373 protein-coding genes, 2 tRNA genes and 20 pseudogenes (2 of these 395 cut by a window edge) are annotated in these 461,373 nt (G+C 71.2%); 154 read left to right on the top strand and 241 right to left on the bottom strand.

Going from position 1 to position 461,373, the window contains the following annotated elements; translation table 11 throughout:
• The 8 genes from EV385_RS34430 to EV385_RS26100 form a co-directional block, all read right to left on the bottom strand.
• A protein-coding gene (locus tag EV385_RS34430) for a GSCFA domain-containing protein (protein ID WP_207229943.1) crosses the window boundary here: on the bottom strand, nt 1-290 show its 5' portion. 1,477 nt of this gene lie to the left of the window's left edge; only the first 290 of its 1,767 coding nucleotides appear in the window; its start codon is at nt 288-290; the stop codon falls past the left edge of the window.
• On the bottom strand, nt 287-8,959 hold the full coding sequence (locus EV385_RS26130) for an SDR family NAD(P)-dependent oxidoreductase (RefSeq protein ID WP_130511834.1): 8,673 nt from the start codon (nt 8,957-8,959) through the stop codon (nt 287-289). The genes EV385_RS34430 and EV385_RS26130 overlap by 4 nt, the downstream gene beginning before the upstream one ends.
• The gene (locus EV385_RS26125; protein ID WP_130511833.1) at nt 8,956-12,969 is read right to left on the bottom strand and encodes a non-ribosomal peptide synthetase; all 4,014 of its coding nucleotides are present in this window, start codon (nt 12,967-12,969) and stop codon (nt 8,956-8,958) included. Before EV385_RS26125 ends, EV385_RS26130 begins: the two co-directional genes overlap by 4 nt.
• Nucleotides 12,966-23,396, bottom strand: a complete 10,431-nt coding sequence (locus EV385_RS26120; protein ID WP_130511832.1) for a non-ribosomal peptide synthetase — start codon at nt 23,394-23,396, stop codon at nt 12,966-12,968. The genes EV385_RS26125 and EV385_RS26120 overlap by 4 nt, the downstream gene beginning before the upstream one ends.
• Nucleotides 23,393-26,485, bottom strand: a complete 3,093-nt coding sequence (locus tag EV385_RS26115) for a non-ribosomal peptide synthetase (RefSeq protein ID WP_130511831.1) — start codon at nt 26,483-26,485, stop codon at nt 23,393-23,395. Before EV385_RS26115 ends, EV385_RS26120 begins: the two co-directional genes overlap by 4 nt.
• A 1-nt stretch (nt 26,486) precedes the next feature.
• Nucleotides 26,487-31,856, bottom strand: coding sequence for a non-ribosomal peptide synthetase (locus EV385_RS26110; protein WP_130511830.1), 5,370 nt, complete (start codon nt 31,854-31,856; stop codon nt 26,487-26,489).
• 15 nt (nt 31,857-31,871) lie between these two features.
• On the bottom strand, nt 31,872-32,090 hold the full coding sequence (locus EV385_RS26105; protein ID WP_130511829.1) for an MbtH family protein: 219 nt from the start codon (nt 32,088-32,090) through the stop codon (nt 31,872-31,874).
• A 109-nt stretch (nt 32,091-32,199) separates the two neighbouring features.
• A complete protein-coding gene (locus EV385_RS26100; protein WP_130511828.1) occupies nt 32,200-33,474 on the bottom strand; it encodes an MFS transporter in 1,275 nt (424 codons plus the stop codon).
• 538 nt (nt 33,475-34,012) lie between these two features.
• Between EV385_RS26100 and EV385_RS35985 the strand changes: the two are divergent.
• Together EV385_RS35985 and EV385_RS26090 are read left to right on the top strand one after the other, a co-directional pair.
• Nucleotides 34,013-34,700, top strand: a pseudogene (locus EV385_RS35985) (transposase); the annotation flags it as partial.
• Nucleotides 34,701-34,925: 225 nt separating this feature from the next.
• On the top strand, nt 34,926-35,612 hold the full coding sequence (locus EV385_RS26090; protein ID WP_130513570.1) for a chemotaxis protein CheB: 687 nt from the start codon (nt 34,926-34,928) through the stop codon (nt 35,610-35,612).
• Nucleotides 35,613-35,858: 246 nt separating this feature from the next.
• Here EV385_RS26090 and EV385_RS26085 read toward each other — a convergent pair whose 3' ends face one another.
• Nucleotides 35,859-36,887: an FG-GAP repeat domain-containing protein gene (locus EV385_RS26085; RefSeq protein WP_130511827.1), complete on the bottom strand. Its 1,029-nt coding sequence runs from the start codon at nt 36,885-36,887 to the stop codon at nt 35,859-35,861.
• Nucleotides 36,888-37,508: 621 nt separating this feature from the next.
• Here EV385_RS26085 and EV385_RS26080 point away from each other — a divergent pair.
• Nucleotides 37,509-41,855, top strand: coding sequence for a S8 family serine peptidase (locus EV385_RS26080; protein WP_165449597.1), 4,347 nt, complete (start codon nt 37,509-37,511; stop codon nt 41,853-41,855).
• Nucleotides 41,856-42,025: 170 nt separating this feature from the next.
• Here the strand turns inward: EV385_RS26080 and EV385_RS26075 are convergent, their stop codons facing one another.
• Nucleotides 42,026-42,253, bottom strand: coding sequence for a hypothetical protein (locus EV385_RS26075; protein ID WP_130511825.1), 228 nt, complete (start codon nt 42,251-42,253; stop codon nt 42,026-42,028).
• Between the two features lie 424 nt (nt 42,254-42,677).
• Between EV385_RS26075 and EV385_RS26070 the strand changes: the two genes are divergently transcribed.
• On the top strand, nt 42,678-42,905 hold the full coding sequence (locus EV385_RS26070; RefSeq protein ID WP_130511824.1) for a serine aminopeptidase domain-containing protein: 228 nt from the start codon (nt 42,678-42,680) through the stop codon (nt 42,903-42,905).
• Nucleotides 42,906-42,920: 15 nt separating this feature from the next.
• Complete coding sequence (locus EV385_RS26065) at nt 42,921-43,421, top strand: acyl-CoA thioester hydrolase/BAAT C-terminal domain-containing protein (RefSeq protein ID WP_130511823.1); 501 nt, start codon at nt 42,921-42,923, stop codon at nt 43,419-43,421.
• A 44-nt stretch (nt 43,422-43,465) separates the two neighbouring features.
• Here EV385_RS26065 and EV385_RS26060 read toward each other — a convergent pair whose 3' ends face one another.
• Nucleotides 43,466-44,170: an SRPBCC family protein gene (locus EV385_RS26060; RefSeq protein ID WP_130511822.1), complete on the bottom strand. Its 705-nt coding sequence runs from the start codon at nt 44,168-44,170 to the stop codon at nt 43,466-43,468.
• A gap of 252 nt (nt 44,171-44,422) precedes the next feature.
• Between EV385_RS26060 and EV385_RS26055 the strand changes: the two genes are divergently transcribed.
• Complete coding sequence (locus tag EV385_RS26055) at nt 44,423-44,920, top strand: hypothetical protein (protein ID WP_130511821.1); 498 nt, start codon at nt 44,423-44,425, stop codon at nt 44,918-44,920.
• 223 nt (nt 44,921-45,143) lie between these two features.
• On the opposite strand, the gene EV385_RS26050 is transcribed toward EV385_RS26055, so the two are convergent.
• The gene (locus EV385_RS26050; protein ID WP_130511820.1) at nt 45,144-45,449 is read right to left on the bottom strand and encodes an ArsR/SmtB family transcription factor; all 306 of its coding nucleotides are present in this window, start codon (nt 45,447-45,449) and stop codon (nt 45,144-45,146) included.
• A gap of 73 nt (nt 45,450-45,522) precedes the next feature.
• Between EV385_RS26050 and EV385_RS26045 the strand changes: the two genes are divergently transcribed.
• On the top strand, nt 45,523-46,611 hold the full coding sequence (locus EV385_RS26045) for a flavin-containing monooxygenase (RefSeq protein ID WP_130511819.1): 1,089 nt from the start codon (nt 45,523-45,525) through the stop codon (nt 46,609-46,611).
• Nucleotides 46,608-47,474, top strand: coding sequence for a hypothetical protein (locus tag EV385_RS26040; RefSeq protein ID WP_130511818.1), 867 nt, complete (start codon nt 46,608-46,610; stop codon nt 47,472-47,474). The genes EV385_RS26045 and EV385_RS26040 overlap by 4 nt, the downstream gene beginning before the upstream one ends.
• Nucleotides 47,475-47,593: 119 nt before the next feature.
• On the opposite strand, the pseudogene trxB reads toward EV385_RS26040, so the two are convergent.
• The 5 genes and pseudogenes from trxB to EV385_RS26015 all read right to left on the bottom strand — a co-directional run.
• Nucleotides 47,594-48,536, bottom strand: a pseudogene (trxB, locus tag EV385_RS26035) (thioredoxin-disulfide reductase); the annotation flags it as partial.
• Entirely contained in the window at nt 48,533-48,946 is a 414-nt protein-coding gene (locus tag EV385_RS26030) for an arsenate reductase ArsC (RefSeq protein ID WP_130511817.1), read from the bottom strand. The pseudogene trxB and the gene EV385_RS26030, both read right to left, overlap by 4 nt.
• Nucleotides 48,947-49,040: 94 nt before the next feature.
• The gene (locus EV385_RS26025) at nt 49,041-49,799 is read right to left on the bottom strand and encodes an aquaporin (RefSeq protein ID WP_130511816.1); all 759 of its coding nucleotides are present in this window, start codon (nt 49,797-49,799) and stop codon (nt 49,041-49,043) included.
• A gap of 67 nt (nt 49,800-49,866) precedes the next feature.
• On the bottom strand, nt 49,867-50,529 hold the full coding sequence (locus EV385_RS26020; RefSeq protein WP_130511815.1) for an arsenate reductase ArsC: 663 nt from the start codon (nt 50,527-50,529) through the stop codon (nt 49,867-49,869).
• The gene (locus tag EV385_RS26015) at nt 50,526-51,212 is read right to left on the bottom strand and encodes an arsenate reductase/protein-tyrosine-phosphatase family protein (RefSeq protein WP_130511814.1); all 687 of its coding nucleotides are present in this window, start codon (nt 51,210-51,212) and stop codon (nt 50,526-50,528) included. The genes EV385_RS26020 and EV385_RS26015 overlap by 4 nt, the downstream gene beginning before the upstream one ends.
• A gap of 286 nt (nt 51,213-51,498) precedes the next feature.
• On the opposite strand from EV385_RS26015, the gene EV385_RS26010 reads away from it, so the two are divergent.
• Nucleotides 51,499-51,747 (top strand): hypothetical protein, encoded by a 249-nt coding sequence (locus EV385_RS26010; protein WP_130511813.1) that lies wholly within the window; start codon nt 51,499-51,501, stop codon nt 51,745-51,747.
• A 204-nt stretch (nt 51,748-51,951) separates the two neighbouring features.
• Here the strand turns inward: EV385_RS26010 and arsM are convergent, their stop codons facing one another.
• The 3 genes and pseudogenes from arsM to EV385_RS35330 form a co-directional block, all read right to left on the bottom strand.
• Nucleotides 51,952-52,773: an arsenite methyltransferase gene (gene arsM, locus EV385_RS26005; RefSeq protein WP_130511812.1), complete on the bottom strand. Its 822-nt coding sequence runs from the start codon at nt 52,771-52,773 to the stop codon at nt 51,952-51,954.
• Between the two features lie 47 nt (nt 52,774-52,820).
• Complete coding sequence (locus EV385_RS35335; protein ID WP_423203134.1) at nt 52,821-53,237, bottom strand: ArsR/SmtB family transcription factor; 417 nt, start codon at nt 53,235-53,237, stop codon at nt 52,821-52,823.
• Nucleotides 53,211-53,552, bottom strand: a pseudogene (locus EV385_RS35330) (ArsR/SmtB family transcription factor); the annotation flags it as partial. The pseudogene EV385_RS35330 and the gene EV385_RS35335, both read right to left, overlap by 27 nt.
• Nucleotides 53,553-53,751: 199 nt before the next feature.
• Between EV385_RS35330 and EV385_RS25995 the strand changes: the two are divergent.
• The 3 genes from EV385_RS25995 to EV385_RS25985 are packed head-to-tail and all read left to right on the top strand — an operon-like array spanning nt 53,752 to nt 56,219.
• Entirely contained in the window at nt 53,752-53,964 is a 213-nt protein-coding gene (locus EV385_RS25995; protein ID WP_130511810.1) for a hypothetical protein, read from the top strand.
• Between the two features lie 32 nt (nt 53,965-53,996).
• A complete protein-coding gene (locus EV385_RS25990; protein WP_130511809.1) occupies nt 53,997-54,746 on the top strand; it encodes a PIG-L deacetylase family protein in 750 nt (249 codons plus the stop codon).
• A gap of 21 nt (nt 54,747-54,767) precedes the next feature.
• Nucleotides 54,768-56,219, top strand: coding sequence for an FAD-dependent oxidoreductase (locus EV385_RS25985; RefSeq protein ID WP_130511808.1), 1,452 nt, complete (start codon nt 54,768-54,770; stop codon nt 56,217-56,219).
• A 475-nt stretch (nt 56,220-56,694) separates the two neighbouring features.
• On the opposite strand, the gene EV385_RS34050 is transcribed toward EV385_RS25985, so the two are convergent.
• Nucleotides 56,695-57,012: a hypothetical protein gene (locus tag EV385_RS34050; protein WP_165449596.1), complete on the bottom strand. Its 318-nt coding sequence runs from the start codon at nt 57,010-57,012 to the stop codon at nt 56,695-56,697.
• A 216-nt stretch (nt 57,013-57,228) separates the two neighbouring features.
• Here EV385_RS34050 and EV385_RS34045 point away from each other — a divergent pair, with 216 nt between their 5' ends.
• The gene (locus EV385_RS34045; protein ID WP_165449595.1) at nt 57,229-57,636 is read left to right on the top strand and encodes a recombinase family protein; all 408 of its coding nucleotides are present in this window, start codon (nt 57,229-57,231) and stop codon (nt 57,634-57,636) included.
• A gap of 93 nt (nt 57,637-57,729) precedes the next feature.
• Here the strand turns inward: EV385_RS34045 and EV385_RS25975 are convergent, their stop codons facing one another.
• From EV385_RS25975 to EV385_RS25945, 7 genes and pseudogenes are all read right to left on the bottom strand, one after another.
• A complete protein-coding gene (locus EV385_RS25975; protein WP_130511806.1) occupies nt 57,730-59,301 on the bottom strand; it encodes an FAD-dependent monooxygenase in 1,572 nt (523 codons plus the stop codon).
• A 9-nt stretch (nt 59,302-59,310) separates the two neighbouring features.
• A complete protein-coding gene (locus EV385_RS25970; RefSeq protein ID WP_130511805.1) occupies nt 59,311-60,345 on the bottom strand; it encodes a methyltransferase in 1,035 nt (344 codons plus the stop codon).
• Nucleotides 60,346-60,385: 40 nt separating this feature from the next.
• Nucleotides 60,386-61,609, bottom strand: a complete 1,224-nt coding sequence (locus EV385_RS25965; RefSeq protein WP_130511804.1) for a cytochrome P450 — start codon at nt 61,607-61,609, stop codon at nt 60,386-60,388.
• Complete coding sequence (locus tag EV385_RS25960) at nt 61,606-64,821, bottom strand: ferritin-like domain-containing protein (RefSeq protein ID WP_130511803.1); 3,216 nt, start codon at nt 64,819-64,821, stop codon at nt 61,606-61,608. Before EV385_RS25960 ends, EV385_RS25965 begins: the two co-directional genes overlap by 4 nt.
• The gene (locus EV385_RS25955; protein ID WP_165449594.1) at nt 64,818-66,305 is read right to left on the bottom strand and encodes a flavin monoamine oxidase family protein; all 1,488 of its coding nucleotides are present in this window, start codon (nt 66,303-66,305) and stop codon (nt 64,818-64,820) included. The genes EV385_RS25960 and EV385_RS25955 overlap by 4 nt, the downstream gene beginning before the upstream one ends.
• A gap of 820 nt (nt 66,306-67,125) precedes the next feature.
• Nucleotides 67,126-68,232, bottom strand: coding sequence for a nucleotide disphospho-sugar-binding domain-containing protein (locus tag EV385_RS25950; protein ID WP_341273974.1), 1,107 nt, complete (start codon nt 68,230-68,232; stop codon nt 67,126-67,128).
• A gap of 55 nt (nt 68,233-68,287) precedes the next feature.
• Nucleotides 68,288-69,199: pseudogene (locus EV385_RS25945) on the bottom strand (nucleotide disphospho-sugar-binding domain-containing protein); the annotation flags it as partial.
• A gap of 107 nt (nt 69,200-69,306) precedes the next feature.
• Between EV385_RS25945 and EV385_RS25940 the strand changes: the two are divergent.
• Nucleotides 69,307-69,855: a GNAT family N-acetyltransferase gene (locus EV385_RS25940; protein ID WP_130511800.1), complete on the top strand. Its 549-nt coding sequence runs from the start codon at nt 69,307-69,309 to the stop codon at nt 69,853-69,855.
• Nucleotides 69,856-69,877: 22 nt separating this feature from the next.
• Here the strand turns inward: EV385_RS25940 and EV385_RS25935 are convergent, their stop codons facing one another.
• The 8 genes and pseudogenes from EV385_RS25935 to EV385_RS35795 form a co-directional block, all read right to left on the bottom strand.
• A complete protein-coding gene (locus EV385_RS25935) occupies nt 69,878-71,101 on the bottom strand; it encodes an MFS transporter (RefSeq protein ID WP_130511799.1) in 1,224 nt (407 codons plus the stop codon).
• Nucleotides 71,098-71,673: a winged helix-turn-helix domain-containing protein gene (locus EV385_RS25930; protein ID WP_130511798.1), complete on the bottom strand. Its 576-nt coding sequence runs from the start codon at nt 71,671-71,673 to the stop codon at nt 71,098-71,100. The genes EV385_RS25935 and EV385_RS25930 overlap by 4 nt, the downstream gene beginning before the upstream one ends.
• Before the next feature lie 509 nt (nt 71,674-72,182).
• Nucleotides 72,183-72,353 (bottom strand): annotated as a pseudogene (locus EV385_RS35325) (DDE-type integrase/transposase/recombinase); the annotation flags it as partial.
• Nucleotides 72,340-72,585 (bottom strand): transposase, encoded by a 246-nt coding sequence (locus tag EV385_RS35800; protein WP_207230138.1) that lies wholly within the window; start codon nt 72,583-72,585, stop codon nt 72,340-72,342. The pseudogene EV385_RS35325 and the gene EV385_RS35800, both read right to left, overlap by 14 nt.
• 742 nt (nt 72,586-73,327) lie before the next feature.
• Complete coding sequence (locus EV385_RS25910) at nt 73,328-73,957, bottom strand: SMI1/KNR4 family protein (RefSeq protein ID WP_165449591.1); 630 nt, start codon at nt 73,955-73,957, stop codon at nt 73,328-73,330.
• Nucleotides 73,958-73,961: 4 nt separating this feature from the next.
• The gene (locus EV385_RS25905; protein ID WP_479723878.1) at nt 73,962-75,935 is read right to left on the bottom strand and encodes a polymorphic toxin-type HINT domain-containing protein; all 1,974 of its coding nucleotides are present in this window, start codon (nt 75,933-75,935) and stop codon (nt 73,962-73,964) included.
• Nucleotides 75,844-79,836 carry an RHS repeat domain-containing protein gene (locus EV385_RS25900; protein WP_130511794.1) on the bottom strand — a complete coding sequence of 1,331 codons (3,993 nt, stop codon included), beginning with the start codon at nt 79,834-79,836 and terminating at the stop codon, nt 75,844-75,846. The genes EV385_RS25905 and EV385_RS25900 overlap by 92 nt, the downstream gene beginning before the upstream one ends.
• Nucleotides 79,721-81,325: an RING finger family 4 domain-containing protein gene (locus EV385_RS35795; RefSeq protein WP_130511793.1), complete on the bottom strand. Its 1,605-nt coding sequence runs from the start codon at nt 81,323-81,325 to the stop codon at nt 79,721-79,723. Before EV385_RS35795 ends, EV385_RS25900 begins: the two co-directional genes overlap by 116 nt.
• A gap of 415 nt (nt 81,326-81,740) precedes the next feature.
• On the opposite strand from EV385_RS35795, the gene EV385_RS25890 reads away from it, so the two are divergent.
• Nucleotides 81,741-82,037: a DUF6412 domain-containing protein gene (locus EV385_RS25890; protein WP_242625079.1), complete on the top strand. Its 297-nt coding sequence runs from the start codon at nt 81,741-81,743 to the stop codon at nt 82,035-82,037.
• Between the two features lie 238 nt (nt 82,038-82,275).
• On the top strand, nt 82,276-83,184 hold the full coding sequence (gene yidC / locus EV385_RS25885; protein WP_423203084.1) for a membrane protein insertase YidC: 909 nt from the start codon (nt 82,276-82,278) through the stop codon (nt 83,182-83,184).
• Between the two features lie 226 nt (nt 83,185-83,410).
• On the opposite strand, the gene EV385_RS25880 is transcribed toward yidC, so the two are convergent.
• The 3 genes from EV385_RS25880 to EV385_RS25865 form a co-directional block, all read right to left on the bottom strand.
• Complete coding sequence (locus EV385_RS25880) at nt 83,411-85,237, bottom strand: hypothetical protein (protein ID WP_130511792.1); 1,827 nt, start codon at nt 85,235-85,237, stop codon at nt 83,411-83,413.
• 240 nt (nt 85,238-85,477) lie between these two features.
• Nucleotides 85,478-86,212, bottom strand: a complete 735-nt coding sequence (locus EV385_RS25875; protein ID WP_207229938.1) for a transposase — start codon at nt 86,210-86,212, stop codon at nt 85,478-85,480.
• A gap of 813 nt (nt 86,213-87,025) precedes the next feature.
• Nucleotides 87,026-87,955: a tyrosine-type recombinase/integrase gene (locus EV385_RS25865; protein ID WP_130511791.1), complete on the bottom strand. Its 930-nt coding sequence runs from the start codon at nt 87,953-87,955 to the stop codon at nt 87,026-87,028.
• 422 nt (nt 87,956-88,377) lie between these two features.
• Between EV385_RS25865 and EV385_RS25860 the strand changes: the two genes are divergently transcribed.
• From EV385_RS25860 to EV385_RS25845, 4 genes are all read left to right on the top strand, one after another.
• Nucleotides 88,378-90,690 (top strand): RNA polymerase sigma factor, encoded by a 2,313-nt coding sequence (locus EV385_RS25860; protein WP_165449590.1) that lies wholly within the window; start codon nt 88,378-88,380, stop codon nt 90,688-90,690.
• Nucleotides 90,691-90,874: 184 nt separating this feature from the next.
• Nucleotides 90,875-92,218, top strand: a complete 1,344-nt coding sequence (locus EV385_RS25855) for an RICIN domain-containing protein (RefSeq protein ID WP_130511789.1) — start codon at nt 90,875-90,877, stop codon at nt 92,216-92,218.
• Between the two features lie 604 nt (nt 92,219-92,822).
• Nucleotides 92,823-92,978, top strand: coding sequence for a hypothetical protein (locus EV385_RS34040; RefSeq protein WP_165449589.1), 156 nt, complete (start codon nt 92,823-92,825; stop codon nt 92,976-92,978).
• 42 nt (nt 92,979-93,020) lie between these two features.
• Complete coding sequence (locus EV385_RS25845) at nt 93,021-94,100, top strand: hypothetical protein (protein ID WP_130511787.1); 1,080 nt, start codon at nt 93,021-93,023, stop codon at nt 94,098-94,100.
• 139 nt (nt 94,101-94,239) lie between these two features.
• Here EV385_RS25845 and EV385_RS25840 read toward each other — a convergent pair whose 3' ends face one another.
• Nucleotides 94,240-94,440 (bottom strand): hypothetical protein, encoded by a 201-nt coding sequence (locus EV385_RS25840; protein WP_130511786.1) that lies wholly within the window; start codon nt 94,438-94,440, stop codon nt 94,240-94,242.
• 384 nt (nt 94,441-94,824) lie between these two features.
• On the opposite strand from EV385_RS25840, the gene EV385_RS25835 reads away from it, so the two are divergent.
• Nucleotides 94,825-95,496, top strand: coding sequence for a hypothetical protein (locus tag EV385_RS25835; protein ID WP_130511785.1), 672 nt, complete (start codon nt 94,825-94,827; stop codon nt 95,494-95,496).
• A gap of 47 nt (nt 95,497-95,543) precedes the next feature.
• Here the strand turns inward: EV385_RS25835 and EV385_RS36180 are convergent, their stop codons facing one another.
• Nucleotides 95,544-95,936 (bottom strand): tyrosine-type recombinase/integrase, encoded by a 393-nt coding sequence (locus EV385_RS36180; RefSeq protein ID WP_423203083.1) that lies wholly within the window; start codon nt 95,934-95,936, stop codon nt 95,544-95,546.
• On the opposite strand from EV385_RS36180, the gene EV385_RS34035 reads away from it, so the two are divergent.
• The 4 genes from EV385_RS34035 (at nt 95,835) to ltrA (ending at nt 100,473) form a co-directional block, all read left to right on the top strand.
• Nucleotides 95,835-96,347: a hypothetical protein gene (locus EV385_RS34035; RefSeq protein WP_165449335.1), complete on the top strand. Its 513-nt coding sequence runs from the start codon at nt 95,835-95,837 to the stop codon at nt 96,345-96,347. The two genes, EV385_RS36180 and EV385_RS34035, sit on opposite strands and share 102 nt — an antisense overlap.
• Nucleotides 96,344-96,736 (top strand): recombinase family protein, encoded by a 393-nt coding sequence (locus EV385_RS36225; RefSeq protein ID WP_242625078.1) that lies wholly within the window; start codon nt 96,344-96,346, stop codon nt 96,734-96,736. The genes EV385_RS34035 and EV385_RS36225 overlap by 4 nt, the downstream gene beginning before the upstream one ends.
• Nucleotides 96,715-98,241 carry a recombinase family protein gene (locus tag EV385_RS25825; protein ID WP_341273999.1) on the top strand — a complete coding sequence of 509 codons (1,527 nt, stop codon included), beginning with the start codon at nt 96,715-96,717 and terminating at the stop codon, nt 98,239-98,241. The genes EV385_RS36225 and EV385_RS25825 overlap by 22 nt, the downstream gene beginning before the upstream one ends.
• 762 nt (nt 98,242-99,003) lie before the next feature.
• On the top strand, nt 99,004-100,473 hold the full coding sequence (ltrA, locus tag EV385_RS25820) for a group II intron reverse transcriptase/maturase (protein WP_130511784.1): 1,470 nt from the start codon (nt 99,004-99,006) through the stop codon (nt 100,471-100,473).
• 266 nt (nt 100,474-100,739) lie between these two features.
• On the opposite strand, the gene EV385_RS25815 is transcribed toward ltrA, so the two are convergent.
• Genes EV385_RS25815 through EV385_RS25805 form a run of 3 tightly spaced genes read right to left on the bottom strand, consistent with a single transcriptional unit; the run spans nt 100,740 to nt 105,640 of the window.
• Nucleotides 100,740-101,390: a hypothetical protein gene (locus EV385_RS25815; protein WP_130511783.1), complete on the bottom strand. Its 651-nt coding sequence runs from the start codon at nt 101,388-101,390 to the stop codon at nt 100,740-100,742.
• The gene (locus EV385_RS25810) at nt 101,387-101,698 is read right to left on the bottom strand and encodes a hypothetical protein (protein ID WP_130511782.1); all 312 of its coding nucleotides are present in this window, start codon (nt 101,696-101,698) and stop codon (nt 101,387-101,389) included. The genes EV385_RS25815 and EV385_RS25810 overlap by 4 nt, the downstream gene beginning before the upstream one ends.
• A gap of 27 nt (nt 101,699-101,725) precedes the next feature.
• The gene (locus tag EV385_RS25805) at nt 101,726-105,640 is read right to left on the bottom strand and encodes a CHAT domain-containing protein (RefSeq protein ID WP_130511781.1); all 3,915 of its coding nucleotides are present in this window, start codon (nt 105,638-105,640) and stop codon (nt 101,726-101,728) included.
• 326 nt (nt 105,641-105,966) lie between these two features.
• On the opposite strand from EV385_RS25805, the gene EV385_RS25800 reads away from it, so the two are divergent.
• Nucleotides 105,967-106,407 carry a hypothetical protein gene (locus tag EV385_RS25800; RefSeq protein WP_130511780.1) on the top strand — a complete coding sequence of 147 codons (441 nt, stop codon included), beginning with the start codon at nt 105,967-105,969 and terminating at the stop codon, nt 106,405-106,407.
• A 203-nt stretch (nt 106,408-106,610) separates the two neighbouring features.
• Here EV385_RS25800 and EV385_RS25795 read toward each other — a convergent pair whose 3' ends face one another.
• Complete coding sequence (locus EV385_RS25795) at nt 106,611-107,252, bottom strand: TetR/AcrR family transcriptional regulator (RefSeq protein WP_242625077.1); 642 nt, start codon at nt 107,250-107,252, stop codon at nt 106,611-106,613.
• 107 nt (nt 107,253-107,359) lie between these two features.
• On the opposite strand from EV385_RS25795, the gene EV385_RS25790 reads away from it, so the two are divergent.
• The 9 genes and pseudogenes from EV385_RS25790 to EV385_RS35305 all read left to right on the top strand — a co-directional run.
• The gene (locus EV385_RS25790) at nt 107,360-108,706 is read left to right on the top strand and encodes a cytochrome P450 (RefSeq protein ID WP_130511779.1); all 1,347 of its coding nucleotides are present in this window, start codon (nt 107,360-107,362) and stop codon (nt 108,704-108,706) included.
• A gap of 35 nt (nt 108,707-108,741) precedes the next feature.
• A complete protein-coding gene (locus tag EV385_RS25785; protein ID WP_130511778.1) occupies nt 108,742-109,593 on the top strand; it encodes an SDR family NAD(P)-dependent oxidoreductase in 852 nt (283 codons plus the stop codon).
• A complete protein-coding gene (locus EV385_RS25780; RefSeq protein WP_130511777.1) occupies nt 109,590-111,080 on the top strand; it encodes a flavin-containing monooxygenase in 1,491 nt (496 codons plus the stop codon). The genes EV385_RS25785 and EV385_RS25780 overlap by 4 nt, the downstream gene beginning before the upstream one ends.
• A gap of 28 nt (nt 111,081-111,108) precedes the next feature.
• Entirely contained in the window at nt 111,109-112,446 is a 1,338-nt protein-coding gene (locus tag EV385_RS25775) for an MFS transporter (RefSeq protein ID WP_130511776.1), read from the top strand.
• A 296-nt stretch (nt 112,447-112,742) separates the two neighbouring features.
• Entirely contained in the window at nt 112,743-113,210 is a 468-nt protein-coding gene (locus EV385_RS25770; RefSeq protein WP_207229936.1) for a pyridoxamine 5'-phosphate oxidase family protein, read from the top strand.
• Nucleotides 113,211-113,549: 339 nt separating this feature from the next.
• Nucleotides 113,550-114,985, top strand: a protein-coding gene (locus EV385_RS25765) for an IS3 family transposase (RefSeq protein ID WP_423203133.1) whose coding sequence is annotated in 2 segments (ribosomal slippage) — nt 113,550-113,907 and nt 113,907-114,985 — 1,437 coding nt in all. Because the reading frame shifts where the segments join, the coding sequence is not laid out codon by codon here.
• Nucleotides 114,986-115,153: 168 nt separating this feature from the next.
• Nucleotides 115,154-115,801, top strand: a complete 648-nt coding sequence (locus EV385_RS25760) for an RICIN domain-containing protein (protein WP_130511775.1) — start codon at nt 115,154-115,156, stop codon at nt 115,799-115,801.
• A gap of 64 nt (nt 115,802-115,865) precedes the next feature.
• Nucleotides 115,866-116,686, top strand: a protein-coding gene (locus tag EV385_RS25755) for an IS5 family transposase (RefSeq protein ID WP_207230136.1) whose coding sequence is annotated in 2 segments (ribosomal slippage) — nt 115,866-116,223 and nt 116,223-116,686 — 822 coding nt in all. Because the reading frame shifts where the segments join, the coding sequence is not laid out codon by codon here.
• 130 nt (nt 116,687-116,816) lie between these two features.
• Nucleotides 116,817-117,164 (top strand): annotated as a pseudogene (locus EV385_RS35305) (alpha/beta fold hydrolase); the annotation flags it as partial.
• A 39-nt stretch (nt 117,165-117,203) separates the two neighbouring features.
• Here the strand turns inward: EV385_RS35305 and EV385_RS35980 are convergent.
• The 10 genes and pseudogenes from EV385_RS35980 to EV385_RS25705 form a co-directional block, all read right to left on the bottom strand.
• A pseudogene (locus EV385_RS35980) lies at nt 117,204-117,394 on the bottom strand (transposase); the annotation flags it as partial.
• A gap of 53 nt (nt 117,395-117,447) precedes the next feature.
• Nucleotides 117,448-118,176: pseudogene (locus EV385_RS25745) on the bottom strand (transposase family protein); the annotation flags it as partial.
• A gap of 177 nt (nt 118,177-118,353) precedes the next feature.
• Nucleotides 118,354-119,655, bottom strand: a complete 1,302-nt coding sequence (locus EV385_RS25740; protein WP_130511774.1) for an ATP-grasp domain-containing protein — start codon at nt 119,653-119,655, stop codon at nt 118,354-118,356.
• A gap of 36 nt (nt 119,656-119,691) precedes the next feature.
• Entirely contained in the window at nt 119,692-121,236 is a 1,545-nt protein-coding gene (locus EV385_RS25735; protein ID WP_130511773.1) for an amino acid adenylation domain-containing protein, read from the bottom strand.
• Entirely contained in the window at nt 121,233-122,525 is a 1,293-nt protein-coding gene (locus tag EV385_RS25730) for an MFS transporter (RefSeq protein WP_165449588.1), read from the bottom strand. Before EV385_RS25730 ends, EV385_RS25735 begins: the two co-directional genes overlap by 4 nt.
• 61 nt (nt 122,526-122,586) lie before the next feature.
• The gene (locus EV385_RS25725; RefSeq protein WP_207229935.1) at nt 122,587-123,783 is read right to left on the bottom strand and encodes a cytochrome P450; all 1,197 of its coding nucleotides are present in this window, start codon (nt 123,781-123,783) and stop codon (nt 122,587-122,589) included.
• Nucleotides 123,780-124,886 (bottom strand): branched-chain amino acid aminotransferase, encoded by a 1,107-nt coding sequence (locus tag EV385_RS25720; protein ID WP_165449587.1) that lies wholly within the window; start codon nt 124,884-124,886, stop codon nt 123,780-123,782. Before EV385_RS25720 ends, EV385_RS25725 begins: the two co-directional genes overlap by 4 nt.
• Nucleotides 124,887-124,954: 68 nt before the next feature.
• Entirely contained in the window at nt 124,955-125,299 is a 345-nt protein-coding gene (locus EV385_RS25715; RefSeq protein WP_130511769.1) for a nuclear transport factor 2 family protein, read from the bottom strand.
• A gap of 46 nt (nt 125,300-125,345) precedes the next feature.
• Nucleotides 125,346-125,561 carry an MbtH family protein gene (locus EV385_RS25710; RefSeq protein ID WP_130511768.1) on the bottom strand — a complete coding sequence of 72 codons (216 nt, stop codon included), beginning with the start codon at nt 125,559-125,561 and terminating at the stop codon, nt 125,346-125,348.
• Complete coding sequence (locus EV385_RS25705; RefSeq protein ID WP_130511767.1) at nt 125,554-134,406, bottom strand: non-ribosomal peptide synthetase; 8,853 nt, start codon at nt 134,404-134,406, stop codon at nt 125,554-125,556. The genes EV385_RS25710 and EV385_RS25705 overlap by 8 nt, the downstream gene beginning before the upstream one ends.
• Nucleotides 134,407-135,210: 804 nt before the next feature.
• Here EV385_RS25705 and EV385_RS25700 point away from each other — a divergent pair.
• On the top strand, nt 135,211-135,633 hold the full coding sequence (locus tag EV385_RS25700) for a GNAT family N-acetyltransferase (RefSeq protein WP_165449586.1): 423 nt from the start codon (nt 135,211-135,213) through the stop codon (nt 135,631-135,633).
• A 116-nt stretch (nt 135,634-135,749) separates the two neighbouring features.
• Here the strand turns inward: EV385_RS25700 and EV385_RS25695 are convergent, their stop codons facing one another.
• The 7 genes from EV385_RS25695 to EV385_RS25665 all read right to left on the bottom strand — a co-directional run bounded on the left by EV385_RS25695 (nt 135,750) and on the right by EV385_RS25665 (nt 140,203).
• Complete coding sequence (locus EV385_RS25695) at nt 135,750-136,373, bottom strand: IS66 family transposase (protein WP_165449585.1); 624 nt, start codon at nt 136,371-136,373, stop codon at nt 135,750-135,752.
• A gap of 4 nt (nt 136,374-136,377) precedes the next feature.
• Nucleotides 136,378-136,707 carry a hypothetical protein gene (locus EV385_RS25690; RefSeq protein WP_242625076.1) on the bottom strand — a complete coding sequence of 110 codons (330 nt, stop codon included), beginning with the start codon at nt 136,705-136,707 and terminating at the stop codon, nt 136,378-136,380.
• A gap of 169 nt (nt 136,708-136,876) precedes the next feature.
• The gene (locus EV385_RS25685) at nt 136,877-137,884 is read right to left on the bottom strand and encodes an IS3 family transposase (protein ID WP_242625219.1); all 1,008 of its coding nucleotides are present in this window, start codon (nt 137,882-137,884) and stop codon (nt 136,877-136,879) included.
• Nucleotides 137,885-137,898: 14 nt separating this feature from the next.
• Complete coding sequence (locus tag EV385_RS25680; RefSeq protein ID WP_130507934.1) at nt 137,899-138,330, bottom strand: transposase; 432 nt, start codon at nt 138,328-138,330, stop codon at nt 137,899-137,901.
• 101 nt (nt 138,331-138,431) lie between these two features.
• Complete coding sequence (locus EV385_RS25675) at nt 138,432-138,635, bottom strand: hypothetical protein (protein WP_130511764.1); 204 nt, start codon at nt 138,633-138,635, stop codon at nt 138,432-138,434.
• Complete coding sequence (locus EV385_RS25670; RefSeq protein WP_130511763.1) at nt 138,632-139,708, bottom strand: hypothetical protein; 1,077 nt, start codon at nt 139,706-139,708, stop codon at nt 138,632-138,634. The genes EV385_RS25675 and EV385_RS25670 overlap by 4 nt, the downstream gene beginning before the upstream one ends.
• Before the next feature lie 156 nt (nt 139,709-139,864).
• A complete protein-coding gene (locus EV385_RS25665) occupies nt 139,865-140,203 on the bottom strand; it encodes a hypothetical protein (protein WP_130511762.1) in 339 nt (112 codons plus the stop codon).
• A gap of 480 nt (nt 140,204-140,683) precedes the next feature.
• Here EV385_RS25665 and EV385_RS25660 point away from each other — a divergent pair.
• Nucleotides 140,684-140,881 (top strand): annotated as a pseudogene (locus EV385_RS25660) (tyrosine-type recombinase/integrase); the annotation flags it as partial.
• A 106-nt stretch (nt 140,882-140,987) separates the two neighbouring features.
• Here EV385_RS25660 and EV385_RS25655 read toward each other — a convergent pair.
• The 6 genes and pseudogenes from EV385_RS25655 to EV385_RS25625 form a co-directional block, all read right to left on the bottom strand.
• Complete coding sequence (locus EV385_RS25655; protein WP_130511761.1) at nt 140,988-141,656, bottom strand: HAD family hydrolase; 669 nt, start codon at nt 141,654-141,656, stop codon at nt 140,988-140,990.
• A gap of 62 nt (nt 141,657-141,718) precedes the next feature.
• Nucleotides 141,719-143,068 (bottom strand): hypothetical protein, encoded by a 1,350-nt coding sequence (locus EV385_RS34420; protein ID WP_207229934.1) that lies wholly within the window; start codon nt 143,066-143,068, stop codon nt 141,719-141,721.
• Between the two features lie 128 nt (nt 143,069-143,196).
• Entirely contained in the window at nt 143,197-143,532 is a 336-nt protein-coding gene (locus EV385_RS25640) for a helix-turn-helix domain-containing protein (protein WP_130511759.1), read from the bottom strand.
• Nucleotides 143,529-144,556: pseudogene (locus tag EV385_RS25635) on the bottom strand (tyrosine-type recombinase/integrase). The gene EV385_RS25640 and the pseudogene EV385_RS25635 overlap by 4 nt, the downstream one beginning before the upstream one ends.
• A gap of 459 nt (nt 144,557-145,015) precedes the next feature.
• Nucleotides 145,016-145,564 carry an SAM-dependent methyltransferase gene (locus tag EV385_RS25630; protein ID WP_130511758.1) on the bottom strand — a complete coding sequence of 183 codons (549 nt, stop codon included), beginning with the start codon at nt 145,562-145,564 and terminating at the stop codon, nt 145,016-145,018.
• Nucleotides 145,565-146,057: 493 nt separating this feature from the next.
• On the bottom strand, nt 146,058-147,302 hold the full coding sequence (locus EV385_RS25625) for an IS256 family transposase (protein ID WP_130511757.1): 1,245 nt from the start codon (nt 147,300-147,302) through the stop codon (nt 146,058-146,060).
• Nucleotides 147,303-147,409: 107 nt separating this feature from the next.
• On the opposite strand from EV385_RS25625, the gene EV385_RS25620 reads away from it, so the two are divergent.
• Both EV385_RS25620 and EV385_RS25615 read left to right on the top strand, forming a co-directional pair.
• Nucleotides 147,410-149,968 (top strand): PKD domain-containing protein, encoded by a 2,559-nt coding sequence (locus EV385_RS25620; RefSeq protein WP_130511756.1) that lies wholly within the window; start codon nt 147,410-147,412, stop codon nt 149,966-149,968.
• Nucleotides 149,969-150,038: 70 nt separating this feature from the next.
• Nucleotides 150,039-150,458 (top strand): hypothetical protein, encoded by a 420-nt coding sequence (locus EV385_RS25615; RefSeq protein ID WP_130511755.1) that lies wholly within the window; start codon nt 150,039-150,041, stop codon nt 150,456-150,458.
• Between the two features lie 460 nt (nt 150,459-150,918).
• Here EV385_RS25615 and EV385_RS35295 read toward each other — a convergent pair whose 3' ends face one another.
• The gene (locus EV385_RS35295) at nt 150,919-151,245 is read right to left on the bottom strand and encodes a helix-turn-helix domain-containing protein (protein ID WP_242625354.1); all 327 of its coding nucleotides are present in this window, start codon (nt 151,243-151,245) and stop codon (nt 150,919-150,921) included.
• An 86-nt stretch (nt 151,246-151,331) separates the two neighbouring features.
• Nucleotides 151,332-151,538 (bottom strand): annotated as a pseudogene (locus EV385_RS35290) (recombinase family protein); the annotation flags it as partial.
• A gap of 610 nt (nt 151,539-152,148) precedes the next feature.
• On the opposite strand from EV385_RS35290, the gene EV385_RS25605 reads away from it, so the two are divergent.
• On the top strand, nt 152,149-154,344 hold the full coding sequence (locus tag EV385_RS25605; RefSeq protein WP_130511754.1) for a S8 family serine peptidase: 2,196 nt from the start codon (nt 152,149-152,151) through the stop codon (nt 154,342-154,344).
• 1,023 nt (nt 154,345-155,367) lie between these two features.
• Here EV385_RS25605 and istB read toward each other — a convergent pair.
• Both istB and istA read right to left on the bottom strand, forming a co-directional pair.
• Nucleotides 155,368-156,219, bottom strand: coding sequence for an IS21-like element helper ATPase IstB (istB, locus tag EV385_RS25600; RefSeq protein WP_278044984.1), 852 nt, complete (start codon nt 156,217-156,219; stop codon nt 155,368-155,370).
• Entirely contained in the window at nt 156,216-157,688 is a 1,473-nt protein-coding gene (gene istA, locus EV385_RS25595) for an IS21 family transposase (protein ID WP_130513341.1), read from the bottom strand. The genes istB and istA overlap by 4 nt, the downstream gene beginning before the upstream one ends.
• Before the next feature lie 199 nt (nt 157,689-157,887).
• Here istA and EV385_RS25590 point away from each other — a divergent pair, with 199 nt between their 5' ends.
• Nucleotides 157,888-159,219: a recombinase family protein gene (locus EV385_RS25590; protein WP_278045010.1), complete on the top strand. Its 1,332-nt coding sequence runs from the start codon at nt 157,888-157,890 to the stop codon at nt 159,217-159,219.
• Here the strand turns inward: EV385_RS25590 and EV385_RS25585 are convergent.
• Nucleotides 159,160-159,980 (bottom strand): IS5 family transposase gene (locus EV385_RS25585; protein ID WP_207230136.1). Its coding sequence is split into 2 segments (ribosomal slippage): nt 159,160-159,623 and nt 159,623-159,980, totalling 822 coding nucleotides; the frame shifts between segments, so codons are not numbered across the junction. The two genes, EV385_RS25590 and EV385_RS25585, sit on opposite strands and share 60 nt — an antisense overlap.
• A 617-nt stretch (nt 159,981-160,597) precedes the next feature.
• Between EV385_RS25585 and EV385_RS34030 the strand changes: the two genes are divergently transcribed.
• Nucleotides 160,598-160,762: a hypothetical protein gene (locus tag EV385_RS34030; protein ID WP_165449584.1), complete on the top strand. Its 165-nt coding sequence runs from the start codon at nt 160,598-160,600 to the stop codon at nt 160,760-160,762.
• 246 nt (nt 160,763-161,008) lie between these two features.
• A complete protein-coding gene (locus EV385_RS25580; protein WP_242625074.1) occupies nt 161,009-161,428 on the top strand; it encodes a sulfite exporter TauE/SafE family protein in 420 nt (139 codons plus the stop codon).
• A 352-nt stretch (nt 161,429-161,780) separates the two neighbouring features.
• Here EV385_RS25580 and EV385_RS25575 read toward each other — a convergent pair whose 3' ends face one another.
• Both EV385_RS25575 and EV385_RS25570 read right to left on the bottom strand, forming a co-directional pair.
• Entirely contained in the window at nt 161,781-162,590 is an 810-nt protein-coding gene (locus EV385_RS25575; protein ID WP_130511752.1) for a Midasin, read from the bottom strand.
• A gap of 216 nt (nt 162,591-162,806) precedes the next feature.
• Nucleotides 162,807-163,232, bottom strand: coding sequence for a hypothetical protein (locus EV385_RS25570; RefSeq protein WP_130511751.1), 426 nt, complete (start codon nt 163,230-163,232; stop codon nt 162,807-162,809).
• Nucleotides 163,233-163,630: 398 nt separating this feature from the next.
• Between EV385_RS25570 and EV385_RS25565 the strand changes: the two genes are divergently transcribed.
• The 5 genes from EV385_RS25565 (at nt 163,631) to EV385_RS25545 (ending at nt 169,266) form a co-directional block, all read left to right on the top strand.
• Nucleotides 163,631-164,044: a nitroreductase family deazaflavin-dependent oxidoreductase gene (locus tag EV385_RS25565; RefSeq protein WP_130511750.1), complete on the top strand. Its 414-nt coding sequence runs from the start codon at nt 163,631-163,633 to the stop codon at nt 164,042-164,044.
• 23 nt (nt 164,045-164,067) lie between these two features.
• Nucleotides 164,068-164,538 (top strand): GyrI-like domain-containing protein, encoded by a 471-nt coding sequence (locus tag EV385_RS25560; protein WP_130511749.1) that lies wholly within the window; start codon nt 164,068-164,070, stop codon nt 164,536-164,538.
• 333 nt (nt 164,539-164,871) lie between these two features.
• A complete protein-coding gene (locus EV385_RS25555) occupies nt 164,872-165,591 on the top strand; it encodes a calcium-binding protein (protein WP_130511748.1) in 720 nt (239 codons plus the stop codon).
• Nucleotides 165,592-165,968: 377 nt separating this feature from the next.
• Entirely contained in the window at nt 165,969-166,382 is a 414-nt protein-coding gene (locus EV385_RS25550) for a hypothetical protein (protein ID WP_130511747.1), read from the top strand.
• A 355-nt stretch (nt 166,383-166,737) separates the two neighbouring features.
• Nucleotides 166,738-169,266, top strand: coding sequence for a glycosyl hydrolase (locus EV385_RS25545; RefSeq protein ID WP_165449583.1), 2,529 nt, complete (start codon nt 166,738-166,740; stop codon nt 169,264-169,266).
• Here EV385_RS25545 and EV385_RS25540 read toward each other — a convergent pair.
• The 3 genes from EV385_RS25540 to EV385_RS25530 all read right to left on the bottom strand — a co-directional run bounded on the left by EV385_RS25540 (nt 169,155) and on the right by EV385_RS25530 (nt 172,064).
• A complete protein-coding gene (locus EV385_RS25540) occupies nt 169,155-171,230 on the bottom strand; it encodes a pyruvate kinase (RefSeq protein ID WP_242625073.1) in 2,076 nt (691 codons plus the stop codon). The two genes, EV385_RS25545 and EV385_RS25540, sit on opposite strands and share 112 nt — an antisense overlap.
• Entirely contained in the window at nt 171,154-171,417 is a 264-nt protein-coding gene (locus tag EV385_RS36170; RefSeq protein ID WP_165449582.1) for a WS/DGAT domain-containing protein, read from the bottom strand. Before EV385_RS36170 ends, EV385_RS25540 begins: the two co-directional genes overlap by 77 nt.
• Nucleotides 171,418-171,572: 155 nt before the next feature.
• Nucleotides 171,573-172,064: a wax ester/triacylglycerol synthase domain-containing protein gene (locus EV385_RS25530; protein WP_207229933.1), complete on the bottom strand. Its 492-nt coding sequence runs from the start codon at nt 172,062-172,064 to the stop codon at nt 171,573-171,575.
• 184 nt (nt 172,065-172,248) lie between these two features.
• Between EV385_RS25530 and EV385_RS25525 the strand changes: the two genes are divergently transcribed.
• Entirely contained in the window at nt 172,249-172,635 is a 387-nt protein-coding gene (locus EV385_RS25525; RefSeq protein ID WP_130511745.1) for a helix-turn-helix domain-containing protein, read from the top strand.
• Between the two features lie 20 nt (nt 172,636-172,655).
• Here the strand turns inward: EV385_RS25525 and EV385_RS25520 are convergent, their stop codons facing one another.
• The 3 genes from EV385_RS25520 to EV385_RS25510 all read right to left on the bottom strand — a co-directional run bounded on the left by EV385_RS25520 (nt 172,656) and on the right by EV385_RS25510 (nt 175,732).
• Nucleotides 172,656-172,913 (bottom strand): hypothetical protein, encoded by a 258-nt coding sequence (locus EV385_RS25520; protein ID WP_130511744.1) that lies wholly within the window; start codon nt 172,911-172,913, stop codon nt 172,656-172,658.
• A gap of 164 nt (nt 172,914-173,077) precedes the next feature.
• The gene (locus tag EV385_RS25515; RefSeq protein ID WP_207229932.1) at nt 173,078-174,784 is read right to left on the bottom strand and encodes a SulP family inorganic anion transporter; all 1,707 of its coding nucleotides are present in this window, start codon (nt 174,782-174,784) and stop codon (nt 173,078-173,080) included.
• 315 nt (nt 174,785-175,099) lie between these two features.
• Nucleotides 175,100-175,732 carry a GNAT family N-acetyltransferase gene (locus EV385_RS25510; RefSeq protein ID WP_130511742.1) on the bottom strand — a complete coding sequence of 211 codons (633 nt, stop codon included), beginning with the start codon at nt 175,730-175,732 and terminating at the stop codon, nt 175,100-175,102.
• Nucleotides 175,733-175,914: 182 nt separating this feature from the next.
• On the opposite strand from EV385_RS25510, the gene EV385_RS25505 reads away from it, so the two are divergent.
• Genes EV385_RS25505 through EV385_RS25500 form a run of 3 tightly spaced genes read left to right on the top strand, consistent with a single transcriptional unit; the run spans nt 175,915 to nt 176,955 of the window.
• A complete protein-coding gene (locus EV385_RS25505; RefSeq protein ID WP_130511741.1) occupies nt 175,915-176,604 on the top strand; it encodes a CBS domain-containing protein in 690 nt (229 codons plus the stop codon).
• A 4-nt stretch (nt 176,605-176,608) separates the two neighbouring features.
• Entirely contained in the window at nt 176,609-176,758 is a 150-nt protein-coding gene (locus tag EV385_RS34020; protein ID WP_165449581.1) for a hypothetical protein, read from the top strand.
• Nucleotides 176,755-176,955 (top strand): hypothetical protein, encoded by a 201-nt coding sequence (locus EV385_RS25500; RefSeq protein ID WP_130511740.1) that lies wholly within the window; start codon nt 176,755-176,757, stop codon nt 176,953-176,955. The genes EV385_RS34020 and EV385_RS25500 overlap by 4 nt, the downstream gene beginning before the upstream one ends.
• Nucleotides 176,956-177,150: 195 nt before the next feature.
• Here the strand turns inward: EV385_RS25500 and EV385_RS35790 are convergent, their stop codons facing one another.
• Together EV385_RS35790 and EV385_RS35785 are read right to left on the bottom strand one after the other, a co-directional pair.
• Nucleotides 177,151-177,423 carry a nitroreductase/quinone reductase family protein gene (locus EV385_RS35790; protein ID WP_278045009.1) on the bottom strand — a complete coding sequence of 91 codons (273 nt, stop codon included), beginning with the start codon at nt 177,421-177,423 and terminating at the stop codon, nt 177,151-177,153.
• Nucleotides 177,393-177,650, bottom strand: coding sequence for a nitroreductase/quinone reductase family protein (locus EV385_RS35785; protein ID WP_278045008.1), 258 nt, complete (start codon nt 177,648-177,650; stop codon nt 177,393-177,395). The genes EV385_RS35790 and EV385_RS35785 overlap by 31 nt, the downstream gene beginning before the upstream one ends.
• Nucleotides 177,651-177,926: 276 nt before the next feature.
• Between EV385_RS35785 and EV385_RS25490 the strand changes: the two genes are divergently transcribed.
• Complete coding sequence (locus EV385_RS25490; protein WP_207229931.1) at nt 177,927-178,256, top strand: dienelactone hydrolase family protein; 330 nt, start codon at nt 177,927-177,929, stop codon at nt 178,254-178,256.
• A 30-nt stretch (nt 178,257-178,286) separates the two neighbouring features.
• On the opposite strand, the gene EV385_RS25485 is transcribed toward EV385_RS25490, so the two are convergent.
• Together EV385_RS25485 and EV385_RS25480 are read right to left on the bottom strand one after the other, a co-directional pair.
• Nucleotides 178,287-179,438 (bottom strand): magnesium and cobalt transport protein CorA, encoded by a 1,152-nt coding sequence (locus tag EV385_RS25485; RefSeq protein ID WP_130511739.1) that lies wholly within the window; start codon nt 179,436-179,438, stop codon nt 178,287-178,289.
• A 420-nt stretch (nt 179,439-179,858) separates the two neighbouring features.
• Complete coding sequence (locus EV385_RS25480) at nt 179,859-182,306, bottom strand: glycoside hydrolase family protein (protein WP_242625072.1); 2,448 nt, start codon at nt 182,304-182,306, stop codon at nt 179,859-179,861.
• Nucleotides 182,307-182,604: 298 nt separating this feature from the next.
• On the opposite strand from EV385_RS25480, the gene EV385_RS25475 reads away from it, so the two are divergent.
• From EV385_RS25475 to EV385_RS25460, 4 genes are all read left to right on the top strand, one after another.
• On the top strand, nt 182,605-184,239 hold the full coding sequence (locus EV385_RS25475; RefSeq protein ID WP_130511738.1) for an NAD(P)-binding protein: 1,635 nt from the start codon (nt 182,605-182,607) through the stop codon (nt 184,237-184,239).
• Nucleotides 184,239-187,814 carry a pyruvate:ferredoxin (flavodoxin) oxidoreductase gene (nifJ, locus tag EV385_RS25470; RefSeq protein WP_207229930.1) on the top strand — a complete coding sequence of 1,192 codons (3,576 nt, stop codon included), beginning with the start codon at nt 184,239-184,241 and terminating at the stop codon, nt 187,812-187,814. The genes EV385_RS25475 and nifJ overlap by 1 nt, the downstream gene beginning before the upstream one ends.
• Nucleotides 187,814-188,818 (top strand): dihydroorotate dehydrogenase-like protein, encoded by a 1,005-nt coding sequence (locus EV385_RS25465; protein WP_130511736.1) that lies wholly within the window; start codon nt 187,814-187,816, stop codon nt 188,816-188,818. The genes nifJ and EV385_RS25465 overlap by 1 nt, the downstream gene beginning before the upstream one ends.
• 296 nt (nt 188,819-189,114) lie before the next feature.
• On the top strand, nt 189,115-189,384 hold the full coding sequence (locus tag EV385_RS25460; RefSeq protein ID WP_165449580.1) for a universal stress protein: 270 nt from the start codon (nt 189,115-189,117) through the stop codon (nt 189,382-189,384).
• A 385-nt stretch (nt 189,385-189,769) separates the two neighbouring features.
• Here the strand turns inward: EV385_RS25460 and EV385_RS35780 are convergent, their stop codons facing one another.
• Both EV385_RS35780 and EV385_RS25450 read right to left on the bottom strand, forming a co-directional pair.
• On the bottom strand, nt 189,770-189,898 hold the full coding sequence (locus EV385_RS35780) for a hypothetical protein (RefSeq protein WP_278045007.1): 129 nt from the start codon (nt 189,896-189,898) through the stop codon (nt 189,770-189,772).
• Nucleotides 189,899-190,590: 692 nt separating this feature from the next.
• Nucleotides 190,591-190,709, bottom strand: a pseudogene (locus EV385_RS25450) (IS110 family transposase); the annotation flags it as partial.
• A gap of 929 nt (nt 190,710-191,638) precedes the next feature.
• On the opposite strand from EV385_RS25450, the gene EV385_RS25445 reads away from it, so the two are divergent.
• Nucleotides 191,639-192,460: a slipin family protein gene (locus tag EV385_RS25445; RefSeq protein ID WP_130511734.1), complete on the top strand. Its 822-nt coding sequence runs from the start codon at nt 191,639-191,641 to the stop codon at nt 192,458-192,460.
• Nucleotides 192,461-192,484: 24 nt separating this feature from the next.
• Entirely contained in the window at nt 192,485-193,684 is a 1,200-nt protein-coding gene (locus EV385_RS25440) for a carboxylate-amine ligase (protein WP_130511733.1), read from the top strand.
• A gap of 149 nt (nt 193,685-193,833) precedes the next feature.
• Here the strand turns inward: EV385_RS25440 and EV385_RS35285 are convergent, their stop codons facing one another.
• Nucleotides 193,834-194,271, bottom strand: coding sequence for a hypothetical protein (locus tag EV385_RS35285; protein ID WP_242625390.1), 438 nt, complete (start codon nt 194,269-194,271; stop codon nt 193,834-193,836).
• Between the two features lie 140 nt (nt 194,272-194,411).
• Nucleotides 194,412-194,675 (bottom strand): annotated as a pseudogene (locus tag EV385_RS36165) (alcohol dehydrogenase catalytic domain-containing protein); the annotation flags it as partial.
• 725 nt (nt 194,676-195,400) lie between these two features.
• On the opposite strand from EV385_RS36165, the gene EV385_RS25430 reads away from it, so the two are divergent.
• A complete protein-coding gene (locus tag EV385_RS25430) occupies nt 195,401-196,276 on the top strand; it encodes a universal stress protein (protein WP_130511732.1) in 876 nt (291 codons plus the stop codon).
• 299 nt (nt 196,277-196,575) lie between these two features.
• Here the strand turns inward: EV385_RS25430 and EV385_RS25425 are convergent, their stop codons facing one another.
• Nucleotides 196,576-197,109 (bottom strand): DUF2202 domain-containing protein, encoded by a 534-nt coding sequence (locus EV385_RS25425; protein WP_130511731.1) that lies wholly within the window; start codon nt 197,107-197,109, stop codon nt 196,576-196,578.
• A gap of 22 nt (nt 197,110-197,131) precedes the next feature.
• Nucleotides 197,132-197,407 (bottom strand): DUF1876 domain-containing protein, encoded by a 276-nt coding sequence (locus EV385_RS25420; protein ID WP_130511730.1) that lies wholly within the window; start codon nt 197,405-197,407, stop codon nt 197,132-197,134.
• Between the two features lie 601 nt (nt 197,408-198,008).
• Here EV385_RS25420 and EV385_RS25415 point away from each other — a divergent pair.
• A complete protein-coding gene (locus EV385_RS25415) occupies nt 198,009-198,335 on the top strand; it encodes a hypothetical protein (protein WP_130511729.1) in 327 nt (108 codons plus the stop codon).
• On the opposite strand, the gene EV385_RS25410 is transcribed toward EV385_RS25415, so the two are convergent.
• The 3 genes and pseudogenes from EV385_RS25410 to EV385_RS25400 all read right to left on the bottom strand — a co-directional run.
• Nucleotides 198,322-199,215, bottom strand: a complete 894-nt coding sequence (locus EV385_RS25410; RefSeq protein ID WP_207229927.1) for a mechanosensitive ion channel family protein — start codon at nt 199,213-199,215, stop codon at nt 198,322-198,324. The genes EV385_RS25415 and EV385_RS25410 overlap by 14 nt on opposite strands.
• Before the next feature lie 181 nt (nt 199,216-199,396).
• On the bottom strand, nt 199,397-199,762 hold the full coding sequence (locus EV385_RS25405; protein ID WP_130511728.1) for a PASTA domain-containing protein: 366 nt from the start codon (nt 199,760-199,762) through the stop codon (nt 199,397-199,399).
• A 101-nt stretch (nt 199,763-199,863) separates the two neighbouring features.
• Nucleotides 199,864-200,433 (bottom strand): annotated as a pseudogene (locus EV385_RS25400) (transposase); the annotation flags it as partial.
• A gap of 397 nt (nt 200,434-200,830) precedes the next feature.
• On the opposite strand from EV385_RS25400, the gene EV385_RS25390 reads away from it, so the two are divergent.
• Nucleotides 200,831-202,360, top strand: coding sequence for a recombinase family protein (locus EV385_RS25390; RefSeq protein WP_242625071.1), 1,530 nt, complete (start codon nt 200,831-200,833; stop codon nt 202,358-202,360).
• A gap of 360 nt (nt 202,361-202,720) precedes the next feature.
• Here EV385_RS25390 and EV385_RS25385 read toward each other — a convergent pair whose 3' ends face one another.
• The 12 genes from EV385_RS25385 to EV385_RS25330 form a co-directional block, all read right to left on the bottom strand.
• A complete protein-coding gene (locus tag EV385_RS25385; RefSeq protein ID WP_130511727.1) occupies nt 202,721-203,260 on the bottom strand; it encodes a CAP domain-containing protein in 540 nt (179 codons plus the stop codon).
• A 116-nt stretch (nt 203,261-203,376) separates the two neighbouring features.
• Nucleotides 203,377-203,757, bottom strand: a complete 381-nt coding sequence (locus EV385_RS25380; protein ID WP_165449579.1) for a class I SAM-dependent methyltransferase — start codon at nt 203,755-203,757, stop codon at nt 203,377-203,379.
• Nucleotides 203,758-203,786: 29 nt separating this feature from the next.
• Complete coding sequence (locus tag EV385_RS25375) at nt 203,787-204,014, bottom strand: class I SAM-dependent methyltransferase (protein ID WP_130511725.1); 228 nt, start codon at nt 204,012-204,014, stop codon at nt 203,787-203,789.
• Between the two features lie 17 nt (nt 204,015-204,031).
• Nucleotides 204,032-204,349, bottom strand: coding sequence for a metal-sensitive transcriptional regulator (locus EV385_RS25370; RefSeq protein ID WP_207229926.1), 318 nt, complete (start codon nt 204,347-204,349; stop codon nt 204,032-204,034).
• Between the two features lie 255 nt (nt 204,350-204,604).
• Nucleotides 204,605-204,994 (bottom strand): MotA/TolQ/ExbB proton channel family protein, encoded by a 390-nt coding sequence (locus EV385_RS25365; RefSeq protein ID WP_207229925.1) that lies wholly within the window; start codon nt 204,992-204,994, stop codon nt 204,605-204,607.
• A gap of 10 nt (nt 204,995-205,004) precedes the next feature.
• A complete protein-coding gene (locus EV385_RS25360) occupies nt 205,005-205,298 on the bottom strand; it encodes a metal-sensing transcriptional repressor (RefSeq protein WP_130511724.1) in 294 nt (97 codons plus the stop codon).
• Nucleotides 205,298-206,194: an ATP-binding cassette domain-containing protein gene (locus EV385_RS25355; RefSeq protein ID WP_130511723.1), complete on the bottom strand. Its 897-nt coding sequence runs from the start codon at nt 206,192-206,194 to the stop codon at nt 205,298-205,300. Before EV385_RS25355 ends, EV385_RS25360 begins: the two co-directional genes overlap by 1 nt.
• Nucleotides 206,191-207,309, bottom strand: a complete 1,119-nt coding sequence (locus EV385_RS25350) for an ABC transporter permease (protein WP_130511722.1) — start codon at nt 207,307-207,309, stop codon at nt 206,191-206,193. The genes EV385_RS25355 and EV385_RS25350 overlap by 4 nt, the downstream gene beginning before the upstream one ends.
• Complete coding sequence (locus EV385_RS25345) at nt 207,309-208,478, bottom strand: ABC transporter permease (protein ID WP_130511721.1); 1,170 nt, start codon at nt 208,476-208,478, stop codon at nt 207,309-207,311. The genes EV385_RS25350 and EV385_RS25345 overlap by 1 nt, the downstream gene beginning before the upstream one ends.
• Nucleotides 208,475-209,173 carry a methyltransferase family protein gene (locus EV385_RS25340; RefSeq protein ID WP_130511720.1) on the bottom strand — a complete coding sequence of 233 codons (699 nt, stop codon included), beginning with the start codon at nt 209,171-209,173 and terminating at the stop codon, nt 208,475-208,477. The genes EV385_RS25345 and EV385_RS25340 overlap by 4 nt, the downstream gene beginning before the upstream one ends.
• A 1-nt stretch (nt 209,174) precedes the next feature.
• Nucleotides 209,175-209,444 carry an SHOCT domain-containing protein gene (locus EV385_RS25335; RefSeq protein WP_130511719.1) on the bottom strand — a complete coding sequence of 90 codons (270 nt, stop codon included), beginning with the start codon at nt 209,442-209,444 and terminating at the stop codon, nt 209,175-209,177.
• Nucleotides 209,445-209,477: 33 nt separating this feature from the next.
• Nucleotides 209,478-209,693 carry a DUF2933 domain-containing protein gene (locus EV385_RS25330; protein WP_130511718.1) on the bottom strand — a complete coding sequence of 72 codons (216 nt, stop codon included), beginning with the start codon at nt 209,691-209,693 and terminating at the stop codon, nt 209,478-209,480.
• 151 nt (nt 209,694-209,844) lie between these two features.
• On the opposite strand from EV385_RS25330, the gene EV385_RS25325 reads away from it, so the two are divergent.
• The 4 genes and pseudogenes from EV385_RS25325 to EV385_RS25305 all read left to right on the top strand — a co-directional run bounded on the left by EV385_RS25325 (nt 209,845) and on the right by EV385_RS25305 (nt 214,870).
• The gene (locus EV385_RS25325; protein WP_130511717.1) at nt 209,845-212,574 is read left to right on the top strand and encodes a heavy metal translocating P-type ATPase; all 2,730 of its coding nucleotides are present in this window, start codon (nt 209,845-209,847) and stop codon (nt 212,572-212,574) included.
• Nucleotides 212,575-212,814: 240 nt separating this feature from the next.
• Nucleotides 212,815-213,181: pseudogene (locus EV385_RS35270) on the top strand (flavoprotein); the annotation flags it as partial.
• 16 nt (nt 213,182-213,197) lie between these two features.
• Nucleotides 213,198-213,413: a hypothetical protein gene (locus EV385_RS25310; RefSeq protein ID WP_130511715.1), complete on the top strand. Its 216-nt coding sequence runs from the start codon at nt 213,198-213,200 to the stop codon at nt 213,411-213,413.
• Between the two features lie 410 nt (nt 213,414-213,823).
• Nucleotides 213,824-214,870, top strand: coding sequence for a hypothetical protein (locus EV385_RS25305; RefSeq protein WP_130511714.1), 1,047 nt, complete (start codon nt 213,824-213,826; stop codon nt 214,868-214,870).
• Between the two features lie 143 nt (nt 214,871-215,013).
• Here EV385_RS25305 and EV385_RS25300 read toward each other — a convergent pair whose 3' ends face one another.
• On the bottom strand, nt 215,014-215,583 hold the full coding sequence (locus EV385_RS25300; protein ID WP_130511713.1) for a TetR/AcrR family transcriptional regulator: 570 nt from the start codon (nt 215,581-215,583) through the stop codon (nt 215,014-215,016).
• 95 nt (nt 215,584-215,678) lie between these two features.
• Here EV385_RS25300 and EV385_RS25295 point away from each other — a divergent pair, with 95 nt between their 5' ends.
• The 4 genes from EV385_RS25295 to EV385_RS25280 all read left to right on the top strand — a co-directional run bounded on the left by EV385_RS25295 (nt 215,679) and on the right by EV385_RS25280 (nt 218,528).
• A complete protein-coding gene (locus EV385_RS25295; protein ID WP_130511712.1) occupies nt 215,679-215,858 on the top strand; it encodes a hypothetical protein in 180 nt (59 codons plus the stop codon).
• Nucleotides 215,858-216,388 (top strand): DUF2269 domain-containing protein, encoded by a 531-nt coding sequence (locus tag EV385_RS25290; protein WP_130511711.1) that lies wholly within the window; start codon nt 215,858-215,860, stop codon nt 216,386-216,388. Before EV385_RS25295 ends, EV385_RS25290 begins: the two co-directional genes overlap by 1 nt.
• 261 nt (nt 216,389-216,649) lie before the next feature.
• Nucleotides 216,650-217,393: a hypothetical protein gene (locus EV385_RS25285; RefSeq protein WP_130511710.1), complete on the top strand. Its 744-nt coding sequence runs from the start codon at nt 216,650-216,652 to the stop codon at nt 217,391-217,393.
• Between the two features lie 211 nt (nt 217,394-217,604).
• Nucleotides 217,605-218,528 (top strand): F510_1955 family glycosylhydrolase, encoded by a 924-nt coding sequence (locus EV385_RS25280; RefSeq protein WP_207229924.1) that lies wholly within the window; start codon nt 217,605-217,607, stop codon nt 218,526-218,528.
• Nucleotides 218,529-218,544: 16 nt separating this feature from the next.
• Here EV385_RS25280 and EV385_RS34015 read toward each other — a convergent pair whose 3' ends face one another.
• Together EV385_RS34015 and EV385_RS35975 are read right to left on the bottom strand one after the other, a co-directional pair.
• Nucleotides 218,545-218,688: a hypothetical protein gene (locus EV385_RS34015; RefSeq protein WP_165449334.1), complete on the bottom strand. Its 144-nt coding sequence runs from the start codon at nt 218,686-218,688 to the stop codon at nt 218,545-218,547.
• A 100-nt stretch (nt 218,689-218,788) separates the two neighbouring features.
• Nucleotides 218,789-218,908, bottom strand: a pseudogene (locus EV385_RS35975) (Tn3 family transposase); the annotation flags it as partial.
• Between the two features lie 140 nt (nt 218,909-219,048).
• Here EV385_RS35975 and EV385_RS35770 point away from each other — a divergent pair.
• Both EV385_RS35770 and EV385_RS35765 read left to right on the top strand, forming a co-directional pair.
• Nucleotides 219,049-219,525, top strand: a complete 477-nt coding sequence (locus EV385_RS35770; protein ID WP_130511709.1) for a DsbA family protein — start codon at nt 219,049-219,051, stop codon at nt 219,523-219,525.
• The gene (locus EV385_RS35765; protein ID WP_165449578.1) at nt 219,506-219,694 is read left to right on the top strand and encodes a DsbA family protein; all 189 of its coding nucleotides are present in this window, start codon (nt 219,506-219,508) and stop codon (nt 219,692-219,694) included. The genes EV385_RS35770 and EV385_RS35765 overlap by 20 nt, the downstream gene beginning before the upstream one ends.
• A gap of 342 nt (nt 219,695-220,036) precedes the next feature.
• Here EV385_RS35765 and EV385_RS25260 read toward each other — a convergent pair whose 3' ends face one another.
• The 4 genes from EV385_RS25260 to EV385_RS25245 all read right to left on the bottom strand — a co-directional run bounded on the left by EV385_RS25260 (nt 220,037) and on the right by EV385_RS25245 (nt 222,447).
• Nucleotides 220,037-220,654 (bottom strand): DUF305 domain-containing protein, encoded by a 618-nt coding sequence (locus tag EV385_RS25260; protein ID WP_130513553.1) that lies wholly within the window; start codon nt 220,652-220,654, stop codon nt 220,037-220,039.
• A 121-nt stretch (nt 220,655-220,775) separates the two neighbouring features.
• Complete coding sequence (locus tag EV385_RS35255) at nt 220,776-221,168, bottom strand: DUF6153 family protein (RefSeq protein ID WP_278045033.1); 393 nt, start codon at nt 221,166-221,168, stop codon at nt 220,776-220,778.
• Nucleotides 221,169-221,291: 123 nt separating this feature from the next.
• Nucleotides 221,292-221,699 carry a Rieske (2Fe-2S) protein gene (locus EV385_RS25250; RefSeq protein ID WP_242625353.1) on the bottom strand — a complete coding sequence of 136 codons (408 nt, stop codon included), beginning with the start codon at nt 221,697-221,699 and terminating at the stop codon, nt 221,292-221,294.
• Between the two features lie 355 nt (nt 221,700-222,054).
• Nucleotides 222,055-222,447, bottom strand: coding sequence for a four-helix bundle copper-binding protein (locus EV385_RS25245; RefSeq protein WP_242625069.1), 393 nt, complete (start codon nt 222,445-222,447; stop codon nt 222,055-222,057).
• Nucleotides 222,448-223,109: 662 nt separating this feature from the next.
• Between EV385_RS25245 and EV385_RS25240 the strand changes: the two genes are divergently transcribed.
• The 5 genes from EV385_RS25240 (at nt 223,110) to EV385_RS25220 (ending at nt 229,478) form a co-directional block, all read left to right on the top strand.
• Nucleotides 223,110-223,406 carry a metal-sensitive transcriptional regulator gene (locus EV385_RS25240; protein ID WP_130511704.1) on the top strand — a complete coding sequence of 99 codons (297 nt, stop codon included), beginning with the start codon at nt 223,110-223,112 and terminating at the stop codon, nt 223,404-223,406.
• A 302-nt stretch (nt 223,407-223,708) separates the two neighbouring features.
• On the top strand, nt 223,709-225,838 hold the full coding sequence (locus tag EV385_RS25235) for a heavy metal translocating P-type ATPase (protein WP_130513552.1): 2,130 nt from the start codon (nt 223,709-223,711) through the stop codon (nt 225,836-225,838).
• 183 nt (nt 225,839-226,021) lie between these two features.
• A complete protein-coding gene (locus EV385_RS25230; RefSeq protein WP_130511703.1) occupies nt 226,022-226,228 on the top strand; it encodes a heavy-metal-associated domain-containing protein in 207 nt (68 codons plus the stop codon).
• A gap of 2 nt (nt 226,229-226,230) precedes the next feature.
• Nucleotides 226,231-227,202 carry a hypothetical protein gene (locus tag EV385_RS25225; protein ID WP_130511702.1) on the top strand — a complete coding sequence of 324 codons (972 nt, stop codon included), beginning with the start codon at nt 226,231-226,233 and terminating at the stop codon, nt 227,200-227,202.
• A gap of 11 nt (nt 227,203-227,213) precedes the next feature.
• On the top strand, nt 227,214-229,478 hold the full coding sequence (locus EV385_RS25220; protein ID WP_130511701.1) for a heavy metal translocating P-type ATPase: 2,265 nt from the start codon (nt 227,214-227,216) through the stop codon (nt 229,476-229,478).
• Between the two features lie 76 nt (nt 229,479-229,554).
• Here EV385_RS25220 and EV385_RS25215 read toward each other — a convergent pair.
• Nucleotides 229,555-229,853, bottom strand: a pseudogene (locus EV385_RS25215) (metal-sensitive transcriptional regulator).
• 246 nt (nt 229,854-230,099) lie between these two features.
• Here EV385_RS25215 and EV385_RS25210 point away from each other — a divergent pair.
• The 3 genes from EV385_RS25210 (at nt 230,100) to EV385_RS25200 (ending at nt 232,596) form a co-directional block, all read left to right on the top strand.
• A protein-coding gene (locus tag EV385_RS25210) for an IS5 family transposase (RefSeq protein ID WP_207229922.1) occupies nt 230,100-230,932 on the top strand; the annotation gives its coding sequence in 2 pieces (ribosomal slippage) (nt 230,100-230,441 and nt 230,444-230,932; 831 coding nt in all).
• Nucleotides 230,933-230,996: 64 nt separating this feature from the next.
• A complete protein-coding gene (locus EV385_RS25205; RefSeq protein ID WP_130511699.1) occupies nt 230,997-231,413 on the top strand; it encodes a hypothetical protein in 417 nt (138 codons plus the stop codon).
• Nucleotides 231,414-231,939: 526 nt separating this feature from the next.
• Nucleotides 231,940-232,596 carry a C40 family peptidase gene (locus tag EV385_RS25200; RefSeq protein WP_242625067.1) on the top strand — a complete coding sequence of 219 codons (657 nt, stop codon included), beginning with the start codon at nt 231,940-231,942 and terminating at the stop codon, nt 232,594-232,596.
• A 349-nt stretch (nt 232,597-232,945) separates the two neighbouring features.
• Here EV385_RS25200 and EV385_RS25195 read toward each other — a convergent pair whose 3' ends face one another.
• Both EV385_RS25195 and EV385_RS25190 read right to left on the bottom strand, forming a co-directional pair.
• Nucleotides 232,946-233,953, bottom strand: coding sequence for an IS3 family transposase (locus EV385_RS25195; RefSeq protein WP_242625219.1), 1,008 nt, complete (start codon nt 233,951-233,953; stop codon nt 232,946-232,948).
• Between the two features lie 14 nt (nt 233,954-233,967).
• Nucleotides 233,968-234,399: a transposase gene (locus tag EV385_RS25190; protein WP_130507934.1), complete on the bottom strand. Its 432-nt coding sequence runs from the start codon at nt 234,397-234,399 to the stop codon at nt 233,968-233,970.
• Between the two features lie 364 nt (nt 234,400-234,763).
• Here EV385_RS25190 and EV385_RS25185 point away from each other — a divergent pair, with 364 nt between their 5' ends.
• Nucleotides 234,764-235,570: a hypothetical protein gene (locus tag EV385_RS25185; protein WP_130511698.1), complete on the top strand. Its 807-nt coding sequence runs from the start codon at nt 234,764-234,766 to the stop codon at nt 235,568-235,570.
• 197 nt (nt 235,571-235,767) lie between these two features.
• On the opposite strand, the gene EV385_RS34010 is transcribed toward EV385_RS25185, so the two are convergent.
• A complete protein-coding gene (locus EV385_RS34010; RefSeq protein ID WP_165449577.1) occupies nt 235,768-235,920 on the bottom strand; it encodes a hypothetical protein in 153 nt (50 codons plus the stop codon).
• A gap of 620 nt (nt 235,921-236,540) precedes the next feature.
• Between EV385_RS34010 and EV385_RS35250 the strand changes: the two genes are divergently transcribed.
• Complete coding sequence (locus EV385_RS35250) at nt 236,541-237,008, top strand: hypothetical protein (RefSeq protein ID WP_242625066.1); 468 nt, start codon at nt 236,541-236,543, stop codon at nt 237,006-237,008.
• Nucleotides 237,009-237,547: 539 nt separating this feature from the next.
• On the opposite strand, the gene EV385_RS25170 is transcribed toward EV385_RS35250, so the two are convergent.
• Together EV385_RS25170 and EV385_RS25165 are read right to left on the bottom strand one after the other, a co-directional pair.
• Complete coding sequence (locus EV385_RS25170) at nt 237,548-238,576, bottom strand: IS110 family RNA-guided transposase (protein ID WP_130511696.1); 1,029 nt, start codon at nt 238,574-238,576, stop codon at nt 237,548-237,550.
• A 130-nt stretch (nt 238,577-238,706) separates the two neighbouring features.
• The gene (locus tag EV385_RS25165; protein ID WP_207229921.1) at nt 238,707-240,023 is read right to left on the bottom strand and encodes an IS256 family transposase; all 1,317 of its coding nucleotides are present in this window, start codon (nt 240,021-240,023) and stop codon (nt 238,707-238,709) included.
• A 131-nt stretch (nt 240,024-240,154) separates the two neighbouring features.
• Here EV385_RS25165 and EV385_RS25160 point away from each other — a divergent pair, with 131 nt between their 5' ends.
• Nucleotides 240,155-240,574: a hypothetical protein gene (locus tag EV385_RS25160; RefSeq protein WP_242625065.1), complete on the top strand. Its 420-nt coding sequence runs from the start codon at nt 240,155-240,157 to the stop codon at nt 240,572-240,574.
• A 243-nt stretch (nt 240,575-240,817) separates the two neighbouring features.
• Nucleotides 240,818-242,446 (top strand): recombinase family protein, encoded by a 1,629-nt coding sequence (locus tag EV385_RS25155; RefSeq protein ID WP_242625064.1) that lies wholly within the window; start codon nt 240,818-240,820, stop codon nt 242,444-242,446.
• A gap of 19 nt (nt 242,447-242,465) precedes the next feature.
• Here the strand turns inward: EV385_RS25155 and EV385_RS25150 are convergent.
• Nucleotides 242,466-242,549, bottom strand: a tRNA-Leu gene (locus tag EV385_RS25150).
• Nucleotides 242,550-242,762: 213 nt separating this feature from the next.
• On the opposite strand from EV385_RS25150, the gene EV385_RS25145 reads away from it, so the two are divergent.
• The 10 genes from EV385_RS25145 to EV385_RS25100 all read left to right on the top strand — a co-directional run bounded on the left by EV385_RS25145 (nt 242,763) and on the right by EV385_RS25100 (nt 257,154).
• Nucleotides 242,763-243,974 carry a fibronectin type III domain-containing protein gene (locus EV385_RS25145; protein WP_165449576.1) on the top strand — a complete coding sequence of 404 codons (1,212 nt, stop codon included), beginning with the start codon at nt 242,763-242,765 and terminating at the stop codon, nt 243,972-243,974.
• Nucleotides 243,975-244,105: 131 nt separating this feature from the next.
• Complete coding sequence (locus tag EV385_RS25140) at nt 244,106-246,760, top strand: fibronectin type III domain-containing protein (RefSeq protein ID WP_242625063.1); 2,655 nt, start codon at nt 244,106-244,108, stop codon at nt 246,758-246,760.
• 24 nt (nt 246,761-246,784) lie between these two features.
• Nucleotides 246,785-247,771, top strand: coding sequence for an AAA family ATPase (locus EV385_RS25135; protein ID WP_130511694.1), 987 nt, complete (start codon nt 246,785-246,787; stop codon nt 247,769-247,771).
• Between the two features lie 329 nt (nt 247,772-248,100).
• Nucleotides 248,101-249,237 carry a DUF58 domain-containing protein gene (locus tag EV385_RS25130; protein ID WP_130511693.1) on the top strand — a complete coding sequence of 379 codons (1,137 nt, stop codon included), beginning with the start codon at nt 248,101-248,103 and terminating at the stop codon, nt 249,235-249,237.
• Nucleotides 249,231-251,915, top strand: coding sequence for a transglutaminase TgpA family protein (locus tag EV385_RS25125; protein WP_130511692.1), 2,685 nt, complete (start codon nt 249,231-249,233; stop codon nt 251,913-251,915). Before EV385_RS25130 ends, EV385_RS25125 begins: the two co-directional genes overlap by 7 nt.
• A gap of 31 nt (nt 251,916-251,946) precedes the next feature.
• The gene (locus EV385_RS25120) at nt 251,947-252,591 is read left to right on the top strand and encodes a DUF3159 domain-containing protein (protein ID WP_130511691.1); all 645 of its coding nucleotides are present in this window, start codon (nt 251,947-251,949) and stop codon (nt 252,589-252,591) included.
• Nucleotides 252,592-252,680: 89 nt separating this feature from the next.
• The gene (locus tag EV385_RS25115) at nt 252,681-253,889 is read left to right on the top strand and encodes a pyridoxal phosphate-dependent aminotransferase (RefSeq protein ID WP_130511690.1); all 1,209 of its coding nucleotides are present in this window, start codon (nt 252,681-252,683) and stop codon (nt 253,887-253,889) included.
• A gap of 105 nt (nt 253,890-253,994) precedes the next feature.
• Nucleotides 253,995-254,231: a hypothetical protein gene (locus EV385_RS25110; protein ID WP_130511689.1), complete on the top strand. Its 237-nt coding sequence runs from the start codon at nt 253,995-253,997 to the stop codon at nt 254,229-254,231.
• A 191-nt stretch (nt 254,232-254,422) separates the two neighbouring features.
• A complete protein-coding gene (locus tag EV385_RS25105; protein ID WP_130511688.1) occupies nt 254,423-255,052 on the top strand; it encodes a hypothetical protein in 630 nt (209 codons plus the stop codon).
• Between the two features lie 161 nt (nt 255,053-255,213).
• Nucleotides 255,214-257,154 carry an anthranilate synthase family protein gene (locus tag EV385_RS25100; protein ID WP_130513548.1) on the top strand — a complete coding sequence of 647 codons (1,941 nt, stop codon included), beginning with the start codon at nt 255,214-255,216 and terminating at the stop codon, nt 257,152-257,154.
• A 209-nt stretch (nt 257,155-257,363) separates the two neighbouring features.
• Here the strand turns inward: EV385_RS25100 and EV385_RS25095 are convergent, their stop codons facing one another.
• The 5 genes from EV385_RS25095 to EV385_RS25075 form a co-directional block, all read right to left on the bottom strand.
• Nucleotides 257,364-260,900 (bottom strand): SCO7613 C-terminal domain-containing membrane protein, encoded by a 3,537-nt coding sequence (locus EV385_RS25095; protein ID WP_130511687.1) that lies wholly within the window; start codon nt 260,898-260,900, stop codon nt 257,364-257,366.
• Nucleotides 260,901-260,993: 93 nt separating this feature from the next.
• The gene (locus EV385_RS25090) at nt 260,994-261,386 is read right to left on the bottom strand and encodes a TIGR03668 family PPOX class F420-dependent oxidoreductase (RefSeq protein WP_242625062.1); all 393 of its coding nucleotides are present in this window, start codon (nt 261,384-261,386) and stop codon (nt 260,994-260,996) included.
• Nucleotides 261,383-262,213 carry an LLM class F420-dependent oxidoreductase gene (locus EV385_RS25085; RefSeq protein ID WP_130511686.1) on the bottom strand — a complete coding sequence of 277 codons (831 nt, stop codon included), beginning with the start codon at nt 262,211-262,213 and terminating at the stop codon, nt 261,383-261,385. The genes EV385_RS25090 and EV385_RS25085 overlap by 4 nt, the downstream gene beginning before the upstream one ends.
• A gap of 108 nt (nt 262,214-262,321) precedes the next feature.
• Complete coding sequence (locus EV385_RS25080; RefSeq protein WP_242625352.1) at nt 262,322-263,032, bottom strand: polysaccharide deacetylase family protein; 711 nt, start codon at nt 263,030-263,032, stop codon at nt 262,322-262,324.
• Nucleotides 263,033-263,104: 72 nt separating this feature from the next.
• Complete coding sequence (locus EV385_RS25075; RefSeq protein ID WP_130511684.1) at nt 263,105-264,025, bottom strand: LysR family transcriptional regulator ArgP; 921 nt, start codon at nt 264,023-264,025, stop codon at nt 263,105-263,107.
• Nucleotides 264,026-264,098: 73 nt separating this feature from the next.
• On the opposite strand from EV385_RS25075, the gene EV385_RS25070 reads away from it, so the two are divergent.
• Nucleotides 264,099-264,692 (top strand): LysE/ArgO family amino acid transporter, encoded by a 594-nt coding sequence (locus tag EV385_RS25070; protein ID WP_130511683.1) that lies wholly within the window; start codon nt 264,099-264,101, stop codon nt 264,690-264,692.
• Between the two features lie 96 nt (nt 264,693-264,788).
• Nucleotides 264,789-265,520 (top strand): annotated as a pseudogene (locus EV385_RS25065) (class I SAM-dependent methyltransferase); the annotation flags it as partial.
• A gap of 100 nt (nt 265,521-265,620) precedes the next feature.
• Here EV385_RS25065 and EV385_RS25060 read toward each other — a convergent pair.
• Nucleotides 265,621-266,271: a 2'-5' RNA ligase family protein gene (locus EV385_RS25060; RefSeq protein WP_130511681.1), complete on the bottom strand. Its 651-nt coding sequence runs from the start codon at nt 266,269-266,271 to the stop codon at nt 265,621-265,623.
• Between the two features lie 179 nt (nt 266,272-266,450).
• Between EV385_RS25060 and EV385_RS25055 the strand changes: the two genes are divergently transcribed.
• Nucleotides 266,451-268,046: a tetratricopeptide repeat-containing diguanylate cyclase gene (locus EV385_RS25055; RefSeq protein WP_130511680.1), complete on the top strand. Its 1,596-nt coding sequence runs from the start codon at nt 266,451-266,453 to the stop codon at nt 268,044-268,046.
• Nucleotides 268,047-268,166: 120 nt separating this feature from the next.
• Nucleotides 268,167-269,765, top strand: coding sequence for a GGDEF domain-containing protein (locus EV385_RS25050; RefSeq protein ID WP_130511679.1), 1,599 nt, complete (start codon nt 268,167-268,169; stop codon nt 269,763-269,765).
• A gap of 14 nt (nt 269,766-269,779) precedes the next feature.
• Here EV385_RS25050 and EV385_RS25045 read toward each other — a convergent pair whose 3' ends face one another.
• Complete coding sequence (locus EV385_RS25045) at nt 269,780-272,404, bottom strand: MGH1-like glycoside hydrolase domain-containing protein (RefSeq protein ID WP_207229920.1); 2,625 nt, start codon at nt 272,402-272,404, stop codon at nt 269,780-269,782.
• Nucleotides 272,405-272,502: 98 nt separating this feature from the next.
• Between EV385_RS25045 and EV385_RS25040 the strand changes: the two genes are divergently transcribed.
• Nucleotides 272,503-274,413, top strand: a complete 1,911-nt coding sequence (locus EV385_RS25040) for an amylo-alpha-1,6-glucosidase (RefSeq protein ID WP_130511677.1) — start codon at nt 272,503-272,505, stop codon at nt 274,411-274,413.
• Between the two features lie 122 nt (nt 274,414-274,535).
• On the opposite strand, the gene EV385_RS25035 is transcribed toward EV385_RS25040, so the two are convergent.
• The 3 genes from EV385_RS25035 to EV385_RS25025 all read right to left on the bottom strand — a co-directional run bounded on the left by EV385_RS25035 (nt 274,536) and on the right by EV385_RS25025 (nt 281,001).
• Complete coding sequence (locus tag EV385_RS25035) at nt 274,536-275,039, bottom strand: CAP domain-containing protein (protein WP_242624986.1); 504 nt, start codon at nt 275,037-275,039, stop codon at nt 274,536-274,538.
• A 278-nt stretch (nt 275,040-275,317) separates the two neighbouring features.
• Entirely contained in the window at nt 275,318-276,403 is a 1,086-nt protein-coding gene (locus EV385_RS25030) for a glycoside hydrolase family 26 protein (protein WP_242625061.1), read from the bottom strand.
• A 236-nt stretch (nt 276,404-276,639) separates the two neighbouring features.
• Complete coding sequence (locus EV385_RS25025; protein WP_130511676.1) at nt 276,640-281,001, bottom strand: prealbumin-like fold domain-containing protein; 4,362 nt, start codon at nt 280,999-281,001, stop codon at nt 276,640-276,642.
• Between the two features lie 199 nt (nt 281,002-281,200).
• On the opposite strand from EV385_RS25025, the gene EV385_RS25020 reads away from it, so the two are divergent.
• Nucleotides 281,201-282,073, top strand: coding sequence for an AraC family transcriptional regulator (locus EV385_RS25020; protein ID WP_130511675.1), 873 nt, complete (start codon nt 281,201-281,203; stop codon nt 282,071-282,073).
• A gap of 11 nt (nt 282,074-282,084) precedes the next feature.
• Here EV385_RS25020 and EV385_RS25015 read toward each other — a convergent pair whose 3' ends face one another.
• The 5 genes from EV385_RS25015 to EV385_RS24995 form a co-directional block, all read right to left on the bottom strand.
• The gene (locus tag EV385_RS25015; protein WP_130511674.1) at nt 282,085-282,312 is read right to left on the bottom strand and encodes a hypothetical protein; all 228 of its coding nucleotides are present in this window, start codon (nt 282,310-282,312) and stop codon (nt 282,085-282,087) included.
• A gap of 40 nt (nt 282,313-282,352) precedes the next feature.
• Nucleotides 282,353-282,607: a hypothetical protein gene (locus EV385_RS25010; RefSeq protein ID WP_130511673.1), complete on the bottom strand. Its 255-nt coding sequence runs from the start codon at nt 282,605-282,607 to the stop codon at nt 282,353-282,355.
• Between the two features lie 63 nt (nt 282,608-282,670).
• Nucleotides 282,671-283,423 carry a DUF4253 domain-containing protein gene (locus tag EV385_RS25005; RefSeq protein ID WP_130511672.1) on the bottom strand — a complete coding sequence of 251 codons (753 nt, stop codon included), beginning with the start codon at nt 283,421-283,423 and terminating at the stop codon, nt 282,671-282,673.
• 41 nt (nt 283,424-283,464) lie between these two features.
• A complete protein-coding gene (locus tag EV385_RS25000; RefSeq protein WP_130511671.1) occupies nt 283,465-284,142 on the bottom strand; it encodes a response regulator in 678 nt (225 codons plus the stop codon).
• Nucleotides 284,139-285,353: a sensor histidine kinase gene (locus EV385_RS24995; protein WP_130511670.1), complete on the bottom strand. Its 1,215-nt coding sequence runs from the start codon at nt 285,351-285,353 to the stop codon at nt 284,139-284,141. The genes EV385_RS25000 and EV385_RS24995 overlap by 4 nt, the downstream gene beginning before the upstream one ends.
• 197 nt (nt 285,354-285,550) lie before the next feature.
• Between EV385_RS24995 and EV385_RS24990 the strand changes: the two genes are divergently transcribed.
• The 3 genes from EV385_RS24990 to EV385_RS24980 all read left to right on the top strand — a co-directional run bounded on the left by EV385_RS24990 (nt 285,551) and on the right by EV385_RS24980 (nt 288,166).
• The gene (locus tag EV385_RS24990) at nt 285,551-286,036 is read left to right on the top strand and encodes a DUF1707 SHOCT-like domain-containing protein (protein ID WP_242625060.1); all 486 of its coding nucleotides are present in this window, start codon (nt 285,551-285,553) and stop codon (nt 286,034-286,036) included.
• Between the two features lie 117 nt (nt 286,037-286,153).
• Nucleotides 286,154-286,990 (top strand): metal-dependent hydrolase, encoded by an 837-nt coding sequence (locus tag EV385_RS24985; protein ID WP_130511669.1) that lies wholly within the window; start codon nt 286,154-286,156, stop codon nt 286,988-286,990.
• A 99-nt stretch (nt 286,991-287,089) separates the two neighbouring features.
• Entirely contained in the window at nt 287,090-288,166 is a 1,077-nt protein-coding gene (locus EV385_RS24980) for a methyl-accepting chemotaxis protein (protein ID WP_130511668.1), read from the top strand.
• A 52-nt stretch (nt 288,167-288,218) separates the two neighbouring features.
• On the opposite strand, the gene EV385_RS24975 is transcribed toward EV385_RS24980, so the two are convergent.
• Nucleotides 288,219-289,961 carry a bifunctional 3'-5' exonuclease/DNA polymerase gene (locus EV385_RS24975; protein ID WP_165449719.1) on the bottom strand — a complete coding sequence of 581 codons (1,743 nt, stop codon included), beginning with the start codon at nt 289,959-289,961 and terminating at the stop codon, nt 288,219-288,221.
• Nucleotides 289,962-290,022: 61 nt separating this feature from the next.
• Between EV385_RS24975 and EV385_RS24970 the strand changes: the two genes are divergently transcribed.
• Nucleotides 290,023-290,451 carry a YbjQ family protein gene (locus EV385_RS24970; protein ID WP_130511667.1) on the top strand — a complete coding sequence of 143 codons (429 nt, stop codon included), beginning with the start codon at nt 290,023-290,025 and terminating at the stop codon, nt 290,449-290,451.
• A 13-nt stretch (nt 290,452-290,464) separates the two neighbouring features.
• On the opposite strand, the gene EV385_RS24965 is transcribed toward EV385_RS24970, so the two are convergent.
• From EV385_RS24965 to murD, 9 genes are all read right to left on the bottom strand, one after another.
• A complete protein-coding gene (locus EV385_RS24965) occupies nt 290,465-291,778 on the bottom strand; it encodes a methyl-accepting chemotaxis protein (RefSeq protein ID WP_165449575.1) in 1,314 nt (437 codons plus the stop codon).
• Between the two features lie 119 nt (nt 291,779-291,897).
• Nucleotides 291,898-292,821, bottom strand: coding sequence for a carbohydrate ABC transporter permease (locus tag EV385_RS24960; protein WP_130511665.1), 924 nt, complete (start codon nt 292,819-292,821; stop codon nt 291,898-291,900).
• A gap of 19 nt (nt 292,822-292,840) precedes the next feature.
• Nucleotides 292,841-293,740: a carbohydrate ABC transporter permease gene (locus EV385_RS24955; protein WP_130511664.1), complete on the bottom strand. Its 900-nt coding sequence runs from the start codon at nt 293,738-293,740 to the stop codon at nt 292,841-292,843.
• A 23-nt stretch (nt 293,741-293,763) separates the two neighbouring features.
• Complete coding sequence (gene ngcE, locus EV385_RS24950; protein ID WP_130511663.1) at nt 293,764-295,194, bottom strand: N-acetylglucosamine/diacetylchitobiose ABC transporter substrate-binding protein; 1,431 nt, start codon at nt 295,192-295,194, stop codon at nt 293,764-293,766.
• A 39-nt stretch (nt 295,195-295,233) separates the two neighbouring features.
• A complete protein-coding gene (locus EV385_RS24945; protein ID WP_130511662.1) occupies nt 295,234-296,136 on the bottom strand; it encodes a carbohydrate ABC transporter permease in 903 nt (300 codons plus the stop codon).
• A complete protein-coding gene (locus EV385_RS24940; RefSeq protein ID WP_130511661.1) occupies nt 296,136-297,116 on the bottom strand; it encodes a carbohydrate ABC transporter permease in 981 nt (326 codons plus the stop codon). Before EV385_RS24940 ends, EV385_RS24945 begins: the two co-directional genes overlap by 1 nt.
• A gap of 72 nt (nt 297,117-297,188) precedes the next feature.
• Entirely contained in the window at nt 297,189-298,499 is a 1,311-nt protein-coding gene (locus EV385_RS24935; RefSeq protein ID WP_130511660.1) for an extracellular solute-binding protein, read from the bottom strand.
• A 71-nt stretch (nt 298,500-298,570) separates the two neighbouring features.
• Complete coding sequence (locus tag EV385_RS24930; RefSeq protein WP_242625059.1) at nt 298,571-299,566, bottom strand: MurR/RpiR family transcriptional regulator; 996 nt, start codon at nt 299,564-299,566, stop codon at nt 298,571-298,573.
• 961 nt (nt 299,567-300,527) lie between these two features.
• Nucleotides 300,528-301,880 carry a UDP-N-acetylmuramoyl-L-alanine--D-glutamate ligase gene (gene murD, locus EV385_RS24925; protein WP_130511658.1) on the bottom strand — a complete coding sequence of 451 codons (1,353 nt, stop codon included), beginning with the start codon at nt 301,878-301,880 and terminating at the stop codon, nt 300,528-300,530.
• A 63-nt stretch (nt 301,881-301,943) separates the two neighbouring features.
• Here murD and EV385_RS24920 point away from each other — a divergent pair, with 63 nt between their 5' ends.
• Nucleotides 301,944-303,287 (top strand): MurL-like N-terminal domain-containing, encoded by a 1,344-nt coding sequence (locus EV385_RS24920; RefSeq protein WP_479723874.1) that lies wholly within the window; start codon nt 301,944-301,946, stop codon nt 303,285-303,287.
• On the opposite strand, the gene EV385_RS24915 is transcribed toward EV385_RS24920, so the two are convergent.
• The 8 genes from EV385_RS24915 to EV385_RS24880 form a co-directional block, all read right to left on the bottom strand.
• Nucleotides 303,269-304,870: a globin gene (locus EV385_RS24915; RefSeq protein WP_242625058.1), complete on the bottom strand. Its 1,602-nt coding sequence runs from the start codon at nt 304,868-304,870 to the stop codon at nt 303,269-303,271. The two genes, EV385_RS24920 and EV385_RS24915, sit on opposite strands and share 19 nt — an antisense overlap.
• A 424-nt stretch (nt 304,871-305,294) precedes the next feature.
• Nucleotides 305,295-306,449, bottom strand: coding sequence for a MalY/PatB family protein (locus tag EV385_RS24910; protein ID WP_130511657.1), 1,155 nt, complete (start codon nt 306,447-306,449; stop codon nt 305,295-305,297).
• Between the two features lie 47 nt (nt 306,450-306,496).
• Nucleotides 306,497-307,045, bottom strand: a complete 549-nt coding sequence (locus EV385_RS24905) for a GNAT family N-acetyltransferase (RefSeq protein ID WP_130511656.1) — start codon at nt 307,043-307,045, stop codon at nt 306,497-306,499.
• A 52-nt stretch (nt 307,046-307,097) separates the two neighbouring features.
• Nucleotides 307,098-307,925 (bottom strand): TrmH family RNA methyltransferase, encoded by an 828-nt coding sequence (locus EV385_RS24900; RefSeq protein ID WP_130511655.1) that lies wholly within the window; start codon nt 307,923-307,925, stop codon nt 307,098-307,100.
• A 7-nt stretch (nt 307,926-307,932) separates the two neighbouring features.
• Nucleotides 307,933-308,523 (bottom strand): dihydrofolate reductase family protein, encoded by a 591-nt coding sequence (locus EV385_RS24895; RefSeq protein ID WP_130511654.1) that lies wholly within the window; start codon nt 308,521-308,523, stop codon nt 307,933-307,935.
• A gap of 195 nt (nt 308,524-308,718) precedes the next feature.
• Entirely contained in the window at nt 308,719-309,384 is a 666-nt protein-coding gene (locus EV385_RS24890; protein WP_130511653.1) for a hypothetical protein, read from the bottom strand.
• 203 nt (nt 309,385-309,587) lie between these two features.
• Nucleotides 309,588-310,697 (bottom strand): SPFH domain-containing protein, encoded by a 1,110-nt coding sequence (locus tag EV385_RS24885; RefSeq protein WP_130511652.1) that lies wholly within the window; start codon nt 310,695-310,697, stop codon nt 309,588-309,590.
• A 32-nt stretch (nt 310,698-310,729) separates the two neighbouring features.
• Nucleotides 310,730-311,179, bottom strand: a complete 450-nt coding sequence (locus EV385_RS24880; RefSeq protein ID WP_130511651.1) for an NfeD family protein — start codon at nt 311,177-311,179, stop codon at nt 310,730-310,732.
• Nucleotides 311,180-311,312: 133 nt separating this feature from the next.
• On the opposite strand from EV385_RS24880, the gene EV385_RS24875 reads away from it, so the two are divergent.
• On the top strand, nt 311,313-312,623 hold the full coding sequence (locus EV385_RS24875) for a serine hydrolase domain-containing protein (protein ID WP_130511650.1): 1,311 nt from the start codon (nt 311,313-311,315) through the stop codon (nt 312,621-312,623).
• A gap of 55 nt (nt 312,624-312,678) precedes the next feature.
• Here EV385_RS24875 and EV385_RS24870 read toward each other — a convergent pair whose 3' ends face one another.
• Complete coding sequence (locus EV385_RS24870) at nt 312,679-313,494, bottom strand: DUF3097 domain-containing protein (protein WP_130511649.1); 816 nt, start codon at nt 313,492-313,494, stop codon at nt 312,679-312,681.
• A gap of 88 nt (nt 313,495-313,582) precedes the next feature.
• Here EV385_RS24870 and EV385_RS24865 point away from each other — a divergent pair, with 88 nt between their 5' ends.
• Together EV385_RS24865 and EV385_RS24860 are read left to right on the top strand one after the other, a co-directional pair.
• Nucleotides 313,583-314,374, top strand: a complete 792-nt coding sequence (locus EV385_RS24865) for a hypothetical protein (RefSeq protein ID WP_130511648.1) — start codon at nt 313,583-313,585, stop codon at nt 314,372-314,374.
• Between the two features lie 7 nt (nt 314,375-314,381).
• Nucleotides 314,382-314,885 (top strand): NUDIX domain-containing protein, encoded by a 504-nt coding sequence (locus EV385_RS24860; protein ID WP_130511647.1) that lies wholly within the window; start codon nt 314,382-314,384, stop codon nt 314,883-314,885.
• 348 nt (nt 314,886-315,233) lie between these two features.
• Here the strand turns inward: EV385_RS24860 and EV385_RS24855 are convergent, their stop codons facing one another.
• Nucleotides 315,234-315,662, bottom strand: coding sequence for a MarR family winged helix-turn-helix transcriptional regulator (locus tag EV385_RS24855; RefSeq protein WP_130511646.1), 429 nt, complete (start codon nt 315,660-315,662; stop codon nt 315,234-315,236).
• 84 nt (nt 315,663-315,746) lie between these two features.
• Here EV385_RS24855 and EV385_RS24850 point away from each other — a divergent pair, with 84 nt between their 5' ends.
• Together EV385_RS24850 and EV385_RS24845 are read left to right on the top strand one after the other, a co-directional pair.
• Nucleotides 315,747-316,235 carry a hypothetical protein gene (locus EV385_RS24850; RefSeq protein ID WP_130511645.1) on the top strand — a complete coding sequence of 163 codons (489 nt, stop codon included), beginning with the start codon at nt 315,747-315,749 and terminating at the stop codon, nt 316,233-316,235.
• A 294-nt stretch (nt 316,236-316,529) separates the two neighbouring features.
• Nucleotides 316,530-317,435 (top strand): hypothetical protein, encoded by a 906-nt coding sequence (locus EV385_RS24845; protein ID WP_130511644.1) that lies wholly within the window; start codon nt 316,530-316,532, stop codon nt 317,433-317,435.
• Between the two features lie 3 nt (nt 317,436-317,438).
• Here the strand turns inward: EV385_RS24845 and EV385_RS24840 are convergent, their stop codons facing one another.
• From EV385_RS24840 to EV385_RS24810, 7 genes are all read right to left on the bottom strand, one after another.
• Nucleotides 317,439-318,218: an HAD-IIA family hydrolase gene (locus tag EV385_RS24840; protein WP_130511643.1), complete on the bottom strand. Its 780-nt coding sequence runs from the start codon at nt 318,216-318,218 to the stop codon at nt 317,439-317,441.
• Nucleotides 318,215-319,243 (bottom strand): ferrochelatase, encoded by a 1,029-nt coding sequence (locus EV385_RS24835; RefSeq protein ID WP_130511642.1) that lies wholly within the window; start codon nt 319,241-319,243, stop codon nt 318,215-318,217. Before EV385_RS24835 ends, EV385_RS24840 begins: the two co-directional genes overlap by 4 nt.
• A 50-nt stretch (nt 319,244-319,293) precedes the next feature.
• Complete coding sequence (gene fabI / locus EV385_RS24830) at nt 319,294-320,061, bottom strand: enoyl-ACP reductase FabI (RefSeq protein ID WP_130511641.1); 768 nt, start codon at nt 320,059-320,061, stop codon at nt 319,294-319,296.
• Between the two features lie 30 nt (nt 320,062-320,091).
• A complete protein-coding gene (locus EV385_RS24825) occupies nt 320,092-320,796 on the bottom strand; it encodes a beta-ketoacyl-ACP reductase (protein ID WP_130511640.1) in 705 nt (234 codons plus the stop codon).
• A gap of 457 nt (nt 320,797-321,253) precedes the next feature.
• A complete protein-coding gene (locus EV385_RS24820) occupies nt 321,254-322,204 on the bottom strand; it encodes a VWA domain-containing protein (protein ID WP_130511639.1) in 951 nt (316 codons plus the stop codon).
• Nucleotides 322,201-323,214 (bottom strand): DUF58 domain-containing protein, encoded by a 1,014-nt coding sequence (locus EV385_RS24815; protein ID WP_242625057.1) that lies wholly within the window; start codon nt 323,212-323,214, stop codon nt 322,201-322,203. The genes EV385_RS24820 and EV385_RS24815 overlap by 4 nt, the downstream gene beginning before the upstream one ends.
• The gene (locus tag EV385_RS24810) at nt 323,211-324,341 is read right to left on the bottom strand and encodes an AAA family ATPase (RefSeq protein ID WP_242625056.1); all 1,131 of its coding nucleotides are present in this window, start codon (nt 324,339-324,341) and stop codon (nt 323,211-323,213) included. The genes EV385_RS24815 and EV385_RS24810 overlap by 4 nt, the downstream gene beginning before the upstream one ends.
• Nucleotides 324,342-324,778: 437 nt before the next feature.
• On the opposite strand from EV385_RS24810, the gene EV385_RS24805 reads away from it, so the two are divergent.
• From EV385_RS24805 to EV385_RS24785, 4 genes are all read left to right on the top strand, one after another.
• Nucleotides 324,779-325,015 (top strand): hypothetical protein, encoded by a 237-nt coding sequence (locus EV385_RS24805; protein WP_242625055.1) that lies wholly within the window; start codon nt 324,779-324,781, stop codon nt 325,013-325,015.
• A 129-nt stretch (nt 325,016-325,144) separates the two neighbouring features.
• On the top strand, nt 325,145-325,624 hold the full coding sequence (locus tag EV385_RS24795; RefSeq protein WP_242625351.1) for a PH domain-containing protein: 480 nt from the start codon (nt 325,145-325,147) through the stop codon (nt 325,622-325,624).
• Nucleotides 325,621-327,078: a PH domain-containing protein gene (locus EV385_RS24790; RefSeq protein WP_130511634.1), complete on the top strand. Its 1,458-nt coding sequence runs from the start codon at nt 325,621-325,623 to the stop codon at nt 327,076-327,078. The genes EV385_RS24795 and EV385_RS24790 overlap by 4 nt, the downstream gene beginning before the upstream one ends.
• Nucleotides 327,079-327,087: 9 nt before the next feature.
• Nucleotides 327,088-327,480 carry a thioesterase family protein gene (locus tag EV385_RS24785; RefSeq protein ID WP_130511633.1) on the top strand — a complete coding sequence of 131 codons (393 nt, stop codon included), beginning with the start codon at nt 327,088-327,090 and terminating at the stop codon, nt 327,478-327,480.
• Between the two features lie 159 nt (nt 327,481-327,639).
• On the opposite strand, the gene EV385_RS24780 is transcribed toward EV385_RS24785, so the two are convergent.
• Nucleotides 327,640-328,578, bottom strand: a complete 939-nt coding sequence (locus EV385_RS24780; RefSeq protein WP_130511632.1) for a PfkB family carbohydrate kinase — start codon at nt 328,576-328,578, stop codon at nt 327,640-327,642.
• A 178-nt stretch (nt 328,579-328,756) separates the two neighbouring features.
• Between EV385_RS24780 and EV385_RS24775 the strand changes: the two genes are divergently transcribed.
• Nucleotides 328,757-330,226 (top strand): aminopeptidase P family protein, encoded by a 1,470-nt coding sequence (locus EV385_RS24775; RefSeq protein WP_130511631.1) that lies wholly within the window; start codon nt 328,757-328,759, stop codon nt 330,224-330,226.
• A gap of 12 nt (nt 330,227-330,238) precedes the next feature.
• On the opposite strand, the gene EV385_RS24770 is transcribed toward EV385_RS24775, so the two are convergent.
• The gene (locus EV385_RS24770) at nt 330,239-330,703 is read right to left on the bottom strand and encodes a DUF6174 domain-containing protein (protein WP_130511630.1); all 465 of its coding nucleotides are present in this window, start codon (nt 330,701-330,703) and stop codon (nt 330,239-330,241) included.
• 159 nt (nt 330,704-330,862) lie between these two features.
• On the opposite strand from EV385_RS24770, the gene EV385_RS24765 reads away from it, so the two are divergent.
• The 3 genes from EV385_RS24765 (at nt 330,863) to EV385_RS24755 (ending at nt 336,056) form a co-directional block, all read left to right on the top strand.
• A complete protein-coding gene (locus tag EV385_RS24765; protein ID WP_130511629.1) occupies nt 330,863-332,800 on the top strand; it encodes a glycosyltransferase family 4 protein in 1,938 nt (645 codons plus the stop codon).
• 145 nt (nt 332,801-332,945) lie between these two features.
• On the top strand, nt 332,946-335,729 hold the full coding sequence (locus EV385_RS24760; RefSeq protein ID WP_130511628.1) for an aconitate hydratase: 2,784 nt from the start codon (nt 332,946-332,948) through the stop codon (nt 335,727-335,729).
• A gap of 81 nt (nt 335,730-335,810) precedes the next feature.
• Complete coding sequence (locus EV385_RS24755) at nt 335,811-336,056, top strand: DUF2630 family protein (protein ID WP_130511627.1); 246 nt, start codon at nt 335,811-335,813, stop codon at nt 336,054-336,056.
• Nucleotides 336,057-336,060: 4 nt separating this feature from the next.
• Here EV385_RS24755 and EV385_RS24750 read toward each other — a convergent pair whose 3' ends face one another.
• The gene (locus EV385_RS24750; RefSeq protein ID WP_207229919.1) at nt 336,061-336,609 is read right to left on the bottom strand and encodes an RNA polymerase sigma factor; all 549 of its coding nucleotides are present in this window, start codon (nt 336,607-336,609) and stop codon (nt 336,061-336,063) included.
• A gap of 46 nt (nt 336,610-336,655) precedes the next feature.
• Here EV385_RS24750 and EV385_RS24745 point away from each other — a divergent pair, with 46 nt between their 5' ends.
• Nucleotides 336,656-337,999, top strand: coding sequence for a serine/threonine-protein kinase (locus EV385_RS24745; RefSeq protein ID WP_130511625.1), 1,344 nt, complete (start codon nt 336,656-336,658; stop codon nt 337,997-337,999).
• On the opposite strand, the gene EV385_RS24740 is transcribed toward EV385_RS24745, so the two are convergent.
• The 3 genes from EV385_RS24740 to EV385_RS24730 all read right to left on the bottom strand — a co-directional run bounded on the left by EV385_RS24740 (nt 337,990) and on the right by EV385_RS24730 (nt 340,579).
• A complete protein-coding gene (locus EV385_RS24740; protein ID WP_130511624.1) occupies nt 337,990-338,652 on the bottom strand; it encodes a hypothetical protein in 663 nt (220 codons plus the stop codon). The two genes, EV385_RS24745 and EV385_RS24740, sit on opposite strands and share 10 nt — an antisense overlap.
• Before the next feature lie 160 nt (nt 338,653-338,812).
• The gene (locus EV385_RS24735; RefSeq protein ID WP_423203081.1) at nt 338,813-339,739 is read right to left on the bottom strand and encodes a serine protein kinase RIO; all 927 of its coding nucleotides are present in this window, start codon (nt 339,737-339,739) and stop codon (nt 338,813-338,815) included.
• A gap of 189 nt (nt 339,740-339,928) precedes the next feature.
• Nucleotides 339,929-340,579 (bottom strand): HAD family hydrolase, encoded by a 651-nt coding sequence (locus EV385_RS24730; RefSeq protein WP_130511623.1) that lies wholly within the window; start codon nt 340,577-340,579, stop codon nt 339,929-339,931.
• A gap of 175 nt (nt 340,580-340,754) precedes the next feature.
• Here EV385_RS24730 and EV385_RS24725 point away from each other — a divergent pair, with 175 nt between their 5' ends.
• The 6 genes from EV385_RS24725 (at nt 340,755) to mug (ending at nt 345,176) form a co-directional block, all read left to right on the top strand.
• The gene (locus EV385_RS24725) at nt 340,755-341,339 is read left to right on the top strand and encodes a TetR/AcrR family transcriptional regulator (protein ID WP_130511622.1); all 585 of its coding nucleotides are present in this window, start codon (nt 340,755-340,757) and stop codon (nt 341,337-341,339) included.
• A 64-nt stretch (nt 341,340-341,403) separates the two neighbouring features.
• Nucleotides 341,404-342,336 (top strand): TIGR04222 domain-containing membrane protein, encoded by a 933-nt coding sequence (locus EV385_RS24720; RefSeq protein ID WP_130511621.1) that lies wholly within the window; start codon nt 341,404-341,406, stop codon nt 342,334-342,336.
• Nucleotides 342,333-343,148: an MbnB/TglH/ChrH family RiPP precursor modification enzyme gene (locus EV385_RS24715; protein WP_130511620.1), complete on the top strand. Its 816-nt coding sequence runs from the start codon at nt 342,333-342,335 to the stop codon at nt 343,146-343,148. Before EV385_RS24720 ends, EV385_RS24715 begins: the two co-directional genes overlap by 4 nt.
• Nucleotides 343,145-343,669 (top strand): SCO6045 C-terminal-like domain-containing protein, encoded by a 525-nt coding sequence (locus EV385_RS24710; RefSeq protein WP_242625054.1) that lies wholly within the window; start codon nt 343,145-343,147, stop codon nt 343,667-343,669. Before EV385_RS24715 ends, EV385_RS24710 begins: the two co-directional genes overlap by 4 nt.
• Before the next feature lie 92 nt (nt 343,670-343,761).
• On the top strand, nt 343,762-344,523 hold the full coding sequence (locus EV385_RS24705) for an SDR family oxidoreductase (protein ID WP_130511619.1): 762 nt from the start codon (nt 343,762-343,764) through the stop codon (nt 344,521-344,523).
• Between the two features lie 11 nt (nt 344,524-344,534).
• Entirely contained in the window at nt 344,535-345,176 is a 642-nt protein-coding gene (gene mug / locus EV385_RS24700; protein ID WP_130511618.1) for a G/U mismatch-specific DNA glycosylase, read from the top strand.
• An 11-nt stretch (nt 345,177-345,187) separates the two neighbouring features.
• On the opposite strand, the gene EV385_RS24695 is transcribed toward mug, so the two are convergent.
• The 4 genes from EV385_RS24695 to EV385_RS24680 form a co-directional block, all read right to left on the bottom strand.
• Nucleotides 345,188-347,143 (bottom strand): ABC transporter ATP-binding protein, encoded by a 1,956-nt coding sequence (locus tag EV385_RS24695; RefSeq protein ID WP_242625053.1) that lies wholly within the window; start codon nt 347,141-347,143, stop codon nt 345,188-345,190.
• A gap of 112 nt (nt 347,144-347,255) precedes the next feature.
• Nucleotides 347,256-348,041 carry an enoyl-CoA hydratase/isomerase family protein gene (locus EV385_RS24690; RefSeq protein WP_130511617.1) on the bottom strand — a complete coding sequence of 262 codons (786 nt, stop codon included), beginning with the start codon at nt 348,039-348,041 and terminating at the stop codon, nt 347,256-347,258.
• Nucleotides 348,038-348,265 (bottom strand): helix-turn-helix domain-containing protein, encoded by a 228-nt coding sequence (locus EV385_RS24685; protein ID WP_015620263.1) that lies wholly within the window; start codon nt 348,263-348,265, stop codon nt 348,038-348,040. Before EV385_RS24685 ends, EV385_RS24690 begins: the two co-directional genes overlap by 4 nt.
• A 437-nt stretch (nt 348,266-348,702) precedes the next feature.
• Nucleotides 348,703-350,307 (bottom strand): ABC-F family ATP-binding cassette domain-containing protein, encoded by a 1,605-nt coding sequence (locus EV385_RS24680; protein ID WP_130511616.1) that lies wholly within the window; start codon nt 350,305-350,307, stop codon nt 348,703-348,705.
• Between the two features lie 244 nt (nt 350,308-350,551).
• On the opposite strand from EV385_RS24680, the gene ypfJ reads away from it, so the two are divergent.
• Entirely contained in the window at nt 350,552-351,472 is a 921-nt protein-coding gene (ypfJ, locus tag EV385_RS24675; protein WP_130511615.1) for a KPN_02809 family neutral zinc metallopeptidase, read from the top strand.
• Here the strand turns inward: ypfJ and EV385_RS24670 are convergent.
• Nucleotides 351,469-352,107, bottom strand: coding sequence for an acVLRF1 family peptidyl-tRNA hydrolase (locus EV385_RS24670; RefSeq protein ID WP_130511614.1), 639 nt, complete (start codon nt 352,105-352,107; stop codon nt 351,469-351,471). The genes ypfJ and EV385_RS24670 overlap by 4 nt on opposite strands.
• Before the next feature lie 32 nt (nt 352,108-352,139).
• On the opposite strand from EV385_RS24670, the gene EV385_RS24665 reads away from it, so the two are divergent.
• On the top strand, nt 352,140-352,823 hold the full coding sequence (locus EV385_RS24665) for a DNA alkylation repair protein (RefSeq protein WP_130511613.1): 684 nt from the start codon (nt 352,140-352,142) through the stop codon (nt 352,821-352,823).
• 35 nt (nt 352,824-352,858) lie between these two features.
• Here EV385_RS24665 and EV385_RS24660 read toward each other — a convergent pair whose 3' ends face one another.
• The 10 genes from EV385_RS24660 to EV385_RS24615 all read right to left on the bottom strand — a co-directional run bounded on the left by EV385_RS24660 (nt 352,859) and on the right by EV385_RS24615 (nt 361,272).
• Nucleotides 352,859-353,455 carry a LysE family transporter gene (locus tag EV385_RS24660; protein WP_130511612.1) on the bottom strand — a complete coding sequence of 199 codons (597 nt, stop codon included), beginning with the start codon at nt 353,453-353,455 and terminating at the stop codon, nt 352,859-352,861.
• Nucleotides 353,456-353,671: 216 nt separating this feature from the next.
• On the bottom strand, nt 353,672-354,427 hold the full coding sequence (locus EV385_RS24655) for a maleylpyruvate isomerase family mycothiol-dependent enzyme (RefSeq protein WP_130511611.1): 756 nt from the start codon (nt 354,425-354,427) through the stop codon (nt 353,672-353,674).
• Between the two features lie 95 nt (nt 354,428-354,522).
• Entirely contained in the window at nt 354,523-354,972 is a 450-nt protein-coding gene (locus tag EV385_RS24650; protein WP_130511610.1) for a metal-sulfur cluster assembly factor, read from the bottom strand.
• A gap of 127 nt (nt 354,973-355,099) precedes the next feature.
• On the bottom strand, nt 355,100-355,558 hold the full coding sequence (sufU, locus tag EV385_RS24645) for a Fe-S cluster assembly sulfur transfer protein SufU (protein ID WP_130513538.1): 459 nt from the start codon (nt 355,556-355,558) through the stop codon (nt 355,100-355,102).
• Nucleotides 355,555-356,811: a cysteine desulfurase gene (locus EV385_RS24640; protein WP_130511609.1), complete on the bottom strand. Its 1,257-nt coding sequence runs from the start codon at nt 356,809-356,811 to the stop codon at nt 355,555-355,557. The genes sufU and EV385_RS24640 overlap by 4 nt, the downstream gene beginning before the upstream one ends.
• Before the next feature lie 19 nt (nt 356,812-356,830).
• The gene (gene sufC / locus EV385_RS24635; RefSeq protein WP_130511608.1) at nt 356,831-357,589 is read right to left on the bottom strand and encodes a Fe-S cluster assembly ATPase SufC; all 759 of its coding nucleotides are present in this window, start codon (nt 357,587-357,589) and stop codon (nt 356,831-356,833) included.
• On the bottom strand, nt 357,586-357,906 hold the full coding sequence (locus tag EV385_RS24630) for a non-heme iron oxygenase ferredoxin subunit (RefSeq protein WP_130513537.1): 321 nt from the start codon (nt 357,904-357,906) through the stop codon (nt 357,586-357,588). The genes sufC and EV385_RS24630 overlap by 4 nt, the downstream gene beginning before the upstream one ends.
• An 8-nt stretch (nt 357,907-357,914) precedes the next feature.
• Nucleotides 357,915-359,048, bottom strand: a complete 1,134-nt coding sequence (gene sufD, locus EV385_RS24625; protein WP_130511607.1) for a Fe-S cluster assembly protein SufD — start codon at nt 359,046-359,048, stop codon at nt 357,915-357,917.
• A gap of 64 nt (nt 359,049-359,112) precedes the next feature.
• Nucleotides 359,113-360,534 carry a Fe-S cluster assembly protein SufB gene (gene sufB, locus EV385_RS24620; RefSeq protein WP_130511606.1) on the bottom strand — a complete coding sequence of 474 codons (1,422 nt, stop codon included), beginning with the start codon at nt 360,532-360,534 and terminating at the stop codon, nt 359,113-359,115.
• Nucleotides 360,535-361,272 (bottom strand): helix-turn-helix transcriptional regulator, encoded by a 738-nt coding sequence (locus EV385_RS24615; RefSeq protein WP_423203131.1) that lies wholly within the window; start codon nt 361,270-361,272, stop codon nt 360,535-360,537.
• A gap of 98 nt (nt 361,273-361,370) precedes the next feature.
• Here EV385_RS24615 and EV385_RS24610 point away from each other — a divergent pair, with 98 nt between their 5' ends.
• The gene (locus tag EV385_RS24610) at nt 361,371-362,318 is read left to right on the top strand and encodes a COX15/CtaA family protein (RefSeq protein ID WP_242625052.1); all 948 of its coding nucleotides are present in this window, start codon (nt 361,371-361,373) and stop codon (nt 362,316-362,318) included.
• A 110-nt stretch (nt 362,319-362,428) separates the two neighbouring features.
• Here EV385_RS24610 and EV385_RS24605 read toward each other — a convergent pair whose 3' ends face one another.
• Together EV385_RS24605 and EV385_RS24600 are read right to left on the bottom strand one after the other, a co-directional pair.
• The gene (locus EV385_RS24605; protein ID WP_130511604.1) at nt 362,429-362,722 is read right to left on the bottom strand and encodes a hypothetical protein; all 294 of its coding nucleotides are present in this window, start codon (nt 362,720-362,722) and stop codon (nt 362,429-362,431) included.
• A gap of 227 nt (nt 362,723-362,949) precedes the next feature.
• Nucleotides 362,950-363,897, bottom strand: coding sequence for a heme o synthase (locus EV385_RS24600; RefSeq protein ID WP_130513535.1), 948 nt, complete (start codon nt 363,895-363,897; stop codon nt 362,950-362,952).
• Nucleotides 363,898-364,247: 350 nt separating this feature from the next.
• Between EV385_RS24600 and tkt the strand changes: the two genes are divergently transcribed.
• The 5 genes from tkt (at nt 364,248) to pgl (ending at nt 371,038) form a co-directional block, all read left to right on the top strand.
• The gene (tkt, locus tag EV385_RS24595) at nt 364,248-366,302 is read left to right on the top strand and encodes a transketolase (RefSeq protein ID WP_242625348.1); all 2,055 of its coding nucleotides are present in this window, start codon (nt 364,248-364,250) and stop codon (nt 366,300-366,302) included.
• 92 nt (nt 366,303-366,394) lie between these two features.
• Nucleotides 366,395-367,540 (top strand): transaldolase, encoded by a 1,146-nt coding sequence (tal, locus tag EV385_RS24590; protein ID WP_130511602.1) that lies wholly within the window; start codon nt 366,395-366,397, stop codon nt 367,538-367,540.
• 93 nt (nt 367,541-367,633) lie between these two features.
• Nucleotides 367,634-369,151: a glucose-6-phosphate dehydrogenase gene (gene zwf, locus EV385_RS24585; RefSeq protein WP_207229918.1), complete on the top strand. Its 1,518-nt coding sequence runs from the start codon at nt 367,634-367,636 to the stop codon at nt 369,149-369,151.
• The gene (locus tag EV385_RS24580; protein WP_130511600.1) at nt 369,148-370,164 is read left to right on the top strand and encodes a glucose-6-phosphate dehydrogenase assembly protein OpcA; all 1,017 of its coding nucleotides are present in this window, start codon (nt 369,148-369,150) and stop codon (nt 370,162-370,164) included. Before zwf ends, EV385_RS24580 begins: the two co-directional genes overlap by 4 nt.
• 103 nt (nt 370,165-370,267) lie before the next feature.
• Complete coding sequence (pgl, locus tag EV385_RS24575) at nt 370,268-371,038, top strand: 6-phosphogluconolactonase (protein WP_130511599.1); 771 nt, start codon at nt 370,268-370,270, stop codon at nt 371,036-371,038.
• A gap of 249 nt (nt 371,039-371,287) precedes the next feature.
• Here pgl and EV385_RS24570 read toward each other — a convergent pair whose 3' ends face one another.
• The 14 genes and pseudogenes from EV385_RS24570 to rsgA all read right to left on the bottom strand — a co-directional run.
• Complete coding sequence (locus EV385_RS24570; protein ID WP_130511598.1) at nt 371,288-371,560, bottom strand: flagellar biosynthetic protein FliQ; 273 nt, start codon at nt 371,558-371,560, stop codon at nt 371,288-371,290.
• 124 nt (nt 371,561-371,684) lie between these two features.
• Nucleotides 371,685-372,026, bottom strand: a complete 342-nt coding sequence (locus EV385_RS24565; protein WP_130511597.1) for an RNA polymerase-binding protein RbpA — start codon at nt 372,024-372,026, stop codon at nt 371,685-371,687.
• A 177-nt stretch (nt 372,027-372,203) separates the two neighbouring features.
• On the bottom strand, nt 372,204-372,461 hold the full coding sequence (secG, locus tag EV385_RS24560) for a preprotein translocase subunit SecG (RefSeq protein WP_130511596.1): 258 nt from the start codon (nt 372,459-372,461) through the stop codon (nt 372,204-372,206).
• Between the two features lie 96 nt (nt 372,462-372,557).
• Nucleotides 372,558-373,346, bottom strand: coding sequence for a triose-phosphate isomerase (gene tpiA, locus EV385_RS24555; RefSeq protein ID WP_130511595.1), 789 nt, complete (start codon nt 373,344-373,346; stop codon nt 372,558-372,560).
• A gap of 2 nt (nt 373,347-373,348) precedes the next feature.
• Complete coding sequence (locus tag EV385_RS24550; RefSeq protein WP_130511594.1) at nt 373,349-374,545, bottom strand: phosphoglycerate kinase; 1,197 nt, start codon at nt 374,543-374,545, stop codon at nt 373,349-373,351.
• An 11-nt stretch (nt 374,546-374,556) separates the two neighbouring features.
• Nucleotides 374,557-375,555 (bottom strand): type I glyceraldehyde-3-phosphate dehydrogenase, encoded by a 999-nt coding sequence (gene gap, locus EV385_RS24545; protein ID WP_130511593.1) that lies wholly within the window; start codon nt 375,553-375,555, stop codon nt 374,557-374,559.
• A gap of 459 nt (nt 375,556-376,014) precedes the next feature.
• On the bottom strand, nt 376,015-376,995 hold the full coding sequence (gene whiA / locus EV385_RS24540; RefSeq protein WP_130511592.1) for a DNA-binding protein WhiA: 981 nt from the start codon (nt 376,993-376,995) through the stop codon (nt 376,015-376,017).
• 59 nt (nt 376,996-377,054) lie between these two features.
• Nucleotides 377,055-378,068, bottom strand: coding sequence for a gluconeogenesis factor YvcK family protein (locus tag EV385_RS24535; RefSeq protein ID WP_130511591.1), 1,014 nt, complete (start codon nt 378,066-378,068; stop codon nt 377,055-377,057).
• Nucleotides 378,065-378,964 carry an RNase adapter RapZ gene (gene rapZ / locus EV385_RS24530; RefSeq protein ID WP_130513534.1) on the bottom strand — a complete coding sequence of 300 codons (900 nt, stop codon included), beginning with the start codon at nt 378,962-378,964 and terminating at the stop codon, nt 378,065-378,067. The genes EV385_RS24535 and rapZ overlap by 4 nt, the downstream gene beginning before the upstream one ends.
• A 62-nt stretch (nt 378,965-379,026) precedes the next feature.
• Entirely contained in the window at nt 379,027-381,180 is a 2,154-nt protein-coding gene (gene uvrC, locus EV385_RS24525; protein ID WP_130511590.1) for an excinuclease ABC subunit UvrC, read from the bottom strand.
• Nucleotides 381,181-381,285: 105 nt separating this feature from the next.
• Complete coding sequence (locus EV385_RS24520) at nt 381,286-381,846, bottom strand: Rieske (2Fe-2S) protein (RefSeq protein ID WP_130511589.1); 561 nt, start codon at nt 381,844-381,846, stop codon at nt 381,286-381,288.
• Between the two features lie 375 nt (nt 381,847-382,221).
• Nucleotides 382,222-385,164, bottom strand: a pseudogene (gene uvrA, locus EV385_RS24515) (excinuclease ABC subunit UvrA); the annotation flags it as partial.
• Nucleotides 385,165-385,317: 153 nt separating this feature from the next.
• Entirely contained in the window at nt 385,318-387,072 is a 1,755-nt protein-coding gene (locus EV385_RS24510) for a hypothetical protein (RefSeq protein ID WP_423203130.1), read from the bottom strand.
• Nucleotides 387,011-387,998, bottom strand: a pseudogene (rsgA, locus tag EV385_RS24505) (GTPase RsgA); the annotation flags it as partial. The pseudogene rsgA and the gene EV385_RS24510, both read right to left, overlap by 62 nt.
• Before the next feature lie 253 nt (nt 387,999-388,251).
• On the opposite strand from rsgA, the gene EV385_RS24500 reads away from it, so the two are divergent.
• Nucleotides 388,252-388,956, top strand: coding sequence for a maleylpyruvate isomerase family mycothiol-dependent enzyme (locus EV385_RS24500; RefSeq protein WP_130511585.1), 705 nt, complete (start codon nt 388,252-388,254; stop codon nt 388,954-388,956).
• Between the two features lie 44 nt (nt 388,957-389,000).
• Here the strand turns inward: EV385_RS24500 and EV385_RS24495 are convergent, their stop codons facing one another.
• Complete coding sequence (locus EV385_RS24495; protein WP_130511584.1) at nt 389,001-389,636, bottom strand: cysteine hydrolase family protein; 636 nt, start codon at nt 389,634-389,636, stop codon at nt 389,001-389,003.
• A 181-nt stretch (nt 389,637-389,817) separates the two neighbouring features.
• Between EV385_RS24495 and EV385_RS24490 the strand changes: the two genes are divergently transcribed.
• Nucleotides 389,818-390,456 (top strand): ATP-dependent Clp protease proteolytic subunit, encoded by a 639-nt coding sequence (locus EV385_RS24490; protein WP_130511583.1) that lies wholly within the window; start codon nt 389,818-389,820, stop codon nt 390,454-390,456.
• 68 nt (nt 390,457-390,524) lie between these two features.
• Here EV385_RS24490 and EV385_RS24485 read toward each other — a convergent pair whose 3' ends face one another.
• Together EV385_RS24485 and EV385_RS24480 are read right to left on the bottom strand one after the other, a co-directional pair.
• Entirely contained in the window at nt 390,525-390,950 is a 426-nt protein-coding gene (locus EV385_RS24485) for an uL11 family ribosomal protein (protein ID WP_130511582.1), read from the bottom strand.
• A 398-nt stretch (nt 390,951-391,348) separates the two neighbouring features.
• The gene (locus tag EV385_RS24480; protein ID WP_130511581.1) at nt 391,349-392,170 is read right to left on the bottom strand and encodes a lytic transglycosylase domain-containing protein; all 822 of its coding nucleotides are present in this window, start codon (nt 392,168-392,170) and stop codon (nt 391,349-391,351) included.
• Nucleotides 392,171-392,327: 157 nt separating this feature from the next.
• Between EV385_RS24480 and typA the strand changes: the two genes are divergently transcribed.
• Complete coding sequence (gene typA, locus EV385_RS24475; RefSeq protein ID WP_130511580.1) at nt 392,328-394,193, top strand: translational GTPase TypA; 1,866 nt, start codon at nt 392,328-392,330, stop codon at nt 394,191-394,193.
• Between the two features lie 42 nt (nt 394,194-394,235).
• Here the strand turns inward: typA and EV385_RS24470 are convergent, their stop codons facing one another.
• Nucleotides 394,236-395,231, bottom strand: coding sequence for a TerC family protein (locus tag EV385_RS24470; RefSeq protein ID WP_130511579.1), 996 nt, complete (start codon nt 395,229-395,231; stop codon nt 394,236-394,238).
• A 363-nt stretch (nt 395,232-395,594) separates the two neighbouring features.
• Here EV385_RS24470 and EV385_RS24465 point away from each other — a divergent pair, with 363 nt between their 5' ends.
• Nucleotides 395,595-395,897 (top strand): antibiotic biosynthesis monooxygenase family protein, encoded by a 303-nt coding sequence (locus tag EV385_RS24465; protein WP_130511578.1) that lies wholly within the window; start codon nt 395,595-395,597, stop codon nt 395,895-395,897.
• A 45-nt stretch (nt 395,898-395,942) separates the two neighbouring features.
• Here EV385_RS24465 and uvrB read toward each other — a convergent pair whose 3' ends face one another.
• From uvrB to rpsA, 3 genes are all read right to left on the bottom strand, one after another.
• The gene (uvrB, locus tag EV385_RS24460) at nt 395,943-398,075 is read right to left on the bottom strand and encodes an excinuclease ABC subunit UvrB (RefSeq protein WP_130511577.1); all 2,133 of its coding nucleotides are present in this window, start codon (nt 398,073-398,075) and stop codon (nt 395,943-395,945) included.
• A 332-nt stretch (nt 398,076-398,407) separates the two neighbouring features.
• Nucleotides 398,408-399,601, bottom strand: coding sequence for a dephospho-CoA kinase (gene coaE / locus EV385_RS24455; RefSeq protein ID WP_130511576.1), 1,194 nt, complete (start codon nt 399,599-399,601; stop codon nt 398,408-398,410).
• 122 nt (nt 399,602-399,723) lie between these two features.
• Entirely contained in the window at nt 399,724-401,229 is a 1,506-nt protein-coding gene (gene rpsA / locus EV385_RS24450) for a 30S ribosomal protein S1 (RefSeq protein ID WP_130511575.1), read from the bottom strand.
• Nucleotides 401,230-401,589: 360 nt separating this feature from the next.
• Here rpsA and EV385_RS24445 point away from each other — a divergent pair, with 360 nt between their 5' ends.
• A complete protein-coding gene (locus EV385_RS24445) occupies nt 401,590-402,411 on the top strand; it encodes a class I SAM-dependent methyltransferase (protein ID WP_130511574.1) in 822 nt (273 codons plus the stop codon).
• Between the two features lie 13 nt (nt 402,412-402,424).
• Here EV385_RS24445 and EV385_RS24440 read toward each other — a convergent pair whose 3' ends face one another.
• The 11 genes from EV385_RS24440 to EV385_RS24390 form a co-directional block, all read right to left on the bottom strand.
• A complete protein-coding gene (locus tag EV385_RS24440) occupies nt 402,425-402,793 on the bottom strand; it encodes an ArsR/SmtB family transcription factor (protein WP_130511573.1) in 369 nt (122 codons plus the stop codon).
• Nucleotides 402,794-402,884: 91 nt separating this feature from the next.
• The gene (polA, locus tag EV385_RS24435; RefSeq protein ID WP_130511572.1) at nt 402,885-405,575 is read right to left on the bottom strand and encodes a DNA polymerase I; all 2,691 of its coding nucleotides are present in this window, start codon (nt 405,573-405,575) and stop codon (nt 402,885-402,887) included.
• A 54-nt stretch (nt 405,576-405,629) separates the two neighbouring features.
• The gene (locus tag EV385_RS24430; RefSeq protein ID WP_130511571.1) at nt 405,630-406,406 is read right to left on the bottom strand and encodes an amino acid ABC transporter ATP-binding protein; all 777 of its coding nucleotides are present in this window, start codon (nt 406,404-406,406) and stop codon (nt 405,630-405,632) included.
• On the bottom strand, nt 406,403-407,410 hold the full coding sequence (locus tag EV385_RS24425; protein ID WP_130511570.1) for an amino acid ABC transporter permease: 1,008 nt from the start codon (nt 407,408-407,410) through the stop codon (nt 406,403-406,405). Before EV385_RS24425 ends, EV385_RS24430 begins: the two co-directional genes overlap by 4 nt.
• 7 nt (nt 407,411-407,417) lie before the next feature.
• A complete protein-coding gene (locus EV385_RS24420; RefSeq protein ID WP_130511569.1) occupies nt 407,418-408,320 on the bottom strand; it encodes an ABC transporter substrate-binding protein in 903 nt (300 codons plus the stop codon).
• A 32-nt stretch (nt 408,321-408,352) separates the two neighbouring features.
• Nucleotides 408,353-409,063, bottom strand: a complete 711-nt coding sequence (locus tag EV385_RS24415) for an ABC transporter ATP-binding protein (protein WP_130511568.1) — start codon at nt 409,061-409,063, stop codon at nt 408,353-408,355.
• Entirely contained in the window at nt 409,053-409,907 is an 855-nt protein-coding gene (locus EV385_RS24410) for an ABC transporter ATP-binding protein (protein WP_423203129.1), read from the bottom strand. The genes EV385_RS24415 and EV385_RS24410 overlap by 11 nt, the downstream gene beginning before the upstream one ends.
• A gap of 29 nt (nt 409,908-409,936) precedes the next feature.
• Nucleotides 409,937-411,052 carry a branched-chain amino acid ABC transporter permease gene (locus EV385_RS24405; protein ID WP_130511567.1) on the bottom strand — a complete coding sequence of 372 codons (1,116 nt, stop codon included), beginning with the start codon at nt 411,050-411,052 and terminating at the stop codon, nt 409,937-409,939.
• Nucleotides 411,049-411,999 (bottom strand): branched-chain amino acid ABC transporter permease, encoded by a 951-nt coding sequence (locus EV385_RS24400; protein ID WP_242625049.1) that lies wholly within the window; start codon nt 411,997-411,999, stop codon nt 411,049-411,051. The genes EV385_RS24405 and EV385_RS24400 overlap by 4 nt, the downstream gene beginning before the upstream one ends.
• A 77-nt stretch (nt 412,000-412,076) precedes the next feature.
• The gene (locus EV385_RS24395; RefSeq protein WP_130511565.1) at nt 412,077-413,240 is read right to left on the bottom strand and encodes a branched-chain amino acid ABC transporter substrate-binding protein; all 1,164 of its coding nucleotides are present in this window, start codon (nt 413,238-413,240) and stop codon (nt 412,077-412,079) included.
• A gap of 214 nt (nt 413,241-413,454) precedes the next feature.
• Nucleotides 413,455-414,072: an ANTAR domain-containing response regulator gene (locus EV385_RS24390; protein ID WP_130511564.1), complete on the bottom strand. Its 618-nt coding sequence runs from the start codon at nt 414,070-414,072 to the stop codon at nt 413,455-413,457.
• 131 nt (nt 414,073-414,203) lie between these two features.
• Here EV385_RS24390 and EV385_RS24385 point away from each other — a divergent pair.
• Together EV385_RS24385 and EV385_RS24380 are read left to right on the top strand one after the other, a co-directional pair.
• Nucleotides 414,204-414,280, top strand: a tRNA-Leu gene (locus EV385_RS24385).
• Between the two features lie 68 nt (nt 414,281-414,348).
• Nucleotides 414,349-415,056 carry an LAGLIDADG family homing endonuclease gene (locus EV385_RS24380; protein ID WP_165449715.1) on the top strand — a complete coding sequence of 236 codons (708 nt, stop codon included), beginning with the start codon at nt 414,349-414,351 and terminating at the stop codon, nt 415,054-415,056.
• 106 nt (nt 415,057-415,162) lie between these two features.
• On the opposite strand, the gene EV385_RS24375 is transcribed toward EV385_RS24380, so the two are convergent.
• The 4 genes from EV385_RS24375 to EV385_RS24360 are packed head-to-tail and all read right to left on the bottom strand — an operon-like array spanning nt 415,163 to nt 419,417.
• Nucleotides 415,163-417,418: a bifunctional polysaccharide deacetylase/glycosyltransferase family 2 protein gene (locus tag EV385_RS24375; protein ID WP_242625048.1), complete on the bottom strand. Its 2,256-nt coding sequence runs from the start codon at nt 417,416-417,418 to the stop codon at nt 415,163-415,165.
• Between the two features lie 17 nt (nt 417,419-417,435).
• Complete coding sequence (locus EV385_RS24370; protein WP_130511563.1) at nt 417,436-417,924, bottom strand: hypothetical protein; 489 nt, start codon at nt 417,922-417,924, stop codon at nt 417,436-417,438.
• 13 nt (nt 417,925-417,937) lie between these two features.
• A complete protein-coding gene (locus EV385_RS24365) occupies nt 417,938-418,783 on the bottom strand; it encodes a hypothetical protein (RefSeq protein ID WP_207229916.1) in 846 nt (281 codons plus the stop codon).
• A gap of 34 nt (nt 418,784-418,817) precedes the next feature.
• Nucleotides 418,818-419,417 carry an RNA polymerase sigma factor gene (locus EV385_RS24360; RefSeq protein ID WP_130511561.1) on the bottom strand — a complete coding sequence of 200 codons (600 nt, stop codon included), beginning with the start codon at nt 419,415-419,417 and terminating at the stop codon, nt 418,818-418,820.
• 253 nt (nt 419,418-419,670) lie between these two features.
• Between EV385_RS24360 and EV385_RS35760 the strand changes: the two genes are divergently transcribed.
• Nucleotides 419,671-421,350, top strand: a complete 1,680-nt coding sequence (locus EV385_RS35760; protein WP_278045005.1) for a hypothetical protein — start codon at nt 419,671-419,673, stop codon at nt 421,348-421,350.
• Between the two features lie 105 nt (nt 421,351-421,455).
• Here EV385_RS35760 and EV385_RS24350 read toward each other — a convergent pair whose 3' ends face one another.
• The 4 genes from EV385_RS24350 to gltB form a co-directional block, all read right to left on the bottom strand.
• Nucleotides 421,456-422,331, bottom strand: coding sequence for an acyl-CoA thioesterase (locus EV385_RS24350; RefSeq protein ID WP_130511560.1), 876 nt, complete (start codon nt 422,329-422,331; stop codon nt 421,456-421,458).
• The gene (gene pyk, locus EV385_RS24345; RefSeq protein WP_130511559.1) at nt 422,331-423,776 is read right to left on the bottom strand and encodes a pyruvate kinase; all 1,446 of its coding nucleotides are present in this window, start codon (nt 423,774-423,776) and stop codon (nt 422,331-422,333) included. The genes EV385_RS24350 and pyk overlap by 1 nt, the downstream gene beginning before the upstream one ends.
• 210 nt (nt 423,777-423,986) lie before the next feature.
• Nucleotides 423,987-425,465: a glutamate synthase subunit beta gene (locus EV385_RS24340; protein WP_130511558.1), complete on the bottom strand. Its 1,479-nt coding sequence runs from the start codon at nt 425,463-425,465 to the stop codon at nt 423,987-423,989.
• Nucleotides 425,458-430,041, bottom strand: a complete 4,584-nt coding sequence (gltB, locus tag EV385_RS24335; protein ID WP_130511557.1) for a glutamate synthase large subunit — start codon at nt 430,039-430,041, stop codon at nt 425,458-425,460. The genes EV385_RS24340 and gltB overlap by 8 nt, the downstream gene beginning before the upstream one ends.
• Nucleotides 430,042-430,220: 179 nt before the next feature.
• Here gltB and EV385_RS24330 point away from each other — a divergent pair, with 179 nt between their 5' ends.
• Nucleotides 430,221-431,093 carry a GNAT family N-acetyltransferase gene (locus tag EV385_RS24330; RefSeq protein WP_242625047.1) on the top strand — a complete coding sequence of 291 codons (873 nt, stop codon included), beginning with the start codon at nt 430,221-430,223 and terminating at the stop codon, nt 431,091-431,093.
• Between the two features lie 54 nt (nt 431,094-431,147).
• Here the strand turns inward: EV385_RS24330 and EV385_RS24325 are convergent, their stop codons facing one another.
• The 5 genes from EV385_RS24325 to trpC form a co-directional block, all read right to left on the bottom strand.
• Complete coding sequence (locus EV385_RS24325) at nt 431,148-432,338, bottom strand: FAD-dependent oxidoreductase (RefSeq protein ID WP_130511556.1); 1,191 nt, start codon at nt 432,336-432,338, stop codon at nt 431,148-431,150.
• A 28-nt stretch (nt 432,339-432,366) separates the two neighbouring features.
• Entirely contained in the window at nt 432,367-433,587 is a 1,221-nt protein-coding gene (gene lgt, locus EV385_RS24320) for a prolipoprotein diacylglyceryl transferase (RefSeq protein ID WP_130511555.1), read from the bottom strand.
• A gap of 61 nt (nt 433,588-433,648) precedes the next feature.
• Nucleotides 433,649-434,455, bottom strand: coding sequence for a tryptophan synthase subunit alpha (gene trpA, locus EV385_RS24315; RefSeq protein ID WP_130511554.1), 807 nt, complete (start codon nt 434,453-434,455; stop codon nt 433,649-433,651).
• On the bottom strand, nt 434,452-435,687 hold the full coding sequence (gene trpB / locus EV385_RS24310; RefSeq protein WP_130511553.1) for a tryptophan synthase subunit beta: 1,236 nt from the start codon (nt 435,685-435,687) through the stop codon (nt 434,452-434,454). The genes trpA and trpB overlap by 4 nt, the downstream gene beginning before the upstream one ends.
• Entirely contained in the window at nt 435,684-436,475 is a 792-nt protein-coding gene (gene trpC / locus EV385_RS24305) for an indole-3-glycerol phosphate synthase TrpC (protein ID WP_242625347.1), read from the bottom strand. Before trpC ends, trpB begins: the two co-directional genes overlap by 4 nt.
• Before the next feature lie 391 nt (nt 436,476-436,866).
• On the opposite strand from trpC, the gene EV385_RS34405 reads away from it, so the two are divergent.
• Nucleotides 436,867-437,223 (top strand): hypothetical protein, encoded by a 357-nt coding sequence (locus tag EV385_RS34405; RefSeq protein WP_207229915.1) that lies wholly within the window; start codon nt 436,867-436,869, stop codon nt 437,221-437,223.
• Here EV385_RS34405 and EV385_RS24295 read toward each other — a convergent pair.
• The 3 genes from EV385_RS24295 to hisI are packed head-to-tail and all read right to left on the bottom strand — an operon-like array spanning nt 437,145 to nt 439,817.
• Nucleotides 437,145-437,843, bottom strand: coding sequence for a Trp biosynthesis-associated membrane protein (locus EV385_RS24295; protein WP_130511551.1), 699 nt, complete (start codon nt 437,841-437,843; stop codon nt 437,145-437,147). The two genes, EV385_RS34405 and EV385_RS24295, sit on opposite strands and share 79 nt — an antisense overlap.
• Nucleotides 437,843-439,375, bottom strand: a complete 1,533-nt coding sequence (locus EV385_RS24290) for an anthranilate synthase component I (protein WP_130511550.1) — start codon at nt 439,373-439,375, stop codon at nt 437,843-437,845. Before EV385_RS24290 ends, EV385_RS24295 begins: the two co-directional genes overlap by 1 nt.
• A gap of 55 nt (nt 439,376-439,430) precedes the next feature.
• Complete coding sequence (gene hisI, locus EV385_RS24285) at nt 439,431-439,817, bottom strand: phosphoribosyl-AMP cyclohydrolase (protein WP_130511549.1); 387 nt, start codon at nt 439,815-439,817, stop codon at nt 439,431-439,433.
• Nucleotides 439,818-440,093: 276 nt separating this feature from the next.
• On the opposite strand from hisI, the gene EV385_RS24280 reads away from it, so the two are divergent.
• From EV385_RS24280 to EV385_RS24265, 4 genes are all read left to right on the top strand, one after another.
• Nucleotides 440,094-441,416, top strand: coding sequence for a hypothetical protein (locus EV385_RS24280; RefSeq protein WP_130511548.1), 1,323 nt, complete (start codon nt 440,094-440,096; stop codon nt 441,414-441,416).
• Between the two features lie 168 nt (nt 441,417-441,584).
• Nucleotides 441,585-442,313 (top strand): ABC transporter ATP-binding protein, encoded by a 729-nt coding sequence (locus EV385_RS24275; protein ID WP_130513529.1) that lies wholly within the window; start codon nt 441,585-441,587, stop codon nt 442,311-442,313.
• Nucleotides 442,310-443,047, top strand: coding sequence for an ABC transporter permease (locus EV385_RS24270; RefSeq protein ID WP_130511547.1), 738 nt, complete (start codon nt 442,310-442,312; stop codon nt 443,045-443,047). Before EV385_RS24275 ends, EV385_RS24270 begins: the two co-directional genes overlap by 4 nt.
• A gap of 149 nt (nt 443,048-443,196) precedes the next feature.
• Complete coding sequence (locus EV385_RS24265; RefSeq protein ID WP_242625346.1) at nt 443,197-443,736, top strand: TetR/AcrR family transcriptional regulator; 540 nt, start codon at nt 443,197-443,199, stop codon at nt 443,734-443,736.
• Nucleotides 443,737-443,746: 10 nt separating this feature from the next.
• Here the strand turns inward: EV385_RS24265 and EV385_RS24260 are convergent, their stop codons facing one another.
• The gene (locus EV385_RS24260) at nt 443,747-444,472 is read right to left on the bottom strand and encodes a DUF2470 domain-containing protein (protein WP_130511545.1); all 726 of its coding nucleotides are present in this window, start codon (nt 444,470-444,472) and stop codon (nt 443,747-443,749) included.
• A gap of 104 nt (nt 444,473-444,576) precedes the next feature.
• Between EV385_RS24260 and rpsD the strand changes: the two genes are divergently transcribed.
• Nucleotides 444,577-445,185, top strand: a complete 609-nt coding sequence (gene rpsD, locus EV385_RS24255; RefSeq protein ID WP_130511544.1) for a 30S ribosomal protein S4 — start codon at nt 444,577-444,579, stop codon at nt 445,183-445,185.
• A 4-nt stretch (nt 445,186-445,189) separates the two neighbouring features.
• On the opposite strand, the gene EV385_RS24250 is transcribed toward rpsD, so the two are convergent.
• Together EV385_RS24250 and EV385_RS24245 are read right to left on the bottom strand one after the other, a co-directional pair.
• On the bottom strand, nt 445,190-446,968 hold the full coding sequence (locus EV385_RS24250; RefSeq protein WP_130511543.1) for an ABC transporter ATP-binding protein: 1,779 nt from the start codon (nt 446,966-446,968) through the stop codon (nt 445,190-445,192).
• Between the two features lie 55 nt (nt 446,969-447,023).
• On the bottom strand, nt 447,024-448,826 hold the full coding sequence (locus EV385_RS24245) for an ABC transporter ATP-binding protein (protein WP_207229914.1): 1,803 nt from the start codon (nt 448,824-448,826) through the stop codon (nt 447,024-447,026).
• Between the two features lie 146 nt (nt 448,827-448,972).
• Here EV385_RS24245 and EV385_RS24240 point away from each other — a divergent pair, with 146 nt between their 5' ends.
• Nucleotides 448,973-449,611, top strand: a complete 639-nt coding sequence (locus EV385_RS24240) for a TIGR03085 family metal-binding protein (RefSeq protein ID WP_130511542.1) — start codon at nt 448,973-448,975, stop codon at nt 449,609-449,611.
• Nucleotides 449,612-449,624: 13 nt separating this feature from the next.
• Here the strand turns inward: EV385_RS24240 and EV385_RS24235 are convergent, their stop codons facing one another.
• A complete protein-coding gene (locus EV385_RS24235; protein WP_242625046.1) occupies nt 449,625-450,209 on the bottom strand; it encodes a hypothetical protein in 585 nt (194 codons plus the stop codon).
• Between the two features lie 101 nt (nt 450,210-450,310).
• Between EV385_RS24235 and EV385_RS24230 the strand changes: the two genes are divergently transcribed.
• The gene (locus tag EV385_RS24230) at nt 450,311-450,994 is read left to right on the top strand and encodes a response regulator transcription factor (protein ID WP_130511541.1); all 684 of its coding nucleotides are present in this window, start codon (nt 450,311-450,313) and stop codon (nt 450,992-450,994) included.
• Nucleotides 450,991-452,253 (top strand): sensor histidine kinase, encoded by a 1,263-nt coding sequence (locus tag EV385_RS24225; RefSeq protein ID WP_130511540.1) that lies wholly within the window; start codon nt 450,991-450,993, stop codon nt 452,251-452,253. Before EV385_RS24230 ends, EV385_RS24225 begins: the two co-directional genes overlap by 4 nt.
• A gap of 5 nt (nt 452,254-452,258) precedes the next feature.
• Here EV385_RS24225 and EV385_RS24220 read toward each other — a convergent pair whose 3' ends face one another.
• The gene (locus EV385_RS24220) at nt 452,259-452,939 is read right to left on the bottom strand and encodes a DUF4190 domain-containing protein (RefSeq protein WP_130511539.1); all 681 of its coding nucleotides are present in this window, start codon (nt 452,937-452,939) and stop codon (nt 452,259-452,261) included.
• A 46-nt stretch (nt 452,940-452,985) separates the two neighbouring features.
• Nucleotides 452,986-455,235, bottom strand: a complete 2,250-nt coding sequence (locus tag EV385_RS24215; RefSeq protein ID WP_242625045.1) for a putative bifunctional diguanylate cyclase/phosphodiesterase — start codon at nt 455,233-455,235, stop codon at nt 452,986-452,988.
• A gap of 264 nt (nt 455,236-455,499) precedes the next feature.
• Between EV385_RS24215 and EV385_RS24210 the strand changes: the two genes are divergently transcribed.
• The gene (locus tag EV385_RS24210) at nt 455,500-456,105 is read left to right on the top strand and encodes a PepSY domain-containing protein (protein WP_130511538.1); all 606 of its coding nucleotides are present in this window, start codon (nt 455,500-455,502) and stop codon (nt 456,103-456,105) included.
• 84 nt (nt 456,106-456,189) lie between these two features.
• Here EV385_RS24210 and EV385_RS24205 read toward each other — a convergent pair whose 3' ends face one another.
• A complete protein-coding gene (locus EV385_RS24205; RefSeq protein ID WP_130511537.1) occupies nt 456,190-457,380 on the bottom strand; it encodes a S8 family peptidase in 1,191 nt (396 codons plus the stop codon).
• 307 nt (nt 457,381-457,687) lie between these two features.
• Between EV385_RS24205 and EV385_RS24200 the strand changes: the two genes are divergently transcribed.
• Complete coding sequence (locus tag EV385_RS24200) at nt 457,688-459,511, top strand: AMP-dependent synthetase/ligase (protein ID WP_130511536.1); 1,824 nt, start codon at nt 457,688-457,690, stop codon at nt 459,509-459,511.
• A 56-nt stretch (nt 459,512-459,567) separates the two neighbouring features.
• Here the strand turns inward: EV385_RS24200 and yczR are convergent, their stop codons facing one another.
• Entirely contained in the window at nt 459,568-461,022 is a 1,455-nt protein-coding gene (gene yczR, locus EV385_RS24195; RefSeq protein WP_130511535.1) for a MocR-like transcription factor YczR, read from the bottom strand.
• 59 nt (nt 461,023-461,081) lie between these two features.
• Here yczR and yczE point away from each other — a divergent pair, with 59 nt between their 5' ends.
• Nucleotides 461,082-461,373, top strand: partial view of a membrane protein YczE gene (gene yczE, locus EV385_RS24190; RefSeq protein WP_130511534.1) — the beginning only. The gene runs 365 nt beyond the window's last position; the window shows 292 of its 657 coding nt (coding positions 1-292); its start codon is at nt 461,082-461,084; the stop codon falls past the right edge of the window.

The following is a 461,373-nucleotide window of genomic DNA, read 5'->3' as shown; positions in this document are numbered from 1 at the left end:
AGCGCGCCGAAACTGTGCCCGAACAGCGCGAACGGCCGGTCGGCAAGCCTGCTCACCGCGCCGGTGAGCTGCTCCACGAGCGGGCCGAGCTCGCCGATCGGCGGCTCGAACAGCCGAGTGCCGCGCCCGGGCAGGTTCGGCAGAAGCAGTTCCACGTCGGGGGCGAGCGGGCCGGCCCAGGCCAGGAAATCCGCCGGGTTGCCGCCCGCGTGCGGGAAGCAGAACAGCCGGGCCGGTCCGGCCGGTCCGCTCACCCGGCTGAACCACGGGTCGACGGTTTCGAGTGTCACGGTGTTTCCTCGATGCGCTGGGCAATGGCGGTCACGTGCGGGGACTGCACGATGCCGTAGTGGGTGGTGCTGACCGGCTCCCAGGTGGCGTCGCCGGGCAGCCGATCGCGCCAGACGGTCCACTGCGCGGCCGGGTCGACCGGTGCGGGCAGCCCGGCGGTCGCGCCGGTGGCCAGCCATAGCCGGGCCGGAGTCGCGGCCAGCCGGGGCAGCCTCGCTTCGGCCATGGCGGCCAGGTTGGCCCGGCAGCACCGGGCCAGCCGCTGCGCGTGCTCGGCGGCCGTGTGGCTGCCCGGCGCACTCAGCTCCGCTGCGAACACCGTCGCCAACTGCTGCTCGTCGTAGCTGCCCAGTGCCGGCCCCGCGTCGGGCGGCGGTGGGTCGAGCAGGTTCAGCGCGGCGACCGGCCGCCCGGCGGCCTCGGCCTCGGCGGCCATCGCCAGAGCCACCCACGCGCCGAACGACCACCCCCCGAGCCGCATGCGCCACCCGGGCTGCGGGAAGCGGGCGTCGAGGGCGGCCAGATAGCGCTTCGCCCGCTCGGCCACGCTCCAGCCGGGCGGCCTGCCGTCGCGCAGCCCGGGGTCGGCGATGAGGCACACGCTGAGCGCCGGGCCGAGCGCCGCCACCAGCGGCCGGTAGGCGCCGATGTCACCGCCGACCGGGTGGATCAGGCACAGCACGTCGCGGCCGGTGCCGTGCTGCCACACGCTCACGTCGACCGCGTCACCACTCGGCCGGCCCGCCACCGCGACCAGGTCGAGGATCTCGCCGAGGCTGACCCGGTGGCTGAGGTCCGACAGGTCCAGCCCGACGCCGTAGCGCTCCTTCACCTCCGCGATGAGGTCGAGGAGGGTGAGTGAATCGGCGCCCAGGTCGTAGAGGCAGTCGGCCGGTCCGAAGTCGGTTCGCCCGAGCTGCCGGCCGAGGAACCCGGCCAGGTCGTCGTCCGGTTCCGCCACGACTGGCCGGCTCGCCTCGTAGAAGCCGCGGGCCGTGTCGAGGTCGGTGGTGTTGATCAGCAGCTGCGGCAGGCCCAGCCGCAGCGCGTGGCCGAACTGCGTCTGCCCTTCGGCGCGGGTCAGGCCGACGGCGAGATGGGCCTGGTGCCGCTCGTCGCCGGCCAGGGCGTCGCGGGCCATGCCGGTGTCGCGCCACACGTCCCAGTTCAGCGTGCTGCGCACGGTCGTCTCGGCCGGCCCGGTGCGGTGCCGGGCGAAGCCGTCGAGCAGCCCGTTCGCGGCGGCGTAATCGAGCTGCCCGACGCCGCCGAGCAGGCTGGCCATCGACGAGCAGTACACCGCGAACACCGGATCGAAACGGGCGATGAGCCGTTCGACGAGCAGCGCCCCGGCCAGCTTTCCCGCGATGCTCGCGCCCATCGCGGCCGCGTCGCGCCCGGCGATGGCCGCTCCCGCCGCCTCCCCGGCCGCGTGAACGATGCCATCAAGCCTTCCGGTGTGCGCCGCAATCACGTCCTCGAGCGGGGAGGAGCTCAGGTCGGCAGCGATCACTGTGATTCGATCAGCCCACGGCCGCAGCGCGTCGGGCAGGCCGGGCCGGCGGGCCAGCAGCAGCACCCGCCCGGCGGACGCAGCGAGCAGCTGCTCGGCGACGGCCGAGCCGATCCCGCCGGTGCCGCCCAGCACGAGATACACGCCGTCCGGCGCGACCGGCAGGTCGCCGCTGGACGGCCGGACCGGTAGCAGCTGCGGCTCCCACCAGTACCCGGACCGCAGCGCCAACCGCCGCGGCAGAGCGCTGGCGTCGCCCAGCAGTGCCAGGACGGCCGCGGCCCAGGTGCGCGGATCCGGATCGGGCAGGTCGAGCCAGTGGGTGTCGACTCCGGATTCCTGCGGTGCCACCTCACAGGCACCGGCGAGCAACCCGAGCTCAGGACGCGAAACCGAACCCTCGACCGGCTGCGCCGCGTGCGAGAGCCACCAGATGCGGATCGACCCGGGCAGCGCCTTGAGCAGCGCGGCCGGGGTGTCCAGGCAGGCCCAGCGGGCCCGGTCCAGGCGGTGCGTGTCGACCGGGCCGGTCACGGCGAGCGGCAGTGCGTGCAGCCAGTCCACACCGGACGGTCCGGGATCGCCGATCGCGTCGACGAGCAGCCGCAACGAGGCCGGCTCGGCGGGGTCGACGGTGAACCGGTCGGCATCGAGCCGCGCGAACCGCTCCCCCACCGCGACCCGCACGATCCGCGTACCGGGCAGGTCGGGCAGGTCGGCGCCGACGACCACGACGGTCCCGGCTGGTCCTGTGGTGGTCTTGGCCCGGTGCCGGCGCACCCAGTGCGGCTGGCGCAGCCACTCGTGCGCCGGGAGCCGGGTGGCGCCGCTCTCCAGGAAGTCGTAGTCGGCGAGGTCGAACGTGGGCGGCGGAAAGTCCCACGGTGGCTGCGCCGGGCCGGCAACCGGCGCCGCCGCGAAGGTGACCCGCTGCGGCTCGGCAGTCCGCAGGAACGCCACCGCCGAGGCCACGTCCGGGCAGTCGGCCGCAATCCGGAACACGTGCCGCGGCCGGCCGGACCGCAGGTGCCGCAGCACCGCCCGGAACTGCCCGGGGTTGGTCTCCAGATAGGCGGCGACGCGGTCGGCGTCGGCGCGCAGCGCGGTAGCGGTCGGACTGGACAGCACCAGCTCCGTGGAGTCCTCCACGACCGGCGCTGGGCCGGGATCCGGTGCCGCGAGGATGAGGTGCGCGTTGGTGCCGCCGATCCCGAAGCTGCTCACCCCGGCGACCCGGGGCTTCCCGGCCGGCCACGGCTGCGCGGTGGTCGGCACGTAGAACGGGGCGAGGGGTCCGATGCGCGGGTTCGGCCGGTCGAAGTCGACGCTCGGCGGCACGACCCCGTGGTGCACGGCGAGCACCGCCCGGATCAGCCCGACGACCCCGGCGGCTGCGCCGAGGTGACCGAGCTGGCTCTTCACCGTCGCCAGGGCGACCTCGCCCTCCGGAAGGTCCAGGGCCTGGCGGAGGGCGCCGACCTCGACCGGGTCGCCGAGCTCGGTGCCGGTGCCGTGCGCCTCGACGTAGCCGAGGTCGCGGGCGGTGTAGCCGCTGCGGCGCAGGGCGGTGCGGATCACGTCGCGCTGGCCGGGCAGCGACGGCGCGCTGTAGCTCATCTTCGCGGCGCCGTCGTTGTTCAGCGCCGAGCCGGTGATGACCGCGTAGACGGTGTCGCCGTCGCGGCGGGCCAGCCGCAGCGGTTTGAGTACCACGACGCCGACGCCGCTGGCGCCGACAGTGCCGGTGGCGTCGGCGCTGAACGCCCGGCAGTGCCCGTCGACGGAGAAGATGTGCTGCGGCCGGTAGCGGTATCCGTCGCGCAGCGACGGGTCGACGAGGACCCCACCGGCGAGCATCACCTCGGCGTCGCCCGAGCGCAGCAGCCCGGCGGCGACGTGCACCGCGACGAGTGAGCTGGCGCAGGCGGCCTGCACGGTGAACGCCGGGCCGGTCAGGTCGAGATGGTAGGCCACCTTGGTGGCGAGGAAGTCCTTGTCGTGGTGCAGGGCGAGCTGGAACGGGTCGGGCAGCCGGTCGGGGTGGCCGTCGCGGAGCATGGCCTGGAAGTAGGTGTTCTCCCCGCATGCCGCGACCAGCCCCACCGACGCGCCGGACGGGTCGGCGATGCCGGCATGGGCGAGCGCGGCGACGGCGGTCATCAGCAGGTGCCGCTGCTGGGGGTCCATCAGCCGGGCTTCCTGAGGGCTCAGACCGAACCGGCCCGGATCGAACGCGAGCAGCCCGTCGAGCTGGCTGCGGGCGCCGACGAGACCGTCGGCGGCCGGGAAGTACTCGATGCCGCGCCGCCCCTCGGTCACCATCGCCCAGAACGCCGCCAGGTCCGGTGCCCCGGGCAGGTTCACCGCAATGCCGACGACCGCGATCGGCTCGTCGTGCGCCGCCGCGGCCGCGGGTGCGGGGACCGGGCTCGGCGACGCAGCGGGTGAGAGGTGGGCGGCGAGCCGACGGATCGTCACGTGTTCGAACAGCTCGCCGATGCTCACGTCCAGGTCGGGCTCGCCCGAACAGCGCAGCTGGAACCGCATCAGGTCGAGGCTGGTCGCGCCGGCGTCGAAGAAGCGCTGGTCGGGGTGGGGGCGCCGCCCGGTGACCGCCTGGAACAGGCCGGTGAGCCGGGCCTCCAACGGAGACAGCTCAACGGCCGGTGCGGCCGGACCGAGTGAGCGGCCCGCCGCGGTGAGGGCCCGGAGCCGGTCAAGCTTGCCGCTGGCGGTGCGGGGCAGTTCGGCCAGCAGACGGTACCGGTCGATGCGCACGTACGCGGGCAGCAGCCCGGCCAGGTGCGCGTCGAGCGACGCAGCGTCGACGGCCGGGTCGCGGCTCTGCACGCAGGCGACGAGCCGGTCGCCGTCGCGGACCACGACCGCGTTGACGATCGCCGGGTGCCGAAGCAGCGCGGCCTCGACCTGGCCGAGCTCGACCCGGTACCCGCCGAGCTTGACCTGCTGGTCGGCGCGGCCGAGGAAGTGCAGCAGCCCGTCGCGACCGGTGTACACCCGGTCGCCGCTACGGAAGAACCAGCCGAGGCCGTCCCGGTGGGTGTACCGGGCGGTGTTGAGCGCCGGGTCGCCGAGGTAGGCGGGCCGCACGAACGCGCCGCCGATCCACAGCTCTCCGGGGCAGCCGTGCGGTACTGGGGTACCGGCGGCGTCGATCACCCGCAGGTGCGTGTTGGCGACCGGCCGTCCGATGGCCGGCCGGTCGGGCCAGCCAGCCGGGTCGCCGTCGAGCACCAGGGCGCTGACCACGTGGGTCTCGGTCGGCCCGTAGTGGTTGTGCAGCCGCGCTCCGGGTAAGCCGCTGAACCACTGCCGGATCGCCGGGGTGCAGACGAGCTGTTCACCAGCGGTCACCACGTCGCGCAGCGCGGTCGGGAAGCGGCCGAGCCGGGTGCCGGTTTCGGCGAGCAGTTGCAGCGCGACGTAGGGCAGGTGGATCCGCTCGATCCCGGCCCGGTCCAGGTCGTCGAGCAGGGCGGGCAGGTCGTGGCGGCGGCCCGGCGCGATGAGGTGCAGGGTGCCGCCGCCGCACAGGGTGCCGTAGATCTCCTGAAAGGACACGTCGAAGGCGAGCATCGAGAACTGCTGGGTGGTCGCGCCACCGGGCAGGTCGCCGGCGCCGACCTGCCATTGCAGCAGGTTGGCCAGCAGTTCGTCGGAGACGTCCACGCCCTTGGGGGTGCCCGTCGAGCCCGACGTGAACAGCGTGTAGAGCGGCCGTCCGTGGTGTCCGGGCGCGACGTGCGCAGCACCGGTGGTGAGCCGTACCGGCCGCTGCGGCACGGTCCCGAGGTCCACGCCGGACGTGGCGTCGCCGGGAACGAGCACGCACAGCGGCTCGGCCTGGTCGAGCACCTGGCGCAGCAGTGCGGGCGGGTAGGCCGGGTCGAGCGGCACGGCGGTGAGGTTCAGCCGGGCCAGGGCGAGCAGCGCGACCACGTGCTCGACGGAGGCGTCCAGGTGCAGCGCGACCCGGGCCGGTCCGGGCCCGCCCGCAGGCAGCTCGGCCGCCAGTGCGTCGGCGTACGCGTCGAGTTGGGCATAGGTGACCTCGCGCTCCCCGGCGACGACGGCAACCGCGTCGGGCGTGCGCCGCACCTGCCGGGCGAACCCTTCGGCGATGCTCGGCCACGCCAGCTCGGTCACCGTCCCCAGGCCGGGCTCGGGCAGCGTGGCCCGGTACGGCGCGACCAGGTCGGCCAGGGTGCCCGGGCCCGCCGGGTCGTCCGAGGTGAGCCGGTCGAGCCCGGCGAGCAGCAGCCCGGCCATCGCCTCGACCTCGGCGGCGGTGAACGCGTCGTCGGCGAACTCCCACAGGCAGTCGAGGCCGTCGGGGCGCTCGATCACCGACAGGGTGAGCGGGCACTTCGGCTCGGCCGGCGCCCGCCACAACGGCCGGCTCACGCAGCCGGGCAGGTCGAGCGCGGTGAAGTCGGTGTTGTCGAGCACGAACAGGAAGTCGAACAGTCTTCCGTCGCCGCGCGGGCCGGTGTCGGCGAGCACGTGGGCGAGGGCGACGTCCTGCCGGTCGAGGACCGCCCGCACGGCGCCCGCCAGGCCGGTCAGCTGGCTGGCCAGATCACCGCCCGGGTCGAGACCGAGCGGCAGCAGCACGGTGTTGGCGAACATGCCGACGCTGGCGGCGAACGCCGGGTCGGGCCGCCCGGCCACCGGGCTCGCCACCCGCGGATGGGTACGGCCGGTAACCCCGTGGACGCTCCAGCCGAACAGGCCGAGCAGCACCTCGAACCGGGTCAGGCCGAGCCGGGCACCGACGCTGACGACGAGGTCGCGCCGATCCGCGTCGAGTTCGGTGACGAGCAGCCCACAGCCGGCCCGCCCGCCGCCCGGCTCCAGCACCGCGGTCTCCGGCGTCTCGGCGTACTGCTGCGCCAGCGCCTTCCGGCGGCGCTCGTACTCGGGATGCGCGAACCACGCCTGCTGCCAGTGCGCGAAGTCCAGCGGCGTGTGCGGCTCCTGCCCGTCAGCCGACCCCGCGGACAGCTCGGCCAGCAGCACGTTGATCGACTGGCCGTCGACGGCGATGTGGTGCGCGTTGAGCACGAGCGTCCCGCCGTTGTCCCCGGGTAGCCAGGCCACGCGCAGTAGCCGCGGATCGGCCAGGTCGAACGGGGTGCCGACGAGCCGGTCGAAGCAGGCCGTCCAGTCTTCCCCCGGCCGGGCGTCGACCCACGGGTCGTAGGGCTCGGCCACCTCCTGCCGCAATCCTTCGGGTGTGCCGGCGAACGCAGTCCGCAGCGCCGGATGGTGCTCGACCAGCCGCCGCACGCCCGCGCGCAGCGCCGGGACGTCGACCGGCCCGGTCAGCTCGAACGCGAACCCGACGCTGTAGGCGCAGGAGGCCGGGTCCTGTTGCTGGAGCAGCCAGAGCCGCTCCTGCTCGGAGGTGGCCGGGGCGGACCGGGCCCCCGACGGCGAGCCGGCCACCGGGTAGCCCGCATCGTCGCCCGCGGCCCGTTCGATCGCGGCGGCCAGGGCGGCGAAGTCGCCGGTGAGCACCTGGGCCTGGCCCAGCTCACAGCCCCACCGCTCACGGACGGCGAACCGCAGCCGCAGCGCGAGCAGTGAGTCACCGCCGCTGCGGATCCAGGTGTCCGACGGGGTCAGGTCCGCCGCGCCGAGCAGCTCGCCGGCGACGGCGAGGACCTCACGTTCCATGGGGGTGGCCGGGGTGCCGGGCCCGGCGGGACGCCACGGCGGCAGCCCGAGCGCCAGCAGGGCGTCCTGATCGATCTTGCCGTTGGCATTGCGGGGCAGCGTGCCGACGCGGTGCACCCGGTGGGGCCGCATGTAAGCGGGCAGGCTGGCCCGCAGGTGCTCGTCGAAGGCCGGCCACGTGAGCGCCGGGCCGGCGACGACGAACGCCACCAGTTCGGCGGTGCCGAAGCGCGGGTGCCGGGTCGAGCACACGAATGCCTGGCGAACGTCGGGGTGAGCGACGATACGCCGTTCCAGCTCGCCCGGCTCGATGCGGAACCCGCGCACCTTGACCTGCCGGTCGACCCGCCCGGTGTACTCGATGTCGCCGTCGGCGGTGGTACGCACGAGATCACCGGTGCGGTACCACCGGCCGGGGTGACCCGGCAGCTCGACGAAGCGGGCCGCGGTCTCCTGGGGACGGTTGCGGTACCCGGCGGCGACCCCAGGGCCACCGAGGAGCAGTTCGGCGCCGTCGAGCAGGACGGAGGTGCCCGGCAGCGGCCGGCCGATCGGCACGACGTCGCCGCTGAAGTCCCGCGGGATCGGGTGGCACAGCGCGAATGTGGTCACCTCGGTCGGCCCGTAGACGTTGTAGAGCCTGGTGGCGCTCTCCGGGTTGTCGCGGTACCAGCGGCGGATCAGCGGCGCGTTGAGTTGTTCACCACCGACCAGGACCTGACCAACCCCGGCGAAGCAGTGCGGCTCCTGGTCGACGACGGCGTTGAACAGCGCGACGGTGACGAATGCGACATCGACCCGGTCGCGCCGCAGCGCCGCGGCCAGCGCCGCCGGGTCCTCGCCGGTGCCGGCATCGATGATCACGCAGCAGCCGCCGGTGAGCAGCGGCACCCACACCTCGAAGCTCAGCGCGTCGAAGGCCGGGTTGGCCAGGCAGGCGAACCGCAGGCCCGGGGAGAGGTCGAGGTAGCCGGGTTCGGCGAGGCGCAGGATGCCGGCGTCGCGTACCTCGACGCCCTTGGGCTGCCCCGTGGTGCCCGAGGTATAGAACACAAACGAGACTTCAGCGGCGTCCTCCGTGGAGTCCACCGGGGGCACTGTGGTGTCAGTCGGGAGGAGAAGGCCGTCGACGGTGTCCTCGTCGACGAGCAGCACGCTGCCCGAGTCGGCGCGCATGTGACCGCGCCGGTCGGGCGGGCTGGCCGCGTCGAGCGGCACCGCGGTGCAGCCCAGCCGCGAAATGCCCAGCAGGACCGCCACGAGTCGCCACGACCGGGGCAGGCTGATCGCGACCGCGTCGCCGGGGCGTACACCGGCATTACGCAGGCCCTGGGCCACGCACGTGGCGGCGGCGTCGAGCCCGGCGTAGGTCAGTCGGTACGCGCCGTCGAGCACGGCGAGCGCGTCCGGAGTACGCCGCGCCTGGGCCGCGACGTCGGCCGCGAGGCGGTTCATGAGGTGCACGTCCGTGCATCGAGGCGGTCGAGCTCGGTCTGGACGAGGCGGGCGACGCGGTGCACCGCGTCGGACTCGAGGATCTCCCAGTGATCGCGGTGCAGCTCCTCGACGGTGAGGCCGTCGGAGTTGGCGCGGCGGCCCCAGAACGTACGGATCTCGTCGAGGAAGTCCGCACCGCGCCCGGCGGTCGCCTGCAGCAGCACCAGCCGGGCCGGTGACGGCGGGGCGAGGTAGTCGCGCATGGTGGAGCGGTTGTGGTTGTAGATGCGGTGGTACTGGGCGATCTGGCGGTCGTCGATGCCGGGGTACATGCCGTTGAACCGGACCAGCTTGTCGCGGAACTCGGCCAGGTCGACCGGCTCGATGGCGGCGCGCATCTCGGGGTCGTCGGTGCCGAGCGTGTCGAGCAGCAGCACGCTGATGTCGGTGTGCCCGGCCAGGGCCAGCCGGCGGCCCATCTCGTAGGCGACGAGCCCGCCGTAGGACAGCCCGGTGAGCACGAGCGGGCCGTCGCCCTGCGGGGCGATCTGGGCCAGGTACGACTCGGCCATGGCCTCGACGGTGGGCAGGAAGTCCTCGCCGGGGTTGACCCCGGGCGACTGGATGCCCCAGACGCCGCACTCCTCGGGCATGGCCTGGGCCAGGGTGAGGTAGCAGAACGCGGTGCCGCCGGCCGGGTGGACGCACACCACGCGCTGCCGGCCGGTGCCGGCGCGGAACTCGATGAGGTTGCTGGGTGGCCGACCGTCGGTGCCGCGGCGCAGCCGGGCGCCGAGTGCCTCGATGGTCGGGTACAGCATGATGTCGCGTACCGGCAGGGGCACGCCGAACGCGTCGTTGATCGCGTGGGCCAGCTTGATCGCGGAGATCGAGGTGCCGCCGACGTCGAAGAAGCTGTCGCCGATGCCGATGTTCGGGTGCAGCAGCAGCCGGGTCCACAGCTCGTACAGGGTCAGCTCGATCTGGTCGCGCGGGGTGCTCTGGTTGACCGCGGCAGGCGCGTGGGACTCGGCGGCCCGCAGTAGCGCGTCGCGGTCGAGCTTGCCGTTGCCGGTCTGCGGCAACCGGTCCAGCTCGACGACCAGGCTGGGCACCATGTAGCCGGGCAGCCGGGCGGACAGCGCGTCGCGCCACTCGGCGAGCGGGCGAGGCGCGCTCTCGGTGGTGCGGCACACGCCGGCGACGAGCCGGGCCTCGCCGGTCGGGGCGGTGCCGACCACGACAGCGGCCTCGCGTACGCCCGGCAGCGCGAGCAGGGCCGCCTCGACCTCGCCGAGCTCGACCCGGTAGCCACGCACCTTGACCTGCTTGTCGCGGCGGCCGAGGAATTCCAGGGGGCCGTCGGGCAGTATCCGGGCCAGATCGCCGGTGCGGTACATCCGCTCACCGGGCACGAACGGGTCGGGCAGAAACGCCACGGCGCTCGCCGCGGGCCGGCCGAGGTAGCCGCGGGCCAGGCCGGCACCGCCGACGTACACCTCGCCGGTAACCCCAACCGGTACTGGTTCGAGGCGTTCGTCGAGCACGTACACGCGGGTGTTGGCCAGCGGTGTGCCGATCGGGCAGGTACGCCGCAGCGGCCTGGGATCAGGGTAGGCGGTGCTGTAGACGGTGGTTTCGGTCGGCCCGTACCCGTTACGGATGCGCAGTCCGGGCAGGGCCCCGGTGAGGCGGTGCAGATCGGCCTCGGGCAGGGGTTCGACGCCGACGAGCAGCTGGCGCAGAGCGAGGCCGGCGAGGCGGTCGGTGGGTGCCTCGGCGAGCCACCGTACGTAGGCCGGGGGCAGGTAGGCCTGGGCGATGCGGTGCTCGCGCAGCCAGTGCAGCAGTTCGGCCGGGTCGTCGCGGTACTTCTCGGGGACGAGGTGCAGGGTGCCGCCGGTGGTCAACGGCAGCAGGATCTCGTGGACGGACACGTCGAAGCCGATGCTCGACCAGAGCGCGGCGGGCTCACCCGGGAGGCTGCCCATCGCCGTCACCCAGTCGTCGAGCAGGTTGGCGATCGCGCCGTGCGGCACGGCCACGCCTTTGGGCCGCCCGGCGGAGCCGGAGGTGTAGATGACGTAGGCGAGGCTCTCCGGGTGCACGCCGACTGGTTCGCGTTCGGTGGCCGCCTCGAAAGCGGAGATGCCCTCGCCGTCGAGGACGAGCACGGGTGCCGCGTCGGCGACCATGGCGGCGAGCCGTTCCCGGGGCAGGGCAGGGTCGAGCGGCAGGTAGGCAGCGCCGGCCTTGAGAATGCCGAAGATGCCCACAAGGAGGTCGGTGGTGAGGCCACACCGGAGTCCGACGGTGTGGCCGGGCCGCACCCCGTGCTCGACCAGGGCCTGGGCGAGCCGGCCGGAGCGCCGGTCGAGGGTGGCGTAGTCGAGGCGGTCCGTGCCGGCCACGACCGCGGTCTGCTCCGGCCGCCGCCGAGCCTGCGCGCTGAACCGGTGGGCAATCCCGAGCGGGTGGACCGGCGGCCGGGCGGTGGCGTTGCGGCCGTACACGAGGTCGTCGCGCTCGGCCGGGTCGAGCAGTGGCAGCTCGCGCACCGGCAGGTCGGGGTGGCCCGCGATACCGGCGAGCAGGGCGTCGAAATGCCGGGCGAACCGGTCTATTGTCGTGTCGTCGAACAGGTCGGTGTCGTACTCGAAGCGCACCGACAGTTCGCCTCCGGGCAGCTCGGTCACCTCGACGGAGAGGTCGAACTTCGCGGTGGCGGTGCCGGTGTCGACCGGCGCGACGGCGAGACCGGGCAGCTCGAACCCGCCGCGCGGCAGGTTCTGCAGCACCAGCATCACCTGGAACAGTGGGCTGTGGCTGGGGCTACGCTGCGGGTGCAGGGCCTCGACGAGGCGTTCGAAGGGCAGGTCGGGGCTGGCCTGCGCGGCGAGCACGGTGTCGCGCACCTCGTCGCGCAGCTGCGCGAACGGGCGGGCCGGGTCGATGCGGGTGCGCAGCACGACGGTGTTGATGAAGTGGCCGATCAGGCCCTCGACGTCGCGGTGGCTCCGGTTGGCGAAGGGCGTGCCGAGGCAGATGTCGCCCTGGCCGGTGTAGCGCCACAGCAGCACCGACAGCGCCGCCGCGAGGGTACTGAACAGTGTGGTCTGCCCCGCCCGCGACACCGCGTGCAGCCCACCGGCCACGGCCGCGTCGACGGTGGTGACGGTCGACTGCCCGGCGAAACGCTGCACCGCCGGGCGCGGCCGATCGGTGGGCAGGGCGAGCAGGTCGGGGGCGCCGGCCAGCTGCCCGGTCCAGTAGCCGAGCTGACGCTCCAGTTCGCCGTCGTCGAGGCGGCGGCGTTGCCAGAGTACGTAGTCGGCGTACTGCACCGGAGGTTCGGGCAGCGACTGCCCGCCGACGAGGGCGGCGAACTCGCGCAGCAGGATGCCGATCGACCAGCCGTCGGCGACGATGTGGTGCACGGTGAGCAGCAGCCGGTACCGCTCGTCGGCGCAGTGCAGCAGCCGGGCCCGCAGCAGCGGGCCGGTGCTCAGATCGAACGGCTCGTCGGCGGCCGCCGCCGTGGCCCGCTCGATCTCGGCCGCCGGCTGACCGCGCAGGTCCACGATCGGCAGCGCCACCGGCCGGGGCGGGTGCACCCGCTGCATCGGCTCGCCGTCGCGCGCGTCGAACGTCGTACGCAGCGTCTCGTGCCGGCGCACCACCTCGGTAAGCGCCCGAGCCAGCACCTCGGGGTCGACCGGCCCGGTCAGATCGATGGCGACCGGATTGTGGTAGACCGGGTTGCCGGGGGCCAGCTGGTCGAGGAACCACAACTGGCGTTGCGCGAACGACAGCGGCACCGGCGCGCCCGGGTCGGGCCGCCGGTCGAGTGGGACTCGATCGCCGCCGCCGGTCAGGATCGCGATCAGCTCGGCCTTGTGCTGGCGCAGCGCCGCGACCAGGTCGGGGCTGAGCCGGCCGCGCGATGCCCTGAAGCGCAGCCGGTCGCCGTCGACCTCGATGGCTATCGACGAGCGGTTGAGCAGGTCGAGCAACTCGTAGGCGTTCATATCTCGATGTCTTCCATGTCGTCCATGTCCACCGTGGACCCGGGCGCTGCCGGGCGGCCGCCGACCATCGAGTAGATGAGTTGGTGGCTGGCGCCGAGATCGAACAGCGCCGCGATGTCGGCGTCCACCAGGGAGCCGATGCCGCACAGGCCGAGCCCGTACTCGGGGGCGGTCATGGTGAGCAGCTGGGCCATCCCGCCGGCCTCGATCCGGCAGAACCCGGCGGCGGCCTCGCCGTAGAGCGGCTCGATGGCGTCCAGCTCGGCGATGAGGAACAGGGCGAAGGCGGCCTGCTCGTAGACCGGGCGGTTGACGAAGTAGTCGTAGGCGTCGGCGGACAGCTCCCGGCCGGTGCCGAGGGCGACGAGCCGGTGGCCGTCCGGATCGTGGTAGTAGGCCCCGGCGGGCACTCCGTCGACCCGGCCCGGCTTGACGTAGAGGTAGGTCTGCACCGGGTAGGCACCGCCGGCCGAGGCGTAGAGGAATTTCGGCGCGCCGTCGACATCGCGCCGGACCAGGCTGTCGAGAAGGCCGGCCAGCATCGCCGGGGCGATCGGTGCAGGATCGAATTGCCGGGTGGAGCGGAAGCGTGCATAGCGGTCGTCGGTGCCGTCGGCCGTGCCGAGGGTGATGGCCGGCAGGGACTCCTCGACGTGGCGGCGACCGGCGGCGCGAGCCTTCAGCGCGGCCCGCTGCGCCGGGTCGTCGACCACCTTCGCGCCCTGCCGGGCGGTCGCGGCGATGCGGGTGTTGGCGGCGTCCTGCTGATACATGGCGAACAGCTCGGCGACGGTCGGGCCGCGCATGAACCGGGCCAGATTCGGGCGGAACTTGAGGTCCTGGTCGAGCGCGTTGGCGATACGCACCATGTCGATCGACGTGGCACCGAGCAGGAGCAGGTTGTCGTGCACGGGTACCGCGTCGCGGCCGAGGATCCCGGCGACGATCCTGGAGATCCGGGCGACGACGGGGTCCTGCGGGTCGGATACGTCCGGGGCCGGCGCGGCGGGCTCGGGCAGCCGCGACCGGTCGACCTTCGCGTTGGCCGACAGCGGCAGCGCATCGAGAAACGTGATCGTGGCCGGCACCATGTAGCCGGGCAACAGACCGGCCAGGTGCTCGCGCAGCTGCCCGGCCATGACCGAGCCGTCGGTGACCACGTAGCCGGCCAGGCGTTTGGCCTCCTGCGCGGCGCCGTACAGCTTGACGGCGGCGGCCCGGACCGCCGGGTGGGCGCGCAGCGCCACCTCGATCTCACCCAGCTCGATCCGGTAGCCCTGGACCTTGACCTGATCGTCCTCGCGGCCGAGGAATTCGATGGCGCCGTCGGGCAGCAGTCGTCCGAGGTCGCCGGTGCGGTACAGCCGCTCGCCGGTGACCGGGTGGGTGATGAACGCGGCGGCGGTGCGGGCGTCGTCGCCGCGGTAGCCCTGGGCCAGGCCGATCCCGCCGATGTACAGCTGCCCGGCGGCCCAGACCGGCCGGGGTGCCAGGGCATCGTCGAGGACGTGGAACGACTGCCCGGCCATGGCTGTGCCGTACGGGATGCTGCGGGCGGCCGGGTCGACGGCGCCGACCGGGTGGTGGATCGACCAGATCGACGCCTCGGTCGCGCCACCGAGGCTGTGTACGGCGATGCCGGGGCGCAGTGCCCGGACGCGGTCGGGCAGCGGCACCGGGATCCAGTCGCCGGACAGCATGGCCAGGCGCAGCGAGGCGGGGAGCGGGTGTCCGGCCTCGGCGTATTCGACGAGCAGTCCGAGCAGTGCGGGCACCGAGTTCCACACGCTGACCCGGTGGGTGTGCAGCCGGTCGAGCCAGTGCGCCGGGTCGCGGGCCAGGTCCGGTTCGAGCGTGACGACGGCGGCGCCGGCGCCGAGCGTGCCGAAGATGTCCCACACCGACAGGTCGAAGCTCAGCGCGGACAGGGCGAGCACCCGGTCGGTGGGGCCGACGCCGAATCGCTCGTTGACGTCGAGGATGGTGTTGACGGCGCCGCGATGGTCGATCTGCACGCCTTTGGGCCGGCCGGTGGAGCCGGAGGTGTAGATGACATAGGCCAGATCGGTCGCGGTGACGCTCACCGGGACCAGGGCGGGCCCGCCGGGGCTCACGTCGAGGTCGGGTCCGAGCACCAGGCAGGCCCCGGATTCGGCGACGAGCCGGTCCCGGCGCTCCTGCGGCCAGTCCGGGTCGAGCGGCAGGTAGGCGCCGCCGGCGTAGAGCACCGCGAGGGTGGCCACGACCTGTCGCCAGCCCCGCTCGGTGAGCACGGCGACGAGGTCGCCGGGGGCGACGCCCTGCGCCTGGAGCCGACCGGCCAGGTTCCGCGCCTCGGTGCGCAGCGCGGCGTAGCTGAGCCGGCGGTCGGCGGCGAGCACGGCGTCGGCGTCGGGGCTGGCCAGGGCCTGCCGGTCGAACAGCTCGTGCAGCAGCGGCCGGTCCGCCAGGTCGGCGGGCAGCACCGGCCGGGCGAGCGGAGCGGCCACCGGCAGCAGGCGGTCCACCGTGTACTGCCAGGCGGCCGGGTCGGCGAGGGTGCCGAGGAGGCCGCGGTAGGCGTCGAACATGGTGCCGATGAGGCCATCGGGGAACAGTTCGATGACGCTGTCCCAGTTGGTCAGCAGCCGGCCGCCGACCTCGGCGACGGTGTGGTCGAGCCAGACCTGCGGGGTCTGGGTGATGCCGTGCACGACCCGGCCGCCGAGCCCGTCGGCGAGGTCGAGGGCGGTGCCGTCGCCGACGTCGGCGAGCGTGCTGTTGAACACGATCGGCATGGCCGCCTGCGGGGTGCCGCGGGCCTCGGCGATGAGCCGGTTGACCCGTACCCCGCTCACCGCCGAGTGGTCGATGTCGTGCCACATCCGCAGTTGCACGGCGCGGGCCGCCTCGGCGAACGAGGCGGCCGGGTCGAGCGTCACCTCCACCAGCACCAGGGAGGTGAAGTCGCCGATGACCGCGTTGACGTCGGGGTGCAGCGGCAGCCGGTTGAACAGCGGCAGGCTCAGGGTGAACCGCGGGTGCCGGCTCCACCGGGCGAGCACCTGCGCGAACGCGGTGAGCAGCAACGCCGACGGGGTGACCGAGTGCTGCCCGGCAAGGTCCTTGAGCCGGCTCCACTGCGGCGCCGGGAATACCTCGTCGAAGCGGGTGAACCGGGGCGCCTCGATGGTCTCCGGCTGGCGGACCAGCGGCAGATCGGGTGCCAGGGCCAGGTCGGCGGCTCGTTCCCGCCAGTAGGTCAGGGCGCGCCGGTAGCGGGGGCCGTCGCGGTGGGTCCGCTCGGCCAGGACGTAGTCGCGGAAGGTGAGCCCGATCGGCGGCAGCTCGGCGGCGGGGTCTCGGTAGAACACGGTCAGCTCGTGTTCGAGCAGCCGGGTACTGGCCGCGTCGACGACAAGCGCGTCGAGGCTCATGTGCAGCCGGGTCTGTCCATCGAGGATGGTCACGGCGAACTCGAACAGTGGCCACTTCTCGGCGTCGAAGACCTGCGCGGCCATCCGGTCGCGGACCGCCGCGAGCCCGGCCTCGGCGGTCTGGGCATCGAGGCCGCGCAGGTCGGTGCGGGCCGGGCGGTACCGCGGGACGGCCGGTTGGACCTGCTGGGTGCCGTCGGGGTGGAAGACCGCGCGCAGCATGTCGTGCCGGTCGATGAGCCGGTTGACGGCCTCTTCGAACCGGTCCGGGTCGAATTCACCGAAGCGAATCTCGGTGTAGCCGTGCGCGCCGACTCCACCCAGCTCGATGGTGCCGCTGCGACCGACCCAGTATGCCTGCTGGATGTCGGTGAGTGGGAACGGCGCGAACCGCCCGGCCGGGTCGGCCGCGATCGGCGGTGGAGCATCCACACGTCCGGTCGCTTCCGCTGCGGCGGCGGCGAAGTCGGCCAGGACCGGCTGCTGGAACAGCGTGCGCAGGGACAGCCGGGCGCCGAGACGCTGCTCGACGATGTGCAGCAGCCGGGTGGCCAGCAGTGAGTGCCCGCCGAGGGCGAAGAAGTCGTCGTGGACGCCCACCCGGTCGCGGCGCAGCACCTCGGCCCAGATCCCGGCCATCCGTGCCTCGTGCTCGGTGCGCGCCGCGACGTAGCGCTCGTCGTCGCCGCCGGAGTCCGGTGCCGGCAGCGCCCGCCGGTCGACCTTGCCGTTGGCGGTCAGCGGCAGCCGGTCCAGGCGCACCCATCGGGTCGGCACGAGGTGCTCGGGCAGCGCCCGCCGCAGAGAGTCACGGGCCTGCTCGACGGTGGCGGTACCGGCGAGGTAGCCGGTCAGGTAGGCGTCGCCGTGCTCGTCCTCGTGGCGCAGCACGGCCGCCTCGCGCACCCCGGGCGCCTGCAGCAGGGCGTGTTCGACCTCGCCCAGCTCGACCCGGAAGCCGCGCACCTTCACCTGAGTGTCGGCGCGCCCGACATAGTCGATGACGCCGTCGGCGCGGCGCCGGGCCAGGTCGCCGCTGGCATACATGCGGCTGCCGGGCGGGCCGAACGGGTCGGGCCGGAACACGGCGGCGGTGGGGCCGGGCCGGTTGAGGTATCCGCGAGCGAGCCCGGCGCCGGCGATGTAGATCTCGCCGACGACACCGACCGGCACCGGTTCGAGGTGCTGGTCGAGCAGGTAGACGCGGGTGGCCGCGAGGGGTCGGCCGATCGGCGGCAGGGCGGGCCAGTTGGCTGCGTCGGCGACGGCGAGCGTGTGCTGGGTGGCGACGTGGGTCTCGGTCGGGCCGTACTGGTTGTGCAGGTAGGCGCCGCCGAGCCGGGTGAGCAGCCGGCGCAGGTCGTCGTTGACCCGCAGTGCCTCACCGGCGGTGACGATCTCACATCGGCCCGCCGCGGCAGTGGCCGGTTCGGCGGCTGCGAGGTTGGCCAGATGGTGCAGCACGGCGGCGGGCAGGAAGGCTCGCTCGATGCGCTGCTCGGCGATGAGGTCGCGCAGCTCGCCGAGATCCTTGCGGTGGGCGTCGTCGAGCAGCACCAGGGTCCCACCGGCGCACAGCGTGGTCCAGATCTCCTGGAACGAGACGTCGAAGCCGATCGAGGCGAACTGCAGCACCCGGGCAGGCACCGGGTTTTCCGGCGTGGCCTGGCGCAGCTGCCAGTCGATCAGGTTGTCCATCGCCCGCCAGGTCTGCGCCACGCCTTTCGGTGTTCCGGTGGTACCGGAGGTGTAGAGCACATAGGCGAGGTTGTCGTCGACCGGTGCCCGGCCCGCAATCGGAGCGTCGCCGAGCTCGTCGCCGACGGCGAGCACCGCGGGTGGGTCGTCGAGCGCGGCCGTGACCTCGGTCATCACCGCGTCGGTGGCCTTCTCGGCGAGCAGCGCCACGGGCCGGCAGTCACGCACGAGCCCGGCGAGGCGCCCGACCGGATGGTCGGGGTCGAGCGGGACGTAGGCGGCGCCGGCCTTGAGCGCGGCGACGACCGCGACGATCAGCTCGGGTGAGCGGCGCAGGCACAGTCCGACGAGCCGGTCGGGCCCAGCGCCGTGCCGCACGAGCCGCGCGGCCAGCCGGCCGGCCCGGGCGTCGAGCTCTTCGTAGCTCAGGGTTTGCTGCTCGAAGGTCACCGCGGCCGCGCCGGGTGCCCGGCGCACCTGGTCGGCGAACCGGTCACGGATCCCGCGCAGCGGCGGTGGTACCGGCCGGTTCCAGCCGGTGACGAGGCGCTCGCGCTCGGCCGCGTCGAGCAATGCCACCGCACTCAGTGGACGGTCGGGGCCCGCGGCCAGCCCGGCGAGTGCCGCACGCAGGTAGCCGGCCCACCGCTGCGCGGTGCCGGCGGTGAACAGGGCGGTGGCGTACTCGAGGGCGCCGGTGATCCGCCCGTCGTCCTCCTGCAGCGACAGGGCCAGGTCGAATTTTGCCGCGCTCCACGGTGCGGGCCGGTCGAGCACCTCGACGCCGGGCATGGCGACCGGCGCGTCGGCGGTGTGCTGCCAGGCGAACATCGCCTGGAACAGCGGGGTATGCGCGAGACTGCGCGGCGGGTTGACCAGCTCGACGACATGTTCGAACGGCAGATCCTGGTGGTCGAGCGCGGCCAGAGTCGCGTCCCGCACCAGCCGGACCAGGTCGGCGCCGGTGTACGGGCCGGTCAGGTCGATGCGCAGCGCGAGGGTGTTGACGAAGAAGCCGATGAGCCCGTCCAGCTCGGCGCGGCGCCGGTTGGCGGTAGGCGTGCCGACGACCACGTCGGCCTGCCCGGACAGCCGGGACAAGACGAGTGCCCAGCCGGCCAGCAGGACCATGAACAGGGTCGCGCCGGTGTCCGCGGCGAGCGCGCGCAAGGCGGTGGTCAGTTCGGCGTCGAGCTCGACCGGCACGGTGGCGCCGCGGAAGTCCTGTTCGGCCGGGCGCGGATGATCCAGCGGCAGCTCCAGCAGGGCCGGTGCGCCGTGCAGTGCCCGCAGCCAGAACTGCTCCTGCCGCCGGGCCGCTTCGCTGGTGATCCACTCCTGCTGCCAGGCGGCGAAGTCGGCGTAGCGGACCGGCAATGGCGCGAGGGTCTGCCCGGCGTAGAGGGCGCCGAGCTCGCGCAGCAGCACGCCGAACGACCAGCCGTCGGCGACGATGTGGTGCAGCGTCACCAGCAGCACACACTGGTCGGGGGCGAGCACGACCAACCGCCACCGGGCGGGCGGCCCGGCGACGAGGTCGAACGGGTCGGTCACGGCGGCGTCGACAAGTTCGGCGAGCCGCTGCTCGGCGTCGGAGCGTCCGGTGAGGTCGGTGACGGTCAGCTCCGGTGCCGGCCCGAGGTCCTGCAGCGGTTCCCCGGCCCGCACGACGAACCGGGTGCGCAGCGTGTCGTGCCGTTCGGCGAGCGCGTCGAGGGCCCGGCCCAGCGCGGGCCGGTCGAGCCAGCCGCGCATCTCCAACACCAGCGGCATGTGGTACGCCTCGGCCGCCCCGTCGAGCTGGGTGAGCAGCCACAGCCGGCGCTGGGCGAGGGACACCGGCACCGGCCCGGTCCGCCGAATCGGCGTGATCGGCGTCAGCGGTTCGGCGGTGCCCTGCGGGGCGAGCCGGGCGGCGAGCGCGGCGAGGGTCGGCGCGGCGAACAGGACGGCCGGTGGGAACTCGTGACCGAGGGTGGCGCGCACCTTCGCGGCGAGCCGCAGCGCGAGCAGCGAGTGCCCGCCGAGGGCGAAGAAGTCGTCGTGCCGGCCGACCCGTTCCACACCGAGCAGCTCGGCCCACAGCGCAGCCAGGGCGATCTCCAGCGGGCCGTCCGGAGCGGCGTACCCCAGCGGATCGGGCAGGCCCGGCACGGGCAGTGCGCGGCGGTCGACCTTGCCGTTCGGGGTGAGCGGCCAGGTGATGACGCGCACGAGGACGGCCGGGACGAGGTGGGCTGGCAGCGCGTCGGCGAGCCAGCGGCTCAGTTCTGGCACGTCCTGCCCGGCCCGGTAGTAGCCGAACAGGTTGCCGCCGTTGACGGTGACGACGGCGTCGCGGACGTCGGGGTGGGCGGCGATCCGGGTCTCGATCTCACCGAGCTCGATGCGCAGGCCGCGCACCTTCACCTGGTGGTCTCGGCGACCGGCGAACTCCAGCTGCCCGTCGGGCAGCCGGCGGGCCAGATCGCCGGTGCGGTAGAGGCGGTCCCGGGCGACGAACGGGCTGTTCCGGAACCGCTCGGCGGTCAGCTCGGGCCGGTTGAGGTAGCCGCGGGCGACCCCGGCGCCGCCGATGTGCAGTTCGCCGAGGACGCCGGCCGGCACCGGTTCGCCGCGCTCGTCGAGCAGGTAGATGCGGGTGTTGGGCAGCGGCCGGCCAATCGGCAGCCGCCGCACGGAGGACGGGTCGGCCGGCACGAGGTGGTAGGCGCTGTCGACGGCGGCCTCGGTGACGCCGTAGGCGTTGATGACGCGTACATCGGGGCCACACAGCCGCCGCAGCCGGGCCGCGTCGGCGGCGCTCCACACGTCGGAGCCGCACAGGATGGTGGTCAGGCCGGTGAGGTCGCCGCCGGTGTCCTCGAGGTGGTCCAGCAGCGGCAGCAGGACCGCCGGGACGATGTCGAGCAGGCCGACGCCGTGCTCGCGGATGGTGGCGTGCAGGGCGGCCGGGTCGGCCATCGTCTCGCGCGGGCACAGCACGAGGGTGCCGCCGAAGCCGAGGCTGCGGACGACGTCCGCGGTGAACACATCGAAGGCGAACCCGGCCAGTTGCAGGTGCACAAGGCCGGGGCGCAGATCGAGGACACGTTCCCAGGCCGCGGCGACGGCGAGGATGCCGCGGTGCTCGACGAGCACGCCGTTGGGCTTGCCGGTCGTGCCGGAGGTGTAGATGACGTAGGCGAGCGAGCGCTGAGTTCCGGCCGGCGCCAGGTCGGTGTCCGGGCCCTCCGCCCAGGTGAATGCATCGAGGTCGAGGCAGCCGGGAATTCGGCCGCCGGTGCTCAGCACGGCCACCGGAGTGCTGTCGGCGAGCATGTCGGCGAGGCGCTGCGGCGGATGGTCCGGGTCGAGCGGCAGATACGCGGCGCCGGCCTTGAGCACGGCGAGCACCGTGGTCACGGCCAGGGCGGAGCGGTCCAGGCAGACCCCGACGATGCTGTCCACACCGGCCCCGAGGCCGCGCAGGTGGTGGGCGAGGCGGTTGGCCCGCCGGTTCAGCTCACCGTACGTGAGCCGTTCGGTGCCGTCGACGACCGCGACGGCGTGCGGGTCGCGAGCGGCGTGGGCCTCGAAAAGCTGGTGCAGCAGCAGGTCCTTGGGCACTGCGATGCTCTCGCGGTTGCCGTCGTCGAGCAGCTGCCGCCGTTCGGCTCCGGTGAGCAGCCGCAGGTCGCGCACCGGACGGTCCGCGGTGCTCAGCTGGCCGAGTACGTGCTGCAGGTGCCCGGCGTACCGGCGCACGGTGGCCTCATCGAACAGCGCTGCGGCGTACTCGAGCTCACCGAAGACCCGGCCGTCACGTTCGAGCAGGCCGAGCGTGAGGTCGAACTTGGCCATCGCCCACGGCGGCTGCTGCGCAGTGACGGTGAGGCCGGGCAGATCGAGGCTGGTGCCGGTGACGTTCTCCCAGGCGACCATGCTCTGCACGATCGGCGGATACGCCGGGCTGCGCGGCGGGCTGATCAGCTCGACGACCCGTTCGAACGGCACGTGCTGGTGTTCGAGGGCGCCGAGCACGCTGTCACGCACCCGGTGAAGCAGGTCGCGCACGCTGATCTCGCCGTCGACGCCGACCCGCAGAGCGACGGTGTTGGCGTAGAGCCCGACGGCCGTCTCGTCCTCGGTTGTCGGCCGGTTGGCGACCGGGGTGCCGACCACGACGTCGGACTGCCCGGCAAGCCGGGACAGGACGACGAGCCAGCCGGTCAGCACGGTCATGAACAGAGTCGTGCCGGTCTCGGCGGCGAGCGCGCTCAGCGATGCGGTCAGCTCGGCGTCGAGGGTCAGCTCGATCATGCCGCCGGTGTAGTCCTGCTCGGCCGGCCGGGGCCGGTCGGTGGGCAGGTCCAGCAGGGTGGGCGCGCCGTCGAGGACCTTACGCCAGTACGCCTCGTGCTCGACCGCAACGGTCCGGCCGGCCGAGGTGACCGGCAGCCGCGGCAGCGTTTCGCCGCGGTACAGCGCACCCAGCTCGCGCCGCAGCACGGCCAGGGACCAGCCGTCCGCGACGATGTGATGCAGGGTCAAGGCGAGCAGGTGCTCGTCGGGGCCGACCACGATGAGCCGGGCCCGCAGCAGCGGCCCGGTCTCGAGGTCGAACGGGTCTGACGCAGTGCGCTCGAGGATTCCGGGTTCCAGGTCGTGGACGGTGAGCACGCCGGTGGCCGGCGGGTCGATGTGCTGCAACAGCACGCCGTCGCGCTCGGTGAACCGGGTGCGCAGGGCCGCGTGCCGGGCGACGAGGTGGTCGACGGCCCGGCTCAGCGCATCGCGGTCGAGCAGGCCGTTCAGCCGGTACACCAGCGGCATGTGGTAGGCGGCGGAGGCGGTGCCGTCGAGCCGGGCAAGGAACCAGAGGCGTTGCTGGGCAGGTGAGGCCGCGACGGTGCGCAGCCCGAGGGCGGCCGCGTACGCGTTGCGGAGGGCCTGCGGATAGGTGGCGGCGAGAGCGTCCGGGTCACCGGTGGCGTAGGCGTCGGCGAGCAGGCGGGCGTTGGCGGTGGTGTTCGCGGCGGTGAAGGCCGCGAGGTTCGCGTCGGTGCTGAGCGCGGCGTACGTCCTGGCGAACTCGACGGTTTCGGCCTCGGTGAAGTCGTTGTCGCTCGCGTAGCTCACGCCGCTGGCGTGGGCGACCGCCCAGGCGTCGGCGTAGCCGTAGGCCTTGTGGTAGACGGCGCGCAGTACCGGTTCCAGGGCGGCCTGCCACTGCTGTGCGGTCGAGCTCTTGCCGTACAGCGCGGCGAGACGGTCGGCGTCGGCCGGTGGCACGATCCCGGCCTCGACGAGGCGCGGCAGGTCGTCGATCATCGCAGCAGTTCCTCGACGTCGGCATCGGTGAGCACGTCGAGGAAGTCGTCCCCCGTCGGCACCTCGACGGCTTTCGCCAGGGCGGCCATCGTCGGGTTGTCGAACAGTGCCCGCACCGGCAGCTCGACGCCATAGCGGGCACGGAGGCGGGCCATCAGCTGCGCAGCGGTGAAGGAGTGCCCGCCGAGGACGAAGAAGTTGTCGTCGACGCCGACCGGGCCGGACAGGCCCAGCAGCTCACCGACCATCGCGGTCAGCTCCCGCTCGACCGGGGTCTCAGCGGCCCGGCCCGGCCCTTCGGCCCGGCCTGCGGCACCCCACTGCGGCTCGGGCAGCGAGCTCGGGTCGACCTTGCCCCGCTCGGTGCGCGGCAGCTCCGGGACCGTCACGAACGCGGCCGGGATCATGTACCCGGGCAGGAACCGGTGCAGGTGTTCCAGCAGACCGTCCGGCGGGTCACCCGCGCCGTCCCGCACGACCAGGTAGGCGGCGAGGCGCAGGTCGCCGCTCGGGCCACCGCTCGCGGTGACGAGGGCGTCGACGACACCGGGGTGGCGGCGCAGCACCGCCTCGATCTCGGCTGACTCGACCCGGAAGCCGCGCACCTTGAGCTGCCGATCGGCGCGGCCGAGGATCTCCAGCCGTCCGTCCGGGCGCCAGCGGCCCAGGTCGCCGGAGCGGTACAGCCGCTCGCCCGGAGTGAACGGGTCGGGCAGGAACTTCTCCGCCGTGAGGCCGGGCGCCCCGCGGTAACCGCGGGCAAGGCAGGCGCCGCCGAGGTAGATCTCGCCGGTGACCATCGGTGGGACGGGCCGCAGCTGCTCGTCGAGGACGTAGGCGCGGCTGCCGGGGAACGCCACGCCGACGTCGAGCGGCCCGGTGCGGTCGGTGACGACGGCGCCGGTGCAGTAGACGGTCGTCTCGGTCGGCCCGTAAAGGTTGCACAGCGCGACCTCCGGCCCCTCCATCAGGGCGGTGGCCAGGTCACGGGCGATCGCTTCGCCGCCCGTGACCCGCACCCGCACCGTGTCCGGCACGCCGCCGGCGGCGGCCAGCATGCGCCAGGTCGTCGGGGTGGCCTGCACGACCGTGACCTCGTCGGCTTCGAGCATGCGGCGCAGCAGCTGTCCGTCTACCGCGATGTCGTCGGGCACGACGACGCGCGTGGCGCCGGTCAGCATGGGCATCAGCTGCTCGACCACGGAGATGTCGAAGGCGAGCGTGGCCAGGATGGCCATCCGGTCGCCGGGCCGGATCGGCAGCAGGTCACGCAGCGCGAGCAGCAGCGCGCCGACCGCCCCCTGGGTGACGGTGACCGCCTTGGGCCGCCCGGTGGTGCCGGAGGTGAACAGCTCGTAAGCCGCGGCGGTCGGCGGTACCGCCACCGGCTCGGTTCGTCCCGCGAAGTCGGCCAGGTCTGCCAGGTCGAGCACGTGTTCTGCCTCGAGGTCGGACGTGAGCAGATCCCGGTGGGTGATGAGCGTCCGGACGCCGGCGTCGGTAAGCATGCCGCGCAGCCGCTCGACCGGGGCGGCCGGGTCGAGCGGCAGATAGGCCCCGCCGGTCCACCACACGCCGAGCAACGCCGCCAACGCCCAGGCCGAGCGGGGCAGCAGGATCGCCACGGTGTCCTGCACGGCGGAGCCCCGCTCACGCAGCGCGGCGGCGATTCGCTCGACGGTGTCCCGCAGGTCGCCGGTGCACGCCGGCGCCAGCAGCTCGGTGGCGGTGGTGTCGGCGGGCGCGGGCCGGGTGCCGGCTGGCCATGCCACGGTCACGAGGTCACGGGTCGCCGGGGTAAGAAGGTCCACATCGGACACGCGTACGGCGCTGTCCCGGGCCAGCTGCTCCAGGGTGAGCCGGATCGCGTCGGCGATCCGCCGGGCGCCGTCGGGGCCGAACAGGTCGGTGAGGTAGTTCAGCCGCCCGGTCAGCACGCCCGGGCCGTCGGTGACGGTCAGCTCCAGCTCGAACTTGCCGGTGCCGTTCGGAATGAGCTCCGGCTGCCAGCACAGCCCACCGGTGGCCGTGGCCGGCCACGGGTCCTCCACGGCGCAGAGCACCTGCACCAGGGGCAGCCGGGTGTGGCTGCGCTCCGGGCGGCACAGCTCCACCACCCGCGCGAACGGCACCTCCTGGTGAGCCAGGGCCCGCGTGGTGGCGGTGTGCACCCGGTCGACGAGCGTGGCCAGGCCGGGGTCGCCGCGCAGGTCGACCCGGACGGCGACGGTGTTGACGAACAGGCCGGCGACCGTCTCGGTCTCGGCGCGGGTGCGGGCCGAGACCGGTACGCCGATGAGCAACTCCTCGGCGGCGCCGAGGCGGGCCAGGACGGTGGCGTAGGCGGCGGCCACCACGGCGAACAGCGTGCCGGACCGTTCCCGGGCCAGCGACCGGAGCCGGTCGGCGGTCTGCTCGTCAACGGTGAACGCGACCTCGTCGGCGGCGAAGCGCTGCCTGGCCGGGTAGGGCCGTTCGACGGGCAGCGTCAGCTCGGCGGGCGCGCCGGCCAGCTCGGCGGTCCAGAACCGTTCGTCGTCGGCGAACCCGCCGGCATCGGCGTGCTCGAACTGCCACTGGGTGAAGTCGGCGTACTGCAGCGGCGGCTCCGGCGTCACGGCCCCGTCGGCCGCATAGTCGGCGACCAGCTCCTGGAACAGCTGCCGCAACGTCCAGCCGTCGGCGACGATGTGGTGCACGACGACGGCCAGCACGTGCCGCCGGGCGCCCAGGCGCAGCAGCACGGCCCGGGCGAGTGGCCCGGCGGCCAGGTCGAACGGCGTCGCGGCGAGCGCCCGGATCCGGTCGCGGGCGGTCTGCGGGTCGGCATCCTCGACGCGAAGCCGGGCGGCGGCGGTGTCCTCGTCGATGACCTGGACGGGCTCCCCGGCGTCGTCTCGCACGGTCGTGCGCAGCGCCTCGTGCCGCTGCAGGGCAGCGTCCCAGGCACGGGCGAGGGCGGCTTCGTCGAGCGGGCCGTCGAGCCATATCGCCCAGCCGATGACGTAGTTGGCCTGGCCCGGGTCGAGCCGGTCGAGCAGCCACATGCGCCGCTGCGCGTAGGAGGCCGGGAATTCGAACAACGCCATGTCAGTTCCTCCGCCTGTCCACCGCAACGATGCGCAGTTCCGCCGCGTACCGCCGCCCGGCAGCGTCGGTGAGCCACAGCTGGTCCGGCGCCGGGAGCATCTCCACGACGGTCACCGCCGCGGCAGGCCCGCTGTGCCGGGCCGCGCGCCGGACCGCGCGGGCGAGCAGGTCGGCCGAGGCGAGACTCGTGAGGTCGGCGTAGATCGGTTTGCGCTCACCGGCGCAGCGCACGAACACGTGCCGGGGCAGGTCGTGGGCGGTGACCCAGGCCCGCATCCGGCGGTACCGGTCGGCCTCGTCCGCGACGGTGGCGAAGCTGATCGCGGACGCCTCGAACGTCCACGACTCACGGCTGACGACGAGGCCGTCGAGGGTGACGCGGGGCGTGTGCTCGGCCGAAGGGAGCAGCCGGAACTGCTGCACCAGACCGGCGGCGACGGTGTCGCCGAGCACGGCCATCAGGTCCATGTCGAGCCGGCCGTCGCGGCGGCGCACCCGCAGCCCGTCCCCGGTGTCGACCAGGTCGCACGCGCCGACCGGCAGGGTGCGCTCCGGCGGGTGGCCGAACGAGTCGGCGGCGAACACCAGTCGTACGTCGTCGGGGCCGACGAGGGCGTTGCTCTGCCGGGTCGGCACGCCTTCGTCCTGCCCGGTCTCGGCCGGGTAGGCCACCGGCCGGCCGATGTCGGCGGCCTGGGCGGCCCGCAGCGCGGCGGCGTCGTCGTGGAATTCCAGCCAGGTCGCGTAGCGGATCGTGTTGACGCCCGGGTGCAGCTCACCCAGGACCCACTCGTCACCGGCGCGCATGAGATCCGGGCTGTGCTGCACGGCGCTGGGCCAGCCCGGCTGTCCGGGCGGGAATGCCTGCCGGGCCCGGTCGGCGATGTCCGTTGTGGACAGCCGCACCCGCCGGGCGTCCGGCGGCAGCCGCAGCACGCCGGCCCAGCGCTGCTGCAGGGCCCGGCCGAGCGCACCGGTGAGTCGCTCCGGCGGCGTGAACAGCGTTGGGCCGACCCGCAGCCAGAACTCGGCGAACGGAACCACCGGGGTGCCGAGGTCGGCGGCGAGCCGCTGGTAGGTCTGCTCGAACACCCGCCGGTAGATGGCCGCACCGGCCGCGGTGAACCAGCGGGCGCTGTCCAGCACGAGCCCGAGCGGGGCGCGGACCGCGTCGAGGGTGCCGGTCCCGACCTGCACGGTGTCGGCGCGGCGGCACTCCTCGTAGGCGACGGTCCGCCCGGCGTAGAGCTGACCGGCACGCCGGGTCGCCGGCTTGCCGGTGAGCCGGGTGAAGGTGGCCTCCAGCGCGCTGGTCGCGGTGGCCAGCAGATCCGGGTCACCGGCTGCCGCGGCGACCGCATCGCGCGCCGCGCACAGGTCGTCGAGGGCACCGGTCGCCGCCGCCCGCACCGCCTCGTCGGTGACCCGGTCGAGCATCGACCGCGCGGTGCGTTCCGGCCGGGTGTCGTGCGGCGCCATCTCCGGCCGCCACACCAGCCGGTGCTCCATCGTCAGCTTTTCCAGGATGGTGAACACCTCGTCCGGCCCGACCGGCAACTCCGCGGCGACGGCGCGGGCGTCGCGCACCCCGTCGCACGCGTGCAACACGGCCGCGGTCAGCGGGTCGAGCGCGATCGGCGGGGCGCCCGGCACCCGGAGCAGCGACCCGTCGACGTCGAGAAACGCCGGCCGGCGGGGGATCAGCCACGGCCGCAGCGCCGCGGTGAACGGCTCGAGCACGGCCGCGACCGCCCAGCCCTCCAGGTAGACGGTGCGCCGGTCGACGAGCCGGCCGACCTGCGAGGGCTGAGCGTGCTCGACGGTCACGGCGTCGCCGTCGACAAACCCGGCCCAGCCGACCGGGCCGAAGAACCCGATCGTGTCGTTCTTGGCGCAGTACCGCTGGAGGTAGCTGGCGACGAGGGCCTCGTGCTGGCGGTGCTTGCTGGCCCGCCGGGCCGGAGCGGGCCCGGCACGCAGCAGCGGGTCGACGCCGGTGGTCAGGGCGTGCCGGTTCTGCCAGGTGATCGCCTCGCGAAACGCCGGGTCCGCGGCGGCAGCGTGCAAAGCGGTCCCGAGCCGGGCGACCGCTCGCGCGAACTCCTGCGGGTAGTCCGGGCGGTCGACGGCCGCGGCGAGTTCCGGGTCGCCGAGCGGGGTGAGCAGCTCGGCCGGGAACCCGGCGCCGCGCAGACAGAACGTCGACCACAGCGCCCAGTCGCCGATGAGCGGCACCAGGTGCGAGCCGGTGCGCGGCGCCACCCGGTTGGCCGACCGGTCGCGGCGGCGCAGCACCGGCCCGTCGGTGGCCGGTCGAGTGGCGGCCGCAGCGTCGACGGCGGCGGCGACGCCGGCCAGGGTCGGCTGCGCGTACAGCGCGGCCAGGCTGAACGGCACCGCGAACTCCTGCTGTATCCGGAACGTCAGGCGGGCAGCGCTGAGCGAGTTGCCGCCCTCGGCGAAGAACCCGGCGTCGCGGGGCAGCCCGTCGGCAGTGCGCTCGCCGGGCAGCACCGAGGCCCACAGCTCGGCCAGCCGCCGCTCGGTCGGTGTCGCCGGCCCGGCCTCCACCGTGGGCGGCGGCGGGGCCGGCGCGGGCAGTGCGGCCCGGTCGACCTTGCCGTTCCGGCCCAGCGGCAGCCGGTCGAGGATCACGAACGCGGCCGGCACCAGGTAGGCCGGCAACCGCGCGGTGAGGTGGCGGCGCAGCTCGGTGGCGTCGAGCGACGGGTCCGCGGCGGTGACGTAGCCGACCAGGTGCCGCTGCTCGTCGCCGCCCCGGGCGACGACTACGGCCTCGGCGACGCCGGGGTACCCGGCGAGCACGGCCTCGACCTCGCCCGGCTCGATGCGGAACCCGCGGATCTTCACCTGGTTGTCGATCCGGCCGAGGAACTCGACGACCCCGTCGGCGCGCCAGCGGGCCAGATCGCCGGTGCGGTAGAGCCGGGCACCACCACCGGCCGGGTCGGGCAGGAACCGGTGGGCCGTCGCGGCAGGTTGGGCAAGGTAGCCGCGGGACAGTCCGGCGCCGCCGGTGTACAGCTCCCCCACCGCGCCGATCGGCACCGGCCGCAACTGCTCGTCGAGGATGTGCACAGTGGTGTCCGGGATCGGAGCGCCGATCGGCACCCGCTCACCGATCTCGTCCTGCGTGCTCACCGTGTAGGTGGTGGTGAAGGTGGTGTTCTCGCTGGGCCCGTACCCGTTGACGAGGGGGCGGCCGGAGCGGGCCGTGAGGGCGGCGCGCAGCGCTTCGGGTCGTACGACGTCGCCGCCGGTGACGATCTGGTCGACCCCGGCGAGCGCGTCGGGCGCGGTCTCGACGAGGTGGTGGAACAGCCCGGCGGTGAGCCACGCGACATCGGCCCGGCCACTGCGCAGGAAGGTGGCGAGGTCGGCCGGCGCGACCGGGTCGGGTGGCGCGGTGACGACCGCCCCGCCGGTACACAGGGCACCCCAGACCTCGAGCGTGGTGGCGTCGAACGCGGCCGGCGCGGCGTGCAGCACCCGCCGGCCCGGGCCCAGTGTGGCGAACGCCGCGTCGGTGACCAGTCGGGCGACGGCCCGGTGCGGCACGGCGACGCCTTTGGGCACACCGGTGGAGCCGGACGTGAACGTCACGTAGGCGAGGTTGTCGAGGTGTACCGGCGGCAGCACCTCGGCCTCGGCGGGTTCTTCGGCATCGAGCGCCTGCGGGTCGACCACCAGCATCCCGGTTGCCTGTTCGGCGAGGGCGCCGACCACGACACGGACCTTGGCGGATTGCAGCAGGGCGGTCGCCCAGGCCGGCGGGCTGGCCGGGTCGACGCACAGGTAGGCCCCGCCAGCCTTCAGGATGCCGAGCAGTACCCGGATCAGCCCGGCGCTACGCCGCATGACGACGCCGACCGGCTCGTCGGTGCCGATGCCGTGCCGGCGTAGCGCGGCGGCGATCCGATCGCTGTCGTTGTCGAGCTGCGCGTAGCTGAGCGTGGTGTCGCCGTCGAGCACGGCCGGCGCGGCGGGGTCGGCCGCGACCCGGGCGGCGAACATCTCCACCACGGTGTGCAGGCGCTTCGCCCGTGACGCGTGCCAGTGGTCTCGCAGGGCGGCCTCGTCGTCGGCGCCGAGGCGCAGGTCGGCCACGCGGGCATCGGGTCGGCCGGCGAGTTCGAGCAGGGTGGCGCGGACCTGGGCGAGCATCCGGTGGGCGGCGGCATCGTGCACCTGGCGACCGTCCCAGAACAGGGCCAGGCACAGCTCGGGCTCGTCGAAGGCGTAGAGCGTCACCGGATGAGCGGGCGAGCGATGGATGCGCACCTGGGGAGCAGTGCCGTTCTGATCGAGCGGAGCCAGGCCGTGCTGGAGCCGCTGCCGCTCGACGACCAGCAGGCTGTCGAGGTTGTCGGGGGCCAGACCGGTCCAGTCCAGTACCGAGGCGAGCGGGGCCATCTGGTGCTCGCGCACCTGGAGCATCCGGGCCGCGGTGTCGGCCAGCAACTCTCGCACAGTCCACTGGGGGGCTATTCGACTCCGAAACGGGACCGTGTTGATGAGCATGCCGACGATCGCGGCGGCGCCGGGCACGCTGCCGTAACGGCATGACCGGGTCACGCCGAAGACCACGTCACGAGTGCCGCCCCACGCGCCGCGCAGCAGGGCCCACGCGGCAGTGACCATCGTGCTCGCGCCGGCTCCGAGCTGCGTACCCAATGCCCGGATCCGGTCTGACTCGTCCCTGGTCAGCACGAGCTCGGCGGTGGCCGCGGCGACGGGCCCGTCATCCGGCCCGCCGAGCCGCCCGGGCAGCGGCCACGGGCGAGCCGCGCCGGCCAGGTAGTCGCGCCAGAACATCTCGGCCGCGGCCCCGTCGACCCCGGCCCACCAGCGCACGAACGACTCGAACGAGGGTCGCCGCGGGTGTTCGGCAAGCTGGCCGGCAACCCGCGCCCGGTATTCGGTGAAGACCTCGTCGAGCACCAAACGGGTGGAGCGCCCGTCGAGCACGGCGTGGTGGAACGTGAAAACCACCTGGTCGGACCCGCCGAGCAGGGTGATGCGGGCGAGCGGCGCCTGCGCGAGGTCGAACGGCTCGACCCGGTCGGCGGCGAGGAAGGCGTCGAGCGGCAGGTCGCTGTGCCGCACCGGGCAATCGACGCGGCCGGCGACGGTCTGCACCAGACCCAGGTCGCCGTCGGTGCGGAACGCGGTGCGCAGGGCGGCGTGCCGGTCGAAGGCGCTCTGCCAGGTCGCGAAGAACGCAGCTTGCTCCACCGGGGCCGGCCAGTCGACGACGATCTGCTGCACGTCGATGCCGCTGTTCGGGCGTCGCAGGGTACCGAGCACCATGCCGCGCTGCACGCCGAGGGCGGGGTAAACGTCACTCATGAGCGTGCACCGGGATCAGGCCTGCGCCGCGTTCTCGTCCATCCAGACGCGCAGTGACTTGGGCCGCATGTCGGACCAGATCTCGTCGATGTGGGCGAGGCACTGTTCGCGCGTGCCGGTGGTGCCCTCGCGGCGCCAGCCGTCAGGCACCTCGCGGTCGTCGGGCCAGATCGAGTATTGCTCCTCGGCGTTCACCACAACGGCGAGCACAGCGGCGTCGTCATCAGCAAACACGGATCCCCCACACGCACGATCGATCTCACACCCGCAACGGCCGGTGGTGAATGTACATGGGTCGATCAAGCGTCTAGGTCACCTGATCCGGGCCCGGCCTCTGTCTTGATCAATTTGCCTGGACCGCCGGAATTGCCTGCTCATGGTGCTGGACCCCATCAACGCGCGGGGTACGGCCCATCAGCCCCACCACCGGCCCGGCGGCGATCGTGCAGCCCAGGAAGATCGCGGCGATCACCCACCACCCCCATCCGCCCGTCTGGATGGCGAGCAGGGTCAGCCCGACCGGCGCGAGCGTGCCCGACACCGACCCGACGAGCTGCCCGAGCCCGATGTAGGCCCCGCGCATGGCGGGCGGTGGCACGCTCGTCTGCACGTACCACTCGGCGGCGGACAACCAGAGCTCGGTCGCGGTGAGAAGCACGATGACCAGCACAAGTACGGCGACCGTCAGCCACCCGCTGGTCAGCCCGCTGACCAGCGCCACCGGGCAGGCCAGGGCCGCGGTGAGCCCACCGAGCCGCAGCAGCCGCTGCGTACCCGCCATCGACTCGGACCCCCGCGAGGCGGGCACCTGCAGCAGGATCACCAGCGCCGTGTTGAGTGCGAACAGCAGCCCGAGCACCGGCTTGGGGGCATCCGTCCGGGTGATGATCCACAGTGGCAGGACCTCGGTCATGAGGTAGGCATGGACCAGCAGCACCCCAGCCAGCACCGCGTAGCCGAGATATCCCCGGTCCGTGAGTACGGCGAGCCGGCTCATCTTCGGCCCGCCCGCCGCCGTCCCCGGCCGGACGGCGACCGGCAGCCGGCTCACCACAACGGCATTGACCAGCTGCAGGGCGGCCGCGAAGTAGACCAGCGCGATCAGCGCCGCGGTCCCGTTGGCCGCGAGTACGAGCGCCCCAAGCCCGGTCCCGACCGAGAGCCCGATGTTGAGGTACGTCCGGACGAACGCCATCGCCCGCACCCGCCCCTCGGCCGGAATCGCGTCCGACGTGTAGATCGTGCGCCCAGCCCCGGCCAGCGTGTCCGCGGCCGCCGACCCGACCAGCACGGCGACAAAACCGGCGAACGCGTGCACGAACGGCAGTACCGCGAGCGACGCCGCACCGGTCACCGCCCCGATCGCCCACGCGGCCCGCCCCCCGAGCCGGTCGGCGACCATCCCCAGTGGCAAAGCTCCGACCAGCCCGGTCAGCCCGGCGACGGAGAACCCGATGCCGACCTGCACTGGGGTCATCCCGAGCCCGTGGACGAAGAACACCACTCCGGCGGTGAGGAACGCCCCACTCCCGACGGCGTTCATCCCGGATTGGAACGCGATAGTGCGCGGCAGCCCAGGCGGCGGCAGCAGCTTCCCGGCGAACCGCCCAGCACCCATGCCGGGGATCAAACCAGCCCGCCACGGCCTCCCGCAACATCAACTCCGGCCACAGCGGTAGCCGGACTTGAGGGCGAGGAGCCGGATCCGGGCGCCGGCCAGAGTCACTCTCCGTATAGGCAGATCACGACCACATGGCGGACGCGGGTGGCGCCTGCTGCTGATCGTCAGGCCGACGAGGTGTGCAAACATGCGCGATGTCTCCGGTGGTGACGGCTGAGACCACCACGGCCGCGGTGATCAAGGTGAGCAGCGTGAGCCCCGCCACGGACAACACCCGCGTGACTGAGCGGTACGGCTTCGGCCAGCCGGCATAGGTCCTACGCCGCAACAAGGTCGATGTGGTCGATAGGGACGTGCCATGCCGCCGATGCCGCAGGTCGCGCTGTGGTTGCACAGGCAGCACGCGGGCCGGGAGATCGGTGAGACGAAGGCGACGCCCGCCGAACACCTGGCCGCCTTTGATGAGGTTGTGCGGCCCCGACGCTGTCCTTGCGGCGTTGGATGCAGCTCGTCGCAACGCCGCCGATGGGGTGGCATACAGCTCGGTGACCCGGACATCCTGGTCGTCTGCGACGCGGGCTACGACGTGACCCGCCTGGCCTGGGTGCTGCGCGATCTGCCGGTCGAGGTGGCCGGGCGGATCCGCGCCGACCGGGTCCCACAGCTACCCGCCCCGCCGTACGAGTACAACCCGTGCGGCGGTCGTCCGCCAAGCATGGCGGCGAGTTCGACCTGAAGGACCCCGACTCCTGGCCCGCGTCGGCAGTTACCACGATCAACGAGACGACCAGCTACGGAAAGCCGAAATCAGAGCCTGGGACCGGCTGCACCGTCGGCTGACCCACCGCGCCGCCTGGCTCGATCATGAGGGCCCGTTGCCGGTCATCGAGGACACCCCTATCCGGCTCCAGGTCGAGTACCTGCCCGGTGACCGCGACGCGCCACCCATGTGGCTGTGGTGCTCCAGCGCCGGCGCGGATCCTCGGGATGTGGACCGGATCTGGCAGGCAGACCTACGACGCTTCGATCTGGAGCACACATTCGCCCTGCTCAAGCAGACGCTGGGCTGGACCAGGCCGAAGCTACGCGACCCGCGGGCAGCCGACCGATGGACCTGGATCATGATTGCCGCCCACACCCAACTGTGGCTGGCCCGGTCCCTCGCCATCGATCTACGCCGCCCATGGGAACGTCCATCATCGCCCGACCGACCGTCACCCTCCATCTCAGCGCGACATCAGTCGCTTGTGGACAGTCGAGGCGGCAGTCCTCTGCCGATCAGATGAACACTCCGGTCACGTCCGCCAATGTCCTGCTCGAATTTGAGTGGAGGTCCCCACCCGGGCGGTCGAACGTCCTGGTAATGGCAGGCCATCGGGTCGGACCATCGGCCCTTCCCGTGGCCGGCTTCCGCTGCACACGATGGTGAGAGGAGGTGCATCGCCGTGATGGACCTGACTCGCCGCAGCGATGACTCGATCCTGCGCGCCCAGTTCACCACTGGGCTTCGGCGGTCGTCTGCCGGCCGTCGATGGTTCGGGGTTCCTGTCGTGGCGCTGGTCTGCTCGGCCGGAGGACTTGAGCCGCTGTGTGAGATCCTCGCTGACCTGCCTCGCAGGTTCCCCGCTGCGGTCATCGTGCTGCGGCACCAAAGCCCCACCGCGGCCGACCGGATGGCACCGATCCTGCGGGCCCGGACCGCGCTGAGGGTCAAGACTGCGGCCGACGGCGACGCTCTGGTGCCTGGCCGGGTCCTGGTGGCTCCAGCCGGCAACCACACGCTGGTTTCGCCCGACGGGATGATCACGTTGATCGACTCTGGTGAGCGCCCACCGTACCGCCCGTCGGCCGACCTGTTACTGACCACGTTGGCGATGGCTGCCGGGCCGCGCGCCATCGCGGTCGTCCTGTCCGGGTACGGCAACGACGGGGCGACCGGGGCGTCGGTCATTCACCGCTTGGGCGGTGTGGTCATCGCCAGCGATGCGGCCACCTCGCCGGTGTTCGCGATGCCGCAGGCCGCGATCGAGCGGGACGCGGTCGTCGATCACGTCGTTCCAGTCGGCGCGATCGCCGCGCTGCTGCAATCGCTGGCCGAGCGGGTGATCGACGCGTCAGGCCCGGCGGCCGGGTGAGCAGGGTCAACGGCGCACCCGAGGCCGGGAAGGTCTCGACGGATCTCCGTGAGCTGCGCGGTGACGTCGTGAAGGTTGCCGTGCGGTGCCTCGCCCCCACGACTCGGCCCGGGCGAGGGCTCACGGTCCGACGGACACGGCGGACGCCCGGGCGTCGAGCGCGACCCCGACGCCCGGGCGGGAGACCCGGCACTGATGAAATGAACGAGCGAATGCTCTTGCGGTGACCTGGCAATTGCCGTCCTGCTAGCCCACCGTGGCGCCGACCCACAGGCTGCCGTTGCTCGGGTGATACCCGACCACGTCGCTCCTGGCGTCGCCGGCGAAGTCGCCCGCGACGAAGGACCAGTTCGCGGCCGGGCTGACCGTCGCATACTGGGCGAACGTGAACGCCGACCCGGTGTTCGTACCCACCCACAGACTGCCGTTGCTCGGGTGATACCCGACCACATCCGCCCAGAAGTCGCCGGCGAACTGACCCGCCACGAACGACCAGTTCGCGGCCGGGCTGACCGTCGCATACCGGGCGAACGTGAACGCCGACCCGGTGTTCGTACCCACCCACAGACTGCCGTTGCTCGGGTGATACCCGACCACATCCGCGCGGAAGTCGCCGGCGAACTGACCCGCCACGAACGACCAGTTCGCGGCCGGGCTGACCGTCGCATACTGGGCGAACGTGAACGCCGACCCGGTGTTCGTACCCACCCACAGACTGCCGTTGCTCGGGTGATACCCAACCACATCCGCGCGGCCGTCCCCGGCGAAGTCACCGGCGACGAAGGACCAACCGCTGGCCGGGCTGACCGTCGCGTACTGGCTGAACGTGAACGACGAACCGGCGTTGCGCCCGACCCACACGCTGCCGTTGGCGGCGTTGTATCCGACGAGATCGGTCCGGAAGTCGCCCGCGAACTGACCCGCCACGAAGGACCAGCCGCTGGCCGGGCTGACCGTCGCGTACTGGCTGAACGCAAACGACGAACCGGTGTTGCGCCCGACCCAGAGGCTGCCGTTGCTCGGGTGATACCCAACCACATCGGCGCGGCCGTCCCCGGCGAAGTCACCCGCGACGAACGCCCAGCCGCTGGCCGGGCTGACCGTCGCGTACTGGCTGAACGCAAATGACGCGGCGAGTTGGGAGTGCGTGCGGGGCTGAGTGGCGGCCGGGGCGGCGGCGTCGCCATCAGCCGCCTGGGCGCTGCTCCCCCACGCGCCGCCGGCGACCGCCCCAAGTAGACAGGCGGTCAACAGCCGCATCAGATATCTGTTCATGGAATCCTCCTTTACGCCGGGACTCCGCCGCACCGAACTCTGCCTGCCCAGGCCGAAAGAAACGTCGCACGCTCCACGGATCTGCCCCATCCGAGAAACGCTGCCGATCCAATCGTTGCGGGCGGCGGCGATGACGTCGCGAACAAATATGGGCGAAGCCAGAAGTCAAAGTTCGGTAGCGCCTCTAGACTCTCCCCGAAATTCCCAGGTAAGCAAGTTCCGGAAAGTGCGCCAGATGCGGAATACGACTCGACGCAACTCGGAGCTGGCATCCGTATGCCCAACTGGCAGGCGCTTTGCGCGAGCGCCTGCCAGAGAGTGTGGCCCGGCAGAAAGGCTACGCGGCAATTCATACATGGGCATAAGTGCCCGCATATGCGGGACGAAGGCCTCTTGCGGGAAGCAACCTCCGACGCCTTTCTCGCTGAAACATTACGAACTCCCCAATTCGATTGTTAAGCAGGTCATTGCCCTTCTGACGAATAAGGGTAGATCGGCGGCACGTACGGTCTTCAGTCCCTACGGATCTCGCGACGGGATTGCTCAGGCTGGTCGCTGGGCCACTGACAGTGGTCGATGGCGCATGCCGGCCGTGTGCGTCCGTCAGCGGAAGGGGACATCATGAGACTCACCGCAAAGCCGCCGCCGCGGTTGGCCTGGATCGCGTTTCTGGCCGCGATCCTGGCCATGCCGCTGAGCCTGGGAGCGCCCGCCGCGGCAGCCACCCGCGAATCCGGAACGCCGGGCCCCACCTCGACATTCTTCGTGTTGCTCAAGAGTCGGCCGGATCTGCGCAGCGCACCGACGCGCGCGCGGCACGCCGACCGCACCCGTTACGTGTACGAGACGGCGAAAGCCAATGCCGACAACAGTCAGGCCGGGCTGCGGCGCCTACTCACCGACCGCAACGTCGCGTTCACCGCGTACTGGATCACCAATGCGATCAAGGTAACCGGGACGAAGGATCTGATGACGGAGCTGCGGCAGCGGCCGGAGGTCCGCGACGTGGTGCCGGACCGCAGCTACCACGTGGTGCAGCCGGTCGCCAAGAAGGCGGCGGGCACGCGAGGCACGGAGTGGAACATCGACCGGGTACGCGCACCCGAGGTCTGGCAGACCTACGGGGTCCGGGGTGACGGCATCGTGGTCGGCACGATCGACACCGGAGCGCAGTACGACCACCCCGCCATCGCCCGGCAGTACCGCGGCGCCCCGGCGCCGGGCACACCCGGCACCCTGGACCATCAGTACAGCTGGTTCGATCCTTCGTACGTCTGCGGCAATCCGTCCGAGACACCCTGCGACAACGTGGGCCACGGGACGCACGTGCTCGGCACCGTCCTCGGCAACGACGGTGCCGGCAACGAGACCGGCGTCGCGCCCGGGGCCAGATGGATCGCGGCAAAAGGGTGCGAGACCAATGACTGCTCGCTGTCCGCGCTGTTGGCCTCAGGCCAGTGGATGGTCGCGCCCACCGATCTGTCCGGCGCGAATCCCAGGCCCGACCTGGCCCCGGACATCATCAACAACTCGTGGGGATCGAACGGGCAGGGTGACCCGTTCTATGCCGACATGGTTGCCACCTGGCGCGCCGCCGGCATCTTCGCCACCTTCGCCGTCGGCAACGACGACGGGAACTGCAACACGGCTTTCTCTCCCGGCGACTACGACAACACCTACGCGGTGGGCTCCTTCAACGCCGGGAACAACGCGAGCTGGTTCAGCGGTCGTGGTCCCACCCTGGACGGTCGCGTCAAGCCCGACATCGCCGCGCCCGGCGAGGACATTCGCTCGAGCGTGCCCGGTGGCCGCTACGAGGCCTGGTCGGGCACGTCCATGGCGACACCACATGTCACCGGGACGGTGGCGCTGATGTGGTCGGCAGCGCGGGCACTGCCGGGGGACGTCACCACCACCACGGCCCTGCTGGATCAGTCGGCGGTCGACACCGACAACGAGCAGTGCGGCGGCATACCCCAGGACAACAACGTCTTCGGCGAGGGACGCCTCGACGCCTACGAGGCCGTGACGCGCTCACCGCGCGGACCCGTGGGCGGTCTGGCAGGGACCGTACGGTCCGGCGGTCAGGCGCTGCCCGACACGACGATCACCGCGACCGGCCCGCAGACCCGCACCGCGCGGTCCGACGCCCAGGGCAGCTACGCGCTGCCTAGCCTGCCCGTCGGACGCTACACCGTCACCGCCTGGGCGTTCGGCTACCGGCCCCAGGAGGCCGGCGTGGACATCACCGAGGAGGTCACCTCCTCGCAGGACTTCGACCTCGAGGTCGCCGCGCGGCACGTGGTGAGCGGGAACGTGGACGACGACACCGGAGCACCGGTGTCGGGCGCGACCGTGCATCTGGTCGACACGCCGCTGCCCGCGGTGAGCACAGATGCGCAGGGCGCATTCCGGATTCCCGACGTCCCCGACGGCGAGTACGACCTCAGCGTCGCGCGCGGCCATTGCCTCCTGCCCCAACGGGTCCACGTGCACGTGTTCGACGACGAGATCGCCGACGTGACGATGCCGCACCGTTCGGACGATGCGGGGCACGTCTGCGAGACGGTCGCCCCGGACTGGGTCGACACGGACACGGTGCTGCCGCTGCAGGGCGACGACGCCAGCGCCCCGCTGACGTTGCCCTTCCCAGTGACCCTGTACGACCAGCAGCACGTCGACGGGTACGTCACGACCAACGGTTTCGTCAGCTTCACCTCGTCCGCGCCCATCCTGGGCAACCAGCCGATCCCGAACACCGACGAACCCAACGGCGCCGTGTACGCCTTCTGGGACGACCTGGTCGTCAGTGACGGAGCCACCGTGCGTACCGGGCTGACCGGCACTGCGCCGGACCGCCGTTTCGCGGTCGAGTGGCGCGATGTCTGGATCCTGGGAACCGGCCCGAACGCCCGGGTCACCGCCGAGATCGTCTTCCACGAGAACGGGCAGATCGTGCTGCAGTACCGCGGGATCGGCGACGATCCGGCGGAGCGCGGCGCATCTGCCACCGTCGGGATCGAGAACGAACAGGGCACCTCCGCCCTGCAGTACTCCTCCGACCAGCAGGTCCTCGCCGACGACACCGCGATCCTCATTCACGTGCCCGGCACCGGCATGGTGCGCGGCACGGTCACCGATGCCAACGACGGCGGCCCGGTGGCGGGCGCCCAGGTCACGGTCGTCCAGTCGGGGCAACCGCAGCGCAGCAGCCGCACGGACGACGCCGGCCGGTACCAGCTGCGGATGCATGTGGGTACCGCCACGCTGCGCGCCGAGCGCGACCATTACCAGAGCGGGCAGGCCCAGGTGAGCCTGGAGCGGGAAGGCGAAATCGTCGTGCGCGACTTCAGTCTCCGGACCGCCCGGGTCACCGTGACGGCAGTACCGTTGCAGATCGTCGCGCCGGCCGGGCAACAGCGGCAACGGACGCTCACCCTCGGCAACACCGGCGTCGTCGCCTCCGACTGGCAGATCAAGGAATCGGGCGGTGCCGCGGCGCTCAGCCCTGCGCGGGTGAACCGCCCTGCCGCGTTCGACGCCGACGCCCGGACCAGTCGCGGATTGCCGGCCACGGTCCGGTCGACCGCCGCACCGGCAGCCGTCGGGGAGGTTCTGGCGTCCTGGCCCGCCACCGGCCTGCAGATTGGCTGGGGCATCGGCCAGGAGCGCTCCAACATCTGGATCTCCGACGGGCCGGGCGTCCGCAACGGCAGCTTCACCCTCGACGGCACCCCGCGCAGCGAGGGCTGGCCGACGCCCTGGTCCGGGCAGTGGGCGGCCGACATGGCCTACCTTCCCGCACGGCAGATGGTCTGCCAGGTCGCCGTCGGCGCGGACAACGGGATCTACTGCTGGAACCCGCGCACCGGAACTGTGGAGCAGCACATCACCGGGCCGGACTGGACCCGCATCTCACAGCGGGGCCTGGCCTACCGAGCCGACGACGACAGCTTCTACATCGGCGGCTGGAACGAGGGCGTCATCTACCACATCAAGGGGCCCGGCCACCCCGACGCGGGTGCCCTCATCGGGCAGTGCTCACCGGCTGACCGCACCATCTCCGGTCTGAGCTGGAACGACGCGTTCGGGCGCCTGTGGATGGCGACGAACAGCGAGACCGACCGGATCTACTCCCTCAACCCGGACACCTGCGAGACACTCAGCACGCTGGCCCCGCCGGACACCAACGCCTACACGGGTGGCGGGTTGGAGACCGACCCCGGCGGCAACCTCTGGTACGTCTCCCAGGGCTCCCCGTCGACGGTGTCGCTCATTGACAGCGGGATGCCCAACTTCACCGACGTGCCGTGGCTGACGGTCACCCCCGCCACCGGCACCCTGGCGCCCGGTGAGCAACGGCAGCTGACCGTGAACGTCGACACGACCGGCCTGGCACCCGGCCGGTACGGCGCCACGATCTTCGTGCAGAGCGACAGCGGACGGGACCCGACACTCACCGTACCGATCACGCTCGTCGTCCCGAAATACCAGGCCGCCCTCAACGCCGGCGGCGGGTCCTACACAGACACGGGGCAGGACCGGTGGGAACCGGACCGGGCCTACACACCGGGCGGATTCGGCTACCTGACCACCGTCGACCGCGTGGACTCCACGCTACGAACCATCAACGGCACCGCCGACCAGCCGCTCTACCGACACCAGCGGGAACGGGCATACGAATACCGGTTCGACGGCGTACCCAACGGCGTATACCGAATCGACCTCAAGTTCGCCGAACTCCAGCCCCGACTGCCGAACACCCGGCTCTTCGACGTCATCGTCGAGGATCGGCTGGAAATACCGGCCCTCGACGTGGCGGGCGCCGTCGGCAGCCTCACCGCCCTCGACCGCACCCTGACGGTCACCGTGACCGACGGACAACTCAACGTCCGGCTCGTCAACCGCCGAGGCGGCACAATCATCAACGCGATCCGAGTGACCGAGCGTCCCGACCTTGTCCGCTGAACAATAGCCGGGATTTCTGCAGGTAGCCCATCCCATTGGGGGATCTTTCCAGCGCGAGACCTCGTCGCGGGGACCCGATCAGCCGTCTGAGCAGACCGGCGCCGCGACGAGGTCTCGTCGGTGTTGCGGCGTACCCATGCCAGCAATGGGACGCCGCTACATTCCGCAGATCAGTGGGCCGACTTGCTGGCAGTCGCCAGAACAGCCGACTTGTTCAGGTTGACGACCGAGATGAACAGCTTCTCATCCTCGACGTTATGCATCAGTTCCTTGCCGATCTCAACATTGCCGATGACGTCGAAGGGCTGCCCATTGCCCACCGTGTCGGATGCGAAGAAGGTGTTCTGATCGGCGATGTAAACCAGCTTGATGCTGCCGTCGAACTCGTTGCTTGGCATGACCCTCTCCTTCGGACATGCGATCACGGTGTGGCAATCTGCCGGTAGTCCGTAATCGCTCCAACTGAGCCCATCAAACCGATGGGAGAGGTGCGGCCCTCTACTCAATGGAGACATCGCTACGTCATTTGATGCCAGGCGTTCATTCGTCGACGGCCATCGGGGTCAGGCAGGGCAATCTTCCGCCGCGGTGGCCGTTGTTGTCAGCACCTCCTCCCCTGCGCCTGTTCGCATACCGCACGGGCGATCCGCCCGGACCGGCGGGCGATCAGCTGGCCAGGAAGACCGGGCAGTCGGCGTGCTGCACCATTGCCCGGCTCACCGAGCCGAGCATCGTCACCGGGTTGACGCCGATCCCCCGCCCGGCCGACGATGACCGCTGCCGCGCGCGGCGCTGGGAGCTGCGAGCCCGGCGGATTTCGGCATGCGCTGCATCGACGTCATCATGTCCACGAGCGACGGCGCGCGACTGTCCGGCTGGTACGTCCCCGTTGTCAACGGCGCGGCCCTGGTCTTGCGGCATGGCGCCGGCAGCACCCGCACCGACACCCTGCCGCAGGCCGCCGTGCTCGCACGCCATGGCTATGGGCTGTTGCTGGTCGATGCGCGCGGGCACGGTCACAGCGGCGGACGCGGCATGGACCTCGGCTGATACGGCAATCGCGACATCACCGCCGCGATCAGCTTCCTGACCCGCCAGCCCGGTGTCGACCCGAGCCGGATCGGCGTGCTCGGGCTGTCCATGGGTGGTGAGGAGGCGATCGGCGCGGCCGCCGCCGACGCACGGATCCGCGCCGTCGTCGCCGAAGGCGTCACCGGGCGCACCGCGGCGGACAAGTCGCGCTGGCTGCCGCACGGGCTGGACGGCCAGCTGCAACGCGGTATCGACCGGCTGACCTACACGCTCACCGACCTGCTCACCCCGGCCGCGCTGCCGACGACTCTGCACGACGCCGCCGCCGCCCGCAGCCCGTTCCTGCTCATCACCGCCGGTACCAGGCCCGACGAGGCCAACGCCGCCGCCGACTTGCACGCCGCTGCGCCCAGCCGGGTACGCACCTGGAACGTGCCCGCGGCCGGACACACCCATACCCTGGCGGCCGACCCGGCCGGATGGGAGGCCCAGGTCGCCGGATTCCTCGACAACGCGCTCGGCACCCCCGACTGAGCCAGGGCGTACCGGCATGTCTTGTTCTGTTCCGAGGGAATGGCCTACCCGTGCGCGGACGTACCCGCCGCCAGCGGGCTGCGTCCCGAGCGGCGCGCGGGACGGCCGGCCTCCACCCGCCGTCGGATGCCGCGCAACATGCCCATCGCCATGACGAAGTCGGCGGGCACGATCGCAGTGTGGTAGGCGGCAGTCAGCCACCACGGCGTGGTGCGGCCGCGGACCCGCAGGTGGAGCCGGGTACGTCCGCCGGCCCGCGGCGACAACCGGAAGACCCAGGTCCAGTCGATCGCGGCGCTGCCGCGATCCCGCCAGGCCGGCGGAATGTGAGTGGTGGAGTGCAGCACCAGCGTGTGCGGCGGGTTGGCCTGGGCCACGACATACCAAGCGGTGCCGGGTGCACCATCCGGGATCACGTCGCCCACGCGGAGGTCACGCACCAGCAACGGGTCGAGGTGGTCCAGGCTCGGCCAGTTCTGCGGAAACAGCAGCCGGTCGACCCAGTGCGGGGTGTAGTAGCCGCCAAGATGCCACCCGAGCTGGGTCAGCCATGGCCATACCGCGTCTGGCGGGGCGCCGATGGTGATGGCGTGGTCGGTGTGTACCGACGGCTCGGCAACGATCTCGTCGCCGGGCAGCACCGCCCGGCATTCCGCGGCGGTCGCTCCGGCGCGTCGGCCGAGCAGTTGCAGGGCGCTGTATCCGGTGAGCGCGGCGATCACCAGGTACCGGCCGACGTGTCGACTCATCACAGCCTCCCTGCGGGCGCGATGCCAGATCCTGTGGTTGCCACCACGCCGTGATAGTCGACGCCCGATACGCATGCTGGCAGGGCCGCCAGCCCTCCGACCCGAGGCCAATGGTCCTGTCCGGTCGGACGGTCCAAAGCGGCCGAGGTGTGCTGGGAAAAGTGGAGCGCAACAACACGCCGGTTCTGGGACCTTCCGCCCTGGGCCGCCACCGCGGGGCGCGGTTCTACTGGTGATGGAGGGGAGATCATCATGTCGGTTCCCATGACTCCGCTCGTGCGGGCCCATCAGCATCGACCGGCGGCCGTGTGGACGTTCGCCGCCGTCCTCGTCTTCCTCGGCGTCAGCGCGCTCGGCGGTGCTATCGCCATGCTGTCCGGGTTCACGCCTCCGGACAACTGGCTCGATGAGATCCCAGTGGTCGCCACGTGGACAATTCCGGGTCTGGTCCTCGGCCTGATCTTCGGCGCGGGTTCCTTGATCACCGCGTACGGCGTCGTCCGCCGTCCGGCCTGGGCCTGGTTGTCCGTGGTTGAGAGGCCGACGGGTCAGCACTGGTCCTGGGCGGCCGGCCTGCTGCTCGGACTCGGTCAAGTGGTGTGGATCGCACTGGAGCTTGCCTATCTCCCCGAGACGTCGGCCCTTCAAGTGGTCTACGGCACCACCGGGGTGCTCCTGATTCTCCTGCCGACGCTCCCGGCTGTGCGTAGCCACCTTGTCGCGTCGGGCACCCAAGCAGGCCGGCGATGATCGGCGACGAGGCTCGCCGCCGCCCTGCTCCTGCTGGCCGGGGTGATCGCGGCCATGGCTGCGTTGGGGCCACTGGTGCTCGGTGTCCTGCGGTACCACACCGCGCCGACCACCCTCATCAAACCACGAGTCAACTGCGCAATCAGCGCTGAAGGAAGGACGCGGCAACGCCACCCGGGCAAGTGAGCGCCTATTGCGCGGGCGGAGCCCGAACCCACGTCGGTCAGGTGGGTGGGCAGCAGCTCCGCAGGATCGCCTGGAGTTCGTCCATGGCGGCGATGATCCCGTCGCGGTCGGCGCAGTAGTAGACGGTCTTGCCTTCGCGGCGGGCCTGGACGATGCCGCCGCGGCGCAGTGCGGCGAGTTGTTCGGAGGCGGTGGACTGGCCGATGCCCAGTTCTCCGGCGATCTGTCCGACGCTGCGGGGTTGTCCGTCGGTGAACAGCAGGAGGACCTGTTGGCGGTTCTCGCTGGCGAGGGCGCGCAGGAACTCGCGGGTGCGTTCGGTCAGTATCGGGGTGTCGGGCATCAAGACCTCCGTGGCCGATCCTATCTCACATCGTCATATCGCAAATCCATGGAATGACGATATGATGGTGGGCATGAGTCTCCTCGACGCTGTTGTCATCGGCGCCGGTCAGGCCGGTCTCGCCGCCGCGTGGGCGCTGCGCCGCCATGGCCTGGAGCCGCTGTTGTTGGAGGCTGGCGGGTCGCCGACCGGGTCGTGGTCGCGCTACTACGACAGCCTCACCCTGTTCTCTCCGGCGCGCTTCAGCGAGCTGCCCGGCCTGGCGTTCGGCGGGGATCCGGACCGGTATCCGACCCGGGATGAGGTGGTCGCCTACCTGGGTGCCTACGCGCAGCGGCTGGGCGTGCCGATCGAGGTGAACACGCCGGCTGTCGCGGTCACTCGCACGGCCGACGGTTTCGTGACCCGGGCCAGCGATGGCCGCGAGTTCGTTTCCCGGCTGGTGATTTCGGCCGCGGGTGGCTTCGGCGCACCGTACCGGCCAGCGTTGCCGGGGCTGGACGCGTTCGCCGGCACGGTGTGGCACTCGGCCGAGTACCGGGGGCCGGTGCCGTTGGCCGGGCGGCGCGTCGTGGTGGTGGGGGCGGGCAACTCGGCGGTGCAGATCGCGGTGGAGCTGGCTGAGGTTGCCGCGGTGACTCTTGCCTCCCGCGCGCCGGTGCGGTTCATGCCGCAGCGTCCGCTCGGTCGGGACCTGCATGAGTGGCTGCACCGCACTGGTGTGGAACGGCTGCCGTTGGGGCGGCTGCTGCGGGGCAAGACCGTGCGGGTGCTGGACGACGGCCGGTACCGGGCCGCGATCGCTGCCGGGCGGCCGGACTGGCGGCCGATGTTCACCCAGCTCACCCCGGAGGGGGTGGTGTGGGCCGACGGGACGTCGGAACCGGTCGACGTGCTGCTGCTGGCCACCGGCTACCGGCCCCAGGCGACGCATCTGGCGGACTGCGCCGGACTCGACGGGGGCGGCGCCTTGGATGCCACCGGGCGGCCGCTTCACGACCGGGGCGTGTCGACCACGGTGGCTGGCCTGGGCTACGTCGGTTTGGAGGGGCAGCGGGGCATCGCTTCGGCCACGCTGCGCGGGGTGGGCCGCGACGCGGAGCACGTCGTGCGACGACTGGCGGCCGGGGTGCGCACTGCGGTACCGGTCGAGGCGCGGTGAGCCTCACCAGCGTGGTCCTCGCTGCGTTGTTGATCGCGGCGATGCTGGCGGTCGGCACCACCGTGGACCTCGCCGGGCTGGCGCGGGTGTTGCGGCGTCCCGCGCCCGTCGCCGTGGCGGTGGCCGCGAACGCGCTGGTGATGCCGGGGCTGGCCGTGTTGCTGCTCGCCGTGTTCGACGTGTCGGGGCCGGGTGTGGTCGGTGTGGTGTTGGCGGCGGCGGCTCCCGGTGGTGGGTCCGGGGCGCTGCTGGCTCACCACGCCCGCGCCGATGCGGCCCTGGCGGTGAGCCTGCAGGCCGTGCTTGCCGTGGCCGGTCTGGTGATCCTGCCCGCCTGGCTGACGGTCGCCGAAGTGCGGTGGGAGATCGGGCTCGCGGCCCTGCCGACCGTAGATGCGGTACTGCTCGTCGCGGGCAGCCTGGTCGGGCAGCTCGTACCCCTCGGGGTGGGGATGTGGCTGCGCGCCCGCCGCCCGCAGCTCGCCGTACGGGTGCATGCGGTGGCTCGGCGCATTGCCGATGTGCTGCTGGCTGGGATCGTGCTGTGGTCTCTCCTCGCCAACGCGCACCGCCTGGGTGAGGTGCCGCTGGTTGTGTATGCCGTGATCGCCGCTGTGGTGGCGGTCGGCCTGGCGACGTACGCCAGTCCTGGCCTGGGGGCGGCGTCTGGCCGGGGTGCGGTGGCGATGACGACGACGGTGCGCAATCTGTCCTTGGCGCTGTTCGTCGCCGCGTTCGCTCCCGACCCCGGCCGGGTGATTCTGACGGTGCTGGCCTACGGCCTGGTGATGTACGCGGCGGCTGTCGCCGCCATTGGCCCGATGCGCCGCGCCGCTGCCCGACCGGCGGCGCGGCCGGTCTAGCGGCGGCGTGCCGGTGCCGGGACAGGTCGCCGCTGCGACGCATGGGCCGGGATGGGTCAGGCCGGTTGCGGTGTGGGCACCGGCTTGGCGGCGGTTGGGGCCTGCACGGCGGTGACCGTTGGCGGGAGTGCCGCGAGGTAGCGTTCGGCGTCGAGGGCGGCGGCGCAGCCGGTGCCGGCGGCGGTGATGGCTTGTCGGTAGGTGTGGTCGACCAGGTCTCCGGCGGCGAACACCCCGGGGATGCTGGTACGGGTGCCAGGGTGGGCGACCTGCACGTATCCGGCGTCGTCCAACTCCACTTGACCGCGGAACAGTTCGCTGCGCGGGTCGTGGCCGATGGCGACGAAGACGCCGGTGACGTCGAGGATCTTCGTCTGGCCGGTGTGCAGGTGGTGCAGCCGGGCACCGACGACCGTGCCGCCATCGCCGAGGACTTCCTCGACGACGCTGTTCCATTCGACGGTGATCTTCTCGTTGGTCAGGGCGCGGCTGGCCATGACCTTGCTGGCCCGGAAGGCGTCGCGGCGGTGCACGATCGTGACGGACGCGGCGAAGCGGGTCAGGAACGTGGCTTCCTCCATGGCGGAGTCGCCGCCGCCGACCACGATGATGTGCTGGTTGCGGAAGAAGAACCCGTCGCACGTGGCGCAGGAGGAGACGCCATGGCCGAGCAGTTCCTGCTCGCCGGGCACGCCGAGCGGGCGCCACGCGGAGCCGGTGGCCAGGATGACCGCGCGGGCGGTGTACGCGGTGGCACCGACGTACACCGTCTTGACGGCTTCGGACCCGACTCCACTACCGGTGAGGTCGACGCGCGTGACGTCGGTGAGGAACTCGGCGCCGAAATGTTCGGCCTGTTTACGCATGGCGTCCATGAGAGCGGGGCCATGATGCCGTCGGGGTGGCCGGGAAGTTCTCCACTTCGGTCGTGGTCATCAACGCGCCACCGGCCTGGACGCCCTCGATGACCAGGGGGTTGAGGTTGGCGCGGGCGGCCTACAGGGCGGCGGTGTACCCGGCCGGCCCGGAGCCGATGATGATCAGGCCGCGGGTGCCGGTCACGGCCGGCTCACCGGCAGCAGATCGGCGAGCAGCTTCTCGATCCGGTTCTTGATCTCGTCCCGGATCGGACGGACGGCGTCGATGCCCTGCCCGGCGGGGTCCTCGAGCTTCCAGTCCTCGTACCGCTTGCCGGGGAAGATCGGGCAGGCGTCGCCGCAGCCCATGGTGATCACGACGTCGGAGGCTTCCACGGCGTCGACCTCCAGGAGCTTGGGCCGCTGGTCGGTGATGTCGATGCCGACTTCGGCCATGGCCTGCACGGCGGCGGGGTTGACGGTGTCGGCGGGGGCGGAGCCGGCAGAGCGGACCTCGACCCGGTCACCGGCGAGGTGGCGCAGCCACCCGGCGGCCATCTGGGAGCGGCCGGCGTTGTGGACGCAGACGAACAGGACGGACGGCTTGTGACTCATGGCTTGCTGACTCCTGTCAGATGATGATCTCGATACGCGGGCAAGGACGTCGCCGCGAACCCGGGGGCCGCGACGGTGTGGTCGACAGAGGTACTCACGCTGAGCTGCGAGCAGGCTCGGCAGCCGGATCGCTGTTGGCGTGCGGGACGACGACGGCGTCCGCGGCGATACCCGCGTGCGGGTACAGCGCGGCGATCAGCCCGAGGCCGACAAGCAGGCCGACAACCTGGGCGCCGACGTAGGCGGGCACGGAAGCGGGGGCGATACCAGCGAAGGTGTCGCTGAACATGCGGCCGATGGTGACTGCCGGGTTGGCGAAGCTGGTGGAGGAGGTGAACCAGTACGCCGCGCCGATGTACGCGCCCACCGCGGCCGGTGCCACGGAGGCGCGGCCGGAGCGTACGAGGGAGAAGATCAGCAGGAGCAGGCCGGTGGTGGCGACGACCTCGCCCAGCCACAGGTGCGCCCCGGACCGCGTGGTGGTGGAGATGCTGACCGGGGCGAGGTCGAACATCGCGTTGGCCAGGATCGACCCGCTGATGGCGCCGAGGATCTGTGCGACGGTGTAGCCGGCGAGGTCGCCCGCGGTCAGGCCGGTGCCGTGGCGGCGGCCGAGCCACCAGTCCGCGGCGGACACGACCGGGTTGAAGTGTGCCCCGGACACGGGCCCGAAGGTGAGGATCAGCGCGCCGAGGGCGAACGCGGTCGCGGTCGAGTTCTCCAGCAGTTGCAGGCCGACGTTGCCGGGTGACAACTGCGTGGCCATGATGCCGGAGCCGACGACGGCGGTGACCAGCAGTGCGGTGCCGGCGAACTCGGCGAGCAGGCGCCGCCAGGTCGCAACAGGATTCATGAGGACGGGTTCTCCAAGGGTGCGGGGGTGGGGGCACGGCCTTTGCCACGCCCCCGAACGGTGCGGGTCAGCGGGCGGGTACGTGCAGGTCTTCGAGCAGTGCCCGGACGCGGCGTTCGAGGTCGTCGCGGATCGGGCGTACGGCGGCGACGTCGAGGCCGGCAGGGTCGTCGACGTCCCAGTTCTGGTAGCGGGTGCCGGGGAAGGTCGGGCAGGCGTCGCCGCAGCCCATGGTGATGACGACATCGGCGGCGCGGACGACTTCGTCGGTCCAGGGCTTGGGGTACTCGCCGGAGATGTCGATGCCGCGTTCGGCCATCGCGGCAACGGCCGCAGTGTTGATCTCGGTGCCGGGTTCGGAGCCACCGGACCAGGCGATCGCGGCGTCGCCGGCGAGGTGGGTGAAGAACCCGAGCGCGATCTGGGAGCGGCCGGCGTTGTGGGTGCACAGGAACAGCACGACAGGTTTACCGTCGCGGTGGTGGCCTTCGACGCGGGCCAGGGCTTGCAGGCGTTGCCGGGCGAAGCGTTCCGCGAGTAGCGGCAGGAAGTGCGGGATGCTGGCGGGCGCGAACTGGTCGTAGCTGGAGTGCAGGAACCGTTCGATGGTCTCGGTGCCGTAGATGCCGTCGAACTCGGCGGCGAGGCGGGTCGCGGCGGTGGTGAGGGCGAGTTGCTGGTCGATGGACAGGTCGCGTCGCCAGGACGGGGCGGCGCTGAGGTCGGTCATGACGGGTCTCCCGGGAGGGCGGAGGTGAGCCGGTCGATACGTCCGGCGAGGTCGGTGTAGGCGGCCTCGAAGGCCGCGTCGGTGCCGACCCGGACGGGGTCGGGCACCGACCAGTGCAGTCGGGGACGGGCGGTGCCGCTGGTGAGGTCTTCGTGGGCGCTGTCGCACACCGCGATGACCAGATCGCCGGTGTCGATAATGTCGGCGACGTGCGTGGTGCCGGCCGGGTCGAGGCGCAGCCCGTGTCGGCGGGCCACGGCCACGGCTTTCGGGTGAACTCGCGGGGCCGGGTGGGTGCCGGCCGAGGCCACCGGGCCGCCGGTGCGCTCGCGCCACAGCGCGGCGGCCAGTTGGGAGCGGGCCGAGTTGTGGGTGCAGACGAACACCACCCGGTCCGCCTCCGGCAGCCGGGGCGGGCGCAGCAGGGCGAGGGTTGCCGGGACCAGCCGCAGGTAGGTGCGGCGCCGGTCGGCCTCCGACCGGGCGCGTTCCACCAGCCCCGCTTCGGCGAGGACGTTGACGTGATGCGCGACCAGGTTCGTCGGCAGACCGAGGTCGCGGGCGATCTCCCCGGGTGAGGCGTCGCCCAGGCACAAGGCATCCACGATCGCCAGGCGGACCGGGTCGCCGAGCGCGGCGTGGATCCGTGCCCGCCCAGTCAACGAGGTCTGCTCAGCGCTCATTGACTCAATCTATCCTGAGCCGATGGGCGGGTGGCAAGCACGGGCACATTGTTCACTCGCTGGTCACCCGCACCGCATCAGGATTCGCTGATACCGCGGTGTCGGGGCGCTCGTCGGCGCAGAGGCAATTCTGGATGATCTTGCGAGGTTAGGTCGCTACCCTCGCCGCATGTGCCGGTACGCCGAGACCCCGTACAGGGTCCATTACGTGTGTGTGCCGTGCCGCCGCAGCAGCAAACTCCCGTGGGACGGCGCGGTTCATCCATGTCCGCACTGCCGTGCACCCATGCTGCTCGCGGGCCACGACTTCGCCGCCCCCCGGCGCCGGAACGCCTCTGGCTGGGTCGCTGTGGCGGCGGTGCTTGCCGTGGGGCTGCGTTACGAAGGTTTCGAGACGTGCGGCTGTTCGCGCCAGCCGAAGTTCCGGCCGCGTACCCGCGCGCAGGTGCGCCAGCGCCGCCGGCTGGCCCGCCGTCGCGGTGTCGCGATCGCGGACATGCTGGCAGCCCGCGATCCGTATGACGCTGCCCTCTGAAATCGCACTTCAGTGGCGGCCCGGCAAGTTTGGGGCAGCACGCGGCCGGGCCTTCGCCGCCCGCCCGCTGATCGAGGCATGCGTTCCGGGCAGCCTGGTCTATGCCCTTGACTGACCCGCCTCATCTGGCCGGCATTCCGGCCCACCGCAGGCATCTGATCGCGCTGCCTGGCGCAGGTGACTCTGCTGGCCCGGCAGCTCTCGTCAGGTGGTCGGTTTGGTGGCTTTGATGATGGCGGAGTGCATGCCGTCGGCGACGTCGTGGATCGCAGTGATGGTGATGTCGGTAAACCCGGCGGCTTGGAGGCCGTCGCGGTATTCGCTGATCGACAGGGCACCGGCCACGCAGCCGACCCAGCCGCCGCGTTCGGCGCGTTGCTGCGGGGTGAGGTGGTCCTGGGCGACGACGTCGGAGACGCCGATGCGGCCGCCGGGCTTGAGCACGCGGAAGGTTTCGGCGAACACGGCGGGCTTGTCGGTGGACAGGTTGATCACGCAGTTGGAGATGACCACGTCCACGGTGGCGTCGGGCAGCGGGATGGCCTCGATCTGGCCCTTGAGGAACTCGACATTGGTGACGCCGGCCTGTGCGGCGTTGCGACGGGCCAACTCCAGCATCTCGTCGGTCATGTCCAGCCCATACGCCGCGCCGGTAGGGCCGACGCGACGGGCGGACAGCAGCACGTCGATGCCGCCACCCGAGCCGAGGTCCAGCACGGTCTCACCGAGGTTCAGGTCCGCCACGGCGGTGGGGTTGCCGCAGCCCAGCGACGCGGCCACGGCATCGCCGGGCAGGTCACCCCGGTCGGCGTCGGAATAGAGGCCAGCACCGAACGGGTCGCCGGTCGTGCTGGCGCTGGTGCAGCACGTGTCTGCTCCGCGCTGGTCAGCGGCCAAGGCGTCAAGGGCGGTGGGCGGGGTGCCACAGCACCCGCCGCCGTTGTCGGCGACAGCCAGGGCAGCCGCCGCGTATCTGGAACGGACCTGCTCCCGGACGTCCGCGGCGGTGTCGTGCTGCTCTGCCATGAGCTTCTCCTCTTTCCCTCTGTTCTGGGTCGGACCGGCCAGGGGGCTCAGCCCGTACGGAAGGTGTCGGTGGTGGCTGCAGCCTGCGCAGCGAGGTCGGCCAGGTGCTGCGCAGCGCCTTGCAGGGCCTCGGGCACGAGGCGGTAGTAGGTGAAGCGACCGCGCGCCTCGGCAGTCACCACGCCGGCCTCGCGCAGCTGCTTGAGGTGCCCGGAGACGTTGGGCTGCTTAGCGCCGGTGTCGGCGACCAGATGCGAGGTGGTGGCCGGACCCGTGGCGAGGATGCCGACGATCTGCGCCCGCAACGGGTCGGCCAGCAACCGCACCACATCAGGACTCGCTGATACGACGGTGGGCGCGGGCTCCGTCCGGGGCGCTACCGGCGCGGCCGGAGCCGGCGCGGGGGTGGAGTTGGGGGTGTTGCGGGGTGCCGCCATGTCGGTGCTGAGCAGGCCGCCGAGCAGGTCGAGCGCCGGCCCGCGCAGCCGGTAGTAGACCCAGGTGGCCTCGCGCCGGGTGTCGACCAGACCCGCCTCTCGCAACACCCGCAGGTGATGCGAGATGGTCGCACCGGTCACGTCGAACGCGCCGGTCAGGTCGCAGACACAGACCTCGGCCGACGAGGCGATCAACGACAGCAACCGCAGCCGCACCGGGTCGCTCAGCGCCTTGAACATCGGCGCCAGCTCCCCCGCCACCTGCGGCGCGAGCGCCTGCTCCGACAGCGGCGGGCAGCAGCCCGACGCCCCGTTGACCTCCAGCACGGAAAGAACAGACATGCATCTAGCTTGACAGTCATCTAATCGCGATGCAAGGTAGAGCTTGTTCGACAGACGTCAAGTTATGCATCAGCCCGAAATGATGAGAGCGGAAGGCGGCTGCAGGTCCCGAAACCGCGTCCCGACGCCCACACAGCATCCGACAAGCTTCCGCCTCATCCGCCTACCGATCACCCACCACCAACAGAGGAGCCCAGCAATGAACACCGAGACCACCAGCACCTCCACCACCGGCACCGCTGCCTCCGCGTCGAGCTGCGGCTGCGGCTCGACTCCTGCCACCACCGCCCCGGCAGCGGTTACGGCCAGCCCGTGCTGCGGCACCGCGCAGGCCGCCGCCGAAGCGGGCGCGTGCTGCGACCCGAAGGCCAAGACCGAGGCCCTGTCGACCGGCGCATCCTGCTGCGGCTGACCAATACACCACACCGGAAAGAAGGTCCTGTGATGACGACAGCACCGGCGTCCACCCTGAGCCCGGGTGAGCTGATCCCCTTCCCGGACGACTGGGACCGCGCCCTCGCCATCGTGGCGCACCCCGACGACCTGGAATACGGCGCCGCCGCCGCCATCGCCGCGTGGACCGCCGCCGGCAAGCAGGTCTCCTACCTGCTCGCCACCCGGGGCGAGGCCGGCATCGACGGCCTCGCCCCGGACAAGGCCGCGCAGATCCGCGAGGCCGAACAACACGCCAGCGCCGCCCTCGTCGGGGTCACCTCCGTGGAGTTCCTCGGACATCGCGACGGACTGATCGAGTACGGGCTGCCGCTACGCGGCGACCTGACCGCCGCGATCCGCCGACACCGCCCGCACCTCGTGGTGACGTTCAACCACCACGACACCTGGCCAGGTCCCCGGTGGAACACCCCGGACCACCGCCACACCGGCCGGGCCGCCCTCGACGCGATCGGCGACGCCGGCAACCGACACCTGTTCGCTGACTCGGGCCTGGAGCCGTGGAGTGGGGTCCGCTACGCCGCCGTAGCGGGCTCGCCGTACGCCAGCCACGCCGTCGACGTCACCGCGACGCTCGATACCGCGGTCGCTTCGCTGGAAGCGCACCGCGCGTACCTCGACGGGCTCGGCCCGGACAACTGGATGGCCGACGCCCGCACCCTGATCACCTCCATGGCCGAACAGGCCGGGCAGCGCTTCGGCGGTCGCCCGGCGGTCGCCTTCGAACTCCTGCTCTACTAACCGCCCACAAGGGAGACTGTGGTGAACCACGCATCAAACGACGCCCTGCCGGTGGTCGTGATCGGCGCTGGCCCCGTCGGGCTGGCCGCCGCCGCCCACCTGCACGAACGCGACATCCCGTTCCTCGTCCTGGAAGCCGGCGACGCCGCCGGTGCAGCGATCGCGGAATGGGGACATGTGCGGCTGTTCAGCCCCTGGCGCTACAACATCGACGCCGCCGCCCGCCGGCTGCTCGACGCCGCCGGCTGGGCGGCCCCCGACCTCGATGTACTGCCCACCGGCGACGAGCTGGTGCACGAGTACCTGGCGCCGTTGGCCAAGCTGCCCGCGTTCTCACCGTACGTGCGCTATGACGCCCGCGTGGTCGGCATCGCCCGTGTGGGTGTTGACCGGGTCCGCACCGCCGGCCGCGACACCGCGCCGTTCCTGGTTCGCCTCGCCGACGGCACCGAGGTCACCGCCCGCGCGGTCATCGACGCCTCCGGCACCTGGCGCACACCTAACGTGCTCGGCGCCACCGGCCTGCCTGCGCACGGCGAGTCCGACACTGTTGTGAACCGCGCCATGCCGGATGTCCTCGGCGCCGACCAGGACCGCTTCGCCCGAGTGCACACCCTCGTCGTCGGCGCCGGCCACTCAGCAACCAACACACTGCTCGCCCTCGCGGCCCTCGCCGAGACCGAACCCGGCACGACGATCACGTGGGCGATCCGAGCCACCAACGCCAACCGCGCGTACGGCGGCGGCGCGGCCGACGCCCTGCCCGCCCGGGGCGCGCTGGGTACCCGGCTGCGTGAGCACGTCGACGCCGGCCGCATCACCCTGCTCACCGAGTTCCTCGCCCACCGCATCGAACCCGCCAACGACGGCGCGGGTGGGGTGACGGTGATCAGCCGGGACGCCGCCGGAGTCGAACAGCGGGTGCGCGCCGACCGGGTGGTGGCCGCCACCGGCTACCGGCCCGACCACAGCATCGCCGCCGAGCTGCGCCTGGACCTCGACCCGATCCTGGAGTCCACCCGAGCGTTGGCACCGCTGATCGACCCGAACGTGCACTCCTGCGGCACCGTCCCGCCGCACGGCGTCGACGAGCTGACCCACCCCGAGCCGGGCTACTACATGGTTGGAATGAAGAGCTACGGCCGGGCGCCGACGTTCCTCATGGCCACCGGGTACGAGCAGGCCCGCTCAATCGCGGCGGCGCTGGCCGGAGACTGGATAGCCGCCCGGGACGTGCAGCTCGAACTGCCCGAGACCGGGGTGTGCTCCACCAACCTCGTCACCGACGAACAACTGCCCGGCGCGCAAGCCGACGCCTGCTGCGGCAGCACACCGGCCGCCGCTACCCCGACCGGGCGGGGACTGGCCACCGGGATCAGCGGCGGGCTGCTCACCGCCCCCGTGCCCCTGACCGCCGTAGCCCCAGACAGCGGTACCAGCGGTGACCAGGGAGTCGGTGGCTGCTGCGGCTGACCGATGACCATCACCGATGCCGCCGCCCCCGACACCACCGTCGGGGGCGTCGCCTGGCGGCCGAACGCCTCACCATAGTCTGCCTTGATGATTGAGAGTGCCTGGGCGACCACCGTCCAGCAGCATGGTGCGGGCGCCGTCGCTCTCTCGCCAGGGTGTGGGAGCGTCGGGTTGGGTCACTCTCGACGGTGACAACCTCGATGATCAGGTGACGACGCCTGCGGGTTTGGGTATCCGGGCGCAACATCTGCGTCTCGAATTTCAGTGATGTCGATGTTCACACCACAGTTCCTCTGCCGCGAGGTGATCGGCGATGCCTGCTCACTCCTACCCTCCATCCGGTTCTTCCTCGAGTTCCTTCGACACCTGGGTGTCTGGGGTGCCGTCAGCGCCGCGGATTCGTGGTCATGGGCAGCCGCTTCCGAGGGGGTGGAATTCGATTCGCGTTCTATGGACGGATCTCGACGAGCGAGTATCAGGATCCGGTGTCGTCGCGGGCGTGGCAGCTGGAAGCGGCGCAACGGCTGATCGCTGGCAGGGGCCGGATTGCGATGGAGTTCTTCGACCCGGGCGCGTCCCGCAGCTGCCTTGGGTGAAACGTCCGCAAGCGGCCACCCTGCTGGCCGCGGCCGCGTAGCCGGATCGTGGGTTCGATGCAGTGGTGGTCGGCGAGTTCGAGCGGGCGTTCGCCGGTGGCGAGGCCGGCCGGGTGATCGAGATCTTGCGCGGGTTCGGGGTACAGCTCTGGCTTCCAGGAGCGGAAGGACCGGTTGACCTCGACGAGCCGGAGCATCGGGCGCTGCTCATGTTGCTGGGCCATCAGTCGCAGCGGGAGGTGCTGCGAGCCCGGTTCCGGGTGCGCTCGGGCGATGGCGGCGCAGGGCCGCGAGCAGGGCCGGCATCAGGGCTGCCGACCTCCCTACGGCTACCGGCTCGTGGACGCGGGCCCGTACCCGAACCGGATCCAGGCGAACTGGGGCCGACGCGGCATCGGCTCGAGGTGGAGCCGGTGACGGCCCCGCATGTGCGGTTGATCTTCGCCCGCCGGCTTGCCGGGTTGAGTACCGCCGGGATCGCCCGGGAACTTAACGAACGCCGGATCCCGTCGCCCGGTGTCTACCACCGGGTCCGTAACCCGCACCGCGCGCAGGCGGTATGGACGCTGCGCGTGGTCGCGGCGATCCTGGCGAACCCGCGTTACACCGATGTCGGTGGCGCCGCCGGCATCGCCGCACAGATACGGCGCGGGAACGCGGTCATCGTCTGCGGCCGCGATCTCGCTCGAATCCGTAGGCGCCATGGAGAACCAGGGAAGCTGCACCGGAGCCGGGCAGCAAGAAACCCCATCCGATCTCGCGGCGGGCGCAAAGATCGATATGGGTTTAACGTGTCCGAGCGGATCGTCCGCTCGCGGTGAGACCCGCATGGTCGCGGCGCCGAGCGTGGTGATCCAGGCAGGCTGCACACGGCTCGCGGCACGCTGAGTGGAACGCCGGCAGGCACGAGATGATCATTCCGCGCACAGGAAGCGTCGAAGGTAGCCACTGAGATCCTGTGGCCGGTCCAGCCGTGCCACGAGGCCAAGATGCCCGTCCGGGCGGACCAGGGTGAATTCGTGTTGGCGGCCCAGTTGCCGTTGTTCGCGTACGCTCGCCGGCGCGACCGGCACGATCCGCACCGGCGCCGGGCAGGTCGCCCACGCCTGTTCCAGGGCGCGCAGCGTTGCGGCGTCGGCCTCGGCGGCGGCGAGGAGCACGGTCCACCGGTCGAACGACAGGAGTCGGTGCGACCGCGTCGCCCGCCCGCCCGCCGGCTGCACCGGAACGTCGGGTAACCGGTCGCCCGCTCGCGGTCCACCGCGGAACCTACCTGTCCGGTGCCACGAGAGCGGACTGGCCCGGTGGTGTCGGCCGAAGTCGCTCATCATCCACTCGGTACGCCGCTGCACACCGGGCAGCGGCATCGTCGCGGCAAGCAGCACGCTGCGCAGCGTATGTGCCAACGGCGGCAGCACCATCTCCATCGGGCTGCGCCGCATGTCCCGGATCACCTGGTGCGCCAGCCGGCGCTGTTCGAGATCGTACGAGTCGAGCACGACGTCCGCGGCCTGACCGCGGTGCACCGCCGCGAGCTTCCACGCCAGGTTGTAGGCGCCGAGGATGCCGACGTTCATCCCGTGCCCGCCGAGCGGCGCCCAGGCGTGTGCCGCGTCGCCCGCGAGGAGCACCCGGCCGTGGCGCAGCCGTGCCGCGACGCGGTCGGCGAACCGTGCCCGGCTCAGCCACACCGGATCGCTGAGGGCGAGCCGCAGCTCCGGCAGGTGCGCGGCCCCGGCGACCAGGTCACGCAGTTCGTCGAGGGTCGGCGGGGCGGTCCTGCCCGGGTCGGGGTCGTCGCGGACGCAAAAGATCCGGTACCCGCCGGCGGGTGTGGGGAAGGCGATGACCGACCGGTACGGCGCGAGGAAGAAGTAGCCGTGCCCCGGGTTGTTTCCCAGTGGCCAGGACGGTACGACGTTGCCCTGAACCACCTGCATGTTGGCGCGCGGCTCCCCCTCGTACGGTATTCCTAGCAGCTCCCGCACCGTGCTGCGGACCCCGTCGCACGCGACGACCCAGGCGGCACCGGCCTGTTCGGTGCTCCCGTCCGCCCGGCGCAGGGTGACCTCGACGCCGCCCGGCCGAGGGTTGAGCCCGGTCACCGCCGTGCGCCATTGCACCGTGGTGTCGTGCCGCGCCAGTTCCTCGGTGAGCAGCCGTTCGATGTCGTTCTGCTCGATCGTCATGGCCCGGGGATAGTCGGACGCCAGGCGGCCGACCCGAAACGAGCAGAGACGGCGTCCCGATCCGAAGACGACGGCGCCGCGCATCTCATAGGAGTTCTTCCGGATCGCCTCGCCGGCACCGAGCGCGCCGAGGGCTTCGCCGGCGCGCGGGAACAGCACGTCGGCGCGGGGTTCCCGGTTCGTTCCGGGCGCACGGTCGACCAGCCGCACCCGCAGACCCAGACGGCGCAGGCCGAGGGCCGCGGTCAGGCCGACCGGTCCCGCGCCGACCACCATGACGTCCGTTGCTTCCCGCATGGCGGCCCGTCACCGTTGCCCAGAACCATCGGCGGGCACTGCTTCAATGACGCTCAGCGGCGCCGCGGCCTCCACGACACGGGTGAATCGCAATCCCGCCTCGGTCAGCAGCCGGCGGTGTTCGGTGAGCGTCCGTTCCCGTCCGCCGTAGACGATCAGCATGGCGAGGTCGAGCAGCTTGCTGGGGTGGAAGGCGTCGCCCTCGGGGACCACCGCTTCGATCATCAGGAGCCGGCTGTCCGGTCCCATGGCGCTGCGGCAGTTGCGCAGCAGGGTACGGGCGTCGGCGTCGGCCCAGTTGTGCAGGATCCCCTTCATCAGGTAGAGGTCGCCGCCGCTCGGTACCCCGGCGAGGAAGTCACCGCCGACGGCGGTGCACCGCGTCGAGAGTCCCTCGGCGGCGAGCCGTTTGCGGGCGATGTCGGCCACCTCGGGCAGGTCGTACACGAGCCCGTCGGCGTCCGGGAACGCCTCGAGGAGCACCGCGAGCAGGCTGCCGTCGCCGCCGCCGACGTCGACGATCAGGCGGGCGTCGCCGAGGTCGTATCCGGTGGCCAGTGCGCCGCCCATCAGCCGGCTGTGTTCGGCCATCGCGGCGTGGAAGAGGCGGCCGCGTTCGTCGTGGCGGGCCAGGTCCTCGAAGATCGGTGCACCGTGCACCCGCTGGTAGGTCGGTTCGGCGGTGCGGATGCTGTACGCCGCCGCGGCGTACACGTCGGTGAGCATCGCCTGGAAGCCGACCCACGATCGCAGTGATTGCGGGTGGTTCGTGCGCAACCGCTGGCCCACCTCCGTCAGATTGAAGCGGCCCGGCTCGGTCTCGGTGCACAGGCCGAACCCGGCGAGCGTCCGCAGCAGCCGGCGCAGCGCGTCGGCCTGGGTTTCGGTGTCCCGGGCCAGGGCGTCGACGGTGCGCGGTCCGTCGCCGAGCCGATCGGCGAGGCCCACCTCGACGGCCAGTTGGATCGCCTGGGCCGCGCCCAGCGCCTCCGCCATCCGCAGCAACTGCAGGCCGGCATCCCGGTCGTTTCGCTGGTCGTCCATCGGGCACTCCTCGGCCTCTCACCCGGCCCTGTCGGGCCGGTCATCGGGTACGGATCGGCACCCGGCTCGGCCCGTGGAAGACCAGGTCGTCGGCGTATGCCGGCGGACCGGCCAGGCTGAGCCCGGGAAGGTCGCGGAATAGGGCGGTGAGCCCGATCTGCGCCTCGGCGCGGGCCAGTGCGGCGCCCAGGCAGTAGTGGATGCCCAGCCCGAAGCCGAGGTGCCGCCCGGCGGTGCGGTGCAGGTCGAGGCGATCCGGGTCAGGGACGTACGCCGGGTCCCGGTTCGCGGAGCCGAGCACCAGGACCGCTCTGCTCCCCGCAGGGATCTCGTGACCGTCCACCAGCAGGGGCTCGCGCATCCACCGGGTGACCATCTGCACCGGGGCGTCGTAGCGGATCAGCTCGTCGACCGCGTCCAGGGTCAGGCCGCCGGAGCGCACCTGCTCGCACAGGCCGGTACGGGGCAGCAGCGCCAGGACCGCCTTGCCGATCAGGTTGGTGCTGGTCTCGTGGCCCGCGGTCAGCAGGTGAATGCTGGTCGCCGCGATCTCGTCGTCGGTCATCGGCGGGGCGCCGGACGGATCGGCCGTAACCAGATGCGTGATCAGGTCGCGCCGCGGTGCGCGCCGACGGCGGCCGATCTCGTCGGAGAAGTAGCCGAGCAGTTGCCGCGCCGCGCTCTGGGCGGCGCTGAACCGGCGGTCCGGATCGCCGCCACGCGAGCTGTTCGCCCGTTGCAGGGCCAGCGCCTGCGCGCGGATCCACCTCCGGTCGGCGGCGGGGATGCCGAGCAGTTCGGAGATCACCAGGATCGGCAGGGGTGCGGCGAAGCCCTCGACGAGGTCGGCGTGATCGTGGCGGCGCAGCTCGGACGTCAGTGAGTGGGCGAGCCGTTCAATGCGGGGCCGCAGGTCTTCGATCATGCCGGCGGTGAATCGCTGGGCGACCACCGCGCGCAGCAGGGTGTGCCGCGGCGGGTCGAGGAAGACGAGCCAGTCGGCGACGACCTGACGCAGCGTGCCGTACCGTGCGGGAATGAGCGGGGTCGCGCCGGGCGGCGGCTCCCGTCCGGCCTGCTTGGCGCGCAGCAGCCGGGACACGTCGTCGTACCGGAACAGGTACGAGGTGTCAGGTCCACCGTCGGTGGACGGCACCCGGTGCACCGGGTCCGTCTCGCGGCAGTGCCGGTATTGCGGGTACGGATCGGTGATCTGCGCGGGATCGGTGAGCGGGAACGGCGCCAGCCGGGTCGGGGTGGTCATCGTGGTGACCGCCCGAAAGCCTCGGCGTAGAAGGCGAACATGTCGGCCACCCTCTCCGGCACGCTAGCGCATTTGCGCGACGCCGTGGCCAGGTGGTCGAAGCGCAGCGCGATCGAGCGCCTCGCGACGTCCGGCCGGGACAGGAAGACGGGCGCGGTCTCCAGCTCGAACGACGGGCCGGCGGTCCGGCCGCGCCGGCCCGAGGGCATGGTCACGAGGACCTCGGCCAGCGGGCTCATCATGCCGGTCATCACGTCGATCGCAGCGTTCATCAGGGTGGACCGGCGCAGGCTCGCATCAGGTTGCTGGCCGAAGTGCTGGACCATGAGCTGAAACATCATGTAGAAGGACCGGTTGAACAGCTGGAGCACCGTACGCGCCTCGGGCGCCGTGACGGTCTCGGTGTTGGGGTTGCCGGTCCGCAGGGTGGGGTTGCGTGGCACCGGATAGGCCGGAGTCCAGACCTCCGCGCGGGGCGAGCCGGCGGACCGCTGCGCCATCAGGGCGTCCGCGATGCCGAGGAACGTCTCGTAGTGTGAGTCCCCGGCCGGCTTGACCGAGTTGAGTTTGTTGCCCTCGCCCTGCTCGGTGACGAAGTCGATGGCGAACAGGGCGCTGGCGAGGTCGTCCACCTCCAGCTGGTAGTCGGGGTGCACCGCGTTGATGGATTCCCGCAGGAACAGGTGGTGCTCGCCGCCACCGCGGCCGCGATCGACCAGGAACAGGTCGGGCACGCGCCGCAGTCCGTCGCGGACCGCGTCGTACAGTTCGCTCAGCGAGCCGTACCGGTGGGTGGATTCGGGGTCGGGTGGTTCGGCGTCGTTCAGCCGGCCGGTCTGCGAGTGGGGCCGCTCGATGGCGATGAACCGCTGGGTCGTGCCGAGGTTGAAGGGCTCAAGGGCGAAGTCCATCGGTACGGGCAGGGCGGTGTTGATCGTGCCGAAGTCAAGCATCGGTACGTGGAACGCCTCGCCGAGCGCCATGATGATGTTGTTGATGACGAGGAAGTGGATCATCTCTTCGCGTGCGACGGTGAGCAGGCTGCCGCGGACACCGCCGGCCAGGCTCTTGCCGCCGTCGCCGCATGCCAGGAGTGCCTGCTGCGGCGTCCACAGGCCACGGCGCAGGTATTGCTGCGCGGCTCCGTACGTGGGGATGGAGTAGACGGCGTACAGGTACTGCAGCATGACCGCCAGCTCGATCGCGGCGGCCTGGCGCAATGCGTCGAGCAACTGCCCGCGGGTCGCGATCCGGGGCTCGGGACGCTCGCCGGCCGGTACGATGATCGGAACGCGCGACTGTTGTTGTTGCCGGCGCAGGAACGCGAGGAGCAGGTGGGCCTTCGGCTCGGAGAGATCCCGGGTCGGCGGCATGTAATAGGTGCGTGCCTTGTTGCGCGGGTCGCACATCTGCCAGATCAGCCGGGCGTACGTTTCGACCTTCGGCCGGTCGGCCAGGCTGAACACCTCGTCCCGCATGAACGAGTAGAGCAGCTCGTAGTAGGCGAACACCTCCCGGTAGAGCAGGTCGAACGTCACGGCCTCGGCGGGAGTGTCGGCGAGGTGCCAGTCGTCGGGCAGCGTGCGCACCGCCAGCGTTCCGGCCGCTGCCCAGCGGCCGAGGGTGTCGTCGTTGTCGTACGCCTCGGTGGGGTCGCCGGGCACCGGGTCGGCGCGCGCGTCCAGCACGAGCCGGGCCGCGCCGGCGTGAGCGCCACGCATGCTGAACCAGCCGCGGCCGTCGGCGTCCGTGCGCGTCACGCACGACGCCCCGAACTCGCCGTGGGCGTCGAGCCGCCCCGCCCGCACATGTACGACCTCGGCGTCGTCCCGCTCGTACGGTCGTGATCGGGGGTTGGGGTATTGCCGCACGTGCACGGCCTCCACGGCGGCCGGCCGGCCCCGGACGAACGACCGGATCTCCACCTCCACCGTGTGCTCGTGCTCGCGTGCCGGCCGGGGATGTTCGACGAACCAGCAGGCGTCGTCCGCCTGGATGGTCACCTGTTCCTCGCTCAGTAGCGTGATCCGTTCGCCGGCGGCCGTGGCCATCAGGCACAGCGGCTCGGAGTCCACACCGCGACCGTGGTGAACAGTCGGCACCCGCACCACGCCGCTGGTCAGGTCGTAGGTCTCCCCGAGATACGCGTCGCGCGGGATCAGCGCGACCACCCGGTCCGTCTGCCGGGTACGCAGTTCCAGCTCGCCGAGGTCGGCCCGGGGACCGAGCCGGTGCAGCGGTCCCGGGCCGGGCGAGCCGGCGCGCCCGGTCACCGGCACAGCGTTGATCATGTTGAGAGTCGTCCACTGGGGAGTGACCGCGACCGAAAGGGTGCTCAACGGCGCGTGCCGGCCCGCACCGGGCGCCAACAGCCGACCCGCTGGGTACGTCCGTGGCTCGTCGTACCGCCAGGGGGCTATCGTTCCCCACACCGCGCAGTGGTTGGGGGCGTCCGGCGCGACCGGTGATGCCATGTTGCCCAGCGCGAACTGCACGACCAGGCCGTCGAATCCGGCCGACTCCACCGCGGCGCACAGCAGGCGGGCCGCCGGGGATGCCGCCGACTCGGGCAGCCAGTGCAGCGCCTGACCCGCGACGACGAACTGGTACACCGCCGATCGCCGCAGGTACGGTGCGAGGTAGTGCTCCCCCACGTCGCGGATGTGCGCGAAGTGGTGCCATCGGGGTGGCTGGATCCCGGTGACGTCGCCGACCGCGAGGTAGCCGTTCTCGTGCGAGCGTCCCACTCGCCCGAAGCAGAACTGGCCGATCATCACCGCCGTCGTCCAGTGGGAGGTCGGGTCCACATCGAAGATCCGGGCCCGGTTGAACGTGGTGCCCAGGTACTCGTTGTAGTGCCCCCAGAAGTCGACCGGGCGGCCCACCACCGGATCGCGGACATCGACCCCGTTGCCGATCTCCGCACCGGCCACCGTGGCGTCGATCCAGAAGTGGCCGTTGCCGCCGAAGTTCCAGCCTTTACCGGCGCTGAAGGGGCCATCGGGCGTCAACCGGCCTGCGGTGTCGTACCGGGGGCCATGCTGGTCGAGATAGCGGTGATAGTCCTCGACCGGCCGATCCACCGGGAAGGGTCCCGTCTCGGTCAGCGCGCGGTTGGTGGCCAGGTCGACCAGCCCGCTGCGCGGCCCGGTCGGCAGCTTCACCGTGGCCACCCCGCGGAAATGCAGGCGGGGAACGTCGAAGACGCTCATCGGACCGCCATCCCCACGGCGGTCAGCGCGGCCCCGGCCGGCACGGGCAGCGCCGCGTCGAAGATGCGCCGCGCTATCTGGCCGACCGCGCTCATGGCCGACTCGATCGCCCCGTCGATCCAGGCCGGGGTGGCCGAACAGTGCTCGCCGGCGAAGAACAGCGTGTGTTCCGGCCGGCTGGCCTGGGCCCGTTCCGCCTCGCTGGCCTGGGCATCGGCCCCCCACCGCACGGCACAGCCGCCGCGGCTCCAGTTGTACTGCCCCCAGGCCAGGCTGGTGGCATTGTGCACCATGCCCGGTTGAAGCAGCTCGGGATGCATGGTGCCGAGATCGGCCAGCACGGCGGCGTACCGGGCGGCGGCCGACAACCGGCCCAGCACATCGGCGTCCGCGTCAATGTTGTAGCTGGCGAGCAAGACCGCGCCGAGCGCTGGATCACCCTCGACCGGCGGATAGTACGTCTGCCGCACCCGGCCGCCGCTGGACGACGCACCGGCGTGGATGCCGATCTTCTGCCAGAACGGTTCCCGGCAGTGCAACGCCACCTTGGTGGCCGGTACGTAGCGGATCTGGTTGATGACATCGAGCTTCTCCGGGCTGAAGCCGACCAGGCGCATGGCCCGCACGATCGAGAACGGAACCGTGCACAGCGCGTACCTCGAGTGCCGGGTGACGATGTGCCGCCCCTCGCGGACCAGCATGCTCACCCGCTCCGGTGCCACCTCGAAGCCGATCACCTCTCGGCCGCAGACTATGGGCCCGGTGATTCGGCGGGCCATCCGGTGCACCAGCCGGTCCATTCCGCCGCGGATCCGCAGCAGGTCGGTGCTCGTCTCGGCCAGGATGTCGTCCAGGAAGCTGCGCAGCGGTTCGTGGCATCCGGTGCGCAGTTGGGGATGCGCCGCGAAGAGTGTGTGCAGGTCCATCCGGTCCTGTTCGCCGCGGTACGGGCGCAGGTCGATGCCGACGGCCAGGTCGAGGAGCCGGTGTCTGAGGTCGTTGCGCAGGGCCGAGCGCTGGCCGGGTGGCGCGATGGCGTCCACGATGATGGCGAGCCAGGCGCCGAAGAGCAGCACGTCGTCGGGGTAGCTGACCGGCTCACAGGCCCGACGGAGTTCCTCGACCATCGCCCGCGCTGCGTCGGACAGGCGTTGGTAGCCGCCGGCGGTGTGGACGAACGCGTTCGGTTCGGCCAACAGGCTGTCGAAGGGCCGGAGGTCGGGACTGAGCCCGAGGCGGTCGATGTAGTGCATCGTGTGCCGATGGCTGGCTGGAATGCGCATCGCGCCGAGTTCGACGAAGGGAGATTCGATGTCGCTGCCAAACCGGTAGGTGAATATGCGGCCGCCGATCCGCCGGCTGGCCTCCAGTACTTCGACCGTGCAGCCCAGCCGCTCCAGCTCGTACGCGGCCACCAGGCCGGCGATTCCCGCTCCTACGACAGTGACGCGCTTGTCATATTCACCGTCTCCTACCGAGGCCATCGGACCATCTCCAGCGGTGGGGGGGGTGCGACCATTTCCGACGGGGTCAATTCTCGTCATTCCGGTCCCACTTTGCGCCCTGCCTGGATGCCACATATCACCGACCGGACGCGTCAGCGTCGGGCAGTTCCCGGCGTGGCCCAGCGCGCCTTCTTCGCTCGCCTCGGGCGCATTGCGGTACTCATGAATGGTTCTGCATCGTTGGTTCGGCCGTGATGGAACGCCGGCGCCGTTGCAGCGTCTCCACTACGGTGCTGGCCGGTACTGTCAACGGTGGCAGGCAGCTACTGTCAACGGTGGCAGGCAGCCCTGTCCGACGAGCCCTGCCCGACCCCATACGCCACGTCCAGGAAGAAGCTACTGGTGAAGCACGGGCGACATCCCTCAAACCCGCATCTAAGGCTTCACCAGTCCCGGTTCAATCGTCCGCAGGCGAAACCAATTTTCCTTGGACTTCATTCGTTCACACATACTATTCCTCCGCATCAACGAAGTTAGCCTCGCCCCGGCCGCGCGTCAACCGCCGCCGCACGCCACCGTGTACCCGAATTTCATATTCTGCCGACTGGGATTTTTCAAATATCGATCTTCAATACCGCTTGCTCTACCGTATGATGCATCTGGGCTGGTGACCTCACGATACATTTTTAAGACCGCGAAACATGCGGGGCCAGAGACGTCGAAGACGGTGAATCAATGGGTAAATCAGGCGTTCTTGGACTGTCATTCCCAAACGCGCCAACAATAGATTCATGTTTTCGACACACGAATGACCCACCCGCGAAACATCCGGGCTAAGCAAGTCTCCAGACCTCTGGATTCACCGCCAGCGAATCAGCCGCGACGCGATCTCCGCCGGCGCAGGCAGACCGCTCAACTCGGTCCGGACCTCGGCCGCGGCGACCCGAAGCTCGTGATCGGTCAACAGTCGTTGCAGCAGTGCCGTGTCCAACTCGTCCGGCTCGGCCACCAGCCCGATGCCACGACGTCGCGTCGCGTCGGCGGTGATGTGGCGATCAGCACCGTTGGGCACGACGAGTTGCGCTACACCCGCCGCGATCGAGGTGAGCGCGGTGCCGGCACCGCCGTGGTGGATGATCGCGGCACACGTCGTCAGGAGCACGTTCAGCGGCACCCATTCGCAAGCCCGCACGTTCGGTGGCAGCTCGCCAAGGATCGCGACGGGCCGCCCACCCAGCGCCAGCACGAACTCGGCGTCGATGCCCGCCGCGACGCCGACGATCCGTTGCATGAGGCCCGGACCCTCAACGTCCGGCGTCACGGTGCCGAGACTGACCGCGACCCGGCGCCGTCGCGGTGGCTCCGACAGCCAGTCCGGCAGCACAGCGCCGGTGGAATAGGGCACATATCGCACCGACCAGCCGTCGGGTTCCGGCACCGTGCTCGGCGGCGCCGGATCCAGCGTCACCGCCGGCTCGGCGGGCGCCCTCAGACCGTACTCCTCGTACAGATCAAGCAGCGCCTGCCGGAAACCTTGCCAGAGCGGACGGGTACGGACGAAGCCGCAGTCATGCAGCACACCCGGCACGCCGGCGGCAGCGGCGGCCAGGGCCCCGACCGCACCCAACTCGTCGTACACCACCAGATCCGGACGCCACCTGCGCGCCAGCCGTATCGCATCGCCCGCCATACGCCGACTCACCGGCGCGAACAGTGTGACAGCAAAGTGGACACTGTGCCGGCGCGCGGCCGCACGCTCCTGGGCGGGCAACTCCGGACGTTGCGCGAAGAGCTGCCCCAGGTAGTCGCGAACCCGGAAGCCGGGGGCGACGTCGACGACCGGCAGGCCCGCGCCGGACGCATGCCCGAGACCTTCGCCGCACGTGCCGAACAGCACCTCGTGTCCGCTTGACCGGAACGCCCAGGCGAGTGGCACCAGCGGAAAAACGTGCCCAGCACCGGGCATCGCCAGGAAGAGAATCCGCATGTCGCAAGCCCTTCTTCCGCAGTTCGGCATGAACGTCGCCGGTCGCGGCACCCAACGCGCGGTCGGAGAGCATCCGCCGCAGCAGTCCGGCGTCCAGATCCACCGGCTCGACGACCAAGCCGATCTCCCGGTCGCGAACCGCGTCGCCGACGATATAATGGTGCTTTCCGTACGGCAGCAACAGTTGCGGCATGCTCGCCGCGAGCGCGGTCAGCGCGATGTCACTGTTGCCATGGTGGATGACTGCGGCGCAGGTGGCCAGCAGCGTGTGAAGCGGCACCGGGCCGAGCACCCGTACGTTCGGCCACAGATCGCCGATCCCGGTCGCCGGCGAGCCTCGCAGCGCCAGCACGACCTCCGCCTCAAGGCATGCCGCGACCTCGACAATCCGTCGCACCGGGTCGGGCCGCCAGGGCACCGGAACGTCGCGGTCGAGCACCACGGCGACGCGGCGCCGACCCGGAAGGGTTTCAAGCCACTCCGGCAGAACCGCGCCCGGGGAGTACGGCACGTACCGCACCGACCAGCCGTCGAGTTCGGAAACCATGCTCGGCGGTGCCGGATCCAATGTCACCGCCGGCTCGGCGGGTGGCGCCGCAGCGTACCCGTCATACAGATCGAGCAGCGCCTCCCGCAAGCCCCACCAGAGCCGGCGGGTACGAACCAGCCCGTAGTTGTGGTAGACCCCCGGCACGTCGATCGCGGCAGCCGCCAGCGCACCCACCGCACCCAACTCGTCGTACACCACCAGCTCGGGACGCCAGTCGCGCGCCAGCCGCACCGCCGCGCCGGCCATGCGCCGGCTCACGGGCGCGAACAGGGTCACCGCGAAGTCCACCTCGCGCTGCAGGGATGCTTCGCGGTCGCGCGCCCGGAACGCCCACGCCAAAGGGACCAGGCAGGACACGTGCCCGGCTCCCGGTGACGACAAGAAGACCACGCGCATGACCAGAGCCTTCGGTCGCGCCGCTTGATCGGCCCCTTGGAAGGTCGGTCTGTATCGATGTCACGGCCATGATACGGGTGTTATGTAAGTAGTGTCAGAATCGGCGTGTGCCGGTTCGGTCGTTGTCGTACCCGGATCCCGTCCTGAGCGACGGGCGAATCGGCCTACGAATGTGGCGTGAAGCCGATGTCGACTGCATCCGCCTCGCCAGTACGGACCCGCGAATTCCCTGTGGCACGACCGTCCCAGCAGACTTCACACCAGCTGAAGGACTCGCCTTCATCCACCGGCAATGGAGACGCGCAGAGACCGGCGAGGGCATCTCGCAGGCCATCGTCGAGGTGGACAGCGACCGCGCCATCGGCCTGATGTGGGTGGCCATGCGGCCGCAACCGCATGTCGGCGGACTGGGCTACTGGGTTGTCCCGCCGGCCCGCGGACAGGAAACAGCGACAGCCGCGGTCCGCCTGGCTATTCCATGGGCGATGAATGCGTTGGAGCTGCGGCGATTGGAGGCGTGGGTGGAGCCCCGAAACCTCGCCTCGCAGCGTGTCCTCTCCCGCGCCGGGTTCCAGCAGGAGGGACGCCTCCGTAAGTTCCTCACGAACGACCACAGGTCCTCAGATGCGTTGGTCTTCTCGCTCATTCCGGCATAGGGCTGACAGATGCCGGTTGATGTCATTTGAGCGCCGCCTCCGCTGGCTCGGGTTCGACGGCCGGTTGGAGACCGCCGCCGAACGTCGCTGTCAGCGCGGACACCACGACCGCGGCCGCGAAGACCAGCACAGCGATCGATGGCGACCAGGACGACAGAATGATGCCGCCGACGGTCGGCGCTAGGGCGGCCATCGATGTGGCCACCACCATGACGATGCTGATCACCCGGCCCTGCAAACGGTCCGGCGTCACGGCGGCCTGGTAACCGAACAGAGCCGCGGTGCATGCAGGGCCCAGGAAGACAGCGAGTCCCAACGGCACGGCCGCCCCGACGTTCGAGATCAACAAGGCTGAGCCGGCGAGCAGCACGGCCGCCGCCCAGCAGATGCCCCGGACCAGGCAGGGCAAACTGAACCGATTCTGCAAGGCAGGCGCGACGACGGCACCCAACAGCCCGCCCACCGCGACGATCGTCTCGGCCAAGCCGATGACGGCGGGTGGCGTCCCGTTCTGCTGCAACGCCACGACGACGGTGAACAACACGCCCGTGATAGCGAAGTTGAGTGGCACGGCGATCAGCAGAAGTGCCCGCAGAAACGGATTACCGAACACGAACCTGACCCCCTCGGCGAGCGCCGCGCCATACGCCTGTGGGTGTTCTTCCCTCTCCCCTTGTAGCGGCTTGTGGATGCGCAGCACCGCCACGGCGGACACCAGGTACGAGATGGCGTTGCTGAGAAACGGGACGGCGTGGCCCAGCCCGAAGAGGAACCCGCCCAGCGGTGGTCCGGCCAGCGAGGTGCCGTACGAGCGTGCCTCGTTGCGCGCCACCGCGGCCGGCAACTGCTCCACGGGCACGATGCTGCGCAGCGCGGCGTCCTCCGCCGCGCCGAAGACCGCGCCGGCCGATGAGTCGATCAGGGTGACCAGGAGAATCATCGGCAGGCTGACCTGGCCGGAGAAGACCGCCAGGGTCAGCGTCGTGAACGCGGCCAGGCGCAGACTGTCGCAGATCACCATCACGCGGCGGCGGTCGTAGCGGTCGACGAGCACGCCGCCGGGCAACCGGATCACGAGCCGCGCCACCATCGAGAGGGTGCCGACCAGACCGGCGCCGACCGCGGAGCCGGTCTCCACCAGGACGAGCAGCGACAGCGCCAAGGAGGCGACGCCGGTCCCGAGGTCGGACAGCGACTGCGAGGTCCACAGCAGGTTGAACTCGCGGTTGCGCCACAGGGTGCTCACCGCGACTCCCGATGCGGGTAGGTGTGCAGGACCACCAGCACCTTTTCCGCGTCCGCCTCGGCCGTGTCGCCGATATCGGACTCACGGATCAGCCGCTCGATGTCTTGGCACAGGCGCTCCAGCCGCTCGGGAGTCGTCCGGACGACGTAGTCGGAGCTTGCGGCGGCCTGCTGCCAGGCCGCGTTCCATTTCTGCGTGGCGACCTGCTCGTGGTACGTGTCGATCGCCTGGTCCCAGATCGCCCGGGCGGTCTTCTGCACGGCCATCATCGCCTCGGCGCCACCCACACCGGCACTGGCCCAGAAGGTCGAGTCGTGCACCGCCTTCCACCACCGCTCCCGGCCGCGGGCGCCCTTGCCGAGTTCGACGGCTTCTTCCACCAGGCCGTGCCGGGCCAGCAACCGCAGGTGGTGACTCGTCTGCCCGCTGTCGGTCCCGAGCCGACGCGCCAGGATCGCCGAGGTCGCCGCCCCATCCATCCGCAGGGACCCCACGATCCGCATCCGCAGCGGATGCGCGATCAGACGCATCAATTCCGGGCTTGCCACGAGCGCGTTCGATGACGGTTCCATGCGCCCACCCTAGCGGTGCAGACAACCTATGCAAATTCTTATGCATAGAATCTCTGCACTACCTCTGCGAGGCCGCATGACGGCTCGATCCGGGCCGCCAGCTCGGACCGTGTCGGCGGCGTCGACTCAGCGGCCGCCTGGGTGCGGTGGTGATCGGTAGGGGTGGCGTACCACGACAGACAGCCCCGAGAACAACCTCGCCCAGCGCCAACAGCGTGCACCCACTCCCCCACCGGAAAGGCACCCGCGGCCTCCTCACTCGACAGCCCTTCAGCGATTCGCCGCCAGAACTGCCGCCGCACCTCCCGATGCTCCTTCACACCCGGACGCCCCGGCGAACGCAAAGCCGGCCGGCTCGTCATCGCCGTCGTCCAGCCCAGACGTCTTCCCATGGCACACCCCTTGGTCGAGGTGTTGCGACGACCACTGGAATCCGCCTTGAGCTCCGTGGTCGGTGTGTCAAGCCCCGGGTTTGATGGAGAGTTTGATGTTCCCCGGGTTCCGTGGAGGCTGCCGCGGGTCCGCTCGGCGGCGGCGAGGGCGTCGATGACCAGATCGGTGCGCATGTGATGGGCGATCGCCCAGCCCGCCAGGCGACGCGAGTGCAGGTCGACAACCGTTGCCAGGTAGAGGAATCCGCGTTCACCGACCGGCAGGTAGGTGATGTCACCGACGTCGCGAACCCGGCGCCGCAACTCGGCGTTCTCCTGCTCCAACCGCGCCGACCGCCTCACCCGCCGCTACGACCGGCCGGCCCGGACGCGGACCGCCGCCACGACGCTCGTCATCGAGACGGACCCAGTTACGCAGTGTCTCCCGGTTAACGCCCAGGTCATCAGCGATCGAGGCGATGGTCGCACCCGGCCTGGACCGATACAGCGCGACCGCCTCGGCCCTTAAACTCGGGCGGATAGTGCTTGTTCACCATGATCTTGCAGGACCTCCTGACTCCCAGGACCATGACGATCCCAGGTTCAAGTGTCCAAGATCAGGGGGCAAAGCCCCAGGCCACGACCACGAGGTCGATGGCAAGCCGTGCAACGGCGCGGCAGCCGATCGCCCCCAACCTCGACGGCGACAGCCCTGTTCGCGCTCGTCCCACCGTTACGCGCGTGGCGGATGGCTCACGAAGTTCCAGCACGACCGGTCGGCGGCTCGAACCGCCTGGTGGTCGAATCTCTAAGCAACAGGTCAAGGAGGTGCTGGCACGCCTCGTCCTCGGTTGGGAAGTACCGAAGGCCGCCCTTGCTGCCACGCTCGGAGCAATAGACCTCCCAGCCTGCTTCTCCGTGCTCCAGGACGTAGCATTCACCGCCACCGAGCCCGCCCTGGAGGCGGTAGGAGGCCGGATCGAACCGCTCAGCCGCAAGAATCCGTCCCAGTTCGGCCCTGTCCAGCTCCCCCCGGCTGTTCCACGGGATCATCCTGGCAGCTGCGGGCAGGTCGCGTCGCGCCGATGCCGGGCTTGCGGCTCCAGCGCGCCCATTCTGTTGCGGCCACTTCGGAACTCCAGCGGCTATCCAACTTGACGCCGAAGCGGGCAGCCGCGGTTGTCGGTGACCTGATCGAGGCCGGAACACAGGTTGAGGTCTTCTCAACCAGGACATACTCACCGAGCATTGGCGCTCCCCATTTCTAGCCGTGGTCTGGCAATTTAGTCCACGATCTTGAACTTAATTGAGGCACCATCAGGCAGGTCACGGAGTTGGACCGCAAGATCACCCCGGAAGCGCATCCCTTTAGCAGCCTCCAACGCGACGAGGTTTTCCGGGGTGTAGTCCCCCCCGAGGACGAATGGCCGTTTCGGAACTAGTCGTTCACCGATCGGCAACACCCCGTACTGGGCCTGCCACTGATGTGCGAGCGGATAACCGGTGACGAACTCGTAATCACCCAGGACAGCACGGACCCACTCGTCTACTGATGATGCAAGATGAGCCGCCTCCCCGGTCTCCGGATCAAACGAATAGATGGCGTCATCTTTAATCCCGAATTGCCCCCCGAATATGTCCTCTGCAAAGAAGAGGATCCCTTCCGCCATGCCTTGGTAGTTGCCCCGCCAAAGGTCGGATGAGTTCCACGAGTCAATGCCATGATTGCCATCATGTGCCGCGACCGGCAACACGTGCAAGGCTGACTCAAAAGCATAGAAGCCGTTAGCGCGACTCAAGACCGACGCAACTAATTCGTTCGCAAGGGAACTTCCAAGATCCAGCCCGTCCTCGACAGGTGGGCCAATCGGTTCACCTGAAACCGACAACAGCTTGCCAATCGACTGACTCATTCAATCACACACCGTTAGTCTCACAACTGTCTTGTCTGGAAGTCCTCGACATTGCCGACCGATCGAGGACCCTGCCCCGATTATCGCTGGGGTCAATGGGTCGCACACTCGAACCGGACCCACCCTCCTCAAACATCGCCGGAGGGTACTCGTCTCGATCCTTTCCGGAAACCCGCGGATTCCCTCTCATCGACGCCCGCCGGCGCGCCGCCGCACCGGCGCGATCAATCGTGAGTTCGGTGGGCTGCCCGGCCGCCTGCGCATCCTCAATATGCTCAGCAGACTCAGGATACTTGGTTCTGCTCACAGATATTTCACACGCAGGACCGACATTGTGCACCAGCACCGGCGTGTTGCCAGCCATCACATAGTACGTGTGGATGTGGCGGACGGTGAGGTTGTACATCGTCTGGCGGCCCGGGAAGGAGCGGACCAAGGCGACGGTGGGCTGTGGATCCGGTGCGGACGCACGCGATTCTGCAGCCAACAGCGCCTCGCCGGGCTGCAGATCGCCGGCGTCGATCCACTGGTGACGCTGTGAACTCCAGAAGGGGTGGTGCTGGGTGGTATGCAGTGTGGCAGTGTTGCCGTCGGTGGTCTTGACGGTGAGGTCGACCAGTTCGGTGTCGGTGTTGATGTGCAGTTCGGTGACTTCTTGTGAGCTCGCCTGGGCCGTGGGGTCGGTCGGGTCGATGGCAAGAACTTTGTCGCCGACGCGCACGTCGGAGATCGGTTTGGTGCTGCCGTTGTCCATTTTGACGAGCGTTTCGGGCGTGAAGCTGTTGCCGTCGACGCAGCCGACGCTCGCTCCTTGGCCCATTGCCGAAATGCCGTTGTAGGAGACGCTGGTCGCCGCCCGGCCTGCCTTCTGCTGGAACCATCCGCCGAAGTAGCCGATCCCGCCGGTGACGACAGCCTCAACGACCCCGACCGAGGCAAGGTACTTTCGCAGGCATTCGTCATGGCAGCCGCTGTTGTACACGCCCCTGATCGCGTTCTGCCTCGCAAGTTCGGCTGCGAACGGACTCCTGCAGGCGTTCTTGATGCGCTGGCATGCACGGTTCATGATCTGCAGGAGCTTGGTGTCGTCGTCGAGGGCCTTCCACTTGTCGCCGCCTTGGGCGAGCAGCTCGAAGTAGGCTTCCTGGACCTGATGCTCGAACTTGTCGCGGTCCTCGACCTGGTCGTCGGTGAGGGGAACATTGCCGACGGCGTAATTGCCATAGCCGTCTCGGTCTACCCGGACCGGGTTATGGTTGGCGCGCGTGGACCGGGTGGGAGCGATGTATCCGCCGCAGGTGCCGCCGTTGCCGGCGGCGCAGCCGGACTGGTCGCCGTCGATGCGTCCGAGGCCGGAGGGGTCGGCGCCGGTGATGGGGTTGTCGCCGGCGTAGGTGTAGCCGCCGAGCTGGCTGGGGTCGGTGGTCTGCAATAGGGGGTCGGCGCTGATGAACCGGCCGAGGGCGGGGTCGTATTTGCGGGCGCCGACGTCGGTGTAGCCGGTGTGAGTGTCCTTGGGTGCGCCGAGGTAGCCGTGGGTGAGGTCGGGCCAAGCGGTGGGGTTGGCGTTGGTGCGGGCTTCGCCGTATGGCTTGTATTGCTGGCGCGACAGTTGCTGGGTGGTGGTGTCCATGGCCAGGTTGGCGGTGCCATGCGGGTCGTTGAACAGGTAGTGGGTACCGCCGCCGGGGAGCGTGGAACGGACGGCGATAGCGGCGCCGGTACCGCCGTGGCTGTAGGTGCGGACCGCTCCGAGCACGACCGCCGGGCTGACGGCGGTGTTGACCACGATCTCGGTGTCACCGGCGAACAGCGTGACGCGGCCGGGGTCGCGGCGGATCAGCTGAACGCCGTTCGCGTCGTACAGGTACTTGGTGACGGTGGGATCAGTGCCGGTGGTGCCGACCTCGGCTAGGTTGCCTTCGTCGTCCCATTTCAGCGTTTGTCCGTTGCCGCTGGTGGGTGTGCGGGTGAGCAGGTGCCCGGCGACGTCGTAGACGAACTTGGTCGGGTCGGTGCCACCGGTGGTTTGGGTGAGGGTGTGTGGCTGGGTGCCTGTGCGGTTGCAGCCGGTGGTGCAGCCATTGGTGTATGTGGTGGTGACGTCGGCGCCGCCGTTGGTGGAGTGTTCGATCGACTGGGTACGGTTGCCGATCGCGTTGTAGGCGAAGGTCTGCCAGTAGGCGCCGGCCTGGTTGGCCAGCTCGCCGGTGGGGGGCTGGGCGGTGGGTGGATGCGGACCAGGCCTGGACCAGCCGGGCGAGCGTGTCGTAGCGGTAGCACTGCGTGTCGGTGACGGTGTTGCCGGTCTCGGACTGCTTGTTGGTGACCGACAGCGGGTTGCCCGCCTGGTCGTAGGTGTAGCTGGTCTGGTCAACGACGGGGCCGATGCCGCGCGCGCGGGAGACGGTGCGGTCGGTGCGGCGCAGGGTGTACTCGTCGTAGGAGTAGATGCTCTCGGCCTGGTTGGTGCTGTCCCCCATGGTGATGCGGGAGGGCTGACCGAAGTCGGTGTAGATGCTGCCCGAGACGTAGTGGTCAACGCCGGAGGTCATGGTGGGAGAGCCGAGCAGGTTGTGGTCGTAGGTGATTGTCTCGCCCGGCAGTCCACCGACGGCGGGGTCGTCCTGCTGCACCAGCTGCTCGGTGTTCGTGCTGTACCGGAAGGTCGTGGTGTATTCGATCGGCAGGGGTCGTTCGATGGTGGGCAAGGAGATGCGCTGGCCGAGTGGCTTGCCGAGGGTTGAGTAGCCGGTGACGGCGACGGTGTAGCCACCGGTTACGCCGGAGACGTACCGGGTGGAGGAGGTGGGCTGGCCGATGCGCAGGGTGTCGTAGGTCCAGGACCCGAACTTGAAGTTGCTCCTGGTGTTGTCGACGGCGGTCAGCTGCCGGCCGAGCAGGTCGTAGGTGTAGCTGAGCAGGATGCCCCGCGCGTCCTTGGTGGCGGTGGTGTTGCCGGCGTCGTCGTAGCTGGTGTAGCTGGTGCCGGTGTCGGGGTCGATCTGGGAGGTTTGGCGGCCTCGCAGGTCGTAGCCGAAGGTCCAGACGGACTTGTCGGGCCCGGTGACGGTGGCCTGTTGACCTGCCGGGGTGTAGGTGTAGGTGATGTCCTGGCTGGTCCCGCCGGTGCTGGTGAATCCGTCGGTGATGGTGCCGGTCAGCGTCGGTGCGCTGGTGTATTGCTGCAGTCGGGTGAGCTGGCCGCGGGCGTCGGCCGTGCTGGTCGTGGCGATGCCGCCGGTGGGTGGGATGACGGTGGTCGTGTCGCCGGTGTAGGCGGTGCGGGTGTGCCAGGTGTGCTCGCCGTTGTGTTCCTGGGTGACCTGGGTGGTCCGGCCCATCGCGTCGTGGTCGGTGACCGTGGTCGCGGGGATCGATACCTGCGAGATGTGGTCGGACACGAGGTCGTCGGACGGCGTGCCGGAGACGGCGTAGGAGTTGTTGGTCAGTACCGCCCACCCGTGCGAGTCGTACTGGATGTCCGAGACGACCGTGCTGCCGTTCTGCCCCGTGGTCTGGGTTTCCAGCTGGCGCAGCATGGCGTCGTAGAGCACCTTGCCGGTGCCGTATGTGGCGGGGGCACCGGGTACGTCGGAGTCCAGCAGCGTCCTGGTGGTCACCACGCTGGGAGCGTTGTTCCGAAGCGCGTAGGAGTATAGGACGTTGGCAGGCGCTTGGGCGCTTTTACTCTTGTTAGGCAGCCACACGGCGTGGAGGCGTCCGAGGGCGTCGTAGTCGAGTGAGGTGAGCGCTCCGGCGACGTCGGTCTTGGTCACGGGGAGCTGTCGGGCCGGGTCGAGGGTGACCGTGCTGAGCTGGCAGTCCTTGCTCGACTTGGTGACCGAGGCGCAGTTGACTGCGGGATTCACCTGGCTCACCGTGGTAACGGTGGTCGGTAGTGCGTTCTCGCTGGGGCTGTAGCGGGTGTAGACGGTTTGCGCCAGGCTGGTGGACCCGTCGGCCATTTTCGACTTAGGGGTACGGGTGGTCGAAATCTCGCGCCCGTGGCTGTCATAGGTCGTCGTCCCAATGTCCACGAACGTCGCGGCGGTCGCACCGGTCGCGGTGGCGGCCTGCTGGACGAGGGTAGGGTCACCCTTGGTGGGCCGTGCTGGGTTGCTCTGACCGTCGCCGTTGTACGCGAACGGGTTGCCGTCGTATGCCGTACGCGAGTGGGAGATCAGAGTTCCGGACGGGCTGGCGCCGGGGCTGGTGCAGTCCTGGTCGGTCGTGATTACTTCGGCGGTGACGACGATGGTGTCGGTCTTGCCGTCGAGGTAGCGGGTGAAGGCGCAGTGGGGAACGTTGCCGGCGGCGCCGACCTCGCCGCGGTCGACGCTTTGGACTTCCAGGCCGGTGGTGCTTTCGCCGAGCTTGGTGTTGTAGAAGGTGTGGGTTTCCGTCTTGCGCCAGCCGTAGGAGACTTTCTGCCGGGTCACCGTCCGGGCGGTGCGGACCATGGTGGCCTGCAAGGTGGGCAGGCCGGAGCGGCTGCGGGAAGCGGTCGGGCCGATGATCGTGGGTACGGTGACGCTCGCCTGCATGGCCGTGGCGTCTTGGCTGGCGCCGGTGTAGGTGACGGTTTCGAACGTCTGCCCAGCGAATTCGGCCTTGTCGGCGACGGAGATGCTGCCGTCGCTGCTCGTCAGGTCGGGGACGTCGCGGGTCTTGTCGTTGGGCAGGGTGTCGCCGTCCATGCCCAGGAAGTAGTACGTCTTGGTGAGGGTTTTCTGGTCGTAGACCCGCGTTCCGTCGGTGTAGTGGAAGACGGACGGGTCTCCGGTGGTCACGTCGACTTCGGGGTAGCCGCGGAACTGGCCCCAGGTCCGGTACTTCGCCTTGACGGTTTCGTTGTCGTCGTAGTGCCAACCCGGCTTGCCCTTGTAGGCGTACTCGGTGATCAGCTTGGGTTGTGAGCCGTCCTGGTAGTGGTTGTTCGGGTCGAGCGTGGTGATCGACTTGACCGGGTAGGTGTAGAACCAGTCGATCAGGGGTGTGGGCTGGGCTTCGGGGGTCCAGAAGACGGGGAAGCAGCCGGTGGTGTTGGTGGCGGCGAACTCCTGTGCCGTCTTCGCGCTGTCCGGATTCTGTGGGTCGACAGTTGGCAGGCCGGAGCAGTCGTGGCGCTGGTATTCGACGTTGGTTTCGGCGCCTGTCTCGGTGGTGACCTTACGGATCCGGTTGTGATAGAGCAGCGGACCGGAGCGGGTGCCGACCCGGTTCGGCAGTTGGATCGGGTCGAAGGTCACGGTGCCGGTGGAGACGTCGCTGTCGGCGCCACCGAGGCGGTCCAGGCCGGTGCGCTTGATGGAGTCGAGCCACAGCGTCGGGTCGTGGTCCCCGCCGTTGGGGAAGGACTGTCCGAGGTCGTAGCGGTCGACCTGCTTGGTGGCGCCGCCGACCTGCACCTGCGTGGTGATCGACCGGAGGCGCTTGCGCGACCAGAAGGTCGGGGCGTGGTTGGTGCAGTCGCCGTCCTTGCCGCAGTTGAGGTCGACCGGCACGTCGGGCCAGTACTCGGGGTGCGCGACGGTGAACTGGTCGTCGTCGCAGTTGTTGCCCGCTGGGGTGCCGCGCTCGCAGCGTTCCCCGGTGGTGAAGACGATCTGCGACGGTGCCGTCGCCGAGTAGATGGTCGAGGAGCGCAAGCCGTAGTCGATGCGGGCGAGGGTGCCGCCACGGATGTAGGCCACGGGGGTGTTCTTCATGATGGCGCCGTAGTAGCCGGTCTCCGGCGTGTAGTAATACGCCCGCGCGTTGTCATGGGTGTCCACGACGTAGTCGAGGTAGAACCGGTAGCCCAGAGTGCATGCGGTGCCCGCGAAGGATCCATCCGGGCAGTCGTTCACGCCGGTGTGCGCCTGGTAGATCGGCACGGTCCAGGCCGACTTCGTTTCCTGCGCCCCGGGGGTCCAGCCTGGCAACCGGTTCAGGCCGAAGTAGTACTGGGTGCCGTTCTCCCGGGCGCTGGCCGAGCAGCTGCGCGGCGCCGGTGACGTCTCCGTCGCTCAGGGCCTGCTCCACCAGGCAGGCGTGGGTCCGGACGCGGACGGCGACGGTGTCGTCGGGGTACTCGGTCAGGATCAGGTGCCGCGGGTGGCGGGTGCACGCCGCCACGATGGCCCGGCCCAGCGCGCCGGTCCGGGCGGTGCGGCTGCCCCGCAGCGCGGCGAACGCGACCGCGGCGCCCGGGTGCGCGGCGACCCGCTCGTACGGGTGCAGTCGCTCGCCCAACCGCTTCCAGACCGTCGGATGCCGCCGCATGTCCTCGGCCGCCGCCACCGCGCCGCACGAGTCCAGGTACCCCAGAACCGCCCGCCGCAGCGGCCGGGGCAGCGCCCGGACGCGGGTGACCGGCACGGTGACGGCCGGTTCGCCGGCCGGCCGCCACGCCGTCCCCGGTGCCCGGGACTCGTCCACGGCCCGCGGCAGGATCAACCCCGGATCCCCGCCCGAGTACGCCCAGAGCGTCCGGGCGACATCCGTCGCGGTCTGCCACCGCAGCCGGGCGGCGGAGACCAGTTCCGGATAACCGGCGCTGAGCGCGGTGGCGTGCAGCGCCCAGGCAATGATCAGCGCCAGCGTCTCGCGTGCGGGCACGACCTCCGGAAGCCAGTCGAGGCCGGCCGGCGCCGTGGCGGCGACCAGCACCTTGAGGTCGGCCCGGTCGGACTCGCCGAGCGCGCCGGGCCGGGCGACGAGTTCGTCCCGCAGCGCCGCGGCGGCGCCCATCGCGTCGGTCTCAAGGCCGGCCACCCGCATCGGCAGCGGTGGCGCCTCGCCGGCGATCGACGTGCCCTGGTCCGCCGCCGGTGCCGCGCTGCCGTCACCGCCGGCTCGCCGCGGGGGTCGCCGGACCGGCCCGGGGTCGACGACGGGGAGATAGGTGCAGTCCACGCTCAGCCGGCGACCGCAGATCGGGCAGGCACTGAACCGCTCCGGCGGGAAACAGCCTGGGCAGACCAGATGGCCGCACGGGTCCAGGGGCGCGCCGCCCTGCTCGCGGCCGCACAGGACACACGGCGCGTCCGGCACCGCGAAAAGGTAGGTGAGCAGCCGCCGGACGTAGACGGCGTCGACATCGTGCGGGGTGTCGGGAAAGGCCCGGTACAGCGGCAGCATCGAGCGATCGGCGCCGACCAGCTCGTCGACGGTCGCCAGCAGCCAGTCGGCCCACCGGACCCGTACCGAGGAATGCAGCCGGGTGGCCGCGGCCCGAAGGTCGGCACTCAGCAGCCAGCCGCGCTCGGCCAGATCGGCCTCGAGCGCGGCCACCCAGGCGGCACCGTCGGCCGGTCCGGCTCCGTGCGCCGCCACCGCGACCTTGCCGGTACGGCGCAGCAACAGCACCGCCAGCGCATCCATGCGGCGACCTCCCCCGTGGCATGCGTAAGCGGTGGGCGGAGAGTCGTGACGCTAAATTCGTCAGAGGAAGGTGAGAAGGAAGCATCGCGGGGAGCCGCCCACCGCTGCGGTTGATCATACGTCGCGGCCGCCGCTACCTCATCCGATTTCCGCCGGGAGCGGCGCAGGCGTCCGCGGCCTTACTCCAGCGTGCCGATCGAGGCCACCACATCTGCGTTGCCGGAGTAGTCCAGAAGACGGGCCGTCGTCGTGAGACAGCCTCGCTTTGGCCCAGTGCACCGTGCCCGCGACGACGAACCAGTCATGCTCCTGCGACACCAGGAACACGACCGGGCCCGCCGATCCGACAACTGGGGCGAATATCGCGTCCTCCTGATCTTCGGGGAGGGGTTGCGCCCTGGGGTACGGTAGCGGCGTGATCTGGTTCGAGGCGTTCTGGCAAGTGGTCAGCGTGCTGACCGATGCCGGCCCGACCGGTCTACTCGCAGGCACGGGTGCCGTGGCCAGCGTGTTGTTGATCGTCGCGCTCGCCGCCGGCGTGCTGCTGAGCCGTCGCGCCGCCTCGGCCAACCCGGGAATCACACACCGGGCCTTGCGGGAGCGAGCAGGCCGTACCGGTGTGCCACGCCATCGCGATCCCGACGCCGCAGGACGTACCCGGCCGAGAGGGCCCACCGGGGCTCCTCGCGGCCGCCTGAGCGTCTTCGCCTGAACCGCTCCATTCTTCTACCGCTCGTCGCGGCCGCTGGTGACTCCATGTCCTGATCCAGCCACTGGTCGTCGTTCGAGGGGTTCGTCATGCCCATGCCCGTTGTCCTGTCCCGGCCCGCTGCCGCCGGGTGTCCACCCGTCAGTCACACGCCTGACCCATCACGGCGAGCCTCGTCGCCGGATACCCGCAGCCCGCGGGTTCCCCCTGTCGCTGGCATCGACGCCTGGCGGGTGGCGCGATGAGTGCGCTGTTCAGCCCGCTGATGGCGGTGGTCTACTCGGCGATCTCCGCGGTCCTGCTGTTCTGGCACGCCGCCTGGGACATGGTCCTGGGCGACGCGAACGGCTGGGACACGAACTGGTCCTGGGTGCTCGGCATCGTCTTCCTGGTACTGACCGTCCGGACGGCACTGATCCCGATCGTGATCAGGCAAGTCCGGTCACAACGCGCGATGCAGCTGCTGCAACCCAAGGTCAAGGCGCTGCAGGACAAGCACAAGGGCGACCGGGAGACCCTGCACAAAGAGCTCCAGGAGCTCTACCGGGCAGAGCAGATCAATCCCCTGATGAGCGTCCTGCCGATGCTACTGCAGGCCCCGGTCCTGATCGGGTTGCTGCACGTGTTGCGCCACCTGCGGCCGACGGTCACCAGCGAGACCGCCCGCACCCTGTATGGCTGGACGCTGACACAGTTCGACAGCGCGGCGAACGCACAGCTGTTCGGAGCGCCGATCGCCGCGAGCTTCAGCGCCCCCGGCGCCACCATCAAAATCGTGGCGGCGGTCCTGATCGCGGTGATGACGACCACGACCTTCCTCACCAGCCGGCAAATGATCCTCAAGACCGGATGGGCCCAAGACCCGCAGGCGAGAACGGTACAGCGGCTGATGCTGTTCGGCATCCCGTTGTCGCTGCTCGTCTCCGGCGCGTTGTTCCCCATCGGCGTCGTTCTCTACTGGGTGACGCAGAACCTGTTCGCCTACGGGCAGCAGGCGTGGATCCTGCGCAAGTACCCACCACCGGCGACCGCCAACGCCGTGGGACAGCAACTCGTGCCTGCCGGGAATTCCATAGGCAAGCAAGACACGACGTCCCCAGCTCCCAAAGTCGGCGCCAAGCCAGTGACGGGGAAAAGGGCCCGCAGATAGGAGGAACTTGCTCAAGCGGCCAGGATCGCGGGTAAGCCGGCAGGCTGGGAGTGTCAAGTTAACGGCTGATCTTGGTTGTTGAAGGTCAGTCGTTGGCCGGGGGTGTGCGACATCGCTGGAGTTCGTTCGCGGCGTGGATGGCACGGGGCACGAAGATCTCGAAGCCACGCGACCCCGGCCGGTGGCGCGGCGACACGGGATCACCCAGGTCACCGCGCCGTGAGCTTCAGGACGCGGTGGTGAAGATCGCGACTCCGTTCGGCGCGACACTCAGTTCCTTGCCGCTGTCGAAGGTCGCGGTGAGGTGCTCGGCGGCCTTCGGGAAGCCGGTGGCCGTGTCAACGACGGGCGCGCTGCCCTCAGTGAAGACGTACTTGTCCAGCTCGATCCGTCCGGTCGGCGCGGTGATCGACACCCGGGCCGTGGTGCTGTTGCGGTTTACCAGGACGAACGTCCATCCCTTGTCGCCCGGCAGCTTGGCCTTGAGCACCCGCACGCCGGTCGGCTGCGGGGGCGCGTACATCTGGGTGCCGGCCGGCAGGTAACGGCAGAGCAGGCTCCAGGTGTAGAACCAGGGCCGCAGCGTCGAGGGGTCGAGGGGCTCGTAGTGGTCCCACATCCCGCACGAGGTCTTCTCGGCGTACCCGTCGAGGCACCACGCCATGGCGCCGTCCACACCGGCCCGCGCCTCCTGCACGGCGAGGTCGGCCATCCGCACGGCCTGGGCGGGTTCCTCGGCGAACGTGTAGTCCTTGTTAGGGTCGTCGCCGGGCGCCTTCATGCCGGTCTCACCGAGGATCACGGATCCGCCGTCGCTGGCCTCCTTGAGCTGCTTCACCGCCTCGGTCAGCGTCGCCTCGGGGTATTCGGGCGGCGTGCCGGGGATGTCCACCTCGTGCACGTAGAAGTGGGCCTCGTACTGGGCGACCTCGCGGTCCAGGGCGGACTGCAACCACCAGTCGCTGACCGAGGTGCCGCCGCCCGGGAAGGTCCAGCCGGAGCTGTGCGAGGCGGTCTGCTCGAAGTCGTTCATCGGATCCGTGGTCGAGCCGGACGCGGTGAACAGGGTGACCTTGGAGACGGCGCGCTCGATGCCCTGGACCGGCGGCATCGTCAGCCGCAGGAACTTGGCGCCGTCCGGGAAGGCGCGCGGGGAGACGTCGACGCGGTACCACGGCTTGGTGGCGTAGGTCCGGACGGGCGGGGTCTCCTGCACGTCGACGTCGGTCCAGTCCGTGCCGTTCTTCGAGGCCTGGAACGTCCAGTGGGTGCCGCGCGCGTCGGGCGTGCGGTAGAAGCGGGCCGAGAAGCCGGTCAGTCCCGCCTTCTTCCAGACGATGTTCTGCGGGGTCCCGGCGTTCTCCACCGGCACCGACATCAGGCCCAGGTCGCCCTCCTGGGCGGCCATCGACGCCTGCGCGGTGTCCGGCCCGCCGATCAGGTCGAGCCCCAGGCCGGCGCGGTCGAACTCCGTCCGCAGGTTCGCGGTGGCGGTGACCCAGTCCGCGTACTTGAGACCCTTGTCGTTGTTGGGCTCGTTGATGCCGTTGTAGCGGACGACGTTGGTTAAGCCCTTGTCCTTACGCAGCTTGCGCATCAGGTCGGCCTGGAGCGTGGCGGCCTCGGGCGAGATGTAGAAGTCCCTGTTGTTCAGGCCCCACATGCCGGTCACCACCTTGATGCCCTGCTTCTTGTAGTGCTCCAGGATCCGGAAGACGTTCTTCATCTGGGGGGTGTCCCAGTTGTACGACCCGATGGTGCCGGTCGGGTTGAACCACGGGCGGTTGAACATGATCCGCACCAGGCCGGGGTTCATGTAGTCCGTGCGCTTCGTCAGCACGTCGAACTCGGTCTTGGGCCACTCGTGGTCGTTGCCATCGCCGCCGCGGTACAGCGGGTCCTGGTTGTAGCCGAACCCGAGCCAGTTGCTGTCGACGGCGTCGTCGACCGGGGCGGCCTGGATCGGCGCGGTCGGCGCCAGCATCAGGCCGGCGAGGGCCGCGGCGGCCACCGGCGCGGCGAGCGCGCGCCGGAGGGTAGTTCTGGTGTGCATGGAGTCTCCTGCGGGGTGGCAACAAGACGAACCGGGGGTTCACCCTAGGGCAGACAACCTGGTTCAGGGTCAGGACTTTACGCGGATACTGTTCGCGTTCGGTGAGGGCTCCACACTGGAATGGATCAAGCCGCTAACGAGCGAAAGCGACCACGGCGCGACCTGCGAGAGCTCCATCGGCCAGCCGTGTCGGGGTACGAACTGATCTGGCTCTGGCAAGATTTTCGTGCCGGGAGATCGTTAGTGAGCTGCGGCGGCGTGTCGGCGTAGGTGTGCGATGAGTACGACTCGTTGGCGTAGGAGTGGGACTTTCGCGCGGCCGGCCATGAGTCGCTTTTGGAGTTTGACGTCGGTGATGCGGCCTTCGTTGACGCCGGAGCTGTAGGGCGAGGTGACGGCCTGGACGACTGCGGGAAGGTCTTCGCGGATGACTTTGGCGAGGCTGGGCAGTCCGGGTAGGCGGCTCTCTTCGAGTTCGTTGAGCCAGTCTGGTAGTGGTCCGGGGTCGTTGGTGTCGAACATGGCGGCGAAGGCTCGGACCAGGGTGTGGGTGCGGTCGAGCTCGGGGCAGTGTGCGAGCAGGCGTTGGAGCCGTTCGGCGGTGTCGAGGGTTCGTCGTGGTGGGCTGCTGGTGATCCAACGGGCGACTTCGCGTGGTGACGGTGGGCGCTGGTGGGGTTGCTCGACGGGCAGGCCTCGGCGTAGCGGCGCGACCGCCATTTTCACGCGCTGGTAGTGGCCGAGGTAACCCTTGGCTTTCAGTTCTTCGTGCAGCAGTTTGGCGTTGTGTTCGCCTTCGTCGAAGCGTTGCTGCAGGTACTCGAGGTAGCGGTCGAGCGGGGACGGGGGCCGTGGGCGGCGTACGCATTCCTGCCAGATGGCGGCGGTCGCGTACTTGCGCACGGTGCGCCAATCCAGGCCCAACTGGCGGGCGACGGCGTTGTAGGCGCGGCCGGTGTCGGTGAGCGCGTGCACGGTCTCGAACAGGTGCCTGGCGTGGTTGACGCAGGGCTGTCCGTGGTGGGCGTCGCCTCGGTCGCGGCGGACGTTGCCGAACCAGGATCGGGTTCGGGAGCGGCGGTGGGCAGGCAGCCGCGGTGCACGGTGGCGATCTGCTGGACTCTTCGGGCCAGGCCCTGCCACAAGTGAAACCGGTCGCTGACCTGGATGGCGTCCGGAGCGCCGCTGGTGATGCCCTTACGGTAGATCGGCGAGCCGTCCCGGCAGACAATCTTGCCAGAGCCACTGATCTCCCGAACTGGGTACGGATTTCGTCCTGAGTTGGTACGGACTCGTTTCCATAGGCGTTCAAGATCGCTGGGTGACCGAGAGTGTTCGAGACGGCACCCTGCGGGGTGGTGGTGTTCGAGAGGTGATCTCGCGGTGACCCTTCGCCCGGATCGGCCCTTGCTGGACGCCTTCGGGGTGTAGAAGTCGCAGCGGGCGCAGGCCATGCGATGCTGGCACTGCTCGAAGAACGTGTAGGTGCACCAGCCGTGGCCGAGGTCGTAGTACTGCCAGGGGTCGCCATTCGCGGCGACGCCGGAGGCAATCGCGTCGCGGTCGACGAGGACTTCGACGGTGCGGGCGCGCCGTCACGCGGCTCAGGTGTGGGCAGTCAGCCGCATGGTGAGGTTCCCGCCCTGGCGGGGAACCTCGCCATGCCCGTGCAAGCTGAAGGGCCGGAGCAGTGGTGGTCGCAACGCCGCTAGATGGAGCTCGGTTCGGCCCATGACTGACGATCTTGTGAAACTAGCGGTAAGGCTGGTCAGAGGGGCCTGTGAGGGGTTATCGGCGTCGGGTGGTGGGGTCGCGTTGTTGTTGCCAGCGGCCGAGGGCTTCAGGTGAGACGCGGGCGTACCGGGCGAGGGACGCCACTGAGGTGTGGCCGCTGTAGGAAAGCAGGGTGGAGGTGTTGGCGCCGTCCTCGGCGGCGTGGGTGAGCGCGGAGTGCCGGAGTTGGTGCAGGGTCGCGCCGCCGGCGGCGGCGGTGAACAGCTCGGCGGCGCGGCGGTAGGACAGCCGGGCCTGGCCGGTGGCCGGGTCGAGGTCGGTGGGGGCCAGGGGTAGGCGGGCGCGGCGGTCGGTCAGGAACACGGGTCCGCGGCGGCGGCCCCGGAGCAGACGGGGCAGGAGCCGGGCGGTGCCGGTCTGCCAGATGATCACGTCGACGGCGCTGCCTTTGCGGCGCACTTTCGCGCAGCGGTTGCGTAGGTCGAGGTCGGCGACGTCGAGGGCGAGGACCTCGCTCGCGCGGGCGGCGGTCTCGTAGAGCATCCGCCACAGCGTCTTCTCCCGCAAGGAAAGGTTATCGCGGGTGAGTAGATCCTCGATGGCGGTCTTGGGCAAGGCTCGGGTGCGGTCGGGGGCGCGGCCGCGGCGGCGCAGGGGCCGGGTGGGGTCGCTGTGTAGCCAGTCCTGGTCGCGCCAGTAGCCGATCGCGGAGCGCAGGGCGTCGAGGTTGCGGTTGAACGTGGCCGGCGCTTGTTCGGCCCACCGTCGGGTGAACCAGTCGACGAGCCGCGCGGCGTCCTCGTCCTGTTCGAGTGCGGACAGCGGGTGGTCGGCGCCGAGGTGGTCGCGGAGCTGTCGCAGGGTGGAGGTGTAGACGCGGCGGGTGCCGGCGGTCTCGGGGTGGTCGAGGGTGGACAGGTACGCGCCGATCGCCGCGCCGACGGTCGGCGCGGTCACCGGACGGAGTTGGCGCACGGCACCCATGTCGATCGCCCCTTCGGCTCTATCGCAGAAAAGCACCCCGAGTCGCCGCGGTTGCGACGGGGTCCCAGTGCTGGTCGCGGACCACGCTATCGCAGAAAATCGTTTCCTTTCTGCGAAAAGGTCGTTGACACCTCCACAAAGGTTCAATCGATGGCTGTCGGAGTTCTGACCCAGAAGACGCTCGTTCGGGTCTTCCGATCATGCGCCGAGATCTCGAAGCTTGTCCCCGCAACGCTCCGTAACCGGCGAACGGGAGAGTCAAGCCGTGGCAGGCCCCAGCCGGGCACTCTCCGTAGATGAGAGTGCCGCTCCTGGATCTACCACGTGGCGTTCGAACAACGCTGACGCTGCCGACAAACGGTCACGGTGTACAGCTCGCGCCCGATTCCCGGGTCTTGAGTTTTTCTGCGAGGGGATCCACCATGACTCAGCCCGTTGCCGAGCTCGTCAGCCTCGCCCGGCAGGGTGACCCCGAGGCGTTCGCCGAGATCTACCGGCGCTACCGCGATTCGGTGTACAACTTCTGCCTGCGCCGGCTGCGCGGGCACCAGCAGACCGCGGATGACGCGGTCGCGGAGACCTTCTTGTCCGTCTTCGACTCGCGCCTGCAGAACTTCACCGATGGGTACGAGCTACTCCCCTGGCTACTCGGCGTCGCCCGCTACAAGACACTCGACCAGGTACGACGCGCCGCCGAGAATGGGCACGTTCTGCTCGTCGACGACCTGTCCACCGTGGCTCCCGGCGCGCCAGCCCAAGACCTCGGAGGCAATCCGGGTGCCGATCGCGCCCAGGAACTGCTGGACGCTGCGTCGGCGGCCCTGGACCCCGACGACAGCGACCTGCTAGCCAGCTACCTGCAGGTGTACTCCGGCAGGCTCACCCGCGAGCAGCTCGCCACAACCATGGACATCACCCCAGCCCACCTCAACGTGCGCCTGTCCCGGCTGCGCCAGCGGCTGACCGACGCCGTACTCACCATCAGCCTGCTCGGCCAGCGCCGCATGCTGTGCCCCCAACTGACCGCGCTCGCACCGGCCGGCGCCGAGGTGTCACCCCTGCTGCGCAAACGGGTCACCGGGCATGCTCGTGAGTGCGACATCTGCCGTACGAACGGCATCCGCCTCCTCGACCCGGACAAGCTGCTGATCGCGGTGCCGTTCCTGGCCGCGCCGCTGCTGCTGGCCCGCCGGATTCTCGGTCGGGCCGGCGCCGCCGCGCCCGCGGCGCAGTTGGCTGCGGTCACGGCCGCGTTCTCGTCCGGCGCAGAGCCCGCGACGGACCTCGCGCGGCCACCGACGCAGGCGACCCCGCCTGGTGGCGCGTCCGTGCCACCCGTGGCGCCGCCTTCGCCGGTCGGCGCTGGCGGGACGTCAGAGAGTGCCGGAGCCGGCCGGCCGGGGGTCTCTGGGGCGGTCAAGATCGGTACGGCTGTGGTGACGGCGGTCGCGGTGCTCATCGGTGTGTTGGCGACCAACCAGATCTGGCCGTTTAACCCCAACCCGGATAATCCGCGTGCGGCGGCGCCCGCGCCCCCGGCAACATTGCCGGGCTCGGCCCCGTCCGGGACCGCCCCGGCCAGCCCCGGCTCTCCCTCATCGTCCGCGATCACCCCGGCCGTCCCCGGCGCGTCGGCCCTGCCCGGCGTCAGCGCGCCCACCCCGGTCGCCGGTACCGGCACCGGGCCGGTGCCGGCCGGGCCGGTGCCGGCCGGGCCGGTGCCGGCCGGGCCGGTGATGTGGGGCTACGCCTCCACCCGCGAGTACCAGTACCAGGCGGCTGTCGGCGAAACGATCGACCTGCACCACGATTGGCAGTGGGGCACCTGGCGGCGCTCGACCGACTCGGCCCTCGCCGCCCGATCCGCCACGACCACTCGTACTGGCGAGGGCCGGTATCAGGTGCGGATCCCCGGTGTCGGCTCGCCGTTCGCGGTGGTGCACGTTTCCAGCGGCGCGGGCTGGGGCTATCCGCAGGCGATCTCGTGCCAGGCGGTCGACGCCCGCAACGACGGTGTCGACGAGGTGGTCGACGTCGCGTGCCACGACCCGGCGGGTGCCGCAAAGAACCTTCCGTACCAGGTCATCGTCGCCGATCCCAGCCGCGGCGCGGCACCGATGGTCACGGCCCGGTACACCCCGAACGGCGGGACCTGGACATTCTCGGCCACGGGCGGCCCGGCCCGGGTACGCCGTACCGCCGCTGGCCGCTACGAAGTGACGGTGGCCGGCGGGTTCGCGGGAAGCGGGTACGCGGTGATCACGCCCCAGGCGGCGGCCTCGCGCTGCCGGCCCACACAGACCGCCCGGACGTCCGGAGGGCTGCTGGTACGCATCGCGTGCTCCACCGACACCGCCTGGATGTTCAGCTACGCCGAGGGCTCCGGCCTCTCGCACGACCCGGGTGTTCCAGCGGCGTACGTGACCGTCACGGGCGGCGCCTCGCCAGGCGTCGCTAGGGGACGTTCGTGGAGCAGCAACGGCGAACTGCCGACGGTAACCCGCACCGGGGTGGGGACATACCAGGTGAAGTACCAGTCAATCGGTAAGCCGCAGGTCTACCCAGCGGACGCTGTCAGCCTCACCGCCACCGGCTCACCCGACCGGTACTGCCGCACGCCGGTGTGGAACTCGTACTCGACCAAGCAGATCGTGACCATTCTCGTCGCGTGCTTCGACCCGGCCGGCAAGCCCACCGACGCCGACTTCGCCCTCGGTTACCTGCGCGCCCCGTAGACGCACCACGACCCACCCTCGCCCGAATCTTGCACCTACGAAGTTCGGCCCCCGTACTACAGCTGCGGATCACGCAACGACGTCGATCACGGAAAAAACCTCGAGGAAGTGTTATGCGGACCTTCGTCGAGTGCGAATCCATGGTGAGCGCGGCCAATAGGGCCGCGTCGCGAAGGGAGCATCGATGCCCAATCCCCGCAACCGATGGCTGGCGGCTCCGCTGGCAGCGCTCGTCGCGCTAGTCGCGCTAGTCGCAGTTGGACTGACCGTACCGGCAGCGTCCGCCTCGACGCCGCGTGCCCAGTTTTACACCGGGTACTCGATGACCGGCGACAAGCTTGACAAGGACGCAAGAGGCGAGGAGAGGTACCTGTTCGACACCGGCCGGCAATGCATCCCGGGCTACTGCTGGACCTTCTGGGACGACGTGATCTCGTCGCTGGACACCACCGGCGGCGGCCAGGAGGGCGCCTGGCTACGGATCTACGACCTCGCCGAGTTCGCCGGCGCGTGTGCCCTGATCCCGCCAGGGGTGAAGCTGTTCGACCTGCGGTCGTTCACGCTGGGGCGGGACGGCACCAACTGGGACAAGCAGATCTCGTCCATCGAGGTGTTCGTGAACCGGCCGCCCGACAAGGCGGGCTGCGCGGCTGCGGACAACCTCGCGCCCACGACCACCCGGGGTGTCATCAGTAACCCCGCCAGCAGCGCCGTCCTCGACGTCTCCGGCAAGTCTCCGACCCGGGGCGCGGCGGTGCAGACGTGGTCGTACCTCGGCGGCGGAAACCAGGTGTGGGCCATGGCGCCGGCACTTGAGGACCGAAGCCAGTTCAACATCCGGCCGCAGCACCACGGTGGTGCGTGCCTCGGCGTGGTTCTCGGCAGCGGCCTGGCGGTCCAGACCGACGAATGTTGGGCGGCGACCTCGCAATGGCGGTTCTGGCTGGCTTACCAGGATTCGTTCGGGGTCGATGTGTTCCGGCTGCGCAGCGACGCGGCGAACGGCTGCCTGGAGATGACGCCGGGTACGAACCCGGTCGGCGCCCGCGTCCGTATCACCACCTGTGCGCACAACCTCAACCAGCTGTGGCGTACCGGTTCGGTGGCGGGGCATCTCGCGACGAACACGGTGCTCGACGTTCCCGGCTTCGACGCGCGAGACGGTGCCGCCCTGCAGACTTGGCCGTTCATCGGTGAGCGCAATCAGGATTGGAAAGCCGAACCACGCATCAACGGCGCGCCGCCTCGCGAGTGGCGGCTCACCGTGCGGCACACCGGAATGTGCCTCGACGTGGTCACCCTGGAGCGCGGCGCCGCGGCCGTCCAGCGTCGCTGTGACCCCACACGCCGGAGTCAGAGCTGGTCGGGCGAGCAGGTGTCCGTCCACGAGGGCCTGCCGGTGTACCGGCTGCACAACATGGCCGACCCCCGGTTCTGCCTCGACCAGGCGGGCGGACAGAACCCGCGCGGGGCGCGCGTGCAGATCTGGGACTGCAACGACCTGACCAACCAACGCTGGCTCGTCTGAGTTTTGAATGGGCTCGCCCGGCGCGACGCCATTGAGCAGGAGGAGAACCTTGAGGCGAACAGGGAGACTGGTTGGCACGGCGGCGACCGTGTTGCTGCTGACAGCTGCGTGTACGCCGAATGCGGCATCGGGGCCTTCACCGGATGTGGGCGGGATGCCGACAGCGGGAGCGCCGGCCGATACTCAGGCAGCACATGATGGTGAAGCCGGCGGGTACAAGCTTCCAGAGAACGCACCACCACGGCTTCGGCGGGCATTCGACAAGGCAGTTCAAGCAGAGGCCAAACGGGACCGGGCGAAAGCGGACGCGTTGGCCGTCCTCCAGAAGTACCCGTTGCTATCGAGTGCCCCTGAGACACCCGGTGAACAGCCGCCCGTGCCGTCAGACGTGGCGACCGAGTCGACGGCGGACTCCTCCGTTCCACGGGTGCCGTCCTCGCCGCCCGACGAGCAGCCACAGCCCGTTGAATCGTTCGTCGTGCCGCCACCGCCACCGCCACCGCCGCCACCGCCGCCGCCACCGCCTGCTGTTCCGGCCGAGGTACGGACCAACATCGAGAGATGGGTAAAGGCCCAGAAGGAGGTCATTCGTAGGTGTCGGGCGGTGCAGGCGGAGGATGCGGCCGCGGCCTCGGACCAGACCGCGCAACGGGTCGATCCGGTGTGCGGGGCGGAGCGAACGCCGCGTGAATTCCTCCCGTGGCTGCACCTGATGGGCTATACCCAGGCCACCCTGCGTGCCCTGGTCTACACGAGGTGAGGGATGCCTGAATCTGCTCAGCCGGCCGCTGGGGCGACGAGCATGCAGCAGCTCGCCGAGGCCGTCGGGGTGGTCACCGCCCCGGCGGCCGGCCTTGCAGCGCTGGGCTTGTACTTCGGGTGGAAGCGCACGCAGACCTATGCAACGTACTTCGGGGTAGACAACAGCGTGCTCGGGTTCAGCCTGCAGGAGTACGTGCTGCGCAGCGCGAGCTCCGTGTTCGTCATCGTCTTCTCCACCGTAGCCGCGGGTCTGGCCGCCCTGACGCTGCATCAGGTGCTCACCCGCCACGCCGGTCCGGCGATGTATCGTCTCGGTGGCACGGCCTTCGCCGTCATCGGCGTTGTGCTGGTGCTTGTCTGGGCGGACGCGCCGGTGAACCGGATGCTTGGCGGTCTGTCGCCGACCATCCAGCTTTGTGCAGGCGCCGTGGGTGGGCTGGTGGTCGTCGCCGGCGGCGCGGCGATCTCCTGGGGTGGCACGCCCACGATAGGCAGGCCTGCCCGGTCGGGCCGAACGGCGAGGGTGCTCTGCACCGCTGCCGCGGGGATCGTCGTACTGGACGGACTCGCCGGGCAGGCAGGCCCGTTCCTGCTGGGCAAGCCGTACATCGCCAAGGAAACCGTCCTGGCGGCGGCGGTAACGGTTCTGCTATACGCCGCGTACCTGCGCCACGACCTGCGACGCGCGGACGTCACGACGCCGCCCTGGGCCCGCGCCCTGTTCATCGTCCTGACAGCACTGCTGGTCGCGGCGGGTCTGTTCGCCGCCACCGACAGGTACGCCGCGACGGTGGGGATCCGGGAGGCGGAACTCACCGTAGCCCGCCTCGACGGCCGTCGGGGCGTCGTGGTCTACACCAAGGAGAACCCGCAGTTTCCCGCGAGCGTGACCTGCACCCCGCTGCCGGCCAAGGATGCCGCCTTCAAGTACCGCTGCGAGGGGCTGCGGTTGTTCCTGCGCACCAAGGACGAGGTGCTTGCCTTTACCGCGAACTGGTCCCGCGACGACGGCATCGACTCCGACGACCGGCTCATCGTCATCCGGGCGGACGACTCCGTCCGTCTCGAGTTCACTCCCGGCGAGGAAGACCTGCCAGTGCGACCCCTGGTCAGCCGCTGACTCCCAACCCGTACTACCAAGATCCACTACATTGCGGCTCGCCGCACCTTCGGGAGTCCCGGGCCTCCAACGTCGGCGATCCGCACCTCGACCGCGAGTATCCCCCCGTCGGGCCAACGGGGCGATGCCCCGGCTGGCGTCAACGGTCGCCGGTCACGCCGGCGAAGTGGGCCAGGGCCAGCAGCATGCCGACCGCGCCGGCCGTGAGGATTGCGGTGAAGATGTCCGCGCCGCCGGCGTGGGCGATCAAGCCGGCGGTTTCGGCGATCAGGGTGGCGGCGAGCACGACCAGGGCGGTCCACAGCGGCCGGGTCGAGGTGGGCGGCGTGGTGGACGTCATGCGGGGTCGCCCTCGCTGGGGGCGCTGCGGTGCGCCAGCTCGGTCAGGGTGGCTACCAGTGGTCGTGGCGGGTCTCGGCGCGTTCGGCGCGGTCGGTGGCGGCCGTCGCGGCGGCGGTGGCCTCGGCGAGCCGGCGGTTCAGGTCGGTCTGCTCGGCGGCGGCCTGCTTGTGCTCGCGCTGGGCGGTGTCCCGCTCGCGGGTGAGCAGTTGGACGAGGCTGTCGAGCTCGGTGATGGCCCCGCGCTTGGGCCGGTGTCACCAGCCCCAAAGTTGCTGCGGGAGGACAACGCACCGGTCGGGAGTTTCAAGCTTCATTTGCGCAATGCCGCCATCATGTCCATCGGGGCCGCTCCGGCACCCCGCCATCTGAGTGGGAGGGCAACGTGCAGGACCTGGCCGGATACGCGGCGGCGGCGACGGCGTACATCACGACCCAGTTCATCGACAGGCCGGACACTGGGCCGGGGTTGGGTGACGGCATCCAGAGCCTGTACGAGGTGGTGCGGCGCCGGCTCGACGACGATGACCATCTCGGTGCCGAGTACGTGGCGAGTAGCCCGCACAGCATCAAGGCCCGCCGGACTCTCGCCGAGGACATCGAGTACGGCGCCGGGGAACATCCCGGCTTCGCCGCCGAGCTAATCTCCAGGGTGGACGGCCTGCGGGACGCCGGCGGCCTCGACTATCTGGCGGCATGTGGCGGCCTGGTCGTCATCCGCCAGGTCGTCGACGGCGACCGGCGCGGCGACGTCTTCCGCACCGGCCTCGTGCGCGCACTCGGACCCGCGGTGCTGTCGGCGCTGCTCGCCGCGTCCGTCACGGCCGGGGGTGCCGGGGTTGCGGCAAGCAACAGCCCGACGGTGTGGCAGATCGTCTACTACATTCTCGGCAGCCTGGCCATCGCCGGCATGGCCACCTGCTTCTATGCCGGCATGGTCGGTACCTCGAAATCGATCCTGCTGATCGGAATCGCGATGGCGTTGGTGTTCGGCACGCTCGTCGGCATCCTGCACCGGATGCCCCGGCTGCGCGGGGTCTCCCGGGACTCGGTCTGACGGCCGCCGCGCGTCGCGGTTGACCGGGACTGCCAGGCTGATACCCGTCACGCCGTTCGATGTCGATCGATCGGCTTGATGGGGCGGGGAGGACTTGTCATGCGAGTAGGACCGAGGTTGGGGGGTGAGCGAGATACGCCGGAAACCCGCCTTAGATCTTCGGATTCCCTGGTCAGCGGTCGGTCAGTAGGGTGTTGATGACTTTGCGGCGGTCTTCGGCGGTGGGCAGGGCGTACGACCGGGTGGTTTCGATGCGGGCGTGGCCCATGAGTTCGGCGACGAGGACCAAGTCGGTGCCCTTTGCGGACGAGGTCGGTGCCGAAGGTGTGGTGTAGGACGTGGCTGGTGAAGTCGTCGGGCAGGTTCGCGGCCTGGGCGATGTCTTTGAGGATGTCGTGGGCACCGCGGGCGGACAGGCGGCCGCCGCGGCGGTTGAGCAACGATCCCGGATCTCATCGAGGCGACGGGCATGCGCCGCACCTGGATCTACGACCGGCTCCAAGCGCTCGCCGCCACTGGGCGCGCTCGCCAGGTCGCCCGCGGGCGCTGGCGCGCCTGACCCGATCGTCCGCGCGGACGTCCGTCCGCTCGCGCGCGTCTGCGCAGATCAGTGCGCGGACGGACGACGGACGGACGACCGCGCGGACACCATCCACCGATCAGAAAGGAGGCCCACGATCGTCATGGATCACCCGACCGACGAGGGGAGAAATCGCAGCATACGAACATGCACGACGCTGGAAACCGAAGATGGGCAGCTCAAGACGTCCCTAGAAGTCCCGCTCTCCCAGGCCGCCGCCGATGTGCTGTGGCGCATCATCGATCGCGCCCGGAAGACTCGACAACCATGAGGTTCGCCTTCTACGGACGTGTGTCGACCGAGGACCAGCAGGACCCGCAGGCGTCGAAAGCCTGGCAGCTCTCCCGCGCCCGCAGCTTGATCGAGCCGGCCGGCGGGGAGATCGTCGCCGAGTTCTTCGACATCGGACTCTCCCGCTCGCTGCCATGGAAACGGCGACCCGAGGCGCTCCGCCTGCTCGACACGATCAAAAGCCCCAGTCGCGACTTCGACGCGGTAGTCATCGGCGAGCCTCAACGTGCCTTCTACGGCAGCCAGTTCGGCATGACCTTCCCCGTGTTCGTGACTACGGCATCGGCCTCTGGGTGCCCGAGGTTGGCGGCGCCGTCGACCCCGGCTCCGACGCCCACGACCTCGTCATGGCCCTCTACGGCGGCATGAGCAAAGGCGAACGCAACCGCATCAAGATCCGCGTCCGGTCCGCGATGAAGTCCCAAACCGAACTGGAAGGCCGCTACCTCGGCGGCCGACCGCCCTACGGCTACCGCCTCGCCGACGCCGGCCCACACCCGAACCCGAGCAAGGCCGCCGACGGCAAGCGCCTGCACCGGCTCGAACCCGACCCGGTCACCGCCCCGATCGTCGAACGGATCTTCACCGAGTACGTCGCTGGACGGGGCATGACCTCGATCGCGCGCGGCCTTACCCAAGACGGCATTCCGTGCCCGTCGGCCTACGACCGGGCGCGCAACCCGCACCGCCGCACGCAGGTGTGGGAGACCACCGCCATCCGCGCGATCCTGCAGAACCCGCGCTACACCGGCCGCCAAGTCTGGAACCGAGCACGCACCGACGAGGTACTGATCAACGTCGATGACGTCGCGCTCGGCCACGAGAACCGGCACCGCTGGAACGACCCCAGCCAATGGGTCTGGTCCCGCACCGAGTCACACACCCCGCTGATCAGCACCGACCTCTACGAACAGGCGCAGCAAACGATTAAGGCGCGCGGGACGAACGGTGACGCCGGCCGGGCGCCCCGGCACACCGGTCATCCGTACCTGTTCCGTGGACTCATCACCTGCGGAGTGTGCGACCGCAAGATGGTCGGCAACCCGAACCACGGCCGGCTCTACTACCGCTGCACCGCGAGCCGCGACTTCGTCCGCCAGCACCGGATCAGCCACCCGCCCGCGCTCTACGTGCGCGAGGACGCCATCACCGAACCGATCGACCGGTTCCTCCGCGACGAACTCACCGGATCGACGCTAGCCGGCAACCTGCGCCGTGTCGCCGACGCCCAGTACCAGGCCGCGCTCGCCGCCCACGACACCTCCGGCGAAATCGAAGAGCTGCGCCAGACCATCGCTGACGCCGACGCCAAGATCAATCGCTACCGGGCGACGCTCGACGCCGGTGGCGACCCGGCGCTCATCGCCGGTTGGATCAGCGAGGCCACCGCCCTCAAGAGAGGCGCCCAAGCCCGGCTGGGCCTCACCGAGGCACCACCGCAGCGAATGACCGGCGACCAGCTCGACACCATCGCCGACGCGTTCAACGACCTGTTCCGGCTGCTCCGCGACGCCGACCCACGCGACAAGGCGGAGCTGTACAGCCGGATCGGCCTGCGGCTGACCTACCAACCAGGCCCGGAAACAATGATCGCCGAGGTGGTTACCCCGGCGAACTCTCGTGTCTTTGATTGGTGTCCGAGGATCGACACACACCCGATGCCTACGGCATCCCGCTGGTCGGCACGATCGAACCCATCGCACACGGCTGACGGGTGGCGCAATCAGTCGGATTCAACGCCGCGATCCGGCCTTGCCCATCCGTGGCCCGGAACCGGCCTCAACGCATGCCGCCTGGTCGGGCTGCGGCCGGGGCGCCTGCACCTCGGCGCAGCTGCACCGCACGGGTCCTGGGGCCGGGCAGCGCGACCCTGACCGGCGCTTCGGCCCGGGCACCGAGCCCGAGGACGAGTCGTTGGTCAGTGCGATTGAGTCGGTCCTACCGGCCTTCATGGCGGTTTCGAGGTCGGCGTAAATGCTCAACGACACTATCCGCATTCACATGCGATATCGGTCGGTCCGAAGTGTCATCCATGAAGGAGCGGGGCTTTGCGCCGTGAGGCGCTGTTGATTCGAGTGGAGGTGGGAGACCTTCGCCTCGGGCCTGTCGCAGCAGGTTCCGTGGAGCTGGGGGCAGCCTGATCCGGGTGGTGCCGGGGAGGGTGGGAGCAGCCCTGATAGCAGCCGGGGTGTGCCAGTACTGCCAGATGGTGCGGGCCCGGCGAGCGTGACGGAGAGGAGTACGCGAGGAACCGGCGTTGTTACGTCCCTCAATCCTTCACCGGCTCGAACCTGGTAGATCTGGGCCGGATGCGGTGCGCACCCGTCGATACGGGCGGGGAACTTCGCGGGTGGTCTGACCCTGCTGCTCGTGGAGGCCATGGGGAATTCTGCGGCGTACTCATGGCGATGCCGCAGGGACACAGTCGGGCTCCTCCTTCGTCGAGCGAATCACAGTGAACACGGGAACCGTCTGGATCTTGCCCGCGGCCGCGCTGCCGGCGCGGTCGGGTGGGCTGGGCGCACCGACCGCCGATCGGTTCGAGACGGGGCGGAGCCGCCGTAGTAGTCCGAGGCCGGGAGAGCCGGTCACATGGCGAAGGGCGGCAGCGGTTGTCGAGGAGATGAGGAGCTGTAATGCCGAAAGACGCGCCGCCGAACGGCGGCGCTCGCGATCCGGCCCCGAAGGGGCCGTGGTCGCGGGTATCGGAGATGCAGGCCAAGCTTCACCGTTGGGCGGCGGCCGATCCGGGCCGCAGGTTCGACGACCTGTTCAACTTCGTATACGACCCGGCGACGCTGATCGTGGCGTTCGACCGGGTCGCGGGCAACACCGGAGCACGGACTCCCGGCGTCGACGGCCTTCGCGTTGCCGACATCGAGGAGGAGATCGGTGTTCCCGGGTTCCTGGACACTCTGCGGACTTCCCTCAAGGAAGGCTCGTTTCGGCCGTTGCCGGTGAGGGAGCGCATGATCCCCAAGCCGGGCGGGTCGGGGAAGCTGAGGAAGCTCGGTATCCCCACCGTGGCTGACAGGGTCGTCCAGGCTGCGCTGAAGCTGGTGCTGGAGCCCATTTTCGAGGCCGATTTCTTACCGGTCTCATACGGGTTCCGGCCTATGCGGCGAGCACATGACGCGATTGCGGAGATCCACATGCTCGGCACCAACGGCTATCAGTGGGTGCTGGACGCGGACATCGAAGCGGCCTTCGACTCGGTCTCACACTCCGCGCTGCTCGACCGGGTGCGGTTGCGGGTCAAGGACAAGCGGGTGCTGGCGCTGGTGAAGGCGTTCCTGAAAGCCGGGGTCCTCAGCGAACTGGGCGAGAACAGCGACACGCACACCGGCACGCCGCAAGGCGGGATCCTCTCCCCGTTGATCTTCAATGTTGCGATGCAGGTTCTCGACGAGCACCTGCATGGCCCGTGGGAGAACGGCGGGGCGATGGCCACGACCAGTCAACGCGTCAGGCGACGACGTAAGGGTCAACCGACCTGGCGAACCGTGCGTTATGCCGACGATTTCGTCGTCCTGGTGCACGGCAGCCGCAACGACGTCGAAGACCTGCGCGAAGAGATCGCTCAGGTGCTCGCAGGTCTGGGGTTGAGGCTGTCACCGGCCAAGACCCAGGTGGTGCACATGAGCGAGTCGTTCGACTTTCTGGGGTTCCGCATCCAGTGGCGCCGCAAGCGAGGAACGACGCAGTGGTACGTCTACACGTTCATCGCCGCGCGGGCGATCCGTTCGGTGAAGACGAAGATCCGTGCTCTGACAGGCAGGACGTCGCAGCAGGACCTCGGGACCGTGCTGATCAGGCTGAACCAGATCATGCGCGGGTGGGCCAACTACTTCAAGCACGCGGTGGCCAAGCACACCTTCAAGGTGCTGGAAAACTTCGTCTGGCGGCGAGTGATCCGGATGCTGATGGAACGCCACCACTGGAGATGGAAAGACGTCCGCCGACGGCTCACCACGCCCGCTGGGCAGTGGCGGCGACCGTCAGCGGACGGGATCGAGTTGTTCAACATCGCGGCAGTTCCCATCACGCGATACCGCTACCGCGGCAACACGATCCCCACACCCTGGACCCTGCCCAACCACGCATAGCGACAGACACCGTGGAGAGCCCGTTGCGGAGAGATCCGCACGGCGGGTTCGGCGAGCGGCCTGGGGAAACGGGCCGGGAGTGATCCCGGCACCGCGCCTCAGGCCGACTCAGCGGTCAAGGCGCGGGGTTTGGCCGCGTTGCTGGGGCGTGTGGGCTGCCGACGCCGGGTTGGAACTCGAGGGACCGGGAGTGGACGGCGCGCCGGGTGGGATCGGTGGTGCGGGTGGCGGCCCGGCCCACCGGGTGATGGACCTAGTCCGGGCCGTCAGCCGGGCGATGGGGTGCAGGTGGGCGCCGCGGCCAAGCCGTCGATCTGGGCGAGGTCGATGGTCTGGGGGCCGAGCGGGGTCTTGAGCACGAGTCGGCCCGCCGACACCGCGACGACCTCGCCGCACGAGCGGGCGCCGCCCGGGAGGCGGACCTCGATGCGCGGTTTGTCCTTCGCCGGGCCGTACCAGGTCACCCCCACCGCGGCGGCGAGCAGCGCCATGCAGGCGAAGGACAGCACAACACCGTGGCGCAGCGCACGCTCAGACGCGCTCGCCTCGGCCCAGCGGGTGAGCTCCGCCGGGTTGGCGGCGGCCGTCCGCTCCGATGTGGGCAGGGCGGCCGCGTAGGGGCGGCCGTGCGCGGCCCGCATCACCAGCAGAGCCGCCGCGCCGCCGGTGACCAGGGCAGCCAGCAGCAGGGCACCCACCCCGGCGGCAAACGGCGCGCTCAGCTGGGTCACGTCGGAGCGGCCCCGCACCAGACCGAAGCCGATCAGCCCGGCCAGCAGCGCGCCGAGACCGTTGCGCCAGGCAAGCGCGCCGGTCCGGATCCGGGGCAGTTCGTCGGCGAGCAGGTCGCGGGCGGCCTTGGCGGCCTCCCGGTCGCCGGGCGCGGCCGGCGGGCCCGCGGAGACCCGGACGGTCACGACGCCAGCCCGGTCAGCTCGACCGTCCAGTAGGCGCCGCAGCCCTCGTCGTCGTCCGGCCGGCCCGGGTGCTCGGCGCGGCAGGTGCACATCACCGGCGTCGGCCGCGGCCCGGAGCCGCCCGGAAAGACCAGGAAGACGCCGGTAGGCACCAGGTAGTCCATGCGGTCGCCGCAGCGCGGGCAGGTCCCGGTGAGCAGCACGCCCCGGCGGGTCTCGGTGGGCTCGCAGGTTGCCGAGAACGCCGCGGCGTAGGTGTCCGCGGGGACTTTCGCGAAGGGCAGCGGCGCGGGGGGTGTCTGGGTCATCTCGCTCACGAGCCTTCTGGGTCGGGGTCAGGGTCCGATGTGGGTGAATGGTGTCCACCGGTGTGGCCAGTCGGGCCGGCGGTCCCGGATCCGGCGCACCACCTCATGCAGGACGGCGGGCGCTCGGTCGGGTTCCATCCGCCCGTGCGCCGCGATCCTCTCGTACAGCGTGCCGAAGACCTCCGCGGAGGTCTCCTTGTCGATCGACCAGAGGGCGGCGATGACGTGCCGGAAGCCGGTGTGGTGCAGCGCCGCCGCCAGGGTGACGACCTCGTCGAGGAGATGGACGCCGCCGACCGCGGTCTTGCAGGCGGACAGGCCAGCGAAGTCGCCGCGGAACCGGCCGGTGCTCAGGTCGGCGACGGTCAGCACGCCGTCGCGTAGCCGCAGGCCGCCGCGCGACGGGGCGCGGAGGTCCTGGTCGCCGTGGCAGCTGAAGTGCGCCCAGCGGTGGTGCGGCAGCGCGGCCCGCACCGCCGCGACGTCGTCGAGCACCGTGCGGGCCTCCGCTGGAAAGCCCCGCAGCAGCGCGGTCCGCTCCGCCGAGTTGTCGATGGGCGGCAGCCCTTCCGGATCCGCCACGTCGACCAGCAGTAACCGGTCGGCCTCCGGATCCACGGGGGCCGCGGGCCGGCGGGCCTCCAGCAGCGCCCGCAGGGTGGGCGTGTACGACGACACCACCCGGTCCAGCACCGTCCGGTCGCCCTCGCCGTGCCGGCCCGCGGTGTGCAGCGGCAGCACGGTGAGCGGCCCGGTCGGGCACCACCACACCCGCGGCCACGTCGCCGCGTCCCCCTCGGGCGTGCCGGCGTGGCCGAGCGCGTCGAGCACCGGCTCGGCGATCGTGTCCCACAGCCACGCCTGCAGATCGGCGAGCAGACGGTCGACGCGCTCGTGCGCCTCCTCCACCGCCCGGGCGGCGTCGAGCCGCCGCCGGGCCACCGTGCGCGGGGACTCGCCCGACACGGGCCGCTGCGCCTCGATGCGCCGCAGATCGGCGGCCTCCGCCTCAGACAGGAGGGTGAGGTAGCCCTCGGCCCGGGCGATGACCTCCCCGAGCGTCAGGGCGGGCAACGGGCACGCCCGCAGCCCGTCGCGGCGCACCAGCAGCGCGTCGCACCGCCACCGGCTCACGTTGACGATCACCACGGGTCCGCCCTCGGCGGCCGCCAGCAGGCTGCCGGTGGGAGGCGGCCGCAGGAAGCCGGCGAACCCGTCCAGCTCGCGGACCCGCGCGACCAGTTCCTCCCACTCGTGGGCCGCCGCGATCCGCCGGTCGGTGTCCGGGCCGGACGGGGGCGCCAGCGGCACCACGGCCGCCGGCTCGTTGGTGAGTTCGGCGCCCACCGCCGCCAACCGGTCGGCGAGAGCCGGTCGCACGCGGCGCAGCGCGCCGAGGTCGGTGCCCATGTCCAGCAGCTGGGCCCAGGACACCGCGCGGCCCTGTTCGAGCAGGGCGACGGCGTGCTCGACCCGGCCCGCCGCGGTCGCGGAGGCCGCCGCGTCCGCCGCCGTGCCGCCCCACCAGGCGAGCCGTTCCTGCCGACCGTCCCGGTCGAGGCCGCGCCAGGCCATCAGGGGCAGCACCGCGACCGCCTGGGCGTAGCCGTCCGCCGCCTCGCTCCACCTGCCGAGACGGGCCGCCAGGTCACCGCGCCGGCGGCCGCAGGCCACCCGTTCCGTCGGGGGCGCCGTCTCTATCGCGGCGGCTCGGCGCAGGTCGTCGAGCGCGGCGTCGGCGGCCGTCTCGTTGCCCGACTGGTCGAACCGCGCCTGCGACACCCGGGCCAAGTTGGACAGGAACTGCGCCTGGTCGGGGCGACCCGCGCTCGCCTCGACAGCGTCCCGGCAGAGGACGGCGGCGGCCTCCAGATCGGCCGGATCCCCGCCGCTGTCGTAGCGCACGTGCCGCGCGTACCCGAGATTGCCGAGGTAGTTCGCCCGGTGCCGGTGTCCCACGGGGGCGTGGTCGATCGCCCACTGGAGGTGGGTGATCGCCGCGTCGAGGTCGGCGGGGTCCCCGCCGTGCCGGAAGCGGACCATGAGCGAGCCGCCGAGGTTGGACCGGGCCGCGTCCGGTGCGTCGGTGCCGACGTCGAGGGTCTCCAGGTTGGCGGCGATCGCCCGGTCGAGGTCGCGCGGGTCGCCGGCGCGCTCGAACCGGGCCTGCAGGGCGTTGTTCAGCGCGGACAGCCAGGGCCCCCGGCCGGCGTGGCCGGCGGGAGTGGCATCGACGGCGGCCTGCGCCTGGTCGACCGCGTCGTCGAGATCGGCCGGGTCGCCGAGCCGCCGGTACCGGAGCCGCAACGCGATGCTGAAGTGGGCCAGCATCTGCGGCCGGTGCGGGTGCTCCCCGTCGACGGCGCCGGCCGCCGTCCGCGCGTGGGCAACCGCGGCGATCAGGTCGTCGAGCCGGCCGGTGCGGGTAAACCGATCGATCAGCGCGTCACTGAGGTTGCCGTGCAGGCCCGCGTCCGATGTCCCGGCGTCGGCCACCGCCCGCCACGAGACGATCGCGGCGTCGAGGTCGGCCGTCTCACCCAGGCGCTGGTGCCGGAGGCGATGCACCACGCCCAGGTGCGCCAACCGTCCCGCCCGCTCGGGTGCGTCGGGGCCGGTCGCTTCGAGCACCCACCGCGCGTCGGCGACGACGGTCGTGAGGTCGGCGTCGTCGCCGAGCGTGGCCACCCGCTCGATCAGGACGGTGGTCAGGTTGGCCAGGCGCCCCTCGCCGGGCAACGCCTCGGCGGCACTGCGGCAGCAGGCGATGGCCTCGTCGAGGTCACTGGTCTCCCGGCCGGCGAGGTAACGCCGCCACAGCGCGCCACCAAGCCGCTCCAGCAGCGCACCCCGGTCGGAATGATCGGCCGGCAGCGCCGCGAGCGCCTCGCGAGCGGCTCCGATCATCTCCGAGTCGGCGGCCTCGTCAACCTGGAGGGCGAGCGCGGCCACCAGATTGGCGAGGCAGGCCGGCCGTTCGGCGCCGGCGCCCGCCTCGACCGCCGCCCGGGCGGCGGTCACCGAGGCCTCCGCGTCCCGCGCATCCCCGTCTCGCTGGTGGCGGGCGCGCAATGCCACGCTCAGGTTCGTCATGATCCGCGCCAGATCGGCGGCGTCGTGCTCCATGTCGGCGGCGTCGCCCCAGGCCGCGATGGCCGCGTCCAGATCGACCGGATCCCGGCCGCGCACGAAGCGCTCGTGCAGCGCCTCGCCGAGCGCGGCCAGGCACATCGCCCGCGCCCGGACCGCATCGTTCTGCAGTGCGCACTCGTCGATCGCGGCAAGGAGCCGGGTGATCGCCGCGCCGAGGTCGTCGCCCCGGTCGCGCAGGCGCAGCGTCCGGCCGAGATTGAGCAGATACGCCGACCGGTACGGATGCCCGGCCGGCACGGCGGCCAGCGCCTCCTCCAGGCGGCGGACGGCCTCGTCGAGGTCCCCGTCCAGTTTCGTGTCGGCGAACCGGGCCTGCAGGGCCTGACCGAGGTTGGCCAGCCACATGTGCCGTTCGGGATCGTCGGTCCCACCGACCTCCACAGCCCGCCGCAGCAGGCCAACTGCATTCGCGAGGTCGCCGCGCATGAGCAGCTGGGCGCCCCTCTCGCCCAGCTCCCCGGCCTCGTCCTGGCCGGCAGCCAGCCGCTCGCGCAACTCCTCGGGCACCAGCGCGGGATCCAGCCGGAAGACCGTGGCGAACAACCCCTGCGCGACCTCGTAGTCGGCGCGGCCCGCCCCGGCCGGCAACGCGAGATAGCGGCACCAGTGCAGCCAGGCCACCGCCCGCATCACCTGGGGTGAGATCGGGTGGTGCCGGCTGGCGGCCCGGGCGGTCGCCAGCAGCCGGCCGGCCTCGGTGAGCGCCCTGTTCGACAGCACCGGACCGGGGTCGCCCCGCTTGAGGTACGCCGCCGACCGGCGCCGCACCGACGTAAGTAACTTCTGCACGGCCCTCCCGCCGGTGTTGGATGCGGCGCAGAAGTTACCGCCCCGGCCAGCGGTCGTGCCATGTCGGATTTTGAACAGGGTGACATCTCGGTGGCCGCGGAACGCTTCCCCCAGCCACCACGACGGCCAGGTCGGTGTCGGGGAAGGTCACCGTGGACAGCGGGTCGCCGCCCGCATCCATCCGGTCCTGCCCCCGGTCGTGCACGGCGGCGCTGTTGGCCTTACCACTCCGTGCGACCCGCCAAGGTCGGGTGCGCTCGTGCCGAGATCCACCCATTGGATCAAGTGGCTGGCGTGACTGGTGACGTCCGTACCTTCGGGCTCCAGTGGACGCGACCGAGCGCCCCAGGATGATCATGACGGTAATCTCCACCGGTGGGTTACTGGGGGACGGTCGTGGTCGCACGACCGCAGGATTGCTGACCGATCAGGACGGTGTCGCCGGATTCGGCCATGAGCATCGTTGGTTGCCGTACCTCCGTGGCGGTTGGCAGCTGCTGGAGACGACCGGGTTCAGCGATCCGCCGGACCTGCTCCAGCCGTGCGAGGCGGGCGCGGCGACGACTGGTCACCCAGTGCTGGCCGCCTACATCAGTGACATCCATTGCGCGGTGATGTGCGCGGCGGATCCCGGTCGGGTCGGTGCGCTTACCCACCTGTGGGATGTCGCCGGGCCGTGCGGGGTATTCCGGCATCAGCCGGCGGACGTGCCGGCGCCCCTGGGGCGCAGCATCGACGACGTCGTCACCGAACTGGTTGCTTGGTGAAGGCGCTGGTGGTGGCCGGGATCGGGCGGACGTTGCCGTGGTCGTTGCCGGCGTACGACTGGCCCTTCTCAGCGTTCCATGACGGCGTCCGTGACGACTGGCCCAAGGTGTGGCTGACCGCCACTGCAACCCTCCGGTAGGGCCTTCATGCCACGCGGCCGAGCCAGCCGGCACCCGTGCGGCTGTGCGACGACCGCCGACGGTCAGCGACCCGGGACTCGGGGTGTGGGGCCGAGCAGGGCGGTGCAAGCATGGACGGCGAGTTCGGTGTTGTCGCTGATGCGTCCGCCGTCCTCGACGGTGGAGGCGGTCAGCTCGCGGAGTCCGCCGAGCAGCATGATCGCGAGTTGTCGCGGCACCGGGCTGACCCGGACCGTGCGCCACTCGGCGGTGTCGCAGAGGGCCTGGATCATGGTGATGAAGGCTTCCATCGTGTCCCGTTGAAGTCGGCGGGCCGCAGTACCGAGGGACGGCACGTCGCGGATCCAGCTGAGGGTGATCGCGGGCCGGGATTCCGCGGAGGCGATCCATGCCTCGACGGCCTGGCGTACCTGGCTGGTCCACGGTGCCTTCTCGTCGACGGCGGCCGAGATCTGGCGGATCATCTCGGCGTTGGCATCGGTGAGGAGCGCGACGAAGCAGGCTTCCTTGTCGGAGAAGTGCTGGTAGAAGGTCCGCCGAGAGGTACGCGCGCGGCGCACGATGTCAGCGACCGTGGTATTCCGGTAGCCGTCCTCCGTGATCGATGTGACCAGGCCGTCGAGCAGCCGCCGGCGGAACTGGCCGGTGTCGCCGTTCACGGGTGCGGTCGGCTCGGCAGCGCGTTGGTGTCGCACGGTCGTCACCGTGGCCACGCTATACCTCCTGTCCGGCTTGCTCCCTTGTACCGAACGGTACGTGAGCGTACCGTTCCAATGGTACGTTCGCGTACCGCTCTGGAGGTGGTGCTCCGATGACGACCGTCACGCTTCCGCCGGGTCCCTCGAAACCTCGTGCCGTGCAGGGCGTGTACGCGCTGGCCGTTGCGCACCGCGGGATGCGCCGGATGCGAGACCGCTACGGGGACTCTTTCACCGTCAACGTGCCGACGTACGGCCGGGCCGTGATCATCAGCGATCCCGCCGAGGTCAGGCAGGTGTTCATGACCAGCCCGAACTTCGCGGACAAGCCCGACCGGAATCTCGGTCGGGTGCTCGGTCCCGGCTCGTTGTTCGCGCTCGTCGGCGAGGAGCACCGCAGGCAGCGCAGGCTGCTCGTCCCGCCGTTCCACGGCCGCCGGCTGGCGGTCTACGAGAAGATCGTGGAAGAGGAGACGGTGCGGGAGCTGGCGTCGTGGCCGCAGGGCCCGGCCTTCGCGACACTGCCTTCGATGACGCGGATCACCCTCAACATCATCCTGCGCGCGGTGTTCGGCTCCGCGGGTGCCGAGTTCGCCGACCTGCGCGAGCTGCTGCCGCGGATGATCAAGCTCGGGTCACGGTTGGCCGTACTGCCCGTTCCCAAGGTCGACCTCGGACGGTGGAGCCCGTGGGGGCGGTTCTGGGCGATGCGCCGCGAGTACGACGCGATCGTGGGACGGTTGGTCGCCAAGGGGCGGCGGGACGTGAACCTCGACGCCCGCGACGACATCCTCGCGCTGATGCTGCAGAGTCGCTACGACGACGGCTCGGAGATGAGCGGCAGCGAGATCGCCGATCAGCTGCTCACGCTGCTCGCGGCCGGGCACGAGACGACCGCGACGACGCTCGCCTGGGCGGTCGAGCGGCTGCGCCGTCACCCGGCGGTCCTGAGCGAGCTCCTCGACGAGGTGGACGCGGGTGGCGACGCGCTGCGCGAGGCGGCGATCTTCGAGGTGCAGCGCACCCGTCCGGTGATCGACTTTGTCGGACGGCAGGTGCAGGCCGACCACTTCCAGGTGGGCCGGTGGACCGTGCCGAAGGGGTACGCGGTGCTGGTCAGCATCACGCTGATGCACGACAACGAGTCGATGTTCCCGAACGCCCAGAGGTTCGATCCACACCGCTTCCTCGGCACCCGACCTGACCTGTACCAGTGGATTCCGTACGGCGGCGGCAGCCGGCGGTGCCTCGGTGCCGCGTTTGCGAACTTGGAGATGAACGTCGTCCTGCGTACGATGCTGCGCGACCTCGCCCTGGTGCCCACCGACGAACCCGGCGAGCGTTGGCACTCGCGCGGCGTGGCCAACGCCCCGGCCCAGGGCGGCCGCGCGGTCGTTCGCCGCCGCAGCATCGCACCGCTGCCGTCCACCACGGCCGGCGACACCGGAGCGCGGTCGTGACCGAGCGCGGCGGGTCCGGGCCAGCGGGAGTGCCGATGCCCCGACGATCTCGTCGGATCGCCGGCCGCCCCGTGATGATCACCGGCGCGGCCTCCGGCATCGGTCGCAGCCTGGCCCGGCGGCTGTCGGGGCTGGGCTCCCCCGTGGCCATCGCCGATGTGGACGAGGCCGGGTTGAACGCGACCGCTGCGATGCTGTCTGGTCCGGTGTTCAGCCGGGTCTTGGACGTCCGGGACGCGGCCGATCAGCTGCGGTTCGCCGACGAGATGCGCGAGTGGCTCCCGGCGCCGCTGGCGGCGGTGTTCAACAACGCAGGCGTCGCCGTCACATCGACCGTCGCGGGCGCCGTTCCGGAGGACGACGATTGGCTGTTCCAGACCAATTTCTGGGGCGTCGTCCACGGGACCCGGGCGTTCCTGCCGGTCCTCATCGAGCAGGACGACGGCGTCATCGTGAACACCTCGAGCGTGTTCGGGCTCCTCGGCATGCCTTATCAGAGCGCCTACTGCGCCGCCAAGTTCGCCATCCGCGGGTTCACCGACGCCCTGCGCCAGGAACTGCGCGGCACCGGCGTACGGGCCGTGACGGTGCACCCGGGCGGCATCACCACGAACATCGCCCGCAACGCGCGCTTCCGCACCGACCCCGAGGGCCTCGGGCGGACGAAGGAACAGATGGCAGCGCAGTTCGAGGCCGTCACCATGACGTCGCCGGACAAGGCCGCAGCGATCATCCACCGCGGTGTAGAGCACGGCAAGGCCCGGATTCTGGTCGGGCCGGACGCCTACCTGTTCGACGCACTCGCCCGGATCGCGCCGACCCACTACTACGCCGTGATCTCGCGCCTGCAGGCCGGGCTGCGTGCCCGCCAGAGGGAGTCCGTGTGACAACGACGACCGAGCATCTCGATGTGCTGATCATCGGCGCCGGACTGTCCGGCATCGGTGCGGCACACCACCTCCAATCGGCCTTCCCCAGCCGGAACTACGCGATCCTCGAGGCCCGCGACGCGATCGGCGGGACGTGGGACCTGTTCCGATACCCCGGCGTGCGGTCCGACTCCGACATGCACACCCTCGGCTACCGGTTCCGGCCGTGGACACAGGCCAAGGCCATCGCCGACGGGCCGGCCATCCTGCGCTACATCCGCGACACCGCCGCCGAGGCGGGCCTCGACCGGCGGGTCCGTTTCGGGCATCGGGTGATGCGCGCGGAATGGTCCACCCCGGACGCGCGCTGGACGGTCGAGGCGGTCCATGACGGCAAGACTGTCCGCCTGACCACCAACTTCCTGTACGTCTGCAGCGGCTACTACCGCTACGACGCCGGCTATACGCCGGATCTGCCCGGTATCGAGCGGTTCGGCGGCACCGTCGTCCACCCGCAGCGCTGGCCGGAGAACCTCGACTACACCGACAAGAAGGCCGTCGTGATCGGCAGCGGGGCGACGGCCGTGACGCTCGTGCCGGCCATGGCCGACCGGGCCGAACACGTGACGATGCTGCAGCGCTCGCCCACCTACATCCTGTCGCTGCCCGCCGAGGACCCGATCGCGAACCGGCTGCGGCGCGTGCTCGGGGCACGCCGTGCGTATCCGATCGTACGGTGGAAGAACATCGCGATGGGCACGCTGATCTACCAGGTCAGCCGGCGCCGTCCACACCTCATGAGGTCGTTGCTGCGCAAGGCGGCGATCCGTCAACTGCCGCCCGGCTACCACGTCGACACCCATTTCAATCCCAGCTACCAACCGTGGGACCAGCGGCTGTGCTTCGCCCCCGACGGCGATCTGTTCGCCGCGATCAGCCAGGGACGGGCGTCCGTGGTGACCGACCGCATCGCAGAGTTCACCGAGGCGGGACTGCGCCTGGAGTCCGGCGCCGAACTCGACGCGGACGTCGTCGTCACCGCCACCGGGCTGGAGCTGCTGGCACTCGGCGGCCTCCGACTCGCCGTCGACGGCCACGCGGTCGAACTTCCGGAGACCATGGCCTATCGGGGCATGATGCTCAGCGGCGTACCGAACTTCGCCTTCACGGTCGGTTACACGAACGCGTCCTGGACCCTGAAGGCCGACCTCGTCAGCGAGTACGTCATCCGGCTGCTGCGGTACCTCGACGCGCACGGCTACGACCAGTGCGTGCCGGCCAACGACGACCCGACCGTCACCCAGCGGCCACTGCTCGACTTCCAGGCCGGCTACGTGCTGCGCTCCATCGACGAGTTCCCCAAGGCCGGCTCGCGGGCCCCCTGGCATCTTGGCATGAGCTACGCGCACGACCTGCTGAGGCTTCGGCACGGCCGGATCGAGGACGGCGCCATGCGATTCTCCCGCCGACCCGTGAGCCACGAGGCCGCCAGCCAGACGGCGTAACCGACCAACGCTGCGGGAAGGTGTCCTCGTGCGACCGTTCTACGCACGCGAGCTGACGCAGTACCCCACCGGTGCCCGGCGGATGCGCTATCTGTTGATGGCCGTCATGGCCAGCCTCATCGTCAACTTCGAGGGCCAGATCTCGCCCGTCGTGCCGCTGCTGCTCGACGACCTGGGCATGTCGCTGAAGACCTACGGCGTGATCGTCGCGGTGGCCGTGGTCGTCGGCGGCATCTCGGCCGCGATTGGTGGCGGGCTCGCCGACCGGCACGGCCGCGTCCTGCTCCTGATGCCCGCGCTGGTGCTCGCGGCCTTGTGCACCTACGCCACCGTACTGGTGCAGACGCCGACGCAGTTTCTGGTGGTCCGTTGCCTGTTGCTGTTCGTCGAAGGCGCGGCGGTCACGACGACCGCCGGCCTGGTCCGGGACTTCTCGCCGCGGCTGGGACGCGCCACCGCGTTCGGATTCTGGACCTGGGGACCGATCGGCGCGAACTTCCTGGCCGCCGGCATCGCCGGAGTGACACTGCCCATCTTCGGGACCTGGCAGTCGCAGGTCGTCATCATGGGCACTGTCGCACTGGTGTTCTGCATCGTGATCACCTTCTTCATCGCGGACCTGTCGCCGCACCTGCGGGCGCGTGTCATCACCTCGGAGTCGGACATGGTGGCGGCGGACGGCGACGGTGCGGTCGACCTGCGCGCCGCCCGGGGGCTCATGGCGCACCGGGTCTTCTGGGCACACCTCGCGGGCATCACCCTGTGGTTGGTCTGGTACTGGACAATGCAGATCTTCGGGCCGACGCTGCTCGTGCAGACGTTCGGACTCACGGCCAGCCGCGCCGCGTCCGTCATGGCCGTCACCTGGGCAATCACCCTCCTGACACTGATCGTCGCCGGGCGGCTCTCCGATCGCCTGCAAGCGCGTAAGCCCATCATCCTGGTTGGCGCCATCGGCGGGATCGTCGGCATGGTCCTCTTCGTCACGCTGGCCGACAGCGGCCGGGCAAGCGTCGCTCAGTTGATCGGGGTCAACGCACTGCTCGGCGTCGCGATCGCGGCTACGTATGCACCCTGGATGGCGCTCTTCTCCGAGGACGTCGAGGATCTGCGGCCGGACCTGCAGGCCACGGCCTGGGGCGCGTTCGGCCTCTCGGTCCGGCTCATGATCGTGGTGGTGCTGGTCGGATCGCCGGTCGTCGCGGCCGGTGGCGCGGGATGGAGCGGGTGGCTGCTCATCGCGACGCTCTGCAACGTACTCTTCCTCCCCGCTCTGTACCTGTTCGGCGGTGGCTGGCGGCGGGTTTCACCGACCGCCCCGGAGCCGGCAGGGCGGGCCGCTCGCGGCGGTGGCACCGGCCGGTAGCCGCGCGGGGCTGTGACACCATGGCTCGTCCGGCGGGCCGGGCACGACGACGTCCTCGCCAAATCCAGCCGCGCGATCGTCGTCTCCAGCACGGCGAGGTCGGTCTGGCCCCGCACAGGGTTCGACTGAACTCCGGGGCCGCCATCGTCGGCTGATCTTCAGGTGTCGGCCAGCCGGGCCCGACAATGAATCGGAAACCTCACCATGGATGTCGAGAACGTCCGACCGGCTCCGTCCCAGGGGTACGAGGAGCCGAACGGCCGGCTCGACGACACCGCCTACAGGAGCGAAAGAGCATGGAACAGCACGAGATCACCGAGATCCTGAACCGCCCGCTCAGCCAGGAGCTGCTGGCTCGCGACCTGACCCGCTTGGCCTACGTCGCGAAGGACGGGACACCGCGCAACATCCCGATCGCGTTCACCTGGAACGGCTCGGAGATCGTCCTATGCACCACCAAGAACGCCCCGAAACTCCCCTCTCTGCGCCACAAACCCGAGGTCGCGCTGACAATCGACACCGAGGTACATCCGCCCAAGATCCTGCTCATCCGCGGGCGTGCCGAGCTGGATGTCGTCGACGGCATCCCCGAGGAGTACCTGGAGATGAACGGCAGCTACCCGATGACGCCCGAGCAACGGGTCGAGTGGGAGGCAGAGGTTCGCTCGCTCTACGACGGCATGGTCCGCATCCTCATCACCCCGACCTGGGCGAAGTTGATCGACTTCGAAAAACCACCCTCCCCACCGCGGTCGAGGAGCTGATCCGGCAACGGGCCGAACGGCAGCGCGCCTGAGAGGACGTCTGATTCACGTGGTTTGATCGGCGTCGCGTTCCCACCGGATCAGACCCGGCCCGGCCGTAACCGCCGACCAGGCCGTCGTCGCCGCGGGCGTGGGTTCTGGTCGTGTTCCATGCCAGTCGCGGTCGGTTCGTTGGCGGACCCGTCGCGCAGGCGTGGGAGTGCCACGCGTAAACCACCTCGTGAGCGTCCGCCGCGGCCACGACCCTGTCTGCCAGGGTGAGTTGAGGCCAGCGGTTCATAGCAAGTCCGCCGGACAGGGCGAGTGCAGGATCGAGAAGCGTTGACTACTGCTGTTGACATGGTCGTGGCCCAGGATGGGGTCATGAGTCGCAAGAAGGGGCCGCGTTCGGGCGGTTCGCGGGCCCGCCGGTCGTTCACGCCGGGGCAGAAGCTGGACCTGTTGACCCGCTATGAGCAGGCCGTGGAGGCCGGTGAGGGCGGGGCGTTCCTGCGGCGCGAGGGCTTGTACTCGTCGTTGATCTCGGAGTGGCGCCGGGCCCGTGACGCCGGGCTGTTGCAGGGTAAACCTGCCGGTGAGACGGTCGGGCGGCCGTCGGCGGAGCAGGCCGAGATCGCCCGGCTGCGCCGTGAGCTGGCGCAGGCGCAGGCGAAGCTGGCACGCACGGAGACGGCGTTGACGATCATGGGAAAAGCGCGCGAGCTCTTGGAGGACATCTCCAGGAGCGAGCCGGACGGTCCGGACGTGTTCGGGCTCGGCAAGCGCTGATGGACACCTATCACGAGCTGACCAGCGTGAAGATCCCGACGCGGGAGGCGAAGCGGCTGACCGGGATCGCCCGGTCCAGCGCGGACCGGGACCGGCGTCGCCCGACACCGTCACGGCCGTCCCGGCGGGCACCGGCGAACGCGCTCACCCCGGCCGAGCGTGAGCAGGTCCTGCGGTTGTTGACCAGTGCCGAGTTCGTCGACGCCGCCCCGGCGCAGATCTCCGCGGCGCTGCTGGACCAGGGCGTGTACCTGGGCTCGATCGCGACGATGTACCGGATTCTGCGTGAGCATGAACAGGTCCGTGAGCGTCGCCGGCAGGCCCGGCATCCGGCCCGGACGCGTCCCGAGCTGGTCGCCGACGCACCGGGGCAGGTCTACAGCTGGGACATCACGAAACTCGCTGGCCCGGTCAAAGGCGTCTACTTCGACGCCTACGTGATGATCGACATCTACTCCCGGTACATCGTCGGCGCACGGGTGCACGCCCGCGAATCGGGTCCGCTCGCCGAGAACATGATGCGGGAGGTGTTCGACGTCCACGGCGTCCCGCACGTGGTCCACGCCGACCGGGGCACCTCGATGACCTCGAAGTCGGTGGCTGACCTGCTCGAAGACCTTCAGGTGACCCGTTCGCACTCGCGGCCGAAGACCTCCAACGACAATCCGTATTCCGAGGCCTGGTTCAAGACGCTCAAGTACGCGCCGGTCTTCCCGGACCGGTTCGCGACGCTGGCCGATGCCCGGGCGTTCATGGCCGAGTTCGTGGCCTGGTACAACCACGCTCACCGGCACTCCGGAATCGGCCTGCACACCCCCGCCGACGTCCACCACGGCCGCCACCACCAGGTCCGCGCCGGCCGCGAGGACACCCTCGCCGCGGCCCGTACCGCCCACCCAGAACGGTTCGGCACCAGCCCACCACTGCCCAAGATCCTCGACCTGCCCGACCAAGTCTGGATCAACCAGCCCGACCAGGAAACCCAGCCCGAACTCCAAACCGCTTAACTCCCGTTGGCCTCATTCCCTTGACACGTTCCGACGATGCCGAACACGGCTGGACTCACCCATGCTGGCTGCGCCGCAGCATGAGCAGCCACCGCTGCATACCGCGACCGACACGGCGACCCACGACCTTCTATCATCGGCACACTCAGTTTCTTCGATAGGAGCCCGATGATCAGGAAGTTCCCACGCGCCGTCGTGTCGGTGGTTGTCGCCGCGATCGTTTCAGCGGGAATCCTCACAGCCAGCGAGCCAGCGGGCGCACACCACGGCCGCGACATTGACAGCCTGTGGCTCCAGACGATGGGCCGCCCTCGCCACTGCCTCGACGCACCGCCTGGCACCATGGGTCGTGACGGCGGCGCGGTCAAGCTCCACTACTGTCACGATGCAGGTGCCGTCGATCAGGCCAACCAGCGCTGGTACATGGAGTGGGACGCCGCCGCCACCGGCTACCGAATCAAGCTTGAACCAACCGGCAAATGCCTCGAGGCGACCAAGGCCGACGGCCGTCTCCAACTCTGGGCGTGCAACGGCGCGGACCATCAACTCTGGAAACTGATACCGCTGACCGACGAACCCTCGCGCATTGGTGGCTCGCACGTCCCCGCGGAGTTCAGGCACCCGTACTGGGTGTGGAACAAATACCACACAGACAAGGCGAACGAAACCAGGTTCCTCGCCGCCACATCAAAGAGCACTGTGGGGCTCCAGGGCTTCCGATCGGGCGACAAGGACCATCACTGGGACAGCTACGAGCTGCAGTGCATGTACGCATACAAGAAGCATTACGACGGCCTTCGCAACGCCTGCCGCTAAGAGCTCCTAACTCAATCGGGTGTATCGGTATGACCTGATCTTCGGTGTGGTCGTTGTCGGTGACATGAGGAAGCGCGACCCGCAACCGTGGCTGGTCGACGACGACCTCTGGACTCGGGTCGAGCCGCTGATTCCGAAGCAGCGGCCGCGGTCGGGTCCTGGTCGTCGACCGGTCGATGACCGCAAGGTGTTGTGCGGCATCCTGTTCGTCCTCTACACCGGCATCCGTTGGGAATGGCTACCCCGCGAGCTCGGCTTCGGCTGCGGCATGACCTGCTGGCGACGGCTGCGTGACTGGAACAACGCCGGCGTCTGGCAACGGCTGCACGAGGTCCTGCTGGCCGAGCTGCGTGCCGCGGGCAAGCTCGACCTGTCGAGGGCCGTGGTCGACGCCAGCCATATCCGAGCGCTCAAGGGCGGCCCAAAACCGGCCGGAGTCCGGTAGACCGCGGCCGGCCGGGCTCCAAACACCACCTCATCACCGACGCCGGCGGTGTTCCCCTCGCGGTGCTGCTCACCGGCGGCAACCGCAACGACGTCACCCAGCTCATCGCACTACTTGAAGCCGTTCCGCCGATCCGCGGCAAACGCGGACGGCCCCGCCAGCGGGCCCCGAAGGTCTACGCCGACCGGGGCTACGACCATGACAAGTACCGTGCCCAGGTCCGCGAGCTCGGCGTCACTCCGGTCATCGCCCGCCGTGGCACCGCGCATGGTTCCGGGCTGGGAAAGTTCCGGTGGGTCGTCGAGCAGACCTTCGCGCTGCTGCACTGGTTCCGTCGTCTACGCATCCGCTGGGAGATCCGCGACGACATCCACGAAGCCCTACTCAAACTCGGCTGCGCCCTCATCTGCTGGCGCCGCCTCCGAACCACAAAGAGTTAGGAGTTCTTAGCGGATTCCGGTCCGATGCTCCTCACCAGTCGGCTACTGTCGGCCGGTGCTTCTTGCTCATGACGTGGCCGGGACGGGTCCGGCGGTGGTCCTGCTGCACTCCTCGGTCTGCGATCGGCGGATGTGGGACCCGCAGTGGCAGATCCTGCTGGACACCGGATACCGCGTGGTGCGCTGCGACTTCCGGGGGCATGGCGAGTCGCCGGCCCCGACCGAAGCGTTCAACGCGGCCGACGACGTCCGGGATCTGCTCGATGCGCTGCAGGTGTCCGACGCCATCCTGATCGGCTCCTCCTACGGTGGCCGGGTCGCCCAGGAAATCGCCGCAAGGTGGCCCAGGCGGGTCACGGCACTGGTGCTGCTCTGCGCGGCGACGCGGCTGCACCCGCCCACCGAGGCGATCCTGAAGTTCGGTGCCCGCGAGCAGGAACTGCTGGACGCCGGTGACGTCGAGGCCGCGGTGGCGCTGAACGTCGCCACGTTCCTCGGACCGGCCGCGTCGGCGGACGTGTTCGTCCTTGCCGCGGCCGTAGGTGTGGCAAAAGGAACGCTGCGGCTGCAGTTGCCGTCCGGGCGCAGCCACGGCGAGACATCCACCGCGAGGACCAGGCGGCCGTCCGCCGCCCGCGGCAACGGCACCCCGGCCAGGCGTCGGCGCAGCGATTCGACGTCGATACGCCCCGCGTTGAGCGCGTCAGGTGCAGTGCGGCGGCGACGACGTCGCCGATCCGGCGTGGGCTGATCGTGGTGTGGCGTAGTGTTTTCCAGCGTCCGATCAGGATGGCGAAGCCGCGTTCGCCTTGCCAGCGCAGGCCGCGTAGCAGCCGGTTGTGGGCGCGGTTGTCGGGTGCGAGTGGTTTCCCGTCGGCGGGTTGCTTGATCGGCGTTTTGATGCCGTGACCTGCGCTTTCGTAGCCGGAGTCGGCCAGTGTGGGCAGGTCGAGTTCGGCGGCGGACCAGTTCAGCGCTGCGGTCACACCGAGTTCGCGGGCGCAGCTGGTGTCGTGCAGATGCCCTGGCATTGCCTGTGAGGTCCAGATCGGTAGCCCGTCCGGACGCATGATCGCTTGGATGTTCGCGCCGAAGTCGCGGTGCTTTCCGGAATACCAGGCGTCGATCGTTGCGCCTTTGACCGACAGGGTGGTCTCGGTGAGCCGGTCGCAGTCGAACAGCTTGCCGTCGAGGATCACGTATGACCAGCCGTCGGCGGCAGCCCGGCGCAGGGCGGTGTGCAGATCGATCGCCTGCGCGGCGAGGACCGCGACGCCTTCGTCGCGGTAGCGGTATGCGGTCGCCCGCGAGACCCCGAAGCCGGCGCCCAGCAGGGTCAGGTCCTCCTGCTTACGGAACCAGACGAGCACGAACAATGCCTGGTAGAAGCAGGTCAGCGCGCGAGTCTTCTTCCGGGTGCCAAGCGCGCGGCGCTCGGCGTGCAGCAACCGGGCCACGTGCTGCACCAGTTCCCTCGGAACGTCGACCATGGCACGATAAGCCAGCACGTGGAGCCCTCTCGAAGACGTGGATCTGTCGCAAGACCTGTCTATCGATGGCTCCACGTCTATTTCCAGGAACGTCCGATACTACCTATTCACCCGTGTCATCCAGAATTAGTAGCTCTTCCTTGCTGAGATCAGTTCACTCACTGATGAAGAAAGAGGTCAGATGGGCGGGCCGACCAGGGCGCTACCGGTTCGTTGCAGCGTCCACATCGCCGGCGCGGTCAGAGGCCCCTCAACCGTGTCATAGGTGAATGACAGTTTCGCGTTCGCGCGGTCGAGGATGTCCAGCATCTCGAGGTGGTTGGTGGCCCGTCCCCGGATGACGTCGATCCACGTCGTCATCACTCCGCGGTTCAGTTCCGCCGGTGGGTGCAGGTAAACCTCGTATGACTGGACGCCGTCGACCTGCTTGGCGTCCTGCACGCCGCTGACCTCGGTCAGCCGGCACGCCGCTAGCGGCGGCAGGTTGTGGTATTGAAAGAACGTTCCCTGTGGATTTAATGCCAACCCATGGACGGGATGGCCCATTGCGATCGCGGCGGCCGCCGCGATCAGATCCACCCCGCACGCGCGCAGTGCCAGCTCGTTGATCTGACCGCCGATGCGGCCGTTCACCTCGATCAGTCGTGGGCCTTCAGAGGTCAGTTTCACCTCGGTATGGGTGATGCCGGTGCGGATATCGAGGGCGAGCAATGCACGCCGGGTCAGGGCGATGATCTCGTCGTGTTCGGCGGACGAGACCGGTGCGGGCCAGAAGTGGCCCTGTTCCCGGAACGGGGGCAAAATGGGGAATTTCCCGGTGATGGCGAGATGAGTGATCTCGCCCTCGACGACGTAACTCTCCACTGAGACGTAGTCGCCGAACGGTAACCGGGATTGACCTTCGATAAACTCCTCGGCGACAAGCTCGCCGCCGTACTCCGCGGCCAGGCGGCTGAGCAGCATCGCGCCGGAGGCCTCGTCGCGTACCAGGTGCGTGTACTGGCTTCCCTCACCGAGCCGTGGCTTGACCACTACGGGAAGTCCGACATCGCGCACAACATTCGACCATTGCGTGGTATCGCGTAGGTGGGCGCTCTTGGTCTCCTGAACGCCGGCGGCCGCCAGCCGCCGCCGCTGGGCGTACTTGTCGCGCAGCAGCATCGCCGTCTCCGGCGAATGGAACAGCAGATTCAGCGCGTCCGCGATCTCGGCGGTGGGAACGAGCATTCTTTCTGCGTACGTGATGATGCCGTCGGGCTCCCACTGCCGCAGTAGCGCGATCAGCTGATCGCGCGGCTGTTGCAGCGGCGTCGTTTCGGCGATGCCTTCGAGGAAGGGCGCGGCCGTCAGGGTGTACGGTGAGTCGCCGAGCACGATGATGAGGTCAGCCCATTCCGTGAGGCTCAGCAGGATTTCGGACGGGGTGACCGCTCCTTCCTCGAACATGACGATGAGACGGGGACGACGACCATCCTGCATGCGATGACCCTTCTCTCAGAAGAATTCCGGATCGCGTCAGACCCGCCACACCGACTGCACCGTCTTTGTGATCGATCGCCGGTCGACCTTGCCGTTGCTGGTGCGTGGAAGGCTTTCCAGCCGCACGAAGCCGACCGGCACCATGTAGGCGGGCAGGTGTTGGTGGGTGTACTGCATGAGCTCGTTCACTGCGACGGGATCGCCGGTGTACGCTGCCAGCAGCTCGGGCTCCGACCCATCGTGCGGTGTGACAACGATCGCCTCATTTATGGAGGGGTGCCGATTAAGGACCGCCTCGATGTCGCCCGGCTCGATCCGGAATCCCCTGTTTTTGATCTGGTGGTCCACACGACCCACATGGACGATCCCGGCCGGTTCGACCCTCACCACATCGCCGGTTCGGTAGTAGTGGTCGTCGGTCAACGGCCCACTATGACCGCGGGTGTCCGCCAACGCCGGTTCGAAGAACCGGTGCTGGTTCTCGACCGGATCCAGATAGCCGGCGAACCGCTGCGGACCGCGTACGCATAGCTCACCGACGTCTCCCTCGTCGCCGCGCTCATCGACGATCAGCGCCTCCAGCCACGGCAGGACCGGCCCGATCGGGACCGTGTCGTTGTGCGTGCGCGGCCACTCATCGCGATTGGCCGGAAGCCGGTAGGCGGTGCACGAGATGGTCAGTTCGGTTGGACCGTACAAATTGTCGATCGACGATCCGGGGGCGGCCGCCGCCCAGGCTCCTGCTTGCCGGTAGGTGAGCCGTTCACCGCAGAAGATGCTCCAGCGCAGCGACGGCAGGGACGCCGGACGGAGGCTGCCGTCTTCGCCGGCCAGCGAGACGACTGACGGTACGGAGAACCAGTGTGTCAGTCGCTTCTCGCGGATGTAGTCGGCAGGCGACAACAGGTCGATGCGGTCTGCAACGACGACGGTCGCACCCGCGCCCCAGCCGACGAACATGTCGAACACCGACAGGTCGAAGGTCAGGTCGAACACCTGGGACAGTCGACAACCGGGACCGACTTGGAACCGGCGGATGTGGAAATCGAGATAGCGGTTCAGATTCCGGTGCTCGATCGGGACCCCTTTCGGAGTGCCGGTCGAGCCGGAGGTGAACAGGATGTAGGCGACGTCGTCCTCGCTACTGTGATAAGCGGGGAGGACGCCGCGATCCGCTGATCCGCGCTCGAGCTCATCCATCGATACGGCAACAGCGGTGATGCCGTGCGGGATCTGTGAGAATGCGATCCCGTCGGTGTCCACCACCAGGAGATCCACTTCAGCTGCGGCGAAGATCGCTGCGTTGCGCTGCGACGGGAAATCGGGATTGACCGGTACGACCGTTGCGCCCAATCGCTGCACGGCCAGATACGCCACGTAGCCGATGGCGCCCCGGTCGCTGGGAACGGCGATCCGCCGGTACGGTCCGCCGGGTCGGCTCGCGATGAGCGCGGCCAGTTCCTCGACGACATCGTGCAGGTGCCGGTATGACAGTGCACGGCCCCTGACCTCGATGGCGGTCGCTTCCGGGTAGGCCTCGACGCTGGCTGCGAACCATGCGTAGAGCGATTGCGGGGTCATGGGTGTGAGGTCCTTTCTACGATACCGGGGGCAAACTTCGCCGCCGACAACATGCGCACACCCTTGCTGAAAGTCACGATGATCGATGCAATCACGAAGATGAACGTGAACGCGGCGAACGCCACGGCGTGATTCCAAGTCTCCAGCAGAAGTCCCGCCAACAAGGGCGCGAAGGGGTTGAGCCCGGAGATCAGCAGGCCCATGGCGGCGACGACGCGGCCGTGCAGATGGTCTGGCGTCACCGCCGTTTGGTGCCCGAACAGGATGGAGGTGGTCGGCGGCGCGAAAAGTACGAGGATCGGCAGCGGTACCACCATCCAGTAACCGGCGGGCAGCACGATGCAGAGCGCCACCATAGATGCGCTCGTCCAGGAGAGAATCACCACGAGCCGCCGGGGCGGGAGCTTGCGCTGCAGCATCGGCGCGAGGACCGCTCCGAGGATGCCGCCGGACGCTACGACGGCCAGGCATACACCTACGCCGTAGGACGGCACACCGGCCTCGTTCAGCACCACCACGACGACGAACATGGTGCCGGTGAAAGCCATGTTGAGCAGGGGCCCGATGGCGGCCAGGGCACGTAGGAACGGCTGGTGGAACAGGAACTGGGCACCGATGAGGAAGGAGGCCCATACCCCCTCGCCGTCCTGCTCGCGAGGGCTCTGCAGTGGCTTGCGGATGGCCAGGACGGACAGGAATGAGAGGGAGTAAGCGAACGCATTGAAAATGAACGGCGCCACCCGGGCGATGTTCAGAAGCACGCCGCCCAGTGCGGGGCCGAGAAGTTCGGCGGTAAAGGTGCGGGCCTCGTTGCGGGCGGCCGCAGTCTGGATCTGCTCCATCGGCACGATGTGGCGCAGTGCCGTCCGTTCCGCGGAGACGAAGAGCGCGGCGCCGCCCGCATCCACCGCCGCGACCAACATGATCAGCCAAAGCGTGGCGCTGCCGGTGGCGATCGTTACGATGGCGACGACCATCGCGAGGATGCGGGCGGTCTCGCACCAGAGCATCACCGACCGGCGTTGGAGACGGTCGAGCAACACCCCTGCTGGTAGCCGGGCGACGACCTCAGAGAGGGCGCAGACGGCGGCTACGGCACTGGCCGCGGCGACGGATTCGAAGAGCGCGAGGATGAGCAGTGGATAGACGAGGAAGCTGACGCGCGACCCGGTTGCGGACAATGCTTGGCTCAACCACAGCCGCTTGAAGTCGCGGTTACGGCCGAGCGGGACTTGCTCCGCCTCCTCGGCGGCGGGATCTGACAATGTCGAGCGGCCCTTCCTCTTCAAGGCATGACAGCGAGCTGCATGCCGATACGAGCGCAGTTTCGTGAATGGAGATTTCAGCCTGTCATCGCCACTGGAAGGTGAGGGGCAGGCTGCTGTACCCCTGGACCTGAAGGACGCTCATCCATTGCGGAACTCCCGCGATCTCGAGCCCTTCCAGCTTCGCAGTCAGCGCAGTCAGCAGTACGCCGAGTTCGACACGGGCCAGCGCCGCCCCGAGGCAGTGGTGCGGACCGTGCCCGAAGGTCAGATGGCGGTTGGGGTGCCGGTCCGCGCGAACGACATCCGGTGCGGTGAACATCCGGGGGTCCCGGTTCGCGGCGGGCAGCCAGGCGACGACGGGCGTCCCCTCGGCGATCTTCTGCCCTGCGACGGTGACGTCGCGCGTGGCCACGCGCAGGACGTGCATCGCCGGCGACGTCCACCGCAGGATCTCCTCGACGGCCTGTTCGATCCGGAACTGCCCGGCACGCAGGCGCGGCAGCAGGTCGCCCGCGGTGGCGAGGGCGTGGAAGGCGCCGGTCACGGCGTGTCGGGTGGTCTCGTTGCCGCCGATCAGGACGTTGTCGCAGTTCATCAGGATCGCCCGATCATCCATCGTCCCTTCGTCGATCATGGCAGCAACGAGGTCGCTACGCTGGTGGCGCCGATGGTCCGCGATGATGTCGACGAAATAGCTGAGGATCTCGGCGTGCGCTTCGGACGGTGACATGTCCGCCATCGACGGTTCTTCGCCGCCGAACGCGTGGTTGGTGAGTGTGATGACAAGTTCCCGATCCGAGTCCGGCACGCCGAGGATCTCGCACACGACAGCGGCCGGCAGTCTTGATCCCGCCTGGACGGCCGCATTCGAATCGGCGCCGGTCCGCAGCAGCACGAGCAGCTCGGCGACCTCCCGCTCGACGAAACCCTGCAGGGAGGACGCCGAGGCTCGGGAAAGGAACGGGCCGATCAACCGCCGTAGGCTCGAGTGCCGGTCGCCCTCCGCGACCACGAGCATGTGCTGCCCGGCCTTGTCGGGATGGTCCCGGTCGAAGCCGATCATCATTCCGTACTCGGACGTGAACGGCGCATTCGGCGCGAGTACCTGAGAGCATGCCGCGTGCGAGAACACCGAGTAGAAGCCAGTAGGTGATTTTCCGGGTGGACTCCATACCACCTGGTCGGCGGACACGAAGTCGCGCCACATGTCGTAGCGCCGGGCGCTGCGGTACAGCTGAGGGTCTGCCAGGTCGACGGGGAAGGGGTTTGCCACGGTCACGACACCTCCGTGACCCTGTGCATCCATGCCGGCGTCCTGCGCTGTCCACGCTGTATGCGCCGCAGTTCCCGGTGCAGTGTGGTGGTGATCGGTCCGGGACGGCCGTTGCCGACGGTCCAGTCACGGGTCCGCGAGCGTACGTCGCCGACCGGTGACACCCCTGCGGCGGTGCCGGTCGCGAACACCTCGGTGATCTCTCCGGTACCGCAGCCCACCCTCCACTCGTCCACCGAGATCCGGCGCTGCTCGGTGCGGTATCCGAGATGGTCGGCCAGGGTCAGCACCGAGTCGCGGGTGATTCCGGGAAGGATGTTCCCATCCAGCGGTGGCGTGACCAGTCGCGCGTCGGAGCCGCTGCCGTACACGAAAAAGACGTTCATGGCGCCAAGTTCCTCGATCCAGCGGCGTTCCAGGGCATCGAGCCAGACGACCTGGTCGCAGTCCTGAGCGTTCGCTTCCTCCTGAGCCGCGTAGGAGGTCGCGTAGTTGCCCGCGTATTTCACGGCGCCGGTCCCGCCGGGCACGGCACGAGCGGACCGTTCGTTGACCCAGACCCGGATGGGCCGCACGTCCGGTCCGAAGAATCCTTCGGTGACGAATGCCATCACCAGAAATCGGCAACGACGGCCCGGCCGTAGGGCCAGCGATTCGTCCGCGGCGTACAGCAGCGGTCTGAGGTACAGGCTCAGCCCCGGACCGTCGGGAAGCAGGTGCGCATCGGCCGTCACCAGGCGGGTCACGGCGGCGGTGAAGAGGTCGACCGGAAGGACGGGCAGGCAGAGGCGTCGCGCGGAGGCCTGCAGGCGGCGGCCATGGGCTTCGGGTCTGAAGAGTCCCATGCCGTCGTCGGGCAGGCGATATGCCTTCAGTCCCTCGAACACCGCCTGACCGTAGTGCAGGCCCACGGTTGCGGGGTGCCAGTCGAGCGCGTGGAGCTCGCGCAGTCCGGGGTCGTGCCACCCGCGTGCGGACGTCCACTCCAACGAGACCAGGTGCTCAGTGAACGCCTGACCGAACGCTGGCCCGGCGGGCTCCTCGAGCCGTCGATTGTCATCGATGCGCGGGTTGACGGGCATCGGCGCCAGACCTCGGAGATCCGCCACAGACACCTCCTGCGGTCGAGGGGGTGCGTCCATCATCTCCATCTCGCCCTTCGCTGTCGTCGACAAGCTCACACGGCCGGGGTGAAAAAGTAGGTGTCCCGGCGGACGAACAGACCCTCGGCGTCGATGCGGAAGAAGTCGGCGAACGCCACCTGTACGTCGCGTCCGTCTTTCAGGCTGCCGGCGAAGTGCCCGCGTACGGCCACTCGGTCGTTCTCCTCCACCACCTCGGTGAGCTCGTGGCGGCCGCTTTCGATGACACGATGCTGCCGGTAGAACTCCTCAAGCGCCGGCCGCCCGACGATGGGGGCGTACCCGGGACGGTGGTAGATCACCTCTTCCGCGAAGAGGTTGATCAACGACGACAGGTCGCCTCGGTCGACATAGTCGTAGTACTGGCGTACGGGATGCATCTCCTCAATCCTTCTGGCGGGGTGTGCGAAACCACCGTGGTTGTTTTCAGGAAGAGGCGTTCATCTGTTCCACGAGGCTGCGAGGACGCATGTCGGTCCAGTTCTCCTCGATGAACTGCAGGGCTTCCCCCCGGGTGGTCGCGTCCCGCCGCACACTCCAGCCGGACGGGACCTCAGCAAACGCCGGCCACAGCGAGTACTGGTCCTCGTCGTTGCTGAGCACGAGGTATGCGGCGTCCGGGACGTCGAACGGATTAGTCATCGATTTCGCCTTTCACGGTCCTGATCTCGGGTGCCAGCAGTCGGTCAAACGCCGGCCGAAGGGCATCGGCGATGTGTGCCAGGGCGGCGGGCCGGGGCATGCCATCGTGGGTGACATCGACGACCCGGGTCTCGACATCGCCGGCTAGAAACGGTCGCCACGCCGCCGCCGCGTCTTCGGGGTCGACTCCGTCGGCGCCGGCAACGAACAGGATCGTGTCACCGTCGAACCGCCCCTGGCGCAACCCGGCCCCGAGCCTGGCGCTGTTGCGGACAACCGACAGCACGCGCCGGATCCGATCGGCTGGCAACGCCGAGAGCGGGGCGTCCGGCTCAGCCAGGATCCTGGCCGCATGGGCCAGCGGGTCGGTGAGCTCGCAGTCCCCGTCGCACCGATGCCCGTTCAGGCGCAGCAGTGCCCGGACCGTCCATGCCTCGTCAATTTCTTCCGAGGACTTCGTCGGCTGCGGTGGGTATGCATCGAGCAGCACGAGCATGGCCACATCCTCGCCCTCCGCTTGCAGCCTGGTCGCGACGAGGTGCGCGATGTTGCCACCGAACGACCAGCCGAGCAGCGCGTAGGGGCCGTTCGGCCGGATCCGGCGCAGCGTGACGAGATAGTCGTCGATCATCTCATCCAGCGTCTGATGCGGAGCACCGCCATCCGGTTGGAGTCCGCGGGCCTGCAGCCCGTAAACCGAGACGCCGTCCGGGATGTGGGCGAGCAGTCCGGCGTACGCCCACGACAAGCCGCTTGCCGGTGGAAAGCAGAACAGCGCTAGTCCGGTGGCCCGGTCCCGGAGGGGCAGGGCCACGTCGAACCCGTCGCCTCCCTGGCCGTCCTGGAAACGCGTTGCCAGGTCGGCGGCCGTGGGGTGTGCGATCAGATCCCGCACGGTCAGGTCACCGCCCAGCCTGGCCCGAATGCGGGCCATCAGGCGTACACCTAACAGTGAGTGGCCGCCGATGCCGAAGAAGTTGTCCGACACACCGACCTCGGCACGGCCCAGAGCCTCGGCGAACAGCCCGCACAGCGTGCGCTCGAGTTCGGTGCTGGGGGACTGCCTCGCGGGCACCGGGACGTCGGCGCTGGGCTCGTCCAGTGTCGCCTGCGCAGCACCGAGCTCCAGCTCGCGGTCGGGATCCTCCAGGGCGGCTTGCAGGATGCCGTCCAGATCACCAACGAGACGCTCGATCGTCTGTCGCTCGAACAGATCCGCGCGGAACCCGAGGACGGCGTTGATGTCGTCAGGTTCCCCGTCCGGGCGAATCTGCGGCCGTAGCTCGAACGCGAGGTCGAAATCAGCCGCGGCCGGGTCCAACGGAATCTCCTGCGCCGTGTCGGCAATGAGATCCGCGTCGTAGGCGTGGTCATCGAACATGCTGAGCATCACCTGGTATAGCGGGTGCCAGGCGAGCGTCCGTACCGGATTGATCGCCTCCACCACGCGGTCGAACGGCACGTCCTGGTGAGCGAAGGCGGCAAGGTCGTCCTCGCGGACGCGGGCCAACAGAGTCCGGAACGACGGGCGGCCGGTGGTGTCCGTTCGCAGCGTCACCGTGTTGACGAAGTATCCGACGAGATCATCCAGGATCCAGTCCGGCCGCCCGGCGACGGGAGCACCGACCGTGATGTCGGTACCGGCGCCCATTCTGCTCAGCGCTGCGGCCACCGCGGTGTGCAGAACCATGAACAGGGTCGCCTGGTTCTGCCGGGCCAGCGCCAGCAACGCCGCGTGGGTGGTTGCCGGCAGGGTCCAACGGACCACCCCGGCCGCGCCGTCCACGGCCGGACGACGCGGGTGGTCGGTCGGGATCGGCGGGTGGTCGGGAATGCCGGCGAGGGACTGCCTCCAAAAGGCGAGTTGGCGACTGATCTCGCTGGTCGGGTCCTGCTCATCACCGAGCACCTGGCGCTGCCACTCGCTGAAATCGACGTAGCGGACGGGGAGTTCCGGCAGCTCGGGGCTTTCACCCGCACGCCGGGCCCGATACGCCGCACCGAGATCCCGGATCAGTGGGGCCAGTGACGCGCCGTCGGCGGCGATGTGGTGGACGACGAGCAGCAGGACGGGCGTGCCTGCCTCGACGTGGAACAACCTCGCTCGCACCGGTGGGCGCGCGGCCAAGTCGAACGGTTCCCGGGCGCAGGACTCCAGGCGACTGATCAGATCTCGTTCACTGACCCGGCACTCGATGAGCCGGAACGGGCAGTCGGCCGGTGGAAGAATGGTCTGCCAGGGCTCTCCATCGGTGTCCCGGTAGACGGTGCGCAGGGCGTCGTGGCGCGCAACCACATCCGCGAGCGCCTGATCCAGGGCCACCACATCGATGTCATCGGTGAGGCGCAAAGCCAACGGCACGTTGTAGGCCGGGCTGGCGCCCTGCAGCCGGTCGATGAACCACAGGCCGCGCTGGGCGGACGACAAGGGGATCCGGTCCGGCAGGGGGTATCTGACCAAGTTCACATGCGCGGAGGCCGACTGCCCGGCCTGGCGTTCCTGCAAGGCGGCGACGGTGGGCGCCTCGAAAAGATCGCGGATGTTGAGGTCGGTCTGCAGGGCACTTCGGATCCGGCCGATGAGCCGTATCGCGATCAGGGAATTGCCGCCCAGATCGAAGAAGTTGTCATCGATGCTCACCCGTTGCCGGTCGAGCGCTGCCGCGAACGCCTCGCACAACACGCGTTCACGCCATGTACGTGGCCGTCGGCCGGCCGGCACCGACGCCTCAGCCGCCGGTAGGGAAGCGCGATCGACCTTGCCGTTCGGGGTCAACGGGAACGCGTCCACCACCATGACCACGGCGGGTACCAGAGCGTCGGGTACCACCGCGGACAAGCGGCGGCGCAGGTCACTCCCGTCGAGGGTACGGCCCGCGTCGGGTAGCACGTAGCCGACCAGCCGACGGCGGCCGCCGGAGTCGGTGTCTGCCACGACTATCGCCTGGGCCACCCCGTCCAAGGCCCGCAGCGCCGACTCCACCTCGCCCGGCTCCACCCGGTACCCGCGAATCTTGACCTGCGCATCGGAACGTCCGACGAACTCGAGCTGACCATCCTCACGCCACCGCACCAGATCACCCGTGCGGTACATCCGCCGGCCGTCCCCGGCGAACGGATCCGCCACGAACCGTTCCGCGGTCACACCCGGCCGACCCACATAACCCCGCGCCAGCCCGGCACCCGACACATACAGCTCCCCGACAACACCCACCGGTACCAGCCGCAGAGCGGTGTCGAGGACATAGACGTTCTTGCCACTGATTGGTCTGCCAATGGGAACGGCGCGCTGCAGTTCAGCGGCGGACGTGATCGGGTGACACGTGGTGAAGACCGTCGCCTCGCACGGGCCGTAGCCGTTGAAGAGGCGCGTGTCGGGGCAGGCTGTCAGGAATCGGTGGACCGATTCGGGGGACACCACATCGCCACCGGTCCACACCTGGTCGAGCCGGGCGAGCGCGGCCGGGTCGTCCTCGGCGAGCAGATCGAACAAGCCCGCGGTGATCCACATCCGGCTGATGTCGTAGCGGGCGACGAGCGCCCGAATGACGGCGGGGTCGGTGTCACCAGGCGGCGCGACGACGACCTCGCCGCCCTGCAGGAGGGTAGCCCACAGTTCGAAGGAGAGTGCGTCCCAATTGTGCGGCGAATACAGCAGAACCCGCTGTGGTCTCTCGCCCCAGCTCGGCTCCGATGCCAACCAGAGTAGGTCCGCATGTGTGGTACCGACCGGCTTGGCCGTCCCGGTCGAGCCGGACGTGTACGCCAGGCCGACGACCTGGTCCGGGTGGCAGGGCTGCGGTGCCAGCGGCTCCCACGTAGCCAGTGCCGGGTCGTCGACGACGATCATCGGCACGGTTAGAGGTTCCGCGAAGAGCTCGTGTGCCGACAGGGCCCGATCAGTGAGGATCACTCGCGGCGCGGCGTCGGTGATCGACTCGCGCAGCCACGCGGTTGGGGAACTGCCCAGCAGAGGCACATACGATGCACCCGACCGGGCGACGGCCAGCAGCGAGACCACCAGGCCGGCCGAGCGCTGCTGGAAGACGATCACCCGGCTCTCGGGGCACACACCCGCGGCGACGAGCCGGGCCGCCAGGCTAGCCGCGGCTTTGTCCAACTCCCCGTACGACAGGGCGATATCGCCGCATCGCACCGCGATGCTGTCCGGTTGCTCGTGCGCGATGCGGCAGATCGCTTCACCCACGCCGCCGGCGATCGTCGGTGATGCCGCGCCGGTTCCGGCAGCCAGCAGTTGAGCGGCATCCCCGGGGTCGGCGATGGTGAGCTGTCCGACCGGTATGCGGGCATCGGTCGTCATCGCGAGGAGGAGATGCCGCAGCCGGTGCAGGATGCTTGCGGCCAGCGATTTCGTGACGGCATCCGAACGGTAGTCCAGACGCAGGTCGATGTGCTCCCCCGGCATGACGACCAGTGCCAGCGCATAGTCGGTCACGTCATAGCCGTCGAGGCCGCTCAGCCGGATCGTGCTGGAGTCGTCGTCCTGCTCGGTTCCGCCGCCGGGGTAGTTTTCGAACACCACGATCGTGTCGAACAGCGTGGCCAGGCCGCTGAGAGCCTGTAACTGGCCCAGGCCGACGTAGGAGAATTCCATGAGTTCGGCCTGGCGATCCTGCAGGTCGGTCAGGAATGTGTTGCCCGGCCGTGACCGATCGATCCGGGCGCGGACCGGCAGCGTGTTGATGAAGAGGCCGACCATCTCGTCGGCGCGGGGCACCTCGGGTGGACGACCGGCGACGGTGGCGCCGAACACCACGTCATCGATGCCCGTGAGATGGCTGAGCAGCAGCGCCCAGGCTCCCTGGAAGACGGTGTTGAGCGTAAGCCCGCACGACCGCGCGAAGCGGATGAGCCGGGCGCTCTCCTCGGTTGTCAGGGCGAGGTCGATTCGGTCCGCCGGCGTAGCCGCGGACGCGGCGCGTGGTCCCGCCACGAGGGTGGGACCGGTGAGGCCCGCCAACGCGGTACGCCAGGCCGCGGTGGCCGCATCGTGGTCCTGTTCGTGAAGCCAGGCAAGGAAGTCGGAGTACGGGGCGGCCGGCGGCAGCGCCGATGCCGTGCCGTTCGCCGCATAGAGGGCAAGCAGATCGCGGACCATGATCCGAGAGGACCAGCCGTCGAAGATGAGGTGATGGCTCGTGACGAGCAACCGGTGCTCCTCGTCCGCGGTCCGGACGAGGACACAGCGGACCATCACCTCGCGGCTGGTGTCGAATCGAGTGGCCCGCTCCGCCGCGCAGATCGTCGAGAAGTGCTCCTCGCGCTGCCCGGGGTCCAACGAGCGAACATCCTGGTAGTCCCAGGGAAGGCCGTCGGCCGCGGGGGCGATGACCTGCACCGGCCGCGCCAATCCAGTGTGTACGAACCGCGCGCGGAGGGCGCCGTGCCGGCGGATGAGGGCGTTCATGGCGGCGCGCAGCCGCTCCGGCTCCAGATCGCCCGTCAGCGTGCACGTGAGTTGGACGGTGTAGACGTCCCGACCGTTCTCGTCGTACAGGGCGTGGAAGAGCAGCCCTTCCTGCAGCGGCGAGAGCGGCAGCACGGCTTCCAGGCCCGGAAAGGCGTCCTCGAGTCGCTCGATGTCGTTGATGGTGACGTCCACTAGCGGGAAGTCTGATGGTGTGCAGCCTCCGACGCCGGTCTGGGAGACGTGCTTCGCGAGACCGGTGAGGGCGTCGGACCACGCGTCGGTGAACTCTCTCACCTCGTCGGCCGTCAGTACCTCGGGCAGGAAGGAGCACTCGGTCAGGATCCGGGGGCCATCCTCTCCGTCGAGCGTCACTGCCGTGACGGCGAGCGGGTGCACCACCGGAGTCGCCGGGTCGAAACTTCCACTGAGGACTTCTCCACCGCGGCTGGCGGGACTCCAGTCCGCGTTGCCGGGCGTCCCGAAGCGGCCGAGGTAGTTGAAGCCGATGGCAGCCTGCGGCCCCCGAGGCATCCGTGACCGGGCCGGACCGTCCAGATAGCGGAGGATGCCGTACCCGATGCCGTTGTCGGGAAGGCCGCGCAGCTTCTCCCTCACTGTCCTCACCGCGCGTCCTACGACCGGCTCACCGGCGCGGACCGCGGTCCAGTCGGCCGCCGCCAGGTCGAGCACCACCGGGAACACGGTGGTGAACCACCCGACCGTCCGGGAGAGGTCCACTCCGGGGAGGATGTCCTCCCGGCCGTGGCCCTCGACGTCGACCACGATCGGACCGGTTTCATCGCGGCTGCCCAGCCATTTCGCCGTCGCGAGCCCCAGCGCGGCCAGCAGGACGTCGTTGATGCGGGCGCGGAAGGTTGCCGGGGCGGTGGTCAGAATGACCCGGGAGACGTCGACCGGCAGCTCCACGGTCACCGATGCGAGGTCACGGGTACGGTCCCGCTGCGGGTCGATCGGCCGCCGGCCGATCACCGGCTGACGGTCGGGCAGCAGGGAACTCCAGTAGTCGGCCTCCTGGACCCGGCGGGGAGCACTGGCCTCCTCGACGAGCCGTTCTGACCATTGGCGCAGGGAGGTACCCACCGGCGGGAGTACCGGATCTTCGCCCCGAGCGAGGGCCTCGTAGGCGGACCGCAGGTCCGGCATAAGGATGCGCCAGGAGACCCCGTCGACGGCCATGTGATTGACGACGAGCAACAGCCGGCCCGCCTCCGGCCCGTCGGTGAACCAGACGGCCTGCAACATCACGCCGGACTCGGGTGCGAGTCGGTCGACGGCCGCCCGGGCGGCCGTCTCCTCACCGACCTGCCGCGCCCGTTCCGTCCATCCGCTGATGTCGACCCGCGCCAAGCAGCCGTCCGCGCGGACGTCGCCGGGTTCCCGGACCGTCAGGTCGAAGCCCTGCCCGTCCGATGCCGGGACCACCTGCATCCGCAGGGCATCGTGGTGGTCGAGAAGCACCTGCAGAGCACCGGTGAGAAGCGACTCCGTCGCGCCGGCGGGCACCTGCACCACCATCGACTGATGGAACCCGCGGATCTCGGTGGTTCGCTCGGCGAGCCAATGCATGATCGGGGACGGCGGCACTGACCCGAGGTTGTCGGCCAACGCTGCCGCCGGTTCGGGTTCCCGGACCGTTGCGGCAGCCGCCAGTGGCGCGACCTTGCGATGTTTGAAGATGTCCCGCGGCTTGATGACCAGCCCGGAGCGGCGGACCACGGAGATGAGGTTGATCGACACGATGCTGTCGCCGCCGAGATCGAAGAAGTCGTCGTCGATGCCGACCTCCTCGACGCCTAGGACTTCGGCGAACGCGGCGCACAGTATCTGTTCCCGCCGGGTTCGTGGCTTGCCGCCATTCGAGGCGACCACCTCCGGCGCGGGCAACGACCCGTGGTCCACCTTGCCGCTCGGCGTCAGCGGAATCCGGTCCAGCTGAACAAGATGGGCTGGTACCAGATAGTCGGGGAGCACGTTCGTCAACTGCTTGCGCAGCCATGCGACATCGAGGGGGCCGTTGGCGCGTGCGGTGACGTAGCCGACCAGCCGACGGCGGCCGCCGGAGTCGGTGTCTGCCACGACTATCGCCTGGGCCACCCCGTCCAAGGCCCGCAGCGCCGACTCCACCTCGCCCGGCTCCACCCGGTACCCGCGAATCTTGACCTGCGCATCGGAACGTCCGACGAACTCGAGCTGACCATCCTCACGCCACCGCACCAGATCACCCGTGCGGTACATCCGCCGGCCGTCCCCGGCGAACGGATCCGCCACGAACCGTTCCGCGGTCACACCCGGCCGACCCACATAACCCCGCGCCAGCCCGGCACCCGACACATACAGCTCCCCGACAACACCCACCGGTACCAGCCGCAGAGCGGTGTCCAACACGTGGGCGCTGGTGCCCGCCAGAGGGCGGCCGATCGGGGTCTCACCCGAGGTGAGGGGGTTACTCATGGTGGCGCAGACGGTGGTCTCCGTCGGCCCGTATGCGTTGATCAGCCTGCGCCCGACACTCCATTTCCGCGCGACCTCCGGCGCACAGGCCTCCCCCGCGACGACGACGGTCACCGCCGGCAGATCTTCCGGCGCCATTATGTCCAGCGCGGTGGGCGGCAAGGTCAGATGGCTGACGTTCTGCTCCTGGACGAATTCGGCGAGCATGCTGCCCGGCAGCAGCCGTCCCTTCTCCGGACAAACGAGGGTGGCGCCCGACAAGAGGGTGGTCCAGATTTCCGAGACGGATGCGTCAAAACAGAGCGACGCGAATTGCAGGACGCGGGATCCCGGCCCGATCTCGAACCGGCGGGACTGCTCACGCACCAGACCGGAAAGGCCGGCGTGGGAGACCGCCACACCCTTCGGCGTACCGGTCGAACCCGAGGTGTAGATGACGTAGGCGAGGTTCGCCACCTCCGCCTGCAGACTCACCTCGCCGCCGCTAATCTCGTCGGCGTCGGCGTCGGCGTCGGCGGTGATCGGGATGCGGGGCCCGGTGAACGCGGGCACGGCGCGCACCGATTCTCGGCCGGTCAGCAGGAGCACCGGGGCGGCGTCGGCAATGATGAACTTCAGTCGCTCAGCGGGGTATTCGGCGTCCAGGGGCAGATAGGCGCCACCACATTTCAGAATGGCCAGCATCGCCACGATCGCCTGCACCGGTTCGCTCGATACCACCCCGGCGAGCCGTTCTGGTCCTACCCCGTACCGGGCCAGTTTCCGCGCGAGCCGGTCGGCTTTCGCGTCGAGTTCCGCAAAGGTCAAGCTGGCCCCGCGAGTAGCAAGTGCAATCGCAGTGGGATCTGCCGAAACGCGCTGCGCGAACAACGCCGGTATCGTCTCGGAGGCACCGGTGGGCAGGGCAGAAACGGTAGGCGAATCGATGGTCGATCCGGGCATCAGTCCGTGTCTCCATTTGCAAATATGTAATACAAGGCAAGGGTAATTCGATGGGACTTAGCCGAACGACCCGGTCAGCACGCCATCAACTGGCCGTCGCCGACGCTTCATCACCGCATGGCGGCCGGTCTGGTCGTCCGCCTCATGAGAGAGACTGGCGGCATCTCGGTTCACGGATGCCGAACTCGTATTCAGCGACGGTCGGCTGCAGGATTCATGCGCCGTTAGCAGGCGCCGAAACGGGCAGCCCACTGCGATAGGTGGCACAGCCGACGTGATCGATCAGGCAGTAATCGCGCATCTGAATGCTCTCCCCGTGAGTAATCAGATCCCCTGAACCGTTCGATTCATTGGCATCGACCGAACGTCAGGTGGATGGCAAAATCCGACGAAACTCAATAAACGATGCGATCCGACAAATCCACCAAAGCACGTCTTTCCCAGCTCGTCAAGATCGCGAGTTGGAGCGGCCCGAACCCTCCGTTACTCTCTGCAGTGACTACAAACCGGCCTACTCCCCCAGCATCTCCGCCTTTCGGCGAGAAGTGCCTGCTGAGGTGCGATCCGTCCGGGGTGTCGCCCCGCCAAATACTCGGCACACTGGGTAACAGCAGATAAAGCGGATGATCTAACGTGTGGCACCGCTCACAACCGCCTCACGTGCCCTCCGCGACATCGCCAATACAGTGAGTAATATTGACGTCAAGTGGTCGCCATCGGGCGACGTAGCCGAGGCAAATATTTCTGGGGGACTCAATGACGGTTGCACTTATTCCGATGTCTCGGTCCGCCTTCGAAGAGCGAGTGGGCACCCTGCTGTCCCGATATTCCGGAGACCTGCAGCGTGAGCGGGGCATGACCGAATCTGACGCAGCTGCCGAGGCGCTGCGTCAGATGAAGGTGGTTCTCCCCGAAGGTTTCGACAGCGACAAGATGATCCTGCGCTCCGCATGCGTGGACAGCAACGTGGTCGGATGGGTCTGGGCCTCATTGCCCGGAGCCCCCGGTCGGCCGGAAATGGCGTGGCTGCACAACATCGAAGTAGACCCGGACTACCGGTCCAACGGTTACGGGCGGGCGATCCTCCTTGCGATCGAGGAGGAACTGAGTCAGTTGAGAGTGACGAGACTTGGACTCAACGTCTTCGGCCAGAATAAGCGAGCCATCCGATTGTACGAGAGCCTCGGATACCGGGTCATGTCGCAACAGATGGCCAAAAGGATTTAGCTGCCGGAGCGTGGACGTCATCGGCTGCCTTCCGGGTTGGGCGCCCCGGCCGACACGAAGGATCGAGCGGTCTGAGGCCGTGTCCATTCACGGGTTGGTGGCGTGAAGGGATCTGGTTACGCTGCTGCGGGTAGCCAGGGTCGGCCGGTGAGGGCGCGGGTGATGGCGTCGAGGACGGTGAGGCCGTGGTTGCGGGTGGTGGTGAGGTAGGAATTGATCAGGCACCAGCGGGTGAGGGTGTCGTGGGTTTGCCAGTAGCCGGAGACGGCTTGGTGTCGTTTGGCGGGTTTGACGCCGCGTTCGGCGGCGTTGGAGGTCCAGTCGACGTTGAGATGTCGGGTGAAGTGCCAGACCTGGTCGGCGTGGGTTTTCAGCCAGGTGGCGAGGGTGTAGCCGGGGTGGTTGCCGTCGTGCCAGTCGCGGTGCCGGTTGTGGATGATGCCGCTGTCGACGGCTGTGTCGTAGCGGTTGCGTAGGTCGGCGAGCAGGTCGGGGTCGAGGACGGTCTTGTGGTTGGCTTTCGCCTCTTGGACGGCGGTGTGGGCGTCGGTCAGCGCGGTGGTGACCTGCCCGGTCCAGTGTGATTGCAGGGTGCCGGGGCCGAGCTTGGCGACGCCGCGGCAGCGGCGGGTCACGTGTTGCACGCATTGCTGGATGCCGGCCAGGACCGCGTCGATGCCGGTCAGTAGCCGCTGGTAGGGAGCTTGGTAGGCGCCGTAGCCCGAGCCGGCCCATCCCACCTCGTCAGCTACCCGGCGGCGTGAAGCCCGGCTGGAAACGGGCCGAGGGTTCCCCGCGTTCGGCCCACCACCGTCCTCGTCGTACCTGCACGCCCGGTACACCATCCAGCATCCGTTCTGGATCGACCACGCTGGCCAGCGCCTGCACCAGGTCCGTGCGTAGCTCAGCCACGGCGTCCTCGACCGTGTCCTGCTCACGCGACCAGTCGATTTCCGCATCCCCGAGCCGCTGCACAGCCAGCTCGGCGACCGCAGCCTGGTCATCGACCACGACCTCAACACGGCAGTACACCTGCATCACGACCGGCTCGCCCATTGTCACGGCGGGCAGCATCGCACGAAGGCGCGATCTGCGGCCCACCAAATCTCAGCAGGTTCAACCTCTGTATACACACCTCCGGGCGCCGGCGCCCGGGCCCAGCTGCCCCGCGCCCAGGCGGTCTCAGCAGCCCGGAGAAGGGACGGAACCTGTCAAGTCAACTGAGACAGTTTCTTGATCTTCTTTAGCTTTGTGCTGTTGGAAGGGTGGTCACAGCCGCGACGGCGACTTGTCCGAGGTCGCTGTTGTCGGGTTTGTTGATCCATGCCCGGTGAGCGAGGCGGGGTGGCTGCGGACGGCGGCGCCCGAACCGTTCGGGGTGCGCGGCCCAGGCGGCGTCGAGGGTCCGTTGCCGCTGTTCACGGATCTGTCCGGCGGTGCCGTGATGGACCGAGGCCGGAGTATGCAGGCCGATCCCGGAGTGCCGGTGCTCGTGGTTGTAGTACGTGTAGAACGCCTCGCAGTGCTGCCGGGCGTGCTGGATCGACCCGAACCGGTCCGGGAAGCTCGGGTCGTACTTCAACGTCTTGAAGCTCGCCTCGATGTAGGGATTGTCGTTCGAGGTTTTCGGCCGGCTGTGACTACGGCCGATCTTCAGATCGGTCAGCAGCTGGGTGACGGTCTTGCTGGTCATCGCCGCGCCGCGGTCGGCATGCACGGTCAACTGATCGGGATCGACGCGTTCACGGGCGGCGGCGTCGGCGATCAGCGCTTCGGCGAGCTGCCCGTCCTCGTGCGCGGCGACCAGGTGCCCGACGACGTACCTCGACCAGATGTCGATCACCGTGTAGAGGTGGAACCAGACGCCCTTGACCGGCCCGCGCAGCTTCGTGATGTCCCAGGACCAGACCTGGTTCGCCGCGTCGGCCACGAGTTCGGGCTTGGTCCGGGCCGGATGCGTGGCCTGGCTGCGGCGTTCACCGTTTTGACCGGCGGCCCGCAGAATCCGGTACATCGTGGACTCCGAGCACCACCAGCGGCCCTCGTCGAGCTCGCGGGCCCATACCTGCGCCGGCGCCAGGTCGGCGTACTCGGGCCGGTTCAGCAACTGCAGGACCTGCTCACGTTCGGCCTGCGACAGCGCCGAGGGCGGCGGCTCACGCGGAGTCCGCGGCTTCGGCGGCGCGGGCGGGTTGCGGTGCCGGTAGAGCGTCGCGCGGGATACGCCGGTCAGTCGGCACGCCCCGGCGATGCCCCACGCCGGGGTCAGCGCCTGGAGCGCCTCGGTGAGGACGGGTTCGACATCGGCGCGGCATCCGCGCTCTCGGAGAGCAGTTCCAAGAGCGCGTGCGCTTTTCCCATGATCGCCAGCGCGGTCTCGGTCTTGGCCAGCTTGGCCTGCAAGCGGGCGTTCTCCCGCTGCAGGCGGGCAAGTTCAGCGTTTTCGGCCTTCTTCGCTGCCCGCGCGGCCGCTTGACGGCGGTCGGTCAGGCCGGCCGCGGCTCCGGCGTCTCGGGCCTTGCGCCAGTCGAGAATGTGTGACCCATACAGTCGTTCCCGGCGCAGGATCGCCCCGCGAGCCGCCGCATCCGGCGCCGACTCGTACTCGTCCAGGATCCGCGCCTTGAACTCCGCGGTGAATGTCCGCCGCTGGGGCCGGGCGTCCAGATCCGGGCTCTCATGGGGCTTCGAAGTCATGCTGGTGTGTTCTCCTCAGGGCCGTCCAGGAAGAGTATTCCCTGGTAGACGGGCTGTCTCACATCAGCGTGACAGGGAGGGGGACGGCCGCTCGGGCTCGCTCAGTGGCCTCCCGTCACGCCGGCGAAGTGTGCCAGCGCCAACAGCATGGCGACGGCCCCGGCGAAGGCGCCGCCGCCGGTGAGGATGGCGGTGGAGATGCCGGCGCCGCCGGCGTAGGCGATGAGCCCGGCGGTTTCGGCGATCAGCGCGGCGGTGAGCACCACCAGGGCGGTCCACAGCGGCCGGTTCGGGCTGGGCGTCACGCGGGTTCACCTTCGGTGGGGGCGCCACGGTGCGCCAGGTCGGACAGGGTGGCCACGAGCTGGTCGTGGCGGGTTTCGGCGCGTTCGGCGCGTTCGGTGGCGGCCCGGGCGGCTGCGGTGGCCTCGGCGAGCTGGCGGCGCAGCTCCTCCCGGTCGGCTTGGACCTTGGCGAGGGCGTGGGTGGCGTGCTCGGCGCGGTCCTCGGCCTGGGCGTGTTCGCTGGTCAGCCGGTCCCGTACCTGGTCGAGTTCGGCGGCCCGGGCGGTGGCGAGCGCTTCGGCCTGCTCGGCGCGCAGGACGGTCTGCTGGAGGTGGCTCTCGGCCCGCTGGGCGTGCTGCTGGGCGGTGTCCATGCGGGCGTGCAGTGCGTCGCGCGAGGCGCGCAGGTCCTCGATCGTGTCGCGGGCCTGCTGCAGCTGGGCATCGAGGTCGGCGGCGCGTCGCTCGGCGGCCTCGCGCCGGTGGGTCTCCTCCTGGCGGGTGGCCTCGGCGGCCTGCGCGCGAGCCAGGGCCTGGCCGTGTTCGCGCTCGACGATGGTCAGCCGGTCCAGCGCGTCCGCCACCCGGGTCTTGGCGTCCTGGCGGACCGCCACGAGTTGTCGGCGGGCCTCTTCGGCTTCCGCGCGGGCCACGGCCGCGACATCCTCAGCGGTGGCCTGAGCCTGTCGGGCTCGGGCGGCGCGGTCGTCGGCGCGCTCGGCGCGTGCGAAGGCTTCGGCCATCTCCCGCTCGGCGTCGCCGACGCGGACCAGGGCACCGTCGCGGACCTTGCCGACACCGTCGAGCAGCAGCCGCAGCTGTTCGGCCAGCGGCGCCGCGACCGCGGTGAGCCGCTCGGCGTGCGCGGCGAACTCGTCCAGGGGCGCGTCCAGGCCGGCCGCGCGTACGCCGTCGCGTTCGGCGGCCGCCATCTGTTTGCAGGTCTTGTTGCCCGGCTGCCAGCGCCGCTCGGGGCAGTATTCCGGCGGCCGCCCCCGGCCGTCGTAGGACAGCTGGCGGCCGCACCGGCTGTATCCGCAATACCGGGCCGGTGGTGCCCCCGGCGCCTCGTCGGCGGAGTGCGAGCCCCACAACAGCGGCGGTGAGTGTCGCTTCTCGTTCGTCCTGGCGATCCGTCATCGCACTGAAGCCTCGGTCGCCATCCCCTGCGCACCGAACTCCACGGGAGGTGGCGCCCCATCGGCACACCCCGAGACCAAAGGAAGCCAGACGCCGGCACGATTCTGCCGTCAGGCCGCCGTCCGGCTGCTGCCCTTGATCAGGACGCGGCGTACGGCGTCCAGGTGCTGCAAAGCCTCGACGGTCTGCGGATCGTGCGCCTCCCCGGCGGCCACACGATCGAGCCCCTCCCGCACCAGCGCCCTGATGAGCTGGCCGGGATTCTTCAGCCCTCGCCGCGCCGTCTCCGCCGCGATCTCGTCGGTCCAGGTGCCGGGCATCCGGGCCGAGAACACCACCGTTGCCGGCTGCGGCTCCTGCTCCACCGTGAAGTCGCCGGACGCCAGCAACTCCGCGACGGGGACGTCCAGTGCCTCATTCAGTTGCTGGCGTTCCTGATTCATGCTCATCGCTAAGCCCCTCCTCCGAGCGCCCGCCGGATGTCCACCGTCTCCTGGTCAGTGAGCAACCGGGCCTTCGTCAGCAGCCACACATCGTCCGAGACCTCCAGAAACGCCATGGCCAACCATCGGCCACCCGGTGTCGACGCGTAGAGGTGCAGCCCCCAGTGCCGATGTGTCGGCGAATCCGCGGCCGACTGCCGTGCAGCGCCGCTATCACCGCGACCACGTCCGTGCCGGCCCCCGCGATCGCGTCATAGCTCTCGTCGTCGAACCGGTATTCACTCACGAACCCAGCCTATCTCGGTGTTTACGAATTGTAAACATGCCCGCTCTGTCGATGTCCCCGCCTGCTCACGCAACATCGAGCAGCGCGGCCGCTCACTCAGCAGACAACCTAGGGCCGGGCTGTTAGCCCGCCACGCGCAGCGCTCCGGCGAGCGCGTCGACGCACCCGTCGATCCGATCCAGCTGTCCCCGTCCGCGGCCGCAGGCCTCGGCTCCGCCCGCCGGCTCTCCCCGCACTCGCTGCGGCACGCCTTCGCCACCGCCGCCCGCGAAGCCGGCCCCCTCGAGGACGTGCAGGACGCCATGGCCCCCCGCACCACCCGCCGCTACGACCGGGACCGGCACAACCTCGACCGCGACCCTGCCCACGTCCTTGGCGCCCGCCGGGCATCGCGCCGCGCGGGGCCCGGCCGACTGGCAGGATGCGGTAATTGGGCTGTCCCGTATTCGGCCGAGTTCAGTCTTGGTCGTCACGCGCAGTGATCATCGAGGTGTGCCTGCAGCGTCAGGCGGGAGGTGCATTATGCGTGAGGAGGATCTGGACGGCGTCGGTCACGGTGGCTGTGGTGAAGTCGGGCCGGGGGCCCACGAACTCCTGAGGTGTCTGGGTCGATTGCAACCAGATCGTGTGTAGGCCGGCGCCGTGGCCGCCGGCGATGTCGAGTGTCAGGTCGTCGCCGACCATCCATCCACCGTGCTGCGTGGGGGCTCCGCAGCGTTGAGCGATGATCTGGAAGATCGTCGGGTCAGGCTTGCGGATTCCTACCTCGTCGGAGATGCACCAGGCGTCAACGAGCACGTCCAACCCCGTGCGGCGGATCTTTCCCTGCTGGTTGTCGGTCATGCCGTTGGTCACGATCCCGATGCGCCAGCCTGCCGAGCGCAGTTGTCGGAGCGCGTCGAGGTCCTCGGCTCTGCAGGAGACCAGTTCGGGCATGCGCTGGCGGTACTGCTGCCAGAGATTCTCAGCGGTTTGCGTGAGAGTGAATTCGTTGCGGACTGCGGTGAAGAAGGGGCCTCTGGGGCCTGGCATGTGTGCGTCGGTGGCGATCAGCCAGGTCAGGGCTTTATCGTCAAGCCCGCGTTCGGTCACGAACTCTTCAGCCCATGCGCGGAACGCTGCCTGGCGATCGATGAGTGTGTTATCCAGGTCGAACAACGCCAGTCGCTGCATGGTGGCACGGTAATTGATCGCTGTCCGTCTGCTTCGACCACGCTCATCAGCCGCTGGCTTGATCAGCTGTCGTTGGTGCGTATCGGTTCCAGGTTCCGCCGGCGGCGGCGTGGTGGCGTTGGGTGGTGGTGTGGTGGAAGCCGAGGGCCTGGGCGATGACCGGTGCCGGGGCTTGGAGGACAAGTTGGTGCAGTGCGGCCAGGAATGGTGGGGACGCCGAGGTCACGGATGAGCGGGGCGATCGTGCGGGTGGTCAACGGTTGGCCGGCGCGGCGGCCGGGAAACAGCCAGCGGGCGTTGCGGTTCGTGGCGGTGCGCATGTTGGTGCGCTGGTCACGTAGCGCCAGCAGCAGCTCGGCGACGGGTGCGGGAACCGGCGTCGGCGGGTCGCCGAGCCGGAGCAGGACGTCGGAGCCGGTGGTGTCGATGTCGTCGATGGTCAGGCGCAGGATGCGGCCGAGCGGTTGGGCGTAGAGAAGCAGCAGGATTGCGGCGACGCGGGCGCGGAGCTCGCCGGTGTCGTCGGTGATCAGCTTGCGGAGTAGTCCGATGCGCCGGTGCTGCGTGATCGGTGATCGCTGGCCGGGCCGGTGCGCGGCGACGTGCAGCCGTGGCATGTGCCCGGCGTGGGCGGCCCAGGTCAGGAACGGTTTGAGGAGCTGCCGTTGACGCGGCGGATGGGTGACGATCCAGCGGTCCAGGTCGTCCTGCCGGAGCCGGGCGAGGGTGAGTCCCTGCTCCTGGATCCCGGTGAGGAAGTCGCCGGCCCGCAGGACTTGCTGTCCGAGTTCGCCGCGGGTGCTGCGGCTCACGGGCCCGCGTTCGGCGCGGCGGCGCAGCCAGGGCAGCAGGTACCAGGTGGCGTACTGGCGCAGCAGCTGGCGCTGTTCGGTGTCGGTGATGGTGTCCATGTGCTCGAGCAACCATCTCTCGAACAGCAGGATCTGCTTGTCGAACGGGGGCAGGACACCGCACTGCATGAGCAGTTCCCGCAGGTGGGCGGCAGCTCGCCATGGTTGCAGGCGGTGGAACGCGTCGTGGCTCAGTTCGATGTCAGCTCGGCCCAGACCTCGCAGCAGATCCGCCGCCGGGGCGGGGCGACCGTGCCGGGAGGAGACCCAGGCAAGGCCCGTGAGCGGGTTGTCCATGCTGGTCAGCAGCTCGGCCAGGGGCGCCAGTTCAGGGCGGATGCGGCCGGTGCCGTCGTCGAGGAGCTCGGCGACGCGCCGGGTGAACGTGCAGCGGGTGCACCGGCGGCCGGCGTGCAGCTTGCCCTCCTGCCCGCACTCGGCGCAGGTATACGAGATGGAGAATCCGGCGCAGCTGGTGCAGATCGGAGCCCGGTCCTCGGCCCGCCGTCCGGCCAGGAGCCGGTCGTGACTGCAGCCGGGGCAGCGGCCCTGGGTCCGCAACGCCCGATCTTGGCAGGTGCGGCAGACCTGGCCGTCAGGCCACCGAACGGTGGAACTGCGTCGGCCGCAGCGGACGCAGTCGCGGACGAACCAGCGTTCGTACTGCTCAGCGGTGTAGGTCCGGCCCATCAGTCCGGTCGCACGCGGGCGCGCTTGGGGCGGACCGTGGCCAGGTCCACCGGTGCCGGGGCGTCGCCGGCTACGGCCTTGCGCGGCGCGACGTTGGCCGCCGTCGTGACGACCAGGTCGGCGGGGGTGACCTCCAGGATGTCGCATAGCGCCGCGAGGACGGGCAGCGACAGCCGCTCGGGTGTGCCGGTGACGAGGCGGTGGACCTGGGAGGCGGATAGGTCGATGCCGCGTTCGTGCAGTAGCGGGACTAGTTCGGTGGCGGTGAACACGCCGCGGGCGGCCATCATCTCCCGCAGCCGCCACCGGTAGCTGACCTGGCGTTTCATGCTCATCGGGCCCTTCGTGCCGGTCGTAGTGCCGCGTTCATGGTCGCGTCGAGAGCCTGCCGCAGCGTGCGGGTGCGGAAGTCCGACGACACGCAGGTGTAGATCGCCGTGGTGGAAGCGTGTTCGTGGCCGACCTGCTGCTGCACGAACAACGGATCCCAGCCGGCCTCGATCAGGTGGGTGACATACGAGCGGCGCAGGGAGTGGAAGTCCAGCCCGGCGTCCAGGCCGAGGGCGTCGCGGTAGGCCGACAGCCGCGCGTTGAGCTGGGCCAGCCCGACCCGCGGTGCCCGTTCCGAGGGCCACAGCGCAGGGTTGCCATCGATGGCCAGCAGCGGCCGGATCTCCTCAATCCACTCGGCGAGGATTTCTGGCACCCATGCCCAGACGGTCAGCACGCTGCGCCGTTTCGGCGGTGAGCCCTTCATCGCCTTGCCGTGGCGCACGTAGAGCACGCCGTACTCGCCGAACTCGCTGGCGTGCGGGTTGCGGCCGAAGTCGGCTACGTCGAGCATCCGGGTCTCGTTGCGCCGCAGTCCGTACCCGTAGGCGACCTTGAACAGGGTGGCGTCGCGGAACGCCGGGAGCCAGCCCTTGCGCCCGGCCGCGCGGATCCGGGTGACCTGCTCGTCGGCGTAGTCCAGCAGGGCCTGCATCTCGTCGAGTGTGAACGCGCGCTTGGCCGGGTCGCCCTCGGCCGCGGCGACGTGGACGGCGGCGTTCCACTCGTGGACCACCTGCACCGGGTGCGTGCCGAAGCGCTTCTCGCACTCGCCGACCCAGCCGTAGGACGGGTCGGTCAGGTACGCGCAGAACAGCCGGATCGCCTCCTGGTAGCCGCGCAGCGTCGAGCGGCGTACCCGGCGCACGGCCGTAGATCGGTGCACCACTCGTCGACCAGCTGCGGCGTCCACCGCCACGGCAGTGCCTGCGCGTGCTCGGCGAACGCTCGCACCGACCGCTGTCGGCTTTCCACGGTGCCGAAGGACAGGTTCCGCGCGAGTTGCTGGTTACGCCAACCGTCGAGCATCGCGGTGAAGACTTGCTCGTCCGGACGCAGCAGCCGGACACCGTCGGCCAGTTGCAGGGCCACCGAGCCCGGAGCGGCGCGTTCCACGTCCACCGACAGTGACCTCCCGCCACTCGCATCAGATGCGAGATCTTCGCATCTGATGCGACCGGCTTGTCAAACATGCAGGTCAGGATGGCGGGATTCGCATCCCTCGCTGCAAGGAGCCACCTCCAGGAGGTCTACAGTCGTCGAAACCGCTACTCGCACGACCAGCAGGGCCAACCCCGGCCGCAGGTTGCACGCAGACTGTCTTGTATTCGCATCAGATCGAATACGCGGCGGTTGTAGTTTCCAGCGAAAAAACAACGCGCCCCACCCTGCGCGGCGGCCCCGGTCCGCGCCCCGCCCAGCGCCGCCAGCGCGACAGTGATGGGTGTCAACGTCGGCGGGCGCGGGGACCCCCCGGGGAAGCGCCGGTCAGCTGGCCGGCTTGCGGCCGACGGCGCCGTACCAGGCGACTTCGGCCGGTGCCGGCCGTGGCTGTGGCTCGTCGTCCGCGCGCCAGTCGGCCACCGACACAATCCCCGGCTCCAGCAGGTGGAGACCGGAGAACCGGGCGACCTCGTCGAAGCGGCGTGGGCAGAACGGCGGGCCGCTGTCGGTGTTCACCGCGTTGAGCCGGGCCACGGTGTCCTCGTCGAGCGGGTCGAAGGTGGCGTGCGACAGCACCACGTAGCTGCCGGGGCCAGCGCGTCGACCAGCCGACGCACGATGGCGGACGAGCATCAGCGCGACCGGCCGGGTGAAGTCGAGGGTGTCACGCACGACCTGGTCGGACAGGATCCTGCCGGGCTCGATCGGGTCCTCAGCGAAGCCCGGCGCCTGGACGTCCAGCGCGAACAGCTCCCCCTCCAGCCAGTAGGTCGGCAGCCACCGCCGCCCCCGGCGCGTCCAACCCCGCAGCGGCCGGCGCTCGTCATCGCCGTGCGGATGCCGCAGCACCACCATGTAGCCCGCGGCGTGCATGTCCGCGGCTGGCGTCGGTGCGTTGCGGTATTGCCCGTTCGAGTGGTGTCTGAGCGGGCGTGTACCTCGTCACGGCATCGGGCGCCGATGGCGGCTGGCCAGGGCAGACCGGAGCCGCCCGTCCGCAGGGTCCCGGGGCGACCTGCCGGCACCGTCGGGGACGAGGTAACAGCGCCGGCGGCGGAGGCGGGTCGGCGCGCATCTCGATGGCCGCCAGTGAGAGGTACCAGTGCTTGCGCCTGTGGCCGCTCGGCCCACTACGCATCGCTGAACCGCGCGCGTGGGGCCCGGCTGCGTCAGCGTCTTCTTGAGCCGGTGAAACATCCTCACTTGAGCCTGCGTTGCGCCGCTGCACCGAACGAGTACGCCGTCAGAGCTGAATTGCGAAGAACGGCGGTATGCATGCACGGCAAGAACGTTCGTCCTGCTCCGCGCCGGGTCACGTCCACGGGCGTGGTGTAGAAGACGATCACCGTGGAGATCCAGGTCGATCCTATGCGGCGATGGCTGTGGTGTGGGTTTCGGGCGTTGCCGACGCTTCGGTTTCCAGCGGCGTGAGGCGTGCCTTGGCCAAGAGTTCCAGTCCCATGTAGCGGCGTGATTCGGTCCATTCATCGGTTTGCTCGGCCAAGACGGCGCCGACGAGGCGGATGATCGCGGCCCGGTTCGGGAAGATCCCGACGACGTCGGTGCGGCGGCGGATTTCCTTGTTCAGCCGCTCTTGCGGGTTGTTGCTCCAGATCTGGCGCCAGATCTCGCGCGGGAAGCTGGTGAACGCCAGCAGGTCCGCGCGTGCGTCGTCGAGGTGCTCGGCCGCGGCGGGGAACTTCACCTCGATCGCCTCGACCACCCGGGTGAACTGCTGACGGACGGCGTCGGCGTCGGGCTGGTCGAAGACCGTGCGAACGAGGGTGGCGACCCACGGCTGAGCGCTCTTGGGGACCTTCGACAGCAGGTTGCGCAGGTAGTGCGTGCGGCACCGCTGCCAGGCCGCGCCGGGCAGCGCGGCACCGACCGCGGACACCAGGCCGCGGTGGGCGTCGGAGATGACCAGCCGCACCCCGGACAGGCCCCGCGCCGTCAGGGATCTGAGGAAGGCCAGCCAGCCGGCGCCGTCCTCGTCGGAGCACACGTCCAGGCCCAGCACTTCCCGGCCGCCGTCGGCGTTCACGCCGACCGCGACCAGGGCGTGCACGTTCACCGTCCGCCCGGCTTCGCGGACCTTGATGACCAGGGCGTCCACCCAGACGAAGGTGTAGTGCCCGCTGTCGAGAGGCCGGTTACGGAACGCCTCGACCTGCGCGTCCAGATGCGTGGCCATCTCGCTGACCTGCGACTTCGACAGCTGCCGCACACCCAGCTGTTCGACCAGCTTCTCCACCCGTCGGGTCGAGACGCCGAGCAGGTAGCTGGTGGCGACCACCGAGACCAGCGCCTGCTCTGCCCGGCGGCGATGCGTCAGCAACCAGTCGGGAAAGTACGAGCCCGAGCGCAGCTTCGGGATCGCCAACTCCACGGTGCCGGCCCGGGTGTCCCACTCCCGCGGCCGGTACCCATTGCGGGAGTTCACCCGCGCTTGGCTGCGCTGTCCGTAGTCGGCGCCGCAGGCCGCGTCCGCCTCGGCGGACATGAGCGCGTCCGCGAACGTTTTGATCATGGCCCGGAGCAGATCCGGGCTCGTCGCCTCCAGCTGCTCGCGCAACAGCCCGGCAGGGTTCACACTCTCAGGTGCGGTCATCGCGTTGGTCTCCTTTGATCTTGACTTAGCCGTCTCAAAGGATCTCCGCGGTGACCGTCTCCTATCTCACGACACGCCCGCTACCAGGCCCGTCGTACACCACCTCCATGGACGCAACCCCGCGCCGGTCGCGGGCGTCGCTCGCGGCGGCGCTAGTGACCCTGGTCGGCGTGGCGTCGGCTGGCGTGTTCGTCCCTGCGACGCAGGCACAGGCGGAGGCGGCCGGCTCAACGAGCCGGCCGCTCAACGTCTTGCTCTTGGGCGACTCGTACTCTGCGGGCAACGGCTCGCGGGACTCCGGCGACAACCGGACGTATTTCGGTGCCGAAGGCTGCTACCGCAGCTATACGAACTGGTCCAGCCAGTACGTCAATCGGCTCAACGCTGCGGGGACCCCCGCCACGCTGCTCAACCGGGCCTGCTCCGGCGGCGTAACCCGACAGTTCTTCGATGACCGGCGGATGGAGGGAACCGGCTACTCGGTAGACGTCAGCGGGAGCTACAGCAGCAAGGACGACCCGGGGGTCGCCGCCGCTGTGAATGCGAAGACCGGATGTTCCGAACGCCGGACGCTCAGCGACGACGAGTTCTGGCGGGTGCGGGTGGATAGCATCGGCGTCGGTTCGTCCCCCGGCACTACCAGCGCCTCCGGCGAGTGCGCGCGATACGTCGCGCGTCAGGTCAACTCCGTGACCCCGCAGACCGACTTGGTGCTGTTCACCTTCGGTGGTAACGACATCGGTTTCAGCGACATTGTGATGAAGTGCTTCACCGTGGCGCTGCGTAGCGTTTCCGGCTGCCGGGAGAAGATCGACTTCGCCAGGAACAACCTCGACACGGCGATGGCCTCGGTCGACAGGGTCCTGACCACCATGACGACGAACTCCGACCCCGCGCACCGGCTGCGCGCCGACGCGAAGATCGCCTACGTCTCTTATCCGCTGCTGGAGCTCAACGACAACTTCGAGCTGTCGAAGATCTTCGGCAGTGACAAGATCGACGTGGGCCACCAGGTCCGCGAGCTCGGCCTGCTCGCCCGCGACAGGCAGAAGGCCGTTGTCGACGCGGTCAACGCCAAGCTCGGCCGCAACGCGATCACCATGGTGTCGGGCACGCCGGAACTGTTCTCCGGGCATGAGCCGGACGGCCGCTTCAACGACACGAACCCGAACCGCTGGATCTTCGAGACTCCCCGCGGCGACTACCTGCGAATCAAAGACGAGTTCTACCACATGAACCCCGCCGGCCACGCCGCGCTCGCCGCACACCTGGCCACCTACGGCACGTTCGGCGCCGGCGCCCCGACCGGCCTGCGCAACGACATCGACCTGGTGTTCGTCATCGACACCACAGGCTCCATGTCATCGACGATCAACTCCGTCAAGGCGTACGCGTCACAGATCGCCAACCAGCTCGCGACCCGGTCGAACAGCTACCGCTTCGCGCTGGTCGACTACCGTGACCAGCCCGCGTACACCGGCTCATCTGGTGACTACCCGTCCCGGCTGGTCGTGCCCTTCACCTCGGACCTCGCCCAATTGCAGACTGGTCTGAACACCCTCTACGCGAGCGGCGGGGGCGACTGGCCGGAGAGCGCACTGTCCGGCCTGGAGGAAGGTCTCAAACTCCCCTGGCGTACCAACGTGCAGAAGGTCGCCATCCTCATGACCGACGCACCGGCCCACGACCCGGAGCCGGTGTCAGGGCTCACCAGCGCCGATGTCATCAACCATGCTCTGGCCATCGACCCGGTGCAGATTTACAGCGTCGACGTCTCCGGCTACAACGCGGCCGCGAACCTGGCCCCGCTGTCCGCCGGCACGGGCGGCGCCCAGTACCGCACCGCCGACGGCATCAGCGTCCCCGATGCCATCAGCAGCGTCCTGTCCACCGCTCTCACCCGGCCGACCGCGGTGCTCGAACACCAGGTGGTGGGCAAGATCGGCCAGTCGCTGTCCCTGAGCGCCCAGGGCTCCTACGCCACCGACGGCTCCGCGCTCAGCTACGCCTGGGACTTCGACGGCGACGGCACCTACGACGCCACGACGACGACCCCGCAAACGACCCACACGTACTCCGCCGCGGTGGAGGGCCTCGTCACCCTGAAGGTCACCGACGGCGCCGGTCACAGCAGCCTGGCCACGACCAAGCTGTACATCACCCGCGACGGCGACACCATCGCCGACGGGAACGACAACTGCCCCGACGTCTTCAACCCCGACCAGGGCGACCAGGACGGCGACGGTACCGGCGACGCCTGCGACACCACCTCCGGCTATGAGGTGCCCGGCGACCCCGAGACCGTCGACAACAGCCAGCTCACCCAGGACGAGGACGGCAACAGCACCCCCGCCGCCGTAAAGGAGTTCGCCGACCTCAACTTCCACAACCGCGACACCCTGCACTCGGCCGCCGACGTCGACTACTTCGGCATCAAAGTGACCAAGACCGGCGCCGTCCAGACCGTGCTCGGCGGCCTCAGCGCCGACTACGACCTGGCCATCACCGACACCAGCGGCGACATCCTCGGTTCCAGCGAGGAAATCGGCCTACGCAGCGAGAAGATCCGGGTGACACTGAAGCCCGGCAACTACCTGCTCAAGGTCTCCGCCAAGCAGGGCCAGCGCAGCGGACCGTACGTTCTCACCTCTGTCCGCCTCGGTTGAACCGGCCCCGGAGCGCCACCCGCATAGTGGTGGCGCTCCGGGCCAGCGCCCCGCGCCCGAAAGGATCCCCTTGACCCGCCTCCGCATCCTGGCCGCCTGCGCCGCCGCCCTCCTCAGCCTGACCGGCTGCACCGACCCCACCGACGACACGTACCTACCGGCTCTGAAGCAAGACCCCATGGCAGCCTGGGCACCCGCCGGCGCGGGAACCCCCACCCGCACCTTCGAGGTCGGCTACCGCGCCGGCGGCACCTTCGAAGGAAAACGCCGCCAGGCCCAGATCCTTAGGATCTACACACTTCCGGACGACGCGGCAGTCACGGCCGCGGTGGCAGCCGGCATCACGGCCGCCCAAGCCGCCGGCTGGACCACCACCGTGACGGAAGGAATCCTCACCAAGCCCATGGCCGGCACCAACGCCCAGCTAACGATCCTCCACAGCACCACGACCCCGCGGGCAATCAGCATCAGCCTCACACTAATTCCCTGATCCGGACGCCTCGACCTCGTGGGGTTCGCCGGCGGCCAGGGAACGGCCGGCGGCCCGCCGCGGCGCGGAGCTTGCCGGTGAGGTCACGGGCACCGGCCGGGGTGTGCCGGGAGGCCTGGCGGCTCGCGGCGGCCGTCGCCGTCGCGCCCCGCGCCGTCGCCCGCGGCGGTCCCCTCCCAACTCCGCGGGTGTGGAAGTCGCCACGTCATTGTCAGCGCTCGTTCGCCATCTCGCTGTCAGCGGGGTTTGCCACGGCTGACAGCCGGGGCCTTGTCGAGGGCGGAGCGGAATCGTCGGGGTCGCAGAGCGAGCCGAGTGCGGTGGTGAGCGGGGGTGTGACGCCGATGCGGAGAAGGCAGCCGAGGGCGAAGCCGGCTATCGCATCGGTGGTCCAGTGGTAGCCGAGGTAGATCATGGAGGCGGCGCGAACCCGGCGTGCGTGGGCCAGGGAAACATCGGGTCACGGTGACGTGGGAAGACGTCGGCGACGGCGGTATCCAGCCCGGTCAGGACATGCAGTTCGAGCCCGACGGTGATGGCGACAAGCACGATCGCTGCGCCGGCTGCTCGCGCCATCCTGGTGGCGACGATGGCCGTCACGCGGTCGTGGCGTTTGGGAACGTTCGAGGACCCGGTAGACGGTGGGCCGGGAAACCTCAAACAGCTCGGCGAGTTCGGCGATGGTGTGCTCGCCAGCGGAATGCAGCTTGCGTAGGTGCGCCTGCCGGGGCGCGGACGGTTTCGGTGCCCGGCCCTTGAGTTTGCCCTTGGCCTTGGCGATCGCCATGCCTTCGCGGGTGCGCATGCGCAGCAGTCGACCTCGAACTCGGCGAACGTGGCGAGGATGTTGAAGAACATCTTTCCCATCGGGTCGGCGGGGTCGTAGACCATCGTGGCGAGCCGCAGCCGGATGTTGCGGGTGGCGAGGGTGTCGCCGATCTGCCGGGCGTCGGGCACGGATCTGGCGAGCCGGTCGAGTTTCGGTACGACGAGGGTGTCGCCGGGGCGGACGGCGGCGAGGGCCTGGTCGAGGCCGGGCCGCTCGCGGGTGGTGCCGGAGTATGCCCGGTCGAGGTAGATGCGGTCGTCGGGTACGCCGAGGTCGAGCAGGATCTTCCTAAAGGCCAGGTCAAGACAAGACTGTCGTTGTTCTTTCGCTGGAAACTACGGCGAGCCCCGCGGGGCGCGCCGGGCCCGTCGACGGGCGATGATGCGGACGCGAGCCGGTCGGTGCCCCCGAACCGCCCGGTCAGGAACCCGTCAGGGGCTGACCGCCGATGCCGTCTGGGCGGTCGCTCGACGGCTGAGGCGCCCCACTGGTCGCGCTCCTGTGTCCGCAACCCCCGGGGATGTTCGAGCTGAGGCCGCTCGCGTCGAATCAACGCTGGTGTGGTCCCAGGCCGGAACTCCAGACGGGGCGACGCCAATCGTCACCGTCCGTATTCGCATTCCAGGTGCCGAACGTGACCGGGCTGCCGCTCTACGACCTCCGCTACAGCCGAGATGGGGTTCTCTTGACTCCACCCGATCGAGCCTGAACAGGAACTATGTGCGGAATGGTGGACGTCTGCGGGCGGCGTACGACCGGATGGCGGTGCGGGGAGATCGGGACGTCTTCGTTACCTACTGTGGTGGTGCCGTGTCGTAACATGCGACGGCTTCGCAAGATTTCTGGCATAGGGGACGACTCTTGCGCGCTGTCACTGCCTGTCTCACCGCGGCCGTACTCGTGGCCGGCACCGTCTCACCCGCCGCGGCGGCCGACACCGGCCCGGTGCGCCTGGACGTCGGTCTCGCCGCGGGCGCCGACCCGGCCGCGGTGGTCGCGACCCTCGGCGACGCCGTGGTACGCACCGGCCCGGTGCCGGGCCTGGACGCCATCACCGTTGACGTGGCCGCCGACCAGGCCGAGGCCGCCCTCTCCCAGCTCGGTGCCACGCCGGGGGTGCGATACGCGGAGCGGGGAGCGGTCGTACGAGCGGACAGCGACAAAATCAGTCTCAATTTCGGACTCATGGACATCCCGCCGGCCTGGACCTGGACGATGGGCGACCCCGGCGTCACGGTCGCGGTCGTCGACACCGGCGTCAACCCGACCGACGATCTCGTCGCGGACCGGCTGGCCGCCGGTTACGACGTCGTCGACGGCGACACCGACACCGCGGACGGCAACGGGCACGGCACGATGGCCGCCAACCTCATCGCCGGCGACGGCACCAACGGCGTCGGTTATGGCGGGCTGTGCAACCGATGCCGGATCATGCCGGTGCGCGCGCTGAGCGGCCCCACGGGCACGACCGCGGACCTCGCCGCCGGCATCGCCTGGGCGGCGGATCACGGCGCCCAGGTGGTCAACGTGTCGCTCAGCACCCCGGCGCAGAGCCGCCTGCTGCGCGATGCCGTCGAGCACGCGGCGGCCAAGGGTTCTCTGGTCGTCGCCTCAGCCGGCAACGAGGCGTCGACCGCGCGACGGTATCCGGCCGCGTACGAGCACGTCCTCTCGGTCAGCCAGGCCGGGCCGACGAAGAACACCGCCGCCGACCGGTGGGTCGACGTGGAGGCCTACGGCACCTGGGATGTGCTCGGCCGCAACAACACACCGGTACCCCTCACGGGCGCTTCCGGCGCGACTGCGCTCGTGTCCGGGGTCGCGGCGCTGGCGTTCGCGATGAAGCCGGACGCGACCGCGGACGAGGTGCGCTCGGCGATCCAACGCAACGCTGAGCTGAGCCCGCTCCACCCGCCGTACGGCACTCCCATGGTCAACGCCGGCCGGGTGATCTACGACCTCGGGGGCGTCGACACCGTGGCGCCCACGGTCACGTCGACCGGCCTGACCGAGAACGCGTTCATCCCGGCCGAGGGCGTGATGACCCTGCCGCAGATGACCGACGACCATGGCATCGAACGCTACGAGGTGCTCGTCGACGGCCGCTCCCGGTTCGTCGTCCTTCGCCCCGGCGGGAAGATCCTCGTGCAACCGCCGGCGAACCACAGCGGCCCCTTCCCGGTGACCGTCCGCGCATACGACTACGCCGGACACGTCGGCGAGGCGACCACGATGGTTCACACGGACACCCTCGCGCCCACCGGCAGACTGCTGTCACCGGAACCGTTCAAGGTCGTGCACTCCACGATGGTCGACGTCACCGTCAAAAGCTCGGACACCGACCTGCAGTCCATCACCTCGCAGTACGGCGACGGCTCGCTCACCAGAATCGGCGACTCGGATCGGTGGCAGGGGAGGGTCCCGGTAACCCCGTCGGGCGAGATCCAGCTGTCGCTCACGGACAAGGTCGGCAACCGCCGGGGACTGTTCGGCAACGTGCAGATCGACAACAACCCGCCCTCCGGTGGCACCATCGCCCCGGCGTCGGGAGCCAGGGTGCGCGGCACGTTCACCAGCACGCTGACCGGCGTCACCGACCTGAGCGGCTACGTCAAGGCCGAACTGCGGGCCAACGGCGCGCTCGTGGGTACCGACACGACCGCGCCGTACGCGCTGGCGGTCAAGACCGGCTCGTTCAGCGGCAACCTCACGCTGAGCTGGAAAGTTACCGACCGCTGGGGCCTGTCCCAGACGCTGCCGGCACGCAGCGTTGTCGTGGACAACGCCGGACCGTCCGTGACCATCACCAAGGCGCCCCGGAACAAGGCGAAGGTCCACGGCACGGTGACCGTCTACGCCAAGTCGACGGACGCCAGCGGCGTCGCCCGGGTTCAGCTGCTGATCAACGGCAAGGTCGTCGCCACCGATCGCGGCGCCGCGTACGTCCTCAAGGTCGCCACCGGCACGCAGCCGCGCACCATGAAGGTGCAAGTCCGAGCGTACGACAAGCTCGGCAACGTGCGATACACGAGCCCACGCACCTGGCATCGGACGTAGCAGCGCCCGGCCGCCGCACACGACCCACCCGCCACCCGCCCGGCCGCCACCAGCGTCGGGCAAGCTGAGATCACCATTCATCCCGCCGCGGGGGGCGTTCCAACGCCGGATCGCCCGGCACCTGCGTACGGTAGCGACGAACCGGTGAGTGCCGGCGGATTCCGGTTCCACCACCCGGGCGCGTAGCGCCCAAGCAGCCTCCCGCCCGTTCCACCTCGCCAGGACTTCCCGGCGGCCGGGCGGACCTCGGCGCACCGGCGCTGGGCGTGGGCACCACGGTGCCTTCGCGCTGGCTTCCAAGGACCTGGGCGCCACCCGGCCGAGGATCATTGCCGACCACGTACGCCGAGGTGTTGCTCCGCCGGCGGCGGTGACCCCGCCTGGTCCGCCGGGTGCACTCGCCGCCGCGTTGACCGACGAAACCCCGCCCGAGCCTCGTGCTCGCCGCAGTTGCGCTGACCGGCGTGCCCCGTCGTCCGCTGCTGGTCGCCGCTCAGTGCACACCCACCACGCCTCCCCCACTCCCCGACATACACCGGGTACGGCCGTTCAACATCATCGGGACTGTGGATCTGACGGATTGTCCGCCCTGACCCGCCGGGCGTAGGCCGACGAGGAAGGTGCCGTGATGACAACGACACTGGATGATGTGACCCCTCGGAAGAGGAATCCCGAACCGTCGGCGGAGCTCGTGCGCCTGCCGAGGACTGAGCAGGCAGATTAGGGGCTGTCTCGCTGGAGTGGTCACCGGTATTCGGTGAGCGTGGTGAGGGTGACCTGTCTCGATTGGGCGACGACAGCGGGTCGGTCTGCCACGTATTGATGGGTTAGTGGCTGGTTCGTCGCTGCGTGAGGTGATCTGTGATGCCGACACCCCTGCCTTCATCCGTGACTGCGCCGTCGGGTGCCTTTGATGCGTGGTTTGTCAACGGTCAGGACGAAGTCCTGTCCTGCGGTCTTGTGACCTCCGTGTGGGCGGACAGCGGAATTCCGTGCTGGTGGCCAGGTGATCTCCTGCTGGGTTTAGGTGGTCAAGGGCTGCACCCCCTTGCCGGCGAGGGCCTGGGCCAGGCGGTGGCTGTCGCCCTTGGTGGTGATCAGGTGGGCATGGTGCAGCAGCCGGTCCACGGTCGCCGTGGCCAGGGTCTTCGGCATGATGGTGTCGAAGCCGGACGGGTGGATGTTGCTGGTGACCGCCACCGACCGGCGTTCGTAGGCGGCGTCGACGACGCGGTAGAACGCCTCGGCGGCGTCCTGCCCGGCGGGCAGCATGCCGATGTCGTCGACCACGATCAGGTCGGCCCGGCAGATCCGGGCGACGGTGCGGGCCACGGACCCGTCGGCCTTGGCTCGGCCGACCGCGGTGGTCAGTGTTTCGAGGGTGAACCAGGCCACCCGCAGGTCGTTGTCGATCGCGGTGTGGGCGAGGGCTTCGACGAAGTGGCTCTTGCCGGTGCCGGACGGGCCGGCGATGGCGAGGTTTTCCGCTCGGCCGATCCATTCCAGGGTGGACAGCGCCTGTTGAGTGGCCGCCGGGATCGACGATTCGTCCGGTCGCCAGGTGGCGAAGGTCTTGCCGGCGGGGAAGTTCGCGCTCTTGCGGCGCATCCGCCGGGTCGCGGCGTCACGGCCGATGACCTCCTCGGTGAGCAGCACGCGGAGGACTTCGGCGGGGTCCCAGCGTTGGGCCTTGGCGGTGGCGATGACCTCGGGGGCGGCGGCGCGCAGGTAGGGCAGTCGCATCCGGCGCAGCAGCGCCTCCAGCTCGGCCGGCAACGCCGGCGCCGCCGGAGCCGTGGTGGTGCGCCGGCCGCGGGGCCGCGGCGCCGGGGTGGTCACGTCCATCGTGAGGTCCGTGGTGGTGTCGGTGGTCATGCGCCGAATCCTGTCCAGGGGCCGGTGCCGGGCTGGGCCGAGTGGGCTTCGTCGGCGACCACTACGTCGGCCGGGTCGCCGGCGCAGGACAGGTGGTCCAGGATCGCGGCCAGGTCGTGCTCGGCGAACCGGCCGGCCGCGGCGGCCAGGCCCAACGCGTGGTCGACCCGGTCGGCGCCGACGATCGCGGCCAACTCCACGGCCCGGGCCATCTTGGCCCGCACCCTGGTCGCGCCGCTGGCAGCGGCCTCCACGAGCCAGTCGTGGGCACCCGCGCCGAGGGCCAGGAACGCCGCCTCCTGCCGGGTTCGGGCCCGTGGCCGCGGCGGGCGTGGCCCGTTGCCGCCGGGATGTCCCGGGTAGTGTTCGTCGGCGATCCGCGGGTGGCCCGGAGTCGACAGCCGGTGCCGGGCGATCTCGGCCACGCCGGTGCCGGTCATCGCGGCGATGGCCAACTCGTCGCCCACGACACGGCACCACACCCGCGACCCGACGTGCCCCGGCGGGGTGGAGTACCGCACCGACCCGAACCGCACCGTCTGGTCGTCGTTGACCAGCCGCTCTTCGCCCAACGCGGCGGCGTGCGGGTCGGCCGGCAGCACATGCAGCAGCTCCCGCTCGACGGCCAGCCGCTCGACCGGCGCCACCCCGGTCTCCCGATGCGGCCGGGCGTTGACGTGATCACACCACTCGTCCGCGGCAACTACCAGCTCCGTGAAGCTGGTGTACTGGCCGCGCAGATTCGCCGACGTGGGCACCAGATCCTGCTTGGCGATCTTCACGGTGGCCTCCACGCCGCCCTTGGTCTCCGGGTCGAACGGCTCACACGACTCCACCTTGCAGCCGTAGTGCCGGCCCGCCGCCACGATCACCGGGTGCCGCACCGGCACCCCGGCCACGTGCTCCACCGTCACGGTCTTCGCGTTGTCGCCGAGCAGATACGTTGGCGCGCCGCCGATGCGCCGCAGCGCGGCGTCCACACACGACACCAGGGTGCCCAACGTCTGATCCCAGGTCGGGATGACCACCCGGAACCGGGACCAGGCCAGCCACGCGCAGAACAGACTCGTGCGCCGCCCGTCGATGCGCGGCCCGTCGCCCCAGTCGAACTGCAGCCACAGCCCCGGCTCGGGCACCCACGGCCGATACGTGCGCCGCCGCCCGGCCCGCCACGCGTCCTTGGCCGCCCGCACCGCCCGCCGCGTGGTCCGCTCGGTGCCGGTGAACCCCATCGCCACCAGCCGCTCATGCACCCGATCCGCCCGAATCTTTCCCTGCGACCGGTCCACCAACTCCTCGACCTTCGGCAGGAACGCATCGATCAACTTCGGCCGCCCTACCCGCACGAACGGGTCCCCGCCGGCGTCGCGCACCGCCACATACCGCTGCACCGTCTTCGGATCACAGCCGGCCAACTGCCCCGCTGAGTACGCGCAGCGGGTCAGGTCGTACGCCTCCAAGATTTCCATGATCTCCCTGTCAGACTTGGTCACGGTCTCTCCGGTCGGTCGGGTTGCAAGGTCAGCAACCGGCACCCAACCCGACCGGAGAGATCCACTTCACGTGGCCATGACGGAGATCACCTGACCGCCCACCAGGAATTCCGGTGTCCGCGAGCCGGGACTCAACTGTCCGTCAGCAAGGATTTTCGCCTGTCCGCTCGCATGGTTGCGCAGTGGCCAGCCTGTACTGCGGGCGCGTGGTCGAGGTCGACCGCTCACCCGTGGTGGGTGGCGGTTCGCGTTCTATGGGCGGATTTCGACGGCTGAGTATCAGGATCCGGTGTCGTCGCGAGCGTGGCAGGTGGAGGCGGCGCAGCGGGTGGTGGCTGGTCGGGGCCGGCTCGTGGTGGAGTTCTTCGACCCTGGGGCGTCGCGGAGTCTGCCCTGGCATAAACGGCCGGGGGCCGCTGCTCTGCTGGCTGCGGCGGCGGAGCCGGATCGCGGATTCGATGCGGTGGTGGTGGCGGAGTTCGAGCGGGCGTTCGCCGGCGGTGGCGAGGCCGGCCGAGTGATCGAGCAGCTGCAGGCCTTCGGCGTCCAGGTGTGGCTGCCGGAGGCCGAAGGGCCGGTCGACCTCAGCAATTCTGATCATCGGGCGTTGTTGATGATGTTGGGTCATCAGTCGCAGCGGGAGGTGCTGCGGACGCGGTTCCGGGTACGAGCAGCGATGACGGCGCAGGTGCGGGAGCAGGGCCGTCATCTTGGTGGCCGACCGCCGTACGGCTACCGGCTGGTGGACGGCGGTCCGCATTCGAACGCGGTGCAGGCGAGTTGGGGCCGGCGCCAGCATCGTCTGGCCGTGGATTCGGTGGCGGCGGAGCATGTGCGGTGGATCTTCGCCCGGCGCCTCGACGGCTGGAGCACGGCCGGGATCGCCCGGGCGTTGAACGAGCGGCGGGTGCCGTCGCCGGGCACCCACGACCGGGCGCGGAACCCGCACCGTGAGGGCACGGTGTGGACGCTGCGGACGGTGGCGGCGATCCTGGCGAACCCGCGGTACACGGGTCGGCAGGTGTGGAATCGGCAGTTCACCGATCATCGGGAAGCGGTACCAGGAGATCGGCGGACCAGTCTCGGCCCGGTCCGGGTCTGGAATCCCCGTACGGACTGGGTGATCTGCCCCGAACGCACCCACCCGGCATTGGTCAGTGACGAGGACTTCACTGAGGCCCAGGAGATCACCGCCCGCGCGATACCTGAGGGCGGGCAGCAGCGCCGGTACGCACTGACCGGCCTGCTGGTCTGCGCGGTCTGCGGCCGACGGATGTCGGGGCATTGGGTGAACGGGCGGGCCGGATACCGCTGCCGTCACGGGCACACCAGCGCCCAACCGGCCTCGGAGGATGCGCCGCGCTGGGTGTACCGGTCGGAAGTCCGGCTCGTTGAGGACTTGATCGCGGCGAACGCGGAACTGGCTGGCCTGGCGGACTTAGAACTCCTAACTCTTTGTGGTTCGGAGGCGGCGCCAGCAGATGAGGGCGCAGCCGAGTTTGAGTAGGGCTTCGTGGATGTCGTCGCGGATCTCCCAGCGGATGCGTAGACGACGGAACCAGTGCAGCAGCGCGAAGGTCTGCTCGACGACCCACCGGAACTTTCCCAGCCCGGAACCATGCGCGGTGCCACGGCGGGCGATGACCGGAGTGACGCCGAGCTCGCGGACCTGGGCACGGTACTTGTCATGGTCGTAGCCCCGGTCGGCGTAGACCTTCGGGGCCCGCTGGCGGGGCCGTCCGCGTTTGCCGCGGATCGGCGGAACGGCTTCAAGTAGTGCGATGAGCTGGGTGACGTCGTTGCGGTTGCCGCCGGTGAGCAGCACCGCGAGGGGAACACCGCCGGCGTCGGTGATGAGGTGGTGTTTGGAGCCCGGCCGGCCGCGGTCTACCGGACTCCGGCCGGTTTTGGGCCGCCCTTGAGCGCTCGGATATGGCTGGCGTCGACCACGGCCCTCGACAGGTCGAGCTTGCCCGCGGCACGCAGCTCGGCCAGCAGGACCTCGTGCAGCCGTTGCCAGACGCCGGCGTTGTTCCAGTCACGCAGCCGTCGCCAGCAGGTCATGCCGCAGCCGAAGCCGAGCTCGCGGGGTAGCCATTCCCAACGGATGCCGGTGTAGAGGACGAACAGGATGCCGCACAACACCTTGCGGTCATCGACCGGTCGACGACCAGGACCCGACCGCGGCCGCTGCTTCGGAATCAGCGGCTCGACCCGAGTCCAGAGGTCGTCGTCGACCAGCCACGGTTGCGGGTCGCGCTTCCTCATGTCACCGACAACGACCACACCGAAGATCAGGTCATACCGATACACCCGATTGAGTTAGGAGCTCTTAGGGGATGTCGCGGCGTATCTGAGGGCGCGGGACATGGTGGTCGTCTGCGGCCCCGGCACTCTGGTGATCGAGTACGCCGCCGGCGAGCCCGAAGACCGTCCCCTCGGCGAGGCCGAGCAGCTGGCCGACACTGGAAGCGGAGACTCGGCGCTGACCAAGTCACCAGCGGACGGGTGGAAACCTCCGGCGCCGCGTCGACGGTGTCAGTTGAACGGAGGCCGGTGAAGCGATTGCCGTCTCGGAATAGCCGGGACTTCGAGAAAGGCCAGATAACACGAAACCCCATCCGATCTCACGGCGAGCGCAATGATCGATATGGGGTTTAACGTGTCCGAACCCGATGCCTACGCCATCCCGTTGGTCGGCACGATCGAACCCGTCATACATGGTTGATAGCAGGCGCGGTCAATTTGGATCTAAACCTTCACCTGCCACGGCACCCAATCACAGCCCCCGTTTCCTTGGAATTCGGGGCTGATCTCCGCACGACGGAAAGCCTCCGGACGCAGGGTCCCGTGGACTCACGGATGCTTCCGAGCAACGTCAGGACTTGGAGGTACCGCGCTGGCAACGGGCGTGGCAGGTGATGCGCCGGCTGAGCTATACCGCTCTGCTGCTGATCCACCGCGCGATCGAGCGTGACGAGCAGGCCATCGCGCACTGGCGGCGGTACCGTGGCCGGCGGGAGAGAATCGCCGCCCGCAGGTCCGTCTAAGTCTGCTTCGCCGACCAGTTCGGCCAGACGCTGAAGGGCATATGGCACGACGTGGGCATCTGGAGGCGTCACACCGATCGTGAAGGTAACCGCGAAGGGCACGGTGCCGATGGACGGGTTGTGCTGCTACCGATGCCGCCACACAGCCAAGTTCAGGCGACCGAGGCCCACCCCTGCCTGCTGTGATGCGCCCCGTCGGGACGCAGGCCCGCCAACCCGGAGCCCCCTCGACGGCAGCCCCCAGCGTTGCTCCTCTCCCAACGCTGGGGGCACAGCTTCCCCCTCGGCGTCGACGCCGTGTTGCTCGGCGCTGAGGGACTCGACGCCGTCGGTACCGGGATCGCGGTCGGGTTCCTCACCGGCCTGTTCGGCGTCGGCGGCGGCTTCCTCATCCCCGCCCTCGTCCTGCTCCTCGGCCTGGACATGCCCGCCGCCGTCGCCACCTCACTGGTCATCATCGTCATCAACTCGTTCGCGGGGTTCGCCGCGCACGCCAGCGACGCGGCGATCGACTACCGGATCGCCGCCGCCTTCACCGTGACCGCCATCGCCGGATCACTCGCCGCCGGTCGGATCGCCACCCGGATACCCACCCGGCGCCTGCAGCGCCTGTTCGCCTACCTCGTCTTCGCCGTCGCCGCGTTTGTCGTCATCGGCACGATCTGACACAGAGCCGGATGGCCCTTTTCGGCACCTACCCACCAGAACACACACGGGACCGAAACGGGAGGCCCGAGAGCGAGGAGCGCGGTGACAACCACCGCCCCCTGCCGGCGCGCGCCCAGACCGGGAGTGTCACGCCAGCGAAAGGAACAGCTTCTCCAACTGGGCGACGTCGATCGTCGCGTCTCGCCGCTCTCCTGGGCGGTGGCGGGGCGGCCCACCGACCATGGTGGTGGTCGGCGGGCCGCGAATCGTCCGTCCTCCGGCGGGCGCCCGATGCAGCCGTACGCCCCGAAGCCGCACAGGGGCTTCGCCGGTTAGATGATCTTGATCTTGACGGTGCCCGCCGAGCGGTTCAGCTCCAGCTCCGCGATTCCGGCGCCTGCGGTAGCACCGACACATCGGCGCCCTCTTCCTCGGCGTCGTGCCCGTCCTCGAACTCAATCTCGGTGTCGTCGGTCACCTTGGCGCTGAGCCGCGACCCAGTCGTGGTGACGACGACCAGCGCGCCGGTCCCCATCTCGAAACTCTCGACCGTGCCGAGGCGGTCGGCCTCGTCCTCATCCCGCTTGCCGTCGTGATCCCGGTCTCCGTCGCAGGCATCGTGGCCGGAGTCGTCCTCATCCTCGTTGGCCCGGCCGTCGCGGTCGCGGTCCTCGCTGCCGTCGGGCACCCCGTCGGCATCGGTGTCGCGATCGCCCACGCGGAGCCCGAGGTCGTTCTCGTCCTCGTCGGCGACGAAGTCGCGGTCGACGTCGTCGTCGTCCTTGGCGCACCGCTCGGTCGCGTCGTCCTCGTCCTCGTTGGCCACGCCGTCGTGGTCGCAGTCCTCGTCACCGTCGAGAATGTGGTCACCGTCGGTGTCCGCCTTGTCGACGCGGGTTCGGGTGTTGCGCTCGTCGCCGTCGTCCTGGCCGTCGTTGTCGGTGTCCTCGTCGCGCGGATTCCCGCCGAGCCGGTACTCGAGAACGTTCGGCAGCCGGTCACCGTCGAGATCCTTGCGGGCGTCCGCCTTACTGCGGGGGTTGAGCTTGTGCTTGATCTCCCACGAGTTGGGCATGCCGTCGTGGTCGGAGTCCTTCGGCGCGGCTTGAGCCGGCATGGCGAACGCTGACGAGGCGGCGACCGCCAGCAGCGAGGTGGCGGTGATTCGCAGAATACGCATGGACCGTCTCAGGTGTCGAGACGGCCGCGGCGCGGGGACTCCCGGGCACGGCCGAACACGCCGAACGGTCGGATCCCGTGGTTGCGGCGGCGGTCCTCCGACGGTTGCGAGCCGGTTGCGGGCGTCGCCGGGTCGGCGGCTGGTCTCCAGATCTCCAGATCGGTGCTCCCCGGGCAGGTGGCCCTCTGCCGGCCGGGTGGATGGGGATCGGCCGGTTCAGTGATGAACTCGGAACTGGATCCGTTGCTCCAGGTAGTCGACGTCGTACAACACGATGTACCGGGTGCCGTTGGGGACGTCGCGAGCCAGTACCGTGCGGCGCGGCCCGCATGCCGTTACCGGGTCGGTGTAGGTCAGGCTGCCGTTAACCAGCGGATAGAACCCGACGAGGAAGGTCTGGCAACGGTCCGACGGACTGGCTGGGTCCTTGACGTGCGACACGCTGATCGTCCGGCAAGGGGAGTCGGGCACGGTGAGGATCTCGGTGGCGACTCGTCCGGCCTGGTAGAAGCCGACATCCGGCCGCACCGACACGCAGCCGCGATGCCCCTGGCCGTGACCGGTCGCCGAGGCGGCCGTGGGTGCAGGCGCGGTGGAGAGGGCCGCCGCGAGGATGGGGAGAGCATAGGTCAGACGTCTCATGTGGGAACTCCAATCTCACGCACAGACCCGACCCCAGATCGCATTCTATCGATGAGACGTTCGGAGGAGGCGTCGAGTTCGCTTGTTGGCACGAGCAACCCATTGTCGGCCCGCAGGGCGACCCAGCGGCACCGCGGTGAGGGCCCGCCCACGAAGCGCGTCCACGTGGACGCGCTTCGCGCTGCTCCGGTCCGCGCAAGAATGGCGCGCCGCGGAGCGTGCCGACGGACCGGTGAGCTGGCGTGCCGGACACCTCGACAAGGGCCGAGCCCTTCGACCCCCGGTCGCTCGGGACCATGTTCCCTTCCCGCCGGCCAGTCTCTGCGATGTGCTGAAGGTGGAGCTTCGGGCATCCATCACCGCGGGCCGCCGCGGTCCGCCCGGGCCGGGGAGTCACGATGGCCGGAACGAAGACCAACCCCCACCGTCTGGGAGCGGTACGGACATTCAACAAGTGGATCCTCAACCCGATCATGCGGCTGGCGGCCGGACGCCGCTACTGGTACGCCGCCGCCCTGCACCACGTGGGACGCCGCTCCGGACGTTCGTACACGACCCCGGTCGTGGCGGAGCCGGTGGGTGACGAGTTCGTGATCCCCCTGCCGTACGGCGCAAACGTGGACTGGCTGCGCAACATCCGCGCGTCCGGCCGGGCGACGATCGACGTGTACGGCCGCCGGTACGCGATCGACGACCCGCGGGTGGTCGATGCCGCTGACGCGTTGCCCATGGTCCGCCAGAGCCGGCGCGAGGTGTGGCACCGCCTGGGCATCGACCGGTATTTGCGCGTCCACGCCGCCCCGATGTCATAGCGACGTCGCGAAGGGCGCAAGACATGACGAGATACGAGATCACGGCCCGGACGCGGCAGCGGCAGACCACCGCCGTCGCGCGCGCCACGCTGACGGTTGCCGAAATCGGGCCTTGGCTGAGCCGCACGTACGGCCAGGCGGCGGCCTGCGCACAGGCGCAGGGCGCGGCGATCACCGGGCCGCCGTTTGCCCGCTACCACAGGCTCGGCCCGGACCGCTTCTCCATCGAAGCCGGATTTCCAGTGTTGCCACCGGTGGTGGCCGAGGGAGGGATCCAGCCGTCCGCGCTGCCGGGCGGGAGCATCGCCACCACGGTGCACCTCGGGCCGTATGAGCAGATGACGCCGGCCTACGAAGCGCTGACCCGCTGGATCAAGGAACACGGCGGGCGACCCGCCGGAGACCCTTGGGAGGTCTACCACTCCGATCCGGCGACCCAGCCGGACCCCGCCACCTGGCGCACCGAAATCGTCCAGCCGTACATGGCGGGATAGCCGGCATCGTCGCATCGACCGGTCCCGGTTACCGCGGCACCATCACTCTCGACCCGCACCCGGCACCGGCATCCGCCTGAACGCCGACCCCAGCACACCCTGGACTGCCGGCTGGCACACCACCAACCGCAGCAGGACCGTGCAACGTCACGCACGCCCCGGCGTCCCCGTCTGAACAGAGCAAACTCAGCGCGTTCACCCCTGGTCAGCCATATCGGTCGGCCTTTCCGACGCCGCGGTAGTTAACCGTTCCGGCCACGACATCGAAAACTTCGAATCGATATTCTTCGATGGCAACCGGGCACTCGTTCTCTGTGTTCTGAAGGAGGATTCATGGCAGGAATGGTGAACGGCCTCGTCCCGCGTCGCATGGTGTTCGCGGCCGGCGCCGTGCTCACGCTCGTCCTGGCACAGGCGACCACCGCATCGGCGGCACCGGCCACACAGACCGCCACCTGCAACGGCCTGACCGCCACCATCGTCGCCACCACCGGCGACGACACCATCTACGGCACCGACCAGGCGGACGTGATCGTCGCCGACAGCGGCGACGACACCGTACTCAGCCTCGGCGGCAACGACACCGTCTGCCTCGGCGACGGAATGGACCGCTTCTACGGCGGCCCCGGCAACGACTGGGCCGACGGCGGCGAGGACCGCGACGCCATGCTGGGCGAAGACGGCAACAACACCCTCTACGGCGGCAACGGCGCCGACCTCATCCGCACCCTCGGCGGCACAGACCTCATCTACGGCGGCGAGGAACGCGACGAGATCAACGCCGGCGACGGACCCGACCAGGTGTACGGCGGCGCCGGCGACGACCTCGTCATCGGCGGTAGCGGCGACGACCGCCTCTACGGCGAGGGCGGCAACGACGAGGTCTCCGGCCACGCCGGCAACGATTACCTCAACGGTGGTGGCGGTGACGACACACTGCTGCCCTCGGACTCCGCCACACCCAACAACGACGTCGGCGACGGCAGTTCGGGCAGCCGCGACTTCTGTGAAGGCACCATCCGGGTCTTGGTCAACTGCGAGCTCGTCTTCTGAAGGGTCCGGGGGACGCAGCCTTTTGATCTCTCGATTGTGTCGCTCAGGCGGGGGTAGTGAGGCTACCGCTTGTCAGACCGGCCGGGTGAGGGTGGTACCACCCCGCCCGGCCGCGACCGGATGTGTGCCGACGACACAGCACCACGACATGTTCCGTCGCATGGGCCGAAAGCTCCAAAAGGGAGGGACGTTTGCCCCATACCGGCGTCCCGGCTGGTCGTGCGAACCGAGACCGACTAGCGTGAGAGTGAGAGTAGCCATTCGAGGCCGCCGCGGCGAGCCTGACGTGACCGGTTGGACATACGCAGGCCCTGCGGCCTCTGCCCCGACAACTGACGCCAGCACAGATACACAATCCCTTTCGAGGGAGGTGCGCCATGAGTCCGATCAGGGCCAGGTTCGTCGGTGCGCCATGGTTGGCAACATCGGTCACGGTGCTGCTCGCGGCCCCTTCCCCGGGCGCCGCGGTGACCGGTGCCGACCGGGTGCCAGAGGTTGCCGGCCGCGCGGTGTGTGACACGGCACTGGGGGAATGGTTCATCACATGGTCGGTCACCAACCCCCATTCGATGGCCGGCACGTTGGGGAACATCCGGGTTGCTCCGGTCGGCCACCCCCTTGTCGGAATGCCGAACCGGGTCCTGCCCGGACAGACGGCGACCGGGGGGCAGCAGGCGCCACCGGACGGCTACACGGCCAGCATCACCTTCGATGTCAACTGGGATGACGGCGCGGTCACCTATGACGTGTACTGGCCGATCTACATCAGGATCGGCTGCCCTGCCAGCTGATCGTCATCCGACCGCGCGGTCCGCTCCTGTCGCGATCAGGCCGGACGCCGGTTCATACCGGCAGACCACTATCGACGTCTCCGCTGACAGTCGACAGTGGACCCTCGCCCCTGCCTTCGCGGAGCCGTCGACGTCAGACTGGAAGTGACGGCACCGGCCAGCTCGCGGTCGGCCAGCGGTCGTTCAGGAGGCGATCGATCGTACGCCTGCCGGTTCGTGCACGCACCGGCCCCATGGTCTCCACTGCCTTTCCCGGACCGGCATCGCGCGGGAACCTGCATGCGTCAGGGAGGGCGTGGAGACCATGCCGAGGAGTCTGCTGTCGTCTGTTTCCCCGTCTCGGCCGTGGCGGCGGGTGCCAGCCGCAGTGCTGTCCACCCTGCTCGCGGTGGCCGCAGGCACGTTCGTCGCGGTGGCGGTCGCCGGCCCGGCGTACGCAGAGCCGGTGGCGGTGGGCGCGGGAAGCTACCGTAGCGGCCCGCCGCCGGGCGCCGCCGGGCCCTCGGATGCCACCGGCGCGCCCACGCTTCCGAAAGTGACCGCCGCGGCCGCCGCGCGGCCGGTACCGACGGGCGACTGGTGGTCGTCGCTGATCTGGCAGCGGTCCCCGGCCAACCCGCACTCGGAGAACATGTACGCCGACCCGCTGAGCTTCCACGCCCGCCCGGGAGGTCTCGGCGTGGGCTACCCGAACGGACTGACGATCACCGGTGACGGGCGCACCTACGAGTACCTCCACCACGACGATCTCGTCGTCGGCGTCGACGGGCTCAACGCGCCGCGAACGCTGGTGGACGCCTGGTCGGACTGGACGGTCAGCCCGTGGTGGCCCGACGGCACCCGCTGGCTGCGGGTCACGATCGGGCACGGCCTACCCTACGTGTACGCCCAGATCGGCGGAGGTGCGGCCCGGGTCGGGCTGGCCGCCGCCCCCGACGTGTGGCACCACGCGGGCAACGTCCTCGGGATCACTGTCCGCGACCACGACTACGCCCTGTTTGCCCCCACCGGCCGGTCCTGGACGGTGAGCCCGACGGCCGCCACCGCCGACTCGGCCGCATACGTCACGGTGGCGCTGCTACCCGCCCGCGACGCGCTCGGGCTGTTCACCACGTACGCGTTCGCGGCCGTCGCCGATACCCGGGTCGGCTGGCGCTACGATCCGGTCACCGCCGAGCTGACGACCACCTACACCGCCATCACCACTGCGCTCGAGGGCGATACCACCGGCACGCTCCTGGCCCTGTACCCGCACCAGTGGTGCCACAGCACCGATCCCCTCACCGGATACCGCTACAGCTCATCCCGGGGCGAGCTGCGGCTGCACGAGGGCGCGCAGTTCACCACCCGGCTGGCGTTCACCGGCGTCGTTTCCGCCCTGCCGGCGGCCGCCGACGCCGACACCGCCCGGCTCGCCAACGGTATCGACGCGGTCCTCGCCCAGGCCGACCCATTCCAGGGCGCTACCGACACGTACTGGACCGGCAAGGCGCTGTGGCGGCTGGCCGCGCTCGTCCCGATCGCCGACCAGATCGGCCGCACCGAGACCCGCGACCGGCTGCTGAGCCTGGTCCGTGACCGGCTGACCGACTGGCTGACCGCCGCCGACACCGAGACCACGCGGCTGTTCGCCTACCACTCCGGCTGGACCACGCTGATCGGATACCCAGCCGCCTACGGCTCGGACACCGAACTCAACGACCACCACTTCGACTACGGCTACTTCGTCCTGGCCACCGCGACTCTGGCCCGTTACGACCCGGCCTGGGCCACCGACGCCCGGTACGGCGCCATGGTCAAGCTGCTGATCAAAGACGTCGCCAACACCGACCGCACCGACGCGCGCTTCCCGTTCCTGCGTACCCTCGACCCGTACCAGGGGCACTCCTGGGCCTCCGGCCACGCCGGGTTCGCCGCCGGTGACAACCAGGAGTCGTCCTCCGAGGCCATGACGCTCGCCACCGGGATGATCCTGTTCGCAGCCGCCACCGGGGACACCGCGCTACGAGACACCGACATCTACCTGTACGCCACCGAGCAGACCGCCATCGGCGAATACTGGTTCGACACCGCCCACCAGGTGCACCCACCCGGATACCCGCACCACACCCTCGGCATCGTCTGGGGCGACGGCGGCGCCTACGCCACCTGGTGGAGCAGCGACCCCGAGTACATCCACGGCATCAACATGCTGCCCATCACCACCGGATCGCTCTACCACGGCGCCTGGAAGCCGGCCGTCCTCGCCAGCGTCGAGGAACTGCGCACCAGCAAGGGCGGCAGCGAAACCCAGTGGCAGGACGTCATCTGGTCCTTCCTGGCCATCGCCGACCCCGCCCAGGCCCTGACCCGCCTCAACACCCTTCCCTACACACCGGAATGGGGCGAGACCCGCGCCCACACCTACCACTGGATCTCCGCCCTGGCCTACTGGGGCACCCCCGACCCCACCGTCACCGCCGACCTGGCCACCTACGCCGTGCTGACCACCGGCCAGGGGCGCACGTACATCGCCGACAACCCGTCCTGCGTTCCCGTCACCGCGCACTTCACCGACGGCACCGTCCTGCAAGTACCCGCCGGCGCCATGGTGTGGCGCGGTTTAGCGGGCACCGGGACCCGAGCCGGCGCCTGCACGTCGGTTCCCTCTACCGTGACGATCGGCCCGGCGGCTGCCCACACTCCAGCGCCTGAAGTCGGTCCCTGGCCCGGTGCCGGCGGGGCTCTTCGGCGGGGAACGTGCACAGCTGCACTGCCTTCTGAAAAATGCCGTTACTGGTCTGCCCAGGAATGGATCGGTCGCAGTAGTGTCCGGCTCTTTCGCTGTACCCGTCCCATCCTGGCGAGGATGTCGTCCAGCGCGCGGATCGCCTCGACGATGTAGGGACCCTTGTTGAGCATGACGCAGTCGGCGCGCTGTGCGGTGGCGGCGTCAGTGATCTCGGCCCGTGAGGGCTGCCCCGTCTTGGCCAGCGTCTCGAGCACCTGGGTCGCCCAGATGGCCGGCACGTGAGCCGCCTCGCAAAGCGCGAGGATCTGCCGGGGCACCTCGGAGAGCCGCTCGAACCCGACCTCGACGGCGAGGTCCCCACGGGCGATCATGACGCCGACGCGGGCACGGCGCATCGCGGCCAGCAGCATTGACGGCAGTTCTCGGAAGCCGGGTCCGGTCTCGATTTTGAGGATGAGTCCCAGACCGGGCGCCGGGATCTGATCCAATGCCTCGAGAACATGGTCGATGTCGGCCACCGACCGCAGGAACGACACGGCAACGGCGTCGGCGTGGGCGGCGATGAATGGCAGAAGCGACTGATCCTCTGCGGTCAGTGCCGGCAGTGGAAGGTGGGTTTCCGGAAGGTTGATGCCCTTCTCCGCACCCAGCCGCTGCCCGCCTGGCTTGGTGCGGGTGATCAGCAGAGTTGCCTCGCCTGAGGCGACGGACTCCACGGTGGCCTCGATGGCGCCGTCGTCCAGCAGCACGGGTTGGCCGGTCCGCAGCGCGGCGACGGCCTCCGCAAGTGTGCAGCCGATGCGCGCGGTCTCCCCGGGCGCGGGCGGTTCCACCGGAGTCAGGTCGTCGGTCAGCACCAGCCTGTCGCCGGGGCGCAGCAGCAGCCGGCGCGGCACCGGTGGAATGCCACCTGCCCGGGTAGTGCGGCCGTCGGAGTCGAGCAGCGTGCCATCGGCGATGTAGGCGTTGCGGGACCCGTACGCGAGCGCGCCGCCGGTTTCGAGAGCGGCGACGATGAACCTTCGCCGTCGCCCGCGGTTGTCGCGCAGCCGGATCGCGTCCTCCGGCCGACGCTGACCAAGCCACGCGGGGTCGACCTGGACGGTGAGGGTTGGTCGCGCGTCGGAGGTAGCGGGGGCTGGCGCCGGCGGCGTCTCAAGGTCGGCGGGAACCAGCCACAACGACGACTTCGCGAGCAGGTGTCCGGCTTCGTCCCGCCTCACCCGCGCACGGCCGACCGCCGGGCCGTCGGTGATCGGGCCTGTGCGCAGCTTCGGGCCTGGTACATCCATCGAGACCAGGACCTCGCGCCCGGCGGCCGCGGACGCGTCTCGGACATGGGCGATCATCTGCCGCCAGGCGTCCGGGTTGTCGTGCGCACAGTTGATCCGGGCCACGTCCATGCCGGCGGTGATGAGGTCGGCGACCAACGCGGGGTCGTCGGCCGCCTGACTGGGCAGCGTCACCATGATCCGCGTGTGGCGCCCGGCCCGTGGCGGCCCGAACAGGTTCCGGGCGTTCCGGTCCAGGATCTCATCGCCGGCGTCCAGATCGTCGTCGATCGTGGTCAGATCCCAGGGACCGGGGTCGCCGCGCAATGCCGCGAGCACGTTGCGGGCCGCTTGCACCTTCGCGCGCACATTCGCCTCGGGGCTGGCCAGTGAGGAAGCGCCGAGATCCATCAGGTCGTTCTGCAGTTCACGCACATCCTGCCCGCGCAGCGCGGTGTAGCGGACCAGATTTCGTGCGCCCCGGCGGTGCTCCGGGGCGACGGCATCGATGTCGTGGTCTCGGCCCGTAACGGCGGCCTCTAGGTCGGCCAGGATCTCGTCGAGCTTGGCTATCAGCATGTTCAGCGAGTCGGGCATCACATTCCCTCCGGTACGCCCCGGATTCTGCCCATCATCACCCAGGCCAGGAAACCGCCGGCACCAGACATGCGTCTGCTGTTTACCGGTACGTCGGCTCGGCGGCACCTGTGCCACCATCTGGACCGCCGCCGCAAACGACTCCGGATCAAGGCGTCGCCGAACGCGATCGTCAATGCGACGATCCGCGCCTGGGTCGTATCTCGTTGAGTCGATGACGAAGCCGGCGAACTCGTCGGCCTCCGGCACCGACGCGAAGTCGGTCGTGACGCCGAACGCCGCCTGACCGCAGTATGAAGACGGCGACGCCGATGCGCAGCCGCTCGGCGATCGGCACGTACGGCAGAATCTCGCGGATCGGGCGCCCGAGAAGGTACAACTGCCGATCGAGCCCCGGCACGTTGGTGGCGACGGTCGTGATCGCGGACTGCGGCACGCGTAGGGCGGTACCTGCCGATCGGCCCGGACAGCCCCAAGCGCATCGAGGGTCGGGTCCAGCGTGGCAGCGCCACCGCGAGGCTCCCAGTGGTCCGCCGCGGCAGGCCGGGGCACGGGACCGGTGTCGCAGATCAGCTGGTAGAGCTGGTTCCCCTACACCCCGTCGATCAGACAGTGATGCACCTTGGACAGCAGGGCCCAGCGTCCCTCAGGCAGCCCCTCGATGAGCCAGTCCTCCCACAGCGGGCGGTCGCGGTCGAGACGCTGGCTCATCACCCGGCCAACAAGCCGTTCGAGCGCGGCGTCCCCGCCGGGCTCGGCCAGCGCCGTGCGGCGCAGGTGGAAGTCCAGGTCGAAATCGGGATCGTTCACCCACCCCGGTCGGCCGAGATTGAACGGTACTCGGCGGACCCGCTGCCGGTACCTTGGTACCAGCGGCAGGCGGCCGCGGATGAGATCGGTGAAGTCTGCCTGGCTCGGCGCCGGACCGTCGAGGACGGCGATCGAAGCGATGGCGAGGCAGGCGTGCGGGTCCTCGTCCTCGGCGTCGAGGAAGGACGCATCCAGCGGACTGAGGCAGTCCACGACATCCTCCTCCGTCAATGGCCGTCCATCCGTCACCATCCACCGGCCGCGCCGCGCCACGCCAGAGTCGTACGGCCCGTGCGCCGGAGTGGCGACCGCCCGGGCGATCCACGGGGCACGAATGATCGTGCATTCCGGCATGGGCCACGATCTGCCCGCCCTGCAACCGACGCTCGCCGGCGAGATCGCCGCCCTGGCACATCGATGGCACGACCGGGACGTGGGCCCGGGTTAGGCTGCTGCCGTGTCGGAGAACGCGCGTCCGCCGCTGAAGCTCGGTGACATCATCCGTCGGCAACGTCAGCTGGCCCAGCTGCCGATCCGGCGGCTCGCGGCGATGGTCGGCATCTCGGGACCGTACCTGTCCCAGATCGAGCGGGGCCTGCGCGCGCCGTCCGACCGCGTGCTGCACGCGATCGCCGCGTCGTTGCGGACGACCGCGGACGCGCTGGTCGAACAGGCGACACCGCAACGGCCCCCCGCGGTCCTCGCCGCGATCGCCGAGGACCCCAATCTGACGGCGCGGCAGCGCCAGGTGCTTGCCGAGGTCTACACGGCGCTGGCCGACACGACAATCGCCCGCCGGCGCCGTGACGGCAACCGGCGGGCGGACGACCGGTCCGGGCACTGACGCCCGGCCCGGTCGATGTCTCACCGGAGAGCGTGCCGTGCTGTCTTGACGCAGGCGGCATTGACGCCTTCGATGAGTTCGGCGCTCAGCGTGAGGGCATTCTTCGCCCACGGGGAGCGCGCGATCTTCGCGGCGTCCTTCTCGAAGGCGACGAGGTTCGCGACGCCCCGCTCGTACGCGTCGACAGCAAGCGTGCCGACGTCGTGGCCGATGCGCCGCGTCTGCTCCGGCTTGGCCGCCGCAGGCTCTCGTGCCGGCTTGGCAATGGTGGTGGTCATGGCAACCTCCCCTCTGACCTTGTCCCAATTAGCACGTTAGCCCTCCACTGCTAACACCGTTAGGGCCGGACGACCTCTCCAGCGGATGCATCGCGGCTCGACCGCCAGAGTCGTAGCTCCCGCGGCTGATCGCCTGTCTCCGCGCATGCGCTGGCCCGGGCGCGTCAGGCCGGATCCGCGCCGTGACGGAGTTCGTCCCACTCCCGGAAGGCGGCGACGGCCGTGGGCAGTGTCGGGAAGATCCGGTCGAGGCCGATCCCGGCGGTCAGACCGAAGGCGTCCAGCGCGACCAGAAGGTCCTGCTTGACCCGCGCCAGCGCGAACACGACGTCGCGACGCGCCAGTTCGGCGCGTAGCTCAGCCACCGCTGCCAGCCCGGTGCTGTCGACCTCGACGTTGGCCTCCATGTTGAGCACGAACCAGCGCACCGGTTCACGCTGCCCGGCTACCGCGGCGAGCGCCCGACGCCGGAAGTCGTCGGCGTTGGCGAAGAACAGCGGCGAGTCGTACCGGTAGACCAGCAGCCCCGGCACGGTGGTCGCCCGGGGATAGTCGTCGATGTCGTGCATGCCGGCCAGGCCCGGGACGAAGCCCTGCACGGCGTCGTGGGGGCGGGCGACGCGGCGCAGCATGTCGGCCACGGACAGGCCCACGGCCAGCAGCACCCCGTAGAGGATGTCGAGGGCCAGCACACCCGCGAAGGCGACCACGGCGAGGAGGAACTCGCTACGGCGGAACGCCAGCAGTCGCCGGAACCCGGACACGTCGATCAGGCGGGTCGCGGCGTACACGATGAGCGCACCGAGCGCCGCGGTCGGGAAGCGCGCCAGCAGCGGCCCGGCGAACAGCAACACCGCCACGACCGCGACCAGGGCGACAAGGGAGTAGACCTGGCTGCGGCTACCGGTGGCTACCGCGAGCGCGGTACGGCTGCCGCTGCTGCTGACCGGGAAGCCACGCAGCACCCCCGCGCCGACGTTGGCCGCCCCGAGGGCGAGCAACTCCTGGTTCGCGTCGATGGAGCAAACGTCGCGGCTCGCGAACGCCCGAGCGGTCAGCACCGTGTCGGTGTAGCCCACCACGAGCACCCCGATCGCTGGCAGCAGGAGATCACCCAGGTCACCCGCATCGGGCAGAACCGGCGTAGGCAGCCCCACGGGCACGGCCCCGACCACGGCGAGCCCACACCGCTGCAGGCCGAAGACCGCGACGGTGATCGTGCTCAGCAGCATCACGATCAGCGGCGTCGGCAGCCGCGGGAACCGCCCCTGTCCGGCGAAGAGCAGGCCGAGCACCGCGGCGGAGAACACCGCGGTACCCGCGTCGAACCGCGGAAGGTGCACGGCGAAGGACACCAGCTCGGCCGGCGCGGTGGCACCGGCGACCGGTACGCCGGTCAACCTGCCGAGCTGCCCCACGATCATCGTCACCGCCACCCCAGCGAGGTACCCGATCAGGATCGGCCTGGACAACAGGTCCGCGACGAACCCCAGCCGCACCACGAAGGCCACCAGACACAGCAGACCCACCATCACGGCCAGAGCCCCCGCCAGCGCGGCATAGCGCACCGGATCGCCACCGGCCAGCGGCGCCACCACCGCCGCCGTCATCAGCGCCGTCGTGGACTCCGGCCCGACCGACAGGCGCCGCGACGAGCCGAGCAGCGCGTACGTCGCCAACGGCGCCAGAACCGCCCACAGCCCGGTCACCGGCGGCAACCCCGCCAGGGCGGCGTAAGCCATCACCTGGGGTACGAGGTAGGCCGCCACGGTGAGACCCGCGAGCACGTCACCGCTCCACCACGAGCGTTCGTACCCGCGCAGGGTGGCCAGGCCCGGCAGCAGCCGCACCGCCGAACGCCGCGGATTCATGCCCGATCCTCGCATCCACCGCACGTTTCCGATATCCCGCCACCGGGGCGCCACGGGCGCAACGGCCGGAGTCCCCGGCCCGTGGGGGACGTTCAGCTCGACAAGATCGTTTTCGGGTGTGTCCCCAACGCATGCGGATACCGACCGCACGATCACCCTCGGCGCGCCGTTCGGCCCGTCCAGCTCAATTCGTCTCCCCTTTGGCCGGGGCGCCCGCACCTGGTGGCGACAAAGGAATAGCCGTCGACGATTCGCGGCAGCCCGCAGCCGCGCCGGATGCAGGCGGGCCGCGGGTCGGTGAGTGACGGCAGGCGGTCACCCATCGGTGTCCGGCACCTGGGCGGCCCCGTCGAGGGCGACCACCGCATCGGCGATTCCCTGACTGATCTGCGCACGGCCCGCGGCGTCGGCGTGCTCGAGCAACGCCGCGACAGGCTGGTTCTGCGCAAGGAAGGTCGCGGTGAAGGTGTGGATGCGGTTCTCCAGTGCGGCCCGGGCGAGCGTGGTGATCAGTTCGGTGGCCAGGCCCACTCGCCGCCATGTCGGGTCGACGGCGACGGCCACGTCGGCGCTTCCCTCCCCCGCGGGCTCGTACCGGGCGATCCCGACGCCGCGACCGGCGGTGTCGACGGCGACGACCGCGAACCGGCGGGCATAGTCGACGGTGACCAGGTGGGCAAGCAGGCGCGAGGAGAGGCGCGGCGGTGCGCCGAGAAAGCGCCGGTGAAGGGTGTCGAGGTCGGCCGACGAGATCGCCTCGGCCAGCGCCGCGGCGTCGCCGGGCACGATCGGGCGGATGAATACGGTACGGCCGTCGTGCAGGTGTACGAGCCGCTCGTACTGTGCGGGATAGCCGGGCGGCGCGTCAGCCGGAGCCAGTGGCGCACTGCGCGCGGCGCGGTCCGCGGCCGGCCCCGCCCCTCGGGGTCGCGGCGGTGGCGTGGTCATCGGGGTCGCCCATGTGTCATGCCTGATTGTCTACCCCGACCGGCGTGTGCTGCGGCCGGCCGGCTCGCCGTCGCAGCGCCATCGGGATCCGAAGGACCCGGCTGAGCGGTGCTGTCGGCCCTGTCCGCCGCCGCTTCCCGGGGCATAGCGTCGGCACTGAGGATGACCTGGGAGGTCCCGCGATGAAGGACTGGACTGTCAGCGACGTCATGACCAAGCCCGTTGTCTCCGCGGCCGAGTCCGACTCGTACCGGCACGTGGTGCACCTGCTGATGGAGCACCGCGTCAGTGCCGTGCCCGTCGTCGACGTGTTTCGGCGAGTGACCGGTGTCGTCTCCGAGGCCGACCTGCTCCGCAAGGTCGAGTACCTGGGAGATGGGAAGCCTCGGCTGCTCTCCGGGCGCCGTGAACGCCGCGAGCGGGCAAAGGCGTCGGCGCACACGGCCCGCGACCTGATGAGCGCTCCGCCGGTCGTCGTCTCGTACCGCACCTCGATCCCGGCCGCGGCCCGCATCATGGACCAGAGCGGCGTGAAACGGCTGCCGGTCGTCGACGACCTCGGCCGGTTGGCCGGTGTCGTGTCCCGCAGCGATCTCCTGAAGGTGCACCTGCGACCGGACCAGGAGATCCTCTACGACATCGAGACCAGCGTCATGCGGCCGTTCCTGGCCGACGACGCCACCACGATCTCCGTGGCCGTGGTCGACGGTGTCGTCACCCTGGCGGGACACGTCGATCGTTGGTCGGCCGTCGACCTCGTTGCCCGACTGATCCGGCAGCTGCCCGGCGTGGTCGACGTGCACTCCACGGTGGAAGCCGCCTTCGACGACCGGGAACTGATCACCCCTGGGGCACTCTTCACCATCTCCTGAACAGGTGACGATCGCGGCGTCAGCCGGTCCCGCCGGGTTCGGCACCGGCGGGCGGGTGAATGAAGGAATCGTCGAGGCCTACCGGCATGTCGAGACCGGCACGAAGGTCGGCAACGTGGTGATCACCGCTGACAACGCGGACGGGAAGTCATGAACGACACACGCAAGCGGTCCCGGTCGGGTGGCACGCAGGGCGGCGGAAACGCGGTCTACGGCCTGGGACTCATCGGTGCGCTCGTCTACTACATCCAGGCGGCGGACGGATTCTGGGCAGGGGTCCTCGGCGTTCTCAAGGCCGTCGTGTGGCCGGCGTTCGTCGTCTATGACCTGCTGAAGCACCTGGCCGGTTAGTTGATGGTGATCGGGTGGAGATGCCCGGCGACGCTCGTTGTTGCGGCGTTCAGCCAGGCCGCGCAGCGTCGGATCGGCCAGTGTGGGGCCGCAGGGCGGCGAGATCCAAGAAGACGTCGAGTCGGCTGACCGCACCGGTCCGATCGAACACAGCCGCGCTACGGTATGGCAGGGGCACGGCCGAGGTGGCGCCGGTCAGTCCTTGCCGAGGGTCCCGTCTACGCCGCGGCCGCCATCGGGCGGCGCGCCGGATCCGGGCGCCAGCACCACCACGGCGGTTTCCGCCGGACGCAGCGCCGCGTAGGCATCCAGCTTCGGGTCGATCTCGCGCCAGCGGGCCCACAGCCGGGACCGCCGGTCGCTCGTCGCGGCGTACGCCCGTACGCGCCGTCGCCCGCCAACCAGTTCGACGGTCGCGTCCGGGTGGTCCCGCAGGTTCAGCCACCAGGCCGGCTCGGGCTCACCCACCCGTTCATCGCCAGCGACACCAGATCCTGACCGTCTTCGACGTAGGCGAGCATGACGCTGCGCTCACGACCCGTACGCCGCCCGACCGTGGTCAACCGCAGCATGCCCCAGTGGCCGGGACACGGGCGCCGCAGTCCCACCCGGCCACCGGTCACCCGGTACAGGCTCCGGTGCGCCGACCAGGCGAACCGGATGAACCAGCGGGGCGGGAGCCACAGCCTGGTCATGGTCGACCTCCCTCCGGCCGCGCGGCCGGGCTCACCGAACGCCGCAACCGGCATCGGGATCAGCGTGGGCGCTGAGCGTACGCCGGACCCAGTGCCGAAGGTCATGGGTTCGCAGCCGCTCGGTCCCGTCGGCCGCTGTTCGCCGTTTGTCACGATCCGATCGAAAAGACTCCGCTGGACACCATCGTGACCATCGGTCGCCAACCGAGCGGACGGTGCGGGGATCAGGGTTCGAGGCAGAAGGGGATCGAGTCGCTGTGCCCGTCGGGTTGCTCGGTGTTGCCGTTCGGATTCGGGCTGCTCGCCGACCGGCTGGTCGGCATCATCGACTGGCTACGTGACCAGCCGGCCACGGCCATACTGCCGCTCGGGCTGTTCGGTGCGAGCACGGGCGCGGCGGCCGCGCTGCTGATCGTCGGGGAACGCGACACGCAGGTCTGTGAACTCAACGAACAGGCCCGCAACACGATGCTGGTATCCGCGGAACTGCGGGTCATTCCGACTGCCACGCACCTGTTCGAGGAGCCCGGCACCCTGCAGCAGGTCGCCGAGCAGGCCGGGCGGTGGTTCGCCGATTATCTGACCGCTCCGGACGTCCGCCTGTGACGGGAGCCGATCTGATCGTGGTGCGCCGGTCTAAAGCCAGCCTCGGCGGCGGAACAGCGCGTACAGGGCAGCGCACACCAGACCCATCAGCGCCAGCGCAAGCGGATATCCGGCGGCCCAGCGCAGCTCCGGGATGTGGGTGAAGTTCATGCCGTATACAGTGCCTATCAAGGTCGGTGCGAACAGGATGGCGGCCCAGGCGGAGATCTTCTTCACCTGCTCGTTCTGCGCGTAGCTGGCCTCGGTCAGCCGCCGCTTCTCCTCGTTCTGCGCCTGCGAGACCAGGGTGGCGTTCACGGTGAGGATGTCGGCCAGCATCTGCCGCAGCCCGTCCACCCGCTCGGCCACCGTGGTCGCGTGGTCGGCCACATCGCGCAGGTAACGCTGCAACTCCTCGTCGATGGCGTACTTGTCGAATCCGCCCATCAGCGCCCCGAGGACCTCGCGCAACGGATGGGTGGCCCGCTGGAACTCGATCACCTCGCGGGACAGCTCGTAGATGCGCCGCGACACGTTCGGGTCGCCGCGGAACACCTCGGTTTCGATCTCGTCGATATCGTGCTGCAGGCCGGCCACCACCGGCGCATACCCGTCCACCACGCTGTCCACCACCGCGTAGAGCACCGCCTCCGGCCCGTGCCCGAGCAGATGCGGCTCGCGCTCCATCCGCAGGCGCACCGCCGCCAGGTCCGGTGCCTGGCTGTGCCGTACGGTCAGGACGAAGGCCGGCCCGACAAACAGGTGGATCTCACCGAACTTGACCTCCTCGGTCTCGTCGACGTACCAGGCGGCGCGCAGCACCACGAACAGCGTGTCGCCGTATCGTTCCAGCTTGGGCCGTTGGTGAGCCTCGATGGCATCCTCCACGGCCAGCTCGTGCAGGCCGAACTCCGCGGCTGCCGCGAGCAGTTGGGCCTCCGCCGGCCGGTACAGGCCCACCCACGCGACCGCGCCCGGCTGCTCGCGCAGCCTCCGGCACGTCTCGGAAATGCCCCCGGGACTGTCCACCCGGCGGCCATGCCGGTAGATCGCCGCCTCGACCCTGCCCTCCCGCGCCGAGGCGGCAGGCGGCCCGGGCCGTGGACCCGTGGACGGTTCCGGTGCGGCCTCGGCAGGGTGGCCCCCACCCGACGCCCGGGGCGCGCCGCCTCCGCTGCCCAGCTTCCACAGGTCGCCGGTCATGGCACCCCTTCCGCTGCGATTCCGGGACTGGCGGGCCGGACGGCGCCGGACCGGGCAGTCCGGCTCGCAAGCGCACCGTTCGGTCCTCCGCAGACCAACGGTTGCACAGACCAACGCCCTCACGGACGCCCGTCAGGCCGGAGCCGGTGCCGCCCAGGCAGGGACGTACCGTTCGACCGCATTGGCGAGGCCAGGCGTGAGCCCCGCATCCTGCCAGGACAATCTGATGCTGCGGGGCCCGACGGGTGGTAACAGCAGTACGAACGGCGGGTGAACGCCTGCGTCCGGCCAGGCAATCAGCGGAAGATCCCGGCCAAACTCGTGGGACAGACCACCTTCGTCGTGCTACGCCGCAGATGGTCCGTCGGGCGAACGCCTTGCAGCCGACCTGTGACGGGCCGCTCGACCAGCGCTCCGGTCCTAGGTGAAGGCGTACGAGTAGAGGTCTCCGCCGGTGAGACTGAACCGTAACCGGATCGGGCGGCCGGTGTCCGGCAGGTGGTCTCCGGCCCGCCACCGCACCGCCGTGCGCAGCGTGTCGGCCGTGACCGGCTCAGCGTCGTCGAGCGTGTACCCCGGCACCGGATCGCCGTCCGCGGTCAGCACCTCGGCACGCAGCTCGCCCTCGCCCGGTGCGACGTTGACGACGAGCCTGCTGCCGGTGGGAGCCAGCGGACGGGTGGTGAGTGTGCCGCCACCCCTACCCGCGCGGAACGAGACGAACCGGTCCCGCGGCCAGGTGATCAGGCCGATCCGCGCCTTGCCCTGCGGCACCGTGCAGATGCCCTGCGCCACCTTGGCAGCCGTGCAGGAATGCTCGCCCGCGAAGGCGCTGTAGTAGAGCCACACCTGGTCACCGACGGTCAACATGGTCGTGCCGGTGAGCTGGAAGCCCCAGTCCCAGGAGCCCGCCGGTCCCGGCGTGATGATGTCGTCCCGGGCTGGCCGGCTCCAGCTCAGCAGGTCCTGAGAGGCCGCCAGCTGGATGTGGGAACGGCCGATGTCGGGGCCCGGGTCGCCGCGCGGTGTCGGGCTGTGCGTGATGTCGAACATCCAGGGCAGGCCGAGATACTGTTCGCCGTACCGGACGGCTGGCATCCCGTAGATCTCGGACAGCACCGTGGGGTCAGCCGGGTTCTTTGCCACAACCATGTCCTGATCGCGAACGTCGGCGCTCATCGCCAGCCGCGGAGGGCTCCACGTGACGAAGTCGGGGCTGGTGGAGACCCACACCGTACGCGGGCCGTACGGCGCCGTCTCGGTCCACTGCTTGGTCATGGCGACGAATACGCCGCGCGCCGGGTCGTAGCCGACGTTGCCCACGTCCCAACCGGGCAGGATCGGCTGCCCGCCGTTCAGCGGCGCCCAGGCCGCACCATCCGGTGACGACGCGGCGAAGTACGAGCGGCCACCGGCGTACAGCATGAAGTACCGCGCGCTCACCGGATCGGCCGGCGTGTAGCGGGGGTTCCCCACCACCCCGCCCGGACTGGCCGGGAAGACCGAGCCGGGATGCAGCGAGCGGTCCCAGTGGATGCCGTCCGCGCTCTCGGCGTACCCGGTGCAGTAGGAGCAGGGTGGCTCGCGCGTCGGGTCGGCGGCGGTATACCACATCCGGTACCGCCCGTCGGGGCCGGAGAGGACGGTGCCGCCGATGCGCGGATTCGCGTCCCACGACCCGGCCGGGAGCACGACGCCGGGCAGGTCACCGGGGATGGCCGGGTCACCGGTCTTGGTGCCGGGGTGCACCACCCGGGTCACGCCGTCGGTGGACTCCACTCTCTGGTCGCCCACGAACAGCACGCTGCCGCTGCCGAGCGCGGGAACGTACCCGACGTCCGCGCTGGAGCGCAGCCGCACCTCGTCCCAGACGGTCGTGCCGGTGGCGGCGGTGCTGCTGCCGATCCGTACGGTGAGGAACGCGGCCTGTTCGGGGACGGGCATCGCCACGGCGACGGTCTGCCAGCCGGACACCGGCACGACGTCGGAGGACTCCTGCCAGGAGTCCTCGGTGGAACCGTCGGCTCGCGAGAACTCCAGGTGCAGCGCGCCGGCACCGCCACCGAGCACCTGAGCCTGCACGGTCGCCTGCACCTTCTCGGCGGGCACCACCGGTACGGCGCGGCTGCGCACGCTGACCTCGAGTGAAGTGGAGTCGTCCACCGTGCGCAGGGCGTGACGCCCGCCGGACACGGGTTCCGTGACCAGCGAGGCGGCACCGCTCACCGCCCACTCGGTCGGCGCGGGCGCCTCCCGGAGTTCCTCGAATCCGGCGTTGGGCACCTGCCGCGACGGGGCAGGCTCGGACCGGACGCTCACGTCGTCCCACACCGTGGTGCCCTCGGCCGCCGCGCCGGTATGCAGGACAACGGTCGCGGTGACGGCGTCGTCCGGGACGGTGACGGCGACGGCGACCAGCTGCCATCCGTACACATCGGCGAGATCCCTGCCCTTGTTCGCCACCTCGGCCGGCCTGCCGTCGATCCGCCAGAACCTCAGTTCCAGCGTGCCCGCCAGGCCCACGCCGCGCTGCGCCCACACGCTGGCGGTCAGCCGCTCGCCTGGGCCGGCCGACAGGGCCTGACTGCGTACGCTCACGCCGGTTGCGCCCGACTCGTCCACGGTGCGCAGCGCCCGGTCGCCACCGTGCACCGGCGCGCCGACCACCGATGCGGTCCCGGTGACCACCCATCTCGCCGGTGCGGTGGCGGACTCCTCAAACCCCGCGTTGGGGACCAGCCGTGGCTCGGTCAGCTCCGGGACGTACCCCGTGCCCGCCGACGCCCCTGCCGCGACGGCGGTCGCCGCCACGCCGAGGACCAGCGTCGGAACCGCGGCGAAGCCAATGATCGCTCGGGTGCGCACCATCCCTCACCTTCCGCTCTCACCGGCGGGACGCCCATCGACTCCAATCTATGTGATCGGCGGGCTCGCGAGTCGGCCAGCCGCGTCGGCGCGGGGTCGTGAAGGCACACTGTCGGCCATCGTGCCCGAACGCCTTCTGAACCGTCGCCTCCCGGTGGTTGAATCGAGGTGCCGCCGTCAGCGGCCGGCGCACAGCCGGGAGTCGCTCGATCGGACGCGTGCGTGAGGCACGGTCCCGCGGGCGCTCCCCCGTCTTCGATGGTGGGGAGGCCGGAGTGGAACCCTTAGGCAGGCGGCCGAGATGACCGGCCCCCGTCCCGATCTGACACCACTGCCCGACCTGCTGCACGGCGGTCCGCGCTCCGGGCCGGTGCGCGCACGCCGGCCGGTCTACGTGGATCTGCTCCCGCCGTGCAACAACGCCTGCCCCGCCGGCGAGAACATCCAAGGATGGCTCGGGTATGCGCAGGCGGGCGACTACGAGCCCGCGTGGCGGCTGCTGGTGCAGGACAACCCGTTCCCCGCCATCCATGGCCGCGTCTGCTACCACCCGTGTGAGAACGCATGCAACCGGGCCCACCTCGACAGCGCGGTGTCCATCCACGGCGTGGAGCGGTTCCTGGGCGACCGGGCGCTCGAGCGCGGATGGTCGGTCGATCACCCGGCCCCGCGCAGCGGCAGGCGGGTCCTGGTCGTGGGCGCGGGGCCGAGCGGGTTGTCCGCCGCCTACCACCTCGCCCGCGCCGGCCACGACGTCGAGATCCGCGACGCAGGCCCGGAACCGGGTGGGATGATGCGCTACGGCATCCCCGCCTACCGGCTGCCCCGAGACGTGTTGGCGGGCGAGATCGCGCGTATCCAGGCGCTCGGTGTGCGGATCGTGCCCAACCACCGGGTACAGGACCTGGTCGCCGAACGCGCCGACGGCGCGTTCGACGCGGTCTTCGTCGCGGTGGGCGCGCACCTGGCCAAGCGGGTGGACATTCCGGCTCGGGAGACCGGCCGGATCGTCGACGCGATCTCGTTCCTGCGCGGTGTCGCCTCCGGCGAACGGCCGGTCATCGGCCGGCGAGTGGCCGTGTACGGCGGCGGGAACACCGCGATGGACGCGGCCAGGGTGGCCCGCCGGATGGGCGCCGACGAGGCGATGATCGTGTACCGGCGGACCCGCGGGCAGATGCCGGCGCACGCCGAGGAGGCCGAGGACGCCGAGCGCGAGGGCATCCGGATCAACTGGCTGCGCACGATCACCGCGTTCGACGGGCCGGAACTCACCGTGGAAGTCATGGAACTCGACCCGGCGGGACGGCCGGTACCGACCGGGCGCCTGGAGACGCTCGCCGCCGACACGGTGATCCTGGCCCTGGGCCAGCAGACCGACACCGGGTTCCTGCGCGGCCTGCCCGGGATGGAGTTCACCGCGGACGGCACGGTGACCGTCTCGGCGTCGCTGATGACCGGCTGCCCGGGCGTGTTCGCCGGCGGCGACATGGTGCCCGCCGAGCGGACGGTCACCGTGGGCGTCGGGCACGGGAAGAAGGCCGCCCGGCACATCGACGCCTACCTGCGGCGCACGGTGGCCGACGAGCACACCAAGCACGACCTCATCGGGTTCGACGGGTTGCACCCGTGGTACTTCGGCGACACCGCGCGCCGCACCCAGCCGGAACGGGACGCGGCCACGCGGATCGCGGACTTCTCCGAGGTCGTGGGCGGGCTGGACGCGACGCAGGCCAGGTACGAGGCGGGCCGCTGCCTGTCGTGCGGCAACTGCTTCGAGTGCGACGGGTGCCTCGGCGCGTGCCCCGAGGACGCCATCGTCAAGCTCGGTGCGGGGCACCGGTACCGCTACGACTACGACAAGTGCACCGGCTGCGGCACCTGCTACGAGCAGTGCCCGGTGCACGCGATCGAGATGATCCCCGAGGAGCGGTGATGAGGGCGACGCTCGACGGAAACGAGGCGGCGGTGTCCGTCGCCTACCGGCTCAACGAGGTGTGCTGCATCTACCCCATCACGCCGTCCTCGCCGATGGCGGAACAGGCCGACTCATGGGCCAGCCAGGGCCGGGCCAACGTCTGGGGTGTGGTACCCACCGTGATGGAGATGCAGAGCGAGGCGGGCGCGGCCGGCGCGTTGCACGGCGCCTTGCAGAGCGGTGCGCTGACCACCACGTTCACCGCCTCGCAGGGCCTGCTGCTGATGATCCCGAACATGTACAAGATCGCCGGCGAGCTGACCGCGACGGTGCTGCACGTGGCCGCCCGGTCCGTGGCCACCCAGGCGTTGTCGATCTTCGGCGACCACTCCGACGTGATGGCGGTCCGATCCACCGGCTTCGCGCTGCTCGCCTCGGCCTCCGTGCAGGAGACCCATGATCTGGCGCTGGTGGCGCAGGCCGTCGCGCTGCGCACCCGGGTGCCGTTCCTGCACTTCTTCGACGGGTTCCGCACCTCCCACGAGCTGAACACGATCGAGGTGCTGTCCGACGAGGACCTGCGGGCGCTCGTACCGGCCGACCTGGCGCGGGCGCACCGCGACCGGGCCCTGTCACCCGAGCGGCCGTTCATCCGCGGCACCGCGCAGAACCCGGACGTCTACTTCCAGAGCCGCGAGACGGTCAACCCGTTCTACGCCGCCGTCCCGGGCGCCGTGGCCGAGGCGATGGCCGCGCTGGGCGAGCGGACCGGTCGCCGGTACACCATCGTCGAGTACGCCGGTCATCCCGAGGCCGAACGGGTCATCGTGCTGATGGGATCCGGCGCGCAGACGGCCCGGGAGGCCGTGGCCCACCTGGCGGCGGACGGTGTCCGGGTCGGCGTCGTGCAGGTACGGCTGTTCCGGCCGTTCCCGGCGCGGGAGCTGCTGACCGCGCTGCCGACGACCGTACGGCGCATCGCCGTGCTGGACCGCACGAAGGAGCCGGGCGCGTTCGGAGAACCGCTGTTCCAGGACGTGCTCAGCACGCTCGCCGAGGCGCGGGGCACCGGCGAACGGGCGGACCTGCCCACGGTGATCGGCGGCCGCTACGGCCTGGGTTCCAAGGAGTTCACTCCCGGCATGGTCGCGGGTGTCCTGGCCGAGCTGGCCCGCGAGCGGCCCCGGCCACGCTTCACCGTCGGCATCACCGACGACGTCGCCGACACCAGCCTGCCCTACGCCCCGGGATGGGACATCGAGCCGCCGGGGACGGTGCGCGCGGTCTTCTTCGGCCTCGGCTCCGACGGAACGGTGGGCGCCAACAAGAACACCATCAAGATCCTCGGCACCGACGAGACGATGCACGCCCAGGGGTACTTCGTCTACGACTCCAAGAAGTCCGGCTCCACGACGGTGTCCCACCTGCGGTTCGGGCCGGCGCCGATCCGGGCACCGTACCTGGTGCGCGAGGCGGACTTCGTCGGCTGCCACCACTTCGGCCTGCTGGAACGGCTCGACGTGGTGGCCCGGGCGGCCCCCGGCGCGACGCTGCTGCTCAACTGCCCGCAGCCCGCCGAACGGGTATGGGACGCACTGCCCCGCAGCGTGCAGCAGCAGATCGTCGACAAGCGCCTCGACGTGTACACCATCGACGCCGACCGGGTCGCGGCCGAGGCGGGCCTACCCGGACGCACCAACACCGTCCTGCAGACGTGCTTCTTCGCCATCTCCGGGGTGCTGCCGCGGGAGGCGGCGATCGCACGGATCAAGGACGCCATCGCCAAGACGTACGCCCGGCGGGGCGCCGACGTGGTGGCGCGCAACCACGCCGCGGTGGACAAGGCGGTGTCCGCGCTGCACCCGGTGAAGATCCCCACGGCGGTGACGGCAACCAGGGACGTCCCCGAGCCGGTACCGGCGCACGCGCCGCCGTTCGTCCGCACCGTCACCGCGCCGATGCTGGCCGGCCGCGGCGACGACCTGCCGGTCAGCGTGCTGCCGGCCGACGGCACCTACCCCAGCGGCACCACCGCGTACGAGAAGCGCCGGATCTCCGACCTCGTCGCCACCTGGGACCCGGACCTGTGCATCCAGTGCGGCAACTGCGGCTTCGTCTGCCCGCACAGCGTCATCCGGGCCAAGTTCTACGATCACGACCAACTGGCCGGTGCGCCGGCCGGTTTCCCGTCCACGCCGCTGTCCGCCCGGGGGCTGCCCGACACCCGGTACACCCTGCAGGTGTACGCGGAGGACTGCACCGGCTGCGGGCTGTGCGTGGAAGCCTGCCCGGCGCAGGCACCCACCGATCCGGAACGCAAGGCGATCAACCTCGCCCCGCTGGACGCGCAACTGCCCGCCGCCCGGGAGGACATCGCCTTCTTCGAGACGCTGCCGGTCAACGACCGGTCCCGGGTCGACTTCGCCACGGTCCGCGGCACCCAGTTCCTGCTGCCGCTGTTCGAGTTCTCCGGCGCCTGCGCGGGCTGCGGCGAGACGCCGTACCTGAAGCTGCTCTCGCAGCTGTTCGGCGACCGGGCGATGATCGCCAACGCCACCGGATGCTCGTCGATCTACGGCGGGAACCTGCCCACCACCCCGTGGACCAGCGACGCCAACGGGCGCGGCCCGGCGTGGTCCAACTCGCTGTTCGAGGACAACGCCGAGTTCGGGCTCGGCTTCCGACTGGCGGCCGACCTACACCTGAACCTGGCCCGCAGCCGGCTCGGCGCCCTCCGCGCCGAGCTCGGCCCGGAACTGGTCGCGGCGACGCTGAACGCCACACAGAGGCGGGAGTCCGAATTCGCCGCGCAGCGGGAGCGGGTCGCGGAACTCCGGCACCGGCTCGACGCCCTCGACGCCGCCGACCCGGCCGTCGCGGACCTGCGCAGCGTCCTGGACCATCTGGTCCGCCGCAGCATCTGGATCGTCGGCGGCGACGGCTGGGCCTACGACATCGGCAGCGGCGGGCTGGACCACGTGCTCGCCAGCGGGCGCAACGTCAACGTGCTGGTGCTCGACACCGAGGTGTACTCCAACACCGGCGGCCAGGCGTCCAAGGCCACCCCGCTCGGGGCGGTGGCGAAATTCGCCGCCGCCGGCAAGACCGTACCCAAGAAGGACCTGGCCTTGCAGGCCATCGCGTACGGCAACGTCTACGTCGCCCGGATCGCCATGGGCGCCGACCCGGAGCAGACGCTGCGGGCCCTGCGCGAGGCCGAGGCCTACGACGGGCCGTCGCTGGTCATCGCGTACGCCCACTGCATCGCGCACGGCATCGAGATGCGCACCGCCATGGACCAGCAGTACCGCGCGGTGGCCAGCGGCTACTGGCCGTTGATGCGCTACGACCCGATGCTGCGCGCGACCGGCGGCAACCCGTTCCTGCTCGACTCCCCCCGCCCGCGCATCCCGCTGACCGCGTACACGGGCCGCGAACTGCGCTACCGGATGTTGGCCGACACCGACCCGGCCGAGGCCGAACGCCTGCAGGCCCTGGCCCAGCAGGCCGTCGATCAACGCTGGCAGGTGTACGAGGAAATGGCCACCCGCGGCGCCGAACGGTTCCCGGCCGACGCCCGCCGGAGCCGGTGATGGACCTGACCACGACGTACCTCGGGCTCGCGCTGCGCAACCCGCTGGTGGCCTCCGCCTCACCCCTGTCGCAGTCGGTCGCCGGGGTCGAGCGGCTCGCCGCCGCCGGGGTAGGCGCCATCGTGCTGCCGTCGCTGTTCGAGGAGCAGGTGCGCGAGGAAGCGGAGCGCACCGAGCGGCTACTCGACCACGCCGGCGAGCTGTCCGCCGAATCGCTGACGATGTTCCCTCCCCCGCCGGACGGCTCCGGCCACGCCACCCGCTACCTCAGCCTGGTGCGCCGCGCCGCCGAGGCGGTCGACGTGCCGGTCATCGCGAGCCTGAACGGCGTCACCGCCGGCGGCTGGATCCACTACGCCGCCGAGTTGCAGGCGGCCGGCGCCGCCGCCGTCGAGCTGAACATCTACCACCTGCCCGGCGACCCGCGAACCACCGGCCGCGAGGTCGAGGCCCGGCACCTCGAGATCCTCACCGCGGTGAAGGCGGCGGTCACCGTGCCGGTCGCGGTCAAGCTCACCCCGTACTTCAGCTCGATCGGCGACATGGCGCTGCGGCTGGACGAGGCCGGCGCCGACGGTCTCGTCCTGTTCAACCGGTTCATGCAGCCCGACGTGGACACCGAGACGCTGAAGGTGACCGCGGTGGTCGAGCTGTCCCAACCGGTCGAGGCCCGGCTGCCCCGAGCGTGGATCGCGCTGCTCAGCGGCCGCGTGCGCGCCTCGCTCGCCGCGACGACGGGCGTCGAGGACGCGACCGACGTGGTGAAGTTCCTGCTTGCCGGCGCCGACGTGGTGATGACGGCCTCGGCGCTGCTGCGTCACGACCCCGGGTACGCGCGGGTCATGCTGGACGGCCTGCGCGACTGGATGGACCGCAAGGGCTTCCAGTCCGTGGCCGACCTGCGTGGCAGGCTGCGGGTACCGGTGGAGCCCGACCAGGCCGGGTTTGAACGCTCCCGTTATGTCGCGGCGATGCATGACGCGCGGCAACGCTACGGTCCCTAATTGGCCGTGAGGGGAAACCCAGCCAACGTGGGGACCATGACCCCTTCGTTCGCACACCGTTCAGGAGCAGGCCCGGTATTGGCCGCTGTGGACGGCCACGCCCATGATGAGCAGGTCGTAGCCGCCGCAACGGACCAGGCCGCCCGGCACGGCACAAGCCTGCAGGTGGAACACGTCCTTGACATCAGCACCGAACCGCGGAGCGCCGTATCCTCTGCGTTCACACCCCCACGGCGCAGCGAGTCCCGGCACGGCACCCCAACCTGTCCGAGACCCGTGACCAGATGCGACGACGGGTGAGCGACTTCATCGGGATGCCCGTGCCGTCGCCCTACATCAGACTGCACATTGCCGTCGGCGACCCAGCAACCATGCTGCTCATCCTCGCGCGCGACGCCACACTGCTGATTGTCGGCACCCGCAGCAAACCCTCGCAAAGTCCTTGCCTGCTCGGCAGGGTGAGCCAGCAGGTTGCGGTGCACGCCTGCTGCCCGGTACTACTCGTGCCGAGGGTCGACGCGCATGAGGTCATCGCGGCGAATTCCGGTCGAGCGCCTGTTCCTTGAGCGAGCTGACGGTACGCGCCCGGCCGACCGGTCATGGCGGATGCGGCGGCTCCCGGCTGTGCATCCGGGCTTCTGCGAAGGGCTCGGGCTCCCCCCGGCCCGGAACCCACACGAGGAACCTCGCGCGACCACCGGTCGGCCGCAATGACTATCCTGACCCAGGCTCGGCCGCCGACGGACCGGCGGCCGGTGGCCAGATGGCGATGAAGTGCTCAGCGGCGAACCGCGTCACGCCGCGTACGCGCGCCGCGCCGTGCCGCAGCGGTCTCCACTTCGTGGGTCGCCGACGCTCGGTCCAGTACGCGGTGACCACCCGGTCCGCGTGGACCGGAAGTCGTCGTAGTACTCCCCCACCGCCGGACCGCCATAGGGCGCTGCAGGCAGATCACTTCGTCGGCTGCTTCGCACAGACCCGGAGAACCTTCGCGCGGGCCTGGTCCACCAGGTCCACGGGGACGCCGCCGTGAGCAACCACCTCCACGTCGGCCGTCGCAACCCGTCGTGGTCCGCTCATCCGTTCCATCCCCGAGCAAGCCCACACCCACCGGCGGGCTAGCCGGCTGCCCGATGGCGGGTAATCCAACCTCGGGGCGGTGACTCGCCGGTCGGCGTGCCGCTCGCCCCTGCCCGCTACCGAGGTGTCTCACCTCTGCGCCGGTGGGCGTTACTGTCATGTTCCGCCCAGGTATGGACCGCTGCCAGGGACGCAGGTCCCGATCGATGGTATGTCCGGCCGGCGGGTCCACCGTGACCCGGCCGACGCCTACAGACGGGCCATGGCGGCTGCCGCCCGGGGGCCGCTCACCCCTGCCGCCGGGGCCCGAACCTTGGCAGGATTGATGGAGCCATTCCCCCACGCCCGCCGTGTCGGCCCAGCTCACCGCTGGCGGGAGGCCGTCATGACCGAACTGGTCCCGGACAGGTCGAATCGATGGCTGATTCCCCGCATAGGGGCCGATGCGAGTGCCTGGCGTCGTTCTCGCCTCCGCCGGTGCATGCAGCGCCTGGTGACCAGGCGCTGCAGCAGGTGGCGAATGTGGCGACGCTGCCCAGGGGTGGTGCAGGCGGTAGTGGTGCAGGCGGTATACGCCATGCCGGACGTGCACTGGGGACACGGCTTTCCCCTCGGCGGGGGTCGCGGCCACTGACCTGTCCAGTTCGATCATGCCGGTGATGGCAGGGCGAGAACCGGCCGCGGCTGGTAGGGGCGTTGTCTCGGAGCATGGCGAATACGACGTCGCAGCGGCGGCGGCCGAGGCAGATGAGGGCGGCGTTGTGCCGTTTGCCTTGGGCCCGTTTGCGGCGTAGTAGGCGCGGCTGACGGGGGTCGGCCAGCGCAGCTAGTGGTGCCAGCGCGGGCCGCACGCGAACGTCGGCATGGCTACCGGCACGGTGCTGGGCGTGTGTGACGTAGGCACCCTGGACGCACCACGGCGGCGGCACCTGGACCGCTCGATGATCCGCCCCGCCGGGCCGCTGGTGCGCACCGGGCACGGCTGGCACGTTTGCAGGGTTTGCCGAGCCAGCCCGCTCGTCACTCACTGCGATCAAACACGAGGTCATCGAACTGACCCGAGCTGGTGTGCACCTCGTGCGGGCGGCAGGTCCGGTCTGGGCAGTCCCCGCCGAGGCAGAGCACGCGTCGGCCGCGCCCTGCTGTGGCACCTGGGCGTTCTGGCCGGCTGGCAGTTCCGGCCCACCGCCGAGATGCTGCGCGTGCTGGCCGGCGGATATCAGCTGGACAAACTCGATGAGCAGCGCCAACACCTCGCCGGGCCGGCCCATCGAACCGCCGCTCCGGCTCGGCGCGCTCGCCAGCGCCGGTGCCCGGTTGGAGTCCGCAGCGACCCGGGCCGCCCTGCGCGCGACAATCGGCGCATCACCGTGGGCGGCGACCCAGGCGCCGACAGCGAACGGGTCCTGTCGGTGCTTGCCTGCCTCGCGTTGATGAATCGGGCGACCCTGAGCGTTCCGGCGCGACGGCCCGCGCCCCCGAACGGGCCGCATCGCGCCGAGAAACCCGGATGACAGCCACCTCCACCACGTTGCACCTGGGCATGGCCCCGCAGCCCACCCCACCGGCCGCCGGCCCGAACCCGGTGGCGGACGATCGTGACCACCAGGGACCGACATCAGCATGATCTAGGACCATCGGCCCTGGCAGCGGCGGGTCCCGGGACGGATGGTGGGACTGCACGGGCGCCATCTCGGGCACCCAGCCCGCCGATCCGGCGCCCGCGCCGGAGGAGCCCGAATGAACACCTGGGTCATCACTCTGATCGTCGTGGCGGTGATTGCTCTGCTGCTGGTCCTCTCGGTTCGCGTCGTGAAGCAGTACGAGCGTGGTGTCGTGTTCCGGCTGGGCCGGGTCGTCGGCGCCCGGGAACCGGGCCTGCGCCTGCTCATCCCGATCATCGACGTCATGCACCGGGTCTCGCTGCGGATCGTCACCATGCCGATCCAATCGCAGGGCATCATCACCCGCGACAACGTCAGCGTCGACGTCTCCGCCGTCGCGTACTTCCGGGTCGTCGACGCCATCAAATCGGTCGTGGCGATCGAGAATGTGCGCGCGGCCATCAACCAGATCGCCCAGACCACCCTGCGCAAGGTCGTCGGCCAGCACAGCCTCGACGAGACCCTCGCCGAGACCGAGCGGATCAACGCCGACATCCGCCAGATCCTCGACCTCACCACCGTCGACTGGGGCGTCGAGGTCACCCTCGTCGAACTCAAGGACATCCAGCTGCCCGACGCCATGAAACGCGCCATGGCCCGCCAGGCCGAGGCCGAACGGGAAAAGCGCGCAAAGATCATCAACGCCGAGGGCGAAGCGCTCGCCGCGTCCGCGCTGGGCGACGCGTCCGACACCATGATGGCCCACCCGCTCGCGCTGCAGCTGCGCAACCTGCAGTCGCTCGTGGAGATCGCGGTCGACAAGAACTCCACCGTGGTCTTCCCAGCACCGCTGATGAGCACGATAGGTGAGCTGAACCGATTCCTGGAACAGGAAACCTCCGCCGCGCAAGCGACGACGTCCGCACCGATCGTCCACCCGCTCACGGCCGCGCACTGATCCCACCGAGCCCAGGAGGGCGCCATGACCGCCCGCCGACCGCCGACCTTCGGCGTCGAGGAGGAGTTCCTCCTGCTGGACCCGGCCAGCGGGCACCCGGTCCCGGCCGCGCCGCGGCTGCTGCGGCTGCTGCACGGCCGGCCCGGGCCACGCGCCGAGCTGATGCGATACCAGCTCGAGACCGCGACCCGAGTCTGCGACAACGCCGACCAGCTGCACGCCGAACTGCGACGCCTGCGGCAACTGGGGTCCGAGGCCGCCCAGAGGTGCGGCTGCCAACTCGTAGCCAGCGGCACCTCGCCATACCCGACACCAGGGCTGGCCGCGCTCACCGACGATCCCCGCTACCGCGAGCTCGCGCGACGGTATCCCAGCCTCACCGCCGGCTCCGGCATCTGCGCCTGTCACGTCCACGTCGGCGTGCCCTCACGCGAACACGGCGTCCAGGTCCTGGCCCGGTTCCGGCCGTGGCTGCCCACCCTGCTCGCGCTCAGCGCCAACTCCCCGCTGGAGAACGGCCACGACACCGGCTGGGCAAGCCGCCGTTACCCGAGCCTGGCCCGATGGCCCACCGCCGGGCCGCCGTCGATATGGGCCGACGCGGCGGCCTACGATCGCGCCGTCGGCAAGCTGATCGGAGGCGGCGCAGCACTGGACCAGCGCAGCATCTACCTGCTCGCCCGGCTGTCGCCGCGGTATCCGACCGTCGAGGTCCGGGTCGCCGATGTCTGCCCCGATGTGGACACCGCACTGCTTCTTGCGGTGCTGGTCCGCGCCCTCGTCACCACCGCCGTCGCCGACACCCAGGCGGGCAAACCGATGCCCCACCCGCCCCGGGCGACGATCGTCGCAGGCCTGGACGCCGCCGCGAGGCACGGACCGGCGGGCCCCGCGATCGACCCACGGAATGGCGCATTCATCCAGCCGTGGACGCTGGTGCGGCGACTGGTAGACCACGCCGGCCCCGCTCTGGCCGCGTCCGGCGACGCCGCGACGGTCGCCCACCTGTTGAGGGCTCTCAAGATCAGAGGCACCGGCGCAGATCGCCAGCGAGAAGCCTGGACCCGGGCGGAGTCTCCGGCTCAGCTGGTGGCCGAGCTGGCGGCGGCCACGTGGCAGGCCCCGTACGACACGGCGCCCGCCGGAGCGGCCCGGGCCCTCTCCCGGCAGCCGAACCACAGGGGCAGCGCCTTCCTGACCCGGCGCCGGCACACCGCGGCTTGACATGCGATCGTTCCGCCGGTGTCAGACTGGCCCGGCAACGCCCGGCCGGCACGTGCCAAGTCGGCCTGTACAACAGCGGTGAGACCGGCAGCCCGAGTGCTCTTGTCGTGGTAGCCATCCGAGCCTGACCGACCCGTTCCGACCGCTGGTCACGGCAGCAGGACGGCGGCCCCGTTCACCCGGTCATCCGCGAGGTCCGCCAGCGCATCAGGCGCCCTTGTCATCGGGTAGAGAGTGACCGCGACCCGCAGCCGGTGACGGGCGGCGAAGTCCAACAGGTCGCGGCCATCCTGTCGGGTGCTGGCGGTGACGCTGCGGACCGTCCTCTCCTGGAACAGGTCACGCTCGTACTGCAGCGGCGGGATGTCGCTCAGGTAGATCCCGGCGATCGCCAGCGTGCCGCCCCGGTCGAGAGCCTGCAAGGCAACCGGCACCAGGTCGCCGACCGGCGCGAACAGCACCGCGGCGTCCATCGGCTCGGGCAGCTCGTCGTACGCACCACCCGCCGATGCCGCACCGAGCTCCAGGGCGAGCTTCCGCGCCTGCGACGAAACGAGTGAGCACGTGCACCCGCGCTCCCTCGGCAATGGCGATCTGTGCCGCCAGGTGCGCCGACGCGCCGAACCCGTAGATGCCGAGGCGCCCGCCGGCGCAGCGCACGATATCCGATGATGCCCCCGCACAACAGCGGCGCGAGCTCGGCGTCGGAGTAGCCGTCGGGCAACCGGTACGCGAAGTCCGCCTGCACCGTCGTGAAATCGGCATATCCGCCGTCGGCGTCCCAGCCAGTGTACCGGGACGACGGGCACAAGTTCTCCGCATCGTTACGGCAGTAACGGCATGTGCCGTCCACATGACGCAACCAGGCGACGCCCACCCGGTCACCCGGCCGGAACCCGGTGGCGCCCGGACCCATCTCCAGCACACGCCCCACGATTTCATGGCCCGGCACCACCAAGCGCCGATGCGTCGGCAGCTCTCCGGTGGCCACATCGGAACGTGGCCGCGCCTGCGCTGCTGGCCTGTGCGCTGTTCACCCACGCGCCGCCGCCGACCACACCGACGAGACATACGAGCACTATCCGAACCAGGTACCTGTTCATGAAATCCTCTCCCTGCCGGGACTCCATCGCGCCGAACTTGCGAAACCACAACGAGGGACGGCATCCGGGCCGGCTGGTCCACAGGCCGAGAGCCATCAGGGGTGACGGCGAATCGCGTCAAGTGCCGGGACGGCGTAACGGATCGGCATTGTGCCGAACATGACGTCCTCATGAAGTTGGCTGAAGACGTTGCAGCCAAACTGGCCGTGAAGCTGCGGGTGCTATTTCCGCGTCTGGACGAGCGGCACCGCTGGTTGCTGAGGGAGCCGAAGCGCGGGGCCCTGGGACATGGTGGGATCCGGGTGGTGGCCCGGGCGGCCGTGGCCGCGGAGAGCATCGTGTGGGGTGTCCGGACCGGGGACCACTGGACCTGTCGGGCGGGTGCGTCAGCCTGGACGTGCCAAAGCGGCTGGTCGAGCTGGAACCCGCGCTATTGCCGGCGCCGCGCGTGGGTCGAGCCCGACGTGTGCGGAGATCCGGTCTCGACGTCGCGGTAGACGACCAAGGCGGCCGCACGCTCGCTGGCGAGCTGGCCTGGCCCGGTGGACAGGGCTTCCGGCCCGTTCACCCGGCCCGCACCGCAGATACGGTGGAGGTGTGAAGGGGAGGCACCATGCGAACCTCGCGCCCATCGGTCGTGGCCGGCGTCAGTGGCTCGCCCTCCAGCCAGAGGGCGGTCGAGGCCGCCGCGCGCGAGGCGGCACGGCACGGATGTCCATTACACCTGGTGCACGCGTTCAACTGGTTGCCCACGCTCACCGCGCTGGCTTCTGTCAATCCCGGGCCGGCCGGGCAGAAATTGGTACGAGCTGCCGCGGCCGCCGCTGCCCGGGTCGCTCCGGACTTGAGCGTCACGACGCAGCTCGTGGAAGGCTCCGCCGTGACGGGACTGCTCCGGAAGTCCCATGCCGCGGCGATGACCGTCATCGGCGACGGCGATCTGAACTCCCGTATCTGCTTGCCCCGCGATGCCGTGGCAACCCAGATCGTGGCCCGGGCGCCCTGCAGCGTGATGGTGACCCGAGCTGCACCGCTGTCGGACGGCCCAGTCCTGGTCGGGGTCAACGGATCCGCCGCGTCCGAACTGGCCCTCGACTTCGCCTTCGACGCCGCCGCCCAGCGCACGACGAATCTGATCATTGTCCATGTGTGGGACTCCGCGACCTGCACCGAGCAGGACCATGCCCTCCGCGTCTCGGCTCTTGCCCGCCTCGTCGCCGCTCGCGAGGACCGGTACCCGCTTGCGGCGGACGTCCGTGTGCTCGAGGGGGAACCGGCCACCGTGCTGCGCTACGTGGCACAGGACGCGGGGCTCGTCGTCGTGGGGGCACGGGGCCGGCAGGCGTACGGAGGTCTGCTCGGATCCGTGGCGCAGACATTGTTGCATCACTCGCCCGCGCCCGTCGTGATCGTCCGGGGCCTCATGCCGACCATGGCCCCTCGCCCGAAGAGCCGTCCAGCCGCCGTCGTGGTGGCACTGACGTCATAGCTGCATTCGGCCCGGCGCACAGATCGGCTGACCTGCAGGCGACGGCATCGCCGAGATCCCGCCGCGGGGCGTACGGGTCGCAGGCCGCCTGCACCCAACGCGGCCGGTCACCGCCGAGTGGCGGGCCGACGGAGACCGCACTCGGTCACCCTCTGTAGACGGCGGGCCACGCCGCGTCCTCGGGGTACGCGTGCAGCTCCACAAGGCGCGGCAGGAACTCCAAGCCGCAGTCTGCTCGGCGACCACCGCGAGGGAGGATGACATCGCCTACCGCCCAGGGCCGAACGGCCCGGCGGGGCCTAACGGCTGCTCCACGCCTGCACCACGCGCAGCTGCTGGTGCGCCGCGGCGAGCACATGCAGGCAGGTGTGCCGGACGTCGGGAGCGGTGGTCGCGGCGAGGTCGCGGCCGAGCAGCGCGATCACGTCGCAGGCATGCGCTGCCACCGCTGCCAGCGCGGCCGCACGGTCCCTGCGCCCGGCGGCCCGCAGGCCGTCGTAGCGGGCCCGTACCGCCACCTCCGTGAACCCACCCGGCGCGAGGCCGACGGTGGGATCAGACAGGCCGTAGCGGTCGAGTAGCGTTCGCACAGCCAGCAGCTCCCGCACCTGACTCCAAGCGAGGCGGCCGGGGAACGGCTCGTACCGGTCGGCGAACTCGGTGATCAGGTCACGACCCAGCTTGACCTCCTCGGCGAGCCGCCGCAGAGCCCGGCCCTCGCCCGCCGTAAGGACACCGGACGGCTGATCAACGACGTCCAGGCCACAGAAGCCGGCACAGCTGCGCCACGGCTCGTGGGCCAGCCCGCCCGCAGTCCGCATGCTCGATGTCACGGTCTCGTCTCGTCTCCGCCCCTCAGCGCGCCAGACGCATCGGCTTGTCAGTGAACTGCTCGATATCTGCGACGGCGGCCTCCAACAGCCTGTGACCCAGATCGGAGAGCGCGCGGGCGACGGCGAGCTCGTCGCCGATCTCGGGGACCTCCTGATCCGACGGCCGACGCCGCGCCTGCCCCTCGCCGCGCAGCATCGGCCGCGCACCGCTGTGCAGCCGCGCCTCCGCATAGGTGTTTCGCTCGTCCTCGTGCTCGCTGATCGAAATCTCGACGTTCCAGGTACGGATGTGTGTCATGGCGGACTCCTTCGGCTTCCCTATCATCCGATCGCAGCCGGAGCCGGGGGCCCAGAGCCGTTGGTCCCATCAGCCGCGCCCGTTGCTCCCTCACATGCGTCGCAGCCGGGCAGGGTTGCGGCAGCGTCCCGGGTCCGGCTGGTTTCGGCGGCACCGCGGCCACGAGGTCCCCACCGGGCGCCACGACGTCGAGCTTGAGCAGGTCACCGCCACCGGTGAGGGCCGGTCCGCCGCCGAAGTGAAGATGATCCCGGGTGCCCGGCCGGTGCTGATGCGGCTCCCGCTGAGCGCGGCGGCTCCAGTGGGGTTCGACCGGGCCGGGGGTCTTTCGACCGGAGGAGTCCGGCCGGGGCGCCGATGCGCTGCTGTGGTTGTCAGACCGGGCGGTGTGGTCGCCACCGGGCCGATCGTCACGGTGGGCGATACCGGGGGTAGGGCGGCCGGTGGTTGCTGGGTGTCGGTCGGCGAGGTCCGAGCAACGCCCGGGTGACACCGGAACGTGTCGCGGCGGAACCCGCCGACGACATGGCGGAGCGCCCGGGGCGGCTGCGGCGGTCATCGAGCGGGGGATGACTCTTCCGATGGGGAGGGTGGAGATGGCGTGCCCGACGGTGGCTGTGACGGCGCAGTTGGCGTGGTCGATGGCGACGAGCCGGCGGTGGTGTGGCCGCTGGGGCGTGGCGGCGCAGACGTCGGCGCTACCGTCGTCGGCGCCGCGCTGGTCGGCGTCGATGACGGTAGCGATGGTGCAGGCGTGACCGTCGCGCTGGTCGGCCGTGGTGGGGTGGGCGGGTGGTGTTCGACGCCGGGGGTTGGTTCCGGTCGAACGAGCAGGTACGTGATGAGCGCCGCCACGAACACCAGTGCTGCCAGCACCGTCGAGATGCGAACCCGCGCGATGACCGCTCGGATGGTCATGGTGTGGTGATGGGGTCGGCGGTGCCCAGCCCTGCTGGCACGAGAATCCCCTCCGTCTGGAGCGAAGCCGCGACCCGGGAGCGAAGTTCGCGACCGACCAGGAACTGTTTGCCGGGCAGCGTGCGCGCCACCATGCGTACCCGAAGCGTGTCCACCTCCAGGGTCTCCACACCGAGGGCCGAGGGCGGGTCGAGCAGCAGCGGCCGCAGCTGCTCATCAAGGTAGACATCGAGGCCCACCTGTTCCAGAACTGCGCGGACCTTGCGGATATCGGCGGTGCTCGGTACCGGCACATCAACGACGGCTCGGGCCCAGTCCCGTGACGCGTTGGTCACCTGCACGATCTGCCCGTTGGGAACGATGACAACCTCGCCATCGGCGGTGCGCAGCCGGGTAACGCGGAGCGTGACCTCTTCGACGGTGCCGCCGACCCCGGTCTCGGATCCTAACGCCGAGATTCGCACGATGTCACCGAAGCCATACTGACGCTCGACGATAATGAAGAACCCGGCGAGGATGTCCTGCACCAGGCGCTGCGCACCCATACCAAGTGCCATCCCGGCGACCACCGCGGGCGCTATCAGTCCAGTGATCGGCACGTTGAGCCGCTGTAAGACGAGAATCGCGGTCACGCAGTAGATGACGACGACGACCGCCCACCTGATCCCGTTGGCGAGGACGTGGAGATGCTTGTCCCGCTCGGAGCGGATCGGGTCCACACCACCTGACGGTGACCTGTTCGCGATGCGCCGAGTTGCCCGCTGGCTTGTCCACCGGGTGGTGCGTGCCAGCAGCACCGCGCCGCTGATGAACAGCACGATCTCGAGCCCGCTGCTGCCGACCCAGGCGGTGAGGTCGGTCAGCGGAGCGACTGCCAGCAACACGATCACCCGGCCTTCGCCGGGGCCGGCGCCCGTCGGCCGTCACCGGCAGTCCGCGCTTCCGGTGGCCCCGGCAACCGCGTTCCACACCGGTTCCTCCCTGGTCGGTCGCGACGAGACGAGGACCGGACGGGCCCAATGTGGGCCGCCAGGTGAACGGGTGCACTGTCATCGCAATGACCGTTGCGTGTCACGGCCAGTGTGTCCCGCCGATACGAGCGCAACCGAGGACAATCTTCGACTCAGAGGCCAGCCGCGTCCCCGCCTTCGCCGACTGCGTCTGTACCCTCCAATTCTGCGGCAGGATGACCATCCACCGACCGTCCACCGTACCCAGGTCGATGCTCTTGAAGCCGAGTGTTTGCAGCTCGTCGACGGCCACGGCGGCGTTCTCCCCGACCACGTCCGGCATCGTCAGTATCGCCGAGCTCGTCGTCGGGGCCGGTGAGATGGGCGTTCCCGGCCGGTCGGTGCGCCCGCAACTCGTCGTGGTCATTACCAGGAGGAGAAGCAGAACGGTGAACGTGCGAGCCACGCGGACCACCTTCCTCCTCATGCCCGGGAACGGTCCTTCTTCGATTCTCGGACGGCGATGCCGGCCGGGTGCAGGGGCGTACGTCCCAGAAGCACGCGCCGTTGGTCGTACGCAGAGCACAGGTAATGCGTGCGGCACCGCTCCAGCCGGCGCCCGGCAGCGCCGCGCCGACCGGCGATGCGAGGCCGCGGTGGGCATCGGAGATGACCAGCCGCACCCCGGACAGGCCCCGCGCCGTCAGAGATCTGAGGAAGGCCAGCCAGCCGGCGCCGTCCTCGTCCGAACACACATCCAAGCCGAGGACTTCCCGGCCGCCGTCGGCGTTCACCCCGACCGCGACCAGGGCGTGCACGTTCACCGTCCGGCCCGCTTCGCGGACCTTGATGACCAGCGCGTCCAGCCAGGCGAACGTGTAGTGCCCGCTGTCGAGCGGGGTTACGGAACGCCTCGACCTGCGCGTCCAGGTGCCTGTTCCGCGCGGTGGCGGTACTGCCGCAACCAGTCCGGGAAGTACGAGCCCGAGCGCAGCTTCGGAATCGCCAGCTCGACCGTGCCGGCCCGGGTGTCCCCTTCCCGAGCCCGGTAGCCGTTGCGGGAAACGTCTTCACCATCGCCCGCAACAGATCCGGGCTCGCCGACTCCAACTGCTCGCGCAACAGGACGACAGGGTTCAGACTCTCAGAGGCGGTCATCGCGTCCTTCTCCTTGATCAGTACTTGGTCGTCTGAAAGAGGATCAACGCGGTGGCCGTCTTCTATCTCACGACACGCCCGCTACCAGGCCCGTCGTACACCACTTCCGTGGACGCGACCTCTGCTTGGAAGAGGTTCTGAACCGAAGCGGGCGGCGGGAGAAGGGGTCCCGACGGCTGCCGGCGCACGTGATGATCCGCTATGTGATCGCGATGGGGTTGCGCCCGCTGGTTGTCCCTCGAACCGCCGAGCCGGCCGACAGCGGCCCGCCCACGACGCTCCTCAGCTCCACGCAGACCTGGCAGCCCGTTCGGGTGGTATCCACACCTCGCGCGTCACCGGCCGCCGACCTCACTCTCCGTACTGGTGAGGCAACGGCACGGTGGAGGTGGCTGACGTGAACCCGACGCTCGATCTGCCTGACGGCGATGTCCTTGGCCTGTGGGCCGCCACCCGGACGCGGCGGGTCTGCCACCACGGGCGGATGCTCGAATCCGGGTTGCGGTTCGCGTTCTACGGCCGCGTGTCCACCCAGGAATATCAGGATCCGGTGTCCTCGCGGCGATGGCAGCTCGACTTCGCCGCCGAACTGGTAGCAGGGCGCGGCCCGGTCGTGGCCCAGTACTTCGACGTCGGCTACTCCCGCGAAATCGCCTGGACCGACCGGCCCGAAGCCGCCCGGCTCCTGGCCGCGATCATCGACCCCGACCGCGGATTCGACGCGATCGTGGTCGGCGAGTACGCGCGGGCGTTCCACGGCAGCCAAGCCATCCACCTCGCGCCGCTGCTCCACGCGCACGGCGTGCAGCTGTGGCTCCCCGAGGTCGACGGCCCCGTTGACCTGACCCATCCAACACACCAGGCCTTGCTGATGCTGCTCGGCGCGCAAGCCAAACAGGAGGTCCAACGGGCCCGGTTCCGCACCACCGCAGCTATGCAGGCCCAAGCCCGCGAGCAGGGCCGCCACCTCGGCGGACGGCCACCCTACGGATACCGCCTCGTCGACGCCGGCCCCCACCCCAACTCCGCGCACGCGGCCTGGGGCCGGCGCCTACACCGCCTGGCACCAGACCCGGAAACCGCGCCGTGGGTGAGGTGGATCTTCACACGAAGGTTGGAGGGACACAGCATCGCAAGGATCGCCCGAATGCTCAACGAGACGGGCGTGCCGTGCCCGTCCGCGGTCGACCGCGACCGCAACCCGCACCGCCCCGGCGAGGCCTGGCACCTTCGCACCGTGGCCACGATCCTGGCCAACCCCCGCTACACCGGCCGTCAGGTCTGGAACCGCCAGCGAACCCACCCGCGGCGCACCGATGACGTTGTGCCCGGCGTGACCGGATTGCGGAAGCTAACCCCGTCACGGCAGTGGGCGATCTCCGACAAGGCGGCACACGAGGCGCTGGTCAGCGAGTCCGACTTCGTCGCTGTACAGGCCGTCAGCGCTAGGCGCCGGCCGCCCGACGGCGCCCGCCGCAGTTATCTGCTAGTTGGGCTGCTGCGCTGCGGAACCTGTGGGCGCAGCATGGAATCCCAGCTCAGTCACGGAAACCCCGCCTACCGGTGCCGCCACGGCCGTACCAGCGCCCACCCGACCAGCACGCGCCAAGAACCGAACCTCTACCTGCGCGAAGACATCATCCTCGCCCGGATATTCGTCCAACTACACACCGTCACGAGCCGTGACGCCGCCATCCTGGAGAAAATCGCAGGGCTCCAGCAGAACCCGAACGCAGCTGGCCTGGTCAGTTTCCTGCGAGCGCACAACCTCACGATCGAATGCCGCACCACGAACATCTCGCTCGAACCCGACCATGAAAGGTCGATCATCATCCGGCCAGCCAGCCACTCCCCCGAACGGCAAGTAAGAATTCCTCGGCAGCGTGGTCAACAGCAGACACAGAAGCTAGGCATCGTCAACAACTGATGCCTCGCGGGGATTTGCGTGTCCGAAACCATTTCCCCATATCTGCCCATCATGGATCTGGACGTCCTGCTTGCGTAACGCACGCTGCGGTCGTCCGGCAGCGCAGGTCGGCATCTCGTTCCACCTCACGGAACTGCATGAGCACGGTGTCGTCGACCGTCCGCCCGTCGAAGGCAGGCTCGGGCAGACGGGGCGGGGTGTGGACAGTACGGCACGGGTGCCAGCGGCTCTCCCATACGTCGTCACTGTCAGCCGCACGGCGAGCCGGCCCCGGCTTCGCCGGCCTGACGACGCAGCAAGTGAGGTCACCCGTAAGGGCGTGCCGCCGGGCCGGGCGTTTCCGGGAAGCGCGAGCCTGGATCAGGTCCCACCGAACATCTGGGTGTAGTACGGAGTGCCGTTGTTGGCGTAGACCACGCCGACGGCGAATGACTTGGCGCGGCAGTCCACGGTGTTCGCGCGATGCCCGGGGCTCTTCATCCACGCCTTCATCGTCTCGGAGGGGGTGCGGTAGCCGTAGGCGAGGTTCTCGCTCATCGGATAGGTATGGCCGGCGCGCTTGCCGCGGTCTACGAAGCTGGAACCGCCCGCCCCGATGTGGCTCATCTTCCTGGTGTGGGCCTGGTAGGCGCCGTGGCCGCGGAAGGCCAGCAGTAGCCGGGAGTCGACGCGGATGGGCTTGCAGCCGGCTCGGACCCGAGTGTTGTTGGGGTAGGTCACCAGCTGCGACTGCAGCCTGGCGGTGGAGACGGGGCGGCCTGGGCAGGCGCCGTGGACATCGTCGTGGCCGTCACCGAGGCACCAGCCAATAGCACGCCGACCGTTGTCACAACCTTGGCTGCCGACAGTGGCAGCGCCCTGTGACGACTGGTGCCAGGCGGTGAAACTGACCACGGCCATGCGGGTGGTGTAGTGGATCGGTGTGGACGCCCGCCCATCGTTGGGATAACGCTGCCTGTCCCCTGAAACACGGCGCGATGGGTCGCGAACCGGGCCGTTCCACTCCAACCGGCGGGCTACCCGGTTGGGTTGCTGTGCACGCCGCTCGGCACGGCGACGATCTCACGCCAGATGCCGCGACGGCGCACCTCGACCAGTCGCAGCCCGGCGGCCTGTGCGTGAGATTCGGTGCGCCGGTTGAGTTCCGGGCCGAACAGCCGGCGGGTCAGCGGGCTGACCAGGTCGGTGAGCCTGCCGGCGACCCGGTTGTCCGGACGGACATGTTCGTAGAGCAGCAGTTGTCCGCCGGGGCGCACGACCCGTGAGGCCTCGCGCAGTCCGCGGACCGGGTCGGCGACCGAGCAGAACACGCACGCGGCGGTGACGGTGTCGAAGCTGGCGTCGGGAAACGGCAGGGCCTCGATGTCCGCGACCACCAGCCGAGCCGTTGACCCCATTTTCGCGATCCGGCGCTGGGCCCGGGTGATCATCCGGCCGAGATGTCGACGCCGGTCACGGCCACGGCGGGCGGGTACGCGGACAGGTTGAGCCCGGTGCCGACGCCGAGTTCGAGCACCCGGCCGCGCGCGCGGGCGAACAGGCGGCGGCGGGCCTGCCGGCCGCCGAGCGTCTCCATCGGGGTGGTGTACCAGTCGTAGACCGCGGCGACCCGGTCGTAGGCGACCGTGGCCGGCCGGCGAGGAACGTCACGCACGAGTGCTCGCCCCCGGTTCAGAGGCGCATCGCGCGGCGTAGCGTCTCGGACAGTTCGCCGAGCTTGGCCTCGCCCTCCGCAGTGCTGGAGCGGGCCGCGTCGACCACACAGTGGTGCAGGTGGTCGTCGAGCAGGCCGAGGGCGACCTCCTGCAGGGCCCTCGTGGCGGCGCTGACCTGGGTGAGCACGTCGATGCAGTACCTGTCGTCGTCGACCATGCGGGCGATGCCCCGCACTTGTCCCTCGACCTTGTGGAGCCGCCGCAGCAGATCCGGCCGTCGCTCCGAATAGCCGGGCACCGCCGTCGCCTGAACCCCGGTCACGACGTTTGTCATCCCCGGTCACCTCCGCCCAACAACCTGTGCTTCCCCTTCCACCCTCCGCTGGTGTACCCCGGCAGGGTAGGGGCCTACGACCTCCGGGAAAGGCCTACCGTCGTCGCAACCCGAGGGGGGACAGGTACAAGGTGAGATCGTCGGAACGAGACCCGCACTGTCCTGCGGGCCGACCCGGTTCGACCTCTGCACCACCCAGAACGTCTGGGACATCCCTGCGCCGCGAGCATGGCCCTGATGTCGGCGACAACGGGGTCAGCCGTGGTGGCCGCTGTGGTCGACCGAGGGCTGAGGTGCGGGACTGTCGCCGGGCGGTTCGTTGCCGCCGCTGTTGATGGCCGGGCCGATGAGGAACGCCGAGACCGAGAACATCAGGGCGAACACCGCCAGTCCGATGAGCGGGGCCCACCAGGTGCCGAACCGCCGCCGCAGCCGCAGCAGGAACGGCACGGACGCGATCAGGCCGAGGATCCCGAACAGGGCGGTGCCGCCCGCCCCGGCGACCAGTGCCGTGCCCGCGAGCAGCCCGATGTGGTGCAGCACGTGCGGGGCCAGCCCGACCACCGTGCCGATCACGCCGACCAGTCCGCTCCACCAGGCCCGCAGCCGTCCGGCGGCAACCGTGGCCGGTCCGGCGCTATGCACCGCACGTGCTTTACCGGCTGCGCACATGCTGGCTCACCGCCGTGCTCGGCTCGTCCCGCTTCGCCTCGGCGTCGCCGTCTGCGACCGCCTGCCGTATGGGTGTGTGCATGTGGTCTTCGCGAATCAGCCGCGGCACGGCGTCCCGCGCCGCCGCGACCTGGTCGAGCATGTCGCTGCAGTGCCGGCCGTCCTGGTCCATGGCCGGCACGCAGGCCGCCTGGCGGTTGGTCGTGCGCAGCCGACCGGTCGTCTCCCGGTGAGGGCGCGTGCTGGAGCTGCGCCGCGCCGACGTCGTGGCGGTCATCACCGGCTCCCGGATGTGGGGGGTGCCGGTGCGAGGGGGTACCGGTCGGGGTTGGTGAGGTACTGGTCGCGGCAGCCGTCGGCGCAGAACCAGATGTCGTGTCCGTCGTGGGTGAGGTGGGGTCCGCCGGCGGGGACGGGCACGCCGCAGACCGGGTCGACGGGCATCTGGTCGAGGTGGCGGAAGTGGCCGTCTTCGAGCCACAGGACGCGGTCGGCGAACGGGCGGAGTCGTTCGTCGTGGCTGACCACGATGATGGCGCGCTGGTCGGTGGTGGCCAGTTGGCGCAGGAGCCGGGCGACCTGCAGGCCGTGGGAGGAGTCGAGGTTGGCGGTGGGCTCGTCGGCCAGCACGATGGCCGGGTTGTTGGCCAGGGCGCGGGCGAGGGCGACGCGTTGTTTCTCGCCGCCGGAGAGCTGGTGGGGTTTGAACCGGATCCGGTGGCTGAGGTCGAACCGGTCGAGCAGGTCGGCGGCGCGGTGGTGCGCGGCGGTGCCGCGGGTGCCGGCAAGGTTGCAGGCGAGTTCGACGTTTTCGGCGACGGTCAGGGCGGAGAGCAGGTTGAAGTCCTGGAAGACGAAGCCGATGTGCCGGGCCCGCAGTCGCGGTAGCTGCCGGTCGGCGGCGGTGGTGACGTCGACGCCGTTGAGGATGACCGTGCCGGCGGTCGGGCGCAGCAGGGCGCCGAGCATGAGCAGCAGGGTGGTCTTGCCGCTGCCGGAGGGACCCATGACGAGGACGACCTCGCCGGGGGCGGCGTCGAGGTCGACGCCGTCGACCGCGCGGACGGCGGTGTCGCCGGTGCCGAACACCTTGGTCAGGCCGCGCACGCGGACCCCTGCGGCGCCCGGGTCGACCGTGCCGGTGGTCGTGTCGGATGCGGTGCTGGCGGTCATGACTGCCTCCGGAACGCTACGGCGGGATCGAGCCGGGCCAGCCGGTAGATGGGCAGCAACGCGCCGGCGAGGCTGGCGGCCAGCGCGGCGGCGCCGAGGCGGCCCACGCTGGGCGCGGTGACCGCGATGGAGATCTGTGGCGCGACGCGGCTGATGGCGGCGCCGAGGAGCAGGGCCAGTCCGGTCGCGGTGGCCAGGCCGCCGGCGGTGGTCCACACCGCCTGGGCGGTGACGGTGCGGGCCAGCCGCCATCCGGTGGCGCCCAGCGCGGCGACGACGCCGTACTCGCGCAGTTTGAACAGGGTCAGTGCGTACACGCTGAGCACGACGACGGCGAGCGCGACGAGCAGGCCGAGCAGGGCCATGATCTGCATGATGGCGGCGCTCATGTCGGTGACGATCCGAGCTTCGGAGGCGACGAACTCGTCGCGGGTCTGCACCGTGGTGGCGGGCAGCGCCGCGGCCAGCCGGGCGGCCAGCGCGGCTTGCGCGACGCCGGGCTGCGCGCGGACGAGCAGGTAGCTGGGCGGGCGTGGGGCGAGCCGGGTGAAGTCGGCGGCGGTCACGAAGGCCAGGGTGTTGGTGATGGAGGTCTGCCCGGTGGACAGGCCGACGACGGTGTGTGGGGCGCCGAGCACGGTCACGGTGGCGCCGAGGCCGACGCCGATCTGGTCGGCGCCGAGTTCGTCGAGGGCGACCTCGCCGTCGCCGGGGGCGCGGCCGGCGACCAGCCGGGTGGGTCCGCCGCGGCCGGTGGCCGCCTCGTAGCCGATGACGTAGCTGAGTTGGCGGCCGGTGTCGGCGGCGACGACGCCGCTGGCGTACCAGATCGGCGCGACCCAGGCCACCCCGGGCACGGCGGCGGCGCGGTCGGTGGTGCCGGGCGGCAGGGCGGAGGAGGACATGTGCATGGTGCGTACGCCCTGCTGGGAGACGACCAGGCCGGCGGGCAGGGTGCGCAGGTAGGCGGTGACCTGGCCGATGGCGCCGGCGAAGATGCCGTCGAGGATGAGCACCAGCAGCAGGGCCACCGCGACGCCGCCGATGGACAGGGCGGCGCGGCGGGTGTCCTCGGTGAGGTTGCGCCGTCCGAGCGGGACCGTGCGGGCAGCCATCATGCGCTCCGGAACGCGGTGGCGGGGTCGAGGCGGGCCAGTCGGGTCGCGGGCAGCAGCCCGGCGACGATGGCCATGGCCAGGCCCGCGGCGGTGGCGTAGCCGAACGCGGCCGGGGTCAGGATGACCGGGAACTGGGGTCGCCACCAGGCCAGCAGCGCCCGCACGGCGTACACCAGGCCGCTGCCCGCCACGGTGCCGAGCAGGCCCAGGGCCAGGGCGTGGGCGAACGCCAGCCGCACCATCGCCGTCCTGCCGGCGCCCAGCGCCTTGAGCAGGCCGTACTGGCGGCGGCGTTCGACCACGCCGGTGTAGGTCACGAACCCGATGATCAGAGTCCCGGCGGCGATGGCGGAGGCGACCATGAGCCGCAGCGGCTGCCCGTAGATGCGGGTGGCGAGAGTGAGGTCGGCGTGGCGGACCTGGGCCTTGTCGAGTACGTGCTGGCCGGCGGCGGCCAGCCTGGCCCGTACGCCGGCCGGATCGGTGGTGCCGACCAGCACGACGCTGGTGGTGCCCGGGGTGGAGAGCAGGGCGTTGGCGGCGTCGTGGGACACGAACACCATGCCGATCATGAACGAACCGGGGCCGGTGGTCAGTCCGACGACGCGCAGCATGCGGCCCTGGACCGGCAGCGTGTCGCCGATGCGCAGGTGGTGCGCGGCGGCCAGGGAGGCGTCGATGACCGCCTCGTCGTCGGCCCGGGCGGCGCGGCCGCGGGCGATGGCCCACGGCCCGCCCGGCTGGCCGGGCACTGATCCGATGAGGGTCACGGCAACCTTCGTGCCGTGCATGTCCAGGACGCTGAACCCGCTGCGCACCGGCGCCGCCCAGCTGGTGCCCGGGACCGCGCGCACCGTGTCCACGGTGGATGCCGGGAGGGTGCTGCCCTCGGCGAACAGGTTGGTGGCGCCGGGTCCGAGAACGAACAGGTCGGCACCAGTCCGGTCCTCGTACACGGTGACCTGGGCCTGCACGCCGGCCCACAGCCCCTGAAACAGCAGGACCAGCATCAGGGCCAAGCCCACCGCGAGTGCCCCGGCCGCGAGCCGGCGCGGCTCGGCCAGCACCAGCCGCCGGCCCACCGGGACTGCCGGTCGGCGCCCACCCCGGGCCCGGCGGTTCGGCTGCGGGCCCGGCCGGGTCGCGGCTGTCGGCGCGGCGCTCACCGCGGTCTCCGCGGGGCAAGTCCGCCGACGGATTCACCGGGTCCGCCGTCGTGGCCGGCCGGCGGCGTGCGCCGCAGCCGAGGCAGGAAACCGGGGGTACGGGCGGCGTAATCGGCCCAGGCGGCGCCGAACCGGGCGGCCACCTCCCGCTCCTCGGCCCGGGCCAGCCGGGTGTACACCATGGCCAGGACGGGGAAGAGGACCAGGGTCGGGATGGTCGGCCACTGCAGCAGGAATCCGATCATGATGAGCAGGAATCCGTCGTACTGGGGGTGGCGTACCCACTGGTAGGCGCCGGTGGTGGCCAGCCTGTCGTGCTGGGCGGCGTCGTGCAGCACCCGCCACGCGGCGGCGATCAGCCAGAACCCGCCGCCGATGAACGCGTAGCTGGCCAGGTGGAACGGCGACAGGTGCGGGTCGCCGGTCCACCCGATCAGGTCGTTGAACAGGTGCCCGCCGGAGTGCGTGGCCTGCAACGCCGGCACCTTCGACCCCAGCCAGCCCGACAGCAGGTACACCGTGAGGGGGATGCCGTACATCTCCGTGAACAGCGCGACCAGGAACGCGGTGAACGCACCCATCGCCCGCCAGTCCCGGCCCGTCCGCGGATGGAAGAAGCTGGCCGCGAACGCCACGAACAGGGCCGTGTTGATGAACACCAAGGGCCAGAGGCCGTAGTCGGCGTGGGCGTCCATGTCAGCCGCCGCTGCGGGTCTTCACCGCGAATCCGAGGACGGCAAGCCGGCGGGTGTACTCCTCCTCGTCGATCTCACCGCGGGCGAACCTCTCGGCCAGGATGTGCTCCGGCGTGGCCACCTCGGCGCCCGGGCCGCCCTGCGGGGCGCTGCGGCTGGTCGAGCGGACCAACGCGGCGACGCCGGCGATGATCAGACCCCAGAACAGCAGCGTACTGACAGTCATGAGCACCATGCCCCAGCCGCCCATGCCGCCACCCCAGTACATCATCGTGATCTCCTTCGTCGGCCCGGGCCGGCCGCACTACCAGCGGCCGGCACCGGCGTGGTGGTCGTCGGACTTCTGATCGTCTCCACCGTGGCCGCCGTGCATCCCCGACATCATGAAAATCATCATCAGCGGGCAGGTCAGCACCAGCGCGGCGAGCAGCAGCGTCTGGGCCGGCACACCGAACGCGACCAGCCCGACGACGAGGATCGCCAGGGCGATGGCGTACAGACCCCACGATTGACGCTTCATCACGCCCTCCTTCCCCTTGAGTCACCTCTCACGCTGCTCCGGCATACGGATCCGGGGTATGGGCCAACGTCACGTCTGCCGGGCCCAATGTCCCTACCCGCCAGGGGTACATGCCGCCAGGGTGGTGAGAGAGCCGTGAAGGGAGCACGCCATGAGCGCCGTCGACATCGCCGTCCTGCTGGCCTCGGCCGCCGCGGTCGCCGGGCTGGGCTGGTACTTCTTCGCCCCGCGCAAGGCCCGCTCCGCCGAGCTGGCCGGCGGGGTGCAGCGGGTGGAGGTCACCGTGCGCGGCGGCTACGCCCCCAACGTCATCCGGGTCCGGCAGGGCATACCGGTGGAACTGGTCTTCGACCGGCAGGAGAGCGGGGACTGCACCTCCCGGGTGGTGTTCGCCGACTTCGCGGTCAGCGCCGCGCTGCCCGCGTTCGCCCGCACCACCGTCCGGCTGAACCCGACCAGGGCCGGGTCGTTCGGGTTCGCCTGCGGGATGAACATGGTGCACGGCACGCTGATCGTCGACCCGTCCGACGCGGGTACGACTCAGCCGGCCGTCCCGGCCGCACCCGGCGAGGCGGCGCCCACGGCGGCGGAGCCGGCGAGCGCCGAGGTGGAGGCGGCCCAGGCCGAGGAGCGGCGCGCGGAGATCGCCGACCTGACCCGCCGGCTGGTCGTGGGCGCGGTGCTCACCGCCCCCGTGCTGATCGCGGTGATGGCCCACGAGCTGTTCGGCGCCGGCTGGGTGCCCTCGCTGCTGCTCAACCACTGGCTGCAACTGGCGCTGATCACCCCGGTGATGCTCTACACCGGAGCGCCGATCCACCGCACCGGCTGGCTCGCCCTGGCGCACCGCAGCGCCGACATGAACAGCCTCATCACCCTCGGCACCACCGCCGCGTACGGCTACAGCCTGCTGGCCACCCTCGCCCCCGGTCTACTGCCCGCCGACGTGCGCGACGTCTACTATGAGGCGGTCGGTGTCATCCTCACCCTGATCCTGCTCGGCCGCCTCCTCGAAGCGCGGGCCAAGGCCGGTACCGGCGAGGCGATCCGGGCACTGCTCGGGCTGCAGGCCCGTACCGCCCGCGTGATCCGCGACGGCACCGAGCGGGAGATCCCGGTCGAAGACGTGGCCGTCGGCGACGAGGTGCTCGTCCGCCCGGGCGAGAAGGTCCCGGTCGACGCGGCGGTGCTCTCCGGCACCTCCGCGGTGGACGAGTCGATGGTCACCGGCGAGCCGATGCCGGTCACCAAGCGGGCCGGGGACACCGTCATCGGAGCCACCATCAACGGCACCGGATCCCTGCGGGTGCGCGCCGCCAAGGTCGGCGCGGACACCATGCTCGCCCAGATCATCCGCCTGGTCCAGCAGGCCCAGGCGTCCAAGGCGCCGATCCAGCGCGTCGCCGACGCGATTTCCGGCTACTTCGTTCCCGCGGTCATCGCCATCGCGATCACCACCTTCGCCGTCTGGTTCGTCGCCGGGCCGCCACCCGCGCTGACCCTCGCGCTGGTCTCGGCCGTCGCGGTGCTGATCATCGCCTGCCCGTGCGCGCTGGGCCTGGCCACCCCACTGTCGATCATGGTGGGTACCGGAAAGGGCGCCCAGGCCGGCATCCTGATCCGCTCCGCCGAAGCCCTCGAAACCGCGCACAAGCTCGACACCATCGTGCTGGACAAGACCGGCACCATCACCGCCGGCAAACCCGCCCTCACCGACATCCGCCCCGTCGGCGACCTCGTCAAGACCGCGGTGCTCACCCTGGTCGCCGCGGCCGAGGCCGACAGCGAACACCCCCTCGCCGCGGCGATCGTCGCCGGCGCCCGCGAGCGCGGTCTGCAACCACCCGCCGCCACCGGGTTCGAGTCGGTCACCGGCAAAGGCGTCCGGGCGACCGTCACCGGCCACCAGGTCCTCGTCGGCACCGCGCGGCTGCTCGCCGAGGCCGGCGTCGACACCGCCGACCTGGAGCCCGTGGCCGCCGAGTTGTCCGCCCAAGGCCGAACCCCGGTGCTCGCCGCTGTGGACGGCCGGCCAGCCGGCGTACTGGCCGTGGCCGACACCCTCAAGGACGACTCGGTTACCGCCATCGCCGCGCTGCACCGGCTCGGCATCGACGTGGTCATGATTACCGGCGACAACGCCCGTACGGCCGCCGCGATCGCCGGCCAGGTCGGCGTCCGGCGGGTCCTGGCCGAGGTGCTGCCCGAGCACAAGTCCAGTGAGATCCGCCGCCTGCAGGGCGAAGGCCGCCGAGTCGGCATGGTCGGCGACGGCATCAACGACGCCCCCGCCCTCGCCCAAGCGGACATCGGGCTCGCGATCGGCACCGGCACCGACGTGGCCATCGAAGCCGCCGACATCACTCTGATCTCCGGCTCTCTGACCGGCGTGGTCACCGCGATCCGGCTCTCCCGGGCCACCATGCGCAACATTCGCCAGAATCTGTTCTTCGCTCTGGTCTACAACGCCGTCGGCATCCCCGTCGCCGCCGGCGTGCTCTACCCCTTCCTGGGTGTGCGCCTGTCCCCGATGCTCGCCGCCGCCGCGATGGCGCTGTCCTCGCTGTCCGTTGTCGGCAACGCCAACCGGCTGCGCCGCTGGCGGCCATCGCCCCTGCCGGCCGCCACCCCGGCACCGGTCGAACCCCAGGTCGAGACCGGCCCCCACCCCGCGCCATCGGCCATCCACGGCCCGGCTCACGCGAGCCAGCCGGCCGACGAGACGGTCGACCCGGTCTGCGGTATGACCGTCTCGCCGGACACCGCCGCCGCCCACCGCAGCACCACGGCCGGCACCTTCCACTTCTGCTCCACCGGATGCGCCACCACGTTCGACACCGATCCCGACCGCTACACCGCCGCCACCGTCAACCACCGCTGAACCCGACCGGATGCCAGTACCGACGGCCCCGGCCGCCTGCCCGTATCGGCGGCCCGCACGGGGCCCTCCGCTGATCGCCGGCCGGCCCGATGAGTCACCAGCGGGCAGGCCCGGCCGTATCCGCGGGCATCGCCATCGGCAGCCTGTCGGGAGGGACGGCGGAATCCGGCGATCGGTCCGACGGCGTCCATCTTGGCCATGCGGACATAGTCGCCGGTGTGCACGACGGTGTCGTTACCGACGGGCTACTACAAGGTCGGGATGAAGAGCTACGGCCGCGCGACGACGTTCCTCATGGCCAACGCCTACGAACAGGTCCGCTCCATCGCAGCGGCATTTGGCCGGAGACTGGACCGCCGCCCGCGACGTGCAGCTCGAACTGCCCGAGACCGGGGTGTGCGCCACTAACCTCGTCACCGACGAACAACTGCCCGGCGCGCAAGCCGACGGCTGCTGCGGCAGTACACCGGCCGCCGCTGCCCGGCCGGGCCGGGGACTGTCCACCAGGATCAGCGACGGGCTGCTCACCGCCCCCGTGCCCCTGACCGCCGTAGCCCGCGCGGCGGTACCACCCGGTGACCAGGGGGCCGGTGGCTGCTATGGCTGACCGATGACCACCACCGATGCCAGACGCCGCCCCCGACACCACCGTCGAGGGCGGCGCCGGGCGGCCGAGTCGCAGGTGGATCATCGTCACCATCAACCGTCGTGGCGGCTTCGTCAGCTCCATCTTCCTGTCCTTGACCGGATACCTCGTCGCCGCCTGCGGCTGGCGCCACACGCTCGTCGTTCTCGCCGCCGTCCACGGCTGCCTCACCGTCCGCTGCACTGGCTGCTGATCCGCCGCCCCTGCACACAACCGGCCAGCCCGGCGCGGACCGCCGCCCACCGCTCGGTCCGCCGTGTGCTGACCGACCGGCGGTTTCTCACCCTCGCCGTGGCCTTCGTCGCACACGCCGCCGCGTTATCCGCTTTCACCGTCCACCTCGTCGCCTTCCTGGTAGCTCTCGCCACCCAGCTGAGCGGCGACCACCATCGCCGGGCTGAAGGCGTGCAGCGACGCCAGGGGCCATGCTGAGCGGCGTCGGCGAGGCCACTCGCCCACCGTGCCGGCCGCCGCCCATTCGCAGGTGCCCCGGGCACAGGTCCCGGACGCCCGGGACCATGGTCCCGACCCGGCCCGGATCTCTCGACTGAGGCGATGGGCTGCCGTAGGAAGGGGTGCCGGAATCCCGATCATCGAAGGGACGTGAGCACGGTGCAGGCCACCTGGGTACGCAGTGGTGCGGTCGTCGCTACTACCGCGGCACTGCTGTCGGTTCCCTCCCCGGCAGCCGCGCACGAGAAATGGTTCGTGCCCGGCCCCGCCGGCTACCCGACAGAGTGGGCGTTCGTGTGGCGTCCGCTGACCCTGACCCTGATCATCGCGGTGGTGGCGGCGGCGGTCGGCTGGCGATGGGTGGCCCGGAGGTTCCTGCCGACCCCGGAGCTGCGGGTGCTGCGCCCGCTCGGCCGGCTGGTGCCGTACGTGCCGAGGTTGCTCGCTCTGCACCTCGGGGTGTCCCTGCTCGCCGCCGCGGTCACCGGGCACTTCCTCACCCACGATCTGGAGGTCGAGCACCTCATCGGGGGCCCCGCGCTGCTGTTGCTGGAAGGGGCGCTGGGGGTCTGGTTCATCACGGGCGTGCGGCTGCGCCCGGCCGCGATCACGCTGGCACTGGCCGGCCCCCTCGCCCTGCTCCTCACCGGACCGGTGGGGCTGCTGTCAGCGATGGACCTGCTCGGCGTCGCCGTCTTCCTCGCGTTCGTGCCGCCGTCAGACGCCGCGTTCGGCCGGGTCGAGCCGAGCACCGAAGCGCTACGGCGCGCACTGCTGGCGCTGCGCCTCGGAGCGGGTGGCGCGCTGATCACCTTGGCGTTCGCGGAGAAGCTGGCCAACCCGGCGCTGGCCCGCGAGACCCTGCGGCTCTTCCCGCAGCTCGACGTGTTCGCCATGGCCGGCATCCACGTTCCCGCGGACACCTTCGTCGCGGTCGCCGGCGCTACCGAACTGCTCTTCGGCCTGCTGGTCATCTCGGGTGCCCTGCCGCAGGTCGCGGTGCTGGTCGCCGGCATCCCGTTCAACGCGACCCTGCTGTTGTTCGGCGGCACCGAGATGCTCGGCCACCTGCCGGTCTACGGCATCTTCCTCACCTTGCTGGTGTACGGCTCCGACCCGCGCACCGCGGAACTGGTCCGCTGGCTGCCGAGCGTGCCCCGTCGGGCGGCACGCCGAGCAGCCCTGTCGACCAGCTGATCCACCCTGGCACGTACGGCCCGGTCGGGATCGGCCGGGCCTGTTGCCGCCCCTGCGGACCGGGCCGCTCAGTCCAGCCGCATCGCGTCCAGCGTGAGCGAAGCGAGGTCGTTGACACTACGCACCTCACCCCAGTCGGCGGCTCAGCTCGCCGGGCGCAGCCCGGCGAGTGTCACCGTGACGAGCCGGCGTACCGACGCGTCCGACGGGAGGGTTCGGGCGGCGGACAGGGCGCTCAGGCAGTAGGCGGCAAGTTCCGCGGAAGGCACGTCGCGGCGGACGGTGCCCGCGGTCACCGCCTCAGCCAGCAGATCGCGGACGAAGTCCACGAGTCGCTCGTGGGCAGCGGCGGTATGGCTGCTTTGGTGCAGCATCGCCGCCAGCTCTCCGCCGTGGCGCTGCCGGGAGTTCAGGGCATAGACCTCGAGCACCGCCGCTAGCCTGGCCTGAGCATCCCCGCCGTGCTCACGGGCCGCCGCAAGGTGTTGCAGGTGCCCCGCGATCTGCCGCTCGTGCCACGCGAGCAGGATCGCCTCGATGTCGGGGAAGTACTTGTAGAGCGTCGCCCGTCCGATACCGGTCCGCTCGGCGATCTTCGACATCGTGACGGCGGTCAGCCCGTGCTCGGCAACCAACGCCGCCGCTGCGTCCAGAACCGCGTCACGGACCGCTCCGCGGTGTTCCTCGATCGTCTCGTTCCACAGCCTCGGCACCACGACAGGATACAGAGCGCCGAAAGTGTGGCATAGTGTTTTGCACGGAGACACACTGTCTCGATAAGGGATCCGCGTAGCGCTGAGGAGTACCGATGACCGAACCATCCGGCGAGCCCGACGACACCGGCAGCGAGCCTGCACGGCCGGTGTCCGGCCACCGAACCCCACGTTGGGTGATCGTGTCCGCGATCGCCGCCGCCGCCGTGGTCCTGATCGTGGTGATCGTGCACCTTGCCGGCGGTGGCTTCGGTTCCCTGCATGGCGCCGGCTGATGACGATGCGGCCGGGCCTGCGCAAGGCCGCCCTGCTGGCGCACGTCACCTCGTCGGTGGGCTGGGCCGGTGCCGTCACGTGCTTTCTGGTACTGACCCTGGTCACCCTCAACAGCCCGAACGCCGATCTGGTCAGGGCCGGCCTGTCGGCGTGTGGCCTGCTCACCCAGTTCGTGATCGTGCCCTTCGCGCTCGCGTCGGTGTTCACCGGCCTCGTGCAGTCACTCGGAACCTCCTGGGGCCTGTTCCGGCACTACTGGGTCATCGCCAAGCTGCTGCTCACCCTGGCTGCCACTGCTGCGCTGCTGCTACACACCGAGCCGATCAGCTACCTGGCCCGCATCTCGGCCACGAACGCCCCTCACACCTCCCATGTGGACCGCGTGCACCTGCAGATGGTCATCGACTCCGGCGCCGGCCTTGCCGTCCTGCTCCTGATCGCCGGTCTGGCGATCTACAAGCCGCGGGGCCTCACCCGATACGGATGGCGTAAGCAACAGCAGAGAGCTCAGGGCCGAATTCACCCCTGAACCACCTGGGTGGTGGACTCCACGAAGGGGGTAACCCATCCCCAGGCCGGTCGGAGTTCCCCGCCGGTCTCCATCGCATTGCTCGCCCGGGGCGGAGGGACGACCTCTGGTCAGACCCCCGCAGCGGCGCACATCTGAGTGAGCACGTCGATGCAATACCGGCCCCCTTTTCCACCACGGGGCCGATGCCCCGCACCTGGTCCTCGACTCCCTCGTTGACCAAGAGTTCTGCTGATCTGTCTGGGGTTTAGAGGTGCTGACTTGTTTGACGCTGATCAGGTCCATCGATACGGGGCGTTACGGCGTGGAGGAAGCACGGCGGCGCGCCCGGCGGCGGAGGGCGTGCCGAACGCGCGCCATGGTGATGCAGGCGCGGGGGCGACCAAGCCGGTGGTGGGTGATTTCGTTGGTTATGCGTCGACCTACGTCGGGGCGGCGCTGATCAGCGGCGCGGTGGTGCACTACCCGTTGGATCCGCCTCGGTTCATGGTGATCGCGGTGGCGGGTGCGGTGTTGTTCGCTTGCGCCACGGCGTTCACGGAGTTCGTCATCAACCGGCAGCGGGCGACTGCCCGTGCGGTGCTGACGATGGTGCCGGCGTCGTTGGCGTTGTCGTTCGGTATTGGTTCGTTGAGCGGCGGTATCCAGCACTTCAAGGATGTGCCCGTGCGGGCGGCCGTGTTGATCCCGGTCGGGCTCGCGTTGGCGTTCATCGCGTATGTGATGCGGTACCACGCGCAGCGGTGGCGCACCGTGGTGCGCCCTGCCGGGTTGGCGTTGCTGGCCACCGCGGCGTTGGCGTTCGTCGCGTTGCATCAGGTGGCCGCTGGGATGCCGGCCGTACCGTCGGGTGATCATCATGGGCAGGTGCCGCACTCCGATGGCGTGGCCGAAGCGCCGCCGGCGTCATCGGCCCCGCAGCCGTCCGTGCGGCAATCACGTCCGAGTGTCTCGCAATCACCTACCCGTGCCGGCCACCACGACGACGGCCACAGCCACGGATGAGCAGATGTTGAACGTGCCCTGCAGGGGCGGCCCCGGCACCAGCGGGTTGTGGTGGCGCTCTGGGGTGCTCCGCTGACGCCTCTGAAGCCCGAGGTGCGGAGTGCTACGAGTTCACCCCACTGGTAGCCAAGAGCCCCCAGTGGTTGACGGGTTTGATGTCAGACCGCGAAAACTTCCGGCTCGGCCCGGCCCGGCGGCAACAATCATGGGTATGGCCCAGCAACACGTTCCGATCCACCGGCGATGCCTGACCGCTGCCGCCGCCACCCTTGTGCTGACGATCGCCGCCTGCACCGCCGGTGACACCGGCGACGGCAACGGCGGCACGTCGCCCGCCGCCGGCCCGGCGTCCCCGACTACCGTCGCTGGGGCACCCGCTGTCGCGGGCAACGTGCTCCCGGGCGAGCACGTGCATGCGCTGAGCCGGAACCCTGCCGACGGCGACGTGTACCTGGCCACCCACGAAGGCCTGTACCGCATGGCGCCCGGCGCCGCACCCGCCCGGGTCGGCCCGGTCATCGACCTGATGGGGTTCACCGTCGCCGGCCCGAACCACTTCTACGCCTCCGGGCACCCCGGCGAAAACACGGACCTGCCGGATCCGGTCGGGCTGATCGAGTCCACCGACGGTGGCCGCAGCTGGGTTCCGCTCTCACGCCAGGGCCGCTCCGACTTCCACACCCTGGCCACCAGTTCCGCCGGCATCGTCGGCTACGACGGCGAGACGCTGGCCGTCACCAGCGACGGCCGCACCTGGCAGACCCTCACCGCGCCGGTCACCCCGCACGCCGCAGCCGCCTTCCCGGACGGTGCGACGGTGCTGCTCACCAGCCCGAGCGGGCTGGCCCGCTCCAGCGACGGCGGCCGCACCTGGACCCAGATCGCCACGCCGATACTGCCGCAACTCACGGCGTTCGCCGACACCCGCCACGCCGCCGCGGTCAGCCCGGACGGGCGCGTGGCCACCAGCAACGACGCCGGCGCCACCTGGCAGACCCGCGGCAGCATCGAAGGCGAACCACACGCGATCAGCGCCGCAGCCACCCCGAGCGGCGCCGAAATCCTCGCCGTGGGCGAGAACCGGCTGCAGCGCTCCGTCGACGACGGCGCCACGTTCACCCCCTACCAGCCGTAAACCCGACGCCGTGCGGCTACGGGGTGACGGTGGCGGCGTCCAGGCGCAGCGGGCGGTAGCCGCTAGCGTCCAGCTGAGCAAGCTCGCCGTCGATGCCGACTGAGTGGGTGCCGTAGAAGTCCACGTTCTCGCGGTGGGTCGGCCAGATGTGGGCGAGCACCTCGTCGTCGACGACCCGGCCGCCCGCGCGCAGGGCGCCGACGGCCAGCCCCGTGGTACTCCGTCGACCAGCAGACGATGGCGTTGGTGGCCAGCGTCAGCACCACCGCGGTGTTGGCCGCCTCCAGGGTCTCCAGCCGGGAGTACCACTCAGCGGTCCAGGCGAGCACGTCGTATGGCACCCTGCAGGACTCGGCCATCGCGGACAGGCCCATGTTCAGCGATCGTCGCGCCGTTGGGCGGGGCAGGTGTCGATGATGCGTGGCGGCCTGCTGCACGGCGAGCCCGGTTGCAGTGGCCGCGACACGCTTCATGGACGCCGAAGTTCCCGCACTTGCGGGTGACGGCGTGCCGGTGACAAATGGGGCTGGTGGTCGCGATCGTGTTCACCGTCGTGAAGGCCGCCACCACCGGCTCCAGCGCCCGGCCCGCAGCGTCCGGGCCGGTCGTGGCGCCGCAGGGCGCGGACGGCGGGGCGATGGTCACCGGCCGCGCCGACGCGAAGGTCAAGCTGGAGGTGCACGCGGACTACGTGTGCCCGTTCGGCGGCCGGTTCGAGCGGGCCAACGATGCCGAGATCACCCGGGTGATCGGCGACGGCACCGTCCGCCAGTACCTGTACCCGCTCGCTTTCCTCGACGAGCGGTCAAACGGAACCCTTCACTCCAGCCGCGCCGCGAACGCCGCCGCGACCGTCTACGACAAGGCGCCAGACAAGCTGCTCGCATTCAACAGCGCGCTGTACGCCGACCAGCCCGCCGAGGGGAGCGACGGCCTTATCCGACGACAAGACCGCCGACTTGGCCCGGCAGGCCGGCGTGCCACAGCCGGTCATTGACGCGTTCGGTCAGGGCACCCTCGAGCCGTGGATCGCCACCTCGACAGAGGCCGCGTTCGCCGCGGGCCTGCAAGGCACCCCTACCGTAAAGATCAACGGGCAGTCGTTGGAAGGCGACCTGTGCACCGTCGACCCGCTGACCCAGGCCATTACGGCGGCAGCCAAGTAGCGCGATGTCACCAGCCGCAGCGAGAATCGGGGCGATCCGTTGACGTCCGGCCCCAGCGGCGAGCACGCGGTGCACAGCTGACCACCAGATGGAGGGGCTGACGCCACGGTCACGGTGGCCTCTGTCGGCGCGGTTGCGCGCCGCGCAGGCCCTGGGCGTACTCACCAGCGTGCGTCGCCGTCGGGCTGGTCGCTGCCCCGGCCATTTCGACGACCCGACATTGCGGCCTGACCGGCGGAACCGGCCTGTCAGAGCCTCCGGCCCTGGAGAACATCTGGCCACCACGGACGGGCACTCGGCCTCAAGGGGTCCGGTGCCCGGCCGTGGTGGAACGTCAGGGCTCTACAGGCGGGCGAGGATCTGCTTCATCTGGGTGATCTCGGCCTCCTGCGCGGTGATGATCTGCTGGGCCATGGCCTTCGCTTCAGGGTTGACGCCCTTCGCGAGCTCGTCCTTGGCCATCGTGACCGCTCCTTCGTGATGGGCGATCATCATGGTGCAGAACTGCTTGTCGAATTCCTTGCCTGTGGCCTTCTCGAGCTTGCCCATGTCGGCGTCCGACATCATGCCCGGCATGCCGTGCCCCATGCTCGGCATCGTGGACGGCATGGACATACCGCCACTCATGCTCATGCCCGGCATCGGCGCGTCCCACGTGTGTAGCCACCCGGTCATGCTGTCGATCTCGGGTTGCTGCGCCGCCTTGATCTTGCCTGCGAGGGCCTTGACCTCCGGGTCGGCGGCGCGGGTTTCGGCCAGCTCGGCCATCTCGATGGCCTGCTGGTGATGCGGGATCATCATCTGGGCGAACATCACGTCGGCATCGTTAAACGCCGCCGCGCTCGCTGAGGCCCCTGGGGACGCCATCATGCTGGGCCCGTGGTCGGAACCCGACGGCGAATCACCACCGCCGCATGCGGACACCACGAAAGCGGCGGCGGCCGCCACACCGGCCAGCATGGCACGGCGCAGCACAACAGAACGAGTGAACACTTCAATCAAGCCTTTCGAGTTCGATGGACGTACGTACGAACAACGCCAGCGCCGCTACCCCCGGAAAGAGGGTGCGGCCAGCGAAGTCCTATACGCGCAGCACCGAAACCGTGGCCAGCACCAGCCCGACCTGCCCATCCGGCGGCGACCGCGCCGGCACCCCACCACAGCCACCGCCCGCCCCCGGCGGCCGGCGGTGATCCACGACCGCCCGCAGCAACGAAGCGAGCATGAGTAGCACCGCGAACCCGGTCAACACCGCCAGGCAGACACTCCACCCGGACATGCCGCCGTCACCATCACTGTCGTGCGACCTCACGTGCACACAGCCGACGCAGCCATCACCCCAAGCGAGGGCCCGCATCTCCGGACCACCGGCGCCCACATGTACGCCGACGGCGTGCCCAGCCGGCTCGTGCATCCCGGCATGGCCCAAGATGTGCATCGCAGACAAGCCGAGCAGTGTGCAGAGCAACAGCATCCACCGGGCAAACCGCCGCCCCGTGCCTGCCGACCCTGCCCCTGTCATGCGCCTACGCTACCCCGCAGCATCGCCGCGTGTATCGGAGCGGAGCCGCTGATCGCCCGTCAGTGCCTGACCTTGTCACGGCATGAGGATCTTCTTACCGTCAATGCGCAGCGGTATTCTCCGCAGCCCGGTCCGCGCCGGGCCGCTGAGCAGTGTGCCGTCCCCGTCACGAAACCGCGAGTTGTGCCAGCTGCACGTCATCATGCCGTTGATCGGAGGACGTACAGGGCCTCCCTGGTGCGGGCATACCGCACTGAAGGCGTGGAAACGGCCGGCCGTCGGTTGCACCACCAGCACGTCAGCGACGACAACCCCGCCACCGACCGGGACCTCGTCGGTGGTTGTCAACGGCGTCGGCGGCCGTTCGGACGTGGCGACGGGCGCAGGCGGGTCCGTCACGCTCGGCGCGGTTTCGGTCGGATCAGCGTCGAGGTCGCCGTCGCTGCACGCGCCGAGCATCGCTACCAATGCCCCAGCCGTCATCGCGGCCAAGGCGGTACGTCGTGTGGTGCAGAAGGGTGCAGCCTTGGGGGGCAAGTTCCGGCTGCTGTCGGAGTTCGCACTTTCCCGCGGCGCTCGATCGACCATGACAGTGGACGCTAGCGCGTGGTGTCAATCGTCCAGGCACGGCGTGTTTCAACCCGTAGGAGTAGTAGGTGCCATCGTCGCTGTCGCGCCGGGCGGCCGCGGTGCAGGGCGACAGGACGTCCCGCAGACCGGGTCCGCCGCCCCGAGCCGCCGCTGCTGTAGGAGTGGTCTGCGGCGGGCGCGTCCGATGCCCGGCGCAGGATTTACCTCTGGGCGAGCCGCGGTTCGCCCAGAGGTGTTGATGCGAAGGTCAGCTCATGCTCGCCAGCAGGTCACGGCATGCCTGCTCGCAGGCACGGCAGGATTCGGCGCAGATCCGGCAGTGCTCGTGCGCCTCGGCGTGGGACGCGCACTCGTCGCCACAGGACTTGCAGGCCATCGCGCAGGCATCGAGCAGGGTGCGGCTGATGTTGGCGTCGTAACCGGTGTGCCGCGAGAGCACTCGGGCGGTGGTGGCGCAGATATCGGCGCAGTCCATGTTTGTGCGGATGCATTTGGTCAGCTCCGCCACCATGCCCTCGCTGAGACAGGCATCCGCGCAGGCGGTGCACGCCTCGCTACAGGCGATCAACGCGTCGATCGTCGCGGCCAACCGCCGCCTGTCGAGGTTGATCGACTGCGGATAGGTGTCCAGCATCGGCATCGTCGTACTCGTCATAACGCCCTCCCCCGGGCCTTACGGGATACGGTCACCCGTCCGCATACCCGGACGAGCCGCGGGAGTAACGGCATAACGCCTCCGCTGGCGACGGAACGTCGATACCCATCGTGAGGTGAGGCGGGGATATCGCACCAAGTGAACGGTGGAGCGCCCCTCCTCGTGTGCAGCATCGCCACCGGATCCGGGCCGCACGGCGTGGTCATCGACCCCACCGGCGCTCGCGCGTGGGTCACCAACGTCTACGACTCGACGGTCTCCGTCATCGACCTACCCGGCCGCACCCCGGTCGCCACCATTGGGCAAGCAGCGGAACGGCATCAGCTACGCGCCCAAGCCTGTGGCGCCGCCCGCGGCCCGGACGACGATGGTCCTTCCCCACCCCGTCAGCACCCTCCCCTGACCACGGTGGACACGGATAAACGGCGTCCATCGCCCTGGCCGTCTTCGCCGCCATTTTCTCCCATTCGACATTCGTCCTGGGCCCGATCATCAGCGGCGACGGCGCCGACGCGCCCGGCGCCGACCGGGCGGCTCCAGCAGCACGGACCACAGCGGGCACCACGCGAACTGACCATGAACGGCCGTCCGCTGCGGTGGTTGAAGATCCAGTACGGCATACCCCCTGGGGGTTGTACCCTGGAGGTATGACAACCCCTGTTCCGACGCGCGGCTATACCGCCACCAAGGACCAGTTGCAGGCGCGGCTGCGGCGCATCGAAGGCCAGGTACGCGGGGTCGAACGCATGGTGGACGAGGACCGGTACTGCATAGACGTCCTCACTCAGATCTCCGCCATCCAGGCCGCCCTGGACAAGGTCGCCCTCGGCCTGCTCGACGGCCATGCGCGGCACTGCCTGCGGGAAGGCGCCGCCGATGGCCGCAGCGACGAGATGGCCACCGAACTCATGGCCGCCGTCGGACGGCTGATGAAACGCGGCTGAGCGATCCGGCGTGCCAGGCACGCCTGCGATGCCCACGTCGTTCCGCCCTTCTCGCGGCGTTCGACACCTGCCACGGCGGGTAGGAAATCTGGCGCACCCGCCGGGAGGGCCTCGGCCGTGACCTTGGCGGGCGTGGGAGGTATCGCGCTGGTATTGCGAACATACCCCTACCGGGTATAGGTTCGGGCCTGGAGGTGGTACCGATGGAGCACCAGCACACCAGCGACGACAGGCACGCCCCGACCGCCGGGTCCGGAGCCGACGCCAACGACCGTCACCACCGCACCGCGACAGCCGGCACGATGACCACGCACGGGAAGTCCGAACACCCTCGCGACGCCAGACACCCGGGCGGCCCAGGCGCTGCTGCCGACGCCCACGTCGCGGGGCACGGCGCGCCCATAGGACACGCCACCCATCAGGGCCACGACAAGCACGCGGGCCACGATCCGGAGATGTTCCGGCGCAAGTTCTGGCTGAGCCTGGCCCTCACGATCCCGATCGTGGTGACCAGCCACATGGTGATGGACTGGTTCGGCTACACCCTCGATTTCCCCGGCATGGACTGGGTCGGCCCGGTCCTCGGCACGGTGGTGTTCTTCTACGGCGGCTGGCCGTTCCTCGTCGGCGGCGTGCGCGAGGTCCGCGACCGGGCACCCGGCATGATGTTGCTGATCTCGATGGCGATCACGGTCGCCTACGTGGCATCGCTGGCCACCACGTTCGGGGCGTTCGACCTGGACTTCTGGTGGGAGCTGGCCGCGTTGGTCACGATCATGCTGCTCGGGCACTGGCAGGAGATGAAGGCCATCGGCCAGGCCCAAGGGGCGCTGGCTGCGCTGGCCGCCCTGCTGCCCGACGACGCCGAGGTCATCGACGCCGACGGCAGTGTGCGCCGCGTCCCCGTCACCGACCTGCGCGTCGGCGACACCGTGCTGGTCCGCTCCGGCGGCCGGGTGCCCGCCGACGGGCGCATCGCCGAGGGCGCCGCCGAACTGGACGAATCCATGATCACCGGCGAATCCCGGCCGGTGTCGCGCGGCGTCGGTGACCGGGTGGTGGCCGGCACCGTGGCCACCGACTCGGCCCTGCGGATCGAGGTCACCGCGGTCGGAGACGACACCGCGCTGGCCGGCATCAGCCGCCTCGTCGCGCAGGCGCAGGCATCCAGCGGCAGGGCGCAGGTACTCGCCGACCGGTTCGCGGCGTGGCTGTTCTACATCGCCACCGCCGCCGCCCTGATCACCTTCGGCGTGTGGTGGGCGCTCGGCGACGTGGACCAGGCCGTCGTGCGTACCGTGACGGTGCTGGTGATTGCCTGCCCGCACGCTCTCGGGCTGGCCATCCCGCTGGTGATCGCCCTGTCCACCGCCGTGTCCGCCAAGGCCGGCATCCTGGTCAAGGACCGGCTGGCGCTGGAGCGGATGCGCACCGTGGACGCGGTGCTGTTCGATAAGACCGGCACGCTGACCAAGGGCGCGCACGCCGTCACCGCCTTGGCCGCCGCGCCCGGCGCCGCCGAGGACGATGTCGTGCGCATCGCCGCCGCGGTGGAGGCCGACAGCGAACACCCGCTGGCCAAGGCGATCGTCAAGGTCGCCGCCGACCGCGGGCTGCCGGCCACGGCCACCGGGTTCCGGTCGCTGACCGGCCGCGGCGTACAGGCGGCGGTCGACGGCACGACGTACGCCGTCGGTGGTCCGGCATTGCTGCGCGAGCTGACCGTGCCCGTGCCCACCGAACTGGCCCGGCAGACGCAGGCGTGGTCGGAGCGCGGTGCGGCGGTGCTGCACCTGATTCGGCTCACCAAGCCCGGAACGGCGGAGGTGATCGGCGCGTTCGCCCTCGAGGACGAGGTCCGCCCGGAGGCCCGACAGGCGATCGCACAGCTGCGGGCGCAGGGGGTGAAGAAGATTGTCATGATCACTGGGGATGCGCGGCCGGTTGCCGAGGCGGTCGCCGCCGACCTGGGGTTCCGGCCCGGCGTCGACGAAGTTTTTGCCGAGGTGCTACCCGCCGACAAGGACCGGGCGGTGGCCGAGCTGCAGGCCCGCGGTCTCACCGTGGCCATGGTGGGCGACGGCGTCAACGACGCCCCGGCCCTGGCGCGCGCCGACGTCGGCCTGGCCATCGGCGCCGGCACCGACGTCGCGATCGAGTCCGCCGGGGTCGTGCTGGCCTCCTCCGACCCACGCGGGGTCACCGGCGTCATCCGGCTGTCCCGGGCCTCATACCGCAAGATGATCCAGAACCTGGCCTGGGCCGCCGGCTACAACGTGATCGCCATTCCGCTCGCCGCCGGAGTCCTCTCCTGGGCCGGGATCACGCTGAGCCCGGCGATCGGCGCGGTGCTGATGTCCGCCTCGACGATCGTGGTGGCCCTCAACGCCCAACTGCTACGCCGCGTCCACCTCACGCCCGAAGCGCAATGACCGGCCATACGGTGCCCGCTGGCATGCCTGGTCGCCGACACGGCGGAATCAGACAATCCGGCTTGCGGGCCTACCGAGATTTGCGACACCCCGAGGAAGGTTGATACCCCCATGGGGTATAGGTATCGTGGTTGGCTGGGCGACACAGTCGCCCGCTCGTCATCCCGTCGAGGAAGGACCGTCATGGAGACAAAGACGTACACGGTGGCCGGCATGACCTGCTCGCACTGCGTGAACTCGGTCAGCTCCGAGATCAAGCAGATTCCCGGCGTAACCGAGGTCCAGGTCGACCTGGCCAGCGGCGCCGTCACCGTCACCAGCAACGAGCCCGTCAACGACGCCGCGGTCGCCGCCGCAGTGGACGAGGCGGGCTACGAGCTGGCGAGCTAGTCATGCGCACCCCCGTCAAGGTGGGCGGTTTCGTACTCGGACTGGCGGCCGTGTTCGCGGCCGCCCTCGGGCTCGGCCACGCGGCCGGCCCGACCCAGGTCCCCGCCGCCAACCACACCACCGCCACCGGCGCACACGACAGCAGCAACCACACCACCGGCGCCTCCGCGCCCCTGCCCGCGGGCCTGCAGGTCACCCAGGATGGCTACCGGCTCACTCCGTTGACCACCACGCTGGCCACGGGCGCCCCTCAGGTGTTCCGGTTCCAGATCACCGGACCGGACGGTAGGCCGGTGACCCGGTACACCACCAGCCACGAGAAGGATCTGCACCTGATCGTGGTACGCCGGGACCTGTCCGGCTTCCAGCACGTTCACCCCGTCCTCGCCGCTGATGGCACCTGGAGCATCCCGCTCGCCGTGCCAGCTGCCGGCCAGTACCGTGCCTTCGCCGACTTCCAACCCGCCGGCCGGGCCGAATCTCTGACGCTGGGTGTCGACGTCGCCGCACCGGGCGACTACCGGCCCGCCGTGCTGCCCGCCCCGGCGTCGACCGCGACGGTTGACGGTTACACCGTCACGCTCGACGGCACACTGACGCCGGGCACCGCGTCGAAGCTGACCCTGTCGGTCAGCAAGAACGGCCGCCCGGTCACCGACCTGCAGCCCTACCTGGGCGCCTACGGGCACCTGGTTGCGCTACGCGACGGTGACCTGGCGTATCTGCACGTGCACCCCGACGGCGCACCCGGCGACGGCCACACCGCGGCAGGGCCGCAGATCAGCTTCTACGTCGAAGTGCCGTCGGCGGGCGCCTACCGGATGTACCTGGATTTCCAGCACGCCGGGAAGGTGCGCACCGCCGAGTTCACCGCGGTCGCCGGGCCGTCCGCGTCGGCGTCGCAGCCTTCGTCGTCGCCGGGCGTGACCATGGCGCCGCCGTCGCCGAGCCACGGCGACCACACCCACGGGTAAGGAGAGCAGTCATGGCGTCTGTCGCCCAGCCGTTGCCGACGGCCCCGAACCAGATCGAGTTGTCGATCGGCGGGATGACCTGCGCCTCCTGCGCGTCGCGGATCGAGAAGAAGCTGAACCGCATGGACGGCGTGACGGCCACGGTCAACTACGCCACCGAGAAGGCCAGCGTCCGCTACGCCGATGCGGTGACCCCGCAGCAGCTGATCGACACGGTCGAGAAGACCGGCTACACCGCCGCCGTGCCGCCACCGCCACGCCCGGCCGGTGACGGCCCCGGCCAGCAGGAGCACCCGGCCGACGAGCTGCAGGCGCTGCGTACCCGGCTGTGGGTCTCGATCGTGCTCAGCGTTCCGGTGGTCGCGCTGGCCATGGTTCCGGCCTGGCAGTTCACGTATTGGCAGTGGCTGTCGCTGACCCTGGCCGCGCCGGTCGTGGTCTACGGTGGCCTGCCCTTCCACAAGGCGGCCTGGACGAACCTGCGCCACGGTGCCGCCACCATGGACACGCTCGTCTCGATGGGCACCCTCGCCGCGTTCGGCTGGTCGGTGTGGGCGCTGTTCTTCGGCACCGCCGGTACGCCGGGCATGACCCACCCGTTCGAGCTGACCATCGCCGCCACCGACGCCTCCGGCGCCATCTACCTCGAGGCCGCCGCCGGGGTCACCACCTTCATCCTGGCCGGCCGCTACTTCGAGGCGCGTTCCAAGCGTCGCGCCGGCGCAGCCCTGCGGGCCTTGCTGGAGCTGGGCTCCAAGGACGTGACCGTGCTGCGCGACGGCACCGAAAGACGCATCCCCATCGCCGAACTCGCCGTGGGTGATCAGTTCGTCGTACGCCCCGGGGAGAAGGTCGCCACGGACGGCATCGTCGAGGACGGAGTCTCCGCGGTCGACGCCAGCATGTTGACCGGTGAATCCGTGCCGGTCGAGGTACGCCCCGGCGACCCGGTCACCGGGGCCACGGTCAACGCAGGTGGCCGGCTGGTCGTCCGGGCCACCCGTATCGGCGCCGACACCCAGCTGTCGCAAATGGCCAAGCTCGTCGAGCAGGCCCAGACCGGCAAGGCCCCCGTACAGCGCCTGGCCGACCGGATCTCCGCGGTGTTCGTGCCGATCGTCATCGCGCTCGCGGTGGCGACGCTGGGCTGGTGGATCGGCACCGGCAGCGGCTGGACCGCCGCGTTCACCGCCGCCGTCGCCGTACTGATCATCGCGTGCCCGTGCGCGCTCGGCCTCGCGACACCGACCGCGCTACTCGTCGGCACCGGCCGCGGCGCCCAGCTGGGCATCCTCATCAAGGGCCCCGAGGTGCTGGAGTCCACCCGCGCCGTCGACACGGTGGTGCTGGACAAGACCGGTACCGTGACGACCGGCCACATGAGCCTGATCGAGGTAACCGCCAGCGACGGGCAGGACCGTGATCTGCTGTTGCGGCTGGCCGGTGCGGTGGAAGCCGCGTCCGAACACCCGATCGCGCGGGCGATCGCCCGCGCCGCCGCCGAAGCCGTCGGCGACCTGCCGCCGGTGTCGGGTTTCGCCAACACCGAAGGGCTCGGCGTGCGGGGCACCGTCGAGGCCCGCGACGTGTTCGTCGGGCGTCCCGTGCTGCTGCAGCAGGCCGGGCTCGCCGTGCCGACGCAGGTGAAGCAGGCGATCGCCGCGGCGCAGGCGTCCGGACAGACCGCCATCGTCGCCGGCTGGGACGGCACCGCCCGTGGCGTGCTCGCCGTCGCCGACCTCGTCAAGCCGACCAGCCGCGACGCGGTGGCAGCGCTGCGCCGTCTCGGTCTCACCCCGGTGCTGCTGACCGGCGACAACGCCACCGTGGCCCGTGCCGTGGCCGACGAGGTCGGCATCGACGAGGTCATCGCCGACGTGCTGCCCGCCGACAAGGTCGACGTCGTCAGACGGCTGCAGGCCGACGGGAAAGTGGTCGCGATGGTCGGCGACGGCGTCAACGACGCCGCCGCGCTCGCCCAGGCCGATCTGGGCCTGGCCATGGGCACCGGCACGGACGTCGCCATCGAGGCATCCGACCTCACTTTGGTCCGCGGAGACCTGATGGCCGCCGTCGACGCGATCCGCCTGTCGCGGCGCACGCTGCGGATCATCAAGAGCAACCTGTTCTGGGCCTTCGCCTACAACGTCGCGGCGCTGCCGCTGGCCGCGGCCGGAATGCTGAACCCGATGATCGCCGGAGCTGCGATGGCGTTCTCCTCGGTGTTTGTCGTCGCCAACAGCCTGCGGCTTCGCCGGTTCACGGTGGAGCGGTAGCTCCGCGGCCCACTCGGGGCGCAGATCCCCCGGGTAAGGGGCACCCGGGGCTCGGTGGCCGGGGACTTGGCCAGCCTCAGGAGCGCACCAGCCGGGCGATCGCCGCTGCGGCCTCTTTGATCTTTGGGTCCGCGTCGCCATCGACGGCGGCCTAACCACGCATTGCCGCAGATGGTCCTCCAGCAGCCCGACCGCGACGGCCTGCAGCGCCTTCGTCGCTGCGGCAATCTGCGTGAGCACGTCGATACAGTACGTGTCGTCGTCGACCATGCGCTGCAGCGCGCGGATCTGTCCCTCCACCCGCCGCAGCCGCGACAGCAGCGCCTGCTTGTCTGGGGAGTACCTGTGAGGCCCGGCCGGTCCATTCTCCTCCACACCCGCTAAGTTGCCCCTTACCCGTACCTTCCCGTCGTCGTCCGACCGACGCCGCGGCCCGGCACGAGATCCAGGGGCCGCAAGTCGTGGAACACCGCCCCGGTGGGCGCCACGGTGAATGACCGACCCCACTGCTGTGACGATCTGTCAGATCGCCCTCACCATGCGTAGAACTAACCTTTGGTGAAACATAAGACCGCATCTCGTTTGGGGTTGTTGTAGCGCAGGGTCGTTCGTTGTACGGGTGTGGGTGATGTTGAGAAGTACTGCCCGGACTCGTTGTGGCACGTCGCGCAGCCGCTGCTGCCCGAGCATCCGAAAAGGCATCAGGGCGGAGGGCGGCGGCGGATCAGCGACCGGATCGCGCTCGCGGCGATCCTGTACGTCCTCGATTCCGGTTGCGCGTGGAACGAGTTGCCGGAGTCGTTTCCGATCTCGTCGGCCAGCGCGCATCGCCGGTTCAGCGAGTGGGTCGAGCAAGGGGTGATGGCGGCGCTGCATCAGGCGACGCTCGACGTGCTCGGCGCCGCCGGGCAGATCGACTGGTCCCGGGCCAGTATCGATGGCATGCACGTACGCGCGGTCAAAGGGGGGATCTGACCGGGCCGAGTCCGGTAGACCGCGGTAAGCCCGGCTCCAAGATTCACGCGATCGGTGATCGGGGCGGGCTGCCGCTGTATGCCGACATCTCGGCTGCCAATATCAACGATCACAAGGTCCTGGAGGAGGTGGTCGACGGCGTCGCCCCGGTACGGCGGCCGGTCGGCCGTCCGCGGAAACGGCCGGTGAAGTTGCACGGCGACAAGGGCTACGACTACCGCGCGAGTCGTCAGGCCCTGGCCCGGCGCGGGATCAAGGCGCGTATCGCCCGCAAGGGTATCGAGTCCTCGACCCGGCTCGGCCGGTACCGCTACGTGATCGAGCGCTGCCTGGAGTGGGTGAGCCGGTTCCGGCGGCTGGTCCGCCGCTACGACCGCAAGGCTTCCCACTTCCGCGGATTCCTGCGCCTGGCATGCGCTGTCATCTGCTACCGCCGCGCCGTCAAGCTCAACCTGTTGCCGGTCAACAACCCCAAATGAGATGCGGTCTAAGTCTGGCGGTCTCCGCTCGCAGCCTCCAGACGGGGCCGCTACGGATTGCCGCGTGAAGTCGGCCGGGACAGTCAGCGGGCACCTCGCCCGGCTGCTGTTGCTGGCCTGCACCGTGCTGGGCGTCGCCGCGCTGCACACCATCGGCCACGCGGGCCTCGGCGACTTGGACCGTCATCACCCCGCCGCCGCGAGCGTCGTCGTCGAGGGCCTCGGTGGTTGCGACGGCGATGGCTGCCTGCACCACGCCGCCGGATCCGGCGGGGCCGCCGACACGTCCCGCTGGTGGGAGGTGTGCGTGGCGATCCTGGGTGCCCTGGCCGCCTGTGTGCTCGCCGCGCGCCAGTGGTCACGCGCCCGCGGCGCCGCCGTCGAGGTGTCCGTACCGGCCCGGCGGCGACCACCGCCTCACAGAGTCCGGGGCCCCACGGCGGGTCTGATCCTGGCCACCGCGGCGGTTCTGCGCACGTAGGACACCTCCGACGAGACGGATCCCCATGTCGTCTGGGCCCCCGTGCCCGCATCGGAACCGCCCTGTGCGCCGCTTGGCACACACCATCGTCCGATGTTCCGCAGCCGGCCGCCTAACCGCCATAAGCCACCATGCGATCGGTGGTGAAGACGGTCCCGCTGTGGAGCACAGCGAAAGGACCCCGTTTCCGTGTCACACCGCACCCGTACCTCCGCGGCTCGGCTGCGTTCCTGGACCACCGCGGCGCTCGCCGCGCTCCTGAGCATCGGCGCGGCAACCCCGGCACACGCCGAGCCGTCGCCGCAGCAAAATCGAGAAGCAGATCGACACTGCCTGGAACCAGCTCGAACCGGTCATCGAGCAGTACAACAAGATCCACGCGCAGCTACGGGACAACCAGGTCAAGCAGAAGCAACTGGCGACCAAGCTGCAACCGCTGCAGCTGCAGGTCGACCTGGCGCTGTCCGAGGTGGGTGGGCTCGCCAGCCGCGCCTACATGCAAGGTGGCAGGCCAGCGCTGGACAGCATGCTGATCAGCGGCAGTTCCGAGGACCTGACCGACAAGCTCACGTACCTGGACTTCATGGCCCGCTCCCAGCGCGCCCAGGTCAGCGACGTCATCGCCGTGCGCGACAAGTACGCGGCCAGCAAGCGAGAGCTCGACACGCTCACCAAGACACTCGCGGCCCGCGACGCCGACCTGGCCGCGAAGAAGAAGAGCATTCAGAAGAAGGTCGACGATCTGCAAAAACTGCGGATCAGGGCGTACGGAGCTGGCGGTGGCGCCACCGGGTCGATGCGCACCGGGCCGTGCCCTGCGGAGTACACCAACGACCCGGGAGGTAAGGCCGCCGCCAAGGCGTGCAGCCTGATCGGCAAGCCCTACATCTGGGCCGCCGCGGGTCCAAGAGGCTACGACTGCTCCGGGATGACCTTGGCCGCGTGGGCGGCCGCCGGGGTAAGCCTGCGCCACTACACGAAATGGCAGTGGGCCGACAACAAACCGGTCAGCCGAGGCGAGCTGAAACCCGGTGACCTCGTGTTCTGGTACAGCGACCTGCACCACATGGGCATGTACGTCGGCAACGACACCGTCGTGCACGCCACCCACACCGGCGACTACGTCCGGATGGCCAAGATGGACGACGTCGGACCCATCGCCGGCTTCCGCCGTCCTTCCTGACAGCCTGCGGACGGCCGGGGCCGCTATGCAGCCCAGGCCGGCCCGATGGTGACACGTTGGGCCGGCCGTGCGCTCAGCGAGGCAAGCCGGTGCCAGCCGGGTCCGTCAGGTCGACGTGGGTGGGACGCCTTGATGATCCTTTGTCTAGTCGGACGTTGGGGACGCGGTCGGTGTTGGCTGAGGTTCACGACCAGGACTACACCTGCGGCGGTCATCGTGGCTGGCAGCATCGAGGGCGGGTGTGTCCCCCGTTGTGCCGCCGCCGTACGGTCCTGGCTCTGGTTGGGGCGGTAGGCGCCGCCGCGAACCGGAACCTGTCAAGTCAACTGAGACAGTTTCTTGATCTTCTTTAGCTTTGTGCTGTTGGAAGGGTGGTCACAGCCGCGACGGCGACTTGTCCGAGGTCGCTGTTGTCGGGTTTGTTGATCCATGCCCGGTGAGCGAGGCGGGGTGGCTGCGGACGGCGGCGCCCGAACCGTTCGGGGTGCGCGGCCCAGGCGGCGTCGAGGGTCCGTTGCCGCTGTTCACGGATCTGTCCGGCGGTGCCGTGATGGACCGAGGCCGGAGTATGCAGGCCGATCCCGGAGTGCCGGTGCTCGTGGTTGTAGTACGTGTAGAACGCCTCGCAGTGCTGCCGGGCGTGCTGGATCGACCCGAACCGGTCCGGGAAGCTCGGGTCGTACTTCAACGTCTTGAAGCTCGCCTCGATGTAGGGATTGTCGTTCGAGGTTTTCGGCCGGCTGTGACTACGGCCGATCTTCAGATCGGTCAGCAGCTGGGTGACGGTCTTGCTGGTCATCGCCGCGCCGCGGTCGGCATGCACGGTCAACTGATCGGGATCGACGCGTTCACGGGCGGCGGCGTCGGCGATCAGCGCTTCGGCGAGCTGCCCGTCCTCGTGCGCGGCGACCAGGTGCCCGACGACGTACCTCGACCAGATGTCGATCACCGTGTAGAGGTGGAACCAGACGCCCTTGACCGGCCCGCGCAGCTTCGTGATGTCCCAGGACCAGACCTGGTTCGCCGCGTCGGCCACGAGTTCGGGCTTGGTCCGGGCCGGATGCGTGGCCTGGCTGCGGCGTTCACCGTTTTGACCGGCGGCCCGCAGAATCCGGTACATCGTGGACTCCGAGCACCACCAGCGGCCCTCGTCGAGCTCGCGGGCCCATACCTGCGCCGGCGCCAGGTCGGCGTACTCGGGCCGGTTCAGCAACTGCAGGACCTGCTCACGTTCGGCCTGCGACAGCGCCGAGGGCGGCGGCTCACGCGGAGTCCGCGGCTTCGGCGGCGCGGGCGGGTTGCGGTGCCGGTAGAGCGTCGCGCGGGATACGCCGGTCAGTCGGCACGCCCCGGCGATGCCCCACGCCGGGGTCAGCGCCTGGAGCGCCTCGGTGAGGACGGGTTCGACATCGGCGCGGCATCCGCGCTCTCGGAGAGCAGTTCCAAGAGCGCGTGCGCTTTTCCCATGATCGCCAGCGCGGTCTCGGTCTTGGCCAGCTTGGCCTGCAAGCGGGCGTTCTCCCGCTGCAGGCGGGCAAGTTCAGCGTTTTCGGCCTTCTTCGCTGCCCGCGCGGCCGCTTGACGGCGGTCGGTCAGGCCGGCCGCGGCTCCGGCGTCTCGGGCCTTGCGCCAGTCGAGAATGTGTGACCCATACAGTCGTTCCCGGCGCAGGATCGCCCCGCGAGCCGCCGCATCCGGCGCCGACTCGTACTCGTCCAGGATCCGCGCCTTGAACTCCGCGGTGAATGTCCGCCGCTGGGGCCGGGCGTCCAGATCCGGGCTCTCATGGGGCTTCGAAGTCATGCTGGTGTGTTCTCCTCAGGGCCGTCCAGGAAGAGTATTCCCTGGTAGACGGGCTGTCTCACATCAGCGTGACAGGGAGGGAACCGCTACCTGGGTCAGTGGCTCGTCACGTCCCCGGCTGGCACGGTACCTACGCCGCTGCCCCTGCCGCCGATCACAGCCGCATGCATGATCACTATGATGATCACCTGGGCGCTTCCCGGACTCGCCCTGCCACGGCTCCGCTATGTCCACGACCGGGCGCCGGCCGTTCGGGTGAGCTAGGGCATCGTTTCGTGTCCGACCACGGTTCAGCGCGGGATACCTCCGGCCGACGGTAAGAGCAGCCCGGCAGCACCTGCCCTGTTTCGACCGAGGAGAGCTGTTGACCACGTCCCCGCTTCTGCGCGCTGACGCCCCGTCCGGTCAGATGGGACCGCCGCACGAACATTCCGCCGGGCCCGCACCGACCCGGCCCGCGTTGCTGGGCTCGTACACCGGCTATGTCGGGTACTTCGTCGGCGCAGGGCTGATCAGTGGAGCCGTGGTGCACTACCCGCTCGACCCGGCCCGCTACGGCGCCATCGGCGCCGCCGGCGTTGCGGTGTTCCTCACCGCCACGGTCCTCAACGAGTTCATCCTGCCCCGCTCCCGGCCCGGCGCCATCACGCTGCTGCGGGTGGTAGGAGCCTCGCTGCTGCTGTCGCTGGGCATCGGCATGGTCAGCGGTGGCCTACAGCACTTCGCCGACGTGCCGACCCGCAGCGCAGTACTCGTCCCCGCCGGCCTGCTCCTCTCCTTTACCGCCTACGTGCTCCGCCACGCGACACAACGGTGGAAGGCGATCGTCGGACCGATCGGCCTAACCGTGTTGACCGTCTCCGTGCTGACCTTCACCGGCCTCAGCTACCTCGCCAAGCACAGCACCCCCACAGGTCACAGCCATGGCGCCGAACACGGCGGCCCGGCCGGTCCGGAAGAGGCGAGCGACGGGCATCACACCGAGGGCGGTGTAGAACACGCGCAGCCGCCCGCCACCTCGGGTTCGCAGCCCCCCGCGCCAACCGGCGCGCAGGCCAGCGCCGCGCCCGCGCCAACTCGGAGTAGCCGACAGGCGCCCAGCACCCACAAAGCCGGCAGCGACCACCACGCCGACGACGACCACCATCACGCCGACGACGACCACCACTGACATCCCTTCCACGTTCCTGTGCTCGCGGGCAGTGGCCCGCGCGTCCTGACGGAGCGCCGCGCGCTGGTGTGGTTGGCGACGGGGACACGCTCTTACCGAACGCATTTGGGCGACTCGTCGGGAAGCAGGCGGGCGTCCGATGCAGGCCCGTCAGAACGTCGCGGACCATGTCGTAGCCTGACCTCTGTGAGGCAGCGTCAGCAGTCCGGCACCCGCATGCGGGTCCTGCGCTGCCAGCTGGCCTTGGTGGCGCTTGTAGTGCGGGTGTACTGCAGGGTGCTCACTGCCTGACCCTTGCCACGACGGGCCCGGACCGATCCGTCGCAACCGGCCATCAGCTGCACAGCCATGAGCATGTCGCCCCGACGATCAAGGTTCGCCGGACACCGGATTCGACATCTGTCATGGGCAACCGGCTCCTACCACAGCGGCGACCGTCACCACGGCCGGCCTGGATCCGCCGACGGGACTGCGAACCTTGCCGGTCGCCGTGCCTCCAGCAGCACACACGCCGCGAACACCGAGCGCACCGGCATTGACGGAGATCTGCGTCAGTCGTACGTGAGACCCCACCGTGTCGCGGCACCGTATCCGCCGCGACCGAGCCCTTCCGCGGTGTGTCCTGGGCTGCCGTTCAAGGCGGCCTCCTCACGGCCATGGTCCTGCGCCACCGCAGCTCTGCGCGGAGCACTCCCGGTCCGGCAGATCCGGGTCACTTCACCACCCACCGGGCTGCGTGGCCTGCGACCCGCCACCGCCACCATCGGCGGCAACCCGGTGCGGGTCGACGTACACAGCGACGCTCCCGAGGCGGCCGAGACGGATCCTGACGCGGCACGGCAGTGACGTCATGAGATCTATGACGCACCGGGTCGCTTCGCGCATCTGGCCGTGGCATGCCGATTCGTCACCGGCCTGTGCACGCTCCTCTGACCACGGTTACCCACTTCACCGAGTCAAAGGACCGACCATGAACGACGTCATCACGTTCAGCTTCACGGTGACCGGCATGCATTGCGGCAGCTGCGGCCTGCTGTTTGACGAGGCGCTCGAAGAAGTCCGCGGGTGCATCGCGCGCAGACCTCGGTTCGGGCCGGCCGCACTGTCGTCGACGCCGATCCTGCCATCGCCGATCCCGACACCTTGCTCGCGGTCATCAACGCCACCGGCTATACCGCGACCCTTGACCCCAACTGACCGTACCCGCCGTACCGCGACAAGGACCCCGATGAGCCAGGACACCCACCACCACACCGCCGCTCACCGGACAACGCCCCGGGAACGTCGGATCACCCTGCTGCTCCTGATTCCCGCCGTGCTGGCCATCGCGATCGGCATGCTGTTGCTCTGGCCGCACGACATCCCCCAAGCAGCCGAGGTCGTCGACGGACCGATCGAGGTCAGCGGCGAAGGCGCACGGCACTCACCACCATCGTGAGATTTCACCCCAAATGGTGTCCGAGGGGAGATCGATACCGAACCCCACGTGCCGACGCCGACATCATCTTTGTTTGATCATCCGTGCCGGCCGGGGGTCACAACGCCCTATGTGGGACTGTCATTCCTGAAGGAGCGGGGACGTGTCAACCCTTTCTTGGTCGGGCTGCTGCGACTGTTTTGTGTCGATTTCCGGCTCGGTGCTGGCATACGCCGGTAAGGGGTCGGGGTCAAGACTCGACCGGAGCTCGACCGCGTCAGCATTTGGTCTTGACGCCGATCCCGTGCGGCGCAGGATCGGTGCGCCGGGAGACTCGCGCTGGTGAAGTTGTGGGGTGGCCGTGTTCTTCACCGTCCGTGATGTGGACGAACTGGCAGCCCGGGGGTCCGGTGCCGGTCATTCCTTCGCCACGCGGGGAGCCCTCGGTGGCATGAAGTGAAACGGCCGCGGCCAGGCGGGGTCAATCAAGTCACTCGACCACGCCAGCGGGGGTCAGACAGACCACGACCTCGCGCCTGGCCGCGCCGGGACCGCGGTGTTCATGCCGCGCGGTGGTGGGTCAGGCAGCGGATGTGTCCGTCGCGGAGGCCGTAGAAGACCAGGGTGAGTAGTTCGCGGGCGGCAGCGACCTTTGCGATGTTGTTGCCTCGCCGGGCGGCGAGGCGAGTCTTGGTGGCTGCCAGGGGCCCGTGGTGGACGCGTTGGACGGCCTCGACCGCGGCCCACCGGACGAGGCTGTTGCCTTGCTTGGTGATACGTCCGCGGTGGACTTTCGTGTCCGACTCGCGGTGCCGGGGTGTCATGCCGGCCCAGGAGCACAGCTGCTGCGGGCGGTCGAAGCGGGTGACGTCACCGATCTCGGCGACGAACACCGCGCCCAAAACGGGACCCACACCGGGCAACGCTTGGATTGCCCGGAACCCCGCGTGGTCGGTCAACTCAGCGCTGATCCGCCTACCGACCAGGTCGATCTCGAAGGTGTACGCGTCGATCAGCCGCAGCAGGGACAGCACCCGTGCCTGGAACGGTGGATCAAGCCGCAGCTCGTCGAGCTGGCGGTGGCCGGCAGCGCCGAACATGTCCGACGGTGCCAGGGTGACGCCCTGCCGGGCGAGTACGGCGTGGACCTGTGCCTTGAGCCCGGCACGCAGCGCGACGAGCTTGGCCCGGTGCCGGACAGGCTCCCGCAGTGCCCGCACCTGCGGCGGGGCGATCCACGCCTGCGGTAAGCGACCCATCCGCAGCAGGTCGGCGAGATCCGCGGCGTCACGCTCGTCGTTCTTCACCCGCCGATAGGCGAAGCCTTTCACCCCCAGCGGGTGAGCCAGGTGCACCGTGGCGCCGGCGTCGGCGAGGACGTCCGCGGCCCAGTACCAGCCATAGGTGGCCTCCAACACCACCTCAGGGGCCTCCCCCCACGAGTCGACCTGGGCGGCGAACTCGACCGGGTCGCTAGCGATACGCACCACCGACCCGATCCGCTCGCCATCCGGAGTCATCCGCACGATCACGCTGCGCCGCCGGTGCAGATCTATCCCTACAAACTGGCGGCCGTCGTACTCTGCCACTGGGGCCTCCTTCGTCGTGATACGTCGTGACAACCCCCAGGAAACCCCTGACCAGGGTGACTGTCACGAGGAGCGGAGGCCCCGCTCCTTCATCGCATCAAGATCTTGGTGTAACTGGGTGGGTTGGGGCCTACTTGGTTGCGGTGCGAAGGCGTCCTTCGAAGGTGATCTCGAAGGCGTTCAGGGCGGCTTTCCAGCGCATGGCCCATCGTCGGCGTCCGGTGCCGGTGGGGTCCAGGGCCATGACCGCGAAATAGACACATTGAAGCGCGGCGGTCTCGTTCGGGAAGTGCCCGCGGGCGCGTACGGCGCGGCGGATGCGGGCGTTCACGCTTTCGATCGCGTTCGTGCTGCACACGATCTTGCGGATCTCCGGGTCGAAGCCCAGGAACGGGACGAACTCCGCCCACGCCTGTTCCCAGAGCCGGACGATGGCCGGGTACTTGCCGCCCCAGGTCTCGGCGAACTCCAGGAACCGCTCGGTGGCGGCGGCCTCGGTGGGTGCGGTGTAGACCGGCCGCAGTGCCTTGGCGATGGCATCCCAGTGCTGCCGGGCAGCGTAGCGGAAGCTGGCCCGCAGCAGGTGCACGATGCAGGTCTGAGTCACCGCCCGCGGCCAGGCTTGCCCGATCGCCTCGGGCAGGCCCTTGAGCCCGTCACAGACCACCATGCACACGTCCTCGACCCCGCGGTTACGCAGTTCGGTGAGCACCTGCAGCCAGAACTTGGCGCCCTCGCCGCCGTCACCGGCCCACAGGCCCAGGATGTCGCGGCAGCCCTCGACGGTGACGGCCAGGGCCAGGTAGATCGGCCGGTTCGCGACCTTCCCATCGCGGATCTTCACGTGGATGGCATCCAGGAAGATCACCGGGTAGACCGGGTCCAGGGGCCGGTTCTGCCACTCGGCCATCCCTTCCATCACCTTGTCGGTGATGGTGGAGATGGTCTGCCGTGACACCTGCGCGCCGTACACCTCGGCCAAATGGGCGGCGATCTCCCCGGTGGTCAGGCCCTTGGCCGACAGCGACAGCACCAGGTCCTCCACGCCGGAGAGCCGGCGCTGGTGCTTACGCACGATGGTCGGCTCGAACGAGCCAGCCCGATCACGAGGCACGGCGATCTCGACCGGGCCGACATCGGTGAGCACCGTCTTGGCCCGGGCGCCGTCACGGCTATTGCCGCTGCCCGCCCCGGCCCGGTCGTGCTTGTCGTAGCCCAGATGGTCGGTGATCTCACCGTCCAGGGCCGACTCCAGCACCACCTTCGTCAGCTGCTGCAGTAGCCCACCCTCACCGGATAGCTGCAGGCCCTGCTCACGGGCCTGGGCCACCAGCTGACGTACCAGCGCCGGGTCCACACCCGGTGCCGCCGCCTTACGGGTCCGCTTGCTCGTCGTCTCGTCTGCCGGCACCGCGGCAGTATCCGCCGCGTCCGTCGTAACCGTCATCAGGGGTGCCTCCTTGATCAGGAGTTACACCAATCTATTTACAGTCCCTATCCCGGCTGCCCGCCCGGGAGAAGGACGCTATCCTGGCTGACCTGATCACCGGAGCCGAGACTCACCTGCGCAGCCAACTGTTGCGCCGCTACCGCAATGCACATCCCCCGAAGGCGTCCACCACGACGACCCCACGTACTGCCGGGGACCTGCTCGCCGCTGCCACGGAGCTGCGCGCCGAACGGGAGCGTCGCGACGCCGAACAGCGGGCCCGCGAGCGCGCCCGCCAGGAACGGTCCGCGGCAGCCGCCCGACAGCGACACCTCGACACTCTCGCGGTCGATCAACCCGCCGTGTGGCAGCGGGTCGACAAGCTCATCGCCACGAACAAGCCCCGCGATTACGACACGGCCGTCCAACTCCTCGTCGACCTACGCGAGCTCAGCGAACGCGACGGCAACACCACCCCGTTCCGGCAACGGCTAACAGAGCTACGGACGACGCACGCCCGCAAACCCAGCCTTCTCAAACGCCTCGACCTGGCCGACCTCGATGCCTGAACGCGTCCGGCCGTCCAGACAACACGCCCAGACCAACCTGCACGGCGCGCTGCAACCCGACAGGCCAGACCGGTCACATCCTTGATCGGGCACTCATTGCCTGACCGTCCGGAACTTCGACCTCGAGGGCAGCCCGGTCGTCGGCATTCGTGACCTCCACTCCGACGAACGGCGCGGCGGCGGTGAACTGGGGCCGGCCGCGCGCCGACACCGGACGGATCGTCCCGCCCCCCGCCCCCGGCGGTGGCGGCTCGTTCAGGTGGTACCGAATCGCGCGCGTCACCGGGGGCCGATCTCGCGGTCCATGTTAATGAGGCAACCGGAACGGTGGAGGTGGCTGACGTGGACGCGGTGCTCGATCTACCTGACGGCGATGTCCTGGGCTTGTGGGCCGCCACCCGGACGCAGCGTGTCCGCCACCACGGCAGGATGGTCGAATCCAGGTTGCGGTTCGCGTTCTACGGCCGCGTCTCTACCAAGGAGTATCAGGATCCGGTTTCGTCGCGGCGCTGGCAGATCGACTTCGCCGCCGAACTGGTGGCCGGGCACGGCCGGATCGTGGCCGAGTACTTCGACGTCGGCTACTCCCGCGAAGTCGCCTGGACCGATCGACCCGCAGCCGCCCGGCTCCTGGCCGCGATCACCGACTCGGACCGCGGATTTGATGCGATCGTGGTCGGCGAGTACGCGCGGGCGTTCCATGGCAGCCAAGCCATCCACCTCGCGCCGCTGCTCCACCGGCACGGCGTGCAAATGTGGCTGCCGGAGGTCGACGGACCCGTCGACCTGACCAATCCGACGCACCAGGCGCTGCTCATGTTGCTGGGCGCGCACTCCAAGCAGGAGGTCCAGCGGGCCAGGTTCCGCACCACCGCGGCCATGCAGGCCCAAGCTCGCGAGCAGGGCCGTCACCTGGGCGGGCGGCCACCCTACGGATACCGCGTGGTCGACGCCGGGCCACACCCCAACTCCGCACACGCGGCCTGGGGCCGGCGCTTGCACCGATTGACACCGGACCCGCAGACCGCCCCGTGGGTGGCGTGGATCTTCACACAGCGACTGGAGGGACACAGCATCGCGAGGATCGCCCGGATGCTCAACGAGACCGGTGTGCCGTGCCCGTCCGCGGTCGACCGCACCCGCAACCCGCACCGCCCCGGCGAGGCCTGGCAACTGCGTACCGTGGCCGCGATCCTGGCCAACCCGCGCTACACCGGTCGTCAGGTCTGGAACCGGCAGCACACCCCCCTGCGACGCACCGACGACGTGGTGCCCGGCGTGACCGGGTTACGGAAGCTGACCCCGTCACCGCGGTGGGCGATCTCCGACAAGCCGGCCCACGAGGCACTGGTCAGCGAATCCGACTTCGTCGCCGCCCAGGCCGTCAGCGCCAGGCGCCGGCCGACCGACGGCGCCCGCCGCACGTATCTGCTGGTGGGACTGCTGCGCTGCGGAAGCTGTGGGCGCAGCATGGAATCCCAGCTCAGTCACGGACACGCGGCCTACCGCTGCCGCCACGGCCACACCAGCGCCCACCCCGTCGGCATACGCCTGGCACCGAACCTCTACCTGCGCGAAGACGTCATCCTCGCCCGCGCCCTGGCCCGACTGCACACCATCACCAGCCGCGACACCACCATCCTCGAGGAGATCGCCAGGCTCCGGCAGGACCCGAACGCAGTCGGGATGGTCACCTTCCTGCGAGCGCACAACCTCACGATCGAGTGCCGCACCACGAGCGTCTCACTCGAACCCGACCACGAGAATCCGATCATCACCCGCTCGGCCAGCGACTCCCCCGAGCGGCGAGTAAGGATCCCTCGGCAGCGTGTTCAGCAGCAGAAAGAGAAGCGAGGCATCCTCAACGACTGATGCCTCGCGGGGATTTGCGTGTCCGAGGGGGGACTTGAACCCCCACGCCCGTTAAGGGCACTAGCACCTCAAGCTAGCGCGTCTGCCATTCCGCCACCCGGACCTGCTGTTGCGAGCCTAGCCGTTCCCGACCTGCGGTTTAACACCGTAGATCGGCAGCCCGGCGGGCCGCACAGCAAAGCACTCTACACGCCCCCAAGCGCACCATGCACCGAGGCCCACCGACCCGCCCGTCTAGCGGATCTTTCGGTCATTTCGCCCAGATCACAGCCGACTGGCCTGGCGCGGGGACACCACACCGGGCAGCATGACGAGCGTGTCCCAGCCCTCCGCCCTGACCGCCGCGCGGCAGCACGCCCAGGCCCTCGCCGGCTCCGGCGATCTCGCCGGTGCCCGGGCCGTGCTGGAGCGCGCCGCCGAGATGGGGCGGGCGGGTCTCGGCGAGGACGACCCGGACGTCCTCGCCACCGCGCACCAACTGGCTGGCGTACACCAACAGGCGGACGACCCGGCGGCGGCTCGACGGGTGCTGGAGGAGGCGTACGCGGCCGGGCAGTGGCGCCTCGGCGACGCCGATCCACTCATGCTGGCGATCTCCTTCGACCTGGGCGTGGTCGCGGCGGAACTGGGCAACCGGCACGAAGCGCGGCGGGCGTTCTCCCGGGTGGCCGAGCATGGACCGGCGGTGCTCGGCGCGGAGCACTGGACCGTCGCGCAGGCTCGGGCCTTCCTGGGCGAGGAGTCGCCAACCGCGCAGCCGGCCGGGGCCGACGGAATGCCCGCCGCGCCTCGCGACACCGCCGGTGGGGACGCGCTCAGCGAGCCCACGGTGATCGTCCCGACCGTCGGCTCCCGCCCGGCGCCGAGCGCCCCGACCGACACGGGGCTCCCGCCCGCGGGCCAGCACCGTCCCGTCGCGTACCCGGATGCCCCACCTGCGGCGCGACCCGCCTTCGGGCCCGCACCGACGCCCGCCCCAACCCCCGCGCGACCGGGCCCCGGGCCGGCGCCGTCGTCCGCCCCACCCCTCACACCACCGCCCCCCGGCCCGGTGCCGACCGGCGCGGCCGTCCCGGCGACGGGCGGTTCCACGTACGGTCGCCGAGGGCCCGCACTGTTCGCCGCGATCGCGGCCGTGCTGGCCGCGGTCATCGCCGTGGTCGCGCTGGTGGTGGTCTTGGCCCGCGGCAACGACCGCCCACGCCAGCCGGACCAGCCGAGTCTCGAGGGCGCACCGCCCACGGATGTGCGGCTGCGCGATTCAGGCACCTCGATCGAGGTGTCCTGGACCGATCCGGCCAGTGGGATGACCTCGTTCGTGGTATCCGTCGGGCATCCGGGCGAGGTGCTCAAGCCGATGGGACACCCCGGGCCGGGCGAGACGTCGTTCGATCTGAAAGGGCTGAACCCGGAGCTGGACTACTGCGTCGCGGTGGTCGCGGTATACAGCACGACGAAGTTCGCCAGCTCTCCGCCGACCTGCACCAGCCGGTCCGGCGGCGGCGCGCAGCCGTCCGCGACACAGTAGATGATCACACTACGCGATCACACGTATCCACAACGTTGTCTACCTGGGCACCCACGGGGGCCCGTGAACCCCTATGATGGCCAGCGTCCTGCGGGGCAGCTGAGCAGCCAAACGGGAGGGGGCGCGGGTCCGTGACCAGTGCTGACACCATCATCGCCGAGGGCCGGCGCCGCCTGCGTAGCCGCGGCGGACTGGTCACCCTGGGTACGGTGCTCAGCCTCGTCGCTGGTCTCGGCCTGACCGTACTGGGGTTGGGGGCCGCCGATCAGGCCGTCGCCAGCTTCGACGCGGCGTCCTGGGTGTGGAGCCGCACCAAGGGCGAGATGGCCCGGATCAACGGCGTGACCGCCCGGGTGGACACCCGCGTCGACGTGCCCGGCGCGCGCGGCCACCAGATGCAGGTCAGTCAGAACGACCGGTTCGTCATCCTGCGCGACGTGAACACCGGCAAGATCAGCTCGATGGACCTCACCACGCTGCAGGAGTTCGCGAACACTCCGAGCGGCTCGGGCCTCGGCGTCAGCGTCGCCATGGACAAGGACGCCGTCTTCATCATCGACGCGGTGCGCGGCGAGGTCAGCCAGCGCGACCCGCGCACGATGAACCCGATCGGCGAGACCCTGCACTACGCCCCCGGCATCACCGGCGGCACGTTCGACGGCAAGGGCCGACTGTGGATCGCGGTCCCGAGCGAGGGCACGGTCTCGGCCATCACGCCCGCGCCGGTGCCGTCCGACGCGCCCTCCGGCGGGCAGGCCGCGGGCGGGCCAGCCGGGCCACGGCAGATCTCCACGACCGCGGTCGCGCCGCCCAGCCACGACCTGGCGATCTCGACTCTGGATACCGGGGTCGCGGTGCTCAACCGGACGACCAACGCGCTGACCACCGTCCGCGACAGTCAGCGGCGTACCACCCAGCTCAAGCTGTCGGGGCCCGGCTCGCTCGCACCGCACACCGACGGCCTCGTGGTGCCGGTGACCGTGGCGGACGCGCGCCACGTGTTCACCGTCAACGACTCGGGGGCGACCCGCGACTTCGCGGTCCCCGGCCAGGGCGAGCAGTTGCAGCCGGCCGTGGCGTGGGAGGGCTACTTCTACGTCGCCGACGGTGACACCGGCTCGGTGCACGTGTTCGATGCCGCGGGCCAGCCGCAGGAGGGCATCGCGATCAAGCGGCCCGGCGGTCCGCTGGAGCTCGAAGTCCGGGAGAACTACCTGTTCATCAACGCCCCGGGCGCCTCGACCGCCCGGGTCGTGGACAACGCGCACACGGTCCGGACGGTCGACAAGTACGCCGACGACGTGCTCGGCGGCGACCCTCCGCCCGCCCCGCCTACACCTCCGACTCCCCCTCCCCCGCCGCCGAAGCCGCGCAAGCCGCAGGCCGACAAGCCGGGCGCACCGCGCAACGTGCGCGCCGCCGCGGGCAACGCCGAGGCCCGGGTGACCTGGCAGGCCGCCGCCCCGAACGGCGCGGCGATCACCAAGTACGTGGTGACGGGTGCCGGCAGGACCTTCCAGGTCGGCGCCGACCAGCGCTCGCTGAACGTGACCGGGCTGACCAACGGCGAGACGTACACGTTCGCGGTGCATGCGGTGAACCGCAAGGGCGACGGCCCAGCGCGGGAGAGCAACGCGGTGCGCCCGACGGCCGAGGTTCCGGACGCGCCCGAATCCGTGAACGCCGAGGCAAAGCCGGACGGCACCGTCGTGGTGAGCTGGCCCGCCGCCAACGGTCAGGGTCTCGGCATCACCCGCTACACGGTCACCGCGATCGCCGAGGGCACCAACGCGCCGGCCGGCGACGTCACGGACGGCACCTCGCTGACCATCAACGACGGCCAGTTGGAGTACGGCAAGCAGTACGCGTTCACGGTCGTCGCGGTCAACGAGCGCGGCGCCGGATCGAAGGCGTCGCCGATCAGCAACAGCGTGGTCCCGTTCGCGAAGCCGGGCCGCCCGGAGAACGTCGACGCGGCGACGGTCGGTAACCAGGCCGGCACGATCCGGGTCACCTGGTCGGCGCCCGCCGACAACGGCCGCCCGATCAGCAAGTACACGGTCAGCGCGGGCGGCCGGTCGACGGAGGTCACGGACGGCACGGCCGTGACGCTGAACGGTTTCGGCGCGGGCGAGAACGTCGCGGTCGAGGTCCGAGCGGTCAACGAGGCCGGTGACAGCGAGCCGGGCACGGCCACGGCCCGCACTGTGGCCCAGCCCGTCGTCACGATCACGGGCTCGTCGGCGACGTTCGACACGGCCACGGTGTCGTTCAACGTCAACGCGGGCGGCGGCACGGCCACCTGCGCGATGACCTCGGACAATGGCGGCGGTAAGGCCTCCGGCAGCTGTTCGAGCCTCAAGGTGGGCAACCTCAAGCCGAGCACCAGATACACGTTCACGGTCTCGGCGAAGAACGCCGCCGGCACTGTCAGCAAGACCCGCGTCCAGCAGACAGACGCTCTGTTGGGCACCGCCACCTGCAACAACGGCGAGAACGGCGACACCGCCCACTACTGCGACAAGGACGTCGACGGCCGCAACGGCAACGAGATCTTCAGCGTCACCCGGCAGGACAACGCCAAGCAGGTCGGGTGGGCGAAGCCGGGCACCCGGCTGGAGGCGTACTGCAAGAAGTCCGGTGAAGAGGTGTACGCGTACATCTACAACCGCGACAAGCGCAGCACCTGGTGGATCCAGGTGAACTACGAAGGCAAGAACTACATCCCGTGGGCGTGGCTCAACCTGGACGGTGGGGACGACCTGGGCAAGCTTCCCACCTGTTGACGTCGCATCCCCGAGGTTCACGCAGTGCACAACGAAACCCTTCCCCCCGCGCACGTTCAGGGCTTCGCCGCCGTCGCCGGTCAGCTGGCCGACCGGATCGGCGGGGTGGTCCTCGGCAAGCCCGAGGTGGTCCGGCTGGCCCTGACCGCCTTCTTCGCCCAGGGTCACGTGCTGCTCGAGGACGTGCCCGGGGTCGGCAAGACCACCCTGGCCCGGGCGCTGGCCGCGGCCGTGCGGGGGCAGTGGCGGCGCATCCAGTTCACCCCGGACCTGCTGCCCTCCGACGTCTCCGGCGTGACCATCTTCAACCAGGCCAGTCGTGGCTTCGAGTTCCACCCCGGGCCGGTGTTCGCGAACATCGTCATCGCCGACGAGATCAACCGCGCGTCGCCCAAGACCCAGTCCGCGCTGCTGGAGGTCATGGAGGAGCGCCGGGTCACGGTCGACGGCGTGCCGCACCCGGTGCCGCAGCCGTTCCTGGTGGTGGCCACCCAGAACCCGGTCGAGATGGACGGCACGTACCGGCTGCCCGAGGCGCAGCTCGACCGGTTCCTGGTGAAGTTGTCCGTCGGCTATCCCGACGAGGACGTCGAGGTGGAGGTGCTGCGGGGGGCCGCGGCGCGCTCCCCCGAGGCCATCGAGCCGGTCACCGATACGGCGACCGTCGGGGAGATGGCCCGCATGGCCCTGCGGGTGCACATCGCCGACCCGCTGTACAGCTACGCGGTCAAGCTCGCCGCCGCCACCCGCAACCATCCACAGGTACGCGTCGGGGTCAGCCCCCGCGGGGTCATCGCGCTGACCCGGGCCGCGTCCGCGTACGCGTTGATCAACGGCCGGGGTTATGTGCTGCCGGAGGACTTCAAAGCGCTGCTCGGGCCCGTGTTCGCGCACCGGGTTCTGCTGTCGGCCGACGCGCAGCTGCGCGGGGTGACGGCGGCCGAGGTCCTCGAGGACGCGGTGCGCTCCGTGCCGGTGCCGCTGCCCGACAACCAGCGCGTCGGGGCGTGAACCCGCCGCCGGAACCGGTCGCGCCGCAGGGCGCGGCCGCCTTGCGCGGGGCAACCGATCCGCAAGGCACGGCCCCTCAACACGGCCGCACGCGACCGCACAGCGAGCCGACCCCACCCGAAGAACGCAGCTCGACAGCGAGACCGCGCGGGAGGCGCGGCGCGACAGACACACCGCGGGGAGAACGCAGCGCGACAGACACACCGCGCGGAGAACGCAGCGCGACAGACACACCGCGCGGAGAACGCAGCGCGACAGACACACCGCGCGGAGAACGCAGCGCGAGCGAGAGACCGCGCGGGAAGGGCAGCTCGAGAGGGAGCTGGCGGGTGCGGGGTGTCACGGGACGCGGGGCCGGTGTCGCGGTCGCGGCGATCGCGCTGCTCGCGGCCGGGTTCCGCTTCGGCTACCCGGACCTCGCGCTGCTCGGGGCGGCCGCGGCGATCGCGGTGCTGTGCGCCGTCGGGTTCGCCGCGTGGCGGCCAAGGCTGGGCGTCGACCGGGTCGCCGAGCCCGACCGGGTGGCGCGGGGCGAGCCGGCCCGGATGACGCTGACCGTACGCAACACCAGCCGCCTGCGGGCCGCGAACCTGGTCGCCACCGACCGCTGCGGCGGCGCCACCGTCCCGGTACCGCTGCTGCGGCTGCGCCCCGGCCGCGACACAACGGTGGAGTATCCCGTGCCGACCGTACGCCGCGGGGTGGTGCCGGTCGGCCCGCTGCGGGTGACCCGTGGTGACCCGCTCGGGCTGATGCGACTGTCCCGCACGTACGGTGCGGCGACGACGGTGTGGGTGCACCCGCGCATCCACCTGCTGCGCGCGGTCCCCGCCGGGATGGCGCGCAGCCTGGACGGACGCATCGACAAGGTCCCGCACGGCACCATCACGTTCGACTCGCTGCGTGAGTACGTCGTCGGCGACGAGCTGCGCCGGGTGCACTGGCGCAGCAGCGCGAAGGTCGGCGAGCTGATGGTGCGCGAACAGCTCGACACCAGCGAGCCGACGATCGTGGTGGTGCTGGACGACCGGGCCGAAGCCCACCCGGGCGGGCGCGCCGGAACGGCGGAGTCGTTCGAGGTGGCCTGCGAGGCCGCCGCCTCGATCGTCGCCGCCGCCGTACGCGAGGATCTGCCGGTCAGCCTGCATCTGGTGTCGGGTCCCGCGCCGGGGCCGTACCTCGACGTGCTGACCGAGGCGACGCTGCGGCCCGGTGACCTGGTCCAGCGGATCCGGCATCTGCGCAGTCAGCGCCTCGGCGACACCCTGGTCTTCCTCACCGGTCCGGGCGGGCGGTCCGACCTGGGGGCGGTGAGCGGCCTGCGCGGGCCGTACCCGGTGGTGCTGGCCGGGTTGTTCGGTGACCGGGACGCCGCGCCGGTCTCGGCCTCCGACGGCCTGATCGTCATCGAGGCCGAGGACGGCACCCAGTTCGCCGCCGCGTGGGACGGGGTGCGCGGATGGTGAGGTGGCTGCGCGCCGCGGTGGCGCCGCTGGCGCTGGCGGGGCTGGTCGCCCTCGCCGGGCTGGCGCTGGGCCGCATCTACGCCGACGCCCTGCTGGCGCAGCTGGTGGCCGGTGCGGCGGTCGGCTCCGTGGGGGTCAGCGTGGCGGTGCGGCGACTGCCGTCGTGGACGGTGGCGCCGCTGTCGGTGCTGGCACTGGCCGGGTACGCGGTCTGGGCCGTGCGGCTCGCCGCCGCGCACGCCGCGATGACCGACCCGCTGCCCACGGTCCTCGCGGACGCGCTGACCAACGGGATTCCGCGCCTGCTCACCGCGATGATCCCGGTCGAGCCGACCCCGGACACCGTGATCGTGCCGGTGGTGGCGGCCTGGCTGGCCGGGCTGGCCGGCGCCGAACTGGCGCTGCGCGCGGGGCGGGTGTTGCTCGGCTGCCTGCCCCCGGTCCTGCTGTACGCGGGCGCCCTGTACGTCGTCGGCCCCAACGAGGCGGCCGTGGGGCGGCCCACCCTCCTGTTCACGGGCCTGGTCGTGGCGGCGCTGGCCGTCACCGCCCGGCCTGGTGCGACCACGGCGGACCCGACAGGTCCCGACGCCGCCGCTGCCGCGGCGACCAGTGACGCCGCCCGTGCCGCGGCTACCGCCGATGCCGCCACCCGGGACGGGGCCATCCCGGGATCGGCCACGATGGACACCGGTACCCGCGCGGCCGTGCGGGGACGCGCGCTGGCCGGTACGGCGGCTGCCCTCGCCGTGCTCGTGGGGCTGGTCGCGCTGGTCGGACCCTGGGTCAGCGCCCAGGTGTCCGCCACCCCGGCCGACCCGCGACGGTACGTCCAGCCGCCGCAGGTCGACAGCCTCGACCAGAGTCCCCTCAACCGGATCTCCGGATGGGCGCTGGATCCCGACCAGCGGCTGCTCGAGGTGAGCCCGGACCCGGCGGCGACCCCGTCCCCGTCCGCGCCGCTCCCTTCCAGTGCCGCCGCCGAAACTGGCGAAGGCCCGACGGCGGACGAAGCCTCGCCGGACCCGGACGGCGCCTCCGGCCGGGACACGGGCGCGCAGCGCCGGCCGACGCGATTGCGGCTCGCGGTCCTGCCCGACTACGACGGCGTGACGTGGCGGGTCGGTGCCACGTACCGCAACGCGGGCCGGGTGCTGCCCACGCAGGCGCCGCTGCCGGGCGCCGAGACTCGTGCGGTGCACCAGGAGATCCGGGTCGAGGGCCTCACCGGACGTCTGCTGCCCGCGGTCCCGACCCCCGCCACGGTCTCGGGAGCGCGGGTCGCGTTCGACCCGGCGACGGGCACGCTGATCCGCCCGGAAGGGCTCACCCCGGGGCTTCGCTACTCGGTCACCTCGCAGGTGCAGACCCCCGACCTCAACCTGCTGCCCACGGCCGACAGCCCGACCGGCGACGCCGTGGCCCGGTACCTGACCGTGGGCGCCGCGGTGCCGCCGGAGATCCAGCGGCTGGCGGATCAGCTCGCAGACGGCAACGGCGCCGCGTACGACCGCGCGGTGGCGATCGAGGACTTCCTTGCCGAGCACTACCGCCAGGTGTCGGACGCGCCGAGCGGGCACGCGTACCCGAATCTGTCGTTCTTTCTGTTCGGTCCGCGCGACCGCGGCGGGCAGGTGGGCACGTCGGAGCAGTTCGCGGCGTCGTTCGCGGTGCTGGCGCGGCTGACCGGACTGCCCAGCCGGGTGGTGGTGGGCTTCGACGCGCCGGCGCGGGGCGGCGCGGTCACCGGCGGCGACGCGATCGCCTGGCCGGAGATCCTCTTCGACGATCTCGGGTGGGTGCCGTTCAACCCGCTGCCCAAGAGCAAGCAGCCGCCACGGCCGGTCGAGGAGGACTTCACCCCCAAGCCTCCGACGACGCCGCCGAGCACCTCCGAAGCCCCCACGCCCAGCGACAGCCCGACGGCGTCGGCCACGCCGACCGTGGTCGCCGCGCGCCCGGACACGGGGGTGCCGGCGCCGGTGGTCGTTGGTGGCGCCGGTGGCACGCTCCTGTTGGTGCTGGTGGCCGCCGCCGCGACGCTGGCGGGACTGCGGCGCGCCCAACGCAGGCGCCGGTTGACGCAGGGCTGCCCCGCGGAGCGGATCACCGGCGCCTGGTTCGAGGTCACCGACGCGCTGCGGCTGGCGGGCCGGCCGGTTCCGGGGCATCTGGCGGCCGCCGAGGTGGCCCGGTTCGCGGCGGACGCGGACACCGTGGCACCGCCGGCAGGGCGCCTGCGCCGGGCCGCCCCGCAATCCCGAGCCCACTCAGGCCCCGAGCCCCAGGCAGCGCAACAAGGCACGGACCTGCGGTCCCGGGCGACACAGACAGGCAGCGACCCACAGGCCCAGCCGACACAGACAGGCACGGCCGCATCGCCACGGACAACGCCGACCGTTACGGATCCGCTGCCCCCACTGGACGAACTCGTGGCGGGGGTCAACACGCTGCTGTTCGCCCCCGGCGCGGCGGACGGCCAGCAGGCGGTCCGGGCCGGAAACCAGGCCGTCGCGTACGCGGACGCGTTGCGCGCGCACCGGTCGTGGTGGCGCCGCCTGTGGTGGAACCTGCATCCGGGCCCGCTGCGCTGGCACCGGCGCCAGTCCCGCCCGGAGGCGGCGGCCGAACCCCCGACCGACGACCGGGCGCGCGAGACTCTCACACTCACCGGTTAGGCTGGCCTAACTTCGAGGACAGGGGTGGGGCGTGACGCAGCCGGAATCGCTGGCCGGTCTGCTGGGTGGGCGGCGGGCCGCGCTGGACGCGACCGTACCCCCGGCGGTGTTTGTCGTGGGGTGGCTCGCCGCCGGCCAGTCCGTGGGGATCGGCGCGCTGGCGGCGCTGGCCGCCGCACTCGGCGTCGCGGCCTGGCGGCTGCGGCGCGGTCACCGGCCCAGCGCCGTCCTGCTCGGCCTGCTCGGCGTGTGCGTGGCGGCGCTCGTCGCGCTGCGCACCGGCCGGGCCGAGGACTTCTTCCTGCTGCAGCTGGTGAGCAACGCGGCCAGCGCGCTGGTGTGGGCACTGAGCATCCTGGTGCGCTGGCCGCTGCTCGGGCTGGTGGTCGGCACGGTGCTGGGCCAGCGCACCCGATGGCGTCGCGATCCCGCGCTGCTGCGGGCGTACGCGCGCGGCAGCTGGGTGTGGGTGGCCCAGTACCTGGTGCGGGTGGCGGTGTTCCTCCCGCTGTACGCCGCGGGTCAGGTGGTGGCGCTCGGTGTCGCCCGGGTCGCGTTGACCTGGCCACTGGTGGCGGCGTGCCTGGCGGCGAGCTGGTGGGTGATCCGGCGCAGCCTGCCGCCCGGCCACCCCGGCCTGCGCCACCCCCGGCCGGCCGAGGCCCCGGCCCGGTAGCCGAGGCCCCGGCCCGGCAACGGAACAGACCGGGCAACGGAAAACGGCGCGGTGACTACCCGGCGGGGGCGGCGGCCTAGGCTGAGCCCATGGTGGCGCAGGCGGACAGACTCAGGGACGTTCGGTACGACATCCGCGGCCCGGTGCTGCGCCGCGCCCAGGAGCTGGAGGCCGCCGGGCACCGCATCCTCAAGCTCAACCTCGGCAACCCGGCGCCGTGGGGCCTGAACGCGCCCGAGCCGATGGTCGCCGACATGGTGCTCAACCTGCCGGACGCCGAGGGCTACAGCGACGCCCGGGGCATCTACTCCGCCCGCGTCGCGGTCGCCCAGTACTACCAGACCCTGGGCGTGGAGGGGGTCCAGCCGGACGACGTGTTCCTGGGCAACGGCGTCTCCGAGCTGATCGTCATGACGCTGCAGGCGTTGCTCAACGCGGGTGACGAGGTGCTGGTCCCGAGCCCGGACTACCCGTTGTGGACCGGCGCGGTCACGCTGTGCGGCGGCCGGGCGGTGCACTACCGGTGCGACGAGACGCAGGACTGGGCGCCCGATCTGGAGCACGTCGCGGCGCAGATCACGCCCCGCACCCGCGCCCTGGTGATCATCAACCCGAACAATCCGACCGGCGCCGTCTACTCGCGCGAGACCCTGCTCGGCCTGCTGGAGATCGCCCGCCGGCACGGCCTGCTGGTGCTCTCGGACGAAATCTACGACAAGATCCTGTTCGACGGCGCCGTCCACGAATGCGCGGCCGCCCTCGCCCCGGACCTGCTGGTGATCACCATGAGCGGGCTGTCGAAGACCTACCGGGCGGCGGGCTTCCGCTCGGGGTGGATGGCGATCAGCGGGCCCACCACGCACGCCACCGACTACCTGGAGGGCGTGCAACTGCTGGCCAACATGCGGCTGTGCCCCAACGTGCCCGCCCAGCACGCGGTGCAGACCGCGCTGGGCGGATTCCAGAGCATCGCCACGCTGATCCGCCCGGGTGGACGCCTGTACGAACAACGCAACCACGCGTGGCAGCGCCTCACCGAGATCCCCGGCGTGAGCTGCGTGCAGCCGCGCGGGGCGCTGTACCTGTTCGCCCGCCTCGACCCCGCGGTGCACAAGATCCGCGACGATCAGCGGCTCATCATCGACCTGCTGGAGCAGCAGTTGCTGCTGCTGTCCCACGGCACCGGCTTCAACCTGCCCACCCCGGACCACCTGCGGATGGTGTTCCTCGCCCCGGTCGACGTGCTGGACGACGCGACGACCCGGCTGCGCCGGTTCCTGGAAACCTACGAACAGTAGGCGGATCACCGCAACTCGACGGCAACCTGTGAGCAGCGGGGCTGCAGCCCCGCGCGGGTCTCCTTTAGTGACCACTCGCACAGCGAGCCGTTCCAGGGGGATCCGATGACCGCAATCGACTACGACACCCGCACCGAAGCGCTGTTCGTCTCCGACCTGCAGCGTTCCGAGGAGCCAACCCCGGAGCTGATCCGCGCCGCCGTCACGGAGACCGTCGACCGGCTCGGCGAGCGGGGCTGCGCCGCCCTGGTCGCGCAGGAGTTCGGTGAGCACCCCGACTGCGCGATGACCCGCATGCAGTGGGCGCGCCACGCGATCCTCGAGGCCTTCCGCCCCGAGTGATCCGCCGGCCCCTTCGGCACGTTCCGCCCGCCGGCGATCCGGCGACGGCTCATCCGTACGGCCGAACCCGGCGATCAACCTTCCGCTCCAACACGAAGCGAAATGTCTGACCTCGCACGCCGTCCCGCACCTCTACCGTGGGTTGGCCGCCCGCCAGGGTGACCGATCGTCGATCTCGAGGGAGCGTGTGGGTGCCGCCGTACGAGGACTCCGGCCGGCACCGCAACCGTTCCCGACGCCCGGCAGGCGCGGCGGAGAAGCCGGTGCCGAGCGCCGGCAGCTCGTGGTTGCGTCGCGCGGTACTCGTCGCCCTGGCGGTCACCGTGGTCATCGACCTCACCCTGATCGTGCTGCACGAACTCCAGTCGCGCGCCAACGAGATCCGCGCCGTCCCCGTCTTCGTGCCGGCCCCCGCGACCAGCTCCCCCAGCCCGTCGCCCACGCCCACCCGGGCGCAACCGCGCGCCACCACCCGGCGGTCGGCCCACGCGGCCACGGTCAGCCTCACCCCGGTACGCCGCACCCCGTCCCGGACCGCCAGCCCCACTCCGCCCCCGCCCAGCCCGTCCCCCCGCCGGACCCAGCTGCTCGGACCGGACAACCTCGGCCGGGCCCTGGCCGGCTACTGCCGGTCGACCGAGGGGCGGGGCACGGCCGCCGCGCTGACCCGGGACGGGTGGTTCTGCGTACGCCTGTTCGAACGCCCCCGGCCCATCGACATGGACGCCGCCTGCCGCGACCTGTACGGCTCCGCCGCGCGGGCCCGCCAACTCGACGCCTCCGACCAGCGAAGCTGGCGCTGCTACCGCGTGAGCCCGTAAGCTTCGCCGCATGCACGCGCGCTTGAGTATGTGGTGGCCCGCCAATCCGGCGGCCCAACCCTCCCGCGCGTAGCTCCCACCCACCGCGGCCGCCTCCCCGAGGCGGCCGTCGTCGTGTGGCCCGCACCTCGGGCGGCGGCCTCAAACGCCCGAGGATGACCATGCAGCCCTTCGCCTACCTGCACCGCGACGGCGCCGACCACATCGACGTACTCACCGGCGACGTCGTCACCGCCGCCACGCTCGCCGACATCCCCCTGCCGCCGGGGCGGCCCGGCCCGGCCACGCTCGCGCTGGTGCCGTACCGGCAGATCAGCGAACGCGGCTTCGCCTGCGTCGACGACGGCGCGCCCCTGCAGTGCCTGCGGGTGGCCGAGCACCGCCGGGTGCCGGTCGCCGACCTGATCGCCGAGCTGCCCGACCAGCCGGTCGCCGCCACCGGCGGCTTCGACATCGCCGACGACGAGTACGGCCGGATCGTCGCGGACGTGCTGCGCGACGAGATCGGCGCCGGTGAGGGGGCCAACTTCGTCATCCACCGCGTCTTCACGGCCACCCTCGACGGCGACCCGCTGACCGCCGCCCGGGCCGCGTTCCGCCGGCTGCTCACCGCCGAGCAGGGGGCGTACTGGACGTTCCTCGTGCACACCGGCGACCGCATCCTGGTCGGCGCCACCCCCGAGCGGCACGTCAGCGTCGCGGACGGGCTGACCATGATGAACCCGATCAGCGGCACCCACCGCCACGACGAGGGCCGGGAGCTGCTCGACTTCCTCACCGATCCGAAGGAGATCGACGAGCTGTACATGGTGCTCGACGAGGAGCTGAAGATGATGGCCGCGGTCGCCGAACACGGCGGGCAGGTCGTCGGGCCGTACCTGAAGGAGATGGCCCACCTCACCCACACCGAGTATCTGCTGGCCGGGCGCGGCCACCTGGACGTCCGGGAAGTGCTGCGGGCCACGATGTTCGCGCCGACCGTCACCGGCAGCCCGCTGGAGAACGCCTGCCGGGTGATCGCCCGCCACGAGCGCCGCGGCCGCGGCTACTACGCCGGGGTGCTCGCCCTGCTGGGCCACGACGAGCAGGGCCGGCAGACCCTGGACGCGCCGATCCTCATCCGCACCGCGGAGATCCGCCCGGACGGCACGCTGCGGATCCCGGTCGGCGCCACCCTGGTGCGGCATTCCACCCCCGCCGGCGAGGTCGCGGAGACCCACGCGAAGGCCGCGGGCATCATGGCCGCGCTGGGCCTGCGGCCCGCCGCGGCCCGCCCACCCCGGGCGACCGGCCCGGCCACCGACGATCCACGGGTACGCGCGGCGCTGGCCGCCCGCAACGACCGGCTCGCCCGCTTCTGGCTGGACCAGCGCCGCCCCGGTGAGCTGGCGGTGGACGCCCTCACCGGGCGGCACGCGGTCATTGTGGACGGTGAGGACACGTTCACCGCGATGCTGGCGCACCAGCTACGCGCCCTCGGCCTGGTGGTGACCGTCGTACCCTGGCAGGACCTGCGGGGAGACGCCGCCACACCGGCGGTCACCGGTCGCGCCGCGCCGCAGGACCGGGCAGGCGGTCTCGACCGTCCTGACGGGAGCATCGCCGTGCCGGACGCGGACCTGGTCGTGGTGGGCCCCGGGCCCGGCGATCCGGGCAGCGCCACCGACCCGAAGATGGCGGCGTTGCGCGCCCTCGTCGACGCGCTGCTGGCCGCGCGGCGCCCGGTGCTCGGCGTCTGCCTCGGCCATCAGATCCTCGCCACCACGCTGGGGCTGGCGGTGCACCGCCGCGACGAGCCCTACCAGGGTGTGGCGCGGGACGTGCCGCTGTTCGGGGTGACCCGGCGGGTCGGCTTCTACGCCAGCTTCACCGCGGCCGCGACCGCCGACACCCTGGACACCCGGTACGGCCGGGTCGAGCTGGCCCGCGACCACGCCGACGGCACGGTCCACGCCGTGCGCGGGCCGGGCTTCGCCGGGCTGCAGTTCCACCCGGAGTCCGTGCTCAGCGCGGACGGGGTGGCCGTGCTCGCCGATCTGCTGCCGGCCGTTCTCGACGGCGTGCCGACCCGCGCCGATCTCGACCCGGTGCTGCCCGCGTGAGCCCGCCCCACTCGCGCGCAGACCGAGGCGCGGCCAACGACGTCCGTGCGGCCGGGTCGGCGACGACGGCCGGGGGCGCGCCCCGGGCCCGGATGGAGCCCGCCCGGCACGGGTGAGGAACGCCGTGCCCGGGCATCGGCTGCCCGGGCACGGCGGATGGCCTGCACGATCGCGGTGGCGCGGCGTCTGCGTAACTTCGCGCGGCGTTTCTAGGCCATGCTGTTCAGCGCCGCGCGGAGCCGGGCGAGGTCACGCCGCCGCCGTTCCAGCGTCATCGCCAGACCGACGAGCAGCAGCCCGGCCGCGGCCAGCGGGATCCAGCGGGGCAGCAGATCCCAGATCAGCGCCGCCTCGTGCAGGGCCACGACGCCCAGCACCGCCCCGCCGGTGACCACGGGCGCCTGCAGCCGGGCGCGGGCGCCGAGCAGCACGACCGCGAGCGCGCCCAGCCCGAGCAGCAGCCGCCGGACCGGTTCGCCCTCGTTGGCCAGCACGACGGCGAGGGTCGGCAGCAGGGCCGCGCCGAGCGCCACCGCGTACGCGCTCCAACTGGACAGCTCGGCCCGGGTGCGCCGGGCCAGCCAGCCGGCCAGCAGGGCCACCCCGGCGGCGGGCAGGGTGTACGCCTCCACGAGGGACACCCGCTGGGCGTCCAGCAGCAGCCACCACCCGAGCAGTTCCGCGCCTGCGGCCGCGACGATGTGGATCCGGCGGTTCGCCGTACCGGAACGCAACGCGCGTACCCCGAGGGCGACGCCCCACAGGGCGCACACCACGGCGGCGTACCGGGTTCCGGCGCTGAGCAGCAGCGCCACGACCGCGCCCGCGTGCGCGGCGGCCTGCACCGCCCGGCCCTCGACCGGTCGCCGCCCGGCCAGCAGCGTCCCCACCGCCAGCGCCAGCGCGGCCACCCCCAGCACCGGCAGCGCGGTGTGCGCCACCGGCAGCCCGGCGGCCCGCCCGGCCGTGTACGCGAACCCCAGGGCCGCGCCGGCCGCGCCCAGCCAGCCGGCGAGCCGCGCGGGCAGGTCGCGTCCGGCGGCACCGACCACGGCACCGACCACGAGCACCCCGCCGAGGCCCACCAGCGTCGTCCACCGGGTCGGCAGCGCACCGGCCAGCCCCGCCGCAGCCAGCAGTGCGCACGTCACGGCGGTGGCGACTCCACTCGCCGCCGGCCACGACGCACCGGCGCGGCGCGCTGCGGCACCGGTGGCCCCGAACCCACCGGTGCCGGGGCGCCACGGCGGGCGGATCGCGACCGCCAGCAGACCCGCCAGCCCGGCGAGGAGGCTGGCCGCCGGGACGGCGGGCCAGGACACCCCGGCCGCCGCCAGCGCCAGCGGTCCGGTCAGGGCGAGCGGCGCCGCGGCCACCCAGTGCGCGGCACGCCGGCCGGCCGCGAGGGCCGCGGCGGGCGCCAGCAACGCCACGGCGAGGACGGCGGCGGCCGCCACCCGGCCGAGACCGTCGGGGTGCAGCCCGACCCCGGCGGGACGGCCGGACCACACGTCGGCCAGCCAGCCCCACGGCAGCACCAGCACACTCACGAGGCCGGTCGCGACCGCACCGAGCAGCACCACCCCGAGCGGTACGGCCGCCGCGGCGGCCCAGTTCCGGCCGTGTCCGCGCCGTCCGTGCTGCGGTCGGTGACCGGTGGCCAGGGCGACCAGCAGCAGGCCGCTCGCCGCGTACACGCCCGCCGGGTCACCGGAGACGGCGGTCCACAGTGGCGCGGACACCGCGCCGAGCAGGGCGGCGGCCAGCGCGTGACCGCCGTATCCGGGCCACCGCACCGCGACCAGGTGCCGTACGGCGACCAGCAGCGCCACCCCGGCCAGCGCGGCCCGCGACTGCGTGGACGTGGGCAGCCCCGCCGCCGCGGCGCCGGTCCAGCCGATCGCGGGAACGGCCAGCAGGCCGACCGCGAGGCCGATCCCGCCGATGTCGCGGCGGCCCCGGGCGGCCGCGGCCGTCCCGATCCCCAGCGCCAGCACCCCGGTCAGGGTCAGTGCCGCGACACCGGGCCGGCCGAAGCCCACCCCGAGGGCGTGCACCACGGGCACCACGGCGACGAGCGCGACACCGGGCCGCACCAGACCGCGCGCCGCCGTACGCAGCGCCTCGGTGGTCCGCGCGGCGACGTGGGCGCCGCCGCCGGAGCGCCGCGCCCGCAGCGCGAAGGCCAGGACCCCGGCGGCGGCCAGCAGGTCGAACCCGGCCGCCGACCACCACGGCAGGTGCAGCGCGGCCGGGGCGGCGAACGCCACCGGCACCGCACCCACGACCACCGCCAGGCCCCGCGCGCCGCGCGGCAGCAGCACCACGGCCCCGGCGGTCAGCAGCACCAGCACGGCGGCCAGCCACCGGTCGCCCCCGGCGACGGCGGCCGGGGCGTCGAACACCGGCCGGGCCAGCGACCACGTGCCCGCCGCCGCGACGATGGCCCGCTCCCCCGCGTACAGGAACGGCACCAGGACGACCGTGGCCGCACCGGCCCACGGCCCCGGCCGGACCTCGGACGGCAGGTGCCGCAGCACCACCGTCACCCCGACGGCCAGCAGCGCGGCCACCGCCGCGACCGCGACCAAGGCGGCCTGCGGGACGGCGAGCGCCGCCACACGGGCCGCGCCCACGCCGAGCGCCACCACCGCCAAGAAGCCGGTGACCGAACGGGCCGGCGCCGACCCGGAGACCCCGGCCCCGGCGACAGCCACCGCCGCGGCGGTGACCAGCGCCGCCCCGCCCACGGCGGCGGCGGGCACGGCACCGGCGACGGCGAGGGCGACGAGCGCGGCCAGCGCCGACGCGGCGAGCAGGGCGGCGCCGAGGGCGTACGCGGTCATCACCAGGGCCGTACGGGCGCCGCGCAGGTAGACCACGGCCAGGTTGAGCACGGCCGTACCGGCGAGGGTGAACGCCCAACCGGCGGCGCCGGGGTGCAGCGGCGCGACGAGCAGCGGCAGCACCGGCTGGGCGCAGAGCAGGGCCACGAACCGCGGCCCGACCAGACCGGTGACGTGCTCGTACCCGGCGGCTACCGCGGCGGTCACCGCGAACACCGCACCGGCGTACGCCAGCGCCGAGTACCTGGCCACCCCGAACAGGTCGACGTACCAGGCGGCGTAACCGTCGAGCAGCACCAGCAGCAACCCGACCCCGGCGAAGGTCTCCGCGGTGGCGGAAAGCCCCCGGCGCAGCGCGGCCAGCGGCGCGGCGAGCGCCGCCGCGGTGAAGGCGGCCAGCAGCGCCGCCCGGCCGCCCACGCCGAACTGCGCCCAGGCGACCGCGGTGAACACGATCGCCGCGACGCCGAGCAGCAGGCCACCGAGCAGGAACAGCGCATTCTGCACGAGCTTGCCGGAGGCCTCCGGCTTGCCGGGCGCCACCGCGCCGGGTACCGCAGCCTCGGGTACCGCAGCCCCGGATACCGCAGCCCCGGATACCGCAGCCCCGGCGGAGACCGCCCTGCCGGGGACCGCCGGGGCGGGCCGGGCGGGGGCCGCGACCGTGGCGGGCCGGGCCGAGGCCACGGCCGCGCGTACCCGGGCCGCCGCGGCATGGCGCAACCGCCATGTCTCGCGCAGCTCGGCATCCGTGGCGGCGAGCCGCTGGGTGAGGACACGAATCTGCCCGTCGAGGCGAACCACCTCGACAGCGTCCTGATCGGGGCCGCGGCCGCAGCCGGGGCATCCGGCGACCGCATCGGCCGCGACACTGCAGTACGGGCACGGGTAGGAGATCACGGCATGATCCTCGCCGCCGGCGCCCCGGCGCGGCTGAGTCGGCGTACTCAGATCGGTCTGGGTGCCGCACTCAACACCGGAGGGCCCAGCGGGTCAGCCGGCGGCCCAGGAGGACCAGTGGTGCACCTCGATCCGCAGGAACGGCCCGGCCGGTGGCGTCGTCGCGTACTGCGGATACCGGGCGGCGAGCGCGGCCAGCCCGTCCGGCGAGTGCGGCAGCACGGCGGCGTTGCCGTCGGCGCGGACCCACCACAGCCGGGTCCAGTCCTCGTCGTAGTGGTCGGCCAGCACGCTGACCCGTGGCTCGTGCGCGATGTTGGCGAGCCGGCGCAGCCGCCGGTGCCGCTTCGGCTTGTCGTCGACCGCGCTGTGGATGACGTCGCCGTCCACCGCGAAGACGATCGGCACCAGGTGCGGCGCGCCGGTGTCGTCGACCGTGCCGAGCCGGGCGACCCGGGCGGTGGCGAACAGCTCGGCCGGGGTCACCGGCCGGTGAGCTTCGCGATCGCCTGCTCCCAGCGTTGCAAAGCTTCCTCGACGACGCTCCACGGCCCGGACGGCAGCCAGCAGGACGCCCGCCGCACACCGGCATGCTCCAGCTGTTCCAGGGCCTTCGGGTCGGGCGGCACGCTGAGCACCTGCACCTCGATCGGCCGGTCGGCGCGGGCTTGCAGCTGCGCGATGCGTTCGAACAGGTCGTCGTCGTGCCACTGCGGGAACCAGCCGTCCCCCCAGGCCAGTACCCGGTCGAGGACGGTCGGCCCGCCGCCGCCCACCAGCACCGGCGGGTACGGCTGCTGCGCGGGCTTGGGCCACGACCAGATCCGGTCGAAGTTGACGAAGCGGCCGGCGTAGCTGGCCTCGTCCTGGGTCCAGATCGCCTGCATGGCCTGCACCCGCTCACCCAGCAGGGCCATCCGGGTACGCGGGTCGGTGCCGTGGTTGGCCATCTCCTCGCGGTTCCAGCCCGCCCCGACGCCGAACTCCAGCCGCCCGCCGGAGAGGTGGTCGACGCTGGCGACCTCCTTGGCGGTGGTGATGGGGTCGCGTTCGACCACCAGGCAGACCCCGCTGCCGACCCGCAGCCGGGTGGTGGCCTCGGCGGCGGCGGTCAGCGCGACGAACAGGTCGTAGCAGTGCCAGTACTTGCGGGGCAGCTCCGCCCCGCCGCTCCAGGGGCTCTCCCGGCTGGCCGGGATGTGGGTGTGCTCCGCGAAGAACAGCGCGTCCTGCCCGCGTTCCTCCAGCTGGCGGGCGAGCGCGCCGGGGCCGATTCCGTCGTGGGTGGGGAAGTATCCGACGCCGTACTCCATCTCGGGAGTCTATGGGCGCTCGCGCCCGTTCGCTGGCGTCCCGGTACAGGTCAGCCACGAGGATGTCGTACGTTCCGGCGGCCGGGCCGGGCCGTTCGGCCCGGCTCCCTACCCGAGGACGAACGTGTACCCCTTGTGCTTGAGCTGGCGGATGGTGGAGTCGAGCGAGGCGACGGTGCGGCTGCGGTTGCCACCGCCGTCGTGCATCAGCACCACCGCGCCCGGCCGTGCCCCGCGCAGCACGCGGGCCGTGATGGTGCGCGCCGCCGGGCGTTCCCAATCCTTCGTGTCGACCGTCCACCTCAGATTGCGCAGCCCGCAGTCGCGGACGACGGCCCGGACCCGGGCGTTGGACGCGCCGTACGGGAACCGGAAGACCGTCGGGCTGACCCCGGCGGCGGCGCGGATCTGCCGCTGGGCCGTGGTGATCTGCTTGCGGGCGGCGGAGTTCGACAGCCGCGTCATGTTGGCGTGGTTGCGGGTGTGGTTGCACAGCCGGTGACCCTCGGCCCGGATCCGGCGCACGAGCGCCGGGTACCGCGCGGCGTTGTCGCCGACGATGCAGAACGTGGCTTTGACGTGGTACTTGCGCAGCAGGTTGAGCACCTGCGGGGTGTAGCGCGGGTGCGGCCCGTCGTCGAAGGTCAGCGCGATGGTCTTGCGCGCGGCGGCGGTGGCCGGGGCGGTGGTCACCGGGGCGGCCGTCACCGGGGCGGGGATCACCGCTCGCCGGCTCGCGCCGGTGAGCGCGGCCGGTCCGGGAGGGACCGCCGTGGCACCCGGTACGAGCATGGCGAGCGTCATGAGCAGGGCAAGCATCACGGGCGTGATTGTGCCGTCGGAGCCGGTAGCCGACCAGGGACCTACAGTAATCCCGTCAATGCATGGCGATCAGCCCCATTCAGACATTTTGCCGTCCACTGTCGAAGGTGGCTGCCGTAGCGCGGTCGCGGCGGCCGCCCGGACCGCCGTGGTCAGCGCCGACAGCGCCGCCGACTCCATCCGCCAGTACTGCCAGTACAGCGGCACGTCGAGGTGGCGGCCGCGCGCCAGCTCGACGAGGCGGCCGGCGGCGATGTCGCTACGGGCGACGTCCTCGGGCACCAGGCCCCAGCCGAGGCCGAGCCGGATCGCCTCGGTGAAGCTCGCCGACGCGGGCACGAAGTGGGTCGGCGGGTCGATGTCGCGCCGGGTGATCGTGCGGGCGAAGCGGTGCTGCAGCAGGTCCTTGCGGTTGAAGCGGACCATGGGCGCGACCGGGAACGCCGCCGCGAGCTCCGGTCCGGCGAACCACGCCTCGTGGACGGCGGGCGCGGCCACCGGCAGGTAGCGCATCGCGCCGAGTCGTTGCACCCGGCAGCCCTGCACAGCGGCCCGTTCGGTGGTGACGGCCGCCATCACGGTGCCCGCGCGCAGTAGTTCGGCGGTGTGCCCCTCGTCGTCGGTGTGCAGGTCGAAGATCACCTCTGGGAGAGCGGTCAGCGCGGGCAGGAACCAACCCGCGAGGGAGTCGGCGTTGACGACGACGGCCAACCGGGTCCGGGCGTGCGCGCCGAGGGCGCCTCGGGCGGCCTCGAGCGCCTCGTGTTCCAGCAGCGCCACCTGGCCGCCGAGGCGGACCAGGGGCCGCCCGGCGGCCGTGGGCACACAGGGCCGCGCCCGGCGGACGAGCACCTGGCCGACGACCTGCTCCAGCGCCTTGATGCGCTGGCTGACCGCGGACGGGGTGACGTGCAGGGCACGCGCGGCGGCGTCGAAGCTGCCGTGTTCGATCACCGCCTGGAACGTCGCGAGCTGCGCGGGGTCGAGCATCATAAGCGATTCTAACGGTACTGAAGAATCTTTAGCTGGAGTGCAGGTCAGCCGCGCCCTAGCGTGAACGACCATGGGTTCCGTGCTGGCCGGGTTCGGCTTCTCCCTGGCGCTGATCGTCGCCATCGGCGCGCAGAACGCGTTCGTGCTGCGCCAAGGGCTGCGCCGCGAACACGTCCTGCCGATCGTGGCGATCTGCGTGGCCGCCGACGCGACGCTGATGACCGCCGGCATCGCGGGACTCGGCGCCGTCCTGGCGGACACCCCGGCCGTGCTGACCGCGGTGCGGTGGGGCGGCGCAGCGTTTCTGCTCGGGTACGCGGTGCTGGCGGCCCGCCGGGCCCTGCGTCCCGCCGTCCTGACCCCGCTCGACCGCCCGCCCGCCACGCTGCGCGCGACGCTGCTGGCCTGCCTGGCGTTCACGTTCCTCAACCCGCACGTCTACCTCGACACGGTGGTGCTGCTCGGCACGGTCGCCCACCAGGACCCGAACCGGTGGGCGTTCGGCGCCGGGGCCGCGACAGCGAGCCTGCTGTGGTTCGCGACGCTGGGGCTCGGCGCCCGCCGCCTGGCGCCGCTGCTGGCCCGCCCGACGGCCTGGCGGGTCGTGGACGGAACCATCGCCGCGATCATGCTGGCCCTCGGCCTGTCATTGGCCGCGGGCTGACGGGCGCCCGGGTGCGCTCAGGCCGCCTCGGTCGTCGGATGTGAGTCACGGCATCTCTCCTTGTCCCCGTCCGGCCGGGCCGGTTGTCTCATCGACATGGCCCGCATCGCATACGACCACACGGACGCGAGTGCGTTCGCCGCGACCCGCCACCTCGCCGACGCCGACGCCCGGGAATGGCGGACCGCCGTGGCCCGGTGGCTCGACCCACGGCCGGGACTGCGAATACTCGATCTGGGAGCCGGTACGGGCAGCTGGGCGCAGGCTTTCACCGCCTGGTTCCCCGGCGTCGAGGTGACCGCGGTAGAGCCCTCGGCGGCGATGCGGGAGCGCTCGGCGTACCGGCCGGTGGTCGCCGGTGACGCCGCCGCCATCCCGTTGCTCGACGGCAGCGTCGACGCGGCGTGGCTGTCCACCGTCATCCACCACGTGCCCGACCTGGCGGCCATGGCCGGAGAGCTGCGCCGTGTCCTGCGGCCGGGCGCACCGGTCCTGATCCGGTCGGCGTTCGCCGGGCGGCACGAGGCGATCACGCTCTTCCGGTACTTTCCCGAGGCGGTCCGGGTGCTGGACACCTACCCCAGCGTGGCCGACGTCGACGCGGCGTTCTCCCGGGCGGGATTCTCCGTCGAGAGCCTCGCGCCGGTGCCGCAGACCACCGCCGCGTCGTTGCGCGACGCGGCCCGGACCCTGCGCCGGGAAGCCCACACTCCCCTGCAACTGATCACTGACGAGGAGTACGCCGCCGGAGTGGCCCGCCTGCACCGGGCGGCGCTCACCGAGACCGGACCGGTCGTCGACGCCCTCGACCTGCTCGTGCTGCGCCGCGACCAATCAAGCCCCGACCGATCAAGCCCCGACCGATCAAGCAGCGACCAATCAAGCCGCGACCGATCAAGCCGCGACCAATCAGGCCGCGACCGATCGATCAGCCGGCCAAGGCGAACGTGTCCACCACGCGCCACTCGTACATCCGGTTGTCGCGGTGCATCTCGATGAGGTCCACGTGGTCGATGCGCACCCGCACCGGCTCGGGCGCGGCCCCGGTCAGCGCCGCGACGTAGGGCGCCGCGCTGCCGTCGGCGGTGAGGTAGGCGACGCTGACGTGGGGCCGGAACCGGGCCGGGTCACCCGGCACCCGGTCCGCTCCGCGCACGTCGGCGATCGCGCCGCGCGTGGCGTGGTGCACGCGCCGCACGGGCTCGGCCGGTTCGGCGAACATCACGACGGCCTCCTGCGTCACGCTCGGTTCGCCGAACCCGACATCGAACGCGGGGATCTCGGCCAGCAGTTCACCGGCCCGTCGCGCGATGCGGCGGACGTCGGAGGCCGGGATCGCGTCGGTGAAGTCGACGGTCTGCATGGTCAGGTGCAGCCACCGGTCGGGGATCAGGGTGACGGTCCGCAGACCGGCCAGGGCGTGGCGGTGTGCGCCGGCCAGCGCGTACAGCGCGGGCTGGCCCTCGAAGGTGAGGTGGAAGGCGTAGCCGCGGCGTCCGGGGCGCCAGCCGGGCCGCCACCACCAGTGGTCACGGACCTGGTCGGCGTGCCGTCCTGCGCGGGGATCAACGGGCGACATCGTGCTCCTTGTCTGGTCTCCGAGACGGTCATCGGGGACGGTTGCGCTGTCGCGGACGCCCCTCGCGGCGAACCTCATCGTCGTCGATCACCTCAGGAGCGGCGGCACCGGGTCGAAGAGATGTCGCAGGGGCAGCCGCCGCGATCGGGTGCCGCGACGAGGTTTCGGAGGCAGCAGTGGTGCACGGGGCGGATGAGGCACGCCTGCCGGTGCCCGTGTCCGCCTACGGCCCCCTGGACGGCCTCGCCGAGCAGGTCCATCTGATGGCCCAGAGCGGCCGGGCGTCGGAGGCGCTGGACGCCCTGGAGGTCTTCGAGCCGTACGCCCGCGCCTTCGGCGACACGAAGACCGCCGCGTTCCTGCGACAGGGCCGCATGTACGCGTACCTGTATCTGGGCCGCATCCCGGAGGCGATCGCCGTCGGTGAGCAACTGCTGGCCGACAACGAGTCCTCCGGCAACCCGGTCGCCGTCGCCAAGACCCTGGCCGACCTGTCCGACCTCAACCTGCGCGTGAACCGGGTCAGCGAGGCGATGCGCAAGCTGGCCCGGGCCGGACTGCTGCTGGAGCAGACCACCATCCGCAACGACCGGTACGTCGCGGCGCTGTCCTCGGCGATCTGCGCGGCCACCAGCATGGAACTGTTCGAGACCGCGCACGCCACCTATCTGCAGCTGACGCAGTGGTGGGCGTCCGAGGGCCGGACCGAGACGACGGCCAACCATGACCTGATCTACGCCGAGACGCTGCTGCAGTGGGGGCTGCGGCTCGACCAGCTCGGCGACCACGTCGAGGCCCTGCCCCGGCTGCGCACGGCCGCCGACATCTTCCAGCGCTGGTGTACGGCCTGCGAGAGCACGGACGCGGCCGGGCCGTTCATCGCCCTGCACTCGCTGGCGCTGGCGAAGACGGGCGAGCTGTCCCGGGCGCGGCAACTCGCCGCCGGGGTGGTGGTGCGGCTGCGCGGTGACGACGACCCGCACACGGCGTGGCCCGCCCACATGGCCCTGGGTATCGCGCTGCGCGACCAGGGCGACGTGGTCGGCGCCCGGCGCGAGTTCACCGCCGCGGCCGAACTGCTGCGGGTCACCGGCTCCCCCAGCGAACGCCTCATCGTCGGTCACGAACTGGCCCGCCTCACCATCGACGAGATCGGCGAGCACGCGAGCCACGACCTGCGCTACATGATGGAGCTGCAGGCCCGGCAACTGTGGCAGCTGCGCCTGCAACGCGTCGCCATGCTCCGCCAGGCCCGCCACCGCGAGGAACAGGAGCAGGCCCGCCGCGAGGCCGAGGCCGCCCTGCTGCACGATCCGCTCACCGGTCTGGGCAACCGCCGCCGATTCGACCAGCTGCTGGGCGATCTCGACGCCGGTCTCATGCCCGCGCCGACCGTGCTGCTCTTCATCGACGTGGACCGGTTCAAGTCCATCAACGACACCTATTCGCACAGTGTCGGTGACCGCGTCCTGTGCGAGATCGCCGGGGCGCTGCGGGTGAACTGCCGCGCCGACGACATCGCGGTCCGCTACGCGGGCGACGAGTTCGTGGTCTTCCTGCGTACCGATGTCGAGGGCGCGCGGCACGTCGCCGAGCGCATCCGCGCCACCATCGCCCAGACCGTCTACGACGACATCGCCCCGGGGCTGCGGGTCAGCATCAGCGTCGGCGTCGCCGCGCACGAGCCCGGCATGCCCGCCCACGAACTCGTCGACACCGCCGACGCCCATCTCTACCTCGCCAAGCGCAACGGCCGCGACCAGGTGGCCGCCTGACGCCAGTCCGCCGCGATTCCCGCCGCGTGGGACGGCCCGGGGCGCGCCTCAGGACCGGTGGCCCCGGGTCGAAGAGGACATCACGCGGGCGCGCGCGCCCCTGACGGTTCGGAGGCGGGTGTGGGCGACAGCGCGGCCAACTCCTTGCTGCCGGTGCCGGTGACCCCGTACGGGCCGCTCGACGGACTGGCCGAGCGGGTCCATCTGCTGGCCCAGAGCGGCCGGGCCGACCAGGCGCTGGAGGCCGTGCAGGTCTTCGAGCCGTTCGCCCGCGCCTTCGGCGACACGAAGACCGCCGGGTTCCTCCTGCAGGGCCGCATGTACGCGTTGATGTACCTGGGACGGTACGCGGACGCGATCCCCGTCGGTGAGCAACTGCTGCACCATCACGAGTCCACCGGCTCCGTGGTCGCCGTCGCCAAGACGCTGGCCGACCTGGCCGACGTCAACCTGCGCGCGGACCGGGTCAGCGACGCGATGCGCCACCTGGCCCGGGCGGGCCTGCTGCTGGAGCAGACCACCATCCGCAACGACCGGTACGTCGCGGCGCTGGCGTCGGTGATCTGCGCGGCCACCAGCATGCAGCTGTTCGAGACTGCGCACGCCACGTACCAGCAGATGTCGCAATGGTGGGCGTCGGAAGGCCGGACCGAGACGACCGCCAACCATGACCTCGTGTACGCCGAGACGCTACTGCAGTGGGGCCTGCGACTCGACCAGCTCGGCGAGCACGAGGAGGCGCGGCCCCGGCTGCAGCGGGCGGCCACGATCTTCGGCCGGTGGAGCGCGGCCTGCAAGGAACGCCACCAGTCCCAACCGTTCGTCGCGCTGCACTCATTGGCCCTGGCCAAGCTGGGCGAGGTGGACCGGGCGGAGCAGCTCGCCGCCGGCATCGTGGCGGCCCTGCGCGCCGCGGGTGACCCGTACGTGGCGTGGCCGGCTCACGCGGCCCTGGGGATCGCGCTGCGCTCGCGCGGCGACCTGGTCGCCGCCCGCCGCGAACTGGTCGCCGCCGCCGAGAGCCTCCAGATCAGCGGCTCCTCCAGCGAATTCCTCATCGTCGACTACGAACTCGCCTGCCTGGCCGTACTCGAGGTCGGCGACCATCCCAGCCGCGACCTGCGCCACATGATCGAGCTGCAGGCCCGGCAGCTGTGGCAGCTGCGCCTGCAACGCGTCGCCATGCTCCGCCAGGCCCGCCACCGCGAGGAACACGAACAGGCCCGCCGCGCCGCCGAGGCCGCCCTGCTGCACGACCCGCTCACCGGTCTGGGTAACCGCCGCCGCTTCGACCAGCTCATGAACGAACTCGACAACGGCCACCTGCCGGCGCCCACCGTGTTGCTCTTCATCGACGTGGACCGGTTCAAGTCCGTCAACGACACGTACTCGCACGGCGTCGGGGACGCCGTGCTGCGCGAGATCGCCGCCACCCTGCGCGCGAACTGCCGCGCCGACGACATCCCCGTCCGCTATGCCGGCGACGAGTTCGTCGTCTTCCTCCACACCGACCCCGACGGCGCACGCCACGTCGCCGAGCGCATCCGGGCCACCATCGCCGCGACCGCCTACGACGACATCGCCCCCGGCCTGCGGGTCAGCATCAGCGCGGGGATCGCCGCACACGAGTCCGGCATGCCCGCCCACCAACTGCTCAGCACCGCCGACGCCAACCTCTACCACGCCAAACGCAACGGCCGCGACCAGATCGCCGCCTGACGCCCCGCCCGGCGCTACCGGTGCAGGGTCAGGATCAGGTCCACGACCAGCGCCGTCCACCCGGTCTGGTGCCAGGCGCCCAGCCCGGCGCCGTTGTCACCGTGGAAGTACTCCGGGAACACGATCAGGTCCTTCCAGTCCGGATGGTTCTGGAACAGCTCGTTGGCGCCGTACAGGGGGCGGCGGCCCCACGAGTCCGGCACGAACAGCGACACGAGGCGGCGCGACAGGTCGTCGGCGACCTCCGTCAGCGTGACCTGGACCCCGGAACCGGTCGGGTACTCGACCTTCAGGTGGTCGCCGTAGAAGTCGGCGAACTCCCGCAACGCCTCGACGAGCAGGTAGTTCACCGGCATCCACACCGGGCCGCGCCAGTTGGAGTTGCCGCCGAACAGGCCGCTGGTGCTCTCGGCCGGCTCGTACCCGACGGTGAAGTCGGAGCCGCCGAGCGACACCGTGAACGGCTTCTCCAGATGCGCCCGCGACAGGGTGCGCAGCCCGTACGCCGACAGGAACTCCTCCGGGTCGAGCATCCGCGCCAGGATCCGCAGCAACTGGTCCTGGCCCACCATGGACAGCAGCCGCTGCTGGCGCCCGTCGGCGCCGATCCGGCGGGCGCTGATGACGTCGCCGTACTCGGGCTGGTTGGTCTGCATCCAGCGCAGCCGCGCGCCCAGCGCGGGCAGGCGGTTGAGAGTGGAGGCGGTGAGCCGGGTGGTGGCCGCCAGCGGCAGCAGCCCGACGATCGAGCGAACCTTCAGCGGCAGCTTGTGCCCGTCGGGCAGGCGCAGCACGTCGTAGAAGAAGCAGTCCTCGTCGTTCCACAGCCCCTGCCGGTACGCCGCCTCGGCGATGTACGCGAAGTGCTCGAAGAACTTCGTGGCCATGTCGGTGTACGCCTGGTCGTGCAGTGCCAGCCGGATCGCCATGTCGAGCAGGTTCAGCGCGTACATGGCCATCCAGCCGGTGCCGTCGGACTGCTCCAGCACCCCGGCCACGGGCAGCGCCGCCGACCGGTCGAACGGGCCGACGTTGTCCAGGCCCAGGAAGCCGCCCTCGAACACGTTGTTGCCGCCGACGTCCTTGCGGTTGACCCACCAGGTGAAGTTCAGCAGCAGCTTGTGCATGACCTTGGCGAGGAAGTCGAAGTCCTTCCCGCCGTCGATCTCGAACACCCGCAGCGCCGCCCACGCGTGCACGGGCGGGTTCACGTCGGAGAACGCCCACTCGTACGCGGGGATCTGCCCGTTGGGGTGCATGTACCACTCGCGCAGCAACAGCAGGAGCTGGCTTTTCGCGAAGCCCGGATCGACGCGGGCGATGGTGACGCAGTGGAACGCCAGGTCCCACGCCGCGTACCAGGGGTACTCCCACGGGTCCGGCATGGAGATGACGTCGAAGGAGTTCATGTGCCACCAGGCGTGGTTGCGCCCGTACCGGCGGCCCGGCGGTGGTGGGGTGGTGGCCGGGTCGCCGCGCAGCCACTGCTTGACGTCGAGGTGGTAGAACTGCTTGCCCCACATCAGCCCGGCGATCGCCTGCCGGGCGACCGCGGCCTCCTCGGCGGAGGCGGCGGCGGGGATCAGGTCGGCGAAGAACTCGTCCGCCTCGGCCTCGCGGATGCGCAGCACTTCGTCGAAGCCGCGGCCCAGGTCGGCGGGCGGCGGCGGCTCGTCGCTCTGGGTGAGCCGCAGCCGGATCCGCCGGGTCTCCCCCGGACCCAGATTGAGTACGTAGTGCAGCGCGCCCTTCGTGCCCGTGCCCTCGGGGTTGACCGTCGGGGCTCCCGCGACGATGTGGTCGTTGATGCCGTCCTTCGGGTACAGGGTGGTGCCGGGCAGGGCCCACAGGCGCTGCGCGTTGGTCTCGTTGTCGCACATCAGGGCGGGCGGCGCGCCCTCGGCGTCGAGGGTTATCCGGCCCAGGCTCCGGTGGGTGCCGAGCAGCCGCCCGGGACGCCCCTCGATCTGCGGTACGGGCCGGTTCGCCGCCCCCCACGACCAGGTGTTGCGGAACCACAGCGTCGGCAGCACGTGCAGGGTGGCCGCCTCGGGGCCCCGGTTGGCGACGGTGACGACGATGCACATGTCGGTCGGGGTGGCCTTGGCGTAGTCGACGGTGACCGCCCAGAACCGGTCGTCGTCGAAGATGCCGGTGTCGACCAGCTCGTACTCGGACTCGTCGCGGGTGCGCTGCCCGTTGACCCGGACCAGGTCGTCGTACGGGAACGCGGCCTGCGGGTAGTGGTAGCGCCAGCGCATCCACGAGTGGGTGGGGGTGGAGTCCTGGTACCACCAGTACTCCTTGGCGTCCTCGCCGTGGTTGCCGCCGTCGCCGCCGAGGCCGAACATCCGCTCCTTGAGGATGGGGTCCTGCTCGTTCCACAGCGCCAGGGCGAAGCAGAACGTCTGCCGCTCGTCGCAGACCCCGGCCATCCCGTCCTCGTTCCACCGGTATGTCCGGGACCGGGCGTGATCGTGGGGGAAGTAGTCCCACGCCGTGCCGTGCTCGCTGTAGTCCTCCCGGACCGTGCCCCAGGCGCGCTCGGCCAGGTACGGTCCCCATGCCCGCCAGGGCTGCTCCCCCGAGTCCGCCTGCGCCAGCCGTACCCGTTCCGCCACGCCGTTGCTCACCCCCATGGTTCGATCATGAACCTCGGTCGACCACACTGTGATTGTTACCGGCATGTGTTACGGGCGAGGGACACGCCCCGTTCAAGCGCGAGGAGGGTGCCCGGGTGCGGCCCATCGCCTTCGGCCCGCAGGTCTGCGGCCGCATCGAGGAGTCCTCGGTCCGCGAGTGGTTGGTACCCGACGGCTGCGGCGGCTATGCCATGGGCACGGTCGGCGGGCTGCGCACCCGCCGTTACCACGGCCTGCTCATGGTCTCCGGGCGCCCGATCGCCAGTCGCCGGCTGGGCCTGGCCGCGCTGGACGCGGTGATCACCATGCCCTCCGGTGCGCTCGTGCGGCTGGGCACCCACGAATGGGCCGACGGGGCGATCGCGCCGCGCGGCCACGAGCTGATGGCCCGGTTCGACCTGGTCGACGGCGTACCCCGGTGGCGGTGGCGGATCGGCGACGTGGTGCTCGAACGGGAACTGGCCATGTCCCACGGCAGCCCCAGCCTGGCGGTGGTGCACCGCCTGCTCACCGGCGGCCCGGTCAGCCTACGCCTGGAAGCCCTGGTCACGTGGCGTGACGGACACGCCGGTCGGACGGCGGCCGACGGCCCGCCGCCGGTGGTGGCCGAGGCCGAGGGCGGCTGCGTCGTCGCCGACGCGTTCCGGCTGCGCGGCCCGGACTTCCGGGCCGCCGGGCAGTGGTACCGCGACGTGCACTACCGCGAGGAGGCCGCGCGCGGCTTCACCGCCACCGAGGATCTCTGGTACGCGGGTGCGTGCCACGCCGAGCTGCGCCGGCCCGGCGACACCGCCGAGGTGTCCGCGTGGGCCGGCGACCTGGCCGAGGTGCCGCCACCGGCCACGATCGTGGTGGCCGCCGCCCGGGAACGCAGCCGGGCCGTGGTGGCCGCGGCCGCCCCCGCCGACGAGTCGCAGGCGACGCTCGCGCTGGCGGCGGACGCGTTCGTGGTGCGCACGCCGGACGGCCCCGACGTGGTCGCCGGGTACCCGTGGTTCGGCGCCTGGTCGCGCGACACGATGCTGTCGTACGAGGGGCTGTTCCTGTCCACGGGCCGCGCCGACGTGGGCCGTGAGCTGCTGCGCGGCTACGCCGCCACGCTCTCGCAGGGGATGCTGGCCAACACCGCGGACACCGGTACGGTCGAGTACAACACGGTGGACGGCACCCTGTGGTTCCTGCACGCGGTCGGCCGGCACGTGGCCGCGACCGGCGACACCGACCTCGCGGCCGAGCTGCTGCCCGCCCTGCGCGGCGTCGTCGACGCCCACCTGACCGGCACCCGGTACGGCATCCGCGCCGACCCGGCCGACGGGCTGCTCACCCAGGGCGTCCCGGGCGAGGCGCTCACCTGGATGGACGCGCGGGTGGACGGGGTGCCGGTGACCCCACGCATCGGCAAGCCGGTCGAGGTGAACGCGCTGTGGGTCAACGGGCTGGCCACGGTGATCAAGCTGGCCTGGCAGGCGCACACGCACGCCGGGGCGGCCGACCGCGCCCACCCGGCGGCCCTGGCCGGGTTCGCCCGCCGCTTCCCCGCCCCCGGCGGCCTGCTCTACGACGTGGTCGACGGCCCGGACGGCGACGACGACACGCTGCGCCCGAACCAGCTGCTGGCCTGGTCGCTGCCGTACGCCCCGCTGCGCCCCGAACCGGCCGCGCTGCAGGCGATCGGCCGCGCCCTGATGACCCCGCTGGGTCCCCGCAGCATGGCCCCCACGGAACCGGGCTACCGGGGCCGGCACCGCGGCACCGCGGCGGAACGGGACACCGCCTACCACACCGGGACAGTGTGGCCGTGGCTGACCGGCCCGTACGTGGCCGCGTGGCGGCGGCTGGGCGTGTCGGCCGAGCAGACCCTCTCCGACGCCGACGGCCACCTGGGCGAGTACGGCCTCGGCTCGGTCTCGGAGACCGCCGACGGCGACGCCCCGCACGCCGCCACGGGCTGCCCGTTCCAGGCCTGGTCCGTGGCGGAGTCGCTGCGCGTCCGCAGGCTCGCCTGACCGACCGGATCCAGCCTGCGGCATGCCCCCGACCGGCGCCTGATTCCGGTGCGAGAAAGCGGCCCGGCCGGCGCGCTGTCGCGTGCCGGCCGGGCCGTTGGGGTGTGTGGGTGGGGTGGGGATCAGGTCCAGCCGAACATCTGGGTGTAGTACGGGGTGCCGTTGCTGGCGTAGACGACGCCGACGGCCATGGCCTTGGCGCGGCAGTCCACAATGTTGGCTCGGTGGCCGGGGCTGGCCATCCATGCCTTCATGGTGGCGGAGGCGGTGGTGTAGCCGTAGGCGACGTTCTCGCTCATCGGGTAGGCGTAGCCGGCGGTGCGGGCGCGGGTGACGAACGAGGAGCCGTTGGCGCCGATGTGGCTCATCTTGCGGGTGCGGGCCTGGTAGGCGCTGTGGCCGCGGGAGGCCAGCAGGAGGCGGCTGTCGACGCGGATGGGCTTGCAGCCGGCCCGGACGCGGGTGTTGTTGGTGTAGGTCACCAGTTGCGACTGCAGGGTGGACGTGGTGACGGTGGCGGCCTGGGCGGGTGCGGCGGTCACCGTCAGGGTGACCAGCGAGGCACCGGCACCGGCGAGCAGCACGCCGACCATCGTCGCGACCTTGCGCATCGTCTTGCGACCCACAGTGAATCTCCCCCGGTTTGGTCCGGCCCATGTCAGCCGGTCACATGAAGAAGATTCGGGGTCGTGCGGTGCGTGCCCGGGTCCGCGCGGGTTGCCTACCAGTTGCAGCTCATACTTTCGGCCAGTGGCGCTTAACGAGGCGGCCCACCGGGCTGGTCCGACCGGCCACCGGGGCGGTCCGGGACCCAGGACACCGCAGGGGAACGCACCCCGGCGGTCACGGCACGAGCCGCCCGGCTGGTGCCGGGCGGCTCGTGGGGTTGCTGTGTGCTCCTGGGTCAGGCGATCTTCACGTTGAAGATGGGGTTCGCGGCCAGCGTCCGGAACGCGGCCAGGTTCTTCTTGGTGGAGTCGATGCTGATGTCGCGGTTGCCCTCGTCGTCGTGCTTGGTGTCGAAGTACACGATCGCCTTGATCCCGGGCCGCTTGGCCAGCTCCGGCAACACGCTGTTGTAGCCGGCGGTCTTGTCGACCGGCTTGCCGATGCGGTGGTACACACCCCACTCAGCGATCATGATCGGCTTCGACGGGTGGTTCTTGACCGCCCAGTCGTACCAGCCCAGACCACCCTGACCCTTGCCGCCCTTGGCCTTACGGTCAAGCAGGTCGGCGAACTGGCCGTAGTGGTAGTACCCCTTCTCCGCGGACACGTACGAGTCCAGGCCGATCCAGTCCACCACGTCGTCGCCCGGGTACAGGTCGTTCCACCAGGACTGCGCCATCCACTTCTCGTTACCCATGTACGCCATCACGTTGATCGCGTTGTCCACACCCTTCGCTTCCAGGCGCGCGATGGTGTGCCGGTACATGGCGGCGAAGTCCTTGGCCTCCATCCCGGAACCCTTGCGCGGGTTCACGTCGTTCTCCGGCTCGTGGTTGAGCACCAGGAAGAACTTCTTGTCGCCGTAGGTGCTCTTCACCCGCTGGGCGAACTTGTCGATCCGGGCGTCCTGCTCGCCCTTGGCGACCTTGGCCCAGGTGGAGCCGTAGGCGATCTTCCAGTTGACCAGCAGCACCCGCGGCTTGGCCGGATCCGAGGTCATGGCGATCTCGCTCTTGGTCGGGAAGACCTCGTCACCCTTGTGGTAGGTGTGGAAGATCGACGCGGTCCGGCCGGACAGCTTCTCCCACTTCTTCAACTCCGCGTCACGCGGCGCCGAGGTGAACCCACCCGCGGCGGCGCCCCACAGCACCCCACACGAGGGGACGAGCTTGGCGTCGGTGACGCACTGCGGCTGCTCCTTCTTCGGCTTCGCCGAGGAGGCGGGGGTGGCGTGCGCGGCACCGGCCGCGCCGATGACGGCGGTGGTCCCGGCCAGCATCGCACCGAGCAGGGTCACGACCTTGTTCACCTTGCGGCCCACAGTGAATCTCCCCCGTTTGGTCCGGCCCACGTCAGCCGGTCACATGAAGAAGATTCGGGGTCGTGCGGTGCGCACCCGGGTCCGCGAAGGTTGCCTACCGGTTGCGACTCATACTTTCGGTCCGCGCAGCGCTTCGAACGGTCAGCAGCGCTCAGCCGATCAGCCCGTGGCCGACCGTCCTATGAGGAGGGTTGTCGCGTCAGTGCGTACGGAGTGATGGCGAACCCGGCGCCCGGTCAGCGACCAGGACGCCGCCGGGTCGCCCGGCGAAGGAACACACCCAGGACGATCATCGCCACGGCGAGGTACCCGGCCGGTGCCGCCGCCGGGCCGGTGACCGGAACGCCGGTGCCCGGCCTCCCGGGCGCCACGGCGGTCACGGCGCGGCAGCGGGCGCCCTGGGTCACGCAGTGCGCGCCGGGCGCGTCGACGGTCACCGTGTTGTCCAGCCGGCGGTCGCCCGCGGGAACGTCCTGGACCCGCATGGTGTACGTGACAACCGCCTCGGCGCCCACCGGCAGGTCGCCGTTCCAGGTCAGGTAGGGCGTGCGAACGACCGTGGACCCACGGGTGGCGTGTAGAGACACGAGGGTGGCGTCATCGAGCACACCGGACAGATCGTCGCGGAAGGACGCGTCGGGATAGGCCGTGGCGCCGGTGTTGGTGATCGTCACGGTGAAGGTGACCAGTTGTCCGGGCAGCGCCGCGGACCGGTTCGCGGTCTTCGTCACCGCGTACCGGTGGGTCCGGTCGGTGATGAGGCAGTTGACGATGGTGTAGGCCGCGACCCCGGCCCCGGCGATGGTGGCGGTGGAGCCGGTGAAGGTGACCGGCACCGGCGCCTGGGTGAAGGCGTCCCGGCACGTCAGCTGGGTGAATTTCCAGCCGACCGGGCCGGTCTGGGTGAAGCTGACGTCCAGGTCGGGGGTGGGTACGAGCAGCTGGGTTCCCCCGGCCGTGAAGTCGGGGTTGACCGTCGCGGGATTCCGCCCGGCGGTGGTGGTCACGGTGAAGACGGGTACGTCGGCGGCAACGGTCGGATCGGTGTCGACGTTGCCGGTGGTGTAGCGGAAGGTGCTGACGCCACCGTGTGAGCGCACCTGCAGGCAGATCGCGGTGGTGAGGACCCGCACCTCGTCGAGCAGGACGGTGTCGGCGGTGCTGGCGCCGGTGTTAGCGCCCTCGAACCGGAACTCCAGGGCGCCCGACTTGGGCACGCCTGCGGGTGGCAGGTAGACGACCAGGGTGCGGGACTGGTTCATCGGCAGTGCGAGGTCGGAGACGGTGGCGCCGTTGGCTTCGGTGACCGTGGCGTTGCCGCCGACGGCATCGGCCGGGGACGTGGCGACCGTGGCGTAGCGGGTGCCTCCGTAGGAGATCTCCAGCCGGGCCTGGTCGCCTGCGCCGATGTCGCGGGGCACGACGTCGACCGCGATGGCTCCGCGCGGGGCGACGCCGCTGACGGTCTGCGCGAGCCGGTCGGTCGCGAACGTCGCCGCCGGGTCCGGGTTGGTCGCCCGCCCACCGGCCACCACCCACGATCCACTGTGGTCCCAGGCGGTGAGCCCGCTGCCGAACGTGTCGTTGCGGATCAGGTTCGTGATGGGGCACGGCTGTCCGGCGGGTGCGACGGGCCGGTTCGTGAACGTGCAGACCAGATCGTCGCCGGCCTGCAGCGTGTACGGCAGCGCGACCAACGCACCGGTGCGCGCCTCGACGCAGACCCGGGTGCTGACCCGCCATCCGGAGACCGGGTTCGCGGTGATGCCGAGGACCTGACCGATCTGGGTGTTGCCCAGCGTACGGGTGCCGACCTGATGTGATGTCGTGATCGAGGGCGTCGCCGGGGTGGGCCCGCCGGTCACCGTGTACCCGAAGGTGGCGTCGCGCGAGATGGTCGTGGTCACCAGCGTGACCGTGGGCAGCAGGAGCTGCTCGGTCAGGTAGCAGTTGACGATGGTCTGCCCGGCGATCGTCGCGCCGTCGACGGTGACCGTGCCCGCCGCGATGCCGGCCGGGACATCCGCGCCGGTGGCGGCGTTCTGGCAGGTGATCGTGTCCGGTTGCCAGCCCACCGGCCCGCTCTGCGCGAACGTGACGTCGGTGCCGGGGGTGAGCACGGACAACTGCGGGGCGGCGGTGAAGTCGGGGTTGACCGTGGCCGGGTTGCTGCCCGCGGTCGTGGTCACGGTGAACCCGGGCTCGGTGGCCGGGGTCGCCGGGGCGGTGTCGATGTTGGTGGTGGTGAACGCGAAGGTGCCGTGGCCGCCGACCGACTCGACCTGCAGGCAGATCGCCGCCGCGTGGAGCTGGACGTTGTCCACCCCGAAGCTGTCGGCCGCGTTGTTGGTGTCGCCGGCGCCGGTGACGGCCATCTGGAATCGCAGCTCGCCGGTCCTGGGCACCCCGCCGGGAAGGGTGAGCGTGACCGTGCCGCCCCCGGCCATCGGGATGGTCGCCGGGGACACCGTGGCGCCGTTGGCCCCGGCCACGATGGCGTTGCCGCCGAACCCGGCGGCGGCCGCCGTGCTGGTGATCGTGGCGTACACGGTTCCGTCGTACACGATCTGCAGTGCGGCCTGGTTGCCGCCGTTTCCGCCCGCGCCGTCGGCCGGGATGACGTCGACCGCGAGCCCTGCGCCGGGGGTCACGCCGTAGACGGTCTGGCGGAGCTGGCCGGTCGCGAACGTCGCGGCCGGGTCGGTGTTTACGGCCCGGCCCCCGGCCGCCGTCCACCCGCCCCCGGCGCTCCACGAGGTCAGGCCGGTGCCGAAGGTGCCGTTGCGGACCAGGTTGCTGGCCGGGCACGGCTGGTAGACCGCGGCGATCGGCCGGTTGACGAACGTGCAGACGATGTCGTCGCCGGTCTGCAGGGTGTACGGCAGCGCCACGGTCGTGCCGTTGTTCGCGTTCGTGCACACGCTGCTGCTGATCCGCCACCCGGTCACCGGATCGGCGACCACGTCGACCTGCTGGCCGACCTGGGTGCCGTCCAGGACGAGCGAGCCCGTGCGTCCGGCGGTGGTGATCGACGGGTTGGCCGGGGTCGGCCCGCCGCTGACGGTGTACCCGAACGTCCCGTCCAGGATCGCGGTGGTGGCCACGATGGTGAGCCGGGGACGCACGGTGTTGGTCAGCACGCAGTCGATCGCGTCCCCGGCGGCCGGGGTGAGTGTCGGCGGCGCGTTGAGGTCGACCGTCCCGCCCGGCAGCACCGTCGGTGACCCGGCGTTCGAGTTGGTGCAGGAGATCGACGTGTCGTACCGGGACAAGTCGGTGGCGCCCGCGCCCACCTCCGTCAGGCTGTAGCCGCCGCCCGGTGTCACATCGGTCGACCCGGTCGTGCCGGACCCCGGGGTGACCGTGCTGCCCGAGCCGGCCGTGGTGCTGGCCACGGTCGAGTTGACCACCCCGCCGCCGTCCCGGATCTGCACCGTGAACTGGTCCGGCTGCTCGGCCCGCGCCGTACCCAGTTCGGTGGACAGGCGCACGCTGGCCGCGTTCGCCGACACCGTCACGTTCGCCGGCTGCGGCGGCGCGAAGTTCTGGAACCGGCAGGTGGCCGCGCCACCGTTCACGGTGGACAACCCGACGCTGGCGAAGCCACCCGCACCGTAGGTGAACCCGCCGGTCACCCGGTCGCGGTTGGCGATCCGGATGCTGAACCGGTACGCCCGCCCGGCGGTCACCGACCAGCCGCCGGTGTTCCAGGTCGGCGACCAGGATGGCGTCTCGGCGACGTTGTGGTAGGGCCCGCTGGGCCCGGCGCCGACGGCGGGGTCGTAGGCGGAAGACCAGTTCACGTACGCGCCGTCGTCGGCCTTGGTCATGCACAGATTCACGGTCCCGGTCGCCGTCGCGTAGTAGGTCCCCACGAGCTCCCAGGTCCGGATGCAGTTCCTGATCTCCGATGTGAGCTCGCACCAGTGGTTGGCGGTGTCCGAAAGGACGGTTGTGGTGGTGACGGTCGCCGAGCACGGGTGGAAGACGCCGAAGTAGTCGGTGAAGTCCCGGCATCGCGGCGGCGCCCCCGTGTAGGGATCCGACGGCGGCCACAGCGGCGAGATCAGGTTGTCCTCGTCGTTGCCGATCCAGTGCGGGTCGCGCAGGCGCAGCAGCAGGTTCCCGCCCGCGGGCGTGAACTGGTCCGCGGTGACCGCGCTGAACGCGCCGGCCTTGGCGCCGACCGGCGTGCCACCGGGCGCGGCCAGCTCCACCGACACGGGCACCCGCGCGCCGTTGGCGAGACTCGCGACCGTACAGCTCACCGTCGGGGCGTTGAACGTGCAGGAGCCCCCTCCCACACTGGCGCCGGAATAGGTCAGACCGGTGGGCACGGTGTACCGGAACCGGATGCTGGTCGCGTTGCTCGGGCCGTGGTTGACCAGGGTGGCGGTGACCGGGCGGGAGCCGCCGCCCGGCGCGATCGCCGGGGTGACGACGTCGATGAGGAAGAGCTCGGCCCGCGAGCCGTTCCAGGTGCCGGCTGAGGCCGCCTCGGCCGGCGCGGGCCGCAGGGCGATGGCGGGCAGCATCGCGGCCGTCATCGCCACGACGGGCGCGATCGCTCGCCAGCCCCACCGGACCGTGGGCAGCATCCGCACAACCTCCTGGCCTCGTCACCCCGACGCCGGAACAGTAAAAGGCGTAAGTACGGCGTTAGGCGACAATCGGTTTTTCTCATGCGATAGCGGACCCAGGCGCTTCGGCCCTGCCCCGACCGAACCGGGCTCAGGATGTCGGGTCCCGCCCGGGCGTGCCGCCTAGCGTGGTGCACGCAAGCAGGAAGGAGCCGAGGTGCTGGAACGGCTGAACGCGGCCCTGGACCACATCGAGCAGCGCCTCGACGCCACCATCGACCCCGCCGAACTCGCGCGGATCGCGGTGACGTCGGAGTACCACCTGCGCCGGATGTTCTCGGCGCTGGCCGGGATGCCGCTGTCGGAGTACATCCGGCGACGCCGGATGACCGTCGCGGGCGCGGAGGTGCTGTCGGGTCGCGCGACGCTGCTCGACATCGCGGTGCGCTACGGGTACGGCTCCGCCGAAGCCTTCGCCCGTGCGTTCCGCGCGGTGCACGGCGTCGGACCGGGCCAGGTCCGGCGCGAGGGCGCCGCGCTACGCGCACAGCCTCGGATGTCGTTCCGCCTCGTCGTCGAAGGGAGCAACAGCATGCGGTACCGGATCGTGCAGCGCGACGGATTCCGGGTGGTCGGGAAGATGGCCCGCGTACCCCTCGTGCACGAGGGGGTGAACCCGGCGATCGCCGACTTCATCCGCGGCATCGGGCAGCCGGCGCTGCGCCGGATCGAGGAGCTGTCCGACGCCGAGCCCGACGGGATCATCAGCGCGAGCGTCAACCTCGACGAGAGCCGCGCGGAGGGGACCGAGCTGGACTACTACCACGGCGTCGCCACGACCGGCGCCGCACCGGAAGACCTCGACTGCCTCGACGTCGCGGCGGGCACGTGGGCCGTCTTCGACAGCTCCGGCGCCTTTCCGCAGGCCCTACAGGGACTCTGGCGGGACGTGTTCACCGAGTGGTTCCCGTCCAACCCGTACCAGAGCAGGCCGGGGCCCGAACTCCTGCGCGTCCGGCTGTCGGCGGACGCGGCGCAGGCCGAAGCGCAGTTGTGGATCCCCGTGGAAACGGCCGCGACGACCCGATAAGGGGCCCCCGCTCACCGGCCCCGGTTCCGGGGATGGTTCTTCGCGGTGCGTTCGTTGCCGTGCCGGTAGTTTCCGGTCAGGCGGGCCATCAGCTCCTGGGGGTCCTCGTTCTCCACGTCCACCAGGAAGCGGGCCGCCGTGGCACCGCGCAGCACACCGGCCGGGCGGCCATGATGCAGCATTTCGACATCGCCGTTCTTGCGCAGGCGATAGGTGAATCCGTCCGGAGCATTCGTCACCGCCGCATCATTGCCCGCAGCGGTGACACACACGAGCGAATTACCGGCGCCGCAGACGCTTCGCCGCCGTCACGGCAAGGAGCAGGCCGACCAGGGCGGGTGCGCCGATGATGCCGGCGTCCTCGATCCGCGTCGAATAGTCGGTGTACGGGATGTGGCGTTCCTCGAGCACCAGCGTGTGGAGAAGGAACGCGCTGCAGGCGAGAAAGACCGCTGCGCCGGCCCACAGCACAAAGGATGAGACCACGAGCCGCGGCGCACCGCCCTCGTCGACCGGCTTCGATAGGTCCGACATGCGGCGCAGGCTACCAGCTGCCGACAAGCTGCCTTTCTCGGCATTCTCCCGGGGCCGCCGCGCTCAGTCCCACCAGAAGGACCACCGCGTGCTTTCCATCAGATCCCCGGCGTACTCCGCCAGCGACCCGGTGCCCTGGGTGATGTTGTCGGGGGCGAGCGCGAAGTGCTCGGCGGCCACCCGCAGCGCGTGGTCCCGCTCGACCGGCGGCGCGGCGACGCTCAGATACATGGTGTCGAAGCCGAGCCCGATCAGCCGCGTCCCGAAGCGGTCCTCCCAGTCCCGGAGCACGGCGGAGACCCTGCTGATGTCGCTGTCGTGGTTGGTCGGGCCGGCCCAGCCGAGAACCGTGGGCACATCGGCGCCCCGCCCAGCCGGCACCAGCCCGGGCCGCGATCCGTGGATCCAGTCGGCCGCGAGCAGCGAACGGAACTCCGCACCGCCCAGCTCGTCCGGGTCGGCCCGCGGAACACCCGCGTCGGCGCGGCCGGGCCAGCCGTTCAGGAACGGGGCGACGATGTCGAGCAGGCCCTCCTCGTCCTCCTCCGGCTCGGGCTCGCCCGCCGCCCACCACCGGGCCAGCAACGCCTCCGGGTCATGGTCGGAGGGTGTCCCGCCGGACCGGCCCGGGTGCAGCTCGCCGGTGAGCCACGGCCGGTCCGGTTCCCGTTCGGACAGGCCGTGCAGCAGCAGCGGCCACAGCCCCGTGCGCTCGTGCCGGGCCCGCGCGAAGGCCCACCAGCCCCCGTCGAGCGCGATGTCGGGCAGCTGAAGGGGACTCTCGTGCGGGCGGTCACGGCGCTTTCCGAAGAGCATGGCCGCGACGCTATCGGCCCGGTACGACGATCCGCCGCGGTTCAGGCCAGCCAGCCGGGCCGGATCAGTCCGGCCTCGTACGCGTGCACCACGAGCTGGGCGCGGTCGCGGGCGCCCATCTTCACCATCGTCCGGCTCACGTGGGTCTTGGCCGTCGCGGGGCTGATCACGAGCCGGGCCGCGATCTCGTCGTTGGACAGGCCCTCGGCGACCAGCACCAGCACCTCCCGTTCCCGGTCGGTGAGCTGATCCAGGCCCTGCGGCACGGTCGCCGGGCGGCCACGGGCACCGGTGGGGGCCGCGAACTCCCCGATCACCCGGCGGGTCACGCTGGGCGACAGCAGCGCGTCACCGGCCGCGACGGCCCGGACGCCGCGCAGCAGCTCGACCGGCTCGGTGTCCTTGACCAGGAACCCGGCCGCCCCGGTGCGCAGCGCCTCGAACACGTACTCGTCCAGCTCGAAGGTGGTCAGAATGACCACCCTCGTGCCCGCGAGGGTGGGGTCGGCGACGATCCGCCGGGTCGCCTCCAGGCCGTCGACACCGGGCATCCGGATGTCCATGAGCACCACATCGGGGCGGGTCTGCCCGGCCAGCCGCACGGCGGCCAGGCCGTCACCGGCCTCCCCCACCACCTCGATGTCGGGTTCCGCGTCGAGCAGCGCGCGGAAACCCGCCCGGACCAGGGCCTGGTCGTCGGCCAGCAGCACCGAGATCATGCGCCACCCCGCGCGGGCACGGCGGCGGTCGGCAGCGCCGCGTCGACCACGAACCCGCCGCCACCCTCCGGTCCGGCCCGCAGGGTGCCGCCGAGCGCCTCGGCGCGGGCCCGCATCCCGACGATGCCGTTGCCCTCCGGCGCGCGGGCGGCCCCGGACGCGGCCGCCCCACCGGAGACCGCCGCGCCGTCGTTGCGTACCGACAGGCGCAGCTCGTCGGCCGCGTACTCGACGGTGACCCGCGCGGTCGCACCGGGCACGGCGTGGCGGCGCACGTTGGTCAGCGCCTCCTGGACGATCCGGTACGCGGCCCGGTCCACCTCGGCGGGCAGATCCCGCCGCTCGCCGCTGGTCGTGGTGGTGACCGGCAGGCCCGCATCGGCGGTCAGCTCGGCCAGCCGGTCCAGGCCCAGCGCAGGCTGGCGGGGCGCCGCCTCCTCCTCGGGGCGCAGCACCCCCAGCACCGCCCGGACCTCACGCAGGGCTTCCGCGCTCGCCGTCTTGATCGCCGACAGCGCCTCTCGGGCCTGTTCGGGGCGGCTGTCCATGAGGTGCAGGCCGACCCCCGCCTGCACGTTGATCAGGGACAGGTGGTGGCCGAGGACGTCGTGCAGCTCGCGGGCGATGCGCAGCCGCTCCTCCGACGCCTGGCGGCGCTCCTGCTCGTCGTGGGCGCGGGCGCGCTCAGCCCGTACCTTCATGATCTCGGCGAAATGCTCCGCGCGGGCCTTGGCCGCGCCGCCCAGCAGCACGGTCACCACCAGGCCGGCGGCGACCAGCAGCGCGGCCCGCGCGTCGGTGCGTGCGGCCGGGGCCAACCCGAGGGGCGCCGCGAACGGGCCGGTGACCAGCACCCAGGCGAGCCAGCCCACGGCCGCCACGGCCAGCGCGGGCCCGCGCCGGCCCGCCTTGACCGCGCTGAACAGCGCGATCAGCGACGCGACCGCGTAGGTCCAGCGCGGGGCGGTCAGGGCCGCGAAGCCGATCGCGGCGGCGGCGGCCACCACGAGCACGGTGATGGGGGCGCGCCGCCGCCAGGCCAGGGCCAGCGGCCCGGCCAGCAGCAGCACGTACGCGAGGAGGTCGCCCTGGGGTGGCACCGCGCCGGCCAGGTTCCAGGCGCCGAACACGTGGAAGCAGAGCGCGACGATCACCGCCGCGCCGAACCCTGCCCGGCGCTGCCCGCGCCAGGGTCCCGGAGTGTCGCGCACGTCTCGAACCTACGGCACCGGCAGGCGCCCGGGCATCCACGCGGCGGCGGCCCCGGGCCTGCGCCGACCGGGGTACGACGCCGGGCGGCGTACTCCCCGGGGCGTACGGCGGCGCGCTGGGCTGCGCCGGAGCACGCGCGTACGGATGCTCCACCGGGCCGACGCGCCGAGACTGCCGGTCCGGCCACCCTGGAGTCGTGTCCCGCCCCAATCTGGAGGTCATCGTGAACGTGCAGGACGACGCCGCCTGGTCCGGACCGAACCGGCTCCGGACCTCCGACAGCGAACGCGAGCAGGTCGCCACGATCCTGCGCGCCGCCATGGGCGAGGGCCGACTGAGCCTCGCGGAAGGCGAGGAGCGGCTCGCCGCCGCGTACGCGGCCACCTACCGCGACGAACTCACCCGGCTGACCACGGACCTGCCGGGCGGCGGCCGGTCCGCCCTGCTGGACACGCCGCAGGCCCGCTCGGCCGCCCGGCGCGGTGTGCGCCGCCACGCGGGTGGCGTGTTCGTGCTGGCGTTCGCGCTGCTGGGACTGTGGGCGCTGTCCGGCGCGCACGTGTTCTGGCCCGCGATCCCGCTGGCGTTGCTGTTCCTCGGCCTGTTCCGGCACGCCCGCTACCGCCGCTACGCGCACCACCGCTACGGCGTCGCCCCGTGGAACGCCCCCGGCCACCGGTGATCATCGACACTCCGGCGTGGACGTGGCGGTCGTTGAACGCCCCTTTCCGCTCTGCCATGGTGGCAAGGTTTCGCACCGGCCACAGCGGACCGGGCGCACGGGGAGGGGACGGCCACCATGATGGGTCCTTCGCACGCGCTGTCGGGGGCGGCGGCCTGGCTGGCCGGTTGCTGGGCGCTGGACCACCTCGCCGGGTACGGCCAGTCCCCGCTGGCGGTGGCGGTGGGCACCACGGTCTGCGCGGGCGGGGCCCTGCTGCCCGACCTGGACCTGTCCGGCAAGGTCACCCGCAACCAGGGCGGCGCCACGGTGGCCCGGACCTTCGGGGTGTTCTCGCTGTTCGTGGCGGAGGTGGTGGAGAAGGTCTCGCTCGGCGTCTACACGGCCACCAAGCTGCGCAGGGACCCGCGCCGGGACAACGGGCACCGGACGTTCACCCACACGCTGCCGTTCGCGGCCCTGGTGGGGTGGGGCACCACGGAGCTGTGCGTACGGTTCGGCAAGTGGGCCGTGGTGGCGATCGTGTTCTTCACCGCGGGCCTCGCCCTGCGCGGGCTGTTCGACGAGTGGGCGGAGCGGGCGGGATGGCTGCTCGTCACGGCGCTGTCCGGCGCGATGGCGTGGTTCACCTGGCTGAACCTGCCGGGTGACCGGGGCTATCCCCTGCTGGGCATGGCCGTCGGGGTGGGCTGCGTGGTGCACCTGCTCGGCGACATGATCACCAAGAACGGGGTGCCGATCCTGTGGCCGATCCCGGTGGGCCGCCGGATGTGGCGCATGATCGGGGTGCCCAACGCGATGGCGGTGAAGGTGGGCGGCCCAGGTGAGGTGATCGTGCTGCGCACCCTGTTCACCCTGGTGTCCGTGCTGGCGGTGGCGGCCATGTTCGCGCCGCACCTGTGGCACCGCTTCGACCTGGACACGTGGGCCGACAACGCCCTCGGGGAGCGGTAGCGGACGGCTGTTCGGCCCGCCACATCGGGCCCGGCCCCTCAACTTCGACGCCGCGCCGCCGACTGTCACTCAGGAACAGTCGGAGGATTCGGAGTCGGTATGCGCAAGTGGTGGCGGTCGGTGAGCGGCGCGAAGGCGCATCCGCTCGCCCAGTTCGGTGACTCGTTGTACGAGGCGTTCGACAACGCGCCCGCCTCACTGGTCATCACGGATCACTCCGGTCAGATCCTCTACCGGAACAAGGCGGCGGGGCGGGCTGTCGCGCTTCTCCTCGAGCGGTCGGGCCCGCGGGCGGTGGAGGAGCTCCAGACGATCCTCAAGAGAGTCGTGCCGAAGATCGACTCGGTCCCGTACGTCAACCCCGCCGAGCCCGGAGCGCTCGTACAGGGAACCGCGATCTATGACCGGTTCGCGGGCGGCTTCCTGGTGACCTACACCGACACCACCGAGCAGGCCCGCGCCCAGGCGCTCGCGAAGGAACTGGCCCAGGAGCTCTCCACGGCCAGCACGTCGCTGGCCGAAGCCGGGCAGGAACTGGTGGGCAACGCGCGGCGCAGCTCCGAGCAGGCCGAAGGCGTCTCGCAGGGCTCGGCCGAGCTGACCGAGAGCATCAAGGAGATCTCGCGCGGCGTGAACAGCGCCTCGACCAGCACCACGGCCGCCGTACAGGCGGCGCGGGACGCCACCCGCCGGATGGGTCAGCTGCAGGAGTCGAGCCAGCGCATCGGCAGCGTCACCAAGCTGATCACCGAGATCGCCGAGCAGACGAACCTGCTGGCCCTCAACGCCACCATCGAGGCAGCACGCGCCGGCGAGCTGGGCAAGGGCTTCGCGGTCGTCGCCGGTGAGGTCAAGGATCTGGCCGCGCGGACCGCCGAGGCCACCGGGCAGATCTCCGAGATCATCGAGGGCATCCAGGCGGAGAGCACCGAAGCCGCCGAGGGGATCTCCGGGATCGTCGAACTGATCGACGCCGTGGCTGAGCAGCAGGGCATGATCGCCGGGGCGGTCGAGGAACAGAGCGCGACCAGCTCCGAGATGACCGGCGGCATGCAGGCCGTCGCGGACGCGGTCCAGTCCTCGGCCGAGGCCGCCGAGACCGTCCTCGCCGCCGCGGCCAGCCTGAAGGACCAGGCGACCCGGCTCATCACCCTCACCGCCACCCAGGACAACTGATCCCCTGACCGGTCGCGGCCGGGCCCCGTGCCGGCCGCGACCGGTCAGCTCATCAGGCGGCGTCGGCGTAGCAGTCCACAACGGACACGTCGAGCGGGAAACGCACCGCGCTCTCCCCGAACAGCAGCCGCCCGGCCTCGGCCGCGCCCGCCCCCACCGCCGCGACGACCCGGTCGGCCTCCTCGGCGGGGCAGTGCACCACCACCTCGTCGTGCACGAAGAAGACCAGCTCGGCGCGGGTGTCCGCGAGCGCGGCGCGCAGCGTGGCCAGCAGCACGAGGGCCCACTCGGCGGCCGTGGCCTGGATGACGAAGTTGCGGGTGAACCGGCCCCGGGCCCGCCCGGACGCGCCGCCCTGCGGGGACTCGGCCGAGCCCAGTTCCTCGGGTGGCTCCAGACCGGCGTCGCGCCAGGCCGTGGCGGCGGGCGGGCAGGTGCGTCCCAGCCACGAGCGGACCAGTCCCCCGGCCTCGCCGGTGCGGGCGGCGGCCTCCACGTACTCGAAGGCGGTGGGGTAGCGCTGGCGCAGCACCGCGAGGGCGGGCACCGCGGCGCCGCCGGTCTGGCCGTACATGGCGCCGAGCAGGGCCAGTTTGGCGCGGGCCCGGTCGCCGCCGAACGCGTCGGCGGCCAGCGCCGCGTACAGGTCACCGGCGCCGGCGGCCGCGGCGAGCCGGGCGTCGCCGGACACGGCGGCCAGCACCCGCGGCTCCAGCTGACCGGCGTCGGCGACGACGAACCGCCAGCCGGGGTCGGCGACGACGGCCCGGCGCACCACCTTGGGGATCTGCAGGGCGCCTCCGCCACGGGTGGCCCACCGGCCCGAGACGACGCCGCCCGGTACGTACTCCGGGCGGAACCGGCCGTCGCGCACCCACGCGTCGCGCCAGCCCCAGCCGTGCGCTGTCCAGATCCGGTACAGCTCCTTGAATTCCAGCAGCGGCTTGACCGCCGGGTGCTCCACCCGGCGCAGCACCCAGGCGCGGGTGTTCGGGACGTCGATGCCCGCGCGGGCGAACGCGCGCAGCACCTCGGCGGGGGAATCCGGGTGCAGGCCGTGCACGCCGAACGCGTCGTTGATCTCGGCGGCCAGCTCGGCGAGGCGGCGCGGCGGCCCGACCGGCTGGGGCGCGCCCAGCAGCTCACGCAGCAGGTCGTCGTGGAGGTCGGCGCGCCACGGCAGGCCGACCCGGCCCATTTCGGCGCCGACCAGCGCCCCGGCGGACTCGGCGGCCAGCAGCAGCCGGAACCGGCCGGGATGGTCCGTGGTGGCGGCCCGGCGGTGCTGGTCGGCATACACATCGGTGAGGGCCCGGAGCCGCTCGGGCGCGGCGGCGGCCGGCGGGCCGGTGGCGGTCTCGAACAGCGTGCCCTGGGTCTGGCCGGGCGGCTCGGGCGGGCGCGGCGGCGGGTCGGCGGGCACCGGGCCCCCGGTCAGCCGGGCCCAGGCGGCCGCCAGCGCGCGTGGCTCACCCCACCGGCCCGCATAGCCCAGCAGCAGGGCCTCGGAAAGCTCGACGTCGTGGCACCGGGCCACCCGAACCCCGGCGCGCAGCAGGGCGGGGTAGACGTCCGCGGTCGCGGGCCAGACCCAGCGGACCGGACCGGCGGCCTCGCGGGCCCGGATCGCGGCGGGCAGATCCGCCACCGCCTCGGGGGCGGCCGACGGGGCGCCGTCGGGCCCCAGCGGCTGGAGCAGCCCGCCGAACGCCGCAGCGCCGGCGGGCTCCCCGCCGGCGGGACCCGGCACCACCGCGACCAGCACGTCGGCCATTGTGCCGCCGGGGTGTGACAGTTCCCCGGAGGCCATTCCCCGAGGCTGGGCCGCCTCGGCGGCGATCGATACGATCTGCCGCATGCTGGTGGTGAGTTCCAACGAGGTTCCCGGGTACCGGATCGACGCGGTCCTCGGCGAGGTCTTCGGCGTCACGGTGCGGGCCCGCAACCTCGGCGCGGGGTTGACGGCGGGCTTCCGGTCGCTCGGCGGGGGCGAGATTCCGGAGATGACGCAGCTCATGGTGCAGAGCCGCAACGAGGCCATGGGCCGGATGATCTGGCAGGCCCGCCAGCGCCGGGCGAACGCCATCGTCGCGTTCCGGTTCGACACCGGCGAGCTCGCTCAGGGCTGGTCGGAGATCTGCGCATACGGCACGGCCGTCTGGGTGGTCCCGCTCAGCGACCACGCCAAGCGACAGTACGAGGCGATGACCCGGGCGGGCGGCCTGCCGCACCAGGTCCCGTACGCCACGAACGTCAGCGAGCACGCCCCGGTGGCGCCGCACTAGCGCGGCTGGCCGCTTATGCGGAGTTGCGGGACAGCCGTTCGAGGACGTGCACCTCGTCGGTGATCCGGCCCACCTGGCCCGCCGCCTCCTGGACACTCATCGCGATCTGCCGCACCGACGCCGACTGCTGCTCCAGCGCGGCGGCCAGCGCCGTGTTGTGCGAGGACAGGTCGCCCACGCTCGCGGTGATCTCCGAAACGCGCTCCACGGCGGCCGCCACCTGCGTCTGGACCTCGCCGAGGGTACGGGCGATGGCCTCGGCGTTGCCGCCGGACTGGTGGGCGAGATCCTTCACCTCGCCCGCGACGACCGCGAACCCGCGGCCCGCCTCCCCGGCCCGCGCCGCCTCGATCGTGGCGTTGAGGGCCAGCAGGTTGGTCTGTTCCGCGACGCCGTGGATGACGTCCGAGGCCGCCATGATCTGCTCGCTGGACTTCTCCAGGGCACGCATCAGGTCCGAGGCGTTGTCGGCCTTGGCCGCCACCGTGCCGGTGATCTCCTCCGTGAGGTGTGCCGTGCGGGTCAGCTCGTCGATGGCGCGCGACATCTCGTCGCTGGCGGTGGCGACGGCCGCGGTCTCCCGCCGCACCTGCTCGGCCGCCTCGGCGAGCACGGCGCCCTTGTCGGCGATCTGCTGCTGGATCCGCTGCCGCTCGGCCAGTTCCGCGTCGGCCGCGGCGATCCGTTCCCGGTCGGCGAGCTCACGGTCCGCGGCGGCCTCGGCCTGCGCCTGCGCGGCGCGCTGCTCGGACGCGGCGGACGCGGCGCTGGCCGCGTCCAGCCAGCCGCGCAGCACGTGCATGGTCACACCGATGGCGGTCACCGACGCCCACGACACCAGCGTCAGCGCGGCGGCAGGCAGCGGGTTCTCAGAGATGAACAGCGGAATCCCGATGCCCACCGCGGCGAGCGCCGAGGTGGCGACCAGGTCGCGCCGGTCGAGCGAGAACCCGACCCACATCAGCAGCATCGAGAATCCGACGACCACCATGACCCGGTTCTCGCGGCCGCCCAGCCCGGTCAGGAGCAGGTTCCCGACGGCCATCACCACGGTGATACGCACGATGAGCACGGGCAGCCGGTGCAGCTTGATCACGAACATCGCGACGGCCACCACCAGCGCGGTGACGCCGGGCAGCGCCAGCCACAGTCGTGCCGCGGCGTGCTCGGCGCTGAGGATCGACACCAGCGCGGCGAACCCCCAGACCAGCCACAGGGGCGGCAGGAGCTTGCCCGACAGTGCCATGTCCTCGGACGGGCGGGGGCGCGCCGCCTCGGTAGCGGACGGTGCGGCGGGCAGGGCGGGGGCGGTGGTCTCGTCGGTCACGTGGCGTTTTTCGGCGCACCGGCGGGCCATCTTGAGAAGCCGAGCGCTTTATCACCGAAATGTTGTCGGCACAACCCCTGCGCCCAAGTTGTCCGACATTTAGGACAGCCGCGCCCTGCCTACTTCACCGCGCCCGCGGTCAGGCCGGACTGGATCTGGCGCTGGAAGATCGCGTACATGACGATCATCGGCAGGATCGCCAGCGTGAGCGCCGCGAACAGCGTCGACCATTCCGCGTGGTATCCGGCGGAGACGCTGATGTTCGCGATGCCCTGGGTGAGCACCCATTTGGAATCCGCCCCCTGGCCCTGCATGATCGCCACCGGCAGCAGGTACTGGTTCCACTGCCCGACGATGTTGAAGATCGTGATGCTGACCAGCCCGGACCGGGCCATCGGCAGCATGATCTGGAAGAACTGCCGGGTGTGCGACGCGCCGTCCATCGTGGCCGCCTCGGCGATCTCGTTCGGCAGCGTCTTGAAGAACGCGGCCAGGAAGAACACCGTGAACGGCAGCGAGTACGCGATGTACACCAGGATCAGGCCGGTGAACGTGTTGATCAGCCCGAAGCCCTTGAGGATGAAGAACAGCGGCACCAGGGCCATGAACGTCGGGAACGCGAGCCCCGAGACGAACATGTAGTAGATGAACCGGTTGCCGAAGAACCGGTACCGGGCCAGCACGTACGCGGCCATCGACCCGAACAGCATCGTGCCGGCGGTGCTCACCAGCACCACGAAGACGCTGTTCAGGAAGTACCGGCCGACATGCGCCTCGTCCCACGCGTTCACGTACGTCGCGAACGAGAAGTGCTGCGGCAGCGCGAACGGCTGGCCCAGGAAGATCTCGGTGTTGCTCTTGAAGGACGCCAGGACCACCCAGATCAGCGGTCCCGCGGTGGCCAGGGCCCACACGACGAGCGAGACGTGGGCGAGGCCGCTGAGCGCGCGGATCTCCCGCTTGGCGCCCGGCGCCTTGCCGGGGCCCGCGGAGGCGGCCCGGTGCTGGGTCGCCGGGGGTCTGGTGCTGGTGGCGTTGGTCATCGCCGCGCTCCCGTCTCTCTCACATTTCCACGGCGTCGCGGCGGGTGACCCGCAGGGTCAACGCGGCGAAGGTCAGGGTCAGGAAGAACAGCACCACGCCCAGGGCGGAGGCGTATCCGGCCTGCGAGTAGTCGAACGCGTTGCGGTAGATCATCAGGCTGATCACCGAGGTGGCGCCGTCCGGGCCGCCCCGGTCCACGGACATGATGTTCACCAGCGCGAACGCGTCGAAGGCGGCGATGCCCAGGTAGACCCACGCGACCTGGATGGTGCTCCACAGCAGCGGGACGGTGACCCGGAAGAACAGCGTGATCCGGGTGGCGCCGTCCAGCGCGGCGGCCTCGTAGATCTCGTTGGGGATGGAGCCCATGCCCGCCGAGAACAGCACCACGTAGAAGCCGACCGCCTGCCAGACCAGCACCGCGAGGATGCAGGCCAGCGCGAACCGCTGGTCCGCCAGCCAGAGCACCGGCTCACCCGGCAGCAGGCCGTTGAGCAGGCCGCTCTCGTCCGACGAGAACACCCGGCCGAAGATCACCGCGACGATGGCGAGGGCCAGCAGCTGCGGAAAGAAGAAGATGACCCGGTAGAACTTCGAGCCCCACACGCCGCGCTGGACCCCGCCGCGGGCGCCGCCGCCCACGTTGAGCAGGAACGCGAAGACCAGCGCGATGAGGATCGTGATGAGTGGCAGCAGGATCAGCAGCACCAGGTTGTGCCGCAGCGAACTCCAGAACAGGTTGTCGTGCCACAGCTTGGTGAAGTTGTCCAGGCCGATGTACTTGATGGGGCCCAGCCCCGACCAGCTCGTCAGCGACAGCTGGAAGGTCTGGATGTAGGCCGCGACCACGAAAGTGACGTAGAGCGCCACGGGCACGGCGAGGAAGCCGATGATGAAGGGATACCTACCGTGCCGCATGGCGCTCTCCGTCCTTTCGCCGATCAGCGCTGGAACTTCTTGATGGACGAGTCCGCCTTCACGGCGTCGGCGACCTTCTGCATGCGCTGGCAGAACTTGTCCGCCGTACCCCCCTGGAACATGAGCTCGTTGGTCGCGGCGCGGGCCTCGTCGTCGAGCTTCTTGTACCAGGTGTCGAAGCGGTAGCTGAAGATGTCGCTGCCGGCCGCCTTGAGCATGTCGTTGCCGCTGGTCAGGCCGGGCGAGATGGTCAGGCCGTCGGTGGCGCCCTGAACCACGGTCAGCGTCTTGGTCAGCTTGGTGAAGCCGATCGCGGCCTCCTTGCTGAGCATGGTGCGCAGGTACTCCATGCCGCCGCGCGGGTTCTTGCCCTTGGACGAGACGAAGTAGATCTCACCCGCGGAGGCGTAGATCGCGGTCTGCGGCAGCTTGTCGGAGGCGGTGACGCTGGGCACCGGGCTGACGGCGTACTCGAAGCCGGCCGGGGTGTCGGCGGCCTGCTCGTTCTCCAGCCAGGAGCCGGAGGGGTAGAACGCCACCTTGTCCTGGTCCTGCTGCAGCTGCACCTCGGTGTGCTTGAGGCCGAGGAACGACTTGTTGGAGTACTTGGCGCCGATCTCGGCCCACGCCGCGGCGGCCTGCTTGACCGGCTCGGCCGTCCAGGCGCCGTCGACCAGGTTGTCGATGTTCTTCAGGACGTCCGGGCCGCCGATCTTCGCGGCGCTGGTGAGGATCACCAGGTACTGGTAGTACGACGCGTTGGCGCCCGCGTACCCGTACGGCGTGATGCCCGCGGCCTTGATCTTGTCGCAGAGCGCGGTGAACTCGGCCCAGGTCTTCGGCACGGTCCAGCCGTTCTTCTGGAACAGCTTGGCGTTGTGCCACAGCCCGAAGACGGTGTACGCGTAGTTCAGCGCGTACGGCTTGCCGTCGAACGTGCCCTGCTCGATGGTGCCCGGCACGAGAGTGTCCTTGACCGTCTTGCCGGCGATGTCCAGCGACGGCGCGGCGAACAGCTCGGTGAGGTCCTGCGCCTGGCCGGCCGAGACGAGCGCGCCCATGTCCATCAGCTTCGAGCCCGAGTTGTTGATCATGTCGGGCGCGTCGCCCGCGTTGATCCGCGGCTGGACGACCGTCGAGATCTCCTGGGTCGCGGAGTACGTGACCTTCGAGTCCGGCCACTTCTTGTTGTAGAGCGGGGTGTCCACATCGGTGGCGTACTTGGTGCCCAGGCCGCCGTCGAAGATCACGATCTCCACGGGCGCCTTGGGGTCCAGGCCCAGCGGGTTGTCCGCGCTCTTGGTGCCCTCGGCCTGCTTCTGCGTGTCGTCGGAACCACCGACGCAGGCGCTGAGCAGTCCGGCGGCGGGTGCGGCCATGAGTCCGACAGCGGCGGCGCGCTGCAGCAGCGTACGGCGGTCGACCCCGGGGGTGGCGGGAGTTATCTCGGTCATCGGCTTCTCCTCGGAAATTGCTGATGGTGCTCTGGCTGGTCAGCCCTTGACGGCGCCGGCGGTGAGACCGGCGGCGATGTTGCGCTGGATGATGAGGAAAAAGACCACCACCGGAAGGGAGGTGATGATCGCACCGGCCATGAGGGGGCCCCAGGCGGTACCGCGGTTCGTCTGGTTCTGCAGCAACCAGGCCATCAGGTTCTGCTTCTCCGGACTGTTCAGGGTGTTGATGATGATGAACTCGTTCCACGCCTGAATGAAGCCGTAGACCGAGGTCGCCACGAGACCGGGACCGGTCAGCGGCAGGATGATGCGCCAGAAAGTCTGGAACCGGCTGCACCCGTCGATGAGCGCGGCCTCGTCCAGTTCCTTGGGGATGGCGGCGATGAAGCCGCGCAGCGTCCACACCGTGTACGGCAGGATCAGCACAAGGTAGGTGATGCTGACGCCGATGAGGCTGTTGGTCAAGTTCGCCTTCTGCAGCATCAGGAACAGCGGGATCAGCAGCGCCAGGAACGGCACGAGCTGCACCGCCAGCACCACCAGGATGATCGCGCGGCGGCCGTGGAACTTGAACCGGGCGATCGCCAGCGCGGCCAGGAACCCGACGATCAGCGCGCCGAGCACCGCGATGACCGTGACAATGAGCCCGTTCAGCAGGTCCTGCAGGAACAGCGGGGCCTTGAAGGCGCTGACGAAGTTGTCCAGCGTCGGGTTCTCGGGCACAAAGGACGGCGTGAGCTGAAGCACCTCGGGGCCCGGCTTGAACGCCGTGTTGATCACCCAGTACACCGGGAAGATCATCACGATCGAGAAGAGGATGCCGGCGGCGTTCGCCAGCGCGGTGCCGGTCCGGCTGCGGCCGACGGTCAGCACCGCGTCGTCGTCGGCATGCCTTCTCCGTGCCCTGCGCGCACGGGTGGTGGGTGCGGCGGCGACCATCAGTCCACCTCTCCGATCTTGAACATCTGCCGGATGTAGAACGCCATGACGCCGAGCATCAGCAGCACCGTGATCACCGAGATCGCCGAGCCGAGGCTGTAGTTGGACCGGCCGAACGCCTGCGTGAACGCGTACGTGGCAAGGGTCTGGTATTCCGCCTCCACCTTGCTGTCACGTAGCACCCACGGCTGGGTGAACAGGCCGAAGTTCCAGATCACCGACAGGGTGGTGACGATGATGAGCAGCGGCCGCAGGATCGGCAGCGTGATGCCGCGCAGCGCCTGCCACGCGTTCGCACCGTCCACCGTGGCCGCTTCCAGCAGCTCCTTGGGCACCTGGGTCAGGCCCGCGTTGAGGGTGATCGCCAGGAACGGGATGCCGGCCCAGACGACCAGCGTGGTGATGACGATCCAGCCCTGGGTCGGCGACAGGAACCAGCTGTGGCCCTGGAACTCCACCCCGGGCAGCTTGTCGATGAGGTAGTTCAGCACGCCGAAGTCGGCGTCGGTCATCCACTTGAAGATCTGCGCCGCGACCAGCTGCGGCATGGCCCAGACGAACATCATCGCGACGATCATGAACAGCCGGACCCGGCGGTGCACCCGCCGCATCAGCAACGCGACGGCAAGCCCCAGCACGACGGAGATGACCACCGACACCGCCGTGAAGACCACGGTACGGCGGACCACGGTCCAGAAGACCGGGTCGCCGAGCACCTTGGTGTACTGGTCGAAGCCGACCCACGGCGGCGTACGGCCGGTGATCAGTTCGCGCAGCCGCATGTTCTGGAACGACAGCAGGACCATGCGGTACAGCGGGTATCCGAGCAGCCCGAGCAGCACCAGCAGGGTGGGCAGCGCCAGCAGCCATGGCGTACGCCCGTCCGCCGAGCGGCGGCGGGTCCGCGTCGCAGCGGGCTGAGCGATGACGTCGGACGGCGTCATCATCGGGTCGGTCGTCGGTGAGTCGACGGCGTGCATCGTGCTGCTCCTCTCCGCTCGTCTCCAGGTGGTGCCGCCCGCCCGGTCCCCCCGGGCGGGCGGCACCGGGCGTCAGCCCTCGTTGAGGATCGTGTTGATCTGCTGGTCGGCCCAGGCGGCCGCGTCCTGGACGGACTTCTTGCCGGTGGTGATGTCGCGCAGCATCTGCTGTAGCACCGTGGCCTTCTCCACGTCCGCCCACTTCTCGGCGTTCGGGGTGAACCAGCTGTTCTTCGCGGCGGCCGCGGCGGCCTCGCTGCCCGGCTGGGCGGCGGCCTTGTCGAGCAGCGCCGTCGAGTTGGGCAGCACGCCCTTCTCGATCAGGCCCTGCATCGACTGGGCGTCCGTGAAGTACTTGATCCACTGGGCGGCCAGCTGCTTGTTCTGGCTCTTCTCGGTGACACCGAGGTTGGAGCCGCCGAGGAACGACGGGGTCTCCGGCATCGGCGCGGTGGCCAGCTTGCCGAACACCTTCGTGTTGACCATCGGGGAGTTCGGGTCGTTCGGGTCCTTCTTGGTCTGCTCCGCGGCGCCCTTCTCCCAGGTGTTGCCCATGAACATCGCGGCGTGGCCCTGGGCGAACAGCGCGGCCTGGTCGTTCTCGTCCTTGGCCGGGTCGGCCTTCGAGTACTTCTTGACCAGGTCGGCCCAGCGCTGCAGGCCCTGCACGGCGGCGGGCTGGGCGAGCTGGCCCTGCCACTTGTCGCCGTTCTTCACCGCGATCTCGCCGCCGGTCGCCTTGACGAAGCTCATCGCGGCGTACCAGTAGGTCGGCATGTAGAACGCGCCGAACTTGGCGTCGGACTTGTTGGCGGCGGCCAGCTTGTCCGCGTCGGCCAGCAGCTCCGCGTACGTGGCGGGCGGCTGGTTGATGCCGGCCTTCTTGAACAGGTCGGTGCGGTAGATCAGCACCCGGGCGCCCGCGTAGTACGGCACGCAGTACGTCTTGCCGTCCAGCTCGCACGCGCCGGACAGGCCGGACAGCCAGGTGCCGGAGTTCTCGAAGTCGCCCTTGTTCAGGGCGGTGAAACCGCCGTTGAAGACGTACTTGGAGAACTCGGTGTTGCCCAGCTCCACCACGTCGGGCACGTCGGTGCCCGCGAGCGTCGCGTCGAGCTTGGTCAGGTGGTTGGCCCACTGCTGGTACTCGACGTTGACCTGGGCGCCGGTCGCCGCGGTGAACCGCTTGTTGGCGTCCTCGACGACGTTCTTCCAGGCCGACTCGGCGTCGACCATGAGCCAGACCTTGACGGTCTTGCCGGCGCCGTTGACCGCGCCCGTCGCCGTGGTGGTGGCCTCGTCCTTGTCGCTCGAACCGCCGCAGGCGGCGGCTCCGAGCAGCGTCGCGGCAAGCGCTGCGGTGACCGCGATAGTGCGCTTCACGCTGTCCTCCTTGAGGGATGTCCGTGGTCGGTGAGGTGGGGGTGGGCGGTGCTATCTGGGGTGGTGTTCGTTCATGGCGAATGCCCGTCCTTGGCGGCCTTGTGACCGTGGACGGCCTGGGCGGTGCGCTGGAACGCGGCATGCGAACGTTCGTGGGTTCGCTGCGCGACCGCGACGTAGAGCAGATCGAGGACGACCAGTTGGGGATGGCGCGCCGACAGCGCGTCCGGCCGGAACGTGGTCGCCTGGGTGGCGGTGACCAGCACGATGTCGGCCAGTTCCGCCAGCGGGGAGCGCGGGAAGCTGGTCAGCGCGATCGTGGTGGCGCCCCGGCTGCTGGCCTCGGCCAGCAGCTCGATGGTCTCGCCCGTCTCACCCGAGTGCGAGATGCCGAGCGCGACGTCGCCGGGCCGCGACAGCGCGGCGCTGGCCAGGCCGTTGTGCACATCGGTCCAGGCCCAGACGGGTACGCCGATGCGGTGCAGGCTGAACTGCATCTCCTCACCGACCAGGGCGCTGCCGCTGGCGCCGAAGATGTTGACCCGGCCCGCGGCGGCGATGGCGACCGCGGCGCGCTCCACCTCGGCGAGGTCGAGCAGCGTGGCGGTGTCGTGCATGGCCTGGGTGTCCGCGGCCATGATGTGCCGCAGGACGCGCTCCAGCGGGTCGCTGGGCTGGATCTCGCGGCCGATGTCGACCGTCCAGCCGGCGGAGCGGGCCCGGCCGGTCTCGGCGGCGATGCCCAGCCGCAGGTCGGCGTAGCCCTCGAAGCCGAGGGCCCGGCAGAACCGGGTGACCGTGGCCGGGGAGGTGCCGCTGCGCTCGGCGAGTTCGACGATGGTCGCGCGGGAGGCTGCGGCCGGGTCGGCGAGGACCTGCTCGGCGACCCGCTGCAGGGCGCCGGTGAACTCCGGCAGCATCGAGCGGACCCGGACCAGCGCACCGCTGGAGGCGTCGACCGCCTGCTTCCCGTCTCCCGGCTTCGCGTCCGCAGGCTTCGCGTCCGCAGGCTTCGCGTCCGCAGGCTTCGCGTCCGCAGGCTTCGCGTCCGCAGGCCTCGCGTCCACAGGCCTCGCGTCCACAGGCCTCGCGTCCGCAGGCCTCGGGTCGCGCTCGGGCGAAACGACGACCGCGGTCGACGATGTGCCGTCCACCTCTGGCTCCACGACCGGCCGCCCTTCAGCAAGGAGTGTTAACTGTCGCGGTAAAAGTTCTTACTGCGGACCCCCTCCTGTCAAGACCGTGGGTGAAGTTTTCAAACCGTTACGGGAGCGGAGGTCATGAATCCCTATGGCCGTGGCACCGGTTGACGCGCGTCGATCCCGATATGGATGAATCGACGTGCCAGCCGTCACATAGTCGCTTTTGGCCGTGTTTGCACGTCGGCCGAACGGCCCTCCATCGAAGCCCGACGGAGGCATCGGGCTCCGTCATTCGGATGATTTCGGTGACCATGGGAGCGCGGCCGGTCGTCCGCGATGCCGCCGGAAACCCTCGGCGACCCCTCCCCGGATGGCGAAAAAATTGCCCGTCCCGACAATCGCGGGCAAAAAAACGCCCGCCGAGCGGTGGCGGGCGTAGCGCGATCAGATCGGCGACGCCGGCCGCCCGGGGACCGCATTGTCGATCTTGAAGAGTTCGGGTCCGCTCCTGACCCAAACTCCCCAACAACTCACCGGAGCGCAGAGCTGCCGCCGGGCGCTGGGGCAGCCTCGCCAACTCGGAGAGTTCAGGTCCGCCCCCAACCCAAACTCATCAACAACCAACCGAAACGCAGAGCTGCCGCCGATCAGCCGGAGCAACCTCGCCAACTCGGAGAGTTCAGGTCAGGACCTGACCCAAACTCACCAACAACCAACCGAAATGCAGACCTGCCGCCGATCAGCCGGAGCAACCTCGCCAACTCGGAGAGTTCAGGTCAGGGCCTGATCCGAACTCACCAATGTGTGGCGCCGACCGACGGGCGGGGGTCTTCTGTGTTGCATCCGGCGGACGGGGAAATCATCATAGTCTGGGCAATTAGGGTGGTCAGGCGGTGGCGCGGATGGCCTCCGCGAAGACCTCGGAACGGTGCTCGAAATTGCGGAAACGGCCGTAACTCGGCGCCGCCGGGGACAACAGCACCACTCCCCCGGCCGGCGTCACCTCGCGCGCCAGCCGCACCGCCGCCGGCAGATCCTCGGCGTTCTGGGTACGCACCCCGGCCAGCCCCGCCAGTGCCGCGAGAATCCGCGGGCCGCTGTCCGGCAGCCCGATCACGGTGATCTCCCGGCCCCGCAGATGCTCCCGCAGCGGCCCGTAATCCAGGCCCCGGTCCGTCCCACCCACCAGCACGGTCAACGGCCGCCCCTCGTACGCGTCGATCGCATGCATCGCCGAGTACGGGCTGGTCGACAGCGTGTCGTCGACGAAGGTCAGACCCGACGGGTCCTCGATCTCCGCCAGCCGGTGCGGCAGCCCCTCGAACGCGGCCACCGCCTTCTCCAGCACGCTGCGCAGATCCACCACGTCCACACCCATGCCGTCCAGCACGGCCAGCGCGACGCACAGATTGCGCCCGTTGTGAGCACCCCGTAGGCGCAGCGCCGAGCGCGGGAACAGCCGGGTGTCGCTGGCGTACACGAAGTCGTCCGGACCGATCCGGAAGCGCGAGTCCGGCCCCGCCGCCTCGACCGGCGGCCAGCCGTTGAGGTCCGAGATGCCGCGCACCTCGCCCGCCAGGCGCTCGTCGGCGCCGTTGACCACGATCAACTGGGGGCCGTGCCGGAGCAGATTCAGCTTGTCGCGGTAGTACTCGCGCTCCCCGCCGTGCGCGTCCAGGTGCTCGGGGAACAGCGCCGTCACCACGGCCACCCGTGGCGAGTCGGTCAGGTCCGCGCACTGGTAGCTGGACAGTTCCAGGACGTACAGGTCGGCGTCGGGCAGGTCGAGCAGCGGCACCCCGATGTTGCCGCCGAACACGTTGGGCCGGCCCGCGGCGGCCAGCAGGTGACTGATCAGGCTGGCCGTGGTGCTCTTGCCCTTGCTGCCGGTCACCCCGACCGTACGGGCCGCGTTGTCGGCCAGCCACAGCGCGCTGCCGCCGGTGATCGTGATGCCCCGCCCGCGCAGCTCGGCCATCCACGGGTGGGTCGAGGGCACCCCCGGCGAGCGGACCACGACGTCGGCCGCGGCCAGGGCGGCGAACGCGTGCTCGCCCCCGGCCAGCGGGGCCAGGGCGGCCAGCTCACCCTCCCACGGCACGGACAGGTAGTCCGCGCTGTCGTCGACGGCGATCAGCCGGGCCGGCCGGTGCGCCGCGACCGCCCGGACGGCCGCGCGGCCCTCCCGGCCGGTGCCCCAGACAGCGACGGAACGGCCGGTGAGGTCTGCCAGGCGCAACGTCGTCTCCCTTGGTCGAGTCGCACTAGTATGGCTCGCCGGGACGACGACGGGAGCTTCTGGGTGCGCGCGCAATTCGAGGTCATGCGGTTCCCCTCGTACGCCTTCGACCCGGGCACGGGCGTCGCCACCTTCGACTACCTGCTCGACGGGCCGTCCCCGCTGCGTTTCACCGAGACGATCGAGCTGCCCGTACCGGCCGCGCCGCCGTCGGCCACGGCGCTGGCCACCGTGCGCCGGGTGCTCGACCTGCTGCACGTGGTGGCCGGGGTGAGCTACTACAAGGTCGGTGCGCCGCCCCGGGTGGTGGCGCCGGCGCCCGTACCGGCCGAGGCGGCGGCGCTGTTCACGGCCGTCTACACCCACGGCCTTGCCGAGTACGCGTACCGCAACGACCTGCCGCACGTCCTCGACCTGACCGTCGAGGTGCCCGGCACCGCGCAGCCGGCGACGCCCGTGGACAACGCCGAGGGGCGCCCGCTGTCGGCCGTCGGCGGCGGCAAGGACTCCATCGTCACGCTGGAGATCCTGCGCGCGGCCGGGCTCGACCCGGTGCCCTTCTCGGTCAACCCCAACCCGGTGATCGTCGACGTGAACGCCGCGTCCGGGCTGCCCGCGCTGGCCGCCCGGCGCCGCCTCGACCCGCACCTGTTCGAACTCAACAAGGCCGGGGCGCTCAACGGCCACATTCCCGTCACCGCGATCAACTCGCTGATCGCGATCGCCACCGCCGCGCTGCACGGCCTCGGGCCCGTGGTGATGTCCAACGAGCGTTCCGCCTCCGACCCGAACCTGGTGTGGAACGGCCACGAGGTCAACCACCAGTGGTCGAAGGGCGTCGAGGCCGAGGGGCTGCTGCGGGCCGCCGTCACCGCGCACGCCGGGCTGACCGAGCCGTACTTCTCGCTGCTGCGCTCGCTGTCGGAGCTGCACATCGCCCAGCTGTTCGCCCGGCACACCCGCTACGACGCGGTCGTGACCAGCTGCAACAAGGCGTTCAAGCTGCATGACCGGACGGCGCGCTGGTGCGGTGACTGCCCCAAGTGCCGGTTCGTCTACCTGGCCATGGCGCCCGCGATGACCCCGGAGCGGATCGCCGAGATCTTCGGCCACGACCTGCTGGCCGACACCGCCCAGGTGCCCGGGTTCAGCGAACTGCTCGGCATCGACTCGCACAAGCCGTTCGAGTGCGTGGGTGAGGTGGCGGAGTGCCTGGTGGCCCTCGGCATGCTGGCCGAGGACCCGCGCTGGCGCGACGCGCCCGTGGTCACCGCGCTGCGCGCCGCCGTACCGGACGCGGCGTGGGCCAGCGCCTCCCGCCAGGACGTGCTGACCCCGGGCGGGCCGACGTTCGTGCCGCCCGCGTACGCGAAGGCGCTGGTGGACGCCTACTCCGCCGCGTCGTGATGGATCCGCTCCCGGCTCACGCCTAGCTGGAGCAGGGCGTCGCTGGTCGCCTCGAGCATGATCGGCGGCCCGGCCAGGAAGACCTCGTGGCGCGACCACTCGCCGTACGCCGCGATCGCGTCCGTGACCAGACCCGACGCGTACGGGCCCGGGTCGCCCTCCGAGATGACCGGGACCACGGTGGCGCGCCGGCAGGACTGGGCGATCTCCGTGATCTCGTCGATGTCGTACAGCTCGGACAGGGTGCGGGCGCCCCAGAACAGCACCGCCGAGCGCGGGTCGTTCGTCGCGGCCAGCTCGATCAACAGCGACTTGAGCGGCGCGACCCCGGTGTCGCCGGCCACCAGCAGCAGGTCGTTGCGGTTGTCGGCGGGCACGCCCATCGCGCCCTCCGCGGCGGCCAGCCGGATGTGGTCACCCGGGCTCGTACGGTGCACCAGCGTCCCGCTGACCCCGGCGTGGGTCTTCGCCCGTACGTGCAGTTCCACGATGGCGTCCCGGCGCGGCGCCCCCGCCAGCGAGTACGGCCGCCACACCCCCGGCAGCTCGGCCACCTCGACCCGGGCGAACTGCCCCGGCCGGTAGGGCATCGGCAGGTACGGCCGGACCCGCACCACCGCCAGGTCGGGACGGCGCAGGTCGTGCTCCACCACGACGGCGCGCCAGGTCATCGGCGCGTACCCGGAGGTGGCCATGCCGTGTGCGATCCAGTCGTGGGCATGGTGCCAGGTGCCCCGCCAGGCCTGGTCGAGGTCCTGCCGCCAGGCCCCGGCCAGGCCCGCCCGCATCGCCTCGGCCAGCGCCGCCCCCACGAGCTGCGGCGCGGGCAGGGTGACGCCGCAGTGGGCCAGCGCCGAACCCAGCTCGGCGCAACCGGCCACGAGGGCCGGCGGATCGTCGAGGTGGCGCACCAGCCAGGTCAGCGCCTGGGCGATCTGGTCGCGCTGGCTAAGCGGCCCCCCGGGCAGCGTGGCCAGCAGGTCCGGCGTCGCCTGCCGCAGCGCGGCCTGCAGCCGGGTCGCCACCTCCGGTGCGCCGCCGGCGTCGGTCAGGCTGGTCCGCAGCAGCCGCTGCACCTCCCGCAGCGCGGCCTCGTCGGCCGGATCCATCCCGTCGAACAGGGCGGCCGCGGCGGTCCGGCCCGGCGGTACGACGATCGGCGGCGAGCCCACCTGGAGTGGTGGCGTCTCCGCGTGGGGCCCGCCTGGGGCGGGCGCGACCGGGTTGGCCGGGGCCGGTTCGGGTGACGGCGGGGGCGGTGGGCTCGGCAGCGGTCGGCCGATGGGCTGCAGGCCGGCCATCGCGCGCAGGCCCGCCAGCGCGTCGTCGACCGGGGCGGGGACGGACGGCGGCGACGGAACGGCGGGAAGCGGCAGCAGCCGCGAGGGGGGCAGGCCCGCCGGAACGTGCGAAGTAGAACCCCCGGGCAGCGCCGGCTGGGCGCCCGCACCCGAACCAGGCGGACCCGGCAGCGCCCCTCCACCCGAACCAGGCAGACCCGGCAGCGCAGCCGAACCCGAAGCAGGCAGCCCCGGTCGTGGCGCGCCGGTCGGGAACCAGTCGGGGTGGACCGGCCCCGGCACGGCACTCGATGCGGCCGTCCCGGTGGTCCCGGTGCCACCAACGGCCCCACCGGATCCATTTGCCCCTGCGGTTCCAGCACCCGCAGCGCCGCCTGCACCCGCAGCGCCGCCCGGGATCGCGGCCGGACCACCCAGCCTCCCCGAAGCCGCTGATCCCGAGCTGCCGAGCGGATTGCCGGTGCCAGCGCCCACGGCCGGATCGGTGTCGGCGGTCGGGTCGGTGCCCGCCATGCGCGCCCGGATGGCGCGGATCAGCGCCAGCAGATGCGGCTGGTCGGAGCCCGAACCGGAACCGATCATCGACACCTGCACACCCCCGACACGCCGGACCACCACGAAGCCGCCGAACAGGACAACCGTACTGCCGTCGCGCGAGCTCCCGCGACCACCCCGGGAGCGCGGCCGAAGCCGCCGGTTATGGCCGCTACCCGGCGACGGCGGCCGCCATCCGCGCGGTCGCCTCGTCCAGGATCTCGGCGCTCGTGCCGAAGTTGAGCCGTACGTACCCGGCGCCCGGTGCGCCGAAGCGCGTGCCCGGCTCCAGCGCGATCCGCCCCCGCGCGAGGAACAGCTCCCGCGCCGCGTCGCCCTCGCCCAGGGCCGCGCAGTCGAGCCAGGCCAGGTACGTCGCCTCGGGCGGTTGCCAGCGCACCCCCGGCAGCCGTTCGGCGAGGAGCTTGCCCAGCTGGGCCCGGCGCGCGTCGAGGGTGGCGAGGAGCCGGTCCAGCCACGGATCGCCGTCCGTGTACGCGGCGACCGTCGCGAGCGCTCCGAAGTGGCCGGTGCGCCAGCGGGCGTCCGGCGGGAAGCGCCGTACCAGCTCGGCGGTCCCGGGCGACGCGGTCACCACGGCGGCGCACTTGAGACCGGCCAGGTTGAACGCCTTGCTGGCCGACACCACACTCACCGCCACCTCGGCGGCGCCGGGCACGCTCAGCAGCGGGGTGAACGCCGCGCCCGGCAGCACCAGCGGGGCATGGATCTCGTCGCTGACGATCGGGACACCGTGGATCCGCGCGAGGCGCACCAGGGCGGCCAGTTCGTCCGGGGTGTGCACCCGCCCGACCGGGTTGTGCGGGTTGCACAGCACGTACGCGGCGGGGCCGGTCGCGAACGCCCGTCCAAGCGCGGGCAGGTCCAGCCGGTAACCGCCGTCGGGGTGGCGGGCCAGCGGCGCCTCGTGGATCCGCGCGCCCGCCTCGGGCACCCAGTCGAAGAACGGCGGGTACACCGGCGGGCTGACGACCACCGCGTCGCCGGGCCGGGCGAGGGTCCGCAGCAGCTCCACCACGCCGACGCCGACGTCCGGCATCGCGGTGACCGTCCCGGGATCGACGGTCCATCCCCACCGCCGTGCCGCGAACCCGGCGAGCGCCGTACCCAGGGTCGAGTCCTGTGCCGAGTATCCGGTGTCGGATGTCTCGACGGCCTCCCGGAGCACCTCGGCGACCGGCGGGGCAAGCCCGAAGTCCAGTTCGGCGACGGTCAGCGGCAGCACGTCCGGCGGATAGGTCCGCCACTTGGCGCTGCGGCGACGGCGCAGTTCGGCGAGGGGTGGGACGGGCAGCTCGACGCTCATGGCCCCATCCTCGCGGGCATCGAGGAAGTGGCCGCGAATGCCCTCGGTCAGCGGTGCGGATTCGCGAGCCGGTACAGCACCGACCGCCGCAGCGGCCCCGCCGGCACGGTCGGATCGTCGAAGTCGTCGCCCGGGTCGCGGGTCATGCCGAGGCGCTCCATGACGGCCTGCGAGCGCCGGTTCCCCGCGGCGGTCACGGCGAGGATCTCGGGCAGGGCCAACCGCTGGAATCCGTACGCCAGCACGGCCTTCGCCGCTTCCGTGGCGTACCCGTGGCCCCAGGCTTCGTGGGCCAGCCGCCAGCCGATCTCGACCCCGCCGAACGGCATCTCCTCGTCCACCGGGTCGAGCCCGGCCATGCCCGCGAGGAGTCCGGTGGCGGTGACCTCCACGGCCCACCAGCCCCAGCCGCGAGCCTGCAGGCCCGCGCGGAACCGGGCCATCGACTCGGCGCTGCGCGCACGCGTGAGCACCTCGGGGAAGAACTCGCGGACCCGGGGGTCGGCGTTCATGGCGGCCCACGGATCGAGGTCGGCGTCGCGCCACTGCCGCAACCGCAGGCGCGCCGTACTCAGCTCGTCGGGTTCCCGCACCATCGGTCTCCCTCGTCGTTGCGTCGCGGCCGAACTGCGGCCCGGGTGGCACCGGTCAGTCCCGCGCCGCGTCGTCCAGATCGTCGTCGCGGCCCAGTTCCCAGAACGCGACCGCGGCCGCCGCCGCGACGTTGAGCGAATCCACCCCGCGACGCATCGGGATGCGCACCCGCACGTCGCTGCCCGCGAGGGCGTGCCGGGACAGGCCCGGGCCTTCGGCACCGAGCACCAGCGCGGCGCGGGCGCGCTGCGCCGCGGTGAGCCGCTGCAACGGTACGGCCTGCGGGTCGGGGGTCAGTGCCAGCACCGTGAAACCGGCGGCCCGGACCCGCTCCAGGCCGTCCGGCCAGGGCTCCAGCCGGGCGTACGGCACGGCGAACACCTCACCCATGCTGACCCGTACGCTGCGCCGGTAGAGCGGATCGGCACACGAGGGTGAGAGCAGCACCGCGTCGATGCCCAGGGCCGCGGCGCCACGGAACACCGCGCCGATGTTCGTGTGGTTGTTGACGTCCTCCAGGATCGCCACCCGGCGCGCCGCGGCCAGCACGTCGTCCGCGTCGCGCAGCGGCAGCCGGTGGAAGGAGGCGAGGACCCCGCGGTGCACGTGGAAGCCGGCGGCGCGTTCCAGCACGTCGGGCGCTGCCGCGTACACGGGGGCGGTGGCCGGCAGGTCGCCCAGCTGGTCCACGCGTTTCGCGTCGACCAGATAGGAGCGTGGCGCGTAGCCGGCCCGCAGGGCGCGGCGCAGCACGAGTTCCCCCTCGGCGATGAACAGGCCGTGCGGCGGTTCCCACCGGGTCCGCAGCTCGACGTCGGTGAGCGCCCGGTAGTCACCGAGCCGCTCGTCGTCCGGGTCGGTGACGAGGTGCACGTCGGGCATCGGCGGCTCAGCCCACCCGGTACGTGAGGTGGGTGGCGGTGCCGGAGGCCCGGACCCGCACCTGGCGCAGCTCGCGCGGGGCGACTCCCCCGGCGAACAGCGGCGTGCCCGCGCCGAGCAGCACCGGCGCCACGTGCAGGCGCACCTCGTCGAGCAGCCCGGCGTCGAGGCAGCCGCGGATGACCTCCGCGCCGCCCATCACGACGACGTCGCGCTCCTCGGCCAGGGCGCATGCCTTGCTGACGGCGCTGCCGACACCGTCCACGACGAACGTGACGCGGTCGGTCAGCCGTACCTCGTCGGGCGGGTTTCGGGTGACGACCAGGACGGGCTGCTGGCTGGCGACGTCCGCGCCGTAGCCCACCTCCTCGTTCCAGCCGTACGGACTGTCCACGATGTCGAACAGGCGGCGGCCCATCACGATGACGCCGGTGTTGTCGACCGCCTCGGCGAGCACCTCGGCATCGACCCGGTCGCCCTGGAACGCCCAGGTGTGCAGCGCCTCGCCGCCGCGACCCAGGCCGTGGGCGAGGTCGACGTCCGGCCCGGTCACGAACCCGTCGACGGACATCGAGATATCGGCCACCACCTTGGCCATGTCACGCTCCTCCCGCGAGGCACACAGCGCGCGCCCCGCCCCCGGAGCATGCCATCCAGCCCGAACCCACTCCGAATGACCCACCCGCCCGCCCGAACGACAGCGAAACACCGGTAGACCTTGGCGATCTTGGAGGCTGGAGGCCCTCCAGGGGCCACCCGGCTCCAAGATCGCCGGAGCTGGGGTCGAGAGGGGTCAGGCTGGGGGGATCAGGCGGTTGCCGGTCCAGGCCAGGCCCATTCCGGCGGCCAGCATGAGCAGGGCGCCGACGGTGGGCAGCGGCTGGACCGCGTACGCCCCGGCGCCGACGGACACGGCGGCGAGCATGAGCAGGATCCCGTCCGCCGGGTTGACCAGGCGCGACCGGAAGACCGCCCAGCCGAGCAGCAGCCAGCCCGCCCCGGTGACCAGCGCACCCACGAACGCGACCGTCTGCACCGCGTCGGCGGACAACGCGGTTCCGGCCGGGGCGGTGTCCGGTGGCAACGCGGCCGTCGGAAGCAACAGCACGACACCGGCGAGCCCGACGAGCAGACCGGCGATGGCGGGACGGCGCACCCGCGAACCGGCCAGCAGTCCGGTCAGGGCGATCATGGCGACGAGGGAGAACCAGCCCGCGGACAGGCGCAGGGCGAGGGGGCCGGGCTGGGCCCCGAGGGTCGACCAGCCATAAAGGACCGCGGCCATCGGCAGCGCCCACAGGGAGACCCGGGCGTAGCGGCGTACGGACCAGATCCAGACGGCTTCGCGGACCGGGAGCAGGCCGTCGTCCGCGCCGGTGGCGGGGCGGGCGGCGCCGACCCAGGCGGGCGCGACCCGCAGCGGACGCCCACTGGCGGTGTGGTGCTGGCTGATGCTCATGGCAGGCCCCCCGCTAGCTCTGCCGAGCGGCCGGGGGGCACCGTCGGATCCCTGTGCCCAGCCTTCCAGAAACCAGGCACGCATGGATCATTTCCGCCAAAATCGGACTGGTAGCCACGCCCTCGACATCAGTGACGTCGAGGGCGCGGCCGGTCGTCCACGCGACGGGAGCAGGACGAGTGCGCCCGGGCCCCGCGTCCGGCTCAGGCGCGCTCGGGTTCCCCCGCGCCGTTGAAGTCGGCGCTGCCCAGCGCCGGGGGCGTCGGCTCCGGGGCGGGCAGGCCCTTCGGGGCGTTGTCGCCGGACACCTGCGCCTCGGCCGCCCGTACGGCGGCGTCGACCTTCTCGGCCTCCGCGGCCGCGGCCTGGGCCGCCGCCGCGGCCTCGCGCTCGACGGCGCCCGCGTCGACGGAGGACGACGGGGCGTCCCCGGCCATGTTGGCCAGCCCGCCCAGCGCACCGCCGAGGCCCTCGAGGGCCTTGGTCAGCTCGGTCGGCACGATCCACACCTTGTTCGCCGAGCCGTTGGCGATCTGCGGCAGCGACTGCAGGTACTGGTACGCCAGCACCTTCTGGCTCGGGTTGGCCTGGTGGATCGCGTCGAACACCGTACGGATGGCCTTGGCCTGGCCCTCGGCCTGCAGGATGCGGGCCTGGCGGTCACCGTCGGCGCGCAGCACCGCGGCCTGCTTCTCGCCCTCGGCCGTGAGGATCTGCGCCTGCTTGTGGCCCTCGGCGTTGAGGATCGCGGCGCGGCGGTCCCGCTCGGCGCGCATCTGCTTCTCCATGGAGTCGCGGATGCTCGGCGGCGGCTCGATCGCCTTGATCTCGACCCGGGTCACCTTGATGCCCCAGCGGCCGGTGGTCTCGTCGAGCACCCCGGACAGGTGCTTGTTGATCTCCTCGCGGCTGGTCAGGGCGCGCTCCAGGTCCAGCGAGCCGATGACGTTACGCAGCGTGGTGACGGTGAGCTGCTCGATGGCCTGGAGGAAGTTCGAGATCTCGTAGGTGGCCCGGACCGGGTCGACGACCTTGAAGTAGAGCACGGTGTCGATGGAGACCACGAGGTTGTCGCTGGTGATGACCGGCTGCGGCGGGAAGCTGACCACCTGCTCGCGCATGTCCACCTTGGTACGGACCGCGTCGACGAACGGGACCAGCAGGTTCAGGCCGGGCGCCAGGGTCCGCTTGTACCGACCCAGACGCTCGACGACGTCCATCCGCTGCTGCGGAACGATTCGCACGGACCTGATCAAGGTGATGACCGCGAACAGCGCGATCACCATGACCAGGAGACCGATGACAAGATCCATGGTGCCTCTCTCTATCGAAGGTGCTCAGCAGCTCAGAGATGGGGCAGGTCGTCGCGCCAGACCAGCGCGGTGGCACCGCGTACCTTCACGACCCGGACGTGGTCGCCCGGCTGGTAGGTCTCCGTGCCGTCGAACGAGCGCGCCTGCCACAGCTCCCCGTCGATCTTGATCATGCCGCGATCCGCGTCGACCTGCTCCAGCACGGTCGCCTGCGCGCCCTCCAGGGCCGCCAGCCCGAAGGACGATTCGCCGCCCTCCAGGGCCGAATTCTGGCGCCGGACGATCAGCGGACGGATCGCGCCGATGGACAGCGCGGACACGACGGCGAACACGATCGCCTGCACGAGCACCGGGGCACCGAGCGCGGCGGCACCGGCGGCCGCCAGCGCGCCCGCGGCGAACATGGCGACGAACAGGGTCGCGGTGAACGCCTCGGCGATCGCGAGGGCGATGGCCAGGACAATCCACAGCACAGCTTCCACCACACGATCGTGACACGGCTGCGCACGCACGGCGATGCCCCGTCTGACCCATGTCCGATCCGTAGCCATATGCTCGCCGGGCAGTTGTACACGAGGCATCACCCCCCGCACATCCCCCCAAGGAAGGTATGCCGTGTCCCTGCTGCCGGAAACCGGCCGACGTGTCACCGAGATCGCCGTTCAGGCCCAGTCCACGGGCCGGGCGCCGTCCCTGGCGTTGGGCATCGTCCGCGACTCCGCGCTGCTGCACTTCGCCGCCGTGGGCGGCCAGCCGCAGCCCGACCCGGCGATGCAGTACCGCGTCGGCTCGATCACCAAGACCCTGACCGCGACGATGATCATGCAGCTGCGCGACGAGGGGTTCTTCGCCCTCGACGACCTGCTGTACCGGCACCTGCCGGGCACCTCCGTCGGCGGGATCACCCTGCGCCAGCTGCTCGGCCACGTCTCCGGCCTGCAGCGCGAACCCGAGGGCACCTGGTGGGAGCGCAGCGTCGGCGGCGACGTCGACCAGCTCCTCGCGGAGCTGCCGTACGAGAAGGTGGCCGGGCCCCCGTTCCGGCGCTACCACTACTCGAACCTCGCGTACGGGCTGCTCGGCGCCGTGCTGCACCGGGTCACCGGCGAGGACTGGCCGACCCTGCTCACCAAGCGGGTCCTCGACCCGCTGGGCATGAAGCGCACCTCGTACGGGCCGGTCGAGCCGTTCGCCCGCGGCTACGTCGTGCACCCGCTGCACGGCAGCCTGCACGAGGAGCCGCGCCTCGACGCGGGCGCGATGGCCCCGGCCGGACAGCTCTGGTCCACGGTCACCGACATGGCGGCGTGGGCGGCCTTCCTCGCCGACCCGGCGCCCGAGGTGCTGGCCCGCGACACCCTCGACGAGATGTGCGCGCCGGTCGTCATCGCCGACGAGACGTGGACCGCCGGGCACGGGCTGGGCCCGCAGCTGTACCGGGTCGGCGAGCGGGTGTTCGTGGGCCACGGCGGTTCGATGCCCGGGTACGTGGCGCAGCTGGCCGTGCACCGCCCCAGCCGCATCGGCGTCATCGCCTTCGCCAACTCGTACGGCCTGCGCGGCACCCACATCCAGCGGGTGGCGCTGGACGCGCTGAACGTGGTGCTGGACGCCGAGCCGGTCGCCACCCAGCCGTGGCAGCCCACGGCCGCGCCGGAGGGTGAGGCCGCCGAGCTGTGCGGCCGCTGGTGGTGGATGGGCCGCGAGTACGAGATCCGCGCGGAGACCGACGGCGTGGTGATGACCTGCCTCACCGTGCCGACGGTGCCGTGGCGCTTCGTCCGCGAGGCCCCCGACCGGTGGCGCGGCACCTCCGGCATGAACGACGGCGAGATCCTGACCGCCCTGCGCGACGCCGACGGCGAGGTGGCCAAGCTGGACATCGCCACGTTCATCTTCGGCCGCGACCCATCCCACCTCGCCTGACCGCGCACTCCGACCCCGGATGTTGAAGAGTTCGGGGTGCGATCGGCCACTCCGGTCAGACTGACGGGTCGTCCAGGACGGTGACGAAGTCGATGAGCCGCTCCACCGCGTTGACCAGCGGCGTCTCGACATCCTTGTAGCTGTTCACCCCGGCGAGGATCCGGCGCCACATCTCCACCGGATCGGCCACCCCGACCGCGGCGCAGACGCCCTCCTTCCACGGCCGCCCCGGCGGCACCACCGGCCAGGCACGCAGCCCCACCCGCTCCGGCTTCACCGCCTGCCACACGTCCACGTACGGATGCCCCGTGACCAGCACGTGCGGTGAGGTGACCCCGGCGACGATGCGGCTCTCCTTCGAGCCGGGCACCAGATGGTCGACCAGCACCCCGAGCTTGCGCCGGGGACCCGGGGCGAAGTCGCGCACCGCCGCGGGCAGCTCGTCGATGCCGTCCAGCGGCTGCACCACGACGCCCTCGACGCGCAGGTCGTCGCCCCAGATCCGCTCCACCAGGGCAGCGTCGTGGATCCCCTCGACCCAGATCCGGCTGGCCTTGGCGACCTGCGCGCGTACCCCCTCGACCGCGACCGAACCGGACGCGGTCCGCCGCGGCCGCACCGGCACGGCGCCGCCCGCCGGACGGCGCAGTGTCACCACCTTGCCCTCGAGCAGGAACGACGCCGGGTCCAGCGGGAAGTTGCGGCGGCGCCCCTTGCGGTCCTCCAGCACGACGGCGCCCAGCTCGAAGCCGACCACGGCGCCGCAGAACCCGGAGTCCACGTCCTCCACCACCAGGTCACGTACGGCGTCGACGACGGGCACCACCCTGCGCGTTCGCCAGTTCCCGGCGAGCACATCCTCCCCATACATGACCCGCACGGTAACTCCCCCGAGCGGGTAACCCCCGCCGACGCTCCGGCCGAGACAACCCCGGTGAACGGCACGTACCCTTGCTCGCATGTCCCCCGCAGCTGATGCGGCGACACTGACGGTGCGCCGCTCGACCCGGTTCGTCGCCTGGGTGCGTGCCTGGCGCGCCGGCCTCGTGTCGTTCGACGAGCTGGCCGATGAAATCGCCGCCGGCGAGGAGCACCTGGTCGCGGACGCCCCCGGCACCTGGACCGACGTGGCCCTGTCCGCGGCGCTGCCCGCCCTCGCCAAGCTGCACCCCGACGACATCCGGCTGGTGCTGCCGGCGCCCGGCGACCCGCGGGGGCTGCCCGGCCCGGGCGAACTGACCGGTGCCGCGCTGCTGGCGGGCGAGGCCGTGATGACCCCCGACTTCGGCGTGGTTCCGGAGGTGCGCCGCCACACGTCCGGCTCCGGGGTGACCTTCGAAACGGTGCTGTGGCGGTTCCACCCGGTGCCCGCGTCCGGTTTCCGGCCCGGATTCCAGATGGCCGCCGCCGAGGCGGAGGCGGAGCTGACCACCGCGCTGACCGAGGCCACCGCGCAGCTGACCCGCCTCGACGTCGCCCAGTGGCGGCCCGAGCTGGCCGGGGCGTTGCAGGCGTTACGCCGCCCGGAGAGCACGGCCACCCTGCCACCGGGCTTCGACCCGCGCTCGCGGCGGCTGTTCGCCCGGGCCAGCATCCTCGACCAGGTGCTCGCGCTGGCCGAGCACAGCGCCCCCGGCGGCGCGGTCAACGGATTCGAGGCGCAGCAGCGCGATGCCGCGTTGCGCCCGCTCACCTCGGCGTGCCGGCAGGCGCTGGTCGCGGCCTGCAATTCGCCGCTGCATCATCCCTGAGCCCGACATGCTCGACCGCTACGCCCACTGCACGTTCTGCGGCGCCCGGTTCACCCCCGGGCAGCCCTGGCCGAGGCGCTGCGCTGCCTGCGGGGAGACCAGCTACCTCAACCCCCTGCCGGTCGCGGTCGCGCTGCAGCCGGTCGGCCTGGGACTGCTGACCGTACGGCGGGCGATCCCCCCGGCCCAGGACCTTCTGGCCCTGCCGGGGGGCTTCATCGAGCGCGGCGAGACCTGGCAGGAGGCGACCGTACGCGAGCTGCGCGAGGAAGTGGGCTTGGGCGTCGAGGCGAAGGTGGTACGGCTTTTCGACGTACTGAGCGCTCCGGACGGCACCCTGCTCATCTTCGGGCTGCTCCCGGCGCTGGCCTCCGCCGACGCGCTGCCGCAGAGCCTTCCCAACACCGAGTCCCACGGCTGGCGAATCCTCGACGCGCCCCAGCCGCTCGGCTTCGACCTGCACACCCAGGTGGTCGCGGCATACTTCGCCGGAGTCGCCGCCGGGTTCTGAGCTGACCGCTCAGGCACGACGTCACCGCCTGAACAGGCGCCGAAGTCCATCTCGGGCGGTGAAGAAAATCCCGCCCAGCAGCAGGAAGAGGGGCACGGCCGCGATAACCGCCAGGACCACTCCGAGTGCTACGGCCGCCGGACGATGCGGCAGGTCAGCTCTCGAGTAGACGACCCCGCCCCGAGTACCAGTGCCTTGGCCAATGGTGACGACGAGCATCCCCCAAGATGACCAGCCATCCGCGGCGCCGCCCTCCACTTCGACCCGGTGTCACGGGCGAGATCTGCTCGGACTCTGCCTTCTGCCGACCGTCGGCCAGCGCATCCGCGGCCTCGTTTCTCTCCGTCATCAGCGCGTCAGCTTGCCCAGGACGCGGGCGAGTTCGGCCTTCTCATCCGCGGTGAGCGCGGCGAACGCCTGCTCCTGGTGCGCGCTCACCACGGGATAGGCCCGTTCGAGCGCCCGCCGACCGGCCTCAGTCAGCCCGAGGCGGGCGGGCCGGCCGGGTTCGGTGCTGCCGCGCGCGATCAGCCCGTCGTCGATCAGGCGGGTCAGCGATTCACTCATGCTCTGCGGAGTGACCATGACACGGCGGGCCAGTTCGGCCTGGCTGATCCCGGGATCGTGGGCCAGCGACGCCAGCATGCTGAACTGCCGCGGGTTGACGCCGTGTGCGCGTAGCGCCTCCTGCCAGGCACGCGCCTGCTGGTCGCCGCAGCGCACCAGCAGATAGCCCAGCTGGGTGTCGGGGTCCATCGGAACGAACGCTTGCGCCATTCCGACAGCCTCGCACCATCAGGTGCCTGATGCTACCATCAGGCACCTGATGGTGGGCCCGAACGGAGATCGGAGAGAACGGTCATGACGCCTGCGCGGCAGAAGTGGTTGACGCTGGTCGCCGTACTGGGACTGGCGTACTGGTTCTTCGGCAACCTCTACGAAGCGATCGTGTTCTCGCCGAACTGGGTGGTGGACACCCCGGCCCAGATGACCCGGCTGCACGGGTTCTTCGTCAACACCGGCCCCACCCTGTACTTCGTCCCGCTGACCTTCCTGGCCGCGCTGCTCACCTGGCTGCTGCTGGCCCTCAACCGCGACCCGGCACTGCGTGCCGACTACCGGCGGGCCAGCCTGGTGGCTGTCGTCCTGATGGGGCTCAACGCGTTCATCGTCGCCACGGTGGTCAGCAAGCTGTTCGGCGCCGGGTATCCCGCCGACCCGGAACGGCTCTCCGCCTACGCCTGGCGCTGGAACGTTCTCAACGTGCTGCGGATGATGCTGACCGCCACCGCAGCGGTGATTCTCTTCAACGCGTTCCGCAAGCTGGACCGCCGCCCGGGGGCGGACTGACGACGCCGATCACTTGGCAGGCTGCGACCGGGCGTAGCTGACGCCCCGGGACACCCATTCCTTGAACTGGCGTTTCGTCGTAAGCCCGGCCGTGTCGACGCGGAGCCAGCCATCCATCTCGCGCCTGCGCATCACGAATCGGCTGGCCTCGGGGCGTTGCGGTGCCGCTCACCTGTCCGGGCGTGATCGGTGCCCGTGCGGTCACCCATGCCGCCGACTCGGCCGAACCTGGGCGCTGCGATGCAACCATCAGCGTTCTCATCGCGTCGAACGGGTCGTGGAGGTGAGCGGATCATGATCGGACGGCGGTGGGCACTCGCCCTGACCGCGGTGATGTCACTCAGCGCCTGCGGCGCGGGTGGTGCCGTTGGCGATCGGCCACCGACTCTGCCGGAGCTACGCGACCAGGCACGCACTGTCCTGGCGCGGTACGACAAGGCGGTCGGCGAGGTGCAGGCCGCCCGCAGGTTCGTTCCGGTGGGAGAACCGACCGAGTGGACCGGCGAGCTCGAGCCCGCCAACGAAAGCATCAAACCGGCATTGACGGCCGGTCACCTGGTCCCGGCCGGGCCGCTGCCGGTCACCTCGCGTCGTACCGGGACGATCACCTGGACCGACGGGGTGTCCCGGAGCGTGGCGGTGATCCCGGCTGAGGAAGCGCTCGCCGCGCACCGGCACAAGGGCGATGCGGGGTGCGGTGGCTGCCCCCCGGTGACCGTCACCGACGCCCGCCCGGTCACCATGCAGGTCGACACCACCAGGGGCGCGGCGACCGTGCCAGCCTGGGAGTACACGCTGAAGGACACGGCGCTGCGGGTGCGCTACCCCGCCGTCGGCGGCTCGGACGTCGTCACGGTGACCGCCCCGCCCTGGGACCCGGACGCCTCCTTGGCCGGCGAAACCATCGACGCCGCCACCACCACCGCCCTCACCAGCAAGCGCCTGACCGTGTCCTTCGTCGGGCCACACGATCCGGCCAGCGAGCCGTGCGGCGCCGACTATCACGCGGAGGCGATCGAGTCCAGCAACGCCGTCGTCGTGCTCGTGGTGGTCGAACGACGGCACAACGACGGCAACGAGACCTGCACCATGATCGGCTTCACGCGGACCGAGACCGTGTCCCTCGCTCAGCCGCTGGGTGAGCGGGTGGTGCTGGACGCGCGACAGGGCGCTCCGGTGTCCGTACGCGTCACCGACTGAGCCTCACAGTTCGTCGATGAGGTCCGCGACGCTGTCGACGATGCGCGACGGCCGGTACGGGTACCGCTCCGTCTCGGCGCGCGTACTGATCCCCGTGAGCACCAGGATCGTCTGCAACCCCGCCTCCAGCCCGCACAGCACATCGGTGTCCATCCGGTCGCCGATCATCGCCGTACTCTCCGAATGCGCCTCGATGGTGTTCAGCGCCGAGCGCATCATCATCGGGTTGGGCTTGCCCACGAAGTACGGATCCACCCCGGTCGCCTTGGAGATCATCGCGGCGACGGAGCCGGCGGCGGGCAGGTCGCCCGCGTTCGACGGTCCGGTCACGTCGGGGTTGGTGCAGATGAACCGGGCGCCGCCGTTGATCAGCCGGATCGCCTTGGTGATGGCCTCGAAGCTGTACGTCCGGGTCTCCCCGAGCACGACGTAGTCCGGGGCGTAGTCGGTCAGCACGTACCCGACGGCGTGCAGCGCCGTGGTCAGGCCCGCCTCGCCGATCACGTACGCGGTGCCGTCGGGCCGCTGATCGGCGAGGAACTGGGCGGTGGCCAGTGCGGAGGTCCAGATGGCCCGCTCCGGCACCTCGATGCCCATGCGGCTGAGTCGGGCCTGCAGGTCGCGCGGGGTGTAGATGGAGTTGTTCGTCAGGATGAGGAACGGCTTGCCGGACTGCTGCATCTTCGCCACGAACTCAGGCGCGCCGGGGACGGGCACACCCTCGTGTACGAGGACCCCGTCCATGTCGGTGAGCCAGCTCTCGATGGCCTTGCGCTCGCTCATGACGCTCCTCGTCGCGGTGGGGGCGGGCAGCAGTTCTCGGGGCACACGTCCCAGACGGGGAGCGTACCCAGCCGGGCGGGCACGATCTGGTCGGTCCGCTCCAGTACCAGCTCCCGGACCATCGCCACGAACCGGGGATCCGTGCCGGGGGTGGCCGCGCGGGCGTATCCGAGGCCGAGCTCCTCAGCGGTCGCGGCGGCCTCGTTGTCCAGGTCCCACACAACCTCCAGGTGGTCGGAGACGAAGCCGATCGGGCTCACCACGACGTCGGTGACCCCCTTGTCGGCCAGCTCCCGCAGGTGGTCGTTGATGTCCGGCTCCAGCCACGGCACCTGCGGTGGCCCGGAGCGGCTCTGCCAGACCAGGTCCCACGGCAGGTCGGGGGCGGCCGCGGCGTGCACCAGGGCGGCGGTTTCGTGCAACTGGGCGGTGTAGCGGCCGCCGTCCGGCCCGGCCGTGGCGGCCATGCTCACCGGGATCGAGTGGGCGGTGAACACCAGCCGGGTGCTCGCCCGCCGGGCGGGATCCAGACCGGCCAGAGCCTCACGTACGGCGTCCGCGTGCGGCCGCACGAAGCCGGGGTGGTCGTGGAACTGGCGCAGCTTGGCGATCCGGGGCGCGCCGGGCCCGACGTGCGCGCGGGCCGCGGCGATGTCCTCCCAGTACTGCTTGCACGACGAGTACCCGCCGTACGCGCTGGTGGCGAAGCCGAGCGCGGAGGTGACGCCGTCGTCGCGCATCCGCGCCACCGTGTCGGCCAGCATCGGCTGCCAGTTGCGGTTGCCCCAGTACGTCGGCAGGCGCAGCCCGTGCGCGGCGAAGTCGGCGTCGATCGCGGCCAGCAGGTCACGGCACTGCTGGTTGATCGGCGACACCCCGCCGAAGTGGTAGTAGTGCTCGGCAACCTCGGCGAGCCGCTCCTCGGGCACGCCGCGCCCGCGCGTCACATTGCGCAGGAACGGCATGACGTCGTCGCGGTGTTCCGGGCCGCCGAAGGACATCAGCAGGAAAGCGTCGTAACCCACGGCGACCATCCTTCCCGAGCGCTGCCGGGACCGACCATGTGAGGTCGGCCTCAGGCCCCCAGGGCGTGGTAGCCGCCGTCGACGTGCACGATCTCGCCGGTGGTGGCCGGGAACCAGTCGGACAGCAGCGCGCACACCGCGCGGGCGGCGGGCTCCTGGTCCTGCAGGTCCCAGCCGAGCGGCGCGCGGTCCGACCAGGCCTGTTCGAACTGCTCGAAGCCGGGGATCGACTTGGCGGCCATGGTGCGCAGCGGCCCGGCCGACACCAGGTTGCTGCGGATGCCCTGCTCGCCCAGGTGCAGGGCGAGGTAGCGGGAGGCGGACTCCAGCCCGGCCTTGGCCACGCCCATCCAGTCGTAGACCGGCCACGCCTTGGTGGCGTCGAAGGTCAGGCCGACGACGCTGCCGCCGCGGCCCATCAGCGGCAGACACGCCGTGGCCAGGGACTTGTATGAGTACGTGGAGACCTGCACCGCGGTCGCCACGTCCTCCCACGGCGCGTCGAGGAAGCCGCCGCCGAGGCAGCTCTGCGGCGCGAACCCGATCGAGTGCACCACCCCGTCCAGCCCGTCGACGTGCTCACGGACCTTGCCGGCCAGCCCGGCCAGGTGCTCGGCGTTGGTCACGTCCAGTTCGATGACGGGCGCCGGCTCGGGTAGCCGCTTGGCGATCCGCTCGACCAGCGACAGCCGGCCGAAGCCGGTGAGCACGACCGTGGCGCCGTTCTCCTGTGCCAGCTTCGCCACCGAGAACGCGATGGAGGCGTCGGTGATGATGCCGGTGATGAGCAGGCGCTTGCCGGCGAGCAGTGCAGACACGGGTCTCTCCTGAGTAGGTGGAACGGGTCGTCAGTGGCCCATGCCGAGGCCGCCGTCGACCGGGATCACGGCGCCCGAGACGTACGCCGCGGAGTCGCCGGCCAGCCAGGTCACCGCGGCGGCGACCTCGCTGGCCTGGGCGAGCCGCCCGGCCGGGACGGCGTTGATGATCTCCGCCCGGCGGGCTTCGGGCAAGGCGTCGGTCATGTCGGTCTCGATGAAGCCGGGGGCGACCACGTTCGCGGTGATGTTGCGGCTGCCCAGCTCGCGGGTGATCGAGCGGGCCATGCCGACCAGCCCGGCCTTGCTGGCGGCGTAGTTGACCTGGCCGGGGCCGCCGTAGAGGCCGACGACCGAGGAGATGAAGATGATCCGGCCCCACTTGGCGCGCAGCATCTTGGCGCTGGCCCGCTTCGCGCACCGGAACGCCCCGGTCAGGTTGGTGTCCAGGACCCGGGTGAACTGCTCCTCCGACATGCGCAGCAGCAGGGTGTCGTCGGTGATGCCGGCGTTGGCGACCAGCACCTCGACCGGGCCCAGCTCGGCCTCGACGGTGGTGAACGCGGCGTCGACGGCGGCGCTGTCGGTGATGTCGCACTGGACGCCGAACAGCCCGTCGGGTGCGCCGCTGCCGCGGTGGGTGACCGCGACCCGGTCGCCCTGCTTGGCGAACTCCTGCGCGATGGCCAGGCCGATGCCGCGGTTGCCTCCGGTGACCAACACGGTGCGTGGCACGCGTACTCCTTCTGCTGCGGGGATCATGTGGAGACTAGCGGGTGGTTCGCGCCACGCCGGGCACGCGCCCGTTTTCCTTATGTCGCGCTTAAGAGGTACGCTCTCGGACGGCCCGAAGACCGCCACGAATCGTGGCCCGCGACCGACGGAGGTGATCGCTGTGCGAGATAGCGATCCTCCTAGTCGCGGCCGGGCCGGTCGTCAGCCCGCCTGAGGCTGACACCCTCCCGCCCTCCCCACCCGCAGGCCGCATGATCGGCTGCGGGCCCGGTCGTGCGCGCCGCGACCGCCGGGGAGCGGTGCCGGCCGCGACGTGACGTGTGCGCTGTCCCCGCCGGTCTTCACTTCCGGAGGTTCCGCAGATGAGCCGCTTCGTCGCGCCCCTCGGCTTCACCATCGCCACCGTCTGGGTGGTCGTGCTGTTCGTGCTGGTGCACAGCACACCCTGACCACATGCTCACGGCAGCCGCGAGGTCCACAGCAGACTCAGGCCCGCCGCCACCAGGCCGAACAGCAGGGCCGCACCGGCGTACCACTGGGTGACCTCGCGCGGTTCGATCCGGTGGCCGATGGAGGAGCCCATGTCCTCGTACACCTGCTTCAGCTCGCCGACCGAGGCGGCCTCGTAGAAATAGCCCTTGGTCGTCTCGGCGAGCTGCTGCAACGACAGCCGGTCCACCGGCACCCGCTGCAACTGGCCGCGGATGTCCACGACGCCGGTGTCCGTACCGAAAGCGATCGTGGAGACCGGGACGTTCGCGGACGAGGCCGCGGTGGCCGCGTCCTCGATGGATCGTCCCGACGTGCGGTAGCCGTCGGAGAGCAGCACGATCCGGGCGGGCGGGGCGCCGTCGGCGCCGTCGGCGGGCACGGACCGGATGGCGTCCAGCGAGGTGAAGACCGCCTCGCCGGTCGCGGTGGCCTCGGCCAGGGTCAGGCCGTCGATGCCCGCCAGCACCGCGGCGCGGTCCTTGGTCGGCGGCACCAGCACGTTGGCCGACTTCGCGAACGACACCAGCCCCAGGTTGTAGGTGGGCGGCAGCTCGTCGACGAACGCCTTCGCCGCCTCCTGCGCGGCCTGGATCCGGGTCGGGGCGACGTCGTCGGCCTGCATGGACAGCGACACGTCGATCGCCAGCATGACCGTGGCCCGTTCCAGCGGCTCCTTGCGGTCCACCGAGGGCCGGGCCATCGCCGAGGCCAGCGCGACCATGCTGAGCAGGAACGCGGCCGCAGCCAAGTGCCGGCGCCAGCCCAGACCCTTGGGGGCGAGCGTACGCAGCAGGTCGACGTTGGTGAACCGGATCGCGTACGAGCGCTGCCGGAACTGGCGCCACACGTACACCCCGGCGACGGCGATGACGGGCAGCCAGGCCAGCAGCCACCAGGGTGCCAGGAAACGGATCATCGGGTGGTCCCCCTGGTGCGAGCGTGTCGTTGGGCCGCGACGAAGCGGACCATGTCCAGCAGCCAGTCCGTGTCGGTGCGCAGTCGCAGGTGGGCGGCACCGGCGGCGCGCAGGGCCCGGGCGATCACGGCGCGCTGCTCACCGGCCGCCTCGGCGTAGCGGCGGCGCAGCGCCGGGTCGGCGGTCTGCACCTCGTGCAGGGCCCCGGTCTCCGGGTCGGCCAGGGTGAGCACGCCGACGTCGGGCAGCTCGAGTTCGCGCGGGTCGACGACCTCGATGGCCAGCACGTCGTGGCGGACCCCGAGCTTGCGGACCGGGCGGGCCCAGCCCTCGACCGGAGCCAGGAAGTCGGAGATCACCACGGCCACCCCGCGCCGGCGCGGCGGCCGGTTCAGCATGTCGACCAGGGCACCCAGGTCGGCCCGGCCGGGCCGGATCGAGGTACGGGCGATCGCCCGCAGCAGCCCCTGCGCCTCCTTGCGCCCGGGCCGGGCGGGCAGCCGCACCATCGACGGCGGGGTCGGCTCGGCCGGTGGCGTGGTGTCGCGGCGGCGCCGCCACCCGCGCGACCCGGTGGATGCCGGGACGCCCGAGCCGGTGCCGACGACCGCGCCGATCCGGTTGCCGCCCCGCACGGTGAGGTGGGCCATCGCGGCGGCCGCGGCGATCACCAGGTCGCGTTTGAGCCAGCGGGCGGTGCCGAAGTCGACGCTGGCCGACAGGTCCACCGCGAGCCAGGTCTCCAGTTCCCGGTCGGCGACCGTGCGCCGCACGTGCGGGGTGGTGGTCCGGGCGGTCACCGGCCAGTCCATGCGGCGTACGTCGTCGCCGGGGCGGTACTCCCGGGACTCCCCCGCCTCGCTGCCAGGGCCGGGCAGCAGGCCGGCGTAGTCGCCCTGAAGCAGGCCGTCGAGCTTGCGGGTGACCAGCAGTTGCAGGCGGGACAGCACGGCCTCGGCCCGGGCGGTGCCGTCGTCGGCCCCGGGTGGTGCGGTCCCGGCCTGCGTCACGGCTGCCCCGGCCAGGCGACCGGGTGGTGCTGGTGCGCCGGGGCGTCGTACCCGCCGCCCGGGACGCCGCTGGTGGGCTGACCGTTCGGGGTGGTGCCCTGGCGCGACGCCACGGACGGCACCGGCACGCTCTGCATGATCCGGGCGACGATGTGGTCGGCCGGGATGTCGTCGGCCAGGGCGTCGTAGCTGAGCACGAGCCGGTGCCGCAGGATGTCCGGGGCGATGTCCTGCAGGTCCTGGGGCAGGGCGTAGTCGCGGCCGCGCAGCAGTGCCAGGGCCCGGGTCGCCCGGACGACGCCGAGCGAGGCGCGCGGGCTGGCACCGTACTGGATGAGCTGGGCGACGTCCGGCATCCCGTGCTGGGCGGGCGCCCGGGTGGCCAGCACCAGCCGGACCGCGTAGTCCACCAGGGCGTTGTGCACGAACACCTGGTCGGCGCGGCCCTGCAGGGCCAGCAGGTCGGCCGGGGTGAACACCGGTTTGGGTTCGGGCGCGCGCACCCCCATCCGGTAGACGATCTCGCGTTCCTCGGCATCAGTCGGATACCCGACGAGGATCTTCATAAGGAAGCGGTCGCGCTGCGCCTCGGGCAGCGGGTACACGCCCTCCTGCTCGATGGGGTTCTGGGTGGCCATGACCAGGAACGGGTCGGGCACCTCGTGGGTCTGCCCGCCGATGGAGACCTGGTGTTCGGCCATGACCTCGAGCAGTGCGGACTGCACCTTGGCAGGCGCCCGGTTGATCTCGTCGGCCAGCAGGAAGTTGACGAACACCGGCCCGAGTTCGACGTCGAACTTCTCGCTGGACTGCCGGTAGATGCGGGTGCCGATGATGTCCGCGGGCACCAGGTCGGGGGTGAACTGCACCCGGGAGAAGCTGCCGCCGACGACCTTCGCGAGGGTCTCCACCGCGAGGGTCTTGGCGACCCCGGGTACGCCTTCGAGCAGGCAGTGGCCGCGCGCCAGCAGGGCGACGAACATCCGCTCGACCATCCGGTCCTGGCCCACGATGACGCGCTTGACCTCGAACATGGCCCGTTCGAGCTGCGTCGCGTCGTGCGCGGGCGGTACGGGGGCCCCGGCGTCGGAGACGGTCTCGGTATCGGGCGTGGTCGGCTGGGCCACCGGTCCTCCACAGCGGTTCGGCGTCGGCGCGGGTGCCGACGCTCAAGACTTACACGACCATGCGGAAAACCGTCGGGGCAGAGCCGCATTACCCGCCGGGCGCCGGACAGCGACCGCCACGATTCGATCTTTCTGCGCGATCCGCCGGATCGGGCACCGCGCAGGGGTGGACGGCGGGGGACTGGGAGCGTGTAACATTCAGCGCGTCGCCGGGCGACTTCCCCCGTGGTCGCCCGGCGCTCATCTCTCCTACCTCCGCACGCCATACCTGCGCACGCCATACCTGCGCACGCCATACCTGCGCACGCCATACCTGCGCACGCCATACCTGCGCACGCCATACCTGCGCACGCCATACCTGCGCACGCCATACCTGCGCACGCCATACCTGCGCACGCCATACCTGCGCACGCATGCGCCCGCGTAGGCTTGCGGACGTGGTCGAGGATCTGACCCCCCAGTGCTCCGCCAAGGGCTGCCGTGCGCCCGCCGTCTGGCAGCTGCGGTGGAACAACCCCAAGCTGCACGAGCCGCAGCGGCGCAAGACGTGGCTGGCCTGCGCCGAGCACCGGGAATCGCTGGGTGACTTCCTCAGCGCCCGCCGCCTCCTGCGCGAAGTCGAGCCCTACTCGGAGCGGATCGCACCGTCGCCGCCCGGTGCGGCGATCTCCTAGGCTCGAAGCGTGGCCGAACCCTCGCCCGTCGCCGAGCCCTCGCCCGTCGCCGGACCTCCGCCCGTCGCCGAACCCTCGCCCGTCGCCGGACCTCCGCCCGTCGCCGAACCCTCGCCCGCGACCGACCCGCTGGAGCCGTGGCCCGACACCGTCGCCTGGCGCCAGATTTCGCCGCGGCTGATCACTGTGGAACTGATCTCCCGGGGCGCGTTCGCGGCCGTGGTGCTGCTGGGCCTGCTCGTCGGACGGCTGCTCACCGGGCACTCGTGGTGGCTGGCCGGTATGGCGGTCGTCGTGGTGTACGCGATCTGGCGCTCGATCACGACCGTCCGGGCCGTCCGCGCCTGGGGATACGCCGAACGCGACAACGACCTGCTGGTACGGCACGGCCTGCTGGTGCGCCGGCTGTCCATCGTCCCGTACTCCCGCATGCAGTACGTCGATGTCACCGCCGGTCCGCTGGAGCGGGCGTTCAATCTCGCGACGGTGCAGCTGCACACCGCGGCGGCCGCCAGCGACGCCCGGGTGCCCGGCCTGCCGCCCGAGGAGGCCGCCCGGCTGCGCGACCGGCTCACCGCGCTGGGCGAGGATCGGGCCGAGGGCCTGTGACCACCGCTGACGCCTCCCTGCCCGCCGGGCCGCCCCCGGCGGACGAGCCCGCTCAGCAGGCCCAGCGCGCGGAACCGGACGGCTCCGGTCGACCGCCTGGGCTGCCGTCCGACGGGTCACCCCCGGTGCCGGAGCCGCGCCGGCGGCTGCATCCGCTGAGCCCGCTGCTGCACGGCGCCAAGTCGCTCACCGTGATCGTGGCCGCGCTGAGCTGGCAGACGCTGTCGCAGGTGGGCCCGGAACGCTTCGCCATCGTGGTGGCCGTCCTGGCCGTCGGCGCGGTGGTCCTGTCGGTGGTCAGCTGGCTCAACACCGGCTACCACGTGGTGGGGCGCGAGCTGCGCATCGCCGACGGGCTGCTGTGGCGGCGCAACCGGGCCATCCCGCTGGAGCGCCTGCAGTCCGTCGAGCTGCGCCGCCCGCTGCTGGCCCAGCTCACCGGCCTGGCCGAGTTGCGGCTGGAGGTGGTCGGCGGGGGCAAGACGGAGGCGCCGCTGGCGTACCTGACGGTCCGGGACGCCACCGCCCTGCGCCAACGCCTGCTCGCCCTGGCCGGCCACGCCCCCTCGTCCGCCGCGGCGCCGGACCGTACGGTCGCCGCCACGGCGCGGCCCCTGCTGGCGGTCGACAACACCGACCTGATCGTCAGCCAGCTGCTCACCCCGCAGGCGCTGCTCCTGCCGATCGGCATCACGGGCGTCACCCTGCAGTTCGTCCTCGACGGCAGCTGGACGTTCGTCGGCATCGCCAGCACGGTCACGGCGATGGTCGGGGTGCTCCTGCAGCCGGTCCGGCGGATCCTGCGGGACTGGGCGTTCCGGCTGGGCCGCGACGCCGAGGGCCGGCTCGCCGTCCGTCAGGGACTGGTGGAGACGCGCAGCCAGATCGTGCCGTTGCACCGGGTGCAGTCCGTCAGCGCCACCTGGCCGCTGCTGTGGCGGGCGAAGGGCTGGCTGCACCTGCGCCTGGACGTGGCCGGGTTCGCGGGCCCGCAGGAGCGCGACGACACCGGTTCGGACCGGCTGATGCCGGTCGGTGACCTGGCCACCGCCCGCGCGGTGGTGTGGGAGGTGCTGCCCGGCGCGGATCTGCTGGCGATGCCGGTGACGGCGCCGCCCGCGCGGGCCCGGTGGCTGCACCCGTTCACGCTGCGGTACCTGGGGGCCGGGCTGGCGCCCGGTGGCTTCGTCACCCGGTGGGGGCGGCTGACCCACGAGCTGCAGCTCGTGCCGTACGCGCGGCTGCAGAGCGTCCGGGTGGTGCAGGGTCCGGTGCAGCGGCTGCTGGGACTCGCCACGGTGCACGCGGACACCGCGGGCGGGCGGGGCGCGGCCGCCCGCGACCGGGATCTGCACGAGGCGTGGGCCCTCGCGGCGCAACTCGCCGAGCGTGGCCGCCAGGCCGCGGCCGCCGCCCCGGATGACGTGTACGGGCGGCGATCCGTCGCACCTTAAGCTGAGCCGATGGAGCTTCCGGAGTTCGCCCCCGGTCTCACCGCCCGGGTGGAGTTGACCGTCACCGATGCCGACACCGCCCAGGCCCTCGGCTCCGGCGACGTGCCCGTGCTGGGCACTCCGCGCGTCCTCTCGCTGGCCGAGACCGCGACGGTCGCGGCGACCGCGCGCCAGATGCCCGGCGGGGTGACCACGGTCGGTACGCGCGCGGAGGTCGAGCACCTCGCCCCCACGCCGGTCGGCCGCCGGATCACCGCGCTCGCCACCCTGGCGAAGGTGGACGGCCGCAAGCTCGGCTTCGAGGTGGTCGTGCGCGACGGCGAGGAGATCGTCGCCGAGGTCCGGGTCGAGCGGGTCCTCCTGGACCGTCAACGCTTCATCGCCAAGGCCCAGGGCGCCTGAGCACAGCCGGCGCCCCACACCGCCGGTCGCCCGAGCCACAGCCGACGCATCGAAGCAGCCGAGCGAGGGCAGCGGCCCGGACCTTGAAGGGTTCGGGTCCGCTCCGAACCCGAACTCCTCAAGTTCGCGCCGCGGCCACGCCGCCGGGAGGGGCCACGGTCAGGGCAGGTCGCCCCAGCGACGGGTGAGTTCGTCCGGGGCGGGCATCGCCACCGCGCCGCCGGGCCGCTCACAGACCAGGCCCGCCACGGCCAGCGCGAAACGTACGTGGCGCAGCCAGTCGGCCAGGTCGGCGGGCGTGCCCTCGGCCAGCAGGCGCCGGACGAGTGCCGCCATCACCGAGTCGCCCGCCCCGGTCGCGTCGACCGCGGACACCGCCGGGGCCGGCAGCGTCGTCGCGCCGTCCGCCGTTGCCACGTGGGCGCCCGCCGCACCGGCGGTCACCACGACCGCGGCCGCGCCCAGCCGCCGGATCCGCTCGGCGGCCGCGGCGGGCTCCGCCCCGTCGTACAGCAGGCGCGCGTCGGCGGCGCTGAGTTTGACCAGGTCGGCCGTGGCGATGAACTCGTCGGTCAGCTCGCGCAGGGCCGCCACCGCGGCGGGGCCGGGCAGCAGCGTGGGGCGCACGTTCGGGTCGAAGACGCGGATCGGGCCGGGCGTCGCCCAGGCGGCGCGGGCGGCGGCCCGGAACGGCTCGCGCAGCAACGCGATCGAGCCGGTGTAGAGCACGGCCGCTCCGGCGACGAGTTCGGCGTCGAGGTCGCCGGGTTCGAGCAGCGCGTACGAGGGGGGCTCGCCGTAGAAGGTGAAGGTGGGTTCGGCGCCGTCGAAGGTGGTCAGGGCCAGCGTCGTGGGCACCGGCACGCGCCGCACCCCCCGGACCCCGACCCCGGCCGTACGCAGGAAATCGGCGATCCGGTCCCCCAGCGTGTCGCCGCCCAGCGTGCCGACGTACTCGGCGTGGCCGCCGAGCCGGGCGACGCCGACCGCAACGTTCAGCGGGGCTCCGCCGATCGCCGGGCGGTAGGTGACCTCGCCGTCGCGCTCGGTCTCCAGCAGATCCATCAGCGCCTCGCCGAGCACCACCGAGTAGCCCATGTCGCACCTTTCGACGTCGCGAGCGGCCGTGTGGTCAGCCTTGCGGCCCGGCGGGGTGAAAACCGCTTAGCGCACTGTATATCCCGCTCTGGGAGCTTTGAATTGCCGCAAACGGTCACCCACTGTTTCCCGACGCGAGGCGGTAACGTCGGCTACCGAACCGACGGGAGGATGAGGCATGGCCGAGCAGAGCGACGGCACCACGCAGGCCAAGACGGAGTCGCATGACCCAGATTTCCCGGAGGCGTTCCTGCAGTTCATGCGCGGCGGGTGGCGAGACGACTCACGCACCGTGACACCGCTGCCCGAGGCGCCGAACTACGCCAAGCGCCGCAACGCCCTGTCCGAGGCGTTCCCGGGCGAGACCCTGGTGATCCCGACGGGCGTGGAGAAGGTCCGGGCCAACGACACGGACTTCCACTTCCGGCCCGGCAGCGACTTCTTCTACCTCACCGGTGACCACGGCCCGAACGGGGTGCTGGTGCTGCGCCCGAGCGGCTCGGGCCACGACGCGGTGCTGTACTCGCGCCAGCGTTCGTCGCGGGACAACGACGAGTTCTTCCGCAGCCGCGACGGCGAACTGTGGGTCGGGCGCCGTCCCACCCTCGCCGAGAAGTCGACGGAGCTGGGCATCGAGACCGCGCCGTACGGCGAGCTCGGCCGGGCCCTGGCGGACTGCGCGCCCGCCCGTACCCGGGTGCTGCGCGGCCTGGACCCCAACGTGGACCGGGCCGTCCTCGCCTACGAGCCCGGCGCCGACGCCCCGCGCGACCGCGAGCTCGCCCACGTCATCAGCGAGTTGAAACTGGTCAAGGACGAGTGGGAGATCGGCCAGCTGCAGCAGGCGGTCGACGCGACGGTCCGCGGCTTCGAGGACGTGGCCCGGGTGCTGCCCGCCGACCGGGGCGTCCGGGAGCGGCTGCTGGAGGGGGTCTTCGGGCTGCGGGCGCGGTTCGAGGGCAACGACGTCGGCTACAGCTCCATCGTGGGCGCGGGGGCGCACGCGACGATCCTGCACTGGGTCCGCAACGACGGCGTCACCCGCCCCGGCGAACTGCTGCTGATGGACATGGGGGTGGAGGGCCGGAACCTGTACACCGCGGACGTGACGCGTACCGTGCCGGTGTCGGGCACCTTCACCCCGCTGCAGCGCCAGGTGTACGACATCGTGCTGGCCTCGCAGCAGGCCGGGATGGACTTCATCCGGCCGGGCGTCAAGTTCCACGACGTGCAACTGGTCTGCATGCGGGTCCTGGCCGAGGGCCTGCACGACCTGGGCCTGCTGCCGGTCAGCGTGGACGAGGCCATGTCGGAACAGTCCTCGGTGTACCGCCGCTGGACCCTGCACGGTTTCGGGCACATGCTCGGCATCGACGTGCACGACTGCAACGCGGCGCGCAAGCAGGCGTACCGCGACGGTCCGCTCGGCGAGGGGTACGTGCTGACCGTGGAGCCGGGCCTGTACTTCCAGCCGGAGGACGACCTGGTGCCCGACGAGCTGCGCGGCATCGGCGTCCGGATCGAGGACGACGTGGTGGTCACGGCCGACGGCTGCCGGAACCTGTCCGCGGGCCTGCCGCGTACCGCCGACGACGTGGAGTCGTGGCTGGCCACCCAGCGGGCGGCCGGTCCCCGCCTGCCCGAATAGCGAGGATCAGGGTCAGGACGCCGGCGCGTACTCGGAGACGAGGAAGCACGATCCGTCGGCGTCCTGCTGGCCCGAGACGCTGAAACTCACCGCCGTGGGGTGCCCGTCGGCCGGGTCGAACGTGGTGGTGACGGCGCCGCCGTCGTCCGCGGCGGTCTGCGCCAGGGTGAGCAGCTCACCGAGCGACGGCACCTCGATCTCCTCCTCGCCCGCGGCGGTCCGGCCGTCGATCCGTTCGGTGCGCACGACCTGCCCGTCCTGGACCGCGACGCGGTAGCGGCCCAGTGACGGGCCCTGCGCGCAGCGCCGCTCGACCACGAATCCGTACGCGGCGGGCTCCTGCCAAGGCGGCGGTGAACCCGCGGTGGTCGGCGCGGACGAGCCACCCGCGAAGGTGGGGTGCTTCGGCGGGGACGACGTGCACGCCCCGAGCGCCACGACCACCGCAAGACCACACAGCGTCACCTTCAGCCGCACCCTGACCTCCGACTCCCCGCTGCCGTCCGCCGTCGCGCCGGCACCCCCAGATCCGACCGGGGAATCTATCACCGGCGATCACGGACCGAACTCGGTGCGACACAGGTGGCCGATGGGCGCTAGCGTGTGTCCTCGGCGAACGGGGAGGCACCCGCAGGAATGAAGATCCTGTTTCTGATCAACAACGCGTTCGGCATCGGCGGCACGATCCGCACGACGTTCAATCTGGCCGGCGCGCTGGCGGCGCGCGGACACGACGTCGAAGTGCTGAGCACCCTGCGTAACCGTGACGTGCCGCAACTGCCGATGGACCCGGCGATCCGGCTGACGTCGCTGGTGGAGACCCGCCCCGAGCACGCCGAGCACTTCGCCAGCTCGTCGCTGCGCGGCCAGCCGGCGCTGGTGTACCCGAAGGCGGACTACCGCTCCGGGGACTACGACCTGTTCGTCGAGGAGAGCTACCGGGCGTTCCTGCGCGCCAGCGACGCCGACGTGGTGATCGCCACCCGGGCCGGGCTGGTGGCGTACGCGGCCCAGTTCGCGCCGAGCCGCATGATCCGGATCGGCCAGGAGCACCTGACCCGGCGCCAGCAGCGCAAGGCGATGCGCGAGGAGCTGCCCCGGCACATCAAACGGCTGGACGCGTTTGTCACGGTCAGCGCCCGCGACGCCGAGGACTACCGGGCGCACCTGGGCCGGCTGGGCCGTACGGAGCTGCTGTTCATCCCGAACAGCGTGCCGCAGCCGGCGCTGCCGCCCTCGGACGGCAGCTCGCGGATCGTGGTGGCCGCGGGCCGCCTGGTCGCCAGCAAGCGCTACGACGTGCTGATCCGGGCGTTCGCGAAGGTGGTCGCCGACCACCCGGACTGGCAGCTGCGGATCTACGGCGGCGGTACGGAGAACGCGGCGCTGCGCCGCCTGGTGCTGGAGCTGGACCTGCACAACCACGTGCTGATGCCCGGCGGGTTCGCCCCGATCGACTCCGAGTGGGCCCGGGGCAGCATCGCGGCGGTCCCGTCGGACCGGGAGCCGTTCGGGATGACGCTGGTGGAGGCGATGCGCTGCGGCCTGCCGGTGGTCAGCACCGACGCCCCGCACGGGCCCCGCGAGATCCTGCAGGACGGCGTGGACGGGCTGCTCACCCCGGTCGGGGACGCCGACGCCATGGCGCAGGCGTTGCTGCGGATGATCGGCGACGCCGAGCTGCGCACGGCGATGGCCACGGCCGCGCTGGCGAACTCGGCGCGCTACGACCCGGACCCGATCGCCGCCCAGTACGAACAGTTGTTCGAACGGGTGGCCGCCCGCAAGCGGTGGTTGCGCTGGCTGGGCGCCCGGCCGCGGCGGGGTTCGGCACCGGACCCGCTGGGCCCGGTGCCGACGCCGGGGCAGCCGGTCGTCGATTGCACCGTGACCGCGGACGGCGAGGTGCTGCTGTACCCGGCGCGCGACCTGGCGGGCGACGCGACGCTGCGCTGGCGCCGGATCGGTGACGACGGCGCGCAGCCGCGTGAGCTGGCCCAGGACGGCCACAGCGTGCGCCTGGGCGATCTGCCCGAGGGGGCGTGGGAGCTGCGGCTGCAGGACGGCCGGCCGGTGGCGGCGGGGATGCGCGACACCCGGACGCTGACGCATCCGGAGCCGCCGGGCGACGGTGGGGTGACGGTGCACCTGCCGTACCGCACGCCGGACGGGACGTTCGCGGTGCGTAGCTGGCGCCGGGCGGTGCACGCCGAGGTCGGTGCGGTCTTCGCCGACGACACCGGGCTGCACGTGGAGGGCCGGCTGATCGGGGCCGAGTTCGGCACCCAGGCGCCGGTACTGCGGGCATGCGACGGCGAGGCGGTCCACGAGGAGCCCGGCCGGGCGCCGTCGCCGACCCGGTTCCGGATCTCGGTGCCCGCGCTCGCGCCGGGCACCTGGCAGCTGTGGCTGGAGTACGCCCCGGGGGCCCCGGCGGTGCGGCTCGGCCGGTTCCTCGACGACGTGGCCGACAAGCGCACCGCGTACGTGCTGCCGGCGGCCGAGGTGGGCGGCGCGCGGCTGCAGCCGGAGTACACGGGCGAGAACGAGCTCTCGGTGCGGATCGATTCCTGACCCCGGGTTGCACCCAATAGCAAGACGGACGTACGGTTTACAGGCAACCTGAAACCGCTGGTTAGGGCTGCCTAACTGAGCGGCGGCAGTCGCCCGTGCGACAGACTTGCCGAGGAAAACTCACGCTGGGTGTGAAGGAGATGACGTGGCCAGCCTCGACACCTTCGGTGCGAAGAGCCAGCTGCGCGTCGCAGACGCGAGCTACGAGATTTACGCGATCGACAAGGTGGAGGGCCACGCGCGGCTCCCGTACTCCTTGAAGATCCTGCTGGAGAACCTGCTGCGGACCGAGGACGGCGCCAACATCACCGCCGACCACATCCGGGCGCTCGGCGGCTGGGACCCCACCGCCGACCCCAGCGTGGAGATCCAGTTCACCCCCGCCCGGGTGCTGATGCAGGACTTCACCGGCGTGCCCTGCGTCGTCGACCTCGCCACCATGCGCGAGGCCGTCAAGGCGCTCGGCGGCGACGCCACCAAGGTGAACCCGCTCGCCCCCGCCGAGATGGTCATCGACCACTCCGTCATCGCCGAGCTGTTCGGCCGCGAGGACGCGTTCGCCCGCAACGTCGAGCTGGAGTACCAGCGCAACCGCGAGCGCTACCAGTTCCTGCGCTGGGGCCAGACCGCGTTCAACGAGTTCAAGGTCGTGCCGCCCGGCACCGGCATCGTGCACCAGGTCAACATCGAGTACCTGGCCCGTACGATCATGGAGCGCAACGGCGTCGCCTACCCGGACACGGTCGTCGGCACCGACTCGCACACCACGATGGTCAACGGCCTCGGCGTACTCGGCTGGGGCGTCGGCGGCATCGAGGCCGAGGCCGCGATGCTGGGCCAGCCGGTCAGCATGCTGATCCCGCGGGTCGTCGGCTTCAAACTCTCCGGCGACATGCCCGCCGGCACCACCGCCACCGACCTCGTGCTCGTGATCACCGAGATGCTGCGCAAGCACGGCGTCGTCGGCAAGTTCGTCGAGTTCTACGGCCCCGGCGTCTCCGCGGTGCCGCTGGCCAACCGCGCCACCATCGGCAACATGTCGCCGGAGTACGGCTCCACCGCCGCGATCTTCCCGATCGACGGCGAGACCATCAAGTACCTCAAGCTCACCGGCCGCAGCGAGGCCCAGGTCGCGCTGGTCGAGGCGTACGCCAAGCGGCAGGGCCTGTGGCACGACCCGGCCGCCGAGCCGGACTACTCCGAGAAGCTCGAGCTGGACCTGTCCACGATCGAGCCGTCCCTGGCGGGCCCGAAGCGGCCGCAGGACCGCGTGCCGCTGAACAGCGCCAAGTCGATGTTCCGCGCCGCCCTGGTGGACTACGTGGACACCAACGGCGTCGAGGGCGCCGCCGACGAGGCCAGCGCCGAGTCGTTCCCGGCCAGCGACCCGCCCGCCAACACCGGCGACGACCCCGCCGACAAGCCGCACGAGCTGATCAGCGCCGCGCGCGGGGCGACCGGGCGGCCCAGCAACCCGGTGCGGGTCACCGGCGCCGACGGCAGCGTGTACGAGCTGGACCACGGCGCCGTCACCATCGCCGCCATCACGTCCTGCACCAACACCTCGAACCCGCAGGTAATGGTCGGCGCGGCGCTGCTGGCCCGCAACGCGGTCGACCGCGGCCTGTCCCGCAAGCCGTGGGTCAAGACCACGCTCGCGCCGGGTTCCAAGGTCGTCATGGACTACTACGACCGGGCCGGGCTCACGCCGTACCTGGACAAGCTGGGCTTCAACCTGGTCGGCTACGGCTGCACCACCTGCATCGGCAACTCCGGGCCGCTGCCCGAGGAGGTGTCCGCGGCCGTCAACGCCAACGACCTCACCGTCGTCAGCGTGCTGTCGGGCAACCGCAACTTCGAGGGCCGGATCAACCCGGACATCAAGATGAACTACCTGGCGTCCCCGCCGCTGGTCGTCGCGTACGCGCTGGCCGGCACGATGGACATCGACCTGGTCAACGAGCCGCTGGGCACCGGCTCCGACGGGCAGCCGGTGTTCCTCGCCGACATCTGGCCCAGCGCCAAGGAGATCGAGGACGTCATCGGCTCCGCGATCGGCGCTACCGCGTTCTCCGACGCGTACTCCGACGTGTTCGCCGGGGACGAGCAGTGGCAGTCGCTGCCCACCCCGACCGGGGACACGTTCTCCTGGGACGCCGAGTCGACCTACGTGCGCAAGCCCCCGTACTTCGAGGGCATGGCCGCGCAGCCGCAGCCGGTCACCGACATCGCCGGTGCGCGGGTGCTGGCCAAGCTCGGCGACTCCGTCACCACCGACCACATCTCCCCGGCCAGCACGATCAAGCCCGACTCCCCCGCCGGGAAGTATCTGGCCGAGCACGGGGTGCCCCGGCACGAGTTCAACTCGTACGGTTCGCGGCGCGGCAACCACGAGGTGATGATCCGCGGCACGTTCGCCAACATCCGGCTGCGCAACGAGCTCGTGCCGGGTGTGCAGGGCGGCTTCACGGTCAACCACCTGACCGGCGAGCAGACCACCATCTACGACGCCTCGGTCGCGTACCAGAACGCGGGCGTCCCGCTGGTGATCCTGGCCGGCAAGGAGTACGGCTCCGGGTCCTCGCGCGACTGGGCGGCCAAGGGCACCATGCTGCTCGGCGTCCGTACCGTCATCGCCGAGTCGTACGAGCGGATCCACCGCTCCAACCTCATCGGCATGGGCGTGCTGCCGCTGCAGTTCCCGGCGGGTCAGAACGCCGCGTCGCTGGGGCTGACCGGCACGGAGACGTTCACCGTCACCGGCGTCGAGGAGCTGAACTCCGGCACCACGCCGCGCACGGTGAAGGTCAGCACGGACACCGGGGTGCAGTTCGACGCGGTGGTCCGCATCGACACGCCCGGCGAGGCGGACTACTACCGCCACGGCGGCATCCTGCAGTACGTGCTGCGCAAGATGCTCGCGCACTGACCTGACGCAGTACCGATGCCCCGCCGTCCGCTGACGGCGGGGCATCAGCGTGTCGGGCCCCGGATGCCTAGGCTCTTAGGCATGGATGACAAATCAACGCTGAAGCAGATCCACGGCCTCGTCGAGGAGGAACACGAGCTGCGCCGGCAGCTCGCCCGCGGCGAGATCAGCAGCGACGAGGAGCACGCCCGGCTCAAGGAGCTGGAGGAGGCCCTCGACCAGTGCTGGGACCTGCTGCGCCGCCGCCGCGCCGCCCGCGACCAGGGCCAGGACCCAGACGCCGAGCAGGCGCGTTCGGTCGGCGAGGTCGAGGGCTACCTGCAATAGCGGTTCAGGCGTGCTGCAGCAGGTGGCCCCGCAGGTCGGTGCGCGCCTGGTGGATGCGGGACTTGACCGTCCCCTCCGGGATGCCCAGCTGCGCGGCGATCTCGCGGTACTCGAGCTGGCAGACGTCGCGCAGCACCAGCGGGGCGACCAGGTCCGGCCGGCGCTGCTCCAGCCGGTTCAGGGCGTCCAGAAAGTCCAGCCGGGACCCGGCGATCACGCTGGTGGTGCGCGGGTCGGGCAGGTCGACGGGCGGCACGTCGTGGGACTGCTCGCGGGCCCGGCGCCGCAGCGTGCGGTACGTCTGGCGGGCGCTGTTGACGACGACCACGTGCAGCCAGGTGGTGAAGCGCGACCGGCCCTCGAAGCGACCGATCGTGCGGGCGACCTGCCACAGCACGTCCTGGCAGGCTTCCTCGGCGTCCTGGTAACAGGGCAGGAAACGGGCGCAGTGCCGCAGCACCCGCGGCCGGATCAGGGCCAGCAGGTCGTCCAGCGCGCCCGCGTCGCCGTCCGCGGCCCGCCGGGCCAGGATCTCCAACTGATCGTCAGACATGCGTCCCCCCATAGGTCACCGCTGGCCCGCGCCCCACAATGGAAGCATGTCGATGCCAGCCCGGATCGGGCGTTACCTCGTCGTGCGCCGGCTCGGTTCGGGCGCGTTCGCCACGGTCTGGCTGGCCGAGGACGAGGCCCTCGAGTCCCCCGTCGCGATCAAGGTGCTGGCCGACAACTGGGCACACCACCCCGACGTGCGCGCCCGCTTCGAGCAGGAGGCGCAGGTGCTGCGGCGGGCCGACTCCGAGCGGCTCGTGCGCATCCACGACATCGGCGAGCTTCCCGACGGGCGTCCGTACCAGGTCATGACGTACGCGGCCGGGGGCAGCCTGGCCGAGCGCCTCACCGGACGCCCGATGCCGCTGCGTACGGCGCTGCGGACCACGGCCGCGATCGCCCGCGCCACCATGGACCTGCACGAGGCGGGTGTGCTGCATCGCGATCTCAAGCCGTCCAATGTGCTGTTCGGCACGGTGCGCGGCGCCGAGCGGGTGCTGGTGGCGGATCTCGGTCTGGCCAAGGCGATCGCGTTCGCGTCGGGCTTCACCGTCGTGGCGGGCACCCCGGGCTACATGGCGCCCGAGCAGCTGCGCCCGGGCGGCGGCCTGGACGTCCGCGCCGACGTGTACGCGATCGGGGTCATGGCATACCAGATGCTCACCGCCCGGGCCCCGAACAGCGGACCGCTCGGCGCGCCGTCGCGGCTGCGCCCCGGTGTGCCGCGCGAGGTCGACCGGATCGTGCTGCGCGCGCTGGCCGCCGAGCGGGACCGCCGCTGGCCCTCGGCGGCCGCCCTGGCCGACGCGCTGGAGTCGGCGGCGGCCCTGGCCGACGCGCGGGTCGAGGCGGCCGCCGACCGGCCCGTTCGCCGGGCGCTCGGGCGGGCGGCCGGTGCGGTCGTCGCGGGCACCGGGCTCGCCCTGCTGGGCGGCGCCGCCCCGGCGCTGGGCACCCCGGCCGGCTGGGTCCGGGTGGCCGACGCCGAGGGTGCGCTGTCGGTCGCGGTCCCGGCCGCCTGGGCCGGAGAGATGCGCGACGCCGGCTGGAACCCGGCGGCCGCCGGGCTGCCGTCCGGCCACCGGCCGGGTCTGTCGATCGCGGCCGACCTGACCACCTGGCGCGCCGAGTACGGCGGCGGCCCCGGCCTGTTCGCCGGAACCGCCGCCGGGCTCAGCCGTGCCAAGCTGCCGGAGCACCCCCGTTGTACCCGACAGCCCGAGCGTCCGATCGTCAGCGCGGGCCGGACCGGGCGGCTCACCCGGTGGACCGGCTGCGCCGGCACCGCGCTGGCCTACAGCGAGGCCCTGCTCGGCGACGTGTACGTGCAGATCAAGCAGACGGAAGGCCCGGACCTCACGGAGCAGATCCTGGACGGGCTTCACTCGTAGCAGCCTGCGTCCCTGTCCTGCAGCGTCAGGTCGGTGACCTTCCCGTCGCGCCAGGCCAGCCGGTAGTACGCCCCCCTGTTGCCGGGCACCTCGGTGAACGCGATCCCGGCGGGATCGCCGAGGCCGCCGCCCTGCGCCGCGCGCAGCTTCGGGTACGCGCGCCGCGCGCCGGCCCAGGAGCTGCCCAGGCGGATCCCCTCGGGGGTGCGCAGGTTGCCGTACGCGTCGACGATCACGACGCCGAAGTCGGCCATGGCGTACACGAGGCCGCCGCCGTCGGCGGAGGCGCCCCGCAGCCGCGACATCCGGCACAGGCCGCCGTCGGACCACGCTCCGATCAGGCCGGTGGCGCTGGCCTGCCGCTCGGTCATGCCGAGCGTCAGCTTGCCCAGACCGTCCGGTCCGAGCGTCGCGGGCGGTGGGGCCGGTGGGGGCACCGATGGCTTCGATGCCGGGGGTGGGGCTGGTGTGCGGGAGGCCGGCGTGCGGGAGGCCGGCGTGCTGGGGGCCGGCACCGCCGGGGCGGTCGTGGTCGGAGCGGCGGTGACCGGTCCCGCGCTGCCGTCGACGCGCGGGACCGCGGGGTCGCAGCCGGTGAGCAGGGCCGCGGTCGGCAGCAGGACGAGGGCGGTGAGGAGTGGGGCGACGCGCATGCGGATGACCGGCCTTTCGGATTCGCGGTGGCGGAGGTGGTCATCCAGTGCGATGCCGTCGGCGCGGATGCGGTTCGCCCGCATCCGGTAACGAAGAGATAACGCATCGCTCGCTCGGTGCCCGCCGCGCGCGGCGGGCACCGGCGAACGGTCCGCGAACTCACCCCAGCCCCGCGTCGCTGAGCAGCCGCGCGGTGAGTTCCTCTTCGTCGAGCACCTCGGCGGGCAGCCCGCGCGCGGCGAACCACGTCGCCACGTTGCGCACGTCGCGGGCGAGGAACCGCGGCCCCTGCGGGTTGGCGACCACGTCGACCACCTGCGGCAGGTCGATCAGCACCAGCCGCCCGCCGTGCACCAGCAGGTTGTACGGCGACAGGTCGCCGTGCGCGAGCCCGCACCGGGCCAGCACGGACAGCGCCGCCACCAACTGGTCCCACAGGTCGCGCAGCTCGTCGGGGTCGGGTCGCACCTGGGCGAGGCGCGGCGCGGCCTGCCCGCTCGCCCAGTCACCGACGAACTCCAGCATCAGCTCGGTCCCGGCCAGCTGCACCGGGTACGGCACGCAGATCGCGCCGCTGTCGTGGCCGAGCTGCCACAGCCGCGACAGCGCGGCGAACTCGGCGGCCGCCCACTGGCCCGCGATGAGGTCGCGGCCGAACGAGGTGCGCGTGGCCATCGCGCGCATCTCGCGGGAGCGGCGTACCCGGCGGCCCTCCAGGTATCCGGAGTCGCGGTGGAACAGCCGGTGGTCGGCGTCCCGGTACCGCTTGGCGGCCAGCATGCTGACCTGCCCGGTGTCCGGGACCGCGCGGCGGACGAGGAAGACGTCCGCCTCCTTGCCGGTCTTGAGCATGCCCAGCTCGGTGTCCACGGCACCGTGCTCGGTGCGCACCCATTCGGGACGCGGTTGCGGACCGTGCAGGGCCCCGTCCCAGGTGGACCAGCGGTCCCCCGTGTCGGGCAGGTCGGGGTCCTCGGTCAGGGCCGGCTCCAGCCGGCCCCGCTTCAGGAAGTCGGGTTCGTCGTCGTCGAAGGTACGGCGGCCGCGGCGCATGGTGGCCCGGCCGGAAGAATCGTGCTCGCGCACTGCGGGAACTCCTTGAGAGAAGGAACGAACGGTGGGATCTGGCGCAGGGCAAAGACAGCCATTTCTCGCCACCCCCTTCTCTCTCGGACCGGGCGCACCGGTCGGGTCCCGCCGCACGGCAGATGCCGGTCGGCGCGCGTACCCGCAGGACTCTGCCCGGCCCGTGCGGGCCGCGCAACCGAATTAATGTCAGCGCGCGGTGGCCATGATGGCCGACAGGCCCTGGATCACGTTGCCGACGACCCGGGTGGGCGCGAAGCGCTGATCCACCCAGTCCCGGCCGCGGTGCAGCCACACGCTGGGCAGGCCCATGGCGGCCGCGCCACCGATGTCGGCCTCGGGGCTGTCGCCGACGACCCACGCCCCGCCGAGGCGCATCCGCACCCGCTGCGCGGCCAGCGCGAAGATGCGCGGGTTGGGTTTGCTGACGCCCTCCTGGCCGGAGATCACCCAATCGGCGACGTACCGGTCGAGGCCGGTGCGCCGGATGCGGCTCTCCTGCAGCTCGTGCGGGCCGTTGGTGACGACGACCGGGACGAATCCGGCGTCGCCCGCGATCTGCAGCGCGCACGCGACCAGCGGGTCCAGCCTTTCGTGCGCCAGCGGGCCCTCGTGCAGCTCCTCCAGCAGGTCGATGGAGGGCGTACGCAGCCGATAGCGGTCCCGGATCAGGTCGGCCAGGTCCCACCGGGAGGTGAGGCCATCGGCGTCCATCGAGATCAGCCATTCGAGGTCGTCGTGGGGCGCCGCGATCTCGTCCAGGAATCCCTTCGCCCAGAGCCGGAACGCACCGCTGCGGTCGAGCAGGGTGTCGTCCAGGGCGAGGAAGACGAGAGGCACGCGGGCACTTTACGTGAGTGGTTGCGGGACGAACAGCCCGCAACTGTCAACATGCCCTAACCAGCCTGGCTGAATTCGCATCATCCGACCAGGGCGGACAAGGAGTCCGTCCCGGGAGCGCCAAACCGTACGTACGGATTGCACGCTACGCAGCGCTCATGACACGATCAACGACGTGCCCAGGGTTAGCCAGGACCAGCTCGATGCCCGCCGCCACGAGATCCTCGCCGCGGCCCGGGGCTGCTTCGCGCGCTACGGCTACGAGGGAGCCACCGTGCGCCGCCTCGAGGACGCCACCGGCCTGTCCCGGGGCGCGATCTTCCACCACTTCCGGGACAAGGACTCGCTGTTCCTCGCGGTCGCCGAGGACGACGCCGCCGCGATGGTCGAGACGGTCACCCGCAACGGCCTCGTCCAGGTGATGCGGGACCTGCTCGAACGGGCCGGGGCCTCGGCCGGCGACGGCGACACCGCCGGCTGGCTGGGCACCCAGCTGGAGGTCTCCCGCCGGCTGCGCACCGACCCCGCGTTCGCCAAGCGCTGGGCCGAACGCTCCAACGCGATCGCCACCGCCACCCGGGAACGCCTCCAGCGCCAGCGCGACGCCGGGGTGCTGCGCGACGACGTACCGGTCGAGGTGCTCACCCAGTTCCTGGAGCTGGCGTACGACGGGATGGTGCTGCACCTGGCCACGGGGCGCCCGCCGGGCGAACTCAGCCGGGTTCTCGACCTGGTGGAGGAGGCCGTCCGGCGGGCGTGACCGTACCCGTTGCGCGGACCTGCACAATGAGGCCCACAGCCCAGCTCAACCGGGAGGTCCGCACATGACGCTCGCCGCTACCGGCGCCACCTGGGGAATCCCCGGCCCGACCTTCCTGCTGTACTACATCGCCGCGCTGGTGGTGATCACCGTGGGCGCGATCGTGCACCGGCGCCGGCTGTTCGCCGGGCCGCGCGACGCCCAGCTCGACCAGCTCGGCCCCCCGCAGGTCGCGTACCTGGCCGGCGGGCCCCGGCTCGCGGTCTACTCGGCCCTGGGCGGGCTGCGCGCCACCGGCGCGGTCGGCGCCGGGCCCGACCGTACGCTCGTGCAGGCCGGGCCGCTGGCCAGCGGCGCCACGCCGCTGGAGACCGCGATCTACAACGCCGCGGGCAAGCGGGTACGCGCCCGCTACGTCCACGCCGACCAGTGGGTCCGCACCGCGCTCACCCAGCTTGGCGACGGCCTGGAGGCCGCGGGACTGGCCACCAGTGCGGCGCGGCGGCGCACCGCCCGCCTGTGGGCGCTGGCCGCGCTGGCGCTGCTGGTGCTCGGCATCGCCCGGGTCGCCTCCGGAATCGCCAACGACAAGCCGGTCGGCTTCCTCCTGCCGCTGCTGTTCGTCGCGGGAGTCGTCGCCCTGCTGCTTGCCCGCGTGCCGAGGCAGACCCGCGCCGTCGCCGGTGGCCTCGCCGCCCTGCGCGCCAAGAACCACTACCTGTCCCCCCGCCAGTCCCCCTCGTACTCCACGTACGGGGCGGGCAGCGTCGCGCTGGGCGTGGCCCTGTTCGGTACGGCCTCGCTGTACAGCCTGGACCCCCAGTTCGCCGCCGAGGCGGAGATCCAGCGCATGGCCGCCTACAGCGGCTGGAGCGCCAGCGGCGGCAGCAGCAGCTCCTGGTCCAGCGGCAGCTCCTGCGGTTCGGCCAGCTCCTGCTCCAGCGGCAGCTCCAGCGGCAGCTCGTGCGGCGGTGGCGGGGGCGGGTGCGGCGGATGACGGCCCACGGCGTCGGCATCGGCTGGCGGCCCGAAATCGCCGGATTCGTCGCGGGGCTGCCCGGCCTGCGCTTCACCGAGGTCGTCGCCGAGTCGGTGCCCGCGCACGGTGAGCTGCCCGCCGGCCTGGCCGAGCTGCGCGAGCGGGGCACCGCAGTGGTGCCGCACGGGGTCAAGCTGTCCCTGGGCGGCGCCGAGCCGGTGGAGCCCGCCCGGGTCGCGCACCTCGCCACGGTCGCCGAACGCCTGGGTGCCCCGCTGGCCAGCGAGCACATCGCGTTCGTACGGGCGGGCGGGGTCGAGGCCGGCCACCTGCTGCCGGTGCCACGCAGCCGCGAGGCGGTCGACGCCGTGGTCGCCAACGTCAAACGCACCCAGGCCGAGCTCGGTGTGCCGCTGGCCCTGGAGCCGATCGCGGCGCTGTTCGACTGGCCGGACGACGAACTGGACGAGGCCGCGTTCCTCACCGAGATCCTGGAGCGCACCGGGGCGCTGCTGCTGCTCGACGTGGCCAACGTCTACGCCAACGCGCGCAACCGCGGCGCCGACCCGGTGGCGCTGCTCGACGCGCTGCCGCTGGAGCGCGTCGCGTACGTGCACGTGGCCGGTGGCGCCGAGCACGACGGCATCTACCACGACACCCACGCCGACGCGGTGCCGCAGCCCGTGCTGGACCTGGTCGCGGCGCTGTGCGCCCGGCACCGCCCGCCCGCACTGCTGCTGGAGCGCGACGGCGCGTACCCGAGCGCCGACGCGTTGCGCGCCGAACTCGACGCGATCGCCGCCGCCTCCGGCTACCCGGCGGTCACATGAGCACCCTCGCCGATCCGTCGAGCGGCCACAGCGCCCCGGCCGATCCCTCGAGCGGCCACAGCGCCCCGGCCGGTGGGCGGCCCGGGAGCCTGGCCGCGCGGCAGGCCGAGCTGGTCGCGGCGCTGACCGGCGGGGCGCCCGTACCGGTGGGCTTCGACGCCCGGATGGTCGAGGCCGCGCGGGTCGCGCTGCTGCGCAAGCGCGCCGGTGAGGTCGCGCGGCACTGGCCGCTGTTGGCGGCCGCGCTGGGTGAGCGGTGGCCGGGCGAGTTCGCCCGGTGGGCCGCCACCCGGCCCACCCAGGGCTCGTTGCGCGACGGCTGGGACCTCGCCCGCGAGCTGGCCGCCGGCGGCGAGCTGCCGGCCCCGGCCGGTGCGGAGCTGGCCACCCGCGAGGCCGCCTCCCGCTACGACGGCCGCTCCGCGCCGCGCGCCCGCCGGGCGCCGACGGTGCGACGCGCCGCCGGGTCCGTCGTCCTGCAGCTCTTCGGCCGGGTACGCGTGCTGCGCGGCCCCGCCTGATCCACCGCACGTCACCGAGGCGCCGCGGCGGATCCCGCGCCCGGACCGGCCCGGAGTGTGGCGCCCCGCGGACACAGTGGCAGGATCTCGGCATGGATCTGGGTCTGGCCGATCGCGTGTACGTCCTCACCGGCGCCTCCCGGGGCCTCGGCTTCGCCACCGCCCAGGCGCTGGTCGCCGACGGCGCCAAGGTGGTGGTCTCCGCCCGTGACGACGCCCGCGTCAACGCGGCCGTCACCGAGCTCGGCGGCCCGGACGCGGCCGTCGGAGTGGTCGCGGACCTCACCGACCCGGCGACCCCGCAGCGGCTGGTCGACGCGGCAACGCAGCGGTTCGGGCGTTTCGACGGCGCGCTGATCTCGGTGGGCGGGCCCGCCCGCGGCACCGCCGCGCGGATGAGCGACGAGCAGTGGCGGGCCGCGTTCGAGACGGTGTTCCTCGGCTCGGTCCGGGCCGCGCGCACGTTCGCCGAGGCCCTGCCCGCCGGCGGCGCGATCGGTCTCGTACTGTCCACCTCGGTCCACTCCCCCATCCCCGGCCTGGGCCTGTCCAACGGCCTGCGCCCCGGACTGGCCGGGGTCGCCAAGGACATGGCCGACGAGTACGGCCCCCGCGGCGTACGCGTGGTGAGCCTGCTGCCCGGGCGGCTGCTCACCGACCGCAACGTCGAGCTGTTCGCCGCCACCGACGACCCGGCCGCGGCCCAGTCGCAGGCGGAGGCCGCCATCCCGCTGCGCCGTCTCGGCGAGCCGGGCGAATTCGGCCGGGTGGCGGCGTTCGTGCTGTCGCCCGCCGCCGGCTACCTCACCGGCCTGACCATTCCCGTGGACGGCGGCGCCCTGCGCACCCTGTGATTAACCCGCCCATGCCGAGCCACCCCGAACGCGCCGCCGCGCCGAGCCACCCCGAACGCGCCGCCGCGCCGAGCCACCCGGACCGCGCTGCCGCGCCGAGCCGCGCGGATCTCGCCGCGGTGGCCGGGCTGACCATTCCGGATCTGGTCGGTCCGGACCTGCGGGTGCTGTTCTCGGGGATCAACCCGAGTCTGTACTCCGCGGCCACCGGTCATCACTTCGCCCGGCCGGGCAACCGGTTCTGGCCCGCGCTGCACCGTTCCGGCTTCACCGCATGTTTGCTGCAGCCCTCGGAACAGTGGTCACTGCCCGCGGCCGGGCTGGGCATCACCAATGTGGTCGCCCGGGCCACCGCCCGCGCGGACGAGCTGTCCCCCGCCGAGCTGGTCGCGGGCGGGCGGCGGCTGGCCGCCACGGTGGAGCGCTGGCGGCCCCGGTTCCTGGCGGTGCTCGGGGTGACCGCGTACCGGGCGGCGTTCGGGCAGCCGAAGGCGGTGGTGGGACCGCAGGACCGGGAGATCGCCGGGACACCGGTGTGGGTGCTGCCGAACCCGAGCGGCCTCAACGCCCACTACACCGTCGAGACCCTGGCCGCGGCGTACGCGGAACTGCGCGCGGCCGCCGTCCCCGACGGACCGGCCGGGGACGGCTGACGCGCGGCCGATCACGGCTCGATGGTGTTGGCGGGAACGGGAACGATGACCGGCTCGGCGTCCTGGGCGTACGGCGGCGCCGGGCTGTCCGCCACCGCGAACTGGGTGCGGTACAGCTCGGCGTAGAGCCCGCCCGCCGCGACCAGTTCGGTGTGGCGGCCCCGCTCGACGATCCGGCCCTCGTCGAGCACCAGGATCTGGTCAGCGTCGCGGACCGTGGACAGGCGGTGGGCGATGACCAGCGCGGTACGCCCCTCCAGGGCCTTGCTCAGCGCCCGCTGCACCGCGGCCTCGGACTCGCTGTCCAGGTGGGCGGTGGCCTCGTCCAGGATGACGATCGACGGGTGTTTGAGCAGCAGCCGGGCGATGGCGATGCGCTGCTTCTCGCCGCCGGAGAAGCGGTATCCGCGGTCGCCGACCACCGTGTCCAGCCCGTCGGGCAGGGCCTCGACCAGGTCGGCGACCTGGGCGCCGCGCAGCGCCTCCCACATGTCGGCCTCGGTGGCGTCGGGGCGCGCGTAGCGCAGGTTCTCCGCGATGGTCTCGTGGAACAGGTGCGAGTCCTGAGTGACCACGCCGATGGTGTCGCGCAGCGAGTCCAGTGTGGCGTCGCGCACGTCCACCCCGCCGACCAGCACGGCACCGTCGGTGACGTCGTAGACCCGGGACACCAGCATCGAGGTGGTGGACTTCCCGGCGCCGGACGGGCCGACCAGCGCCACCATCTGGCCCGGCTCCACCGTGAAGTCGACCCCGCGCAGCACGGGCGCGTTACGCGTACGGTCCAGCGCGGCCACGTCCTCCAGCGTGGCGAGGGAGACCTCACCCGCGCTGGGGTAGCGGAAGTGCACGTCCCGGAACTCGACCCGGCCGGAGCCGCTGGGGATCGGCGTCGCGTCGGGCTTCTCCTCGATGCCGGGGCGCAGGTCGAGCACCTCGAACACCCGGTCGAACGACACCAGCGCGCTCATCACGTCGACCCGGACGTTGCTCAGCGCGGTGAGCGGGCCGTACAGCCGGGTGAGCAGCAGCGCCAGGGTGACCACGGTGCCGGCGGTGACGCTGCCGGTGACCGCCAGCCAGCCGCCCAGCCCGTACGTCAGGGCCTGGGCCAGCGACGCGACCAGCAGCATGGCGACGAAGAAGGTGCGCGAGTACATCGCGCTCTGCACCCCGATGTCGCGGACCCGGGCGGCGCGTTCGCCGAACCGGGCGGCCTCGGTGTCGGGGCGGCCGAACAGCTTGACCAGCAGGGCGCCGGAGACGTTGAACCGCTCCGTCATGGTCGCGTTCATCTTGGCGTCGAGGTTGTACGACTCGCGGGTGATCTCGGCCAGCCGCTTGCCGACCCGGCGGGCCGGGATGATGAACACCGGCAGCAGCAGCAGCGACAGCACCGTGATCTGCCAGGACAGGGTGAACATCACGGCGGCGGTGAGCACGAGCTGGATGACGTTGCTGACCACCCCGGACAGGGTGGAGGTGAAGGCGCGCTGGGCACCCAGGACGTCGTTGTTGAGGCGGCTCACCAGGGCGCCGGTCTGGGTCCGGGTGAAGAACTGCAGCGGCATGCGCTGGACGTGGTCGTACACCTGGGTGCGCAGGTCGAGGATGATGCCCTCGCCGATGCGCGCGGAATACCACCGCTGGGCCAGCGACAGGAACGCGTCCGCGACCGCCAGGACGGCGATGGCCACGGCCAGCCGCACGACGAGGCTGGTGGCCTCCGGCCCGCCGGCCGTGATGGCGTTGACGACGTGACCGGCGAGGACCGGCGTGGCCACGCCGATGCAGGCGGCCAGCACCACGGTGACGAGGAACACTCCGATGTCGCGGCGGTACGGCCGCGCGAAGGTCAGGATGCGCCGCGTCGTGCCACGGCTGAGGTTGTGCTGGGCGACCCGGTCCGAGTTCTGGATCGAGCGCAGCATTCCCCAGCTGGAACCGGCGGATGAGCCCGGGCCCATGCGTCACCTCCGGGGTGTGGACGACCACGTGCGGAACAAGTGTGCCCGCAGGGTCTGACAACCTCGCAGGTAACGCCCGTATTCCCGGATGTGCCTTACTCCTGAGTGGGCCTCACTCGCCGGTGCCCGCCAAGTCCCGCAATCGCCGCGTCTGCGCCTCGCGTTCGGCGCGATCCTGCTCGTCGTACGTGCGGTCGGCCGCCCCGGCCAGCAGCGCCTTGATCTCGGCCACCGCTGCTCCGTCAGCCGACAGCACCGCCGCGGTCAGGTCGGCGACCGCGCCGTCGAGCTCCGCGCCCGGCACCACGGCCGTCGCCAGGCCCAGCCGCGCGGCCTCGTCGGCCGCGATCCGCCGCCCGGTCACGCAGATCTCCAGCGCGCGGGCGTACCCGACCAGTTCCGTGAGCCGCTTGGTGCCGCCGAGGTCGGGCACCAGGCCGAGGGTCACCTCGGCCATGGAGAACCGGGCGTCGTCGGCCAGGATCCGCAGGTCGCAATTCAGCGCCAGTTGGAATCCCGCCCCGATGGCGTGCCCGTGCACCGCCGCGATCGTCAGCAAGGAGGGCCGCCGCAGCCAGGTGAACGCGGCCTGGAAGCCCGCGATTCGCTCGGCGCACTCCTCCGGCGACAATCGGGCCAGTTGGGCGAGGGCGGCGTCGCCCGTGCCCCGCGCGACCGACAGATCGAGGCCCGCGGAAAACGCACGCCCTTCCCCTCGGAGAATGACGACCCGCACGTCCCCCGGCAATTTACGGGAAATGTTTTCCAACTCCGACCACATGGCCGGGGTCTGGGCGTTGAGGACATCGGGCCGGCACAACGTCACCGTCGCTACCGGCCCCGCCTGTTCCCAGCGAACGCCCGCGTCGCCCGCGCGATCAGCGCTGTCGGTCGTCACGCCTTCTTCCGGCGCCGGGCGCCGCCACGCTGGCGCAGTTGCACGCCCGACTCGGTGAGCACCCGGTGCACGAAACCGTACGACCGTCCGGTCGAGGCGGCCAGCGCGCGGATGCTTTCGCCGGAGGTGTAACGCTTGACCAGATCCTTGGCGAGCGTCTGACGCTCGCTACCGACGATTCGGCGACCCTTCTCAGTGCTGGTGGCTGTGCCGGTGGCTGCCATGTTGAATCCTCACGTCCCAGACTGTGCGGTTCGATACGGTCCCACCTATTAGACCGCCTCGGACGATCATGCGCTAGGTATCCGGCGTTAGCCAACGTGCCCATTTACCACTGTCAGGAACCCGACGGTGACCAAGCGCATCGATGCCGGGAGGACGGCGCGGCCGCCGGACCCGGACGGCCCCCGCCACGCTCAGCCGCGCCCGATGCGCCGAGCGGCGGCTCACGCACCATCGATCACCTGCGGAAATGACCATGCCCGCGGCACACCGCGGCGTCACGCAGCGTCCTCAAACGCTTACCGTACGATCCCGGGAGTGCGGCGTCGGGCCCGGCGCCGGCGCGCGAGCCGGGCCGGGACCCGTGCCGCACCGCGCAGATGTCGCACATGTTGTGTGGGCGGCGGTTGACAACCGACGATGCCGTTGACCCACCGGGTCAGGCCAGCTCGACCAGCTCCAGCAGCTCGTCGCTCCACGCGTCCTCGTCGCCGTCGGGCAGCAGGATCGCGCGGTCCGGCTTGAGCGCCACCACCGCACCCGGATCGTGGGTGACCAGCACGATCGCGCCCGGGTAGTTGGCGATCGCGTCCAGCACCTGCTCCCGGCTCACCGGGTCGAGGTTGTTCGTCGGCTCGTCGAGCAGCAGCACGTTGGCGCCCGAGCAGACCAGCGTCGCCAGCGCAAGGCGGGTCTTCTCGCCGCCGGAGAGCACCCCGGCGGGCTTGTCGACGTCGTCGCCCGAGAACAGGAACGCGCCGAGGATCTTGCGCAGCTCCGTGTCGGTCTGCTCCGCCGCGGCGCTGCGCATGTGCTCCAGCACCGTACGGTCGACCTCCAGGGTTTCGTGCTCCTGGGCGTAGTAGCCCAGCCGCAGCCCGTGCCCCGGCCGTACCTCGCCGGTGTCCGGCTGCAGCAGGCCGCCCAGGATGCGCAGCAGGGTGGTCTTGCCCGCGCCGTTGAGCCCCAGGATCGCGACCCGCGAGCCGCGGTCCACCGCCACCCCGACATCGGTGAAGATCTCCAGCGAGCCGTACGACTTGGACAGCTCCGAGGCGGTCAGCGGCACCTTGCCGCACGGCGCCGGGGTCGGGAAGCGCACCTTGGCGACCCGGTCCGACACCCGGCTCTCCTCCAGGCCGCTGAGCAGCCGCTCCGCGCGCCGGGCCATGTTCTGCGCGGCCACCGTCTTGGTCGCCTTCGCGCGCATCTTGTCCGCCTGGGCCATCAGCGCCCCGGCCTTCTTCTCCGCGTTCGCGCGCTCGCGGCGACGCCGCCGCTCGTCGGTCTCGCGCTGCTCCAGGTACGTCTTCCAGCCCACGTTGTAGACGTCGACGACCGAGCGGTTCGCGTCCAGATACCAGACCTTGTTGACCGCCGCCTCCAGCAGCGACACGTCGTGGCTGATCACCACGAGGCCGCCCTTGTGCTGGGCCATGTAGCCGCGCAGCCAGGCGATCGAGTCCGCGTCCAGGTGGTTGGTCGGCTCGTCGAGCAGCAGGATGCCCTTGCCACCCTCGGCGGCGTCCCGGAACAGGATCCGGGCCAGCTCGATGCGGCGGCGCTGACCGCCGGAGAGGGTGCCGATGGTCTGCGCGAGGACCCGGTCCGGCAGGCCCAGGTTGGCGCAGATGCGGGCCGCCTCGGCCTCGGCCGCGTACCCGCCGAGGCTGGCGAACTGGTCCTCCAGGGTGCCGTAGCGGCGCACCAGCTTCTCGTCCGCGCTCTCCTCCAGCTGCACCTCGAGCTTCTGCATCTCGGCCAGCAGCGTGTCCAGGCCGCGGGCGGACAGCACCCGGTCGCGGGCGGTGACGTTCAGGTCACCCGTACGCGGGTCCTGCGGCAGGTAGCCGACCTCGCTGCGCCGCTCCACCGCCCCGGCGTACGGCTGCCCCTCCCCGGCCAGCACCTTCAGCGTGGTGGTCTTGCCGGCGCCGTTGCGCCCGACCAGGCCGATCCGGTCGCCGGGCTGCACCCGCAGCGTGGTGGGCGACATCAGGATGCGGGCGCCGGCACGCAGTTCGAGTCCGGTGGCGGTGATCATGGGAAGACGTCTCGCTCTCGCAGGGGTCCGGCTGGCTCAGGGCACGCGGCGACGCCGACCGGGTACGACCGCGGTCGGCGCGGGGGCGGTCAGCCTTCGCAGAGCAGCACCCGCCCATACTAGCGACCCGGCCGATACGGCCCCCAACCGATTAGCGGGCACGATCAGCGGGTACAGGCCGGCCACGCCCGGGCCGCCATTGTGGGTACAGCGCGGGCACCCGGGCCGGCTCAGTGAGGGGAAGATGGAGCTCAACGAGAACGCCGAGATCGACACCAGCCAGATCGAGGACCGACGCGGCTCTGGTGGCGGCGGGGGCGGTGGTGGCTTCGCCGGCCTGCCGATCGGCGGGGGCGGCCTCACCGGCATCGTCGTCTCGGTGGTCATCGCCCTGGTCACCGGCTATTTCGGCATCAACCAGTTCACCGGTGACGGCGGCGGCAACCAGACCGGCGACAACACCGTGCTGGCGCAGGAGTGCTCGCAGCCCGACAAGCTCAAGCAGCTCGACTGCCGCAACAACCTGTACGTCAACTCGATCCAGAACTACTGGGCCGAGGCGCTGCCGCGCGCGTTCAACGAGAGCTACCGGCCCGCCAAGACGGTGTACTTCTCCAACGTCGTACGGACCGGCTGCGGCCGCGCCGACTCGGGCGTCGGACCGTTCTACTGCCCGGCCGACGACAAGGTCTACATCGACCTCACCTTCTACCGGGTGCTCGGGGAGTCCCTCGGCGCCCCCGGCGAGTTCGCCCAGCCGTACGTGCTCGCCCACGAGTACGGCCACCACGTCCAGGACCTGCTGGGTACCGAGGCGCAGATGCGCCGCGAACAGCAGCGCGACCCGAAGCACGCGAACCAGCTCTCGGTCCGCCTGGAGCTGCAGGCCGACTGCTACGCGGGGGCGTGGGCCAGGAACGCCACCGGGACCGAGACCGCGACCGGCAAGAAGATCTTCAAGCGCCTCACCGAGCAGGATATCCAGGAGGGCCTGGACACCGCCGGCAAGATCGGCGACGACGCGCTGCAGCGGCGCGGCGGCGGCAGCATCAACCCGGCGGAGTTCACGCACGGCACCAGCGCCCAGCGCCAGCACTGGTTCGCCACGGGATTCCAGTCCGGCGACCCGAGGAGCTGCGACACCTTCGCCGCCGGCGCGATCTAGTCCCCGTGGTCGCGGACCAGGATGCGCACGGCCCGGGCCGCGGTGACCGCCCCCAGCAGCACCGCGCGCCGGGGCTCGGGGACATCCAGGAACCGCTCCGCGCGCAGTCCGGCCACCGGCGCGAGCGCGGGCGCGGTCAGGACGGCGTCCACGGCCGTCCGGTCGCCGCCGGTCACCAGCGCCGCCAGCGTGCGTACCTCGGGCAGCAGCAACCGCGCGACGATGTCGGCGCCGTCGGCAGCGGCCGCGCGCGCCTGGTTGTCGCGGCGGCGCGCGAAACGCTGCTGCGACCACCCGCCCGCAGCGGTCCGGCCCTGAACGTAGTGCGTCTCCACCTTCGAGGCGACCAGCTCGGCGCCCTCGGCGACGCCGACCGCGACCGCGCCCTTGCGGGCCAGCAGCAGGCCGAGCCGGCGCGGCGCGGCCGCCGCCCGCAGCAGCCCGTCGAGATCGGTGACGGCCGGCGCCCCGGGCGGCGCGGCCAGCTCGGCCGACGCGCCGTCCGCGGCCACCACGGTCAGACCCTGCTGCGTGTACGCCCCGTGCCGGGTCGCGAAGTTCTCCAGCCAGCGCGGCAGGCGCTCCGGCGCGACATCGACCCAGCGGCCGCCCCCGGCGGCGGGACGTGCGCTCATGGCCCCGACTGTACCGATGGCATGATCGCTGCATGTCCCGAGCGCTCGCCGACGAGGTCCTGGACCGGCTCGTCGGCACCTACTCCGCCGCCCGCGAACCGGTACGGGCCGCGCAGGCGGCGGCGTACATGCGCGACCAGTTCCCGTTCCTCGGGCTGCCCGCGCCGACCCAGACCGCGCTGAACCGTACGGTGTGGACCGGGCTGCCCAAGCCGGCCGAGGACGACCTGCGCGGCATCGTGCTGGCCTGCTGGGACCTTCCGGAGCGGGAGTACCAGTACTTCGCCTGCACCTACCTGCGCCGCCACGCGGCGGTGACCGGTCCCGGTTTCCTTGCCACGCTGCGCACCCTGATCACCACGAAGTCCTGGTGGGACACCGTCGACCCGCTGGCCACCTGGGCGGTCGGCGGCCTCGTCCAGCGCCACCCCGTACTCGTCGCCGAGATGGACGCCTGGGCCACCGACGAGAACATGTGGCTGGTCCGGACCGCGATCCTGCACCAGCTGCGGTACGGCGCGGACACGGACACCGAGCGGCTGTTCGGCTACTGCACCCGGCAGGCCGGGCACCGCGACTTCTTCGTCCGAAAGGCGATCGGCTGGGCGCTGCGCCAGTACGCCCGCACCGACCCGGACGCGGTCCGCCGCTACGTGGCGGCGCACCGCGACCAGTTGTCCGGGCTGTCGGTGCGCGAGGCCACAAAGCACTTGTAGCCGCGCCGGGCCGGTGCCGCTTGGCACCGGGTCGCTCAGAGCAGTTGGATCGCCAGTACCGCGATCACGGCGCTCGACACCAGGGCGGTCACCAGCCGGGCCCGTTCCCCGGTCAGCATCCGACCCGCCAGCGACCCGCCACCGGCGATGAGCAGTTGCCAGCTGGCCGACGCCACGAACGCGCCCAGCACGAACATCACCCCGCCACCGGAGCCGCCGCGCCCCAGGACCAGCGCCGCGAAATACACGACGGTGGCCGGGTTGAGCAGCGTCAGGCTCAGAATCCCGAGGTACGCCCGCAGCGGTGTGGTCTCGTCCGTGCGCGCCGGACCGCCGGAGCGGCGCGGTCGCAGGGCGCTCCAGGCGGTGTGCGCGGCGAGGCCGAGCAGCACCGCCGCGGCCGCCCAGCGCAGCGGAACCGCGATCGGGGCCACCAGTCCGGCCAGCGCCGCGCCACCGAGCACGGCCGCCAGCGCGTAGATGCCGTCGGCCGTGGCCGCGCCGAGACCGGCCGCCGCGCCCACGCGCAGCGAAGTCCGGGCGCTCAGACCCGCGATCAGCACGGCGATGGCGCCCACGGGGATGGCCACGCCATACCCGGCGACCACGCCGGCCAGGAACGGGGCGGTCACGACTGACCGGTACGGACCGGCCGGGCGCCCGCGCGCGCCTGCTGTCGGCCGGCCCGGAGAAGGGCGGCGACAGTCGGGCGGCGGGACGTCTCAGGCTTGGTCACGGGGCCATGGTGCACGTTCCCGGCTCTCCTCGGCCAGCGAATTGTGACGCCCGGCGACCTCCTCACAAACCTTCAACCGCGGGCCTCACGGGGCGCCGCCACCGAGGGGGCCTCACTCCGTGTCACCCCAGGCCAGGAGCCGCTCCACTACGGCGCGGTCGCCGTCGACCTGGACCCGGTCCAGCGGAATCCGCCGGTACAGGGCCAGGACCAGGTCGCTGGCCGGTGCGCGGACGGTGGCCAGCGGCGCGGCGCCGCCGGTCGGATCGAGCCTGACCCCCTCGGCGGACAGCTCGACCGGCCAGGAGGACCCCTCGGCCGCCGCGAAGGCGATCCGAGCCGGGTCGTGCGGCCAGGCGCCCTCGGAGCCGAGACCGACCTGGACGAACTCCGCGACCCCGTCGATCGCGGCCGCGGACGGCAGGGGTTCCGGCTTGCCGATCGCCTCCTGCGCGTCGAACGCGTGCACCGCGGCCTCCTGCACCTGGTGGCGGGCCACCGCTGCGGCCGTCATCGGCGCACCCGACGGGCCCCACCACGTCCAGCACGGCCGATCCGGGCCGGCCTGCGTCAGCGCGTCCAGCAGGAGCCGGGTGGACTCGGCCGACCAGGTGAGCAGGTCACCGAGCGGCTCGGGGTCGGGGATGCGGTCGTGCGACGGCGCGCCGTCCGGGTCCGCGTCGGCGACGACCACGGACCAGAACCGCTGTACCTCGCCGAGGTGGATGGTGAGCTCGCGCAGGGACCAGTCCGGGCAGCCGGGCACCGGGACATCGAGGGCACCGGCGGCGTCCACCGCGGCGCGCAGCGCGGCGGAGCGCTCGTCGATCAACGACAACAGCTCGGACAGGGATGGTGTCGGCGTCATGCGGTGGTTGTAGCACCCCGGTCCGACAGTCACCGCGTCCGCCGCGCACCGCGCACAGCGCACCGTGCGGGCTACCGGGTCGGGTACGGCGCGGGTCAGACGTTGAAGCCGAGCGCCCGGAGCTGTTCCCGGCCGTCGTCGGTGATCTTGTCGGGGCCCCACGGCGGCAGCCACACCCAGTTGATCCGGAAGTCGCTGACGATGCCACCACCGGGGCCGCCGGTCAGCGCCTGCCGGGTCTGGTCCTCGATCACGTCGGTCAGCGGGCAGGCCGCGGACGTCAGGGTCATGTCGAGCGTGACGACGTTCTCGTCGTCGATGTGGGTGCCGTACAGCAGGCCGAGGTCCACCACGTTGATGCCGAGCTCGGGGTCGACAACGTCGCGCATCGCCTCCTCGACGTCGGCGGCGGACGCCCTGGCCGGGGCGTCCGGCTTGAGGACGCCGGCCTTGGAATCCGCAATGGCGTTCGCCGAGGTCGCGTCGTCCGGGCCGGCGGTGTCCGCGGCGTCCGCGGCGATCTCTTCGACGGTCCTGTCGCTCATGCCGTGTCCTTTCGCGACGTGCCACGCCCCGTACGCGCGGTCACGCTGTGCTCATTTTCGGCACACCGGCACGCTTCTCGCTACGCCCGGCCATGCCATGTTCCTCATCGACGCGCCGAGGCTCCGGTCATGCCGTGACTTCAGGGTTGACGCCCACTCCGGCGCGTGCCGCGGCGTCCTTGAAGGCCATCCACGGCAGCAGCGCGCACTTCACCCGGGCCGGATACCGGGCCACCCCGGCGAACGCGATCCCGTCGCCGAGCAGTTCCTCGTCGGGTTCGACCTGGCCCCGGCCCTGCATCAGCTCCAGGAACGCCTCGTGCACCCGGAACGCCTGCGCGGTGTCACTGCCCTGCAGCAGCTCGTGCAGCACCGACGCGGACGCCTGGCTGATCGAGCAGCCCATGCCGTCGTACGAGATGTCGGCCAGCGTGCCGCCCTCGACCGCGACCCGCATGGTGATCTCGTCCCCGCAGGTGGGGTTGACGTGGTGCGCCTCCCCGCCGAACGGGTCGCGCAGTCCCCGTCCGTGCGGGTGCTTGTAGTGGTCCAGGATGATGTCCTGGTAAAGCTGATCCATCATCAGGCGAACACCTTCCGCACCCGGTCGAGCCCCTGCGCCAGCGCGTCGATCTCCTGGGTCGTGGTGTACAGGTAGAACGACGCGCGGGTCATCGACGAGACCCCGAACCGGGCGCACACGGGGCGGGCGCAGTGGTGGCCCACCCGCACCTCGACCCCGAGGTCGTCGAGGATCTGGCCGACGTCGTGCGGGTGTACCCCGGCGACGTCGAACGACACCGTGCCGCCGCGCCCGTCCGGGCCGCCCGGGCCGAACACCCGTACCCCGGTGACGTCCGCGAGGGTCTTCAGGGCGTACCCGGTGATTTCCTGTTCGTGCTGGTGGACGGCCTCCATGCCGAGCGCGGACAGGTAGTCGACGGCCGCGCCGAGGCCGACGGCCTCGACGATCGGCGGGGTGCCCGCCTCGAAGCGGGCGGGCGGCGCGGCGAACGTCGTGTGTTCCATCGTCACGGTCTCGATCATCGAGCCGCCGCCGAGCACGGGCGGCATGGCCGCCAGCAGCTCGCCCCGGCCCCACAGCGCGCCGATGCCGGTGGGCCCGAGCATCTTGTGGCCGGTGAACGCGATGAAGTCCGCGCCGAGGGCGGCCACGTCGACCGGCAGGTGCGGCACGGACTGCGAGCAGTCCAGCAGCACCAGGGCGCCGACCTCGTGCGCCCGGGCGACGATCCGCGCCGGGTCGTTGATCGTGCCGAGGATGTTCGACATGTGCACGATCGAGACGATCTTCGTACGCTCGTTGACCAGCTCACCGAGACGCGACTCGTCGAGCCTGCCGTCGTCGGTGATGCCGAACCAGCGCAGCGTGGCGCCGGTGCGCTGGCACAACAGCTGCCACGGCACGATGTTGGAGTGGTGCTCCATTTCGGAGATCACCACCTCGTCGCCGGGGCCGAGCGTGAACCGCGGGTCGGCGCCGGGCTGCGTGGCCGCGTTGGAGAACGCGTACGCGACCAGGTTGATCGCCTCGGTGGAGTTCTTGACGAACACCACCTCGTCGGGCGACGACGCGCCGATGAAGGTGGCCACCTTCGCCCGGGCGTCCTCGTACGCCGAGGTCGCCTCGGTGCCCAGGGTGTGCACCGAGCGGGAGACGTTGCCGTTGTGCCGCTCGTGGTGCGCGCGCATCGCGTCGAGCACCGCGCGGGGCTTCTGCGAGGTGTTGGCACTGTCGAGGTACACCAGCGGGTGCCCGTTGACTTCCCGACCGAGGATCGGGAAGTCGGCACGCACCCGGGCAACGTCGAACGTCATCGTGGGTCCTTCGGGGGTCTCAGGCGCGGGTCAGGTAACGCTCGTATCCCTCGGCTTCGAGCTGCTCGGCCAGCTCCGGACCGCCCTCCTGGACGATCTTGCCGGCGACGAACACGTGCACGAAGTCGGGCTTCACGTAGCGCAGGATGCGGGTGTAGTGGGTGATCAGCAGGACGCCGGTCTCGCCGGTGTCCTTGACCCGGTTGACGCCCTCGCTGACGATGCGCAGCGCGTCGATGTCCAGGCCCGAGTCGGTCTCGTCGAGGATGGCCACCTTCGGCTTCAGCAGCTCCAGCTGCACGATCTCGTGGCGCTTCTTCTCGCCGCCGGAGAAGCCCTCGTTGACGTTGCGCTGGGCGAACGACGGGTCCATCTGCAGCCGCTCCATCGCGGAGCGCAGCTCGCCGCCCCAGGTGCGCAGCTTCGGGGCCTCGCCGTCGATCGCGGTCTTCGCCGTACGCAGGAAGTTCGCCACCGAGACGCCCGGCACCTCGACCGGGTACTGCATGGCCAGGAACAGGCCCGCGCGGGCGCGCTCGTCGACGCTCATGGCCAGCACGTCGGCGCCGTCCAGGGTCACCGTCCCGCCGGTGATCTCGTACTTGGGGTGGCCGGCGATGGAGTACGCCAAAGTGGACTTGCCGGAGCCGTTCGGACCCATGATGGCGTGGGTCTCGCCGGCCTTCACGGTCAGGTCGACGCCGGCCAGGATCGGCTTGAGCTCGCCCTCGGGCAGCTTGACCGACACCTGCAGGTCACGGATCTCGAGGGTGCTCACGGCATTACTCCATTGCTCGGTGTCGAAGAGACGTAGATTTCACCGTCGCGGATCTCGACGGGGAAGGTCGCCACCGGCTCGGTGGCGGGCAGTCCGGTGGGCTCGCCGGTACGCAGGTCGAACCGCGAGCCGTGCAGCCAGCATTCGAGGGTGCAGCCGTCGACCTCACCCTCGGAGAGGGCGACGGTGGCGTGGCTGCACTCGTCGCGTACCGCGTAGAACGAGTCGTCGTCGGTGTGCACGACGGCGATGTCCACGCCGTCGACCTCGACGCTGATCGCGGTGCCCTTCGCGACGTCGTCGGCGGACCCGACCATCTGGAACGTCACGACTCGACCTCCGCCAAGCGGGACTCGATGGTCTCGCCGAGCCGCTCGCGCAGTTCCTCGATGGGCACCTTGTTGATCAGCTCGGCGAAGAAGCCGCGCACGACCAGCTTGCGGGCCTCGTCCTCCGGGATGCCCCGCGCCATCAGGTAGAACAGCTGCTCGTCGTCGAAGCGGCCGGTCGCGCTGGCGTGGCCCGCCCCGGCGACCTCGCCGGTCTCGATCTCCAGGTTGGGCACGGAGTCGGCCCGGGCGCCGTCGGTGAGCAGCAGGTTCCGGTTGATCTCGTACGTGTCCGTGCCGGTCGCGGCCGCGCGGATCAGCACGTCGCCGACCCACACGGTGTGCGCCGAGGCGCCCTGCAGCGCGCCCCGGTAGCCGACGTAGCTGCGGCAGTCCGGCACGCCGTGGTCGACCAGCTGGCGGTGCTCGAAGTGCTGGCCGGCGTCGGCGAAGTACAGGCCCCACAGCTCGGCCTCGCCGCCGCGACCCGCGTACTCGACGCTGGTGAACTGGCGGACCAGGGAGCCGCCGAGCGCCACCTGCACGTGGTTGACCCGGGCGTCGCGGCCGACCCGGAACCGGATGTGCTGCGCCTGCACTGCGTCCGACGCCCACTCGGCGAGCGTGACCAGATGCAGCTGGGCGCCGTCACCCACGATCACCTCGACGTTGTCGGCCAGCACGGCGCTGCCGACCTGCTCCAGCACGAGGGTGACCTGGGCGAACCCGCCGACCTTGATCACCGTACGGGCCGCGGCGGCCTCCGTGCCCTGGCCGACGACCTTGATCAGTACGGGCGCGTCCGCGACCGTCTCGGACGCCACCTCGATCAGGTTCACGTCGCCCGCCGAGCCGAAGGCCAGCGCGCTGACCCGGTCGAACGGGATCAGCACCGGCTCCACGTCGGCGGTGGAGACGGACTTGACGGCCACCCCGGCCGGCAGGTCGCCGTACTCCAGCACCGGGGCGGCCCCGGTCAGCGTGCTCGCCGTGACCAGCGACCCGAGCCGCTTGAGCGGGGTGAAGCGCCACTCCTCCTCCAGGCCCGTCAGGGCCGGGAAGTCGGCGACGTCGAAGGAACGCAGCACCTGCGACTTGGTGCTCGGGGGTGCCAGGGCCTCGGTAGTCATCTCGTCCTTGCTCAGTTGGTCGGGGTTTCTCAAGCTCAAGCGGTGGGCGCGCGGCGAGTGGGCGCTAGCCCACCGCCCCCTCCATCTGCAGCTCGATCAGGCGGTTCAGCTCCAGGGCGTACTCCATGGGGAGCTCCTTGGCGATCGGCTCGATGAAGCCGCGCACGATCATCGCCATGGCCTCGTCCTCGGTCAGGCCCCGGCTCATCAGGTAGAAGAGCTGGTCCTCGCTGACCTTGGAGACGGTCGCCTCGTGGCCCATGGCCACGTCGTCCTCGCGGATGTCGACGTACGGGTACGTGTCGCTGCGGCTGATCGTGTCGACCAGCAGCGCGTCGCACTTGACCGTGCTCTTGGAGTGCGCCGAGCCCTCCAGCACCTGCACCAGGCCCCGGTAGCTGGTCCGGCCACCGCCCCGGGCGATCGACTTGCTGACGATCGTCGAGGAGGTGTGCGGCGCGGCGTGCACCATCTTGGCGCCCGCGTCCTGGTGCTGGCCCTCGCCGGCCATGGCGACCGAGAGCACCTCGCCCTTGGCGTGCGGGCCGGTCATGTAGACCGCCGGGTACTTCATGGTCACCTTGGAGCCGATGTTGCCGTCGATCCACTCCATGGTCGCGCCCTCCTCGCAGGTGGCGCGCTTGGTGACCAGGTTGTAGACGTTGTTCGACCAGTTCTGGATGGTCGTGTACCGGCAGCGGGCGTTCTTCTTGACGATGATCTCGACGACCGCGGAGTGCAGCGAGTCGGAGGAGTAGATCGGCGCGGTGCAGCCCTCGACGTAGTGCACGTACGCGCCCTCGTCCACGATGATCAGGGTCCGCTCGAACTGGCCCATGTTCTCCGTGTTGATCCGGAAGTAGGCCTGCAGCGGGATCTCGACGTGGACGCCCTTGGGCACGTAGATGAAGGAGCCGCCGGACCACACAGAGGTGTTCAGCGACGCGAACTTGTTGTCGCCGACCGGGATGACGGTGCCGAAGTACTCCTTGAAGATGTCCTCGTGCTCGCGCAGGCCGGTGTCGGTGTCGAGGAAGATGACGCCCTGCTCCTCGAGGTCCTCACGGATCTTGTGGTAGACGACCTCGGACTCGTACTGCGCGGCGACACCGGCCACCAGGCGCGCCTTCTCCGCCTCGGGGATGCCGAGCCGGTCGTACGTGTTCTTGATGTCCTCGGGCAGGTCCTCCCACGACTGGGCCTGCTTCTCGGTCGAGCGCACGAAGTACTTGATGTTCTGGAAGTCGATGCCGGTGAGGTCGGCGCCCCAGTTCGGCATGGGCTTGCGGTCGAACAGGCGCAGACCCTTGAGCCGGCGCTCGAGCATCCACTCCGGCTCGTTCTTCTTCGCGGAGATGTCGCGCACCACGGCCTCGGACAGGCCACGCTGGGCGGTGGCGCCCGCAACGTCGGCGTCGGCCCAGCCGTACTCGTACTTGCCCAGGGCAGCGAGGTGCTCTTCCTGAGTAGCGATCTGGTCGGTCATCTATCCGGTCCTAACCGTGATTGCGGGTTTCTCCCGCGCCGGTCCCGGGATGTGCGTGGTGCACACCCCGTCGCCGTGCGCGATGGTGGCGAGACGCTGCACGTGGGTGCCGATGAGCCGCGAGATGACCGCGGTCTCGGCGTCGCACAGCTGGGGAAACTCGGCGGCCACGTGCGCCACCGGGCAGTGGTGCTGGCACAGCTGCCCGCCGGACGCGATCGCGGTCGCGTTGGCAGCGTAGCCCTCGGCGGTCAGCGCCTCGGCGAGCGCCTCCGCCCGGGCGATCGGGTCCTCGCCGGCCGAGCGAAGCACGGCCCGGCAGCGCTCCTCCAGCGGGGCGACCTGGGCGGCGGCGAACGCGCCGACCGCTTCGGGGCCGCCGTGCTCGGCGATCCAGCGCAGTGCGGCCGTGGCGATGCCGTCGTAGAAGTGCGGGAAGCCCTCGCGCGCCTCGGCGGTCAGCACGAACGTCTTGGCGGGGCGGCCCCGGCCGCGCGGGCCGCGCTGCGGGCGCTCGCGCACCTCGACGAGGCGTTCGGCCAGCATGGCGTCGAGGTGTTTGCGGATCGCGGCGGGGCTCAGGCCCAGCTCCGCGCCCAGCTCGGCCGCGGTGGCCGCGCCGCGCTCCAGCAGCAACTGGGCGACCCGGTCACGGGTGCGTCCGTCCGGGGCGCTGGCGTTCGCCACCGCACCCCCTCGGGGCAGCACCGCGTTTTTCACAACGGCAACGTTACGTATTTCCCCGAGCAGCCGCAAACCCGGGTCCCGGTGATCCAGGACACCGCCGCCGACCAGCGCGCGCAAACAAGATCAAATCTACGCGTACGATCCGGGAGGTGAGCTTCCGCGCCCCCCTGCGCCCCCTCGCCCTGGCGAGCCTGGTGGCCAACATCGCGCTGGTCGTCACCGGTGCCGCGGTCCGCCTGACCGGCTCCGGGCTGGGCTGCCCCACGTGGCCCCGGTGCACCGACGCCTCGTACACGACGACCGCCGCCATGGGTGTGCACGGCGCGATCGAATTCGGCAACCGGCTGCTGAGCATCGCCCTGGCCCTGATCGCCCTGGCCTGCTTCCTGGCCGCGCTCTGGCAGCGACCCCGGCGCCGCTCCCTGGTGCTGCTGTCGCTGGTCATCGGCCTGGGCATCCCCGGCCAGGGCGTGATCGGCGGCATCACCGTGCTCACCGACCTCAACCCGTGGGTGGTCGGGCTGCACTTCCTGCTCTCCATGGCGCTGATCGCGCTCGCGTACGCGCTGTGGCGGCGCACCGGCGAGGGCGACGGCCCGGCCCGGCCGCTGGTGGCCGCGCCGCTGCGCACGCTGGCCCGGCTGACCGCGGTGGTCAGCGCGGCCGTGATCGTGGTCGGCGTGGTGGTGACCGGCAGCGGCCCGCACGCGGGCGACGAACACGCCCGGCGCAACGGGCTGGACCCGGAGATGATCTCTCAGGCCCACGCCGACCTGGTGTTCCTGCTGCTCGGACTGACCGTGGCGCTGTGGTTCGCGCTGCGCGCCGTGGGCGCACCGCAGGCCGCGGTCCGGGCGGCGGCGGTGCTCGTGGCGGTCGAGCTGGCCCAGGGGCTGATCGGCTTCGTGCAGTACTTCACGCACCTGCCGGTGCTGCTGGTGGGTGCGCACATGCTCGGCGCCTGCCTGGTCTGGGTGGGCACCCTGGCCGTGCTGTGGAGTCTGCGCGAACGCCCCCCGGCGCTCGCCGCCCCGGAATCGGCGGCGTCTGCGGCCACCCCGGCCGAACCCGTCAGCCCGGTGCCTGCGGCTCACTGACCCTTCCCGGCGCCGGGAGCGCGGCGGGGGGTGGGCAGGGCGACCCGGGATCGCTCCCGGGTCGCGGGACTGGACAGGATCAGGTCAACGGCGTGCTGTGCCCCGCGGGGTCAGCGGGCCATGCTCCGGCGCGACATCGAGCGCCACAGGTCGCCGCTGGGGCGCATCTGCTCCATCAGCTCGCGCTCCCACTCGTTCTGAACTTCGACTCCCGCGACCTCGCAGGCCTGGCGGGCGACGTCGGTGCCGTCGGCGAACTGGTCGGTCCAAGCGCCGTCCTCACCGACCAGGACGATGCGGGCGCCACGCTTGCCGACGTACTCGATGACCGCCTTGGCGCCGCCGTGTCCCACGGCGAACGACCGGATGCCGGCGGTCAGTGTCGTATCGGAACCTTGTGCCATGAGGGGCAGCCTAAGCAGACTCCGGGCGGGAGCACGCGCCCGTCGACGATTTTTGTGACGCCAATTACCTGCGGCGATAGGTGATCACGGCATTGGTATGCACCAATTGCGCCCGAATTGCACAACCGCCGCGGTTCCTCCGAACGAGCGCGATTCGGTCACCCGACCGCGCGTCACCCCGTAACCTGCCGGCCGTGGCCACCGCGCGGCGGCCCGGTCGCCCGGCCTCAGCGCAGGGCGTCGATCGCGACCGCGATGAACAGGATCGTCAGGTAGGTGACGGACCAGTGGAACAGCCGCATCGGCTTGAGCGGCTCCCCACGGCGTCCCCGGCGCACGAGCATGAGCGCCTCGCCGAGGAACAGCGCGCCGGTCACGATCGCGGTCACGCCGTAGACGATGCCCAGGCCCAGCGGCCAGGCGGCCAGCGAGGCGGCGACCGTCACCACGGTCCAGAGCAGGATCTCGTTGTTGACCCGGCGCGCGGAGCGGACCACCGGGAGCATCGGGATTCCGGCCCGGGCATAGTCGTCCTTGTACGTGATCGCGAGCGCGTAGAAATGCGGCATCTGCCAAAAGAAGACAACCGCAAAAAGCGCCCACCCGCCGGGGGCCAGCGAGCCCGTCACCGCGGCCCAGCCGATCAGCACCGGGGCCGCCCCACACACCCCGCCCCAGAAGGTGTTCTGCGAGGTACGGCGCTTGAGCCACAGCGTGTAGACGAGGTCGTAGTACGCGATCGCGGCCGCGGTCAGCGCGGTCGCCAGCCAGTTCGTGAACGCGGCCATCAGCACCAGCGACACCGCCGCCAGGACCAGCCCGAACACCAGCGCCGCGCGCGGCGTCACCGTGTGCGCCGGCAGCGGGCGCCGCTTCGTGCGCCGCATCAGCTGGTCGATGTCGCGGTCGAGGTAGCAGTTCAGCGCGCTCGCCGCGCCGGCGGCCAGCGAGCCGCCGACCAGCACCACCGCGACCAGGCCCAGGTCCGGCCACCCGCCCGCGGCCAGCATCATCGCCGGGACCGTCGTGACCAGCAGCAGTTCCACGATGCGCGGCTTGGTGAGCGCGACATAGGCCCGCAGCACCGCCCGGACATCGCGGCGCGCCGCCGAACCGCCCGCCGGGAACGACGCCGCCTCGCTGGACGGCTGCCCCTGGGGACGCTCGGTGATCATGCTCACGGACAGCCACCTTCCGGCATCGGCGCGGACTTGCGCGCCCCGAGCCGGCGGGGCCGACGGCACGCTCGGACAGACTACGCGCAGCCCATACGGCCGGCCGGAGGACCCGTCCCGGGTGCAGGGCGTCACACATGGCGACCAGGGAACCGGGCCGCGACGCCTGTCCGCTCTCAGCCTATGGGCCTACCAGGTTCATGGGGCGGGCGTTCACGGGTAATGGATAGGGTCGAGCACGAAGGGTCCCCCGAGACGCCCCGAGGAGCAGAACCGACGTGGCTGGCACAGATGCTTTGAACTGGTCCGACCTCGACCGGCGGGCGGTCGACACCGTCCGTGTCCTGGCGATGGACGCCGTCGAGAAGGCCGGCAACGGTCACCCCGGCACCGCCATGAGCCTCGCCCCCGCGGCCTACCTGTTGTTCAACCGGGTCATGCGGCACGACCCGACCGATCCGGCCTGGCCGGGGCGCGACCGCTTCGTGCTGTCGTGCGGGCACTCCAGCCTCACCCTCTACATCCAGCTCTACCTCAACGGCTACGGCCTGTCACTGGATGACCTGGCCTCGCTGCGGCAGTGGGGGTCACTCACCCCCGGTCACCCCGAGCACGGGCACACCCCCGGCGTGGAGACCACCACCGGCCCGCTCGGACAGGGCATCGGCAACGCGGTCGGCATGGCGATGGCGGCCCGCCGCGAGCGCGGCCTGTTCGACCCCACCGCCGAGCCCGGACAGTCCCCGTTCGACCACCACATCTGGGCGATCGCCTCGGACGGTGACATCGAGGAGGGCATCAGCCACGAGGCCAGCGCGCTGGCCGGCACCCAGCAGCTGGGCAACCTCACGCTGATCTGGGACGACAACGAGATCTCGATCGAGGACGACACCCGCATCGCCAAGAGCGAGGACGTCGCCGCCCGGTACGCGGCGTACGGCTGGCACGTGCAGACCGTGGACTGGCGCGGCGGGGACCCCGCCGACGGTGAGTACCACGAGGACGTCGCGGCGCTGTACGCGGCGCTGCAGGCCAGCCGCGCCGAGACCGACCGGCCGTCGTTCATCGCGCTGCGCACGATCATCGGCTGGCCCGCGCCGAACAAGCAGAACACCGGCAAGATCCACGGCTCGGCGCTGGGCGCCGACGAGGTGGCCGCCACCAAGGAGATCCTCGGCTTCGACCCGCAGGGCAGCTTCGCGGTCGACGAGAAGGTCCTCGCGCACGCCCGCGAGGTCGTCACGCGCGGCCGCGACGCGCACGCGCGGTGGCAGCGCGACTTCGACGCCTGGGCCGCGGCGAACCCGGAGGCGCGCGCGCTGTTCGACCGGCTGGCCGCACGCACCCTGCCCGACGGCTGGGCCGACGCGCTGCCGGAGTTCCCCGCCGACGCCAAGGGCATCGCCACCCGGGCCGCCTCCGGCAAGGTGCTCGAGGCGCTCGCCCCCGTGCTGCCGGAGCTGTGGGGCGGCTCGGCCGACCTGGCCGAGAGCAACAACACCACGATGAAGGGCGAGCCGTCGTTCATCCCGGCCGAGCACGCCACCAAGGCGTTCCCCGGCCACGAGTACGGCCGTACGCTGCACTTCGGCATCCGCGAGCACGCGATGGGCGCCATCCTCAACGGCATCGTGCTGCACGGCGGCACCCGCCCCTACGGCGGCACGTTCCTCGTGTTCAGCGACTACATGCGCCCCGCGGTCCGGCTGGCCGCCCTGATGAAGCTGCCCGTGACGTACGTGTGGACGCACGACTCGATCGGCCTGGGCGAGGACGGCCCCACCCACCAGCCGGTGGAGCACCTGACCGCGCTGCGCGCCATCCCCGGCCTCGACGTGGTCCGCCCCGCCGACGCGAACGAGACCGCGTGGGCGTGGCGCGGCGCGCTGGAGCACACCGACCGGCCGACCGCGCTGGCGCTGAGCCGCCAGGCGCTGCCCACGATCGACCGCGACCGGTACGCCTCCGCCGCGGGCGTCCTCAAGGGCGGCTACATCATCTCCGAGGCCACCGGTGGGCAGCCGCAGGTGATCCTCATCGGCACCGGCTCCGAGGTGCAGTACTGCCTCATCGCCCAGGAGCGCCTGGAGGCCGACGGCACCCCGACCCGGGTCGTGTCGATGCCCTGCCAGGAGTGGTTCTTCGCGCAGGACACCGCGTACCAGCAGCAGGTGCTGCCGCACGGGGTCAAGGCCCGGGTCAGTGTGGAGGCCGGGATCTCCCTGAGCTGGCACCGCATCCTGGGCGACTGCGGCGAGGCGGTCAGCATCGAGCACTACGGCGCCAGCGCCCCGGCCGGAGTGCTGTTCGAACAGTTCGGGTTCACCGCGGACAACGTGGTGGCCAAGGCCCACGCCGCCCTCGCGAAGGTCGGCGAGATCACCGGTACGACCACCGGCAACTGATCTTCACAGGCGGTTTGGCCGTACTACCAGCTCGGAAACTGAGCTGCCTAGACGGTTCGCCGCAGTGCACGACCAAGAAATGAGGTAGCGCGATGACCGACAGGCTGGCAGAGCTGTCCGCCGCAGGTGTGGCGGTCTGGCTTGACGATCTATCCCGGGTGCGGCTGACGAGCGGCTCGCTGGACAAGATGCGCCGTGAGCAGCACGTGGTGGGCGTGACCACCAACCCGACCATCTTCGCCAAGGCCCTCGCGGACGCCGACGCGTACGACGAGCAGCTGCGCGACCTGGGCACCCAGGGCGTCACGGTGGAGGAGGCGGTACGCCTGCTCACCGGCTACGACGTGCGCTGGGCGTGCGACGTGATGCGGCCCGCGTACGACGCGTCGGGCGGGGTCGACGGCCGGGTGTCCATCGAGGTGGACCCGCGGCTGGCGTACGAGACCGCGAAGACCGCCGCCGAGGCGCGCACGCTGTGGTGGCTGGTGGACCGGCCGAACCTGTTCATCAAGATCCCGGCGACCGAGGCGGGCCTGCCCGCGATCACCGCCACCCTGGCCGCGGGGATCAGCGTCAACGTGACGCTGATCTTCTCGCTGGAGCGGTACCGGGCGGTCATGGACGCGTTCCTGTCCGGCCTGGAGCAGGCCAAGGCGAACGGCCACGACCTCACGAAGATCGGCTCGGTGGCGTCGTTCTTCGTGTCCCGGGTGGACACGGAGGTCGACAAGCGGCTCGACAAGATCGGCACGGACGAGGCCAGGGCGATGCGGGGCAAGGCCGCGATCGCCAACGCGCGGCTGGCGTACGAGGCGTACACCGAGGTGTTCGCGACCGACCGCTGGCAGAAGCTGGCCGACGCGGGCGCGCACCCGCAGCGTCCGCTGTGGGCGTCCACCTCGACCAAGAACCCGGACTTCCCGGACACGATCTACGTCGAGGAGCTCATCGCCCCCGGGACGGTCAACACCATGCCCGAGTCGGTGATCTTCGCGTTCGAGGATCACGGCACGGTCCGCGGCGACACCGTGACCGGTGCGTACGACTCCGCTCGCAAGGTCCTCGCCGACCTGGCCGCGCTCGGCATCGACTACGACGACGTCGTGCGGGTACTGGAGGAGGAGGGCGTCGAGAAGTTCGAGGCGAGCTGGGTCGAGCTGCTCGACGGCGTCGGCAAGTCGCTGCGCGCGGCCGCCCAGGGCGCCGCACACCCCAGCGACGCCGCGAAGAGCGCCTGAGGTTCCCGTCCGCCCGGCCGGTCTTCCCGGCCGGGCGGTCCAACCCCGGCCCGCCACCGTACGGGGGCACCACAAGCTGGCAGGATGGGACACGTGGGTAATCCGCTGCGCGCACCACAGGACCGTCGCCTGCCCCGGATCCCGGAGCCGTGCGCTCTGGTGATCTTCGGGGTGACCGGCGACCTGTCCCGCAAGAAGCTCATTCCGGCGGTCTACGACCTCGCCAACCGCGGCCTGCTGCCGCCCGGCTTCGTGGTCCTGGGCTTCGCCCGCCGCGACTGGGGCGACGGGGACTTCGAGTCCCTGGCCTACCAGGCGGCCAAGAACGGCGCCCGCACCCCGTGGCGCGAGGACGTGTGGCAGCGGCTGGCCAGCCAGTTCCAGTTCGTGCCCGGTTCGTTCGACGACGACGCCGCGTTCGACCAGCTGGCCACGACGCTAGACGACCTGCGCGAGCGCAACGGCATCGCGGGCAACGCCGCGTTCTACTTCTCCATCCCGCCGGCCGCGTTCCCGATGGTGCTCAACCAGCTCAACCGCACCGGCATGGCCGACAACGCCAAGTCCGGCGGCTGGCGCCGGGTCGTCGTGGAGAAGCCGTTCGGCAACGACCTGAAGACCGCGATGCAGCTCAACCAGCTCGTCGACGAGGTCTTCACCCCGCAGGACGTCTTCCGCATCGACCACTACCTGGGCAAGGAGACGGTCCAGAACATCCTGGCCCTGCGCTTCGCGAACAACCTGTTCGAGCCGGTGTGGAACTCCAAGTACGTCGACAGTGTCCAGATCACCATGGCCGAGGACGTCGGCATCGGCACCCGCGCCGCGTTCTACGACTCCGCCGGGGCCGCCCGCGACGTGCTGCAGAACCACCTGCTGCAACTGCTGGCGCTGGTGGGCATGGAGGAGCCGACCAGCTTCGACCCCAACGAGATCCGCGCCGAGAAGCTGAAGGTGCTCAAGGCGATCAGCCTGCCCGCGGACATCGCGCACGGTTCCGTACGCGGCCAGTACCTGCCCGGCTGGGTGGCCGGCGAGCGCGCCGTCGGCTACCTGGAGGAGAAGGGCGTACCCCCCGACTCCACCACGGAGACCTATGTGGCCGTGCGGCTGGGCATCCAGAACCGCCGCTGGGCCGGGGTGCCGTTCTTCGTCCGGGTCGGTAAGCGGATGCCGCGCCGGGTGACCGAGATCGCGATCCTGTTCAAGAAGGCGCCGCACCTGCCGTTCAACCCCGCCGACGTGGAGATGCTGGGCAACAACCAGCTCGTCATCCGGGTCCAGCCCGACGAGGGCGTGGTGCTGAAGTTCGGTTCCAAGGTGCCGGGCACCACGATGGAGGTCCGCGACATCGCGATGGACTTCCAGTACGGCGAGGCGTTCACCGAGTCCAGCCCCGAGGCGTACGAGCGGCTCGTGCTCGACGTCCTGGTCGGCGACCGGACCCTGTTCCCGGACGCGGCCGAGGTGGAGCAGAGCTGGCGGGTGATCGACCCGCTGGAGGCGGCGTGGGCCGGGACCACCCCGGAGCCGTACCGGTCCGGCGAGTGGGGCCCCCGGGCGTCCGACGAGATGCTGGCCCGCGAGGGCCGCGCCTGGAGGCGAGCATGATCGGGTTGTGGGACACCACCGGCAACGAGGTGGTCAAGGCCCTCGCCGCCGAACGCCGCTCCGCGGGCGGGGTGGCCAGCGGTCTCGCGCTGACCCTGGTGGCCGTGGTCGAGGAGAAGATGGTCCGCGAGGCCGAGGCCGCCGCCACGATCGCCGCCGCGGCGCACCCGTGCCGCCTGCTCATCGTGGTCCGCTCGGATCTGGAGGGCCGCAGCCGCCTGGACGCGGAGATCGTCGTGGGCGGCCGGCTCGGGCCCGCCGAGGCGGTCGTCATGCGCATGTACGGCCGGCTCGCCCTGCACGCCGAGTCGGTGGTCATGCCGCTGCTGGCCCCGGACGTGCCCGTGGTGACGTGGTGGCACGGCGAGCCACCCGAGATGATCGCGAACGACTTCCTCGGCGTGGTCGCCGACCGCCGGATCACCGACTCGAAGCAGGCGCCCGACCCGGTGGCCGCGCTGGTGCAGCGGGCCCACGACTACGCCCCCGGCGACACCGACCTCACCTGGACCCGGATCACCCTGTGGCGCACCCTGGTCGCGGGCGCGTTCGACACCACCGAGGAGGAGGTCGTCGGCGCGAAGATCGTGGCGCCGCGTACCGACCCGACGGCCGCGCTGATGTCCGGCTGGCTCAAGTCGCGGCTGCACATCGACCCGGAGTGGGAGCACACCGACCGGGCGCCGCGGATGCAGTCGGTGCAGTTGCAGTGCGCCAACGGCGACTGCGTGACCGTGACCCGCGAGGAGGGCACGGCGCTGTTCAGCCGTACCGGCCAGGAGGACCGGTACATGCCGCTGCCGAAGCGTCCCGTCGGTGACGAGCTGGCGGAGGAGTTGCGGCGGCTCGACGCCGACCAGGTCTACGCCGACGCGCTCGGCGCGATGGCGGGCATCCCCGACCTCGATCAGCGCCACGCGATGCGGGTGCACGTGTGGAAGGATCCGGCGCTCGCCGAGCGGGCCGGGGCCGTGGAGGGCGCCATGGCGGGGCCCGGCGGTTCGCCCGTCTGACCCGGCGCCGCGAGCGTGGCCGGGCCGGTGCCGTGTCCCGGTCCGTGCCGAAACACCGGGGGCGTGCGGCGTACCGCACGACCTCGTCATGACAAGGGAGAACATGAGCGAGACGGTTGTGGTGGTCGTCCCCGACGCCGAGATCCTGGCGTCGGCCGTGGCGGCGCGGCTGGTTGTGAAGATCATCGACGCGCAGGCCGAGCGGGGCTGGGCCAGCATCGTGCTGACCGGCGGCCGGGTCGCCGCGAAGGTGCTGCGCGCGGTCCGGGAGCTGCCCGCCGCGGACGCGATCGACTGGACGCACGTCGACCTGTGGTGGGGCGACGAGCGGTTCCTGCCCGCCGGTGACCCGGAGCGCAACGAGACCCAGGCCCGCGAGGCCCTGCTGGACGCTCTGTCGCTGGACCCGGCCCGGGTGCACCCGATGCCCGCCGCCGGCGGCCCGGACGGCGACGACGCGGCCGCGGCCGCCGCCCGGTACGCCCGCGAGCTGGCCGCCGCCGCCAAGCCGGGCAGCTCCGAACTGCCGCACTTCGACGTGCTCATGCTGGGCGTCGGCGAGGACGGCCACGTGGCGTCGATCTTCCCGGAGCACCCGGTGTACCACGCGACCGGCACCACCGCGCCGGTGCACAACAGCCCGAAGCCACCGCCGACCCGGGTCACGCTGACCCTGCCGACGATCCAGAGTGCCGAGGAGGTGTGGCTGGTCGCGGCGGGACCGGACAAGGCCGCCGCGGTCGGCATGGCGATCAGCGGGGCCGGGCCCAAGCAGCTGCCCGCGGCCGGGGCGACCGGCACCGACCGTACGTTGTGGCTGCTGGACCGGGCCGCCGCCGCGAACGTCCCGTCGAAGCTGCGTAGCCTGCGCTGAGCACGGAGGCCGCGGCGCCGCTGGCGCACGCGTACTGGATCGGCGGGGGCAGTGGCGCGGGCAAGTCCACGGTCGCCCGCCGCCTCGCGCAGCGGCACGGCCTGCGCCTGTACGTCACGGACGACGTGATGGCCGGGGGTGTTCGTCGAGGGCTTCCGCCTGCTGCCGGACCTGGTACTGCCGTGGGTGCCGCCGGGCCCCGGGTAGCCAGCAGGCTGACGGGCCGGTGCGCGGCCCGGCCGCCTGCCGTCAGGCGGCGAGGAGCTGCGGCACCTTGTCGAACAGCTGGGTCGTGTAGGTGACCATCTCGTGCAGCATCCAGTTGCCGCTGACCAGCAGCGCCACCCCGACCCCGGCCGCCTTGGGCACGAAGGACAGGGTCGCCTCCTGGATCTGGGTGACGGACTGGAACAGCGAGATCGCGAAGCCGATCAGCAGCGCGGTCAACAGGATCGGCGCGGACATCTTGGTGGCGATGGTCAGTGCCTGCATGGCCAGCTCAACGATCATCGTGTCGGTCATGCCATCCCGTTCGGGCGCTGGGCGCGGCCGAAGAGCGCCGAACGGGCGCACGCGGGTTGCCGTTGGGTTCGCCCCGCCGGATCCCTCAAGTGCCGCGACGCCGCCAACGGTCACGCGCCGCCGGTCACTCGCCGCGGCGCTGGCGCACCTTCGCGAGGGCCTCGGCGAGGATCGCCTCGCCGTCGGCGTCCGAGCGACGCTCCTTCACGTACGCCAGGTGCGACTTGTACGGCTCGACCCGGCTACGACCCGGCGGGTTCTGCCGGTCCAGGCCGGCGGGCTGCCCGCAGCGGGGGCAGTCCCACGTCTCCGGCAAGGGGGCCTCGGCGGCGAAGCGCACCTCGACCCGGTGGCCCGTGGCGCACCAGTAGGTGACCTCGCGCCGGGGTGCGGGTTCGCTGCGCTCGTCCGGGCGCATCGGGCTGGAGCCGACGCGGCTGCCGCGGATCGCACTGCCACTGGACACGGATGTCACTCCTGTCTCGAGGGGCGTCATACTTCACCGCCGAAGCGGCGGGAGATCCCCCGTTACGGGACCCCGAGGAAAGAACCGCGCGACCCGGGATAGACCGGACCGCGCGGCAGAGTCTACGTCTCCCGGGCCACCGGGAGAAGTGTCGGCGGGTAACCGACTCGTGTCGTTTCAGCCGCCGGACTGGGTGACCCGCAGCCAGAGACCGAGGCCGACGATGCAGGCGAACCAGACGATGCCCACCAGCACGGTGTAGCGGTCGAGGTTCTTCTCCGCGACGCTGGAGCCGGCCAGGCTGGAGGTGACGCCGCCACCGAACATGCTCGACATGCCGCCGCCCTTGCCGCGGTGCAGCAGGATCAGCAGGGTCAGCAGGATGCTGGTGATGAAAAGCAACACGATCAACGTGTACGTGAACGCGATCGGCATGGTCGGTTTCGTCCTCTCGACGGGCGCAGCAGCGCCCCAACAATAGCGGTCACGTCCGCGCCCGGCCGCCCCGGGGACGGCCGGGCGCGAACGCCGCTAACGACCCACGTGCTCCGAGAACCGGCAGATCCCCGCGAATTCGTCCGCGTCCAGGCTGGCGCCGCCGACGAGCGCGCCGTCGACGTCCGGCTGCGCCATGATCGCGGCGGCGTTGCTGGCCTTGACCGAGCCGCCGTACTGGATCCGGACGGCCTCGCCGACCTCGGCGCCGTGCCGCTCGGTCAGCCGGGCCCGGATCGCGCCGCAGACCTCCTGCGCGTCCTCCGGGGTGGCGGTCTTGCCGGTGCCGATGGCCCACACCGGCTCGTACGCGATGACGGTCTGCTTGACCTGCTCGGCCTTGAGCCCGTCCAGGCCCGCGTCGACCTGGGCCAGCACGTGCGACACCTGGTTGCCGGCCTCCCGGATCTCCAGGCCCTCCCCCACGCAGAAGATCGGCGTGAGCTCGGCCGCGAACGCCGCCTTGATCTTCGCGTTGACCAGGGCGTCGTCCTCGTTGTGGTACTGGCGGCGCTCGGAGTGCCCGATCACCACGTACGTGCAGCCCAGCTTCGCCAGCATCCCGCCGGAGATCTCCCCGGTGTACGCCCCGCTGGCGTGCGCGGAGACGTCCTGCGCGCCGTACCCGAGCTGCAGCTTGTCGCCGTCGATCGCGGTCTGCACGCTGCGCAGGGCCGTGAACGGCGGCAGCACGACGACCTCGACCTCGGCGAGGGTCCGCTCGGGCAGGCTGGCCGCGAGCTTCTGCACCAGGAGGATCGCCTCCAGGTGGTTGAGGTTCATCTTCCAGTTGCCGGCGATGATCGGCCGACGGGTTTCGGTCATGGTCACTTCTCCAGGGCCGCGACGCCGGGCAGGGTCTTGCCCTCCAGGTACTCCAGGGAGGCGCCGCCGCCCGTGGAGATGTGCCCGAAGGCGGTCTCGTCCAGGCCGAGGGTGCGCACGGCCGCGGCCGAGTCGCCGCCGCCGACCACCGAGAACCCGTCGATCTTGGTGATGGCCTCGGCCACCCCGCGGGTGCCCGGGGCGAACGGGGCCAGCTCGAACACGCCCATCGGGCCGTTCCAGAACAGCGTCTTCGCGCCGCCGATCGCCTCGGCGAACAGCGCCACCGACTCCGGGCCGATGTCCAGGCCGAGCCGGTCCGCCGGGATCTGCGAGGCGGGCACGGTGACGTGGTCGGCGTCGGCGGAGAACTCCGTCGCCGCGACGAAGTCAACCGGCAGCACGATCCGGCCCTGCGCCTGCTCCAGCAGGTCGGCGCAGGTCTGCACCATGTCGGCTTCGAGCAGCGACTTGCCGACCTCGTGGCCCTGGGCCTTGAGGAACGTGAAGCACATGCCGCCGCCCACGAGCAGCTTGTCGACCTTGGGCAGCAGCGCCTTGATGACCGCCAGCTTGTCGGAGACCTTCGAGCCGCCGAGCACCACCACGTACGGCTGCTCCGGGCTCTCGGTGACCTTCTTGAGCACCTCGACCTCGCGCAGCACCAGACCGCCCGCGTAGTGCGGCAGCCGGGCGGGCACGTCGTACACCGAGGCGTGCTTGCGGTGCACCGCGCCGAACGCGTCGTCGACGTACGCGTCCGCCAGCGCGGCGAGCTGGTCGGCGAACGCGCCGCGCTCGGCGTCGTCCTTGCTGGTCTCGCCCGCGTTGAAACGCAGGTTCTCCAGCAGCAGCACCTGGCCGTCGGTCAGTGCCGCCGCCTTGCCCTGCGCGTCCGCGCCGACCGTGTCGGACGCGAACACCACGGCCGAGCCGAGCAGCTCACCGAGGCGCGCGGCGACCGGCGCGAGCGTGAACTTGGGGTCGGGCGCGCCCTTGGGGCGGCCCAGGTGCGAGCACACCACCACGCGGGCGCCCGCGTCGCGCAGCGCGACCAGGGTCGGCAGCACCGCGCGGATGCGGCCGTCGTCGCTGATCGTGCCCGGGTTGGATTTCTCGAAGGGGACGTTCAGGTCGGCGCGCACGAGCACGCGCCGACCCGAGACACCCTCGCCGAGCAGGTCGTCGAGAGTCTTCACGCTGTCGTCCCTCAGGCGCCGACGAGCTTGACCAGGTCGACCAGGCGGTTCGAGTAGCCCCACTCGTTGTCGTACCAGCCGACGACCTTGACCTGGTTGCCGATCACCTTGGTCAGGCCCGCGTCGAAGATGCACGACGCCGGGTCGGTGACGATGTCCGCCGACACGATCGGGTCCTCGGTGTACGTGAGGTAGCCCCGCAGCGCGCCCTCGGCGGCCGCCTTGACCGCGGCGTTGACCTCGTCCACCGAGGTCTCGCGGGACGCGGTGAAGGTCAGGTCGGTGGCCGAGCCGGTCGGGATCGGCACGCGCAGCGCGAAACCGTCCAGCTTGCCCTTGAGCTCCGGCATGACCAGGCCGATCGCCTTGGCGGCACCGGTCGAGGTGGGGACGATGTTCAGCGCGGCGGCGCGGGCCCGGCGCAGGTCCTTGTGCGGGCCGTCCTGCAGGTTCTGGTCCTGCGTGTACGCGTGGATCGTGGTCATCAGACCCTTCTCGATCCCGACCGCGTCGTGCAGCGCCTTGGCCATCGGGGCCAGGCAGTTGGTGGTGCAGGAGGCGTTGGAGATGACCGTGTGCTTGGCGGCGTCGTAGAGGTTGTCGTTGACGCCCATCACGATCGTGATGTCCTCGTTCTTGGCGGGCGCCGAGATGATGACCTTCTTCGCGCCGTTGTCCGCGTGCACCTTGGCCTTGGTGGCGTCGGTGAAGAAGCCGGTCGACTCGATGACCACGTCGGCGCCGACGTCCGACCACTTCAGGTTGGCCGGGTCACGGTCCGCGAACGCCTTGAACGTCTTGCCGCCCACGGTGATCTCGTCGGCGGTGGCCTTCACCTCGTGCGGCAGGCGGCCGAGGATCGAGTCGTACTTGAGCAGGTGGGCGAGGGTCGCGTTGTCGGTCAGGTCGTTGACACCGACGATCTCGATGTCGGCGCCGGAGGCGAGAACCGCCCGGAAGAAGTTGCGGCCGATACGGCCGAAGCCGTTGATGCCAACCCGGATGGTCACAGGTGGATCTCCTCGTTTCGGTCCGCCGGCGATGCGACCGGCGGAGGACTGTGTGCCGACCATTGCTCGCGGGCCGGCTGTGTGGTCCCGGCCGCCGCGCCTTACGGAGGATCCCCGCCGCCGCACGGGCGGCGGCACGGCGCGGTCGGCCCTGCTGCCGGCACCGTCGCCGTCACCCAGACCCTATCGGAGGAAAGTACGGCGCATGTCGCCGGGGCGCGACCTTACCGTTACTTCAGGTCCACGACCCGCCACGCCACGTACGGGTGATCGAGCATCGCGAATACCTCACCCGGCGCCCTGACCTGCCATGACGGGCCGCCCCGTTGGCGGTGGTACCACAGGCCGCACTGGATCTGGCCCGCGCCGGGCCGCGTCACCCCGCGGGTGCGCCGGCCCCCTGGCCGTACCTTCCGGTCCGGCGCCGCTGGCGTGATCACCGTGACCGGGCGACGGGCGTCAGCAGGCCATCATCTCCGGGGTGACGGCCGCCTCGGTGTCCGGGATGCCGAGATCGCGGGCGCGCTTGTCGGCCAGCGCCAGCAGCCGGCGGATGCGCCCGGCGATGGCGTCCTTGGTCAGCGGCGGGTCGGCCAGCGCGCCGAGTTCCTCCAGCGACGCCTGCCGGTGCTCCAGCCGCAGCCGGCCCGCGGAGGTGAGGTGGTTGGGGGCCTCGTCGGCCAGGATCTCCAGGGCTCGGGTGACCCGGGCGGCGGCGGCCACGGCGGCGCGGGCCGAGCGGCGCAGATTCGCGTCGTCAAAGTTGGCCAGCCGGTTCGCGGTGGCACGGACCTCACGGCGGACCCGGCGCTCCTCCCAGGCCAGCACGCTGGCGTGGGCGCCGATGCGGGTCAGCAGGGCGGCGATCGCGTCGCCGTCCTTGATCACGACCCGGTCCACGCCCCGGACCTCACGCTCCTTGGCGGTGATGCCGATGCGCCGGGCGGCACCGCGCAGCGCCAGCGCGGCCTCCGGGCCCGGGCAGGTGATCTCCAGGGCGCTGGAACGGCCCGGCTCGGTGAGCGAGCCGTGCGCCATGAACGCGCCCCGCCAGGCGGCGACCGCGCAGCACACGTTCGCGGACACCACATGCGGGGGAAGCCCGCGCACCGGACGCCCCCGTACGTCCAGCAGCCCGGTCTGGCGGGCCAGCGCCTCACCGTCCTTCACGATGCGCACGATGTAGTGGCTGCCCTTGCGGAGTCCGCCCGAGGCCAGCACGTGCACCTCGCTGGGGTAGCCGTACACGTCGGCGATCTCCCGCCGCAGCCGCCGTGCCACCGCGCCCGTGTCGAGCTCGGCCTCCACCACCACGCGGCCCGAGACGATGTGCAGCCCGCCCGCGAAGCGCAGCAGCGCCGCCATCTCGGCCCGGCGGCAGCACGGCTTGGGCACGTCGACCCGGCTCAGCTCGTCCTTCACCGCTGCCGTCATCGCCATCGTCGTGGTCACCTCGCGCGCCGGATCGTGAACTATGTGTGGCCGTGGTCGTCTGATGCTTAACGAGCGGCACCCAGGACAGGCACCAGTGCAACGCCCAACGACTCAGGATCATGCCTGGGGCCGCCGTCCGCAACGGCGACGGGGGCCAGCACCAGCCGCGCCCCCAGCGCCTGCGCCGCCCGGTGCACCGGTTCCGGGTCGCCCACCCATCTGGCGTCCGCCAGCACGGCGTCGACGTGCAGGCCGGGCAGGTACCAGTGCAGGGCGGCCAGGTGGTCGGCGGCCGACAGGCCGAGCGTCTCGATGTCGGCGGCGAGGTTCAGGGTCACCAGCCGCCGGGCCGGACTCTTCATGATCGCCTCGGCGAGCTGCGGCATCAGCAGGTGCGGCAGCACGCTGGTGTACCAGCTACCCGGGCCGAAGATCAGCCAGTCGGCCTCGGCGACCGCGGTCAGGGCCGCCGCGCAGGCGGGCGGCGCGGGCGGCACGAGGCGTACGGCCTCGACGTGGCCCGGGGTCACCGCGACCGCGTGCTGGCCGCGGACCGTGACCGTCTCGTCGGGCCGGCGGGGGTCGGCGCCGCGCACGTCGGCCTCGATGCCCACGGCATGCCGGGCCATCGGCAGCACCCTGCCCCGCGCCCCCACCAGCCGCCCCGCGTGCTCCAACGCCGCGACCGGGTCGCCGAGCAGCTCCATGAGGCCGACCAGCAGCAGGTTCCCGACGGTGTGCCCGGCGAGGGGATCGCGGCGGTCGACCACGCGGTCGTCACCGGGGTGGTCGAGGTGGCCACTCACGGCGAAGCGGTACTGCAGGAGCTCCGCGGTGCGCCGATGGAACGGATCCTCGTCGGCCAGGGCCGCCAGCGCCTGACGCAGGTCCCCGGGGGGCAGCGAGTCCCGCTCGGCGCGCAGCCGGCCACTGGAGCCGCCGTCGTCGCCGACCGTGACCACGGCGGTGATGTCCAGATCCAGGTCGGGTGCGGTGTGCCGTAACGCGCGCAGCGAGGCGGCGAGGCCGTGGCCGCCGCCGAACGCGACGACCTTGAGGCGGCGGGGGCCCTCCGTCACTCCCGCCCCAGGTCGCGGTGGGAGGCGAGAGCGGACAGGCGAAGGTCGCGCAACCGCGAGGTCAGCTCCTCGGCGAGGGCGACACTGCGGTGCTTGCCGCCGGTGCAGCCCACGGCCACGGTGAGGTAGCGCTTGCCCTCCCGCTCGAATCCGGATGCGGTCGAGGCGATCAGCTCCGCGTACGTGCGCACGAAGTCGCCCGCGCCGTCCTGACCCAGGACGTACCCGCTGACCGACTCCTCCAGGCCGGTGTGCTCGCGCAGCTCCGGCACCCAGAACGGGTTCGGCAGGAACCGGGCGTCCATGACGTAGTCGGCGTCCGGGGGCAGGCCGTACTTGAAGCCGAACGAGAGCACGGTGATCCGCAGCTTGCGGGCGTCCTCACCGCCGAACAGCTCCTCGACCCGGCGGCGCAGCTGGTTGACGTTGAGGTGGCTGGTGTCGATGATCACGTCCGCCTGCTCGCGGGCCTCCTCGAGCAGCTTGCGTTCCGCGGCGATGCCGTCGGCGAGCCGCCCGTCGCCCTGCAGCGGGTGTGAGCGGCGCACGCTCTCGAACCGCCGGATGAGCACCTCGTCGTCGGCGTCGACGAAGACCACCCGCGGGTGGAAGCCGCGTTCCTTGAGCGCGCGGACCGCGCCGCCCAGATCGGTGGAGAAGGCCCGGCTGCGCACGTCCAGCACCATCGCGGTACGCCGGGCGGCCCCGCCGGCCTCGAACGCGAGCTGGGCCATGTCGAGCATGAGCGCCTGGGGCAGGTTGTCGACGACGTAGAAACCGACGTTTTCCAGCGCGCGGGCGACCGTGCTGCGGCCGCCACCGGACAGCCCGGTCACCACGACCAGGTCGGTGCCGGCCTCGTCGGGGCCCGGCTCCTCCGGAGCGAACTCCGGCATGGACTCACTCACGCACGTCCTCCTGCGCTGCGCTGCGCCCGAGCTCGGGCGGACACTGCATCCTAGGCCGACCCCGCTGTACCCGGCTGCCCGGCCTGCGGTCCGATACCCGATTCGGTGGCGGATCCCTCGGCGGGCGGGTGCAGCGCGGCCAGCACCGCCTCGGCGGTACGCCGACCGATCCCGGGCACCTCGGTCACCTCCTCCGGCGTGGCCCGCGCCAGGCGCTTGAGCGACCCGAAGTGCCGCAGCAGCGCCTTGCGCCGGGTCTCCCCCAGGCCGGGGATGTTGTCCAGCGCGGAGGCCGTCATCCGCTTGGAACGACGCTGGCGGTGAAACGTGATGGCGAACCGGTGTGCCTCGTCGCGGACGCGCTGCAGCAGGTACAGCGCCTCGGAGGTACGCGGCAGGATGACGGGGAAGTCCTCGCCCGGCAGCCACACCTCCTCCAGGCGCTTGGCCAGCCCGCACAGGGCCACGTCGGTGATGCCGAGGTCGGACAGGACCGCCGCGACCGCGTTGACCTGCGGCTGACCGCCGTCCACGACGACCAGCTGCGGCGGGTACGCGAACCGTCGCGGCCGCCCGGTCAACGGGTCGATGCCCGGCAGTTCCGCGGCGGCCGGGGCCCCCTCGGCGGACACCGTCCCGTCCGCGCCTGCCAGCCCCGCGCCTGCCAGCCCCGCGCCTGCCAGCCCCGCGCCTGCCAGCCCCGCGCCTGCCAGCCCTCTGTCGGCGGTCGGCCGCGCGGGCGGGGCCGACGCGGCGCTGTCCGGCTCGGCGGCACCCGGGCCGCCGGATCCGCCCGCCTCGGCGCGGTAGCGGGCGAAGCGGCGTCGCATGACCTCGCTCATCGCGGCCAGGTCGTCGGTGCCGCTGCCGTCGGGGTTGCCGCGCACCGCGAACCGGCGGTATTCGCTCTTGCGGGCCAGTCCGTCCTCGAACACCACCATGCTGGCCACCACGTCGGTGCCCTGGATCTGCGAGACGTCGAAGCACTCGATGCGCAGCGGCGCGGACTCCAGGCCGAGGGCCTCGGCGATCTCGTCGAGTGCCTTGCTGCGGGTCGTGAGGTCACCGGCGCGGCGCAGCTTGTGCCGGGCGAGGGCCTCACCGGCGTTGCGGGCCACGGTCTCCATCAGGGCCCGCTTGTCGCCGCGTTGCGGGACCCGTAGCGTGACCCGGCTGCCCCGGTGCTCGCTGAGCCAGTCGGCCAGGGCCGGGGCGTCGGCTGGCAGCGCGGGCACGAGCAGCTCCCGGGGGACGTCGCGCTCGCCGTGCTCGTCGCCGTACACCTGGGTGCAGAAGTGGTGGACCAGGTCGCCGGTGCTCAGCTCCTCGGTCTTCTCCACCACCCAGCCGCGCTGGCCGCGCACGCGGCCGTCGCGGACGTGGAAGACCTGCACCGCGGCCTCGAGGGGGTCCTCCGCGAACGCGACGACGTCGGCGTCGGTGCCGTCGCCCAGCACCACGGTCTGCTTCTCCATCGCCCTGCGCAGGGCGGCGATGTCGTCGCGCAGCCGCGCCGCCCGCTCGAACTCCAGCTGCTCGGAAGCGTCGAGCATGTCGCGCTCAAGACGCTTGACGAACGCATCCGTGCGCCCGGCCATGAAGTCGCAGAAGTCGTCGACGATGGCCCGGTGCTCGGCGGCGCTGACCTGCCCGACACACGGGGCGGAACATTTGCCGATGTAGCCGAGCAGGCAGGGACGGCCGATCTGGCCGGCGCGTTTGAACACCCCGGCAGAGCAGGTCCGCGCGGGGAAGACCCGCAGCAGCAGGTCGAGCGTCTCCCGGATGGCCCAGGCATGCGAGTACGGCCCGAAATACCGCACGCCCTTGCGTTTGGCGCCGCGCATGACCTGCAGGCGCGGGAACTCCTCGTTGAGGGTGACGGCGAGGAACGGATACGACTTGTCGTCGCGATACTTGACGTTGAAGCGGGGGTCGAACTCCTTGATCCAGGAGAACTCGAGCTGCAGCGCCTCGACCTCGCTGCCGACCGTCACCCAGTCGACCGCCGCCGCCGTGGTGACCAACTGCTGGGTGCGCGGGTGCAGCGACCAGGTGTCAGCGAAGTAGGAATTCAGCCGATTTCGCAGGCTCTTGGCCTTGCCGACATAGATCACCCGGCCGGTCGGGTCGCGGAAGCGATACACGCCGGGGGCGTCGGGCACGGTCCCAGGCGCCGGCCGGTAGCTGGACGGGTCAGGCACGGCTCAACAGTAGTGCGTGGCCCTGACATGATTAGCCGACCGGAGGCCCGTCGCCGCCGCCACGGCGTCGGGCCTCCGGCCGGAAACTCGGGCCGTCCGGATCACTCAGGCCTTGACGATGTTGTCGCCGTCCACCTTGACCTTGGTCTCGGCCAGCGCCTTGTTCGCCGGGCCGCCCTTCGGCGAACCGTCCTCAATGGAGAACGTGCTGCCGTGGCACGGGCAGCTGATCACGCCGTCGTTGACCTTGTTGACGTCGCAGCCCGCGTGGGTGCAGGCCTTGCTGAACGCTTTGAAGGTGCCCTCGCTGGGCTGGGTGATGACCAGGTCGCCCTGGATGATGCCGCCGCCCTTGGGTACGTCGGCCACCGCGGCCAGCACCGTGGCCCCGCCGGAGTTGCCGGAGTCGCCGCCGTTGGAGTCGCCGCCGGACGGAAAGCCCGCGTCGGCACCCTTGCTACCCGCCGGGGCGGGATTGTTCTGGAAGTCGCTGCCGTTGGGGTTCGTACCGCTGCTGCCGCCCGATGTGCCGCACGCGGCCAGCAGGCAGGTGGCGCCGAGGGCACCGGCACCCGCCAGCACGGCGCGGCGGGGCGCCACTGCGCCCTGGCGGGTCGGCTCACCCTGCGGATGCGCGATGTCGGTCCTCGCCTGCACGTCAGTCATGTGTCGGTACCCTCCAGTGCCCTCGGCCGCGCCCGGACCTTACGCGGCGTTGTCTGTAGATACGCGGAATCCACCGCAGTGGTTCATGGGTCTGACCGAAATTATCCGGGCACCTCGGGCGGCGTTCTCCCCCTTTGTGGCGTTTGCGGGAGGCTTTCGGGTGGATTTCGCGGCCTCCCGTGCTTGGCCGACACAGTGACGCCGGGCCTGCGGCATGCGGGCCCGGCGTAGCTGTGTGTTACCTGAGAGCGGGAAGGTTCAGCTGTCAGCGGCGGCCCGCGACCGCGCGGCGCGCGGCTTCGCGGTAGCCGTCGCCGCACCGTTCGCCTTCGCGGTGCTCGCGGCCGCACCGTTTGCCTTTGCTCGGGTACGCGTGGCGCCGGTGGACCGGGCACCGGCGGTCGTCTTGCCGTTGCCGTTGCCGTTCGCCTTGGCGGCGCGGGCCACCGCCGCGGCGCATCCCTTCGGCTGCCCGGACAGCCCCAGGACGTGACGCAGGAAGCTGCCGGTGTGGCTTTCGGGCACCTCGGCCAACTCCTCCGGGGTGCCGGTGGCCAGCACGAGCCCGCCCTTGCTGCCGCCTTCCGGGCCCATGTCGATCAGCCAGTCCGCGGTCTTGATCACATCGAGGTTGTGCTCGATGACGATCACCGTGTTGCCCTTGTCAACCAGCCCACCGAGCACCGTAAGCAGCTTGCGGATGTCCTCGAAGTGCAGGCCGGTGGTCGGCTCGTCGAGCACGTACACGGTGCGGCCCGTGGAGCGCTTCTGCAGTTCCGAGGCCAGCTTGACGCGCTGCGCCTCGCCGCCGGACAGAGTGGGGGCGGGCTGGCCGAGCCGTACGTAGCCCAGACCCACGTCCACCAGGGTGCGCAGGTGACGGTGGATCGCCGGGATCGCGGAGAAGAACTCCGCCGCCTCCTCGATCGGCATCTCCAGCACCTCGGAGATCGTGCGCCCCTTGTAGTGCACCTCCAGGGTCTCCCGGTTGTACCGGGCGCCCTTGCACACCTCGCACGGGACGTAGACGTCCGGCAGGAAGTTCATCTCGATCTTGATCGTGCCGTCGCCCGCGCAGTTCTCGCAGCGGCCGCCCTTGACGTTGAAGGAGAACCGGCCCGGGCCGTACCCGCGCACCTTCGCCTCGGTCGTCTCGGCGAACAACTTGCGGATGTTGTCGAACACCCCGGTGTAGGTGGCCGGGTTCGACCGTGGGGTACGCCCGATCGGCGACTGGTCGACCCCCACCACCTTGTCGACGTGCTCCAGCCCGGTGACGCGGGTGTGCCGGCCGGGCACCATCCGGGCGCCGTTGATCTGGTTGGCCAGCACGGTGTGCAGGATGTCGTTGACCAGCGTCGACTTGCCCGAGCCGCTGACCCCGGTGACCGCGACGAACTGCCCCAGCGGGAAGCCCACCGTCAGGTTGCGCAGGTTGTGCTCGCGGGCGCCCTGCACCACCAGCTCCCGGCCGGTCACGCGGGGACGGCGGACCATCGGAGTGGGTATCGACTTGCGCCCGGACAGGTACGCCCCGGTCGGCGACTCCTTGCTGTCCAGCAGGCCCTGCACCGGCCCGCTGTGCACGATCCGCCCGCCGTGTTCACCCGCGCCCGGGCCGATGTCGACGACCCAGTCCGCGGTCCGGATGGTGTCCTCGTCGTGCTCGACCACGATCAGCGTGTTGCCGAGCTTCTTGAGCCGCACCAGCGTCTCGATGAGCCGGTGGTTGTCCCGCTGATGCAGGCCGATGGACGGTTCGTCCAGCACGTACAGCACGCCGACCAGGCCGGAGCCGATCTGGGTGGCCAGCCGGATCCGCTGCGCCTCGCCGCCGGACAGGGTGCCGGCACCGCGGTCGAGCGACAGGTAGTCCAGACCCACGTCGACGAGGAACCGCAGCCGGGCGTTGATCTCCTTGAGCACCCGCTCGGCGATCATCTTCTGCCGGCCGTCGAGCTCGATCGTGGCCAGCAGCTCGGCGCAGTCGCCCACCGACAGCGAGCACACCTCGGCGATGCTCTTGCCGGCGATCGTCACCGCCAGGACCTCGGGCTTGAGCCGGGCCCCACCGCACGACGGGCACGGCACGTCGCGCATGTACCCCTCGTACTTGTCCCGGGACCAGTCGCTCTCGGTGTCGGCGTGGCGGCGTTCGAGCCACTGCACCACACCCTCGAAGCCCGTGTAGTAGGACCGCTCCCGGCCGTACTTGTTGCGGTAGCGGACGTGGACCTGGTCGTCGGAGCCGTACAGGATCGTCTTCTGCGCCCGGGCCGGCAGCTGCCGCCACGGGGTGTCGATGCTGAACTTCTCCTGCTCGCCGAGCGCCTCCAGCAACCGCAGGAAGTACTCCAGGGTGGTGCCGCCCGACCACGGCTGGATCGCGCCCTCGCGCAGGCTGCGCTCCACGTCCGGGATGATCAGCTCCGGGTCGACCTCCTTGCGGGTGCCCAGCCCGGTGCACTCCGGGCAGGCGCCGTAGGGAGCGTTGAAGGAGAACACCCGCGGTTCGAGATCCTCGATCGCGAGTGGGTGGTCGTTGGGGCAGGCCAGGTGCTCGGAGAAGCGCCGCTCCCGGTGCGGGTCGTCCTCCGGCAGGTCGACGAAGTCGAGCAGCACCATGCCCCCGGACAGTTGCAGGGCACTCTCCACCGAGTCGGTGAGGCGCTGCTTGCTGCCCGATTTCACGCTGAGCCGGTCGACCACCACCTCGATGGTGTGTTTCTCCTGCTTCTTCAGCTTCGGCGGCTCGGTGAGCGGGTGCACCACCCCGTCGACGCGGGCGCGGGCGTAGCCCTTGGACTGCAACTCGCCGAAGAGGTCGACATACTCGCCCTTGCGGCCGCGCACCACGGGGGCCAGCACCATGAAGCGGGTGCCGTCGGGCATCGCGAGGACCCGGTCGACGATCTGCTGCGGGGTCTGCCGGCTGATCCGCTCCCCGCACACGGGGCAGTGCGGGATACCGGTACGGGCGAACAGCAGCCGCAGGTAGTCGTAGACCTCCGTGATCGTGCCGACCGTGGAGCGCGGGTTGCGGGAGGTCGACTTCTGGTCGATGGAGACCGCCGGTGACAGACCCTCGATGAAGTCGACGTCGGGTTTGTCCATCTGGCCGAGGAACTGCCGCGCGTACGACGACAGGGACTCGACGTAGCGGCGCTGGCCCTCGGCGAAGATCGTGTCGAAGGCGAGGCTGGACTTGCCGGAGCCGGACAACCCGGTGAACACGATGAGGGCGTCCCGGGGCAGGTCGAGGTTGACGTCGCGCAGATTGTGCTCACGCGCGCCGCGGATGATCAGTCGGTCGGCCACAGCCAGCCACTCCGTCTAGGGTCTTCGGGGTCTTGGTCTTCGGTCCGGGCTTCAGTCGCGGCAACTCTAGCCACGGGGTACGACAAGTTCCGCCGGCCTAGGTGCAGCGCCCCGCAGTTGCTGCACATTCCCCCAGATCGGCCACCCCAGACGTCACCCGGGCGGGGCGACCGCCAGATCTCGGACGTCCCACACCTGCACGCCGCCGATCCTCTGCGGGGAGCGCCCCAGCAGGTCAGTCAGCGTCGCCGCCAGCAGGTCCGCCTTGTCGCTGCCGGGCACCAGCACCACCGCGTCGGCACGCCAGAAGCTCAGGTCGGTGCGCGCGGCCCGCCGGTCGACGGGCGTCAGCACCGGCCGGATGCCGTACTCGCGCACCCAGTCCAGCAGCACCGTGCTGGCGCGCGGCGGCGCATGCCACGAGCCGGTCTCGTCGCTGGGCGGGTCGGCCGGGCCCATGAAGTAGCCGCCCGGCACCGCGAACTCCAGCCCCGACAGGGCGGCCCAGCGCATCCCCGCCCGCCCGTGGGTCACCTCGGGCAGCGGCACCGGCACCAGGGTCCGGTCGGCGCTCACGTACTGCCGCCAGGTGCCCTGGGTGAGAAACGGCGGCAGCGGGTCGGCGCCCACGATGGGCAACGGCTTGGGCAGGACCGGCACCAGCGCCACGGCCAGCCCGGCCCAGAACGCGACCCGCCGCCGGTGCGGGTAGTCCCGGATCCGGTCGGCCGCCAACGCGATCAGCACCCCCACGAGCGTCGCACTGACCATCGCGAACCGGGTCACGCTCACCAGGTCCAGGATCGGCACGTGGCTGATCAGCCCGAACGGCAGCGGGATGCCGGTGTCGTGCCCGGCGACGCGCAACTGCGGGCCCAGCGACATCACGAGCAGGACCGCGCCGGCCAGCGCGGTGGCCCGCGCCGCCGCCGAGCGCCACAGCATGACCACCATCACACCCAGCATGATCAGCATCGGTACGCCGAAGAAGGTGTTCTCCTCGGTCGCGCTGACACTGACCGCGCGGGCCAGGGCGGCGTTGCCGGCCAGTGACTGCCGCGCGTACGCGCCGAGGGAGAGCAGGTCGGTCACGTACTGGTCCGGCGGGAACGGCTGCCCGTGATAGCTGCCCGCGCCGAAGAACTGGTGCCACAGCGGGTACGCCAGCAGCGCCCCCGCCGCCGCGGCGGCGACACCCAGCCCCGCGACGAACCGGCGCCACACCGCCACGGCCTCGCGCCGCCGCTGCACCGCGTACGCCAGCGCGAACACGCCCAGCGCCAGCGCCGTGAACAGCAGCGTCTCCTCGTTGATGAAGGCCTGCACCGTGATGAGCAGCGCGAGCGCCAGCCCGCCGCGCACCACCCGCCCCGGCTCGCGCAGCCGCAGCACCTGCCACACGATGAACGGCACCACGAACTGGCAGACGAAGTTCACATGCCCGTTGGCGTGCGACACCATGGCCGGCGCGAACCCGCACCACAGACCACCCAACCAGGCGGCCAGGCGGCCCCGGACCAGCCGGGTGAACAGCCAGTACCAGGCCGCGGCGGTGCCCGCCAGGCCAAGGGTGAGCAGCAACGCCACCGACACCCCGGCGCCCAGTAGGTGGGTGACCGGCGCGGCCGGCAGGCTGAGGGCCAGCACCGAGGTGTTCGCCATCATGTTCACCCCGGCCGGGGCGTTGAGCCGGTCGCTGACCAGCAGGTCGGCGCCGTGGAACACGACCCGCTCACCGTGCGCGATCATGAACAGGAAGACGCCGTGGTCGTCGTCGTTGGCGGACAGCACCCGCCCGTTCGGGTCGCGCCACAGCTGCAGCAGCACCAGCACCGCCAGCGCGAGGTAGCTCAGCAGGGCACCCGGGCCGGCCAGCCGCCGCCAGCGCCCTACGGACGCACCGGGCACCGGCGCGACGGGCTCCGGGGTTCCGGGCTCCGCCCGCCCGTCGACCGCCTCGGTGACCGCGTGCACCGCAGCATTCTGCCAGGCAGCCGACCCCGGCGTCAGGACAGGGCCCGGTGACGCGCGCCCCCGCCGACGGTGCCCCGCAGCCCGATCTCCCGGATCCCGGGCGTATCCAGGACAGCACCGCCGCCCGGCACCGGAACGAGCCTCCGGCCCGCCCCCGGTTCAGCGTCGCCGCCACCGCCGCGGACCTCCCGTACCGGCATCACGGTGGCCCCGGCCAGCGCGTCGACCAGCGTCGATTTGCCGGCGCCCGCCGGACCGAGCAGTGCCAGCGTGCGCCCCGGCCCGAGCAGTGCGCGCACCGCGGTCAGCCCGTCGCCGCGCGACGCGCTGACCGGCAACACGGGTACGCCCGGCGCCACGGCGGCCACCCGCCGGGTGATCGCGTCGAGGTCTGGGGCGGCGTCCGACTTCGACAGCACCACCACCGGCCGCGCCCCGGACGCCCCGGCCAGGGCCAGCAGGCGTTCGACCCGGGCGTCGTCGGCGCGGGGACTGATCGGCTCGACCACCGCGACGGTGTCCATGTTGGCGGCCAGCACCGGCCCCGCGGCACCGGCGTCCCCGGCGGGTCCGAGCAGTGCCGTGCGGCGGGGCAGCACGTACTCGACCGTGGTGCGGCGGTCCGGCCAGCGCCGCAGCACCACCCAGTCGCCCGGGCACGGCAGCCGGGCCGGATCCGCGGCGGCGCAGATGAGCACCGGGCCGCCCAGGCTGGCCCGTCCCACCCCGGCGGCGTCCAGGACGGTGCAGACGCCGCGGTCGGCCCGCAGCACCCGGGCGGGCACCGTGTCGGCACGGTCGAACTGCCGATAGGCGTCGGCGAAGCCATCGTCCCAGCCCAGGAGGGACAGATCCGACACGCTGCCTACCTCCTTCGGGGGCTCGATCGACGGGTCTGCACAGACCGTACGGTCACCGCTACGCCCGGGAAAGCGAATTCCGGTGCCGGGTTGTCGGTGCCGACCAGTAGGGTTCAAGCCATGTCGGCCACTTCCTGGCAACCCCCGGCACACCCACCCCTGACCGCGGACCAGCCGCACTACGACACTCGGGGCGTCCGGTCATGATCGCGCCCTTCCCCGCCCGCCCGCGCGACCCTCGGTGCGATCCGTCATGACGGTCGATCCGCTCGCGCTGATGACCGACGTGGAGGAGGCGACGCAGCGCCTGCTGCGCGCCGCCGAGTCCCTCGACGACGATGCCGTCGCCGCGCCGTCCGAGCTGGCGGGCTGGACCCGGGGCCACGTCCTGACCCACCTGGCACGCCAGGCGGACGCCATCACCAACCTGCTCACCTGGGCGCGCACCGGCGTCGAGACACCGGCGTACGCCTCACCGGCGGCTCGCGTGGAGGGCATCGAGGCCGGGGCCGAGCGACCCCTGGCCGACCAGCTCGCCGACCTGCGCGCCGCGCACGAACGGATGGCCGACGCGGCCGCCGCCATGCCCGCCGAGGCGTGGACGTTCCACATCCCCGGCCGCAACCAGCTCGCCGCCGCCCTGCCCTGGGTACGCCTGCGGGAGGTGGAGGTGCACCACGTGGATCTCGGTGCCGGGTACACCCCCACGGACTGGTCCGAAGCGTTCGCCCTGCGGCTGCTGCGCGAGATCGTGGGCGGCGCGGGCGCCGACGCGCCCGCGCTGGTGCTGCGCCCGTTCGGTCTGGACCATGAGCTGGTCATCGGTGACCGCGCCACGGCCCCGGTGGTCAGCGGCCCGACCCGGTCCCTGGCGGCGTGGCTCGCCGGACGCGGCGACGGCGCCGACCTCACGGTCTCCCCCGACGGTGCGCTGCCGACCCCGGCGACCTGGATGTGAGCTGATCCACGTCGCCGGCCAAGGGGTTCCGGCCGTTCACCGCGCTACGGCAGGGATTCCACGCGGCCCAACGCGGCCATGATCTGCGCAGCCTCCACGGGCAGCGAGAACATCGGGTAGTCGTAGGCGATCGCGTTGTCGTGCTCCTCGGCCGAGGTCGCCGCCGTGCAGTCGGTCAACGTGATCACCCGGTAGCCGTTCTCGTACGCGCTGCGCATCGTGGACTCGACACAACAGTTGGTGAGGAAGCCACCCAGGATCACCGTCGTGATGCCCCGGCTGCGCAGAATGAAGTCGAGGTTCGTGCTGGCGAACGTGTCCAGCCCACGTTTGCCCTCGACGAGGATGTCCCCTTCGGCCGGTGCGAGAACGTCCACGATGGCCGCACCCCACGTGCCCTTGACGAACGCGTTGCCGTCCACCACGCCCTTGAGGATCCCGTACGGATGCCGGCTCAACTCGCCGTACCCGGGAGCGAACGTGATCGGCGCATGCATGATCGTGACACCGGCCGCCCGGGCCGCCTCCACCAGCGCCACGGTCTTCGGCAGCATCCCGGTCTTGTCCATCACCGCCGCCACGGCGCCGTGCAGGGCACCACCGTCCGAGGTGAACTCATTCTGGTACTCGATGAGCACGAGCGCGGTCGTGGCGGGATCCAGGTGCAACGTGTCGGACACGGCTCAACCCCCAGCGAAGATGCGGACGCGGTGACCTCAGGTGTCCATGCAAACACACCGCCACACCGTCCGCCCTCAGCTGAAGGGCTCCGTCGCGGCGCGCCGCCGAACCTAGACTGGGCGACACCCCCGCCGGCGCCTGGCGGCGGGTGGACGGTGGCGAACACGCGCGGAGGTGCCGGTGGACCTACGACATGAACCCCTGCGCTGGCACCCCACGCCGGACCCCTCCCCCGCCGGGTGGCCACCACCACCGCCCGGCGACGCCGGCCCGACCGTGCCCGGCTGGCTTGAGGAACGGCTGTTCGACCAGCGGATCGTCATGCTTCGCGGCCCGCTGACCGGGCAGTCCGCCACCGGCGTCGCGGCCGCCCTGCTGACCCTCGACGCGACCGGGCCCGCCCCGGTGCAGGTGCACATGGCCAGCTCCGGCGGCGAACTGGGCGCGGCCCTGTCGATCGTCGATGTCATCGACGCGATGACGGCACCGGTGCATGCGGTGGTCACCGGGGAGGCGGGCGGGGCCGTGCTGGCGGTGCTGGCGGCGGCACGGACCCGGGTGGCGTACCGGCACGCACGGTTCCGGCTGGCCGAGCCGCACGCGGCCGGGGTCACCGGCACGGCGGACGAGGTCGCGGCGGCCGCCGGCCAGCACCTGCGCGAACTCGAGGAGGTCGTGCTGCGGCTCGCCGGCCTGACCGGGCAGTCACGCACCCGGATCGAGGACGACCTGGCGGCCGGGCGCAGCCTGACGGCGGCGCAGGCGCGCGACTACGGACTCATCGACACGGTGATCGGCGAGGACACCGACTCGGCCTGAGGTCGTTGCGCCGCGCGAAGCGCAAAAAGGCGCGAACCCGTTCGGGTTCGCGCCTTTTCAGGTACGAGTTACTCGGCGACCTTGACGCCCATCGAGCGGGCCGTACCGGCGACGACCTTGATCGCGGCCTCGACGTCGTTGGCGTTGAGGTCGGGCAGCTTGCGCTCCGCGATCGTACGGACCTGCTCGGCGGACAGGGTGCCCACCGTCTGGGTCAGCGGGTTCGACGCGCCGGACTGGATCCCGAGCGCCTTACGGATCAGGAAGCTCGTCGGCGGGGTCTTGTAGGTCAGCTGGTGGCTGCGGTCCTCGAAGACCGTGACGACGACCGGAATGATCTCCCCGCGCTGGTTGGCGGTGGCCTCGTCGTACTCAACCTTGACCGCCCGCATGTTGGCGCCGGTCGGGCCGAGCATCTTGCCGAGGTCGACCATCGCGGCGTTGCCCGCCTCCAGCGCGAGGGTCACCACGTGGGTCTTCTTCTTGGGCGGCATTGCTTCAGGGCTCCTTCGTGTGTGCTGCACGGGCCGAAGTAGGGAGCGCCGCCAGCATCTGAACGCACAACAACCCCGAGACCTTACAGCCGCGCCCACGAAGTGGTCAAAACGGCGTTAGTCCCGGGTAGCGCCCACCAGTGTAACCCGGCCGGGGTGGGCCCCGTGGGCGGCCCTCAACCGCTGGTCAATGACAGATCGTCCGCGAGGAACCATTCCCCGGAATCGAGGTCCCGCGCATACACCGCCAGGGAGAGGCTGCCCCCGGAGCGCGCGGCGGTGAGCTGCACCGAAACCCGCGGAACCAGCCCCAGTCCTCGCCGTGGCACCCGTTGGCTGCCCCGGCTGAACCGGGAGTCTGCCGCCGGCCGGGCTCGTCGGTGCGGGTCGCCGTGCGGTCAGTACCGGTCGCAGTAGCAGGACGCCATCAACGACCGGACCGAGTCGACGTACTCGGGATTGGGCAGTTGCTTGTCGCCCAACGCCGCCTCGGCCGTGCCGAACCCGGCGTTGTACGCGGCGATCACCACGTTGAGCAGGCACACGCTGGAGTGGCTGCGGCAGTCGCTGGCCTTGAGGCTGTAGTTCTCCTTGAAGTACTTGTCGCCGAAGTACTTCGTCAGCCAGGCCAGGTAGTTGGCGCCGAGGACGGCGTTCTGGCGGTAGTCGTGGGCGTCGAACGCCTGCCCGAACCGGTCGTTGATCATCTTTTGGGTGTCGGGCATGACCTGCATGAGCCCGCGCCCGCCGTCGCAGTTGACGATGTCGGACTGCCAGCCGCTCTCGTGCCATGCGGTCGCCAGCACGAGCCGGGCCGGCAGCTTCAGCGACGGCGCCGACGTCGGCCAGTAGGACTTGCCCGCCGCGGCGTTCAGCGCCGATTTCGCCTTCGACTTGGAGACCTTGACGCCCTCGTGCTTGGCGCACGCGGGCGCCTGGAAGTTGTTCGGATCCTCGGTGGGTGCCGCTTTGGTCTTGGTCTTGGCCTTCGGCTTGGTCGGTGCGGTCCGCGACGCCGTCGGCGACGCCGTGCTGGGCTCCGGGGCGGGTGACTCGGTCACCACCGGCACGACCGGCTCCGACGAGGCCAGATCCACCGGCGCGGGCGCCGCGCTCCCGGCGTTGTCGTCGTGCCGGCCAAGCCCGCACCCGGCCGCTAGCACCACCGCGACCACCGCCCCCACGACCCAGCCCGCACGACTCACCGCTACGCCTGCCATCGACCAGATCCTCCCCGTAAACGATCGACGGACGACGCTATCAGCACGTCACACGGTTGCGCCGCCCCAAAAACGGACATTCGACTCACAGCCGGAAACGGTCACCGCGTGCGACCCCGGGACGCCATCGGCAACCTGACTCCGTGACAATGGGGGCATGCAGACCCGCACCGACCTACGCAACGTCGCCATCATCGCCCACGTCGACCATGGCAAAACCACCCTGGTCGACGCCATGCTGCGCCAGGGGAGCCAGTCCCACGCGCGGGGCGAGATGGCCGACCGCGTCATGGACTCCATGGACCTGGAGCGGGAAAAGGGCATCACGATCCTCGCCAAGAACACGGCGATCAGCTACCAGCCCGCCGACGGCCCGCCTGTCACCATCAACATCATCGACACCCCCGGCCACGCCGACTTCGGCGGCGAGGTCGAGCGCGGCCTGACCATGGTCGACGGGGTCGTCCTGCTGGTCGACGCCAGCGAGGGCCCGCTGCCGCAGACCCGGTTCGTGCTCCGCAAGGCGCTGCACGCGAAGCTGCCGATCATCCTGGTGATCAACAAGGTGGACCGGCCCGACGCCCGGATCAAGGAGGTCGTCGACGAGACGTACGAGCTCTTCCTCGACCTCGACGCCGACGAGCACCAGATCGAGTTCCCGATCGTCTACGCCTGCGCCCGCGACGGCATCGCCTCGCTGACCCAGCCCAAGGACGGCACCGTCCCGGACGACAGCACCGACCTCGAGGTGCTGTTCAGCACCATCCTCGACACCATCCCGGCACCGACGTACACCGAGGGCGCGCCGCTGCAGGCGCACGTCGTCAACCTCGACGCCTCGCCGTTCCTCGGGCGTCTCGCGCTGTGCCGCGTGCACGAGGGCACCATCAGCAAGGGCCAGACCGTCGCCTGGTGCAAGACCGACGGCACGATCAGCAACGTACGCATCTCCGAGCTGCTGATCACCGAGGGCCTGGAGCGCAAGCCCGCCGAGAGCGCCGGTCCCGGCGACATCATGGCGGTCGCCGGCATCGCCGACATCATGATCGGTGAGACCCTCGCCGACGCGGCGGACCCGAAGCCGCTGCCGCTGATCCAGGTCGACGAGCCGGCCATCTCCATGGTCATCGGCACGAACACGTCACCGCTGGTCGGCAAGGTCAAGGGCGGCAAGGTCACCGCCCGCATGGTCAAGGACCGGCTCGACAAGGAGCTGGTCGGCAACGTGTCGCTGCGGGTGCTGCCCACCGAGCGCCCGGACGCCTGGGAGGTCCAGGGCCGCGGCGAGCTGGCCCTCGCGATCCTCGTCGAGCAGATGCGCCGCGAGTCCTACGAGCTGACCGTCGGCAAGCCGCAGGTGGTCACCAGGATCATCGACGGCAAGGTGCACGAGCCGGTCGAGCGGCTCACCATCGACGCCCCCGACGAGTACATGGGCGCGATCACCCAGCTGCTGTCCACCCGCAAGGGCCGGATGGAAGAGCTGATCAACCACGGCACCGGCTGGCTGCGCATGGAATGGCTGGTGCCCGCCCGGGGCCTCATCGGATTCCGTACGGAGTTCCTCACCGAGACCCGCGGCACCGGCATCATGCACCACCTGTTCGAGGACTACGAGCCGTGGTTCGGCGAGCTGCGCACCCGCCAGAACGGCTCGCTGGTCGCCGACCGGGCCGGCGTGGTCACCGCGTTCGCGATGACCAACCTGCAGGAACGCGGCCAGCTCTTCGTCGAGCCGACCGTCGAGGTGTACGAGGGCATGATCGTCGGCGAGAACAGCCGCCAGGACGACATGGACGTCAACATCACCAAGGAGAAGAAGCTCACCAACATGCGCTCGTCGACCGCGGACGAGACCGAGAAGCTGATCCCGCCGCGCAAGCTGTCGCTGGAGCAGGCCCTCGAGTTCTGCCGCGAGGACGAATGCGTCGAGGTGACGCCCGCCGCGGTGCGCATCCGCAAGGTGGTGCTCGATCAGCAGACCCGCGGCCGGGCTGCGGCCCGCCGCAAGCACCAGCAGTGACGCCGGCGGGGTGCGGGCGTACGCGCCCGCACCCCGCCGCGCCTACGCGTTGATCAGTTCCTTGCGGCGGTCGCGCGACGACTTGGCCAGGCTGGCGACCGTGGCCACGGCCAGGGTGCCGATGATGGCCAGCAGCGACAGCCAGATTGGGATCTCGGGCGCCCACGGCACCCCTTGCCCGCCGTTGATGAACGGCACCTGGTTGGTGTGCAGCGCCTCGAGGACCAGCTTGACGCCGATGAAGCCCAGCACCACCGCGAGCCCGATGTTGAGGTAGACCAGCCGCTGCAGCAGGCCGCCGAGCAGGAAGTACAGCTGGCGCAGGCCCATCAGCGCGAACACGTTCGCGGTGAAGACCAGGTACGGCTCCTTGGTGATGCCGAAGATCGCCGGGATCGAGTCCAGGGCGAAGATCAGATCGGTGGTCCCGATCGCGATCATCACGATCAGCATCGGCGTGAACATCCGCTGGCCAGTGGTGGCGATCATCGTCATGCGCCCGCTGTCGTACGAGCTCGACACCGGGAAGGCGCGCTTGGCCCAGCGGATGAGGACGTTCTCCTTGAAGTCGTCCTCGTCGTTCTCGCCCTGCCGGACCAGCGTGATCGCCGTGTAGACCAGGAACGCACCGAAGAGGTAGAAGATCCACGAGAACTGTGCGATCAGCGCGGCTCCGGCGGCGATGAAGGCGCCACGCATGAGCAAAGCCAGCACGATGCCGATGAGCAGTACCTTCTGCTGGAACTGCCGGGGCACCGCGAACCGGGCCATGATCAGCACGAAGACGAAGAGGTTGTCGACCGACAGGCTGTACTCGGTCAGCCAGCCGGTGTAGAACTCGCCCGCGTACCGGGCGCCGAACCAGGCCCACACGCCGAGGCCGAACAGCAGGGCAAGACCGATATACAGGGTGACCCAGCCGCCCGCCTCGCGCATACTCGGCTCATGTGGGCGTCGGCCCACGATCAGCAGGTCTACGGCGAGAACTGCGGCCAGCGCGACCAGGGTGACGATCCACGCCCAGGCAGAAACGTTCAAAGCTAAACCTCCGGCAGACACGATGCGTCGCCACGCCGTCGGTTCGACGGAGCGCAGCGACGTGCGACTGTCGGAGGTCTCTTCCGCCACGCCCTTCGGGGGGACGCGACCACCGGCACCGGGTCCGCCTTGGGGGCAGAGACCGTGTTGACGACGCCGGCGCGGGGGAATACTCCCCTCCTACGCCCATCATTCTCGCCCACGGGAGCCCGTTTCTGCACACCGCCACGGAAAGGGTGTGAAGGCTCTCTTTCGCTAATTGCCTATTCGCGGACAAGTCGGCATCACCACGCGTGATCCGCACCACCGCCGGTGGAGCATCCTAGGAGGATAGCGTGATCATCGTCGTCTAGGGTGTCGACCATGGTTCTCGAAGTCGCCCTCATCGACGTCCTGCCCGGCCACGAGGACGCGTTCGTCGCCGACTACCGGCAGGGGCACCCGGTGCTCGCGGGCACCCCGGGCTGCCGCTTCGTACGCATGACGCGCGGGATCGAGTCACCGTCACGGTTCGTACTGCTGGTCGAGTGGGACAGCGTCGCCGCCCACGAGGAGAACTTCCGGCGCACTGAACGCTTCGACCAGTGGCGTGCCCTCATCGGCAAGCACTTTGCCAACCCGCCCGTCGTCGAGCACTTCACCGACGTCACGCCGGACGTCACCTGAGCCGGCCCGCCCGGCGCTGACGACTCGCCGGGCGGTGTGGCGGTATCAGCGCACGCCCGCCACGTCCATGCCCCGCAGCTCCTTCTTCAGCTCGGCCATCTCGTCCCGGATCCGGGCCGCCAGCTCGAACTGCAGCTCGCGCGCGGCGGCCAGCATCTGCTCGTTGAGATCCTGGATGAGCTGGGCCAGCTCGGCGCGGGCCATGCCCTCGCGGGCGGGCTGGGACGCTCCGCGTGCCTTGGACCGCGTCTCCGGCACCGGACCCTTGCCCCGGGACATCTGCCGCCCGCCACCGCCGACGACATGCCCGCCGGGGCCGTGCCCGCCGAGCGCCGTGTCGGTGTCCTCGGCCTCCCGGTAGATGTCGTCGAGGATGTCGTGGATCTTCTTGCGCAGCGGTTCGGGGCTGATGCCGTTGGCCTCGTTGTGGGCGATCTGCTTGGCCCGGCGGCGGTCCGTCTCCTCGATCGCGTCGCGCATCGACGGCGTCATCTTGTCGGCGTACATGTGGACCTCGCCGGAGACGTTGCGGGCCGCCCGGCCGATCGTCTGGATCAGCGAGCGGCCGCTGCGCAGAAAGCCCTCCTTGTCGGCGTCCAGGATGGCGACCAGGGACACCTCGGGCAGGTCGAGGCCCTCGCGCAGCAGGTTGATGCCGACCAGCACGTCGTAGTCGCCCTTGCGCAGCTCCTTGAGCAGTTCCACCCGGCGCAGGGTGTCGACCTCCGAGTGCAGATACCGCACCCGGATGCCGTTCTCCAGCAGGTAGTCGGTGAGGTCCTCAGCCATCTTCTTGGTCAGCGTGGTGACCAGGACCCGCTCGTCGCGGTCCGTACGCTCCCTGATCTCGTGCATGAGGTCGTCGATCTGGCCCTTGGTCGGTTTGACCACCACCTGCGGATCGACCAGGCCGGTCGGCCGGATGACCTGCTCGACGTACTCCCCCGCGGACTGCTGCAGCTCCCACGGGCCCGGCGTGGCGGACAGGAACACCATCTGCCCGACCCGCTCCAGGAACTCGTCGAAGCGCAACGGCCGGTTGTCCGCGGCGCTGGGCAGCCGGAAACCGTGCTCGATGAGGATGCGCTTGCGGGAGGCGTCGCCCTCGTACATGCCGCCGATCTGCGGGATCGTCACGTGCGACTCGTCGATGACCGTGACGTAGTCGTCCGGGAAGTAGTCCAGCAGGGTGTAGGACGGCTCGCCGTACGTCCGGCCGTCCATGTGCATGGAGTAGTTCTCGATGCCGTTGCAGAAGCCGACCTGGCGCATCATCTCCAGGTCGTAGGTGGTGCGCATCCGCAGGCGCTGCGCCTCCAGCAGCTTGCCCTGCCGGTCCAGCTCGGCGAGCCGCTCCTCCAGCTCACCCTCGATGGCGCGGATCGCCCGCTCCATCCGCTCCGGGCCCGCCACGTAGTGCGACGCCGGGAAGATGATCAACTGGTCGACCTCGCGGACGATGTCGCCGGTCAGCGGGTGCAGGTAGTAGAGCTTCTCCACCTCGTCACCGAACAGCTCGACGCGCACCGCGAGCTCCTCGTACGCCGGGATGATCTCCAGGGTGTCGCCCCGGACCCGGAACGTGCCCCGCTGGAACGCCATGTCGTTGCGCGAATACTGGATTTCCACGAGGCGGCGCAGCAACTGGTCGCGGTCGATCTCCGCCCCGACGCGCACGGTCACGCTGCGGTCGAGATACTCCTGCGGGGTGCCCAGGCCGTAGATGGCGCTGACCGTGGCGACGACCACCGTGTCGCGGCGGGTCAGCAGCGACATCGTCGCCGAGTGGCGCAGCCGCTCGACCTCCTCGTTGATCGAGGAGTCCTTCTCGATGTAGGTGTCGGTCTGCGGGATGTACGCCTCGGGCTGGTAGTAGTCGTAGTAGCTCACGAAATACTCGACCGCGTTGTGCGGCAGCAGCTCGCGGAACTCCTTGGCCAGCTGGGCGCAGAGGGTCTTGTTGGGAGCCAGCACGAGGGCGGGCCGCTGCAGCCGCTCGATGAGCCAGGCCGTGGTCGCGCTCTTGCCCGTGCCGGTCGCGCCGAGCAGTACCACGTTCCGGTCGCCGCCGCGCACCCGGCGCTCCAGCTCGTCGATGGCAGCCGGCTGGTCCCCGGCGGGCTGATAGTCGCTGACGACCTGGAAGCGGCCGTCGAGTCGAGGGATGTCGAGCGCCATGACGCCAACGGTACGACGGGGGTCCGACAACTTCGCGGGTCCCGCCGACCTCCGCCGTGCCCCGCACGCGCCGGGCGTGTTCGGAGGGTGCCAATTCAGCCCCGGCCGTGGGCATTGTGGGTGCTTGCGCGGCTCCCCTAGCCTGGTCCGGTAGGCCGCTCGCGGCGGCCGCCCGACCGGCCGGGCCCGTCAACGGCCCGCTCGCGTCGGCACCGAGGTTGCAGCCCCGGCCGAGGCCGGCGAGCGCACCTACGGGTGGTCGCGTATCACGCTGACCGGCCGCCGCGAGCGCCCTCTGCCGTTCCGGGCCGCTCATCCTCCGACGGCTGGGCTCAGCCGGGCTGCCAGCCGGTTCGTTCCGCCCAGTCGTTGGCCGCCCAGGCCTCGGCGTCGAACCACGGCTCCTTCGCCTCGGCGTAACTCCCCACGTCCGGATGCTCGCGCGTCCAGTTCCGCTTGGCCTCCGCGTACTCGTCCCGGGCCTGCGGCACCGCGCGCAGGTGGTCGCGCATCAGCAGCGCGAACCGCCAGCCCGGCGAACCCGCCACCCGGACGTGCAGGTTGACCGGCCGGTCCGGGTCGGCGCTGCCGTGCAGCCGCTTGGGCCAGGTCTCGCCCGGGATGCCGCGGGCGTTGTCGGCCCACTCCCCCGGCCGGCGGGGCAGTCCCGCCGCGGCCAGCGAGTCGGCCAGCGCGTCGGCCTCCGCCAGCGTCTCGACCGCCAGCATGAGGTCGATCAGATCCTTGGCTGGCAGCCCCGGCACCGCGGTGGAACCGATGTGGGTGACGTCCGCGTCGCGGCCGAGCCGGCTCCGCAACGCGTGCCGGATCCGCGCGATGCCGCGCTCGGCCTGCGCGGGCCAGGCGGGGTCGGGCGCGACGACGCGCGGCTCGGCCTGCCCGGGCGCCGCGCGCCCGGCCCGCAGATTTTCCTCGTACGGGCGCAGCCGCGCGTGCCACAGCGCGTCGACCCGGGCATCGAGCTCGGCGAGTCCGGCCTCGTTGTCGATCACGATGTCCGCGGCGGCGCGGCGCCGGGCGTCGTCCGCCTGCGCGGCGATCCGGGCGGTGGCTTCCTCGCGGGTCATGCGACGCTGCCCGACCAGCCGCGCGACCCGGGTCTCCGCGTCGGCCTCGACGACGATGACCAGGTGGTACGACGGGGCGAGACCGGTCTCGACGAGCAATGGCACGTCGTTGACGACGATGGCGTCGGCGGGGGCGTGGGCGGCAAGCTCCGCGGTGCGGGCGCGTACCCGGGGGTGGATGATGCTCTCCAGCCGGCGGCGGGCCGCCTCGTCGCCGAACACCCGCGCCCCCAGCGCGGGCCGGTCGAGCTGTCCATCGGGACCGACGACCGTCGCACCGAACGCCTCGACGACCTCGGCGAACCCGGTCGTGCCCGCGGCCACGACCTCCCGGGCCAGCTGGTCCGCGTCGATGAGGACGGCGCCCCGGTCGACGAGCGCCCCGGCGACCGCACTCTTGCCCGCACCGATGCCACCCGTGAGCCCGACCATCAACACGCGGTCAGCCTAGTGCGCCCCGAGATCGGCGTCGCACAGCCGGGCCGGGGAACGGGCGGTGGAACGGCGAAGGCCCGCCCGCGACGAATCGCGGACGGGCCTTCGTGGTCAGGCTGACCGGGTCAGCTCTTGCCGCCGGCGAGCTTCTCCCGCAGCGCGGCGAGGGCCTCGTCGGTGGCCAGCGTGCCGGCCGGCTCCTCCGCGGCGCGCGCCGGGGCGGGCGAGCTCGAGGTGGCCGACGACGGACCGCTCGCGCCGCCGCCCGAGGGCGCCGGGTTGAGCGCGGCCTCGGCCTCGGCCTCGCGGGACGTCTGCACCTGCTTGGTGTGGGCCTCCCAGCGCTCGCGGGCGTCCGCGTACTGCTTCTCCCACGTCTCGCGCTGCTTGTCGAAGCCTTCGAGCCACTCCCCGGTCTCCGGGTCGAAGCCCTCCGGGTAGATGTAGTTGCCCTCGGCGTCGTACGTCGCGGCCATGCCGTAGAGGGTCGGGTCGAAGTGCTCCTCGCCCTCGACGAAGCCCTCGTTGGCCTGCTTGAGCGACAGCGAGATCCGGCGCCGCTCCAGGTCGATGTCGATGACCTTGACCATGACGTCGGAGCCCACCTGGACGACCTGCTCGGGCAGCTCGACGTGCCGCTCGGCCAGCTCGGAGATGTGCACCAGGCCCTCGATGCCGTCGTCGACGCGGACGAACGCACCGAACGGAACCAGCTTGGTGACCTTGCCCGGCACGATCTGGTTGATCGCGTGGGTCCGGGCGAACTGGCGCCACGGGTCTTCCTGGGTCGCCTTCAGCGACAGCGAGACGCGCTCGCGGTCCAGGTCGACGTCGAGCACCTCGACCTCGACCTCCTGGCCGACCTCGACAACCTCGGACGGGTGGTCGATGTGCTTCCAGGAGAGCTCGGAGACGTGCACCAGGCCGTCCACACCGCCCAGGTCGACGAAGGCGCCGAAGTTGACGATGGAGGACACGACGCCCTTGCGGACCTGGCCCTTCTGCAGCTTGTTGAGGAACTCGGTGCGGACCTCGGACTGGGTCTGCTCGAGCCACGCGCGGCGGGACAGGACCACGTTGTTGCGGTTCTTGTCCAGCTCGATGATCTTCGCCTCGAGCTCACGACCCACATACGGCTGCAGGTCGCGCACCCGGCGCATCTCGACCAGGGAGGCGGGCAGGAAGCCACGCAGGCCGATGTCGAGGATGAGGCCGCCCTTGACGACCTCGATGACGGAGCCGCGCACGACGCCGTCGTCCTCCTTGATCTTCTCGATGGTGCCCCAGGCGCGCTCGTACTGCGCCCGCTTCTTCGAGAGGATCAGCCGGCCCTCCTTGTCCTCCTTGGTGAGGACGAGGGCTTCGATGTGGTCTCCGACCGACACCACTTCCGCGGGGTCCACGTCATGCTTGATCGACAACTCGCGCGAGGGGATGACGCCCTCGGTCTTGTAGCCGATGTCGAGCAGGACCTCGTCCCGATCGACCTTGACGACGGTGCCTTCGACAATGTCGCCGTCGTTGAAGTACTTGATGGTCTCATCGATGGCCGCGAGGAATGCTTCCTCCGAGCCGATGTCGTCGACGGTGACCTTGGGGGCGCTCGAGGTGGCCTCGATGCTGCTCGTCATGTGGACAGTTGCTCCGAACGGATGGATTCGTGGTGTCTCTCGCGCCCGGCGGAACTGCCGGCGGCACAGCGCGAACATCCGTCGTGATCATGGCAATCGAGCGCCTGATCAGGCTAGGTTTGCACGAGCTGGGACCGACGACCACGGAGCCTGCTCCCTGCCGAGGCACACGATCCGCGAGCGCATCGACTAGCTTACCGTGCGCATTACCACAGGTTGCAAGCCCTCCTGAGGACGGCGGCACAATGTTTCGGCTGAACCGATCAACGCGGCCGTTTTGTCCCTGTTTCACTACGCCCGGGGCCTGCTGCGCCGTCCCGGGTCGCCAGCTGCGGGCCGCCGCCCCCGTACCGTTGCCTGGTGATCGAACCGCAACCCACCACCGAGGCCGCACCGGCCGTCACCCGCCGGTCCGTCACGGACGCCGAGAGTCGCGCCGCCAGCCGCCGATGGTGGGACGCCGACGCAGACGATTACCAGGCCGAGCACGGCGCGTTCCTGGGTGACACCGAATTCGTGTGGTGCCCGGAGGGGCTGCGCGAGGCCGACGCGCGGCTGCTGGGCGACGTGTCCGGCAAGCGGATCCTCGAACTGGGGTGCGGGGCGGCGTCCGCGGCCCGGTGGCTGGCCGGCCAGGGGGCCGAAGTGGTCGCCATGGACCTGTCCGAGGGCATGCTGCGGCACGCCCGGACCGCGTCGGACCGCACCGGTGTACCGGTGCCCCTGCTCCAGGCCGACGCCCTGGCGCTGCCGTTCGGCGACTTGACCTTCGACGTGGTGTGCACCGCCTTCGGGGCCGTCCCGTTCGTCGCCGATTCGCAAACGGTGATGCGGGAGGTCGCCCGGGTGCTGCGCCCCGGCGGCAGCTGGGTGTTCTCCATCACACATCCGATGCGGTGGATCTTCCTCGACGATCCGGGCGAAGCCGGGTTGATGGCGGTCCAGTCCTACTTCGACCGGCGCCCGTACGTGGAACAGGACACCGACGGGGTGCCCGGGTACGTCGAACAGCACCGCACCCTCGGCGACCGCGTCCGCGAACTGGTGGCGGCCGGGTTCGTGTTGCGCGACCTGGTGGAGCCGGAATGGCCGGAGGGTCATACGCAGGTGTGGGGCCAGTGGAGCCCGCTGCGCGGACGGTTGTTCCCCGGCACCGCGATCTTCGTCGCCGACCTGCGCTGACCGTGGGCGCGGCTCAGCGGGCGCCGGAGCCCGCGAGGCTGCTGACGTCCAGCAGGTCGCCGAGGCCCGCCAGCGCGCCGGGCACAAGCCGGTAGTACACCCACGTGCCGCGCCGGTCGCTGTGCACCAGCCCGGCCTCGCGCAGCACCTTCAGGTGGTGGGAGATGGTGGGGCCGGTCAGCTCGAACTCCCCGGTGAGGTCACACACGCACACTTCGCCGCCGCCCGCCGAGGCGATCATCGACAGCAGTCGGAGCCGCACGGGGTCGCCCAGCGCCTTGAACATCGGCGCGACCGCGGTGGCCTGCTTGGCGTCGAGCGCCCCCCGAACCACCGGTGTCCACGAGGACGCCCGGGGCTTCGTCTCGATCGTTGCTCGCATGGGGCCCAGCTTGGCAAAGCGGGGCAAGTACGCGAACGTATCGATGTCAGGACGCTGCGTCTCATTTGTCGGCGTCTCAGTGGCCGACGTCTCAGTGGTCGGCGCCGTCCCAGTCGCGGCCGACGCCCACGGACACCTCCAGCGGCACGGACAGCGGGTAGGCCCCGCCCATCTCCCGGCGCACCAGTTCCTCGAGTGCGTCGCGTTCGCCGGGGGCCACCTCGAACACCAGTTCGTCGTGGACCTGCAGCAGCATCCGTGAGCGCAGCCCGGCCTCGCGCAGCGCCTCGTCGACGCGCAGCATCGCCACCTTGATGATGTCGGCGGCCGAACCCTGGATCGGGGCGTTGAGCGCCATCCGCTCGGCCATCTCCCGGCGCTGTCGGTTGTCGCTGCTCAGGTCGGGCAGGTAGCGGCGGCGGCCGAGGATGGTGGCCGTGTAGCCGTCCTGCACCGCGCGGCGCACGACGGCCTGCAGGTAGTCGCGGACCCCGCCGAAGCGGCTGAAGTACTCCTCCATCAGCCCACGGGCCTCCTCGACCGCGATGGTGAGCTGGTTGGACAGCCCGTACGCGCTGAGCCCGTACGCGAGGCCGTAGTTCATCGCCTTGATCTTGCGCCGGTGGTCGTGGCCGACCTGCTCCAGCGGCAGGTGGAACACCGACGACGCGGTGGCGGCGTGGAAGTCCGCGCCGGAGTTGAACGCGGCGATGAGCGCGTCGTCGCCGGACAGGTGCGCCATGATGCGCATCTCGATCTGGCTGTAGTCCGCGGTCATCAGCTGCTCGAAGCCCTCCCCCACGATGAACGCGCGGCGGATGCGCCGGCCCTCCTCGGTGCGGATGGGGATGTTCTGCAGGTTCGGGTCGGTCGAGGAGAGCCGCCCGGTGGCCGCCACGGTCTGGTTGAACGTCGTGTGGATGCGGCCGTCGTCGGAGACCGACTTGAGCAGCCCGTCCACCGTGGACTTCAGCTTGGCCACGTCGCGGTGGCGCAGCAGGTGCGCCAGCAGCGGGTCGGCGGTCTGCGCGAACAGGCCCTGCAACGCGTCGGCGTCCGTGGTGTACCCGGACTTGATGCGCTTGGTCTTGGGCAGGTTCCGCTCGGTGAACAGGATCTCCTGCAGCTGCTTCGGGGAACCCAGGTTGAACTCGCGCCCGACCTCGGCGTGCGCGGCCTGGGCGGCGGCCTTCACCTCGGCGGCGAAGTGGGCCTCCAACTCGGACAGATAGTCGGTGTCGGCGGCGATGCCGAGGTGCTCCATCTCACCGAGCACGACCTCCAGCGGCTGCTCCACGTCGGCGAGCAGGCGCTGGGACTCGCCGCCGTCGCGGGACAGCTCCTCGGTCAGCACGTCGGCCAGATCCAGGGTGGCGCGGGCGCGCAGCATCACGCCCTCCTCGGCCGCGCCGTCGTCGCCGAGACCCTCCAGGGTGAGCTGGCCGTCGTCGGGTGCGTCGACCCGCAGCTCGCGCTTGAGGTAGCGCAGTGCCAGGTCGGTCAGGTCGTACGCCCGCTGGTCGGGTTTGGCCAGGTAGGCCGCGAGGGCGGTGTCGACCCGCACCCCGGCCAGCGACCAGCCGTGCGCCCGCATCGCCAGCAGGGCCGGCTTCGCGTCGTGAATCACCTTGGGCCGGCTGGGCTCGGCCAGCCACGCGGCGACCGCGCGTTCGTCGTTCTCATCCAGGGTGGTGGGGTCGAACCAGGCCGCGGGGCCGTCGCCGGTGGCCACCGCGATCCCGGTCAGGGCACCCGTGCCGCGGCCGAAGCGACCCGTGACGGCGACGCCCACCGGCGCCACCCCGGCGTGCTCACGCAGCCAGCCCGCCACCTCGCCGGTACGCAGGACCGTGCCGGACAGGTCGAACCCGGACTCGGCCTCGGGCTCGACCGCCTCCAGGTACGAGTACAGCCGCTCGCGCAGCACCCGGAACTCCAGGGCGTCGAAGACCTGGTGCACGGCCTCGCGGTCCCAGCCCGGCCACTTCACGTCGGCCGGGCCCAGTGGCAGTTCCAGGTCACAGACCAGGGCGTTGATCTCGTAGTTGCGCAGGACGTTGGCGAGGTTGGCGCGCAGGTTCTCCCCCGCCTTGCCCTTGATCTCGTCGACGTGCGCGACGATGCCGTCGAGGCCGCCGTACTGATTGATCCATTTGGCGGCGGTCTTGTCGCCGACCCCGGGCACGCCCGGCAGGTTGTCGCTGGTCTCGCCGACCAGGGCGGCCTTGTCGCGGTAGCGGTCGGGGCCGACGCCGTACTTCTTCTCGATGGCGTCAGGGGTCATCCGCCAGACCTCGGAGACGCCGCGCACCGGATACAGGATCGTCACGTGCTCGCCGGCGAGCTGGAACGCGTCCCGGTCGCCGGTGGAGATGATCACCTCCATGCCCAGCTCACGGGCCTGGGTGGCGAGGGTGGCGATGACGTCGTCGGCCTCGTAGCCCGGCTTCTCCACCACCGGGATGCGCAGCGCCTCGAGAACCTCCTTGACCAGGCTGACCTGGCCCTGGAACGGCTGCGGGGTCTCGGAGCGGCCCGCCTTGTACTCCGCGTACTTCTCCGTGCGGAAGGACACCCGGGACACGTCGAAGGCGACCACGATGTGCGTCGGCTGCTCGTCGCGCAGCATGTTGATCAGCATCGAGGTGAAGCCGAACACCGCGTTGGTCGGCTGGCCGGTCTGGGTCGAGAAGTTCTCCACCGGCAGCGCGAAGAAGGCCCGGTAGGCCAGCGAGTGGCCGTCGAGCAGCAGCAAGCGGGGGGTCTGGGCGTCGTCGCTCACGTCGCAGAACTCTAGTCGCGACCTATGACAACACCGCCGACCGCCCCGCCCGCTTTACAGCACCTTGCTCAGGAATGCCTTGGTACGTTCGTGCTGCGGGTTGCCGATGACGTCGCGCGGGTTGCCCTGCTCGACCACGACACCGCCGTCCATGAACACCAGCGAGTCGCCGACCTCGCGGGCGAAGCCGATCTCGTGGGTGACCACGACCATCGTCATGCCGTCGCGGGCCAGGTCCTTCATCACGTCGAGGACCTCGCCGACGAGCTCCGGGTCCAGCGCGCTGGTGGGCTCGTCGAACAGCATCAGCTTGGGCCGCATGGCCAGCGCCCGGGCGATCGCCACCCGCTGCTGCTGGCCGCCGGACAGCTGCGCCGGGTAGTTGCCGGTCTTCTCGCCGAGGCCCACCCGCTCAAGCAGGCCGAGTGCCTGGTCCCTGGTCGCGGCCCGGTTCTCCCGCTTGACCCGGATCGGGGCCTCCATGACGTTCTCCAGCGCCGTCATGTGCGGGAACAGGTTGAACCGCTGGAACACCATGCCGATGGAGCGGCGCTGCGCGGCCACCTCGCGGTCCTTCATCTCGTACAGCTTGCCGCGGCGTTCGCGGTAGCCGACCAGTTCCCCGTCGACGAAGATGCGGCCGCCGTTGATCTTCTCCAGGTGGTTGATGCAGCGCAGGAACGTCGACTTGCCCGAGCCGGAGGGGCCCAGCACGCAGCACACCTCACCTGGCTTGACCACCAGGTCGACGCCCTTGAGCACCTCCACGTGCCCGAACGACTTGTGCACGTTCTCCGCGCGCACCATCTCGGCCGTACCGTTGCTGGTCATGGGGTCGCACCACCCTCCACCGTGATCCGGCCGCCCTGTTCCATCTCGATGTTGCGCAGGCGCCGCTTGGCCTTGCTGGCCGTGCCGTAACCCTTGCTGAAGTGCCGTTCCAGGAAGAACTGCCCGACCATCAGGATGCTGCACAGGATCAGATACCAGATCACCGCGGCCACCAGCACCGGCAGGACGATGAACGTCCGGGCGCTGACCGCCTGCAACTGGAAGAACAACTCGCCGGTCACCGGCACGAACGCCACCAGCGACGTGTCCTTGACCATCGCGATGACCTCGTTGCCGGTCGGCGGCACGATCACCCGCATGGCCTGCGGCAGGACGACCCGGCGCAGCACCTGCCCGCGGGACAGGCCCAGCGCCACGGCCGCCTCGGCCTGCCCGGGATCGATCGACTGGATGCCGGCCCGGACGATCTCGGCCATGTACGCGGCCTCGGACAGCCCCAGCGCGAGCATGCCGGCCACGAATCCGGCCAGCAGGTCACTCGCCTTGATGCTGTAGAACTGCCCGTTGAAGTTGTCGATGCCGAACAGGTCGCCGATCTGCTTGTCGAACGGCAGGCCGAAGCCGATCCGGCTCCACAGGATGTTCAGGTTGCCGAACAGGATCGCCAGCACCAGCCGGGGCACCGCGCGGAAGAACCACGTGTAGACCCAGGCCACCCGGCTGAGGATCGGGTTGTCCGACAACCGCATGATCGCGATGACGATGCCCCCCACGATGCCGATGGCCATCGCGAAGACGGTCAGCAGGATCGTGCCCCACAGGCCCTGCAGGACCGGGCCGGTGAACATCACGCCGCGCTTGCCCTCGGCGTACGAGGAGAAGATGAACGACCAGCGGAAGTTGTCGTTGGTCACCAGCATGTGGATGAACATCGCGGTCAGTACCGCGAGTACCGCGATGGTGGCCCACCGCCCGGGGTGCCGCACGGGCACGGCCTTGATCGCCTCAGGCCGTGCCCGTTCGGACTGCTTCTGATCGCTCATCCGCGGATCAGGACGCCGGGTTGACCGCCGGCGTGGTGATCGCACCCGCGCTGACGCCCCACTTGTCCAGGATCGTCTTGTACGTGCCGTCCGCGATCAGTGCCGCGACCGCCTGCTGGACGAGGTTGGCGAACTCGGTCTTGTCCTTGCCCACCGCGTAGCCGTACGGGGCGGAGTCGTAGATGTCGCCGACCAGGGCCAACTGGCCGTTGGTCTGCTTCACCGCGTACGCGACGACCGGGGAGTCGGCCAGCATGGCCTCGTCCTTGCCCGTCACCACGGCGTTGGTGGCGTCGGACTGCTTCTGGTACTGCTCGACCTTGATCGCCGGCTTGCCCGCGTCGGTGCACTTCTTCGAGCGCGCCTTCAGGTCGTCGACCTGCACGGTCGCGGTCTGCACCGCGATCTTCTTGCCGCAGACGTCGTCCGGGTTGACGGTCGCGCCGGTCTTGGCCGCCCACTGGGTGCCCGCCGAGAAGTAGGAGATCATGTTGACCTCCTTGAGCCGGTCCGCGTTGATCGTGAAGGACGAGACGCCGACGTTGTACTTGCCGCTCTTGACGCCCGGGATGATGCTGTCGAACGTCGCGGACTGCCACTCCGTCTTGAGGTTGAGCTTCTGGCCGACCGCGTTGAACAGGTCGACGTCGAAGCCGATGACCGTCTTGCCGTCGGTGTCCAGGAACTCGCTCGGCGCGTACGACGAGTCCGTACCGATGGTCAGCTTGCCGGCCGCCTTGATGTCGGCGGGGACCTTGTCCGCCAGCGACGTGTCAGCAGAGGCCGAGGGCACGGGCTTGCCGGAGGATCCGGTGTCGGACTCGGAACCACAGGCGGCCATGGAGAGAGTCAGGGCGGCCGCGGCAGTGAGGCCGAGGATCGCGCGCCGACCAGGGGCGGTGCGGAACATGAACAACAACTCCTTGTGAGGGGTACGACGGTTCAGGCGACGCCGAGGTAGGCGTCCTTGACGGCGGGGTCGTGCAGCAGTTCCGCGCCGGTCCCGGACTTGACGATGTGACCGGTCTCCAGCACGTACGCGCGGTGCGCGCGCGACAGCGCCTGTTGTGCGTTCTGCTCCACCAGCAGCACCGTGGTGCCCTGCTGATTGATCTCGACGATGATGTCGAAGATCTGCTGGATCAGCATCGGCGCTAGACCCATGGACGGCTCATCCAAAAGGAGCAGTTTGGGTCGGCTCATCAGCGCCCGCCCGACCGCGAGCATCTGCTGCTCACCGCCGGACAGGGTGCCGCCGACCTGCTTCTCGCGCTCCTTCAGCCGGGGGAACAGCGTGAAGGCCCGCTCCATGTCTTCGTTGATCTCGGCGCGTACTTTGCGGGTGTATGCGCCCATTTCCAGGTTCTCCCGGACGGTCATGCCCGGGAAGATGCCCCGGCCCTCCGGCGACTGGGACACCCCGCGGATCACGCGCAGGTCGGCGCGCAGCTTGGTGATGTCCTCGCCGTCGAAGCGGATGGCGCCCTGCGCCACCGGCCGCAGACCCGAGATCGCCCGCATCGTGGTGGACTTGCCGGCGCCGTTGGCGCCGATCAGGGCCACGATCTCGCCCTGTGCCACGTTCAGGCTGATGCCGTGCAGGGCCTGGATGCGGCCGTACAGCAGCGTGACGTTGTCCAGCTCAAGCAGCATCGGTCGGCACTCCCAGGTACGCGGCGATGACCGCCGGGTTGTCCCGCACCTCGGCGGGGGTCCCCTCGGCGATCTTCTTGCCGAACTCCAGCACGACGATCCGGTCGGTCACGCCCATCACCAGGCGCATGTCGTGCTCGATGAGCAGCACGGTCACCCCGGTGTCACGGATCTTGCGGATGAGCTGGAGCAGCTCTTCCTTCTCCGCCGGGTTGAAGCCCGCCGCCGGCTCGTCCAGGCACAGCAGCGTCGGGCTCGTCGCCAGCGCCCGGGCGATCTCGAGTCGCCGCTGCTCGCCGTACGACAGGTTGCGGGAGACCTCGCCCGCCCGCTTGTCGATGCCGACGAAGCGCAGCAGCTCCATCGACCGCTCGCGGCCCGTCCGCTCCTCCCGCAGATGCCGGGGCAGGCGGAACAGCGCCCCGATCACGCTGGTCTTGTGGTGGGCGTCCATACCCACCATCACGTTCTCCAGCGCCGTCATCTCCGGGAAAAGCCGGACATTCTGGAACGTACGGGCAATCCCCGCCCGGGTGATCTCGTGCTTCTTCTTGCCGACGAGGGGCTCGCCCTTGAACCGGATCGTCCCGCTCGTCGGCCGGTACACGCCGGTCGTCGCGTTGAAGCAGGTGGTCTTGCCCGCCCCGTTCGGCCCGATCAGGCCGAAGATCTCGCCCTTGCGCAGGCTGAAGGACACGTCGTTGAGGGCCACCACGCCGCCGAAACGCAGCGTCACGTGGTCGACCTCCAGCAGGACGTTGGGGTCACCCGCACCGGCCGGGGTGGATCCGCCCTTGCCGGTCGGGATCGGCAGATCCACCCGGCGGGCGTTGGCCGCGTCCATCTCCTGCGGCGTCTCGATGTGCGGCTCGCTCACTGCGGAGCCACCTCCTTCTCCCGGTCCTTCAGCTCCATCGCCCGCCGCCGGCTCGGGATGAGACCCTGCGGCCGGAAGATCATGATTGCAATGATCACCACGCCGAAGATCGCGAAGCGGTACTCGTACAGGTCCGTGTCGAACACCGGATCCGTGATGCCCCGCAGCCGGTCCGGGATGTACGAGATCAGCGCACCACCCAGAATCGCACCAGCGATGTTGCCCGAACCGCCCATGACCACGCCGGCCAGCACCAGGATCGAGAACTGCAGCACGAACGTGCTGGAGTTGACGAAGCCCTGAGTACCCGCGAACAGCACGCCGCCCAGGCCGCCGATGAACGCGCCGATCGCGAACGCCCACAGCTTGTACTTGATCGTCCGCACGCCCATGATCTCGGCGGCTTCCTCGTCCTCGCGGATCGCCAGCCACGAGCGGCCCACGCGGCTGCGGTCCAGGTTCCGCACGCCGACGATCACCAGCAGGATCACGGTCAGGCCGAGCCAGAAGTACGGCGTCGCGTCGCGCACCCCGAAGATCGGCTCCCCGTTCATCTGCCCGGGGGGGTGCGGGATGTCCGTGAAGCCGCGGTCACCGCGCAGCGTGTCCGTGCTCGTCGCCACGATCCGGATGATCTCCGCGAAGCCCAGCGTCACGATCGCCAGGTAGTCGCCGCGCAACCGCAGGGTCGGCCAGCCCAGGATCAGACCCGCCACCATGGTCACCGCCAGCGCGATCGGGATCGACGCCAGCCACGCCCACTCCGTGTGCAGGATGCTGTCCGGCGAGGTCAGCAGCGCGGTCACGTAGGCGCCCACCGCGAAGAAGCCCACGTACCCCAGGTCCAGCAGGCCCGCGAAGCCCACGACCACGTTCAGGCCCAGCGCCAGCAGCACGAAGTACGACATGTTGAACAGCGCGCTCGGCCAGTCGATGCCCTGCGTCGTGATCTGCGGGCCGAGCACCGGGATGTCACCCACGTACGGCAGCAGGTACGCCAGGGCGACGAACCCCAGCACCACGAGGATCCGTACCGGCTTCGGCAGCCCGGCGAACCAGCCTCGCGCGCCGCCCCGCGACCGGAACGACTGCGTTCCACTCGTCTCGGTCATGCCCTTGCCTTCCCCAGAGATTCGCCCAGCAGGCCGGTCGGCCGCGCCAGCAGGATCAGCACCAGCAGCACGAACGACGCCGCGTGCAGCCACTCCGTGCCGAACAGCCCGGCCGCGTAGTTCTGCAGCACGCCCAGCAGCAGGCCGCCCAGCAGGGCGCCGCGCAGGTTGCCGATACCGCCCAGCACCGCGGCCGTGAACGCCTCGATGCCCAGCAGGAAGCCGGCGTCGAAACGCGTGACACCGATCTTCAAGTCGTACATGACGGCCGCGATGCCCGCCATGAGACCGCCGATGAGGAACACGAGCGCGATCACCCGGCTCTTGTTCACACCCATCAGCGCCGCGCTGTCCGGATTCTGCGCCACGGCCCGGATGCCCCGGCCCATCCGGGAGCGGTTGATGAACCGGTCCAGCACGAACATCATGACCAGCGCCAGCACGATGATCAGGATCTGCAGGTTCGTGATCTGCGTGTTGCCTATCTCGATCACGACCTTCTGCTGCACCAGGTTCGGCACGCCGGTCGGATTCCGGTGCGTGATCACACCGACGGTCTCCGAGATCGCCAGCGAGGCGCCGATCGCGGTGATGAGGAAGGCCAGCGGCGGGGCGTTGCGCCGCCGCAGCGGCCGGTAGGCCACCAGCTCGACCACGAGCGCGGTCGCGCCGGACGCCACGATCGCCCCGGCCATGCCCAGCAGGATGAGACCGATGACCGCCAGGGTCGAGGGGGTGGCGGAGTTCTGGTCCAGGCCGAACAGCCCCCACACCAGCAGGGTGGCGTACGTACCCAGTAGGAAGACTTCGGAGTGCGCGAAGTTGATGAGTCGCAGCACGCCGTAGACCAGGGTGTAGCCCAACGCAAACAGCGCGATGATCGCGCCCTGCGCCAAGCCGGTCACGGTCAGTGGACCGAAGTCTTGGATCAGACCCGAGAAATTCACAAGGGGCTCCTGAAACGAGAGGTCGGTGTGGCCGGAGATCATCCGGCCACACCGAACCTACAGAGAGTTACCGCGGATCAGGCCTTCGCCTCTGCGTCGGGAATCGTGTTGCCGTTCGCGTCGAACTTGAACGCCCAGACCTTGATGAACTGCGGGTCCAGCTCACCGGTGGCGGTGAACTTGTAGGTGTTCGCGATGCCCTGGTAGTTCACCGACGACAGGTAGGAGATCAGCTTCTCCGGGGTCGTGTTGCCCGCGTCGATGCCCTGCAGGTAGATGTTCGCCGCGTCGAACGCCACGTCCGAGTACGTACCCGCGTCCTGGTTCCAGGCCGCCTTGTAGTCCGCGACGAACGTGCCGCCCGCCTTCTCCGGCGGGGAACACGGGCAGGTCACGATCGTGCCCGCGGCAGCGGCGTTGCCGGCCGCCTTCGCCAGGCCCGGGTCCTTCATGCCGTCGCCGCCGACCAGCGTGCCCTTCCAGCCCGCCGCCGTCAGCTGCTTGCGGATCAGACCGCCGTTGGCGTAGTAACCGCCGTAGAACAGCGCGGTCGCGCCGCTGCTCTTGACCTTCTGCACCAGCGCCGAGAAGTCGGTCTGCTTGCCGTCGGCCTCGGTCTTGTCCGTACCCGCGACCGCCGGGCCGAGCGTCTTCTTGACTACGTCCGCCAGGCCCGCGCCGTACGCGGACTGGTCGTCGGCAACGAAGACCTTTTCGGCCTTCAGCGTGTTCTTGATGTAGGCGGCCGCCGCCGGGCCCTGCGCGTCGTCGTTCGCCACGGCACGGTGGAAGGACTTCCAGCCGTTGGCCGCCAGCGACACCCGGGTCGCGGAGGGGGTGATCGTCGGGATCTTGGCCGACTCGAAGATCGGGCCGGCGGCCTCGGACTCGCCGGAGAACGGCGGGCCGACCACACCGATGATCTTCTTGTCCGCCACGAGGCTACGAGCGACGCCCGGCGCGACCGCAGGGTCACCCTGCGAGTCGAACTTCTTGACCGTGATGCACTCGGAGCCCTTCTTGGTGTTGTACTGCTTGATCGCGAGCTCGAAGCCCTGCTCGATGTTCACACCAAGGTTTGCCGCGGGGCCTGTCAGCGCACCGAAGAACGCGAGAGAGTAGCCGCAGTTCGAACCGCCGGCGGTGTTGGTGTCGCCGCTGTCCTTGTTACATGCGGCCGCACCGGCGATGAGGCCGATGACGGCCACCCCACCGATGGCGCGTGCGAGAACCTGCCTCAAGGTTGGACCCTCCTCCATTGCGAAACCACCGAGCCACCGCAGGTCGATTGGCACTTGCGTGCTCCACGCCACACCGGGCCCGTCATGGGGCCGGACGCTATCCCAACCGCCACACCGGGGGTAAGAGGACGGGCGGGCATTCACCGAACCGTTACGTGGGGTGCAGGATGGGTGCGAGAAGGTGTCACAACGAAGGCCGCCACCAGGCCCAAGATCAGGAGCCCGACGAGCCGCCCGTCTCCAGGTCCTCGGCCAGAATCCGCTCCGCGACCTCCCGCATCGTCATCCGGTGATCCATCGCCGTGCGCTGGATCCACTTGAAGGCCTGCGGCTCGGTCATCGCGTACTTGGTCATCAACTGGCCCTTGGCGCGCTCCACCGACTTGCGGGTCTCCAGGCGCTCGGACAGGCCCGCCACCTCGGACTCCAGGGCGGCGATCTCCGCGTACCGGGAGAGCGCAATCTCGATGGCCGGCACCAGGTCCGACTTCTGGAACGGCTTCACCAGGTACGCCATCGCCCCGGCGGCGCGGGCCCGCTCCACAAGGTCGCGCTGGCTGAACGCGGTCAGGATGACCACGGGCGCGATCCGGCCGCCCGCGATCCGCTCGGCCGCCGCCAGGCCGTCCATGATGGGCATCTTGATGTCGAGGATGACCAGGTCCGGCTTCAGCTCCTCGGCCAGACGTACGGCGGCCTCGCCGTCACCGGCCTCGCCGACGACGTCGTAGCCCTCCTCCACGAGCATCTCGGCCAGGTCCAGCCGGATGAGAGCCTCGTCCTCGGCGATCAGCACCCGCCTGCGCTCTGCCCCCGCCTGCGTGTCGGCCACGGATTCCCAACCCCCAACGCTCAATGGATCACGACACCCGGGTATCTGGGTGCCACCGCCCTCAGCGTAGTGGGTAGGCTGTGCGTGGCTAAGCCTGGCGTGGCCATCCAACGCCAGCCGTGAGCAGCCTTGCCCCTGTATTCCAACTGGCAGAGAAGATGGTCTCAAACACCATACAGTGTGGGTTCGAATCCCACCGGGGGCACCAAAACTGTCGTAGCCGCCTGTTTGGCTACGAGTGTGCATCCTTCCCACCTTCGTCGCACCGCCCTTTCCATGAAATGTGCCGGGGTACCTTTTTCCGAGATTCACCGCCGCCTGGGGTTGTCGCGGAACACGGTCGCCTCGTGGATCTATGGGGCGCGCGCCACCCGGATCACCGATGACCGCTGCCCGTTCTGTTCTCGGCCCAGCCGTCCGGTGGACCGGCCCAGCGACTACGCCTATCTCCTGGGCATGTACCTGGGTGACGGCCACCTGCTCACCACGCGACGCGTGCCGCTGCTGAAGGTTGCATGCGATCTCCGCTATCCCGCGGTGATCGCGGAGGTCGGCGAAGCCATGCTGGCGTGCGGCGCCCGTACGGTCGGGCATCAGCGGCGTGACGGCCGTGATGACGTCCGGTCCTGGTGGGTCCATTGGCCGTGCCTGCTGCCCCAACACGGACCGGGGAAGAAGCACGAGCGCCGAATCGCGCTGTCCAAATGGCAAGAGGAAATCGTGGACGTTCATCCCGGCCGTTTCCTGCGCGGACTCTTCCATTCCGACGGGTGCTGCACACAAAATCGGGTTGTCCGCAACGGAAAGGAATACAGTTACCGACGCTACATGTTTACGAACAAATCGGCAGATATCATGTCCGAGTGTCAGAAGGCACTCGACCGTCTCGGTGTCGTCTGGCGGATGTGCAGTCCCATCCAGCTGTCAGTCGCGCGCCGCGACGGCGTGGCCGTGCTCGACCACCACGTCGGTCCAAAGAGCTGAGGCCCCGGGCCCGCCCGCGCCCCGAACGCACGGGCGGGCCCGAGGGTGCTGCCCGGGTGCACGGCGGCCGGTGCCGGGGCCCCAGAGCAGCGCGGGTGCGCGCCGGTCAGTTCACCGGCCAGCGCGCACCGGTCATGGTGTCCTCCGGATACCGCTCAGGCCGCGAGTTCGGCGGCCCCGGCAGATGGTTCGACGTGAGCCGCCGGGCCGTCACCTGAGCGTGGTACGGGGTGGCCCGGGCCGGGGCGACGGCGCGCGCCGTGGCTTCGGCGTGTGCGGTGGCCGCCCCGGTGCGGGTCATCCGTTGCCAGCGCAGCCGCCCGCCGAGCAGGGCCATGACGGCGGACTGGACCACCACGAGGTACATGAGCTGCCGGTAGAGGATCTGCTGCAGCGGCAGGCTCCACAGCGGGCCGAAGCGTTCCCGGTCCAGGTACAGGGCGTATCCGGCGGTGGCCACCTGGACGGCGGTGAAACCGGCCCAGACGGCGGCGGCCTTGCCCACCGGCAGGAACAGCAGTCCGTAGAGGCCGTACACGTCGACCAGGGGGGCGCTGAGCGGCAGCAGCACCTGGAAGAGCAGCAGGTAGCTGAGGCCGCGGCGGCCGAGACGGCCGGCGGCGCCACGCTGGGCGAGCGCCCGCCGGTGTTTCCACATCGCCTGCATGGTGCCGTAGCACCAGCGGTAGCGCTGACGCCAGAGCTGCCGCAGGGTGGCGGGGGCTTCGGTCCAGGCGATGGCGTCGGGTTCGTACACGACGCGCCAGCCCGCCCGGATGATGGCCATGGTGAGGTCGGTGTCCTCGGCGAGGGTGTCGTCGCTGACGCCGCCGATGTCGCGGATGGCGGCGCGGCGGAAGGCGCCGATGGCGCCGGGGACGGTGGGCATGCACCGGGCGATGTCGAACATGCGGCGGTCGAGGTTGAAGCCGATGACGTATTCGAGGTGCTGCCAGCGGCCGAGCAGGCCCCCACGGTTGGCGACCTTGGTGTTGCCGCTGACGGCCCCGACGCGTGGGTCGCGCAGCGGCTGGATGAGGCGGCCGACGGCGTCGGGCGCGAAGACGGTGTCGCCGTCGACGAGGATGAGCACCTCGCCGTGGGCGTGCCGGACACCGGTGTTGAGCGCGGCGGGCTTGCCCGCGTTGGCCTGCCGGATGACGTGGACGCGGGGCAGACGCAGCCGTTCGACGATGTCCGCGGTGCCGTCGGTGGAGCCGTCGTCGACGACGATGACGTCGAGGTCGGGATAGTCGCTGCCGACGAGCGAGCGTACGGTCTCGGCGATGTTGGCGGCCTCGTTGTAGGCGGGGACGACCACCGTGACCCGGCCGAGGTGGGCGCGCGGGACCTGCTGTTGCCCTCGGATGCGGCGGCGGTGGCGGCGGGCGGCCCACACCTGCACGGCGAGGCGGATCGCGGCGAGGGCGACCGCGGTGACCATGAGGACCGTCATCGCCCCGGCGAGCCAGCCGCCGGCGCGCTGGGCGAGTCGCACGGCGGTCCCGCGCCACCGCTCGCCGGCGGTGGCGCGCGGGGCGGAGCCGAGGCGGAGTGCTTCGGAGACGGTGACGAACCGGTATCCCTCCCGCTGCAGTTGCGGGATGAGCAGGTCGAGGGCGGCGACGGTCTGGCTGCGGTCGCCGCCGGAGTCGTGGAGCATGACGACCGCCCCGGCACCCCGGGCCGGGGTCGCGGCGCGGGCGATGGCGGTGGCGCCGGGGCGGCGCCAGTCGTCGGTGTCGTGGTCGGCGAGCACGACTAGGTAACCGGCGTCGGCGATGTGGCGCAGGCCGTCGTAGTCGGTGCCGGTGATCGCGTCGGGTTCGGAGGAGTACGGCGGCCGCATGAGCACGGGCCGGACGCCGGTGGCGGCGGCGATGGCGTTGCTGGTGAGGCTGAGTTCGGCGCGCAGCAGCCAGGGCGCCGTGTGGGCCGCGGGTACGTGGGTGAACGTGTGCGAGCCGATCTCGTGGCCTTCGTCGTGGGCGCGGCGGACCAGGTCGCGGTGTTCGTTGATCTGAGCGCCGAGCATGAAGAAGGTGGCCCGCGCGCGGTGCCGGTCGAGCACGTCGAGGATGGCGGGTGTCCACGCCGGGTCGGGGCCGTCGTCGAAGGTCAACGCGATGGTCTTGGCGGGCATGCCGCGGGTGGTGACGGTGCCGTCGGCGGCGATGCGCTGCACGGGTGCGCCGCCCGTGACGGCGGTGGGCGCGGCGGGGGCGGCGGTGTCGGGAACGGGCTGGCCGGTGCCCTCGGCTCCCGCGTGCGTCACGTAGCCGTTGAGGCAGAGCAAGGCCAGCACGAATACCAGTACGAGGGCGAGCAGGGCCCAGTGCGCCCGGGGCTCGGGTCGCCGCACGCGCCTTCCCGTGGTGGTCACTTCTTCTTGCCCCGGGCCGTGGGGGTGTGGCTGGGCACCCGGCGGTGCGGGTTGCCGTCGGGCGTGGCGCTCGCGGTGGCGCTCGGTGTGCCACTGGGGTCGGGGGTCGCCGACGCCGTGGCCGCAGCGGCGGGGGCCGTGGTGCGGGGCCGGGTGGCGGCGGTGGGGGCGGTGTGGCTTCGCCCGGCCTTGACGCGTGCGACGGTGCGGTCGGCGCCCGCGCCGGGCAGGCCGGGCAGCGCCCGCGGGGTGCCGACGGTGATGCCGGCGAACATGGCGAGCATGGCGAGGGCGAGCAGCAGGCCGCAGGCGGTGCCCGCGCTGGCGAACAGGCGCCGGCGGCGCCCGGTGCGGTCCACGAAAATCGGGTCGGGGGCCGCGCCGCGACGGCCGGCCGTTGCCTCGGCGGCAGCGGGGCGGCGCAGGCGCACCGTGGCCGCGTCGCGGGTGTCGGCGGCGTACCCGTGGGGATGGCCGTGGTACACCGCCGGCCTCGGGTCATTTCCTGGGGGCGAGTCCGGGTTGGGTGTGCGGTTTCCCGGGTCCGTTGCCGTGTCCGTTGCCATTGCCGGTGCCGTCTCCGTTTCCGTTGCCGGGGTGGCTCGGGGTGGCGGTGGGTTTGCCCTTCTCCTGGGCGGGTTTCGGGTCGCGCGGCGCGGCCGGCTTCGCCGGTCGGCCACGCACGAGGGCGCAGTACCGCGCGATCGCTTCTTCTCCGCCCGCCGCGGCGGCCAGGGCGGCGCGGGCTTGCGCGCTCATGGCCTTGCCGTGGGGGTGTTGGGCAGCGCCCCAGGCGGTGCAGAGGCCGAGGGCATCGGCCCGGCTGGGTGCCGCGGTGCCACCGGTGACCGCCGGAGTCCGGCTCGGCGTCGGGCTGGCCGGTGGCCGGGTGGCGGTGCCTTGGGGGGAGGGGGCACCGCCACCCGGGCCGACCGTGGTGCGGCGGGGGACGGGTGTCGGCGCGGGGACGCCGAGCGCGGAGAAGAGGCGATGCGCACGCTGCTGCGCGCCGTCCGGCAGGGTGCCCGTGGTGGCCGCGGCCGCGGTGCCGGTGGCCGCCAGGACTGCGAATCCGGCCGCCACCTTCATCGCGACCGCCCTGACGGACACTGGTACCCGGACACGGCGTGTTCCCTTCGGGACGTCGATCGGCACGGCACGCTGACGCGCCGCCACGAATCCGGCCACCGCCGCTCGTTCGCCGGCGAGTTCCCGCGGGGAAGCGGGGGCTCGGGCGGCGGCGAGCAGTTGACCCAGCCCCTCGTGTCCGGGGCCGGGCTGATCGCCGGCAACCAGGCGATCGGCCTCGTCGAGGCCGAGTCTCCGGGTTCGCCACGTACGCATCGCACGGGTAAGAGCGTCGCGGGCTCGCATGGCGTTACACCCCCTCGGTGCGGATGGCGCGGGCGGGCGTGGCCACCGGGTTGCGGGCCCGCACCTGCGGGTCGGCGGCGAGGCGGCGCAGGCCGCGCATGGTGGCGATGCGTACGGCGCCGGGGCGTTTGCCGAGCACCTGGGCCGTGGTGGCCACGTCGAGACCGGCGACGACGCGGAGCATGACGGCCTCGGCCTGGTCGGTGGGCAGGGTGGCGATGCGGCTCAGCGCCCAGGTGGTGTCGCTGCCCTCGAACGCTTCGGCCGCGGCGTCGCGGGCGGGGATGCCAGCGGCCTCGTCGGCGAACGTGTCGGTGGGGTGTTCGGGGCGGCGTCCGGCGCGGCGCTGCTCGTCGATGGCCCGGTTGCGGGCGATGCGGAACAGCCAGCCCCGGAACGCGGCGCCGTCGCCGGTGAAACGGTGCAGGTCACGGGCGGCCTGCAGCCACGTTTCGGAGGCCACGTCATCGGCCGCGTCGCCCACGATGACGCGCAGGTAGCGCAGCAGCGCCGGATGCAGACAGCGCCAGAGCACGGCGAAGGCCCGTTCGTCGCCGGTGCTGGCCGCGCGGACCGCCCGGGCGATGTCATCGTCTTGCGACACGCTGTTTCGTCGACTTTCCGATCCGGTGGGGTGGGGGTTCAGGTTCCGATCCGTTGGGGGCAGGGCCAGCACGGTACACCGGCGATCGGGGCGGCGCGGGCGTGGTCCGACGGGCAGGTGGGGCCGTTGCGGCGGGCGGGGTGCAGGTCAGCCCCGCGGGGTCGGCGGGTCGCCCGGTCTTTTCCGCAAACGGCGGGTTCCGTCGGGTGGCTGGTGTTGTCATGGGCAGTAACCAGCACTGGCGGGAGGCTCCATGGTGTGGTCGGGCTCGGCGCCGCGCTCCGGCGTACGTGAACGCGTGTGGGCTGTCCTGCTGGTCATGGGTGTGGCGTGGCTGGGCCTGTCGTGGCTCGTGCTGCGGGCGGAGCCGTCCGATGTCGGGAACGTGGCCGGGCCGGTGCTGTTGTTCGCCGCGGCCAGCGAGGTGGTGCGGGCGCTGGCGGGTGCGCGTACGTGGTGGCTGGGCGCTGCCCTGGCGGTGTTGTTCACCGTGGGCGGGGTGGTGGTGTGGCGAGGTGTGGACTCGTCGTACGCGACGACCGCGGCGGTCGTCGGCGGCTTCCTGATGGTGCGCGGCGTCGCGGACGTGATCGTGGCGACGCTGCTCCGGGAGACGGACCGGATCTGGGGATTCCTGCTGGTGCTGGGCGTGGCCGAGGCGGCGCTGGGCGGGTGGACGGCGGCACCGGCCGCGCGCTCCGCCCAGACGTTGATCGCGGTGCTGGCGGGGTTGGCGTTGGCACGGTCGGTGGCGGATCTGATCGGGGCGCTGCAGTTGTGGGAGGGGCCGCGGGCGTCGTTGCTGGAGTTGTCACCGGAGCGGGCGGCCGGAGTGGCCGGGTTCGCGGCGGGGCTGTCGGCCTATCCGGAGTCCATCCCGCAGCCGCCGTCGAGGCACCGGGGGGTGGCGCGCGGATCGGCGGCGGGGTTGTCGGCGTTGTCGGCGCCGGGCGGTTCCGGTCCGGGGCTGGCCGGCTTGGAGCTCGCCGAGCCCGGCCCGGGCTGGCCGACCGCTGCCGGGCCGACCGGCGCGGACCCGACCGGCGCGGCGTCAACCAGCGCCAGGCCGACCGGCGCGGCGTCTACCGGCGCCAGGCCGACCGCAGCGGGGCCGACCAGGGATGGGCTGACCGGAGCCGGGCCGACCGGAGCCGGGCCGACCGGCCCGGGAGCGCCGGGTTCATGGTCGGCGGGCGCGGAGCCCCCCTGGCCGGGGCAGGCGACCGCGGGACCCGCCGCGGCACGGCAGCCGGGCGCGGGAGCGGCCGGAACCCGGGCGACCGGCACGGCGCCCGTAGGGCCCGCCATCGACGGGGGCGTGACACCGGTCGGGGGCCGGCCGACGAGTTTCCACGACGAGGTGCTGCGGACCACGGCGGACCTGGACACGATGCTGGCGATGGCCGGGGTGACCGGCTCGGCCACGGGCGTGGCGGCAGCGGCCCAGCAGGTGGAGATCCCGCCGGTACCGGACACCCCGGAGGGCGTGCTGGCGATGCCGGGCGGGCAGCCACCCACCGGGCAGTGGCCGCCCGGGGCACCGCACGCTGAGCCGCCCGCGGCGGCCCCGGCCACGGGGTTCCCCGACGCGGCGTGGCAGCGCCCACCGCAGGCGCCCGCGCCGCCGGACCCGGGCTGGCAGCGCCCACCCGAGGCGGCCTGGCCACCCCCGTCACCGGCCGTGCAGGCCCCGGCAGTCCAGGCCCCACCGGCCCAGGCCCTCGAGACCCAGGCCCTCGAGACCCAGGCCCTCGAGGCCCAGGCCCTCGAGACACAGGCTCCCGCGGGCCAATCCCCGCCCGCTCAGGCTGCCGCGGCCCAGGCGCCCCCGGCGGCGCCGGCCCACCAGCCGTGGCCTGGTGGGACGCAGGTCTCGCCCGCCACCGGTACGGGCGACGGCACGACGGGCGGGGGACGCCGCCGCGCGGAGTGAGACGCGTACCGAAAGCTTGCCTCCCCAGAACCTCGCCGGTCCGGGGCCCGACACACGGTCAGTCGCCAGGCCGGGGTCCCGGATCGGCGAGGAAGCCACCGGCGGTCAGCCGCCGATGCGGCGCAGCAGACCCTCCTGGACGGCGCTGGCGATGTGCCGGCCGTCGCGGGTGAACATGCGACCGACGGCGAGCCCGCGGCCGCCCCCGGCCGACGGGCTGGTCTGGTCGTAAAGGAACCATTCGTCGGCCCGGAACGGCCGGTGCATCCACAGCGCGTGGTCGAGGCTGGCGCCGATGACCCCGCCCGGCCCCCACACCTCGCCGTGGATGGACAGTACGGAGTCCAGCAGCGACAGATCGGAGGCGTACGTGAGGGCGCAGGCGTGGATGAGCGGGTCGTCGGGCAACCGGCCGTCGATGCGCATCCACACCCGCTGGTGCACGGCCGGGTCCCGGTCGCCGGGTTGCACCCAGCCGGGCGAGTTGATGTAGCGCACGTCGACCGCCTGCGGGGAGGCGGCGAAGGCGGCGGCGCGGTCAGGGTAGCGCTCGAGCCAGTCCGCCATGGTCGGCACGTCCTCGGGCGCGGGCACCTCGGGCGCCGGGCCGTGGTGGTCCAGGCCCTCCTCGGTCAGCTGGAACGAGGCCGACATGAGGAAGATGGCCCGGCCGTGCTGCTGGGCGGTGCAGCGGCGGACCGAGAAGGACCGGCCGTCGCGAATGCTCTCGACGTGGAAGTCGATGGGCACGGTGGGGTCGCCCGCGCGGACGAAATACCCGTGCAGGGAGTGCACGAGGCGGGCCGGGTCGACCGTGCGGCCGGCGGCGACGAGCGCCTGACCGGCCACCTGGCCGCCGAAGACCCGCTGGGCACCCACCTGGGGGCTCTCACCCTGGAAGGTGGCCGCGTCGATCTGCTTGAGGTCGAGGACTTCCAGTAGCTGATCGACCGCGGCCTGTCCGCGCAGGGGCTCGCCCATTACGCGCCGTTGACCGTGGCCGGGTCGACGAGCGAGCCGAGCTGGTGCACCCGCAGCGTGTTGGTGCTGCCGGGCGCGTTGGGCGGGCTGCCGGCCACGACGACGACGTAGTCGCCGGGCTTGGCCAGGCCCAGGCCGAGCAGCGCGCGGTCGACCTGGCGGAACATGTCGTCGGTGTGCTGCACGAAGTCGGTCAGGAACGTCTCGACGCCCCAGGAGAGGGCGAGCTGGTCGCGGACCTCGGGCACCGGGGTGAAGGCCAGCAGCGGCAGCTGGCAGTGCAGCCGGGACAGCCGGCGCACGGTGTCACCGGTCTGCGAGAACGCGACCAGCGCCTTCGCGCCGATGTTGCGGGCGATCTGGGAGGCGGCGACGGTGAGGGCGCCGCCGTGGGTGCGCGGGTCGTGCTGCAGCCGCGGCACGTCGAATGCGCCGTTCTCGGTGGTGGTGATGATCCGGGCCATGGTGCTGACGGTGAGCACCGGGTACTTGCCGACGCTGGTCTCGCCGGAGAGCATCACCGCGTCGGCGCCGTCGAGTACGGCGTTGGCGACGTCGGAGGCCTCGGCGCGGGTGGGGCGCGAGTTCTCGATCATCGAGTCGAGCATCTGGGTGGCCACGATGACCGGCTTGGCGTTCTCCCGGCACAGCTGCACGGCGCGCTTCTGCACCAGCGGGACCTGCTCGAGCGGCAGTTCGACGCCGAGGTCGCCGCGGGCGACCATGACGCCGTCGAACGCCATCACGATCTGCTCGAGGTGGGTGACCGCCTCGGGCTTCTCCACCTTGGCGAGTACGGGCCGGTGCCGCCCCTCCTCGGCCATGATCTGGTGGACGAGCTTGATGTCGTCGGGTGAGCGGACGAACGACAGGGCGACCAGGTCGACGCCCATGTTCAGCGCGAACCGCAGGTCGGCCTCGTCCTTCTCGCTCATCGCGGGCACGCTGACCGCGACGTTGGGCAGCGAGACGCCCTTGTTGTTGCTGACCGGGCCGCCCTCGACGACCAGGCAGCGGATGTCGTTGCCGTCGACGCCGGCGACCTCGACCGCGACCTTGCCGTCGTCGATCAGCAGGCGGTCGCCGACCTTGACCTCCTGCGGCAGCTTCTTGTACGTGCAGGAGACCCGGTCGGGGGTGCCGAGCAGGTCGTCGCTGGTGATGGTGACGGCGTCGCCGGTGCGCCACTCGTGCGGCCCGTTGGCGAACTTCCCGAGCCGGATCTTCGGCCCCTGCAGGTCGGCGAGGACGGCGACCGCACGGCCGGTCTCGCGGGCTGCCTCCCGGACGAGGTTGTACACGTGCTGGTGGTCTTCGTGGCTGCCGTGGCTGAAGTTCAGCCGGGCCACGTCCATGCCGGCCTCGACGAGCCCCCGGATGCGCTCCGGGGAGGCGGTGGCGGGACCCATGGTGCAGACGATCTTTGCGCGGCGTGTCACAGCCATCAGGCTAGTCTCTCTTTCGGATCGGCCCGCTGGCCGATCCCCATGAAGGGGATGAAGGGCAAACGACGCGCGAGTACGGCGTCGAGCGGGCGTCAGCGACCGCGAACCGACCAAGCTTATCGGGCGCCGCGCAGCGCCCGTGCGCAGATGGCCCCTCTAGGGGTACGGGCGGTGCGTGAAGGGGCGCGGGCCGTCCCGCGCCCCTTTCCGTCAGCGGGCGGCGGCCAGCGGCTGCGAGGACGGCCGGACCGGTGCGGGCAGTTCACCGTACGCGCCGAGGTAGCGGTGGATGGCGGCGGCGGCGGCCCGGCCCTCGGCGATGGCCCACACGATCAGCGACGCACCGCGGTGCATGTCGCCGGCCACGAACACGCCGTCGGCGTCGGTCTGCCAGTCGTCGCGGGCATCCAGCGCGCCGCGGCGGTTGCGGGTGATGCCGAACTGGGCCAGCAGCGGCGAGTCCTCGGTGCCCTCGAAGCCGATGGCCAGCAGCACCAGCTCGGCGCGCAGTTCGCGAACGCTGCCCTCGGCCACGGTGACGATGCGCTTGCCGTCGCGGCGTTCGACGCTCACGTCGGCGATGCGGATCGCGGTGACGTTGCCGTTGCCGTCGTCGACGAACTCCTGCACGGCGACGCCGAAGACCCGGTCGCCGCCCTCCTCGTGGGCGGGGTAGTTGCGCAGGATGACCGGCCAGGTCGGCCACGGGTGCAGGTCGGCGGCGCGCACGTCGGGCGGCAGCGGGTACTGGTCGAGCTGGACGACGCCGGCCGCGCCCTGGCGGTGGGCGACGCCGAGGCAGTCGGCGCCGGTGTCGCCGCCGCCGATGATGACGACGTGCTTGCCGCGCGCGTCGATCGGCGTGGTGTCCTGCAGCCCGGCGACGACCCGGTTGGCGGGCACGAGGTGCTCCATGGCGAGGTGTACGCCGTTGAGCTGGCGGCCCGGGGTCTCGGGGGTGTCGCGGCCCGCGAGGGCGCCGCAGGCCAGCAGCACGGCGTCGAAGCGTTCGCGCAGGTCGTCGGCGGTGATGTCGACGCCGACGTTGACGCCGGTCTCGAACACCACGCCCTCGGCCTCCAACTGGGCGAGCCGGGCGTCCACGACCTTCTTCTCGATCTTGAAGTCGGGGATGCCGTAGCGCAGCAGGCCGCCGATGCGGTCGTCGCGTTCGAACACGGTGACCGCGTGCCCGGCCCGGGCCAGCTGCTGGGCGGCGGCGAGCCCGGCGGGGCCGGAGCCGACCACGGCGACGCTCTTGCCGGACAGGGCGGCGGGCGGCTGCGGCTGCACGTACCCGAGGTCGAAGGCGTGGTTGGCGATCTCAACCTCGACCTGCTTGATGGTGACCGCGTCGTCGGCGATGCCGAGCACGCAGGCGGCCTCGCACGGCGCGGGACACAACCGCCCGGTGAACTCCGGGAAGTTGTTCGTGGCGTGCAGGCTCTCCGCCGCGGCCGCCCAGGCGCCGGTACGGACCAGGTCGTTCCAGTCCGGGATGCGGTTGCCCAGCGGGCAGCCGTCGTGGCAGAACGGGATGCCGCAGTCCATGCACCGGGTGGCCTGGTCGCGGATGAGGCTTTCGCTCGCGGGCGGGTACACCTCGCGCCAGTCCTGGATGCGTACCGGCACTGGCCGCCGCTTGGGCAGCTGCCGCTCGTAGCGCAGGAAACCGTTCGGATCAGGCACTGATGCCCCCCATAACCGCCTCGTCGACGTCACGACCGGCGGCCTCGGCGGTCCTGATCAGTTCCATGACGCGCTTGTAGTCGCGCGGGACCACGGCGGTGAACTCCTCCACCGCGGCGGGCCAGTCCGCCAGCAGCCGGGCGGCCACGGCCGACCCGGTCTCGGCGAGGTGCTTCTCCAGCAGGCCGTGCACCTGCTGCTGTTCGGCGTCGGTGAGCGGGGCCAGGTCGACCAGTTCCGGGTTCACCTGGTTCGGGTTCAGGCCCAGCACGAACGCGGTGCCGCCGCTCATGCCCGCGGCGAAGTTGCGCCCGGTGGTGCCGAGCACCACCACGGTGCCGCCGGTCATGTACTCGCAGGCGTGGTCGCCGACGCCTTCGACGACCGCGGCGGCGCCGGAGTTGCGCACCGCGAACCGTTCGCCGGCCCGGCCGCGCAGGAAGATCTCGCCGCCGGTGGCGCCGTACAGGATGGTGTTGCCGGCGATGATGTTGTCCTCGGCGACGAACGGGGCCTGCTCGTGCGGGCGCACGATGATCCGGCCGCCGGACAGTCCCTTGCCGACGTAGTCGTTGACGTCGCCGATGAGCCGCAGCGTCACGCCGCGCGGCAGGAACGCGCCGAACGACTGCCCGCCGGTGCCGCGCAGGGTGAACGCGATCGTGTCGTCGGGCAGGCCGTTGCCGCCGTAGCGGCGGGCGACCTCGCCGCCGAGCATCGCGCCAACGCTGCGCTGCTCGTTGCGGCAGTCCAGCTCGGCGTGCACCCGGGTGCCCTCGGCCAGCGCCGGGGCGGCCAGCGCGATGAGCTCGTTGTCCAGGGCCTTCTCCAGGCCGTGGTCCTGGGCGACGACGCCGCGGCGGGCGGCGCCGTCGGGCAGTTCGGGTACGTACAGCAGCGGGCTCAGGTCGAGTCCGCGCGCCTTCCAGTGGTCGACGGCCGGGGCGGTGTCGATCACCTCGGCGTGGCCGATCGCCTCGTCGATGCTGCGGAAGCCCAGCTCGGCCAGGTAGCCGCGGACCTCCTCCGCGAGGAACAGGAAGAAGTTCTCCACGAACTCGGGCTTGCCGGTGTAGCGCTCGCGCAGCACCGGGTTCTGCGTGGCGATGCCGACCGGGCAGGTGTCCAGGTGGCAGACCCGCATCATGATGCAGCCCGACACGATCAGCGGCGCGGTCGCGAAGCCGAACTCCTCGGCGCCCAGCAGGGCGGCGATGACGACGTCGCGGCCGGTCTTGAGCTGGCCGTCGACCTGGACGGTGACCCGGTCGCGCAGCTTGTTCAGCAGCAGCGTCTGCTGCGCCTCGGCCAGGCCCAGCTCCCACGGCGAACCCGCGTGCTTGAGCGAGTTCAGCGGGGACGCGCCGGTGCCGCCGTCGTGGCCGGAGATGAGGATGACGTCGGCCTTGAGTTTCGCGACGCCAGCGGCGACCGTACCGACGCCGATCTCGGAGACCAGCTTGACGTGCACCCGCGAGGCCGGGTTGACCATCTTCAGGTCGTGGACGAGCTGCGCCAGGTCCTCGATGGAGTAGATGTCGTGGTGCGGCGGCGGGGAGATCAGGCCGACGCCCGGCGTGGCGTGCCGGGTCTTCGCGATCCACGGCCACACCTTGTTGCCGGGCAACTGGCCGCCCTCGCCGGGCTTCGCGCCCTGCGCCATCTTGATCTGGATGTCGTCCGCGTTGACCAGGTACTCCGTGGTGACGCCGAAGCGGCCGGAGGCGACCTGCTTGATCGCGGAACGCCGGGCCGGGTCGTAGAGGCGCTCCACGTCCTCGCCGCCCTCACCGGTGTTGCTCTTGGCGCCGAGGCGGTTCATGGCGATCGCGAGCGTCTCGTGGGACTCGGCGGAAATCGAGCCGTAGCTCATCGCGCCGGTGGAGAACCGCTTCACGATCTCGCTGGCGGGCTCCACCTCCTCCAGCGGCACCGGCGGCCGGTCGGGGTTGAGCTGGAACAGCCCGCGCAGGTGGCCCGCCGACGCGGACAACTCGTCCACCTTGGACGTGTACTGGCGGAACACGTCGTACTGGCGGCTGCGGGTGGCGTGCTGCAGCAGGAACACCGTCTCGGGGTTGAACAGGTGGATCTCGCCCTCGCGGCGCCACTGGTACTCGCCGCCGACCTCGAGGCGGCGGTGCGCCCGCTCGGCCGGGTTCGCCGGGTAGCCCTTGGCGTGCCGCGCCGCGACCTCGGCGTGGATCTCCGCGAGCCCCGCGCCGCCGATGCGTCCGGAGGTGCCGACGAAGTAGCGCTGCAGCAGCTCGTCGTCGAGACCGACGGCCTCGAACACCTGCGCACCGCAGTACGACGTCACCGTCGAGATGCCCATCTTGGACATGATCTTCAGAACGCCCTTGCCGAGCGCCTTGACGTAGTTGCGGACCGCCTTGGACGGGTCCATCCCCGCGAGGGGGCCGGTGGCGATGAGGTCGTCGACCGTCTCGAACGCGAGATACGGGTTGACCGCGGCGGCGCCGTACCCGATGAGCACGGCCGCGTGGTGCACCTCGCGGCAGTCGCCGCTCTCGACGACCAGCGCGACCTGCGTACGGGTCTGTTCGCGCACCAGGTGCTGGTGCACGGCGGCGGTCAGCAGCAGCGACGGGATCGGCGCCAGGTCGGCGTTGGAGTCGCGGTCGGAGAGCACGAGGATGCGTACGCCGTCCTCGATGGCCTCGGAGACGTGGCGGCAGATCTGGGTGAGCCGGGCCTTGATGCCCTCCCCGCCGTCGCGCAGCGGGTACAGCCCCGAAACCCGCACGGCCTTGAAGCCGGGCAGGTCGCCGTCCTCGTCGATGGAGAGCAGCTTGGCCAGCTCGTCGTTGTCGATGATCGGGTACGGCAGCACCACCTGACGGCAGCTCGCCGGTCCCGGGTCGAGCAGATTGCCCTCCGGGCCGATCGTGGTGCCCAGGCTGGTCACCAGCTCCTCGCGGATCGCGTCCAGCGGCGGGTTGGTGACCTGGGCGAACAGCTGGTGGAAGTAGTCGAACAGCAGCCGCGGCCGGGTGGACAGCGGCGAGATCGGGGTGTCCGTGCCCATCGACCCGAGCGGCTCGGCGCCGGTACGGGCCATCGGCGCGACGAGGATCTTCAGCTCCTCCTCGGTGTAGCCGAACACCTGCTGGCGGCGCATCACCGAGTCGTGGGTGTAGATGATGTGCTCGCGCGGCGGCAGGTCCGCGATGTCGATCAGACCGGCATGCAGCCAGTCCTCGTACGGTTCGGCGGCGGCGAGTTCGCTCTTGATCTCGTCGTCGTGCACGATGCGGCCCGCCGCGGTGTCCACCAGGAACATCCGGCCCGGCTGCAGGCGTCCCTTCGCGACGACGGTGGCCGGGTCGAGGTCGAGCACGCCCGCCTCGCTGCCCAGCACGACCAGACCGTCGCTGGTGTGCCACCAGCGGCCGGGGCGCAGCCCGTTGCGGTCGAGCACCGCGCCGATCAGGGTGCCGTCGGTGAACGCGACGCTGGCCGGGCCGTCCCACGGCTCCATCAGGCTGGCGTGGAAGCGGTAGAAGGCCCGCCGGGCCGGGTCCATGCCCGGGTCGTTCTCCCACGCTTCGGGAATCATCATGAGTACGGCGTGCGGCAGGCTCCGCCCGGCCAGGTGCAGCAGTTCCAGCACGGCGTCGAAGTTCGCCGAGTCGGAGGCCTCCGGCGTGCAGATGGGGAACAGCCGCTTGATGTTGCCCGGCACGTTCGGCGACGCCAGCAGCGCCTCGCGGGCGGCCATCCAGTTGCGGTTGCCGCGGATCGTGTTGATCTCACCGTTGTGCGCGATGAACCGGTACGGGTGGGCCAGCGGCCAGGACGGGAACGTGTTGGTGGAGAAGCGGGAGTGCACCAGCGCGATCGCGCTGTCCACCCGCTCGTCGCACAGGTCGGGGAAGAACTCGGGCAGCTGGTCCGGGGTGAGCATGCCCTTGTAGGTGATGGTGCGACAGGACAGTGACGGGAAGTAGGCGGCCACGCCACGCTGCGCGGTCTCCCGTTCGGCCTGCTTGCGGATGCAGAACGCGACCCGGTCCAGGTCGATGCCGTCCAGCGGGTCGCCCGCCGCGCCGTCCTTCGAGCTGGTGAGCCGGTGCGCGGCCAGGAACACCTGGCGGATCGCGGGACGCGCCGCGTCGGCGGTCTCCCCCAGCCCGGACGGGTTCACCGGCACGTCGCGCCAGCCGAGGATGTCGCCGCCCTCGACCAGGGCGTACTTCTCGAACACCGCGATCGCGCGGGCGGCCTCGGCCGGGTCGTTGGGCAGGAAAACCAGGCCGGTGGCGTACTTGCCGGCCGCAGGAAGTTCGAAGTCGACGACCGCGCGCAGGAAAGTGTCCGGAACCTGGATCATGATGCCGGCGCCGTCGCCCGTGTTGTGTTCGGCGCCGCGGGCGCCGCGGTGATCCAGCCGGATCAGCGCCGACAGGCCCTTCGCGACGACGTCGTTGCTGCGCCGGCCGTGCAGGTCTGCCACGAACGCCACACCGCACGCGTCGTGCTCGTGCGCCGGGTCGTACAGCCCCTGGGCGCGATGCTCCGCGGCGGGCAGGTTCAGCGGGTGCGGAAGAGCCACCGGGCCTCCTGTCGTCACTGGTGTTTCGTATCAAGGTCGGGACGACGTCGGCCCTGCAAAGTCACTAGAGTCTACGTTAAGGGTTACCGATCTCCGCCAGAGCAGATTCGTCACACTGCGGATCGATCACACTGCCGTCCGCACGATCCGCCGGCCGCGCGATTGGGTAGTCTCGCGCGGTGGCGCTTCCGAACCCCGACGTGTTCGCACGTCTCGAACGCTTCTACGACGCTGTGCCCCGCGACGCCGCTGTCGCGGAGGACATCGGGAATCTTGTGCTGTTCGTGCGCGACGGTGCGGGCTGGCCTTTCTACGCCCGACCCCGGATAGGGGCGCCGACACCATCTGCGGCCGATGTTACTGCGGTGCGGCAGCGGCAACGAGACCTCGGGATCGCCGAGGCTTTCGAATGGGTGCATGAAACCACCCCCGACCTGCTCGCGGTCGCCCGTTCCGCCGGCCTGGAGGTGCTGCTCGCGCCGCTGATGGTACTGCAGCGGGCGGCGCTGGTGCCGGATCTGCCCCTGCCCGGCGCGCGGATCCGGGTCCTCGACCCGGCGGCCCCCGGCTACGCCGACGATCTTGCCGCCAGCCGGGCGGTCGCCCACCTCGGGTTCGCCGCGCCCGCCACGCCGATGCCCACGCCCGACGCCGACGGGAAACTGGTCATCTCGACGGCGGGCCCCCGCGAACGCGACGCCGCGCCCCGGCCGGAGCAGGCCGAGGTCGAGGCGTCCCGCCAGCGGGCACTGTCCGGGCGGCACACCACCGCGGTCGTCGAGTCGGATGCGGACGGCATCGTGGCCAGCGGGATGGTGCAGCAGGTCGGCGACGTGGCCGAGGTCGCCGGGGTGGCCACCCTGCCGTCGGTGCGCCGCCGGGGGTACGCGTCCCAGCTCACCGCGAGCCTCGCCCGGCAGGCCCTGCAGGCCGGCGCCGACCTGGTGTTCCTGTCCGCCGGTGACGACGACGTCGCCCGCCTGTACTCCAAGATCGGCTTCCGCCGCATCGGCACGGCCTGTATCGCGGAGCCCGCCCCCGCGCCCATGTGATCCGCCCGGAGCGCCGGGGGCGGAATCCGCACCCCGGCCGCGACCCCGCCGGGGCTACTCCGGGGGCTGCCACTGCGCGGCCAGGCCCTCCGCATGGCCGAGCATGCGCGGGCGCAACGCGCCGAGCGCGGCGTCGCGGGCCCGCAGCGCCAGCCGTCCCCGGGCCTGCACCACCGCCGACATCCGCCGCATCTGACGCACCACGCTCGTCGTGCGCGGCCGCCGGGTCCGGCTGTACGTGTCGATCGCCGCGCGCAGCTCCGGACCGGGCCGGGCCGCGCCCACCAGCGCCGCGAGCGTCGCCACGTCCTCGAACGCCAGGCAGGCCCCCTGCCCCAGGTGGTGCGGCATCGCGTGGCCCGCGTCGCCGACCAGCACCACCCCGCCGGGCCCGGCGCCGAAGCCGTACGCGCGGGGCAGCGGACGCAGCTCACGAACCTCCTGCGGGACCAGATCCTCGGGGTGGGTGGCCGCCAGCAGCTCCGGGATCGGGGCGTGCCAGCGCGCGAACCAGCGGCGCAGCAGCGACAGCTGGGTGGCGGGCGGCTCCGGCCGGGGCGCGCCCGCGGCGGTGGCGACCCAGTACATGCCGCCCCGGCCGGCGGCCCGCTCGCCCAGCGGCATGGAGACGAACCGGTAGCCCGCGCCCAGGGTCTCGCCCCCGGCGGCCAGCTCCGCGCTCAGCCGGGGCATCCGGTAGCCCGGGACGACCGCCTGCCACGCCGCGAAACCGGAGCCGACCGCCACGGACTCCGGCGCCAGCGCGCGGCGTACCGGGCTGTCGATGCCGTCCGCGGCGACCACCAGGTCCGCCTCGAACACCGTGGGGCCGTCCGCGACCGACGGGCGGCGCCCACGGCCGACGCGCACGGTGTGCACCCGCGCCCCGGTACGGATCTCCACCCGGTCGCCGAGGCCCGCGACCAGCGTGTCGTACAGGTCCTCCAGGTGCACCACGGCGGGGGCGGGCCCGGCGCCGGGCCGGCTGCGGGGCGCCACCAGCCAGCCGCCGTCCGGGCGGCGCACACCGCCGTCGGGCAGCGGGGCGGCGATACCGGCCCAGCCGCCGCCGGGGTCGATGGCCTCCAGCGCCCGCCGCCCGTTGGCCCACAGCACCAGGGCGGTCGGTGGCGCGGCGATGCGCTCACCGCGTTCCAGCAGCGTCACCCGCCAGCCGGTACGGGCCAGCGCGCCGGCGGCGGCCAACCCGGCCATCCCGGCGCCCACCACCACGGCCGTGCGCACGTCACCGCCTCCCGCCGGGGCCGTCGGGTCAGCGCTCGTCGGTGGGACCGGCCGAGGAACCGGCCGGCTGGGTGCCATCCCCGGTGGCCGAATCCGGCGCGGCGGAGTTCCGGCCGGAACCGGCCGTGGAGCTCTGGTCCCCGCCCGGCGCGGCGGGCGGCTGGCTTGAATCCGGCCCGGCGGCCGCTGCGGCGGACGACGGGGTCTCCCCGGGCGACGCCCCGGACGGGGCCACAGCCGGTGCGTCCTCGGGCGGCAGGATGCCGGTCCGCTCGTACGCCCGGAACCGTTCCTCGCTGACCACCTGGTACGCGCGCGGCGCCTTGGCCCGGTCCGGTTCGGCGCTCTCGGTGACGTCCACCTGGCCGATGTCGCCCGCGGCGGGCTCGGGGGCGGAATCCGGCGCGTCGATCGGCACGACGTACTCGCGGGGGCCCTTGACCAGCAGGAAGTACGCCAGGGCGCCGAGGAACACCACGATCGAGGTGAAGACGTTGAGGCGGATGCCGAAGAAGTGGCTCGCGTCGTCGACCCGCAGCATCTCGATCCAGCACCGGCCCACCGTGTACGCCATCACGTACAGGGCGAAGGCGCGGCCACGGCCGAACTTGAACCGGCGGTCCAGCAGGAACACCAGCCCGGCGACGCCGACGTTCCAGACCGCCTCGTACAGGAACGTGGGGTGGTAGAGGTCGGGCAGGGTGACCGGCTTGCCGTCGATGAGCGTGGCGCGGCCCGGGTTGGACCGGTCCATGTCGTGCACGCGCAGGCCCCACGGCAGGGTGGTGACGCTGCCGTAGAGCTCGTTGTTGAACCAGTTGCCGAAGCGGCCGATCGCCTGTGCGAGGGGCAGGCCGGGGGCGAGCGCGTCGGCGAAGACGCTCAGCGGCAGGCCGAGCTGGCGGGCCGCGATCCAGGCGCCGACCGCGCCGCCGGCCACCGCGCCCCAGATGCCGAGGCCGCCCTCCCAGATGTAGAACGCCTGGATGGGGCTGCCCCCGGCGCCGAAGTAGTCCTGCGGCGACGTGATGACGTGGTAGATGCGGGCGCCCACGATGCCGAACGGCACGGCCCACACCGCCATGTCCAGCGACGCCCACGGGGCCACGCCTCGGCGGCGCAGTCGCACCTCCATGACCAGCACGGCCACGACGATGCCGAGCACGATGCACAGCGCGTATGCGCGGATCGGGAAACCGAACACGTGCCAGACGGACACGGTGGGGCTGGGGATTGCGGCGAGCGTCACGGCTGCACAGGCTACCGCCGTACGGCGCGGAGGCAATCCCCAGGGCGGGCGGTGCGCCCGGTCAGCGCCGCGGGTTGCGGACGCCCTGCGCCAGTTCGGCGCTGAGGGCGCGCAGCCGCTGCTGCCCGGTCGCGGTGTCGGGGGCCTCCAGCACGCACCGGATCAGGGCGCTGCCGACGATCACGCCGTCGGCGAACCCGGCCACCTCGGCCGCCTGCGCGCCGGTCCCCACGCCCAGGCCGACCCCGACCGCCATCTCCGGGTCGGCCGCGCGGATCCGGGCGACCAGCTCCGGTGCCTGCTGGGAGACCTGGGAGCGGGCGCCGGTGACGCCCATCAGGGCGGTGGCGTAGACGAAGCCACGGCAGTGTTCGAGGGTCATGGCGAGGCGCGCGTCGGTCGAGGACGGGGAGACCAGGAACGTACGGTCGTTGCCGTACCGGTCGCTGGCGGCGAGCCACTCGGCCGCCTCGTCCGGGATCAGATCCGGGGTGATCATGCCGGTGGCCCCGGCGGCGGCGAGGTCGCGGGCGAACGCGTCGACGCCGTACCTCTCGATCGGGTTCCAGTACGTCATGAGCACGACCTGCGCGCCCGTGGCCGCGACCGCCTCGATGACGCGCAGCGTGTCCCGGGTGCGCACCCCGTTCGCGAGGGCGATGTCGCTGGCCTTCTGGATCACCGGCCCGTCCATCACCGGATCCGAGTACGGCAGTTCCACCTCGATGACGTCGCACCCGGCCTCGGCCATCGCGACCATCGAGGCGATGCTGTCGTCCACGGTCGGGAACCCGGCGGGCATGCAGCCCACGAGCAGCGCCCGCCCCTCGGCGCGGGCCTTGCCGAACGTCTCGGCGATGCTGGTCACGAGTTCTCCCCGGGGACGATCGTCGAGACGTCGCCGAGCAGCCCGAAGTACGCCCCGGCGGTGTGCACGTCCTTGTCGCCGCGACCGGACAGGTTGACCACGATGGTGGGGGTGCGGCCCAGCTCGGCGGCCAGCCGGGGGGCGAGGCGGGCGGCACCGGCCAGCGCGTGCGCGCTCTCGATCGCCGGGATGATCCCCTCGGTGCGGCACAGCAGCTGGAACGCGGCCATCGCCTCGGCGTCGGTGACCGGCTCGTAGGTGGCCCGCCCGGTGTCGTGCAGCCAGGCGTGCTCGGGGCCGACGCCCGGGTAGTCGAGCCCGGCCGAGATCGAGTGCGACTCCAGGGTCTGGCCGTCGTCGTCCTGCAGCACGTACGTGCGGGCGCCGTGCAGCACCCCGGAGGAGCCGCCGGTGATCGAGGCGGCGTGCCGGCCCGTCTCCACGCCGTCGCCGCCCGCCTCGAAGCCGTACAGGCGGACATCGGTGTCGGGCACGAAGGCGTGGAAGATGCCGATCGCGTTGGAGCCGCCGCCCACGCAGGCGGCCACCGCGTCGGGCAGGCGGCCGAGCTGCTCCAGGCACTGGGCGCGGGCCTCGGTGCCGATGCCGCCCACGAAGTCGCGGACCAGCTCCGGGAACGGGTGCGGCCCGGCGGCCGTACCCAGGAGGTAGTGGGTGGTCTCCACGGTGGACACCCAGTCGCGCAGGGCCTCGTTGAGGGCGTCCTTGAGGGTGCGCGAGCCGGTGGTGACCGGCACGACCGTGGCGCCGAGCATCCGCATCCGGGCGACGTTGAGCGCCTGGCGCTCGGTGTCGACCTGGCCCATGTACACGACGCAGTCGAGGTCGAGCAGGGCCGCGGCGGTGGCGCTGGCGACGCCGTGCTGGCCCGCGCCGGTCTCGGCGATGACCCGCTTCTTGCCCATCTTCTGCGCCAGCAGCGCCTGGCCGAGCACGTTGCGCACCTTGTGCGCCCCGGTGTGGTTCAGGTCCTCGCGCTTGAGCAGGATCTCCGCACCGACCGCGGCGGACAGCCGCTCCGCGCGGTACAGCAGCGAAGGGGTGCCCGCGTAGTCGCGCAGCAGCCCCGTGAACCGGCCCTGGAACTCCGGGTCGGTCCTGGCCTCGCGGTACGCGGCGTCGAGCTCGTCGAGCGCCTTGACCAGGGCCTCGGGCACGAAGCGGCCCCCGTACCGGCCGAAGTGACCGGCCAGGTCGGGCAGCTCGCTCATCGGACCGGCCTCGGGGTGGCCGGGTGGTTGCCCGCGTTGACCAGCTCGGCGACCGCGTCGCGCGGGCTCTTCTTGGTGACCAGGCCCTCGCCGACCAGGACCGCGTCGGCGCCCGCGGAGGCGTACCGGATCAGGTCGTGCGGGCCGCGCACCCCCGACTCGGCGATCTTGACGACGTTGTTGGGCAGGCCGGGCGCGATCCGCTCGAAGACGGACCGGTCCACCTCCAGGGTCCGAAGGTCGCGGGCGTTGACGCCGATGACCTGGGCCCCGGCGGCGAGCGCCCGGTCGGCCTCCTCCTCGTTGTGCACCTCCACGAGGGCGGTCATGCCGAGCGACTCGATGCGTTCGAGCAGCCCGACCAGGACGTTCTGCTCCAGCGCCGCCACGATCAGCAGCACCAGGTCGGCGCCGTGGGCGCGGGCCTCGTGCACCTGGTAGCTGGAGACGACGAAGTCCTTGCGCAAGACCGGGACCTGCACCGCGGCGCGTACCGCGGCGAGGTCTTCGAGCGAGCCGCCGAACCACCGGCCCTCGGTGAGCACGCTGATGCAGCGGGCGCCGCCCGCCGCGTACTCCCCGGCCAGCTCGGCCGGATCCGGGATGTCGGCGAGCGCGCCCTTGGACGGCGACGACCGCTTGACCTCGGCGATCACCGCCACGCCGGGCTTGCGCAGCGCCGCGTACGCGTCGATCGCGGGAGGGGCCGCGGCGGCCAGGTCGCGGATCTGCTCCAGCGGCACCTGCTCCTGCCGCTGAGCCACGTCCTCGCGGACTCCGGCCAGGATCTCTTCAAGTACGTTCTGCGGTCCGGAGTCCCGGTCGGCGGGCCCGCCTGCGCCCGCTTCCGCCTGATCGGATGTCACGTAATGACCTCCCTCTCCGGGTGCCTTCCGCCCGATGCTAGGCGGGGGCGGTCAACATCGACCCCCCGGGGTGCGACCCACACCACTACGTGGGCGCGGCATAATGCCCTGCCAGGACCCTGTCTCGTTGGTCACAGGCGCATCCGTGGTCCCGCGTGTCGGCCTGCACCGAATCGGATGATCGGTGGATCCCACATACCGTTGACGTCGCCGTCACCAGGTGGAAATACGACTCCGGCATCATCTGATTCGGGCAAACTGGTTCACGGCGTCGGGGGCGCCGGCCAGCCGTCGAGCAGTAGTGGAGTTGACCATGGCGAGTGCAGTGAATGCGCAGACCAACGGCTTCGTCGCTCTCTCCCGCGTGGTGTGCTCCGTCGCCGTCGACCTGGTCGCCGGCGTCGAGCGGGTGGTGATCGGCGACGGCAAGGTCCGCACCGCGCAGAGCAACGCGTGGGACGCCATCTGCGCGGATCGCGCGGCGCGCCAGGCCCGCGCGGATTTGGATCGACTGGTGGCCGACCTGCTGGCCTCGGGGCCGCCCGTCCGTGGCGGCCAGGCGCATGCAATCGGTCCTCAGGTGGTCGGTGCTCAAGTGGTCGGGTCGTCGCCCCGGTCGAGCGCGTCCCACGCGGCCCTGGTGTCCACGGGCGGCACGTCCGTCCGCTGACGGCCGGTCGCCCGGTCCTGCGGGCCCGCTGCCCCGGCCTGGCCGTCCTGACCCCCGGCCTCGCTGTCGCGACCCCTGACCTGACCCGCTCGCCCCTGACCCTCTAGCTGCGCCTGGCTGTCTGGCTGGGCGTCGCCGGAGCGCGGTGTGTCGCCCGGTGCCCGCGGTGCGGCGCCCCGTTCGTAGCGGGCACCCATCGCCGGCCACCGGTGCCCGTGCCGGGCAGCCCACCAGCCCGCCAGCGCGACCAGGGCACCGCCGAGCACACACGCCGCCGGGCCGAGCGTCGCGGCGGCCCCGGCCGAGCCCACGTCCAGCGTCGCCCGCCCGGCGACCGCCGCCGCGGCCAGCCCCAACCCGATCACCGCCAGCAGAACACCCAGCAGGCGCCGGGTCAGGCCACGCGTGGCCAGCAGGGCGCCCGCACCGGCGAGGGCGACCACGGCCAGCGCCACCAGCCACGGCGCCTGTTGCGCCCCGGTGTGCGCCGCGCGCAGGTCGGTCAGGCCGGGCCGTGGGGTCACCTGTACCGACCAGGTGCGGGTGGCGGCGTACAGGGCCAGGCCGGCGCCCGCCGCGCAGGCGAGCGCGGCCGGGCCGAGCAGACGTGGCGGGGCCATCAGCGGGCGGCGCGCAGGGTCTCGGCGGACGCGATCGCGGACAGCACGGCGGCCGCCTTGTTACGCGTCTCCTGTTCCTCGGCGGCCGGATCGGAGTCCGCCACGATCCCCGCGCCCGCCCCCACGTACGCGACACCGTCGCGCAGCAGCGCGGTGCGGATGGCGATCGCCATGTCCATGTCACCGGCGAAGCCGAAGTAGCCGACCGTGCCGCCGTACAGGCCGCGGCGGGTCGGCTCCAGCCCGTCGATGATCTCCATGGCGCGGACCTTCGGGGCGCCGGACAGGGTGCCCGCCGGGAACGTCGCGGCCAGGGCGTCGAACGCGCTGGAGTCGGCGCGCAACTGCCCGACCACCGTGGAGACGATGTGCATGACGTGGCTGTACCGCTCGATGCGGGCGAAGTCCGGCACCTCCACCGTGCCCGGCGTGCAGACCCGGCCCAGGTCGTTGCGGCCCAGGTCGACCAGCATGACGTGCTCGGCGCGTTCCTTCGGGTCGGCCAGCAGCTCCGCCGCGAGCGCGTTGTCCTGCTCCGGGGTCGCGCCGCGCCAGCGGGTGCCCGCGATCGGGTGCAGCAGCGCCCGGCGGGTGCCGTCGCGTTCGGCGCTCACCTTCAGGTGCGCCTCGGGTGAGGACCCGACGATGTCGAAGTCGTCGAAGCGCAGCAGATACATGTACGGGCTGGGGTTGGTCGCCCGCAGCACCCGGTAGACGTCCAGCGGGTTGGCGTCCGTACGCCGTTCGAAGCGCTGCCCCACCACGATCTGGAAGCACTCGCCGGCCCGGATCGCCTCCTTGGCCCGCTCGACCGCCTTCGGGTACTCCCCCGCCGGGGTCCGGCTCACCGCCGGGCCGGGCGTGACCCGGTCGACCGCGGAGATCATCGGCGGGGTGGGGCGCGACAGCGCGGTCGTCATCGCGTCCAGCCGTCCCACCGCGTGGTGGTAGGCGGCGCGCCGTTCCCGCTCGTCCGCGTCGCCGGAGAGCACCGCGTTGGCGACCAGGATGGCCGAGCCGTCGTGATGGTCGAGCACCACCAGGTCGGTGGCCAGCATCATGCCCAGCTCGGGCAGGGGCAGGTCGTCGACCGCGTCGCAGGGCAGTCGCTCGAAGCGGCGGACCAGGTCATAGCTGAGGTAGCCGACCATGCCGCCGGTCAGCGGCGGCAGGCCCGCGTCGGCCTGTGCGTCCGGCGGCGAGGCCAGCGCGGCGACCGTCTCGCGCAACGCGACCACCGGGTCGCCGTCAACCGGTACGCCCGCGGGCGGCTCACCGAGCCACGCCGCCTGACCGTCGCGTTCGACCAGCGTCGCGGCGCTGCGCACCCCGACGAACGAGTACCGCGACCAGGCTGCGCCCTGCTCCGCCGACTCCAGCAGGAAGGTGCCCGGGCCACCGGCCAGCTTCGTGTACACCCCGACCGGGGTCTCACCGTCGGCCAGCAGCCGCCGCACCACCGGGACAACCCGGCGGTGCGCGGCCCGCGCGACGAATTCCTCCTCGTCGGGAACAACCGCGCCGCTGGTCACGTCGTGCTCCCTTCCGGCGTGCCCGTGCGGCCCGCGCTGCGCCCGGTGCGGTCGGTCACGCCGTGTCCGTCCGCGGCAGTGTCACGGGCAGATCGTCCGTGAAACAGGTGTGCGTGCCCGTGTGGCAGGCCGCGCCGACCTGATCCACGGTGAGCAGCAGCGCGTCGCCGTCGCAGTCCAGGGCGACCGATCGCACGTACTGGTGGTGGCCGGAGGTGGCGCCCTTCACCCAGTACTCCCGGCGGCTGCGGGAGTAGTAGGTGGCCCGGCCGGTGGTCAGGGTGCGGTGCAACGCCTCGTCGTCCATCCAGGCCAGCATCAGCACGTCGCCGCTGCCGTGCTCGCGCACGATCGCGGCCACCAGCCCGTCGGGGGTGCGCTTCAGGCGGGCGGCGATGGCCGGGTCCAGCGCGGACCGGGGCGCGAGTTCAGGTACGGACACGTCTGCGATTGTCCCGCACGCGCGGACCGCTGCCGCGCAGGCCGCCGCCCGCCCACGATCCGGGCGCCCGGCGCGCGCCCCGGGCGCTGCTCGGACGCCGCCGCGCACACGCTGACCGGGCACCAGTGATCTCCGTCCGGGTGGCCGCACCGGGGATGTGCAGGGCGGCCCGGAACGGTACGGTCGGTGGGCGCCGCACCTTCCCGGGTGCCCGCGCCGCCGCCCGCAGCGCGCTCCTGCGGGTCGCGTCCCCTCGCGACGGGAGTCTGAGATCCGATGGAGCCCACCTCCAGCCCCGAGAACGTCCCGCAGTCGCGCGGCGTGGCCCGTTTCTGGCCGGCGCACGGGATGCCCGCGCCCGGCCAGCGCACGCCCGGCGCGGACGAGCCGGAGGCCTCCGGGCCGGACCTGACACCGGACCGGACCCTGCCCGGCCACCAGACGCCCGGCTTGGACCTGTCGCCCGGCCCGGTGCTGCCCGCGCAGCTTCCCGGCCCGGGTCTGGCCGACGACACCGAGATGGCCACGCTGGGCGGTCGCCGCGGCCCGGAGGCCCTGCTCGGTTCGGTGCCGGGCACCCGCCCCTGGAGCGTCAACCACGGTGGGTTCCCCGCCATGGACGCCGACCGGACGTATCGCAACGGCGATTCCGGGGCGGCGAACGGGCACGCCTCGGCCTCCACCACGCCCCCGACCAGTGGGTCTGCCAGCGTCTCGCCGTTCCCGCTCGGCCGCGCCGAGGCACCCCGGCCGCCAGCGGGCCCGGGTGACACCCCGCCCCCGGCGTGGGCCGCCCCGACCTCGAGCGCCGCCGGAATCGCCGTCCCGCCCCTGCCGCCGGCCGCCACCACGCCGCCCGCCACCCCGTCGGCTCCCGCGCTGCAGACACCCGGGCTGCCCGCAGCCGCGCCGCCGCCCGGGCTCACCCCGGCCGCACCGACCGCTGGGCTCACCCCGGCCGCGCCAGCTGCTGGGCTGACCGCGGCCGCGCCGCCGCCCCCCGGGCTGGACGTCTCCGCGCTGCCGACCTCGCCGCCGCCCCTCGCCCCGGTCTCGGGCGCCGCGTCCGTCCCGCCGCTGGTGCCCGCTCCGGCGGCCCCGGTCTCCGGTGCGCCGGTGTCCGGCGGACCCGTGGCGGACCTGTCCCGCGCGTCGCGCCGGGGCCGCGCCGATGATGAGGCCGCCGCGCCGCGACGCCGTTCCGCCAGGCTCGACGAGGCGGACGACGCCGGCGGGCCAGGGCGTGGCGACGGTGCTGGCCCGGCGGGTGAGGCTGGCGGGCCGGCAGCGGACGGGCGCCCCGCCCTGCGTCCCGGTGACGTCCGGGAGACCGAGATCGCGTTCTGGGACGAGGCGGGCGCCGCGCACTTCCGCGCCGAGTGGCACGAGGTGAAGGCGGGCTTCGTCGACGATCCGGTGACGGCCCTGACCCGCGCCCACGACCTGCTCACCGAGGCCGTGCACGAGCTCACCGAGTCGCTGCTGGCCGAGCGGGACGAGCTGGACCCGCTGCGCCACACCGCCGCGCCGGACACCGAGAGCATGCGCATGGCGATGCGCGGCTACCGCGACTTCCTGGAGCGCATCCTGTCCCTGTGACGGCGCATCTCCCGAGGCCCCGTGGACCCACCGGTCCGCGGGGCCTCGTCGTGTTCCCGTCACCCGCCCGCATGATCACCCGGGAATCACCCCGGATTGGGCGTTGACCCCGGCGGCAGAATTCATCTAGCGTTGAACTCAACGGTGAGTGAATTCGAGGAGGGCGTGATGGAGAGCGCCATCGAGGTCCGCGACCTCGTGGTCGAGCGCGGCGGACGCCGCGTACTGCACGGCATCACCTGCACGGTGCCCACCGGCACCGTGGCCGGCCTGCTCGGGCCCAGTGGCAGCGGCAAGACCACGCTGATCCGGGCGATCGTGGGCGTACAGATCGTCAAGTCCGGCACGGTGACGGTGCTCGGCCAGCCGGCCGGGTCGCCCCCGCTGCGCCGCAAGGTCGGCTACGTCACCCAGGCCCCCAGCGTCTACGCCGACCTCTCCGTCCGGGAGAACGCGCGCTACTTCGCCGCCCTCTACGGCCTGCCCGCCGCCGTCGCCGACCGCGCCGTCGCCGACGTCGGCCTGGCCGGTGCCGCCGGGCAGCTCGTGGCGGACCTCTCCGGCGGCCAGCGCAGCCGCGCGTCACTGGCCTGCGCCATGCTCAGCAACCCCGACGTGCTGGTGCTCGACGAGCCGACCGTCGGGCAGGACCCGGTGCTGCGGGTCGAGCTGTGGGCCCAGTTCCACGAGCTGGCCGCGCGGGGCACCACGCTGCTGGTCTCCAGCCACGTGATGGACGAGGCCGGGCGCTGCGACCGGCTGCTGCTCATCCGCGAGGGCCGGCTGATCGCCGACGACACCCCGGCCGCGGTGCGCACGGCGGCGGGCACGGACGACCTGGAGGAGGCGTTCCTGCGCCTCATCCGCGAACGCGAGAGCGCGGAGGTGACGGCATGAACCCGCGGATCACCCTGGCCACGGCGGCGCGGGCGCTGCGCCAGCTGCGGCACGACCGGCGTACGGTGGGCCTGCTCGTCGTGGTCCCGGCCCTGCTGCTGACCCTGCTCTATTTCATGTACGAGAACGCCGGTCCCACCTTCGACCGGATCGCCCTGATCATGCTGGGCGTCTTCCCGTTCGTCACGATGTTCCTGGTCACCAGCATCGCGATGCTGCGCGAACGCACCACCGGCACCCTGGAACGACTGCTGACCACCCCACTGGGCAAAGTGGACCTGCTGTTCGGGTATGGCATCGCGTTCAGCCTGGCGGCGGCGGTGCAGGCGGGTGTCGCCGTGGGCACGGCGTACGGGCTGCTGGGGCTCGACACCGTGGGCAGCGCGTGGCTGGTGGTGCTCATCGCCATCCTCAACGCGGTACTGGGGGTGGCGCTGGGCCTGCTGTGCAGCGCGTTCGCCCGTACGGAATTCCAGGCCGTGCAGTTCCTGCCGGTGGTCGTGGTTCCGCAACTGCTGCTGTGCGGCCTGTTCGTGCCGCGCGGGCAGATGGCGGGCTGGCTGCAGGTGGTCAGCGACGCGATGCCCCTGTCGTACGCGGTGGAGGCGCTGGGTCAGGTCGGTGTGCACGCCGCCGCCACGGCGACGATGTGGCACGACCTGCTCGTGGTGACCGGCGCGGCCGTGGCGGCGCTGGTCCTGGCCGCCGCGACCCTGCGGCGGCGCACGCCGTGAGTGGTGGGCCGGGCAAGGATCGCGGCGCGGCGCGGCGCGGCGCGCGCACCGAGGCAGGTTCCCCGGCACCGCGAGGCAGGCACACCGAGGCGGGCGCCGGGACCCGGCGCAGCGGGCGGCGGCCGGGCAAGCAGGACACCCGGCAGTCCATTCTGGACGCGGCCCGCACCGCGTTCGCCGAGCGGGGCTTCGACCAGGCCTCGATCCGCTCGATCGCCGCCGACGCGGGAGTCGACCCCGCCCTGGTGCACCACTACTTCGGCACGAAGGAGAAGCTGTTCCTGGCGGCGATGAACTCGCCGATCAACCCGGCCGAGCTGGTGCCGCAGGCCCTGGCGGGACCGCGCGAGCAGGCCGGCGAGCGGCTGGTCCGGCTGGTGCTGTCGGTGTGGGACTCCCCGGCCGGCGGCGCCGCGGTGGCCCTGCTGCGCTCGGCGATGAGCAACGACTGGACCGCCCGGCTGATGCGCGAGTTCGTGGTGACCCAGATCCTGCGCCGGGCCGTCGCCGAGCTGAGCCTGGACCCCGCGCAGGCGCCGCTGCGGGCGGCCCTGGTGGCGACGCAGATCGCCGGGCTGGCCGCGGTCCGCTACGTGCTGAAGGTGGAACCGGTGGCGAGCGCCCCCGCCGAGGAGCTGGTCGCGGCGATCGGCCCCACGGTGCAGCGGTACCTGACCGGCGAGCTGTGAGGGGGCGCGGTCAGGCCGTGCAGTGGCGGCAGAGCACCGGGTGCAGCAGGTGGGCCAGCTCGTGCCGGTCGGCGACCGGGGCGGGGAACGGCAGCCGGGCCAGTCGCTCGCCCGCGCGCACGACCAGGCCGTAGCGGTCGAGGCGGACCACGCGCGGCTGGTCGCCGGGGCGGGCGGCCGGGCCGAGGCAGCGGTTCGCGTACGCGGCCACCTGTGCGACGTGGTGGTCGGCCAGGTCGGCCAGCAGGTCGAACTCGATGGCGCGCAGCGGGTCCGGGGTGGCGTCGGCGTACTGGTCGGGGTCCAGCTCATGCAGGGTGCCGTGCCGCTCGTAGCGGATCTCGGCGACGTCCATCCGGTGCAGCACCTGGGTGTCGCCGACGTCGAGCAGGTCGCCGGTGGCGTCGATGTCGGCGTAGTCGAGCGCGGCCGCCCGCGCCTCGGCGCCCGCGAGGGCACGGGCCCAGCCGACCACCCACACCCGGCCGAGGGAGGGGGCGCCCGCGATGGGCGGCACGTCCTTGACGTCGAGCACCATCGCGGTGTCGTCGTTGCCGTCGCTCGGGCGCAGGGCGGCGGCCAGCCCGCCGTCGCGGGGGCTGAGCAGCAGGACGTTGCCGCGCGCGTCGGTCACGTGGCGTACCGGCAGCGCGCCGGGGTGGCCGGAGACGTGCGCGGTCCCGGGCAGGTGGCCCGCGACGATCGTCCGCGCGAGCTCGGCGGGGCTGGGGTGCATGGCGGTACCTCCGGCAGGCGGGAACGGGGGGCCGTGGCGCTGGTTAGCCTTACCTTAGTAAGGTAAGGCTAACCGTAACACCCCTCGATCGGAGCGAGAACGACGTGAACAATTCCCGCCCCAAGGTCCGGCTCTCCCGCGCCCTCGGCATTCCGCTGACCCGCAAGTGCGTCAAGTACTTCGAGCGGCGCCCGTTCCCGCCCGGCGTGCACGGGCGGGCCCGGCGCAAGACCTCCGACTACCAGGTGCGGCTGCTGGAGAAGCAGCGGCTGCGCCACCAGTACAACGTCAGCGAGTCGCAGCTGCGCCGGGCGTACGACGACGCGCACAGGGGCACCGGCAAGACCGGCGAGACCATGGTCGTCCTGCTCGAGCGGCGCCTCGACGCCACGGTGCAGCGCGCCGGGCTCGCCCGGACCATCTACCAGGCCCGCCAGCTCGTCGCCCACGGCCACTTCACCGTGGACGGCCGCAAGGTGGACCGGCCGTCGTACCGGCTGAAGCCCGGCCAGGTCATCGCCGTACGGGAGAGCAGCCGCACCAAGCCGCCGTTCCTGCTCGCCGCGGCGAGCGCCCACGTGGACGGGCCGACCCCGCCGTACCTGGAGACCGCGCTGGCGGAACTGCGCACCACGGTGCTGCGCGAGCCGCTGCGCAGCGAGATCCCGGTGGTCTGCGACGAGCAGCTCGTGGTGGAGTTCTACGCCCGCTGAGGGCTCAGCGGGTCTGCTCCAGCCAGCTCGCGTACAGCTTGGCGTAGATCGAGTCCTGGTCCTCCAGCAGACGGGCGTGCGGGCCGCGCTGCACGACGCGGCCCGCGTCCACCACGATCACCTCGTCGGCGGACTCCGCCGTGGACAGCCGGTGCGCGATCGCCACGGTCGTCCGGCCCCGGGTCACCGCGTCGAGGGCCTTCTGCAGCCGTACCTCGGTGGCCGGGTCGACGGCGCTGGTGGCCTCGTCGAGCACGAGCAGGTCGGGGTCGGCCACGTACGCCCGGACCAGCGCGACCAGCTGGCGCTCCCCCACGCTCAGCGCCTCCCCGCGCTCCCCGACCGCGGTCTGCAGCCCGTCCGGCAGCCCGGCCAGCCAGTCGTCGAGGCCCAGCTCCACGAACGCCGACTCCAGTTCGGCGTCGGTCAGCTCCGGCCGGGCGAAGCGGATGTTCTCCGCCACCGTGGCGTCGAACAGGAACCCGTCCTGCGGCACCAGCACCACCCGCGAGCGCAGCGACGCGAACCGCACGAAGGTCAGCGGCGTGCCGGACAGCAGCACCTCGCCCGCGCCCGGGTCCATCAGCCGGGTCAGCAGCTTCGCGAACGTCGTCTTGCCGCTGCCCGTCTCCCCCACCACGGCCACCCTGGTCCGCGCCGCGATCTCCAGGTCCACATCGGCCAGCACGATCGGGCCGCCGGGATAGCGGAACGACACGCCCGCGAAGCGCACCGACAGCGGGCCCTCCGGCAGCGCCACCCCGACCTCGTCCGGGTCGGCCACGTCCGGGTCGAGGTCGAGCACGTCCAGCACCCGGCGCCAGCCCGCCACCGCGTTCTGCGCCTCGTTCAGCGTCTCGGTGGCGATCTGCACCGGCTGGATGAACAGCGTCACCAGGAACAGGAACGCGGTCAGCTGCCCCACGCTCAGGCCACCGTCGACGCCGAGCAGCACCCCGACCACCACCACGGCGCCCAGCGCCACCCCGGCCGCCAGCTCACCGGTGGAGAAGCTGAGCACGCTGGTGCCCATGGCGCGCTGCTGCGCGGTGCGCAGGTCGCCGATGGCGGAGTCCAGGCGGCGCTCGGTGCGCCCGGCCACCCCGTACGCCCGGATGACGGTCGCGCCGACCACGCTCTCCGCGACCACCCCGAGCATCGCGCCGGTGCGCTCGCGCACGATCCGGTACGCGGAGGCCAGCCGCCGCTGGAACAGCCGGATGATGACCACGGCCGGGACGAACGCGGCGTACACCACGAGGGTCAGCTGCCACGAGTAGATCAGCATCACCACCGTGGTGACCACCAGCTGCCCCGAGGAGAGCAGCAGCATGATGCCGCCGCTCTGCAGGAACTGGGTGATCTGGTCGACGTCGCCGGTGACCCGGGCGACCAGCGAGCCCCGCCGCTCCGCCTGCTGGTGCAGCATCGACAGATCGTGAATGTGCCGGAACGTGCGCGCGCGCAGCGCGGCGAGGGCCGTCTCGCTGACCGTGAACAGCCGGCGCGTCATCAGGTAGCCGCAGGTCGTCGACACCACGAGGGCCGCCAGCGTGACCACCACGACGGTCAGGACCACCCCCAGGTCCGGGCCGCCCGGGGCGCGGATGCCCCGGTCGATCCCCTGCTGGACCGCGATGGGTACGGCCACCCGCCCCAGCATCGCCACCACCGCCAGCGCGACCGTGCCGGCCAGCCCCGGCCGCAGCTCCGGCGACAGGGCGACGCCCCGCCGCACCGTGGCGAACGCCCCCTCGGCCCGGTCGTCCCTCGCCACCGTCATGCGGGGCCTGCCTTTCGCATTCGCTCGCGGCCCTCGCTGCGCTCGGTGCACTCGCTCATGCGGCCACCTCGTCGTCGACGGCCGCCCGTTCCGCCTCGGCCTGCTCGTACGCGGTGACCAGGTCGCGGTAGCCGGGCGCGGACCCCATCAGCTCGGTGTGGGTGCCGGTCGCCGCCACCCGGCCCTGCTCCAGGTAGACGACCTGGTCGGCCAGCGCGATGGTGGCCCGCCGGTAGGCGACCACCAGGATCGAGGCGCCGGCGTCGCGGCGTCGCAGCGCGGCCAGGATCGCGGCCTCCACCCGCGGGTCGACCGCGCTGGTCGCGTCGTCGAGCACGAGCAGCCGGGGCCGCCCGGCCAGCGCCCGGGCCAGGGTGAGCCGCTGCCGCTGGCCACCCGACAGCGACGTGCCCCGTTCGCCCACGGCGGTGTCCAGGCCCTCGGGCAGGCGGCCCACGAAACCGTCGGCCTGGGCCAGGCCCAGCGCCGCCCGTACGGCGTCGTCGTCCAGGCCCACCCGGTCCAGGGTCACGTTCCCGCGGACGGTGTCGTCGAAGACGAACGGGATCTGCGGCACCAGCGCCGTGGTCGCCGCCAGCGCCTCGGCGCTCAGCTCGGGCAGCTCGACCCCGTCCACCCGGACCGAGCCGGCGGCCGGGTCCACCAGGCGCACGGCCAGCGCGGCGATCGTCGACTTGCCGGAACCGGTGGCGCCGACCAGCGCCACCGTGCTGCCGGGGGCCACGGCGAAGCTGACGTCGTGCAGCACGTCCGTGCCGTCCGCGTACCCGAACCGGACCTGGTCGAAGGTCAGCGCGGCCGGACCCGACCCGGGCGGCGCCGCGGTCCCGTACGTGAGGTCGCCGTCCGCGGCCAGGACGGCCTGGACCCGGTCCCACCCGGCGACGCTGCGCGGCAGCTCCGACACCACCCAGCCGATCGCCCGCACCGGGAACGCCAGCACGGTGAAGAGGAAGGCGACGCTGACCAGCTCGGCGACGCTGATGGCGCCGGTCTCCAGCCGCCACGCGCCCAGCAGCAGCACCGTAAGCGTGCCGACGCTGGGCAGGTTCTCCATCAGCGGGTCGAACAGCCCGCGCAGCCGCCCCACCGCGATGAGCGCGTCGCGCAGCTCCGCGACGAACACCCCGAAGCGCTGCGACTCGTCGGCCTCGCGGCCCATCGTCTTGACCACCAGCGCGCCGTCGAAGCTCTCGTGGGCCACCGCGCTGACCTTGGCGCGCAACTGCTGGGCGCGGGTCTGGCGGGGCGACATCCGCCGCGAATACACCAGGTTGAGGCCGAACAGGGCCGGGAACAGCGTCACCCCGACCATGGCGAGCACCCAGTCCGTGAGGAACAGCGCGATCACCGCGACGACGACCATGACGATCGTGCCGACCGCGAACGGCAGCGGGGCGATCGGCACGAACGCCGCCTCGACGTCGGAGTTGGCGTTCGACAGCAGGCTGCCGGTGGCGTGCCGCTGGTGCCACGCCGGCGGCAGCGACAGGTACCGGCTGGTGACCGCGCGGCGGTACCGGGCCTGCAGCCGGAACTGCATGAACCCGGCACCCAGGCGGCGGGCGAAGATGGTGGCCACGCGCAGCACGCTGAGCCCGAGGAAGACCGCCGCGACGGCGAGAAGCGCCGCCGGGTCCACCCGGTGCCGCGCGTACGCGGGCACCACGAGGTGGCCGATGACCGCGCCGATGACGTACGAGTTGGCGATGGCCAGCAGCCCGAACAGGCTGCCGCCGACGGCGCCCACGGTGAAGAGCCGGGGTTCCGTACGGATCGCGTGGCCCAGCACGCGCAGTCCCCGACCCAGCACGTCCCGGCTGGCCCTCGCGGTCAATTCCCACCTCGGGTAAGTCACGGCCGGGTGGTCCCGGCCTTACCGGTCCAATCCTGCCCAACCGCTCCGCCGTGGCCCACCGGAATCCCGGTGTGTCCGCGCACACATCGATGCGACGGTACGGGATTCGCCCATACGATCACCCCATGAGCGACTACGCACGCCGGGAACGGGCGGCCGTGGCGGATCTGCTGCTGGCGGTCGGCCCGGACGCACCGACGCTGTGCGCCGGCTGGACGACCCGCGACCTCGCCGCCCACCTGGTGGTTCGCGACCGGCGCCCGGACGCGTCCGCGGGCATCGTGCTGTCCCGGTTCGCCGCGCACACCGAGCGGGTCCGCACGGCCAAGGCGGCCGAGCCCTACGAGCGGGTGGTCGACCAGGTGCGCAACCCGCCGTGGTGGAGCCCGGTCAGCAACCCGCTCACCGACGAGCTGACCAACACCGTGGAGTTCTTCATCCACCACGAGGACATCCGCCGGGCCGGGCCGGACTGGGCGCCGCGCGGCCTGGATGCGGGCGAGGCGCAGGCGCTGTGGCGGGCCGCCCGGTTCAACGCCCGGCTGCGGCTGCGCCGGATGCGGGCGCCCGGTCTCGTGCGCGCCGAGGGCTTCGGTGAGCAGCGGGTTGGCGCGCCCGACACCGGCGGCCCGACGGTGGTGCTCAGCGGCGAGCCCGGCGAGCTGCTGCTGTTCCTGTCCGGCCGGCAGCCGGCCGCGCGGGTGCAGATCGAGGGCCCCGAAGCGATCAAGGACCGGTTGCGGACCGCCAAGTTCGGCATGTGACCCGGGCGCGGACTCAGTCGTCGTCGCGTTCGGTCAGGACGGGACGGCCGGCGGAGCAGCTGACGCGGACGCGGACCCGGTCGTGCCCGTCTGCGGTGCCCCGGAATTCGCCCTCGGCCTGGACCTGTGGCCCCTCGTCGCGTTCGTGCACCGCGAACCCGGTCAGCGGGGACATGGCGACGATCTCCGCGCGGCCCGCCTCGCACCGGGCGACCACCGTGCCGCCGCGGGTGCGGAAGGAGCGGGCCGTCGCGGTCGGCGCCGGGGCGCTGCCCGGCCCGGCGGAGGTGGGGGGCGCTACCGGGACCCGTGTGGTCGCGGAGGCCGTGACGGACGGGTCCGCGGCGGGCGGCTCCGTACCGGGCGCGGTCTCGCCCGCGGACGAGACCTCGGGTGAGACGGTGGGCGGGACTGATGACAAGGCACTGGGCACCCCCCGGGCGGCCAGGGTCTGGGCCACTTCGGCCTCTGAGCGTGGGCGGCCCGCCTCGGAGGTGAGGCCGTCGCCGATGACACGGACGGCGCCCAGCCCGATGAGTACGGCCAGCGCGGCGGCGCCGAACCAGCCGACGGTCACGAGCAGGGTAGGTCGGGTCACTCACCGATGATGACCGGCGGCACGCTAAGGCGGGGCCTGCCGAGCGCTAAGGGAGGGTTAACAGCCCTGGTGGCGGGCGGTGCCGGGGTTACCGTGCAGCGGTGGCCCACCTGCTGCTGATCGAGGACGACTCGGCGATCCGTACCCATCTGCTGCGCGCGCTGCGCGAGCGCGGCCATGCCGTCGCCGCCTCGCACACGGCGATGGACGGGCTGCAGACCGCCCTGGCCGAACGTCCCGACCTGGTGGTGCTCGATCTGGGCCTGCCCGACCTCGACGGCCGTGAGTTGCTGCGCATGCTGCGGGCGGTCAGCGCAGTGCCGGTGATCGTGGCCACCGCCCGCGACGACGAGACCGAGATCGTCCAGGTGCTGGACGCGGGCGCCGACGACTACGTGGTGAAGCCGTTCACGGCCGCGCAGCTCGACGCGCGGATCCGGGCGGTGCTGCGCCGCGGTGCCGGGGACCGCCCCGAGCAGGCCGCGCTCACGGTCGGCGGGCTGAGCATCGACGCCGGGGCGCGGACCGCGTCCCTGGACGGCGCGCCGCTCGACCTCACCCCGCGCGAGTTCGACCTGCTGCACCACCTGGCCAGCCGCGCCGGGCAGGTGGTGACCAAGCGGGAACTGCTGGCCGAGGTGTGGCAGGTGCCGTACGGCGGTGCCGACAAGACCGTCGACGTGCACCTGTCGTGGCTGCGCCGCAAGCTCGGCGAGACCGCGCAGGCGCCGCGCTACCTGCACACCGTCCGCGGGGTTGGCGTGCGGTTGAGTGAGCCGGCGTGAGGCGCCGGCTCACCCTGCTGGTCGCCGCCACCACCTGCCTGGTGCTGCTGGCCTTCCTGGTGCCGTTGGCGCTGCTGGTGCGGCAGGTGGCCGCGGACCGGGCGGTCAGCGGCGCCGACGACGTGGTCCGGGCCATCGTGCCGCTGGTGGGGACCAGCGACTCGACCGAGCTGGAGCTGTCGCTCAGCGGGGTGGCCGTGCCGGTCAGCGTGTACCTGCCGGACGGACGGGTGCTGGGGGCCCCGGCGGCGGAGACCGCGGCGGTGCGGCTGGCGCGGGCGGACGGGCAGTCGTTCACGGTCGACGGCGCGGGCGGCCGGGAGATCGTCGTGCCGGTGGTCACCGCCCAGGGCACGGCCGTGGTGCGTACCGTGGTGCCGCGCGCGGAGCTGACCCGCGGGGTGACCAAGGCGTGGCTGGTGCTGGCCGGGCTGGGCGCCGCCCTCGTGCTGCTGGGGCTGCTGGTCGCGGACCGGCTGGCCCGTACCCTGGTCGCGCCGATCGCGGAGCTGTCGGCGGTCTCGCACCGGCTGGCCCGCGCGGAGCTGTCGGCCCGGGCGTCGCCCGCCGGGCCGCCCGAGCTGCGCGAGGTGGCCGGGGCCCTGAACCATCTGGCGGGACGCATCCAGGACCTGCTGCGCCAGGAGCGGGAGCAGGTCGCCGACCTGTCGCACCGGCTGCGTACGCCGCTGACCGCCCTGCGGCTGGAGGCCGAGTCGCTGCGCGACCCGGACGACGCGGCCCGGGTCGCGGCGGCCGCGGACGCCATCGAGCGGGCCGTCACCGCGGTCATCCGGGAGGCCCGGCACCGGGGCGCGCAGCGCCCACGGACCGGCTGCGACGCCACCGCGGTGGTGGCCGACCGGGTCGCGTTCTGGTCCGTGCTGGCCGAGGACACCGATCGAGGGGTACACCGGGAGCTGCCCGCCGCGCCGCTGCCGGTGGCCGTCCCGGCCGACGACCTCGCGGCGGCGCTGGACGCGCTGCTGGGCAACGTGTTCGCGCACACCCCGGACGGCACGGACTTCGGTGTGTTCCTGACCGCGCGGCCGGGCGGCGGCGCGGTGCTGACCGTTTCGGACGCGGGTCCCGGGTTCGCGCAGTCGGCGCTGCGCCGGGGTGCCTCCGGGTCCGGCTCGACCGGCCTGGGCATGGACATCGCCCGGCAGGCCGCCGAGGCCAGCGGCGGGGCGCTGCGCGTCGAGACCGGCCGTGACGGCGGCGCCCGGGTCGTGCTGGAGCTGGCCGGTCCCGCCTGACCCGGTCAGCGGCGCAGCGAGCCCGTCGTCGTGCTGGTGCGGTGGTGGGCGATGCACAACACGTTCTGGAACTCGGTGGAGTCCAGGTCGTCGGGCGTCACCGCCAGCACCAGGTAGGCGTCCTGGCCCGGCTTCGTCCCCGCGTACGCCGTGAGTTTCGCCTCGCAGCTGGACTCCACCTGCTGCCTCGCCTCTCCCGTCAGCAGCGGGGAGCCCTCGGGCAGCGGGAGAACCGCGAACACCTCGCTGCTGTGCGCCGACGCGCAGGGCAACACGTCGACGCGGCTACCGGACTGCGATTCGAGGTCCTTGACGCAGTCGCCGGCGCGCAGGTCGGTGACGCGGATCGAGCGCTCGCCCCGGATCGCCCCGGCGGCGTCGCGGTCCGGCCCGTCCGCGATGTCCTTGGCGACGGCCACCCCGATGGCGACCGCGATGGCCAGCGCCCAGAGGCCGGTGATGCTCAGTCCGAGGATCGCGTAGATCCGGCCCCGGCGGTCGCCGTTGCGCCGGCTCTGGCGCAGCCCGATCACGCCGAACACGACGCTCAGCACGCCGACGCAGCCGAACAGGGCCAGGCTCAGCGAGGCGATCGAGAAGCCGTTGGTCTTGCCGTTCCACACGGGTGCGACGGGCTGCGGTGCGGGCATGACCGGCGGCGGGGGCGGCTGATTCCGATGATCCACTCGCGGGATGATACCGCCAAGATCAACTACCTGGGCGGGACGGGCATCAGGCGGCGGTCCGCAGGACACCCCCGCGCAGCAACACGTCGAAGTCGTCCACCGGTAGCGGCTCGCTGAACAGATAGCCCTGGATGGCGTGGCAGTCGGCGGCGCGCAGCGCGTACCAGTCGTCCGCCTCCTCGACACCCTCGGCCACGACCGTCATGTTCAGCGAACGCGCCAGCCACAGCACCGCGGAGATGATGGACGACTTGCTGGCGTCGGCGGCGAGGCCGGTGACGAACGAGCGGTCGAGCTTCACCACGTCCGCCGGGACGGACTGCAGCCAGGTCAGCGAGCTGTAGCCGGTGCCGAAATCGTCCAGGGCGATCCGTACGCCCAACGCCTTGATCGCCAGCAGCCGCTCCTGCAGATCGGCCGAGGTGACCAGCTGGGCCGTCTCGGTGATCTCCAGGACCAGCTGGGCCGGGTCGATCGTCGACGAGCGGGCCAGCAGGTCGGCGAGCATGGGGACGAACCCGGTCTCGGCGAGCTGCCGGGGGCTCACGTTGACCGACACGTAGCCCAGTTGGTCGCGCCACCGCGTCAGGTGCCGCAGTGCCGCGGCCAGCACGTGCTCGCCGAGCGGCACGACCAGGCCGGTCTCCTCGGCGGCGGCGATGAAGTGGCCCGGCGCGAGGATCTCGCCCTCCGGCGTACGCAGCCGCACCAGCGCCTCGGCGCCGAGAATCCGCCCGTCCGACGCCGCGACGATCGGCTGGAACCACACCGGCAGGGTCGTCTCCCGGTCGCCGTCGAGCGCCGAGCGCAGGCGGGACTCCGCGACGATGTGCTGCTGGACGGTGACCCGCATCTGTTCGTTGAAGACCTCGAGGCGGTTGCCGCCGGCGCGCTTGGCGGCGTACATGGCGGTGTCCGCGGCCAGCACGACCTGGTCGGCCTGGTCGGCGCCCTGCGCGACGGCCAGCCCGATGCTGGCGCCGATCTGGACGTTCCCGCCGGGAATCGCCAGCGGCTCGGTGAGCGCCGCGAGGATGTCCGCGCCGACCCGGGCGCCGGTCGCGGACGGGGCGCGCACCGCCACCACGAACTCGTCGCCGCCGAGGCGCGCCAGCAACGACTCCGCCGGTACGCACCGCTGGAGCCGTTCGGCCAGCGCGCGCAGGACGTTGTCGCCGGTGCCGTGGCCCGAGCCGTCGTTGATGGACTTGAACCGGTCGATGTCCAGGAACAGCACGCTGATCGGCTCGGGGCGCGCGCCGAGCAGCGCCGCCACGTCCTGTTCGAACGCCTGGCGCGACAGCAGCCCGGTCAGCGGATCCTGGCGGACCTGACGGCGCAGCGCCGCCTCGTGCTCGCGGTCGCGGGTGACGTCGCGGCAGTGCACGAAGATCAGCCGCAGCTTGCCCCAGCGGTCGCGCAACGCGGTGCTGTGGATCTCGACCCAGATCAGGGCGCCGTCGGCGTCCCGGCGGTAGCGCCGGGTCAGCGTGACCGGCTCGGCGCGCTGGAGCAGGTCGTCGAAGAGCGGGCCGCCGAAGTTTCCGTCGACGGGCGTCAGGGGAAGATCACGCACCGAGAACCCGGCGGGCAACTCGTCGGGCAGCCCCAGCCAGCCGCGGTACGCCGAGTTGGTACGCAGCAGCCGCCCGTCCGGCGCGAGCATCGCCATCGGCACCGGCGTCTCGTCGAACGCGAGGCTCAGCTGGGCCTGGCTGGCGTCGAGATTGTCCTGGGCCCGGGCCTCCTCGGCCTCGGCGAGCCGCCACTGGATCACCTGGAAGGTGGCGGCCAGCAGCACCGCGCCGCCGTGCAGCAGCGCCCACAGCCACGGGTGCACCATCGCGCTGTGGTGGTTGTATGTGCGGTCGCTGACGAGCGTCCCGAACACCGCGTGGTGCAGCGTCGTGGCGACCAGGAACATCCCGAACGGGGTCCAGTCGCGGTACAGCGCCAGCGCCGGGACGGCGACGAAGAACGCGAAGTGCGCCTCGGTCAGGCCGTGGGCCATGGCGACGAACCCGCCGCAGGCGATCGTGAAGCCGAGGGCCACGAAGGTCGAGGGCAGCCGTCGCGGCGGCAGCACGGCGGCGGCCACCACGCACGGCAGGATGAGGATCACGGTGACCAGCCACGACCGGCCCAGCCCGTCCTGCAGCACCCCGAACACGGTCAGGACGAGGACGCAGGCGGCGAGCAGCGCGGTCAGCAGGCGGTGCCGGCCGGCCCAGTCCTCGTCCCGGAGCCCACCTCCCGCCGGTATCCAACCCCGCAGCGCCGTCAGTCCGATTCCCACGTGCGGAGATATCGGTCGTCTGGCGTCCGGTCTGAGCCTGGCGTGCGGACGTCATCGTCCGGTTCGGGACTTTGGGCCTGTGACCGATCCGCGCCGCCCGCAAGGCGAGGCGGGGCGTGCCCGATTAGTGGATGTTCGCGACCGGATGCGTGACGGCTTAGCGCGCGCTTAACGATCACACAGCGCGCCGATAGCCCCCCGGGCACGAAGGTGCTTGCTGTCCGACGGTCATCAGCACCGTCACCAGCACCGGAGGAACCAACGATGATGACGATTCGCACCGCAGGCACTCTCGCCGCCGGGGTGGCCGCCGCGCTCGCACTGGGCGGGACCGCGCTCGCCGCGTCCGGCGCCGACGACTCGGCAGCGCACGTGGCGGCCGACGACCACGGCGGCCGCGCCGTGCCGATGCTGCCCAACGGCGACCCGGTCGACTCGTCCGGGTCGGACGACTCGACCTCGGCGCCCACCACCGCCCCGGCGCCCACCGCGGCCGGCGCGGTGAGCATCGACGCGGCCCGCACGATCGCGCTGCGCGCCACGGGCGGCGGCCGGGTCACCAGCATCGAGGCCGAGACCGAGCACGGCCGCGCGGTCTGGGACGTCGACGTGGTGGCCGGCGGGGTCCGGCACGACATCGACGTGGACCGGGCCACCGGCGCCGTGCTGCGGCACCGCGTCAAGGGCTCGTCCGGGTCGGCCACGACCGGTGACGACCGCGGGCGCGGCCGGGGCTCGGACGACACCGCCACCGACGACCGAGGCCGGGGCCGGGGCTCGGACGACACCGCCACCGACGACCGGGGCCGGGGCGGAGACGACAAGGGCGGCGACGACCACGGCAGCGGTGGCCACGGCTCGGACGACTGATCCCGCATAGCGGCATGTGATCCCGCATAGCGGCATGCACGAGGCCCCGTGGCAAGCCACGGGGCCTCGTGCGCGTACGCGGGGCTACTGGGAGACGAACAGCAGGCGGTTCGGCGAGCCGCTGCCGGCGCCGGTCACGACGTTCGCGGTGGCGTCCGCGACCAGGGCGTCGCGGACCTGCGCCGGGGTGTACGACGGGTTGCGCGACAGCACCAGCGCCGCCGCCCCGGCCACGTGCGGCGAGGCCATCGAGGTGCCGCTGATGGTGTTCGTCGCGGTGCTGCCGGAGTTCCAGTCCGAGGTGATCGACGAGCCGGGCGCGAAGATGTCCAGGCAGGTGCCGTAGTTCGAGTACGACGCGCGGGCGTCCGAGTTCGTCGTCGCGCCCACCGTGATCGCCGGGCCGACCCGGGCGGGCGAGGTGCTGCAGGCGCTGGCGTTGGAGTTGCCCGCCGCCAGCGCGTACGTGACGCCCGAGTTGATCGACGCGGTGACCGCGTCGTCCAGGGCCGTGCTGGCGCCGCCGCCCAGGCTCATGTTCGCCACGGCGGGCCTGCTGGCGTGCTGGGTGACCCAGTCGACGCCCGCCACGACCCCGGCGGTGGTGCCGCTGCCGGAGCAGTTGAGCACCCGTACCCCGACGATCCGGACCCGCTTCGCGACGCCGTACGTGGCGCCGCCGACGGTGCCGGACACGTGCGTGCCGTGGCCGTGGCAGTCGACCCCGTCGGTGCCGACCGAGTCGTAGCCGTAGCTGGCCCGGCCGCCGAAGTCCGAGTGGCTGTAGAGCACGCCGGTATCGATGACGTACGCGGTCACGGTGTCCGCCGTGACCGGATACGTGTAGGTGGTACTCAGTGGCCGGGCCCGCTGGTCGATGCGGTCCAGGCCCCAGGTGGCGCCGTCCTGTGTGCCGAGCAGCGAGACCTTCTGGTTCTGCTCGACGTACGCGACGCGCGGGTCGGCGGCCATCCGCCGGGCGGCGTTCTCGCTCATGCTGGCCTCGAAGCCGGTGAGCGCGGCCCCGTACGTGCGGTGGACCTGGGCCCCGTAGCCGGCCGCGACCCCCCGAGCGGTCGCGGCGACCGCCGCGCCGCCGTTCTTGAGTACGACGAGGTAGCTGCCGGGGATCGCGTCCGCGGTGCCGGCGAGCCGGACCGGTCCGGTGGACGCTGTCGCGGCCGAGGCCGGGTTTGCCGTCGCGGCCGTGGCCGCGGCCACGATGAGCAGACTGACGGCCAGGGCCTGGCCGCCGAGGGGGCGTCGGATCGCCATGTTGTTCCTCTCTCGCGCCTGCCGGCCGACCCGTCCGCGTGCTCGTGACCCGCAAATATGGACGATGGTCGGTTTATTGACGCCAGGTTAAGGCGCATCGACGGCCAGCACTCCATCCCGATTGGGATATACCGCCGGGATCGTCCCCGGGCCCCGGCGCTGCACCTCGGCCGAACGGCCGGTGCTGGTTAGGATCAACGGACTGCGTCGGCCCTATGGCCCTCGGGCCACACCCGCAATACTCTCGGGTAACACGGCTGTTACGTTGCAACCGTTTCATCTCATACCGGCATGAAGGCGGCGCCCGATGGCACTCGACGTTCCCTACCGGTCGATCCCGGCCATGTTTCTGCACCGGGTGGAGGCCACCCCGGACAAGCAGGCGTTCGCCGGACCCGACGCGGATGACACCGGCATGGAGTGGCTGACCTGGGCGCAGGTCAAAGACAAGGCCTTCGCGCTGGCCGCCGGGTTCGCCGAACTCGGCGTGGGCCTGGAGGACCGGGTCTCGATCCTGTCCAACACCCGCCTCGAATGGATCCTGGCGGACCTCGCCGTCAACTGCGCCGGCGGGGCGACCACCACCGTCTACCCCACCACCGAGCCCGAGGACGCGACGTTCATCATCGCCGACTCGGGCTCGAAGGTTCTGGTCGCCGAGAACCCCCAGCAGGCGCTCAAGATCTCCGGGGCCAGCACCTCGGTCACCCACGTCGTACTCATCGACGGCCTCGCCGACGCCGAAGCCGAGCCGCCCCAGCTCACGCTCGCCGACCTGGAGGAACGCGGCCGCGCCGCACTGGCCCGCGACCCCGGTCTCATCGACCGCGCGATCGAGGCGATCCAGCCGGAGCACGTGGCGACGCTCATCTACACCTCCGGCACGACGGGGCACCCCAAGGGCGTCGAGCTGCTGCACCGCGGCTGGACCTGGGAGGGCGTGGCGCAGGAGGAGCTCGGCCTGTACGACCCCAACGACCTGCAGTACCTCTGGCTGCCGCTGTCGCACTCGTTCGGCAAGACCATCATGTGCGGCGTCATCCACGTGGGCGTGCCGACCTATGTGGACGGCCGGGTGGACAAGCTCGTCGAGAAGCTCGCCGTCATCCGGCCGACGCTGATGGCCGCGGCCCCGCGCATCTTCGAGAAGATCTACAACAAGACCGTCACCACGGCGCTCGGCGAGGGCGGGCTGAAGGCGAAGATCTTCAGCTGGGCGCTCAAGACGGGCAAGCGCAAGGTACGGCTGGAGCAGGCCGGAAAGCCCGTCGACCGGTGGCTGCGCACCGAGTACGCGATCGCGGAGAAGCTCGTCTTCAGCAAGCTGCAGCAGCGACTCGGCGGCCGGATGCGCGTCCTGGTCTCCGGGTCGGCGCCGCTGAGCCGCGACATCGCGGAGTTCTTCGCCGCCGCCAACCTGCCGGTCTCGGAGGGCTACGGGCTCACCGAGAGCAGCGCCGCCAACTTCGTCAACCGGGTGGGCGAACTGAAGATCGGCACGGTGGGCAAGCCGCTCGGTGACCTGGAGGTCCGCATCGACACCGACGGCGAGATCCTGCTGCGCGGCGCCCCGGTCATGCGCGGCTACCACAACCTGCCGAAGGAGACCGCGGAGGCGTTCACCGAGGACGGCTTCTTCCGTACGGGTGACATCGGCCAGTTGGACGACGAGGGCAACCTGTCCATCACGGACCGCAAGAAGGACCTGGTCAAGACGTCCGGCGGCAAGTACATCGCACCCTCGAACATCGAGGGCATGTTCAAGGCGGTGTGCCCGTACACGTCGCAGGCGGTGGTGGTGGGCCAGGCGCGCAACTTCGTGACGATGCTGATCTCGCTGGACGAGGACGCCATCGTGGCCTGGGCCGCGGGCGGGCCGTTGGAGGGGCGCGGCTACGCCGAGATCGTCGCGGCGCCCGAGACCGAGCAGCTGATCGCGGGCTTCGTCGAGCAGCTCAACGGCAAGCTGAACCGCTGGGAGACGGTCAAGAAGTTCGCCATCCTGCCGCGTGACCTCAGCATCGAGCAGGGCGAGATCACCCCGTCGATGAAGATCAAGCGGCGCAGCGTCGAGGCGAACTTCGCCGCCGAGATCGACAAGATGTACTCGGGCTCCCTCGCCCAGATCTGAGTCCACCCAGCTCGTCCCGGGCGCGGAGCCGGTTCGCCGGATCCGCGCCCGGTTTCTCAGGCGATGACGGCGGGAGTGCCCCACGCGGGGCGGCTGGTCCGGTCGAGGTCGTGCCGGACGGCGGCGATCCGGCGTACGGCCTCGGTGAGGTCGTCAGCGGCGAGGGTGAACGGCAGCCGGACGAAGCGCTCCAGCGTCCCGTCCAGGCCGAACCGGGGCCCGGGCGCCAGCCGCACCCCCACGTCCTCGGCGGCGCGGGCGAGCGCGCTGGAGATGGGCCCGTCCAGTTCGGCCCAGAGGGTGACGCCGCCGCCCGGCACGCACACCCGCCACTCGGGCAGCAGCTCGGTGAGCGCGGCGACCAGCGCGTCGCGCCGGAACTCGAGCTGGGCCCGGCGGGCGGCCACGATGGTCTGTTCCTGGGCCAGCAGCCGCACCGCGACGAGCTGTTCGAGCACCGGGCTGGACATGTCCACCCCGACCCGCAGCGCGGCGAGGCGCTGCACCAGCGGCGCCGAGGCGCGGACCCAGCCGATCCGCAGCCCACCCCAGTACGCCTTGCTCATCCCGCCGATGGAGACCACCCGCGAGTGCCGGTCGAACACGGCGACCGGCGGGGGCATCGGCGCGCCGTCGAGCGGCAGGTCCACGAACGACTCGTCGATGACCAGCTCGGTGCCGGTCGCGTGGGCCGCACCGACCAGCCGCTCGCGCAGCCCGGCCGGCATCAGGTGACCGGTCGGGTTCTGGAACTCGGGAATCAGGTACGCCAGCCGGGGGCGGGTCTGCCGCAGCGCGCCGAGCAGCAGTTCGGCGTCCCAGCCGGTGCGCGGGTCCAGGCCGTGGGTGCTGATCCGGGCCCGCCGGGCGGACAGCGCGGCGAGCGCGTTCGGGTAGGTCGGGGACTCCACGAGCACGGGCGCCCCGGCCGGGACGGACAGCCGCAGCACCAGGTCGAGGGCCTGCTGGGTGCCGCTGGTGATGAGGATCTGCTCGGCGCTGGTGGGCACTCCGCGCGCCGCGTAGCCCTCGGCGACGGCCGCCCGCAGCTCGGCCAGCCCGGTCGGGTGGTACCCGGCGCTGCCCAGGTAGCGGGGCAGGTCGTCGGCGGCGGCGCGGGCCGCGGCCACGAGCTCGACCGGCGCCGCCGAGGCGGCCACCCCCATGTCGATCATGTCGACGTCGTCGTCGGGCGCCCACAGGCCCGAGCTGCCGACCCGGTGGCCGGTCGGCAGCGTGGTCCAGCTGCCCGCACCGCGACGGCTGGTCAGGTGCCCGGTCTCGCGCAGCGACCGGTACGCCGCCGAGACGGTGGTGCGGCTGATCCCGAGGGACTCGGCGAGTTCCCGTTCGGCGGGCAGGCGGGTCCCGAGCGGGAGCCGGCTGTCGGCCAGCAGCCCGCGGACCGCACCGGCCAACGCGTCGTAGTCGGGCCGCTTGTGGCGGCCCGGCAGCGAATGCCACTGCCCCAGCAGTCGGGCCAATTGGCCGCCGCGCACCGACGTCGTCACCGCCACCTCCGGTAAATTGGCCCTTTCAGGCCGAGCGATTGGCCCTCAGAGTGGCAGCTATGCCGACGACTGGCAACACCGATCACGTCACTATCCGCTCTCGCCCGGGCCGCCGACTGGCCCAGCTCACGGTCGGCCTGACCCTGTACGGCTTCAGCATGGCCCTCATGGTCATCTCCGGTCTCGGCCTCACCCCGTGGGACGTGTTCCACCAGGGCGTGTCGCGGGCCACCGGGATCAGCATCGGCACCGTCGTGATCCTCACCGGCATCCCGCTCCTGCTGCTGTGGATCCCGCTGCGGCAGCGGCCCGGCATCGGCACGATCGCCAACCTCGTCGTCATCGGCCTCG

This window comes from Krasilnikovia cinnamomea (genome assembly GCF_004217545.1).
Classification (GTDB): domain Bacteria; phylum Actinomycetota; class Actinomycetes; order Mycobacteriales; family Micromonosporaceae; genus Actinoplanes; species Actinoplanes cinnamomeus.
The sequence above is the reverse complement of the archived record's forward strand: the minus strand, read 5'-3'. Positions and strand labels throughout refer to the sequence as shown.

Bases quoted from the DNA above. Each gene is read 5' to 3' on its own strand.
- EV385_RS26130 (WP_130511834.1), bottom strand. From the start codon at position 8,959: ATGAACCGCCTCGCGGCCGACGTCGCGGCCCAGGCGCGGCGTACTCCG.
- EV385_RS26125 (WP_130511833.1), bottom strand. From the start codon at position 12,969: ATGAACGCCTACGAGTTGCTCGACCTGCTCAACCGCTCGTCGATAGCC.
- EV385_RS26120 (WP_130511832.1), bottom strand. From the start codon at position 23,396: ATGATCGACGACCTGCCGCGCCTCGTCGAGGCCGGGATCGTGCCACCG.
- EV385_RS26115 (WP_130511831.1), bottom strand. From the start codon at position 26,485: ATGGCGTTGTTCGAATTCCCGGCCTCCTACGCGCAGCGGCGCATGTGG.
- EV385_RS26110 (WP_130511830.1), bottom strand. From the start codon at position 31,856: ATGAGTGACGTTTACCCCGCCCTCGGCGTGCAGCGCGGCATGGTGCTC.
- EV385_RS26100 (WP_130511828.1), bottom strand. From the start codon at position 33,474: ATGGGTGCTGGGCGGTTCGCCGGGAAGCTGCTGCCGCCGCCTGGGCTG.
- EV385_RS26090 (WP_130513570.1), top strand. From the start codon at position 34,926: ATGGACCTGACTCGCCGCAGCGATGACTCGATCCTGCGCGCCCAGTTC.
- EV385_RS26085 (WP_130511827.1), bottom strand. From the start codon at position 36,887: ATGAACAGATATCTGATGCGGCTGTTGACCGCCTGTCTACTTGGGGCG.
- EV385_RS26080 (WP_165449597.1), top strand. From the start codon at position 37,509: ATGAGACTCACCGCAAAGCCGCCGCCGCGGTTGGCCTGGATCGCGTTT.
- EV385_RS26075 (WP_130511825.1), bottom strand. From the start codon at position 42,253: ATGCCAAGCAACGAGTTCGACGGCAGCATCAAGCTGGTTTACATCGCC.
- EV385_RS26070 (WP_130511824.1), top strand. From the start codon at position 42,678: ATGCGCTGCATCGACGTCATCATGTCCACGAGCGACGGCGCGCGACTG.
- EV385_RS26060 (WP_130511822.1), bottom strand. From the start codon at position 44,170: ATGAGTCGACACGTCGGCCGGTACCTGGTGATCGCCGCGCTCACCGGA.
- EV385_RS26055 (WP_130511821.1), top strand. From the start codon at position 44,423: ATGTCGGTTCCCATGACTCCGCTCGTGCGGGCCCATCAGCATCGACCG.
- EV385_RS26050 (WP_130511820.1), bottom strand. From the start codon at position 45,449: ATGCCCGACACCCCGATACTGACCGAACGCACCCGCGAGTTCCTGCGC.
- EV385_RS26045 (WP_130511819.1), top strand. From the start codon at position 45,523: ATGAGTCTCCTCGACGCTGTTGTCATCGGCGCCGGTCAGGCCGGTCTC.
- EV385_RS26030 (WP_130511817.1), bottom strand. From the start codon at position 48,946: ATGAGTCACAAGCCGTCCGTCCTGTTCGTCTGCGTCCACAACGCCGGC.
- EV385_RS26025 (WP_130511816.1), bottom strand. From the start codon at position 49,799: ATGAATCCTGTTGCGACCTGGCGGCGCCTGCTCGCCGAGTTCGCCGGC.
- EV385_RS26020 (WP_130511815.1), bottom strand. From the start codon at position 50,529: ATGACCGACCTCAGCGCCGCCCCGTCCTGGCGACGCGACCTGTCCATC.
- EV385_RS26015 (WP_130511814.1), bottom strand. From the start codon at position 51,212: ATGAGCGCTGAGCAGACCTCGTTGACTGGGCGGGCACGGATCCACGCC.
- EV385_RS26010 (WP_130511813.1), top strand. From the start codon at position 51,499: ATGCTGCTCGCGGGCCACGACTTCGCCGCCCCCCGGCGCCGGAACGCC.
- arsM (WP_130511812.1), bottom strand. From the start codon at position 52,773: ATGGCAGAGCAGCACGACACCGCCGCGGACGTCCGGGAGCAGGTCCGT.
- EV385_RS25995 (WP_130511810.1), top strand. From the start codon at position 53,752: ATGAACACCGAGACCACCAGCACCTCCACCACCGGCACCGCTGCCTCC.
- EV385_RS25990 (WP_130511809.1), top strand. From the start codon at position 53,997: ATGACGACAGCACCGGCGTCCACCCTGAGCCCGGGTGAGCTGATCCCC.
- EV385_RS34050 (WP_165449596.1), bottom strand. From the start codon at position 57,012: ATGCTCCGGCTCGTCGAGGTCAACCGGTCCTTCCGCTCCTGGAAGCCA.
- EV385_RS25975 (WP_130511806.1), bottom strand. From the start codon at position 59,301: ATGCGGGAAGCAACGGACGTCATGGTGGTCGGCGCGGGACCGGTCGGC.
- EV385_RS25970 (WP_130511805.1), bottom strand. From the start codon at position 60,345: ATGGACGACCAGCGAAACGACCGGGATGCCGGCCTGCAGTTGCTGCGG.
- EV385_RS25965 (WP_130511804.1), bottom strand. From the start codon at position 61,609: ATGACCACCCCGACCCGGCTGGCGCCGTTCCCGCTCACCGATCCCGCG.
- EV385_RS25960 (WP_130511803.1), bottom strand. From the start codon at position 64,821: ATGAGCGTCTTCGACGTTCCCCGCCTGCATTTCCGCGGGGTGGCCACG.
- EV385_RS25955 (WP_165449594.1), bottom strand. From the start codon at position 66,305: ATGGCCTCGGTAGGAGACGGTGAATATGACAAGCGCGTCACTGTCGTA.
- EV385_RS25950 (WP_341273974.1), bottom strand. From the start codon at position 68,232: ATGCCCGGTGCTGGGCACGTTTTTCCGCTGGTGCCACTCGCCTGGGCG.
- EV385_RS25930 (WP_130511798.1), bottom strand. From the start codon at position 71,673: ATGGAACCGTCATCGAACGCGCTCGTGGCAAGCCCGGAATTGATGCGT.
- EV385_RS25910 (WP_165449591.1), bottom strand. From the start codon at position 73,957: ATGAGTCAGTCGATTGGCAAGCTGTTGTCGGTTTCAGGTGAACCGATT.
- EV385_RS35795 (WP_130511793.1), bottom strand. From the start codon at position 81,325: ATGGATGCGCTGGCGGTGCTGTTGCTGCGCCGTACCGGCAAGGTCGCG.
- yidC (WP_423203084.1), top strand. From the start codon at position 82,276: ATGAGTGCGCTGTTCAGCCCGCTGATGGCGGTGGTCTACTCGGCGATC.
- EV385_RS25880 (WP_130511792.1), bottom strand. From the start codon at position 85,237: ATGCACACCAGAACTACCCTCCGGCGCGCGCTCGCCGCGCCGGTGGCC.
- EV385_RS25865 (WP_130511791.1), bottom strand. From the start codon at position 87,955: ATGGGTGCCGTGCGCCAACTCCGTCCGGTGACCGCGCCGACCGTCGGC.
- EV385_RS25860 (WP_165449590.1), top strand. From the start codon at position 88,378: ATGACTCAGCCCGTTGCCGAGCTCGTCAGCCTCGCCCGGCAGGGTGAC.
- EV385_RS25855 (WP_130511789.1), top strand. From the start codon at position 90,875: ATGCCCAATCCCCGCAACCGATGGCTGGCGGCTCCGCTGGCAGCGCTC.
- EV385_RS25845 (WP_130511787.1), top strand. From the start codon at position 93,021: ATGCAGCAGCTCGCCGAGGCCGTCGGGGTGGTCACCGCCCCGGCGGCC.
- EV385_RS25840 (WP_130511786.1), bottom strand. From the start codon at position 94,440: ATGACGTCCACCACGCCGCCCACCTCGACCCGGCCGCTGTGGACCGCC.
- EV385_RS36225 (WP_242625078.1), top strand. From the start codon at position 96,344: ATGAGGTTCGCCTTCTACGGACGTGTGTCGACCGAGGACCAGCAGGAC.
- EV385_RS25825 (WP_341273999.1), top strand. From the start codon at position 96,715: ATGGCCCTCTACGGCGGCATGAGCAAAGGCGAACGCAACCGCATCAAG.
- ltrA (WP_130511784.1), top strand. From the start codon at position 99,004: ATGCCGAAAGACGCGCCGCCGAACGGCGGCGCTCGCGATCCGGCCCCG.
- EV385_RS25810 (WP_130511782.1), bottom strand. From the start codon at position 101,698: ATGACCCAGACACCCCCCGCGCCGCTGCCCTTCGCGAAAGTCCCCGCG.
- EV385_RS25790 (WP_130511779.1), top strand. From the start codon at position 107,360: ATGACGACCGTCACGCTTCCGCCGGGTCCCTCGAAACCTCGTGCCGTG.
- EV385_RS25785 (WP_130511778.1), top strand. From the start codon at position 108,742: ATGCCCCGACGATCTCGTCGGATCGCCGGCCGCCCCGTGATGATCACC.
- EV385_RS25770 (WP_207229936.1), top strand. From the start codon at position 112,743: ATGGAACAGCACGAGATCACCGAGATCCTGAACCGCCCGCTCAGCCAG.
- EV385_RS25760 (WP_130511775.1), top strand. From the start codon at position 115,154: ATGATCAGGAAGTTCCCACGCGCCGTCGTGTCGGTGGTTGTCGCCGCG.
- EV385_RS25740 (WP_130511774.1), bottom strand. From the start codon at position 119,655: ATGCAGGATGGTCGTCGTCCCCGTCTCATCGTCATGTTCGAGGAAGGA.
- EV385_RS25735 (WP_130511773.1), bottom strand. From the start codon at position 121,236: ATGACCCCGCAATCGCTCTACGCATGGTTCGCAGCCAGCGTCGAGGCC.
- EV385_RS25715 (WP_130511769.1), bottom strand. From the start codon at position 125,299: ATGCATCCCGTACGCCAGTACTACGACTATGTCGACCGAGGCGACCTG.
- EV385_RS25710 (WP_130511768.1), bottom strand. From the start codon at position 125,561: ATGACTAATCCGTTCGACGTCCCGGACGCCGCATACCTCGTGCTCAGC.
- EV385_RS25705 (WP_130511767.1), bottom strand. From the start codon at position 134,406: ATGCCCGGATCGACCATCGATTCGCCTACCGTTTCTGCCCTGCCCACC.
- EV385_RS25690 (WP_242625076.1), bottom strand. From the start codon at position 136,707: ATGCTGCCCGCCGTGACAATGGGCGAGCCGGTCGTGATGCAGGTGTAC.
- EV385_RS25680 (WP_130507934.1), bottom strand. From the start codon at position 138,330: ATGACTTCGAAGCCCCATGAGAGCCCGGATCTGGACGCCCGGCCCCAG.
- EV385_RS25665 (WP_130511762.1), bottom strand. From the start codon at position 140,203: ATGAGCATGAATCAGGAACGCCAGCAACTGAATGAGGCACTGGACGTC.
- EV385_RS25655 (WP_130511761.1), bottom strand. From the start codon at position 141,656: ATGCAGCGACTGGCGTTGTTCGACCTGGATAACACACTCATCGATCGC.
- EV385_RS25640 (WP_130511759.1), bottom strand. From the start codon at position 143,532: ATGAGCATGAAACGCCAGGTCAGCTACCGGTGGCGGCTGCGGGAGATG.
- EV385_RS25630 (WP_130511758.1), bottom strand. From the start codon at position 145,564: ATGCACGCCGCGGGCTACATGGTGGTGCTGCGGCATCCGCACGGCGAT.
- EV385_RS25625 (WP_130511757.1), bottom strand. From the start codon at position 147,302: ATGACCGCACCTGAGAGTGTGAACCCTGCCGGGCTGTTGCGCGAGCAG.
- EV385_RS25620 (WP_130511756.1), top strand. From the start codon at position 147,410: ATGGACGCAACCCCGCGCCGGTCGCGGGCGTCGCTCGCGGCGGCGCTA.
- EV385_RS35295 (WP_242625354.1), bottom strand. From the start codon at position 151,245: ATGGCGATCGCCAAGGCCAAGGGCAAACTCAAGGGCCGGGCACCGAAA.
- istB (WP_278044984.1), bottom strand. From the start codon at position 156,219: ATGACCACCGACACCACCACGGACCTCACGATGGACGTGACCACCCCG.
- istA (WP_130513341.1), bottom strand. From the start codon at position 157,688: ATGGAAATCTTGGAGGCGTACGACCTGACCCGCTGCGCGTACTCAGCG.
- EV385_RS25575 (WP_130511752.1), bottom strand. From the start codon at position 162,590: ATGCGTATTCTGCGAATCACCGCCACCTCGCTGCTGGCGGTCGCCGCC.
- EV385_RS25570 (WP_130511751.1), bottom strand. From the start codon at position 163,232: ATGAGACGTCTGACCTATGCTCTCCCCATCCTCGCGGCGGCCCTCTCC.
- EV385_RS25565 (WP_130511750.1), top strand. From the start codon at position 163,631: ATGGCCGGAACGAAGACCAACCCCCACCGTCTGGGAGCGGTACGGACA.
- EV385_RS25560 (WP_130511749.1), top strand. From the start codon at position 164,068: ATGACGAGATACGAGATCACGGCCCGGACGCGGCAGCGGCAGACCACC.
- EV385_RS25555 (WP_130511748.1), top strand. From the start codon at position 164,872: ATGGCAGGAATGGTGAACGGCCTCGTCCCGCGTCGCATGGTGTTCGCG.
- EV385_RS25550 (WP_130511747.1), top strand. From the start codon at position 165,969: ATGAGTCCGATCAGGGCCAGGTTCGTCGGTGCGCCATGGTTGGCAACA.
- EV385_RS25520 (WP_130511744.1), bottom strand. From the start codon at position 172,913: ATGACCACCACCATTGCCAAGCCGGCACGAGAGCCTGCGGCGGCCAAG.
- EV385_RS25515 (WP_207229932.1), bottom strand. From the start codon at position 174,784: ATGAATCCGCGGCGTTCGGCGGTGCGGCTGCTGCCGGGCCTGGCCACC.
- EV385_RS25510 (WP_130511742.1), bottom strand. From the start codon at position 175,732: ATGACCACGCCACCGCCGCGACCCCGAGGGGCGGGGCCGGCCGCGGAC.
- EV385_RS25505 (WP_130511741.1), top strand. From the start codon at position 175,915: ATGAAGGACTGGACTGTCAGCGACGTCATGACCAAGCCCGTTGTCTCC.
- EV385_RS25500 (WP_130511740.1), top strand. From the start codon at position 176,755: ATGAACGACACACGCAAGCGGTCCCGGTCGGGTGGCACGCAGGGCGGC.
- EV385_RS35785 (WP_278045008.1), bottom strand. From the start codon at position 177,650: ATGACCAGGCTGTGGCTCCCGCCCCGCTGGTTCATCCGGTTCGCCTGG.
- EV385_RS25485 (WP_130511739.1), bottom strand. From the start codon at position 179,438: ATGACCGGCGACCTGTGGAAGCTGGGCAGCGGAGGCGGCGCGCCCCGG.
- EV385_RS25480 (WP_242625072.1), bottom strand. From the start codon at position 182,306: ATGGTGCGCACCCGAGCGATCATTGGCTTCGCCGCGGTTCCGACGCTG.
- EV385_RS25475 (WP_130511738.1), top strand. From the start codon at position 182,605: ATGACCGGCCCCCGTCCCGATCTGACACCACTGCCCGACCTGCTGCAC.
- nifJ (WP_207229930.1), top strand. From the start codon at position 184,239: ATGAGGGCGACGCTCGACGGAAACGAGGCGGCGGTGTCCGTCGCCTAC.
- EV385_RS25465 (WP_130511736.1), top strand. From the start codon at position 187,814: ATGGACCTGACCACGACGTACCTCGGGCTCGCGCTGCGCAACCCGCTG.
- EV385_RS35780 (WP_278045007.1), bottom strand. From the start codon at position 189,898: ATGAGCGGACCACGACGGGTTGCGACGGCCGACGTGGAGGTGGTTGCT.
- EV385_RS25445 (WP_130511734.1), top strand. From the start codon at position 191,639: ATGAACACCTGGGTCATCACTCTGATCGTCGTGGCGGTGATTGCTCTG.
- EV385_RS25440 (WP_130511733.1), top strand. From the start codon at position 192,485: ATGACCGCCCGCCGACCGCCGACCTTCGGCGTCGAGGAGGAGTTCCTC.
- EV385_RS25430 (WP_130511732.1), top strand. From the start codon at position 195,401: ATGCGAACCTCGCGCCCATCGGTCGTGGCCGGCGTCAGTGGCTCGCCC.
- EV385_RS25420 (WP_130511730.1), bottom strand. From the start codon at position 197,407: ATGACACACATCCGTACCTGGAACGTCGAGATTTCGATCAGCGAGCAC.
- EV385_RS25405 (WP_130511728.1), bottom strand. From the start codon at position 199,762: ATGAGGAGGAAGGTGGTCCGCGTGGCTCGCACGTTCACCGTTCTGCTT.
- EV385_RS25385 (WP_130511727.1), bottom strand. From the start codon at position 203,260: ATGGCCGTGGTCAGTTTCACCGCCTGGCACCAGTCGTCACAGGGCGCT.
- EV385_RS25380 (WP_165449579.1), bottom strand. From the start codon at position 203,757: ATGGGGTCAACGGCTCGGCTGGTGGTCGCGGACATCGAGGCCCTGCCG.
- EV385_RS25370 (WP_207229926.1), bottom strand. From the start codon at position 204,349: ATGACAAACGTCGTGACCGGGGTTCAGGCGACGGCGGTGCCCGGCTAT.
- EV385_RS25360 (WP_130511724.1), bottom strand. From the start codon at position 205,298: ATGACCGCCACGACGTCGGCGCGGCGCAGCTCCAGCACGCGCCCTCAC.
- EV385_RS25355 (WP_130511723.1), bottom strand. From the start codon at position 206,194: ATGACCGCCAGCACCGCATCCGACACGACCACCGGCACGGTCGACCCG.
- EV385_RS25350 (WP_130511722.1), bottom strand. From the start codon at position 207,309: ATGGCTGCCCGCACGGTCCCGCTCGGACGGCGCAACCTCACCGAGGAC.
- EV385_RS25340 (WP_130511720.1), bottom strand. From the start codon at position 209,173: ATGGACGCCCACGCCGACTACGGCCTCTGGCCCTTGGTGTTCATCAAC.
- EV385_RS25335 (WP_130511719.1), bottom strand. From the start codon at position 209,444: ATGATGTACTGGGGTGGCGGCATGGGCGGCTGGGGCATGGTGCTCATG.
- EV385_RS25330 (WP_130511718.1), bottom strand. From the start codon at position 209,693: ATGAAGCGTCAATCGTGGGGTCTGTACGCCATCGCCCTGGCGATCCTC.
- EV385_RS25325 (WP_130511717.1), top strand. From the start codon at position 209,845: ATGAGCGCCGTCGACATCGCCGTCCTGCTGGCCTCGGCCGCCGCGGTC.
- EV385_RS25310 (WP_130511715.1), top strand. From the start codon at position 213,198: ATGCCAGACGCCGCCCCCGACACCACCGTCGAGGGCGGCGCCGGGCGG.
- EV385_RS25295 (WP_130511712.1), top strand. From the start codon at position 215,679: ATGACCGAACCATCCGGCGAGCCCGACGACACCGGCAGCGAGCCTGCA.
- EV385_RS25290 (WP_130511711.1), top strand. From the start codon at position 215,858: ATGACGATGCGGCCGGGCCTGCGCAAGGCCGCCCTGCTGGCGCACGTC.
- EV385_RS25280 (WP_207229924.1), top strand. From the start codon at position 217,605: ATGGCCCAGCAACACGTTCCGATCCACCGGCGATGCCTGACCGCTGCC.
- EV385_RS35770 (WP_130511709.1), top strand. From the start codon at position 219,049: ATGGGGCTGGTGGTCGCGATCGTGTTCACCGTCGTGAAGGCCGCCACC.
- EV385_RS25260 (WP_130513553.1), bottom strand. From the start codon at position 220,654: ATGCTGGCCGGTGTGGCGGCCGCCGCCGCTTTCGTGGTGTCCGCATGC.
- EV385_RS35255 (WP_278045033.1), bottom strand. From the start codon at position 221,168: ATGCTGTTGCTCTGCACACTGCTCGGCTTGTCTGCGATGCACATCTTG.
- EV385_RS25250 (WP_242625353.1), bottom strand. From the start codon at position 221,699: ATGACGGCTGGGGCATTGGTAGCGATGCTCGGCGCGTGCAGCGACGGC.
- EV385_RS25245 (WP_242625069.1), bottom strand. From the start codon at position 222,447: ATGCCGATGCTGGACACCTATCCGCAGTCGATCAACCTCGACAGGCGG.
- EV385_RS25240 (WP_130511704.1), top strand. From the start codon at position 223,110: ATGACAACCCCTGTTCCGACGCGCGGCTATACCGCCACCAAGGACCAG.
- EV385_RS25235 (WP_130513552.1), top strand. From the start codon at position 223,709: ATGACCACGCACGGGAAGTCCGAACACCCTCGCGACGCCAGACACCCG.
- EV385_RS25230 (WP_130511703.1), top strand. From the start codon at position 226,022: ATGGAGACAAAGACGTACACGGTGGCCGGCATGACCTGCTCGCACTGC.
- EV385_RS25225 (WP_130511702.1), top strand. From the start codon at position 226,231: ATGCGCACCCCCGTCAAGGTGGGCGGTTTCGTACTCGGACTGGCGGCC.
- EV385_RS25220 (WP_130511701.1), top strand. From the start codon at position 227,214: ATGGCGTCTGTCGCCCAGCCGTTGCCGACGGCCCCGAACCAGATCGAG.
- EV385_RS25200 (WP_242625067.1), top strand. From the start codon at position 231,940: ATGCTGATCAGCGGCAGTTCCGAGGACCTGACCGACAAGCTCACGTAC.
- EV385_RS25190 (WP_130507934.1), bottom strand. From the start codon at position 234,399: ATGACTTCGAAGCCCCATGAGAGCCCGGATCTGGACGCCCGGCCCCAG.
- EV385_RS34010 (WP_165449577.1), bottom strand. From the start codon at position 235,920: ATGGCTGTGCAGCTGATGGCCGGTTGCGACGGATCGGTCCGGGCCCGT.
- EV385_RS35250 (WP_242625066.1), top strand. From the start codon at position 236,541: ATGAACGACGTCATCACGTTCAGCTTCACGGTGACCGGCATGCATTGC.
- EV385_RS25165 (WP_207229921.1), bottom strand. From the start codon at position 240,023: ATGACGGTTACGACGGACGCGGCGGATACTGCCGCGGTGCCGGCAGAC.
- EV385_RS25125 (WP_130511692.1), top strand. From the start codon at position 249,231: ATGGTGAGGTGGCTGCGCGCCGCGGTGGCGCCGCTGGCGCTGGCGGGG.
- EV385_RS25115 (WP_130511690.1), top strand. From the start codon at position 252,681: ATGGTGGCGCAGGCGGACAGACTCAGGGACGTTCGGTACGACATCCGC.
- EV385_RS25110 (WP_130511689.1), top strand. From the start codon at position 253,995: ATGACCGCAATCGACTACGACACCCGCACCGAAGCGCTGTTCGTCTCC.
- EV385_RS25100 (WP_130513548.1), top strand. From the start codon at position 255,214: ATGCAGCCCTTCGCCTACCTGCACCGCGACGGCGCCGACCACATCGAC.
- EV385_RS25085 (WP_130511686.1), bottom strand. From the start codon at position 262,213: ATGGAGTACGGCGTCGGATACTTCCCCACCCACGACGGAATCGGCCCC.
- EV385_RS25080 (WP_242625352.1), bottom strand. From the start codon at position 263,032: ATGCTTGCCCTGCTCATGACGCTCGCCATGCTCGTACCGGGTGCCACG.
- EV385_RS25075 (WP_130511684.1), bottom strand. From the start codon at position 264,025: ATGCTCGACCCCGCGCAGCTCGCGACGTTCCAGGCGGTGATCGAACAC.
- EV385_RS25070 (WP_130511683.1), top strand. From the start codon at position 264,099: ATGGGTTCCGTGCTGGCCGGGTTCGGCTTCTCCCTGGCGCTGATCGTC.
- EV385_RS25060 (WP_130511681.1), bottom strand. From the start codon at position 266,271: ATGTCGCCCGTTGATCCCCGCGCAGGACGGCACGCCGACCAGGTCCGT.
- EV385_RS25045 (WP_207229920.1), bottom strand. From the start codon at position 272,404: ATGGGGGTGAGCAACGGCGTGGCGGAACGGGTACGGCTGGCGCAGGCG.
- EV385_RS25025 (WP_130511676.1), bottom strand. From the start codon at position 281,001: ATGCTGCCCACGGTCCGGTGGGGCTGGCGAGCGATCGCGCCCGTCGTG.
- EV385_RS25010 (WP_130511673.1), bottom strand. From the start codon at position 282,607: ATGTCGGACCTATCGAAGCCGGTCGACGAGGGCGGTGCGCCGCGGCTC.
- EV385_RS25005 (WP_130511672.1), bottom strand. From the start codon at position 283,423: ATGCTCTTCGGAAAGCGCCGTGACCGCCCGCACGAGAGTCCCCTTCAG.
- EV385_RS25000 (WP_130511671.1), bottom strand. From the start codon at position 284,142: ATGATCTCGGTGCTGCTGGCCGACGACCAGGCCCTGGTCCGGGCGGGT.
- EV385_RS24985 (WP_130511669.1), top strand. From the start codon at position 286,154: ATGATGGGTCCTTCGCACGCGCTGTCGGGGGCGGCGGCCTGGCTGGCC.
- EV385_RS24980 (WP_130511668.1), top strand. From the start codon at position 287,090: ATGCGCAAGTGGTGGCGGTCGGTGAGCGGCGCGAAGGCGCATCCGCTC.
- EV385_RS24970 (WP_130511667.1), top strand. From the start codon at position 290,023: ATGCTGGTGGTGAGTTCCAACGAGGTTCCCGGGTACCGGATCGACGCG.
- EV385_RS24960 (WP_130511665.1), bottom strand. From the start codon at position 292,821: ATGACCAACGCCACCAGCACCAGACCCCCGGCGACCCAGCACCGGGCC.
- EV385_RS24955 (WP_130511664.1), bottom strand. From the start codon at position 293,740: ATGCGGCACGGTAGGTATCCCTTCATCATCGGCTTCCTCGCCGTGCCC.
- ngcE (WP_130511663.1), bottom strand. From the start codon at position 295,194: ATGACCGAGATAACTCCCGCCACCCCCGGGGTCGACCGCCGTACGCTG.
- EV385_RS24945 (WP_130511662.1), bottom strand. From the start codon at position 296,136: ATGGTCGCCGCCGCACCCACCACCCGTGCGCGCAGGGCACGGAGAAGG.
- EV385_RS24940 (WP_130511661.1), bottom strand. From the start codon at position 297,116: ATGCACGCCGTCGACTCACCGACGACCGACCCGATGATGACGCCGTCC.
- EV385_RS24910 (WP_130511657.1), bottom strand. From the start codon at position 306,449: ATGAGCGTCGAGCTGCCCGTCCCACCCCTCGCCGAACTGCGCCGTCGC.
- EV385_RS24905 (WP_130511656.1), bottom strand. From the start codon at position 307,045: ATGGTGCGGGAACCCGACGAGCTGAGTACGGCGCGCCTGCGGTTGCGG.
- EV385_RS24900 (WP_130511655.1), bottom strand. From the start codon at position 307,925: ATGCCCGACGTGCACCTCGTCACCGACCCGGACGACGAGCGGCTCGGT.
- EV385_RS24895 (WP_130511654.1), bottom strand. From the start codon at position 308,523: ATGGCCAAGGTGGTGGCCGATATCTCGATGTCCGTCGACGGGTTCGTG.
- EV385_RS24890 (WP_130511653.1), bottom strand. From the start codon at position 309,384: ATGAGCATCAGCCAGCACCACACCGCCAGTGGGCGTCCGCTGCGGGTC.
- EV385_RS24885 (WP_130511652.1), bottom strand. From the start codon at position 310,697: ATGGATCTTGTCATCGGTCTCCTGGTCATGGTGATCGCGCTGTTCGCG.
- EV385_RS24870 (WP_130511649.1), bottom strand. From the start codon at position 313,494: ATGTATGGGGAGGATGTGCTCGCCGGGAACTGGCGAACGCGCAGGGTG.
- EV385_RS24865 (WP_130511648.1), top strand. From the start codon at position 313,583: ATGTCCCCCGCAGCTGATGCGGCGACACTGACGGTGCGCCGCTCGACC.
- EV385_RS24860 (WP_130511647.1), top strand. From the start codon at position 314,382: ATGCTCGACCGCTACGCCCACTGCACGTTCTGCGGCGCCCGGTTCACC.
- EV385_RS24855 (WP_130511646.1), bottom strand. From the start codon at position 315,662: ATGGCGCAAGCGTTCGTTCCGATGGACCCCGACACCCAGCTGGGCTAT.
- EV385_RS24850 (WP_130511645.1), top strand. From the start codon at position 315,747: ATGACGCCTGCGCGGCAGAAGTGGTTGACGCTGGTCGCCGTACTGGGA.
- EV385_RS24845 (WP_130511644.1), top strand. From the start codon at position 316,530: ATGATCGGACGGCGGTGGGCACTCGCCCTGACCGCGGTGATGTCACTC.
- EV385_RS24840 (WP_130511643.1), bottom strand. From the start codon at position 318,218: ATGAGCGAGCGCAAGGCCATCGAGAGCTGGCTCACCGACATGGACGGG.
- EV385_RS24820 (WP_130511639.1), bottom strand. From the start codon at position 322,204: ATGATCCGTTTCCTGGCACCCTGGTGGCTGCTGGCCTGGCTGCCCGTC.
- EV385_RS24785 (WP_130511633.1), top strand. From the start codon at position 327,088: ATGGAGCTTCCGGAGTTCGCCCCCGGTCTCACCGCCCGGGTGGAGTTG.
- EV385_RS24780 (WP_130511632.1), bottom strand. From the start codon at position 328,578: ATGGGCTACTCGGTGGTGCTCGGCGAGGCGCTGATGGATCTGCTGGAG.
- EV385_RS24775 (WP_130511631.1), top strand. From the start codon at position 328,757: ATGGCCGAGCAGAGCGACGGCACCACGCAGGCCAAGACGGAGTCGCAT.
- EV385_RS24765 (WP_130511629.1), top strand. From the start codon at position 330,863: ATGAAGATCCTGTTTCTGATCAACAACGCGTTCGGCATCGGCGGCACG.
- EV385_RS24755 (WP_130511627.1), top strand. From the start codon at position 335,811: ATGGATGACAAATCAACGCTGAAGCAGATCCACGGCCTCGTCGAGGAG.
- EV385_RS24750 (WP_207229919.1), bottom strand. From the start codon at position 336,609: ATGTCTGACGATCAGTTGGAGATCCTGGCCCGGCGGGCCGCGGACGGC.
- EV385_RS24745 (WP_130511625.1), top strand. From the start codon at position 336,656: ATGTCGATGCCAGCCCGGATCGGGCGTTACCTCGTCGTGCGCCGGCTC.
- EV385_RS24740 (WP_130511624.1), bottom strand. From the start codon at position 338,652: ATGCGCGTCGCCCCACTCCTCACCGCCCTCGTCCTGCTGCCGACCGCG.
- EV385_RS24720 (WP_130511621.1), top strand. From the start codon at position 341,404: ATGACGCTCGCCGCTACCGGCGCCACCTGGGGAATCCCCGGCCCGACC.
- EV385_RS24715 (WP_130511620.1), top strand. From the start codon at position 342,333: ATGACGGCCCACGGCGTCGGCATCGGCTGGCGGCCCGAAATCGCCGGA.
- EV385_RS24710 (WP_242625054.1), top strand. From the start codon at position 343,145: ATGAGCACCCTCGCCGATCCGTCGAGCGGCCACAGCGCCCCGGCCGAT.
- EV385_RS24705 (WP_130511619.1), top strand. From the start codon at position 343,762: ATGGATCTGGGTCTGGCCGATCGCGTGTACGTCCTCACCGGCGCCTCC.
- mug (WP_130511618.1), top strand. From the start codon at position 344,535: ATGCCGAGCCACCCCGAACGCGCCGCCGCGCCGAGCCACCCCGAACGC.
- EV385_RS24695 (WP_242625053.1), bottom strand. From the start codon at position 347,143: ATGGGCCCGGGCTCATCCGCCGGTTCCAGCTGGGGAATGCTGCGCTCG.
- EV385_RS24685 (WP_015620263.1), bottom strand. From the start codon at position 348,265: ATGGCAGCCACCGGCACAGCCACCAGCACTGAGAAGGGTCGCCGAATC.
- EV385_RS24680 (WP_130511616.1), bottom strand. From the start codon at position 350,307: ATGATCACCGCCACCGGACTCGAACTGCGTGCCGGCGCCCGCATCCTG.
- ypfJ (WP_130511615.1), top strand. From the start codon at position 350,552: ATGGAGCTCAACGAGAACGCCGAGATCGACACCAGCCAGATCGAGGAC.
- EV385_RS24670 (WP_130511614.1), bottom strand. From the start codon at position 352,107: ATGAGCGCACGTCCCGCCGCCGGGGGCGGCCGCTGGGTCGATGTCGCG.
- EV385_RS24665 (WP_130511613.1), top strand. From the start codon at position 352,140: ATGTCCCGAGCGCTCGCCGACGAGGTCCTGGACCGGCTCGTCGGCACC.
- EV385_RS24655 (WP_130511611.1), bottom strand. From the start codon at position 354,427: ATGACGCCGACACCATCCCTGTCCGAGCTGTTGTCGTTGATCGACGAG.
- EV385_RS24650 (WP_130511610.1), bottom strand. From the start codon at position 354,972: ATGAGCGACAGGACCGTCGAAGAGATCGCCGCGGACGCCGCGGACACC.
- EV385_RS24640 (WP_130511609.1), bottom strand. From the start codon at position 356,811: ATGACGTTCGACGTTGCCCGGGTGCGTGCCGACTTCCCGATCCTCGGT.
- EV385_RS24630 (WP_130513537.1), bottom strand. From the start codon at position 357,906: ATGGTCGGGTCCGCCGACGACGTCGCGAAGGGCACCGCGATCAGCGTC.
- sufD (WP_130511607.1), bottom strand. From the start codon at position 359,048: ATGACTACCGAGGCCCTGGCACCCCCGAGCACCAAGTCGCAGGTGCTG.
- sufB (WP_130511606.1), bottom strand. From the start codon at position 360,534: ATGACCGACCAGATCGCTACTCAGGAAGAGCACCTCGCTGCCCTGGGC.
- EV385_RS24605 (WP_130511604.1), bottom strand. From the start codon at position 362,722: ATGGCACAAGGTTCCGATACGACACTGACCGCCGGCATCCGGTCGTTC.
- EV385_RS24600 (WP_130513535.1), bottom strand. From the start codon at position 363,897: ATGATCACCGAGCGTCCCCAGGGGCAGCCGTCCAGCGAGGCGGCGTCG.
- tkt (WP_242625348.1), top strand. From the start codon at position 364,248: ATGGACGCCGTCGAGAAGGCCGGCAACGGTCACCCCGGCACCGCCATG.
- tal (WP_130511602.1), top strand. From the start codon at position 366,395: ATGACCGACAGGCTGGCAGAGCTGTCCGCCGCAGGTGTGGCGGTCTGG.
- EV385_RS24580 (WP_130511600.1), top strand. From the start codon at position 369,148: ATGATCGGGTTGTGGGACACCACCGGCAACGAGGTGGTCAAGGCCCTC.
- pgl (WP_130511599.1), top strand. From the start codon at position 370,268: ATGAGCGAGACGGTTGTGGTGGTCGTCCCCGACGCCGAGATCCTGGCG.
- EV385_RS24570 (WP_130511598.1), bottom strand. From the start codon at position 371,560: ATGACCGACACGATGATCGTTGAGCTGGCCATGCAGGCACTGACCATC.
- secG (WP_130511596.1), bottom strand. From the start codon at position 372,461: ATGCCGATCGCGTTCACGTACACGTTGATCGTGTTGCTTTTCATCACC.
- tpiA (WP_130511595.1), bottom strand. From the start codon at position 373,346: ATGACCGAAACCCGTCGGCCGATCATCGCCGGCAACTGGAAGATGAAC.
- whiA (WP_130511592.1), bottom strand. From the start codon at position 376,995: ATGGCGATGACGGCAGCGGTGAAGGACGAGCTGAGCCGGGTCGACGTG.
- rapZ (WP_130513534.1), bottom strand. From the start codon at position 378,964: ATGCCGGAGTTCGCTCCGGAGGAGCCGGGCCCCGACGAGGCCGGCACC.
- EV385_RS24520 (WP_130511589.1), bottom strand. From the start codon at position 381,846: ATGACTGACGTGCAGGCGAGGACCGACATCGCGCATCCGCAGGGTGAG.
- EV385_RS24500 (WP_130511585.1), top strand. From the start codon at position 388,252: ATGACGGTCGATCCGCTCGCGCTGATGACCGACGTGGAGGAGGCGACG.
- EV385_RS24485 (WP_130511582.1), bottom strand. From the start codon at position 390,950: ATGCCGCCCAAGAAGAAGACCCACGTGGTGACCCTCGCGCTGGAGGCG.
- EV385_RS24480 (WP_130511581.1), bottom strand. From the start codon at position 392,170: ATGGCAGGCGTAGCGGTGAGTCGTGCGGGCTGGGTCGTGGGGGCGGTG.
- typA (WP_130511580.1), top strand. From the start codon at position 392,328: ATGCAGACCCGCACCGACCTACGCAACGTCGCCATCATCGCCCACGTC.
- EV385_RS24465 (WP_130511578.1), top strand. From the start codon at position 395,595: ATGGTTCTCGAAGTCGCCCTCATCGACGTCCTGCCCGGCCACGAGGAC.
- uvrB (WP_130511577.1), bottom strand. From the start codon at position 398,075: ATGGCGCTCGACATCCCTCGACTCGACGGCCGCTTCCAGGTCGTCAGC.
- rpsA (WP_130511575.1), bottom strand. From the start codon at position 401,229: ATGACGAGCAGCATCGAGGCCACCTCGAGCGCCCCCAAGGTCACCGTC.
- EV385_RS24440 (WP_130511573.1), bottom strand. From the start codon at position 402,793: ATGCGAGCAACGATCGAGACGAAGCCCCGGGCGTCCTCGTGGACACCG.
- EV385_RS24430 (WP_130511571.1), bottom strand. From the start codon at position 406,406: ATGACCAGCAACGGTACGGCCGAGATGGTGCGCGCGGAGAACGTGCAC.
- EV385_RS24425 (WP_130511570.1), bottom strand. From the start codon at position 407,410: ATGAGCGATCAGAAGCAGTCCGAACGGGCACGGCCTGAGGCGATCAAG.
- EV385_RS24420 (WP_130511569.1), bottom strand. From the start codon at position 408,320: ATGTTCCGCACCGCCCCTGGTCGGCGCGCGATCCTCGGCCTCACTGCC.
- EV385_RS24415 (WP_130511568.1), bottom strand. From the start codon at position 409,063: ATGCTGCTTGAGCTGGACAACGTCACGCTGCTGTACGGCCGCATCCAG.
- EV385_RS24410 (WP_423203129.1), bottom strand. From the start codon at position 409,907: ATGGACGCGGCCAACGCCCGCCGGGTGGATCTGCCGATCCCGACCGGC.
- EV385_RS24405 (WP_130511567.1), bottom strand. From the start codon at position 411,052: ATGACCGAGACGAGTGGAACGCAGTCGTTCCGGTCGCGGGGCGGCGCG.
- EV385_RS24380 (WP_165449715.1), top strand. From the start codon at position 414,349: ATGAAATGTGCCGGGGTACCTTTTTCCGAGATTCACCGCCGCCTGGGG.
- EV385_RS24365 (WP_207229916.1), bottom strand. From the start codon at position 418,783: ATGCGTACGTGGCGAACCCGGAGACTCGGCCTCGACGAGGCCGATCGC.
- EV385_RS35760 (WP_278045005.1), top strand. From the start codon at position 419,671: ATGGTGTGGTCGGGCTCGGCGCCGCGCTCCGGCGTACGTGAACGCGTG.
- EV385_RS24350 (WP_130511560.1), bottom strand. From the start codon at position 422,331: ATGGGCGAGCCCCTGCGCGGACAGGCCGCGGTCGATCAGCTACTGGAA.
- pyk (WP_130511559.1), bottom strand. From the start codon at position 423,776: ATGGCTGTGACACGCCGCGCAAAGATCGTCTGCACCATGGGTCCCGCC.
- trpB (WP_130511553.1), bottom strand. From the start codon at position 435,687: ATGAGCGAGCTGCCCGACCTGGCCGGTCACTTCGGCCGGTACGGGGGC.
- EV385_RS34405 (WP_207229915.1), top strand. From the start codon at position 436,867: ATGGCGAGTGCAGTGAATGCGCAGACCAACGGCTTCGTCGCTCTCTCC.
- EV385_RS24295 (WP_130511551.1), bottom strand. From the start codon at position 437,843: ATGGCCCCGCCACGTCTGCTCGGCCCGGCCGCGCTCGCCTGCGCGGCG.
- EV385_RS24280 (WP_130511548.1), top strand. From the start codon at position 440,094: ATGGAGCCCACCTCCAGCCCCGAGAACGTCCCGCAGTCGCGCGGCGTG.
- EV385_RS24275 (WP_130513529.1), top strand. From the start codon at position 441,585: ATGGAGAGCGCCATCGAGGTCCGCGACCTCGTGGTCGAGCGCGGCGGA.
- EV385_RS24270 (WP_130511547.1), top strand. From the start codon at position 442,310: ATGAACCCGCGGATCACCCTGGCCACGGCGGCGCGGGCGCTGCGCCAG.
- EV385_RS24260 (WP_130511545.1), bottom strand. From the start codon at position 444,472: ATGCACCCCAGCCCCGCCGAGCTCGCGCGGACGATCGTCGCGGGCCAC.
- EV385_RS24250 (WP_130511543.1), bottom strand. From the start codon at position 446,968: ATGACGGTGGCGAGGGACGACCGGGCCGAGGGGGCGTTCGCCACGGTG.
- EV385_RS24240 (WP_130511542.1), top strand. From the start codon at position 448,973: ATGAGCGACTACGCACGCCGGGAACGGGCGGCCGTGGCGGATCTGCTG.
- EV385_RS24210 (WP_130511538.1), top strand. From the start codon at position 455,500: ATGATGACGATTCGCACCGCAGGCACTCTCGCCGCCGGGGTGGCCGCC.
- EV385_RS24205 (WP_130511537.1), bottom strand. From the start codon at position 457,380: ATGGCGATCCGACGCCCCCTCGGCGGCCAGGCCCTGGCCGTCAGTCTG.
- EV385_RS24200 (WP_130511536.1), top strand. From the start codon at position 457,688: ATGGCACTCGACGTTCCCTACCGGTCGATCCCGGCCATGTTTCTGCAC.